This is a genomic window from Chryseobacterium sp. T16E-39 (genome assembly GCF_002216065.1).
GTDB lineage: Bacteria > Bacteroidota > Bacteroidia > Flavobacteriales > Weeksellaceae > Chryseobacterium.
Genome location: NZ_CP022282.1, coordinates 2,191,516 through 2,652,888 on the forward strand (window position 1 = coordinate 2,191,516; position 461,373 = coordinate 2,652,888).

407 protein-coding genes, 11 tRNA genes, 2 other RNA genes, 1 pseudogene and 1 riboswitch (2 of these 422 cut by a window edge) are annotated in these 461,373 nt (G+C 35.0%); of the genes and pseudogenes, 214 read left to right on the forward strand and 207 right to left on the reverse strand.

Going from position 1 to position 461,373, the window contains the following annotated elements; translation table 11 throughout:
* Window positions 1-604: the 3' portion of a polyphosphate kinase 2 family protein gene (locus tag CEY12_RS09925; protein ID WP_089027545.1), read on the forward strand. It extends 272 nt beyond the left edge of the window; the window shows 604 of its 876 coding nt (coding positions 273-876); the start codon falls outside the window, past its left edge; the stop codon is at window positions 602-604.
* Between the two features lie 59 nt (window positions 605-663).
* Here CEY12_RS09925 and rnpB read toward each other — a convergent pair.
* An RNA gene (gene rnpB, locus CEY12_RS09930) (RNase P RNA component class A) lies at window positions 664-986 on the reverse strand.
* A 236-nt stretch (window positions 987-1,222) separates the two neighbouring features.
* Here rnpB and CEY12_RS09935 point away from each other — a divergent pair.
* From CEY12_RS09935 to CEY12_RS09945, 3 genes are read left to right on the forward strand one after another with little or no spacing between them, the layout of a single operon-like run.
* Complete coding sequence (locus CEY12_RS09935) at window positions 1,223-1,714, forward strand: RNA polymerase sigma factor (RefSeq protein ID WP_089029842.1); 492 nt, start codon at window positions 1,223-1,225, stop codon at window positions 1,712-1,714.
* Window positions 1,707-2,381, forward strand: coding sequence for a beta-carotene 15,15'-monooxygenase (locus CEY12_RS09940; RefSeq protein ID WP_089027546.1), 675 nt, complete (start codon window positions 1,707-1,709; stop codon window positions 2,379-2,381). Before CEY12_RS09935 ends, CEY12_RS09940 begins: the two co-directional genes overlap by 8 nt.
* Before the next feature lie 60 nt (window positions 2,382-2,441).
* Window positions 2,442-4,067 carry an AMP-binding protein gene (locus CEY12_RS09945; RefSeq protein ID WP_194294629.1) on the forward strand — a complete coding sequence of 542 codons (1,626 nt, stop codon included), beginning with the start codon at window positions 2,442-2,444 and terminating at the stop codon, window positions 4,065-4,067.
* 59 nt (window positions 4,068-4,126) lie between these two features.
* Here CEY12_RS09945 and rpoN read toward each other — a convergent pair whose 3' ends face one another.
* The 5 genes from rpoN to CEY12_RS09970 all read right to left on the reverse strand — a co-directional run bounded on the left by rpoN (window position 4,127) and on the right by CEY12_RS09970 (window position 9,248).
* Window positions 4,127-5,590, reverse strand: coding sequence for an RNA polymerase factor sigma-54 (gene rpoN, locus CEY12_RS09950; RefSeq protein WP_089027547.1), 1,464 nt, complete (start codon window positions 5,588-5,590; stop codon window positions 4,127-4,129).
* A gap of 159 nt (window positions 5,591-5,749) precedes the next feature.
* On the reverse strand, window positions 5,750-7,198 hold the full coding sequence (gene asnS / locus CEY12_RS09955; RefSeq protein ID WP_089027548.1) for an asparagine--tRNA ligase: 1,449 nt from the start codon (window positions 7,196-7,198) through the stop codon (window positions 5,750-5,752).
* A gap of 134 nt (window positions 7,199-7,332) precedes the next feature.
* The gene (locus tag CEY12_RS09960) at window positions 7,333-7,932 is read right to left on the reverse strand and encodes a CDP-alcohol phosphatidyltransferase family protein (protein WP_089027549.1); all 600 of its coding nucleotides are present in this window, start codon (window positions 7,930-7,932) and stop codon (window positions 7,333-7,335) included.
* A gap of 10 nt (window positions 7,933-7,942) precedes the next feature.
* Complete coding sequence (locus tag CEY12_RS09965; protein ID WP_089027550.1) at window positions 7,943-8,572, reverse strand: hypothetical protein; 630 nt, start codon at window positions 8,570-8,572, stop codon at window positions 7,943-7,945.
* Between the two features lie 10 nt (window positions 8,573-8,582).
* Window positions 8,583-9,248 carry an LA_2272 family surface repeat-containing protein gene (locus tag CEY12_RS09970; protein ID WP_089027551.1) on the reverse strand — a complete coding sequence of 222 codons (666 nt, stop codon included), beginning with the start codon at window positions 9,246-9,248 and terminating at the stop codon, window positions 8,583-8,585.
* Window positions 9,249-9,352: 104 nt separating this feature from the next.
* On the opposite strand from CEY12_RS09970, the gene CEY12_RS09975 reads away from it, so the two are divergent.
* The 3 genes from CEY12_RS09975 to CEY12_RS09985 are packed head-to-tail and all read left to right on the forward strand — an operon-like array spanning window position 9,353 to window position 12,793.
* Entirely contained in the window at window positions 9,353-10,279 is a 927-nt protein-coding gene (locus CEY12_RS09975) for a transcriptional regulator (protein WP_089027552.1), read from the forward strand.
* Entirely contained in the window at window positions 10,279-11,085 is an 807-nt protein-coding gene (locus tag CEY12_RS09980; protein ID WP_089027553.1) for a helix-turn-helix domain-containing protein, read from the forward strand. The genes CEY12_RS09975 and CEY12_RS09980 overlap by 1 nt, the downstream gene beginning before the upstream one ends.
* A 58-nt stretch (window positions 11,086-11,143) precedes the next feature.
* Entirely contained in the window at window positions 11,144-12,793 is a 1,650-nt protein-coding gene (locus CEY12_RS09985) for a serine hydrolase domain-containing protein (protein ID WP_089027554.1), read from the forward strand.
* Between the two features lie 61 nt (window positions 12,794-12,854).
* On the opposite strand, the gene rimM is transcribed toward CEY12_RS09985, so the two are convergent.
* From rimM to CEY12_RS10010, 5 genes are all read right to left on the reverse strand, one after another.
* Window positions 12,855-13,397, reverse strand: a complete 543-nt coding sequence (rimM, locus tag CEY12_RS09990) for a ribosome maturation factor RimM (RefSeq protein ID WP_089027555.1) — start codon at window positions 13,395-13,397, stop codon at window positions 12,855-12,857.
* Window positions 13,398-13,409: 12 nt separating this feature from the next.
* Window positions 13,410-13,982 (reverse strand): 30S ribosomal protein S16, encoded by a 573-nt coding sequence (locus CEY12_RS09995; RefSeq protein ID WP_089027556.1) that lies wholly within the window; start codon window positions 13,980-13,982, stop codon window positions 13,410-13,412.
* A 344-nt stretch (window positions 13,983-14,326) separates the two neighbouring features.
* Window positions 14,327-14,839 (reverse strand): nitroreductase, encoded by a 513-nt coding sequence (locus CEY12_RS10000; RefSeq protein ID WP_089027557.1) that lies wholly within the window; start codon window positions 14,837-14,839, stop codon window positions 14,327-14,329.
* Window positions 14,840-14,988: 149 nt separating this feature from the next.
* Window positions 14,989-15,438 carry a hypothetical protein gene (locus tag CEY12_RS10005; RefSeq protein ID WP_089027558.1) on the reverse strand — a complete coding sequence of 150 codons (450 nt, stop codon included), beginning with the start codon at window positions 15,436-15,438 and terminating at the stop codon, window positions 14,989-14,991.
* Between the two features lie 138 nt (window positions 15,439-15,576).
* Entirely contained in the window at window positions 15,577-16,107 is a 531-nt protein-coding gene (locus CEY12_RS10010; protein WP_089027559.1) for an SRPBCC family protein, read from the reverse strand.
* Window positions 16,108-16,288: 181 nt separating this feature from the next.
* Between CEY12_RS10010 and CEY12_RS10015 the strand changes: the two genes are divergently transcribed.
* The 6 genes from CEY12_RS10015 (at window position 16,289) to CEY12_RS10040 (ending at window position 22,032) form a co-directional block, all read left to right on the forward strand.
* A complete protein-coding gene (locus CEY12_RS10015; RefSeq protein ID WP_089027560.1) occupies window positions 16,289-18,307 on the forward strand; it encodes a M3 family metallopeptidase in 2,019 nt (672 codons plus the stop codon).
* A gap of 54 nt (window positions 18,308-18,361) precedes the next feature.
* On the forward strand, window positions 18,362-19,093 hold the full coding sequence (locus CEY12_RS10020; protein ID WP_089027561.1) for a class I SAM-dependent methyltransferase: 732 nt from the start codon (window positions 18,362-18,364) through the stop codon (window positions 19,091-19,093).
* 121 nt (window positions 19,094-19,214) lie between these two features.
* Window positions 19,215-20,057 carry a hypothetical protein gene (locus CEY12_RS10025; protein WP_157676797.1) on the forward strand — a complete coding sequence of 281 codons (843 nt, stop codon included), beginning with the start codon at window positions 19,215-19,217 and terminating at the stop codon, window positions 20,055-20,057.
* A gap of 69 nt (window positions 20,058-20,126) precedes the next feature.
* Window positions 20,127-20,510 (forward strand): tetratricopeptide repeat protein, encoded by a 384-nt coding sequence (locus CEY12_RS10030; protein WP_089027563.1) that lies wholly within the window; start codon window positions 20,127-20,129, stop codon window positions 20,508-20,510.
* A 197-nt stretch (window positions 20,511-20,707) separates the two neighbouring features.
* Complete coding sequence (locus tag CEY12_RS10035; RefSeq protein WP_089027564.1) at window positions 20,708-21,790, forward strand: serine hydrolase domain-containing protein; 1,083 nt, start codon at window positions 20,708-20,710, stop codon at window positions 21,788-21,790.
* Window positions 21,791-21,828: 38 nt separating this feature from the next.
* The gene (locus tag CEY12_RS10040) at window positions 21,829-22,032 is read left to right on the forward strand and encodes a YqaE/Pmp3 family membrane protein (protein ID WP_228409834.1); all 204 of its coding nucleotides are present in this window, start codon (window positions 21,829-21,831) and stop codon (window positions 22,030-22,032) included.
* Between the two features lie 121 nt (window positions 22,033-22,153).
* On the opposite strand, the gene CEY12_RS10045 is transcribed toward CEY12_RS10040, so the two are convergent.
* On the reverse strand, window positions 22,154-22,966 hold the full coding sequence (locus tag CEY12_RS10045) for a helix-turn-helix domain-containing protein (protein WP_089027566.1): 813 nt from the start codon (window positions 22,964-22,966) through the stop codon (window positions 22,154-22,156).
* A gap of 69 nt (window positions 22,967-23,035) precedes the next feature.
* Between CEY12_RS10045 and CEY12_RS10050 the strand changes: the two genes are divergently transcribed.
* The 3 genes from CEY12_RS10050 to CEY12_RS10060 all read left to right on the forward strand — a co-directional run bounded on the left by CEY12_RS10050 (window position 23,036) and on the right by CEY12_RS10060 (window position 26,240).
* Window positions 23,036-24,187 carry an Atu1372/SO_1960 family protein gene (locus CEY12_RS10050; RefSeq protein WP_089027567.1) on the forward strand — a complete coding sequence of 384 codons (1,152 nt, stop codon included), beginning with the start codon at window positions 23,036-23,038 and terminating at the stop codon, window positions 24,185-24,187.
* A gap of 30 nt (window positions 24,188-24,217) precedes the next feature.
* A complete protein-coding gene (gene dapB, locus CEY12_RS10055; RefSeq protein WP_089027568.1) occupies window positions 24,218-25,018 on the forward strand; it encodes a 4-hydroxy-tetrahydrodipicolinate reductase in 801 nt (266 codons plus the stop codon).
* A gap of 115 nt (window positions 25,019-25,133) precedes the next feature.
* Window positions 25,134-26,240 (forward strand): TlpA family protein disulfide reductase, encoded by a 1,107-nt coding sequence (locus CEY12_RS10060; protein WP_089027569.1) that lies wholly within the window; start codon window positions 25,134-25,136, stop codon window positions 26,238-26,240.
* A gap of 22 nt (window positions 26,241-26,262) precedes the next feature.
* On the opposite strand, the gene CEY12_RS10065 is transcribed toward CEY12_RS10060, so the two are convergent.
* Both CEY12_RS10065 and CEY12_RS10070 read right to left on the reverse strand, forming a co-directional pair.
* On the reverse strand, window positions 26,263-27,660 hold the full coding sequence (locus tag CEY12_RS10065) for an MFS transporter (RefSeq protein ID WP_089027570.1): 1,398 nt from the start codon (window positions 27,658-27,660) through the stop codon (window positions 26,263-26,265).
* Between the two features lie 39 nt (window positions 27,661-27,699).
* Complete coding sequence (locus CEY12_RS10070) at window positions 27,700-28,263, reverse strand: TetR/AcrR family transcriptional regulator (RefSeq protein WP_089029844.1); 564 nt, start codon at window positions 28,261-28,263, stop codon at window positions 27,700-27,702.
* A gap of 154 nt (window positions 28,264-28,417) precedes the next feature.
* On the opposite strand from CEY12_RS10070, the gene CEY12_RS10075 reads away from it, so the two are divergent.
* From CEY12_RS10075 to CEY12_RS10085, 3 genes are all read left to right on the forward strand, one after another.
* Window positions 28,418-28,900 carry a VOC family protein gene (locus tag CEY12_RS10075; RefSeq protein WP_228409835.1) on the forward strand — a complete coding sequence of 161 codons (483 nt, stop codon included), beginning with the start codon at window positions 28,418-28,420 and terminating at the stop codon, window positions 28,898-28,900.
* Window positions 28,901-29,003: 103 nt separating this feature from the next.
* The gene (locus CEY12_RS10080; RefSeq protein WP_089027571.1) at window positions 29,004-29,672 is read left to right on the forward strand and encodes a hypothetical protein; all 669 of its coding nucleotides are present in this window, start codon (window positions 29,004-29,006) and stop codon (window positions 29,670-29,672) included.
* Between the two features lie 376 nt (window positions 29,673-30,048).
* Complete coding sequence (locus CEY12_RS10085; RefSeq protein WP_089027572.1) at window positions 30,049-32,427, forward strand: outer membrane beta-barrel family protein; 2,379 nt, start codon at window positions 30,049-30,051, stop codon at window positions 32,425-32,427.
* Here CEY12_RS10085 and CEY12_RS10090 read toward each other — a convergent pair.
* On the reverse strand, window positions 32,424-32,807 hold the full coding sequence (locus CEY12_RS10090) for a hypothetical protein (protein WP_089027573.1): 384 nt from the start codon (window positions 32,805-32,807) through the stop codon (window positions 32,424-32,426). The genes CEY12_RS10085 and CEY12_RS10090 overlap by 4 nt on opposite strands.
* The gene (locus CEY12_RS22740) at window positions 32,800-32,931 is read right to left on the reverse strand and encodes a hypothetical protein (RefSeq protein ID WP_262484995.1); all 132 of its coding nucleotides are present in this window, start codon (window positions 32,929-32,931) and stop codon (window positions 32,800-32,802) included. The genes CEY12_RS10090 and CEY12_RS22740 overlap by 8 nt, the downstream gene beginning before the upstream one ends.
* A gap of 92 nt (window positions 32,932-33,023) precedes the next feature.
* Between CEY12_RS22740 and CEY12_RS10095 the strand changes: the two genes are divergently transcribed.
* The 3 genes from CEY12_RS10095 (at window position 33,024) to CEY12_RS10105 (ending at window position 35,229) form a co-directional block, all read left to right on the forward strand.
* A complete protein-coding gene (locus tag CEY12_RS10095; RefSeq protein ID WP_089027574.1) occupies window positions 33,024-33,656 on the forward strand; it encodes a TetR/AcrR family transcriptional regulator in 633 nt (210 codons plus the stop codon).
* A gap of 37 nt (window positions 33,657-33,693) precedes the next feature.
* Window positions 33,694-34,515: an AraC family transcriptional regulator gene (locus CEY12_RS10100; protein ID WP_089027575.1), complete on the forward strand. Its 822-nt coding sequence runs from the start codon at window positions 33,694-33,696 to the stop codon at window positions 34,513-34,515.
* Between the two features lie 81 nt (window positions 34,516-34,596).
* The gene (locus tag CEY12_RS10105; protein ID WP_089027576.1) at window positions 34,597-35,229 is read left to right on the forward strand and encodes an NAD(P)H-dependent oxidoreductase; all 633 of its coding nucleotides are present in this window, start codon (window positions 34,597-34,599) and stop codon (window positions 35,227-35,229) included.
* A 69-nt stretch (window positions 35,230-35,298) separates the two neighbouring features.
* On the opposite strand, the gene CEY12_RS10110 is transcribed toward CEY12_RS10105, so the two are convergent.
* Window positions 35,299-36,156 carry an AraC family transcriptional regulator gene (locus CEY12_RS10110; protein ID WP_089027577.1) on the reverse strand — a complete coding sequence of 286 codons (858 nt, stop codon included), beginning with the start codon at window positions 36,154-36,156 and terminating at the stop codon, window positions 35,299-35,301.
* Between the two features lie 85 nt (window positions 36,157-36,241).
* Between CEY12_RS10110 and CEY12_RS10115 the strand changes: the two genes are divergently transcribed.
* Both CEY12_RS10115 and CEY12_RS10120 read left to right on the forward strand, forming a co-directional pair.
* The gene (locus CEY12_RS10115) at window positions 36,242-37,249 is read left to right on the forward strand and encodes a zinc-dependent alcohol dehydrogenase family protein (protein ID WP_228409836.1); all 1,008 of its coding nucleotides are present in this window, start codon (window positions 36,242-36,244) and stop codon (window positions 37,247-37,249) included.
* A 71-nt stretch (window positions 37,250-37,320) separates the two neighbouring features.
* Window positions 37,321-37,758, forward strand: coding sequence for a GNAT family N-acetyltransferase (locus tag CEY12_RS10120; protein ID WP_089027578.1), 438 nt, complete (start codon window positions 37,321-37,323; stop codon window positions 37,756-37,758).
* Window positions 37,759-37,822: 64 nt separating this feature from the next.
* Here the strand turns inward: CEY12_RS10120 and CEY12_RS10125 are convergent, their stop codons facing one another.
* From CEY12_RS10125 to panD, 3 genes are all read right to left on the reverse strand, one after another.
* Complete coding sequence (locus CEY12_RS10125) at window positions 37,823-38,398, reverse strand: TerD family protein (RefSeq protein ID WP_089027579.1); 576 nt, start codon at window positions 38,396-38,398, stop codon at window positions 37,823-37,825.
* 112 nt (window positions 38,399-38,510) lie between these two features.
* Window positions 38,511-39,539, reverse strand: coding sequence for a lysylphosphatidylglycerol synthase transmembrane domain-containing protein (locus tag CEY12_RS10130; protein WP_089027580.1), 1,029 nt, complete (start codon window positions 39,537-39,539; stop codon window positions 38,511-38,513).
* 3 nt (window positions 39,540-39,542) lie between these two features.
* Entirely contained in the window at window positions 39,543-39,893 is a 351-nt protein-coding gene (gene panD / locus CEY12_RS10135; RefSeq protein ID WP_089027581.1) for an aspartate 1-decarboxylase, read from the reverse strand.
* Window positions 39,894-40,290: 397 nt separating this feature from the next.
* Between panD and CEY12_RS10140 the strand changes: the two genes are divergently transcribed.
* A complete protein-coding gene (locus CEY12_RS10140) occupies window positions 40,291-40,581 on the forward strand; it encodes an HU family DNA-binding protein (RefSeq protein ID WP_034682524.1) in 291 nt (96 codons plus the stop codon).
* Window positions 40,582-40,652: 71 nt separating this feature from the next.
* Here the strand turns inward: CEY12_RS10140 and pdxH are convergent, their stop codons facing one another.
* Window positions 40,653-41,294 (reverse strand): pyridoxamine 5'-phosphate oxidase, encoded by a 642-nt coding sequence (pdxH, locus tag CEY12_RS10145; RefSeq protein ID WP_089027582.1) that lies wholly within the window; start codon window positions 41,292-41,294, stop codon window positions 40,653-40,655.
* A 24-nt stretch (window positions 41,295-41,318) separates the two neighbouring features.
* On the opposite strand from pdxH, the gene CEY12_RS10150 reads away from it, so the two are divergent.
* Window positions 41,319-41,867, forward strand: a complete 549-nt coding sequence (locus CEY12_RS10150; RefSeq protein ID WP_089027583.1) for a YqgE/AlgH family protein — start codon at window positions 41,319-41,321, stop codon at window positions 41,865-41,867.
* A gap of 328 nt (window positions 41,868-42,195) precedes the next feature.
* On the opposite strand, the gene CEY12_RS10155 is transcribed toward CEY12_RS10150, so the two are convergent.
* The 9 genes from CEY12_RS10155 to CEY12_RS10195 form a co-directional block, all read right to left on the reverse strand.
* Window positions 42,196-43,005, reverse strand: a complete 810-nt coding sequence (locus CEY12_RS10155) for an aminotransferase class IV (protein ID WP_089027584.1) — start codon at window positions 43,003-43,005, stop codon at window positions 42,196-42,198.
* A 73-nt stretch (window positions 43,006-43,078) separates the two neighbouring features.
* Window positions 43,079-43,465 (reverse strand): START-like domain-containing protein, encoded by a 387-nt coding sequence (locus CEY12_RS10160; protein WP_089027585.1) that lies wholly within the window; start codon window positions 43,463-43,465, stop codon window positions 43,079-43,081.
* A 190-nt stretch (window positions 43,466-43,655) separates the two neighbouring features.
* A complete protein-coding gene (locus tag CEY12_RS10165; protein ID WP_410493951.1) occupies window positions 43,656-44,837 on the reverse strand; it encodes an aspartate aminotransferase family protein in 1,182 nt (393 codons plus the stop codon).
* Window positions 44,838-44,945: 108 nt separating this feature from the next.
* The gene (locus tag CEY12_RS10170) at window positions 44,946-46,688 is read right to left on the reverse strand and encodes an OstA-like protein (protein WP_089027586.1); all 1,743 of its coding nucleotides are present in this window, start codon (window positions 46,686-46,688) and stop codon (window positions 44,946-44,948) included.
* Between the two features lie 3 nt (window positions 46,689-46,691).
* Window positions 46,692-47,165, reverse strand: a complete 474-nt coding sequence (locus CEY12_RS10175; RefSeq protein ID WP_089027587.1) for a Fur family transcriptional regulator — start codon at window positions 47,163-47,165, stop codon at window positions 46,692-46,694.
* 65 nt (window positions 47,166-47,230) lie between these two features.
* Complete coding sequence (locus tag CEY12_RS10180; RefSeq protein WP_089027588.1) at window positions 47,231-49,222, reverse strand: KUP/HAK/KT family potassium transporter; 1,992 nt, start codon at window positions 49,220-49,222, stop codon at window positions 47,231-47,233.
* A gap of 103 nt (window positions 49,223-49,325) precedes the next feature.
* Window positions 49,326-50,309 (reverse strand): pyruvate dehydrogenase complex E1 component subunit beta, encoded by a 984-nt coding sequence (locus tag CEY12_RS10185; RefSeq protein WP_089027589.1) that lies wholly within the window; start codon window positions 50,307-50,309, stop codon window positions 49,326-49,328.
* 112 nt (window positions 50,310-50,421) lie between these two features.
* Window positions 50,422-50,841, reverse strand: a complete 420-nt coding sequence (locus tag CEY12_RS10190) for a DUF2147 domain-containing protein (protein WP_089027590.1) — start codon at window positions 50,839-50,841, stop codon at window positions 50,422-50,424.
* Between the two features lie 150 nt (window positions 50,842-50,991).
* A complete protein-coding gene (locus CEY12_RS10195; RefSeq protein ID WP_089027591.1) occupies window positions 50,992-52,920 on the reverse strand; it encodes an LTA synthase family protein in 1,929 nt (642 codons plus the stop codon).
* An 89-nt stretch (window positions 52,921-53,009) separates the two neighbouring features.
* Between CEY12_RS10195 and CEY12_RS10200 the strand changes: the two genes are divergently transcribed.
* The 5 genes from CEY12_RS10200 to CEY12_RS10220 all read left to right on the forward strand — a co-directional run bounded on the left by CEY12_RS10200 (window position 53,010) and on the right by CEY12_RS10220 (window position 56,118).
* Window positions 53,010-53,708 (forward strand): CDP-alcohol phosphatidyltransferase family protein, encoded by a 699-nt coding sequence (locus CEY12_RS10200; RefSeq protein WP_089027592.1) that lies wholly within the window; start codon window positions 53,010-53,012, stop codon window positions 53,706-53,708.
* 63 nt (window positions 53,709-53,771) lie between these two features.
* Window positions 53,772-54,536, forward strand: coding sequence for a 3'-5' exonuclease (locus CEY12_RS10205; RefSeq protein ID WP_089027593.1), 765 nt, complete (start codon window positions 53,772-53,774; stop codon window positions 54,534-54,536).
* Between the two features lie 2 nt (window positions 54,537-54,538).
* A complete protein-coding gene (locus CEY12_RS10210) occupies window positions 54,539-54,937 on the forward strand; it encodes a hypothetical protein (protein ID WP_089027594.1) in 399 nt (132 codons plus the stop codon).
* Window positions 54,938-55,015: 78 nt separating this feature from the next.
* Window positions 55,016-55,621 (forward strand): fumarylacetoacetate hydrolase family protein, encoded by a 606-nt coding sequence (locus CEY12_RS10215; protein WP_089027595.1) that lies wholly within the window; start codon window positions 55,016-55,018, stop codon window positions 55,619-55,621.
* 59 nt (window positions 55,622-55,680) lie between these two features.
* A complete protein-coding gene (locus CEY12_RS10220) occupies window positions 55,681-56,118 on the forward strand; it encodes a universal stress protein (protein ID WP_089027596.1) in 438 nt (145 codons plus the stop codon).
* A 79-nt stretch (window positions 56,119-56,197) separates the two neighbouring features.
* On the opposite strand, the gene CEY12_RS10225 is transcribed toward CEY12_RS10220, so the two are convergent.
* On the reverse strand, window positions 56,198-56,431 hold the full coding sequence (locus CEY12_RS10225; protein ID WP_089027597.1) for a DUF6341 family protein: 234 nt from the start codon (window positions 56,429-56,431) through the stop codon (window positions 56,198-56,200).
* A 42-nt stretch (window positions 56,432-56,473) separates the two neighbouring features.
* Here CEY12_RS10225 and CEY12_RS10230 point away from each other — a divergent pair, with 42 nt between their 5' ends.
* Window positions 56,474-57,379: a DUF6427 family protein gene (locus tag CEY12_RS10230; RefSeq protein WP_089027598.1), complete on the forward strand. Its 906-nt coding sequence runs from the start codon at window positions 56,474-56,476 to the stop codon at window positions 57,377-57,379.
* 7 nt (window positions 57,380-57,386) lie between these two features.
* Window positions 57,387-57,971: a DUF3109 family protein gene (locus tag CEY12_RS10235; RefSeq protein WP_089027599.1), complete on the forward strand. Its 585-nt coding sequence runs from the start codon at window positions 57,387-57,389 to the stop codon at window positions 57,969-57,971.
* A gap of 71 nt (window positions 57,972-58,042) precedes the next feature.
* Here the strand turns inward: CEY12_RS10235 and CEY12_RS10240 are convergent, their stop codons facing one another.
* The 12 genes from CEY12_RS10240 to CEY12_RS10295 all read right to left on the reverse strand — a co-directional run bounded on the left by CEY12_RS10240 (window position 58,043) and on the right by CEY12_RS10295 (window position 71,132).
* Window positions 58,043-58,756 carry a hypothetical protein gene (locus CEY12_RS10240; RefSeq protein WP_089027600.1) on the reverse strand — a complete coding sequence of 238 codons (714 nt, stop codon included), beginning with the start codon at window positions 58,754-58,756 and terminating at the stop codon, window positions 58,043-58,045.
* Window positions 58,757-58,869: 113 nt separating this feature from the next.
* Window positions 58,870-60,204 carry a trigger factor gene (locus CEY12_RS10245; protein WP_089027601.1) on the reverse strand — a complete coding sequence of 445 codons (1,335 nt, stop codon included), beginning with the start codon at window positions 60,202-60,204 and terminating at the stop codon, window positions 58,870-58,872.
* Window positions 60,205-60,343: 139 nt separating this feature from the next.
* Window positions 60,344-60,934, reverse strand: a complete 591-nt coding sequence (locus tag CEY12_RS10250; protein WP_089027602.1) for a hypothetical protein — start codon at window positions 60,932-60,934, stop codon at window positions 60,344-60,346.
* Between the two features lie 14 nt (window positions 60,935-60,948).
* Window positions 60,949-63,342, reverse strand: a complete 2,394-nt coding sequence (locus CEY12_RS10255; RefSeq protein WP_089027603.1) for a TonB-dependent receptor — start codon at window positions 63,340-63,342, stop codon at window positions 60,949-60,951.
* Window positions 63,343-63,557: 215 nt separating this feature from the next.
* The gene (locus CEY12_RS10260; protein WP_089027604.1) at window positions 63,558-63,914 is read right to left on the reverse strand and encodes a hypothetical protein; all 357 of its coding nucleotides are present in this window, start codon (window positions 63,912-63,914) and stop codon (window positions 63,558-63,560) included.
* 80 nt (window positions 63,915-63,994) lie between these two features.
* Window positions 63,995-65,932, reverse strand: a complete 1,938-nt coding sequence (locus CEY12_RS10265; protein ID WP_089027605.1) for an ABC-F family ATP-binding cassette domain-containing protein — start codon at window positions 65,930-65,932, stop codon at window positions 63,995-63,997.
* Between the two features lie 160 nt (window positions 65,933-66,092).
* Window positions 66,093-67,415, reverse strand: a complete 1,323-nt coding sequence (locus CEY12_RS10270) for a T6SS phospholipase effector Tle1-like catalytic domain-containing protein (RefSeq protein WP_089027606.1) — start codon at window positions 67,413-67,415, stop codon at window positions 66,093-66,095.
* Window positions 67,416-67,557: 142 nt separating this feature from the next.
* Window positions 67,558-68,235, reverse strand: coding sequence for a response regulator transcription factor (locus tag CEY12_RS10275; RefSeq protein WP_089027607.1), 678 nt, complete (start codon window positions 68,233-68,235; stop codon window positions 67,558-67,560).
* On the reverse strand, window positions 68,219-68,917 hold the full coding sequence (locus CEY12_RS10280) for a sensor histidine kinase (RefSeq protein WP_228409837.1): 699 nt from the start codon (window positions 68,915-68,917) through the stop codon (window positions 68,219-68,221). Before CEY12_RS10280 ends, CEY12_RS10275 begins: the two co-directional genes overlap by 17 nt.
* Before the next feature lie 65 nt (window positions 68,918-68,982).
* Window positions 68,983-69,606 carry a hypothetical protein gene (locus tag CEY12_RS10285; RefSeq protein ID WP_089027608.1) on the reverse strand — a complete coding sequence of 208 codons (624 nt, stop codon included), beginning with the start codon at window positions 69,604-69,606 and terminating at the stop codon, window positions 68,983-68,985.
* Window positions 69,607-69,613: 7 nt separating this feature from the next.
* The gene (locus CEY12_RS10290; protein WP_089027609.1) at window positions 69,614-70,342 is read right to left on the reverse strand and encodes a hypothetical protein; all 729 of its coding nucleotides are present in this window, start codon (window positions 70,340-70,342) and stop codon (window positions 69,614-69,616) included.
* Window positions 70,343-70,514: 172 nt separating this feature from the next.
* The gene (locus CEY12_RS10295) at window positions 70,515-71,132 is read right to left on the reverse strand and encodes a DUF5715 family protein (protein ID WP_172821027.1); all 618 of its coding nucleotides are present in this window, start codon (window positions 71,130-71,132) and stop codon (window positions 70,515-70,517) included.
* A 217-nt stretch (window positions 71,133-71,349) separates the two neighbouring features.
* Here CEY12_RS10295 and aqpZ point away from each other — a divergent pair, with 217 nt between their 5' ends.
* Complete coding sequence (gene aqpZ / locus CEY12_RS10300; RefSeq protein ID WP_089029849.1) at window positions 71,350-72,066, forward strand: aquaporin Z; 717 nt, start codon at window positions 71,350-71,352, stop codon at window positions 72,064-72,066.
* A 49-nt stretch (window positions 72,067-72,115) separates the two neighbouring features.
* Here aqpZ and CEY12_RS10305 read toward each other — a convergent pair whose 3' ends face one another.
* From CEY12_RS10305 to CEY12_RS10320, 4 genes are all read right to left on the reverse strand, one after another.
* Complete coding sequence (locus CEY12_RS10305) at window positions 72,116-72,661, reverse strand: hypothetical protein (protein WP_089027611.1); 546 nt, start codon at window positions 72,659-72,661, stop codon at window positions 72,116-72,118.
* A gap of 275 nt (window positions 72,662-72,936) precedes the next feature.
* On the reverse strand, window positions 72,937-73,926 hold the full coding sequence (locus CEY12_RS10310; RefSeq protein ID WP_089027612.1) for an acyl transferase: 990 nt from the start codon (window positions 73,924-73,926) through the stop codon (window positions 72,937-72,939).
* 172 nt (window positions 73,927-74,098) lie between these two features.
* Window positions 74,099-74,890, reverse strand: a complete 792-nt coding sequence (locus CEY12_RS10315; protein WP_089027613.1) for a UDP-2,3-diacylglucosamine diphosphatase — start codon at window positions 74,888-74,890, stop codon at window positions 74,099-74,101.
* A gap of 25 nt (window positions 74,891-74,915) precedes the next feature.
* Complete coding sequence (locus CEY12_RS10320; RefSeq protein ID WP_089027614.1) at window positions 74,916-75,362, reverse strand: 6-pyruvoyl trahydropterin synthase family protein; 447 nt, start codon at window positions 75,360-75,362, stop codon at window positions 74,916-74,918.
* Between the two features lie 255 nt (window positions 75,363-75,617).
* Between CEY12_RS10320 and CEY12_RS10325 the strand changes: the two genes are divergently transcribed.
* The 10 genes from CEY12_RS10325 (at window position 75,618) to CEY12_RS22260 (ending at window position 89,025) form a co-directional block, all read left to right on the forward strand.
* A complete protein-coding gene (locus CEY12_RS10325) occupies window positions 75,618-77,243 on the forward strand; it encodes a T9SS type A sorting domain-containing protein (RefSeq protein ID WP_089027615.1) in 1,626 nt (541 codons plus the stop codon).
* A gap of 2 nt (window positions 77,244-77,245) precedes the next feature.
* Window positions 77,246-80,710, forward strand: coding sequence for a hypothetical protein (locus tag CEY12_RS10330; protein ID WP_089027616.1), 3,465 nt, complete (start codon window positions 77,246-77,248; stop codon window positions 80,708-80,710).
* Between the two features lie 3 nt (window positions 80,711-80,713).
* A complete protein-coding gene (locus CEY12_RS10335; protein WP_157676798.1) occupies window positions 80,714-84,328 on the forward strand; it encodes a DUF6443 domain-containing protein in 3,615 nt (1,204 codons plus the stop codon).
* A 1-nt stretch (window position 84,329) separates the two neighbouring features.
* On the forward strand, window positions 84,330-84,878 hold the full coding sequence (locus tag CEY12_RS10340; RefSeq protein ID WP_089027617.1) for a hypothetical protein: 549 nt from the start codon (window positions 84,330-84,332) through the stop codon (window positions 84,876-84,878).
* A gap of 641 nt (window positions 84,879-85,519) precedes the next feature.
* Window positions 85,520-86,074 (forward strand): hypothetical protein, encoded by a 555-nt coding sequence (locus tag CEY12_RS10345; RefSeq protein ID WP_089027618.1) that lies wholly within the window; start codon window positions 85,520-85,522, stop codon window positions 86,072-86,074.
* A gap of 296 nt (window positions 86,075-86,370) precedes the next feature.
* Window positions 86,371-86,598, forward strand: a complete 228-nt coding sequence (locus CEY12_RS10350; RefSeq protein ID WP_089027619.1) for a hypothetical protein — start codon at window positions 86,371-86,373, stop codon at window positions 86,596-86,598.
* Window positions 86,599-86,787: 189 nt separating this feature from the next.
* Window positions 86,788-87,228 carry a hypothetical protein gene (locus tag CEY12_RS10355; RefSeq protein ID WP_157676799.1) on the forward strand — a complete coding sequence of 147 codons (441 nt, stop codon included), beginning with the start codon at window positions 86,788-86,790 and terminating at the stop codon, window positions 87,226-87,228.
* 165 nt (window positions 87,229-87,393) lie between these two features.
* A complete protein-coding gene (locus tag CEY12_RS10360) occupies window positions 87,394-87,960 on the forward strand; it encodes an REP-associated tyrosine transposase (RefSeq protein ID WP_089027621.1) in 567 nt (188 codons plus the stop codon).
* A gap of 56 nt (window positions 87,961-88,016) precedes the next feature.
* A complete protein-coding gene (locus tag CEY12_RS10365; protein ID WP_157676800.1) occupies window positions 88,017-88,613 on the forward strand; it encodes a hypothetical protein in 597 nt (198 codons plus the stop codon).
* Window positions 88,614-88,668: 55 nt separating this feature from the next.
* Window positions 88,669-89,025: a hypothetical protein gene (locus tag CEY12_RS22260; RefSeq protein ID WP_157676801.1), complete on the forward strand. Its 357-nt coding sequence runs from the start codon at window positions 88,669-88,671 to the stop codon at window positions 89,023-89,025.
* A 51-nt stretch (window positions 89,026-89,076) separates the two neighbouring features.
* On the opposite strand, the gene CEY12_RS10370 is transcribed toward CEY12_RS22260, so the two are convergent.
* From CEY12_RS10370 to aceB, 4 genes are all read right to left on the reverse strand, one after another.
* Window positions 89,077-89,460, reverse strand: coding sequence for an acyl-CoA thioesterase (locus tag CEY12_RS10370; RefSeq protein ID WP_089027623.1), 384 nt, complete (start codon window positions 89,458-89,460; stop codon window positions 89,077-89,079).
* 156 nt (window positions 89,461-89,616) lie between these two features.
* Entirely contained in the window at window positions 89,617-90,195 is a 579-nt protein-coding gene (locus tag CEY12_RS10375) for an OmpH family outer membrane protein (RefSeq protein WP_089029850.1), read from the reverse strand.
* Between the two features lie 180 nt (window positions 90,196-90,375).
* A complete protein-coding gene (gene aceA / locus CEY12_RS10380; RefSeq protein WP_410493969.1) occupies window positions 90,376-91,659 on the reverse strand; it encodes an isocitrate lyase in 1,284 nt (427 codons plus the stop codon).
* Between the two features lie 795 nt (window positions 91,660-92,454).
* Entirely contained in the window at window positions 92,455-94,029 is a 1,575-nt protein-coding gene (gene aceB / locus CEY12_RS10385; protein ID WP_089027625.1) for a malate synthase A, read from the reverse strand.
* Window positions 94,030-94,155: 126 nt separating this feature from the next.
* Between aceB and CEY12_RS10390 the strand changes: the two genes are divergently transcribed.
* From CEY12_RS10390 to CEY12_RS10400, 3 genes are all read left to right on the forward strand, one after another.
* Window positions 94,156-95,640, forward strand: coding sequence for a helix-turn-helix domain-containing protein (locus tag CEY12_RS10390; RefSeq protein WP_089027626.1), 1,485 nt, complete (start codon window positions 94,156-94,158; stop codon window positions 95,638-95,640).
* An 86-nt stretch (window positions 95,641-95,726) separates the two neighbouring features.
* A complete protein-coding gene (locus CEY12_RS10395) occupies window positions 95,727-96,380 on the forward strand; it encodes a ComF family protein (RefSeq protein WP_089027627.1) in 654 nt (217 codons plus the stop codon).
* Between the two features lie 234 nt (window positions 96,381-96,614).
* Window positions 96,615-97,298: an alpha/beta fold hydrolase gene (locus tag CEY12_RS10400; protein WP_089027628.1), complete on the forward strand. Its 684-nt coding sequence runs from the start codon at window positions 96,615-96,617 to the stop codon at window positions 97,296-97,298.
* A 7-nt stretch (window positions 97,299-97,305) separates the two neighbouring features.
* Here the strand turns inward: CEY12_RS10400 and upp are convergent, their stop codons facing one another.
* On the reverse strand, window positions 97,306-97,956 hold the full coding sequence (upp, locus tag CEY12_RS10405; protein WP_089027629.1) for a uracil phosphoribosyltransferase: 651 nt from the start codon (window positions 97,954-97,956) through the stop codon (window positions 97,306-97,308).
* 143 nt (window positions 97,957-98,099) lie between these two features.
* Here upp and CEY12_RS10410 point away from each other — a divergent pair, with 143 nt between their 5' ends.
* Together CEY12_RS10410 and CEY12_RS10415 are read left to right on the forward strand one after the other, a co-directional pair.
* Entirely contained in the window at window positions 98,100-102,020 is a 3,921-nt protein-coding gene (locus tag CEY12_RS10410; RefSeq protein ID WP_089027630.1) for a Pls/PosA family non-ribosomal peptide synthetase, read from the forward strand.
* A gap of 14 nt (window positions 102,021-102,034) precedes the next feature.
* Window positions 102,035-102,517, forward strand: a complete 483-nt coding sequence (locus CEY12_RS10415) for a GNAT family N-acetyltransferase (protein ID WP_089027631.1) — start codon at window positions 102,035-102,037, stop codon at window positions 102,515-102,517.
* A gap of 88 nt (window positions 102,518-102,605) precedes the next feature.
* Here the strand turns inward: CEY12_RS10415 and der are convergent, their stop codons facing one another.
* Both der and katG read right to left on the reverse strand, forming a co-directional pair.
* A complete protein-coding gene (gene der, locus CEY12_RS10420; RefSeq protein ID WP_089027632.1) occupies window positions 102,606-103,916 on the reverse strand; it encodes a ribosome biogenesis GTPase Der in 1,311 nt (436 codons plus the stop codon).
* A 257-nt stretch (window positions 103,917-104,173) separates the two neighbouring features.
* Complete coding sequence (gene katG, locus CEY12_RS10425; protein WP_089027633.1) at window positions 104,174-106,450, reverse strand: catalase/peroxidase HPI; 2,277 nt, start codon at window positions 106,448-106,450, stop codon at window positions 104,174-104,176.
* A gap of 285 nt (window positions 106,451-106,735) precedes the next feature.
* Here katG and CEY12_RS10430 point away from each other — a divergent pair, with 285 nt between their 5' ends.
* Together CEY12_RS10430 and CEY12_RS10435 are read left to right on the forward strand one after the other, a co-directional pair.
* Window positions 106,736-107,197: a heme-binding domain-containing protein gene (locus tag CEY12_RS10430; protein ID WP_089029851.1), complete on the forward strand. Its 462-nt coding sequence runs from the start codon at window positions 106,736-106,738 to the stop codon at window positions 107,195-107,197.
* A gap of 12 nt (window positions 107,198-107,209) precedes the next feature.
* Entirely contained in the window at window positions 107,210-107,623 is a 414-nt protein-coding gene (locus CEY12_RS10435) for a thiol-disulfide oxidoreductase DCC family protein (protein WP_089027634.1), read from the forward strand.
* Between the two features lie 206 nt (window positions 107,624-107,829).
* Here the strand turns inward: CEY12_RS10435 and CEY12_RS10440 are convergent, their stop codons facing one another.
* A complete protein-coding gene (locus CEY12_RS10440) occupies window positions 107,830-109,263 on the reverse strand; it encodes an alpha-amylase (RefSeq protein ID WP_089027635.1) in 1,434 nt (477 codons plus the stop codon).
* A 189-nt stretch (window positions 109,264-109,452) separates the two neighbouring features.
* Between CEY12_RS10440 and CEY12_RS10445 the strand changes: the two genes are divergently transcribed.
* Window positions 109,453-110,121, forward strand: coding sequence for a DUF4290 domain-containing protein (locus CEY12_RS10445; protein ID WP_089027636.1), 669 nt, complete (start codon window positions 109,453-109,455; stop codon window positions 110,119-110,121).
* Window positions 110,122-111,429, forward strand: coding sequence for a UDP-N-acetylglucosamine 1-carboxyvinyltransferase (gene murA, locus CEY12_RS10450; protein WP_089027637.1), 1,308 nt, complete (start codon window positions 110,122-110,124; stop codon window positions 111,427-111,429). It begins immediately after the preceding gene.
* Between the two features lie 69 nt (window positions 111,430-111,498).
* Here the strand turns inward: murA and CEY12_RS10455 are convergent, their stop codons facing one another.
* The 6 genes from CEY12_RS10455 to CEY12_RS10480 all read right to left on the reverse strand — a co-directional run bounded on the left by CEY12_RS10455 (window position 111,499) and on the right by CEY12_RS10480 (window position 117,563).
* Window positions 111,499-113,427, reverse strand: a complete 1,929-nt coding sequence (locus CEY12_RS10455; protein ID WP_089027638.1) for a DUF2207 domain-containing protein — start codon at window positions 113,425-113,427, stop codon at window positions 111,499-111,501.
* A gap of 3 nt (window positions 113,428-113,430) precedes the next feature.
* Window positions 113,431-113,985: a LemA family protein gene (locus CEY12_RS10460; protein ID WP_089027639.1), complete on the reverse strand. Its 555-nt coding sequence runs from the start codon at window positions 113,983-113,985 to the stop codon at window positions 113,431-113,433.
* A 112-nt stretch (window positions 113,986-114,097) separates the two neighbouring features.
* A complete protein-coding gene (locus tag CEY12_RS10465; RefSeq protein WP_089027640.1) occupies window positions 114,098-114,409 on the reverse strand; it encodes an NIL domain-containing protein in 312 nt (103 codons plus the stop codon).
* Between the two features lie 156 nt (window positions 114,410-114,565).
* Window positions 114,566-115,216 carry a YiiX/YebB-like N1pC/P60 family cysteine hydrolase gene (locus CEY12_RS10470; protein WP_089027641.1) on the reverse strand — a complete coding sequence of 217 codons (651 nt, stop codon included), beginning with the start codon at window positions 115,214-115,216 and terminating at the stop codon, window positions 114,566-114,568.
* Window positions 115,194-115,649: a DUF1801 domain-containing protein gene (locus CEY12_RS10475; RefSeq protein WP_089027642.1), complete on the reverse strand. Its 456-nt coding sequence runs from the start codon at window positions 115,647-115,649 to the stop codon at window positions 115,194-115,196. Before CEY12_RS10475 ends, CEY12_RS10470 begins: the two co-directional genes overlap by 23 nt.
* Before the next feature lie 126 nt (window positions 115,650-115,775).
* Complete coding sequence (locus CEY12_RS10480) at window positions 115,776-117,563, reverse strand: T9SS type A sorting domain-containing protein (protein WP_089027643.1); 1,788 nt, start codon at window positions 117,561-117,563, stop codon at window positions 115,776-115,778.
* A 293-nt stretch (window positions 117,564-117,856) separates the two neighbouring features.
* Between CEY12_RS10480 and CEY12_RS10485 the strand changes: the two genes are divergently transcribed.
* From CEY12_RS10485 to proC, 4 genes are all read left to right on the forward strand, one after another.
* Entirely contained in the window at window positions 117,857-119,062 is a 1,206-nt protein-coding gene (locus CEY12_RS10485) for a pyridoxal phosphate-dependent aminotransferase (RefSeq protein ID WP_089027644.1), read from the forward strand.
* A gap of 9 nt (window positions 119,063-119,071) precedes the next feature.
* Window positions 119,072-119,566: a hypothetical protein gene (locus CEY12_RS10490; protein ID WP_089027645.1), complete on the forward strand. Its 495-nt coding sequence runs from the start codon at window positions 119,072-119,074 to the stop codon at window positions 119,564-119,566.
* Entirely contained in the window at window positions 119,556-120,569 is a 1,014-nt protein-coding gene (gene murB, locus CEY12_RS10495; protein WP_089027646.1) for a UDP-N-acetylmuramate dehydrogenase, read from the forward strand. The genes CEY12_RS10490 and murB overlap by 11 nt, the downstream gene beginning before the upstream one ends.
* 87 nt (window positions 120,570-120,656) lie before the next feature.
* Window positions 120,657-121,460 carry a pyrroline-5-carboxylate reductase gene (gene proC / locus CEY12_RS10500; RefSeq protein ID WP_089027647.1) on the forward strand — a complete coding sequence of 268 codons (804 nt, stop codon included), beginning with the start codon at window positions 120,657-120,659 and terminating at the stop codon, window positions 121,458-121,460.
* Here the strand turns inward: proC and CEY12_RS10505 are convergent.
* Window positions 121,441-121,863 carry a VanZ family protein gene (locus CEY12_RS10505; RefSeq protein ID WP_089027648.1) on the reverse strand — a complete coding sequence of 141 codons (423 nt, stop codon included), beginning with the start codon at window positions 121,861-121,863 and terminating at the stop codon, window positions 121,441-121,443. The two genes, proC and CEY12_RS10505, sit on opposite strands and share 20 nt — an antisense overlap.
* A 55-nt stretch (window positions 121,864-121,918) precedes the next feature.
* Here CEY12_RS10505 and lnt point away from each other — a divergent pair, with 55 nt between their 5' ends.
* Window positions 121,919-123,559 carry an apolipoprotein N-acyltransferase gene (gene lnt / locus CEY12_RS10510; protein WP_089027649.1) on the forward strand — a complete coding sequence of 547 codons (1,641 nt, stop codon included), beginning with the start codon at window positions 121,919-121,921 and terminating at the stop codon, window positions 123,557-123,559.
* Between the two features lie 143 nt (window positions 123,560-123,702).
* Here the strand turns inward: lnt and CEY12_RS10515 are convergent, their stop codons facing one another.
* Window positions 123,703-125,418, reverse strand: coding sequence for a T9SS type A sorting domain-containing protein (locus CEY12_RS10515; RefSeq protein ID WP_172821028.1), 1,716 nt, complete (start codon window positions 125,416-125,418; stop codon window positions 123,703-123,705).
* A 238-nt stretch (window positions 125,419-125,656) separates the two neighbouring features.
* Here CEY12_RS10515 and rpmB point away from each other — a divergent pair, with 238 nt between their 5' ends.
* The 7 genes from rpmB to CEY12_RS10550 all read left to right on the forward strand — a co-directional run bounded on the left by rpmB (window position 125,657) and on the right by CEY12_RS10550 (window position 129,180).
* The gene (gene rpmB, locus CEY12_RS10520; RefSeq protein WP_007841810.1) at window positions 125,657-125,896 is read left to right on the forward strand and encodes a 50S ribosomal protein L28; all 240 of its coding nucleotides are present in this window, start codon (window positions 125,657-125,659) and stop codon (window positions 125,894-125,896) included.
* Window positions 125,897-126,085 (forward strand): 50S ribosomal protein L33, encoded by a 189-nt coding sequence (gene rpmG, locus CEY12_RS10525; protein ID WP_089027650.1) that lies wholly within the window; start codon window positions 125,897-125,899, stop codon window positions 126,083-126,085.
* Between the two features lie 20 nt (window positions 126,086-126,105).
* Window positions 126,106-126,258 (forward strand): DUF4295 domain-containing protein, encoded by a 153-nt coding sequence (locus tag CEY12_RS10530; RefSeq protein WP_002976755.1) that lies wholly within the window; start codon window positions 126,106-126,108, stop codon window positions 126,256-126,258.
* A 106-nt stretch (window positions 126,259-126,364) separates the two neighbouring features.
* The gene (locus CEY12_RS10535; RefSeq protein WP_089029853.1) at window positions 126,365-127,309 is read left to right on the forward strand and encodes an MBL fold metallo-hydrolase; all 945 of its coding nucleotides are present in this window, start codon (window positions 126,365-126,367) and stop codon (window positions 127,307-127,309) included.
* Between the two features lie 110 nt (window positions 127,310-127,419).
* Window positions 127,420-127,893, forward strand: a complete 474-nt coding sequence (locus CEY12_RS10540) for a RidA family protein (protein ID WP_089027651.1) — start codon at window positions 127,420-127,422, stop codon at window positions 127,891-127,893.
* A gap of 10 nt (window positions 127,894-127,903) precedes the next feature.
* Entirely contained in the window at window positions 127,904-128,857 is a 954-nt protein-coding gene (gene ftsY / locus CEY12_RS10545) for a signal recognition particle-docking protein FtsY (protein WP_089027652.1), read from the forward strand.
* A 68-nt stretch (window positions 128,858-128,925) separates the two neighbouring features.
* On the forward strand, window positions 128,926-129,180 hold the full coding sequence (locus tag CEY12_RS10550; RefSeq protein WP_089027653.1) for a GlsB/YeaQ/YmgE family stress response membrane protein: 255 nt from the start codon (window positions 128,926-128,928) through the stop codon (window positions 129,178-129,180).
* 76 nt (window positions 129,181-129,256) lie between these two features.
* On the opposite strand, the gene sppA is transcribed toward CEY12_RS10550, so the two are convergent.
* Window positions 129,257-131,011 carry a signal peptide peptidase SppA gene (gene sppA / locus CEY12_RS10555; protein WP_089027654.1) on the reverse strand — a complete coding sequence of 585 codons (1,755 nt, stop codon included), beginning with the start codon at window positions 131,009-131,011 and terminating at the stop codon, window positions 129,257-129,259.
* Window positions 131,012-131,030: 19 nt separating this feature from the next.
* Between sppA and folK the strand changes: the two genes are divergently transcribed.
* From folK to fmt, 5 genes are all read left to right on the forward strand, one after another.
* Window positions 131,031-131,456, forward strand: a complete 426-nt coding sequence (folK, locus tag CEY12_RS10560) for a 2-amino-4-hydroxy-6-hydroxymethyldihydropteridine diphosphokinase (protein WP_089027655.1) — start codon at window positions 131,031-131,033, stop codon at window positions 131,454-131,456.
* Between the two features lie 10 nt (window positions 131,457-131,466).
* On the forward strand, window positions 131,467-132,579 hold the full coding sequence (locus CEY12_RS10565; RefSeq protein WP_089027656.1) for a flagellar motor protein MotB: 1,113 nt from the start codon (window positions 131,467-131,469) through the stop codon (window positions 132,577-132,579).
* 48 nt (window positions 132,580-132,627) lie between these two features.
* Entirely contained in the window at window positions 132,628-134,079 is a 1,452-nt protein-coding gene (locus CEY12_RS10570; RefSeq protein WP_089027657.1) for an OmpA family protein, read from the forward strand.
* Window positions 134,080-134,157: 78 nt separating this feature from the next.
* On the forward strand, window positions 134,158-136,059 hold the full coding sequence (locus tag CEY12_RS10575; RefSeq protein ID WP_089027658.1) for an ATP-dependent DNA helicase RecQ: 1,902 nt from the start codon (window positions 134,158-134,160) through the stop codon (window positions 136,057-136,059).
* Window positions 136,060-136,319: 260 nt separating this feature from the next.
* Window positions 136,320-137,267: a methionyl-tRNA formyltransferase gene (gene fmt / locus CEY12_RS10580; protein WP_089027659.1), complete on the forward strand. Its 948-nt coding sequence runs from the start codon at window positions 136,320-136,322 to the stop codon at window positions 137,265-137,267.
* 43 nt (window positions 137,268-137,310) lie between these two features.
* On the opposite strand, the gene ribB (CEY12_RS10585) is transcribed toward fmt, so the two are convergent.
* Window positions 137,311-138,432, reverse strand: a complete 1,122-nt coding sequence (gene ribB, locus CEY12_RS10585) for a 3,4-dihydroxy-2-butanone-4-phosphate synthase (protein ID WP_089027660.1) — start codon at window positions 138,430-138,432, stop codon at window positions 137,311-137,313.
* Window positions 138,433-138,499: 67 nt separating this feature from the next.
* Window positions 138,500-139,504: an LLM class flavin-dependent oxidoreductase gene (locus tag CEY12_RS10590; protein ID WP_089027661.1), complete on the reverse strand. Its 1,005-nt coding sequence runs from the start codon at window positions 139,502-139,504 to the stop codon at window positions 138,500-138,502.
* 407 nt (window positions 139,505-139,911) lie between these two features.
* On the opposite strand from CEY12_RS10590, the gene CEY12_RS10595 reads away from it, so the two are divergent.
* Window positions 139,912-140,760, forward strand: coding sequence for a M12 family metallopeptidase (locus CEY12_RS10595; protein WP_089027662.1), 849 nt, complete (start codon window positions 139,912-139,914; stop codon window positions 140,758-140,760).
* Between the two features lie 44 nt (window positions 140,761-140,804).
* On the opposite strand, the gene CEY12_RS10600 is transcribed toward CEY12_RS10595, so the two are convergent.
* On the reverse strand, window positions 140,805-142,931 hold the full coding sequence (locus CEY12_RS10600; RefSeq protein WP_089027663.1) for a helix-turn-helix domain-containing protein: 2,127 nt from the start codon (window positions 142,929-142,931) through the stop codon (window positions 140,805-140,807).
* A gap of 83 nt (window positions 142,932-143,014) precedes the next feature.
* Between CEY12_RS10600 and CEY12_RS10605 the strand changes: the two genes are divergently transcribed.
* Window positions 143,015-143,461, forward strand: a complete 447-nt coding sequence (locus CEY12_RS10605; protein WP_089027664.1) for a hypothetical protein — start codon at window positions 143,015-143,017, stop codon at window positions 143,459-143,461.
* A gap of 102 nt (window positions 143,462-143,563) precedes the next feature.
* On the opposite strand, the gene CEY12_RS10610 is transcribed toward CEY12_RS10605, so the two are convergent.
* The gene (locus CEY12_RS10610; protein WP_089027665.1) at window positions 143,564-144,079 is read right to left on the reverse strand and encodes a gamma carbonic anhydrase family protein; all 516 of its coding nucleotides are present in this window, start codon (window positions 144,077-144,079) and stop codon (window positions 143,564-143,566) included.
* A 153-nt stretch (window positions 144,080-144,232) separates the two neighbouring features.
* On the opposite strand from CEY12_RS10610, the gene CEY12_RS10615 reads away from it, so the two are divergent.
* From CEY12_RS10615 to hemH, 3 genes are read left to right on the forward strand one after another with little or no spacing between them, the layout of a single operon-like run.
* A complete protein-coding gene (locus CEY12_RS10615) occupies window positions 144,233-145,111 on the forward strand; it encodes a NifU family protein (protein WP_089027666.1) in 879 nt (292 codons plus the stop codon).
* A gap of 9 nt (window positions 145,112-145,120) precedes the next feature.
* Window positions 145,121-145,582: a hypothetical protein gene (locus CEY12_RS10620; protein ID WP_157676802.1), complete on the forward strand. Its 462-nt coding sequence runs from the start codon at window positions 145,121-145,123 to the stop codon at window positions 145,580-145,582.
* Entirely contained in the window at window positions 145,582-146,610 is a 1,029-nt protein-coding gene (gene hemH, locus CEY12_RS10625) for a ferrochelatase (protein WP_089027668.1), read from the forward strand. Before CEY12_RS10620 ends, hemH begins: the two co-directional genes overlap by 1 nt.
* A 78-nt stretch (window positions 146,611-146,688) precedes the next feature.
* Here hemH and CEY12_RS10630 read toward each other — a convergent pair whose 3' ends face one another.
* From CEY12_RS10630 to CEY12_RS10640, 4 genes and pseudogenes are all read right to left on the reverse strand, one after another.
* On the reverse strand, window positions 146,689-147,528 hold the full coding sequence (locus tag CEY12_RS10630) for a M4 family metallopeptidase (RefSeq protein ID WP_228409845.1): 840 nt from the start codon (window positions 147,526-147,528) through the stop codon (window positions 146,689-146,691).
* A 51-nt stretch (window positions 147,529-147,579) separates the two neighbouring features.
* A pseudogene (locus CEY12_RS22615) lies at window positions 147,580-147,804 on the reverse strand (hypothetical protein); the annotation flags it as partial.
* A 17-nt stretch (window positions 147,805-147,821) separates the two neighbouring features.
* Window positions 147,822-148,655: a hypothetical protein gene (locus tag CEY12_RS10635; RefSeq protein ID WP_157676803.1), complete on the reverse strand. Its 834-nt coding sequence runs from the start codon at window positions 148,653-148,655 to the stop codon at window positions 147,822-147,824.
* A 392-nt stretch (window positions 148,656-149,047) separates the two neighbouring features.
* Window positions 149,048-150,259, reverse strand: coding sequence for a type IX secretion system plug protein domain-containing protein (locus CEY12_RS10640; protein WP_089027671.1), 1,212 nt, complete (start codon window positions 150,257-150,259; stop codon window positions 149,048-149,050).
* 72 nt (window positions 150,260-150,331) lie between these two features.
* Here CEY12_RS10640 and CEY12_RS10645 point away from each other — a divergent pair, with 72 nt between their 5' ends.
* Window positions 150,332-150,970, forward strand: coding sequence for an MBL fold metallo-hydrolase (locus tag CEY12_RS10645; RefSeq protein WP_089027672.1), 639 nt, complete (start codon window positions 150,332-150,334; stop codon window positions 150,968-150,970).
* Window positions 150,971-151,121: 151 nt separating this feature from the next.
* Here CEY12_RS10645 and CEY12_RS10650 read toward each other — a convergent pair whose 3' ends face one another.
* The 3 genes from CEY12_RS10650 to CEY12_RS10660 are packed head-to-tail and all read right to left on the reverse strand — an operon-like array spanning window position 151,122 to window position 156,292.
* A complete protein-coding gene (locus tag CEY12_RS10650) occupies window positions 151,122-153,566 on the reverse strand; it encodes a TonB-dependent receptor (RefSeq protein ID WP_089027673.1) in 2,445 nt (814 codons plus the stop codon).
* A 16-nt stretch (window positions 153,567-153,582) separates the two neighbouring features.
* On the reverse strand, window positions 153,583-155,061 hold the full coding sequence (locus CEY12_RS10655) for a trehalase family glycosidase (protein ID WP_089027674.1): 1,479 nt from the start codon (window positions 155,059-155,061) through the stop codon (window positions 153,583-153,585).
* A 1-nt stretch (window position 155,062) separates the two neighbouring features.
* Window positions 155,063-156,292 carry an MFS transporter gene (locus CEY12_RS10660; protein WP_089027675.1) on the reverse strand — a complete coding sequence of 410 codons (1,230 nt, stop codon included), beginning with the start codon at window positions 156,290-156,292 and terminating at the stop codon, window positions 155,063-155,065.
* A gap of 123 nt (window positions 156,293-156,415) precedes the next feature.
* On the opposite strand from CEY12_RS10660, the gene CEY12_RS10665 reads away from it, so the two are divergent.
* Complete coding sequence (locus CEY12_RS10665; protein ID WP_089027676.1) at window positions 156,416-157,315, forward strand: AraC family transcriptional regulator; 900 nt, start codon at window positions 156,416-156,418, stop codon at window positions 157,313-157,315.
* A 355-nt stretch (window positions 157,316-157,670) separates the two neighbouring features.
* On the opposite strand, the gene CEY12_RS10670 is transcribed toward CEY12_RS10665, so the two are convergent.
* The gene (locus tag CEY12_RS10670) at window positions 157,671-158,225 is read right to left on the reverse strand and encodes a thioredoxin family protein (RefSeq protein ID WP_089027677.1); all 555 of its coding nucleotides are present in this window, start codon (window positions 158,223-158,225) and stop codon (window positions 157,671-157,673) included.
* A gap of 166 nt (window positions 158,226-158,391) precedes the next feature.
* Between CEY12_RS10670 and CEY12_RS10675 the strand changes: the two genes are divergently transcribed.
* The 4 genes from CEY12_RS10675 (at window position 158,392) to CEY12_RS10690 (ending at window position 165,154) form a co-directional block, all read left to right on the forward strand.
* Window positions 158,392-158,988, forward strand: a complete 597-nt coding sequence (locus CEY12_RS10675) for a TetR/AcrR family transcriptional regulator (RefSeq protein WP_089027678.1) — start codon at window positions 158,392-158,394, stop codon at window positions 158,986-158,988.
* Window positions 158,989-159,341: 353 nt separating this feature from the next.
* Complete coding sequence (locus CEY12_RS10680; protein ID WP_089027679.1) at window positions 159,342-160,502, forward strand: efflux RND transporter periplasmic adaptor subunit; 1,161 nt, start codon at window positions 159,342-159,344, stop codon at window positions 160,500-160,502.
* 41 nt (window positions 160,503-160,543) lie between these two features.
* Entirely contained in the window at window positions 160,544-163,720 is a 3,177-nt protein-coding gene (locus CEY12_RS10685; protein WP_089027680.1) for an efflux RND transporter permease subunit, read from the forward strand.
* 21 nt (window positions 163,721-163,741) lie between these two features.
* Window positions 163,742-165,154 (forward strand): efflux transporter outer membrane subunit, encoded by a 1,413-nt coding sequence (locus tag CEY12_RS10690; protein ID WP_089027681.1) that lies wholly within the window; start codon window positions 163,742-163,744, stop codon window positions 165,152-165,154.
* A 483-nt stretch (window positions 165,155-165,637) separates the two neighbouring features.
* Here CEY12_RS10690 and miaA read toward each other — a convergent pair whose 3' ends face one another.
* A complete protein-coding gene (miaA, locus tag CEY12_RS10695; RefSeq protein WP_089027682.1) occupies window positions 165,638-166,579 on the reverse strand; it encodes a tRNA (adenosine(37)-N6)-dimethylallyltransferase MiaA in 942 nt (313 codons plus the stop codon).
* Window positions 166,580-166,660: 81 nt separating this feature from the next.
* On the opposite strand from miaA, the gene CEY12_RS10700 reads away from it, so the two are divergent.
* The 3 genes from CEY12_RS10700 (at window position 166,661) to nadA (ending at window position 169,297) form a co-directional block, all read left to right on the forward strand.
* On the forward strand, window positions 166,661-167,518 hold the full coding sequence (locus CEY12_RS10700; protein ID WP_089027683.1) for a YicC family protein: 858 nt from the start codon (window positions 166,661-166,663) through the stop codon (window positions 167,516-167,518).
* Window positions 167,519-167,606: 88 nt separating this feature from the next.
* Complete coding sequence (gene gmk, locus CEY12_RS10705; RefSeq protein WP_089027684.1) at window positions 167,607-168,170, forward strand: guanylate kinase; 564 nt, start codon at window positions 167,607-167,609, stop codon at window positions 168,168-168,170.
* 107 nt (window positions 168,171-168,277) lie between these two features.
* Complete coding sequence (gene nadA / locus CEY12_RS10710; RefSeq protein WP_089027685.1) at window positions 168,278-169,297, forward strand: quinolinate synthase NadA; 1,020 nt, start codon at window positions 168,278-168,280, stop codon at window positions 169,295-169,297.
* Window positions 169,298-169,532: 235 nt separating this feature from the next.
* Here the strand turns inward: nadA and CEY12_RS22855 are convergent, their stop codons facing one another.
* From CEY12_RS22855 to CEY12_RS22860, 6 genes are all read right to left on the reverse strand, one after another.
* Window positions 169,533-169,721: a bacteriocin-like protein gene (locus CEY12_RS22855; protein WP_410493962.1), complete on the reverse strand. Its 189-nt coding sequence runs from the start codon at window positions 169,719-169,721 to the stop codon at window positions 169,533-169,535.
* A gap of 83 nt (window positions 169,722-169,804) precedes the next feature.
* Window positions 169,805-169,999 (reverse strand): hypothetical protein, encoded by a 195-nt coding sequence (locus CEY12_RS10715; RefSeq protein ID WP_089027686.1) that lies wholly within the window; start codon window positions 169,997-169,999, stop codon window positions 169,805-169,807.
* An 80-nt stretch (window positions 170,000-170,079) separates the two neighbouring features.
* Window positions 170,080-170,256, reverse strand: a complete 177-nt coding sequence (locus CEY12_RS10720) for a bacteriocin-like protein (protein WP_157676804.1) — start codon at window positions 170,254-170,256, stop codon at window positions 170,080-170,082.
* 32 nt (window positions 170,257-170,288) lie between these two features.
* On the reverse strand, window positions 170,289-170,474 hold the full coding sequence (locus CEY12_RS10725) for a hypothetical protein (protein ID WP_089027688.1): 186 nt from the start codon (window positions 170,472-170,474) through the stop codon (window positions 170,289-170,291).
* Window positions 170,475-170,604: 130 nt separating this feature from the next.
* Window positions 170,605-170,799 carry a hypothetical protein gene (locus tag CEY12_RS22265; protein WP_157676805.1) on the reverse strand — a complete coding sequence of 65 codons (195 nt, stop codon included), beginning with the start codon at window positions 170,797-170,799 and terminating at the stop codon, window positions 170,605-170,607.
* 43 nt (window positions 170,800-170,842) lie between these two features.
* Window positions 170,843-171,010 carry a bacteriocin-like protein gene (locus CEY12_RS22860; protein WP_410493963.1) on the reverse strand — a complete coding sequence of 56 codons (168 nt, stop codon included), beginning with the start codon at window positions 171,008-171,010 and terminating at the stop codon, window positions 170,843-170,845.
* A gap of 515 nt (window positions 171,011-171,525) precedes the next feature.
* On the opposite strand from CEY12_RS22860, the gene thrA reads away from it, so the two are divergent.
* The 7 genes from thrA to CEY12_RS10760 all read left to right on the forward strand — a co-directional run bounded on the left by thrA (window position 171,526) and on the right by CEY12_RS10760 (window position 178,686).
* Entirely contained in the window at window positions 171,526-173,976 is a 2,451-nt protein-coding gene (gene thrA, locus CEY12_RS10730; protein ID WP_089029854.1) for a bifunctional aspartate kinase/homoserine dehydrogenase I, read from the forward strand.
* A gap of 10 nt (window positions 173,977-173,986) precedes the next feature.
* A complete protein-coding gene (locus CEY12_RS10735; protein ID WP_089027689.1) occupies window positions 173,987-174,916 on the forward strand; it encodes a homoserine kinase in 930 nt (309 codons plus the stop codon).
* Window positions 174,917-174,938: 22 nt separating this feature from the next.
* On the forward strand, window positions 174,939-176,243 hold the full coding sequence (gene thrC, locus CEY12_RS10740; RefSeq protein ID WP_089027690.1) for a threonine synthase: 1,305 nt from the start codon (window positions 174,939-174,941) through the stop codon (window positions 176,241-176,243).
* A gap of 4 nt (window positions 176,244-176,247) precedes the next feature.
* A complete protein-coding gene (gene folB / locus CEY12_RS10745) occupies window positions 176,248-176,613 on the forward strand; it encodes a dihydroneopterin aldolase (protein WP_089027691.1) in 366 nt (121 codons plus the stop codon).
* 38 nt (window positions 176,614-176,651) lie between these two features.
* Window positions 176,652-178,016 carry a DUF4403 family protein gene (locus tag CEY12_RS10750; RefSeq protein ID WP_089027692.1) on the forward strand — a complete coding sequence of 455 codons (1,365 nt, stop codon included), beginning with the start codon at window positions 176,652-176,654 and terminating at the stop codon, window positions 178,014-178,016.
* Between the two features lie 33 nt (window positions 178,017-178,049).
* A complete protein-coding gene (locus CEY12_RS10755) occupies window positions 178,050-178,565 on the forward strand; it encodes an RDD family protein (RefSeq protein ID WP_089027693.1) in 516 nt (171 codons plus the stop codon).
* Window positions 178,566-178,615: 50 nt separating this feature from the next.
* A tRNA-Cys gene (locus tag CEY12_RS10760) sits at window positions 178,616-178,686 on the forward strand.
* 94 nt (window positions 178,687-178,780) lie between these two features.
* On the opposite strand, the gene CEY12_RS10765 is transcribed toward CEY12_RS10760, so the two are convergent.
* A complete protein-coding gene (locus CEY12_RS10765; protein ID WP_089027694.1) occupies window positions 178,781-180,226 on the reverse strand; it encodes a tetratricopeptide repeat protein in 1,446 nt (481 codons plus the stop codon).
* Window positions 180,227-180,516: 290 nt separating this feature from the next.
* On the opposite strand from CEY12_RS10765, the gene CEY12_RS10770 reads away from it, so the two are divergent.
* Together CEY12_RS10770 and CEY12_RS10775 are read left to right on the forward strand one after the other, a co-directional pair.
* On the forward strand, window positions 180,517-183,549 hold the full coding sequence (locus tag CEY12_RS10770) for a reprolysin-like metallopeptidase (protein WP_089027695.1): 3,033 nt from the start codon (window positions 180,517-180,519) through the stop codon (window positions 183,547-183,549).
* An 84-nt stretch (window positions 183,550-183,633) separates the two neighbouring features.
* Complete coding sequence (locus tag CEY12_RS10775) at window positions 183,634-184,875, forward strand: PKD domain-containing protein (RefSeq protein ID WP_089027696.1); 1,242 nt, start codon at window positions 183,634-183,636, stop codon at window positions 184,873-184,875.
* A gap of 252 nt (window positions 184,876-185,127) precedes the next feature.
* Here CEY12_RS10775 and CEY12_RS10780 read toward each other — a convergent pair whose 3' ends face one another.
* Together CEY12_RS10780 and CEY12_RS10785 are read right to left on the reverse strand one after the other, a co-directional pair.
* Entirely contained in the window at window positions 185,128-186,210 is a 1,083-nt protein-coding gene (locus CEY12_RS10780) for a hypothetical protein (protein ID WP_157676806.1), read from the reverse strand.
* 270 nt (window positions 186,211-186,480) lie between these two features.
* Window positions 186,481-190,248, reverse strand: coding sequence for a fibronectin type III domain-containing protein (locus tag CEY12_RS10785; protein WP_089027698.1), 3,768 nt, complete (start codon window positions 190,246-190,248; stop codon window positions 186,481-186,483).
* Between the two features lie 1,152 nt (window positions 190,249-191,400).
* On the opposite strand from CEY12_RS10785, the gene CEY12_RS10790 reads away from it, so the two are divergent.
* The 8 genes from CEY12_RS10790 (at window position 191,401) to CEY12_RS10825 (ending at window position 200,735) form a co-directional block, all read left to right on the forward strand.
* Entirely contained in the window at window positions 191,401-191,955 is a 555-nt protein-coding gene (locus CEY12_RS10790) for a YMGG-like glycine zipper-containing protein (protein ID WP_089027699.1), read from the forward strand.
* Window positions 191,956-192,007: 52 nt separating this feature from the next.
* The gene (locus CEY12_RS10795; RefSeq protein WP_089027700.1) at window positions 192,008-193,642 is read left to right on the forward strand and encodes an LIC_10190 family membrane protein; all 1,635 of its coding nucleotides are present in this window, start codon (window positions 192,008-192,010) and stop codon (window positions 193,640-193,642) included.
* A 51-nt stretch (window positions 193,643-193,693) separates the two neighbouring features.
* Window positions 193,694-194,764: a chorismate synthase gene (gene aroC, locus CEY12_RS10800; RefSeq protein WP_089027701.1), complete on the forward strand. Its 1,071-nt coding sequence runs from the start codon at window positions 193,694-193,696 to the stop codon at window positions 194,762-194,764.
* A 17-nt stretch (window positions 194,765-194,781) separates the two neighbouring features.
* On the forward strand, window positions 194,782-195,345 hold the full coding sequence (locus CEY12_RS10805; protein WP_089027702.1) for a thioredoxin family protein: 564 nt from the start codon (window positions 194,782-194,784) through the stop codon (window positions 195,343-195,345).
* 42 nt (window positions 195,346-195,387) lie between these two features.
* Window positions 195,388-195,927 carry a TlpA family protein disulfide reductase gene (locus CEY12_RS10810; protein WP_089027703.1) on the forward strand — a complete coding sequence of 180 codons (540 nt, stop codon included), beginning with the start codon at window positions 195,388-195,390 and terminating at the stop codon, window positions 195,925-195,927.
* Window positions 195,928-196,010: 83 nt separating this feature from the next.
* The gene (locus CEY12_RS10815) at window positions 196,011-196,358 is read left to right on the forward strand and encodes a YkvA family protein (RefSeq protein WP_089027704.1); all 348 of its coding nucleotides are present in this window, start codon (window positions 196,011-196,013) and stop codon (window positions 196,356-196,358) included.
* Window positions 196,359-196,482: 124 nt separating this feature from the next.
* Window positions 196,483-197,850 carry an orotidine-5'-phosphate decarboxylase gene (gene pyrF, locus CEY12_RS10820; RefSeq protein ID WP_089027705.1) on the forward strand — a complete coding sequence of 456 codons (1,368 nt, stop codon included), beginning with the start codon at window positions 196,483-196,485 and terminating at the stop codon, window positions 197,848-197,850.
* 62 nt (window positions 197,851-197,912) lie between these two features.
* The gene (locus CEY12_RS10825) at window positions 197,913-200,735 is read left to right on the forward strand and encodes an aminopeptidase (RefSeq protein ID WP_228409838.1); all 2,823 of its coding nucleotides are present in this window, start codon (window positions 197,913-197,915) and stop codon (window positions 200,733-200,735) included.
* Window positions 200,736-200,809: 74 nt separating this feature from the next.
* Here the strand turns inward: CEY12_RS10825 and CEY12_RS10830 are convergent, their stop codons facing one another.
* Together CEY12_RS10830 and CEY12_RS10835 are read right to left on the reverse strand one after the other, a co-directional pair.
* A complete protein-coding gene (locus CEY12_RS10830; RefSeq protein ID WP_089027707.1) occupies window positions 200,810-201,580 on the reverse strand; it encodes a carbohydrate binding domain-containing protein in 771 nt (256 codons plus the stop codon).
* Window positions 201,581-201,747: 167 nt separating this feature from the next.
* Window positions 201,748-202,590 (reverse strand): T9SS type A sorting domain-containing protein, encoded by an 843-nt coding sequence (locus CEY12_RS10835; protein ID WP_089027708.1) that lies wholly within the window; start codon window positions 202,588-202,590, stop codon window positions 201,748-201,750.
* Between the two features lie 180 nt (window positions 202,591-202,770).
* Between CEY12_RS10835 and CEY12_RS10840 the strand changes: the two genes are divergently transcribed.
* Entirely contained in the window at window positions 202,771-205,968 is a 3,198-nt protein-coding gene (locus CEY12_RS10840) for a hypothetical protein (RefSeq protein WP_089027709.1), read from the forward strand.
* 97 nt (window positions 205,969-206,065) lie between these two features.
* Window positions 206,066-207,061 carry a tRNA dihydrouridine synthase DusB gene (gene dusB / locus CEY12_RS10845; RefSeq protein ID WP_089027710.1) on the forward strand — a complete coding sequence of 332 codons (996 nt, stop codon included), beginning with the start codon at window positions 206,066-206,068 and terminating at the stop codon, window positions 207,059-207,061.
* A gap of 51 nt (window positions 207,062-207,112) precedes the next feature.
* Here dusB and deoC read toward each other — a convergent pair whose 3' ends face one another.
* From deoC to CEY12_RS10870, 5 genes are all read right to left on the reverse strand, one after another.
* Window positions 207,113-207,856, reverse strand: coding sequence for a deoxyribose-phosphate aldolase (gene deoC / locus CEY12_RS10850; RefSeq protein WP_410493964.1), 744 nt, complete (start codon window positions 207,854-207,856; stop codon window positions 207,113-207,115).
* 6 nt (window positions 207,857-207,862) lie between these two features.
* Entirely contained in the window at window positions 207,863-208,333 is a 471-nt protein-coding gene (locus CEY12_RS10855; RefSeq protein ID WP_089027712.1) for an Lrp/AsnC ligand binding domain-containing protein, read from the reverse strand.
* 32 nt (window positions 208,334-208,365) lie between these two features.
* Window positions 208,366-209,304 (reverse strand): endonuclease/exonuclease/phosphatase family protein, encoded by a 939-nt coding sequence (locus CEY12_RS10860; RefSeq protein ID WP_089027713.1) that lies wholly within the window; start codon window positions 209,302-209,304, stop codon window positions 208,366-208,368.
* Window positions 209,305-209,612: 308 nt separating this feature from the next.
* Window positions 209,613-210,284: a tRNA (guanosine(37)-N1)-methyltransferase TrmD gene (trmD, locus tag CEY12_RS10865; protein WP_089027714.1), complete on the reverse strand. Its 672-nt coding sequence runs from the start codon at window positions 210,282-210,284 to the stop codon at window positions 209,613-209,615.
* Window positions 210,281-211,540 carry an NAD(P)/FAD-dependent oxidoreductase gene (locus CEY12_RS10870; protein ID WP_089027715.1) on the reverse strand — a complete coding sequence of 420 codons (1,260 nt, stop codon included), beginning with the start codon at window positions 211,538-211,540 and terminating at the stop codon, window positions 210,281-210,283. Before CEY12_RS10870 ends, trmD begins: the two co-directional genes overlap by 4 nt.
* 65 nt (window positions 211,541-211,605) lie before the next feature.
* On the opposite strand from CEY12_RS10870, the gene CEY12_RS10875 reads away from it, so the two are divergent.
* Window positions 211,606-212,469, forward strand: a complete 864-nt coding sequence (locus CEY12_RS10875; RefSeq protein ID WP_089027716.1) for a glycoside hydrolase family 25 protein — start codon at window positions 211,606-211,608, stop codon at window positions 212,467-212,469.
* Here CEY12_RS10875 and CEY12_RS10880 read toward each other — a convergent pair whose 3' ends face one another.
* On the reverse strand, window positions 212,470-214,113 hold the full coding sequence (locus tag CEY12_RS10880; protein ID WP_089027717.1) for an alpha/beta fold hydrolase: 1,644 nt from the start codon (window positions 214,111-214,113) through the stop codon (window positions 212,470-212,472).
* 153 nt (window positions 214,114-214,266) lie between these two features.
* On the opposite strand from CEY12_RS10880, the gene CEY12_RS10885 reads away from it, so the two are divergent.
* The 3 genes from CEY12_RS10885 (at window position 214,267) to CEY12_RS10895 (ending at window position 217,959) form a co-directional block, all read left to right on the forward strand.
* Entirely contained in the window at window positions 214,267-215,133 is an 867-nt protein-coding gene (locus CEY12_RS10885) for a helix-turn-helix domain-containing protein (RefSeq protein WP_089027718.1), read from the forward strand.
* Window positions 215,134-215,222: 89 nt separating this feature from the next.
* Entirely contained in the window at window positions 215,223-215,945 is a 723-nt protein-coding gene (locus tag CEY12_RS10890; RefSeq protein ID WP_089027719.1) for an SIP domain-containing protein, read from the forward strand.
* A gap of 112 nt (window positions 215,946-216,057) precedes the next feature.
* Window positions 216,058-217,959 carry an ABC-F family ATP-binding cassette domain-containing protein gene (locus CEY12_RS10895; RefSeq protein ID WP_089027720.1) on the forward strand — a complete coding sequence of 634 codons (1,902 nt, stop codon included), beginning with the start codon at window positions 216,058-216,060 and terminating at the stop codon, window positions 217,957-217,959.
* A gap of 55 nt (window positions 217,960-218,014) precedes the next feature.
* On the opposite strand, the gene CEY12_RS10900 is transcribed toward CEY12_RS10895, so the two are convergent.
* Window positions 218,015-219,073, reverse strand: a complete 1,059-nt coding sequence (locus tag CEY12_RS10900; RefSeq protein WP_089027721.1) for a Gfo/Idh/MocA family oxidoreductase — start codon at window positions 219,071-219,073, stop codon at window positions 218,015-218,017.
* Between the two features lie 148 nt (window positions 219,074-219,221).
* On the opposite strand from CEY12_RS10900, the gene CEY12_RS10905 reads away from it, so the two are divergent.
* Window positions 219,222-219,737 carry a hypothetical protein gene (locus CEY12_RS10905; RefSeq protein WP_089027722.1) on the forward strand — a complete coding sequence of 172 codons (516 nt, stop codon included), beginning with the start codon at window positions 219,222-219,224 and terminating at the stop codon, window positions 219,735-219,737.
* Between the two features lie 162 nt (window positions 219,738-219,899).
* Window positions 219,900-220,493: a hypothetical protein gene (locus tag CEY12_RS10910; protein WP_089027723.1), complete on the forward strand. Its 594-nt coding sequence runs from the start codon at window positions 219,900-219,902 to the stop codon at window positions 220,491-220,493.
* A gap of 94 nt (window positions 220,494-220,587) precedes the next feature.
* Here CEY12_RS10910 and CEY12_RS10915 read toward each other — a convergent pair whose 3' ends face one another.
* Window positions 220,588-221,223, reverse strand: coding sequence for a peroxiredoxin (locus CEY12_RS10915; RefSeq protein ID WP_089027724.1), 636 nt, complete (start codon window positions 221,221-221,223; stop codon window positions 220,588-220,590).
* Window positions 221,224-221,320: 97 nt separating this feature from the next.
* On the opposite strand from CEY12_RS10915, the gene CEY12_RS10920 reads away from it, so the two are divergent.
* Entirely contained in the window at window positions 221,321-222,208 is an 888-nt protein-coding gene (locus CEY12_RS10920) for a mechanosensitive ion channel family protein (RefSeq protein ID WP_089027725.1), read from the forward strand.
* Window positions 222,209-222,264: 56 nt separating this feature from the next.
* Here the strand turns inward: CEY12_RS10920 and sucC are convergent, their stop codons facing one another.
* The 3 genes from sucC to CEY12_RS10935 form a co-directional block, all read right to left on the reverse strand.
* Window positions 222,265-223,455 (reverse strand): ADP-forming succinate--CoA ligase subunit beta, encoded by a 1,191-nt coding sequence (gene sucC / locus CEY12_RS10925; RefSeq protein WP_034683725.1) that lies wholly within the window; start codon window positions 223,453-223,455, stop codon window positions 222,265-222,267.
* Between the two features lie 229 nt (window positions 223,456-223,684).
* Entirely contained in the window at window positions 223,685-224,071 is a 387-nt protein-coding gene (locus CEY12_RS10930; protein WP_089027726.1) for a DUF423 domain-containing protein, read from the reverse strand.
* Between the two features lie 199 nt (window positions 224,072-224,270).
* Entirely contained in the window at window positions 224,271-225,599 is a 1,329-nt protein-coding gene (locus CEY12_RS10935) for a hydroxymethylglutaryl-CoA reductase, degradative (protein ID WP_089027727.1), read from the reverse strand.
* A 146-nt stretch (window positions 225,600-225,745) separates the two neighbouring features.
* On the opposite strand from CEY12_RS10935, the gene CEY12_RS10940 reads away from it, so the two are divergent.
* From CEY12_RS10940 to recA, 8 genes are all read left to right on the forward strand, one after another.
* Complete coding sequence (locus CEY12_RS10940) at window positions 225,746-227,005, forward strand: putative DNA modification/repair radical SAM protein (RefSeq protein ID WP_089027728.1); 1,260 nt, start codon at window positions 225,746-225,748, stop codon at window positions 227,003-227,005.
* Window positions 227,006-227,059: 54 nt separating this feature from the next.
* The gene (locus CEY12_RS10945; RefSeq protein WP_089027729.1) at window positions 227,060-227,818 is read left to right on the forward strand and encodes a TIGR03915 family putative DNA repair protein; all 759 of its coding nucleotides are present in this window, start codon (window positions 227,060-227,062) and stop codon (window positions 227,816-227,818) included.
* Between the two features lie 28 nt (window positions 227,819-227,846).
* Window positions 227,847-228,710 carry a DUF4846 domain-containing protein gene (locus CEY12_RS10950; protein ID WP_228409839.1) on the forward strand — a complete coding sequence of 288 codons (864 nt, stop codon included), beginning with the start codon at window positions 227,847-227,849 and terminating at the stop codon, window positions 228,708-228,710.
* An 83-nt stretch (window positions 228,711-228,793) separates the two neighbouring features.
* Window positions 228,794-229,780, forward strand: coding sequence for a 6-phosphofructokinase (gene pfkA / locus CEY12_RS10955; protein ID WP_089027730.1), 987 nt, complete (start codon window positions 228,794-228,796; stop codon window positions 229,778-229,780).
* 28 nt (window positions 229,781-229,808) lie between these two features.
* The gene (gene gap / locus CEY12_RS10960) at window positions 229,809-230,813 is read left to right on the forward strand and encodes a type I glyceraldehyde-3-phosphate dehydrogenase (protein ID WP_089027731.1); all 1,005 of its coding nucleotides are present in this window, start codon (window positions 229,809-229,811) and stop codon (window positions 230,811-230,813) included.
* 394 nt (window positions 230,814-231,207) lie between these two features.
* The gene (locus tag CEY12_RS10965; protein ID WP_089027732.1) at window positions 231,208-231,987 is read left to right on the forward strand and encodes a response regulator transcription factor; all 780 of its coding nucleotides are present in this window, start codon (window positions 231,208-231,210) and stop codon (window positions 231,985-231,987) included.
* A gap of 90 nt (window positions 231,988-232,077) precedes the next feature.
* Window positions 232,078-233,274 carry an oxygenase MpaB family protein gene (locus CEY12_RS10970; RefSeq protein WP_089027733.1) on the forward strand — a complete coding sequence of 399 codons (1,197 nt, stop codon included), beginning with the start codon at window positions 232,078-232,080 and terminating at the stop codon, window positions 233,272-233,274.
* Window positions 233,275-233,450: 176 nt separating this feature from the next.
* Window positions 233,451-234,458: a recombinase RecA gene (gene recA, locus CEY12_RS10975; RefSeq protein WP_089027734.1), complete on the forward strand. Its 1,008-nt coding sequence runs from the start codon at window positions 233,451-233,453 to the stop codon at window positions 234,456-234,458.
* Between the two features lie 60 nt (window positions 234,459-234,518).
* Here the strand turns inward: recA and CEY12_RS10980 are convergent, their stop codons facing one another.
* Window positions 234,519-237,416 (reverse strand): alpha/beta hydrolase family protein, encoded by a 2,898-nt coding sequence (locus tag CEY12_RS10980; protein ID WP_089027735.1) that lies wholly within the window; start codon window positions 237,414-237,416, stop codon window positions 234,519-234,521.
* A 168-nt stretch (window positions 237,417-237,584) separates the two neighbouring features.
* Between CEY12_RS10980 and htpG the strand changes: the two genes are divergently transcribed.
* Window positions 237,585-239,477: a molecular chaperone HtpG gene (htpG, locus tag CEY12_RS10985; RefSeq protein WP_089027736.1), complete on the forward strand. Its 1,893-nt coding sequence runs from the start codon at window positions 237,585-237,587 to the stop codon at window positions 239,475-239,477.
* Window positions 239,478-239,614: 137 nt separating this feature from the next.
* On the opposite strand, the gene CEY12_RS10990 is transcribed toward htpG, so the two are convergent.
* From CEY12_RS10990 to CEY12_RS11000, 3 genes are all read right to left on the reverse strand, one after another.
* Window positions 239,615-239,935, reverse strand: a complete 321-nt coding sequence (locus CEY12_RS10990) for a hypothetical protein (RefSeq protein ID WP_089027737.1) — start codon at window positions 239,933-239,935, stop codon at window positions 239,615-239,617.
* Window positions 239,936-239,969: 34 nt separating this feature from the next.
* Window positions 239,970-240,674, reverse strand: a complete 705-nt coding sequence (locus CEY12_RS10995) for a GLPGLI family protein (RefSeq protein ID WP_089027738.1) — start codon at window positions 240,672-240,674, stop codon at window positions 239,970-239,972.
* 247 nt (window positions 240,675-240,921) lie between these two features.
* A complete protein-coding gene (locus CEY12_RS11000) occupies window positions 240,922-241,260 on the reverse strand; it encodes a hypothetical protein (RefSeq protein ID WP_089027739.1) in 339 nt (112 codons plus the stop codon).
* 371 nt (window positions 241,261-241,631) lie between these two features.
* On the opposite strand from CEY12_RS11000, the gene CEY12_RS11005 reads away from it, so the two are divergent.
* Window positions 241,632-242,012 carry a helix-turn-helix domain-containing protein gene (locus CEY12_RS11005; RefSeq protein ID WP_089027740.1) on the forward strand — a complete coding sequence of 127 codons (381 nt, stop codon included), beginning with the start codon at window positions 241,632-241,634 and terminating at the stop codon, window positions 242,010-242,012.
* A gap of 1 nt (window position 242,013) precedes the next feature.
* On the opposite strand, the gene CEY12_RS11010 is transcribed toward CEY12_RS11005, so the two are convergent.
* The gene (locus tag CEY12_RS11010) at window positions 242,014-242,310 is read right to left on the reverse strand and encodes an MGMT family protein (protein ID WP_089027741.1); all 297 of its coding nucleotides are present in this window, start codon (window positions 242,308-242,310) and stop codon (window positions 242,014-242,016) included.
* Window positions 242,311-242,399: 89 nt separating this feature from the next.
* On the opposite strand from CEY12_RS11010, the gene CEY12_RS22465 reads away from it, so the two are divergent.
* Window positions 242,400-242,546 (forward strand): hypothetical protein, encoded by a 147-nt coding sequence (locus CEY12_RS22465; protein WP_172821030.1) that lies wholly within the window; start codon window positions 242,400-242,402, stop codon window positions 242,544-242,546.
* Window positions 242,547-242,715: 169 nt separating this feature from the next.
* Here the strand turns inward: CEY12_RS22465 and CEY12_RS11015 are convergent, their stop codons facing one another.
* From CEY12_RS11015 to CEY12_RS11030, 4 genes are read right to left on the reverse strand one after another with little or no spacing between them, the layout of a single operon-like run.
* Window positions 242,716-243,690 (reverse strand): deoxyhypusine synthase family protein, encoded by a 975-nt coding sequence (locus CEY12_RS11015; protein ID WP_089027742.1) that lies wholly within the window; start codon window positions 243,688-243,690, stop codon window positions 242,716-242,718.
* A gap of 27 nt (window positions 243,691-243,717) precedes the next feature.
* Window positions 243,718-244,368 carry a hypothetical protein gene (locus CEY12_RS11020; RefSeq protein ID WP_089027743.1) on the reverse strand — a complete coding sequence of 217 codons (651 nt, stop codon included), beginning with the start codon at window positions 244,366-244,368 and terminating at the stop codon, window positions 243,718-243,720.
* A 49-nt stretch (window positions 244,369-244,417) separates the two neighbouring features.
* Window positions 244,418-244,810, reverse strand: coding sequence for an alternative ribosome rescue aminoacyl-tRNA hydrolase ArfB (gene arfB / locus CEY12_RS11025; protein ID WP_089027744.1), 393 nt, complete (start codon window positions 244,808-244,810; stop codon window positions 244,418-244,420).
* Between the two features lie 23 nt (window positions 244,811-244,833).
* The gene (locus CEY12_RS11030; RefSeq protein WP_089027745.1) at window positions 244,834-245,850 is read right to left on the reverse strand and encodes an AMP-binding protein; all 1,017 of its coding nucleotides are present in this window, start codon (window positions 245,848-245,850) and stop codon (window positions 244,834-244,836) included.
* A gap of 99 nt (window positions 245,851-245,949) precedes the next feature.
* On the opposite strand from CEY12_RS11030, the gene CEY12_RS11035 reads away from it, so the two are divergent.
* Window positions 245,950-246,020, forward strand: a tRNA-Gln gene (locus CEY12_RS11035).
* An 86-nt stretch (window positions 246,021-246,106) separates the two neighbouring features.
* On the opposite strand, the gene CEY12_RS11040 is transcribed toward CEY12_RS11035, so the two are convergent.
* Entirely contained in the window at window positions 246,107-246,454 is a 348-nt protein-coding gene (locus CEY12_RS11040) for a hypothetical protein (protein WP_089027746.1), read from the reverse strand.
* Between the two features lie 169 nt (window positions 246,455-246,623).
* Here CEY12_RS11040 and CEY12_RS11045 point away from each other — a divergent pair.
* Window positions 246,624-246,694, forward strand: a tRNA-Gln gene (locus CEY12_RS11045).
* 140 nt (window positions 246,695-246,834) lie between these two features.
* Here CEY12_RS11045 and CEY12_RS11050 read toward each other — a convergent pair.
* The 5 genes from CEY12_RS11050 to CEY12_RS11070 form a co-directional block, all read right to left on the reverse strand.
* Window positions 246,835-247,890: an agmatine/peptidylarginine deiminase gene (locus CEY12_RS11050; protein ID WP_228409680.1), complete on the reverse strand. Its 1,056-nt coding sequence runs from the start codon at window positions 247,888-247,890 to the stop codon at window positions 246,835-246,837.
* Between the two features lie 55 nt (window positions 247,891-247,945).
* Complete coding sequence (locus tag CEY12_RS11055; RefSeq protein WP_157676807.1) at window positions 247,946-248,560, reverse strand: hypothetical protein; 615 nt, start codon at window positions 248,558-248,560, stop codon at window positions 247,946-247,948.
* Window positions 248,561-248,793: 233 nt separating this feature from the next.
* Window positions 248,794-249,255: a hypothetical protein gene (locus CEY12_RS11060; RefSeq protein WP_089027749.1), complete on the reverse strand. Its 462-nt coding sequence runs from the start codon at window positions 249,253-249,255 to the stop codon at window positions 248,794-248,796.
* A 5-nt stretch (window positions 249,256-249,260) separates the two neighbouring features.
* On the reverse strand, window positions 249,261-250,688 hold the full coding sequence (locus CEY12_RS11065) for an amino acid permease (RefSeq protein ID WP_089027750.1): 1,428 nt from the start codon (window positions 250,686-250,688) through the stop codon (window positions 249,261-249,263).
* 117 nt (window positions 250,689-250,805) lie between these two features.
* A complete protein-coding gene (locus CEY12_RS11070) occupies window positions 250,806-251,099 on the reverse strand; it encodes a helix-turn-helix domain-containing protein (RefSeq protein ID WP_089027751.1) in 294 nt (97 codons plus the stop codon).
* Window positions 251,100-251,278: 179 nt separating this feature from the next.
* Here CEY12_RS11070 and ccoN point away from each other — a divergent pair, with 179 nt between their 5' ends.
* The 5 genes from ccoN (at window position 251,279) to CEY12_RS11095 (ending at window position 263,061) form a co-directional block, all read left to right on the forward strand.
* Complete coding sequence (gene ccoN / locus CEY12_RS11075; protein ID WP_089027752.1) at window positions 251,279-253,558, forward strand: cytochrome-c oxidase, cbb3-type subunit I; 2,280 nt, start codon at window positions 251,279-251,281, stop codon at window positions 253,556-253,558.
* 19 nt (window positions 253,559-253,577) lie between these two features.
* Window positions 253,578-254,465, forward strand: a complete 888-nt coding sequence (locus CEY12_RS11080) for a cbb3-type cytochrome c oxidase N-terminal domain-containing protein (protein WP_089027753.1) — start codon at window positions 253,578-253,580, stop codon at window positions 254,463-254,465.
* Window positions 254,466-254,754: 289 nt separating this feature from the next.
* Window positions 254,755-259,788: a translocation/assembly module TamB gene (locus CEY12_RS11085; RefSeq protein WP_089027754.1), complete on the forward strand. Its 5,034-nt coding sequence runs from the start codon at window positions 254,755-254,757 to the stop codon at window positions 259,786-259,788.
* Complete coding sequence (locus CEY12_RS11090; protein WP_172821031.1) at window positions 259,788-262,118, forward strand: BamA/TamA family outer membrane protein; 2,331 nt, start codon at window positions 259,788-259,790, stop codon at window positions 262,116-262,118. Before CEY12_RS11085 ends, CEY12_RS11090 begins: the two co-directional genes overlap by 1 nt.
* 1 nt (window position 262,119) lies before the next feature.
* Complete coding sequence (locus CEY12_RS11095; protein ID WP_089027756.1) at window positions 262,120-263,061, forward strand: YihY/virulence factor BrkB family protein; 942 nt, start codon at window positions 262,120-262,122, stop codon at window positions 263,059-263,061.
* Between the two features lie 31 nt (window positions 263,062-263,092).
* Here CEY12_RS11095 and argS read toward each other — a convergent pair whose 3' ends face one another.
* From argS to CEY12_RS11125, 6 genes are all read right to left on the reverse strand, one after another.
* Window positions 263,093-264,853, reverse strand: a complete 1,761-nt coding sequence (gene argS, locus CEY12_RS11100) for an arginine--tRNA ligase (RefSeq protein ID WP_089027757.1) — start codon at window positions 264,851-264,853, stop codon at window positions 263,093-263,095.
* A gap of 284 nt (window positions 264,854-265,137) precedes the next feature.
* Complete coding sequence (locus tag CEY12_RS11105) at window positions 265,138-265,584, reverse strand: lipocalin family protein (RefSeq protein ID WP_089027758.1); 447 nt, start codon at window positions 265,582-265,584, stop codon at window positions 265,138-265,140.
* 41 nt (window positions 265,585-265,625) lie between these two features.
* Window positions 265,626-267,086: a SusD/RagB family nutrient-binding outer membrane lipoprotein gene (locus CEY12_RS11110; RefSeq protein WP_089027759.1), complete on the reverse strand. Its 1,461-nt coding sequence runs from the start codon at window positions 267,084-267,086 to the stop codon at window positions 265,626-265,628.
* Window positions 267,087-267,089: 3 nt separating this feature from the next.
* On the reverse strand, window positions 267,090-270,050 hold the full coding sequence (locus tag CEY12_RS11115; RefSeq protein WP_089027760.1) for a SusC/RagA family TonB-linked outer membrane protein: 2,961 nt from the start codon (window positions 270,048-270,050) through the stop codon (window positions 267,090-267,092).
* Between the two features lie 493 nt (window positions 270,051-270,543).
* Window positions 270,544-272,130: a SusD/RagB family nutrient-binding outer membrane lipoprotein gene (locus CEY12_RS11120; RefSeq protein WP_089027761.1), complete on the reverse strand. Its 1,587-nt coding sequence runs from the start codon at window positions 272,128-272,130 to the stop codon at window positions 270,544-270,546.
* A 14-nt stretch (window positions 272,131-272,144) separates the two neighbouring features.
* Window positions 272,145-275,174 (reverse strand): SusC/RagA family TonB-linked outer membrane protein, encoded by a 3,030-nt coding sequence (locus CEY12_RS11125; RefSeq protein ID WP_089027762.1) that lies wholly within the window; start codon window positions 275,172-275,174, stop codon window positions 272,145-272,147.
* Window positions 275,175-276,003: 829 nt separating this feature from the next.
* Between CEY12_RS11125 and CEY12_RS11130 the strand changes: the two genes are divergently transcribed.
* Complete coding sequence (locus CEY12_RS11130) at window positions 276,004-276,588, forward strand: ribonuclease HII (RefSeq protein ID WP_089027763.1); 585 nt, start codon at window positions 276,004-276,006, stop codon at window positions 276,586-276,588.
* A 71-nt stretch (window positions 276,589-276,659) separates the two neighbouring features.
* Here the strand turns inward: CEY12_RS11130 and yidC are convergent, their stop codons facing one another.
* The 4 genes from yidC to CEY12_RS11150 form a co-directional block, all read right to left on the reverse strand.
* The gene (yidC, locus tag CEY12_RS11135; RefSeq protein WP_089027764.1) at window positions 276,660-278,459 is read right to left on the reverse strand and encodes a membrane protein insertase YidC; all 1,800 of its coding nucleotides are present in this window, start codon (window positions 278,457-278,459) and stop codon (window positions 276,660-276,662) included.
* Between the two features lie 192 nt (window positions 278,460-278,651).
* A complete protein-coding gene (locus CEY12_RS11140; protein ID WP_089027765.1) occupies window positions 278,652-280,259 on the reverse strand; it encodes a CTP synthase in 1,608 nt (535 codons plus the stop codon).
* Between the two features lie 126 nt (window positions 280,260-280,385).
* Entirely contained in the window at window positions 280,386-280,952 is a 567-nt protein-coding gene (locus tag CEY12_RS11145; protein ID WP_089027766.1) for a YceI family protein, read from the reverse strand.
* A gap of 62 nt (window positions 280,953-281,014) precedes the next feature.
* A complete protein-coding gene (locus tag CEY12_RS11150) occupies window positions 281,015-281,419 on the reverse strand; it encodes a hypothetical protein (RefSeq protein ID WP_089027767.1) in 405 nt (134 codons plus the stop codon).
* A gap of 60 nt (window positions 281,420-281,479) precedes the next feature.
* On the opposite strand from CEY12_RS11150, the gene radA reads away from it, so the two are divergent.
* The 4 genes from radA to CEY12_RS11170 all read left to right on the forward strand — a co-directional run bounded on the left by radA (window position 281,480) and on the right by CEY12_RS11170 (window position 286,308).
* Entirely contained in the window at window positions 281,480-282,829 is a 1,350-nt protein-coding gene (gene radA, locus CEY12_RS11155) for a DNA repair protein RadA (protein ID WP_089027768.1), read from the forward strand.
* Between the two features lie 15 nt (window positions 282,830-282,844).
* The gene (locus CEY12_RS11160) at window positions 282,845-283,954 is read left to right on the forward strand and encodes a helix-turn-helix domain-containing protein (RefSeq protein ID WP_089027769.1); all 1,110 of its coding nucleotides are present in this window, start codon (window positions 282,845-282,847) and stop codon (window positions 283,952-283,954) included.
* A gap of 135 nt (window positions 283,955-284,089) precedes the next feature.
* The gene (locus CEY12_RS11165) at window positions 284,090-285,634 is read left to right on the forward strand and encodes a zinc-dependent metalloprotease (RefSeq protein ID WP_089027770.1); all 1,545 of its coding nucleotides are present in this window, start codon (window positions 284,090-284,092) and stop codon (window positions 285,632-285,634) included.
* A gap of 80 nt (window positions 285,635-285,714) precedes the next feature.
* Window positions 285,715-286,308, forward strand: coding sequence for an ACP phosphodiesterase (locus tag CEY12_RS11170; protein ID WP_089027771.1), 594 nt, complete (start codon window positions 285,715-285,717; stop codon window positions 286,306-286,308).
* 1,010 nt (window positions 286,309-287,318) lie between these two features.
* Here CEY12_RS11170 and CEY12_RS11175 read toward each other — a convergent pair.
* Window positions 287,319-287,819 (reverse strand): DUF6702 family protein, encoded by a 501-nt coding sequence (locus tag CEY12_RS11175; protein ID WP_089027772.1) that lies wholly within the window; start codon window positions 287,817-287,819, stop codon window positions 287,319-287,321.
* Window positions 287,820-287,886: 67 nt separating this feature from the next.
* On the opposite strand from CEY12_RS11175, the gene CEY12_RS11180 reads away from it, so the two are divergent.
* Complete coding sequence (locus tag CEY12_RS11180; RefSeq protein ID WP_089027773.1) at window positions 287,887-288,465, forward strand: HupE/UreJ family protein; 579 nt, start codon at window positions 287,887-287,889, stop codon at window positions 288,463-288,465.
* Between the two features lie 66 nt (window positions 288,466-288,531).
* Window positions 288,532-290,904, forward strand: coding sequence for a M1 family metallopeptidase (locus CEY12_RS11185; protein WP_089027774.1), 2,373 nt, complete (start codon window positions 288,532-288,534; stop codon window positions 290,902-290,904).
* Window positions 290,905-290,939: 35 nt separating this feature from the next.
* On the opposite strand, the gene CEY12_RS11190 is transcribed toward CEY12_RS11185, so the two are convergent.
* Both CEY12_RS11190 and CEY12_RS11195 read right to left on the reverse strand, forming a co-directional pair.
* Window positions 290,940-291,638, reverse strand: a complete 699-nt coding sequence (locus CEY12_RS11190; protein ID WP_089027775.1) for a LytR/AlgR family response regulator transcription factor — start codon at window positions 291,636-291,638, stop codon at window positions 290,940-290,942.
* Entirely contained in the window at window positions 291,631-292,662 is a 1,032-nt protein-coding gene (locus CEY12_RS11195) for a sensor histidine kinase (protein WP_089029856.1), read from the reverse strand. The genes CEY12_RS11190 and CEY12_RS11195 overlap by 8 nt, the downstream gene beginning before the upstream one ends.
* 230 nt (window positions 292,663-292,892) lie before the next feature.
* On the opposite strand from CEY12_RS11195, the gene CEY12_RS11200 reads away from it, so the two are divergent.
* Genes CEY12_RS11200 through CEY12_RS11210 form a run of 3 tightly spaced genes read left to right on the forward strand, consistent with a single transcriptional unit; the run spans window position 292,893 to window position 296,171 of the window.
* Window positions 292,893-293,585 (forward strand): DUF2490 domain-containing protein, encoded by a 693-nt coding sequence (locus tag CEY12_RS11200; RefSeq protein WP_089027776.1) that lies wholly within the window; start codon window positions 292,893-292,895, stop codon window positions 293,583-293,585.
* A 29-nt stretch (window positions 293,586-293,614) separates the two neighbouring features.
* Window positions 293,615-294,901 carry a CitMHS family transporter gene (locus CEY12_RS11205; RefSeq protein WP_089027777.1) on the forward strand — a complete coding sequence of 429 codons (1,287 nt, stop codon included), beginning with the start codon at window positions 293,615-293,617 and terminating at the stop codon, window positions 294,899-294,901.
* Between the two features lie 55 nt (window positions 294,902-294,956).
* A complete protein-coding gene (locus CEY12_RS11210) occupies window positions 294,957-296,171 on the forward strand; it encodes a cation:dicarboxylate symporter family transporter (RefSeq protein WP_089027778.1) in 1,215 nt (404 codons plus the stop codon).
* Window positions 296,172-296,223: 52 nt separating this feature from the next.
* Here CEY12_RS11210 and CEY12_RS11215 read toward each other — a convergent pair whose 3' ends face one another.
* The gene (locus CEY12_RS11215) at window positions 296,224-297,408 is read right to left on the reverse strand and encodes a trypsin-like serine peptidase (RefSeq protein ID WP_089027779.1); all 1,185 of its coding nucleotides are present in this window, start codon (window positions 297,406-297,408) and stop codon (window positions 296,224-296,226) included.
* A gap of 268 nt (window positions 297,409-297,676) precedes the next feature.
* Here CEY12_RS11215 and CEY12_RS22470 point away from each other — a divergent pair, with 268 nt between their 5' ends.
* From CEY12_RS22470 to arr, 16 genes are all read left to right on the forward strand, one after another.
* Window positions 297,677-297,814 (forward strand): hypothetical protein, encoded by a 138-nt coding sequence (locus CEY12_RS22470; protein WP_172821032.1) that lies wholly within the window; start codon window positions 297,677-297,679, stop codon window positions 297,812-297,814.
* Between the two features lie 191 nt (window positions 297,815-298,005).
* Complete coding sequence (gene groES, locus CEY12_RS11220) at window positions 298,006-298,284, forward strand: co-chaperone GroES (protein WP_089027780.1); 279 nt, start codon at window positions 298,006-298,008, stop codon at window positions 298,282-298,284.
* Window positions 298,285-298,377: 93 nt separating this feature from the next.
* On the forward strand, window positions 298,378-300,003 hold the full coding sequence (gene groL, locus CEY12_RS11225) for a chaperonin GroEL (protein WP_089027781.1): 1,626 nt from the start codon (window positions 298,378-298,380) through the stop codon (window positions 300,001-300,003).
* A 224-nt stretch (window positions 300,004-300,227) separates the two neighbouring features.
* On the forward strand, window positions 300,228-301,910 hold the full coding sequence (locus CEY12_RS11230) for an AIPR family protein (protein WP_089027782.1): 1,683 nt from the start codon (window positions 300,228-300,230) through the stop codon (window positions 301,908-301,910).
* A gap of 488 nt (window positions 301,911-302,398) precedes the next feature.
* Window positions 302,399-303,142, forward strand: coding sequence for a hypothetical protein (locus tag CEY12_RS11235; protein WP_157676808.1), 744 nt, complete (start codon window positions 302,399-302,401; stop codon window positions 303,140-303,142).
* Between the two features lie 3 nt (window positions 303,143-303,145).
* A complete protein-coding gene (locus tag CEY12_RS11240) occupies window positions 303,146-303,721 on the forward strand; it encodes a hypothetical protein (RefSeq protein WP_089027784.1) in 576 nt (191 codons plus the stop codon).
* A 95-nt stretch (window positions 303,722-303,816) separates the two neighbouring features.
* Complete coding sequence (locus tag CEY12_RS11245; protein ID WP_089027785.1) at window positions 303,817-304,497, forward strand: hypothetical protein; 681 nt, start codon at window positions 303,817-303,819, stop codon at window positions 304,495-304,497.
* Between the two features lie 65 nt (window positions 304,498-304,562).
* Window positions 304,563-305,423, forward strand: a complete 861-nt coding sequence (locus CEY12_RS11250; RefSeq protein WP_089027786.1) for a GLPGLI family protein — start codon at window positions 304,563-304,565, stop codon at window positions 305,421-305,423.
* A gap of 70 nt (window positions 305,424-305,493) precedes the next feature.
* Window positions 305,494-306,255: a hypothetical protein gene (locus tag CEY12_RS11255; RefSeq protein ID WP_089027787.1), complete on the forward strand. Its 762-nt coding sequence runs from the start codon at window positions 305,494-305,496 to the stop codon at window positions 306,253-306,255.
* 13 nt (window positions 306,256-306,268) lie between these two features.
* The gene (locus CEY12_RS11260; RefSeq protein ID WP_089027788.1) at window positions 306,269-307,198 is read left to right on the forward strand and encodes a Kelch repeat-containing protein; all 930 of its coding nucleotides are present in this window, start codon (window positions 306,269-306,271) and stop codon (window positions 307,196-307,198) included.
* Window positions 307,199-307,389: 191 nt separating this feature from the next.
* Window positions 307,390-308,049: a DUF2461 domain-containing protein gene (locus CEY12_RS11265; RefSeq protein WP_089027789.1), complete on the forward strand. Its 660-nt coding sequence runs from the start codon at window positions 307,390-307,392 to the stop codon at window positions 308,047-308,049.
* 144 nt (window positions 308,050-308,193) lie between these two features.
* Entirely contained in the window at window positions 308,194-308,754 is a 561-nt protein-coding gene (locus CEY12_RS11270) for a hypothetical protein (RefSeq protein ID WP_089027790.1), read from the forward strand.
* Window positions 308,755-308,840: 86 nt separating this feature from the next.
* Complete coding sequence (locus CEY12_RS11275) at window positions 308,841-309,566, forward strand: hypothetical protein (protein WP_089027791.1); 726 nt, start codon at window positions 308,841-308,843, stop codon at window positions 309,564-309,566.
* A complete protein-coding gene (locus CEY12_RS11280; protein WP_089027792.1) occupies window positions 309,566-310,105 on the forward strand; it encodes a hypothetical protein in 540 nt (179 codons plus the stop codon). Before CEY12_RS11275 ends, CEY12_RS11280 begins: the two co-directional genes overlap by 1 nt.
* A gap of 125 nt (window positions 310,106-310,230) precedes the next feature.
* Window positions 310,231-310,686, forward strand: a complete 456-nt coding sequence (locus CEY12_RS11285) for a MarR family winged helix-turn-helix transcriptional regulator (protein WP_089027793.1) — start codon at window positions 310,231-310,233, stop codon at window positions 310,684-310,686.
* 11 nt (window positions 310,687-310,697) lie between these two features.
* Window positions 310,698-311,132 (forward strand): NAD(+)--rifampin ADP-ribosyltransferase, encoded by a 435-nt coding sequence (arr, locus tag CEY12_RS11290; RefSeq protein ID WP_089027794.1) that lies wholly within the window; start codon window positions 310,698-310,700, stop codon window positions 311,130-311,132.
* A 2-nt stretch (window positions 311,133-311,134) separates the two neighbouring features.
* Here arr and CEY12_RS11295 read toward each other — a convergent pair whose 3' ends face one another.
* A complete protein-coding gene (locus CEY12_RS11295) occupies window positions 311,135-311,542 on the reverse strand; it encodes a winged helix-turn-helix transcriptional regulator (RefSeq protein WP_089027795.1) in 408 nt (135 codons plus the stop codon).
* Window positions 311,543-311,631: 89 nt separating this feature from the next.
* On the opposite strand from CEY12_RS11295, the gene CEY12_RS11300 reads away from it, so the two are divergent.
* From CEY12_RS11300 to ribB (CEY12_RS11385), 18 genes are all read left to right on the forward strand, one after another.
* Complete coding sequence (locus tag CEY12_RS11300) at window positions 311,632-312,012, forward strand: nuclear transport factor 2 family protein (RefSeq protein ID WP_089027796.1); 381 nt, start codon at window positions 311,632-311,634, stop codon at window positions 312,010-312,012.
* Between the two features lie 122 nt (window positions 312,013-312,134).
* A complete protein-coding gene (locus tag CEY12_RS11305) occupies window positions 312,135-312,512 on the forward strand; it encodes a VOC family protein (protein ID WP_089027797.1) in 378 nt (125 codons plus the stop codon).
* 25 nt (window positions 312,513-312,537) lie between these two features.
* Entirely contained in the window at window positions 312,538-313,062 is a 525-nt protein-coding gene (locus CEY12_RS11310; RefSeq protein WP_089029857.1) for a hypothetical protein, read from the forward strand.
* Between the two features lie 107 nt (window positions 313,063-313,169).
* On the forward strand, window positions 313,170-313,748 hold the full coding sequence (locus CEY12_RS11315) for a peroxiredoxin family protein (protein WP_089027798.1): 579 nt from the start codon (window positions 313,170-313,172) through the stop codon (window positions 313,746-313,748).
* 24 nt (window positions 313,749-313,772) lie between these two features.
* On the forward strand, window positions 313,773-314,318 hold the full coding sequence (locus CEY12_RS11320; RefSeq protein ID WP_089027799.1) for a dihydrofolate reductase family protein: 546 nt from the start codon (window positions 313,773-313,775) through the stop codon (window positions 314,316-314,318).
* A gap of 5 nt (window positions 314,319-314,323) precedes the next feature.
* Window positions 314,324-314,677, forward strand: coding sequence for a DUF2200 domain-containing protein (locus tag CEY12_RS11325; protein WP_089027800.1), 354 nt, complete (start codon window positions 314,324-314,326; stop codon window positions 314,675-314,677).
* A gap of 93 nt (window positions 314,678-314,770) precedes the next feature.
* A complete protein-coding gene (locus tag CEY12_RS11330; protein WP_089027801.1) occupies window positions 314,771-315,526 on the forward strand; it encodes an SDR family oxidoreductase in 756 nt (251 codons plus the stop codon).
* Window positions 315,527-315,584: 58 nt separating this feature from the next.
* A complete protein-coding gene (locus tag CEY12_RS11335) occupies window positions 315,585-315,932 on the forward strand; it encodes a YciI family protein (protein WP_089027802.1) in 348 nt (115 codons plus the stop codon).
* A gap of 16 nt (window positions 315,933-315,948) precedes the next feature.
* Entirely contained in the window at window positions 315,949-317,184 is a 1,236-nt protein-coding gene (locus tag CEY12_RS11340) for an RNA polymerase sigma factor (RefSeq protein ID WP_089027803.1), read from the forward strand.
* 217 nt (window positions 317,185-317,401) lie between these two features.
* A complete protein-coding gene (locus CEY12_RS11345; protein WP_228409681.1) occupies window positions 317,402-317,983 on the forward strand; it encodes a TetR/AcrR family transcriptional regulator in 582 nt (193 codons plus the stop codon).
* Window positions 317,984-318,005: 22 nt separating this feature from the next.
* Window positions 318,006-318,740 carry a sialate O-acetylesterase gene (locus CEY12_RS11350; protein WP_089027805.1) on the forward strand — a complete coding sequence of 245 codons (735 nt, stop codon included), beginning with the start codon at window positions 318,006-318,008 and terminating at the stop codon, window positions 318,738-318,740.
* Window positions 318,741-318,780: 40 nt separating this feature from the next.
* Window positions 318,781-320,028 (forward strand): serine hydrolase domain-containing protein, encoded by a 1,248-nt coding sequence (locus tag CEY12_RS11355; protein WP_089027806.1) that lies wholly within the window; start codon window positions 318,781-318,783, stop codon window positions 320,026-320,028.
* Between the two features lie 176 nt (window positions 320,029-320,204).
* Window positions 320,205-320,708 carry a DinB family protein gene (locus tag CEY12_RS11360; RefSeq protein ID WP_089027807.1) on the forward strand — a complete coding sequence of 168 codons (504 nt, stop codon included), beginning with the start codon at window positions 320,205-320,207 and terminating at the stop codon, window positions 320,706-320,708.
* A gap of 3 nt (window positions 320,709-320,711) precedes the next feature.
* On the forward strand, window positions 320,712-321,233 hold the full coding sequence (locus CEY12_RS11365) for a DinB family protein (RefSeq protein ID WP_089027808.1): 522 nt from the start codon (window positions 320,712-320,714) through the stop codon (window positions 321,231-321,233).
* A 74-nt stretch (window positions 321,234-321,307) separates the two neighbouring features.
* The gene (locus tag CEY12_RS11370; RefSeq protein ID WP_089027809.1) at window positions 321,308-322,042 is read left to right on the forward strand and encodes a hypothetical protein; all 735 of its coding nucleotides are present in this window, start codon (window positions 321,308-321,310) and stop codon (window positions 322,040-322,042) included.
* Window positions 322,043-322,129: 87 nt separating this feature from the next.
* Window positions 322,130-322,909 carry an alpha/beta fold hydrolase gene (locus CEY12_RS11375; protein ID WP_089027810.1) on the forward strand — a complete coding sequence of 260 codons (780 nt, stop codon included), beginning with the start codon at window positions 322,130-322,132 and terminating at the stop codon, window positions 322,907-322,909.
* A gap of 148 nt (window positions 322,910-323,057) precedes the next feature.
* A complete protein-coding gene (locus CEY12_RS11380) occupies window positions 323,058-323,522 on the forward strand; it encodes an anthrone oxygenase family protein (protein WP_089027811.1) in 465 nt (154 codons plus the stop codon).
* A 481-nt stretch (window positions 323,523-324,003) separates the two neighbouring features.
* Window positions 324,004-324,129, forward strand: a riboswitch (FMN riboswitch).
* 90 nt (window positions 324,130-324,219) lie between these two features.
* Window positions 324,220-324,867, forward strand: coding sequence for a 3,4-dihydroxy-2-butanone-4-phosphate synthase (gene ribB, locus CEY12_RS11385; protein WP_089027812.1), 648 nt, complete (start codon window positions 324,220-324,222; stop codon window positions 324,865-324,867).
* A gap of 76 nt (window positions 324,868-324,943) precedes the next feature.
* On the opposite strand, the gene CEY12_RS11390 is transcribed toward ribB (CEY12_RS11385), so the two are convergent.
* A complete protein-coding gene (locus CEY12_RS11390) occupies window positions 324,944-327,031 on the reverse strand; it encodes an outer membrane beta-barrel protein (RefSeq protein WP_089027813.1) in 2,088 nt (695 codons plus the stop codon).
* Window positions 327,032-327,224: 193 nt separating this feature from the next.
* On the opposite strand from CEY12_RS11390, the gene CEY12_RS11395 reads away from it, so the two are divergent.
* Window positions 327,225-327,977 carry a DUF3575 domain-containing protein gene (locus CEY12_RS11395; RefSeq protein WP_089027814.1) on the forward strand — a complete coding sequence of 251 codons (753 nt, stop codon included), beginning with the start codon at window positions 327,225-327,227 and terminating at the stop codon, window positions 327,975-327,977.
* A gap of 19 nt (window positions 327,978-327,996) precedes the next feature.
* Here CEY12_RS11395 and CEY12_RS11400 read toward each other — a convergent pair whose 3' ends face one another.
* Window positions 327,997-330,861, reverse strand: coding sequence for an SIR2 family protein (locus CEY12_RS11400; RefSeq protein WP_089027815.1), 2,865 nt, complete (start codon window positions 330,859-330,861; stop codon window positions 327,997-327,999).
* A 267-nt stretch (window positions 330,862-331,128) separates the two neighbouring features.
* On the opposite strand from CEY12_RS11400, the gene CEY12_RS11405 reads away from it, so the two are divergent.
* From CEY12_RS11405 to CEY12_RS11420, 4 genes are all read left to right on the forward strand, one after another.
* Window positions 331,129-331,806, forward strand: coding sequence for a response regulator transcription factor (locus CEY12_RS11405; RefSeq protein ID WP_089027816.1), 678 nt, complete (start codon window positions 331,129-331,131; stop codon window positions 331,804-331,806).
* Window positions 331,803-333,071: a sensor histidine kinase gene (locus tag CEY12_RS11410; protein WP_089027817.1), complete on the forward strand. Its 1,269-nt coding sequence runs from the start codon at window positions 331,803-331,805 to the stop codon at window positions 333,069-333,071. Before CEY12_RS11405 ends, CEY12_RS11410 begins: the two co-directional genes overlap by 4 nt.
* 102 nt (window positions 333,072-333,173) lie before the next feature.
* Window positions 333,174-334,586: a porin gene (locus tag CEY12_RS11415; protein ID WP_089027818.1), complete on the forward strand. Its 1,413-nt coding sequence runs from the start codon at window positions 333,174-333,176 to the stop codon at window positions 334,584-334,586.
* A 21-nt stretch (window positions 334,587-334,607) separates the two neighbouring features.
* The gene (locus CEY12_RS11420) at window positions 334,608-335,900 is read left to right on the forward strand and encodes an MFS transporter (protein ID WP_089027819.1); all 1,293 of its coding nucleotides are present in this window, start codon (window positions 334,608-334,610) and stop codon (window positions 335,898-335,900) included.
* 63 nt (window positions 335,901-335,963) lie between these two features.
* Here CEY12_RS11420 and CEY12_RS11425 read toward each other — a convergent pair whose 3' ends face one another.
* Complete coding sequence (locus CEY12_RS11425; RefSeq protein ID WP_089027820.1) at window positions 335,964-336,176, reverse strand: hypothetical protein; 213 nt, start codon at window positions 336,174-336,176, stop codon at window positions 335,964-335,966.
* A gap of 396 nt (window positions 336,177-336,572) precedes the next feature.
* Here CEY12_RS11425 and CEY12_RS11430 point away from each other — a divergent pair, with 396 nt between their 5' ends.
* From CEY12_RS11430 to CEY12_RS11460, 7 genes are all read left to right on the forward strand, one after another.
* Complete coding sequence (locus CEY12_RS11430; protein WP_089027821.1) at window positions 336,573-337,424, forward strand: alpha/beta fold hydrolase; 852 nt, start codon at window positions 336,573-336,575, stop codon at window positions 337,422-337,424.
* On the forward strand, window positions 337,424-337,897 hold the full coding sequence (locus CEY12_RS11435) for an RNA polymerase sigma factor (protein WP_089027822.1): 474 nt from the start codon (window positions 337,424-337,426) through the stop codon (window positions 337,895-337,897). Before CEY12_RS11430 ends, CEY12_RS11435 begins: the two co-directional genes overlap by 1 nt.
* Window positions 337,884-338,477, forward strand: coding sequence for a hypothetical protein (locus CEY12_RS11440; RefSeq protein ID WP_089027823.1), 594 nt, complete (start codon window positions 337,884-337,886; stop codon window positions 338,475-338,477). Before CEY12_RS11435 ends, CEY12_RS11440 begins: the two co-directional genes overlap by 14 nt.
* 72 nt (window positions 338,478-338,549) lie before the next feature.
* On the forward strand, window positions 338,550-339,164 hold the full coding sequence (locus CEY12_RS11445; protein ID WP_089027824.1) for a class I SAM-dependent methyltransferase: 615 nt from the start codon (window positions 338,550-338,552) through the stop codon (window positions 339,162-339,164).
* 59 nt (window positions 339,165-339,223) lie between these two features.
* Complete coding sequence (locus CEY12_RS11450) at window positions 339,224-341,587, forward strand: patatin-like phospholipase family protein (protein WP_089027825.1); 2,364 nt, start codon at window positions 339,224-339,226, stop codon at window positions 341,585-341,587.
* A 171-nt stretch (window positions 341,588-341,758) separates the two neighbouring features.
* On the forward strand, window positions 341,759-344,275 hold the full coding sequence (locus CEY12_RS11455) for a DUF5686 family protein (protein WP_157676810.1): 2,517 nt from the start codon (window positions 341,759-341,761) through the stop codon (window positions 344,273-344,275).
* A 134-nt stretch (window positions 344,276-344,409) separates the two neighbouring features.
* On the forward strand, window positions 344,410-346,188 hold the full coding sequence (locus tag CEY12_RS11460; protein WP_089027827.1) for a GEVED domain-containing protein: 1,779 nt from the start codon (window positions 344,410-344,412) through the stop codon (window positions 346,186-346,188).
* A 173-nt stretch (window positions 346,189-346,361) separates the two neighbouring features.
* On the opposite strand, the gene CEY12_RS11465 is transcribed toward CEY12_RS11460, so the two are convergent.
* The 3 genes from CEY12_RS11465 to truA all read right to left on the reverse strand — a co-directional run bounded on the left by CEY12_RS11465 (window position 346,362) and on the right by truA (window position 349,462).
* Window positions 346,362-348,122: an ABC transporter ATP-binding protein gene (locus CEY12_RS11465; protein ID WP_089027828.1), complete on the reverse strand. Its 1,761-nt coding sequence runs from the start codon at window positions 348,120-348,122 to the stop codon at window positions 346,362-346,364.
* Between the two features lie 195 nt (window positions 348,123-348,317).
* Window positions 348,318-348,662 carry a hypothetical protein gene (locus tag CEY12_RS11470; RefSeq protein ID WP_089027829.1) on the reverse strand — a complete coding sequence of 115 codons (345 nt, stop codon included), beginning with the start codon at window positions 348,660-348,662 and terminating at the stop codon, window positions 348,318-348,320.
* 23 nt (window positions 348,663-348,685) lie between these two features.
* A complete protein-coding gene (truA, locus tag CEY12_RS11475; protein ID WP_089029858.1) occupies window positions 348,686-349,462 on the reverse strand; it encodes a tRNA pseudouridine(38-40) synthase TruA in 777 nt (258 codons plus the stop codon).
* A 64-nt stretch (window positions 349,463-349,526) separates the two neighbouring features.
* Here truA and lpxK point away from each other — a divergent pair, with 64 nt between their 5' ends.
* From lpxK to CEY12_RS11505, 6 genes are all read left to right on the forward strand, one after another.
* Complete coding sequence (gene lpxK, locus CEY12_RS11480; RefSeq protein WP_089027830.1) at window positions 349,527-350,552, forward strand: tetraacyldisaccharide 4'-kinase; 1,026 nt, start codon at window positions 349,527-349,529, stop codon at window positions 350,550-350,552.
* Window positions 350,536-351,351 (forward strand): purine-nucleoside phosphorylase, encoded by an 816-nt coding sequence (locus CEY12_RS11485; RefSeq protein WP_089027831.1) that lies wholly within the window; start codon window positions 350,536-350,538, stop codon window positions 351,349-351,351. The genes lpxK and CEY12_RS11485 overlap by 17 nt, the downstream gene beginning before the upstream one ends.
* Window positions 351,352-351,454: 103 nt before the next feature.
* Window positions 351,455-351,970: a TlpA family protein disulfide reductase gene (locus CEY12_RS11490; protein ID WP_089027832.1), complete on the forward strand. Its 516-nt coding sequence runs from the start codon at window positions 351,455-351,457 to the stop codon at window positions 351,968-351,970.
* A gap of 10 nt (window positions 351,971-351,980) precedes the next feature.
* Entirely contained in the window at window positions 351,981-352,436 is a 456-nt protein-coding gene (locus tag CEY12_RS11495) for a GNAT family N-acetyltransferase (protein WP_089027833.1), read from the forward strand.
* Between the two features lie 48 nt (window positions 352,437-352,484).
* Window positions 352,485-353,582 (forward strand): DNA polymerase IV, encoded by a 1,098-nt coding sequence (gene dinB, locus CEY12_RS11500; protein ID WP_089027834.1) that lies wholly within the window; start codon window positions 352,485-352,487, stop codon window positions 353,580-353,582.
* A gap of 43 nt (window positions 353,583-353,625) precedes the next feature.
* The gene (locus tag CEY12_RS11505; protein WP_089027835.1) at window positions 353,626-355,098 is read left to right on the forward strand and encodes an alpha-amylase; all 1,473 of its coding nucleotides are present in this window, start codon (window positions 353,626-353,628) and stop codon (window positions 355,096-355,098) included.
* A gap of 87 nt (window positions 355,099-355,185) precedes the next feature.
* On the opposite strand, the gene CEY12_RS22270 is transcribed toward CEY12_RS11505, so the two are convergent.
* The 5 genes from CEY12_RS22270 to CEY12_RS11525 all read right to left on the reverse strand — a co-directional run bounded on the left by CEY12_RS22270 (window position 355,186) and on the right by CEY12_RS11525 (window position 358,632).
* Window positions 355,186-355,359 carry a hypothetical protein gene (locus CEY12_RS22270; protein WP_157676811.1) on the reverse strand — a complete coding sequence of 58 codons (174 nt, stop codon included), beginning with the start codon at window positions 355,357-355,359 and terminating at the stop codon, window positions 355,186-355,188.
* Between the two features lie 25 nt (window positions 355,360-355,384).
* Window positions 355,385-355,663: a hypothetical protein gene (locus tag CEY12_RS11510; RefSeq protein WP_089027836.1), complete on the reverse strand. Its 279-nt coding sequence runs from the start codon at window positions 355,661-355,663 to the stop codon at window positions 355,385-355,387.
* Window positions 355,664-355,726: 63 nt separating this feature from the next.
* Entirely contained in the window at window positions 355,727-355,981 is a 255-nt protein-coding gene (locus CEY12_RS11515) for a hypothetical protein (RefSeq protein ID WP_089027837.1), read from the reverse strand.
* A 218-nt stretch (window positions 355,982-356,199) separates the two neighbouring features.
* Window positions 356,200-357,534 carry a carboxylesterase family protein gene (locus tag CEY12_RS11520; protein ID WP_089027838.1) on the reverse strand — a complete coding sequence of 445 codons (1,335 nt, stop codon included), beginning with the start codon at window positions 357,532-357,534 and terminating at the stop codon, window positions 356,200-356,202.
* Window positions 357,535-357,729: 195 nt separating this feature from the next.
* Window positions 357,730-358,632: a helix-turn-helix domain-containing protein gene (locus tag CEY12_RS11525; protein WP_089027839.1), complete on the reverse strand. Its 903-nt coding sequence runs from the start codon at window positions 358,630-358,632 to the stop codon at window positions 357,730-357,732.
* A 131-nt stretch (window positions 358,633-358,763) separates the two neighbouring features.
* Between CEY12_RS11525 and CEY12_RS11530 the strand changes: the two genes are divergently transcribed.
* On the forward strand, window positions 358,764-359,171 hold the full coding sequence (locus tag CEY12_RS11530) for a cupin domain-containing protein (protein WP_089027840.1): 408 nt from the start codon (window positions 358,764-358,766) through the stop codon (window positions 359,169-359,171).
* Window positions 359,172-359,202: 31 nt separating this feature from the next.
* A complete protein-coding gene (locus CEY12_RS11535) occupies window positions 359,203-360,255 on the forward strand; it encodes an NAD(P)-dependent alcohol dehydrogenase (RefSeq protein WP_089027841.1) in 1,053 nt (350 codons plus the stop codon).
* 92 nt (window positions 360,256-360,347) lie between these two features.
* Here CEY12_RS11535 and CEY12_RS11540 read toward each other — a convergent pair whose 3' ends face one another.
* Window positions 360,348-360,728, reverse strand: coding sequence for a winged helix-turn-helix transcriptional regulator (locus CEY12_RS11540; RefSeq protein ID WP_089027842.1), 381 nt, complete (start codon window positions 360,726-360,728; stop codon window positions 360,348-360,350).
* 165 nt (window positions 360,729-360,893) lie between these two features.
* On the opposite strand from CEY12_RS11540, the gene CEY12_RS11545 reads away from it, so the two are divergent.
* Window positions 360,894-361,778 carry an NAD(P)H-binding protein gene (locus CEY12_RS11545; protein WP_089027843.1) on the forward strand — a complete coding sequence of 295 codons (885 nt, stop codon included), beginning with the start codon at window positions 360,894-360,896 and terminating at the stop codon, window positions 361,776-361,778.
* Between the two features lie 87 nt (window positions 361,779-361,865).
* Here the strand turns inward: CEY12_RS11545 and CEY12_RS11550 are convergent, their stop codons facing one another.
* A complete protein-coding gene (locus CEY12_RS11550) occupies window positions 361,866-363,146 on the reverse strand; it encodes an ectonucleotide pyrophosphatase/phosphodiesterase (protein WP_089027844.1) in 1,281 nt (426 codons plus the stop codon).
* A gap of 231 nt (window positions 363,147-363,377) precedes the next feature.
* On the opposite strand from CEY12_RS11550, the gene CEY12_RS11555 reads away from it, so the two are divergent.
* From CEY12_RS11555 to CEY12_RS11570, 4 genes are read left to right on the forward strand one after another with little or no spacing between them, the layout of a single operon-like run.
* Complete coding sequence (locus CEY12_RS11555) at window positions 363,378-365,003, forward strand: T9SS type A sorting domain-containing protein (protein ID WP_089027845.1); 1,626 nt, start codon at window positions 363,378-363,380, stop codon at window positions 365,001-365,003.
* A gap of 6 nt (window positions 365,004-365,009) precedes the next feature.
* On the forward strand, window positions 365,010-368,114 hold the full coding sequence (locus CEY12_RS11560; RefSeq protein ID WP_089027846.1) for a hypothetical protein: 3,105 nt from the start codon (window positions 365,010-365,012) through the stop codon (window positions 368,112-368,114).
* A 6-nt stretch (window positions 368,115-368,120) separates the two neighbouring features.
* Entirely contained in the window at window positions 368,121-371,525 is a 3,405-nt protein-coding gene (locus CEY12_RS11565) for a DUF6443 domain-containing protein (protein WP_089027847.1), read from the forward strand.
* Window positions 371,515-371,889 (forward strand): hypothetical protein, encoded by a 375-nt coding sequence (locus CEY12_RS11570; RefSeq protein WP_157676812.1) that lies wholly within the window; start codon window positions 371,515-371,517, stop codon window positions 371,887-371,889. The genes CEY12_RS11565 and CEY12_RS11570 overlap by 11 nt, the downstream gene beginning before the upstream one ends.
* 31 nt (window positions 371,890-371,920) lie before the next feature.
* Here CEY12_RS11570 and CEY12_RS11575 read toward each other — a convergent pair whose 3' ends face one another.
* Window positions 371,921-372,349: a hypothetical protein gene (locus CEY12_RS11575; protein ID WP_089027849.1), complete on the reverse strand. Its 429-nt coding sequence runs from the start codon at window positions 372,347-372,349 to the stop codon at window positions 371,921-371,923.
* A gap of 189 nt (window positions 372,350-372,538) precedes the next feature.
* Here CEY12_RS11575 and CEY12_RS11580 point away from each other — a divergent pair, with 189 nt between their 5' ends.
* Window positions 372,539-372,904 carry a helix-turn-helix domain-containing protein gene (locus CEY12_RS11580; protein ID WP_089027850.1) on the forward strand — a complete coding sequence of 122 codons (366 nt, stop codon included), beginning with the start codon at window positions 372,539-372,541 and terminating at the stop codon, window positions 372,902-372,904.
* A 60-nt stretch (window positions 372,905-372,964) separates the two neighbouring features.
* On the opposite strand, the gene CEY12_RS11585 is transcribed toward CEY12_RS11580, so the two are convergent.
* From CEY12_RS11585 to rpsU, 41 genes are all read right to left on the reverse strand, one after another.
* Complete coding sequence (locus CEY12_RS11585; protein WP_089027851.1) at window positions 372,965-373,819, reverse strand: GNAT family N-acetyltransferase; 855 nt, start codon at window positions 373,817-373,819, stop codon at window positions 372,965-372,967.
* A 177-nt stretch (window positions 373,820-373,996) separates the two neighbouring features.
* Window positions 373,997-374,392: a cytidine deaminase family protein gene (locus CEY12_RS11590; protein ID WP_089027852.1), complete on the reverse strand. Its 396-nt coding sequence runs from the start codon at window positions 374,390-374,392 to the stop codon at window positions 373,997-373,999.
* A 66-nt stretch (window positions 374,393-374,458) separates the two neighbouring features.
* Window positions 374,459-375,214, reverse strand: coding sequence for a T9SS type A sorting domain-containing protein (locus CEY12_RS11595; protein WP_089027853.1), 756 nt, complete (start codon window positions 375,212-375,214; stop codon window positions 374,459-374,461).
* 3 nt (window positions 375,215-375,217) lie between these two features.
* Window positions 375,218-375,745: an ankyrin repeat domain-containing protein gene (locus tag CEY12_RS11600; protein WP_089027854.1), complete on the reverse strand. Its 528-nt coding sequence runs from the start codon at window positions 375,743-375,745 to the stop codon at window positions 375,218-375,220.
* Entirely contained in the window at window positions 375,742-376,287 is a 546-nt protein-coding gene (locus tag CEY12_RS11605; protein WP_089027855.1) for a YceI family protein, read from the reverse strand. The genes CEY12_RS11600 and CEY12_RS11605 overlap by 4 nt, the downstream gene beginning before the upstream one ends.
* 11 nt (window positions 376,288-376,298) lie before the next feature.
* Window positions 376,299-376,646, reverse strand: coding sequence for a c-type cytochrome (locus CEY12_RS11610; RefSeq protein WP_089027856.1), 348 nt, complete (start codon window positions 376,644-376,646; stop codon window positions 376,299-376,301).
* Between the two features lies 1 nt (window position 376,647).
* Window positions 376,648-377,490, reverse strand: coding sequence for a DUF5777 family beta-barrel protein (locus CEY12_RS11615; RefSeq protein ID WP_089027857.1), 843 nt, complete (start codon window positions 377,488-377,490; stop codon window positions 376,648-376,650).
* 130 nt (window positions 377,491-377,620) lie between these two features.
* Window positions 377,621-378,271 (reverse strand): Crp/Fnr family transcriptional regulator, encoded by a 651-nt coding sequence (locus CEY12_RS11620; protein WP_089027858.1) that lies wholly within the window; start codon window positions 378,269-378,271, stop codon window positions 377,621-377,623.
* 280 nt (window positions 378,272-378,551) lie between these two features.
* Window positions 378,552-378,860: a DUF3467 domain-containing protein gene (locus CEY12_RS11625; RefSeq protein WP_089027859.1), complete on the reverse strand. Its 309-nt coding sequence runs from the start codon at window positions 378,858-378,860 to the stop codon at window positions 378,552-378,554.
* Window positions 378,861-378,956: 96 nt separating this feature from the next.
* Complete coding sequence (gene rpoC / locus CEY12_RS11630) at window positions 378,957-383,222, reverse strand: DNA-directed RNA polymerase subunit beta' (RefSeq protein ID WP_089029859.1); 4,266 nt, start codon at window positions 383,220-383,222, stop codon at window positions 378,957-378,959.
* Between the two features lie 126 nt (window positions 383,223-383,348).
* Window positions 383,349-384,899, reverse strand: coding sequence for a hypothetical protein (locus CEY12_RS11635; RefSeq protein WP_089027860.1), 1,551 nt, complete (start codon window positions 384,897-384,899; stop codon window positions 383,349-383,351).
* Between the two features lie 51 nt (window positions 384,900-384,950).
* Entirely contained in the window at window positions 384,951-388,772 is a 3,822-nt protein-coding gene (gene rpoB / locus CEY12_RS11640; protein WP_089027861.1) for a DNA-directed RNA polymerase subunit beta, read from the reverse strand.
* Between the two features lie 557 nt (window positions 388,773-389,329).
* Window positions 389,330-389,695 carry a 50S ribosomal protein L7/L12 gene (rplL, locus tag CEY12_RS11645; RefSeq protein WP_089027862.1) on the reverse strand — a complete coding sequence of 122 codons (366 nt, stop codon included), beginning with the start codon at window positions 389,693-389,695 and terminating at the stop codon, window positions 389,330-389,332.
* Window positions 389,696-389,742: 47 nt separating this feature from the next.
* Window positions 389,743-390,339: a 50S ribosomal protein L10 gene (gene rplJ / locus CEY12_RS11650; RefSeq protein ID WP_089027863.1), complete on the reverse strand. Its 597-nt coding sequence runs from the start codon at window positions 390,337-390,339 to the stop codon at window positions 389,743-389,745.
* 17 nt (window positions 390,340-390,356) lie between these two features.
* Window positions 390,357-391,049 (reverse strand): 50S ribosomal protein L1, encoded by a 693-nt coding sequence (gene rplA / locus CEY12_RS11655; protein ID WP_089027864.1) that lies wholly within the window; start codon window positions 391,047-391,049, stop codon window positions 390,357-390,359.
* Between the two features lie 11 nt (window positions 391,050-391,060).
* On the reverse strand, window positions 391,061-391,504 hold the full coding sequence (rplK, locus tag CEY12_RS11660) for a 50S ribosomal protein L11 (RefSeq protein ID WP_089027865.1): 444 nt from the start codon (window positions 391,502-391,504) through the stop codon (window positions 391,061-391,063).
* Window positions 391,505-391,681: 177 nt separating this feature from the next.
* Window positions 391,682-394,024: an FG-GAP repeat domain-containing protein gene (locus tag CEY12_RS11665; RefSeq protein WP_089027866.1), complete on the reverse strand. Its 2,343-nt coding sequence runs from the start codon at window positions 394,022-394,024 to the stop codon at window positions 391,682-391,684.
* A 141-nt stretch (window positions 394,025-394,165) separates the two neighbouring features.
* Window positions 394,166-394,834, reverse strand: coding sequence for a hypothetical protein (locus CEY12_RS11670; protein ID WP_089027867.1), 669 nt, complete (start codon window positions 394,832-394,834; stop codon window positions 394,166-394,168).
* Window positions 394,835-394,842: 8 nt separating this feature from the next.
* Entirely contained in the window at window positions 394,843-395,490 is a 648-nt protein-coding gene (locus CEY12_RS11675) for a hypothetical protein (RefSeq protein WP_089027868.1), read from the reverse strand.
* A gap of 13 nt (window positions 395,491-395,503) precedes the next feature.
* The gene (locus CEY12_RS11680) at window positions 395,504-396,136 is read right to left on the reverse strand and encodes a hypothetical protein (RefSeq protein WP_089027869.1); all 633 of its coding nucleotides are present in this window, start codon (window positions 396,134-396,136) and stop codon (window positions 395,504-395,506) included.
* A gap of 340 nt (window positions 396,137-396,476) precedes the next feature.
* Entirely contained in the window at window positions 396,477-397,019 is a 543-nt protein-coding gene (nusG, locus tag CEY12_RS11685; protein ID WP_089027870.1) for a transcription termination/antitermination protein NusG, read from the reverse strand.
* Window positions 397,020-397,036: 17 nt separating this feature from the next.
* Window positions 397,037-397,243 carry a preprotein translocase subunit SecE gene (secE, locus tag CEY12_RS11690; RefSeq protein WP_089027871.1) on the reverse strand — a complete coding sequence of 69 codons (207 nt, stop codon included), beginning with the start codon at window positions 397,241-397,243 and terminating at the stop codon, window positions 397,037-397,039.
* Between the two features lie 12 nt (window positions 397,244-397,255).
* A tRNA-Trp gene (locus tag CEY12_RS11695) sits at window positions 397,256-397,326 on the reverse strand.
* A 58-nt stretch (window positions 397,327-397,384) separates the two neighbouring features.
* Window positions 397,385-398,596 (reverse strand): elongation factor Tu, encoded by a 1,212-nt coding sequence (tuf, locus tag CEY12_RS11700; protein ID WP_089027872.1) that lies wholly within the window; start codon window positions 398,594-398,596, stop codon window positions 397,385-397,387.
* A 435-nt stretch (window positions 398,597-399,031) separates the two neighbouring features.
* Window positions 399,032-400,117: a hypothetical protein gene (locus CEY12_RS11705; RefSeq protein WP_089027873.1), complete on the reverse strand. Its 1,086-nt coding sequence runs from the start codon at window positions 400,115-400,117 to the stop codon at window positions 399,032-399,034.
* A 9-nt stretch (window positions 400,118-400,126) separates the two neighbouring features.
* Entirely contained in the window at window positions 400,127-400,687 is a 561-nt protein-coding gene (locus CEY12_RS11710; protein WP_089027874.1) for a hypothetical protein, read from the reverse strand.
* A 191-nt stretch (window positions 400,688-400,878) separates the two neighbouring features.
* Complete coding sequence (locus tag CEY12_RS11715) at window positions 400,879-403,977, reverse strand: efflux RND transporter permease subunit (RefSeq protein ID WP_089027875.1); 3,099 nt, start codon at window positions 403,975-403,977, stop codon at window positions 400,879-400,881.
* Between the two features lie 48 nt (window positions 403,978-404,025).
* Complete coding sequence (locus CEY12_RS11720; protein WP_089027876.1) at window positions 404,026-405,108, reverse strand: efflux RND transporter periplasmic adaptor subunit; 1,083 nt, start codon at window positions 405,106-405,108, stop codon at window positions 404,026-404,028.
* A gap of 4 nt (window positions 405,109-405,112) precedes the next feature.
* A complete protein-coding gene (locus CEY12_RS11725; RefSeq protein WP_089027877.1) occupies window positions 405,113-406,354 on the reverse strand; it encodes a TolC family protein in 1,242 nt (413 codons plus the stop codon).
* Between the two features lie 71 nt (window positions 406,355-406,425).
* On the reverse strand, window positions 406,426-407,793 hold the full coding sequence (locus tag CEY12_RS11730; protein WP_089027878.1) for an ATP-binding protein: 1,368 nt from the start codon (window positions 407,791-407,793) through the stop codon (window positions 406,426-406,428).
* Complete coding sequence (locus CEY12_RS11735; protein WP_089027879.1) at window positions 407,794-408,474, reverse strand: response regulator transcription factor; 681 nt, start codon at window positions 408,472-408,474, stop codon at window positions 407,794-407,796.
* 157 nt (window positions 408,475-408,631) lie between these two features.
* A tRNA-Thr gene (locus CEY12_RS11740) sits at window positions 408,632-408,706 on the reverse strand.
* 42 nt (window positions 408,707-408,748) lie between these two features.
* A tRNA-Gly gene (locus CEY12_RS11745) sits at window positions 408,749-408,821 on the reverse strand.
* 87 nt (window positions 408,822-408,908) lie between these two features.
* Window positions 408,909-408,989: transfer RNA gene (locus CEY12_RS11750), tRNA-Tyr, on the reverse strand.
* A 17-nt stretch (window positions 408,990-409,006) separates the two neighbouring features.
* Window positions 409,007-409,080, reverse strand: a tRNA-Thr gene (locus CEY12_RS11755).
* 90 nt (window positions 409,081-409,170) lie between these two features.
* A tRNA-Gly gene (locus tag CEY12_RS11760) sits at window positions 409,171-409,243 on the reverse strand.
* 87 nt (window positions 409,244-409,330) lie between these two features.
* Window positions 409,331-409,411: transfer RNA gene (locus CEY12_RS11765), tRNA-Tyr, on the reverse strand.
* A gap of 16 nt (window positions 409,412-409,427) precedes the next feature.
* Window positions 409,428-409,501, reverse strand: a tRNA-Thr gene (locus CEY12_RS11770).
* A 108-nt stretch (window positions 409,502-409,609) separates the two neighbouring features.
* Complete coding sequence (locus CEY12_RS11775) at window positions 409,610-409,900, reverse strand: HPF/RaiA family ribosome-associated protein (protein ID WP_089027880.1); 291 nt, start codon at window positions 409,898-409,900, stop codon at window positions 409,610-409,612.
* Window positions 409,897-410,784 carry a tyrosine-type recombinase/integrase gene (locus CEY12_RS11780; RefSeq protein WP_089027881.1) on the reverse strand — a complete coding sequence of 296 codons (888 nt, stop codon included), beginning with the start codon at window positions 410,782-410,784 and terminating at the stop codon, window positions 409,897-409,899. The genes CEY12_RS11775 and CEY12_RS11780 overlap by 4 nt, the downstream gene beginning before the upstream one ends.
* A gap of 84 nt (window positions 410,785-410,868) precedes the next feature.
* Window positions 410,869-411,066, reverse strand: a complete 198-nt coding sequence (gene rpsU, locus CEY12_RS11785; RefSeq protein ID WP_045501128.1) for a 30S ribosomal protein S21 — start codon at window positions 411,064-411,066, stop codon at window positions 410,869-410,871.
* Window positions 411,067-411,226: 160 nt separating this feature from the next.
* Here rpsU and CEY12_RS11790 point away from each other — a divergent pair, with 160 nt between their 5' ends.
* Entirely contained in the window at window positions 411,227-411,982 is a 756-nt protein-coding gene (locus CEY12_RS11790) for a hypothetical protein (protein WP_089027882.1), read from the forward strand.
* A 153-nt stretch (window positions 411,983-412,135) separates the two neighbouring features.
* Window positions 412,136-412,538: a transfer-messenger RNA gene (ssrA, locus tag CEY12_RS11795) on the forward strand.
* A 267-nt stretch (window positions 412,539-412,805) separates the two neighbouring features.
* Here the strand turns inward: ssrA and CEY12_RS11800 are convergent.
* The 3 genes from CEY12_RS11800 to CEY12_RS11810 are packed head-to-tail and all read right to left on the reverse strand — an operon-like array spanning window position 412,806 to window position 416,324.
* Entirely contained in the window at window positions 412,806-414,557 is a 1,752-nt protein-coding gene (locus CEY12_RS11800) for a CocE/NonD family hydrolase (protein ID WP_089027883.1), read from the reverse strand.
* A gap of 19 nt (window positions 414,558-414,576) precedes the next feature.
* The gene (locus CEY12_RS11805) at window positions 414,577-415,269 is read right to left on the reverse strand and encodes a LytR/AlgR family response regulator transcription factor (RefSeq protein WP_089027884.1); all 693 of its coding nucleotides are present in this window, start codon (window positions 415,267-415,269) and stop codon (window positions 414,577-414,579) included.
* On the reverse strand, window positions 415,266-416,324 hold the full coding sequence (locus CEY12_RS11810) for a sensor histidine kinase (protein WP_157676813.1): 1,059 nt from the start codon (window positions 416,322-416,324) through the stop codon (window positions 415,266-415,268). The genes CEY12_RS11805 and CEY12_RS11810 overlap by 4 nt, the downstream gene beginning before the upstream one ends.
* 546 nt (window positions 416,325-416,870) lie before the next feature.
* On the opposite strand from CEY12_RS11810, the gene CEY12_RS11815 reads away from it, so the two are divergent.
* The gene (locus CEY12_RS11815) at window positions 416,871-419,099 is read left to right on the forward strand and encodes a reprolysin-like metallopeptidase (protein WP_172821033.1); all 2,229 of its coding nucleotides are present in this window, start codon (window positions 416,871-416,873) and stop codon (window positions 419,097-419,099) included.
* 78 nt (window positions 419,100-419,177) lie between these two features.
* Here the strand turns inward: CEY12_RS11815 and CEY12_RS11820 are convergent, their stop codons facing one another.
* Complete coding sequence (locus tag CEY12_RS11820; RefSeq protein WP_089027887.1) at window positions 419,178-420,311, reverse strand: acyltransferase family protein; 1,134 nt, start codon at window positions 420,309-420,311, stop codon at window positions 419,178-419,180.
* Between the two features lie 110 nt (window positions 420,312-420,421).
* Here CEY12_RS11820 and CEY12_RS11825 point away from each other — a divergent pair, with 110 nt between their 5' ends.
* The 6 genes from CEY12_RS11825 (at window position 420,422) to pyk (ending at window position 425,777) form a co-directional block, all read left to right on the forward strand.
* Window positions 420,422-421,285 carry an AraC family transcriptional regulator gene (locus CEY12_RS11825; protein WP_089027888.1) on the forward strand — a complete coding sequence of 288 codons (864 nt, stop codon included), beginning with the start codon at window positions 420,422-420,424 and terminating at the stop codon, window positions 421,283-421,285.
* Between the two features lie 314 nt (window positions 421,286-421,599).
* The gene (locus CEY12_RS11830) at window positions 421,600-421,839 is read left to right on the forward strand and encodes an acyl carrier protein (RefSeq protein WP_002976354.1); all 240 of its coding nucleotides are present in this window, start codon (window positions 421,600-421,602) and stop codon (window positions 421,837-421,839) included.
* Between the two features lie 33 nt (window positions 421,840-421,872).
* Window positions 421,873-423,117, forward strand: a complete 1,245-nt coding sequence (gene fabF / locus CEY12_RS11835; protein ID WP_089027889.1) for a beta-ketoacyl-ACP synthase II — start codon at window positions 421,873-421,875, stop codon at window positions 423,115-423,117.
* A gap of 9 nt (window positions 423,118-423,126) precedes the next feature.
* Window positions 423,127-423,888 (forward strand): ribonuclease III, encoded by a 762-nt coding sequence (gene rnc, locus CEY12_RS11840; RefSeq protein WP_089027890.1) that lies wholly within the window; start codon window positions 423,127-423,129, stop codon window positions 423,886-423,888.
* On the forward strand, window positions 423,866-424,339 hold the full coding sequence (locus tag CEY12_RS11845) for an IPExxxVDY family protein (protein WP_089027891.1): 474 nt from the start codon (window positions 423,866-423,868) through the stop codon (window positions 424,337-424,339). Before rnc ends, CEY12_RS11845 begins: the two co-directional genes overlap by 23 nt.
* A complete protein-coding gene (pyk, locus tag CEY12_RS11850; RefSeq protein WP_089027892.1) occupies window positions 424,332-425,777 on the forward strand; it encodes a pyruvate kinase in 1,446 nt (481 codons plus the stop codon). The genes CEY12_RS11845 and pyk overlap by 8 nt, the downstream gene beginning before the upstream one ends.
* A 147-nt stretch (window positions 425,778-425,924) precedes the next feature.
* Here pyk and CEY12_RS11855 read toward each other — a convergent pair whose 3' ends face one another.
* The 4 genes from CEY12_RS11855 to hutI form a co-directional block, all read right to left on the reverse strand.
* Entirely contained in the window at window positions 425,925-427,217 is a 1,293-nt protein-coding gene (locus tag CEY12_RS11855) for an aldehyde dehydrogenase family protein (RefSeq protein ID WP_089027893.1), read from the reverse strand.
* 137 nt (window positions 427,218-427,354) lie between these two features.
* A complete protein-coding gene (gene hutG, locus CEY12_RS11860; RefSeq protein WP_228409682.1) occupies window positions 427,355-428,281 on the reverse strand; it encodes a formimidoylglutamase in 927 nt (308 codons plus the stop codon).
* Window positions 428,282-428,392: 111 nt separating this feature from the next.
* Window positions 428,393-430,408, reverse strand: coding sequence for a BCCT family transporter (locus CEY12_RS11865; RefSeq protein WP_089027895.1), 2,016 nt, complete (start codon window positions 430,406-430,408; stop codon window positions 428,393-428,395).
* Window positions 430,409-430,606: 198 nt separating this feature from the next.
* On the reverse strand, window positions 430,607-431,836 hold the full coding sequence (hutI, locus tag CEY12_RS11870; protein ID WP_089027896.1) for an imidazolonepropionase: 1,230 nt from the start codon (window positions 431,834-431,836) through the stop codon (window positions 430,607-430,609).
* A gap of 148 nt (window positions 431,837-431,984) precedes the next feature.
* Here hutI and ruvB point away from each other — a divergent pair, with 148 nt between their 5' ends.
* The 4 genes from ruvB to coaE are packed head-to-tail and all read left to right on the forward strand — an operon-like array spanning window position 431,985 to window position 435,153.
* Window positions 431,985-433,007 (forward strand): Holliday junction branch migration DNA helicase RuvB, encoded by a 1,023-nt coding sequence (ruvB, locus tag CEY12_RS11875; RefSeq protein WP_089027897.1) that lies wholly within the window; start codon window positions 431,985-431,987, stop codon window positions 433,005-433,007.
* A gap of 6 nt (window positions 433,008-433,013) precedes the next feature.
* Window positions 433,014-433,625: an FMN-binding negative transcriptional regulator gene (locus CEY12_RS11880; RefSeq protein WP_089027898.1), complete on the forward strand. Its 612-nt coding sequence runs from the start codon at window positions 433,014-433,016 to the stop codon at window positions 433,623-433,625.
* Between the two features lie 25 nt (window positions 433,626-433,650).
* Entirely contained in the window at window positions 433,651-434,517 is an 867-nt protein-coding gene (locus CEY12_RS11885) for an MBL fold metallo-hydrolase (RefSeq protein ID WP_089027899.1), read from the forward strand.
* Between the two features lie 6 nt (window positions 434,518-434,523).
* A complete protein-coding gene (gene coaE, locus CEY12_RS11890) occupies window positions 434,524-435,153 on the forward strand; it encodes a dephospho-CoA kinase (RefSeq protein ID WP_089027900.1) in 630 nt (209 codons plus the stop codon).
* A 98-nt stretch (window positions 435,154-435,251) separates the two neighbouring features.
* Here the strand turns inward: coaE and CEY12_RS11895 are convergent, their stop codons facing one another.
* The 13 genes from CEY12_RS11895 to lpxB form a co-directional block, all read right to left on the reverse strand.
* Window positions 435,252-441,710 carry a GEVED domain-containing protein gene (locus tag CEY12_RS11895; RefSeq protein WP_089027901.1) on the reverse strand — a complete coding sequence of 2,153 codons (6,459 nt, stop codon included), beginning with the start codon at window positions 441,708-441,710 and terminating at the stop codon, window positions 435,252-435,254.
* A 170-nt stretch (window positions 441,711-441,880) separates the two neighbouring features.
* A complete protein-coding gene (locus CEY12_RS11900) occupies window positions 441,881-444,841 on the reverse strand; it encodes a reprolysin-like metallopeptidase (RefSeq protein WP_089027902.1) in 2,961 nt (986 codons plus the stop codon).
* A 486-nt stretch (window positions 444,842-445,327) separates the two neighbouring features.
* Window positions 445,328-445,996 carry a DUF6048 family protein gene (locus CEY12_RS11905; protein ID WP_089027903.1) on the reverse strand — a complete coding sequence of 223 codons (669 nt, stop codon included), beginning with the start codon at window positions 445,994-445,996 and terminating at the stop codon, window positions 445,328-445,330.
* Entirely contained in the window at window positions 445,962-446,441 is a 480-nt protein-coding gene (locus CEY12_RS11910; RefSeq protein ID WP_089027904.1) for a DUF6452 family protein, read from the reverse strand. The genes CEY12_RS11905 and CEY12_RS11910 overlap by 35 nt, the downstream gene beginning before the upstream one ends.
* Before the next feature lie 29 nt (window positions 446,442-446,470).
* The gene (gene rlmD, locus CEY12_RS11915) at window positions 446,471-447,877 is read right to left on the reverse strand and encodes a 23S rRNA (uracil(1939)-C(5))-methyltransferase RlmD (RefSeq protein WP_089027905.1); all 1,407 of its coding nucleotides are present in this window, start codon (window positions 447,875-447,877) and stop codon (window positions 446,471-446,473) included.
* 114 nt (window positions 447,878-447,991) lie between these two features.
* A complete protein-coding gene (locus CEY12_RS11920) occupies window positions 447,992-449,527 on the reverse strand; it encodes a TlpA family protein disulfide reductase (RefSeq protein WP_089027906.1) in 1,536 nt (511 codons plus the stop codon).
* A 135-nt stretch (window positions 449,528-449,662) separates the two neighbouring features.
* Entirely contained in the window at window positions 449,663-450,430 is a 768-nt protein-coding gene (locus tag CEY12_RS11925) for a succinate dehydrogenase/fumarate reductase iron-sulfur subunit (protein WP_089027907.1), read from the reverse strand.
* Between the two features lie 24 nt (window positions 450,431-450,454).
* Window positions 450,455-451,030, reverse strand: coding sequence for a hypothetical protein (locus CEY12_RS11930; protein ID WP_089027908.1), 576 nt, complete (start codon window positions 451,028-451,030; stop codon window positions 450,455-450,457).
* Window positions 451,031-451,035: 5 nt separating this feature from the next.
* A complete protein-coding gene (locus CEY12_RS11935) occupies window positions 451,036-453,048 on the reverse strand; it encodes a fumarate reductase/succinate dehydrogenase flavoprotein subunit (protein WP_089027909.1) in 2,013 nt (670 codons plus the stop codon).
* A 15-nt stretch (window positions 453,049-453,063) separates the two neighbouring features.
* The gene (locus CEY12_RS11940) at window positions 453,064-453,726 is read right to left on the reverse strand and encodes a succinate dehydrogenase cytochrome b subunit (protein WP_089027910.1); all 663 of its coding nucleotides are present in this window, start codon (window positions 453,724-453,726) and stop codon (window positions 453,064-453,066) included.
* A gap of 145 nt (window positions 453,727-453,871) precedes the next feature.
* A complete protein-coding gene (locus CEY12_RS11945; RefSeq protein WP_089027911.1) occupies window positions 453,872-455,641 on the reverse strand; it encodes a ComEC/Rec2 family competence protein in 1,770 nt (589 codons plus the stop codon).
* A 160-nt stretch (window positions 455,642-455,801) separates the two neighbouring features.
* Window positions 455,802-456,047, reverse strand: a complete 246-nt coding sequence (locus CEY12_RS11950; protein ID WP_228409683.1) for an FAD-dependent oxidoreductase — start codon at window positions 456,045-456,047, stop codon at window positions 455,802-455,804.
* A gap of 223 nt (window positions 456,048-456,270) precedes the next feature.
* A complete protein-coding gene (gene lpxB, locus CEY12_RS11955; RefSeq protein WP_089027913.1) occupies window positions 456,271-457,374 on the reverse strand; it encodes a lipid-A-disaccharide synthase in 1,104 nt (367 codons plus the stop codon).
* Window positions 457,375-457,452: 78 nt separating this feature from the next.
* Between lpxB and CEY12_RS11960 the strand changes: the two genes are divergently transcribed.
* Entirely contained in the window at window positions 457,453-457,962 is a 510-nt protein-coding gene (locus CEY12_RS11960; RefSeq protein WP_089027914.1) for a DUF2480 family protein, read from the forward strand.
* 118 nt (window positions 457,963-458,080) lie between these two features.
* Complete coding sequence (locus CEY12_RS11965; RefSeq protein WP_089027915.1) at window positions 458,081-458,734, forward strand: DUF937 domain-containing protein; 654 nt, start codon at window positions 458,081-458,083, stop codon at window positions 458,732-458,734.
* A 55-nt stretch (window positions 458,735-458,789) separates the two neighbouring features.
* Here the strand turns inward: CEY12_RS11965 and CEY12_RS11970 are convergent, their stop codons facing one another.
* A complete protein-coding gene (locus CEY12_RS11970) occupies window positions 458,790-458,909 on the reverse strand; it encodes a 30S ribosomal protein THX (RefSeq protein WP_089027916.1) in 120 nt (39 codons plus the stop codon).
* Between the two features lie 342 nt (window positions 458,910-459,251).
* Between CEY12_RS11970 and aspS the strand changes: the two genes are divergently transcribed.
* Window positions 459,252-461,006, forward strand: a complete 1,755-nt coding sequence (gene aspS, locus CEY12_RS11975; RefSeq protein WP_089027917.1) for an aspartate--tRNA ligase — start codon at window positions 459,252-459,254, stop codon at window positions 461,004-461,006.
* Between the two features lie 48 nt (window positions 461,007-461,054).
* Here the strand turns inward: aspS and CEY12_RS11980 are convergent, their stop codons facing one another.
* Window positions 461,055-461,373 carry the end of an adenylosuccinate synthase gene (locus CEY12_RS11980; protein WP_089027918.1) on the reverse strand. 953 nt of this gene lie beyond the right edge of the window, so only the last 319 of its 1,272 coding nucleotides appear in the window; its start codon lies beyond the right edge, outside the window; it ends in the stop codon at window positions 461,055-461,057.

Consider the following 461,373-nt stretch of genomic DNA (forward strand, 5'->3'; position numbering starts at 1 on the left):
CTTTAAAACACCAAGTTCAAAAGAATATTCACATGATTTTTTATGGCGACATTACCTTGCCCTGCCCCAAAAGGGAATGATCGGTATTTTCAACCGCTCCCATTATGAAAGTGTTCTGGTATGTAAAGTGCATCCGGAATATAATCTAAGTGAAAAAACATGGGGCTCAGTGAAGGATTTTGACAATAAATTCTGGGAAAACCGATATGAGAGCATCAGAAATTTTGAAAAACATTTATCTCAAAATGGCACAACAATCATTAAAATATTTTTAAATGTTTCAAAAAAGGAACAGAAACAAAGACTTTTGGATAGAATAAACGAGCCGGAAAAAAACTGGAAGTTCTCCTCGGCTGATCTCCCTGAAAGAGCTTTATTTGACCAATACATGGTAGCTTACGAGACCGCGATCAATGAAACATCAAAAGATCATGCTCCCTGGTATGTACTTCCGGCGGATAATAAGTGGTTTGCAAGAGTAGCAGCCATTCAAATTATTATTGATACTCTTGAAAAAATGGATCTCAAATATCCCCAACTGGCCGAAAAAGATCTAAAAGCTTTGGAAGAATCAAAAAAGACCTTAGAGAAAGAGAAGGAATAACATACAAAAAGCGGAGAAGGATCTCCGCTTTTTATGTTTGTTTCAATATGATCAAAAAAATCACGAGAAAATCTATAAGCCGGATTTTGTACTTCAAAGAAGTGCCTGTTATTTATCTGCGTATTACATTGCTGCAAAACTTTTGCTGATTACCCCTCGGCTTTCAGAGCGAGCAACTCCTATTTTCATTTCTGAAAAGAACCGATATACTTATCATTGCACCGCAAAGAGTTTACCTGGTTTCACTACAGCCGAACTGTACCTGCTTTCTGTTGCACTTGTCCTACCCTCACGGGTGACGGGTGTTATCCGCTTTGCTGCTCTATGGTGTCCGGACTTTCCTACCTCTGCCGAAACAGAGATCAACAAGCCGACTTTCTCGTGGGTGCAAAGATAAGGGTTAATTTGAAAATGTAGCAATTTGAAAATGAGTTAATTTTTATACTTTCATAATGGCTTCAATATGATGATACTGAGTCAAATATTTTAATTCTAACGCAAAACACATGAATACTTTACGCAATTAAAGCTATTATGTATTTCAATTTTCAAATTAACTCACTTTCAAATTCTCAAATCAACACTTTATTACTATCTTCGTGCCGTTATATATCTATTGTGATTTCCAGAGAAAAAGAATTTGCGCAACTTATAAAAGATAATCAGGGATTGATTATCAAGGTATCGCGTCTTTATACCAACTCTCTGGAAGATGAAGAGGATCTCTTCCAGGAAATCGTTTTACAGCTTTGGAGAAGCTACGACTCTTTTAAGGGAAACTCTAAAATTTCGACATGGATGTATCGTGTAGCCCTTAATACAGCCATTACCCTTTTCAGAAAGAAAAGCAAAAGCCTTCCTATGAATGAGCTGGACATCAATCATAAAGATTTCATTGAAGATGATGATGAAAAACAGCAACAAATCTCTCTTTTATATACCGTGATCAAAACTTTACCTAATGTAGAGAGAGCTATCGTAATGATGTATTTAGATGATTTGCCTTATAAGGATATCGCAGAAAACCTCGGAATAACTGAAGTAAATGCACGTGTGAAGATGAACAGATTAAAGAAAACCCTTAAAGAACAGATGGAAAAATATGCCTGATTTTGATTTAGACAGCTTTAAGAAAACATGGCAAGAGCAGCCTGTTCAGCAAAAATACGACAATAGTGAAATTCTTAAAATGCTAAATAGAAAGTCACGTAATTACGTGAAATATATTTTCTGGATCAGCGTTTTTGAATTTTTACTTTTCTCTGTAATGGGGTTATTTTACTTCTTTAAAGGAGAAGAAACCAATGGATTTCTTAATGTTTTAGAAAAACTGGGAGCACGCAAAACTCCCGAAGTAGAAAACAATTTCGACACTATTTATCTAATACTCAAAATATTAAGTTTACTCGTAACCGCTTATTTCGTATATAAGTTTTATCAAAATTACCGTAAAATAAGAATTGAGGAAAATCTTAAAGGCCTCATTACCAGAATTATTAAATTCAAGAAAACAGTGAATGCCTTTATTTTAATAAGCATTGTTTTATTGGTAGCCTTTACATCTATTTTTACCGTGTTCATTTTCTTTGCTTTAAACTCTCAAAATATTGAACCTGCAAATTCAGCAATTACTATTTTTATCATAGGAACCATACTGAGTACCGGATTATGCGTTCTGCTTATCTGGTTGTATTACAGACTGGTGTATGGGATTATCATGAGAAAGCTTGATAAAAATCTTGCTCAGTTAAGAGATATTGACTCTCAGGAAAATTAACCCTTTACAAACAGCTATCTTAAGATTTATTTGTTATTTTTAATAAACAAATCTTTTCTTATGGCTTTATCTTACGTATCAGGGGCTTCAAATATTCCATTACTTGGCGAAACAATTGGCCAGAATTTAAAACATACTACTGAAAAATATCCGGATCATGAGGCATTGGTTTCTGTTCAGCAGAACTATCGGGCAACCTATAAAGAATTGTTTGATCAAACAACCGCCGTCGCCAAAGCACTTATCCGTTTGGGAGCAAAATCAGGAGATCGGATTGGAATATGGTCCGCCAACAGATACGAATGGGTACTTTTACAATATGCTACCGCAAGGATAGGCACTATTTTAGTCAATATTAATCCGGCCTACAGAACGCATGAACTTACCTATGTATTGAACCAGTCGGAAGTTCGTTTTATATTTTCTTCTTTGTCGTTTAAAACCAGTAACTACAAAGAAATGGTGGAGTATGCCAAAGAAGTATGCCCAATGCTGAATGAAGCCATTTTCTTCGACGACAACTGGGAAGCATTTTTAAAAAATGGCATCTCTGTTTCCGATGAAATCTTACAGGATTTTGAGAACAACATTGAATTTGATGATCCTGTAAATATTCAATATACCTCCGGGACAACAGGATTCCCAAAAGGAGTTACGCTTTCCCACCATAATATTTTAAACAATGGTTATTTCATTGGAATACGATTACGATACACAGAAAAAGATCGTGTATGTATTCCCGTTCCCTTTTATCACTGCTTTGGAATGGTCATCGGAAATATTTGCTGTATCGCTCATGGTGCGTGCATTGTAATTCCTAACGACAGCTTCGATCCGGATATTACACTAAAAGTAGTTTCTGATGAAAAATGCACCTCTTTATACGGGGTTCCTACTATGTTTATAGCAGAATTGGCTGTGAAAAACTTTGATAGCTATGACTTTTCAAACTTAAGAACCGGGGTTATGGCTGGATCTGTATGCCCACCCGAAATTATGAAAAAAGTTGAAAGCCTCATGAATATTAAAGAGATGAGCATCTGTTATGGAATGACGGAAACTTCCCCGGTTTCTACCCAGACTCTGATTGGAACACCTTTAGAAAAGCAGGTAAGTACTGTTGGAACTGTCCAGGATCACCTTGAAGTAAAAATTATCAGTGAGAATGGTAAGGTTGTAGAGCGTGGAGAGCATGGGGAGCTTTGTACCAGGGGATATTCGGTTATGCTAAAATACTGGAATGATCCTGAAAACACACAAAAAGTACTGGATGATGCACGCTGGATGCATACAGGTGATCTGGCCGTAATGGATCATGAAGGCTACATTACCATTTCCGGGAGGATTAAAGACCTTATTATTCGGGGTGGTGAGAATATCTCTCCTAAAGAGATTGAAGACTTTCTATACACTTATCCTAACATTCTCGATGTCCAAATAATTGGTGTTCCAAGTGAAAAATTTGGAGAAGAAGTAATGGCCTGGGTTAAAATAAGACCTGGATCTATAGTATCTGAAGAAGAACTACTCAATTACTGCAGGACAAAGATTGCCCATTATAAAATTCCAAAATACTGGAAATTTGTTGAGGAATTTCCAATGACAATTTCTGGAAAAATAAGAAAAGTTGAAATGCGTGAAATTTCTATAAGAGAATTAAAGCTCGATCCATTAAAGAATAACTAGGCGCCTATTGATAATAAAAATACCTGGTAAACCAGGCATTTAATTATTTTTAAACTTCATTAAAGTTCTTTTCTCAATCTCGCAACAGGTATATTAAGCTGTTCCCTGTACTTTGCAATGGTTCTTCGGGCTATGTTATATCCCTGTTCTTTTAAGATTACCACTAAAGCATCATCTGTAAGTGGCTTCCTTTTGTTCTCCTTGCTGATCACCTCCATAAGGTGGGTTTTAATCTCTTTGGTAGATACCTCTTCTCCATCATCATTGGTCAAACTATCAGAGAACAGGTCTTTAAGGTATACAATCCCGTTGGGTGTATCTGCATATTTACTTTTTACCACTCTTGAAATAGTAGAAATATCAAAACCGGTGATATCAGCGATATCTTTCAAGATCATAGGTTTTAAAGATTTTTCATCACCTGTGATAAAGTATTCTTTCTGGAATTTAACAATAGCAGTGATGGTTTGCAATAGTGTATTCTGACGCTGGTTAATCGCATCGATATACCATTTTGCAGCATCTAACTTTTGCTTGATAAATAATGCCGCCTGTTTATGTTCAGAAGAATTCTTATCGTGGGAATAAGTGGTTAAAATATCTTTATATTCTTCAGAAACCCTTAAAGTCGGAGCATTTTTACTGTTAAGCATTGGAATAACTACCCCATCTTTCACCTGAATTACAAAATCCGGAATAATCTCCTGATTGATCGTTATCGTCTGTGTATCAAAGTTTCCTCCAACTTTTGGGGATAATTTGGAAATCTCTTCCAAAGCATCCTTAAGGTCTTCTTCTTCGATATCATATTTCTGAATGATCTTATTATAATGTTTATTGGTAAGAGCATCAAACTGATGTCTCAGGATATTGGCAGCCAAAGAAACTGCTTTGTCTGAACTTACTTTCTTTTCTATTTGTAAAAGAAGGCATTCCTGCAGACCTCTTGCACCAACTCCTGCGGGATCCAGTTTCTGAACGTAATTTTCTAAAATATCTTCAGCCTTTTCTATTGTTGTATAAATTCCCTGTGAAAAGGCAAGATCATCAACAATCGATTTGATCTCTCTTCTCAGATAGCCATCCGTATCAAGGTTTCCAATAATATATTCGGCAATTTTTATATCCTCAGGATTAATATTAGCTAAGTGGATTTGTTCTAATAGATAATCATATAAAGACTGACCTTCCGTCAGTAAACTTTCATTATCAAATTCCTCATCATCAGCTGAATAATTACTGGAAGCTGTTTTATAGCTCGGTTCATCATCATAGATATATTCATTCACATCAAAATCCGTTTCAATGCTTTCATTTCCTTCATTCTCATAGGAATCCTCAAGAGACGCATAATCATCTTCTTTAGATTCTTCTTTTGCAATTTCCAAGGCAGGGTTTTCTTCTAACTCTCTCTCCAGTTCCTCTTCAAATTCCAAAGTATGAAGTTGAATCAGCTTCATCAATTGAATCTGTTGCGGAGCCAACTTTTGCCCTAACTTGAGTTGTAAGTGTTGTTTAAGCATATTTACTCTTTGTGTTTTAACATAACATATTCCACGAAATTAATGAATTTTTTTTAGAAATTACATATTTAGCACGATTTTTGCATTATATAATTTAACATAATAAGCTATTATTAAAATAAAAAAAGCCTTAAAATTAATTTAAGGCTTTTTTTATGTCTAGAATTCGGCACTTTTAGGTGTCCTTGGGAAAGGAATTACATCCCTGATGTTGGTCATTCCCGTTACGAAAAGTATAAGTCTTTCCAAGCCCAGCCCGAAACCGGCATGAGGTACTGAACCGAATTTTCTTGTATCCATATACCACCAAAGCTCCTCCTCTTCAACGTGCATTTCTTTCATTTTAGCTCTTAGAACATCTATTCGTTCTTCTCTTTCAGAACCTCCGATAATTTCACCAATTCCTGGGAAAAGAACGTCCATTGCTCTTACCGTTTTATTATCATCATTCAAACGCATATAGAATGCCTTGATATCTTTTGGATAGTCAAATAAAACTACCGGACTTTCAAAATGCTTCTCTACAAGGAATCTTTCGTGCTCAGACTGAAGATCAGCTCCCCAATTCTCGATTGGAAACTGGAATTTGCCTTTTTTATTCTCTTTAGAGTTCAATAAGATCTCAATAGCTTCCGTATAGCTTACACGCATAAAACGTTTAGCCACCACATTTTGCAATTTTTCTATAAGACCCTCTTTTGCTCTTTCTTTTTCAGGTTTAGATTTTTGCTCTTCAACAAATCTCTTATCCAAAAACTCAAGATCATCTTTACAGTTATCCAATACATACTGGATCACATACTTTAGAAAATCTTCCGCAAGATCGATGTTATCTTCAAGGTTGTTGAATGCAACTTCAGGCTCTACCATCCAGAATTCTGCAAGGTGACGGGTCGTATTGGAGTTTTCAGCACGGAAAGTCGGTCCAAATGTATAAATTCTTCCCAATCCCATTGCTGCAGTTTCTCCCTCCAGCTGACCTGAAACCGTAAGGTTCGTTTGTTTACCAAAGAAGTCCTGGCTGTAATCAACTTCACCATCCTCAGTTCTTGGGATCTTATTGAGATCAAAACTGGTCACTCCAAACATCTCTCCTGCTCCTTCTGCATCTGCACCTGTAATTATCGGGGTGTGAATGTTGAAAAACTGGTTCTTGGTAAAGAATGAATGAATAGCAAAGGTTACTGCATGGCGTATTCTGAACACAGATCCAAATAAGTTGGTTCTGAATCTTAAATGTGCCTGCTCACGAAGTTTTTCTAAACTGTGCTTCTTCGGCTGAAGAATGGTATTTTGTAATTCTTCCGTAAAGTTATCCCCTAAAATAATGATCTTTTTAGCGATAATTTCAACAGTTTGCCCTGCTCCCTGACTTTCCACCACTTCCCCTACTACTTTAAGAGAAGAAGCCGTACTTATTTTATTGATAATCTCTTTATCAAAATTTTCGAAATCAACAACTATTTGCAAATTATTAATTGTAGACCCATCATTAAGTGCTATAAAGCGATTTGCACGGAAAGATTTTACCCAACCGTAAACTGTAATGTCATGATGTAGTACTTTCTTGTAATCCTGTAGGATTTCTTTAATTGTCTGCTTTTTCATTTGTTGATTATAAATTTTCGTATAAAAATTAATGTCTACAAAGTTACAAAAAAACAGCGCAAGTTGATGATTGCGCTGCCGTTTAAAAAATCACTAATCAATTATTTAATATAAAACCTATTATTTCTATCTGTTTAATTAAAGAAAATTGTCTTTTTACGTTGTTTTCCCATCCTAATTTTCCAGGCATGGTATGAGCTTGGGACATCATACTGCCATTTTGGAAGCAATAAAACGATCAGAATAACATCTACATGGGAAATAAGTCCTAAAACAACCGTAAGATAAAAGGCCCAGCCTGTTTCCTGAAATCCAATCAGATAAGTAAAGGCAATCAGTAGGCTTAATCCCCACATTTTTGCTAAAAAAGCATGGGTACAGGTTTCTTTTCCGAACTTCCAGATGCTCACTATATAGCACAGAGCCTCCATAATGAAGATAAGAAGAATACCCGTCCACTCTTTTTTGATCAATTCAGGGTTTAATAGGTAAGAAGAAAAACCTAATGAAAGCCAGAAAACCAAATCAGTCTGACTGTCCAATCGTCTTAACTTTTCTGATGAAACTCCGGTTTTCCGGGCAATAATTCCATCAAAAATATCAGTCAATAATCCTATATACATGAGGATTAAAATTAAATTCCTGGAATCTTCATTTTTAAAATAGCTTAATAACAAAACAGTTGGAGCAATTAAAAATCTGATTAAAATTAATAAATAAGGTAACTTTTTCATGACATTATTTTTAGAGTTTAAAATTGACACCAGCCTCTATCGAAAAGGAATTAAAACCTGATGGGACCGCATTTTTTTCCAAAAGCCTAAAAGGCATATAAGAAGCCTGAATTCCCACTCCAAAATTATTTTTCCAAAATCTTAATCCCTGTCCCACTCTTACTGATGCAATACTTTCAGTATTTGTATTAATATAAATGGTATTTTCATCATTACTTTCCCGTCTTTCATTGGGAATACCTTTACCACTGAAGAAAAGATTATGCATGCTTAGTTCGCTTACCCACTCAATCGTATGATTCCTGACAGGATATTCTTTTACCATCCTTATCCCGATATTCAGTAAAAATTCCTTGGTAGAAACATCGTAATACTCCCCTTTTTTCCGATATCTAAAGTCGTACGTACTTGTACTGTGATAAAAATTCGCCCCGAACTCTAAGTGGGTTTTATTTTCATCAATAGGATACCGATACCAATAACCGAAATATAATCCAGGAGTCTGCCTCTCTTTATAGGATGAAAAACTCATAAAGCTCCCTGCTTCAATCATTGATCTCTTATCTTTTTTTGTAGCTTCAACAGGTATCTGTGCTTGAAAATTCATGGCTGCCAATACACAAAAAGTTATCGTTCTCATTTTTCAGATTTTAAAAGTTAACAAATGGCAGACTCCGTTTACCATTCTTATTCCAGAACCCGATTTGCAATCCTTTGATTTTATGGGATTTGTTAAACAAACCGATTTGCGCACCTTTAGCCTCACGAGCTTTATTATAAATTCCGATCTGTATTCCCTTCAATTGATTAGCATCATTGAAAACAGATATACTCACTCCATTCAACTCTGCACTACTTACCCCCATTCCGGAGATCATAATCCCATTTCCTTTATCAATATCGGTGGACAAACCAGCAATGGAAAGACCTTTCATGGTATGTCCATAATTGTATAATGAAATACTAATTCCATTATGCATGATATTCCTTCCATATCCTGCACCGGAAATATTGAGTCCATTCACGACAAGATGTGGTGCACTATTCGTTAATTTTGAAGGATCAAAAAGCATCCAGATCAAAATACCAACAGGGTTTGGTTCAAAATTAATTCCGTTGATCTTTCTTACATTCCCTTTATGCTCATCAAAAGCATCCCCAATTCCGATAGCGATTCCATCCACTTCTTTTATATTTTTTTTCAAAGGGGTAAATGCAATCACTCTCGTTTTAGTTTCCAAAACTGCAATGCTATCCTGAGCGTATAAAATACTCCCGGTAAAAGCACTGATCATTAAAAAAATTATTGTTCTCATAACTGATTACTTTAAAATTACAGTTCAAAATTATCAGCAGAACGAACCAGTTTCAATGTGAAAAGGAATTAAAAAAAATGCTACATTTGTGAAAATCACAAAACATGCATCAGGAAGCATTATTAAAAGAGATCCGCAGGAAAATTGGCGACAGGTCTTTGAACGATGAGATTGCCAATATTCTCAATATAAGCTATGATGCTGCACACAGACGCACTTCGCTTAAGGCTAAATTTAGTTTTGAAGAGGCACTGGAACTCGCAAAACATTATCAGATTTCTCTGGATCAGTTTCTGGGAACAGAAAATCAGCTAGTAGTTAAAAGGACACAGCCGGTAAGAACGACTGAAGATCTCTTAAACTATTTTGAAAGCTCACTTAAGATCCTTGATGTTTTCCACAATATCACCCATTCACAGGTTTTCTATTCTGCAAAAGACATCCCCTTTTTCTATACCATTTCGGATTCTATTTTATCCCGTTTTAAATTTTATGTATGGATGAATTTATTAAATCAGGATCAGTTTTTAAGTCCATTTAATGAGTTCAAAATGCAATATCATACGCCAAAAAATGAGCTGCTTATTGAGTTATACGAAAAACAAAATGTCACAGAGATATGGAATGACACGACGATAATGAGTGTCTTAAGGCAAATTTCATTTTACTTTGAAATTGGGTTGTTAAAAAAGGAAGAAGCGGTTTTGATTCTGGAAGACTTAAAAAAATTATTAGAAAATCTGGAAAACAAAACACTTTATCAATCTAATTTTCAAATATTTGCAAATGATTTAGTAATTTTAAACAATAGTATTCTGTTTAAGAATGACCAGCAATGTTCTTTTTTTGTTCCGTTCAGTATGTTCGGTTACATGATGACCAATGATAAGGTGACTTGCCAGGATTCATTAAGCTATTTTGAGCATCAGATTAAAAATTCCAGATCGTTGAATACCTCTGGAAACCGGGACCGGAAAATGTTCTTTAATACCATGTATCAGCAGATTGATCATTTAAAAGAAAAATTATAATGAATACACTTCGTAATGGTGAATTTTTTGGCCAAACCAATGAGATCATGGAGCTTAATGGTCTAACCTTTACGGATACTGAGTATACGCACCCTTATGTTGACTGGCATTATCATGAAAATGCCTATTTTACTTTTCTTCTACAAGGGAATGTGACAGAAGGAAATAGAAAAGAAATTTATGATTGTTCGCCAGGAACCCTTTTATATCATTGTTGGGAAGATTCACATTACAATATAAAACCCGATGTTTTTACCCGTGGATTTCATATAGAAATTTCGAAGGATTGGTTTACAGATCATCAGATTTTGCAAAATAACAGAGAAGGAAGTTTCAATATTAAAAATCCTGCGACAAAACTGCTTACCTATCAGATCTTTAAAGAAACAAAATTAAATGATGTAAATACAGAACTATCTGTCCATCAACTGTTGTTGCATATTTTCAGTCAATTCAATCAGCAAAATAAAAATCCGGAAAAAAATCCTGTTTGGGTGCGCCAGATTGAAGAACTTCTCCATGAAAGTATTACTGAAAAACTCGATCTTACAGGAATTGCCAAAATTTTAAATATCCATCCCATGCATCTTAGCAGGGATTTCCATAAGTACTTCCACTGTAATTTGGGTGATTATATCCGCAAATTGAAAGTCAACAGATCTCTTAAACTTATTCATAACAATAATGAATCTTTAACACATATTGCACTCGAGTGTGGTTTTACAGATCAAAGTCATTTCATTCGTTGTTTTAAAGAAAATATGGGAATTACTCCTTTAAAATACAGAAACTTATTAGTTAAATAACCGAACGTTATCTCATTTATTCTTCAAGTATTCTGAATCCACCTTTGAAAAAAAAAATATGAAAACACTTTATCTATTGGTTTTATTCCTTTCATTTAATTTTACATCAGGGCAAGTTAAGAATGTGGTGACCCCAGATAAAATTGAAAATTCTCTGCAAAAAAACAACCTTCATAAGGTCATCTTTCTGAATAAAACAATTCCTTTGGAAAATCTGAAAGAGTCGGACATCATTAAAAACATGACTTTCGCTGAAGATAAAGATCTCGATATAAGGCTTTTCATGGATAATTCGCTGATTAACTACTTGCATCAACTGGATACTTCTTTGCCCCCTAATGAATTATTGAAAAATGGGAATTTTCAGTTTTCTTTTTACGTAGATAAAAAACTGATCTATGTGGAAAACCTAAATCCCGGAGCAGGAACAGAGGAAAGTAAAAAGCTAAAAACAACTTTTAGGGTTCCTCTATTAAGTTCTACCAATGAAGATTCATGGGGCAGATATTTATGGATGCGCTTTTATTTAAAAAATAATGGAATTGATGCGTTGCAATCCGGAAGCCATGTATTAAGTATAGAAGTCAAACCTTACTTAAAAGGCGTTACACTAAAAACAGGACCTGTTATTGCAAAAGGTGAAATAAACCTTAGTATAGAACAAAAAAATATCTCTGAGCAGGAATTGGCTGTTCAGCCCATAAAACCCAATAGTGGCTGGGCGACATCAAATGAAAAGTATGATACAGAAAAAATCAGAACGCTCAATAGAAAGATTGCCGAAAACAGATTCAGGGATATAACCAGTATTATTATTGTGAAAAATGGAAAACTTCTTTTAGAAGAATATTTCAGTAAATCCGGTAGAGATAGTCTGCAAGATACACGTTCTGTGGGAAAATCATTTTCCTCAGCATTAATGGGAATCGCCATAAAGGAGGGCTACATCAAGAATGAAAATCAAAAAATCAGTGAATTTTATGATCTCCGGAAATTTAAAGAGTATTCTCCAAAAAAAGACAGCGTAACATTAAAAAGCCTTTTAACTATGAGTTCTGGATTTAATGGCAATGACGATGATCCTGATTCTCCCGGAAATGAGGAAAATATGTACCCTCTGGATAACTGGATGAAATTTGTTCTTGATTTACCGATGACAGAAAATAAAATTGGTAAATATTGGGCTTATTTCACTGCGGGAGTTGTTGTTACCGGAGATATTCTGGATCAATCTGCTCCCAAAGGATTAGAAAATTATGCTGACAAAAAGCTTTTCCAGCCACTGGGCATTAAAAATTACAAATGGCAGTATACTCCACAACATAAGATTTCAATGGCCGGAGGATTAAGAATGCGTTCATTAGATTTTGCGAAATTTGGACAATTATATCAGAACAACGGCACATTTAATGGAAACACCATTATCGATAAAAACTGGATTAAAAAATCTTTCACCAATTATTTTGCTGAAAACAAAGAATTTGAAGGGTACGGATATCTGTTCTGGAGAAAAATTTATAAAGCAGGTGATAAAAATTTTGAAGCCTATCAATGTAGCGGAAATGGAGGTAATAAGATTATTATCTTTAAAGAAATCCCTTTGGTCATTGTGATTACAGCAAAAGCGTATAACAGATCATATGCCCATTCACAAGTTGAAAAGATGGTTCAGGAATATTTATTACCCGCGGTACTTAATGATAAGTAATGGCTAATGTTTATCGGAAGATGAAAGAAAGAAAGAAAGAAAGAAATGAGTAATAGTAAAACTACTCGTCTTTTTTAGAAGGAACTAAAAAGACATCAATAAGACCTTCCGGCAATTGCATTTTAATGAACCTTTCTTCTCGGTTCACTTCAAGGATCCAGTCTTTAATAATTGGAATGACTACCTCTTTTCCATCCAGATTCGTCACAAAGTAGGTTTGGGCAGTCTGATCATTGATAGAACGGATAACACCACAATCGCTGTCATGTTCATCAAAAACATTAAAACCCACCACCTCATGATAGTAAAACTGTTTTCCGGAAAGCTTGGGTAAAGTAGCAAGCGGCAAATACACACTTTTTCCTAAAGATTGATCTACCAATGCTTCAGAAGAATTTTTGAACGCTATATTCAGTGCGTCTGATTTGCTCCATGATGATTTTTCAATAAAAAAAGGAACCAATAATCCGTTGATTTCAACGAATATTGATTCCAGTTTATTGTAAAGTTTGGGTTGATCGGTATCCAATTTAAGGATAACGTTTCCCGCAAGGCCATGTCTGCGTGTGATTTTTCCTAAAAAATAGCAATCTTCTTTACGCATACAGGGTTTTTCTTAAGCTTCAGTGTTTTCTTCAGTTTCAGCAGCAGGAGCTTCTCCTTCTGTAGTTTCCTCAGCAACAACTTCTTCAGCAACTGGTGCGTTAGCAGCTTCTTCAGCAGCTTTAGCATCCGCTTCAGCTTGTGCAGCAGCAGCAAGTCTAGCTTCGTTTACTTTAACTTCAGCTTCTAAAGCAGCTTTTTTAGCATCAGCCTGAGCTTTAGATAAACCTTCTACTTTTCCTTGTACTTTTTGTTCTTTAGAATCTACCCAAGCAGCAAATCTTTTTTCAGCTTCAGCCTCATCAAAAGCTCCTTTAGCAACACCACCTTGTAAGTGTCTTTTGTAAAGTACTCCTTTGTAAGAAAGGATCGCTCTTGCAGTATCAGTTGGTTGAGCACCGTTGTTTAACCACTTTACAGCAGAATCAACGTTCAAATCAATAGTTGCAGGGTTAGTAATTGGGTTGTAAGTACCTAGTTTTTCGATGAATCTACCGTCTCTTCTAGCTCTAGCATCTGCAACCACGATGTGGAAAAAAGGTTTTCCTTTTTTACCGTGTCTTTGTAATCTGATTTTTACTGACATAATGTTTGAATTTTATGGGAACTCGTCCCAGTTAAATATTTAAGTGTGCAAAGATAAATAAAATTTCCAATGTATCCATAAAAATGTGATAATTTGTCAAGATAGTTATGTAATAGTAACAAAAAAAGACGATTGTCATGGTAGATTAAACAATTGGCACAATCAATTATTTTTTCATATAACCTCAATTCTTCCTGATATTTGGGATCGGAAAAATCTCCTTATGATGAAAAATATATTCGGAATGATATAATTTTAGATATGACCAATGAAACTAATCCTACTTATCAACTGATCAAAAAATAATCTTTCCAGTAGAATTAATCTCATGGGACATCATTAGCTTAGTCCAGTCTTCCCATATAGAAAAGTCCTAAGCACCTTTGGTTTTCCTCAATGGTTAAGGATTCTTTTAAATGATTAACAATTGCCGGGGAGCTCCAATAACAACCTACTTCATTGGCTGTACAGGAAAGATACATATTTTGTACGGCCATTGAAACGGCAGCAATTTCCTCCCATTCCGGAAGCATGCCACTGAAGTTCACCACAATGGAAACAACAACATCTGCTTTATTAATTTTAAAGCCTATATCATCGTATTTCTTCTGTAAGAAAGTTTGTTCTGACTGGGTTGCTTTGTAAATATTTTGCATTTCAGCAGCCAGCTGTGCCTTTTCTTCACCTTTGAAGGTTTTAAAACGCCAGGGCTTTGTTCGTTTATGGTTAGGAGCAAGTGTTGCTGAATGTAAAATCTCATCAAGGATATCCTGAGAGATTTGTGTTTCGGTATAATCTTTAGGGAAAATACTTCTTCTCTGTTCTATGATTTCTTTTAGAATTTCTGCTTTGTTCATAGAAACAAAATTACAAAAAAGTTGATGTGGAACGGTCGTGAATTAACAGTTAATTATCAATCGTAAATTTTGTTTTTTTCTTATTTGAAAACAGACATCATTGAATGATCATTTTATAATCATAAATATTTTAATACCTGCTACAACAACTAAAGTACTTCTACCACTTTCTGATGAATATTATTTAATGTAAAAGCATCTCCCGACTTCATTCCCATCATTTTCTTAGCCATTGGACTTTCAGGTGAGATGGCATAAAAACGATCCCCTTCAAAAAAAAACTCACCCAATGAAACTGAAATATAGAATCTGGCTTTATTGGTAATCACCAAAGAACCTAACTGTACTCTTTCGGTAGTATTATTTAAAACTTTAGACATATTCCTGTTCAGGTCATTAAGAGCTCCAAGCTGTTTCTGCATCTGATAAATTTCTTCCTGCATTTCCTCGCGCATACTGTCATATTTTGGTGTCTTCTTAATGTCGCGACTCGCATCTAAAGTGAATTCAATAAAGTTTTTTAATTTCTCAATCTTTTCGGCGATCACGTTTTTAACATAATTTCTTATGTCACTTTTCTCAAATACGATCTTCTCCATAAATCTAATCTTTACATAAAGATAATATTTTTTTAAATAATTATATTGACCTTCAAAAAAATTAAAAAACCTTATTTAAAAAACAATTTTCATTTAAAAAATACAAAAAAGGCCTTGTCAATGATAAGGCCTTTATTTTTATTGTTCTGCTAATTTCTTCAGATCTGCTAATCCCTGATCAAAGGTTTTTCCCATCTGGCTATCCATCATAGGCTTCATCAGCTTCATCATGGTGTTGAGTTCATTATCCATGGTCCATGTTACTTTCGTTCCGTTACCTTCCGGAGTCAGAATAAAATTGGCTGTTGCATCTCCCTCAAAAGGTTTAATAAAGTGAAGTTTGCTGGTTGATTTTTCATTCGGCACTGATGCTGTCACAGTTTGTTCTCCCTCACCTACATCCTCATTCCCTTTCCAGCTATATGAATCCCCTACTTCACCACTTGTTCCTGAATAGGTGATCACTATATTTTTGTCCGGTTTTATAAAAGGATTCCATGTATTAAACGCTTTCGTAGATCCTACATGTTCCCATACTTTTTCTTTAGGCGCATTAATGACTACAGATCTTTCAAAATGATAATCTTTACTGAAAGCAAGCATCGCATATACAGCATACAGAATAACAAGCACAATGATTATTCCTAAAATTTTCAAAATTGTTTTCATAGTTTTTATATTTTAATGTTAAGTCAAAATTACATAATCCAATGACAACACTTCTTTTCCTATGACAAGATAATAATAAGCAACTTTTTTGTCACAATCACTGATTAAGGCATTATTTTTGACGAATTCATGTTTTACAAATTTTCACAAAATTTAATTTACAACGCTAAAAAATAGAAAAATGAATGTCTTAACAGAAAATTTCAATACTCCTTACCATACCGCACCATTTGACCGTATTAAAAATGAAGATTATCTTCCGGCATTTAAAGAACTCATTCAGCGATCGGAAGAAGAAATCAATTCTATTGTTGACAATCCTGAATCCCCTACATTTCAAAATGTTATTGAAGCATTAGCATTTTCAGGCGAAAAATTAGAGGTTTTATCTAATATTTTTTTTAATGTAAATTCTGCAGAAACGAATGATGAATTGCAGCACATTGCTGAGGAGGTTTCCCCTATTTTAAGTGAATATTCTTCAAAAATATCTCAAAATGAGCCGCTTTTCAATAAGATCAAAAAGGTGTATGAAGACAAAGAAAAATACAACCTTAACGAAGAACAGCAAATGCTTTTACAGGAAACCTATAAAGGCTTTGTAAGAAGTGGAGCTTTATTAAATGATGAAGACAAAGAAAAGCTAAAGAATATCAACATGGATTTATCCCTGAAATCCTTGAAATTCGGACAAAATGTATTAGCATCTACAAATGCTTATTTTAAGCACATTACTCATAAAGAGGATTTGGCAGGAATTCCAGACGCTATCATAGAACAATATGCTGAAGAGGCCAAAGAAAGAAATCTGGAAGGCTGGGTTTTGACATTGCAATACCCAAGCTATGTTCCATTTATTACCTATGCTGAAAACCGTGAATTACGGAAAGAACTGGCTTTAGCCAACGGGAAAAAATCTTTCGATGGCGGAGAATTTGATAACCAAAACCTCATCAAAGAAATCGTTGATCTGAAACAGAAAAAAGCAGAATTGCTAGGCTATAAAAATTATGCAGACTTTGTATTGGAAGAGAGAATGGCCAAATCTCCAACGAAGGTTTTGGATTTTTTAAATGAATTACTGACGAAAGCAAAACCTTATGCCGGGAAAGAAATAGAAGAGCTAAAAGCATTAGCTAAAACTGATGGTATTGACGAAATGCAAGGTTATGATCATCCGTTTTACGCAGAAAAACTCCGTAAAGAAAAATTTGATCTTAACGATGAAGAGCTTAAACCTTATTTTCCTCTAAACCAGGTTCAGGACGCGGTATTTGAATTAGCTCATCAATTATTCGGATTAACTTTTGAAGAAAGAAACGACATTCCAAAATACCATGGAGACGTAAAAACGTATGAGGTAAAGGAAAATGGGGAATACAAATCACTGTTATATGTAGATTATTTCCCAAGAAAAGGCAAAAGAGCCGGGGCCTGGATGACCAGCTACAAAAATCAATATAAAAAAGACGGTGAAAATTCACGTCCTCATATTTCTATTGTCTGCAATTTCAGCAAACCAACAAAAGATACTCCAAGTTTATTGACGTTCCAGGAAGTAACGACATTATTCCACGAATTTGGTCATGCTTTACATGGAATGTTAGCGAACACCCAATATCCAGGTCTTTCAGGAACTTCTGTAAAATGGGACTTTGTTGAGTTACCTTCCCAGTTTTTAGAAAACTTCTGTTATGAACCCGAATTCTTAAAGACTTTCGCCAAACATTATAAAACTGGTGAAGTTCTTCCGGATGAAAAAATCCAGCGAATAGAACAGTCTAAGAATTTTATGGAAGGCTACCAGACCATGAGACAATTAGGTTTCGGAATTATGGATATGATGTACCATACGAATGTTGAAGAACTAGAGCATGAAAGTGTAAAGGAGTTTGAAGATCGATACACAAAAGCAACCCAGCTTTATCCAACTAATCCTGAAACTGCCATGAGCCCAAGCTTCTCCCATATTTTCCAGGGTGGTTATTCTGCAGGATATTATTCTTATAAATGGGCAGAGGTACTGGATGCAGACGCATTCCAATATTTTAAAGAAAATGGCATTTTCAACCCGGAAATTGCTGCGAAATATAAAGTCCTGCTTTCTTCCGGAGGCACCAAAGATCCAATGGAATTGTATAAAAGTTTCAGAGGCAGTGAACCGAAAGTGGAAAGCTTGTTGAAGAGGGCTTTTGGATAAATAATTATTAAATCCCAATTGTTTTAAATAATTGGGATTTATTATATAAAAACTATGAAAGAAAATAAATACGACAACAATTCTTTTTTCGAACAATATGGAAAAATGATGCGTTCTCAAATAGGACTGGAAGGTGCCGGTGAATGGCATGTTTTACAAAAAATGCTGCCAGATTTTACAGGAAAAACAGTTCTCGATTTAGGTTGTGGCTTTGGCTGGCATTGTCGGTATGCCATAGAACATGGAGCAAAATCTGTCGTTGGAATTGACCTTTCAGAAAGAATGCTTGAAAAAGCCAGAGAAATCAACAGTATAGAAGGAATTACATACATACGAAAAGCTCTGGAAGATGTTGATTACCCAACTGAGCAGTTTGATATTGTATTAAGTTCATTGACCTTCCATTATATAGAATCATTTGATGAAATGGCTCACAATATTTACCAATGGCTAAAGCCAGAAGGTCAATTTGTATTTTCAGTAGAACATCCCGTTTTTACTGCTGAAGGAACACAAGACTGGACTTATGGAACTCATGGAGAGAAACAGCACTGGCCCGTAGATAATTATTTTATTGAAGGAAAACGGAGTACTACATTCTTAGGTGAAAGTGTTATAAAATATCATAGAACGATAACCTCCTATTTGAATGCTCTTTTAAAAAGCGGCTTCAAAATTAAAGAGGTCGTTGAAGCAGAGCCAAGTGAAGAGATGCTGAAACAGTTTCCGGAAATGAAAGATGAACTCCGCCGACCAATGATGCTACTGATTTCGGTGGAAAAATAATAGCATAGCTTTTGAAATTTCAAAAGCTTTTTCTATTTTAGGCTTCCTCTAAATTATAAGAACTGTCATGCTTAGAAACACCCTTATTATATTTCTATTGTGTATTATTACAATTGGCAAAGTGAAAAGTCAGGAAATAAAAACGATTAAAGGTGATCATTTTGAATTAAAAGTAGCTTCACCACAAAAAGCTATACTTATTCTATTTCCATGTTATCCCTGTAACATCGAACATACTCAGACAGAAGCAAAATTTTTAAAAGACATTGAAAAGCAAGGCATCAGTACTTTATTGTTGGATTACAACCAAAAGCTTTATTTAACCGAAGCCGAAAAGAAAAAATATACGGAAACTTTAAACACTATTTTCAATGAAAATAATATTAAAAAAGAAAATATTTTTATCGGTGGATTTTCCAGTGGTGGTAATGTTGCCCTATTAGTATCGAGTTATCTTATAAAAACAGGAAATCCAATTCAACCCAAAGGTCTTATAGTGGTGGATTCTCCAATAGACCTTGAAGAATTGTATAAAGGTGCTAAAAATGACGTCCGAAAAAATAAAGACGCAGAAGCTGCAGCTGAAGGAAAATTCCTAGTTGACCTTCTGGAAAAAGAAATAGGCACACCTCAAAATGATATCGAAAAATATAAGAACTACTCACCTTATCTCGTTTCATCCAATTCGACAAACCATATTAAATATTTAAAAAACATTAAAGTAAGGTTGTATTGTGAGCCTGATCTGGATTGGCAATTGAAAAATAAGAACCGGAAATATGAAGATTTAAATGCCTACAAATTAGAAAGTGCCTATCATTCTTTACTCAACATAGGAAGCCATCAGGTAGAATTCATAAAAACAGAAAACCGCGGAATAAGAGCGAATGGACAGAAACATCCGCACTCCTGGAATATTGTAGAACCTGAAAGTTTAATACACTGGATGTTACAAACCTCTTAAAACTATATTGGAATAATCCCTTTTTTATTCCGAACTTTGAATAAGATAAAGACTTCATTAATTTTAAAAATGAATAATATAAGCCGAAGATTAGAAAACGTAAAAAAGCTCCAGGCAAAACGTTGGGAAAATGAAGATCACTGGGATGAGATCAATGATCTTTTGATCAAAGAATTAGATGAAATTCTACTTATTGAACCCGAAAATACTTCTGCTTTGATCAATATAGGTGCTATATATTCTGACATGGGGGAAAATGAAAAAGCAGTAGACTATTTAAAAGCCGCATTAGCTCTGGGCTCAGAGGATAAAAATCTTTTTATCAATCTGGCCATTGTGATGATCTATATGGAGAAACATCAGGAGGAATATCTTGAATATCTCGAGGAGGCTGAAGACAAAATTGAACATTCGCTTACTTTTAAAGCTTATTTCGATCCCCAATCCCATTAAAAAATAATCAGAATAATAAAAACTTAACGAGTTCATCGTAAGTAACTACATCAAAAAAAAGCGGATTTATATTTTAAGTATAAGTCCGCCAGTGTTTTGTTATAGGTATGGGGTGAAAAATTTTATTTAAAATTAACTACATTGTATTGCATAGTAATTAAATAATAATATATCTTTGCATAACACAATATATAACTATGAACTCAAATAGAACTTTTCAATGGTTTACCCTTTTACTTCTATTCCTTTCCTGCCTTCTTTTTGGTCAAGGTTTAGAAAAAAGAATCGACAGTTTAATTCTTAAAGAATTTAATGATCCCAAAGGTCCTGGGGGTGTATTTACAGTGACTCAAAAAGGAAAAAGCAAGTATCAGAAGGCTTTTGGAAAAGCAAATCTTGAACTTGATACTGCCTTAAATCCCGATAATGTATTTCAAATCGGTTCGATGACCAAGCAATTTACTGCAGTTGCTATCCTGATGCTTGAACAGCAGGGAAAGCTTAATGTCAATGATCCCATTTCAAAGTATATCAAAGATTACCCTAACGGAGATAAAATTACCATTCATCATTTACTAACCCACACTTCGGGAATCAAAGATTTCACAAAAATGAAATCAATTTCAACAATTGCTCAAAAGGAAATGAAACCCGAGATGATGGTTGATTTTTTCAAGAATGAACCTGTAGATTTTGCCCCTGGAGAAAAGTTTGATTATAACAATTCCGGATATGTAGTATTGGGATATCTGATAGAATTAATTTCGGGAGATAGTTATGAAAATTTTATTCAAAAAAATATTTTTGATAAGTCCGGAATGACCCATTCCTATTACGCTTCAGATAGAAAGATCATTCCAAAGAGAGCATATGGATATCATAAAAAAGAATATGGTTATGTGAATAAAACCATGATTAATTTTAGTGTTCCTTTTTCTTCCGGTTCGCTAATGTCTACTGCGGAGGACATGCAAAAGTGGCAAAATGCTTTAAATAAAAACCTTTTACTGAATGCTCAGGAAACCCAAAAAGCATTTCAAAAGTACCGGTTAAATAATGGAGAAGAATTTACTTACGGCTACGGATGGCATATTAAGGAGATCAATGGAGTCCCCATTAGAGAACACGGAGGCAGTATCTTTGGATTTAAATCAATGGGCGTATATATTCCATCGGAGGATATCTACGTCACCGGATTCAGTAATTGTGACTGCCACTCCCCAACAGAGGTTACAAGAAATATTGCTAAATTAGTTCTTGAAAATATCAAAAGAAATTAATATTAAACACAAATTATCACATTTAAAATTTTAACATCATGTTACTAGCTATTTTACTTCCCTTCCTATCTTTCATCGTTCGTGGAAAAGTTTTAACTGGAATTTTATGCCTTATCCTACAGATCACTGTAATCGGATGGGTTCCAGCCGCTATCTGGGCAGCTTTATCACTGAACAATGAAAGAGCAAATGAACGAAATGAAAAACTGATTCGGGCAGTTAAACAAAGCCAAAGGCAATAATACTACTAAATTGAGTTTTACTATTCAATTTTAGTTATACAGTTTTCCAAAGCATATTTTATTCAGTCTCCACCGGGATTACATAAAATATGCTTTGTTCTTTAGTCTCTATTTTCACCTATTAGAAGCTGATATCTTTTTTCACTTTCGGTCCTTCTTTCATAATCGAAGCATAAGAAGAAGTAAATGCAGACAGGCTTTTATATCCTACTTTGAACGCTATTTCACTTAATGTATATTGTTTTGTATCGATAAATTCCACACTTTTTAAAATCCTTATTAGCTGTCCATATTTCTGAAGAGTAATTCCTGTTTCCTCTTTAAATATTCTTTGCAAACTTCTTACCGACATCTTTGCCAGATCAGCCATATCTCCCACATTCAGATTTTCGTGATAGTGACTGTTGATATAATCACAAACCGGAATTAAACGGTGATCTTCAGGAACCGGAATTTCCAAAAACCGGCTTTCATCACAAAAATTGGGCAAGCTGGTCATTAAAGCTTTTAAAAATACAGTCTGCTCTTCATCTTCAGATTCTGATTTATTCCATTTTGAAGCATACAAAAGCATCTCTTTTAAAACAGGAGGTGCAGCAAAAACGTGAACATCCTTAAAAAAATCAGACGGAATCACCGATTTAAACAAGATCACCATCAGATTCACCGTTTTTGCTTCTGAGGTTGTCCGGTGTTTTATGCCCGAAGGAATCCATATGACATGATTCTTAGGCACCAGGTAGATCTTCTGTTCGATATGCAGGTACTGATAACCTTCTTCTACAAAGGTCAGCTGGGCCCGTTCGTGTATATGCTCATACTCATCATGCTGCCAGTTCTTTTCAAACCACACATAAGCATCTTTCGAAACAGCATCGTTGTAGAATCCTTTATCTGCTTCAATCAATCCACATTTTAATTTGGCGTTTTGCATATTGTTTTTGGCAAATTTAATAAAAACGACATGATTAATTTTGTATTTGAATTTTAGACTTAAAAAATTATGAAAAATGTAAGCAAGATTATCACTGCTTTTTTATTACTAATAATAACCCAATCGATCATGGCACAGGAACATAAAGCTAAAGTTTTGGTTCTCTTTTATTCAGATAATGGCGGAACTTATGAACTTGCAAAAGAAATATCAAAAGGAATTGAAGGTAAAGGAAATGCACAGGCTGTTATCAAACAGGTAAAGACGTCTGCCAATCCTAAGCTTAAAGACATTCCGGTTGCTACGGTTGAAGAACTTTCTTCGTACGATGGAATCGCGTTCGGATCCCCTATTTATTTTGGAAATATCAGTACGGGAATGAGTGAATTTTTATCAAAAACAGTTGGTCTGTGGAATAATCATGCACTGGAAGGAATGCCGGCTACAGTATTTATGTCAGCAGGAAGCGGTGCCGGAAAAGAATTGGCCATCCAGTCTTTTTGGAACAGTTTAGCAGTTCATGGGATGGTTTTGGTTTCCAATGGCATCCGTGGCGTTGAAAACGTAGATAAAAATACCCCACAGGGAAACACGGTTCTGGGGGTAACAAGTCTTGCATCGGTAAAAAACGCAGAGCGTCCCAGTGAAAGTGAGCGTTATATGGCAAGATTACAAGGGGAAAACTTTGCAAAGGTTGCATTCGCATTGAAAGGTACTTTTTCAAATAAAACAGCTTCTGCAAATCCGGTAACTGAAAAGACATCAGATATCAATGCTGTTTTAAAGCAAAAGCAGATCACTCTGCCTCAGGTACCTAAACCTGCAGGAAATTATCAACCCTATGTCCGTTCAGGAAATCTTGTTTTCATTAATCAGGTAGCATTGAAAGATGGGAAAATTGTAAATCCCGGAAAACTGGGAGCTGGAATTACTGAAGAGGAAGTAAAAGAAGCAACAAGAGTAACGATGTTAAATGTTATTGCTGTCTTAAATGAAGCGGTAGGTGGTGATCTCAATCGTGTAAAGAGATGCGTACAATTAACCGGAATTTTTAATACAAAAGATGATTACACGAAACATGCAGATCTGATGAATGTCGCTTCCAATTTGGCAGTTGATGTCTTTGGAGAAAAAGGAAAACATGCAAGAGCAACCTTTGGGGCATCATCTATTCCAGTAAATTCTTCAGTTGAAATTCAGGCTGTATTCGAAGTGGAATAAAAAATATTAATTAACTTAAACAGAAAAATCATGATCAAAGTATTCGTTGCAGGAGCTACCGGATGGGCAGGCTCTGAATTGAGCAAGGGCATCTTTAAACAGGAAGGAATGCAACTGGTTGGCGGATTGTCCAGATCCAACAACGGGAAAAACCTGGCTGAAATCCTTGATTTAGGGAATGTAGAGATCCCCGTATTTGATACCATAGAGAAAGCATTGGACACCATTGACTTTGATGTCCTGTTCGACTATACAAAACCAGATATTGCAAAAACAAATATCCTTGCCGCTTTAAAAAGAGGGAAGAAAGTAATTGTAGGAACTTCCGGACTAACTACGGAAGAGTATAGCGAAATAGAAAAAACAGCTCTTGAACATAATACTTCGGTATTGGCTGTCGGAAACTTTGCTATTACGGTTGTTCTTTTACAAAAGTTTGCAGAGATTGCCGCCAAATATATTCCCAATTATGAAATTATTGATTATGCTCATGAGCATAAAATAGATACACCAAGCGGAACGGTTAGAGAATTAGCACACCGTCTTGCTCAGGTTCAGAAACCTACTGTACATATTCCCACTGATCAGTTAGTAGGTGAGAAAGAGACCCGAGGCGCTGAAATGGAAGGTGTTCATGTTCATTCCGTAAGACTTCCCGGATACGTTATTGCTGTGGAAACTATTTTTGGATTAAAAGATGAAAGGCTTACGATAAGACACGATTCTGGAACCAGTGCTGAACCTTATGTAAAGGGAGGTTTATTGGCTATTGAAAAAATTGGAACATTCATAGGGCTCAGAAGAGGTTTAGATACAGTGATGGATTTTTAATTTTTCAAAATAAAACTATAATTAAGAGGCTTTTTAGTCTCTTTTTTTATTCAAAATAATGGGAGATAGTATCATCAATAATCTTATATTTAATTTTTGAAATTAAATAATATATATGAAAAGAATTTCACAGATTGTACTCCTCTTATCATTCAGTATCGCTTATTCTCAGACCAATTTTAAAATGGAAATCAGTGCTCCTGATTTCGAAAAGGATTCAATATCTATTGGACCTATAATGGGTATGGGAGGTATTCATACCCTATACAAATTTGTTGTATATCCAGACAAAAATGTAAGGTTTATGAAAAGTTTTAACAGTGCATTCATAAGAATTACTGATCAAAATATACTGACCGGAAATATAGAGTACCCACAACCTATACTATTCAGTTACTTTAACCCTGTTGAAAATGGAGGTTACGGATCTGATGTTTTCTTTATTGAAAAGGGAAATTATAAGATTAAGATCAATGATAAGAATATGGGCTTCACTCCTGATTCTGATACACCTACCAATATAGAATACAAAAAATTGAAAAAGCAACTTGAAATAGCTGACAAAAAGTTGAAACCTTTTGTAGATAATAATGCCACAAATATTGAATATAAAGAGAAATTATTACGGAATTATATCACAAAAAATCCAAATTCTTACGTTGCGTTTTGGGAAATAGTCAGTGATTTTTCTAAATATGGATTCAATAGAAGCTATGTTGAAAATATGCCTCTGTTTTCCAAAAAGATAAAAGAAACATTCAGCTATCAGGAATTTGATAAAATATTGAAATTGGAAAATTCCACTAATGTAGGAGCTACTTTTCCAGATCTGATACTTAATTCCTCTGATAAAATTAGTAAATCCAGTTTTTCAGATTATAAACTTACCTTAATAGATTATTGGGCGACTACCTGTAAACCTTGCATTAAAGATTTACCTAAGTTGGCCAGTTTATATAAAAATTACAAAACTAAAGGTATTCAGTTAATAAGTGTTGCCGATGATACTACGAAGGAGAGAATGGATCGTGCCAATAAAATATTAGGTGAAAATAATGTGACCTGGAAAAATTATTTTGATTTGAATAAAGAATTTCCGAAAAAATTACATGCTACAGGCTACCCCTTACAAATTCTTGTAGATCAGAATGGAAAAATTATCGCCAGAAAATTTGGAGAGCTCGATGAAATTACAGCAGAAATAGAAAAATACATCCAATAACAAAAATGACAGCTGTTTGCTGTCATTTTCTCTTAATGAGCACACCCGAAGGAGTCTTCCAGATACAAATAATCACTACAATCAGACATAAGATATTGGCTAATAAAGCAGCTGCAAATGCTTTTTGGTAATTGATAAAACCTGGATTTATTCCCAGATAATAATAAAAAACGCTTCCAACCATAATTATTCCAACAATAGCTGCTGATTGCTGAAACGTAATGTACACACCTGAAGCATTTCCAGCCAGCTTTTCAGGGATTCCGGACAATGCAATCGTGGCAAGAGCCGGTATAATGGATCCCACTCCAACCCCGTGAATAAAGAGCAATACGTATAATAATAAAAAAGAGGTTTGTTTAGAAAACAGATATCCTTGTGCAATCAAAACACTGATGATGAGCAGTAGTCCAAAGACCAGAAATTTCTTTCCATAACGTAAAATAAGTTTAGGTGAGATTACAGATGCCAAAATAAACCCTACCCCCTGAAAAACAATAATTTCCCCGGCATACAATGGACTGATCTTTAAACCATCCTGGAAAAATAGCGAGAGAATATAAAAGTAGGAATCAAGCATGATAAAGAAAAAAGAAACAGCAATAATTCCTATGTTAAAGTTTTTAAATGCAAAAAGGTTAAGATCAATCAGATAAGGTTTCGCTCGTTGTACTCTCGATTGTTGATTTTTAATAAAAAGAAATAAAACAGTCAGGGAAATAACAAGCAAAAAGATATTTTTCGCTCTCTCACCATCATGCTCCATCATCGTCAAGGCATAAGTAAAACAAAAAAGCCCCGTCACCAATAAAAGAACGCCAAAAAAATCAAACCGGCTAGTGATAACACTTTTAGATTCGTCAAGGATTTTCCATCCCAGAAAAATGGCTAACAAACAAATAGGAATGTTGATGAGAAAAATAAGTCGCCACGATTCTTGCATAAAAGTCATGGATGAAAAATAACCTCCCAAAAATTGCCCCGAGAGCGTTCCAATACCTATTGTAATTCCGTACCACCCCATCGCTTTGGTTCTGTCCTCATGTCCCGGAAATAGGATTTGGATCATGGATAATACTTGCGGAGACATCAATGCAGCACTAATTCCTTGAACAAACCTTGAGATCATAAGCAAAACAGAATTTGATGACAGACCACATGCAATAGAGCTCAACATAAAGAATAACAATCCTATAATAAAGATTTTTTTCCTTCCATACTGATCCCCCAACCTTCCGCCTGTAATCAGAAAAGAAGCAAAACCAATAAGATAAGAGGCAATGATGAGCTGCATTTCTCCGTTGGAAGCATGAATATCCCTCTGAATAGAAGGAATGGATACGTTAATGATAAAAATATCCATGATCGTAAGCAATAGTCCAAAAAGAACCACAATTAATTTAAGTTTATTATTTTTCATTTTTATATAGATATATCTATTTTTATAATTTAAAAAAAATTAGGACAATAGGCCCTGAATAATTTTTTTGGACTGATCAAAAGCCGCGGAATCCTTATTAATGGTAGAAATCACAACAGCTCCTTCCAATAATAAATAGATGACATTTGTTACTTCATCTGAATCTACAGACCCTCCTTCCTGATTGTATTGTGTAACAAGATCCTTGATCATTACCTTCTGCTTTTCTTTATGTTTCATAACAAATTCAGAAATAACAGGATTACTGTCTCCTAGCTCAGCATTGATCTTAATAAAATGGCATCCGGAAAATCCGGAAGAGTTCTGCAAGTTTTTGCGATAATCAACCAAAGCAAAAATTTTGTCTTTTGCTTTTACCAGCTTTGAAGAATCTTTTTCAAATCCATCGAACCATTTTATTTCTTCTTTAATTAAATAAACTTTTAACAGTTCATTTTTGGATGAAAAATGATTGTATAAAGAACCAATAGCAATATCTGCCTCAGCAATAATTTGATTAATCCCCGTCGAATTAAAACCTTGTTTATAAAAAAGATCTGAAGCAACTCTGATAATCCGGTCTTTTACTTTCTCCTTTTCCATTTTAAAAATTTTTACAAAGGTATATAAAAAATAGATAAGTCTATCTATTTTTTTCATCAGAACAAAATTGCATTTATTTTTGTCTTAAATTATCTTTGTAATTATATGATGTAGTCATAAAACTTTCGAATTGTAGAATTTAATAATTTCATTTATGAATAGAATCCGGTTAAGTTCGTCTTTATTAATCTTCTTTTTCCTTTTATCTTCCTGCCAGCCTTCTGAAAAACAAAATAAGCCACAAACCATGAGCACTATCAACCCCGCTATCTATTTTGAAATTCCCGTACATAATGTAGAACGTGCAGAGAAGTTTTACTCTTCAGTATTCAACTTTAAATTTGAAAAAGAGATCATTGATGATTATGAAATGTCTTTATTCCCTTTCGAAGAAAAAAGCAATGGAATAACAGGAGCCCTAGCCAAAGGTGATGTTTATAAACCTAGTAAAGAAGGAGTGATCATTTACTTTAAAACATCGGATATTGATCATACTTTACAAAAAGTCTTGCAAAATGGAGGTCAGATACTCTATCCGAAAACCCTAAATGAAAAACATGGTTTTGCCATTGCTGAATTTGAAGATTCAGAAGGAAACAGAATTGCTCTTCACCAAACTTTGAAAATGAGGGAATAAAGACCCGCATACAAAACACTTAAATATATTTACTATATATCCCGGCATATTTGTATCTTTAGTTGTAAGTAAGCAGTTATTATTAATTTTTTGATACAAAATCATGGCAGAAGAAATTTATTTCATAAAGACCAATCCGACTATTGCCAAAATTAATTTGTACAAAAAACTTTGTTCCGAAGAAGATATAGTGCTTAATTATCTGGATGATGATAAAAAAACAAGTCTGGAAGTTATTAAAGCCAAGGTAAGCGATAGTGTTGAAAACCTTACTCCTGACGAACTCCGCAGCATTTTTCACTGGTTTCACACCGAATATAATGACAAAACATCAGATCCGGAAGAGTGTAAGGAGGAGATTATCAACCAGCTTTTCATCAATGGGATTGATCAGTTTTATGAAATTCCTTCAACAGATGCACCCAACTTCAACCAGATTATCACCGATTATCAAAAATATTCGCATAGCAATTTAAACTATAAATTTAATGCTGAAAACTTCAGTCCATTTCTTATCTATGGAATATTTTTCACCGGATTGATCAACCGTTTTCACAAAAAGGAAAACAGCCAGATTCTCCTGATGGATTTTTTAAAACCAGACTTTAAAACTTTATATTCTTTCGCTGAAGAGGAATTCAATTCCGGAGTCAAAAATCAGGAAAAGGAGTCTCTTTATGGGTTTGATTCTGTGCTTTCAACCTATTTTGGAGAGCTGTATGATCTTACCCGATATTACAAAGATCCTATTATTAAGCTTGATGAACATTAGAAAAGAATTCAAAGTTTCTATACCAATCCTGGATATTCTGTAAAATCAAAGAGCATCTTGTATCTCAGTTTCAGAATGTTTTTGGCTTAAATCTTACTTCATTTGCATCTTTAATTTACTGTAATCTTAAACCATCACTGATTCCTTTCATATCAGATCAGGAGGGCAATTAATATATTGTTACTTCATCATCATTTTTGTCGAAATGAAATAATCTCGTACAACTCATTTGATACCTACAAGTCGAATGAATAATTGAAACTTTCACCGTAAAAGAAAGCAACCTAAAAATGAACACCATATGAATTTTTGGAGCTGATATGTAATACTTCCTTTCTTTTAAGTGTCATAAGTGTAAACATCTAACTAAACTAATATGTACCGAAAGATATTTATTTTCGCATCTCTTGTCTTCTCTCCTTTCATTTTTGCGCAAAGTATAGAAGGAACTGTCACAGATCAAGAAAATAAACCTGCAGCTGAGGTTGAGGTCCTTGTGACAAGAGATCAGGAAAAATTTTCCGCGATTACAGATGAGAAAGGAGTATTCAAAATCAATCTTAAGAAAAACGGAAATTATATCCTGGAAACCATAAAAGACGGGATAAAAACCGAAAGCGAAAAAATAAGTGTTACAGGAAACATAAAAAAAGATATCCGGTTAAAAGAAGCTCCACCTACTGAGAAAAAGATCGAAGGAGTAACCGTGACCGTAAAGAAAAAATTGTTTGAGAGAAAGGTCGACCGTTTGGTTTTTAATGTTGAAAACTCAGTAGCATCACAGGGAATAGATGTAATAGAAGCATTGGCAAAAACCCCGATGGTCCGTACCACTGATGAGGCGATCACCATTGCAGGAAAAAGCAACGTTGCAATAATGGTCAATGACAGGCTTTTAAATCTATCCGGACAGGAGCTTATCAATTATTTAAAAACCCTGCGTTCCGATGACGTTGCCAAGATTGAGGTGATTACGACACCACCTGCAAAATATGAAGCAGAAGGAAAAAGCGGATTGATCAATATAATTCTAAAGAAAAACACAAACTTAGGTTGGAATGGTTCTTTGCAAACCTCAGGAAGCTATTACTATGGAAGGCCTACCGTCAGCACCAGAAGCGGAGCGAGTTTTAATTATCAGGGAAATAAATTATCTCTTACTGCTAACTTATCAGCAGGTGATAATTACTGGGAAAATAAATCGTACAACTATCTTACCGGAACAACCAATTCAGATTACTGGAATACCGATACGAAAAACTCCAATAATTACAAATATAAAGGAGGGAATCTTAAGGGAGAGTATAAGATCAATGATAAAAATCTGGTAGGTTTCAATTACAATTATTCCTTTAGCAACCCATTGGAGTTGGCGGAAAGCTATACATCCATTTCCAACGAAACAGGAAAGCTTACCCTGTTCTCTGATAATAAAAATAAAAATCATAGAAATGTTCATAATGCCAATGCCTTTTATGATATAAAATTTGATACAATGGGAAGTAAGCTGAGCTTATCTGCCAATTTATTGATCAATAATGCGAATGCAAGAAACTTTTACAATACCGTTACTGACCAAACTATTTCTACTTTTACCAACCCTATCAGCAAGTATAAGATTTATTCCGGACAGGCAGATTTAGAAAAAAACTTTGCCAAAATAAAAACAGAATCAGGGGTAAAGTATACCTCTATTAGAAATAATTCCGACTTTAATTTCTTTAATATCGAAAACGGTCAATTTATAATCAACAAGGACAGAACGAATACATTTAACTATAACGAGCAAAATTATGCAGCTTATGTTTCTACTAATTTTAAAATTAATGATCAATGGGATGCTAAAGCGGGACTTCGATATGAGTACACGAGTCTGGAAGGAGTTTCAATAAATGACAATTTATCTGCTAAAATAAAGTATGGAAAATTTTTCCCAACTGCATATTTGAGCTACAAACCTAATGAAAACAATGCTTTTTCAATAAATTATTCCCGTAGAATTACCCGACCTTATTTTGGAAACCTCAATCCATTCAAATATTATACTTCAGAATTTGAATACAGAACAGGTAACCCTTATCTTCTTCCTTCTTTTTCAGACAATTTTGAATTTGGGTATGTCCTCAAAAGCAACCTTAATGTGACCCTTTATTATAATTACAATAAAGATAATTGGGACAGAATTCAGGTGGTGCAAGACAACCTGAAATACAGCATTGTAAAGAACTTTTATAATCAGGACCAGGCGGGAATCAACATCAGTTACAATTACAACAAATTAAAGTGGCTGGAATCTAATGTTTTCATTAATGGATTTTACGCCAAGTCAAAATCTTACCTCCCGGAAGCAGTGGCAGCACCCGCAGGATTCGGCGGTAATCTAAATATAGATAATAACTTCTTCTTAAACAAAGATAAAACGGTGACTTTCATGCTCGGGGTTTGGGGTAATTTACCTAACAAAGATGGAAATACGGATTATTACGGGAATGCCTCAGTTTATACCGGGTTAAAATTAAACGTGATGGAGAAAAAGCTGATGATCAATTTATATTTAAATGATGTCTTCAATACCAACCGAGACAGGGGGATAGAATATTATCCAAATTACAACGTAGAATATTCTTCCAAGGGAATTACTCGAAACGTTTATCTTTCTCTGACTTACAAATTTGGAAACAATGATGTAAAGGGAGCAACCAAACAAGTGAAGTTTGAAGAATCAAGCAGAGCTGGTGGAAACGGGGGGAATTAAATACATTTTGAGAACAATTGTCTTGATCTTTCTTTTTTATTTTTAAACCAATAATATCCCATTCCACCCACAAAATACGAAAGAATATCAAAAATATCTCTCGTAAATTGATCAGATATCAAAGGACATACAATTTCAAATAATACCGATAAATAAATAGCCGAACTGATTATAAATTTTAAATTGGGTTTCCACTGGAAGCCCAAAATTTTGTTCATCACATATTGAATCAGATAAGCATACATTGGAATGGTCAGTACATCTGTAAAATAATCATTGATCCAGGGAATGATAATCCCATTCCTCCGGAGAAGAATAATGGTTAACCAGGATAATAAACCCAGCAAAAACCATTTGGAAACAATGTATCTTTTACGCATGTAAAACTGCCATAACAATTCCTAAAATAACCTGCAGTACTTTAACCATTATTTCCTGAATATCTTTTTCATTCTTCCCGGTATCTCCATCCTTTTCGTAGTCAAATTTTTGTTTCCCTTCCATTGTACTTTGATTTCTACTCTGCAAAGATATAAAAATTAGAACAATTGTTCTAATTTTTTAAATAATTAGAAAATCTCCCTTATATTTGGCTGATGAAAATCAAGGAAAAGATCATTTCAACGGCACTTCGGCTTTTCAATGAGAAAGGCTATAACATGGTCACCACAAGACATATTGCCGCTGAACTGAACATCAGCCCGGGAAATCTGCATTATCATTTTAAACATTCTGAAGACCTCATCAAAATACTTTTTTCAGAATTAATCCTGGCAATGGATGAAATGATGAATACGCTCAATGAAAACAAAGTAAAGACTTTAGAAAGTTTATTTGATTTTACTTTCCGTACGTATGAAATATTCTATTCGTACCGTTTCATTTTCCTCAATTTCGTTGACATCTTAAAAAAGATTCCGGAAATAGAAACTCAGTATGAGAAGATCACTATCGGCAGAAAAGCTGAATTTCAGTCTATATTTTCAGATTTCCAGAAGAACAATATCTTTCAGGAGAACATTCCTGATTTTATTATTGAGAACCTCAGCACGCAGATATTTATCATTGCTGATAATTGGGTCACACATAACAGCCTTACTTTAAAATTACCCAAAGATAAAGCTATACAACATTACAGTATGATACAGATGAATTTATTTTATCCTCTGTTAAATACAGAACAGCAGGATTTATATCAACTGAATTTCATTAAAAATTTTAAAAAATAAATCTCAAATTGTTTTAAATTTATTATTTGATTTTATCATGTCAGAATCATCATCATACAACGGTTACAGGATTCCGGTTCCATTAGAATTCGAGAATATATTCTCGCATTTTTATTTTGCTGAAAACACTTCCGATCAACCTGTTACCAAAACATTATTACCCACCTATCAGACCATTTTATTATTTTGCTTTGGAGAAAGTGCCTCAATGGTCACCAAAGAAAAAACAACGATTACAGTAGACAAATGTATTGTTTTTGGACCTATAAGACATTCATTCGATTATACATTACCTGCGAAAACGTCTATTCTCGTCGCCAATTTCAAGGACGATTCCTTTTACCGGTTTTTCGGAAAAGCATGTATTTCATACCACGCTGCCATGAATCCCGATGAACTTCTTTCAGAAAACTGTTTTACCAATTTGTGGCATCAGATTTCAAAAATCACCTCTACCCAAGAACAGGTAGATCATATCCTTGAATTCTGCAGACCTTACCTGCAAGACCGGGATCTGACAGGTCAGCTTCTAAGCAATTTTACAGACAAGAGCTTAAATCCTATCAAAGCCATTGCTGAAGAAACGAATCAAAGCGAACGCAACATTCAGCTAAAGCAAAAAGAGCAATTCGGATATTCGTCTAAAGAAATCAATCGATACAACCGGTTTTCGAAAGCCATCATGCTTATTGAAACAGAAATCGCCAATCAAAATAAAGTCGAATGGTTTAGCATTGTCGATGAGTGTAATTATTATGATCAGAGTCAGCTGATCCATGATTTCAAACACTTCATACAGCTCTCCCCTTCACAATTCCTTAAGTTTCAGCAAGACATCTGTAATCCAAAATCAGATTAGGCAGCCATTTCGTTTTCTTACAATTTTCACATACTCTGCTCTACTACCTTTGTCCTATAACAAATTAAAAAAGTAGAAAAAATGAGACATTTAATTATTTACGCCCATTATAACGAAAACAGTTTAAACCATCATCTTTTACAAACTGTTGTTGAGACCCTTACTTCTCAAAATCATGAAGTCGTGGTAAGAGACCTTTATGCCATCAACTTTGATCCGGTTTTTTCTTTAAAAGATATACAGGAACAAAGAAAGGGAATTCTTGCCGATGACATTAAATACGAACAGGAATTCATTTCATGGGCGGAACATGTTACCTTCATCTATCCAATCTGGTGGACCGGAATGCCTGCTATTATGAAAGGATATATAGACAGGGTTTTCAGTTATGGATATGCTTACCGTTATGATCAGGGAGTTCAAAAAGGTCTATTGAAAGGAAAGCAGGCTGTCATTATAAACACCCATGGCAAATCTCATGAAGAATATGAAAAAATTGGAATGGATAAGGCGCTTTCATTAACCTCAGATAAAGGAATTTTCACCTATTGTGGTTTTGAGATCAATCAGCACTTCTTCCTTGATAAAGCAGACAGAGTAGCTCCGGAAGAGGTTGAAATCTGGAAAGAACAGATCAGAAATACTTATCTGGAGATTCAAAATAGCTCAGAGCTCTTGAGTAATGATAAACTTGAAATTAATCAACACTCATAAAAAATAAGGTCGATGAGTTTTTGCCATCAATTTGATCCAAAGTAAATTCCGTAAAGACAGTGCCAATACTTAATGAGTCTTTGCAGCTTCCAGATAGTTTTTGCGGAATTCAGTTGGATTTACTCCGGTATGCTTTTTAAAGGCTTTACTCAAATGACTTTTATCGGTGAAACCAAACTCGTCAGCTATTTCAGAAATACGCATGTCACTATGAAGAAGTCTGTTTTCTACCTGTTTGAATTTATAATTTAAAATATAATTCTGCAGTCTTTCTCCTGTATGATGTTTGAAATATCGACCAAGATAAGCTTCAGCCACACCAAAGGTATTTCCAATGTGTTCCGCTTTAATCTTATCAGGACTTGATATATTCTGTTGTATATAGTTTAAAATATCCAAAACCTTGCTATCGCTATTTTCATCTATACCGTCAGGTAGAGTAATTGAAATATTTCTAGACACAATTACCAATAGAGTATTGATATATTGGTCTACTACTTCTTTATGAAACAAATCCTGCCTCATGTGTTCGTTAATAATAAAGTGCATTAATGACTCAATGACCTGTTTATCATTTTCGCGTTTTAAAATACATCCGGACTGACTGCTTATGTTTCGCAAAATCATCTCAAGTCTATTGACTAATCCTTTTGCCGCCGTATTGGTTTTCAGATAGGTTGCATTAAATCTGATAAAAAAGAATCGGCTTGTTGATTTGATTTCAAATGTATGGTTATCCTGAGGGGCTAATAAAAAAAGATGCCCGGGCTCATAGCTGAATTGATCTCCGTTTATATTCTGAACTCCAGCCCCTTTAATGACATAAACAAATTCAAAAAATGTATGAGTATGGATTCCCCGTGGACATTCATCGATCATATCCGTTATTGCTAATTCATAAGGTGCATATAAATTATCAGTTTTCATGAAGCAAATGTACAACTATATGTAAATATTATACAACAACAAAAACATCATAGTTGTATAATTTTGTCTGTATAAAAATAAGGATATGAATACATTAAAAACCCAGAACACCGATGCGATGGTTCTAAACGAAGCAGGTGGCAATTTTATCAAAAAAACAATTGAACTTCCCACGTTAGGGCCTGATCAGGTGAAAGTAGAAATATATGCCAGTGGCGTCAATCCTTTAGATACCAAAATCTGGTCCGGGCAGGCTGAGCATGCACAGCAACCTTTACCAGCCGTTTTAGGTATGGATCTGGCAGGAAAAGTAGTTGAAAAGGGAAACAACGTTGAGCAGTTCAATATAGGTGATGAAGTTTTCGGCTTGGCTGGGGGTATTGGAGGCAATCAGGGAACCATGGCACAATTTATAATAGTAGATGCATCACTTTTAGCTAAAAAGCCCACCAATATCAGTATGGTACAAGCAGCTGCACTCCCATTAATATTCATTACCGCCTGGGAAGGTTTAGTAGATCGTGCAAAAGTGGATCAAAGCAAAACTGTTTTTGTACAGGCAGGTGCGGGAGGCGTAGGTCATATGGCTATACAGATTGCAAAAGCATTTGGAGCGAACGTATATGCAACAGCATCTGAAAAAGACCAGGAATTAATACGGACTTATGGTGCAACTCCAATTGCTTTTGCCGAAATGGAATCCGGTTCCTATATCGATTCTTATACCAATGGCGAAGGTTTTGACATTGTATTTGACACCCTTGGTGGTACTTTTCTTGATGCCGCTTTTAAAGCCCCAAAAATATATACCGGGCATGTGGTGACTTCTTTGGGCTGGGGAGCTCATTCACTTGCCCCCCTTTCCTTTAGAGGAGCAAGCTACTCCGGTATATTTACACTCCTTCCTTTAATTACAGGCAAAGGAAAAGCAAACCATGGAAAAATCCTTACTGAAGCCACTAAGCTTGTCGAAGCTGGGAAGCTTAACGTACGTTTACATCCTACAGATTACACATTTAACACCGTGGATCAGGCCCATTTACTAGTAAGAGAGGGTAAGGCAAAAGGTAAAGTTGTGATTCGTATCATATAATATCAGACAAATGATAAGAGGTGCTCATTTAAATATTTAATATATTCGTTTATTGAAAGGCTTTTAATACAATGAATTTTACATTACAATATAGAGAAGCACAGGAAAGTGATATCGATTTCTTACTCGACCTGAGAATGAAAACAATGACTGAACATTATGCCAGTTCAAATTTATCAACTACAAAAGAATTTGCATTACAACGGGTACTGTATCAATTCGAAAAAGCCCGTATCATTAGTTTAAATGATCATCAGGTAGGATTACTAAAAATAGATCATGCTGCTGATACAGTAGATATCCTTCAACTTCAGATCCATCCCGATGAGCAGGGTCGTGGTATCGGAAAATCTATATTGGAGAATATTATTCAGGAAGCAGCATTATCTCAAAAAACAGTCTCTTTAAGTGTTTTAAAAACAAATAAAGCACAGAAATTATATGCAAGGTTAGGATTTAAAATAATTGATGAAGATGAACATTCCTATATGATGAAACTCAGTACATAAAAAAGTATGCTGAAGAGCATACTTTTTATTTATAGTTACGAGACTTTCTATAAAATCAAGAGTCTTATTTAATGATTTGTCCTTTGTAATATTTCTCTAAGAAGAAAGATAAATCGGCTCTGTAGCCCAATCCTGAGGCTTCGAACTTCCAGCTTCCATTTCTTTTATATAATCTGCCAAATTCAATCCCGGTCTCGATCGAAAAATCCTCGTCCAGTTCATATTTAGCGATTTCCTGATTGCTATTATTATCAATAATTCTTATATATGAATTTCTTACCTGTCCAAAGTTTTGCTTTCTTCTTTCAAAATCTTCTATCGTTACCACAAAAAGGATCTCCTCTACATTTTCATTCACCTTCTCCAGATCAATAATAATGGATTCATCATCGTCACCATCACTATTTTTACCACTTGGATCATCTCCTGTGTGTATTAAAGCTCCATCCGGAGAATTCAGATTATTATAAAAAACAAAGTAATCTTCGCTTACTAACTTTCTCTGGGCATCAATCATAATCGCGGAAGCATCAAGATCGAAATCATATCCATTTCCATCATTAGGATCCCAACCTAAACCAATCGTCATTTTTGTCAGTCCTATATCTATTCTTTGTCCTTTCTGTAGGTTAATTGCCATAATAAATTCTTATCTATCTAAGATAAATTTGATTTCTGAAATATCCAAATATTTTAATGAAAAAAGCCCAATCTAATTGACCGGGCTTGTGTTTTATATTTAGAATTAAAATCTAATTGCCAAAATCATTTTGGCTCACTCTTTTATTTCTTGCTTTTGCCAGCATAGGAATAGAAATTAATCCCATGACCAGCATAATAACAATTTGTAAGGGTAAAGAAATAAAAGAATAAGTAAGCCCCATTTCACCCCCAAATTCTGCACTTTTCCCCATAGAGATAAATAATGCCATAAAACCGAATTTCATCGCCAGATTGAACGCTCCAATACCTCCGCTGGCTGGAATAATCATTCCTAAGGTTCCCACTACAATAATAAAGAAACCATCAGCAATTGTAAAATCTGAAGTTTCAGGAAGTGCAAAACAAACCAGATAGGCAGCGAAATAATAGGAAATCCAGATTCCAACAGTGTATAGAATAAATTTTCCTTTTTGCTTCAGTTTAAAAATTGAAGTAATTCCCTGGAAAATTCCGTCAATAAAACCTATGATCTTACCTAAAAAAGGAATTGCGCTAAGCTTCTTTTTAAGTACAAAAAAAAGTACCGTTCCTACTACAAGAATCAAAAGAACAATTAAAATTTTATTCGGATTGACCGTAACGCCAGAATTTTCATAAAAAGATAGAATAGCTTTGTATTTAAAAACCAGGGTCAACCCTAGAAATCCCAACATACAAATAAGATCTACGACTCTTTCTAAAATAATAGTTCCAAAAGACTTGTCTACAGGAACTCCTTCCACTCCATATAATGCAGTAGCTCTTGCCACTTCACCACTTCTGGGAATCGTAAGATTCATCAGGTATCCAAAAGAGATAGACCATAATGAATTGGAATTAGAAATCTGATGTCCCATAGGTTCCAATAAGAGATTCCAACGGATCGCACGAAACCAATATGCCAGCATTCCAAAAACAGAAGCAAATAAAACCCATAAGTAATTTGCCTTAGCTAATGATTTCTGTATCACTTTAAAATCCAGTCCTCTCAGGGCAAGCCATAAGAAAAAGCCTGCAAAAGCAAGAGAAATTACAATGGTAATTATTGACTTTAAAGGATTTGTCTGTTTTTTCTCCATGAATTAGGTAAGAAGGTTTGTTTTTTCATCCGGGAAAACAATTTTCGGCTGAAAAGTCTTTGCTTCTTCAGGAGTCATCTGTGCATAAGCGATAATAATGATGATGTCATCTTTCTGAACCTTTCTGGCAGCAGGTCCATTTAAGCAAACTTCTCCGGATTTTCTCTTACCTTTTATAATATACGTATCAAAACGTTCTCCGTTGTTTACGTTAACGATATAAACCCTTTCACCCACTACCAATCCGGCAGCTTCTATAAGATCTTCATCAATCGTTATACTTCCAATATAGTTAAGGTCTGAGGCCGTAACCCTTACCCTATGAATCTTTGACTTGAAAACTTCTATTAACATGGTGCAAATTTATTAATAAAAATCTACAAATTGAAGTTTAAAAGCATTTTAAAAGCATCAGATACACAGGTATTTAATTTTTTTAAAATTAAAATATTTGGATTTTACTTACTAAATCTACAATCATATCGCCAAATACATTAATACTTAGTACGAATTTAGGATTTAATAAATACAGAAAATAATATTTGATTTTACCTAAAGTCAATACACATAAGCATTTGGCATGATTTTAGTAACGGGTAACGTAGGTTTTTGGTAAAAATAGGAATTATCATATTTTGATGTTTTTAACCCAAAATCAAAAAAATAACGCAATATTTAATAAAAAAATTGCACAATTAGAAAATAGTATTATATTTGCTATAATTACGAACCAACTTTAATATTAAAAATTATGAACAAGTCTGAATTAATCGACGCAATCGCAAAAGATGCAGGAATTACAAAAGTAGCAGCTAAGTCTGCTCTTGAATCTTTTATTTCTAATGTAACTACTACTTTAAAGAAAAAAGACGGAAAAGTTTCTTTAGTAGGATTCGGTACTTTCTCAGTAGCTGAGAGAGCTGCTAGACAAGGTATCAACCCTGCGACTAAAAAACCAATCAAAATTGCTGCTAAAAAAGTTGCTAAATTCAAAGCTGGAGCTGATTTATCTACTGCAGTTTCTGGAGCTAAGAAAAAATAATCATTCAGATTAAAAAATTCAAACCTCATCTTTTGATGAGGTTTTTTTATGTTCTTATCTTAAAGGCGTGTTTACGGTGCCAAACGTGAAATCTTCCAATCCAGATCTTCAAGCTGGTAAATAATTCTGTCATGCAGCCTATTGGGTCTTCCCTGCCAGAACTCCATTTCATAAGGTCTTGCTAAATATCCGCCCCAATTCTCCGGTCTTGGAACCTCATTAATTTCATACTGCTTCTCGAGTTCTTTTAATTTCTCTTCCAGAAACTCCCTGTTTGGAATAACCTGACTTTGAGGTGAAACTACAGCACCAAGCTGACTTCCTTTTGGTCTTGAGTGAAAATATCCATCACTTAAATTATCCGCGATTCTTTCCAAATCTGCCTTGATAATGATTTGTCTTTCCAATGTTGGCCAGAAAAAATGAAGACATGCTTTATGGCTTTTTTCAATTGCTTTACCTTTCCTGCTGTCATAATTCGTATAAAAAATGAAACCTTCGTGGGTATATGCCTTTAACAAAACCATTCTTGTTCTGGGGCAGCCGTCTTCTTCAACCGTTGAAATTGCCATTGCATTCGCCTCAGAGATTCCTGAGTTCTCCGATGCTTCAAGAAACCAGTCTCTAAATTGTTCTATCGGATTTTGTTTTATCTCACTTTCAATAAGTTGGGATTTCTCATAGACTTTTCTCTTATCATGAAGGTTTTCCATAAATATTTTTTATTAAATTTGAGTATGCATTACTCATACAAAGGTAAAATATTAATTTCCACGCCTGATATTTCCGGAGATATTTTTTCCAGATCAGTGGTCCTTATTGTAGAACATAATGAAAGCGGCGCATTTGGTTTGATCCTGAATAAAAAGAATAATCAGATGAGTGGCAAGTTCAGAAACTTTTTCGATTTCAAAATTGAGGTGTATGATGGAGGCCCGGTAGAAAATGAAAAAATATTTTTTATTGTAAAAGGCAAAAAAGTAACGGAACTTTATACAGATATTTCTGAAGGATTCTATTTAACAGAAGACATCGAGAATATCATTAGTTTAGTCCTCAGTGGTGAACTTAGTATAGATAATGTTAAAATATTTTCAGGTTACTCAGGCTGGACCGCCAATCAGCTGGATACTGAGGTTCAAAAGAAAATGTGGACCGTAGTTGATATTTATAATCTGGATTACACATTACCTAATGATCAGACATTATGGAAATCTATTATGCAAAACCTCGGTGGTGAATATTTACTTTGGGCCAATTCCCCGGAAGACATTTCTTTAAATTAACTCACTCGTATTCAAAATATCGGCCGATAAAATATTAACAAATTTTAAGCTTGCTTTAACCAATTTTTAAGAAAGAATTTACGTTCTTTGAATAACTAAAAAGTAATTGAAAATGAAAATCTTAAAACAACTCATTTTATTTTTCTTTCCGGAAGTATTTTTAACTCCTAAGCCTATCAGGGTAAAGCGAGGCAATAAATAAAATAATATTGTAAACAGACTTGCGAGTGTATTCTCAGCAAATTTTAAAAAATACAATTTCTGATTTATTCAGAATAAAACCCGGTAAAGGACTTTGGAACTTTTGTTGTTTACCGGGTTTGTCAATTTAAAAACTTTCTTTCCATTTTCCCACCAGTTCTGAAAACCGAGAATTTCCAAAAGTTTTATTTCTTATTTTTCCTACAGAAAACATGCCCTTTTCATCAGAAACCATTAAAATTTCTTCGGCTTTTTGAGATTCAAATGCGATGATCTCGTGTTCCTGAATATCTGCAAGGTTATTCTTATGTAAAAAAGTAACAAAATTTTCCATTAAAGGAGAAATGTAAGCACCTTCTGATTGCTTTGGAACTTTAATGACCTCACCTTCTAAAAATAATAAATTTCCGGAAGTAGACCTTGCAATTCTTTTATTTGGATTAAGCAGGATAACGTCGTCCAGATCATTTTCCTGGGCATAAATCCCACCATATATATTCTCAGGACAATGAACTCTGATGTTGCTTAAGAGATTGTTATTGACATTAATTTCCTTAATAAGGTCTAATTCCAAGGATCTCGGATGAAGTGCCAAAACATCATCCTTTTCATCGACTTCATAAAAATAAGAAATTGATGATTTCGCCAATGTAATCCCATCTGCATTTCTAAAAACCTGAAAATTGATAATGCCATTTTTCACTCCTTTTTCTTCAATTACTTCCTTTTGAAAAAGCAATTGAAAAAACTCAAGAGTATAAGCCAATGGAATATTCATTCTCATTTTTCTCATCGAGGCCATTAAGAAGAAATAGCACTCTTCATCCATGATAAGTTGAGCTTCTCTTACAAAAAAAGAAACCTTGACAGCATCTCCCAACAGAAACGCTCTGTTCTTCACATTCAATCCGTTTGATGTAAAATATTGATTTTCCAATGTCTGATTTGTTTATAAAAAAATAATGAACGATAAATCGTTCATCAGTTTTATCATTTTGTACAGCCTGCCATTAAGCTGCACCTAATTTTATTCTTAGATTTTCAATAAGATTTTCCCAATACATTGCATTTTCCTCTTCATTCCCTTCTTCACAAAAGTCTGTAATATTCAAAGCTAAATCCTCAGTAATATCATCAATTGTGATTGTCATTTCAAAGAAATTCTTTGTCCCTTCATCTTCCTCCCATCTGAAACGTACGAAACCTTCTGGCTTATATCTAATCAAAGTGGCCTTTTCAGCAGGGCCTCCTCCCCAGCTAAAAAAGAAGTCATCCCCTTTCTCTACTACCTCATCTGCAAACCATTCAGATAGTCCTTCTGCAGTCGCCAGATACTCATATAAAATCTCTGAAAGACAATGCATTGGGAATTCGTAATGGACTTTAAGTTTCGCCATATAATCTTTGTTTTATCGTCCCGCAATATATAAATTAATTTTTTTATTACACAAAAATGTATTTACTTTTTTATACAATCCGCATGATATTTATCACAGATGTCAAATCCAAAACATACAAAGCTTTAAATGCAAAAACATGTAATGCACAACATAAAAAAATCTCTTCTTTCTAAGAAGAGATCTATATTTAATTTTCGTTCAAAACATCAAGAATAATCTGACATCCTTCTCTTATTTCATCAAGAGATATCGTTAATGGTGGAGAAATTCTCAAATATTCATTTCTGTAGAGTTGCCAAAATAAAACAAGCCCTTTTTGCATACATTTCTGAGCTACTTTTAAGGTATATTCCGGGGCTCCTAAGTTCACAGCCAGCATGAGACCCCGCCCATTGATGTTTTCGATCTTAGGATGTACCAGCAGCTCTCTAAAGAGTCTTTCTTTCTCATCTACCTCATCCATCAATCCACTTTCTAGAATTTCTTTAAGTGTTGCATGACTTGCAGCTGCAATAAGTGGGTTTCCACCAAAAGTAGTGATATGACCTAATTTAGGCGAGTGAGATAAGCAATCCATTATTTCCTTAGAACTCATAAATGCTCCAACAGGAACACCTCCGCCCATTCCTTTTCCCATCACCAGGATATCCGGAACAATGCCATAATGCTCAAATGAAAACAACTTACCGGTCCTTCCGAATCCTGGCTGTATCTCATCCAGAATAAGCAAAGCTCCCACTTGTTCACATCTTTCTTTTAGGCTTTTTAGATAATCATTCTGAGGGACCAAAAATCCTGCGGCTCCCTGTATGGTTTCTAAAATTACACAGGCTGTTTTCTCCGTAATCTTATTTAAATCATTTTGATTATTGAATTCAATAAAAGACACCATAGGTAACAAGGGGCGAAATTCCCTTTTATGATATTCATTTCCGGAAACACTTAACGCTCCGTGGGTATTTCCATGGTATGAATCTTTAAAAGAAATGATCTCTTCCCTTCCCGTATATCTTTTGGCCAGTTTCAGGCTTCCATCAATAGCTTCTGCGCCACTGTTTACCAGGTAAGTAATCTCAAGGGGATCAGGAGTTGATTCAGCTAGCAGCTTACATAATGCTACAGGTTGATCTTGTGCATATTCCCCATATACCATAACATGAAGATATCGATCAGCCTGTTCTTTGATCGCATTGACAATTTTAGGGTGAGAATGTCCCAATGTATTAGCAGAAACACCTGCTACGAAATCAAGATACTTTTTCCCATCCGTCCCGAAAATATAACTTCCTTCTGCTTTTTCCACTTCGAACCCTGCGGCAAATTGCGTCGTCTGCGCCTGATATGTAAAGAAATCTTTCTGCAATTTCATTTCAATAAAAATTTTAGCAAAGCTAAAAAACATTCATTAAACACCGAAATTATCAACACATAAAAAAGGTCAACTTTTCAGTTGACCTTCTGTTATATATTTAAAAATTTATTTTCGAACTCTCTTCGGTTTTTTAGCTTCCTCCTTCGCTTTCTCTTTATCAATAGCTTCTTTAGCCTGATCATACAGCTTGTTGTCCGCCTCATACTTTATCTCTTCATATCCAGGCGTATCCACAAGAATATCCTGCCATTTCCGGATCCTGTCCTTCGTATTCCAATTGAAGTCCTGGAATTTTCTTCTAGCCGGCTCTATCTTACTCATAGGATATGTGTCAGAATTAGCACCAATATTACAGGAAACAATCTGAAGCACTCTATTTTCAAACATCGCATCTATAATTCCACATGAAGTCAATGTAATTCCGATTCTTTCATTCTCCTTTGTCTTTTCATTGAAATCATCTGCATAACTTATAGACTGGGCATTCCCAATAACTTTAGTCTCTCTTACTTCGCTTTTCTCGTAATAAACGGTCATCAGCTTTCCTTTCACCTGATTGAATTCATCTTTAAGATTCAATGAATCAACTTTACTTATAGCGAAAGCATTTCCGATTACTTTAAGGGAATCCAGTTCTTCGGTAGCTGAATTAAAATAAGCTTCTATTTTATCTCCGGTTACCTGCTTCTCTCCGCTCCACAAAATAGGTGCAGTATACATATGCATAATACCATCCGTTTCGTTGAATGCAATTGAATCGGCTCTTCCCTGAGCATTGGACTTATAGAAACGTCCTTTTCTGAATGCTCTTAAGAAGCTTTTTTTCTTTGTAGCATCTGTCTCATCAGGCTTCTGATAAGAGACAATTTTTTCAGCTGCAAAATAGATAGAATCTTTCTCAAGAATCTTGACCGCGTATGGGCTTTTGGTAATCATAGAAGAATCTTTCTTTTGAAAAATTTCTCCATATCCCCCTTTTACATATCTTTTTTCCTTAGGATCATCAAGGGTTACATTTCCTGTAGCCGTTCCAAATCCGGTAAACTGATTAAAATACATATCATCACCTGTAAGTATCTTATCATTATAATGTATTCTGGAATTCTTATTAAGATAAGCTTCCTTAGAATTCATTTTGTAGGTTCCCCTTTCGGTATATATATAATTCTTTGGATTAACACGATTGGTTATGGTAGTTGGCCCAAAAAATTCAGCAACCTTGGTGTTCTGATTTTGTTTGATATTGGGACCTTCAATAATATAATCCGGGGTATCTATTTTTACATTTCCGACAAAATCTATCATCTTGGTATCCAGAAAATAGGTAGCAGATTTTGTGTACATCACATTCTGTCCATCAGAAATAGTTCCGCCGGTATTAAAGTAGGCAAGATTGGAAAGTTTATCATAATACAGGATATCTGTCCTGATTGTTTGCTTAGGGTCTGTAAGAACTACATTCTTTCTGGCAACTCCCTTCTGAGTGTTTCCATCATATTCCATTTCTCCTGCAGTAATCACAGAACCATCTGTATTCTGGAGTCTTGCATTTCCTATTGCTTTTGCAAAGTTCTCTTCATTGTACAAAACCACCTCATCTGCAGTAAGGATAGAACCCTGATTTTCTATTTTTACATTCCCTTCAAGATATTGATTGCCATCATATTTTGCCGGATCTTTTTTTACAAAATCAGCATGGATAATTTTAATTTTATCTTCGGGCTTTGTTTGCTGGGGGGCATTTTTTACAGGGACTTTTAAATAAGGATCCCTTTGCGCAGGTTTTTGTTGATCTTGCGCAAAAATAAAAGTAGAAACAAAGAATATCAGAAAAAGAATCAGTCTCATTGATTAGTCATTCTTAATGCCATAAAAATACAGCGAATGAGAATCAATTTTTACGCCAAAAGCATCTTCAATTGCTTCTTTGATCCCTTGAATTCTAGGATCACAAAACTCAATGATCTCTTCAATCTCTTTGTCTGAATCTTTTTTGTAGATCACTAAATGATCATGTTGCTTATCAAAATAAGATTTTTCATAAGATGAAGAAGTCAGTGTCTTTTCTCCAAACTGGTGTTTACGAATTAGCCCTGCATCCAGGAAGATCTCGATTGTATTATAAATTGTTGCTTTAGAAACATGATATTTCTTTTGCATCATCAAAAGATACAAGTCGTCCACATTGAAGTGATGATCCATATTATAGATCTCTTCCAATATGGTGTATCTCTCAGGAGTGTTTCGGAAACCTTTTTCTAATAAGTAGTTTCTCAAAACATCTTTGATAAGAGCTATATTTTTTTCTTTTTGTATAGTATCCATTAAAATAATTATCTACAAATTTATTAATTTTTATTTAAATAGATAGTATGCTTATAGAGTGATGCTTAGAAGTTATGACGTAAAAATCCAGCTTGTTCTATTTTTTTGTCATATAATGTTTCCTCAGTGATCGGTGCAGATTCTACCACAACATTGTGTGAAGTGACGCCCCAGGACTTAAAATCATCACTACCGATATACTTCACAAAATTGTAAATATTAAGGATAATCTTCTGTTTAACCGTTAAAAGTATATCGTTGATATATGTATTATCTATAATCACATATTTAAGATCCGGAGGTATATTATGAGCCCTAAGAGAAGGATGGCTACTTCTTGATGGAATTGTTCCATCTGCCATAAGATCCTTTAAAACCATTCCGAAATAATCATTTATTCTGCGGTCTACTTTAAAACCTAAAAGGAAGTTAACTTTAAAAACGGTTCCCGGTAATATTTCGTCTACTGTATATTTGAAAGTATATGGATCTTCCTGGTTAACGATACTTAAAACAAAATAATGATCAGCTCTTTTGGGTTGTTTTTTTATAATGGAATAAATGATTTTAGATTCTACTTCATCATTTCTCTTTGCCCGGCTTAGGTAAGCAAGATTCGTAGCATATTTAGGTATACTTTCATCCAGCTTCATATCTTTTATAATAGATACATATTTATCGATCTTTACGTATTGTATAAAATTAGCTTTGATCAACCTTCCATTATACCACGCATACATACATACCATTATAAATCCACCCAGTACCATTGTCAGCCAACCTCCATCAACAAATTTAATGACATTAGCATAGAAAAAACCAGATTCAAGGAAAAGGTATACTGCTCCAAATCCTATGATGAAGAATTTACTTACCCTCGTTCGGCTTAACCAGAACAATAATAAGATGGTTGTCATCAACATAGTTATGGTAATTGTCAAACCATACGCAGCTTCCATCCGTTCAGATTTCTGAAAGAATATAACCACCACAAAACAAAATGCCATCAGTCCCCAGTTTACCCCGGGAATATACATCTGTCCCTTTATCCCTGAAGGATATTCTATATGCTGATTAGGCCAAAATGAAACGGACATCGCCTCAGAAAACATCGTAAACGATCCTGTAATTACTGCCTGACTGGCAATGATCGCTGCTCCGGTCGCCAGGATTACACCTGGTAAAACAGCCCATTGAGGCATGATTCCAAAGAAAGGATTTACCCCGTTAAAAACCTGATGATAGTTATCCAATAACCAAGCTCCCTGCCCTAGATAATTCAAAATAAGCATCAGTTTTACAAAAACCCAGCTTATTCTAATATTTTTTGCACCACAGTGTCCTAAATCCGAATATAATGCTTCAGCACCCGTTGTACAAAGGAAGACAGCTCCCATGATTACAATAGCACTCGGAGAATGGGTAATCAGATTATAGGCGTATAGCGGGTTAAATGCTCTTATAATTTCGAAATGATCGAAAAGATGAATTGATCCGAAAATTCCCAAGGCCAGGAACCACGTTACCATGACCGGTCCAAAGAACTTTCCAATAGAAGCAGTTCCAAACTGCTGTACTACAAAGACCACAAACAGAATCACGAGAGTAATGAGGACTACCGGAGTTTCGGGATTGTATATTTTTAATCCTTCAATAGCAGACATTACCGTTAATGAAGGAGTAATAACACTATCTGCAACAAGTGTTGCTGCACCAATAATGGCGACGACATAGAGCCATTTTTTCTTAAGCTTTTTTACCAGTGAATAAAGAGCTAAAATTCCGCCTTCACCTTTGTTATCAGCTCTTAAAGCAATAATTACATACTTTATCGTAGTTTGAAGTGTCAGTGTCCAGATGATACATGAAAGAGCACCTTCAATATATTCATCAAATGGCATCGTTGCACCACCTTTTCGGGCATTTACAATTGCCTTCATTACGTATAATGGTGATGTACCAATATCCCCGAAAACGATTCCGAGAGATACAATAACCCCTACAAATGAAAGCTTCTTTAGGTCAAAATGATGACCACCCTCTGTAACTTCTGCCATATCAGCTAATTTTAAAAGCGCAAATCTACACTAAATTTATGACGTCATGAACTTTTCTTCATGCATAGAATAAATGAAAAAACTTCCTTTCGGAAGTTTTTCTCTATGATTTAATATACATCGCATTTTTAATTTCCTCTTTCACTTTCTCAAGCTTAGGGAACCATTCTGCAAATAAAGCCGCTGAATAAGGAGCAGGAGCATCAGGAGTAGTAATTCTCTTGATAGGTGCATCCAGATAATCAAACGCTTTTTGCTGAACCATATATGCAATTTCAGAAGAAATAGACGCAAATGGCCAGGCTTCTTCCAAAATAACCAATCTGTTTGTTTTTCTAACAGAGTTTAAAACAGTATCATAATCCAAAGGACGAACTGTTCTAAGGTCAATTACTTCTACAGAAATACCTTCTTTAGCTAAATCTTCAGCAGCCTGAATAGCCACTTTCATGATTTTACCAAAAGAAACCAACGTAACATCTTTACCTTCTCTTTTGATATCTGCCTTTCCGATAGGTAAGTAGTACTCTTCCTCAGGAATTTCCATTTTATCACCGTACATCTGCTCAGATTCCATAAAGATTACCGGGTCATTATCCTGAATAGCTGTTTTCAACAATCCTTTTGCATCATAAGGGTTTGATGGTACCACCACTTTAAGACCAGGACAATTCGCAAACCAGTTCTCAAAAGCCTGAGAGTGCGTAGCTCCCAATTGACCTGCAGAAGCTGTAGGACCACGGAAAACAATCGGACAATTCCATTGTCCTCCACTCATTTGGCGGATCTTTGCCGCGTTGTTGATAATCTGATCAATTCCTACTAAAGAGAAATTGAATGTCATAAATTCTACAATGGGTCTGTTCCCGTTCATTGCTGCACCTACTGAAATTCCTGTAAAACCAAGTTCAGCAATTGGTGTATCGATTATTCTTTTAGGACCAAATTCATCCAGCATTCCTTTTGAAGCCTTATAAGCACCGTTGTATTCTGCAACTTCCTCCCCCATTAAATAAATGGATTCGTCTTTACGCATTTCCTCACTCATTGCCTGTGCAATTACCTCACGAAAAGTATATTCTGCCATATTTCTTTGAAAAATTTAGACTACAAAAATAGTGTTTTTTTATTACACACATCATAAAAACGGCATCTCATTTTAAATGAAATGCCGTTAATTAATTTTTATCTAAATCTGGTTAGTCAACTTTTTCCCAAGTTTGGGTCTTACCGATCAATGATATTCCAATATATCCTTTTACAGTAAGCTTGTCTCCATTTCTGGTAGCAAAACATTTGTACGTTTTCCCATTTTTAGGATTTGTAATCGTTCCACCATTGAATTCATCACCATCTTTTTTAAGACCTCTAATTACTTCCATCCCTAAAATAGGCTTATCTTTTCTATCGTCTTTACAGTCTACGCAATTAGGATTTTGAGGCTTTATCAATAACTGAATTACTTTTCCATAATATTTTCCATCAGATTTTTTAAAAATCTCTACAATGGATTTAGGCTTACCTGTTTCATCATCTATTGTTCTCCATTTTCCTTCTATTTGCGCGAAGGACAATACGCTTGTTAAAGAAAGCGCCAGGGTAAATAATAATTTTCTCATATGCTTGTTATTTTAATTTTGATAAAATATTTTTGTTATCTATTTATTGCTAAAAATATAAATTAATTTTAAACAAACAAAAACATTTGTTATCCTAGGCATATATAACAAGACACATACCAATTTTTTAAATTAAACACTGATGAAATCTTAATTCAGTTTCCGGTTAATCACTCGATCCATATAATCCTGATACCATGCTTTTGCCATCTCCTTTCCTTTTTCAGTTTCAGGTGTTTTCAGATGATCAACCAGATTCTTTTCTAATCCCAGATCTGTTTTATCATAGATACCCACTACATTCTTCCCATCAAAACGGTAAATATAATTACCAATGATAAATTGCTCTGCTCCACCATCTGAATTGGCAATGATTGCAGGATACTTCTTATCACTGACAAGACTTCTTCCCCAACTTCTGATCTTTTTGTTATAACCTATTAAATCTGCCAATGTAGGGTAAATATCAATTTGTTGAGCCACTTCCTGATTCACTCCTTTTAATTGATATTCAGGATTAGGGGAATATAAAATAATAGGAACAGCAAAACGGTTCATGCTTTTTTCATATTCCGGATAATAGATCTCATTGGTATGGTCACCCGTAAATACAAAAATAGTATTGTTGTACCAAGGTTGTTTTTTTGCTGTTTCAAAATACTTCTTTATTGAATAATCCGTGTATTGGATCGGTTCATGCATTTGATTTTTACCCTTTTTAAATTTGCCCTGATATTTTTCAGGAATCTTAAATGGATGATGGGAAGAAGCTGTAAAAACGGTAGCCATGAAAGGCTGGGTTTTGCCTACATTTTTAGCAAAATACTGTAAGAAAGGCTCGTCCCAAATCGCCCACATTCCATCGAAATCAGCATCATTATTATATTCTGTTTTGCCAAAATAATGTTTAAACCCTAAAATATTTCCAAATCCTAAAAATCCCATGGATCCATTCGGAGCCCCATGATAAAATGATGTGTCATATCCAAGGTCATTACAAATAGAAACGATGGATTGTATCTTCTGATTAGAATAAGGAGAACTTGTAAATGCATCGGTAAGGCTTGGAATCCCGGCAAGCACACTGCTCATCCCATGAATAGATTGTCTTCCATTAGCAAAGGTATTAGGGAAAATCAGACTTTCATTTGCCAGACTATCAATAAATGGAGTATAAGAAACATAATCCTTGATATTTTTATCTTTATTAAAGGCTCCTGAATACTCCCGGCTAAATGATTCAACAATAAAGATGACAACATTGGGACGATTGGTAACGTGCCTGTCGTAGATCTTATACGGCTGAATATTGTCGTCAATGAACTTCTGGTCTACATAATGAACTTCTTTAAAATTATTGGTTCCTAAGGTTCTGAAAAATGAAAAAGTACTGTTCAAAACCATATTTCCCTGAGACGGAACTTTCACAAAACGATTGGCATCTACCAAATTGATCGGTCTTGTGCTATGTTTAAAATCCCCACGAATTCCTCCTACCACCAATACGGTAATACCACAAAGGCAAAGAATAGATAAAATAAAATAAGGAATCAATTTTACGGGTTTCTGTTCTGAGATTTTTACTTTTTTATAAAGGAAAACCCATACTGCCATTAAAACGATAAACCATATCAGAACGAATGGGTTCTGTGCAATTGACACCATGAATACTTTACCTATATTGGATTCATGCTCCGCAACCTGAAATGCTGCAGATGTCAATCTTGTTTGTGCGAATTTAAAATATACAAAGTCTCCAAAGTTCATTGCATAAGCGATTCCATTGGTGATAAAGTAGAGCCAGAATATCACGGTCTGATACCACTTTTTTGTATTAACAATAGCCGGAATAAGACTGAGTAAAATAAACAGTGAATTAACATATAAAATAGCAGTAGTATCAAAGGCTATCCCGTGAAAGGACAGACTAAGATAATCTGAAAGTGAATCTACCTTTATGAGATCTTTATTGAAATACCAGAATAAAAATCTGGCGATCTGATAAAAAACATATGCCAAAAAAATTCTGTATAACAATACCAGAACTTCCTGTTTTCTAAATTCTTTAAAAAATTTCATTTGGCAAATTTACACCAAATTCGTATTAATGTATTTTTTAGTACGGAAAATTTTGATATAGAATTTTTAAAAAATGTAATTTTGTGACTATGAATTTTATTAAAAACAATCTCGCCAACGTACTAACCCTGGGAAATTTATTTTCCGGATGCATAGGTGCAGTTCACCTTATTTTGGGTGATTACCGGATCACCGCTATTTGCCTCATCCTATCACTGGTTTTAGATTTTTTCGATGGTTTTGTTGCCCGGGCTTTAAAGGCCAACTCCAATCTGGGAGTTCAGCTTGATTCACTGGCAGATATGGTAAGCTTTGGTTTTATTCCGGGATTAACAATGTTTGTTGCTCTTGCAAATAATTCTCTTACTGACATTCCTTGGTATTGCTATTTAGGATTTGTGGTAACAGCATTTTCATGTTTAAGATTGGCGATCTTTAATCTGGACGAAGATCAAAAGTATTATTTTAAGGGACTGAATACCCCTTCCAATACTATTTTAATTTTCGGATTATATTATGCATTCAGGGAAAATCAAAGTTTTGATTTTTTATTTAATAACACTTATTTGCTAATTGCTTTAAGTATTGTTTTGTCATTGCTTTTAGTAAGTCCTGTTAAAATGATTGCAATGAAATTCAAGTCTATGAAGCTGGAAGATAATTATCCAAAACTCGCTTTATTAATAGGAGCAATTATTATTTTGATTATCTTCAAAACAGTCGGAATTCCGATGGTGATTATATATTACATTTTAATCTCAATTCTATTTCAAAAACAACTTAAATAGTGATGAACTGATTTCAGATACACATTGTGTCAGTTCAGACCTTTCAATTTATAACTTTATCACATGAATTTAAAATTATATAAACCACTTTGCGTTTTTGACCTTGAAACAACAGGAACCAATATTGGAAAAGACAGGATCGTGGAAATCTGTATATTAAAAGTAAATCCAGATGCTTCAAGAGAAAGTAAAACCTGGCGGGTTAATCCTGAAATGCCAATTCCTTTGGAATCAAGCTTAATTCATGGTATTTATGATGCCGATATCAAAGATGCCCCGACCTTCAAATCTATTGCTTCAAAGGTAATGGAGATGATCTCCGGTTCGGATCTGGGTGGTTTCAACTCGAATAGATTTGACGTCCCACTTTTAGCAGAAGAACTTTTGCGTGCTGAGATCGATTTTGATTTAAGCAAATTCAAATTAGTAGATGCTCAAACGGTTTTCCATAAAAAAGAACCAAGAAATCTTGGTGCAGCTTACCAGTTTTACTGCGGTAAAACATTAGAAAACGCACACTCTGCAGAAGCAGATGTTATGGCAACTTTTGAGGTATTGGATGCCCAGGTTGGAAAATACGATGATGTTCCCAATGAGATCGCAGACTTAAGTGAATTCACTTTTCATAACAAAAATGCTGATCTTGCAGGATTTATAGGATTCAATGAAAAAGCGGAGGCCGTGTTCAATTTCGGTAAATACAAGGGACAGGGCGTAAAAGCTGTTTTCCAAAAAGACCTGGGATATTATGGCTGGTTACAAAATGCCGATTTTCCATTGTATACTAAGAAAGTTTTTACAAAAATTCAATTATCAAGTAAATTTTAAATATGTCAAAACTAGTTCGTTTTAAATTTTACGAAACTGCTCTCGAAGCTAATAGAGACAAGCAAATATTAGCAGAAAAGGGGCTTAACAGTTTCATTGCGAATGAACAGCTTATTCAGTCTGACTGGCTGCTTTCTCAGGCAGTGGGAGGAATTCAGCTTCAGGTTTTTGAAAATGATCTGGAAAAGGCCGAAGAGATCTTACAACTATACAAAGAGAATGAAACTGTTTCTCTTGAGGTAGAGCATACGATCGAAGATCCTAAGTTTGACTTTGTATGTCCGAAATGTGGCTCCAATCATATTTACAGAGATGATAGCGCTACCAGTTTCTTTGGAGTATATCTATTAACAAGCCATAAATTCGTTTGTTATTATTGTGAAAATGAGTTTATACATTAAAAAATAAATAAGTCCGTTTAAAGGTGACTAACTAATAAATGATTGCTTCGTCCCTCGTAATGAAAAAAATAAAAGAATATGAAAATTATCTGCATAGGAAGAAACTACAGTGAACACGCTAAAGAATTAGGAAATGCGATTCCTGAAAAACCTGTTATTTTTATTAAACCGGACACTGCCGTTTTAAAGGGTAATGATTTTTATCTTCCCGAATTCTCCAATGATATCCATTATGAACTGGAGGTGGTGCTCAAAATTTCAAAAGGAGGTAAATATATCCAAAAAGAATCTGCATCTAAACATTACGATGAGATAAGTCTGGGAATAGATTTCACGGCCAGAGACCTTCAAACTGAGCTTAAATCCAAAGGTCTGCCCTGGGAACTTGCTAAAGGTTTTGATGGTTCTGCCGTAGTTGGAAACTTCTTTAAAAAGGAGGATTATTCCCTTGAAAACTTACCGTTTTCATTACTCCAAAATAAGAAAAAAGTTCAGGATGGCAACACCAAGGACATGATTTTCAGTTTTGATGATATTATTGCTTTTGCTTCTCAATATTTCACATTAAGGGTTGGTGATCTTATTTTTACAGGTACACCTAAAGGAGTTGGAAAAGTAGAAGAAAATGATATCCTGGAAGCATTCTTGGTAGAAGAAAAAATACTCGACATTCGAATATTATAAGTATTTAACAGTGTATTTCATATTTTTTTCTTTAACTTTAAATAACAAAATTAAAGGTTATGATAAACATTGTATTGCCCGTAGATTTTGGGGATAAAACAGAACAGTTGGTAGATGGTGCCATTAAGTTTGCCAAAGAGGTAAACGGTAAGATCAACCTCATCCATATCGCACCTACAGACATTGGTTTTGCGATTGGTGATATGGGATTCCAGTATTTTCCTGAAGTTGAAGAAAATGAGATCAGAGAGGAACTAGTTCAACTCAATAAACTTGAGCAAAGAATAATTTCTCAGGATGTAGAATGTGAGCATCTTTTAAAACAAGGCATTGCCAAGGACATCATTCTTGAGTATGCTAAAACAAAAAATGCCAATTATATTGTAATGGGCTCCCATGGAAGAAGTGGGATTTATGATGTTTTTGTTGGAAGCTTAACAAAAGGAATAACGAAAAGTTCAACAATTCCGGTTTTGGTACTTCCTATCCATGAATAACAAAATATAAATTTTAATCGTTATAAAAAAGCCGATCAAATATTTTATTTGATCGGCTTTTTACTATATAACCAATTAATTAACCTTCTTTTTTATAGATACTAGGATCATAATAAGGGTGTTTACCCTCAGTAGGAGAATAGTAGTCTTTATCTTTATCACCACCTAGTGTAACCACTAGAACATAACACCAATAGGTGAACAACACGCAACAAACGACAAATAGAATCCAGTTGATTACATTTCCAAAGGAATCAAAAAAACCGAAAGACCATTTGAAAACTTTGCTTAAGAATAGAAAGAAAGACGTCATTATTTTCCTTTTTTAAATTAACTTTGTACAAATTTATAAAAAATGTTTAAATTACTTTCAAAAGAAAGCAATATTTTTTCAATTCCTGTTTATATTGGTTTTCTTCTTTTAATAGTAATAATATTTAACATACTGAATTTCAACACTTACGAGGCGATTGTTGCTGGAATTACATTTTTAGGAATTGCTTTGGGATACTTCTGTTTTCATAGCATTGCTCTTAATCATCAGACTCATCTCCCACTATTTTTATATTCATTTTTTGTTTTCGGGCTTTATCCTGGAAATTTAGATATAGGAATTGCCGTATCTCTTCTTACTAATTCCTTCCTTTTACTCCTTCTTACCAGTGCAAATGAAGACACCCGAAAAAAATCATATGTATTGGTAGGAGCAATTGTTGCATTAAATTTTATTTTTTTACCAACAACGTGGCCTATGGCTGTTTTTGTGGTTGTGCATGTTATTGCAACTTCCGAAAGAATAAGTTTAAATATTTTCAGGTTTCTGCTTGGGATCATACTCATAGTCTTTAGTTATTTCTCTGTGATGTTTTTCTTAGACTTTACCACGTGGAATCTCGATTATTTCCCATTTGGAAAAATGAAAATGATTACGGACTACAGAGGCATTATGCCCTTACTTCCGATTGCATTGATGCTGATCTATGCCGTGTATGACCATTTTAAAAATTATAACAAAAAGAGCCCGATAAGCAGATATAAATATACCTTTCTGCTTGTGTTTTCTTTGGCTCAGCTGGTTACTATTATTTTATACATGAATAGTAACTATGAATACCTACTGCTTCTTGCCTTTCCTTCCAGTATTATACTGAGCAGAATGATGCGGTTTTTACCAAGGTTTTGGATGCAGGAAATTGGCTTATGGCTGATTATTATTAGTTTGGTTACCTTTAAAATAGGTACTTATTTTAATTTATTTTAAAAAGATTATGATTCAGATAGATGATAAATTAATTTCTGAGGATATATTTTCCGAAGAATTCGTTTGCAATCTTACAAAATGTAAGGGTGCATGTTGTGTAGAAGGAGATGTAGGCGCTCCATTGGACAAGGATGAGCTTGAAATTTTAGATACTATTTTTGATAAAATAAAGCCTTATCTTACAAAGGAAGGGATAAAAGCTCTTGAAGAACAGGGAACGTGGACAACGGATCCTTCTGATGGAATGTATGTAACCCCTATGGTAGAAGACCGGGAATGTGCCTATGTTACTTTTGATGAAAAGGGAATTACAAAATGTGGTATTGAGAAAGCCTATGAAGATGGTGCTGTAGATTGGCAAAAACCAATTTCATGTCACCTGTATCCTATCCGTATTACAGAATACTCTTCTTTTACGGCTCTGAACTATCATGAGTGGTCTGTATGCAGTGATGCATGTACACTTGGAAAAGAATTACAGGTTCCTGTCTACAAGTTTTTAAAGACACCATTAATAAGAAAGTATGGAGATGAATTCTATGGTGTTCTAAGTGACGCCGCTGAAGAATGGAAAAAGGAATATGGAAATTAAAAAAATAAAAAACCGCAGAAAAATCTGCGGTTTTATTTTTATGGATAAGCTCTTATAGTTCTTCTACCAGATTATTTAAAATCAGCATCAGTTACTCCAGAGTTCAATACAATTTTAGTTGTTTTGATAACCACTTTTTGACCGTTTCCTTCAGCATCAACTTCTCCAGGGAATTTTAGTCCGTCTACAGTAATATAATCCTTTACAGTAGCTTTACCTTCTTTTGATTCTGACTGATATAATAAATTTGTAGTGGCATCAAAATAATATTTTCCTTTATCAGAAGATAAAACATTAAAATCTCTACCCTCCATTTTCTTAACTATGACAGACTGGAAAGATTCTGGATCATATCCTAAAGCATCAATAGTTTTGCTTTTTTTAAGCTCTGCAACTTTATCTGCAGGAATATCCATTTTTTGACCCATCTGGTCAAAAGTTCCTTTTTCACCATCAAAAACCTGAGTCATTTGCTGCCCCATTACGGTTTGTACAGACTTGAATTTATTCCCCATCTTTTTAGTGGTCATCGAAACTTCCATACCCTGTACACTCACGGTGTTATCAATAATAGTTGTTTTGATAGCTTCTAACTTATCTCTTCCCCCTAAAGCTTTAAGATAATTATCAATTACTTCTTTAGGTGTTAGTTTCGATTTTACCGCTTCTGTTTGCACTGCTTCTGTTTTTACAGCAGTTGTTTTAGCAGCAGGTTTTTTTTGCTGTGCTGCTACAGAAGTAGAAAAAAGCACTGCACAGAAAAAAGGAATGATTATCTTTTTCATATAATTATTTTAATGCGTAAATATAGGAATATTGATTGATATAAAATCAATGATTTTTATAACAAAAAACCACCAAAATTGGTGGTTTTAAAATTATTTATCTTAAAAATAAATTATTTCTTAAGTTCTTCTAAGAATTCGTCGTGAGAAATTTCAGTTTCTTTTTTGCTCGCCTTTTCAAGAATTACATCTTTCAATTTAGTCATAGCTACTTCAGAAGAAATTTGTCTTACCTGCTCTTGATCTTTCAACATTTCAACAGCATATTTTTGAATTTCCTCATCTCCTAAATGGTGAATTCCATAGATTGCCAATTGGTTTCTTACCAATTGCTCAGCCTGCGCAAGAACATCAGCATAATCCAATTTGATATCATTATCACTCATCAATCTACCTTCGATGATCTGATAGCTTAATTGCTTTTTCTCTGCTTCCAGGATTTCTTTTGCCTGCTCTTCAGACTGGATGTTCTGGTTAGAGAATACCAACCATTTCACTAAGAAAGATTCAGGAAGTTTTACTTCTTCTTTCTCTGTGATCTGCTCCAATACTTTATTTACAAAGTGAACATCAGCATTTTGCTGGAAGTACTCGTCTAATTCAGTTTTTACTTTATCTTTAAGTTCTTCTTCAGATTTGATGTTTCCTTCTCCGTATACTTTATCAAATAGATCCTGATTAAGTTCAGCTAAGTTTAAGTTATAGAAATCTTTTACTTTAACTTCAACTTCAGCATGGTGTAGGTGCTCAACTTCTTCTTTAGTAAAGCCTAATTCTTTAGCTAACTCTTCATCCCCTGCTAATGTTTCTTTAGAAACTTTTACAGAACCATCCATTTTCAAAGCTTTTACCAATTTAAATGCTTCTTTGTTTTCAGCAGTAATGGTAACATTTTTTGGGTGATGGTGATGGTCTCCTTCAGCATCTTCTTCTACAACCTGAGAAACTTCAAGAGCAACATAAGAATCCTTAGTAATCTTATCTTGTGGAACCTGCTCTGCAAAACGCTTCTGCATGTTTTCAATGCTCTTCGTGATTTCTTTATCAGAAGCTTCTACTTTATAATGTGGAGCTTCATATTTAGTTAAATCTATTGTGAATTCAGGCTCGTACCCTACTTCAAAAGCAACCTCCAGTTGATCTGCATTATGATTGAAATCATTTACAGGCTGAGGAACAGGCTGCCCAACTAATCTTAACTTGTTATCGTTTACATAGTTATTTAAAGCATCAGAAACTTGCTTGTTGATCTCTTCGAATGCAATACCTGCTTCATATTGTTTTCTAACCATACTCAAAGGCACTTTTCCTTTTCTGAATCCAGGAACTTGCGCATTTTTAGCATAATTAATCAACTGCTTCTCTACTTTTTCTTTGTAGTCAGATTTTTCCAATGTTACAGTAAGTAATGCACTTACGTCATCATGGTTTTGTGCGGTAACCTTCATTATTGATTAAAATTTTAGGTTGCAAAAATATGAAATTTTTATCAAAATATCTCATTTCAAATAAATTCTTAAGCATCAAATATTTATAAATAAAAAACCACTGAAAGTTTCAGTGGTTTTATTCATCGATCGATCTCTATTAATTACTAATTTTATAGGTAGCCTGAGCATCTGTTTCTCCACCTGTGTGAGATCCAAACACAACTCCATTTCCACTAACAGATGAGGCTTCAGAAACACTTACAGGCTCATGATACAAAGTAAGAACCAGCTGACTTTGTGCGGAAGCGTTTTTAACCGCCTTATTAACTACCCATTTGGTTTTAAGACCTACGCGTTTTCCATCTCCTCTTGTAGAAGTAGCATCATCAGTACGTGTTAAAGTAAGGTCTGAATTTGGGAAGTTATATACCAGGAAGTGCTCATCTTTTGCTGTTCTGATTTCTTCTGTAGCGTCCTCTTCTCCATTTTTGAAAATCACCTCAACGTTATATGTATGACCATCTGTTAATTTAACAGTAGGGTTTGTAGTACTATTTACCTGATAATCATAAATTATTGGTGCATTAGGTGTCGCCTCATCAGTCACTCTCAATAACACATCTGAAAGTTCTTCCTGTGGAAGATCATCTGATTCATCATCACTTCGGTTACAAGACGTTAAGCTTAAAGAAAAAGCGATTATTAAAAGTCCTAAAATTAGCGTTGTATTTTTAAAAATATTTTTCATTTTTTTGATTTTAATTAAAATTGATATCTAAGAGTTAGTATAAAATTTCTCCCCATTTCGCTGGAGAAAAAGCGCAACCTGTTCAGATAGTCTCTGTAGGCGCGATCAAATACATTTCGAACGGAAAAGTCCACTCCGAAATTTTTAGACAGATTCACACCTGCCTGCAGATTCCAAAGAGAATATGCTGCAGGTGGCGTAGATACGTCCACTTCTTTTTTATAAGGATTTCCATCAGTATCATATTTGGTAATAGGAAAATTGTAAATTGGAAATCTAGTTTGTTTTAAAACGGTATTATTACTTACATTAAAATAAAAGTTGTTCCATTCTTTTTTATTGAATTCTACCGAATTGTTAAAATTGGGTGGCATCATCATAATAAGAGGAACGTCATTGGTTATATCCTGACCATACACATAGGAAGCGCTTCCTTTATATCCAAGATGATCATTGATCTTTAGTGCTACATCTACATCTACACCGTACATTCTGGCATCTATCTGCTGATATTCATACACCACAAAGTCTCCACCCCATTGTGTATTTTGATATCCTGTAGGTATTTCATTGATAAAATTCTTGGTATAAAAGAAATACGGGTTTACCGAAAGGCTTAAGCCTCCGAGTACATTTAATTTTGCATCTGCAATTAAATTAAACTGATTCCCTGTTTCACTTTTAATTCTCATATCTCCTCTCTCAATGATTGCTGCAGAATGGTGAAGACCGTCAGCAAAAAGCTCAGCCACATTTGGAGATCTGGAAACCCTGGCATAATTAAATCTCAGATTAAAACTGTCTGATGGATGATAGGTGATTCCGGCATTAGCGGAAATATTATTGAAGTTCAATTCGGGTTTTGTAAGAATTCTATTCTGATTAATTCTAACCACAAAATTAGAATAATCAGCAGCGTATAATTTATTCCATTTACTAAGGTCATACCATTTGGTCACTTCGTAACGGTCAAAATCATATCTGGCACCAGCTTCTATATCTAATTCGGGCAAAACCTTATATTTAAATACTGAATAAACTCCTGCATAAAATCTATCATAATTGGGCACCAAACGTCTGGCTTCAGTATCAGGATTAGAATAATTGTTCTGATACCCTCCATTAATTCCCGTCTCAAGATTCCATTTTGTTCTTTCGATAAAGTGATTAATGTTTATATCATTGGTAATTAATTCTAAATCCAATCCCGGCTTCTTGCTTAGCTCTTCAGTTCGGCGAATATCATATTCTTTTCTATGATTGTACTGAAAACTGTAAGTAGCTGTAATTTTTCCAAAATCTTTAAATCTTTGGTAAGCGGATATTTTAGCAATATGATGTTCAATCTCCTGTCTTGGATTATCGATATCATAACTAAAAGGTCTTTTATAAAGCGGTTCCTGATTAGAAAGTGCCTCATCAAGATCATCTGCAGAACCCACATGTGAACTTCTTAAAATTCCAATTGAATTATTGGTTAGATAGTAATCAAATGAAATTCCTTTATTAAAAGTTAGCTTTTGAACTCCAAAATTGAATCCTGAATTCTGAACTCCCGTATTCATTAATCCATAATCCGGAGCATCTAAATCCCCTAGCTTTTTAAAGCTTCCATTGGTTTTAACTGCCCAGCCATTTTCCCAGGTCTTAACCAGTTTCACATTAAGATTAGCCCCTCTACCATTAGATATTCCGGAAAGCAAGACAGAACCCATAATTGTATCTTTCTTGGGTAGGATCTGTGGTTGCAAAAGAACGACTCCTCCAATTGCACCATTACCATACTTTAATGCTGATGCTCCTTTTATGACATCGATATGTTCAAAATTGTTAACATCTACATTTGGAGCATGCTCTACTCCCCATTCCTGTTCTGCCAATTTGACGCCATCATTTAATATAGCAACACGGCTGCCATATAGCCCGTGAATAATTGGTTTTGCAATATTATTTCCCGTTTTCAGGACGTTCACACCTGAAATATTAGTTAAAAGGTTTCCTAAATTTTCAGTTGCATTTCTTGTCAATACTGTTTTATCCAGGGTTTTCACCACCATACTGCCGTTATTCTTGTGGCTTCCATGTATCGTTACGGTTTCAATATCCTGAATATGATGTTCCAGTATTATAGTTAAGTGAAGATCCTGACTAACTCCTATATTTTCAGTATAATCATGACAATCAGGATGCTTAGCAATGAGATTATAGGATCCCGCAGGAATTTTATTAAATAAAAACTTACCTGCTTTATCTGTTTTTGCGGTAAAGGTTCCTATTTTCACGACAGCATTTTCAAGCATGCTTTTATCGTGAAAATCCTGAACAGTTCCTTCAACAGTATAAGTTTTTTGTGCGTTTGTAAGTACCAATCCACAAAAGATCAGTAATAAACTATATATCAATTTCATTGTTAATAGATTGATTGCGTACTTAAAAAGTACATTTTTCGTAAAAATTTGTTGCTTTATTTCTGTTGCACCCCGTAAGAGATACAATGTATTAATGTAGGAAACAAGAGGTATTTGTATATGCAATGCATGTATTATACAATGACTTCATTAAGCCACGAATAGTAGAATACCGTACATCAGCCCTACATTAAAGCCAATAAAAAATCTATAGGTTATGAAATTGTGGGGGGACCCCGAAGTTGAAAAGTAAATTTTGTCTGAGACCAGATGAGCTCCTGAACAGCAATAAGCTGTTTGATTTCCTGCGTATAGCCTTCAAAAGAAAAATTAAATTCTTCAGGAACCAATGTATGTCCTGTAGCTAAGAAATGACAGGCCAAACAATCACCTACTTTTTCCTTAGCTACATTTTTTGTAATTGTATTTTCAGATTTTCTCAGATTAAAATTCCTGAAATTATCTATCGGATCATGATGGTGAAAGCTTTGAGAAAACAGCGCAAGAAAATAGATCCCAAACAAAAGTCTGGAGATAAAATTCTTAAATTGTCTGGTTTCCTTAAAAATCATGCATCAAAAGTAACAATAATAATTGTAATTATTCAATAAAAATAATAACCTCAATTAAAACCCCGATAATACTCAATCACTTACTCCAGCTGAGAAGCTAAATGCTCCCACTCCTGTAAAGCAAGCTCTAAATCCGCTTTTATCTTATTATATTCTTCCAATCTCTCATCGGAAGGGTTTTCTTTTGCAAAAGAGGCTTCCATTTCTTCAGATTGAGTCTCCAACTCTGAAATTCTCTCTTCTACCTTCTTTATTTTATTCTGGATATTTTTTTGTTCCTTGCTTATAAAACCTGGTTTTGGCTGAGATACGGGTTGTTCTTTTTCTACTACCTCTACTTTAGCTTTCACTTCTACTTTTACATCATCATGAAGTTTTGCCTTTTCAGCAGAAATTTCTCTAATGGTTTCTTTCTGTCTGTATTCCAGATACTCATTAATGTCCCCAAGAAACTCTTTCATTTTCCCATCACGGAATTCAAAAATCTTATCACAAAGCCCTTGAAGAAACTCCCTGTCGTGAGAAATCACAATCAATGTTCCTTCAAACTTCTGCAGTGCGAGCTTAATAATCTCCTTAGACTGGATGTCAAGGTGATTGGTAGGTTCGTCCATGATCAATGTATTGAAAGGACGTAACAACAATTTACAAAGTGCCAGACGGTTTCTTTCTCCCCCGGATAAGACTTTGGTCTTTTTTGTTACGGCTTCACCCTGAAATAAGAATGATCCTAATAAATCTCTTACTCTGGGTCTGGTCTCTTCTGTAGCTGCATCTTCTGCTTCTTCTAAAACCGTTTTATTGGGTGTTAATACTTCTTCCTGATTCTGAGCAAAGTATCCAATGTTTACATTATGACCTAAGTTCCAGGTTCCGCTATAATCCTTGATTTCTCCTGCAAGAATTTTTGCAAGGGTTGTTTTTCCCTGCCCGTTCTGACCTAAAAGAGCAATTCTATCCCCACGCTGAACAATAAAATCCACATCATCAAAGATCTGCTTATTTCCATAAGCCTTCCCTAGTTTTTCCGCCTCAAAATTAACTTTACCAGGAACCACAGACTGAACAAATCGGATATTAAATTTGGAAACGTCATCATTTTCCACTTCAATACGTTCTACTTTGTCTAGTTTTTTAATCAAAGATTGCGCAAATGCCGCTTTAGAAGCACTCGCACGGAATTTATTGATCAGTTCTTCGGTATGTTTTATTTCAGCATCCTGGTTCTTTTTAGCCTGGATAAGCTTTTCTTTTCTATCTTTTCTAAGCTCAAGATACTTGGTATAATCCGCTTTATAATCATCCACTTTCTTATTGTTGACATCGAAAGTCCTGTTACAGACTGCCGTCATAAACTGCTTGTCGTGACTTACCAGAACAATCGCTCCGGGATAATCTTTAAGGAAGCTTTCCAGCCAGATGATAGATTCCATATCAAGGTGGTTGGTAGGCTCATCGAGAAGCATCACATCATTCTTTTGCAGAAGAAGTTTTGCCAATTCAATTCTCATTCTCCAACCTCCTGAAAACTCATCCGTAATTTTCTTAAAATCATCTGCTTTGAAACCCAGACCAAATAATACCTTCTCCATATCTCCCTCAAGGTTGTAGGCATCGTGGTGCATTAAAAGATCATTCAGCTCGGTCATTCTATTGATCAGATCGGTATAGGCATCACTTTCATAATCTGTTCTTACAGTCATCTGGTGATTCACTTCTTCAAGTTCGTTTTTCCACGCATTGATCTGTTCAAAAGCCTGCATTGTTTCATCCCAAACAGTTCTTCCTTTCACAAAATCCAAATCCTGCTTTAGAAAACCAATTGTAATATTTCCATCAGGTACAACATTTCCTTCGTAGAATGTAATTTCTCCGGAAAGCATCTTTAACAGAGTCGATTTCCCCGCTCCATTTTTTCCTACCAAACCAATCTTATCATCCCTTTTAATGGTGAAATTCACATTTTGAAACAAATAGTTTCCTGAATGATGTAACCCTAGACCTTGAACCGAAAGCATTTAATGATATAATTTAAGAATTAATACTGAATATTTTTCGGGTGCAAAAATACGGAAAAAGAAATGAATAGACCAGAAATAAAAAAAGCTCCTCATATGAGAAGCTTTATTACCTAATATAAAACTGAAAAAAGTACGAAAATTTAATATATAAAGGGTATTAAATTAATATAGACCGATCCCATATGTCGTTATTCGGAACATTGGCACCATATGCAAAATCAGTGACAGAACCATCTTCAAGAATATGGATATTCGATGATAAGTTAGGATGGATGGTATCCACTGTTTTATGAGAAGGAACATTCAATCCGTTGTTGATCAATTCAACATCAATCCCATTTTTAGATTCCAGAAGCACCCGATTGTCATATAATCCAAAATTAGCTGAGATATGGGTATAGGATTCAAATTCTTCATACCGGTAAGCTGGCTTCAGTTCCGGATCAAGATCTATGACATATTTTTCGAGATCATTTGAAAATGACACCAAAAATGGATGCGCCCGCTCATCTATAGCAAAATCGGCATTTGTAAAGCCAGTACCGAAGACCTGCTGTACCCTGTTGGATTCCAGCAGCAATAATTTCCCGTACACTTTTGAAAGATCGTGATATACTTTCTTCCTTGCCATATAAGCCTGGGAAAAAACATCCCCGGAGTCGATCTTGTATCCTTTTAAGAGATGAAACCATATTTTATTACCCCCTGCATCCCGCATTGTGTTCCTGATATTCCCAATATAGGTTTCAACATCTTTAGTCCTCATAAAATTAGGGGATATATAAACCGATTGTGGCCCCTCAAGATAACCGCCTCCAATATCTGCATGAGCTCCGGGCACAAATATTTCTTTCCATACGGAAGTATCTGTCTCCGTTTTTGTATCATCTGTATTTTTTGACTCTTCGAAAAAACCAGTAAGAGGGAAAAAGTACCTGCATTCATTGACTGCACAAAGATGAATAGCATTTTCTATTCGGGGTAGTAAGTTCGTATCATAATTATTAAAAGGAGTCGATTCAACGGTATCAAAAACACCTAAAAACTTCACAGTAACATTGCCCAGTATTCTGGACTCCGGTTTTAATAGTTCGTAGCAGAAATTTCTGGCAAGCATTGCCCCCCTGCTAAATCCATATACATAAAACTGATATTCTTTACTCCTGTCCTTCATGAGTTCCTGAACGAAATAAAATGCTCTCGCCAGCTTATCATCGGAAGAATAACCTACATATCCGACAGGATTCTTACAGGTTGCCATGGCAAAATTACTATCCCCGGCACCCGTCACCGTTCCTATTCCTTCAATATATATTTTTTGATCCCCTTCAAATAAATTGAAAAGTTTATATACATTCGTTATTCCGCTATAATAACTTTCATTATTACGTTCTGGCTTTCTGCCTGATGTTGCATTGAATCCGTTATTTCCTGTGCCGTCAAAAAATATTCCGACAGAGATCATCTTACTATTTTCCATTATTCTTCATATTTTAGAATGGAATGATTTCCAAACCCTTAGTGATTATAAGCCTCACGACTTATCTCTCAAAGTAAACACAGAAAACAGCGGAATACTAGCGTAAAAAACACCAAAAAAAAAATTCCGTATTTCTACGGAATTATATTCTTTCAATGGAATAAATATTATTAATAATGGCGTAGATCACAATACCGACCGTATTTTTAGCACCAATCTTTTCCAAAACTCTTTGGCGGTGGCTCTCTACTGTCCTGGGGCTTATAAAAAGTTTTTCAGCAATCTCGTTATTGGTATATTCCTGACAGATCAGCTTCACGACATCCTTTTCCCTTTCAGAAAGCTCATCTTCCATTTCGAATAAGGATTTTTTCTTGCTGGAACTGTTCATGTATGAAAACAGCATCTGATGATCTTCAGCAGTAAAATACACTCCGTTTTTAAATACCGTTGTGATGGCATCAATAAACGTTTTTTTATCCGAGTTTTTCGGAAGAAAAGCAGATACTCCCAGCTTCACCATATATCCTAAAATAGAACTTTTGTAATGAGAAGAGAGAATGATTATTTTAAGATCAGGATATTTTTCTTTCAGGATTTCAACCAATTCGAAACCATTCATAGGCTGCATCTGCACATCAACTAAAGCAATATCCGGAAAATCTGCACCTGACAGTTTTTCAAGATTATCAATAAAATCACGACCGTCACTGGCAGTGAGACATACTGATATATTTTTTTCATTCGACAACAACAGCTTTACTCCTTCCAGAATTAGTTGTTCATCATCGATTAAGGCTATTTTAATTTGAGGGTTCATTGTGATAAGGAATTTTAATAATTAAACGGCTTCTCTTCTGCAATACATTTTTCCATTTATGAACTGCATTCATAGATTTTATTCTGGATTCTATATTACTGATCCCCATTCCTTTCTTTACAGATTCGTAATCGAAACCCTGACCATTGTCTGTAATGACAACGATCATGTCATCCGGATAATCTTTGATGTAGATCCAGATTTCCGTAGCTGAGGAATGTTTGATCACATTGGTCGTAAATTCCTGAATGATCCTATACAGCTGAACTTCAATAAAAATACTTTTTTTCCGATACCCAGGAGCTACATGCAATGAAATATTGATCTTGTGTGAAAGGTTAACGATCAGTTCTTCTATATATAGTACCAGACCTACAGATTCCAGATTCACAGGATACAATGAATGCGAAATAGTTCTGGCAGAATCTATTAACGCCGACATCTGATTGTGTATATTTCTTTTGATCAGTTCATCCCCTTTGGTATCAAGATTATTCAGCCACAGAGAAAGAATATTGAGTCGATTACCGATATCGTCATGAATCATCACCGCAATACGTTTACGCTCTTCTTCCTGAGCCTTGATATTTTCTAACACCAGACTTTTCTGATGAAGAACCTCAGCTTCATGCTGAGCATTTTTTTCCTTAATAATCCGGTCTACAAAAGTTTTATATGCCAATAAAATAAATAATACGATAACTGCTATGGTAACAATTATCAGTATTAGAAAATCAATATGTAGTGTTACTTCTTTAATTTGATAAATGTATATATAAATGAGCCATATAAAATACTCGACAGGATATTATTCGTTCCCAAAATCGCATAATAATCGTCCTCTGATAAAGTAGCAATCTGGTGCTGAATAATAAAAATAAATACAGAAACAGAATAATAAAAAAAGATACAGGCATCTACTAAAGTAAATCGGTTGATACTTTTACCATTTTTAATCTGCTGCAACAAAGTATACCCTGCAAAGCAAATAATAATGATATTGGAAGTCACTTTCACAATATCACTATTAAAATAAGTACTAAAGATCTGATTAAAAATCAAAAATCCAACAGATAACATGAATACTACAATCCATAGATATTTTGATCCATTCAGTTTTTTAATAAATAAACTTGTCAGTAAAAAAAATTCACCAGCTATATAGATAGGATACAGAAATGAAGTATCCTTATATCCAAGAATGGTGGTCAAAAAATTCGTAGAAGCTTCTATTAATAACAAAAAACCGATATAAAATACATATAATTTTTCGTCTTTTCTTAGCGCAGGGTACTTAAAAACCCCAAAAATAAAAGAGATAAGAAGCAGAACATTCGTGATCCCCCATGTAGTGATAAAATAGCTGTGCATGATTATTTTATAATTGACAGATAGGAGGACATGGTCTTGACCAATCGTACGTATTGGAGATCACCTCCATACTTCCTGTATTTTGTAAGTCCTGATAAAAAGAAATGAAAATCAATGTTACCAATGTTCTCTGATAGATCTCAGAAAATTTGATTCCAAATGAACATACGATATAAGAAAGTCCCTCTTTTGATGGATTCAGGTCTTCAGCAGGTACATAAAATCTTTTAAAAATTCTTGTTCCTTTAAATTCATCACATTCTCTATAAAACCAGGTTGATGATTCATCACGCCACAGTTCTATAGCAGCAACAGCTTTATCCTGTTCCATTACCGGCATATTGGCTACCGGAAAATACATATCTGCTGTTTTATCTACCTGCTGCAAATCTTTAGAAAGAACTGCATTTTTCACCAGGGTATATTCCTGTGTCTCTATCAGCGTCAGGTTCGTGGTCAATACAGAAAGAATACTGTAAGGGTATTCATTAACCGCAATTTTCTGTCCGCTAGGATCAAGAGGACAAAGAATGAGTACCAGTTGATTTTTATAGACTCCCATTTCAGAACAAAAGTCTGTGCATTTATTATTCCTCTTCACCCAGTCAATCTGGTCCAGTGAAAGGATAAAAACATAATTAGGCGGGATTAGCTTTTGTATTGTTGAATAATCCTTGGAACTGGCATCCCAGGCAGCGATCGCAGCGGTATACTCTTCTTTGTTAAAAATTGTCATATTTGCATGGTTTTTAGTGCTATAAAATTATATAAACTAAACTACCTATGCAAACATCTCCTCTATAATTGAAGATTTATTATTATATTTCAAATATAATTGAATAAACTTTTTAAATCATCAATAAGCTACTATAAACTCAGCGAACAAAGAGTTTTATTCACCTTTGAGTTTAATAATTCCTAACTGTAATATGGTAGCAGCTTTGTTGTCTTTCTTTTATATAATAGATCCGTCCGGCATTCGCATAATACTTCAATACTTTTTCCAGGGCAATTTCCATTTTAGGATTATATTTCAGAAGATTATTGAACCTTACGTAAGAAATATCAAAGGAGTTTCCGTAATTATGAGAACTGATTCCCAAAGAAGCATTAGAGTTTACCCTTCGCAGCCTGCACTGATCTTCAAGCGTTCTCGTCATTGATGAAACCGTAAAAGTATGTCCCTTCGATTCTTTACTGAATTTCGCGCCTATTTTTTCAAGCGTAGTTTTAGCTTTAGAAACTAAATAAGCCCTGCTGTAATCTAATTTCTGAACACGATACCCTTTTCCACTTTTCTTTACTTTATGAAGCTTTCCATTGCTGATATATTTTTGAATGGTTTTAGAGTCCTTAAGTAATTTAATCCCAAAACTTTTTGAAGCATCAATATGAGGTTTGTAAAGAGGGGTTGGTTCAACTTTTAAGACTTTCGTAAGATCATAGCAAGGTGCCATTTTTCTAGAAGGTTGTGCAGAACAAAAAACCAATAGACATCCAAAAACTAAACACAGAAACTTTTTCATTCGCACTTTTTTTAATTTAAAAACGAAAAATAATCATTTATGTGATACAATTCAACCGTAAGAGAAGTATCATTAAAACATATCTTTCAGTAAATCCTCAATAACATTATCAGATTCACACTTGTTGATTAATTTAATTTAATTCTTTTTAAAAAATAATTTGAAAGTTTGAAATTTAAACTATAAATTTGGTTTCAATATAAAAATAAACATTATGATAAAAAAACTTTTTGCTGAATTTTTCGGCACATTTTGGCTTGTTTTCGGAGGTTGCGGAAGTGCAGTTTTTGCTGCAGGGGTTCCGGACATCGGAATCGGACTTTTGGGTGTTGCTTTAGCATTTGGTCTTACTGTTCTCACTATGGCATATGCTGTAGGTCATATTTCCGGTGGACACTTTAATCCGGCGGTTAGTTTCGGACTGTTAGCCGGGGGGAGATTTCCCTTCAAAGATCTGATTTCGTACATTGTTGCACAGTGTTTAGGCGCCATTGCAGCAGCAGGCTGTCTTTACATTATCCTGAACGGAGCCGGTGCATTCACCACTGAAGGACCAGGCGCCTTTGCCACGAATTTCTATGATATGCCAGGCTACCATAACAGGAGTTATTCGATGGGAGCTGCATTCTTAGCAGAATTTCTGTTAACTGCATTCTTCTTGATTATCATTATGGGAGCAACGGATAAATGGGCAAATGGAAAATTTGCGGGAATAGCAATTGGTTTTGCTTTAACCCTGATTCACCTGATCTCAATTCCTATTACAAATACTTCCGTTAACCCTGCAAGATCCCTTTCCCAGGCTCTGTTTGTAGGAGGCGCTGCAATGTCTCAGCTTTGGCTGTTCTGGGTAGCTCCTATTCTGGGCGGAATTGCCGGTGGGCTGATCTATAAGTTTTTGCTTCAGCGATCAGATACCGAAGTAGCAGCTTAACTGAAAAAATATATAAAAAAATCCTGCCAGTATCTCCGGCAGGATTTTTTTATTTTCTTTTTTTGATCTCAAAAGGATTTTTAAAAATGAGTTCTTCATATTTTCCTTTGATCTCCATTTTTCGCTGCAGCAGATTCAATGCCATCTTCCGGATAAAAAGATCTTTGTCATTAAGCTTCCAATAAGAATCTTCATGTACCTGAACCGGCTTTCTGATGAGATAAAATTCAGTTTCCCAGGTATCTGCATTATGATAGAATTCAATGATTCCACAGTGTTCAGGAATTGCAGCATGTTCAACCATCCCCATAGGAAGTAAAAAACTGAACGCATTACAGACATAGTCCCCACAGGAAATCTTATCATGTTTTAAAAACTTCTCTCCTGTAGCTGTATTTAGATATGATTTTTTAAAATCGTTTTTAAAATCACTTTTAGATAACTTAATTTCAATTTCATGACTCAACCCCGCAGCATCAATGATCAGAATATCCGCTTCCCAGTCAGAATGAAAATGATTGGTCAGGACAATTTCTTTCTCAAAATCACATTGAGAATGGATGAATGCGTGGACAAGTTCTTCTATTTTTAGCATTTCTTTTGATTTTGAGGGTTTTAGGGCAAATGAGTTTGAGAGAGCTTGAGCTATTGATAATAATTAAAATAGAGTCATCACGTTGAGCAGATTTTGCAAAAAAATCGTATCGAGAAACTGTTGAGTTATGCGTGAAAATTCCGGTCATTTAGAAAACGTTCCCGGCACAAAATCATTCTTCATTTCATTATGAAGTATTTCACTCGAACTAACTGAAAACACATAATAAACAGTTACAACACGCATCCCGAACCTCGAAACACGAATCTCTACAATCAGCTCACCAATAAACTACACCCACGGATATCAGAGTGATCAATTCTTCCCAGGATCTGAAATTTACCTTCGGGAAGTATTTTTCCTAAATCCTGCGTGGCAATAAAAGAACAGGAATGAAAATTTGCCAGATCAATAATATTGACCGCTCCGGTTCTCCCCTCTTTCTCATAAGTCAAAGGATCCTCCGCATTTCTTACCAGGATACGCATCCATTTTGGACATTCGTATTCATTATTTCCCAGGGAATAAGCCTGTGACAAGAGTTCTGTCATGGAATATTCAGAATATATTGCATCTGTATTAAAACCCTGTTGTAAAATGGCCAGCAATTCATGTTTTGTCATTTCTTCCTTACGTCCCTTCATTCCCCCTGTTTCGATTACAATAAGGTTTTCTGAAAATCCCAATGATTCACCACCTCTTTCTGAATGGCAGTAATCAATGAAATCTAAAAGCGCAAAGGAAACCCCAAATAAAATAACCTTTCTGCCCTTCAAAGTCTTCAGAAGATCAAAAAGATCAGAATGATTATATAAGAAATACCCATTTTCAGGCTGCGCAGAAACATTCATCAGATAATCTACCATATAGATCAATGAAGAATTTTGTTTTTCAAGGTAACTTGGCAGTAACCCCAGAAAAATAAACTCTTCAGGTTTCCCTATAAACTGCTCAAAACTTTTATAGATACTTTCGCGATACAGATTTTCATTGGCAATATAATGTTTGGAAAGGTTCATCTGCGTCGTTCCCGAACTCTGAAAGTACAGGTCAGCAACAACCCTTTTGTCCAGGACCTGATGATTCTTAAACATTTCTATAGGTAAAAACGGGATCTTCGTCACAGCATCCACGGTATCAGGATCAATCCTTAGGTAATCCACAAATTTCCTGTAAACTTCAACGTTTTCATATTGATAACGAAACGTTTTCAATGATGCATCCAAAAAGTCCTGCTCGGTCTGTATGTTGAATATATTTTCCAATTTCTAAATTTTAAAAAATCTTACAATCTCATTATTAACCAGTTACTTAAAAAACATTCCTTTTTAATATTTTTTTAATAAAAATTGATTTTTTTGGTCAAGTTCTTGCAATGATGTATGCGGAATATGGATTAAAAACAGAGTGAATTTATTCATTCGAAGATTACCTCTTTTAGGGGTAATTTTTTTTTGTCTTTTCCTCAAAAGTCTTTAATTCGAAATCCTCCTCAAAGACCCCATAGGTAAAATAAGAGATCCAATCCCCTAAATTGATGTATTGTGCCTTTTGATTCAGCTCTAAAACCATAGGAAGGTGACGGTGCCCATAAATGAAATAATCAATTTTTTCAGTCTTTAGTTTTTCTTTTGAATAAATAATTAAAAACTCTTTATCCTCCCCTAAGAATGCTTTATCCTCTTCACCGGAAATCATTTTATTTTTCTGAGAAAGATATAATGCAATCTTCATCGCAATATCCGGATGAAGCCACTTAAAAGCCCATTGAGCAATAGGATTCGTGAACAGCTTCTTCATTCTTTTATACCCCTTGTCACCAGGTCCCAAACCGTCTCCATGAGCCAATAAAAACTGCTTACCTCCCATTTCAAAGTACTGTTTTTTATAAAACACAGTACAACCAATCTCTTCCTCCAGATAATCTTTCATCCATAGATCATGGTTTCCTACAAAGAAATAAACATGAATCCCCCGGTCTTTTAATTCAGCAATTTTTCCGAGCACACGAACGTACCCTTTAGGAATCACATATTTCCACTCGTGCCAGAAATCAAAAAGATCACCCATTAAAAATAAAACCTGGGCATCTTCCTTTATTTCATCCATCCAGCGTATAAACTTTTCTTCACGCACTTTGCTTTCCTTAGGATTAGGAGCTCCAAAATGCTGATCGGAAGCGAAATACACTTTTTTTCCAGGCTGTAAATTAATCGTTGTCTTTAACACCGGCTGAGTTATTTATTGAATTCAATTATAGATTATCTTCAGCAAACCATTCTCCATAAGAGTTTTCAGTTTCATGAAGTTTAAGGTAAGCCAAAGAAACTTCAGCGGGAAGCTTAGATTTTATTTTGGCTGCGATCGCATACAGCATATTTTCACACGTAGGTTGGAAATTGCAATAGATCACCTTATGCCCTCTTCCTTCAAGATCCTCCCCCAACTCTTTATGAGGCGACAGTCCATTGATCAATACCGCATGATCCCAAACATCTACAATTTCAGATTTTACAATACTTTTGATATCACCAAAATCCACTACCATCCCATTTTTAGGGTTCTCCAAATCATTAACAGGTTTTCCTTTCACTGTCACAAACAGCTTATAGGAATGTCCATGCATATTTTTACACTTTCCATCGTAATTATACAGCACATGTGCCGTCTCGAATGTAAAAATTTTTGTAATACGTATCATGCTGCAAAGATAAGGAATTTGGGATGAGTATGGGATACTGATTGAGGAGTATGATATGATCAATAAAAAATAATATCTCTATGCTATTTATTAAAATACACAAAATTACACGACGAGTTTTGTCGTATTAGAGGGATATCTTTGTAAAAATGAAAAAGATAAGATTAAATCTTTTTCACAAGCCTTTTCGCCGTGATGTAAAAAGAGTACTTTTGCGGAAATTATAAAACTATACTCATTTAATTAAACATAAGCATGAAAAAACTCTTCTCGAGTGCATTTTCGTTATGCACAATTCTGAGCCTCTCCGCTCAGGAAGTAATATGGCAGAAGGATATTAAATCCAATACTCAGGATTTTCTAAGCCAGGTTACGACGACCATTGATCAGCAGTATTTGATTACAGGAAGCGCTATACAAGAAGGAAGCCAGAAGAAGGAAGCTGGAAGTAATGCCAAGCAAAATAATGGGTATGATTTTCATTTGGTGAAACTGAATCAGCAAGGAGATCAGGTTTGGGAAAAGTACTTTGCGGGAAACAACCATGATTATCTATCAGCCACCGTGACCACCCAAGATGGTGGATTCCTTATTTCAGGCACCTCGCAATCGGGGAAAGGATTGGATAAAAAGGACAACTCAAAAGGAGGATCTGATATCTGGATCATCAGAATCAATGAGTTTGGAGATGAGCTTTGGCAAAAAACATTAGGAACTTCTGCGGATGAAGAAGCTAAAGCCGTTATTCAAACAACTGATTTAGGATTTTTTGTAGCAGGAACTTTCGGCTCTGCTCAGGATTCCAAAATAAAAGGATATGGTTCGAAAGATGTTTTGATCGTCAAATTGGATAAGAACGGAAAAGAAATTTCGCAATTGGTTTTAGGAGGCAGAGGATTAGACGAGGTTGAAAAAATGATTCCAACCAAGGATGGCGGAGCATTATTAGGAATTTATTCGAGAAGTTCCGAGTTTCGGGTTTCGGGTTCCGAAGGTCAAAGCTCAACTCCAGAAACCTCGAATCATGTATCTCGCTATCCAAAAACCACCAGCAATGAAGGCGAAGGAGACTATTGGGTTGTAAAACTCAGCAAAGATGGAAAAGTAGAATGGGAAAAGAATTTTGGAGGCAAAGGAGATGATCATTTAAGAACACTAGCTTTGACATCAAGTGGCTTCTTAATTGGAGGAGAATCCAGATCGGAAAGATCAGGAAACAAGACCGTTGGAATTGAAGAAGGAACAGATCTTTGGCTAATCTCTTTAAATGAAAAAGGAGATGAGAAGTGGCAGAAATCCTACAATTTCAAAAATAGAGATGTCTTAATGGGAATGAGTGTAATTCATTCAGCAGACGATAAGACATCCAAAGGAATTTTACTTGGTGGATACACTCAGGCTGAAGAACGAATAGAAACCGATGATGAAACCTTCTGGATGTTGTATCTGAATCAGGACGGGCAGGAGCAGTGGAGAAAATATGTGAGTGGAGACTCGAGACGAAGAGAAGAGAGACTTTCTGATATTAAACTCAACAGAGATGGATCAATCATTTTAGCGGGAACCAGTGCAGAGGAATTAGGAAAGGAGAACTGGAAGATTATCAAGTTAGGAGATAAACAATTGGATCAGCTGATCGAGAAACATGATATCAAGATCTATCCGAACCCGGTATCTGATTATGCCTATGTCGAAATAGGATTTGACTTTAAAGACGCAGATATTACCCTTTACGATATGGGAGGAAGACAGCTTCAAAATATAAAAACCAAGAATAAAGTGACGAAGATCAATACCCAACCTTTGATTCAAGGAGCATATCTCGTAGCCATAAAAACAGATACCAATAAAACGGCAAATGCCAAACTGATTAAAAAATAACTATGAAAAATTATATAAAAAAAGCTTTACCCACTGTGTTAAGTTTTTTATCCATTTCTTTTTATGCACAGGATTACAATAGTCTGTTTTCCTCTAAAGGGGCTGGAGATGGAACGGATGCTTTTAATATTGTCCCTCCTTCTCCGGAATCATTTTTCAGAACACAATTTGGGAATCTGAATTTCAATGAGTTTAAAGGATCTCCTAATATACAGATTCCAATATATGAGATTAAAGACGGTATCCTGAAGCTTCCGGTAACCTTAAACTATTCCAAAGCAGGCGTTAAGGTGAATGACATCCCCAATAGCACTGGAATGAACTGGCTCTTAGATACCGGTGGTATTATTACCAGAACGATTTATGATCTTGCAGACGAAGCAGCATCACAAAGGCTGGTATTAAATTCTACGGAATTGGGTAATCTTTCATCCCAGGCAGGTGCGCAGGATCTGGGAGTTTATTCCCATGATATATCCACCTCAATAGATAATGAAATTGACGTATTTAATTATTCAATACCTGGGTATAGTGGAAGCTTTTATTTAGATAAAAATTTCAATCCTGTCCTTTTAACTCAGGATTATAATCTTAAGATTGAAGCTGTAGATAATAATTTTAAAGTAAGCAAGTCCTTTATAATCACTACGTATAACGGAACAAAATATACCTTTGGAGGAGTTGGAGCTACCGAAAGAACATGGGTAAGATTACAAGGCACCCGTACCGGGATTACCAGCTTTTATTTAAAAACGATCGAAGATCTTTCCCATAATAAAATTGAATTCACTTACAATCAGGTGAGTTCAAAGATAATTCCATTAGGTGAACAGGAAACAGGGTTGCTACAAGCTCTGGATTTCCCATATGTGGATGCTGGTAGTGGGCAAACATATACAACAAATGCTCCATCTACTTCCGCGATCGGAACTTCAGGTAAAGTTTTAAATATAGCAGAGTCTAAATTTCTTGATAAAATTACTGCCGGAAATGAGGTCATCCAATTCAATTACATCACGGAAGCAAACAGTCCTTTCCAAAAAATAGGAAATATTGTAATTTCCCAGAATGGGGTGAATGCAAAGAAAATAACTTTTGATTACATTAATAGCAGCGGCACAACAGTCAGTGAAAAAAGATTTTTCCTGACATCTGTTAAAGAATATGCTGTCAAAAATAACGCAGACACTTTTATCAGTGAATATGCTTTGGATTATAATAATGCTTTAGATCTTCCTAAAAGACTATCCAGAAGTGTTGATTACCTTGGATACTATAATGGTAAAAACAATACAGCACTATTACCTAATCTGAAATTATTTGGAGAGCAGTATCCTATTTTTAATTCGAATACCAATTATGCAGACCGAAGACCTAATTTCGATTACGCAAAGTTAGGAACTTTAAGATCTATTACGTACCCTACAAAAGGAAAGACGATGTTCGAATATGAGTCAATACAGGCGAAAGTTCCCATCAATTATATTGGTGATTGTGTCATTGGAAATACCAATTATGTAAACCTCCCTTATGTAGATCAGAACGATTGGCTCCCATTAACCAATGAATCAACATTTACCCACTATGTTTCAACGATAGATGGAAATACCACCAATGCCCAAATTACTTTGATGCTTCATTCGGACAAGGAAATTAATCAACCTAATAAGGCAAATGCATTGTTTGAAATTACAGATCTGGCAACCAATCAGGTGATCTTTAGCAAGACTATCACTGTGATAAAAATGATTCAGGATATAACCAATACCTATACTGTCCCATTAGCCAATAACAAATCTTACAAATTCAACTTTAAAGTAAAAGATATTTGTTATGAATGTAACGGAAATGCACACATAGAATATCCTAATGTCTGGCAAAAAGTAGAGGACTCTAACATCAGGTTAAAAAGGCAATATGATGTTTCTGAGACCGGAACGATAAATATTAAAAGGCTTTACTATACAACTTATCAAAATATTAATAGTTTCGATGCTCTCGCTGCACCTTTGCACCCTCAATTTAAATCTTACAGCTACAATCAGGTAATGGGGCAAAACGCACCAACTCATGCTGAGCTTGGTTTCGCGTCCACCTATGAAACACTGTTTCATTCAGATATGCAAAGCTCAAGAATCCATTCAATTCAACAGGACGGAGAAGATACCCTTTTTGATATTAATGATCCTGTATATCCACAGGTGACCATCAGCTATGGTGGAGATAATTTTGAAAAGGGAGGAGAAGAAAAAACATTTGATATGAAGGCTTATACTGTCCCTAATGCTTTCGGTTTAAGACTTCCAAATGCTCAAGGAATGGCCCCTAATAGTCAGGTGGATAATACGAGCGCTTTAAACTTATTAATATCTACTGCTGAAAACACCCTGTATAAGCAACTGCCATTAGGTAATATCCAAGGGAAATTAATTTCCCACCGTATATTCAATAATAAAAATGGAAGTTTATTCGTAAAGAACAGTATTGAAAATGAGTATAATGCAATCATGGGAAATAATGCTGTTTACAGTCTTGCCGGCATTAAGCTTTATCCTTATGTAGTTCTCCCTCCCGGAGTTGATGAATCTACCTCATTAGATAATTTCTACATCGGACAATATAGGTTTCCTACCTATTCTGCCTTTCCCAGTACAACTAAAACGACAGAATATTTAGAAGATGTACCCGTGAGTGTTACAGATGACAGTTTGTATAAAAAATTGACTACAACAACCAATTTTACGTATGATAGTTTAGATAAACAGCTTTCAAAAAATACTGTACTGAATTCTGACGCAAGTATTCAGGAAATAACGTATCTGTATGCCCGTGAAAAAAACAACCAAAAACTAATCAATGCCAATATGATAGGTATTCCTTTAGAGACAAAGGTTGTTGAAAAACAAAATGCAGGAGATGCAGGAAAAGTAGTTTCCAGAACGGAAACAATGTATGACACTCTTAATAGCTATCTTCCAAGTTCTGTATTGTCTGATAATATTCTGAACAGTACCCCTTCTACGGATATCACCTATGACTGGTACGATCCTAAAGGCCATCTCCTTCAGTATACACCCAAAAGCGGTATCCCGGTTACCATAATCTGGGGATATAAAAGTTCTCAGCCTATCGCTAAAATAGAAGGTATTGATTACAGAAGTTTATCAGGCGTTGCTCAAACTTATATTACACAAATTATGAACGCTTCAGACGCGGATGCTGTCGATCCGACAAAAGAAGGCGACCTTCTTACAGCCTTGGATGCTTTTAGAAAGAATCCTGATCTCTCCGCATATCAGATCTCCACCTATACCTATGATCCATTGATTGGTCTCACCAGTATTACGCCACCTTCAGGGATCAGAGAAGTATACGTTTATGATTCAGCTAACCGCCTGGTAGAAATAAGACAGGGTTCCAAAACAGGAAATATTTTGAAGGAATTCAAATACAATTATAAAAACTAAGACATGATGAAAAGAATTTTAACACTCATGAGTCTGTGGTCGGCAGCAGGATTTACCTATGCCCAAACCTTACCAGCCTCAGAAAACTATATACAGTCCAGAACTTATCTTGATTCTGTACAGGCAAGCAGCACCAGTGCGAGACAAATCAATACAGTGCAGTATTTTGATGGATTGGGAAGACCGAAACAGGTGGTTAATGTAAAAGCATCCCCATTAGGAAGAGATCTCGTAACTCCTATTCAGTATGATGGTTTTGGAAGACAGACCAGAGATTATCTTCCGGTTCCGCAGCTTTCCACCAATGGCGGAGTTCTTTACACACAGACTCCAAATGTATCTGATTTCCCTGTGGGAGATCCTGCAGGGATCTATCCCGGGGAGAGGGCTTTTTCTGAGAAAACGCTGGAAAATTCTCCTTTAGATAAAATATTGGATCAGAAGCAGGTCGGAATCGCGTGGGCAGCAAAACCTGTTGTGTTTGGTTATTTAATTAATACTGCAACGGATGTCAGAAGATATACTACCATTACCACTCCAGTGGAAAACAGAACCGATTATAAGCTCACAGTTGCACCCAATGACACGAATACAGCAAACGGTTATTACAAAGCCAATCAATTGTATAGAAATTCTGTAAAAGATGAAGATGGTAATGAAACTATAGAATTTAAAAATGGAAAGGGTCAGGTTGTTTTAGTAAGAAAAGTTATTAATGCAACAGATAATGCAGATACTTATTATGTTTATAATGAGTATGGACAGCTTGCATTTGTGATTCCCCCAAAAGCTTCGTTTAGCATTAAGGGCCTGGTAGCAGGGACAACCATTACAGGAGCTGTGTTAACTGATCTATGTTACCAGTATCGTTATGATGGTAAAAACAGGTTGGTAGAAAAGAAACTTCCCGGAAAAGGATGGGAATTCATGGTATACAATAAGGCGGATCAACTTGTTATGACCAAAGATGTTAAACTTGCAGGTAAAAACCAATGGCTGTTTACAAAATATGACCAGTTTGGAAGAGTTGTTTATACAGGACTTATTAATAATCCAGGAAGCAGACTGAGCTTACAGAATGCCGTAGATACGAATGCCAATATCTATGAGACAAGAAGTACAACCGCATTTACCCTTAATGGGATGCCTGTCTATTATTCTACCGTAGCTTCGCCGGTAAGTAATGTAGCTCAAATCCTTAGCATTAATTATTACGATACTTATCCCCCAGGGACACCCGCTGCTCCCAATACTTTTGGTCAGAAACTTCTTACGGATAACCCTGGCGGCAAAGTAACAACTAAAGGACTTCCTACTGCTTCTTACGTGAAGAATATTGAAGATGACAACTGGACAAAAAATTACAATTATTATGATAAGAAAGGAAGAGTAACAGGGACTTACTCTATTAATCATTTAGGTGGCTACACTCAGACAGAAACTGAGTTTGATTTTGCAGGTGCTGCCAAACGCTCTAACACCACTCACCTCAGGAAGCAGGGAGAAATAGCTGTGCTCGTGAAAGAACGCTTTGTCTATGATGCGCAAAACAGGCTAAAACAACATTATCACCAGGTAGACAATAATCCCGAAGAGTTATTGACAGACAATACCTACAACGAACTTTCACAGCTAAGCACTAAAAAAGTAGGCAATAATCTTCAAAGCATTGACTATGCTTATAACATCAGAGGTTGGATGACGGATATCAATAAAAACCAGATGTCTGTTGCTGATCTAGGAGGAAAGCTGTTTGCCTATAAAATTAAATACAACCAGAAAGAAGGAATTACCAACCCCGACTCAGTTTTATTTTCCGGTAAAAATGTTGAAGCTAAATACAATGGTAATATAGCAGAAGTAGACTGGAGATCGGTAGAAACTATTGGAGCGAACCCATCTCTCACTCCCAAACGTTACGGCTACGTGTATGATGCATTAAACAGATTAACGGCAGGATATTATCAAAATCCTAATAATCCCACCAGCAAAGAAAATACAGAATCATTAGCCTATGATTTGAATGGGAACATTACCACCCTTTACAGAACCTCTGTAATGCAGGGAACAATTGCCACAAAAATTGATGATTTAGTCTATACTTATGCAGGAAACCAGGCCACAACCATTAAAGATAACAGTGCAAACAAAACTGGTTACGAAGGCATAGCAGGTCTTCCGATCACTTATGATCTCAATGGGAATATGGAAACAATGGCTGATAAATCTATTTCAGGTATTGTATACAACTATTTAAATTTACCCAATAAACTTACCATAGATAAAGGAACGCAGGTTGCCGAAATTTCCACTAAATATAGTTCTGATGGAACGAAGCTGAGAAAAGAAAACTACACTTCTTTTACCGGAGTTGCAGGTACAACGTGGTCAAAAATAATTACAGATTACCTGGATGGATTTCAGTATTTGAATCAAACCAGTTCTGAGGGAAGTGGTGGAAGCACCGAGTTGATGACAGACAATCTTGAAACATCAAGAGCATTGGAAATGGAGGCTTATTCTCCGGAACCGGTAAACAATAAGAATGTTTTAAGTTCAAAGAATCCTGAGCTTCAGTTTTTTCCAACCGCAGAAGGATTTTATGATTACACAAAAGATCAGTATATTTACCAGTATAAAGATCATTTAGGAAATGTGAGAATTAGTTTTGCAAGAAACAGCGCAGGTGCTCTTGAAATTACAGATTCTAATGACTATTATCCGTTTGGAATGAATCATTTAAAAACCGGAAATTCATTCTTTAGCCCAAGTGCTTATATGAATTATAAGTATAATGGTAAGGAGCTCCAAGAGACAGGAATGTATGATTATGGAGCCAGGATGTATATGGCTGATATTGGAAGATGGGGAGTTGTGGATCTGTTGGCGGAGAAGTATCAGCCTTTCAGTGGCTACAATTACGTTTTGGGTAATCCTATTAGTAATGTAGATCCAGATGGCATGGAGGTTAAACATGATTTTCAAATTTTAAAAAATGGAGAAGTTAAGTTGATTAAAGAAACAGAAAGTAAATCAGATACTTTATATGCTAGTAATGATAAAGGTGAGGTAGATAAAAGTAAGGGTAGTGTTACTGTAAAAAAGGCAGAAAAGGAAGACGCAACAATTATATCCAATTTAGCAACGAATAGAAAAGATGAGTTTGGATTTAAGGGCCCAGATTTACGAATAGCTATTACTAATAATAGAACAGATGCATTAGATGTTTTTCAATTTGCAGCATTAAACAGTACCAATGAATGGTCCATTCAAAGCAACACAATTAATGGAAAAAATGAATATGCTTTAGGAACTCAATTAGACCCTGCTGCCTCACCAAACTATTTAGCAATTGATAAATTAGGATATTCTTTAAAAAATACACTTAATTGGGACATGCATTCTCATGGAAGTCCATTTGGCACAAATGGCCCTTCTTCTGGAGATATAAGTCATTATACAACAAAGACTGCAACTAGGTTTCTATTTAGGACTAATGGGAGCGGAAGAGGACAAGTTTATCCATATGGAAAAACCAATGCAACAAGCTCCCTGTTTAAGCAGAGAAATTTCGGAGATATGGATAGAAAATTTTCAAACTATAGTGATTTTAAATAATATGAAATTATTTGTGTTATTTTTATTAATAATTTGCACAGAGGTTAGTGCACAGAGTAAAAATGCCAATATTTTTTTTGAAAATAAGGCATTGGCAAGAAAGGTTAATAACGTATTATCATTTATTGATATATCAAATACAATTAACTTAAACGATTACGGGAAATCTATTATCTATGTTACTGTTGAGCCGGTTAATGAAAGGTATTTTTCTATTAGCTTAAAAAACCAATTACCGACTGTAGATAGAAAACTATTTAAATGCTTTAAACTTGAAAATAATAGATTTATAGCATTTGTTGATAAATCTAATATGAATTTTGGACAAAATGAGTTATATAAAAATAATTTTGAAATTGGTGCAAAAGAACTAGTTCCTTGTGATGAATTGTTTAAACTCTTAAAAGATAACAAACTACCTAAAATTCCAGAAAATGTTTTCGCATATTCAATTTTTGAAGATACATTTGTTTATTTGGAAGGGTTGGCAACCTTTGACGCATTACAATACTTAGAGATAGAATATGATTTGAATAAATCAACAAAATAGCCCCTTGCTAGCGCAAGCGTCACGCCCGTAGCCGAATAGATAACATACAATTAGATTCGAGAAAATATATTTTCTCGAATCTTTATTTGTAGTATTACACAAACCTGAAAATAATTTAGGCTGCAAATTTTATAAATGCAATTATAAGCAGTATAAGAAATTAACAAGGTGATAACTAAGAAACTTTGAAAATCTATTTAAATTTGTATCCATGAATTTGCACCGAGCGTATCGATCCCCCGCTGCCGCACGAATCCTTTTGTGTGGCATTTTATTCTAATTACTTTTACCAAACTATCTCATTTTATATCTTTACCTAAAACATATAATAATTATAATGAAAAAAAACTGGTATTTGAAGTTGAAGGTAAAGAGACCTGGGATAGTTCTTCAGGAATAGATTACTTTGAATCGGCTAGTAATATTTGTGGTCTCTATACTTGGCCCTTGCTTGTGCACAAATAAAAATTAGGGAGTCACGAATAAATAGCTCTCAAATAATTAAAGCTTATGAAGGAAAATTTAAAAAAGATTAAATAGTTCTTGTATTATGTATTCTTTTATTGAATTTTGGATATCCTGCATACCAAAAGAAGGAATTTTTATAATTACGTAGAAAAAATAATTTAATTTGAAAATCAATGAAAAAAATAATTTTAATAACTCTTATTTTCTTTTTTACTTTTAATAAAAGTACTATTAGAAAACAAGATTTACATAATATTATTAAGGGATATATAGAATATATTTCTAAAAAAAGAAAGATCAACCCTAAAAACGAGATATTAGTATTAGCTTTTCATAATCAAACGAAAGAAAAAGGTGAATACTCAGTAGATATTGCATTTTTCGACCCTAAAGTGATGAAAAATATGAAATATAACCAGGTTTATTTATTTGAAGGATATAAGCTTATATTGCCTGATAATGAATGCAGAGCAATAGAGAAAATGTTTAAGAAAATTTCATATGAAAATTTTAATCAGGCTGCAATAGAAATAGATTACGAAGTTGAAAGTTGGCATATTGCCTTTAATAAAATGGATGAGATTAATTTTTTATCACCTAGTGTAATCTCAGCACGTATAAAATCAATTTTAAAGGCTAAAAATTTAAAATTTTCTGATACGTATAAAGATATTTCATATTCCTCCCCAAATTGTTCAAAATTTGCTCCATCTAAACAAAGTCCATGACTTTTAATTTAATAATAAAACAACAAAACTTACCAAAAAAAAATATATTTTTAAAATATAGCCCCTCGCTCCCGCACGATTGTGTGGTGTGGTAGATAATAAAAAAACCCGCATTTTGCGAGGTTATTTATCAATATAAGTACAACGGGAAGAAATATTAAGGATAGAGATACAATAAAAAAAGTTCCTAGTCAAACGAAAACCAATGATAGTATTATGTTTAATAAAGCTGTTAAAAATTTTAATGATCAAAAGTTAAAAAACTATTATAATAAAATAAATTTTCTCGGCAAAAAATGGTAGTAAAAAATAATAAAAGAACAGCGAAAAATTTTTTTTTGCTTTTAATTATCTTTTTATTTTTTTCATGTAAAAAAAATGATAAAAATTTCAGTAAACAAGTCAATATTCAGGATATTACTAATGAAGGTAATTATGCAATTAGTACTAAAAAAGAAAATGATTCCCCCCAGCTGCCGCACGAATCCTTTCGTGTGGCATTTTCTTCTAATTATCATCAATAAACTATCTCATTTTATATCTTTACCTAAAACATATAATGCTGAGTGAAAATTATAAATTCTATAATCAGAAAGGATTCTTTTACTAAGTTTGTCTTAGCGGGCAGAGGCTATGAATGTTTATTAATTACATCCATCAAATCTGATCTAAACAGTTTTAGTCTCATTTAGACTACCTCAAAATAAAAAATAATGAAAATAATATTTATTTTAATAATGGTTTTACTAACCAACAATAGTTGCTCCGCACAAAATAATATTGATTTTTTTTATCAGGATAAAACGAAAGCAAAAGAAACAGATAGTTCTGCATACAAATCTTATTTGGAAAATATTCCAAAAGAATTTCTTAAAAAAGATAATGAAGTATTATTATTTTTTAATAATGCCGCTTTTATTGACGATGTTATTACTATAAATGGTAAAGACTATAATTTTGAAAACTATACCTGTGGATATACACAAATTAGAATTCTTAAAACAGATGGAAAGATTAATATCACATCTAAGAAAAAAAAAGAGATGGATTTTAAGCTAAAAAAAGGAATTGATTATATTATTATAAACGGAAATTTTGATAATAAATGGAGTGTTACATTTTCAGAATTTTTTCCAACAATGGAATGTTTGTAAAATTATAAGTACAGTGGTAAATAGCTCCAAGAGACTGGTATGTATGATTATGGGGCAAGGACGTATATGGCCCCCGCTGCCGCACGAATCCTTTCGTGTGGTATTTTCTTCTAATTATCATCAATAAACTATCTCATTTTATATCTTTACCTAAAACATATAGTGATGAGTAGAAATTATAAATTCCACAATCCGGAAGGATTGTATTTTATAAGCTTTGCTGTAGTAGGTTGGTTAGACGTATTTGTTCGAAATGAATATAAAGAGCTTCTGCTGGAAAGTTTAAGATTTTGTCAAAAAACAAAAGGTTTAGAAATTCATGCATGGTGCATTATGTCCAGTCATGTACATTTGGTTTTTCGAAGTATAGGCGGACAAAAACCAGAGTTATTAATTGGAGATTTGAAAAGATTTACAAATAATGAAATTATAAAAGCTATTAAGGAGAACCCTAAAGAAAGTAGAAAAGAATTTTTGTTAGATTTCTTTTTGAAAGAAGGAGCGAAAAGTTCGAATGTTAACAAATATCAGTTCTGGAGGCATGACAATAAACCAATTGAACTATGGAGTAATAAGGTTATATTCCAAAAAATTAACTACATTCATCAAAATCCGGTTCAGGCAGGTCTAGTTTTTCGGGCAGAAGATTATAAATACAGTAGTGCAGTTGATTATTATGATGAAAAAGGACTTTTGGATAATATTATAGTTTTTAGAATGTTTGATTTATAGTTTTTAAACCACACGAAAGGATTCGTGCGGTACCGGGGAGGAAATAAAAAATAATTATGAGAAGAAAATTTATTCTATTTTTCATTTTAATGTCAATATTCATTTTTTCACAAAACAAATCAGGTATATATTCATACAAGACCCCTTATTATTTTGAAAGTATAAATTTATTAAAAGATGGAACTTTTAAATATTATAGAAAAACTGAATTTTTAAAAGATGAAATTTTTGGGAATTGGCAGCTTCGAAACGACAGCATTTTAGTTTTGGATAGTAATCCTCAAAGATCCAAATTGATGGTTAAGGAACACATTAAAAAAGGCAAGAAAATAACCTTTACCGTAAGAGACTCTGAGGAATATCTCATTAATTACCAACTGCATATAATTACCAACAAAAAAGACACTCTTGCTTACAGGAATCAATTTGAAAAATCTGTTATTAAAGAAAAACCCATTTCTTTTTATATAATAAGCACTGAGGGCTTACATTCTCCTGTTTATAAAATCAAAGGAACAAATAGTAATTTTTTTGATGTGAAATTTGAACGACAAAGGGTATTTGAAAATGAGCAATGGAGGTTTGTAGGAAACAGTATAATTCCGTTGGGATTAGATGGGAAATATTCAAATTATAGGTTGATAAGAGAGTAAAGGAATGTCCGTATATTCTATAATAAAAAAGCAATAGAACTAATTAAAAATTTACATGACCAGATTTACTATTGTAGCCTCAGGAATTTTAGGGTGTATTTTATTATCCTGTGGTTCTACATTTTCATATCCCAGCAAGTTTAGTAATATCTGTTTCTATATTGACACTCCAACCAATGAACTGTATATAAAAACGAGGAATAGATTTGTATTAACCTACCCTAATTCTTTTGAAAAAATTATGGGAATATGGAAAATTAAAAAAGATACACTACAGCTTTCCACTCTTTCTAATGGTTCTCTACTAGACAAAGATAGTATACCATACAAGGAAGAAATGTATCTTATTATAAGAGGTACAAAATTAATAAACCCAAAAAACAAAAAATGTTTTATGCAATTACAAAAATGACAACTCAAAAATATTAAAATTTAAGCCGCACAACTGTATTAACAACAGGCATCAAATCTTCTCCAGCCAGTCACTTTTCAACCTCTGAACTCTTTGTGTCTTAGAATCAATTAAAACCCATAGTGTTAAAGAATCTACTACAAGCTGGCCATTACAATAAAATTCAACTTTTCTGGGCTGCCTGATTCCTTCAGGGTTTTTAGGATATGTTTTTACGGTAATGATATCGTTTAAATAGACTTGCTTTTTATATTGAATATGATGATCAAGAAGCATCCATATATCTTCAGGGTATTCAGTCAAGTGTTTTACTGCATCCCAATGTTCGGTTGCTATTTCTTCCACCCAGCTTACATACTGTACGTTATTAACATGATTGTTCTGATCGATGTTTTCTTTCGTAACCTGTATCTCTTTTTCATACACTAAACTCATTTCCCTGAAATTTTAGTCAAAAATAAGACATAAAAACAAAATCTTCCTAAAAGAGAGGTAACCTTTTACGATTAACATAGCGTTTGCATATGTTATATTCATAAAAAAACGGAATCGGATTAAAACCCGATTCCGTTTACAATATTTTGTTTGCTATTATTTAGCTTTTCCAGTTGCTTTAGCAGCAGGTGTTGCTGTTGCCCCTAACTTGGTTTTTACAGCAGGTGTAATATCTTCACTTCCATCTGTATATACCAGGTTATTAGCTCCCTGAGCTGTTGAAGTATCAAATACATAGCTTAAACTTCTTTCTTTAGCCACAGCAGAAATTGCATTCTGTATTTTTTGCTGTAATGGAGTAAACAGTTCGCTTTGTTTAGCTGAAATCTCCTTAGCCGCTTGTGTTCTTCCTTCTTCAATTTTTTTACCCAAGCCTTGTAATTCTGTTTGAGCTGCAATTAATTCTTTAGTTACTGCCTCTTTGTTAGCCTCGCTTAACGTTTTTTCTTTTTCCTGTGCCGTTTTTAGTTTAGCCTGATAATCTCCGATCAGCTTATCAATTTCTGTTTGTTTTGCTTTTGTCAGATTATCGATTGCTGCATTAGCTGTTTTCACTTCAGACATACTTGCAAAAATATCATCTGAGTTCACATGACCTATCTTCTGTTGAGCATTTGCGGCGTTAGCAGTAAGCGTTAATCCCGCTGCAATACATAGTACTTTAATTAACTTCATTTTTTTAATACGTATTTTAAAACTTTGTTTTTTTGTTTTCAAATATAATACAAATTTTGATCATCATGGTTATTGAATAATCCGGACTTCATGAGAAAATAAATCAGAATACCAATAACGAAAACCTCCTCAAAAACTGAGAAGGCTTTCAAACAATATGTATAATGTGGAAAACTGATCTTAATGAAACTGTGCTATTTCTGTAGAGTCTTTCATCGCAACAGTTGCCGATGAACCGCCTGTTACAACATTCTGAACCTCATCAAAATATCCTGTCCCTACAAAAGACTGATGCTTGACCGCTCTGAATCCTTTCTGCTGCAAAGCAAATTCACGTTCCTGTAATTCAGAATATCCGGCCATCCCTTTTTCTTTATAAGCTAAAGCCAGCTCGAACATCGCAGTATTCAGGGCATGGAAACCAGCTAACGTAATAAACTGGAACTTATATCCCATTTTTGCTAATTCTTCACGGAAGGTCGTCATTTCTTCAACACTCAGTTTTGCTGCCCAGTTGAAAGATGGCGAGCAATTGTACGCCAGCATTTTTCCAGGAAATTTGGCATGAATTCCTTCTGCAAATTTTCTTGCCTGCTCCAAATCCGGGTTAGAGGTTTCCATCCAGATCAGGTCCGCATAAGGAGCATAGGATAAACCCCGGTCTATTCCCTGCTCTACTCCATTTTTCACGACATAAAATCCTTCTGAAGTTCTTTCTCCGGTCACAAATTTCTTATCTCTGTCATCAATATCAGAGGTCAGTAAATCTGCAGCATCAGCGTCTGTTCTTGCGATAATGACACTGGGAACTCCTGTTACATCTGATGCTAAACGGGCAGCTATTAATTTATTAATCGCTTCCTGAGTAGGCACCAAAACTTTCCCCCCTAAATGTCCACATTTCTTTGCAGAAGAGAGCTGATCCTCAAAATGTACAGCGGCCGCCCCTGCCTCTATCATCTGTTTCATCAGTTCAAAAGCATTGAGATTGCCCCCAAACCCGGCTTCAGCATCGGCAATAATAGGAACCAGATATTCTTTATCTCCATTACCACTTACAGACTGAACCTGGTCTGCTCTTAATAAAGCATTATTGATTTTCTTTACTACAGAAGGGACTGAATTAGCAGGATACAAAGATTGGTCAGGATACATTTCACCTGATAAATTAGCATCTGCTGCCACCTGCCATCCTGAAAGATAAATTGCTTCCAGACCGGCATCAACTTCCTGTACCGCCTGGTTTCCGGTTAATGCTCCCAGCCCGGCTACAAAATCCTGAGTGGTCAGTTTCTCCCAGAATTTCTTAGACATTTCAGTTGCAATGGTATAATCGATCGTATAAGAACCTCTGAGTTTTAATACATCTTCTGCTGTATATGGCCTTTGCACACCATTCCAACGCGGATTGTTCAGCCAATCCTGCTCTATAGCCTGAATTTTTTCTTGTTTTGTTTTCATAATATTTTGATTTGTTATGTTTGGGTTGAGTTACGGGTTACGGGTTACGGGGTTCGGGATTCGAGTTTTGAGATTCGTGATATGAGATATAGCGTTTTATTAAAAACTCTAATTGAGAATTCAACAACTTCTCGATACGATTTTTTCAAAATCTACTCGAAGTGACGACTTCGTTGCAACCTTCCAATCTTTTTTAAATTACCGTCAGTTCGAGTGAAATGGTTCGTAATGCAATGGAGAATCATTTTGTATCGAGAACCTTTTAATTCAACAACTAAGGCTTAATCAAAATTGCAGGACAACTAAAATAGCATCAGAAAGACCCACCAACTTCTCGATACGACTTTTTCAAAATCTACTCGAAGTGACGACTTCGTTACAATTTTCTCATCTTTTTTAAATTACCGTCAGTTCGAGTGAAATGGTTCGGAATGCAATGGAGAATCATTTTGTATCGAGAACCTTTTACTTCAACAACTAAGGCTTAATCAAGATTGCAAGACAACTAAAATAGCATCAGAAAACCCAACAACTTATCGATACGATTTTTTCAAAATCTACTCGAAGTGACGACTTCGTTACAATTTTCTCATCTTTTTTAAATTACCGTCAGTTTGAGTGAAATGGTTCGTAATGCAATGGAGAATCATTTTGTATCGAGAACCTTTTACTTCAACAACTAAGGCTTAATCAAGATTACATGACAACTAAAATAGCATCAGAAAAAGCCAAAACTTATTGATAAGATCTTTTCAAATTCGAAAACGCTCCTACTCTAAAACGCTCAAACGCTCCCACCTAAATAAAAGGATACGCTTTCAACGTAAGGAATTCTTCAAATTTCTCCGAGAAGATCAATTCATTGAAAAGCTCTTTCGCCAGGTTGAATTTTCCATTTTTAAAACGCTCTTCACCTACATATTTTTCAATGGTGTCCATTTCTTCTTTTTCCCATTGAAGAACCATTTCGCGGGTCAGTACTCTGTCATCGATTAATACCGCTTCATTTTTCAGCCACTGCCAGATCTGGGTGCGTGAAATTTCTGCAGTTGCCGCATCTTCCATCAGGTTATAAATCGCCGCAGCGCCCACTCCCATCAACCAGCTTTCAAGATACAGGATCCCTACATTGATATTTTTACGGACTCCTTTTTCACTGATCTCCCCTTTTGGAATTTCCAGCAGATCACTTTCTTTGATCTGATAGTCTACTTTTTTATCAATCTGGTTGGCTGAAGGCATATATTGATCAAAAATATCTTTTGCTACTGAAACCAGTGCAGGATGGGCAACCCAGGTACCATCATGGCCATTTTTCACTTCCCTTTCTTTATCTGCTTTTACTTTTTCAAAGGCAGCTGCATTTGCCTGGTCATCATTTTTTATAGGGATCTGTGCTGCCATTCCTCCAATAGCATGTACATTCCGTTTGTGACAAATCTCAATCACCCTTTTGGAATAGGCTGTCATAAATGGAGAAGTCATCGTCACCTGATCACGGTCAGGAATTATAAATTCAGGAAGGTTTCTGAACTTTTTAATAAATGAAAAAATATAATCCCACCGTCCACAGTTTAATCCTGAACTATGCTCTTTCAATTCATATAAAATTTCATCGATCTGAAAAGATGCAGTGATCGTTTCTATTAAAACTGTTGCTTTAATCGTTCCCCTTGGAATCTGAAGATAATTTTGAGCAAAATCAAAAACTTCATTCCACCAGCGGGCTTCTTTATAATGTTCCAATTTTGGAAGATAAAAGTAGGGGCCACTTCCCTTTTCCAAAAGCTGTTGGACATTTCTAAAAAAATAAATACCAAAATCAATCAGCGAACCTGAAGCTTCCTCACCGTTGATCTCAATATGTTTTTCAGGAAGATGAAGGCCTCTTGGACGGATCAACAAAACAGCCGTTTTTTCATTAAGCGTATAGGATTTCCCCTGTTCGTTCGTAAAATCTATATTTCTGTTAATTGCATCTGAAAGATTGAGTTGTCCCTCCATGCAGTTCTTCCATGTAGGAGAATTACTATCCTCAAAATCCGCCATAAAAGTAGAAGCACCAGAGTTGAGTGCGTTAATAATCATTTTACGGTCTACTGGTCCAGTAATTTCTACCCTGCGATCTAACAGATCTTTTGGCAATGGTGAGCATACCCAATTTCCATTTCTGATTTCTTCAGTTTGTGGTAAAAACTTTGGAAGATGTTTCCTGTCAAGATCCAGCTGAGTTTCTTTTCTTTCTTCTAAAAGATCAAGTCTTTTTGAATTAAAATTTTGATGAAGTTCAATCAGGAACTCAACAAGTTCAGGAGTGAATATCTTTTCAAACTGGCTCTGAGCCTTTATCTGTAATTGGGTTTTGGTTTCCATAACTCATTGATTTTGTGATTTGACATTACAAACATAAATAAAAATTTTCACAATCAGCGAACGTTCGCTAATTATTTTAAAAAATTATTATGCGAATAATCGCAATCAATTATTTATATTTGAGTAATGAATCCAGAGAGCGACTTTATCAAAACAGTATTCGGACTAAAACTGAAACAGCAGAGGCAAAAGAAAAATTGGTCTCTGCAGGACCTTGCTGTAAAGACGGGTTTATCAAAATCTTATCTCAACGAAATTGAGAATGGAAAAAAATATCCAAAACATGATAAAATTATCCAGCTTTCAGAATCCCTGAATTGCACATTCGACGATCTGGTATCAACCAAACTGGATAAGAGCCTTGCTCCGTTCAATGAAATTTTACAGTCTGATTTCTTCAAAGAAGTTCCGTTAGAGCTTTTCGGTATTAATAAAAATAATCTCATCAGTATTATCAGTGATGCCCCTAAAAAAGTAACTGCTTTCATTAATGCATTGATTGAGATTTCTCAGAACTATAATTTAGGAAAGGAACGCTTCTATTTTGCTGTATTGCGTTCTTTTCAGGAACTTTATGACAATTACTTTCCTGACATTGAGGAAAAAGTCCAATCGTTTGCACACGAATATCAATTAGAATTGAACAAGACCCTAAAACCTGAAGTTTTAGAACATATCCTTATTGAAAAGCTGAATTACACTATTCAGTCCAGAGACTTTGAACCTTATGGGACTTCCACCCATCTCCGTTCATTATTCATTCCTGAAAAAAAGCTCCTGCTGCTTAATGTTAAGCTTGAAAGAGATCAAAAAACCTTTATTCTGGCAAAGGAGATAGGATTTAATGTTTTAGAATTAAAAAACCGTCCAACGACTTATTCATGGCTGGATTTTGGAAGTTTTGAGGAAATTTTAAATAATTTTTATGCCTCTTATTTTGCGGGTGCTCTACTCATATCAAAAAGGCAGATCATTGAAAATACTTCCGACTTTTTCTTGCAAAACACCTGGAAGCCTAAAAATTTTACCGAACTCATTGAACGCTTTACAGATTCTCCGGAAACATTTTATTACAGACTTACTAATATCCTTTCATCAGAACTGGGTATTAAAGACCTGTTTTATCTGTGTCTGGTTAAAAAGAAAGGTTCAGATAAAATTCAGATATTAAAGGAATTACACCTTAACCATCAGCAGGCCCCTCACGCCAATGCCATGAACGAGCATTACTGCAGAAGATGGATCGCTGTTAAAAACCTTCAGGACCTGAAAGAAAATGAAACCCTTACCGACGCCCAGATCTCCCATTATAAAGATCAGGGAATAAGTTATCTGGTTATTTCCACTTCTCAGAAAAATCCGTTTTCAGACGGCAGCAACAGAAGTTATTGCCTTGGGATTTTATTGAATACCCAAACAATAAAGAAAATAAATTTCATCAAATCACCAAGCTTGCCAACCATCAATGTAGGGGTAACCTGCGAATCCTGCAGCATTGCTGATTGTGACGTCCGACAGGCACCACCCGTTCGGCTGGAAAAAGAGTATTTTAATCAAAGTATGAAAAACTCTATCGAAAAAATCCGAAAAGAAATCGAATCTGAAAACTAAGAAAAGTACTCCCTATTACTTAAACTTTCAACTTTCAATTCTCCCCCTTTCAACTAATACCCCTATATTAGTTATAAAAACCACAAATGATTCTCGACCTTCTTTTTCCCAACCGTTGCATCCACTGCAACCGGATTATCGATGCCGACCTATTGGTGTGTGAGATCTGCTTTGAACACATTCATTTCACTCATTACGACTATTTTAATGAAAATATTATTAAAGAAAAATGCAAATTGTTATTCCCGGTAGAAAACACCTATGCTCTGATGCGGTTCGAAGAAAAAAGTTTAAGCCGAAAAATCATCCATGAGCTGAAATACAGAAATCGTGAAAAGACCGGGAAAATTCTGGCAGATTGGACAACCGAAAATCTGAATTTTTATGATCAAAAACCAGACCTGTTAGTAAGCGTACCGCTTCATCCCAAGAAACAAAAAGAAAGAGGCTACAATCAGTTACATCTCTTTACGGAAACGCTGTCTGAATATTACAGAATTCCATTTGATCATGACTTAATTAAAAGAAATCATTATTCAAAAGCCCAGGCATTAAAGGACAAAAAACATCGTTTAAAAAATGACAATATATTTTCAATAACCCGGAATATTTCAGGAAAGCATATTCTTCTGATCGATGATGTCTTCACTACCGGAAACACCGTCGCTACCATTGCATGGGAAATCTTAAATGTGGGAGACAATAAAGTGAGTGTTTTGGTGATGGCTGTAGATTATTAGGGAGTTGAAAATTGAAAGGGGAAAGTTGAAAGTAAGAAATATGTGTGTAGAAAAAATAACCCATAACCCATAACTCATAATTCATAACTAATAATTCATAACTAATAATTCATAACTAATAACTAATAACTAATAACTAATAACTAATAACTCATAACTCACACCCTTTCATTTTCAACTTTCAACTCTCCATTTTCAATTTTTTTTTATAATTTCCCCACTAAACTAATATTTATGAAAAACCTGCTTCTGCTGCATGGTGCATTAGGACATACCGATTTATTCAATCCTTATCAGCAAGAACTGTCAAAACATTTTAATGTACACACCCCTCTATTTTCGGGACATGGAAATACTGCAATTCCCGACGAAGGCATTAGCATAGAAAAATACATTCAGGAACTGACCGAATATTGCGAACATGAAAAATTAAATGATGTTTATATTTTCGGCCATAGCATGGGAGGCTATGTCGGCCTCTGTTATGCATTACAGTACCCCGAAAATACTAATTCGGTATTAACGTTGGGAACAAAGTTCAACTGGACGGAAGAACAGGCTTTAAAAGAAAGCAAAATGCTTGATCCTGAGACAATTCTTTCAAAAATCCCGAAATATGCAGAACAACTGGAAACTCAACACGGTTCCCAATGGAAAAAACTCCTGCCTTCCATCGCCGGAATGATGGTTTCTCTGGGTAAAAATCCACCGCTACATTCAGAGACTTTAAAACAGTTGACAGTCCCTGTTCAGGTAATGGTAGGAGATAAAGACAATATGGTAACCATAGAAGAAACGATACAAACCTATCGGGATATTCCTAATGCACGACTATCCATCCTTCCGGATACTAAGCATCCAATGGACAAAATTCGTCCAACTCTATTAACTGAAATTATGAAAGATTTCTGGAATTGATAAAGGTTTATCTCTGTAGTTTTTCACCGTAGCTTAAATCTCCGGCATCTCCTAATCCTGGAGTAATATACCCTTTAGAGGTCAGTTGATCATCAATTGCCCCCACCCATATTTTTGCTTCAGGATAGGCTTTTTCAATAGTTTCAACCCCTTGTTTTGAAGCAATTGCTGCTACAATATGCAATTGAGTAGGTGTCCCGTGTGTTAATAAGTCCTTGATCGCCTCAATTAAAGAAGCTCCGGTAGCCAGCATTGGATCTCCGACAATTAAAGGTCTGCCTTCAATGCTTGGACAGGTTAGATAATCCTGCTTGATTGAAAAATAATCGTTCGCATCATGTTTTCTATAAGCCGCTACAAAACCACAATCTGCTTTGTCTAAATAATTTAAAATTCCCTGAAACAATGGGACTCCAGCTCTTAATATGGTTGTAATAACCGGCTGAACTGCGATTTCTCTTACTTTTATCGTATCTAATGGAGTTTGAATTTCCACTTCTCTCTGCTCTAAATCTTTACTGATCTCAAAGGCTGCAATTTCTCCGATACGTTCCATATTTCTACGAAACCTTAGTCTATCATGTTGAACCTCAACGTTACGAAGTTCGTTAATCCATTCATTGACAAGAGAAAAGTTTTCTGATAAAATAGTAAGCATGAATTTTAAATTTTATTTAGAGTTGATCGAGTATAACCCTGGCAAAATTACAATTAAAAATTGAAATCGAAATGTTGAATCTAAAGAGAAATGAAGTATATTTATGAAAGTTTCCCTATCCGTTTCCACATAAAATATACCGAATGATGAAAAGCTTAATTTTAGGCAAAATAGCTCCCGAATTTTTAAAAGAAGAAACCCTTCCTGAGCTATTAGCACCCATTTTTGAAAAATATAAAACTAAGACAGCATTTATATTTAATGATAAAAATTTGTCTTACGAACAACTTAATAACTGGAGTAATGCGATCGCTTTACAACTTCAGGCTGAGGGAGTACAGCCCGGTGATTGTGTCGGAGTTTGGTATCCCCGAAGTATGGAACTTCCCGTGGCTATTCTAGGAATATTAAAAGCAGGAGCTTCCTATATTCCATTGGATAGAGAAATGCCTGAAGACCGGATAAAAAAGGTTTTTACGGACATTCAGGTAAAAACCTATTTCTCAGATACTGATACAGGCATCCATTGTCGACCACTCACAATTGCTCCACAACCTTTGGAAACTGTTCCGGCACCACAAAATAATACAACACCCGACCAATGGGCCTATGTATTATTTACCTCCGGAAGCACTGGAAACCCTAAAGGAATTCCCATTTCACACAGAAATATATGCCACCTTATACGTTCTGAAGAAGATTTTATCGGAATAAAAGATACGGACATCGTATATCAGGGGTTTTCTGTGTCATTTGATATGTGGTGTGAAGAGGTATGGATAAGTCTTTTTTCGGGAGCAACCATCTGGATCGCAGATGCTCTTACCGTAAAAGCAATTGATGAATTAAGTGATGTTCTCACTAAAAATAAAATAACAGTTCTACATGCCGTTCCCAGTATCTTAGCCATTATTGATGAAGTTCCATCCATAAGAATTATCAATACAGGAGGAGAGGCATGCACTAGACAGGTTCAGGAAAAATGGGCACAACCTTACCGGGCATTCATCAACAGCTATGGGCCCACGGAAACAACAGTGTCTTCAAATATGGCTAAACTTACAGATAAAGATGAACTGACCATAGGCCACCCATTACCTAATTATCATATTGCAATCGTTGATGAACATTTAAATATTGTTTCGAGAGGAGAACGAGGAGAAATGATTATTTCAGGGCCTGGAGTAAGCAACGGCTATTTTAACTTACCTGAATTAACAAAGGAAAAGTTCATTACTAATCCATTTTCAGAACTTCCGGGAGATATGATTTATAAAACCGGAGATGCAGTTGTTATCAGAGAAGACGGATTTATAGATTTCCAGGGAAGAATAGATGATCAGATCAAACTCCGGGGGTATAGAATAGAGCTTGGTGAAATAGAAACCCGTCTTAATCAGCTTCCAGGTGTTTCTTCAGCTGCAGTTGCAGTAAAAGAAGATGCTAATGGACAAGGACAACTTGTGGGATACACAATGATGAGTGATGATGTATCATTTGACGAAAATACCATGCGTAAAGAACTGGCAAAATTTCTGGCTCCTTACATGGTTCCCATTTCAATCATCAAAATGAAAGAAATGCCCCGCATGCCGAGTGGAAAAATCGACCGAAAAAAGCTACCTCTTCCGGACAGCTTCACAAGCCATCAGGAAAATGAAAATATAGAAATAAACCCTGAAGCCACAGTTGAGGAAAAACTTTTGCAAACGCTTCAATGGGTATTCCCGGGAAAAGAGATCCACCTGAATCAGGATTTCTTCACCGACCTGGGCGGCCACTCTCTACTTGCAGCTACTCTCATCTCTCATTTGAGACAGAAAGCAGGAATTCCCTATGCGTCCTTAAAAGACATTTATGAAAACAGACCACTTTCTGCCTATGCAGACTGCCTAAAAAATAAACAACTACAGGAAACCTCTGAACAGGAGCCTTTTACAAGAGTTTCAACATTTCAATATTATGCCTGTAATTTTGCCCAGACTCTTTCCCTCATGGCCGTTTTTGCATTGCTGAGTGTTCAGATATTTTTTCCTTATTTAAGTTATTATTATTTCCAGCTCAACGGCTATGGAACCTGGCTTGCCTTATTAAGCGCCATGCTTCTCTATACATTGATACCTCCGGTTTATTCTATTATAATTCTTTTAACAAAATGGCTGATTATCGGAAAAATCAAAGAAGGAGACTACCCTCTCTGGGGCTGGTATTACTTCAGATGGTGGCTTTGGAAAACCATAAAAAGACTTATGCCTTCAGAATTTATCGTTGAGACGCCTTTATATCCTAAATATTTAAAACTATTAGGGGTAAACGTTCACCCCAGCGCACAGCTCAGTCTTTTGCCTATCGCTGCTGAAGATCTGGTTACCATCGATAAAAATGTAACCACAAGCTCGGGATGCAGTATCGATAATGCTTCTGTTGAAAATGGCCTTCTTAAAATCAGAAAAGTACACATTAAAGCCCATGCCTATCTTGGTTCTTCAGCTATTGTATGTGGTGACACCGTTATTGAAGAATTCGGAGAACTCCAGGATCTAAGCTGCCTGAATGCAGGAAAAACAATCAGACACGGAGAAGTTTGGGATGGCAGCCCAGCGGAAAAGATCAGAACAAAAAGCAGTGAAGAGGTAAAGATCCCACAACTTGTTTCTTCTGCCAAAAGAAACAGATATGCTTTCTTTTATGCCTGCTCTTTATTCTTTTTTCCACTTCTCATTGTTTTACCCTTAGCACCAACATTATATACCCTTTATTATCTTGATGATCAATCGGCAGATTATAATTTCTATTACCTGTGGCAGGCTCCTATACTTTCCACGATTTACATTCTATTATTTATCGGCGTTGTAAGTATTATCACAAGATGCCTTCAATATAATATGAAACCGGGAGTATACCCTGTTTATAGCTTCATGTACTATAGAAAATGGGTCAAAGATCAGATATTCAACCTAGCACTTACGGTAGTACATCCTCTTTTCGCGTCTATTTATATCAGCAAGTTCTACAAAATGATGGGGGCCAAAGTTGGTAAAAACTCAGAAATTTCCACTGCCAGCGACGTTTCTCACAACCTTCTGGAAATTGGCGAAGGCTCATTTATTGCTGATGCTGTGATCCTTGGCGAACACGATGTAAGAAATGAAAAATTAATCCTTGCAAAAACGAAAATCGGAAACAATAGCTTTGTAGGGAACAGTGGACTCATTCCGCAGGGATATGAATTAAATGACAATATGCTGATTGGAGTACTAAGCAAAGCTCCGAGTGAAGAACAATTAAAAAACGCATCAGAAAAAGACTGGTTCGGATCTCCACCTATAGGGCTTCCTACAAGACAAAAGTCAGATGGCTTTAAGGACAGTCTTACTTACAATCCTTCTTTTGGACTTAAAATAGCCAGAGGACTTGTTGAGGGAATAAGGATTATTCTTCCGCAAACCGTCATTATTATCTGCAGTGTATTATTTATTGCATACACCAGCAATTATCTTGAAGGAAGAATTCATCATTTAATCCTCTTCGCTCCCTTTTATTATTTAGGAATTGTCGCCTTGCCTTCTTTTTTCTTTATGGTATTGCTTAAGTGGATTCTGGTTGGAAAATACAAGAAAACAGAAATGCCAATGTATAGCCTAAAAGTTTGGTTAAGCGAAGGTATCACTACAGTTTATGAAGCACTCCCCGTATTATTCTTTTTAGACTTTTTACGTGGAACAATGTGGCTACCTTTTTTCATGAGATTCCTGGGTGTGAAGATTGGTAAAAGAGTATGGCTCAACACAACTGATATTACAGAATATGATATGGTAACTATTGGCGACGAAGCTATGCTTAATGAGGACTGCGGACCACAAACTCACCTTTTTGAAGATAGGATAATGAAAGTTGGAAGTGTGAAAATCGGAAAACGAACAACTATTAACTCGAGAACAATTATTCTATACGATACTGAAATTGGGGACGATGTAAATATCGATGCACTCTCTCTGATCATGAAAGGTGAGGTTCTCTCAGATAATACATCCTGGCATGGAAGTCCAATAAGAGGTAAATAATAAAAATATAAATCATGAACTTTACCATTCGAAAAATAAAAATATCAGATCATCTTCCTATTGTTGATGAATTGGTTGGCGAGCTCCACATTTCTGAAAAAGAAATGAATGAAAAGACGGCAGACTGGAGCAAGATCAAAAAACATTACTTACGTTTTATGACAGATTGCGAAGAAGAGAACGATGGAACTTTTCTTATTGCAGATGTGGGCGGAAAGGCTATCGGCTTTCTATTTGGGTATATCGATGAAAAGGATGACAGTAATTTTGAACTGGGAGATGCTGACGACCTTTATGTTTCAGAGGGTTATGTAAAAGAAGAATATAGGAAATTGGGTGTTTACTCTGCTCTGAATAAAGCATTTGAAGAAACCTACAAAGATTATAATATCCGCAAGATCTATCGGTTTACTTTATGCAATAATTACACAATGCAAAGCTGGCTCGACAAACAAGGATACAGCCCTGTACGGCTGATGTATGAGAAATGGCTGTAATTTCAGATAAGAATAAAAAAAATCTGGTTAGAAATGATCCTAACCAGATTTTTTTTCATCCTGTTTCTTTTATACCAGAACAGACTTATTATTTTTGTCTGAAATACACTTCAATAGGAACTCCGGTAAATCCGAATTCTTTTCTTAGCTGATTTTCAGTAAATCTCTTATAAGGCTCCTTCACATATTGCGGTAGGTTGCAGAAAAATACAAACTGTGGTGATGGCGTAGGAAGCTGAACACAATATTTGATTTTAATATATTTTCCTTTGTTCGCCGGAGGTGGAGTTTGCTCGAAAATTGGAAGCATCACTTCATTCAATTTTGAAGTTTTTATTTTCTTTTTACGATCTTCATAGACTTCCATTGCTACTTCTACAGCCTTCAGAATTCTTTGTTTCGTTAAAGCAGAGATAAACAAAATTGGAATATCCTGAAACTGTCCGATCTTATCTTTAATTACTTTTTCAAAGTCACGGATCGTATTCGTTTTCTTATCTTCGATCAAATCCCATTTGTTAACCAGAATCACAATACCCTTTCTGTTCTTCTGTGCTAAACCAAAAATATTCATATCCTGAGACTCCCAACCCTGAGTAGCATCCACCATAATGATCACTACATCAGAATATTCGATAGAACGAATGGATCTCATTACAGAATAAAATTCCAGATCTTCAGAAACTTTCGCCTTACGACGCATTCCTGCAGTATCTACCAATACAAACTCGTGTCCGAATTTATTATAAAGCGTCTGGATACTGTCTCTTGTTGTTCCGGCAATATCTGTTACAATATTTCTTTCAACATCCAACAAAGCATTAGTCAATGTAGATTTTCCTACATTTGGACGACCTGCAATAGTGATTTTTGGCAATCCTTCAAAAGGATCCTGATAATCAGTCGTTGGAAAATCATTTACAATATCATCCAAAAGATCTCCTGTTCCTGATCCGGTTGCTGAAGATAATGTGTAGTATTTTTCAATTCCTAACTGATAGAATTCCGTAGCTGCCAATTCTTCTTTTGCAGAATCTACCTTATTAACCACAATATACACCGGTTTATTAGATCTCCTTAAAAGCTGATAAATCTCCTGATCGGTATCAGTAAGTCCTTCTTCTACATTTAGCATAAAAATAATAGAGGTAGCCTCATCTACAGCTAACTGTACCTGCTTACGGATCTCTTCTTCAAAAATATCATCTGTACCTACGTCATACCCTCCGGTATCAATGACGGTAAAGTCTACTCCATTCCAGTCTGATTTTCCGTAGTGACGGTCTCTGGTAACTCCTGCAGTAGAGTCTACAATAGCTTCTCTTCTTTCCAGGAAACGGTTAAATAATGTGGATTTTCCTACGTTGGGACGACCAACAATAGCAACAATGTTTGACATAAAAAATGTTTAATAATCCTTCGGCTCGCTCAGGACAAGTTATTAATGAGTTACTCCAACTTTTGGAGCTCAATTTTTTGCAAAGATAAGGCTTTATTATTTAGAAATAAAAAAAACGAAGAATCGGGAACCAACATCTGCATTATTAAAGTTTTGTCTATCAATCAATAAACAGATTACAGAGCGCTTAAATCCATTCAAATCAACAAAAAAACCATCCTTTATCAGGATGGTTTTTCATTTATGCATATCAAGATTTAAACTAAATCAAATCTATCCAGATTCATTACCTTAGTCCATGCTGCTGCAAAATCTTTCACAAACTTACCCTGTGCATCCGCACTTGCATACACCTCAGCAATAGCTCTTAATTCTGAATTGGAACCAAATACAAGATCTGCACGGCTCGCTGTCCATTTTGGCTGTCCACTTTTACGATCTGTTCCAAGATACAATTCATTATCTCCTGAAGTAGCTTTCCACTGGGTTCCCATATCCAATAGGTTTACAAAGAAATCATTCGTAAGTGCTCCCGGACGCTGTGTCAGCACTCCATTTTTGGAACCATCAAAATTTGTATCTAAAGCTCTCATTCCTCCAATTAAAACAGTAAGCTCAGGAGCAGTAAGTGTTAATAATTGTGCTTTATCAATTAATAATGCTTCCGTAGAAACAGTATATTTTCTTTTTAAATAATTACGGAATCCATCAGCTGCCGGTTCAAGATACCCCATAGATTCAACATCAGTCTGCTCCTGTGATGCATCCATACGACCTGGCGTGAAAGGAACTGCAATATCGTGACCCGCATTTTTCGCTGCTTTTTCCACTGCTGCTGTTCCTGCCAATACAATAAGATCGGCCAGAGAAACTTTTTTACCTGAAACTTGTGATCCATTAAATTCAGACTGAATATTTTCAAGCACGCTCAGGACTTTTTGTAGCTGAACAGGATTATTTACCTGCCAGTCTTTTTGCGGAGCTAAACGGATTCTTGCCCCATTAGCTCCTCCACGTTTATCACTTCCTCTGAAAGTTGAAGCGGAGGCCCATGCTGTAGTTACCAGTTCTGATGAACTCAATCCTGAGTTCAGAATTTTTTCTTTTAAAGTTTCAATATCAGCATGGTCTATCAATGCGTGATCTACAGCTGGAATAGGATCCTGCCAAATTAATACTTCAGCCGGAACGTCAGGTCCTAAATAGCGGGCACGAGGTCCCATATCCCTGTGTGTCAATTTAAACCATGCACGTGAAAACGCATCTGCCAAGGCATCTGGATTCTCATAAAAATGTCTTGAGATCTTTTCGTAAATCGGATCAAATCTTAAAGAAAGATCCGTTGTAAGCATTGTAGGTTTATGTTTTTTAGACGAATCAAATGCATCAGGAATAATTTCAGCTCCTTCTTTTGCGACCCATTGATGAGCTCCAGCAGGGCTTTTGGTAAGTTCCCATTCATTTTCGAATAGATTTTTAAAGAAATAATTACTCCATTGCGTAGGTGTTTCTGTCCATGTTACTTCTAAACCACTGCTGATCGCATCTTTTCCGCTTCCGCTACGGAAACTGCTGTTCCAGCCTAATCCCTGCTGCTCAATTCCAGCAGCTTCCGGCTCTTTGCCTACATGATCCGCAGGACCTGCACCATGAGTTTTACCAAAAGTATGTCCACCGGCAATCAGCGCTACTGTTTCTTCATCATTCATCGCCATACGTCCAAATGTATCTCGGATATCTTTGGCTGCCAGAATTGGATCCGGATTCCCGTCCGGCCCTTCAGGATTCACATAAATAAGTCCCATCTGCACAGCTGCCAGGGGCTTTTCAAGATTACGGGAATGCACATCCCCGTCGGCATCATCATCTGTAGGAAGCACACCACGACTTTCCACTACTCCTTCTGATCCATGAGCATAACGTAAATCTCCTCCAAGCCATGTAGTTTCGGAACCCCAATATACATCCATATCCGGTTCCCAAACATCTTCACGGCCACCGGCATATCCAAATGTTTTAAAGCCCATAGACTCTAATGCGATATTACCGGTAAGGATTAAAAGATCCGCCCACGATATATTTTTACCATATTTTTGTTTTATTGGCCAAAGCAATCTTCTTGCTTTGTCAAGGCTGACATTATCCGGCCAGCTGTTTAATGGAGCAAAACGCTGTTGACCTGCTCCAGCTCCCCCTCTACCATCTCCTACACGATATGTCCCTGCACTATGCCACGCCATACGGATAAATAAAGGACCATAATGTCCAAAATCTGCCGGCCACCAGTCCTGTGAATCTGTCATCAATGCATGAAGATCTCTTTTTACTGCTTCGAGATCTAATTTTTTAAAAGCTTCAGCATAATCAAAATCTTTATCCATAGGATCCGATAAAGACGAATGCTGACGTAAAATATCAACTCTTAACTGATTGGGCCACCATTCCTGATTTTGAGTTCCGCCACCAGCTACACTTTGTTTCATCGTTCCATTATGAAACGGACACTTACTGATGTCATTTGAATCTTTTTCCATTGTTGTTTAAATTTTAATATTGATAAATACAGTTTACTTGATCTGAACAAGACAAACTTACAACAACCTGTTCAATAAATTTGATCTATTGATAATATTTTTACAATAGTTAAAAACTATAATAAAACCCAACAACTTTTGCCTTATTTATTGCAATAAGTTAAGTCTATTTCATTAAAAATGAAGTGAAAGCAAAACAAAAACGGTCTATTTAGAATGATTCTAGCTTTTTTAATAAAGAAAAAAATGCCTACATTTAACTTCACAAACACTCAAATTTACCGTATGAAAAAAGTATTGATCGTTCTCCTGGTAGCTTTTATTATCATCCAGTTTTTCCCTATTGATAAGACCAATCCGCCTTTAAATCCAGGCATGGATTTTTTGAAAATAAAAAAAACGCCACCAGACATTGCCAAAACAATCAACACCTCATGTTATGATTGCCATTCCAATGAAACAAAGTATCCATGGTACTCCAGCATTGCTCCTTCTTCATGGTTTTTAAAAAATCATATCGATGAAGGAAGAAAACATCTGAATTTCTCTACCTTTGCAATGTACGAACCTAAAAGACAGGCACACAAATTGCAGGAATGTATTGAAATGGTTGAAAAAGAGGAAATGCCTCTTGAATCATACATTGTGGGCCATCAGGGAGCAAAATTAACTCCTGAACAAAGAAAACAGCTCATTCAATACTTTAAAAAAGTAAAAGAAGAAACTGAAAGGTCGATGGTATTTTAAAACAGAAAAATTATGCAGGAAAATTGGCAAGATAAATATATTGTCTTCTTTGATGGAGATTGCGGAGTTTGTAATTTTTGGGTACAATGGATCTTAGAGCGTGACACAAAAAATAAATTCCTGTTTGCTTCTTTACAATCTGATTTTGGCCAAAAGTTTTTATCCGAAAGAGGATTGGAGACTACTGTTTTCAATACGATGTATCTTTGGAAACCCAACCAATACTATCTGGTGAAATCTCGTGCTGTTCTTCAAATTGCTCATTTGTTAGGTGGTGTTTATCAATTGATCGCTGCAGGAAAAATAATACCTACTTTTTTGAGTGATAAGGTGTACGATCTGATCTCAAGAAACAGAATGAAATTAGCCGCTCAAAAATGTTTTCTTCCCGATCAGAATCAGAAGAGAAAATTCATAGAAGTTTAAATTTTCACTCTTTATATTATAAAAAATGACAAGCATTATGATGCAATTTTCATAATACTTGCCATTAACTAACTTATAGTACTTTATTTTTCTTACTGAATTATTGAAATTCAATCATTTCATACACGATGAAGGCAGATCCGGCATGTTACTTTTAAACAATTTGACGATTCTGCAATTTTGCGATTTCGCCTTCCCCTCAAGCACTACTGATTCAGCGACCAAACAGAATAGCTATTCGGCGGACATTGGATTTTCACTCTTTTGTCAGCCTGCGTGGTTGGGTACCAGCTCGAAGCTCCTGTAAAATCTTTGATCTGCTGATTGCTCCAATTGGTATCTACCCATCTTTCCTGCCAGCTTGAAGAAGTATTGATATACACGACCAAACCAGGATTACCGTTATATCCATTCCTTCTGGCAATATATTCGTCATTATCAGTATACAGAATAGAAGTTGTTCCGGTAGCTTTATTATTATGAATCCAGATCAGATTATTTAATCTTTCCTTATTCAACCATTCTTCATAATCTCTGTAAAATATAGTTGGATAGCCCTCATGGGTAAGAATATAGGCATAGGCTGGCATTTTATTATTGATAATATCGGTATCATGATTCGCTACAAACGTGACTGCTTTATAAGGATTTCTTTTCCACATCATGTCATCATTCAAAACATTGAGATTCCCGTTATCAAAAGCTTCATCCATTTTATAATAAGCTGCAAAATCAAATACGGAGCTATTGGCATTATTTGCCCAGGACTCTAATGTATTGACATTCGAGTCCCATAATTCTCCCACGGAAAAGCCACCTACTTTCGAATTCCAGTTATTCACCACCCAGGCACTAAATCCTTTCACATAATCAAATCTCCAACCATCAAATTTCATTACGTTTTTATAATACTTCCCAACAGAATCATCTCTTCCCCAGAGCCAATCCTGAACATAAGGGTTGGCATGACATAAATCCGGAAAACCTCCAAAGGCACCTTCGTCATTATTTCCGTAAGCATTCTTGTAAAAGTCATTGTAATTTCTGGTAAACTTCCCGGAAGCAACTCCTGAAAAATTGGTCCATGTGTTTGTTCCTGTATAGGGATTCGCTTCAGATTGCCCACCACTGTTGTGATTGATCACAATGTCGGCATATACCTGCATATTTTCAGCATGGGCTTTAGTAATTAATGCTTCCAGTTCCGTTCTTGAACCAAATCGGGTTTCAATGCTTCCGTTTTGATTAAAATTTCCAAAGTCGTAATAATCAGTGGGATCATATCCCATAGAATAAGCACCATTTTGTGCTTTAGAGGCAGGAGGCAACCAGACTGCTCCTATTCCCGCATTGGACCAGTTAGTCAATTTATCTTTAACGGTATTCCACCAGTTTCCCCCTTCGGGAACATCCCAATAAAAACCCTGCATTAAAACTCCACCTCCGGGCCCAGCTACAAATTTATTATAAACAGACTCTTTTCCTGTACTGAAAGGTCTTCCGTCATGATGGGTAACCTGTATCGTTTTAGAGTGAACCTCTGAGTCTTTTGAGCTCTTATCCGTTATCTCATCATTGGTTGTGCAAGAGTTTACAACTCCCAACGCTACAATGGAAAATAAGAAATATGTTTTTTTCATAGCTGGTATTTTAATTATTAATCTAATAACTAAAATACAATTTTATTAAAATAAATTCCAATTAACGTGAATAAATTTACTTTCCTTTAAAAATTTCATCAAAAATCCTATCACTAATTTTCATTAAAAAATCATAAACTTTCAATATTATCGAGACAATTTTTCTTTTAATCCATATATTTGCATATTATGGAATATAACACCCAAAAAACGCAACTTAATATGCCGGAATACGGCAGAATTATACAACAGTTGGTTGAGCGTTGCAAAGAGCTTCCTTCTAAAGAAGAGAGAAACGAAATGGCAATGGCAATCATTGATTTTATGGGACAAAGAAACCCACAACTTCGCGATGAAGAAAATTATAAACATAAACTTTGGGATCATCTTTACATTTTAGCCAATCATGATTTGGATGTAGATTCTCCCTACCCTTTTCCTACAAAAGAACAGCTTGAAGAAAAACCCAAAAGAATGGAGTATCCAAAACTTCAGGGTGACTTTAAATTTTATGGAAAAAGTATTCTTCAATTGATTGAAAAAGCAATAGAACTTGAAGCCGGAGACGAAAAAGAAGCTCTGATTGAAGTGATTGCCAATAATATGAAGAAATCTTATAATGTTTATAATAAAGAACATGTTACTGATGATGTGATTTTCCGTCATTTGAAAGAGCTTTCGGAAAACAGACTTGATCTTACTGGTATAGAATCTTTGGAGAAAAGTAAAATCTATTACACCACAAACAACCGAAGCAACAACAATAACAACAATAATCGCAACAGCAATAATAAAAATCAAAATCAAACCAACAAAAGAAGGCACAACAATAACAACAACCATAAAAACAGAAAGTAAATGAGTGGAACGTTTCAAATTAGAGGAGGAAAGAGACTGCAAGGTGAAATTACTCCACAAGGGGCAAAGAATGAGGCTTTACAAATCTTATGTGCAGTTTTATTAACTGATGAAGAGGTAACAATTAAAAACATTCCTGACATTCATGATGTCAATAGATTAATTGAAATTCTGGGTGATTTTGGAGTAAAAATTACAAAAAATGGTCCCGGAGATTATACTTTCAAGGCAGACTATGTTAATTTCGATTATATAAAATCAAGCGAATTTAAAAAAGATGGCGCTAAATTACGTGGGTCAATTATGCTTATGGGCCCTATGTTGGCCAGATATGGAGAAGCTTACATGCCTACTCCGGGTGGGGACAAGATAGGAAGAAGAAGGCTGGACACCCATTTTCAAGGATTAGTGGAATTAGGTGCGGAGTTTCATTACGATGAAGAAGAGTATTTTTACTCTTTAAAAGCAAAAGAACTTAACGGAAAATTCATTCTATTAGAAGAAGCTTCCGTAACGGGTACTGCAAATATTGTAATGGCCGCTACTTTAGCAAAAGGCAAAACAAGAATTTATAATGCAGCCTGTGAACCTTATCTTCAGCAGCTTTGTAAGATGCTTAACAGGATGGGAGCTAATATTTCAGGAATAGGTTCAAACCTGCTGACTATTGAAGGGGTTACCCACTTACGTGGAACAGAACATACAATGCTTCCCGACATGGTAGAAATCGGATCGTGGATCGGGCTTGCTGCGATGACAAAATCTGAGCTTACGATAAAAAATGTAAACTGGAATCAATTGGGAGTTATTCCTAATACTTTCAGAAAGCTTGGAATACAGTTGGAACAGAGCAATGATGATATCTACATTCCGGCTCAGGAAAACTATAGAATTCAAAAATTTATTGACGGATCTATTCTTACGATTTCCGATGCCCCATGGCCAGGATTTACCCCTGATTTACTATCTATCATTCTGGTAGTTGCTACTCAGGCAAAAGGAAGCATCCTTGTTCATCAGAAAATGTTTGAATCAAGATTATTCTTTGTTGATAAATTAATTGATATGGGCGCACAGATCATTTTATGTGATCCACATAGAGCGACTGTCATTGGACTTAACCAGGAAGCTCCTCTTCGTGGAACAACTATGGTTTCACCAGATATCAGGGCAGGTAATGCTCTTCTTATCGCAGCTCTTTCTGCAGAAGGAAAATCAATCATTCACAATATCGAGCAGATCGACAGAGGGTATGAGAATATCGATGGAAGACTAAAAGCAATTGGTGCTGACATCGAAAGAATCTAAGACAGACTCTTTCAAAATATAAAAAGCGTTCAATTATTTTGAACGCTTTTATTTTTACAGCTCCTTCGGTTACCAGCCACCTCCGCCGCCTCCGCCGCCGCCTCCACCGGAGAAGCCACCACCACCAGATCCGCTTCCAGAACTGGAAGGTTGTGTCGCAGCAGACTTTATGGAATTTGTAAGGCTCGAGTTCAGACTATTGGCAAAACTTAAGTGATTGATAGAATTTCCTATATACCAGGTATGAACATATTGCGTTCCTGTCGCCATATTTTTTAACAAATCATCAAAACGCTTACCCCAGATATCATCTACTCCTAACACCATTGCAAACGGGAGAAGTTTCTCAAAAATCTGTGGTGTCAACTGAGGAGGATTATGGAATTTCAATTGTTCATTTTCAGCAGCTCCCATATACATTTTGAAACCTTCAATTAAAGACTTTTTCTTCAGCTTTGCTTCTGATGGTCTTTTAATCAGATACTGATAGATCATCAGTGAGGTAAATCCAAGAGCAATAAAGATGTAGCAAATATTAAAGTTGGCATTTTCAGTTATTTCATGTCCGTTTGTAATCAATCCCCCCAGACCAAAGAATATGACAAAAGGGATCGGCAATAAAAACTTCCAGGAAAGACTTTTAAATAAAAAGGTCACTAAAATAAAAGCAACAAATAGAATAACAAACAATGCAATTCCAATGGCTACTTTTTCAGCCTCGGGATAAATTGTATAACTGAGAAACAATCCTATTGCATACACAACAGTGATCAGTAAAGTAGGTAATACCAGCTTTCCACTGTTATTTCCTTCATTTAGAAACTGATCATGCTGAAATTTTAGAGTTGCTTTGAAATTATTCACTACACTTTCAATGCTTGGGTCATATTTCCCATCAAACTTTACAGAGTCAGATCCACCGGAAAAAAGAGTATTCATCAGATTAATCTCTTCTTTTGGCAGAGATTCATCTGCTTCTTTTAATTTTTTTATGGTAAAAATCTTAGAACTGAAAAGTCCGAGAAGGCCGGAATCTTCTCCTTCAATAATCTTAACATATCCTTTTACTGCAAGATTTACAATAGCAGATGTTAGGTATTTATTTTTAAAATTCTCACTTTTTAAATATCCTAAAGAAGCCGGCGAAAGGTCATCCGGAACATTAAATTGTGGGTAAACTACAGGCTTTTCGGGATCAACCCCATATTTTCTCCATGTTGAATAATAGTAAAAGAGCAATCCTAAGAAAATAATAAATCCAGCAATCAGAATTCCAAATTTCTCAAGAAAAGTTGGAGGTGGCGGCGGAATCATAAGTCCTTTATTAAATCCTACAGCTACCGTCAATCCTTCATTAGCTCTAAGATCACTCGCACTCCATTCTATGGAACGATCTGATACAATTGTGGCGTTACAGTTTTGAGAGCTACTGCCATAAGCTCCAGTATAGCAAGAATTCTGAATAATTCGCGCACCTTCAGGAAGGTTAACTTTCGCTGAAATGGAATCTACATCAAAATCCCAATAGGTTCCATTGACATTCCAATAAAGCTCATCATATTTTTCAAAAAAACCGATCTGATGATCTGCAGTATATTTAACCTCATACTCATAATCACCAGGACTTAAAATAATATCTTTATTCCCAACATATATTTTAAGGAAACCATCTTCTATTTTTTCGTGGTAATCTTCCTCAGTCCCATTTTTTTTAATGGAAACAATCGTATATTTTACTTTCTTGGTTTTATTATTAAGATTTCGTGACAAGGGCAATGCTCGATAAATACCTCTTTTAATATTAACGCCCAAACTATGAACTTTAATATTCTCAGTAACCGTAATGCCGGAATTTTTATCGACATCAATATCAGAGTGAAAAGAGAGGATTTTTTCAGGACTTTCCACGATCGTCACGGGATCCATACGCCGGGGTTCATCCTGAGCAAAGCCTACTGTAAAAAACAGGAGGTAAAAAAACAACAAAAACTTTTTCATTGCTTAAAATTTCACAGATGGAACTTCTCTTTCAGCTATATTTTCCAGCTCAAAGAATGGCGATTTCTCAAACTTGTACATATTCGCAATGATATTACTTGGAAAAGATTCTACCAGCGTATTATTTTCACGAACGGTTCCGTTATAATACCTTCTTGACTTCTCAATATCATTCTCTATAGAAGTAAGTTCTGATTGCAATTGTTGGAAGTTTGCATTTGCTTTAAGATCCGGATATTGTTCAGCTACGGCAAAGAGATTCATCATTGCCTGATTAAGATTTTTCTCAGCAGCCTCTTTACCCTCAACCGAATTAGCACCAACAGCCTGATTTCTCGCTCTTGTAACACTGTCTAATGTTTCTCGTTCATGGCTTGCATATCCTTTCACTGTTTCTACAAGGTTGGGAATAAGGTCATGACGTTTTTTCAACATCACATCAATACTACTCCAAGCTTCCTGTACCAGGTTTCTTAATCTGACCAAACGGTTATAAATGGAAACTCCATATAAAAGAAACAAAACAACTACAGCGATGATGATAATAATTGCGATCATAAATTATTGGTTTTATTAACGCTAAAAATACTATTTTTTCAGTTACCAGCTTCATAAAAAAAAGCGTTCAGTAAACTGAACACTTTCGTAATTAAAACTATATGAATCTCCCCTAAAAATACTTCCTGCAGACATACTCCACACTGGTATTTAAAAGTTTATTTTTATTCAGATAAAGCTCAAGCTGCTTGCGGTCATCTGAATTTGCATTAATATATAACTGAACCGAACCAAAACTACGTCCTTCAACATATTCCACATTCGCCGATAAGACCCTGTGATAGATCCCAAACTGATTGCACATGTCACTTAAAATATTTTCAAACTTCATTTTCCCGTTTAATTCTATTTCAAGTATAAATTCTTTTTTGGGCAGGTTGATTTTATTTTGTAGAACCTGCAAGGTTTGACTTTGTGTAATCATCACTTAAGATTTTTGGTTAGACTATTGATTTTACATTTTCCTGTTTCGTTAAATCTTTAGCAAAAATATAAAAAAATATTAGTCCACCAAATTAGTAGACTAATATTTTTTAATTTTAACAAAAAAAAAGAGAAGCACTACACTTCCCTTTATCTATTAAAATTCTTTAATTCTCTCCAATTTATCTGAAGCAGCCAAACCATTCGGATTACAACCAAGCTGTCCTTCAGGCACTTTCAGTTTTCTCTTACTATAGAAATCCTCCCAAAAAGCATTTGTTTTCCCTGTTTTTGGATCAATAAATGTCATCGGTTCTAATTTAAAAATATGATCATCCCTGAATGCTCTTTCGATAAAATCAGAACAGTAATATGAGTTATCATCTAAAATGTAGTTGAAATTATACGGTTTTCCTACCATAGACTCTGCTTTTGCCAGCGCTGAAGGAATGGTAGGTTGATAATCATCTTTTAGCCTATAAAGCACAACATCCTGATTGTGAATCATCTGATTATTCATAAACCCTTTAAAGGATTGCTTCTGAGAACCCCCTTTCGGGGCTGCATGTAATACAAAAAATGATTTTCCCTCTTTCTTTAGAATACCAATATGATCAAAAGAAGCATTTTTCTGCTTTTGTGTAACATTATTGATCGCTCCCGAAAGCCCTGATTCTTTTGCTGTCACAAAAAGCAAATCTCCATTTTTAAGTCCTTCCGTAGGCCAGCTTTTACATCCCGTTATCAAAAACAGGAAGCTCACCCACATCATCTGCCGTATCACCTTATCTTTTAAAATTCGACTCATAACAATTAATCCAATCTTCTACTGTCATTTTTTTACTTAGTTCTGCAATTAATTCAAATGGAATATCCTCCATTTTTTTAAAACGGATACAAGATTTTCCCATATCCAGCTTTTTCCTGGAATGTTTAGGATATTCATTAACAAACCAGTCGAGAAGTTCCGGTTTTGCATAGATCCCCATATGGTATAATGCGATAAAATTCTTTTGGGAAGCCAGGCTAATAAAAGGCAAGGGTGATCCCGGCGAACAGTGATACCCCGCAGGATAGGTCTCCAAAGGCACAGCCCAGCCCACCATCCCGTAACTGGTATTATTGATAAAACCTTTTGGTAAATTATGATCAACGGTGTCAAATAGCTTCCTGAAAGTTTCTTTCCGGTCTTCAGGAATCTGCGTGATATAATCTTCTACAGAGATGGCTTTGATTTGCATAATTAAACAGTTGTATTCGTTTTCAAATTAACAAAATTTAAAGCCAACTTAATACATTTATATTTAAAATAAAAAAAGACAGCTATAAAGATATAGCTGTCCCTATTTTTATGACTTTTATAAAAACTATTGTTTAATAGCCTTTACTGTAGTTTTCGAACCATCTTTGAATTGAATATTCACAAAATACAATCCTGCATTCAATGTACTTAAATTGATTTCTTTCGTCGGATTTTCAATTGTTTTCAAAAGTCTTCCTGATACATCAGTAACGGTTACCGTCTTCAGATCCCTTGTATCTGAAATATACAACATATCTTTGAATGGATTCGGATGAACACTAACTGTTTTTTTATTTCCATTAACTTCAGAAGTTCCTAATTGTGCAGATTCCACAATGAAGTTATCAACATAGAAATTATAATCAGGAGCATCATTCACTGTTCCGTCACTTCCATAAAAAGCAAATACCGTATTAGCACTCGTATTAGTAGTTAAATCATAAGAATAGGTGGTAGATGTATTTGAAGCAGCATTATTTACATCCCATGTCTGCAATACATTCCATGTGCTTCCCCCATCATTAGAAACCATGAATTGAATTATATCATCAGATCCCATTGGAGAAGCTGCTGTACCGGAATAAGTGGTTGCTCCATAATCAAATTTCACTCTGTAACCACCCGCAGAAAGATCAAATGGTACTGTTTTCAACCATCCAATACTATTGGTCGTATAAAGATTAATTCTTGCAGATCCCGATCCTGTAACATTTAAGAATCCATCTTCTACCCAATACGTGCTGGTTCCAGTTGGTCCTGTTGCAGGCGTCCCTCCTGAAAGGTTAGTTGCCCAACAGTTACCTGGGAAAGGACTAAAGGTATTCGTATATGCAGGTACCATCGCACCACATAAAGTGGTAAAACTACCACCAATAGACCATCCGCTCTGGCTGGTAGCAGTCGTACAATTTGTTCTCACCCAATAATAATAAGTGGTTGAAGAGGCTAAGCCTCCGATCGTAGTTGATGTTCCGGTAATCCCTGTCATATTAGGACTCGTAGCACTTGTAGGTGGTGTATTTGTCGTGCTGTAATACAGATCATAACTTGCTGCTGTCGTCGTTGGCGGGATCGTCCAGGAAACTTGTGCCGAGTTTGATGAAAGGGTACCTACAGGCTGAAGAGTCGGAGCTGAACAATCTGTAAAAGCATCAGCAGAAAATGCAAAAATATTCGAAATTCCTGTTCCACCAATTTTTGCAATGGTGATACTTTGTATAGGTTTTGTCACATTACCTGCATCAATATTTAATACAGCCTGATACAATCTGGGATCAGAACTACTCGCCTCCAGAACATCATTCGTTCTGTTGATTCTTCCAATTCCTTGAATTGCAAAGTTAGATCCATAGTACCAGTCAGAAAGACTTAAACTAGGAAATACCTGAGTAGTATTATCCGTAAAAGTTACTGTAGCACTTACTGAAGATGGACCACTTCCACTGGTTGAAAGCATATACAATTTAAAAGCAGCCTTTGGAGTCCCGAAAACCAATGTCCCACTTTCTCCCGATAGAGAAAGTCTCAATGAATTATTCGCACTTAAATCTGCCAACTGAAAACTTAGTCCTGGCGTGCTTGCTGCAACAGAATTAATAGTTCCGTTAGCTGGAATACCATAAGTAAGTGGCGCACTTGAAGAGGTTAACTGAAAGTCTCTAGCAACAAAAGCAAATGAAACCCCATCCACATCTGTCGTTGTAGAAGTCATGGATGAACCGATCCCATTAGCAATAACATCTGCTGTGTACCCGGATTGAACCGGCATTGTTTGAAAATTTTGCGCCGCCGCATTGGACGCTAAAAACAGAGCACAAGTACTTAATGCTCCAAAAAGTCGATTTATTTTCATAGTAATTGAATATTAGCTCAGTAAATTTATAAAAAAACCAACACAAAACAATTTTATTTAAACAATATATAATAATTTAATATTATAGGATATATAATCTACAATAATTAAAGTAGAAACTAAAAACAATCATCAATCGACTGGAAAACCGGAATATTAAAAAGATAATCAGGTGATTATGTATCTCCACGCTAAAAAAGAGCCTAAAACTGCAAATATGCGTATATAGTATTCCTTATAATTTTAATATTGAAAAATTAAGTGTTATTTTTGCCATACAAATTTTTTAAACAATGCCTAATATTTCAAACAGAGCGCAACATATGCCACCGTCGCCGGTAAGAAAACTGGTTCCTTTTTCTCTTTTAGCAAAACAAAAAGGAATCAAAGTATATCATCTTAATATCGGACAGCCGGATATTGAAACTCCTGAAAAGGCTCTAAATGCTTTAAAAAATATTGATTTAAAAGTATTGGAATATGCCCTTTCCGAAGGAAACCTGGAATATAGAAAGGCACTGACAGATTATTACCATTCTCTGGGTTTTAATGATCTTACTCCTGATAACTTTATTGTAACCAATGGAGGTTCCGAAGCACTTAATTTTGCGATTTCCACATTATGTGATGATGGTGACGAAGTGATTATCCCTGAACCTTATTATGCAAATTATAACGGATTTACAAGTACATTCAATGTACATGTAGTTGCAGTTCCTTCAACAATAGAAACGGGTTTTGCCTTACCTCCTATCGAAGAATTTGAGAAAAAAATAACGGAGAAAACAAGAGCTATTGTGATCTGTAATCCTGGAAACCCAACAGGATATCTTTACACTCGTGAAGAACTTCAAAAACTAGCAGAAATTGCTTTAAAATATGATATCGTTGTTATTTCTGATGAAGTATACAGAGAATATGTATACGACGGAAAACAGCAGGTATCTATGCTTTCTTTTCCTGAATTAAGTGAGAACTGTATCATTATTGATTCTGAGTCTAAGCGCTATTCTATGTGTGGTGTAAGAATTGGCTGTATGATTACACGTTCCAAGAAAATTCGTGATGCAGCAATGCTTTTTGCACAGGCAAGATTAAGCCCTGTCCTTTTAGGCCAAATTGCCGCTACAGCAGCTCACCAGAATGATGGAGCTTATATCCGCGCAGTAAGAGAAGAGTATACGCATAGAAGAAATGTATTAGTTGATTTATTAAATGCAATTCCAGGAGTTATCTGTCCGAAACCAAAAGGTGCTTTTTACTGTGTAGCAGAACTTCCAGTGGATGATACTGAAAAATTCGCTCAGTGGTTATTGGAAAAATTCTCTCTTAACAACGAAACAATTATGGTAGCACCGGCAGGAGGTTTCTATAGCAATCCTGAGCTGGGTAAAAAACAGGTAAGAATTGCGTATGTATTAAAGGAACAAGACTTAAAAAGAAGTGTTGAGATCCTTAAAGAAGCATTGAAACAATATAAATTAGAATTCAATCTATAAAATATAAAGATGTCAGCAATAAAAAACTTCGTTTTGAAAAGTACATTTTCAATGTTTTTATTGCTGATATTTTCTTGTTCCAATAAAGAACAAACTTCTTCTGCTCCAAAAGACCCTAATGAGATTACCTTTATCAGTGTTTCAAATATCGGTGGCGATCTGGGAGAGTACAGAATGATAAAAATTACTAAAGATTCAATCTCTTTAGAACAAGGCAGCACCGCAAAAAAAACACACAAATACTGGGGTTCTCCGCTTGATATTAAAAACTGGAAGTTATTGGTTTCTACAATCGATGTAAAGACCCTGAATGAAATTAAAAGTTCACCAAGTGCTCAATCTGTGGATGGCATAGATGAGACTTTTCAGATAAGGACTCCTAAAAAGGCTCATGTCTATGTGAATTCCTATCATGATACCATTCATTATCCGCAGCTACAAATGCTTAAAGATAAAATAGAAGAAATTCTTCCGAAAGAATACCAACAAATCTATGCAAGATAATTTTTCTCTAAAACCGTATAATACTTTTGGTGTTGAAGCTATATCAAGATATTTCGCGGAAATTCATACCATTGAGGAGTTAAAAGAAGCAATCCTTTTTTCTTCTTCTCATTCGTTACCCATTTTATTTTTAGGCGGCGGAAGTAATGTATTGCTTACAAAAGACTTTGAAGGGGTAGCTATTCAAATTAACCTTAAAGGTATTATTGAGGAAAGTGTAGATGACCATAGTATTTTAGTCACTGCAAAAGCAGGTGAAAACTGGCATGAATTTGTGATGTATTGCCTGGCAAAAAACTACGGCGGGCTAGAAAATCTTTCTTTGATTCCGGGAAATGTAGGAACTTCCCCCATGCAGAATATCGGAGCTTACGGAACGGAAATCAAAGATATTTTTGTCAAGTGTTCCGTTTTGAACTTAGATACATTAGAAATTGAAACTTTCGATCTGGAAAAATGCAGATTTGGTTATAGAGATTCTATTTTTAAACAGGAAGGAAAAGGTAAATATGTGATCCTGGAAGTAACGTTCAGATTAACTAAAAAAGATCATATCATCAAAACCGAATATGGTGCTATTACCGCTGAGTTGGAAAAATTACATATCGAAGCTCCCACTATTCAGGATGTCTCTAAAGCTGTCATCAATATCAGACAAAGCAAACTGCCCGACCCAAAAATTACAGGAAATGCAGGAAGCTTTTTTAAAAATCCAACCATTTCCCTATCTCAATTTGAAGATTTGAAATTAAAATTCGCAAACATTCAAGGATATCCAAACGGAAACCAAGTCAAAGTTCCGGCCGGATGGTTAATTGAGCAGTGCGGCTGGAAAGGAAGACAAATCGGAAATGTTGCTTCACACCAGTTACAATCTTTAGTTATTATCAATGCTACCGGAAATGCTACAGGAAAGGAGATTTTTGATTTTTCAACACAGATAATTAATTCTGTGAAAGAGAAATTTGGAATAGAACTCGAACGGGAAGTGAATATTATATAATACATAAAACAGTCATCTTTCTGACTGTTTTTTTATTTAATTAAGACAAAAAAATATTATTTTCGTTTAGAATTTAAAAAACACAATATGAAAATAGCTATTCTGGGAGCAGGAAATATGGGACTATCATTCTCAAAATCCTTTTTGAAATATGAATTGATAAAGCCTCAAGACCTGCATCTGATTACAAGAAATGAATCTAAATTCACTAAAATTTCGGAAGAGTTTCCAAAGTCAAAAATTTCAACTTTCTCCGAAGTCAAAGAACTGGATGCAGATCTTATTATCATCGCCGTTAAACCTCAGGATTTCCAGAATGTTGTAGATACCCTTCAATTTTCTTTAAAGGAAAATCAAATGATTTTATCCATTATGGCCGGAATTAAAATCGAAAAGATCCAGAAATTATTAAACCACCCTTTGGTTGTAAGAGCTATGCCTAACTCTCCTACTCTTTTGGGGATGGGCATTACAGGATATACCGCCGCAGATGGTATTTCTTTCAGCCAACTTATTAATATTGAAAGATTACTCAACAGTACAGGAAGATCGGTATATCTGGAAAATGAAGAGCTATTAGACGGCGTGACCGCTCTATCCGGTAGTGGTCCTGCCTATTTCTATTACATTGTTGATGCCATGATCAAAGCCGGTGTTGAAATGGGAATTGAAGAAAATTTATCTAAACTTTTCGTTAAACAGACCATGCTTGGTGCTTATCATCTGATGAATAACTCTGAAAAAAGCCTTGAAGAACTGATAAAAGATGTGGCTTCAAAAGGGGGTACCACAGAGGCCGCTATAAAAACTTTTGAGGAAAATAGCCTGACAGAGGTTTTAAAGAAAGGAATTTTAAACGCAGAGAACAGAGCTAAAGAACTAAACGGCTAAAATTACGTTCGATCCATCGACACATTAGCCACCCGAGACAAACACCCAGTGTATTAAGAATTACGTCATCTACCTCACAGATTCCCATCCGTGTAAAATACTGTAAAGCTTCAACAATGATAATTGCTGATAAAAAGGTAAAAACAAGATTTTTGAGACTACTGAGTTTTGGAAATACCCAACCGAGAAAACCAAAAGGGACGAACATAACTACATTCCCCAACACAACGGTAACAATATCTTTCCATAAAATTGTTTCTTTAATATACCATAATGTAGATAAAACCGGTTCCATTCTTACCACATTATCTTCATATTGAGTTCTGCCCATCCCTAAAAACATCAGATACAGTAAAACCAGGGTATAGGGAAGAATAATCAGTTTGTAAAATTTCTTTAACATCAATTGCAAATTTATTCATTTCAAAAACATTAAATTTGTGTGTTAATCTAATTTAATGAAATACGTTTTACTTACGCTCATTTCAGCGATGCTGTTGTCTATATCATGGCCAACATACGGGGTTCCGTTCTTTATCTTTTTTGCCCTTGTTCCACTTCTGATGATGGAACACGGAGTTTCCAAATTTTCAAATTTTAAAAGAAAAAGCTGGGTGGTTTTCGGACTCTCCTACTTATGTTTTGTGATTTGGAATGTTGTAACAACAGGATGGCTGTACGGTTCAAAAAATCCGGATGGGAGCCATTCATTAATGGCTGTGGTATTTCCTGTTCTGGTCAATTCCCTTTTATACTCCCTTATGTTCCAATGCTATCACTGGTATAAAAATGCACAGGGAACCTATTGGGGATTCGCTTTCCTCATCGCAATATGGATGGGGTTTGAAAAGTTTCACATGAATTGGGAACTGACCTGGCCTTGGTTAAATCTAGGTAATGCATTTGCAGACTATCCGAAATTAATCCAATGGTATGATACGCTGGGGGCTACCGGAGGAAGTTTCTGGATCCTGATCATCAACCTTTTTATTTTTTATACGATAAGAACCTGGGAAGCAGGAAGAAAAAGAAAAGATTTAATCCGGAATATCTCGATTGTTACTGCGCTCATTGCACTTCCAATGATTATCTCGGTGGTAAAATATAATAATTTTAACGAAAAACCTATTGGGCAGGTTAATGTTTTAATGCTTCAGCCCGATCTTGATCCTTATGCCGAAAAATATTCAAAGGACAGCCTGACCATCGAAAACGATCTATTAAGTCTTGCAGAGAGCAATTCTAAAGGAAAAATCGATTATTACATTGCTCCGGAAACAGCCCTTCCCGGAAGAGGCTCCATCTCTGAAACCGCCTTTGAAAAAAGTCTTCTCTTAAATAACCTTAAAGGATTTCTTTCAAAGCACCCGGGATCAGTATTTACCACAGGAATTTCTTCCCACCATTTTTATTTAAATCAAAATAATCTTCCCAAAGAAGCATATCAGATCAATCCCGGACTTTGGGTTGCCAGCTATAATTCTGCAATCCAGGTGATCCCTAATCAGAAAGTAGAAGTTTATCATAAAGGAAAATTGGTTCCGGGGGTAGAGATTTTCCCTTACATGAGTGTTTTAAAGCCACTTCTTGGCGATGCAATGCTTAATCTGGGAGGATCAGTGGTTTCCTTAGGAACAGATAAAGAAAGAGTGGCTTTTTCAAACCCTTATAACAAAGGAAAAATTGCACCGATCATCTGTTACGAAAGTATTTATGGAGAATTCGTTACCGATTACGTAAAAAAAGGAGCTAATTTCCTGGCCATTGTAACCAATGACTCATGGTGGGGAGTTACAGAAGGACATAAACAACTCCTGTCGTACGCTAAATTAAGAGCAATTGAAACCCGCAGAGAGATAGCCCGGGCAGCCAATAGCGGAATATCTGCACATATTAATGCAAAAGGTGAAATCGTTGAAGACACCTTCTACGGAGACAAAACAACACTATTTGCAAAGGTAAATCTATATGACGAGCAGACTTTTTACGTAAGGACCGGAGACCTCCTCTCAAGATTTTCAATTTTCTCGTTAGGATTCCTCTTATTTTATTTTTTAATTAAAAGATTTCAGGAAAGACTTAAAAAGAATAAAGGTTAGGCATAAAAAAACGGGAAGCGTTAGAAACTTCCCGATGCAGGTATCTTCGATCATTACCCGAAGATCCGATACAAACAAATACAAACAATAAAAAGAGAAAAACCAGCTGGACGTCTGGTTTTTCTCGTTGATAAAACGTTCAATTATTTAATGATGAGTTTTTTACTGGTCCATTGGTCTTTGATTTTTATTTTTAAAAGATAAACCCCTTTTTGAAGATGAGATACGTTAACAGACTGATCTGCATTAAGGTTTATATTTAATTTTCTTCCATCTGCTGAATACATTTCAACATCTGTAATTTTCTTTCCTTTAATAAATACTTTTTCTGAAGCCGGATTGGGATAGACAACGAAATCCTGATCCTTAACAATATCCCGAACACCTAAGGTTCCTTCTGTGGAAGCGTCCGAGTATACTTTGGAAGCATCTATTGATCGTACGCTCCAGTACACATTCTGTACAGAAGGATCAAGCTCTAAAAACCAGGAAGGTGTTGTTACCGTATATTTTGCAATATCACTTGCTCCCGGTGTCTTACCGACTGTAATTTCATAACGGAGTGCATTAGATGGCGTCTTATCATCCGTAGCACCACTCCAAGAGAAATTAAATCTGTTTCCATTTTTTGTAAGACTCAGGTTTGTAGGAGGCGAAGGTTTTAAATTTGTTTCCAGAGAAACATTTTTGAAGATTTTAGTTATTGAGGGCATTTCCGGATCTGCCCAATCAAATCCGGACAATAGAACATCAAGATGATGATCATTGTTGTAGTCAAGTAAATGCACAAAACCAGGGCCTCCTAAAGTATTCAAACCTGTAGTTGTATTTTCTGTAAATGTCTGGCTGGCTGAATTAAATAAGAACACTTTAACAACAGCGTTATTATTTTCACCATTCCCGGACACTATAAAATCGTAATATCCATCATTATTCATATCTCCCGTTGCGAGAGATGGTTCGGCAATCTCAGGAACATTTAATTTTTGAGGTGTGAAATGTCCTGTTCCGTCATTCATCAATACTCCCAGATATCCAGTATAATTTTCATCCTGAGCCGCTACAACAACATCCTGATACCCATCAGCATTAAAATCAGCAAACTCGAGCTTTCCATTCGCAAGAGGAAGAAGGGTTTGGGATAACGTAAGCGTTCCGGCATTATTAAGATAAACCCTGAAAATGGGATTGGTATCGATATCATATCCTAAAATAATCATATCCAGCAGGTGATCATTATTCAGATCTACCATCTTAAAACCACTGTTCTGAGTACCTTCCATCCACCCGGCAAATTGCTGAAATCCGTTGTTCCCGGAATTCTGATAATAATCCAGTTTATTTACAAAACCTACTCCATCGACATACTGTGTTCCGTTGATCGCATAATCCTGTAAACCATCATGGTTAAAATCAAAAATCTCCATAGATCCATACACTTTTCCCGGAAGATCCGCTTCTTTTACAAATCCTGTTCCTGTATTCCGGAAACGGTAATGTTTATAATTAACGATATCCATATAGCTTAATCCTGTAGAAATAATATCAGCAAGACCATCATTATTATAATCAATGAATTTAATATCTCCCAAATGGGTAGCGTCTGCCCCTAAATCAGCATAAGGAGTTAGTGTGCTGCCATTATTTTTATAAACTTCATTAAATGATGTATCAGCACTTCCATCCCCATCTGTATCGATTGCTCCATTAATTACCACGTCCTGAAATCCATCATTATTAATGTTACCCGTATCACAAGCCGAATAATAAAAATTTTTCATGCCTGTCTGAACTTCTGAAAAATTTTGCGCCATTAAACTGACGGGTATCATTGATAATAAAACATAGACCTTCTTCATGTTATTTTTATTTAGATTAATTAAAAACAAAGATATAGGATTAATTTATCCTTCTTCACAATCTTTACATGAAATTTATCAGTTCTCGCTCCACACCAGCCATCACGTATTATAGAGGCAATCTTCAATATTATTAATCAAGACGTTATTTGTAAATATTTTCCAAAAGATTTGCCTATCTAAAAAATTCTTCGTTATTTTGCAACCTCAAATATTATACAAATAAGAACATCGAGATATGTCAAGAATTTGCCAAATAACAGGAAAGCGTGCAATGGTTGGTAACAACGTTTCTCACGCTAATAACAAAACGAAGCGTCGTTTTGAAATTAACTTATTGGAGAAGAAGTTTTACCTTCCAGAGCAAGATAAGCACGTAACACTGAAAGTATCAGCTCATGGATTGAGAGTGATTAACAAGATTGGAATCGAAGAAGCTCTGGAAAGAGCTGTAAGAAACGGATTGATTAAAAAGTAATTGAATCATGGCAAAAAAGGAAACAGAGTTCAAGTAATCCTTGAATGTACAGAGCACAAAGAAAGCGGTATGGCAGGAATGTCTAGATACATTTCTACTAAAAATAAAAAGAACACTACAGAAAGATTAGAGCTTAAGAAGTTCAATCCGGTTCTTAAGAAATATACTCTTCACAAAGAAATCAAGTAATTTATAAAATATAATTTACCATGGCAAAAAAAGTAGTAGCAACCCTACAAAGCGGTCAGTCAAAGAAAATGACAAAAGTTGTGAAAATGGTGAAGTCATCTAAATCAGGGGCTTACGTTTTCGAAGAAAAAGTAATGAATGCAGACGAAGTTGATGGTTATTTGAAAAAATAATCCCTCACTTTATTTACAATATAAAAAACTACTCATATTTTGGGTAGTTTTTTTGCTTATGATCATTTTTGAGTTAAAAACAACTTATTTTAGCAAGAAAATACCGATGAAAAATCTCATTATCTGCGCCTCACTTCTATTTACAATCAGCTGCACAGGTAGAAAAACACCAGCTTTAACTAAAGACAAAACAGGAATACAGTTAATTGTACTAGGAAATGTTCAGGATGCAGGCTCTCCTCAATTGGGATGCAACAAAGACTGCTGTAAAGAGCTGTGGAAAAAGCCGGACTTAACGAGAAAGATAATTTCAATTGGAGTGATGGATTATGGAAATAAAAAAAATTATCTCTTTGATGCAAGTCCTGATATCACGTCTCAGTTACAATTGCTTCAACAAGAAAATAAAACATCAAAAATAGTTGATGGCATATTTATAACCCATGCCCATATAGGACATTACACAGGTCTGATGTATTTGGGAAAGGAGGCACTTTCCGCTCAGAATATCCCCGTGTATTCAATGCCCAAATTAAAACAGTTTCTGAATAACAATGGTCCATGGTCACAATTGGTGACTCAACACAATATTGCCATTAAGGACATGGAAAACGAACAACCGGTTATCCTGAATCCCAAACTAAAAATAACCCCTATCCAGGTTCCTCACCGCGACGAATTCTCAGAAACGGTTGGCTTTTTAATAGAAGGGCCGAAAAAGAAGGCCTTATTTATCCCAGATATTGATAAGTGGGGAAAATGGAAATACAACATTGTAGATTATGTAAAAAAGGTGGATTATGCTTTTATTGATGCTACCTTTTATAATGCTGCAGAACTTGACAACCGGGATATTGCAACCATCCCCCATCCTTTAGTGGAAGAAAGTATGGAACTGTTTAAAAATTTAAATTCTGAGTACAGGAAAAGAGTCTATTTTATCCATTTCAATCACACCAATAAACTATTAAATCCAAATAGCAGTGAAACCAAAACAGTCATTACAAATGGGTACCATATTGCAAGAATGGGAGATATTGTAGACTTATAATTTCATCTGTATTATCTTTTAAAACAGATATAATAAGCTTGACCAAAAAAGACAGCTTTCAGGAAGTTTTTTTGTTATCTTTGCTCACCAGATGATTTAATCCATTAAATATGAAAAAGATTGCTGTTCTGGTTTTTACATCAATGTTCCTGTTTTCATTCAGTCAAAACACAATGAATAGTATAGAATATAAAAACTCAGACAAAGTTTTCTCTATAAAAGGACTTTCACAATCTGTAAGCATCGATTGTGGAGCTTCTAACATGATCCTTTTATCAGGACAGGTTCCCCTTGACGAAAAAGGCAATTTAGTAGGGATTGATAACTTAGAAAAACAAACGGAACAGATCTTTAAGAATATCGAGATCATTTTAAAAGAATACGGAGGAACCGGAAAAGATATTGTAAAACTTGGAATTTTCATTACCGACATTTCCAAAACACCGGACTTCAGAAAAGTCAGAGATCTGCATATCAATCTTCAAAATCCTCCCGTAAGCAGTCTTGTAGAAGTAAGTAAGCTCTTTAGGGATGATGTGCTTATTGAAGTAGAAGCAACTGCAGTTATAAAAAAAAATAAATAAGAACGGAACTATGAGTTGGTTTAAAAATATTTTCAAAAAAGAAGAAAAAGAAACTTTAGATAAGGGGTTGGAAAAATCCAGTCAGGGTTTCTTCGAAAAAATAACGAAAGCCGTAGTAGGTAAAAGTACAGTAGATGATGAAGTGCTTGATGATCTTGAAGAAATACTTATTGCTTCAGATGTAGGTGCATCTACGACCATCAAAATTATTCAAAGAATTGAAGAGCGGGTTGCAAAAGACAAATATGTCAATGTAAGTGAGCTAAATGCTATTCTTCGTGAAGAAATTTCAAATTTACTGCTTGAAAATCCACATGCAGGAACAGGCAATATAGACACCACCAAAAAGCCATACGTCATAATGGTCGTAGGAGTAAATGGTGTAGGAAAGACCACTACTATAGGAAAATTAGCCCACCAATTCAAATCGGAAGGCAAAAAGGTTGTACTTGGCGCCGGTGACACCTTTAGAGCAGCAGCAGTAGATCAGCTTACGATCTGGAGTGAGAGAGTGGGTGTTCCAATTGTTAAGCAAGAAATGGGATCCGATCCTGCTTCTGTAGCCTTTGACACCGTACAGAGCGCAGTTGCCCAGGGAGCCGATGTCGTGATCATAGATACAGCAGGAAGGCTTCACAATAAAGTTAATTTAATGAATGAACTTTCAAAGATTAAAAGGGTAATGCAAAAGGTAATTCCTGATGCTCCTCATGAGATCTTACTGGTTCTTGATGGTTCTACAGGACAGAATGCTTTTGAGCAGGCAAAACAGTTCACAGCAGCCACTGAAGTTAATGCTTTAGCGGTAACAAAATTAGATGGAACTGCTAAGGGCGGAGTCGTTATTGGTATCTCTGATCAGTTTCAAATTCCTGTGAAATACATAGGGGTCGGAGAGAAAATGCAGGATCTGCAATTGTTTAATGGTACGGAATTTGTTGACTCATTCTTCAAGAAGAGATGATTTATATCATGTTCTACTTGAATTCGTAAAACACATTTCATATATATTAACAATTAAAATTTAGAACTATGGGAATTTTAACTTGGATCATTTTTGGTCTTATCGCAGGTGCAATTGCAAAACTTATTATGCCTGGAACACAAGGTGGTGGTTGGTTGATGACCATCATATTAGGAATTGTTGGAGCTTTCGTAGGTGGATTTGTTGGAAGTTTAATCGGCTGGGGAACAGTTGAGAACTTTGATTTTAGAAGCATGTTATTAGCGGTTGGAGGTTCACTTATTGTCCTTTGGATTTTTGGGATGGCCTCGAAGAAAAGCTAAAAAAATATTTTCATCAATTACAAATTAAAAGACCGACTTGAAATTCAAGCCGGTCTTTTTTAAAACAATATATAAATTAGTTGATCTTTATTTGATAAGGCATTTCCATTTTCACCTCAGATCTTAACTTCTCATCAGTGATTTGTTGCAGGATCTCATAATTTGCCTTTCCTATCTTACTCTTTATAACTCTCGCTGAAATATCATCTTCATTAAGATCTTTAAAGATTTGTTCAAATGCAGACATCTTTTTAGGATAAGAAGCTACATTATAAGACTTCAATCCTGCTTTCTGTGCTGCAAATTTCACTGCATCATTTAATGTTCCCAAATCATCTACCAAGCCAATTTTTTTAGCACGTGTTCCACTCCATACTCTTCCACCTCCTACACTATCAATCTGATCAAAAGTCTGTTTTCTGTTTTTTGTTACAAAATGGACAAATCTTTTATAAGTCCCTTCAACACTTTTTGTAATCATATTTACTCCATACGGGGTTACCCCATTCAGTCCCGAGTAATATTGTGAGTTCGCATTCGTAGCGACAATATCTGAGCGGATCCCATTTTTATTGGCAATATCTTTATAATAAGGAATTACACCGAAAACTCCGATAGAACCGGTCAGGGTATTAGGCTCTGAATAGATCTTATCTGCTGCCATTGCAATATAATAACCACCTGATGCAGCATAGTCACCAAAAGAAACAACAAGAGGTTTCTTCATTTTTAACTGCTGAAGTTCAAACAGGATCTCATCTGAAGCATTAGCACTTCCCCCTGGTGAATTAATTCTGAAAACTACCGCTTTTACTTTATCGTTCTCCTGAAGTTCTTTAATATACTTTACATACTTTTCAGAATAGATTTCATTATAACCATCTCCATTGTTAATAGATCCTGATGCATATAGTACAGCTACCTTATCCCCAGATTGATCATCATCCGAATAAGAATTGATATACTTCCCTAATGAAATCTTATTCAATTTATCTTTATCCTTTAAACTCAGCTTAGACTTGATCAATTCATCATATTCAGTTTTCTGAATCAGTTTATCCGCAAGTCTATATTTCAGACTTTGCTCCGGGATCATTCCATATAAACTATCCACAATAGTTCTGAACTGCAGCGTATCAATTTTTCTTGAATTTGCAATTTTCGTTGATGTATTTTTCCAGATATCATTTAAAAGAGTACTTAGCTGCTCTTTATTTTCAGGAGAAATATCATTTCTTAAAAAGGGCTCTACTGCAGACTTGAATTTACCATGACGAATCACTTCAATCCCAATTCCATATTTTTCTGCAAAATCTTTAAAGAAAGTAACTTCTGTGGCCAGACCTTTCAGTTCAATTCCTCCCGATGGATTAAGAAAGTATTTATCCGCAACAGATCCTAAATAATAAGAGGATTGTGATGCAGCATTTCCATAAGCATAAACAAATTTGCCACTTTTCTTAAAATCCTGTATCGCGTTTCTTAAATCATCAATTTGTGTAATCCCTGCATTAAGATCATCAGCCTCGATACTGATCCCTTTAATATTATCATCCGTTTTTGCCTTTTCAATAGCTTCCAACGCTTCATATATTAAAATACTTTTATTCTGGTTATTTATATTAAACAGACCCGTTTGTTCTTCCGTAGGACTATCAATTATATTAGTTTTTAAATTTATCGTTAAAACTGAATTCTTTTTCACTACTACCGATTTATCACTACTCATAGAACTAAATACCAGCATAATAATAAAAAAGACGAAAAATACAGCACATAGTATGACAATTGCCACTATATTTGCTAAAACATTTTTAAAAAAACTTTTCATATATCAATCATTTTTTAATATGTCGCAGCATAAGGTGGTTTTGTTACTAGGGAGTAACCTTGGGGATGGAAAAAAAAATATAGAACATGCTCTTGAAATGTTAAAATCAGGTGGAATTGAAATGTTAAATATTAGCATTTTTTTAACATCTGAACCCGTAGAGTTTGTTAGTTCTAATATTTTTTGTAATATTGCAACAATAATATCTACACATCTTTCGCCTATTCAACTGCTTGATTTTGTTAAAAGTATTGAATTTGAAATGGGAAGAATTAACGATTCAAAAGATTTAGGAGGTTATAGTGACCGCATCATTGACATTGATATTGTTAAGTATGGTGAATTAAAATTTATATCAGAAAGGTTGAAACTCCCTCATATAAAACATCTTTTTGAAAGGGATTTTTCTAGAATATTATTAAAAGATTTATCAAATAAAACATAAAACATATTGTATGAAATTAGGTTTATTATTATTGGCCGCGCTGCCTATTGCTACTTATGCTCAGGACAGTACTACAGTAAATTCGTCGGACAAGTACCCTAATACATTCTCTTCGGGTTCCGCTAATGTTCAGCCTTTTGATAATAAGGCAAGAAGATTTAACGATTGGTCTATTTCAGTCGGTGGTGGTGCTGCATTTATGTCACATGCAGATCTTACTTCATTTTATGATGGAAAGATCAATTGGGGCTATAATGCATATATCAGTTTGGATAAACAGATCTCACACGTTTTCGGAGTTAGCCTTATCTACCAAAGAGGAGAAACTAATCAAAAAGCGAAATTGGACGGTGCCGCTGGTGCTGCTGCAGGTGTAGGTGTAGCCAACACGAGATATGACCAAGTAGCTTTAATGGGTGACATTAATTTCTCAAATCTATTAAGACGAGTTGACAATCATTCTCCATACAGATGGGCATTCCATGGTTATGGGGGAATTGGTGTTATGGGATACAATACATCTCTACACGACAACAACGAGTTCAGATGGAGTAATGCTCCAAGAAGAGTTCCTTTATTTATCAAACAAGATTTTGACATTAACTCAATTTTCTACCAATTCGGATTGGGTCTGAAGTATAATGTTTCAAAACTTATTGATATTGAAGCCAGAACAATGTATATCATAAGTGGTGATGATGAATTTGATGGTGGAGGAAATGCAGGTCCAGCTGATTATGATCCTGCTTCTAAAGTTTCAAAGTATAATATGATCAATAAATCAAGATCTGATAATATGTGGACCGTTAACTTAGGGGTATCCTTTAAGTTAGGAAAGCATATGTCTCATTTAGCTTGGCATGATCCATTACAAGAAGCTTATTACAGAACGGCTGAACTTGAGAAAGCTACGACTGATCTTGTAGTTTGTGAAAAAGGAGACAACGATAACGACGGAGTTTGTGACGATTGGGACAGAGAACTTAATACTCCTGCTGGGGCAAGAGTAGATGGTGCTGGTGTCGCTTTAGACATGGACCTTGATGGTGTTATTGACTTGTATGATAAATGTGTTACAGTTCCAGGACCAGTCGAAAACAATGGCTGCCCAACAGGGAAGTAATCATTCTGAATAAATAAATCATTTAATTAACTAAATAAAAAATACACTATGAAATTAAGTTTAGCAATTGTAGCATTAGCATTAGCTGTACCTACAGCTTCTTTTGCACAAGACTCAACGGCAGTTTCAAAAGGAGAATATCCTAATACATTTTCTTCAGGTTCTGCCAATGTTTCCCCTTTTACTCAAAAATCAAAAAGATTTAATGACTGGGCAATTTCATTTGGTGCCGGTGTACCATTAGTACAGTCTGCAGATTTAACATCCATAAAAAATGGTAATGGTAAAAATCTTTTTGGATATTCTGCTTATGTGAGTATTGATAAAGCAATTACACATGCTTTTGGTATTAATTTGCAGTATGACAGAGGAGAAACCAGACAAGGATTCTTCAACTCCAAAAATTCTGCTCCAACTGATTTAGCTGTAGGAGACAGACTTGGTGCAAGAACTCAATATGATGCAATCTCTATCTTAGGGGATGTAAATTTCTCTAATTTATTAAGAAGAGTAGATAATCACTCAACTTACAGATGGGCACTTCACGGTTATGCTGGTATCGGTACTTTAGCGTACAGAGCATATTTGAAAGACGCTTCGAACAATCAAAGATTAATGACTGAAATTAAGCCTTTCAAATTTAATTCTTTATTCGGTCAGGCGGGTGCAGGTCTTAAGTTCAAGGTGAACAGAAACCTTGATATTGAAGGTAGAGTAATGTATGTCGTTACAGGTGATGATGAATTTGATGGTGGAGGTGCACCATATAGTGCAATCAACCAAAGAGAGGAGGGTACATCTGACAACTTCTTCAACGCTACTTTAGGGGTTTCTTTAAAGTTAGGAAAACACGAATCTCACTTAATGTGGCATGACCCATTACAGGAGATCTATTATAAATTAGATGTTTTGGCTAATAAAAACCAGGATATCGAAGTTTGTAAAAAAGGAGATGCTGATAACGACGGAGTTTGTGACGATTGGGACAGACAACTTGATACTCCTGCCGGTGCAAGAGTTGACGGTGCTGGTGTTGCCCTTGATACAGACCTTGATGGTGTAATTGACCTTTACGATAAGTGTGTTACTGTTCCTGGACCTGTTGAGAACAATGGTTGTCCTACAGCTACTACAGGACCAGTAAAAGAAGAAGAAAGAACTTTGGAAGGAATTGAATTCGATTTAAATTCTGACAGAATCTTACCTTCAAATACTCCTATCCTTAATAACGCAGTTACTTACATCAATTCTTCAACAGGTTCTTATACTGTAGTTGGAGCAACTGATACAAGAGGAACTGATGCTTATAACAAAAAACTATCTGAAAGAAGAGCTAATAATGTTAAGAATTACTTAATTAAAAATGGTGTTCAGACAGGTAAATTAAACGCTGTAGGTAAAGGAGAAAAAGATCTTAAATACCCTGAGTGTGAACCAGCTACTAAATGTCCTGAATGGAAAAACAGAGCAAATAGAAGAGTTTACTTCGAGGCTAAATAATAAGCTATTGATCTAATTATATAAAAGTCACGCACTGCGTGACTTTTTTTGTTATAATACTTTCCTTATTTTTATACCATGATTTCTCCCAACGATTTTGACCAGTTAAAGTATAAAACCCTGAAGTATTTTTGGGGATATGATAGTTTCAGAGATTCTCAGGAAGAAATTATTAATTCTATTATCAATGAAAAAGATACATTGGTACTGCTTCCTACCGGAGCGGGAAAATCTTTATGCTATCAGCTGCCTGCCTTATTCAGAGAAGGTGTATGTCTAGTCATCTCTCCTTTACTGGCCTTAATGAAAGATCAGGTGAATCAGCTTAAATTTAGAGGAATTGAGGCTGAATATTTATCTTCTGAACTTGATGATTATGATGCAGAAGTAATTTATAACCGATGTAAGGATGGTCTAACCAAATTACTGTATATTTCTCCAGAAAGATTAACCAACAGACAGTTCCTTCAGAATATTGAAGAAATTCAGCTTTCCTTCATTGCTGTAGATGAGGCACATTGTATATCAGAATGGGGACAGGATTTCCGTCCAAGCTATCAGAACATAAAGGATTTCAGAAAAAACAATCCTAATATTCCCTGCTTAGCCCTTACAGCCACTGCTACCCCAAAAGTACTGGAAGAGATAAAAACAAAACTGGAATTAAAGAATCCAGCTGTTTTTCAAAAAAGTTTTAAGAGGGAGAATATCAGAATCTTTACTGAAGAAGTTTCTAATAAATATCAACGTGTTTTTGACATCCTGAAATACAATAAGAGTTCAGGAATTATATATGTCCGCACCCGGAAAGAAGCAGAATTGCTTACCGAATTTTTGCATAAAAATCAACTTAAGAATGTTGATTATTTCCACGCCGGGCTTACCACAAAGGAAAAGAATGCAAAACAGAACCTATGGAATACAAGTAGCAATTACGTTCTGATCTCCACCAATGCCTTTGGTATGGGTATCGATAAAGATAATGTTCGATTTGTTATCCACTATTCACCTTCTCCATCATTGGAAAATTACTATCAGGAGATTGGAAGAGCAGGAAGAGATGGGCTGGATAGTTTTGCTTTTCTACTTTGGAACAAGCAGGAGATCGCTAATTTTGAACAAATTTTAAAAAATCAAATACCAAACAAAGGTGAGTTTCTGAAGATCATCACTTACCTCTACTCTATTTTCCAGGTTGCAGAACACGAGCTTCCGGAAAAAGTATTTCAACTGAACATCAATGGCATCCAGAATTTCACAAAACTATCTACAGCCAAGATAAAAAATGTGCTTAACTTTTTACATAATCAGGAAATCATTTATCACAACGATAACAAGAGTCTTTCATCACTTGAATTATTAATGCAGGCAGATGAAATAGAACAGCTTCCAAAAAAAGATGCCCATTTTATTGAACTTATGCTTCGTACTGTTTCAGGAATCACTACACACAAAGTGATGTTCAGCGAACAGGCTGTAAGTGCTAAAATCGGAGTGGGAATCCCACTGATCAAAGAACGGCTTAAGGAACTTCAGCAAAAGAATTACCTTGAATATGTAGATGGTGCCTTATCAAGCATCAAGTTTCTAAAACCAAGGGATGAGAGAACGATCAGCGGTGCTTACTGGAAATTATTTGAACATATTCAAAGAAACAAAATTCAGAAGTGGGAAGAAATGAAGTTTTATGTTGAAAACAATGAATATTGTAAGATGAAGCTTATTCTATCTTATTTTGGTGAAAAAAACGCTAAAACCTGTGGGCAATGTTCGGTCTGTGAAAAAAACAAGCAAACCATTTTTGGAAAAAATATTTCTATACAGCTCATTTCATTATTAGCTCAAAAACCTTCTACTATTGAAGAGCTTTCTATACAGCTAAGCTACCATTCAAAGGAAAACATATTAGAAAACCTGATCTTTCTTCTGGACTCCGGAAAGGTAAAAATGTTGAATTTCAGGACATATACTTTGTCGTAATTTATACAAGGTAGAGCGTAATTAAGAGTGGAAAATTGAAAGTGGAAAGTGAGCAATGAGATAATGGGATCATTAATTTCAAAACGGGTATATTTTATAACGTATAATTCGTAGCGCAAATTGAAATTTTAATGTGGTGAAACCCGACATTAATACCTCACGTTTTTCACACTCAGCGCTCAACTCTCAATTTTACACTTTCAACCTACCTCCTTCAACTTTCAACTTTCAATTTTCAACTAATAACCTATCTTTGTACTATGAAATCATTGAAAGTCGTTTTTTTAGGCACTCCTGAATTTGCAAAAACTGCATTAGAAGCTATTCATCAATCTCATCATCAGGTGGTAGGTGTAATCACCGTTGCTGATAAAGCAAGCGGACGTGGTCAAAAGATTCATCAGTCACCTGTAAAAATATATGCAGATGAGAATAATCTTGCTGTCTTTCAACCTGAAAAATTGAGAAATCCTGAATTTTTGCAACAGATCAAAAGTCTGGACGCTGATGTTTTTGTAGTGGTTGCTTTCAGAATGATGCCTAAAGTCCTTTTTGAAATGCCCAAAATAGGAACATTTAACCTCCATGCTTCTCTCCTTCCCGACTACAGAGGTGCTGCACCTATAAACTATGCTGTAATCAATGGTGAAGAAAAAACAGGGGTAACCACCTTTTTCATCAATGAAAAAATAGATGAGGGAAATATTTTGCTTCAGGAAGAATTACAGATATTACCGGACGAGAATGCCGGAAGTCTTCACGACCGATTAATGGAAATAGGCTCAAAGCTCATTGTAAGTACACTGAATGGTCTTGCTGAAGACTCTATTAAAGAAAGACCTCAGCCACAGGTTGAACAGCCTAAAAATGCCTTTAAAATATTCAAAGAAGATACTAAAATCAACTGGCACGCTCCATCGAAGGTGATCCACCAGTTTATTCTTGGAATGTCCCCATATCCTGCTGCTTTTACAACATTAAAAATTGGTGAAGAAGACAAGGGATTAAAAGTATTTGGAGGGAAATTCGAGATTACGAATCATGATAAAATTCCCGGAACGTTAGTTATATCTAAAAACACCTTCAAAATTTATACTCAAGATGGAATCTATGAGCCTTTAGAGCTTCAACTGGAGGGTAAAAAGAGAATGAATATTAAAGATTTCCTGAACGGTTTCAGAAACTTTGACGAAATAAAAATGGCTTGATCACTCAAGCCATTTTTTATATTATTAAAGTAGACTGGATATTCTACAATTTTACCATTTCAGTCACTTCCACATCATATCCTCCAACCTGAGGTTTAACATCTGGATTTTGAGTCAGAACTTTGAATTTATTAATTCCCAGGTTTTTCAAAATTTGAGTTCCAATACCATAATCTCTATAATTATAAGCTAAGGTAGGATGCTGTTGTTGTCCAGCCTGATAGTCAAGGAATTGTTGTAATTTTTTCAATGTATTTTCAGAATTGGAAACATTATTAATAAAGATAATAACTCCTTTTCCTTCTTCGTTGATCATATTGGTAACCTTCTCCAATAGAGGAGTTTCACCATTGTTTAATCTTGTCAATACATCGAAATAAGAGTCAGAAGACTGAACTCTTACCAATACAGGTTCATCAACTGTCCATGATCCTTTTGTCAGTACAAAATGAATCTGCTCATTCGATGTTTCTCTGAAAGCATAAAAATCAAATTCTCCATAATGAGTTTTCACTTTTCTTTCTTCGATACGGTCAACAAGATTTCCTTTTTTAAGCTGATAATGAATAAGATCCTCGATGGAAACGATTTTCATATCATGCTTCTGAGCAAATGCATACAAATCAGGAAGACGGGACATCGTACCATCTTCATTCATAATTTCGCAGATAACACCACCTTCTTTCAATCCTGCTAAATGTGTAAGATCAATAGCAGCTTCTGTGTGTCCTGCTCTTTTTAGCACCCCTCCTTTCTTTGCACGAAGCGGAAAAATATGTCCGGGTCTCATAAAATCAGTAGGCTTGGATTTTTCATCCATTAAAGCAAGAATCGTTTTCGCTCTGTCACCTGCAGAAATACCGGTAGAAGTTCCGTTTCCTAATAAGTCAACAGAAACTGTAAAAGCTGTTTCTTTTGGATCACTGCTTCTGCTTACCATAATATCCAGACCCAGTTCATCACATCTCTTTTCAGGAAGTGGCATACAGATAAGCCCTCTTCCATGTACTGCCATGAAATTGATCAGTTCAGGAGTTGTAAGCTCAGCAGCACATAGAAAATCTCCTTCATTTTCTCTGTTCTCATCATCTACTACTATGATTATTTTACCATTTTTAAGGTCATCAATAGCCTCAGGAATAGTATTTAATTTAATATCAGACATTTTTACTTTAAATTTTTGCAAAGATACTCATAATAATAGGCATCTGCCAATTAATATAAATGGTTTGTTAGGCTTTGATTAAAGAGTCTTTAGCTTTTCTGAAAATTCCATAAGAATCAAGTCTTTTCTGATGATCATAAATATGAGAATTAATGATCAGCTCGTCTACATTAAACCTTTCCTGAAAGCTCTTTAATTTTTCTTCTATTTCTGATTGATCTCCGATAAAACTGTATCTCAGTTTCTGCAATACGGCAGCTTTTTCCATTGGGGACCAGATATCATCCATATCCGCAACTGGTGGAGCAAAAGGTTTTCTATCATTTCTGATAATATTAAGGAATGCCTGAAACAATGTCGTGGAAAGCTGGTGAGCTTCTTCTGAAGTTTCAGCAGCAGCCCCATTTACACAGGCCAGAATGTATGGCTTATCCGGTTGTTTGGACGGCTCGAAATGCTCTCTGTAAATATTGAAAGCCATTTCCATTTGCTCAGGTGCAAAATGTCCTGCAAAAGCATAAGGAAGTCCTAATTCCGCAGCAAGCCAAGCACTGTCCGTACTGGATCCAAGAACGTACAACGGAATATCCAATCCTTCACCAGGAATCGCTCGAACCAAAGATTCGGAATTTTCTTTAGAAAAATATTTTTGTAATTCTAAGATCTGTCTTGGAAACTGTTCGTTAATAATTGCAGGATTTCTTCCTAATGCCTGAGCAGTAATACCGTCCGTTCCAGGAGCTCTTCCTACACCGAGGTCTATTCTATTGGGAAATAGAGACTCCAGGGTTCCAAATTGTTCTGCAATGACCAGAGAACTATGATTAGGAAGCATAATTCCTCCTGAACCTACTCTTATCTTTTTCGTGCCATTAGCAATAAAACCTATAAGGACTGAAGTTGCAGAGCTGGCAATACTCGCCATATTATGATGTTCAGCAAGCCAGAATCTTTTGTAATCAAGACCTTCCGTATAATTTGCTAAAGACAAGCTGTCCTGAAAAGTATCATGGATACTTTTTCCCTGCTTTACTGGTGCAAGATCTAAAACAGATATTTCAAAATTTTTCATATCGAGAAATTATTTTTTCAAAGAGATATCGAACCCCCTTTGTTGATTTAATTATAGATTAAGGTTTAAAAAACCGAACAAATTTAAAACATAAAAACTGCATTAGTTACTTTTTGTAATTGATAAGTCAAATTGCCTAGTTCAGGCAAAAACTATTAAAAAATATTAAATCTTAACGATATCTTTCGTAAAAGGGTTTTGAAGAAATAATCCCCTGCATTTTTGCTCAACTTAATTCGTGAATTAGCACACTTTACCAGATGATCAAAATGAAACAAACTTAGTAATCATTAAAACATTTTGCGTTTTAACATTAATAAATCAATAATAAGAGAAATAAAATACTATATTCGTATTGAAATCCAAATTACGACCAAATATATTTTCACACCATTAAAAATATTATTATGAACAAAAAATTAAATGATCTGCTTTTCCAGAAAATACCGGGAAAAAGAACAGTCCTTGTAGGATTTATTATTGCTGCTGTGCTAACATCTTGCAGTAAAAATAATGAAGACATTACAACAGAAGCCCAGACAGCTGCCCTTAAATCTGCAAATATTAAAAAGGGACAATTAGGTGGCCAGGAAATTACGTACGAGAGAAGGGATGGAATGAACTTTTTCCAAGGAGATATCGTACTTTCAGATAAACAGCTCGCAGAAGGCAATTCATTAAACAAAGGAGGGGCCGCCCTTTCAAGATGGCCGGCACGTAAAATTTATTATACCGTTGCCAGCAACATGGGTTCTATCAACGTCAATAAAATCACAACCGCTGTTAACGAATACAATAACAAAACCAATACTCAATGGATCCCTCGTACCAATCAAACCAATTATGTTGAATTTATTTTTGGAAGTTCATCCGGATATGACGGATGGGCTCATATAGGTTTCCAAGGCGGAAAGCAGAATATTTCTTTGGATCAGAATATTTCTGTAGCATCGGTAATTCATGAAATGGGCCACACCGTAGGTCTTTATCACGAACATTGCCGTAAAGACAGAGATCAATATGTAAGTATCCAGTGGAATAATATCCAGGATGGACAGGCCTATAATTTCAACATCTATAATTCAGGAACTGATATAGGTGCTTTCAATATTAATTCGGTGATGATGTACTGGCCGACCTCTTATTCTAAAAATGGCCTTCCTACGATCAAAAAAGCAGACAACACTAACTTCACATACAATAGAACCGGCTTCACAACTGGAGATATCAATACCATCAATGCGATGTATCCTTAGTTTTTTGGTTTCAAAGGCTAATCGCATAATTAAGGAAAAGGATTCTATGAATTCTTTTCCTTTTTATAATTATAGTGATTAATCAAAATTCTAATCTCATTAAACTCAAAATCATTCGGAAGCGCACTCTTCCACTCTGACAATGTTTCATGGGGATTTTTATAAAACTCTGTTTCAAAAGCTTTGATCTTATCTGAAGTAATCACTCTTGAAATATCCAATAACCCCTGTTCCGCAAATTTTGCCAGGTGACCAATTACAGTTTCTTTTACCAAGCCTCTTTCTAAAGAAATTTCAGCAATTGTTTTTCCTTGCTCGAACAGTTGGAATGTTAAAACCTGGGATGGAACTTTTGCAATTTTCAAATTAACTTCCTTATCATTTTTTTCATCTAAAAGCTTAGTTTCCAACAAATAAACATCCTTTAAGCTATTTAAATATTCTTCAATATCTTCCAGCCAGTTTTTAAAGTCTTCGTTATATTGCTTGAGACCCTTCACACCTTTTATTTCTGCATAAAACTCTTTCAGGGGATTAAAGACCTTATCCCTTATCTCAGTAAAAAAGAAATTAACCGCTCCTTTTGCTTTACTTTCAATCTCAGACCATTCTTCTTTTTTATCTATAAAAAGTTCAATCTTCTGAGTTAACACCCTTTCTAATTTCCCAAAAATCTTTCCAAGCTGTACAATCTCATGTTTCAACTGAAGATACAGTTGATTGGTTTTTACATGATCAATACTTTTTGTAGTAATGGATAGTTTATTCCAGTCTTCAACTTCTTTCAGGAACCAAAGACTGTCAAGGGTGCGAAGTACTTTTTTAATACTATAATCATATTTTTCCTTATTTAAAATATCTTCAACATGATCATTGGCAAAAGTATCACCCTGAAACTGTAATATCCGGGTGTCTTTAAAAATAACTTCGGGAGTAATTTTCGATTTCAAAATGATTCCTTCAAGGGTTCTGCAACGGGACAACGCAACATACACCTGTCCTGCCGTAAAACTTTTTCCAGCGTCGATAATTACCTTATCAAAAGTGAGCCCCTGACTTTTATGAATGGTTACGGCCCATGCGAGTTTGATGGGAAACTGTTCAAAACTTCCTAAAACCTCCTCTTTAATATTTTTATCTGTGTCCAGAAAGTATTTCTTCTGTTCCCAGACCTCTCTTTTTACTGCAATCTCTCTTTCACTTCCTTCTAAGACAACCCGGATTTCATTTTCATCAAGCCCAATAATTTCCCCAAGCTTTCCGTTGAAATATTTTTTTTCCGGCGAAATATCATTCCGGATAAACATAACCTGAGCCCCAATCTTCAATTCGAGGAATTGCTCATTCGGAAACTGATTTTCTTTAAACTCCCCAAAAAGCTTAGCCTCATAAGTACTCGGATCCACTTTTATTTCTGCTAACTTCTCCTGATTGATCTCATCGGCCATTTTATTATGGGAGCACAGATATACATAGGAGTCCTGTCCTGTTTGAAAATCAGGATCGTACCTTTCATTAAGATGGTCAAAATCAATATGAGCAACATCACCATCCCTAATGGCATTTAAAATTTCCAAAAATTCTTCATCAGACTGACGGTACACCTTCGTTAGTTCAATAGTAATCAGAGGAATCTCTTTAATAGCAAGACTATCAAAAAAGAAAGGAGACTGATAATACTGTTTTAAAATATGCTCATCTCTCACCACTGGCGGAAGCTGATACAAATCGCCAATGAACAACATCTGAACACCTCCGAATCTTTGATTGTTCCGTCTGACAAATCTTAAAGAAAAATCCATCATATCTAAAACATCAGCTCTCAACATAGAAACCTCATCAATGATGATGATCTCTATTTCCCGTAGAAGTTTAAGCTTATCTTTTCGATATTTAAAATGATTCATCAGATCAGCAATATTATTTGCTAAGCTTCCATCAATCCTCTCTGTAGTTGGTAAAAAAGTCCGTAATGGCAAACCAAACATAGAGTGAATAGTCACCCCGCCTGCATTAATCGCTGCGATCCCAGTAGGCGCTATTACAATATGTTTTTTCTTTGTTCTTTTTACAAAGTCATTAAGAAAAGTTGTTTTACCGGTCCCTGCCTTTCCTGTAAGGAAAACACTTCTGTTGGTATGTTCTATTATGTCAAAAAAATGATTGTTCATCGCTGTCAAAATTACGGAAAATGAATTTGAAATCCGTCTTATGGCATAACTTTTGAGTTCGTTTTTTAAAGAAAAAAACTAATATGGGGAAAGTACCTGCGAAGATTTCTACAGTAATACTATGTGTAACACTTGCTTTAGTTTCTTGTGGAACAAAGAATGTTATCGATAATTTACCAAAAGATATTTCAGAAAGACCAGCTGATGAAAACAGTAAGAAATATGATGAAGTTCAGTTAGAAAAAATAAAAACAGCAATAGAATCAGAAATCGCAAAGGAAACCTGCAACAATCCGGACGATTGGAAATTTGCTCCTATGGGATCTAAAGCTTGCGGAGGTCCAAAGTCTTTTATTGCCTATCCTAAAACGATGGAAGCCCAAATTCAACCAAAAATCGAAGATTACAATAAAAGAGAGTCTGAGTTTAATATAAAATACGGTATTACTTCAGACTGTTCTGTTATCGAAGAACCACAAGGAATACGATGTAAAGATGGAAAACCAGAACTAATATTTGCAGGACAATAAACAATATATTTTACAAACTCGACCAGGAGTTTTTCACTAAGGATTCATGTAAAAAAGCTCTGTCAATTTGACAGAGCTTTTTGTTTAGTATAGCCTATTGCCTTAATCTTTATACCAGGATGAATATTTCACATAATTATCTGCAATCCTGTTTACCTCTCCTTCAAGGAGTTGAGATGAGATATCTTTGATTTTTCTGGCTGGCACTCCACCCCAAACTTCGCCCGATTTGATATGAGTTCCCTGAGTAACTACCGAGCCTGCTCCAATGATCGAATTTTCTTCCACAAGACAATCGTCCATAACGATTGCTCCCATCCCAATCAAAACATTATCCTGAACAGTACATCCATGAACAATAGCATTATGACCAATTGAAACATTATTCCCAATGACCAGAGGATATTTTTCATAAGTACAATGCAACATGACGTTATCCTGTACATTTACCTTGTCACCCATTTTGATATAATTCACATCACCTCTGATTACTGCATTATACCAAACGCTGCATTCTTTTCCCATAGTAACATCTCCAATGATTGTCGCTGTTTCAGCCAGAAATGTATTCTCTCCGATTTGTGGTGCTTTGCCCAAAAGTTCTTTTATAAGTGCCATATTTTTAATTTGATATTTTGAAAATGAGTGAATTCGGAGAATTAATTCGTGTAACCACTATTTTTAAATTACAGTGATAGCAAAAATCTAACTTCTTCCTCCCAACTCCTAATTTCTAATTGCGTATTTTTGTATCTCAAATTTAACGAAAAAATGCGTAAGATACTTATAGAGCCAACAGAAAACCCAAAAGTGATGAAATTTGTTGCTGATTACAATTTGATTCCAGGGTCTCTTGAATTGGATAGAAGTTCAGATATTTCAGAAATTCCTCTTGCCCAGGAACTTTTCAATTATCCTTTTGTAGAAAGAATTTTCATTACAGCTAATTTTGTAGCTGTTGCAAAACAAGATACGATAGAATGGGAACATGTTGCTGAAAGTCTGAAAAATGTAATTGAAGATGAATTACTGGCTAATCCTAGAATCTATCTTCAGAAGAAAAAGGAAATGTATCAGATCTATGCAGAGATGACTCCAAATCCTAATGTGATGAAATTCGTTTCCAGTAAATTATTATTGGAAGGATTCGTAGAAGTAAAATCAAGAACTGAAGCTGATGGAGTTCCTTTGGCAGAAGCTATTTTTAAAGAATTTGATTTTGCAAAAGAAGTTTTTATTTCTGATAACTTCGTAGCTGTAACAAGAGATCACTCTGTAGAATGGCATCAGGTAATGATGGCTGTCCGAGGGCTTATCGCTGAATACCTTCAAAACGGAGGCGAGATTTCAAATATAGAGGCTCAAAAGCATGAAAATCCTGTTGAAAAAATAATCAACAGAGATTATACTGATGACGAGCAAAAAATTTCTGATATATTAAATGAATATGTAGCTCCCGCAGTAGAAAATGACGGAGGGAAAATTTCATTAATGGAATATGATGAAGCTAATAAAACGGCAAAAATGCTTTTACAGGGAGCTTGTTCAGGATGCCCTAGCTCTACGGCTACTTTAAAAAACGGGATCGAAAATATTTTAAAACAATTTGTTCCTGATCTTGTAGAAAGAGTGGAAGCTGTAAACGGGTAATCATTATATATGAGAATAGCATTTCTTTTAATTTGTTTTGTATTCAGTAGTATCCTTTCATGTAAGAAAGAAACCGTGGATACTAAAACAAATATCAATGCTGGTTTCCATGAAGACCTTATACAATCTGGATTAGCTAAGGACAGTCTTCAAAGAATGGATGTATTTTTAGATAAATTAAATCAAAAAAATACGTCGTTCTTAGATTTTTATGTTACCTATTTTTATAAGTTTGATAAGGAAACCCAGGATGAAATAAAGAAATCAAAAGGAAATAACTTTCTGGAAGAAGATCCTGAGGGTTACTACAAACTATTCGCTGAAATAATGTCTGAGAAGAGCGACCGTTATCTGAAATCTTTCGGTATAAGTAAAGATGAAGAAATGCTCTCCAGAGAAGTATATATTTTTCATTTAAAGAAAAAATACGGTCCGACTATTGATGGACAGTTGGAAAATCTAAATAAATAATGAAGGGAATTCTATTAGTGAATCTTGGCTCACCAAGATCTACGAGTGTAAAAGATGTAAAAGAATATCTTGATGAATTTTTAATGGACGAAAAAGTTATTGATTATCGTTGGATTTTCAGGGCACTTTTGGTTCGTGGCATCATCCTCAATACAAGACCTGCAAAATCTGCGGAAGCTTATAAAACAGTTTGGACAGACGAAGGTTCACCATTGGTGGTGATCACAGAGAAAATTCAGAAAAAACTTCAAAAACTGGTAGATGTTCCGGTAGAAATCGGTATGCGATATGCCCAGCCCAGCATTGAGGCAGGTATCCAGAAATTAGTTGATCAGGGAGTTTCTGAAATCGTTCTTTTCCCATTGTATCCTCAATATGCTATGAGCACAACGGAAACAGTGATTGAAAAAGCGGAAGAAGTAAGAAAGAAATTATTTCCGACTATAAAAATTAACTATATACAGCCTTTTTACGATAGAGAGATCTATATCAATTGTCTGGCAGAAAGTATTAAAGAAAAACTTCCGGAGAATTTCGATGCTTTACAATTCTCGTATCACGGTGTTCCTGAAAGACACATTTATAAAACGGATCCTTCGAATACTTGTAAAATTGATGATGCTAACTGCATCAATAGCAAAATTGAGGCTCACAATGCCCGATGCTATAGACATCAATGTTATAAGACTACTGAATCTGTCATTGCAAAAATGGGACTGCCTAAAGAAAAAACCATTGTTTCATTCCAGTCCAGACTAGGAAAAGATAAATGGATCGAGCCCTATACCGACGAAACACTGGAAACGATCCCTAAAAAGGGAGTTAAAAACCTGGCTGTTGTCTGCCCGGCATTCGTTTCTGATTGTCTTGAAACATTAGAGGAGATCTCCGTAGAAGGGAAAGAACAGTTTTTACATGGAGGTGGAGAAAACTTCCATTATATTCCTTGTTTAAATGACGAAGATCGATGGATAGAAGTAGTAAAAACGCTATGTGAAGAAAAATTGAATGAGTTTTATCTTGTATAAAATCTTCCCAGCAATAAAATAAAGAAAGAAAGGACACAAGAAATACTTGTGTCCTTTTCAATTTAAATATATTAAGGATTATTTTTTAATTAAATTTCCTGCTTTTTGGCCATTCACGACAACTACATATACTCCAGGAAGCATTGTAGATGGAAGCTGTAAACCAAGTTTATTCATCCCATCAGTAAGCTCTACTTTTTCAGAAATCTCTCTCTTACCTGTTAAGCTTACAACCTCTACCACACCTTTTCCTGCCTTCCCTTCAAATAGTACAGTAAATCTGTCAGTTGCCGGGTTTGGACTGATAGTATAAAGAGATGTATTTGATTCTGTAGCTACACGACCAGCGGAAGAGGTACCTCCTCCAACTCCTACTGCATTCCATGCGTTAGTTACCTGAGTTACTTCATTACTTCCTGTACCGTATAAATCTGCTGCTGCCTGCAAAGAAGAAGTTCTTGCATTCGCATAAGTAGATGAGGAAGTTAAATAAGAAGTTAATGTTCTGTAAGCAATAGCTCCGGCCTTATCCAATCCTATTCCTGAAACATTATAAGCAAAGCTGTTATCATTAGTACCAGAACCTCCGGATACTAATAGGTAATACCAAAAATTAAGAACGCCCGAATTGGTATGAACTCCACAATAATCATTATATCCAGGTAGATTAGGATTTCCCTGAGGAGTACAAGAACTGCTGGCATCCTTCCAATAAGTTCCTTTATAAGTATCAGGCTGCTTATAGGCATTAGGGTTTGACATATCTCTTATCGGATAATTAAAGTCCTCCCCTAATTTCCAACTTGCCTGAGTAGGTCTTGCCCAAAGTTCTATTGAATTTCCGAACACATCAGAGAAACCCTCATTTAATGCACCTGATTCTCTTTGATAAGCAAGATTGGCTGTTTTAGAAGTCATTCCGTGTGTAATTTCATGGCCACAAACATCAATAGCAGTTAGTGGCAAACCACCATTTGTGCTGGCACTACCATCACCATAGGTCATTCTTGATCCATCCCAAAATGCATTGAAATAATTAGTAGAATAATGAACATAAGATTTTATAGCAAAATTGTTATTATCAATACTCTTTCTATTAAATTTTGTGTAGTAATAATCTACAGTCATTTCCGCACCCCAATGCGCGTCTGTCGCATATTGATCCTTATTTGAATTTACATTATTCCAGTTATTATCTGTATCGGTAAAGTCTACAGCAGAAGAATAATTCGTTCCTTTTTTAAATTGTAAGTTTCTACAGCAGTGCCCGCATTTCTTCCCGTCTCTCTTAGTCTGTAACTTCCATTGTAAGAATCAGCAACAATACTTCGGTTTCCACTGTACCCGGTAGTGGCCGTTCCAGGAGCATTTACATCATGAATTATAGCATCTGCTCCTAATATCTTTCCGCCCTTAGCATCTACAAATACATATTGTCTGCTTAGCGGCTTTTCAGCATAAATATCAAATTTATAAGCCAGCTTTAAATCGCGAAGTTTATCATCAGTGGGATCCGAATAATAAACCAATTCTCCTTTTGGAGCAAAACTCGCATTGGTATCATTAGATTCTCTTTTAAGAAAATCTTCCTCCTCTTTATTTTGCCATTTATAAGAATCCGCTCCTACAAATGCCAATGCATTTTGCAATGCAATACTTTCAGAAATATTAGCACTCTTCTCTACTTCTTCAGGAACTTTAAGAATCCATTTCCCTGATTCTCCCAATATCTTTCCTCCTTTGGTCTGTACAGCCATCATTCCATATTCTACAGGAATGTTATTAATAGTCTGCTGAAATCTATGAGTCTCAAAACCAAGCTGGTCTTTTTCAACACCTAATTTCTTTCCTTCGCCCGGAATATACCTTTGAGAGGTTTCATCGAATAAAACAGGTGCTCCCTGAAAAGCAGGCCCGTTTTTATCAAATCTCATAAATTCTGCGTGTAATCCGTTTTTACCGGAAATTAATTTTGAAGGTTTGTCTTGCCCAAAAACGAAAGAGCAGGCGGCAATACTTGCCACTAAGATAAATTTTGTTTTCATAAAAATATTTGTTTGATGTGAAAACAAATTTATAAACTTTTCACAATAAAAAGACATACAGGGTAAATATTATTCAATCAAACCGCAAAACAATTAAATAAAACACAATTATTAATTCAAAAAAAACATTATTTATTAAACAATATTTAATCACACATGTGTGTTTTAATTAATAAATTTAATTAAATATTACCCTAAGATGAATTATTTTCTTTCACTATGTTTTGCATAATACACAGATATACACTTCTCTATAAAACTAACATAAACCCATCTGCTATAAAGGGTTACAATAATATAGGCTACCTGTAAGAGGCAGCCTTGCTTAGTTTTTACGTTGATGTAATTTTTTATCTTTTATTGACTTTTTATGTAAATAATTCTTTTTTTACCTATTTTCCGATAGGAGTTCTGAATTCTCCATATCCCATCAGACCGTCATAGTTTCTTCCAAAAGGAGTATAATATAAGAATGCCTGATATAAATTTTCCGTTTGCCAGAAATTTCCGTTTATTTCACCAAAATTCAACGAACCGTTTCCTTCTTTTGTAGCAAGAATGTAATTATAAAAACCCTGCTTTAAAAATATCCTGGCAACATATTTTTTAGTGGCAGCATCATATTGCATCTGGTTTTCTTTGCTGGGCTTGAAATTATTAAATCCACCCAATACATAAATTTCTTTATCCACAGGATCTGAATCTAAAGAGAAGTATACCCACGAATAATCTCCTTCTCTTTCGGCATTTCTTTCTATCCCCATATCATTTCTTCTGAAGTAGTAAGCTCCGTTAACGTCCGGTTGGTACTGATAATTCAATGGAAATGCCCAGACAGGATGCAAATAGGTCTGATTTACGCCATCTTTTATTTCCGTAGCACGAACCATATCTGCGGCCATATTCATATTCTTATTATCGAAATAATAAAATTCATTATTTCCCGGGAAAGTCAGACTCATCTGTTGAAAAAGCAATTGATTTCCCAGTGTAGAGCTTGGTTTTAAATTATTAACAGCCACATTCATATTGTTATTCTGCATCACATTCAAACTCATTGAATTGACATTTGATGACAGATCATTTCCTTTAGCTAAAGCCTGCACCTCTACCCTTTGATTGATATTTGGATTTTTATCAGCAATTCTGGATACATTTAGAGCCAAAGAAATATTATCTTCAACTACATAAAATCTTTTTTTGAACAGAGGTTTGTCTGCAGAATCTTTATAGACAATCAATTCAAAATTCCCAGAGATCTTGGGCTGTATTTTTTCATTAGGAAATACAAGTTTATAATGAGTATAAGCCTGCAGTGTATTGAATGAATACTCAAATTTATCTAATAACGCATTTAAGCTCCCGTTCGCAATTTCTGTGAAGAAAAGATTATCATCATTCCAATTACGATCATAGTGTTTTATCGTATATCTGTAAATTTCACTGGAATTCGTAAGATCATCAAAACTGAGAACCAGAGTCTGGTTGAAATTGATAACCGGAGTTTCATCATTGGTCTGAGGATTGAACAACTGTATGCTTTGGATGTTCTGTCCAAACACCAATCCACCTAAAGAAAGTAAAAGTATTCGCAAAGTTTTCATTATGACGAAGATAACGAAAAATCATCACTTTCTTAAGAATATCGTATTTTTGAAAAAAAAATAGTCAGAAATATGCTTAAGATTCAAGCTTTTGTATTCAATTTTGCGAGCGAAAATACTTACATTCTTTATAACGAAAATAAAAATGCCTGGTTAATTGATCCGGGAAATATGAATGAACAGGAAACTAACCTGATCAATAATTTCATTAAAGACAATGAGTTAAAGATTCAAAAAATACTTCTCACCCATGCCCATATCGACCACGTCTTCGGACTTCAATGGGCTTACGATACATTCAAACTCCCTGTAAATATGCATAAAGACGATCAGGAAGTGCTGGATATGCTTCAGATGAGCGGAATGAGATTTGGAATCAATGTCGATCCCGTAAAGGTTGAAGTTGAGTACATCAATGAAGGTGATGAACTTGACTTTGATGGTGAAAAATTCAAAATATATCATGTTCCGGGACATTCTCCAGGAAGTATTATTTTCCATAACGAAAAGCAAAAATTTATGATTTCCGGAGATGTTTTGTTTGAAGGAAGTATTGGAAGAACAGACCTGTACAAAGGAAATTATGATCAATTAATTAACGGAATTAAAACTAAGCTTTTCGTGCTGGATGATGAAACTCAGGTCTTTTCGGGACATGGAAATCCTACAAGCATTGGTTTTGAGAAACAGTATAATCCATTTTTGAGGTAGTTCGGGGTGCAAGATTCCGGTTGCGGGTTACGAGGTGAGAGTGATAGGATACAAGGTTTGGGATCTGTACTCTGAATGACAGCATCGTTAGGTTACAATAAAAAACCGTCAGAAAAATCTGACGGTTTTTACTTTTATTAAGAAACAGAATTTAGAAATCCAATGTAATCGATCCTCTTACAGCAGCTCCCATAATCGGTCTGGCCATTCTGATATCTCCGGTTCCCGTTAATGGTGATCTAGGATCTCCTTCTGTAATACCAATGGTATTGAAGATATTCGTTCCATCAATAGCAAAACGAATTTTTCCTAACTGATAAGAAGTTCCTGCACCCACTTCACTGAATGATGGCAGAATATTTTTATCGCTATTCGCCTCATCCTGGAAACGCTTTCCATAATAATTATAACTTACATAAGCTCTCCATTGTTTTGTAATATTAACGGCAGGCGAAATATTAAAATAGAATTTCGGTATTCTTCTCACCTGGTTACCGTCATAATCAAATGTTGTCCCATCTCCATTTCGTCCTGTAAAATCTTTATATTTAGGATTCTGGAAAGTCCCATTGAATGATAGCTCTAATAAATTATTGAATAATCTAGCATATCCTTCAAGCTCTACACCAATGTTAGAGGTATTTGCAAATTTATTTTCTGAGGTTCCATCAGAATACACATCGGTAAATGAAAGATTTTTTAAGGTAGAATAAAATGGAATAACTCCAATATCAAATGTACGTGTATAATATTTATATCCGATTTCTAATTGGTTGGTCTGTACAGGCTTTATTTTACTTAAATCCGTCATATTGTTATAATAAGACTCTTCATTAGGAGATCTGAATCCATTGGAAAAACGGGCGTATACTGCGTTCTCTTTATTGATCTTATAATTTGATGCTACTGTGAAAGATACTTTGTCTACATCATAATTCCAGTAGGTATATTTATTCCCCAATACAGACATATTATCATCTGCTGTAGTTGTTGCAAAACTATGAGTTCCATCTGTTGTTAACCCTGAATTATTAAGATTTGCAGTGGTTGTATTTACCCCATATCCTTTATAGTAATCACGGCTGTAGCGAATCCCTCCATTGAAACTTAAGTCATCGGTAATATTGTAATCCAGATTCAAGTAAACATCATTCAAACTTCCCTGGATCTGGGAATCTCTGACAAGGAAAGACATATCAGTAACTCCATTATAGGTTTTAGAATATCCAATATCAGTAGGACTTAATGATGTATCTACCAGATTAAGAAGCTGAGGTCTGTCGCTAGCCGTTGTTAAGATGTTACTCCAGTTCCAGTATTGATGGGATTTCCAGTTGGATTTATAAAAACCAGCCGTTACGTTTCCTTTATCAAATTTGTAATTGAACTGTAAGTCATTTACAAAATTATTCATCTGCTTATCAATTGCCCAGAATCCCAGCTTTTGTACATATTGCGGATTGACAACAGCTCCATTACTGACTAAAGAATACTGATAATTATTTCCGGATATTCCATTGCTGTTTGCAAAAGCACCAGACTGTTGAGGTGCTCCGGCAGGGAAGATACCCGTATAATTCATATCGATATTGGTATATCTCGTTTTGTTTAAAACGGTAAAATTGTTTCCAAGATCATATTTAAATTCTGCACCTACTACATCAACTTTAGGATGGATCCCGTCTTCTAAATTTCTTTTAAAAAATCCTCCTCCAGGCTGTGGAATATTGAGCTGTCCTATCGAACGGTAACTGTATGTTCCATAATTAGCATCAAACCCAGGAAACTCTTTTAGCTTATTTCCATCCTGTATTAAAGGAATCGGAAGGAAGAATGTATTCCTGTCATCCAGTTTTTTATAGTACACTTTTACATAACCTTTGTCGAAGACATATTTCAGGTTCATTCTGATCTGCCCTCCGTTGTTGGCATTAAATCCTGTTTTTCTTATTCCACTGTCTGTTCTGTAAAAACCACCAACATTAAAGAACAATTTATCCTGAACCAAAGCCCCACCGAGGTTTACATCCGTACGCATTAATCCATATGTACTTGTTTCCAGTTTAGTCGTTCCTCGGAAATCATTTGTTCCTTCTCTGGTAATAAAGTTAATGAGTCCTCCCGGAGAATTATTCGCAAAAATAGATCCCGATCCCCCTCTTAAAGCTTCTAATCTGTTTACAGTATTATCAACACGGAAGAAATTGTCCGCATTGGCAAACTGCAAAGCTCCATCTTCAAAAACCGGTAATCCATCCTCCTGAACCTGAACAAATTCATACGCCCCAGCAGAAGGAATCCCTCTCGCAAAAAGGTTATTTCCAACTTCACCACCTGAGGTTTCTACCGCAAAACCCGGTACCCTCTGCAATAGTGCTGCTGCACTGATTGGGTTCTGTTTCTGAATTTCTTTTGCACTAAATGTAGATATTGCCGTACTGGATTCTATCTTCTTTTTCGGATTTGAATTCCCCGTAATAACTACCTGATCAATGGTCGCTGTTCTTGTTGAATCCTGAACAGTTTCCTGTGCATACGCATTATTAAAATACAGCGTAGCGACACCTGCGAGTAAAAAGATTGATTTTTTTTTCATACCTATATAGTATTAATTATTGTTTTAATTTTAAATAGACTCCATTTGTCCAACCAAATCCATCCTGATTAGGATACTCTCCCCCTCCGGCAATCGCTTCATCATCTAACGCATTGTATTTTTCCATTAGTTTGCCCGTGTTGTTATAAACTCTTTCGACATTAGAGCACCAGTTATTTTTTATTTCATTTGCTAATTCTGTAAAGCCGTAGTTTTTCATTGAAACGAACCCAAGCCACTGGTAAGGTGCCCAGGCATTAGGTAAATCCCATTGCTGGCCGGACTGTTTTGTTGTCGTAACAAGTCCTCCTTTGTAAAGAAACTTTTCAGCGATAATTTCTGAAACCGCCTTTGCCTGTTCCTCATCAGCTAAACCTAAAAACAGTGGATAAAGAGCAGCAATATGTTCAGACGCTGTGTTTTTGTGTTTTTGAATGTGATAATCTTTAAATGTTTTGGATTCTTTATTCCAAAAATAAGTATTGATTACCTGACGTCTTTTTGCTGCTCTTTCACTGAAATAATCTTCTTTTTCTTTAAAGTTTTGAAGTCCTGCTGCTTTTGCTAAAGTTTTCTCCAAATGCCATAAAAGACAATTGACATCAACCTGAGCAATATTCAGGGTTTCTATAGTCTGTATTGTTTCTCCGTCTGAAAACCATCTGCTGGAAAAATCCCATCCTGACTCGCATCCACTTCTTATATTTCTGTAGAATTCCTCTCCTGAAGCATTCTCATGATCTTCAATATCGATTAAATAACTTTCCGGACGTGGCGTATTCTCTGAATCATAATATCTATTCAGAATATCACCCTTATCGGTTTTCAAAACCCTTTTAGTTTGGGTATTATGATCCAAACCACCCTCTCCGTTCATCCAAAAACGATATTCTTTTTCCAGGGTATCGTAATATTGAATGTAGATTTTTTCATCACCAGTACTTTCTACCAGCAAATCAAGCATTAATGAAAAATAAGGAGGTTGTGAGCGGCTTAGAAAATGAGTCCTGCTCGCATTGGGAACAAACCCTACATTATGAATAAGATAAGAACAGTTCTCAACAATGTTCTTCATCATTTCTATTCTCCCTGAAACCTGCAATCCAAGCATAATGAAATAACTATCCCAATAGAAAAATTCATTGAAACGTCCTCCAGGAACGATATAAGGTTTTGGAAGTTTTAAAAGTGTTCCTTTTTCTTCATAAGAAGTTCTGGTCAACTCATCCCATAACTTTTCGATATGTTGTTCTATAGGAAGATGGTCTTCTCTGTGAATAGAAATCTTTGCTCCTAAAAAATCAAAATTGGAAAGCACAAAAGCTTTAAGATCAAAATCAGAAGCTGTTCTCTCATTTTCATATTTTTTATTGATCTCTGATATAGAAAATAAAGGCACCGCATCCGTCATCATCTTTTGATCCTCAAAAATTTGTGATCTTTGAACATCATCAAAAAGAGCCTGAATATCTTTAATGTAAAGTTGTGTATTCATTTTATTTTTTAGGATTTATTTTTAATTTATTCATGATAATAGCTGATATAATTAACAGTGAAAGAGGTATCAACGATAAATAAAATGCACGTTGTCCACTGAATTCCTGAAATACAAAACCGGTGATTATAGAACCTATTGTCCCCCCGATTGCTGAAAAAACAACAATAAGTCCGGACATTGCACTATGCAGGTACTTAGGTATCGAAGCTAGGATAACAGAGTTGATGCTTGGATAAATTGGGGCTAATAAGCCTCCCATCAACGGGAACAGATAGACTACAAGGGGAGCATTAAGCCAGGTAGTATTGGTGCCGATACTGATATTATGAGTCAGTGGTAAAACAAATACTAAACTTAGTGCAAAACCTATGACACAGAAAGAAACCACATAAATCCAGCTGAATTTCTTAGAAAAGAAACCTGATAGAAATCTCCCCAAAGCAAATGCCCCTGCCAAAACAGCCCCTGCCTGTATGCTCATAGAAGTTGGCAGCTTTAGGATTTCTTTATAAAAAGTTGGAGTCCAAGTCTGAAAACTCTGTTCTACCAAAACAAACAGGAAAGCACATACCAAAAAGAACAACACCTTTTTATAACTGAATAAGCTAATACTGTTTTTAATATCTCCTATAAGATCAGTTGTCCCACTTTTTGCTTCCTTCTCATTTAATTTAGAAAAGAACAAAAATAAAAATGATAACGCCGACAAAGCTCCCAATACCCAGTATACATTTAGCCAATGTGTGGATTTCGGATTATGATCATCAATGAACAAACTGAAAAGAACATTTCCCGCCAACACGCCGATCATAAAAAAGCCTTCTAAAAATCCCATAAAGCTGGAATGTTCCTTATCCGTATTGGTAACAAGGCCAATAGAGGTAAAAACAGAGATTTTTATTAATGCGAAAGAAACCCCTACAATTGCAAACAGCAGTTTGAAGAACCAGAAATCATTTGAAAAAGGCATGACAAAACACATGCAGCTCACTAAAAAAAGTGCAATCAGCATCGAATTCTTGATTCCTATCTTCGGTAAGAATGAGGCAAGAATAAATGAACAGATAGCAATGGGCAAATCTTTGAATCCCTCCAAAACACTGGCAGAAGATTTTGAAATCCCGAAGTTCTGCTGAACCTGTAAAATAACTGTTCCTACCGAATTCAAAAGAATTGCAAAAACAAAATAGTTTAAAAATAGAATAGCCTTTATATTGAAATTTCGCATTAAATTAATTTCTTGGTGGCTAAGATAGAAGCATTTGCCTTAACGTTAATTTAACATAGTAAATATATATTTGAACTATATTAATATAATTATTATTTTTATACTATAAATATCATTAATCTAATGAAAGTTAGTTTTGAAAGAGTCTTACCTAGTGAGAAAAGTTCATTCCGCACATTACATAACAACTCCCCCATTTCTGAATTTAAATGGGAATATCATTATCATCCTGAAATTGAACTGGTATGTGTCGTTTCAGGGAGTGGAACCCGTCACGTTGGATATCACAAAAGCAATTATTCCAATGGAGATCTTGTGCTTATCGGCTCAAATATTCCACATTCCGGATTTGGTTTGAATTCGATAGATCCTCATGAAGAAATCGTTCTCCAATTTCGGGAAGAAATCTTACAATTCCCTGAACAGGAAATAGAAGCAAGGTCAATTAAGAATCTATTGGAGCTTTCAAAATATGGGATTCACTTTAGCGCAGTTACTAAAAAAGCAATGCTACCCAAGCTTAAAAAAATGCTGGAATCCGAAGGTTACAAAAGATACCTGTTGTTACTTGATATTCTTTTTGAACTCTCAACCCGTAAAGATTATGATCTGTTAAACAAGGAAATTATGCCTTATACCATTATTTCAAAAAACAAGACCCGGCTGGAAAATATATTTACCTATGTGGAACGTCACTATGACAAGGATATCAATATCGAAGATGTTGCAAAACTTGCCAATCTTACCTTACCTGCATTTTGTAATTTTTTCAAAAAGGCAACTCAGATTACCTTTACTGAATTTGTTAACCGTTATCGGATCAATAAAGCATGCCTGCTAATGGTTCAGGACAAAAGTATCTCTGAGTGCTGCTACAGTTGTGGTTTTAATAATGTGACTTACTTTAACAGAATGTTTAAAAAATATACTGAAAAGACGCCTTCGGAATTTATTAAGAATGCTTCGCATGATAAGATTGAGAATGTGGATTCACCGATAAAGATCATTCAGAAATCTTTTTAGATGTTTTAATGAATCATGCTCTCATAGATTCGGCAGATTATTGCGTATAAGAGTTTCCTTTATATTTTTTTAACCTGCTAACTTAAGGTAACACTTATCCATATATATAGATATACAAAAGATGTTTCGACTCCGCTCAGCGTGACAGTCCTAATAACAACCAATTTATAATCACACCTCAACATGACAATACGGATTGAAAAGAAAATTGCATTAAAAAAATCTGCATCATCTGCGAGAAACAAAAAAAGCTGTTCAAAAAAGAACAGCTTTATATAGTAATATTACACATTGAAAAAGAAAAGCAATCAAAAGTCGCTTTCAACTTTCAATTCTCCATTTTCAATTTTCAAAATTATTTCCATTTAATATTACACCCCATACTTGGTCTCTGAATGTCTTCCTGAGGTTCACCCAATAAAAGATTTTCAAAAGCAATGATCAAATCCTCACCCGTTACATCTTTATGATTCCCCGGTCGTGAGTCATCCATCTGACCTCTGTAAATAAGGTCCAATTTATCATCGAAAAAATAAAAATCCGGAGTACATGCAGCTTCATATGCTCTGGCAATGCTTTGGCTTTCATCATATAAATAAGGAAAGTCAAAATTTCTTTCAATCTGAAATTCGATCATCTTGTCCGGAGAATCTGCAGGATATTTTTCCACATCATTCGCGTTGATCGCGATAAATTCAATCCCCTTTTCCTGATAATCTTCATACAATTCATTAATCTTATCAATTACATGAAGAACAAACGGACAATGGTTGCACATAAAGATCACCAATGTACCTTTTTCTCCTTTCAGATCATCCAATGACTGAATTTCGTTACTTTTTGATGGGTTAGGAAGCTCAAAAAACGGAGCTCTTGTTCCTAATGCCAACATATTTGAGGGAGTATTCATATCCTTTATTTTCTTTGCCTACAAAGATAAAGTTTCTTTTATCACCGACCAATTTACGCATTTATAAAGTTCAGTTAAATGTTAAAATTAAAATATTATTTAAATTTATTTGGAAGATATTGGTTAATCTTCGTAGTTTTGCTAACGCTGTTAGTAAAAAAATATCATGGGATTACATGAACGTCGTCAAAGAGAAAAGGAGTCTATCCGTGCAAACATTTTGCAGGAGGCTTTCACTTTGGCTAAAACAGAGGGTTGGGCTTCACTTTCCATCAGGAAAATAGCCGACGCGATTGAATACAGTGCTCCGGTTGTTTATGATTACTTTGAAAATAAAGAAGCCATCCTATTTGAAATTTCTATAAATGGATTCAATCTTTTGCACAAAGAATTATTAAAGGCTCAAAAAAAATCTGACACTCCTGAGGAACAGCTTACTGCTATTGTAGATACATATTGGAAATTTGCTTTTAAAAACAAAGAATATTACCAATTAATGTTTGGCTTAGGAATGCAATGTAGTGGTAAAGGACAAATGAAAGAAGAATTTTCATCATTTCAGGATATGATCTATGACTGTACTTATAATATTATTATAAAGAACGGATCAAACCCAGATAATGCCTGCCATATGTCACATGCTTTATTTTCCGCGGTGCATGGTTTAATATCAATTATGATGATGCGTAATTCTGATATTCCTGCCACGATGAACAAAACAACATTGGACGAAACGGTTTCGGCTTTTATTAAATCTTTGTAATTTTTTTTTGAACCAAACATTAACACTGTTAGGAAAAATAGCAACAGATTAATTTAATTTTTAAATAAAAATCATCAAACTAATTAAATAAATTTTACAACAATTCATTATAATTTAGACCTTAACCATTAACACTGTTAGTAAAATTAACGCGACACACCTCACCTTTATATATTTAAAACAACATTAAAAAAATCTATGATTATGGAAATGACGATCTAATTCTAGTATTAATAATTCTGTAATTTTTTTTAAACTAAACATTAACGCCGTTAGAAAAAATAACGGGAATTATTAGAAAAAAAACAACATTATTAAATTTTCAAACGCTTAACAAAACAAATTAAATTTTAATGAAAATACCTGGAACAATGAGGATCTTATTACTTATAACAAGTATTATCCTTTTACAGAACTGCAGTAAGGCCGCGGAAGGTTCAAACCAAGCGCCTCCTGCACCAGAATTACCGGTTTATACTGTAATTACTTCTCCAGCTACAACATATCAGGAATTCCCTACTGCATTGGAAGGAAAAAACAATGTGGAAATAAGATCTCAGGTAGATGGTTACCTGGATAGAATATATGTAGAAGAAGGAGCTTTCGTAAGAGCAGGACAACCTCTATTCAAAATTGACTCAAGAGCCTACGGTGAACAAGTGAATATGGCACAGGCTAATTTACAAGCTGCTAATGCCAATATTCAAAAAGCTAAAGTAGAAGTAGACCGTCTTCAGCCATTGGTAACTGCAAAAGTAGTTTCTGAGGTGCAGCTTAAAACTGCAAAAGCAAACTATGCAGCAGCAGTTGCAGCAGCATCACAGGCACAGGCTTCTGTTGGAAGTGCAAGAATCAATGTAGGATTTACAACGATTACGGCACCGGTAAGTGGTTATATTGGAAGAATTCCTTATAAAAAAGGAAGCTTAATTTCAAGAACTGATCCAAATCCTTTAACTCTTCTATCTGATATCAGCGAGATATATGCTTATTTCTCTTTAAGCGAATTGGATTTTATTGCTTTTCAAAATAAATATCCCGGAGCTTCTTTAGAAGAGAAACTGAAAAATATGCCAATGGTAGAGTTGGTAATCGCGGATAACAGTATTTATTCTGAAAAAGGAAAAATGAGTATTGTGGACGGTCAGTTTGACAAAAGCACCGGAGCAATCAGTGTACGTGCTGTATTCCCAAATGCTCATGGAGCATTAAGAACAGGAAATACGGGAAGAGTTCGTATGCCGCAGCTTCTTAACAATATCCTGGTTATTCCACAGGAATCTACCTTTGAGATTCAAGATAAAACATATGTATATGTCCTTGGAAAGGATAAGAAAGTAACCAGCAAACCAATAACTATTTCTGGAAAAACAGAAAGCTATTACTTTATTTCCGGTGGACTTTCTGTAGGTGATAAAATCGTATATCAGGGGCTTGGTAATTTAAAAGATGGTGCTACAATACAACCTAAGGCTGTATCTTCTGATAGCATCTTCAAAGCAAGACCTTTATAAACTATTTTCCAATACAGAAGACTTAAAAAAATAAACTTCTTATGTTAAAACAATTTATAGAAAGACCCGTACTCTCTACGGTCATCTCCATCATACTCCTATTATTGGGAATACTCTCGGTTTTCAATCTTCCGATTACGTTATTTCCCGATATTGCTCCTCCAACCGTTCAGGTAACGGCATTTTACCCTGGAGCAAACGCGGAAGTGGTGGCACGTTCAGTAGCCGTTCCTATCGAGGAGGCTGTGAACGGGGTTGAAAACATGACGTACATGACTTCCAACTCAAGTAACGATGGTTCGATGACTTTGAGTGTTTACTTTAAGCAGGGAGCCGATCCCGATAACGCGGCGGTAAACGTTCAAAACAGGGTATCAAAGGCAATGAGTCAGCTTCCTCAGGAGGTTGTACAGGCCGGAATATCAACTCAGAAAGTACAGAACAGTATGATTATGTTTATGGGGTTATCCAGTGATGATCCAAAACAATATGACGAGCTGTTTTTACAAAACTATCTTAAAATCAACGTAATTCCACAGATCCAACGTATTCCTGGTGTTGCACAGGCTCAGGTATTCGGTACTCAGGATTACTCAATGCGTATCTGGCTAAAACCAGACCGTTTAGCAGCCAATAACTTATCTCCACAAGAGGTAATGGCAGCTATTAAAGACCATAACCTTGAAGCAGCTCCCGGACGTCTTGGTCAGGGAAGTAAGGAAACTTATGAGTATATCCTTAAATATAAAGGAAAACTGAATAAGAATGCAGACTATGAAAACATCGCTATTAAAGCTAATACGGATGGTTCATTCCTTAGATTAAAGGATGTTGCAAGAGTAGAATTCGGTTCTTATACTTATACGGCAACGAACAGAGTAGATGGAAAGCCGGTAGCAGGTTTTGCTATTTTGCAGACTGCAGGTTCCAATGCCAATGAGATTCTGACAGAAATCGAAAAACAGGTGGATCAGATGAAAACTACGCTGCCAAAAGGAGTAAATCCGATCATCATGTACAACTCTAAAGACTTCCTGGACGCTTCTATTGATCAGGTGGTAGAAACACTGATCATTGCATTCATCCTGGTATTTATTGTAGTGTATATTTTCCTTCAGGATTTCAGATCTACATTAATTCCTGCAATTGCAGTTCCGGTAGCGATCATCGGTACGTTCTTCTTCCTGCAGTTATTTGGATTCAGTATCAACATGCTTACGTTATTTGCATTGATTCTGGCCATTGGTATTGTAGTGGATGACGCCATTGTGGTAGTGGAAGCGGTCCATTCAAAAATGGAACGTACAGGAATGCCAGTAGAGAATGCAACCGTAAACTCTATGAGTGAAATTTCAGGGGCGATTATTTCCATTACTTTGGTAATGTGTGCTGTATTTATTCCTGTTGGTTTCATGCAAGGTCCTGCCGGAGTATTCTACAGACAGTTTGCCTTTACATTGGTTATTGCAATTTTAATTTCTGCAATAAATGCATTAACGTTGAGTCCGGCTTTATGTGCTCTTTTCTTAAAAGACCCTCAGGATGGAGAGCATGGTCATGAGAAGAAAGGGTTTGGTGCTAAATTCTTCAATGCATTCAATACCAGCTTCAATAATATGACGCAAAAATATATCTATAGCCTTAAATTTTTAATTAAAAATAAATGGGTTGCTGTAGGTGGTTTAGCGATATTAATTGCTGCAAGTGTTATTTTAATTAAAAAAGCACCATCAGGATTTATTCCAACTGAAGATCAAGGTTTCGTTTTATATGCGGTAAATACTCCTCCGGGAAGTTCATTAGAAAGAACACAACGTGCAACGAAACAAATCGATAAGATAGTAAACGGAGAAAAAGCTACCAACCATTTATGGGTAGCAGATGGGGTAAACTTCATCAGTAACGCCAATGCTTCTCCTTACTCTGCAGGATTTATAAAATTAAAAGATATCGACAAACGAGGAGACGTTAAGGATCCCGATCAGATAGCAGCTGGTTTAACAGGAAAAGTAAGTCAGGTAAAAGATGCTAGTGCATTCTTCTTCAACTTCCCTACGATCCAAGGTTTTGGTAACGTAAGTGGATTTGAGTTCATGCTACAGGATAAAACCAATGGTTCTTTTGAACAATTGGGAGCTAATACCCAGGCATTCATCGGTGAATTGATGAAACGTAAAGAAATTGCATTTGCCTTTACGACGTATGCTGCAGGAAACCCACAATATACTATTGAAGTAGACGCGGATAAAGCCAATCAGCTGGGAGTATCTGTAGCAGATTTGATGCAGACAATGCAGATCTATTATGGTAGTAGCTTCGTTTCAGATTTCAACAGATTTGGGAAATACTACAGAGTAATGGCTCAGGCAGATATCCCTTACCGTACAGACATTAATTCTCTTGAAGGAATTTATGTTAAAAACAAACAGGGAGAAATGGTTCCTACAAAAACTTTGGTAACATTGAAAAGAACCTTTGGTCCTGAAACTGTAACAAGAAATAACCTGTTTAACGCAGTAACGATCAATGGAACTCCAAAACCAGGATACAGTACCGGAGATGCCATTAAAGCTGTGGAAGAGGTAGCAAAACAATCCCTTCCTCGTGGATATGGTTATGAGTGGACAGGTATTACCCGTGAGGAAATTAAGACAAGCGGACAAACAGCTTTCATCTTCATGTTGAGTATCTTGTTTGTATACTTCCTATTGGCAGCACAGTATGAAAGTTATATTCTTCCTTTTGCTATTATTCTTACTGTTCCTACAGGAATATTTGGAGTATTCGCCTTTACAGGTTTAGCGGGGATTGACAATAACATTTACGTACAGGTTGGTCTGATCATGCTTGTCGGATTACTGGCGAAAAATGCGATCTTGATTGTAGAGTTTGCTGTTCAGCGAAGAAAGGCAGGTAAATCATTAATCGAATCTGCTCTTCAGGCTTCAAGATTACGTTTGAGACCAATTTTAATGACTTCATTTGCCTTTATTATTGGTATGCTTCCATTGGTTTGGACACAAGGAGCTTCAGCAAAAGGTAACCACTCTATCGGAATCAGTACCGTAGGTGGTATGTTAACTGGAGTAATATTCGGGATCTTCATTATCCCTGTAATGTATGTGATTTTCCAATATCTGCATGAAAAAATGCCAAGCAGAAAAAAGCAAAGACTTCAAAAACAAAATCATGAACAGGCTTTAACAACTGGTCATTAAGGTCTACTTAAAAGAAAAACAATGAAATTAATAAAGAATATTTTTCTAACTTTTATATTGGCTGTAATAGCGGTTTCGTGTGTGACTAAGGTTGCTTACACGGAACCGGACTTACAGCTTCCGGAAGACTTTCGCTTTACAGCAACTGCTGATACAGCAAGTGTTGCGAATTTACAATGGAAAGATTTTTTTAAAGATCCCGCTTTACAGGGATTAATAGAAAAAGGAATTGCTAACAACCTTGATCTGCAAATTGCTTTAAAACAAGTTGCATCATCACAGGAAAAATTATTACAGGCGAAGTACCTTCAATATCCGGATGTTGGTTTTGGTGTTACCGGACAGATTTCAAGACCTTCGAAAAATAGCATGAATGGACAAAGTCTAAATTTATTTATCGGAAAAAATCATGTAGAAGATTATAACGCTGCATTCAACCTTTCATGGGAAGCAGATATCTGGGGAAAGATCAAAAACCAACAGGAGGTTTCAAGAATGCAGTATCTGCAAACTTATGAAGCAACCAAGGCTATCCAGACCCAAGTAGTTGCGGCGATTGCGCAAGGCTATTATAATTTACTGATGCTTGATAAACAGATGGATATTGCTAAATCTAATTTAGAATTAAGCAGTAACACCTTATCTATCACTGAGAAAATGTGGGAAAGTGGAGATACAACCTCTCTTGGAGTTCAGCAGGCAACTGCTCAAAAGCAATCTACAGAACTTTTAATTTCCCAACTGGAGCAAAATATTGCGATCCAGGAAAATGCATTAAGCATTTTAGTTGGGGAGGCTCCTAATAAAGTAAGCAGAGGAATTGAATTGTCTGATACTTCATTATCTCAGGATTTGTCTGCAGGACTTCCTGCAAAAATGGTAAGTCGCCGTCCGGATGTACGTCAACAGGAACTGGTTTTACTTGAATCCAACTCATTAGTGGGAATCGCTCAGGCCAATATGTATCCTTCGTTGAAAATTACAGCAAACGGTGGTGTTAACTCTTTTAAATTTGACAATTGGTTTCAAATTCCGGCTTCATTATTCGGATCGGTTTTAGGAGGAATTACTCAGCCTATTTTCCAAAAGAGACAGTTGAAAACGGATTTAGCCGTGGCTAAAATTCAAAGAGAAAAAAATGTACTGGCATTCCGTCAGTCTGTTTTAAATGCCATGGGAGAAGTGTCCGATGCATTGGTTTCCAATGAAAGTTTAAAAGTTCAGGAACAAAAAGCAACTGAACAGGTGACTACATTGAAAGATGGGATCAAAAGCGCTCAAATGCTATACAAAGGAGGTTTAGCTAATTATCTTGAAGTGATTACGGCACAGGCCAACTCTCTTCAGGCAGAATTAAACCTTGCGTCTGTAAAAAGACAAAGATTAAGCAGTATTGTTGACTTATACAGAGCTTTAGGTGGTGGTTGGAAGTAGTCATTAAATTTAATATTGTTGAAGTGCGGTCTTTCGGGATCGCACTTTTTTATTGTCGAAAATCGAACTGACGGGAGATCAATATCCGCATATAACAGAGAAAATCACAATGTCATTTCGAGTAGGTTTTGAAAAAATCGTATCGAGAAGTTTCTGATTTTGAAATAACATTTTTTTGTTAAACGCAAATGCGCAAATTATTTCACCAGCTTTATATTCTGAAGGCTCAAAGATTTTATTCCCTGATTAAAATTAAAAATAATTCCGGGGCACTTATCCACAATATTGTCATTCCGTAGGAATCTAAACAATGTATTTTAAAAGCTTCATTTAGATTCCTACGGAATTGACATACACGGATAAAGCACAACAGTTTATAATTTGAGATTATCGAAAATTTTAGATTTTCTTGCGCTCTAAAAATGGCATCATATTTAAAAACTTTGTGTCTTTATGATAAATCTTTGTGTTAAAAAAAAGAAATTAATGAGAAGTTTGCTGACCAATATATGCAATCAGATGATCAAAATCCAAAGGAGAATACCCCATCTGTACATAATGGATATCATCTGCTTTTCTATACCATGTCAGTTGCCTTTTTGCATATCTGCGGCTATTTTTCTTGATTTCTTCAACCGCAAATTCAAGACTCCAGACCCCTTCAAAAAATTTAAACAGTTCCGCATAACCAACCGTATTTAAAGCAGTCAGTTCTTTAAATTGCTCAAGACCTTTTGCTTCTTCCATGAGACCTTTCTCCATCATAATATCTACCCTCCTGTTGATTCTGTTGTACAATTCTTCCCTGGGAGCTTCAATTCCTACCCTGATTACATTAAAATCTCTGGAATCCTGTGAAATAGCAATTAATTCGGAATACTTTTTGTCCGTTTGCCAAATGATATCAATCGCTCTTAAAAGCCTTCTGTGATTATGAAAATCTACAACGCCATAATATTCCGGGTCAAGTTCTTTTAAAATCTCTTGCAGCTTTTCAATGCCTTCGGTATCCAGAATTTCCTGTAATTTCTGCTGATTTTCAGTATTCGCTTCAGGAAGATCATTTAAACCTTCAATGACTGCTTTTTCATACATCATACTTCCGCCAACAAGGATCACGGTATCATATTTTTCAAAAAGATCATTGAGCTTTTGCAAAGCATCTTCTTCATACTGACCAATAGAATAGTATTCTTTCACCGAAAGATTCCCAATAAAATGATGAGGTGCTTCTGCTAATTCTTCCGAGGATGGAGATGCAGTACCGATTTCCATTTCCTTAAAAAACTGACGCGAATCACAGGAAATAATTTCCGTATTGAAATACTTTGCCAGATCAATGGCCAATCTGGTTTTTCCAATTCCCGTGGGCCCTACTACAGAAATCAAATTTTTTACAGGCCGGCTATTTTTTTTAATGGTCATATGGAATATAAGTCTTGATCAGTGAATATGTTTTTCACAGTGCTAATTTAAATGTTTATCTTTGTAAGACAATAAAAAACTATGATTTTATCAATGACTGGCTTCGGTAGAGCCGAAGATGTTTTTGAGGGTAAAAAAATATGCGTAGATATTAAATCACTGAACAGCAAGAGCTTTGATTTAAATATCAAAATACCGTTACGCTATAAAGAAAAAGAGTTCGAAATCAGAAAAATTCTTAACGATAGAATTATTCGTGGAAAAGTAGATTGCTATATTTCTGTAGAAAATCTTGAAGAAAGTAATGATGTAAAGATCAACAGAAATCTTATTGATTCTTACATGAATGAGCTTCGAACGATTGCAGGAGATGGACCCGATTTTGAATATCTGAAAATGGCAGTAAGACTTCCGGATGCAATTACCTCAAGACCAGATGAATTAACGGATGGTGAATGGGAGAACTTAGCAAGGATTGTTACCAATTCTGTTGATCGATTTGAAGAATTCAGAAAGGCAGAGGGACAAACACTGCATCTTGAATTAGAAAAAAATATTCAGAATATTGATAAATATTTGTCTGAGGTTATTCCTTATGAAGAAGTAAGAATTAACAGTGTAAAAGAACGTTATCAAAAATCTCTAAAAGAATTTGAAAATGTAGATGAAACCCGTTTCTATCAGGAGATGGCTTATTTCACTGAAAAGCTGGATATTTCTGAAGAAAAAGTAAGACTTTCCCAGCATTTAAAATATTATAAAGAAGTAATGGATAATGAAGATTTCAATGGAAAGAAATTAGGTTTTATTTCTCAGGAAATCGGAAGGGAGATCAATACATTAGGTTCAAAAGCCAATCATGCTGAAATTCAGAAATTGGTTGTTATGATGAAAGATGACCTGGAAAAAATTAAGGAACAAACGTTAAATGTATTATAGGTAGTTTCGGAGTACGAGATACGGGGTAATTGGTACGAGTTAAACCAAGCCCGAAAACTCAGAACCCGCAACAAGAAACCCATCAACCATGGAAAAAGTGATTATATTTTCAGCCCCTTCGGGGAGCGGAAAAACAACATTAGTAAAACATTCTTTAGATATATTTCCGGAACTTAAATTCTCCATTTCCTGTACAACAAGGCAGCCAAGGGGAACTGAAGTACATGCAGTGGATTATCATTTTTTAACTCCTGATGAATTCAGACAAAAAATCAGTGAAGATGCTTTTGTAGAATATGAGGAAGTATACACTGACAAATATTACGGTACTTTAAAATCTGAAGTAGACAAAATCTGGAAGCAGGGTAAAGTGGTTATTTTTGATGTCGATGTAAAGGGAGGGATCTCTTTAAAAAAATATTTTGGTGAAAAAGCATTATCTATCTTTATTGAACCTCCTTCCATTGAAGAATTGGAACGAAGATTGATCTCACGAGATACAGATGATGCAGAAACCATTAAAACCCGTGTAGAGAAGGCAGAAGAGGAAATGGCCTATGCTGGTGAATTTGATAAAATTGTCGTCAACACGGATCTGGATCAAGCAAAAATAGAAATAGAAAGTTTAATAAAAAGTTTTATCAGTAACTAAACAGCTGGAAGCAGGAAGTTTGATGATGGAAGCAAATGACAACCCATCAGAACATAACTTCTGGTTTCTAACCTCTGGCTTCTGATAATTAAAAAATTGAGGTTGATATGAGTACCGAAACATTAGAAAAAGCTAAATCTGCTATTCCTGTAAGGGGATTTCTAGACATTAAAGATATAGCCATTCCTCAAGGAGAAGAATTGGTGAAAGCTATTCTTAAGCTTAAAGAAGAGAAAAATGCGGTTATTTTAGCGCATTACTACCAACCTGGAGAAATTCAGGATATCGCTGATTTCCTTGGAGATTCTTTACAGTTGGCAAGACAGGCAAAAGATACGAATGCTGACATGATCGTTTTCTGTGGTGTCCATTTCATGGCGGAAGCAGCAAAAATTTTAAATCCAACGAAAAAAGTAGTTCTTCCGGATACCATGGCAGGATGCTCTTTAGCAGATGGATGCAGTGGCGAAGGATTGAGAAAAATGCGCGAGCAACACCCTAATGCTTTGATTGCAACCTACATCAACTGTAATGCAGAAACAAAAGCCGAAAGCGATATCATCGTAACAAGTTCTAATGCCGAAACTGTAATTGAAGCTTTACCTACAGATCGCCCGATTATATTTGCCCCGGATAAAAATTTAGGAAGATATCTTTCAAAGAAAACCGGTAGAGATATGATCCTTTGGGATGGAAGCTGCATCGTTCACGAGGCATTTTCAATGGAAAGGATCGCACAACAATTAGCAGACAATCCCGATGCAAAATTAATTGCCCATCCGGAAAGTGAAGAAGCTGTTTTAAAGCTGGCCCATTTTATAGGATCTACATCTGCATTGTTAAATTACGTAGAAAATGATGATTGTCAAAAATTCATTATTGCAACTGAGGAAGGAATTCTTCACGAAATGAGAAAACGTGCTCCTCATAAAGAACTGATTCCTGCTTTGGTTTTTGATGAAAGCTGCAACTGTTCTGAATGTTTTTATATGAAACGCAATACAATGGAAAAATTGTATTTGTGTATGAAATACGAACTTCCGGAAATCCTTATCGACGAAGAACTTCGTTTGAGAGCCTTGAAGCCAATAGAAGCGATGTTGGATCTATCAAAAAGCATAAAATAATAAAAAAGCACTGTTTTCACAGTGCTTTTTTTTATGTATCATTATTCGAAGCAATATGCGCTTACATCAACGCAAGCCTTGCAATTTTCAGATAAAGCAAAATAATGGTCGCAGGTGTTCGTGTACTCAGGGCCTGGTCCATAACTATTATTAACCGGACATCCACCACAAGTCAGGGAACCTTTAATTTCTTTCAATTTTAATCTTGATAATTTTTTCATAGTATTTTATTTTATTAATTAACATCAGGGCAACCTAAGGGGTTCGTTGTTGAGTAAAGACAAACCTTACGACCTCTTAAATCTGTACACCAGGCACAACCAGTCGGTCCGCAATCAAGATCTACCTGACATTCATCTAATAGTGTTCCTCCACCGTCAATTGATTTTAAATTCACACGGTTTAATTTTTTTAAATTCTTCATATTAGCTTTAATTTACATATAACATTTAATCTTAAGATGTCTAAATGAGAAATAAAAATCTGCCTTCACAGAACTTTTAATTCCTATTGAGGAAAACAATCCATGCTTACCTTTACATAAATTTCACAACATTTAGGTAATGCCTGAAAGTCTGCACAAGACCTTGGAAACCCAGGACCATAAGGTCCAACCGGGCAATTTTCATCGCAGCCTGTTCCCCCATTAATTAGCTTCAAATTTTCTCTACGTAAGTTTTTTAAGTTTTTCATATCGTTCATTTTTATTTAGTTTAAAAATATACTTTAAGATCCCTTATGAAGTTTCTACACATAAAAAGTACTGTAAAACAGTACTTTTATTATAAACAATCAGGAAGTTCAATTACTCTTGCTTTACAGCACGCAGGTAGGGCATCAAAAGCAGCACATGATTGAGGATCTGGGCCATAAGGTCCCGGAGGACAATTATGATTACAGACACTGCCTCCACTCAGCTTTTTTAAATTATCTCTGTTTAATTTTTTTAAATTTTTCATACTAACTTCATTAGTCATTGAATATTTTAAAATTAATCCGGAGCACATTCAAAGCTTAGCAAAACTTTAGGCTTGCAACATGCGGGTAAAGCATCATAATCTGCACAAGATCTTGGAAACCCAGGTCCATAGGGTCCGGGAGGACAAGCAAAATTACAGGTTGCCCCTCCATTAATAGATTTTAAATTTTCTCTTGTTAATTTGTTTGATTTTTTCATATAATTCAATTTAGTTTGAGTTATAAATATAGTAAATCATTTTGATTCTGAATAAAATTTAAACAAATATAGAATGATCTGAAAAGAACATAAAAAAGGCTGCCCAATTCTGAGCAGCCTGTTTTATTTCTTATGATATCACTGGTCCTACGCATGCAGGACTGAGAAACGCTTCATTCTTACAGCATTGTGATAATGACTGATATGCAGCACACGAGTGCGCAGCACCTGAGCCTGGTGGCCCATAAGTATTTCCTGCCGGACAACCTCCCGGGCAGCCTGAACCATTAATGGTTTTCAAATGTATTCTTGATAATTTTTTCATAATAGCATCTTATATATTAGACATTTAGTTTCTCATTACCTGACTAAACCATGGGCGGATAACAGGTTCCCCCAGGAGTACGCCAACACCCCCAACCTCCTTGTCGGAAACAAACATAAGCTGCTCCACCACAAGTATCAATCTGGAATTGAGTAAATCCACCTTGCACTTTTTTTTGCTCCTCTCTCGAAAGCTTTTTACTGTTTTTCATATTATAATTATTTTAAAAATTAGGTTTCATTGGAAGTCTCAAAAGTGAGTGTCCAAAATGATAAAACAAAGCAGGAATTAGTATCTGTGCAGGATGGCTAAGTAAGTGTTGAGATTCTTATCGTTTTTGTATTTTATGATACATCAGGGAGGATTTTCATCGTCTAAAGATGGTCAATAAAAAAAGACTATGACAAGTCTGTAACAATGATTACCAAAGAGATATATCACGGTTCTCCTTTTTCTTACCTGAAAAAATATATATTAAAAATGCGTAAAAAATTTTTATTTTCCAAAATAACTTCTACATTTGTCACTTCAAAGATGCAATTAGTACACAACATATCTGTAGGTATTTATTCGGAATTTTCTATTTCGACTGCATCATCTATTATTACAATTATTTCTACAACATCAACCCCATAAAGGGGTAAATTTTCACATATTATTTCAGGTACCCTATACTCTTTTTTAAGAGTACATTTTTCAATTTTTCATAACCTAAAAAAATAAATGATGAAAGTCTTAAAATTCGGAGGAACTTCAGTCGCTAATGCAGAAGCAGTTTTGCAAGTCGAAAAAATCATAAAAAAAGAATCTGCCAATCAGCAAGTTGTTGTTATAGTTTCAGCACTGCATGGAACTACCGACCTCTTACTCCAGGCGGCACAAATAGCCTCTGATGCTAATAAAAATTATCTCCAACACCTTAAAAATCTGGAAGAAAAGCACCTGGAAATAGTAAAGGAACTTTTCCCTATTGCAGAACAAAGCCCGTGGCTGAGCTTTGTGAAAAAGCATTTTAATGATCTTGAAGACCTGTGTAATGGGATTTTTACTTTAGGAGAGCTAACTCCGAGAATTAAGGATAAAATAACTTCATATGGTGAATTTTTATCATCAAATATCATTGCGGCAAGATTAAAATCAGCTGCATTAGATGCCGTATGGATGGATTCTGCCAACCTTATTAAAACAAATAATAATTATACCCATGCAAAAGTTGACTTCAATGCTACTGAAAAGAACTTACAACATTACTTTGCGCATAATCAGAACCAGATTCTCCTTGCCCCTGGATTTATAGCGAGTGATGACAATGGCAACAGAACAACTCTGGGAAGAGGGGGATCAGATTATTCAGCTTCGATCATTGCTTCTGCAGTTCATGCTGAAGAACTTCAGATATGGACTGATGTAAGCGGAATGATGACTGCCGATCCCAGACTTGTATCTCAGGCTAAAATAATTCCCGAAATATCATATCTGGAAGCAATGGAACTTTCCCACTTTGGAGCAAAAGTACTTTATCCACCAACCATCCAACCCGTTATGGTAAAAAACATCAATCTACGGATCAAAAATACTTTTGATAATGAAGCTGCGGGAACTTTAGTTACACAACGTCATACATCTTCTGACCAGGATCAACAACAAATTGCTGTTGGTATTTCTAATATGAAGAATATCGCTCTTCTCACATTGGAAGGAAGTGGAATGGTTGGAATTCCCGGTATTTCTGCCAAACTCTTCCAGTGCTTAAGCCTTGAAAAAATAAATGTTATCCTTATTACCCAAAGTTCTTCAGAACATTCGATTACCATTGCTATTGATGAAAAAGAAATTTTTCACGCAGAAAATGCAATCAATTCAGCCTTTGAAGATGACCTAAAATTGAAAAGAATAAATCCCGTAACAATTGAAAACAGACTTTCTATTGTGGCTGTTGTGGGAGAAAACATGAAAAACAGAAGTGGAGTGAGTGCAAAAATGTTCAGCTGCCTGGGAAATAATGGGATAAATATCCGAGCTATTGCCCAGGGTTCTTCAGAAAAAAACATCAGTATTGTTATTTCAGAAAATGACACCAAAAAGGCGGTCAATATATTGCATGAAGAATTCTTCGAATCCGAAATAAAGCAGGTCCATCTTTATATATGTGGTACAGGAAATGTAGGCACTAAACTTATACAGCAAGTATATGCCCAGAACAGGTATCTGAAAGACAATTTATCAATCAATCTCAGAATTGCAGGTTTATCCAACAGCAGAAAAATGGTTTTCTCCGATCAGGGGATTGAAGAAAATGATTATGCCGCATTTCTTGAAAATGGAGAAAAAGCCTCTGCACATCAGTTTAGCCGGGAAATAAGAACAAGAAATCTTAGGAATTCTGTTTTTGTAGATCTTACAGCCAATGCCGAAGTCCCTGAAATTTATGAGGATCTTTTAAATAAAAGTGTGAATATCGTAGCATGTAATAAAATTGCTGCTGCTTCAGATTTTGGAAATTATAAAAAACTGAAAAATCTTGCTAAAAACCACAATTGCAAATTTTTCTTTGAAACCAATGTAGGCGCAGGCCTTCCTATTATAGGAACCATTAATGATCTTGTAAGAAGTGGTGATGCTATTACTTCTATTCAGGCAGTTCTCAGTGGAACTTTAAATTTTGTCTTCAATCATTATAATGGAAGTCAGCCCTTTTCTGAAGTAGTTGCCCAAGCACAGAAAGAAGGATTTACAGAACCTGATCCAAGATTAGATCTTGCAGGAACAGATGTTGCACGAAAAATACTAATTCTTGCCCGGGAGGCTGGTTTTCCCTTACAGTTCAATGAAATTGAAAACATCAGTTTTCTGCCTGAAGAATGTATGCAGGGTGATGTAGAGCATTTCTACAAAATGCTGGTGAAGCATGAAGAGCATTTTAAAAGTTTATTTACCAAAGCTCAAAATGAAGGAAAAATTCTAAAATATGTCGCTGAATTTGATAATGGCAAAGCCAAAGTAGGACTACAACATATTGCTCCAAGCAGCGATCTTTATCATCTTTATGGAAAAGACAATATTGTTATTTTCAAAACTTTAAGATATTCTGAACAGCCTTTGGTGGTAAAAGGGGCTGGCGCAGGGGCTGAAGTGACAGCCAGTGGCGTTTTTGCAGATATCGTACGTTCCGTTTAAAAACATATGTATGAAAAATATAAAAATTAAAATTCCGGCAACTGTTGCCAATATCGTTTGTGGTTTTGACATTTTAGGTATGGCCATCAATGAGCCCTATGATGAAATGGAGATAAGATTATCAGAAACACCTGATATTATTATTCGCCACACAGACGAATTTCGTCTTCCGGAAGAAGCTGCCAAAAATGTAGCAGGAATTGTATTAATAAAAATACAAGAGCATCTGAATTTGAAAAATGGATTTGAAGTCATTATCCATAAACACATCAAACCTGGCAGTGGTCTTGGTTCAAGTGCTGCCAGTGCTGCAGGAGCTGCTTTTGCTGCTAATATTCTATTGGGAAACCTATTATCAAAAGAAGAATTGGTTTATTTTGCAATGTTTGGTGAAGAGCTTGCTTCAGGAGTGAAACATGCTGATAATATCGCTCCCTGCATTTATGGAGGTATAACTCTGGTCAAATCTTCAGATCCTGTAGATATTATTTCTTTAAATACTCCAGATGTGTATGTTGTAGCAGTCCATCCCCAGGTCGAAGTTAAAACTTCTGATGCCAGGCAAATTCTCAGAAAAAATATTGAACTGAAAGATGCGATAATACAATGGGGAAATATTGCAGGATTAGTGGCAGGTATAGAAAAAAATGATTTGCCCCTGATCGGGAGAAGCCTGAATGATGTTATTGTGGAACCTGTTAGGAGCATTCTGATCCCGGAGTTTGATACAATCAAAAGAAAAAGTCTGGAATTTGGAGCATTGGGAGGCGGTATCTCAGGATCCGGTCCATCTATTTTCATGCTTACAGCAAATAAAGGAACAGCACAGGAAATTGCCGAGATGATGAAATCCGTTTATGATGATATTGGCATAGATAGTCTGGTATATGTCTCAGATATTAATTCTACAGGAGTCATCATTACAGAGCAAAATCATTAATCACGAATTAACAGTTTAAAAGATGAATTATTATAATTTAAAAGATAAAAAGGAAGTTGTGGATTTCAAGACCGCTTCCATCAAGGGACAAGGGAATCAAAAAGGCCTGTTTTTTCCTGAAATAATTCCGGCATTTGATGAAGATTTCATTCAAAATCTGAATCGGTTTTCAGATGAAGAAATAGCTTTTCGCTGCATGAAAGACTTTGTGGATAACGAGATTTCTGATGAAGATTTACAGCAAATAGTTTCAGAAACAATTTCCTTTGAGATTCCCCTGAAAAAGATCACTGATACAATATCGGTTCTTGAATTATTCCACGGTCCTACCCTTGCCTTCAAAGATATTGGTGCTAGATTTATGAGTAGATGTTTATCATATTTCTTAAAAGATGAAAATAAAAAAGTAACCGTTTTAGTTGCTACTTCCGGAGATACCGGAGGGGCCGTAGCCCATGGTTTTTACAAAGTACCGGGAATCGAAGTGATTATTCTTTACCCCAAAAACAGAGTGAGCCCGGTACAGGAGAAACAGCTTACCGCTTTAGGGGAAAATATCACAGCATTAGAAGTGGATGGCAGCTTTGATGATTGTCAGAATCTTGTAAAACACGCTTTTTCAGATACTGAGATCAACATCCATCTTTTTCTTACTTCTGCCAACTCCATTAATATTGCACGATGGTTACCTCAGCAGATCTATTATCTGCTGGCTCTAAAACAATGGCAAAAAACTGAAAATGGAAATCCAGTTATCTGTGTACCCAGTGGAAACTTTGGAAATATATGTGCTGGCTTACTGGCTTACTTCAGAGGATTACCCGCAGATCATTTTATTGCAGCCTGCAATGCCAATGATGTGGTTCCGCATTATTTAAAAACACAGATTTTAGAACCCAAAGAGACCGTTGCCACTCTTTCCAACGCAATGGATGTTGGTAATCCAAGTAATTTTGTGCGTATTTTGGAATTGTTCCATCATCAGTCCGAAAATCTTCACCATTTTGTTTCAGGATACTCGATAAATGATGAGGACACTCTGGGGACTGTAAGAAAAGTTTATGAACAATATAACTACCTCCTGGAGCCTCACGGGGCAGTTGCATATAGTTCACTAGAAACCTATCTGAAGGAACATCCCGAAAAAAAAGGCTTTATTCTTGAAACAGCACATCCCGTAAAGTTTCCTGATGCGGTAGAAAAAGCAATTGGGGGAAAAATTAAAATTCCTGAATCCCTTGCTGATTTAATGAAGGAGGAGAAAAAAACAATAGAAATAAATTCTGACTTTGAAGAATTAAAACGATTTTTGCTGAATAAAATTTAAATTTATGAGCAAGATCTTTTTAGAAGATATTAAAATATATGCGTACCATGGTGTTTTACCTGAAGAAAATATCATTGGTACCTACTATATTCTAAATGCAGAACTTCATACTGATTTATGGAAGGCTTCTGAATCAGATGATTTGAATGATACGATCAGTTATGCCGATATCAATGATATTATCCACAATGAAATGAAAGTTAAATCGAAACTTCTGGAACATGTTGCAGGAAGAATTATTTCAAAACTCCATGAAGATTTCCCTCAAGTTTCTTACATTAAATTAAAAATTACTAAAACAGCTCCCCCAATGCAGGGAGAAATGAAAGGAGCTAGCATTGAATTAGAAAAAAATTTTCAATCCCAATAATTAAAAATTCTTAATTTCACTTTCTAAAATTTAAAGATTTGAAATCCATCAAAATATTATTTATCCTGCTTTGCGTCAATGTTTTTGGACAAACCAAAGTTGACAATCAATTGGCAGATTACAATTTTCCGAAGATAAAATCCAGTATTACCATGCCGGTAACAATTCCTCTTTCTGAAATTGGCAATATGATCAATGCTTCTGTAAAAGAGCTCATCTATCAGGATGATTCGTATTCAGATAATAATAACGATCAATTTAAAGTAAAGGTTTGGAAGACCCGTCCTATAAGGCTTGTTGGTGGAACCAATCAAAACCTTTTAATTGAAGTTCCTTTGAAGATATGGGCAGAGAAAGGGATTGGTACGCTGGGAATTTACTCTTATCAGAATACGACTTTTGAAACGGTAATGTATTTCAATACAACCTTAAATTTCAAAAACAACTGGACGATCCTTACGAATACCCAGCCTATGGGATTCAAGTGGGTAACAAAACCTGTTCTGGATTATGGTAAAATCCAAATTCCTATTACTTCCCTGGTTGAAAAAAGCCTGAAAGAGCAACAGGAGAAATTTTGTAAAACAATAGACCAGCAAATGGGAACCCAGCTTAATTTCCAGCAATATGCAGTTATGGCCTGGAATGTATTCTCCCAGCCTTTTAATATTTCTGAAGAATACAACACCTGGCTAAAGGTAACCCCTGTGAATGTAAATATTACACCCCTGAAATTTTACGGAAATCAGATTGATGCCAATATCGGAATTGATATCTATTCGGAAACCTTCACTGGAAATAAACCGGCATCATCTTTACCAATTAAAACTGCTGGAAACTTTAATTTCATTCCCGTGCTTGGAGATCAGTTTTCGCTGCAGACAACTGCCAATGTCCCTTTCACAGAAGCCTCAAATATTGCCAGAAAAATGTTTTTGGGAAAAGAATATGATGTTCGTGATTCTAAAGTAAAGATTACTGACATCAGAGTATATGGTGTTGAAAACAGAATTATGATCGAAGCCCAGACTGAAGGCTATATAAAAGGGACTGCCCTTATTTCAGGAGTTCCGGTTTATGATGATACCAAGAAAAAAATTGTACTATCAGACACCAAGTTCAAGCTGAAAACGATGAATATTTTACAAAAAACAGCAAGTCTTTTATTCCAGGGGAAAATTGTAAAGATGATTGAACAGGAATATGGTATTCCAACACAGGAACTGGTTGACACTTCGAAAAAAAGTATTGAAGAAGCTTTTAATAAGGAATACTACAAAGGGTTAAAAATGAATGGAAGAGTTTTCAATCTGAAACCCAGCCAAATTCTTTTAGGCACCTCAGGAATTACCGCAGTGATTGATACAAATGCATCATTGAAACTAATTATCAATGGAATGTAATAAAAAAAACTAAACTAAAACTAAACTAAAACCATGAGAAAGTATTTACAAATCGTTGATAGGCACAGGGCTTCGCAAGGCCTGAGGCTGGTTAATTATATAGTCGATTTTATTTTCAGTTATATTATTATACTTGTTCTATTAGGCTTATCAGGCATTGCCTTTGCCTTAATTACAGGCAGCACGGTAGAAGAAATAGGTTATAGAATGGAAAATATGAATCCAATGCTTGATCGATTAATTACTTTATCCGCATATCTTCTTGTTATGTTTCTAACGGAAACTATTAGTAGAGGGCGAAGCCTTGGTAAACTGATCACAGGAACTAAAGTTATTATGATTGATGGAAGCACTCCTACTGTAGGTAATTACCTTCTAAGGAATATTATCCGAGGTATCCCATTTGTAGATCAATTGTCATTTTTAGCTGACAAAAGTGGACTTCATGATAAATGGAGCCAAACCTGTGTAATTATTAAGAAAGATTATGAAGCTGAATTACAGTTAAAAAGCGATATCAACAGCCTTGGAGAAAAAGAAATTTCTTGAAAAACTTTGTTTAAGTCAGAAAAATTTTTATATTTGCACACCTCAAAAATGGTACTTTGGCCGAGCGGCTAGGCAGTGGTCTGCAACACCATCTACAGCGGTTCGAATCCGCTAGGTACCTCAAAGCTTTCCTTTTGGAAAGCTTTTTTTTTGGATACATTTTATATCATTAATACGATTATTCTTTACCATCTATCGTATTGCTTTACATTCCCCTATTTTCCCAGATCATTAAACCACAAATATATATCCACATCACCGGGAATATTAAGTTTTTTTCTAAGGTTGTATTTCTTTGTCTGTACAGTTCTTACAGAAGTATGCGTGTACTCGGCAATATCTTTCGTTGAAAAATTGAGATAGAGATAAGCACAAAATCTTATTTCAGAACTTTTTAAATTGGTAATGTTTAAAAGCTTCTCGGTAAAGTGAGGATTATAATCATTAAATCTGGTTAAAAATTCAGGGCTATTCTGCTTAGCCAGCAATGTTACTTCGTTAAATACATGATAATCCGATACAGAAGGACGATCAATTTGTATATCTATTTTGTCTAAACTTTTGCTTTTGTATTTCCTGTAAAAGAAAAATATAAAATACACCAAAATAGCACAAAGAAGAAATATCAGAATCAGTATATATTTCAATTTACTCGTTTGATCTTCTTGTAAAGTCTGCTTTCCATTTTTTTCCTTATCAATGGCATCATTTACATTTTTATTGTGCTTCTTATTCACATCTTCTTCGTTCAGCAATTTTATCGAATAATAATTAATGCTATCTTTTACCTTCATTTTTTCGTATAAGGCTAACAAAGATGTATTAACTGCTTTTACATATCCTTCGCTCTTATAGTAGGTATTGGCAATTTTTTTACACACCCATAAATAATGTTGGGCTTTCTCATACTCATTTACTTCAAGATAATATCTTGCTGCAATTAGCGAAGAATAGTAAGTATGCTCTACCTCGCTTATATTTTCTGCATCCTTTAATGCTTCATCAATATATATTTTAGCAGAGTCTCTTTTGCCTAAATCAAGATAAACCCTCCCAAGGCTGGATGTCGCTGTATAACTGTTACTGATTTTACTTTTTGTTGCTTTAGAAATATATTTCTTAGTGTCTTTTCTAAATATTTTTGCAAGTTTATAGGCCTTTTTATAAGACAATAGTGCTTTTTTTGTATCCCCCATATCATAATACCAATCTCCGTAATACCAATTAAGCAGGTAATCAAAATAAGGATTCCCTTTCATCCTTACCGAGATCTCATCCAGTTTTTTTCTGGCGTCCATTCTCTTTCCTAATTTCATATAGGATCCAAACTGTAAGGCGTGTAAATAAAAAACAATTTCATCATCCGTATCTTCAGTAATTAATTTTTCAACCTTACTGCTATAACTGAAGGATTTTTCTATATTATTATTCTTACTATAAATATTTGCAATTTTAAGATATCCTAAAGCAACACATTCTTTGTAGTTAGATTTTTCACATGTTTCGACAATGCCTTCTATCTTTTTGATCTCTTTATCGCTTGCCGTCGAAAAATTGATCCCATAGATCATGTCTTTATACTGCCTTTCTCCCAAACTTTGAGAAAATGAGAGTATAAATAAGCAAAAAGTAAAAATGACTGATAATAATTCCTTAATCATTGTTTTTTTTAATAATTTTTCCCAGATACAAAACTAATATACTTATTTTTTACCACTACATAAAAAGACATACGTATTACATACTACAATCTGTATATCAACCCGTTAAATATCCTTTATAAATTAAGATAATAAGTAGTTTTGAAAAAAAATACAAATGGAAATTTTCGTCAATTCTAATAATAAGCAGTTATAGTTTGTTTACTTCATTTTCAGGCTGATTTATTATCATATGTTCCCACCTAGAGATTGACACTAATAGAAAACCGTTTAATAATTAAATTATATTTATGAAAAAGAAAGTTCTACTTATTTGTGTGCTGGTGGCCGGCTTTTCCAAGGTACAAGCACAAAGGTGGGAAAAGGTATCACAAAAAACTTCAGAAATAAGAAAAGAGGTAGAAGTACAGCATGCTTTCAAAGTTGATTTGGCTTCACTCAGAAGCCTTTTAAAAGATGCAGTAGAAACAGGAAAAGGAGCAAAACCTGTTATCGTTTCTCTTCCTACTGCTGAAGGGAAAATTGAAAAATTTGCTGTATACAGCGATCCTGTTGTTGAAAAAAGTTTAGCTGAAAGGTATCAATTAGGATCATATGTAGGAGTAGGGTTTGATGACCCGTCTAAATATGTAAGGTTCAGCACTTCTCCAACTGAAATGCAGTCCATGATCATTAAAGATGGAAAGTATCAGTTTATTGAACCCATAACGTTGGATAAACAAACCTATGGTGTCTTCTATAAAACAAAGAGAACAAGTGGAGAACATGGTTTTGAATGTACAACCGGTGAAAAAAACTTCAGTGACATCAAAGCACTGCAAAAAAACGGAAAAAAAAATCTTTCCCAAATAGGAATCACAAGCAGACCATCAAGCACAAAGTACAGAACCTATAGATTAGCACTGTCTGTTACGGGTGAATACACTCAGGTTTTTGGTGGAGTTGCCGGGGCTGCTGCACAAATCAATACAACAATGACCCGTGTGAATGGGGTATTTGAAAAAGATTTTGGCGCTAAGTTACTCGTTCAGGATTTGCCGGGAATCATCTATGCAGATGCTGCCACAGACCCCTATTCTGATGGAGATGTTGGATCTGGCGGAGCATGGAATTTAGAGCTGCAAAATACATTAACAGCCAATGTAGGAGATGCCGGCTATGATATCGGCCACTTATTCGGTGCTACCGGAGGAGGCGGTAACGCAGGCGGTATTGGTAATATTTGTGTAAACCCTACAGTGGCAGAACCAAAAGGAAAAGGGTCTGGATTCACTTCTCCTCAAAATGGTCCTCCAAGTGGAGATTCCTTTGATATCGATTATGTCGCTCATGAGCTGGGACATCAATTGGGTGCCAATCATACTTTCTCAAAGAGTACAGAAAGTTCAGGAGTAAATGTAGAACCTGGAGGTGGAACAACCATTATGGGCTACGCTGGAATTACGCAGGATAACGTACAGTTAAATTCTGATGCTTATTTTCATTATGCATCTATTGATCAGGTTTTAACGACCCTTGAAAGCAAACCTAACTGTGGCATAGCTCAGGAGATTGTGGTGAACACTCCCCCAGCAATTTCACCTCTTACAGCTTATACGATTCCCAAAGGAACTCCATATTATCTGGATGCCAATGCCGCAGACACTGAAAATGACCCATTAAATTATACATGGGAGCAATACGATAGTGTTGATAGTTTCGCATCAATTTCAGGAGACAGCGGATGGGGATATAACCTTCAGGGCTCTTTGGCAAGATCTCGTTTCGGAACAGCAAGCGGAAGAAGATATTTCCCAAGTTTATCAACTGTGATGTCGGGTAATTTAACCAATAAGGCTGAATGGGAAACAGTACCTTATATTCCCAGAACCTTACACTATGCGGTAACAGTAAGAGATGAAAATGCACAAAGACCTATGTTGTCCTCTTCTGAAACGACAGTAACCGTTGGAAATACTGGCCCATTTAAATTTAATGGACTTACCGCTTCTTCAGTATTGTATAATAATGCTTCAAATACAATCCAATGGGAGGTAGCAAATACTAATGTAGCTCCATATAATGTAGCTAATGTAAAAATAGATTACACTTCCAACAATGGAACCACATGGACCGATCTTGTAGCCTCTACTCCAAACACAGGAAGCTACTCTGCACAAATGCCAGGTAACTTAACCGGGGCCGTTAAATTTAGAATATCCGCAATTGGAAACATATTCTATGCTGTATCTCCACAGGTTACTATTGGAACGGCTCCTACATCAACCAATAATGCTCCTACCGGGGTCATGGCCATTGATACAGAAGTTTTCAAAACAACAGCAAGACTAAGCTGGAATAGTGTACCAGGTGCGACCTATTCTATCAATTACAGAAAAACCGGTGCTGCAAACTGGTCCAACACAACAAGTCCAACCAATTCTGTAGTTCTAAATAACCTTGAAGATGAAACCAATTACGAAGCACAGGTTGCTGCAGTTGTAAATACTGTTCCGGGAACATTTTCAAGCAATTATGCTTTTAAAACAAAAGGATTGAAAACGGGAGTGGATTATTGTTTAATGACAACGGGAGGAAATAATACACTCAGCCCCCTTTTCAGTGCTCTTTTATCAATGACGGTATCCAACCTGAATTATTCTGGAGGCAATACATTAAATGACATTGCAAATACTTATAAAGATTATAGTGAAGATCCTGCTAAAATGATCAATTTAATCAAAGGGACTCAATATACTTTAACTTATTCAGATTATGCCAACAGGTCCAATCAGTATAACGACTGGTTTCAGGTATGGATAGATTATAACAGAAATGGTATTTTCGAAGCATCAGAAAAAGTAGGTTCTAAAAATGCAATTCCTAATGCTAATAAAAGACATAACGGAACCATTGTATTTACTGTTCCCGCAAACGCATATTCAGGAGATAAGACTTTAAGAATGAGAGTAGCAAGTACATTCTTTAATGGTATAGATGACCCATGTGGAAGCCCATCTGTTCCCGTTACCGGAGGTGGGACAATTTCAGCAGGTTCATTCAGAGACTTCCCAGTGAAAATTACAGATGCCCTTGCAGTAAATGAAGTAAAAGAGACCAAATCTGAAATAGAGATTTATCCAAATCCTGCCGACACTTTTGTAGAGGTTAAGAACTTAAAAGGGAAAGCAGATTATAAGATTTACAGTGCAGACGGAAGACTAGTCCTGGAAGGTAAGCTGGAAGGCCAGAAAATTAACGTATCGACCCTCATAAAAGGAATGTATATTATTACCATTGCTGGTGAATCCAAAACGTATAACACAAAGCTAATTAAGAAGTAATTTCGTACCGTTAGTTTATTTTTAATACCTGTGGATGATTTCTGTTCGCAGGTATTATTTTAACTAATAAAAAACAAAAACCCAATGAAAAAAACCATACATAATATCCTCATTATATTACTGCTACATTTTTCCGCGGTACTTTTTGCCCAGGCAGATAATGTATTATTTATTGGTAATAGCATGACTTATTTTAATGATATGCCTGAACTTTTTAAAAGCATTGCCGTATCTAAAGGGAAAAATATTGAAGTTACCTCTCATACCGTAGGAGGAGCCGGATTTCTAAACCATGTCAATGATGCTTCGTTATTTTTAAAAATAAAGTCCAAAAACTACAAATATGTAATTATGCAACCGGGAACCGGGGAATCAGCAGGAGCCTCTAATCCAGTAACTCTCACTGCTCAACGGGGTAATATGATAAAAGACTCGATTAGAAAATACAGTCCGTGCTCTAAAATTTTCCTTTATGAAATACCATATGGGGTTCCTGCTCAAAATGAATATGCTACCTATTTTGCAGTTCAAAAAATGATCAAGGATTCAATTACCAAGATGTCTACTCTTATGCAGGTTGAAATAATTCCAGCCGGAGAAGCAGCAAGGGCTCATTATACAGCCACAGAGGATCTTGCACTACATGGCTCTTTTAATGACGTTCATCCAAGCCTCCAGGGAAGTTATCTTGTTGCTTCAACTGTATTCAGTACCATTTTTCAAACTCCTGTCTTTCCGTCAAATTTTTATGGCGGACTTATTCAGAATAAAGCTGAATACTATCAGCAAACGGCAGGGAATACATTTTTAAGTAATCCTGCACAATGGAATGCCAATGTCTTTCATTCAAACGCAAGATTCACCATCACCGGCTCTGGGCAAAATGTAAATCTGATCAATCTATCTGCAAATTATACGGCGCTCTTATGGGATTTTGGTGACGGAATCACGTCAACAGCAGCCAACCCAGTCCATCATTATTCCTCACCGGGTATTTATACCATTACCCTAACGATACATAGAAATTCATGTTCTGAGAACTTATCCAAACAGTTTGACACCAGCCTGTTGTCCGTACATGAAGAAAAAGCTTCAAAATTTGAATTTTATCCCAATCCGGTCGGAAATATAGCATTCTTACAATCAGAAAAAGTAATTAAAAATATTACAATTTATACTATGGATGGAAGGAAATTAAAAACAATCCCTGATTTCAATGCCAGAAATGGTAAAATTGATTTCTCAGCCTTCACAAATGGTAACTATATTCTAAGTGTCCAATACACGGATGATGTTTTTCAAAATATTAAAATCATCAAGAAATAATAATATAGAAACAGAAGAATTACTCGGTATCCTCTTTGTTTCTATATTTAAATACAAATTTTTCATATTCCATTTTTCAAAAACTTCCTAAATCATGGGAAGTTTTTATTTTTGAGTTACATCCCATAGTTGAACTTCATCTCCAAAAATTTTTAATCAAAAATAAAACCTCCCGCATCACTACAAGAGGTTCTATACAATTAAAACTTTTATTTCATATCGTTCGCATCTTATCTCATCTGAAATCAAATACTAATTTCTAAAGAATCTCATAAACATATAGTCCCCTACTGCTCCAACTTCAGAAGCATAAAACATTCTTGTAGAAAGATTATATGATTTAACAGTAGTACCGTCAGTAGGAGTCGGATCATAGGTATCAAACTGCATAATGGTCCCTTCAGAATTCTGGGCTCCATAGCTATAGGTATCTACCCAAATATTGGGTTGCAATGTGTAAGGTCCATTATAGGTTGTGCTTGAATTACTTGTATGTCCCCATACAGCAAAGTAATACGCATAGATTGGATGATTGGTCATATTTTTAAAAGAAATATATCCCGCTGTATTTGTACCGTTATATCTTACCTGAAGATCTCCCAGCTGAACAACAGAATTAGTAACCGTATTCGCATCAATAAATCCTTGATAATTCACACTTGATCCGCTTTGAGTTCCGGATGTTTGGTTTGTTTTGTACCATTTTGAACCGTCATTATAATATATTCCCGGAGTTACATTATTGGGTGATACCCCTGCAGTAGCAGTATTATATACAAGCATCCCGGCAGTATGTAAAGCTAAAGGAGCAGGCGAGGCTGTGCCGGTAAGAGCTACTCTTGGCATCAGGAGCCCTTTATTGATTGCGGAAGTTTCCAGGATAGCATCGCTATTAGGAGCAGCAGTACCAATTCCAACATTTCCCGTTCCGGTAAATCCTAAACTATTGCCTCCCAGATTCACATTTCTATTTCCGTTAAGTATTCCATCTGCATTGTAAATAGTATTTCCACCACCACCACTTCCTGCAAATTTTTGCCATGCGGTTCCTTCAAAATAATAATAACCCGTTGCATCCATATTTGCCGTTTGGCCCGTAGCCGTTCCGGTGGAAATATCATTTACGTACACCAAAGTTCCGTTGGGAACACCTGACATAGTGAAAGCTCTCAGCCTGTCTACTCTGGGTGCAATGATACCATCTACACTTGTACCAGATATATTTTTAGCGACAATATCTAAGGTAGCGGCAGGAACAGTGGTATTGATACCAACTTGAGCCTTGGATACGCTCATGCATCCAAGAATCCCCAATAGAATAATTTTGTTTTTCATTTGATTAGTTTTTATGTTAATGTGTTCTTGTGAAATTAAATTCTTCTTCACTTCCCCACTAATAATTAAAAGCAAATTGAAAAGTCCAAAACAAACAAGCATCAAACACCCAAACAAACACCTGACTATCACAACATTAAAGGTAATAATTTATTTTATATATTTCATTATTTAATGAATTAATTTAAATAATACATCCCTATGAATGATGACCATAAAAAAATAAGCCCTCATTTCTGAGAGCTTATTCCTTTTATAATTATTTAAACTTTATTCTTTGATAAATTTCTTTTGAGCTGTACCCTGCGCATCTTCGATGTCTATAACATACACTCCATTTATCAATCTGCTTACATCAATCTTATTATTCAAGATGATTCCGCTATTCACAAGCTGACCTGCAGCATTATACAATTTATAATTAGCTCTTTTACTAATATTTTTCACATTCAATACAGAGCTAACCGGGTTAGGATAAATCAGAATTTCCGTCTGATTTGTCGCATTTGGCACCGGATTTTTAGAAATCCTTACTGTATAATCCTCAACCTCACCATTGGCAAAACCTGTACAGTTTACAGGAATACCATCTCTCTGCATAGCAACTCTCATCACCACATACTTATAATCTGTTGTACTGATAAACGCATCCACAGGCACACTAAATGTTCCTTTAATAGGAGTCGTTGTATTCGGTGAAGAAACAAGGATTCTTTCATCAATATCAAAAGTTCCGTTTCTGTCAAAATCAATCCATACAGCAATACCTTCATCGTAAGTATTTCCTGTCCATGATTTTTCAATAGAGATTTCATTACCTCCTGAACCCTGAACAAGGTTTATAAATTTCGTTGTATCTGCTGTAAAGTCAGAATAATTAGTAGCATCAGTAGTGCTCTCCATAGTTGGCTTACCGTTTGGCTTCACCGTAACCTTTGAAATAAATTCAGATGCTGAACTTGTAGATTTCATTGGACAATAGATCACGGTAGGTGTAGTGAAATAATAAGGAAGTGTATAAGTTCCTGGTGTACCACCACAGATGTTAGCTACTTCCATTTCATATTTCGTCAGCTCCAATAATCCTGTAATAATATAATTATTGTTTGTAATTGTAACAGTAGTCCAGCTAGGAATACCAACTTTTCTATATCTTAAGATATAAGTAGCACCAGGGAAAGAGTCCCAGATTACGGTTGCCGAGGTCGTTGTTAATTGAGTGATCGTTAATCCCGGAGGAGGTAAATCACATGTTCTCTCTGTAGTAAATACCGCTGGAGAAGACCATCCATTATAAGTTGTTTCGTTATCACACTTGTTGGCAATCTGAACTTCATAGGTAGTGTAAACACTTAAACCTGTCAATGCATAAGTATTTGTTGGTGCCAATGGCAATATGATGTCTGCACTCCAACCTGCGTTACCACTTCCTACAATTCTGTATCTCATTTTATAAGACGAACTAACTGCAAGTGGTCCCCAAGTGATCAGTGCAGAAGTTGTTGTAATATTACTTACTGTAACATTCGGAGGCGTAGGATCACATTTTGTAGTAAATTCATTGTGTGAATATACACCAGGAACACTGTTACAAACTGCCGCTACCTCAACCTCATAAAGAGTTGCAGGTAATAAGGCAGATAAATTATAGGTATTCGTAGTTGCAGGAGCTGCAACAGCCGGTATGCTTATTGAAGTCCACGCACCACCTGAACCTACTGGCCTGTATCTTACAATATATGAAGCTCCCCCATTATCCTGAGGCCATGTTACTGTTGCTGCATTGTGAGTAATACCGCTTAATGTTACAACTGGTGTTGTTGTATTACAGATAAGTAATTTTACATTATCAATAGCTGCAGGTGGTTGAGTTCCTCCACTTCCATCATTTCTCCATTCGAATACCAAACGCATTGTTGTTCCTGCAAAACTACTGATATTCAAAGTATTGTTAATGAATGTCTGCCATGTAGTCTGTTGGTTATAATTGTTTCCTATTTGAATTCTTCCAGCCCCTGCAGCAATCTGAACTCCCGCTGTAGGCATAAAAGATGCTGGAACCAACCATACTCTTAAATAATCATAAGTACTTTCTCCATCTGCTTTCCAATCAAAAGATAAAGTAGCAATGGATGCTCCTGCAGGAACGATAATATCTCTATATGCCTGCGTTACACTTGTTGAACCAGTCGCATATGCATTGGTTGTTCCATTCGTATTGGATATATAAATAGAATTGGCTGGATTACCTGTAGCACTGCCATAAGCCCATTTATTGACCTGAGTTCCACTCGTAAATCCGAAATCATTATTTGTAGAGAAATTCTGATTATATGGAATGGTTGCCGGTATTTGGGTTGTTGTAAAAGTTGGACCCGAAATCCAAAAACTACTATCTGTTGAACTACAAACAGATTTCACCCACCAATAATAAGTGGTATTAGGAGCAAGAGTAGTTAAATTCACTGACGTTGTAGCACTTGTTCCGGTTGGAGGCGTTCCTGCAACAGGAGGAGTATTGGTCGTTGTTAGATAATAAGCATATCCATTACCAGGTGCAGGAGTTGGAGCCGTCCAACTTAAAGTCGCACCAGTAGCGGTTACCCCATTCACTGCTAAAGCAGAAGGAACAACACACGTAGGAATGGCAAGATTAATATTATCCAAAGCTACCGGAGGTTGGGTACCTCCACTACTGTCATTCGTCCATTCGAACACCAATCGCATGGTAGAACCTGCAAAGCTGCTCAAATTTAAATTGGTATTAAAATAAGTCTGCCAGCTTGTTTGTTGGTTGTAATTAGCACCTAATTGAATTCTTCCGGCACCTGCTGTAATCTGAGATCCTGCAACTGGCATGAAAGAAGCCGGAACTAACCAAACTCTTAAAAAGTCATAGTTACTTTCTCCATCTGCTTTCCAGTCAAATGCCAAAGTAGCGGCCGTAGTTCCAATCGGGATAATAATATCTCTATAAGCATGAACAACACTGCTTGTACCCGTTGTATACGTATTAGCAGTACCATTATCCGATATGTAAATAGAGTTTGCAGGGTTCCCCGTTGCAGAACCATACACCCATTTATTAACTTGAGTTCCATTAGTAAATCCTAGATCATTACCTGTAGAGAAGTTTTGACTATATGGAATCGTTGCAGCGATCTGTGTCGTTGTAAAATTTGCACCTGTAGCCCAAATACTACTGTCGGTCGGGCTACAAACTGATTTCACCCACCAATAATAAGTCGTATTAGGTGTTAAACCTGTAATGTTTGCGGATGTCCCTGCTGTAGTTCCTGTTGGTGTTGTCCCAGCAACTGGAGGCACATTCGAAGTACTGATATAGTACGCATATCCATTAGCCGGTGCAGGAGTGGGAGCAGTCCATGCTATTGTAGCGGAATTTGAAGTTATGGTAGAAACAGGTGAAGCTGTAGGAACAAGGCATGTAGGAATTGACAAATTAATATTATCAATTGCTACAGGAGGTTGTGTTCCTGCACTTGTATCATTTCTCCATTCAAATACCAATCGCATTGTACTTCCAGCAAAACTACTGATGTTCAAAGTGGTATTAAGATAAGTCTGCCATGTTGGCTTCTGATTAAATTGACCCAGTTGGATATTACCTCCACCAGTTCCAATTTGTACTCCCGCTGTTGGCGTTAAAGTAGTAGGCACAAGCCATACTCTTAAATAATCGTAATTACTTTCTCCATCTGCCTTCCAGTCAAATGCCAAAGTAGCAATAGTAGATCCGGCAGGAATTACAATATCTCTATATGCCTGAACGACACTGGAAACACCCACGTCATAAGCATTAGCCCCCCCACCATTATTCGAAATATAAATGGAATTGGCAGCATTACCCGTTGCTGAACCATATTCCCATTTATTAGGTTGACTTCCATTAATCAATGTGAGATCATTTGCCGTCGAAAAATCCTGAATATACGGCAATGTAGCGGGTGCTTGTGCAGACAAGCCTCCATTGATCAAACACAGAAGAAGTATTAAAAAAATAGAAAATCTCTTCATAAGTTATCATTATTAATATTAATCCTACAAATCTAAATCGTTTTTTCATAACATTTAGTATACAAATGAATATTTTTTGTAGGAATTTTATAAAAAAAAAGAAATTATTGATCTCAAAAAAATTAAGAATTCATCGATAAATAAAGGCTATTTCACATAAAAACCTAAAGATATTGAAACAAATAACTCTAATTTCATAATGCTGGTTAGTGAATTCCCATGAGTTTTAAAACCAGCAGGCTTAACTTCGAAAAAATTTGTCGAAAGAAGAAATAACAAACGGCCTCCTAAGAGGCCGCAAAAAACACAAATGATGAAAAAAAATCTATTTCAAGAATCGAAATAGAATATCTTAAAATTTAATTTTTCCAATATTTCTTTGATTGTGGAAAGTCATTACTATAACACCAAAAACCTGATTTATAACTCTTCTTTCTAAGAACAAGATAAAAAGTCGAAATTATAAGCATCCCTAAAAGAAATAAAATAATTGATCTTAGTATAAATGAGTAATCAAAAATTTCCATAAATATAGTTTTAAAAAAATAAAAATAGCATTTATTTCTAGAATATGTGAATAAATAACCTAATTACCAGCTTTATTCCTACGAATTTGTATTATGGATTGTTATTCGGACAACATGAATTTACAAAGACAGCTATCCCTTGTTATAGACAGAGAGTCTAATACCACTGATTCTTTCATATTTTATAAGGTGTTTGGTATTCAAAAATAAATATTTTATATGAACTCAACTAAAACCAACAATTAAATGAAGGTTATATTATTATAAAAATCCTCAGAAAAACTGAGGATATTGATGAATAATATTTTTAGAAGATTATAAACTTTAAACAAAGCTTATTTATAATGCCGCAATTTTTGTGCCCTAGATATAAAAAATTAACAATTTTCCGTATAAATTAACTTTCTTATGATTTAATTATAAAGCTGTAAAATATATATCAAAAGTAATCAGACAGTTAACCTAATAAATAAACCCGCTTCCTTTAAATTTTAAAAGCATTTATTATTTTTTTTGATTTCTTTTTAGTTTTTTAACATTAGTTAACTAAATTTTGGCTTCATAATTGAAAATAATAGTAAAGCTGAAGTCGCTTTGACTTAGTAACCTTTAAAAAATTTGAATTATGAAGAATATAGTAATAACAGGCCTTTTGTCAGTATTTATTATGACAGCCTGTAAAAAAGATGATCAGGTAGCAGAGAAGTCATTGGAGCAACAGAAAATTGAATTCCAGGCCAAACAACTTGAAATAGAAAAACAAAAGTTAGCTATTGAAAAGGAAAAAATGGTTTATGAATCTCAGAAAAAAGCAGACAGTATCGTTGAGTCTAACAAGGCTAAAGCAGCAGCTGCAAGAAACTCTGAACCGAAAGTAATTACAAAAACAAGAACAATATACAGAGATCGCGAATCCAACTCAAATAATAATGGATCGTATGCCAACAATGAAGGCAGCTCACAAGGAACGACCCAAGAAGCACCTCAGAAAAAAGGAATGAGTAAAGCTGCGAAGGGAACTATTATTGGTACTGTGGGAGGTGCAGCAGCAGGAGCCATTATAAGTAAAAACAACAGAGGTTTAGGTGCGGTAATCGGAGGTGTTGTAGGTGGAGCTACCGGCTATGCAATTGGACGATCCGGAGACAGAAAAGATGGCAGAGTGAAACCCCGTAATTAACAATTATCTATAAAAGAATAAAAGATTGCTTATTTTTAAGCAATCTTTTTTTATGATCTTAATTCTGTTTTCATCTATCCTCATCATTGCAACCCTGTCAGGGATAGGAAGAATGATGGAGATATTTTCAGAAACGTTATATTCAGGTATATCAGCCAAAATTCTTACCGGAATACTGGCAACAACTATAACCTGGACTTTATTTGCATTCTTCATTCCCATCAATATATATGTAGAAATACCAACGATTGCACTCGGACTGTTCTTTTTTTTTAAAGACAGAGTATACCTTGAATTTTATCAATTTTCAAAAAGACATATCCAATTATTAATTGCTATTGTATTGGTTATTCTTTTTAGTGGTTCCTATTACCCTTACATCCTGGACCACTATGGCTACTATGTTCCCTCAATAAAATGGCTTACAGAATATGGTTTAGTAAAAGGGATATCTAATCTTGATCTTACTTTAGGACAAATGTCAGCGTGGCATATCTTTCAGGCAGGATTTTCTAATTTCTCTGATCCTTTTTTAAGAATCAATACAGTTATTCTTATCGTGTATGCTATTTATATCATTGAAAAACGATCATGGATTCAGCTTGTTTTTCTTCCGGTCATGCTTTTGTTTTCCCAGTCCCCCAGCCCGGACCTACCTGTCATTATTTTTTCATTAATCATTCTCAATGAAATCGTTTCCGGTAATAATAAGACCTCTTTACTCTTTACATTTTCGATATTTGTTTTCACGATCAAACCAACGATGATCTGGCTTCCTATTCTAAGCCTGTTTTATTCAACCCTGATTGTAAAAGCACATGTAAAGAATTTCATATGGGGTACTTTGATCATTATTTTATTCTTTATTAAAAACATATGGACTTTTGGTTATCCAATTTTTCCGGTCTCAATCGGTGATCTTGGAATATCATGGAAGCCTAATCCTGAAATACTAAAAACTTCTTCCCGTTTTGCAGTTCAGAAAACCTATGATATGCAATACACTTTTGAAGAAATCCAGAAATTTTCTTTATTGGATTATATTAAAAACTGGTTATTTCTGAATGGAATTAAATCCAAGATCAATATTTTATTTATTGTGAGTCTTTTTTCACTGATTCTCTACTCCCTAAAAAAAAGAAAAAGAATTGTCTATTTAATTACCATCTCATTAGTGATAAAAACAGTACTTGTTCTGCTATTCTCTGCTCAGTATCGATTCTTTATAGATGCCTTCTTTGTGATATTTTTCATCCTGTTTTCTTCCTATTTTAACGAAAAAAGATCATTGATTACATTTTCAGCATTAAGTTTCTTTGTCATCATTTTTTTATCCTTCCCAGCTTTTTTTGCCACACACCTTCCCAGCTATAAAATGGCGAATTTCATGGCTGATTTCGAGAAGAAGCAGATTTATCAGCCATCAGTATATAAACCCACCGATTATCATTCTTTTAAGGTCGGTGATCTTCACTTTAATGTTTCTAAAAACTATCCCTACACTTTTGCAAGCCCTCTTCCCGCAATGACACTTAATTATATGATTGAGAATGCAAAAACCAAGATTTTCCCGCAGCCTGTCAACAAAAACAATCTTAAAAAAGGCTTTATCTGGAAGAAGATGAATGATAAAGAGATAAAAGATACCCAGCATATTATCAATACTATCATTAATACCGATAAATAGATCTGAATATAAAGGTATTATTATATTAAGAAAAAGCTGTAAATTTGCCCTATGTTCAATACTTTAGGTAATCTTCTCAGTCTTACAACATTTGGAGAAAGTCACGGTGTGGCTTATGGTGGAATCATCAATAATTTTCCGGCTGGTTTAACAGTTGATCTTGATCAAATTCAATATGAGCTGGATCGTCGTAAACCTGGCCAGTCTTCTATCGTTACGCAACGAAAGGAGAGTGATACTGTAAAATTTCTTTCAGGCATGTTTGAGGGAAAAACGACAGGTACTCCCATTGGTTTTATTATCGAAAATGAAAATCAAAAATCGAAAGATTATGATCATATCGCCAATGCGTATCGTCCGAGTCATGCAGACTTTACATATGATCAAAAATTTGGGATCAGGGATTATCGCGGGGGTGGAAAATCCTCAGCGAGGGAAACCATCAACTGGGTAGTGGCTGGTGCGCTTGCAAAGCAGCTTTTACCCAATATAGAAATCAATGCGTATGTCTCTTCTGTAGGTGATATTTTCTGTGAAAAACCTTATCAGGATCTTGACTTTTCGAAGACAGAAAGCAATGATGTCCGCTGCCCTGATGCAGAGACTGCTGAAAAGATGATCTCCAGAATTAAGGAAATTAAAAAAGAGGGAAATACTATTGGGGGAACCATTACCTGCGTGATCAAAAATGTTCCTGTAGGAATCGGTGAGCCTATATTTTCTAAATTACAAGCTGAGCTCGCAAAGGCTATGCTTAACATCAATGCTTGTAAGGGATTTGAATATGGAAGTGGTTTTTGCGGAGCAAAAATGACCGGTAAGGAACATAATGATGCCTTTAATACTGATTTTACGACAAAATCAAATCTTTCAGGAGGAATACAAGGAGGAATTTCCAACGGTATGGATATTTATTTCCGTGTTGCTTTCAAACCTGTAGCAACTATTTTAAGACCTCAGGACAGTATCGATAAAGAAGGCAACCCAGTTATTGTTGAAGGAAAAGGAAGACATGATCCTTGTGTAGTTCCAAGAGCAGTGCCGGTAGTTGAAAGCCTGGCTGCATTTGTACTGGCAGATCTATTTTTAATTAATAAAACAAGAAATATAAATCAATTTTAACCATAAATATTTTAGAAATGAAAGATTATTGGGATAAGGCAATCAGTTTCGAGGACTATATAAATATTGGAAAGCAGAGATTAGAAAACCCTGACAATCAAAACGATATAGATTTTAAACATTATTACGAACTTGGTCTTCAAAGGATGGATAGAACTTTAAAAAAGTATGTCCCGAATCAGGAGCAGCTTGCTGAATTACAGACCAAAAAATTCGATGGTAAAATTCTTATCATTTCTGAGGTATGGTGCGGTGATGCCAGTGCAAGCGTTCCGGCTTTTGTTAAATTTTTCGAAGGTCATAATGAGGTTAAAATTTTCCTTAGAGACGGAGACAAAACATTAATCAATCAATTCTTGACCAATGGAACAGAGTCGATACCAAAGGTTATTATTTTAAATAATGACTTTACAGTTAAAAACTCATGGGGTCCCCGTCCAAAGTATGGTAAAGACTTATTATTAAAATATAAAGCTGACCCTGAAGCTTATCCAAAAGATCAGTTTTATAATGATCTTCAGATTTATTATGCCAAAAACAGAGGCTTAGATGCAGTGCAGGAAATCCTGGAATTATTATAAACGATCCATTTTGAATTCAAAAGCAACAATAAAAAATAATAGATGAAAAAAAATATAATATACATTGTACTCATAATCATTATCGGCGTTATTGCTTTTATTCCGGGAGTAAGAAATTTCCTGAAAGATCAGTTTTTTCCTATTGCTACCATTGAAAATGCAGTGACTGTAAACAAAGACGATTATGATATCGATTTGCAGGGGATCAATGTTCCAAGTACAAATCTGAAGAACTTCAAAGACAAACCGATTTTTTTAAATTTTTGGGGAACATGGTGCCCTCCATGCAGAAAAGAATGGCCAACCATTCAGAAATTATATGACACGAGAAAAGGAAATGTAGATTTTGTACTGATCGCAATGAAGGATGAAGAGCCTGCAATAAGAAAATTCCTTAAAGAAAACAATTACTCTGTTCCGGTTTATATTGCGCAGAGCCCTATCTCTGAAAAATTACTGCCAAAGGCCTTTCCTACTACATTTTTATTAGATAAATCGGGAAGAATCCTTATCAAAGAAGATGCTTACAGGGATTGGAATACGGAATCTGTTCACCAATTTATTGACAACATTATTAAATAAATCTTTTAACGAATTTTTATAATTATTTGGTATAGAATTTGCGAATTTTGTAAAGTCAAGAATTTATTTAAACCAAACACAAAATGAAATATTCTAAATTAAATCTGGCTAAGGAAGCCATCAACCACAAGGGATTTGTCAAAAAAATACCTGACATCTTCAGAATGGTTAAATATTGGAAAAAAGGAATCTATCCGATGAAATCGATCGATATCATTTTACCATTATTAGGGATTCTTTATATTATTTCTCCAATCGACTTAATTCCTGAAGTTGCAGTGCCTGTGTTAGGGGTTTTAGATGATTTGGCTGTTTTATATTTAGTCATTCCTAAACTGATCAAAGAAGTTGATAAATTTTTACTTTGGGAAGCTGAGCAGAAAATAAATGCTGGCAATACAAAAGTAATTAATGCTCAAATTGTTGAGTAGTTTACAAAAAAATAATATTTAAAGCCATTCCATTACTTTTGGAGTGGCTTTTTATTTATAATTTAATTATAAATTTTTAAGCCTTATTACAAATCATTAAATTTGCAACATCTAATAAAAAATAATGGAAAGTAAAAAAGAGTTCTTTTTGGAGTGCTATAAGCTAGGGATCATTAAATTCGGGAGATTCACTTTAAAAAGTGGTATAGAAAGTCCCTTTTATGTAGATCTAAGACCTTTGGCTTCAGATCCTAAAATTTTAAAAAACCTGGCTAACTATCTATTGGAAATGCTTCCTTTGGATAATTTTGATTTAATTTGTGGTGTTCCTTATGCCGCTCTTCCTATGGCAACAGCAATGTCACTGGAAAGCTATATTCCATTGATCATCAAAAGAAAAGAAGCTAAAGATTACGGCACCAAGAAAATGATTGAGGGAATTTATCAGAAAGGACAGAATTGCCTTTTGGTAGAAGATGTAATCACTTCCGGAAAATCTTTATTAGAAACCATTGCTGAAGTTGAGCAGGAAGATCTTAAAGTGGCTGATATTGTAGTGGTTTTAGACAGAGAACAGGGAGGAAAGCAACTTTTAGAAAGTAAAGGATTCAGAGTTCACACATTATTTAATATTTCAGAAGTATGCACTATTCTTCAGGAAACAGGAGAGTTATCCGATGAAGAAGTAAAAAGAATTCAGGATTTTCTTTTAGGAAATCATATACAGTTTGAAGAAGTTACAAGAAGTTCATATGAACAGAAATTAAACTCCACGCAACATTCTGTTTCTAAAAAATTATTAGAATTAGCCATTAATAAGCAATCTAACCTTATTGCTTCAGCCGACGTTACTACGACCGAAGAATTGTTGGAACTTGCAGAAAAAGTAGGACCACACGTTATTGCACTGAAAACACATATTGATATTATTTCTGATTTTGAATATCAAAAAACAATTATTCCACTTAAAGAATTAGCTGCAAAACACCAGTTCTTATTAATGGAAGACAGAAAATTTGCTGATATTGGAAATACTCAGGAACTACAGTTTACCAGCGGTGTTTTTAAAATTACTGATTGGGCAGACTTTGTCACTTCTCAGGTGATTGGAGGTTTTGAATCTCTGGACTGTTTTAAAAATGTAGGGGTTGTTGCTATTATTGGAATGTCTTCCAAAGGAACATTAACGACTAACAGTTATCGGGAAGAAGCTCTTAAAGTGTCTCTTTCTCATCCAAATGTGATTGGAGGAGTCTCTCAAAATCAAATCCCTGAAGATCTGCTGCTCTTTACTCCCGGGGTAAACCTGGCTGATTCAGGAGATGGAAAAGGGCAACAGTACAATACTCCGGAACATGTTTTCAAAAACCTGCATACCGATTTTATTATCGTAGGAAGAGGAATTTATAAATCCGAAAATCCTGAGGCAGCAGCAGTAACTTATAAAAATGAAGGCTGGAAGGCATATACCGATTCTTTAAAAAAAGGTTAATTCGAACATTAATATTAATAAGTCTATACAAAATGAGTTATATTTGATGCTTTATCACCACATTGAGAAAGATTAGTATTTGTCTTATTTTGTTTTGGGGAGTTGTGCAGGTTTCTGCACAAAAAAAAGACAGCATTTATATTGAAGCGAAACTTTCTTCAGATAAAAAGATGCTGGACATCAACCAAGAACTTATTTATTATAATAATTCTGAAAAGGATTTAACAACTATAAAACTTTTAAACTGGGTTTCTGCTTACCAAAAAAGAGGAACATCCTTGGTTTATAGAAAACTGGAAGACCGAAATAATGATTTACATTTCGCAAAACCAGAACAACAGGGTAAATTGCTGCAGTTAACTGTAAAAGGAACTGATGATAAAATTGTTTCGATAAACAATACATCAGAAGAAAATCTTTTTATCCCCCTGGATCAGGCATTGCCCCCAGGCAAAAGTGTAAAACTAACCCTGCAATATCAGATTCAGCTTCCTGATAAGAAATTTACAGGATATGGTACTTCTGATAAAAATATAGCTTTAAAATATTTCTTTATTGTTCCGGATCATTTTGATCCGGACAATATTTTAAAAAGAAATTATCACGACATTGAAGAATCTATAAGCTTCAACACATACTGGACAATTAATTTTAATACTCCACCCAACTCTTTCATTGAAAGCAATCTCCATCAGTCTAAACCTAATTATTTTAATGGGTACTTAGATTCAGATCCGGAATTTCTGATCTCTCAGAATGAATATCCTTCTATTAATGTGCATAGTGGTGATATTAATACAGAGATACAGTTTGGATATCCTTTAACTCCCCAGGAAAAAGAGAATTTAGAATTCTACCTTCCCCTGCATTTAAAATTTATCAAGGAGCAAATCGGAGATTTACCTGAAAGGTTATTTATTTCAGAAAAATTCAAAGCCACTGAAGATTTTTTTGGAAATAATGATATTACTTTCTGGAAATTTAGATTTCAATTGTTTAGTGATGCAGAAAAAGTAGATCTTGATTATCTTGGAATTATTGCTAAAAAAATTCTTGATGAGCGCATCATTACAGACAAGCAGGACAACCATTGGTTTAAAAATGGACTAAAATCCTATATCGAGATCCAATATCTTAAAAAATTCTACAGCGAGACTAAACTATTAGGGAAGTTACCTGAAGCCAAAATATTTGGAATCAGACCGTTGAAATTATTTCATGCTTCCAATGTGAAACTGATCGATCGATACGGACTGAGTTATCAATATATCATGTCTCAAAATCTGGATCAAAAAATAGGGGAAAAGTTTGCCGTTTTAAGCAACTTTAATGTCATGGCTGTAAGCAGCTTTGAAACGGGAAGTCTCTTCAATTATTCGGCAGAAAAAATGGGATATGATAACTTCAACAGTCTTCTGAAAAATTATATTGCAAAGAATACGGACAAACAAATTGACCCTAAAGATTTTTTGAAAGAACTCTCCGAAAAAGATGGCAGAACAAGTTATTTAACAAACTTCTTAAATCAAAAAAACAGGATCAATTTTAAATTACAGAAATTTAAAAAGCAAGATGATTCATTACATATCAAAATCAACAAAAATACCTTATCCCCTATTCCTGTTAAATTAGAAACCACTACATCTGAAGGTACAAAAAAAGAATACTGGGTAGAAACAGACGGGGAAGAAATGACAAAAACCGTTTCTATACCGGCATTGGATATTTATAAGATCACATTGAATAATGATTATATTTTCCCGGAATCAAAATACCGCGATAATTTCCTTTATTCTAAAGGTTTGTTCTCAAATGCAAAGAAAATTAAACTGAAACTAATAAAAGATATTCCGAACCCTGAATTTAATGAGATCTATATCAGTCCCCGAATCCGATTTAATAACACTTATGATAAATTTCTTCTAGGATTTAATTTTAAAAACCAATCCTTATTCGATCAGAAATTTCTCTACTCTCTAACTCCGACCTACAGCACCGGAACAGGAAAACTAACCGGCTCAGCTGCAGTATCATATTCTTTCCTTCCTGCTGAGAGTGTTATTCGAAGCTTGACTTTTGGTGTTTCAGCATCTTATTTTCATTACGATTACAATCTTGCCTATAGAAAAGGATCTGTTTTCTCAAATATTAATTTTAGAAAAAACCCCAGAAGTACTGTAAGCAGAGGCGTAAGTGTATCCTACAACTATTTTGAAAGAGATCTTAGTGATTTAATGATCGCTAAGAATGACTATAGCAAATATAATGTATGGAGTGTTGGTTATGGATATACAGATAGTCAGATGATCCACGAAAAAAGTCTTAGTATAAGTACCCAGGGTATGGAAGACTTTAATAAAATAACTGCTGAAGGCTTTTACAGATGGGAATTTGCACCCAAACAAAAATTAAGTTTCAGGTTGTTTGCCGGATATTTTGTAAGAAATGAAACAAGGAATAATACATTTAATTATGGAATTTCCAGAGTTTCTAATTATTCATTTTCCTACAATCTCCTGGGAGAAAGTGCTAATAGCGGACTTTTATCTCAACAATTTATATTAGCAGACGGAGGATTTAAATCTTTCATTCCAGGAACTGTTAACCAATGGATTACTTCTGTGAATGTAGACACCAGTGTCTGGAAAATCTTCCATATTTATGCAGATGGTGGTCTTTACAAGAATAAGAATAATCCTACCCAATTTATCTGGGACAGTGGAATCAAAATAAAGATCGTTCCTGATTTTCTGGAAGTATACTTTCCCGTACAATCTTCCTTAGGTTTTGAACCGGCATTTAAGGATTACGGCAGACGAATCAGATATACTCTAATTTTAAATCTTGGATCTATTATTAATGCCGCCAGAAGAGGCTGGTATTAGACAGATTTATAATCGTTATAAAACAAAGGTGGGTACTATTACAAGCATCCACCTTTTTATCTAAAAAAATAAAATTAGTCTTTCAATATTTTCTGAGAAACAGGTTCATTATTAATGATGCCTGTAACGATATAATTTCCTTTATTTAATTCAGCAACATTTAAAGTTTCGTTTTCTTTTACAGAAGCTGTTTTCACAACCTGTCCATACATATTGTACACTTTTACATCCTTAGCCTGAGCTCCGAAAGTAATTCCATCATTCTTAATGAATGTATTTTTCACAAGTCTGTATTTAGAGGCAGTAACCTCTCCGATAGCTAGTGTTCCCGTTGTTAATGAGAAATCATCAAAACTAACACTTGAATTATTATATGCACGAACATGCAACTGCAATTTTACAGCACCAGCCGGAACAGTAAATGTAATTGTTTTCTGCTGCCATGTTGTACCTTTTGGTAAAAACTGATTATTGTTTCTCAGCGGATCATTGTCAGTCACTGGAACAAGGTAAACAGGATTATCTCCCGCATCCAGAAAATTACTCCAGATTCTTCCACCATTACCTGATCCCCCTATTTTATGCCAAAAGCTAAGGGTATATTGCTGACCTGCCGTAACGTTCACATTTTGATAAAATCCGGTAGTAGCAGTTGCCGCATAATTAGCTCCAAAAGATCCGGTATGAGCATCCGCTATAACACTTGGAGCAGTATATGAATTATTCCAGCCCGCAGCCCATGGTGCTAAAGTTCCCGTTTCAAAACCTGGATTCTGAACCAGATTTTGTGCGTTAGCAAAAACTAATGATGTAGTAATGCTTAAAATAGTAAAAATCTTTCTCATAATTTTTTATTCTTGTTATTGCTTTTTAACAAATTTGCATAACAAAATTACACCTAATTAAAAGTGAGTAAATTACAAGAAGATTAACTTTCTATTAATAATAAATACAGCACATTATAAAAGAACAGCCACTTTAAAAATGGCCGTTCCTGGGTTAAAACACAAAACTAATCTTTCAGTATCTTCTGAGAAACAAGTTTATAACTAATAGTTCCTGTAACGATATAGTTTCCTTTTGGTAATTCAGAAATGTTCAAAGTCTCATTTACATTTACTGAACCTTTCTTTACAAGCTGCCCATTCATATTAAATATTTTCACATCCTTAACAGAGGTTCTGAAACTAATGTCATCACTTTTGATAAAAGTCTCTTTAATAAAATTCGGCCTCAGTTTTTTGACATCAGATATTGCTAAACTTACTGGTGTTCCGGTTATTGAAACATTATCAACTCTCATAGCTCCCCCGGAATTATAAGTAGAAGATGCACCAATTGCCTTATATTCAGTATTATTTCCGGGAGAAAATACAGAGACCAATCTGACCGCAAAGTCAGCATCATTATTTGCGTCTGCAGGGATTGTATTGTTTACGGATGTCCAACCAGAAACTGAAGTAGATTGAATGGTAATTACACTTCCGACATTATTCCAGGTAGATCCGTTTATGGTATATTGCATCTGAAAATACCTAGATCCGGTGTTGGTTCCGGTAATATCTACGGAAACCGATATTCCTGTATACCCTTGTGTGCTTACAGCAAATCCAAATCCTGCAGTTCCTGATCCTACTCCCTGAGCCGGAAATCCCGATGTCCGCCATGCTTTTCCGGAAGCCGGTGTTCCTGACACAAATGAAGGCGCCCCTGTGACCCCTAATACATTGGCCGTTCCGGACCCTATTACAGGATTAGTGGTACCATCATTAAAATTCCATTGAGCAATGGTTGTCTGTGCACGCATTACTGTTGCAGTTGCTAACGCAACGCAGAAAAAATAAATCTTTTTCATCACTTTGTTTTTTAAGAAATTTGTAGAATAAAAGTAGGAGTATTTTTCAACGAAAAACAATAATTAGAGTAATTTTTTGTTAATAAACCTAAACCGTCCACCTTTAACATTTTTTAAGTATTTTTACCAATTATTTTGGAAAATTTGCGGAATTTTATTCTAGTACTCCTGTTTCTTTTCATGGGCACATTGGCAACAAATGCTCAGATTTTCTCATGGAAAAATCCTAATATTCCGGAAGACACTATAAAGAAGGACAGTATCTTGGCAGCACGACTTGAACAGGATATTTTCACCAAAGATACCCTTGATTTCGTAAGGACAAGAAACAGAGTAATTGTAGACGAGGCTGTACTGGCCAAAAATGATAAGAAAAGATTTTTAGGAGAACTTAATTCAAAAGGTTCCATTATTCGTGGGATCACTTTCGGTAATAATCAGGGACAATCTGTACAGAGCTCAATGGATCTTCAGATCTCCGGAAGACTTTCCAAAGATGTAACTATTTTAGCAAGTATATCAGATCATAATCTTCCTATCCAGGCAGATGGCTATACACAAACCTTAGAAGAATTTGATAAGATCTACATGCAGCTTAATATTAAGGATAAATCAATTCTTAGGGCCGGACATCTGGACTTGGTTGAAGCCAAGAATTATTTTGCAAAATACCAGAGACGAAGCATGGGCCTCCAGTTCCAGACGGAATTTGGAAAAGATAATAAAACATTCGTCGATGTGTCAATGGGTGTGGCACGAAGTGAATTTCACAGAATACGTTTTCAGGGGGTTGAAGGCAATCAGGGGCCTTACCGTTTAACGGGTAAAAACGGGGAGCAATTCATTACTCTGATCTCAGGATCTGAGCAGGTATTCATTGATGGTATTTTAATGAAACGTGGGGAGAACCAGGATTATATCATTAATTACAATACGGGTGAAGTTACCTTTACCAGTTTCAGACCCATTTTCCAGCAGAATTTCATTACGATTTCATATAACTACACCAATAGAAATTATTCCAGGTACTTGTTTACGGGGAAAGTGGAACACCGGAGAGAGAAAATGAAGGTAGGATTAAGCTGGTTCATGGAAAATGACAATAAAAATGCGCCTCTTGCTTTAAATTTATCGAAAGAAGATGAACAAATTTTAGCCAATGCCGGAAACGATCCCAATTTAATGTATGCTCCTTCAGGGGTCGTAACCGAGTATGATGTCAACAAAATCCTGTATCGACTAGTTCAGAATTCGGGGGGCAGTCATTATGAATTTTCGACCAATGCCACTGAAACCCTTTATCAGGTTTCTTTCACCTATTTTGGACCTAATCTTGGAGATTATAAATTATCACAAACCACTAATAATGGTCGTGTTTTTGAGTACACGGGACCTAATTCGGGAGACTACAGAGCTGTAAGAAAGTTGCCTTCTCCACAAAAAACCCAGGTATTTTCAGCTAATTCAGAATTTCTGTTGAAAGAAGGTAAAATTGGAGCAGACATCTCTTTAAGTAATTATGACCTCAATTTATTTTCTTCTAAAGATTCCGGTCAGAATATGGGATATGCAGGCCGTATTTATGGAAATAAGACATTCAGCAAAAACGGCTGGAAAGGGACTCCAAGTTTTGAGTACCAGTATATTGATAAGCAGTTTCATATACTAGACAGAATCAATGATGTAGAATTCTCCAGAGATTTTAACTTAGCTCAGGAGTTCAGCCAGAAAACTCAAAATAGATTTATCTTCAGCTTCCTTAATAAGTGGAATAATAAATCAACATTAAATTACCGTTTAAACTATCTTGATGAACAAAATTCGTATAAAGGATTTAAAAATGATTTAGACTTTGGATGGATCAAAGGAAAGTTTTTCACAAAAGGAAATTTATCCTACTTAAGTACCAACGCCATCCAGCAGGACACGAAATTTATCAGAGGAGGGGTTTCCACAGAATACACCGGCAAAAAAGGGAGCTGGGCTTTTGGAGGAAGCATGGAACATAATGAGAAAAAATATAATGATTCTCAATTGATGGATGTCACCAGTTTCAGTTGGAAGGAATTATTTGTACAGAAGAAGATTGGAGATAGCACAAGAACTAAATTATTGGCCAAGGTATATATGAGGGACAATGATTCAGTTCGGGATAACAGACTTCAGAACATGAATAATATTCTGGGGATTATGGCGGAAAGCCAACTGATAAAAACAGAAAGAACGACATTAAATGTTTTGGTACATTATAGAAAATTCTTCTATCAGGTTCAGGATTTGCAAACCAGCAGAAATAATGATTTTGTTGTTGGAAATATTCTTTACAATCAACAACTTTTCAAAAATGGTATGCGTTTGCAGGCTTTCTACGAACTTGGAAATGGACAGGAAGCTCAAAGGGAATTTCAATATATTAAAGTAACGGATGGACAGGGAATTTACAAATGGACCGATTATAATGGTGATGGTATTCAACAGCTGGACGAATTTGAGATTGCAGAATATTCCGACCTGGCTAAATATATCCGTGTTTACACGAATTCTGTACGATATATCCCATCCAATAAAAACAAAATACAGCTGGCATTATTTGTAAATCCAGCCATTGTCTTTAACTCTGAAAATGCATTTTTAAAACGATGGAATTTTAATATTTCATTAAACTCTCAAAACTCTTTTTATAAAAAAGATAAAGTTTTGGTGATCAATCCATTTGAAAAAAATAGTGATCAGATCTTAAAAAATCAAAATATTCTGACATCTGTACAATTTAACCCTACAGAAAAATCAGGTTGGAATGGAAATTACCGGTTTATATCCAATGACAACCTTATCAATGCAAACTTTAGCAATGAAGAACGGCAGCAAGCTTCTCATTTTTTAAATTTAGGATATTGGTTCAATAAGGAATTTAGGGTTGACTGGGAAAACTCCGTTCATGATATTAAAAATTCATCACAATTGTTTTCTACAAGAGACTACAGATTAAATAATTTTGAAACCAAACCAAAAGCTACCTACAAATTCACCGATGCAATACAAGCAGAGCTTTCTTCTGCATTCCGACAGAAAAGGAGAATAGATGGCGAAGAATTGTTAAAAGCGTTCGATATTACCGGAACCATTCAGTGGGATCGTAAAAAAACATCTATCAGGGGAAATTTCTCTTTTATCAATAATAACTTTACGGGAAACAATTTTACCATTGTAGGAAATCAAATGCTTGATGGATTAAAACCTGGAAAAAATCAGGTTTGGAGTGTCTTTATTCAGCAGGCTATTAATTCATTCTTACAATTAAATTTAAACTACGAAGGGCGAAATTCAGGAGAGAGAACCATCCACATAGGAAGTATGCAGGTAAAGGCAACTTTCTAACAAAAAAATTAGCTGACATTTTAATGAGATTGTAGCTAATAATTTCCATAGAAAATATCTCTCTTTAGAAAAGTTTAGAATTTCGTAAATTTGCACCATGATAAAAATAGGCAATATAGAACTGCCGGAATTTCCGCTTTTGCTGGCACCCATGGAAGATGTCAGTGATCCTCCCTTCAGACGTTTGTGCAAGATGCATGGCGCAGACTTGATGTATTCAGAATTTATTTCTTCAGAAGGGCTGATTCGTGACGCCATGAAAAGTCGAAAAAAATTGGATATTTTCGATTATGAAAGACCCGTTGGAATTCAGATTTTTGGAGGTGATGAAGAAGCAATGGCAATGTCTGCAAGGATTGTGGAAACTGTAAATCCTGATCTGGTTGACATTAATTTCGGATGCCCGGTAAAAAAAGTAGTTTGTAAAGGTGCCGGTGCTGGTGTACTGAAAGATATTGATTTAATGGTACGCCTTACAAAAGCCGTTGTAAGTTCTACTCATTTGCCTGTAACCGTAAAAACCCGTTTAGGATGGGACAGCAATTCTATTAATATTGACGAAGTTGCAGAACGTTTACAGGAGACCGGTATTAAGGCCTTAACCATACATGCAAGAACCAGAGGACAGATGTACAAAGGTGAAGCTGATTGGGAACATATCTCAAGAATAAAACAAAATCCAAATATTGAAATTCCTATTTTTGGAAACGGTGATATAGATTCTCCGGAAAAAGCATTGGAATATAAGCAGAAATATGCCTGTGACGGAATTATGATCGGTCGTGCAGCTATAGGATATCCATGGATTTTTAATGAAATAAAACATTTCTTTAAGACTGGAGAACATCTTCCTGAACCTACCATTTCAGACAGACTACTTGCCGTACGTCAACATGCAGAATGGAGCGCCGAGTGGAAAGGAGAAAAATTAGGTTTAATAGAAATGAGGCAACATTATAGTAACTACTTCCGTGGAATTCCTCATTTCAAAGAATTTAGAAAAAGATTCCTTGAAGTCTACACCATGATAGAAATGGATGCCTTGATCAAAGAAACGCAACAGTTTTACGAAGAGTATCAGGCACAAGTATAAAATAAAAAACCATCAAAAATATTGATGGTTTTTTTTGTATTTAAATATTTCTTAATAGCTTTCTGAAGCTGATTGATCTTTAATTAAAGATAATGCTGAAGAAGTTCCTATTCTTTTCACTCCCATCTTGATCATTCTTTCTGCATCACCGGGAGTTCTTACACCACCAGCTGCTTTTACCGGAAGTTTTCCTGCATTATCAAGCATAATTTGAATGCCTTCAAACGTTGCACCATTAGGCTTTCCTTCGGTTGTCTCAAAAAAGCCGGTAGAAGATTTTACAAAAATAGAATTTAAATCTTTTTCAGAGAAATTCTCCTCCGCCCATGTAGAAATATGTTTAGTAAGATCAGCAATTTGATGATCAGTTAAAGCCGCAATTTCAATGATCCATTTGGCAATTTTATGATTCTGTACACACAAGGTGGTACATTGTACAAATTCTTCTTTTACTAATTTCAGATCTCCATTCAGATAGGCATTATAATTAATAACAAAATCCAATTCATCTGCTCCATCAGCAATTGCTTTTGAAGCTTCTGCTATTTTTTCCTGAATGGTATAGGTGCCTTCATGGAAACCTATTACAGTACCTACGGCAACATTTGAGTTTCTCTCTATAATATATTTTTTGATCTCAGATACATAATCCGGACGGATCATGACCGCAAAAATACTATTATCAATAGCTTCCTGAGTAAGATCTATATCTTTCTGTAGAGTTTGACTTTCTGAAATTCCGGATTGCAGTGGAGTTTTCAGATACGTAGAATCCAAATATTGAGCAATATTCATAATTATTTATACTTTCAGTTGTCTGCTGATCCCCTGTTCCAAAGATATAAAGGTTTCCGTTCTGGTCACTCCTTTTAATTTTTGAAGTTTGCTTAAGATCTGCATTAAATGATCATTATCTTTACAAAGAACTTTTAGAAAAATAGTGTAATTTCCTGTAGTGTAATGTGCCTCAACCACCTCATTAACATCTTTTAAAGATTTTACAACATCAGGATAGTGGCTCGGTTGATCTAAGAAAATACCGATATAAGAAATCACTTTATACCCAATTTTTTTCGGATTTAAAAAGGAAATCGAATTTTCTATAACCCCTGCATGTTCGAGTTTTTTAATTCTCTGATGAACAGCGGTTGTAGATATCCCTACATGTTTTGAAATGTGTGCCAAAGAAGTTTTAGCATTATCCATCAGCATGTAGATAATTTCTTTGTCAATTGAGTCTAAATGGTAGCTTGCATTTGTTGAATTTTTCATCTTGTAATTTTTTTTAATTATTTATGTTTTTTTTATTTTTTTAATTTTACAAAAACAGGAAAATGGTCACTATAACCTCCCAAATATCTAGTGCCTGCATAAGTTCTGAAAGGTCTGCCAGCGAATTGTTTGTTTCGGCTGCTAATCTTCTCAGATTTAAATATTTCGGCACCTTGAAATGACAGTTCTATATTATTCTGATCGTTAAAAAATGATTTCGACAATATAATCTGATCAAATAACAAACCAGATTTATAATGAAAGGTAGAATAATTCCCTGTGGAAAATAATTCATTAAACGGATTTTCTAATATTTTATTATGATTGTCATCATAAAGAATATTAATTAGATTTTCATCATCCGGATTTTCATTAAAATCACCACACAAAACAACATGTTCATCTGTACTGTTCACAATATTCAAAATCCTGCTACGGACTTCTTCCAATATAAAGTCTCTTTTTGGTTTATTAACGTCCTTCTCTCTCTTTGAGGGAAGGTGAGCGACAAAGACATTAATAATCTCTCCTTTATATTTTAATTTTGCGTAGAGTACATCTCTAGTTGTATCGTAATACTCCGTGTTTTTATTTGTAATTTCAAAAAAGAACGTAATAGCTTCTGAGTCTATTAGCTCTACTTTACTTTTATCATATAACATTGCAACATCCACTTTTCTTTCATCCATCGAATTGTAATGTACAATTCCATATTGTGAGTGAAAAGGTTCCATTGCTACAAGGTCTTCTAAAACTTTCCTTCCGGAAACTTCGGACAAACCTATTATAAATGGTAAAACCCCATTTTTTTCTTCTATCAGCTGAAAGACATGCGCAATTTTAAAAAGCTTATTATTATACTTTCTTTCATCCCAGTTCCTTAATCCTGATTTTGTAGGATCAAACTTATGGACGGGTTTAATATCTGGTAAAAATAAATTTTCTACATTATAAAAAGTGAAAAGCTCCATCAACGCATATTTCTATTCATAAATAGTTCTAATTTTGAGATTTAATTTTTGCAGGTAAAATTACAACTTATTGCTTTTTAATTATGCATTAAAACCATATTTTAATGACATTTTAATAAAATACAATATGAAACCCATGCAAATTTGATTTTAAATCTACTGAAACAAAATCAAAACGGCAAATAATAATTTAAAAACCAACTATGAAATTTTATTATTCGCTTTTTATTACAATTATTATTCCATTTTATATAAAATCCCTAAAAAAACAACAAACCACCATCATAATTTAAGATATCTTCAATAAATCACAGTAAATCAGGCCGTTTTTCTTTAGTGATCCTAACGGCTTCATCATGACGCCATTCCTCGATCTTCTTAAAATTTCCACTTAACAATATTTTAGGCACCTCCAAACCTTTGTAAACTTCAGGCCTCGTATAGATTGGGGGAGAAAGAAGATCGTCTTGAAAACTATCTGTAAGAGCGCTCTGTTCATCATTCAGAACACCAGGAATTAATCGTATTATAGAGTCTGCCAATACACATGCTGCCAGTTCTCCACCAGTAAGCACATAGTCGCCGATTGAAATTTCTTTGGTCACATGCAGGTCTCTTACTCTTTGATCAATACCTTTATAATGCCCACATAAAAAAATTAAGTTATTTTTTATAGAAAGTGAATTAGCAATTCTCTGATTCAGTGTAACTCCATCAGGAGTAAGGTAGATCACCTCATCATACTGTCTTTCTGCTTTAAGGCTTGAGATACATTGATCCAATGGCTCAACCATCATCACCATGCCTGCCCCACCTCCATAAGGCTCATCATCGATTTGCCTGTGTTTATTTATTGCCCATTCTCTTAAATGGTGAAAATGCACTTCTACCAATCCTTTATCCATTGCCCTCTTTAAAATTGAAGTTTGGAAAGGGCTTTCCATTAGTTCCGGAAGTACGCTTATGATATCAATTCTCATTGTAATGTTCCATTTTTCTTAGTCGGTGAAATAATAAGTCGCAGCGAAGAATCTTTATTGAAATAGCTCCACATCCAGTTAAAGAACACAGCAAGTTTATTTCTAACACTTAAAATAAGCATTAGGTGCAAAAACATCCAAAAATACCAGGCCAGAAATCCCTGAAATTTTATAAAAGGTAAATCCACAACTGCTCTGTGTTTTCCGATGGTTGCTAAAGATCCCTGGTCCTTATATTCATATTCCTGCCAGTCATTATTATTCTTTAAAAGGTTCTTCCCTAAATTTTTAGCCTGATTAATTGCTACGTTGGCGACCTGTGGATGTCCCTGCGGATATTTTGGAGTTTCCATGTAAGCAATATCTCCAATAGCAAAAATATTGTCGTACCCTTTTATTTTATTATACCGATCTACTATATATCTGTTTCTAATTAATTTTTCTTCTGAAAATCCATCTATAACATTTCCTGTTACCCCAGCGGCCCAAATCACATTATTGGAAGGGATTTCTTTCCCACTCTTCATGATCACACGATCCCCATCATAGTCGGTAACAATCTCCCCACTCAGAAAAGTAACCCCTAAATCTTTAAGGTATTTTTCAGACTTCTCCTGCGCTTCACTGCTCATCACAGCAAGTGGTTTTTCTGTAGAACTCACCAAAATAATTTTAAGATGATCAAAGTTCATATAAGGATAGTCCCGGGGTAGAATTTCTTTTTTCATTTCTGCAAAAGCTCCTGCCAATTCAACACCGGTCGGGCCACTTCCTACAATAACAATATTCCAGTTTCCATCATCGCTTCTGCTTTTTTCAAGAATCAATTTTTCAAAGGTCATCAGAATATGATTTCTGATTCCTATGGCTTCCTGTGTATTTTTCATTCCGAAAGCCTTACCTTCAAGATCTTTGTTTCCAAAGAAATTGGTTTTACATCCTGTGGCAATAATTAATTTATCATAACGAAATTCTGCCTCATCAGTAATTACTTTATTCTGAAAAGGATCAATCTCTTTTACGTCTGTTAACCGAAACTGAATATTACGTGATTTTTGGAAAATTTTCCTGAATGGAAATGAAATGTTAGAAGGTTCGATCCTTCCACACGCTACCTGATAAAAAAGGGGCTGGAACATATGATGGTTTACCCTGTCAAGGACCATTACCTTTTTATTTTTATTGTTCAACGTTTTTGCAAGTTGTAGTCCCGCAAAACCTCCTCCGATAATGATGATCTTTTCGCGTGTTTCCATATTATACAAATTTACTGATTTTATTTAGCATTTTACTTCTCAAAAAGTTAGTTTTGCAAAACTTTATGACGAGAAAAAAGTACACCAAAAAAGCTGCCAAAAACATTCATCAGAAAAGACGAAAGAACTACTTTTTTCGTAGAAAGATTCTATTGGCTATTCTTATCATAGCTCTCATTGGAACAGGATTTTATCTAAAGCAGTCGATCAGCTATTATTACGCTTTGTACTTTAATAAATTTACCCATAAAAAACTCCATAACAGTGAAAAGGAAGCTTTAAGAATTCAAAAAATTCTTAGTGATAATCTTGATAAAACTTATGGTTTTGATGTCTCCCACTACCAAAACAAAGAGGATATCAAATGGGATAGTTTAAGCATTGGAAACAAGACCATTCCATTGGAATTTGTTGTGATGAGGGCAACAATGGGAAATAAAAATGCGGATAAACATTTTGATGAATTCTGGACACAAGCAAAGAAGCATGAACTTATCAGGGGAGCTTATCATTTCTACAGAGCTGATGAAGACCCTATCATACAGGCAAATAATTTTTTAGCGAATGTAAAACTCGAAAATGGGGATCTTCCACCCATTTTAGATATTGAAAAAATCCCCAAACGGAAAACAAATAAAAAACTTCTTGAGGATTTAAAAGTCTGGTGCAAAATTGTAGAAGAGACCTACGGTACGAAACCTATTATCTATACTTATTACCATTATTATAAAGATTTTCTGAAAGGAGAATTTGATGGTTATCCTTTATGGTTGGCCAATTACAATGACGTTCCTGTTCCCTCCCCCAATGACAAATGGGATTTTTGGCAATTTACAGAAAACGGAATTGTTCATGGCATCAATACCAAAGTCGACCTCGATGTATACAATGGCAGTTCATGGTCCCTGAAAAGGCTGACTATCGATTAATTATTTTTCCAGGAACTGCAAAACATCATGATTCAATTCGTCTGGGTTTTCAAATGGAATAAAATGAGTTCCCTTTCTGTAAATTTTCATTTGCGCTCCCGGAATTTCCTTTGCTATAAATGAAGTGTGCTCTTTTTTTATAACATCATTTTCTCCCGCTATCACCAAAACAGGATGGTTTATTTTATGCAGAGAAGCTTTCTTGATATGAGGTTCGTCCAGCATAAGTTTTAATAGTCTTTTCTCATTGAATTTTTCAGGCTTATTTTCAGCCTCTAAAACCTGAAGATCCAATCTCATATGATTTAAAAGCCTTTGATCCACCCCATCAGGTTGAGTATTTGCCCCGATAATGACTAGCTTATTTAGATTTTCAGGATATTTTATAGCAAACTCAAGCCCGGTATTCCCTCCATCACTCCAGCCTACTATATTAATTTTTTTTAATCCAAGTTCATCACTTAAGATTTTAAGATCATTTGCAAAAATAGAATACGTAAAATCATCTTTCGAAAAATCAACACTCCTGCCTTGACTTCTCGTATCAACTGCAATCACCTGATAATGTTGTGAAAGCACTGAAATCTGCTGATAAAAATCTTTGATACTCCCGGAGTTTCCATGAAGCAAAAACAAGGGTTCTCCTTTGCCATATATTTCATAATAAATCTCTGCATTCTTTAATTTTAAAGTCTTTCCTACAGATGTATTTTTCCCATAAACAGAGTTTTCAGATTCAATTTTATATTTACTTAAATCAGGAATCAAATCTGCAATACTTTCATCAACAGCCTTATCATCATTCACATTCTTTCCATTCTTATCGACTTTCACATCAATATTAATGGCAGGGGCAGCAATTGTCCTCTTTTCCCAATCATCATAAAACTTCCTTGTAAATCCAGTTCTGAATAATGCTGCACTAATATTTATTTTTCCGGCAAATTCCTTTAAAAACTGAATTCCTATAAAAAACTTACCCTGCACCCAAATATTGTAATCATTAACATCTAAAGTGAATGTTCCGGATTTGATCATGTCTTCAGTTAGCTCTACAGTGATTTCCTCATCAAGAATATTTTTATCAGGGAAGCCATTCTTTTCACTGTAAATACTGTAACGCATTAGCACGGGTCTGTCAGAAACATAGCTTGCAATGTTCAGATTAATATTTTTGATCTTTGATCTTTTATTTGCATTAAATTCCAAAGCGGTTTCTCCTAAAAAATCTTCTGTCCGAAGTTTTGGATTTACAGAGTACATTACATTTTTGGTTTTGGTATTCACTCCCCAGTTTTTATCTACCAGTTTTTTAGCTGTTAATTTCACTTCCTGTATATTTCTTACTTTTTGCTGTAAGAATATTTGCTGAGAATTATTTTTGATAAAATCCCCGACAGCTACTGTATAATTCTCATATCCGGCAACCTCTATTTTTACTTTATTTGATGGATTTGCTTTAGAAAGGTCTATTGAAAAACTACCCTTTTCATCAGAAATCACACCTACATTCTCTTTTTCAATCCCTATTTTAACATAAGGAAGTGGTAAATTTTCATCTTTAGAATAGACGGTTCCGGAAATTATCTGAGCATTAAAGGAAATTACAAAAAAGAAAAGAAGTAAAATACTGAGTTTTTTCATGATATAAGTTTGGTACAAAAATCATTATTTATCTAATTAAAAACTCATAACGTGTTATTAAATTTTATCTTTGTTTAGTTAAATTACTCCAAAGAAGCAAAGCTTTTACTGCAGTTGACATCTATACTTTATTTTAAAAGATTGAACCAGTATATGAGACAGAATATTCCTACCTACAACCTAAACTCGGTTTCTCAACACGGTTTTATTGTAGAAAAAATGACCGAACATACCAACAATCCCCATTATAATATTGTTGATAAAGGAATACATAGAGACAGTCATTATATTTTTATGTTTCTCCAGACCGGATATGCAAAAATGATGATAGATTTCAAAATCATGGAAGTCGAAGGTCCTCACATTCATTGTCTGTTACCCGGACAGGTACATCAGGCGTTACTTACCAACAATGCTTGCGGATGGTTTGTTGCCGTGAATGCAGATCTGGTTCCTGATTTCATACGAATTGCTTTTGAAGAATCCATGGGAGATCATAATCCTTTAGCTTTAGACAAAAACTGTAATGAAAAATTCAATACTTACGCTCAACTTCTTTACAGCTCCTGTACCGAAGAAATGTTATCTACTAAGGAAGGTTTTTTCGTTGTTAAGTCTTTATTGAATGCTTATATAGGAATGTTTACATTATATTTTTTAAATGAAAGTAAGCCTGAAAAACATAAACAAAATCGTGCGTTAGAGTTGACAAGAAAGTTTAGAATTTTGGTGCGAAAAGAATTCAGAAATATAAAAAGTCCGTCTTCATATGCCAAAATACTAAATATTTCACCTGGATATCTAACCGAGGCTGTTTCCAGAACCACAGGTAAATCGGCATTATACTGGATCCAACAGGAGATTCTGATTGAGGCAAAAAGACTCCTATTTTTCACAAATTGTACCGTAAAGGAGATTGCATATCAATTGGGATATAATGATCACACTTATTTCTCCCGCCTCTTTTCCAGGTCAGAGGAGATTTCTCCATTATCCTTCCGTAAAAAAATTCGAAAGTGATTACTTAAACCGCGAATTGTCCAATCAATTCCATAAAATAACCATTGATATTTTTTCCATTTGCAGCTTCCTTTGTAATAAAAATTATTATGTCAAGCTTACCAAAATGGATCAACGACGCTGTCGAAAACTTATTACCCTCCAAATTTAAAGACTGTGCCATTACAAAGACCATCTCTATTTCAGATGATCTTAAACAGATAACTTTTGAGACCGATCTTTCTGATGTCTATTTCGAACCTGCTTATGCGGTTGGATTCCGGATTAATGATCGTGATTTTAGAAACTACTCCCCTTTTCACTTTGATAAGGAAAATGGCAGCTTCGACATTCTTTTTCATTTACACGACACAGAAGCGGTGGGATGCGATTTCATGAATCAGCTTTCCGTAGGTGATTCTCTAAAAATGATTATACCGCGTGGAAAAAGATTCTTTGATCACGAAGCGAAAGTTCATTTTTCAATTGGTGATGAAACGTCTTTAGGAAGCTCAATTTCCATTCAGGAAGCTGCAGAAAAATCTTCCACTTCATTTGTTTGTCTGCATGAGATTGAAGATCCTTTATGTCTTGAAAAACTTAATCTCTATGGATATTATACCTCAAAAAACAACTGGATGGCTATTTTAAATCAGGTCAATGAATTTTTGCAGGAAGAAAGAAAAGCTATCGAAAACAAAGAGGTTACTTTTTATCTTACCGGCAATGGAAAAACAATGTCATTTTTACGCAGATATCTGAAGGAAAAAGGAGTTCATTCTACAAATATCAGATCGCAGGCTTACTGGATAGAGGGTAAAAAAGGATTGTAAATTTTGCAGCATTACTTCTGAGGCCTATTACCATTAAGAAAATTACAGAAAATATTTTATCAGATAAAACCTTCAATATTTCGTATTTTCGCGCTACGAAATCTTTATAGAAATGAATTACGTTGCTGCTGAGAACCTTACTAAATCGTACGGACTAAAAGTTTTATTTAAAAATATTTCTTTCAATATCAATGAAGGGGACAAAATAGCCATTGTTGCTAAAAACGGAAGTGGAAAATCCACACTGCTGAAAATATTGATGGGAAAGGAAATAACTGACAGTGGAAATGTAATCATTAACAAAGATATTCAGGTTGTTTTATTTGATCAGGAGATTGATTATGATCCTGCACTTACGATCGATGAATTCATGATGACTCTGGATTCCGCTCCTATCACTGCACTTAAAAACTATCACAAATCACTGCATTCCACAGATCTGGATTTTATTGAAAAAGCGCTGGCTGATATGGAAGTTCACAAAGCCTGGGATCTTGAAAATGAAATGAAACAAATCCTTTCTCAACTTAAGATCACTGATCTCGAGGCAAAGATGGGAACACTTTCGGGTGGGCAGATCAAACGTGTTGCTTTGGCCAAACTATTGACAGAAACCAGAGCTGAACACCGCCACACTCTTTTAATAATGGATGAGCCTACCAATCACCTTGACGTGGAAATGGTAGAGTGGCTTGAAAATTATTTGAATAAGGCTAAAATTACACTTCTGCTTGTAACTCACGACAGGTATTTCCTGGACGGTGTATGTAATATGATCTGGGAAATGGAGGACAGCAATCTTTATTTCCACAATGGTTCTTATGCTACCTATCTTGAAAATAAAATGATCCGGGAAGATAATCTTAACGCAACTATTGATAAGGCCAACAATCTTTACAGAAAAGAGCTGGAATGGATGCGACGACAGCCCAAGGCAAGAACTACGAAATCAAAAAGCAGAATTGATGCTTTTTATGAAACAGAGAAAGTAGCAAAGACGGATACTTCAAAACAGGGTCTTGAGCTTGATTTTGAAATGAAACGTTTAGGTAATAAAATTCTGGAATTAAAAAACATTGATAAGAGTTTTGGAGATAAATTATTATTAAAAAACTTCAGCTATTCTTTCCAGCGTGGAGAAAAAGTTGGAATTGTTGGTAAAAACGGAGCCGGAAAATCCACGCTTTTAAATATTATTCAAGGTTTCGAAAAGGCCGACAAAGGAGAAATTGAAACTGGGGAAACGATTTCTTTTGGTTATTTTTCTCAAAAAGGATTAACTTATAAAGAGGATGAAAGAGTTATTGATTTCATTAAAGAAATTGCTGAGTTCTATCCTCTGGCGAATGGAAAAAGCCTATCAGCTTCTCAGTTTTTAAGATTATTCCTGTTCGATGATCAAACACAGTACTCTCCTATTTCAAAACTTTCGGGTGGTGAAAAAAGAAGATTACACCTGATGTATATCTTATATCAAAATCCGAACTTCCTTATTTTTGATGAACCTACGAATGATCTGGATCTTCCTACATTAACAGTACTTGAAAACTTTTTACAACAGTTTCAAGGTTCCCTGATTATCGTTTCTCACGACCGATATTTTATGGATCGAATCGTTGATCATATTTTAGCTTTTGAGGGCGAAGGAAAGATCAAAGATTTCATTGGGACATTCTCAGAATACAGGGAAGCAAAAAGTCGTGAAGATGCTTCAGAAAAAAATACACCACAGAAAACAGAAATCAAAGAAGCTCCGGTAGCCACTGCTGTCACTTCCCCAACCAACTCCAAGAAACGAAAACTTTCTTTTAAGGAGCAGAGAGAATTAGAAACTATTGAAAAAGAAATGCCTGAATTAGAGGGACAACGTGAAAAAATTCTTGAACAGCTGAATAATGAGACAGATTATGAAAAAATTTCCAAACTCTCAGCTGATTTGGAGGCAATTTCAGGAAAACTGGAAGATCATGAAATGAAATGGCTGGAATTACAGGAAATCCTGGGCGAAGCTTAATATTTATATTTAAAATAAAACTATTTCGGCCTCACTTAATGTGAGGCCGATTTTTTTAGTTGAGGTTGATTACCTTTTCCTTCTCAGAGCTCTCAACCGCTGCATCGATGATTTTCATATTCTGAATCACCTCTTTTCCTGGTGACGGCAGATCATATCCAAAAACGATATGCTCATAAATCTCCTGATAATAGTTCATATAATTTCCAGGTTCACTGTTGGTAAGAATTCTTTCCGTTTCAGAATGATCATTAATATAATTCAATATCCCATCAGCACTGTTTAGCGGAAGCATCCAATTTTCACCATATGCAGGCAAGGTTCCTGATACCAATTCAGTTTCCTGATTATCGGTTCTTTCCTGAAGAAAGCTTCCCTTGTCACCATGAACTACATAAGCATAGTGTGCCTCTTTGCTAAAAACTGAAGATTTCAGCCGAATCCGCATATTATTTTTATAGAATAAAAGAATTTCAAAATAATCATTGGCATATTCCGACCCCTTCATGGAAAAAACATCGGCAAAAAGCTTTTCCGGAAATCCAAAAAGCTGTACCGCCTGATCTACCAAATGAGACCCTAAATCATGAAGTGATCCGGAGCCGGCCTGCTGAGGGTTCTCTTTATGTTGTTTTCCGCTGGGTTCCGTACGAAAACGGTCAAATCTTATTTCAACCTCTTTGATTTCTCCCAATTTTTTATCCTCAAGAATCTTTTTGACCTGAAGAAAGTCACGATCAAACCTTCTATTTTGATACACACTTAGAAATAAGCCTTTAGCCTCTGCTAGCTTTACCAATTGTTCAGCTTCTGAAACATCTACTGTAAAAGGTTTTTCAACAATTACATGCTTACCGGCTTCAAGAGCTTTTTTTACATATTCAAAGTGAGTCTGGACCGGAGTATTGACTACCACAACTTCTATATCCGATTCGGCCAGCATATCCTCTACCGAACCGTATATAATTGCATCTGGATATTTCTCCCGGGATTCTTCCTTACTTCTTTCCACTACTGCTGACATAAAAAACCCGGGATGTTCTTTCAGAAAAGGTGCATGGAAAACTTTTCCGCTCATTCCAAAGGCACAAAGGCCAACTTTTACCAATTGCATACTCTTTTTTTTAACAAATATATTGAGAAAAATATTAGTTAAGACCACCTATTATCTATATAGTGAAATATTATAAAACTAATAATTTCCTTATCTTAAAGGGATTTTGCATTTTTGCATCTTTAATTTTTTTAAACAAACAACAGATATGGATAAGATAAAAGATACCAGAAGTTTCATGAGAATCACCCACCGTTACCTGGGCTATTTTCTCGCTGGGATTATGGCAGTTTATGCAGTAAGTGGCGTTCTACTGGTTTACAGAGACACAGACTTTTTAAAAAATGAAAAAAAATACACTAAAATAGTTGACAAAAACCTTTCAGAAAAAGCATTGGGAAAAGAGTTAAAAATTAAAAACTTTGAAATAGAAAGCAAGATAGGTAATATCGCTTATTTCAAACAGGGTGCTTATAATCTGAATACAGGAGAAGCTCAATACATAAAGAAAGAATTGCCTTTCGTTCTTGATAAAATGGTAAAACTTCATAAAGCACAATCTAAGGATACTTTATCACCCTTGAACACATTTTTTGGAATTACATTATTATTTTTCGTGATTTCAAGTTTCTGGATGTTCAATCCAAAAACAAAAGCTTTTAAACGTGGGATGATTTTTACTGTTGCCGGAATTATACTTTCTATTCTACTACTCATCGTATAAAAAATTACAAAATCATCAACAAAACCTCTTAATAAATTTGATTTTCATTTTTCTTAATTTAACACTATTTTAGTAAAATTAGCTTAAAATGAGTACTATGGCATATTTATTGATTTTCACTAACCATAGAATAATAAGCATTAATTATTAAAATTATAAATTATGAAAAAACTAATTTTAGCAGGAATAGTAGCAGTAGCAGGTTTAACAACAACAGCAAATGCTCAGATTCAAAAAGGTAACTGGCTAGTAGGAGGTAGTATTGTAACAAGTAGTTTCGGATTAAACACTGGTGGTGGTTATAACATTGGAGTGGTTCCAAAAGGAGCTTATTTCATTGAAGATAATGTAGCTATTGGTGGATATGTTGATTTAGGTTTTAAGAAAGTTGCAAAAGGATCTCCAACTGAATTTACTTATAAAGTAGGTGCTTTAGGACGTTATTATATCTCACCAGGAGAAAAAGGTATTGATAATCTTTTACACCACGGAAGATGGTTCCTAGAAGGTAACGTAGGTATTGGTGGTGTATCCATTGAAAGTGGTAACTCTACGACAGGTTTAGATTTTGGAGCAGGTCCAGGATATTCATACTTCATTACACCGAATATCGGACTTGAAGGACTTGTTAAATACAATGGAGTTGCAGGTTTCGGGAAGAATGGTTTAACTTCTAGTTTAACATTCAACGTAGGATTTAGTATTTACCTTCCTACATCTAAAGGAAAAGAAGTTATAAATGATGTAAGAAAATAATTTTTACAATTCATATTTACAAATAAAAGCGCCTCGAATAATTTCGAGGCGCTTTTCGTACAAATTAAAACTAAACTATAAAAAATCAAATAAATCATGTATTGGGTTGAGGCGTATATCTTAGATACGGCTTTATTTCTGTAACTCCCTTAGGAAAAATTTCACGGGCATCTTCAGTTGATAAAGAAGGAGGAATAATAACATCCTCACCATTTTTCCAGTTGACCGGAGTAACCACTTTATGAGAATCGGTTAATTGTAAAGAATCAAGCACTCTGATAATCTCATTAAAATTTCTACCAGTTGATGCCGGATAAGTAATAATCAAACGCACTTTTTTAGCAGGATCTATGATCAATAGAGAACGTACCGTTGCTGTTGCTGAAGCATTGGGATGTATAAAGTCATACAATTCCGACACTCGTCTATACCTATCAGCTATAATCGGGAATTGTACTTCTGTATTTTGTGTTTCATTAATATCTTTTATCCAGTTTTGATGATCTTCTACTCCATCTACACTTAATGCAATTACTTTCGTATCTCTGGCTTCAAATTCGGATTTTAGTTTCGATGTGTATCCAAGCTCAGTAGTGCAAACCGGAGTATAATCTGCAGGGTGCGAGAACAATATCCCCCAGGAGTTGCCCAGATAATTATAAAAATCCAGATCACCGGCAGTTGTTTCTGCCTGAAAGTTGGGTGCGGTATCTCCTAATTTGATTGACATATTACTCTTGTTAATTAGTCTACAAATTTAGTAGACTTTTTTGAACTGGCAAATTTTTTGATGAAAATTTATATATTAGATTAAAAAAAAATAGTTCATGGAGAAAATTAGTTTAAGTTATGTTGATGTTGTCTATAAAGTTTTGCAAAGCTGGTATTTAAAATTTGCAGAATTGACCCCTAAGCTGATCGTTGGAATACTGATTTTTTCATTCTTTTTATTCTCTAGCAAATACCTGAGTAAAATTGCAGTAAAGATCTTTCATAAATTATTTCCTAAAAGTGAAAAGGAAAGTTCGCTGGTTACTCTATTAGCTGTTTTCCGGTTTATTATTATGTTGATGGGAAGCTTTATTGCATTAGAAGTAATGGGCTTTAGTAGTTTTTTATGGAAATTCATCGGAAGTTTAGGAGTTGCCGGGGTTATTGCCGGGGTTGCTTTAAAAGACCTGGTATCCAGTATATTTTCGGGAATGCTGATAGGAATTGATAAAGCCTTTAAGGTAGGAGATTATGTTTCTATCGGATCAAATTCAGGAACTGTACAGGAGATCGGTTTTCTAACTACTAAAATAATTACTGATGATGGAAAAAAAGTTTATATCCCCAATCAGGTCATCTTCAATTCGCCATTCTCAAATATCACAGCTTCGCCACAGAGAAGAATTATATTAAATTTTGAAATTCCCGCCGATGAAGATGTAGCCAAAGCTCAAAAGGGAATTTTAGAAGTGATAAAAAGTTTAGAATATGTAGATAAATTAGATACTGCTGAAGTTGTATTTACCGATCTGAAACAAGGGGTATTTAACCTTCAAGCAAAATTCTGGATGACTGTAGGAGCTAATATTACCAGGGTGAAGAGTGACGCTTATTTAAAGATCAAACAGCGTCTGGATTCTGATAATATACTCCTTGTGACACCAACCAGTATCAATATTACTGGGGGAGAAAATAGCAGTACAACAGTCAATCAGGATAAATAGAAAATAAAAAAACCGCTTTTTCAAGCGGTTTTTTTATTTTATTATAGTTTTTAGTCTTATGCTAAAACCTCTTTTACTTTGTTTGCAGCTTCTTCTAAAGTAATTGCAGAGTGTACAGGAAGACCTGACTCATCAATTAATTTTTTAGCTTCTACAGCGTTAGTTCCCTGCAATCTTACGATTAATGGAACAGGTAAGCTTCCCATAGCTTTGTAAGCATCTACAACACCCTGAGCAACTCTGTCACATCTTACGATACCTCCGAAGATGTTGATCAGGATCGCTTTTACATTTGGATCTCTTAAGATGATTCCGAAAGCAGTCTGAACTCTTTGAGCATCAGCAGTACCTCCAACGTCAAGGAAGTTAGCAGGATTACCACCAGATAATTTGATGATATCCATAGTAGCCATTGCAAGACCAGCACCGTTTACCATACAAGCAACGTTACCATCTAATTTCACGAAGTTAAGACCAGCTTCACCAGCTTCAACATCGATAGGATCTTCTTCTCTTGTATCTCTTAAAGCTTCAAGATCTTTGTGACGGAATAATGAGTTACCATCTAAAGTTACTTTAGCATCTACAGCGATAATTTTGTTATCAGAAGTTTTTAATACCGGGTTGATTTCAAAAAGAGAAGCATCAATTCCAACGTAAGCATTGTATAGAGATGTAATGAATTTTGTAAATTCTTTGAAAGCATTTCCTTCAAGACCTAGGTTGAAAGCAATCTTTCTAGCCTGGAAACCTTGAAGACCTAAAGCAGGATCAATTAATTCGTTGTGGATTAAATGAGGAGTTACTTCTGCAACGTGCTCAATATCCATACCTCCTTCAGTAGAATATACGATTGTATTTTTACCTTCAGCTCTATCTAAAAGAATAGAAACATAAAATTCTTTAGTTTCAGATTCTCCAGGATAATAAACGTCTTCTGCAACCAAAACAGAGTTTACTTTTTTACCTTCAGCAGAAGTTTGTGGAGTTACCAACTGCATTCCGATGATGTTCTGTGCATTTTCTTTAAGCTTATCCATGTTTGGAGAAAACTTAACCCCACCACCTTTACCACGACCACCTGCGTGAATTTGTGCTTTTACAACCCAAGCCTGCGCTCCGGTTTCAGCAGTCAATTTTTCAGCAGCTGCAACAGCCTCGTCTACATTATTAGCTACGAAACCACGTTGTATTGCTACTCCGTACTTTGATAAAATCTCTTTTGATTGATACTCGTGAAGATTCATATTATTTTTATTATTTTATTTTAAATTTTAAAGGTTGACAAATTTACTAAAAAGACATGGAAGTGCAAGATTCTAAGTCCAAAAATTAAGAGATAAGCATCTTGATATTTAACAGGTCTTGATATTTTCTTTATTCAGAGGTTAATTTTTTTATATTTTAAACCTATAAACTGAATTTTTAGAATTCCTGAATTCCAACCTTCCTTTTTATAATGATTTTCTATTGTCTTTATATCCTATTTTTAGCAAAATAAAATATAAGCATTCCCCAGCTAAGGATCATCAGTAATCCACCCAGCGGTGTAATAGGTCCTAAAAATTTCAGGTTAGCTCCAAGATAATCCTGCAAGCTCAGAAAATAAATACTGAACGAAAACAACATGGTCCCCGCAATCATCAAGATGGAAACCCATTTTTCTGAAGAAGTTTCAAATTTTAAAATATAACCTGCAATCAATAAAAAGAATGCAGCATACATCTGATATCTCACCCCTGTTTCAAAGCTTTCCAATCTTTCAACAGATAATATTTTCTTTAAAGCGTGCGCGCCGAATGCACCTAAAATTACCGACAGCATGCCATAAACGGCACCAAATACTAAAGTAATTGTTTTCATTGTATCAATTTATGGACATGGATCTTCAAGCCGATCCGGTTCCTATTTATAGTTTAAAATTTTAAATACCAAAGACAAAGCTCCAATAACAATTAACATCCACGCCAAATTTTTACTTTTTGCAAAGCCTGGATTCTGAGTCACTTTAAGAAAAATACCAAAACCCAATATAAAAGCTGACAATATAATTCCAAACATATTACTGTGCTCTCATTCTGTTAAACTCATTGATCACCTCATGATGTGTCACTGTTTTATCTTTAAAATAAGTAACAAAATGTTGCTTCTCTTCTTCTGTAGCCCCCATCTGATTTAAAATATTCAGTAAATGCATTTTCATATGACCTTTCTGAATCCCTGTTGTCACTAAGGAACGTAAAGCACCAAAGTTCTGCGCTAACCCGGAAACAGCAAGAATACTCATTAGTTCCTGAGCAGATGGTTTTCCAAGAAGTGCAAGAGAGAATTTTACTAGTGGATGAAGATTGGTTAACCCTCCTACCACACCAACCGATATCGGAAGATCAATCCAAAACCTAAAAATCCCGTTATCTGTAGTACAATGAGTTAACGACCTGTATTGTCCATCTCTTGCGGCATATGCATGTGCGCAAGCTTCGGTAGCTCTAAAGTCATTTCCGGTTGCTATCACCACAGCATCTACTCCATTCATGACCCCCTTGTTATGAGTAGTCGCACGAAATGGCTCAATTTCAGCAATCGTAACTGCCTGCTTAAACTTTCTTGCAAATTCCTCATTTGAAATTCCACTATCGTCTTTTAGATCATCAATTTTACAGGAAACCTCAGCTCTAACCACACAGTCAGGGGTAAAATTGGAAAGAATATTCATCACAATCTGTAAGGAATCTTTTTCTTCCTGAGTAAAATCTTCTTCTTTAGCAACTTCTTCTTTCAGTGTTTTTCCAAATTGCTCGAGACAAGAATTAATAAAATTAGCCCCCATAGAATCCACTGTATCAAAGCTGGCTTTCAATTGATAATAATTAGCCATATCAGCTGTCTTATCTATCAGTTTGATATCTAAGATTCCGCCGCCACGATTCCTCATATTGGCAGTTATTGCCTCAGTAGCTTCAAATAATTTTTTCTTTAATTTAAAATTGAAAAAATGTAATAATTTATGAGATTCTATATTGAATATAAAGTGAGTATGACCCAGTTTTTCGGTGTTGATAATGGTTGTTCTAAAACCTCCTTTATCGATCCAGAATTTAGCGGCTTTAGAAGCTGCTGCTACTACAGAACTTTCTTCTACAGCCATTGGTAACGCGATCAGTTTACCATCTATTAAAAAATTCGGAGCAATTCCATATGGCATATAAAAATTGGAAATGGTGTTCTCAGAAAATTCGTCATGAAGTTTCTGAAGCTCTGTATTATCGTTCCAATATTGCTGTAATATATTTTGATATTCCTGGTTCCCGTCAAGGTATTCATTAACGAGCCAGTCCATTTTCCCTTGTTTTGTAAGCTTGGAAAAACCTTCAATCGGTTGATGATTCATAGTATAACTTTAATGAACCGTAAATATAATGATTTTGGGACGTTATTCTGTTGATAACTTTATGTTAAAAAGGGTGACATTTCTCAATTTTGGAATTACTTTTGAACTTAAATTCATACATTTAAATCAACAATACACCGTAATAAATGAACTTTGACCGCCTGAAAGAGAAGCTTGAAATCCTTGCAGATGCAGCGAAATATGATGTTTCCTGCTCATCCAGTGGGGGAACAAGAAAGAATAAAAAGGGCGCTTTGGGAGACAGTTCCGCAAGCGGTATTTGTCATACCTATACGGAAGATGGACGCTGCGTTTCACTTCTTAAAATTCTACTGACCAATCACTGCATTTATGATTGTGCATATTGCGTTTCGAGAAGTTCAAATGATATCAAGAGAGCGGCTTTTACAGTAGAAGAAGTCGTAGATCTTACCATCAATTTTTATCGTCGAAATTATATCGAAGGTCTTTTCCTTAGCTCTGGTATTTTTAAAAATGCAGATACCACTATGGAACGTTTGGTGAGAGTGGCAAAAAAATTACGTTTGGAAGAAAATTTTAACGGGTACATCCATTTAAAATCTATTCCTGGTGCGAGTGATGAATTGATGGAAGAAGCAGCCTTATATGCAGACCGACTATCCATAAATCTGGAAATACCAACTGAAAGCGGATTGAAATTACTGGCTCCTGAAAAAAACAGAGCCGATATGATCAGCCCAATGCGGTATATTCAAAATGGGATTGCCCAATATAAGGATGAAAAGAAAATCTTCCGAAAAGTTCCAAAATTTGCTCCCGCCGGCCAGTCAACACAAATGATCGTAGGAGCAACCAATGAGAATGACCTTCAGATCATAAAGGTAGCAGATCATTTTTATAAAAATTTCAATCTTAAAAGAGTGTATTATTCGGGATATGTTCCTGTCTTAGAAGATAAAAGGCTACCGTCCCTTACAACTGAAGTTCCCATGCTAAGGGAAAACAGACTGTACCAGTCTGATTGGTTAATGAGATTTTATGGCTTTAAAGCAGAAGAAATTTTAGATCCGAATATTCCATTTTTGGATCTTGAAATCGATCCTAAATTAAGCTGGGCATTAAGAAATTTACAACAGTTCCCGGTAAATCTTCAAACCGCCGACTATCAAATGATTCTCAGGATTCCAGGAATTGGGTTAAAGACGGCTAAAAAGATCGTACATGCAAGACGATTCCAGGTTTTAAATATGGAACATCTTACAAAATTAGGAGCAGCTGTTAACCGGGCTAAATATTTCATTGATTTCAATTCTGGCAATATGTACCTGAGGTATCTTACAGATAAAAATTTCAGGAAGCTTTTAATTGGCGGCAGTGCTTCAAAGTTCCATAATCAGTTTTCACAGCAGTTGAGCCTTTTTTAGAATTATTTAGATTCCTTCGGAATGACAAATAAAATGTAACACTATAGTATCTAAATGACAACATTACTTTATGATGGAAGCTTTGATGGACTTTTAACTGCAGTATTTGAAGTATTTGAATACCGTTATAAAGATGTGGAAATAATCAGTAAAGGACGATTTCATCAGGAAAATATCTTTGCAGAAATTCACGATGTCATTACCCAGGGTGATAAAGCAGAAAGGGTTTTCAACAAATTAGAGCAAAATATAGGAAAGTCAGGAATTAATCAACTCCTAAAAGTCTACCTGTCAGAAGACCCCGGATCTGAACAGATTATACTATCCGCTATCAGGCAGTCTATACAATTACCTCAGGAAAACATTCTCCTAAACTATGCGGACCCGGATATTCTAAAAGTTTCAAAAATCTGTAAATCCGTAGATAGGGAAACCCATCGAATGACAGCTTTCGTAAGGTTTGAAAAAATGCAGGATGATGTTTTCTTTGCTAAAATAGACCCCGATTTCAATGTACTTCCTTTGATCCGAAAACATTTTAAAGACCGCTACCAAGATCAAAAGTGGATGATCTATGACCTCAGAAGACATTACGGAATTTTATATGATCTTGAAAACTGTGATTTTTTTTATCCTGATGAAAAATTAAATTTAGAACAATATCAACAGAAGTTCCACGATGAAGAAACTCAATACCAGAAGCTTTGGCAACGGTACTTTACGAAAACAAATATTGTAGAAAGGAAAAATTTGAAATTGCATATACAGCATGTTCCAAGAAGATATTGGAAGTATTTGACTGAAAAGACTTAGTTTTAATTGTAAATACCTCACCTCCAGCATGATCAGAAAGACTTCATTTATAATTATTTTAGCAATGATTCTAAGTTGCAGGAACGACAAGCCTTCAGCAAAACTTATTACTGATCAGGTTAATTCAGAAAACTCCGTTCAAATCAATAAGGATAAAAATACCATCAGGGAAAGATTTTCTCCCCCAAATGGCTATACATGGGTAGATGAAAAATCAGATTCCTTTGGATATTTTATTGAAAATTTTAATCTGAAACCCTATGGGAGCCAGATTTTAAAATATGACGGAACACCTATATCAACCCAATCCCTTCACCAGGCTGTTTTTGATATTGACACAGGGAACAAAGATCTGCAACAGTGTGCGGATGCGGTCATTCGCTTACGGGCGGAATACTTATTCAAAACGAAAAAACTGGATGACATAAAATTCCATTTCACAAATGGGGATCTGGTGAGCTGGAACGACTATAAAAACGGCGTAAGAGCTTTTGTAAATGGTAATATTGTAAGTTTCAGAAAAACGGCTCCCTTTGATGATTCTTATCAAAATTTCAAAAATTACCTGATACTCATTTTTAATTATGCAGGAACAATTTCCTTATATAAAGAAACAAAACCCATTACAGAAAATTCCGATTTAAAAACCGGAGTTATTTTAATTACTCCCGGAAGTCCTGGACATGTGGTTTTTATCTCTGGAGTATGCCAGAATAAAGAGGGGGAAAAATTATTTCTCTTAAGTGAAGGCTTTACCCCTGCCCAATCGATCCATTTACTTTCGAATCCTTTTAATAAAAATATTTCGCCCTGGTACAATCTGGATATAAATACACCGGAAACCAAAACTGCGAGATATATTTTCAAACCAACAAACTTTAGAAGTTTTTAACAATTTATATCCAAAACTATTATCAAGTTACTACCATAATCTGAACTTGTTTTCGTAAATTTGTGTTCGAAATTTTTTACTAGATGAAAGAAAGTGCTGTAAAAAAAATTGCAGTTCTTACTTCCGGAGGAGATGCCCCGGGTATGAATGCCGCATTGAGAGCGGTAGTAAGAACAGCAAATTACTATGATATCGAATGTTATGGAGTGAGAGAAGGTTATAATGGTCTTATCCACGATGATTTCCTAAAAATGGGTGCTCGTTCCGTAAAAAATATAATCAACCAGGGCGGAACCATTCTGAAGTCTGCCAGATCTAAGGAATTCAGAACCAAGGAAGGGCGTCAAAAAGCCTACGACAATTGTGTTAAACATGGTGTTGATGCTCTTGTTTGTATCGGCGGAGATGGAACCTTTACAGGAGCTAAGATTTTCAATGAAGAATTTGGGATCAAAGTAATTGGCGTGCCGGGAACTATCGACAACGATATTTTTGGGACAGACAATACTATTGGCTATGATACTGCTTTGAATACTGCAATGGATGCTATTGATAAAATTCGTGATACAGCGACATCTCATAACAGGATATTCTTTATTGAAGTAATGGGTCGTGATGCTGGTTTTATTGCATTGAACAGTGGATTAGCAACCGGAGCTTTAGATATACTAATCCCTGAAAAAAAGGATAGTGTAGATGAGCTGTTTGCAACTTTCAGAAATGCAGAAAAAACGGGAAAATCTTCAAGTATTGTGGTAGTTGCAGAAGGTGATAAAGTGGCGAATATTTATGAACTTGCTGAACATACTCAAAAAGAGTTTCCGGACTATGATATCCGTGTAGCAATTTTGGGACACATCCAGAGAGGAGGTTCTCCAAGCTGTGCAGACAGAGTATTGGCAAGCAGATTGGGTTATGGAGCGGTAGTAGGATTGATGGAAGGAAAAACAAATGTAATGGCGGGAATGCGTTCCAACGATATGGTGTACACCCCTATTGAAGAAGCCATTAAAAAACATAACGAAATCAATAAAGATCTTTTATTGATCTCAGAAATATTAGCAATCTAATTTTTATAATTGTAAAAATCAAAATATTATGTCAACAATTAAAGTAGGTATCAACGGGTTTGGTAGAATTGGACGTCTTGTTTTCAGAGCAATGACTGAAAGAGACAACATTGAGGTAGTAGGAATCAATGATCTTATCAACGCAGAATACATGGCTTACATGTTAAAATATGATTCTGTTCATGGAATTTTCCCAGGTGAAGTATCTGTAGAAGGTAATGACCTTGTGGTAAATGGAAAAAAAATCAGAGTAACTGCAGAAAGAGACCCGAACAACCTAAAGTGGAATGAAATAGGAGCTGACTATATTGTAGAATCTACAGGCCTTTTCTTATCTAAGGATACTGCTCAGGCTCACATCAATGCTGGTGCAAAAAAGGTAATCCTTTCTGCTCCTTCTAAAGATGACACTCCAATGTTCGTAATGGGTGTAAACCACAAAGAGCTTACAGATGATATCAAAATCTTATCTAACGCTTCATGTACGACAAACTGTTTAGCGCCTTTAGCTAAAGTAATCCACGATAACTTTGGAATCGTTGAAGGTTTAATGACAACTGTTCACGCTACAACAGCTACTCAAAAAACAGTAGATGGTCCTTCAGTAAAAGACTGGAGAGGTGGTAGAGCTGCTTTAAACAATATCATCCCTTCTTCTACGGGTGCTGCTAAAGCAGTAGGAAAGGTGATCCCTTCATTAAACGGAAAATTAACTGGTATGTCTTTCAGAGTACCTACAGTAGATGTTTCTGTAGTTGACCTTACAGTAAGAATTGAGAAGGCTACTTCTTATGACGAAATCTGCGCTACGATTAAAGCTGCTTCTGAAGGAGAATTAAAAGGTATTTTAGGATACACTGAAGATGCAGTCGTTTCTCAGGATTTCGTAGGAGATAAGAGAACTTCAATCTTCGACAAAGATGCTGGAATTATGCTTTCTCCTAACTTTGTAAAACTTGTTTCTTGGTATGACAATGAAATGGGTTATTCTAACAAATTAGTTGATATGCTTATCCACGCTGCTTCTTTATAAGAATCAATCCAAGCGAAATAAATAAACCCCGTTCAAAATTTGAGCGGGGTTTTTAGTTTACCGTTTCCAAACAACTAATAAAGAAAGTATAAACTATTATTTTCCTGAAGACCTTTCCATACTGAGCATAAATGCATTACAAAATATGCCTAATTATAATTAATTAAAAAATAAATAATGTAAAATAAAATACTATATTACAATTATTTTAGTTTAATAAATTAATATATTCTAGAAATATAATTAAATCAAAATCTCTAGACTGATTCTGGAAATTAAGTTTTCAGGGTTATTAGTTTAAAACAAATTTTGCATTTTTTTTAAAGCAAAAAAATCCCCCTTTGGGGGGATTTTTTAAGAAAATTTTAACTATTTTTAAAACAAAGCTATTTTCATGGAAAATTCTGAAAAAAAACATCCTTTGATCGAAGTTTGGAATACCTATCCGGGTACACGAAAAGAAAGGAAAGAGATCCTTAATACGCCACCGATCGAACGTATAATTGGAGAAATGTTTGCTATCGGAGAATTTTATTATTATGTATTGAATCTCACCAACAGTACACTTTCTCACCATCATGAAAATATTCTAAAATTACATGGATTAAAAAAGTATCCGGAAAACCTGAAAGATGTTATCGATCTTACCCACCCAGAGGACATTCCTTTTGTTATCAAAGCAGAACAGGCTGTTGTAAAAAAGATGGTAGAAATCGGCCCAGAATATCATCTTTATCTAAAATCCAGCTATTGTTTCAGAATGAAAACGGCAAAGGGAAATTATGAACTATTTCACCATCAGGCCATACCAACACTTGAAGACGAAGAAGGAAATCTTGTTCAGGCTATTAATATACATACCAACATCAACCATATCACCAAACAAAACCCCTATACTGTTTTGATATCGGGAATAGGTCCAAGAAATGACTTCCATCAAATTAAAATAGATGAACCCTCTTTAACTACCCATCAATCTCTGGAATGTTTAACCAAAAGAGAAGTGGAAGTATTGTCTTTAATTGCTAAAGGCTATTCGGGAACAGAAATATCAGAAATACTTATTTTATCACAGCATACCATTCGCTCCCATCGAAAGAATATTCTTACGAAAACCAATTCAAGGAACGGTAAGGAACTTCTGAAAAAAGCATTCGAATGGGGGATCATTTAATCTTAGCCAATTCAATTACTATCATTTAATTTCCTAAGCTGATAAATCTCACAAAGATTTTTCGGCATAAAACCTGTACTTTTATAATAGATGGAAAGATCAGTACTGCAACCCCGTTTCAAAAATGCTCCTCATTTCAAAGATTTCTGGCAGAAAGGCAATGGAAAACTGCTTATTGAATTTTCGGGAGCAGAAGTTAGTTTCAAAAATTTTGAACAATTTGCCACCTACTATTATCACACCGATGAAATTGGTGATCAGGTTGTAAAAGATATCTATTTAAAGAAAAAGTTCCGGGAAGCATCAAAAGAAATTGAACAATACATCCGGAATGGAGTCTCAGAAAGTGATCCTGTTCCGGAGAGTGTAAAAAAACTTTTTTCATCAATCCAGAGAAAACCCGACTGGCTGAATGAGGATTTATTAAAAAGTGGTGCCGAACTCTGTATGCGAAGTGGATTAGATGCTTTAATTTCTTTAAGAGATTACTGTTTAATAGGAGGCTATGATTATGCCTATCTTAATAAACCCCTTATTGTAACAGAAGCATTAAAAAAAGGAGCTGTAAAACGCCTTTCCGAAACACTGGATTTTTGGGTTAATGTAACCCGATACAATGCATTGGAGATTCATGCTAAAGGTTATGAATTTGCCATAAAAACAAGACTGATTCACTCATATGCCAGACTTTCAATTAAAAAGCATTATAAAAACTGGGATTCCGAAAATTGGGGCGAGCCTATTAACTCCTGGGATATGATGGCCACATATATTGGTTTTAGCCTTGTTTTCCTACACAGTCTGCATAAACTGGGAAACAGCTTCTCTAATGAAGAAGAATTAGGAATTTTCCACCTCTGGAAATATGTTGGATACCTGCTCGGAATACCTGAGGATCTTTTACCGGATAATAAAAAACAAGCTACAGAATATTTTTATTTATGGACATCAATTCAACCTCCTTCAGACAAAGATTCAGTACTTCTTGCTCATTCTTTACTGAATGAATCTTTGGAAAATCCAATATTGAAATTTAATTTCCAAAGAAAAAATCTACGTTACCTGCATATTTGCTGTACCTGGTTCTTACTGGATCACGAGGTTTGCAAACGTCTCAGCATCCCGGATGTTTCTAATAAAAATGTATTTCCAATAGCCAAGAGATTTACCAATTTTATATATAATTCTCTGGTTGGACGTAAAGCCCGAATTAAAGCCGGTAACAAAAAACATCTCAAAGTTTTGGAGGATTACCTAAGAATAACTGCAGCTTCTAACTTTCATTAATTCACAGGATTTAAAAATTCAGATTAACATACACTATCATTTCATTCAGAATAACATAGGGCTTATTTTAATCAACAGACTCTTTGATTTTTTAACGTTAAAAAGAGCTTTTCACATCGAAAAATATTAGCTTTTGATTACAAAATTATGTACTTTTGAGAAATTATTTTATAGAAATGAGTAACATTGACGATAAGAAAAAAGCACTGGCTTTAGTGCTTGACAAACTAGATAAAACATACGGAAAAGGAACTGTAATGACTTTGGGAGATAATTCTGTTGATAATACAATAGAGGTTATTCCTTCCGGATCTTTGGGACTAGATATTGCATTAGGCGTAGGCGGATACCCAAGAGGAAGAATCATTGAGATTTACGGACCTGAATCTTCTGGTAAAACCACTTTAACCCTTCACGCTATTGCTGAAGCTCAAAAAGCAGGTGGAATTGCAGCATTTATTGATGCTGAACATGCTTTTGACAGAACTTATGCAGCGAAATTAGGAATTGATTTAGAAAACCTTATTATATCTCAACCGGACAATGGTGAACAGGCTTTGGAAATCGCTGATAACCTTATCCGTTCAGGAGCTATTGATATTGTAGTCATTGACTCTGTAGCTGCTCTTACTCCTAAAGCAGAAATTGAAGGAGAAATGGGTGATTCAAAAATGGGTCTTCATGCGAGATTGATGTCTCAGGCATTAAGAAAGCTTACTGCTACTATTGCAAAAACAAAATGTACGGTAATTTTCATCAACCAGTTGAGAGAGAAAATTGGAGTAATGTTTGGAAATCCAGAAACAACAACAGGTGGTAATGCTTTGAAATTCTATGCTTCTGTAAGAGTAGATATCAGAAAAGCAAGTGCACCTATTAAAAATGGGGATGAAGCAGTTGGAAGCCGCGTGAAAGTGAAAATTGTTAAAAACAAAGTAGCTCCACCATTCAAACAAGCTGAATTTGACATCATGTATGGAGAAGGGGTTTCTAAAACAGGAGAAATTCTTGACCAGGCAGTAGAGCAAGGAATTGTAAAGAAAAGTGGTTCTTGGTTCAGCTACGAAGAAACAAAATTAGGACAAGGACGTGATGCGGTGAAAGATGTATTGAAAGACAACCCTGAACTTTCTGAAGAATTAGAAAATAAGATCAAAGCAGAAATTGCTAATAAAAAGCAATAGTTTTACAAATAGATAAAAAAAATCGGCGGAGCCAAAGGCTCCGCCGATTTTTTTTATCCCTTAAGGCTTATCTTCCGTTAACTCAAATCCCCAATCTTTTCCTTTTTGAGTTGCTGAGACTCCTTTTGTCATCCAGACTGGCGCTTTGGCTCCTTTAAGATAATAATCAAAAAACTGTTGTTCACGGATTTGGATATCTTTTCTGTTCTGGCGTTTTACAAGGTTATGATCGTCGCCATTATAATTCAGAAGCCAAACTGGTTTTCCGAGGCGGCGTAATGCTGTAAACATTTCAATTCCCTGATACCAGGGCACTGCCCCATCTTTATCATTACTCATAATTACTACCGGAGTTTTCACTTTATCAATTGTAAAAAGTGGCGAATTTTTAATATAAAGATCCGGTGCTTCCCATAGATTTTTCCCCAATCTGCTCTGCGATTTTTCGTACTGAAACTGTCGGTTCATTCCTGAAGTCCATCGGATACCCCCATATGCGGAAGTCATGTTTACAACAGGAGCGCCACTCCATGCAGCCGCATACATATCCGTATGAGCTACAAGATAAGCGACCTGGTAGCCGCCCCAGCTTTGTCCCTGAATTCCAACTTTAGAACCATCTACCCATGAATTCTGCTTTAGTTTTTCAACTCCAGAATTAATATACTCCATCGCAGATTCACCAGGAAGACCGTCGGTATATGAAATATCAGGAGTAAAGACCAAATATCCGTTGCTCACAAAGTAAGAGATATTTAATCGTGAAGGTGTTGGCGCTGGTGCTACATAGCGGTTCAGATTATCCGAAAGCTTTTCATAAAAATAAACGATCATAGGATATTTTTTCTTCGGATCGAAATCTTCCGGTTTGTACAAAATTCCTGTAGAAGAATTTCCTTTTGGAGTAGTCCAGTTTACTAATTCGCTTGTCCCCCAATTATAAAGATCTTGTTGTGGATTTGTATTGCTCAATTTTTGCTGCTCTGAGAAATCTGACGTCGCAAAAATATTTGGAGAATCTACATAGGATTCCTTTATTAAAATATACTCTTCTGCATTCTTCGCTTTTTGAACACTTCGGTATCCCCAGGCATTTTCCATCTGGACTTTTACAGGATCAGAATTTGACTGAATAGATATCTTAAAGATTCCGTTCGCCTTAGATGTATTATCAAATGCTGATAAATAAATAGAAGACTTTCGGTTTAAACTTTTGATATCCTTATCCAAATTATAAGTATCAAATGTTATTTTATTTTTACGTCCAAACCCATTTGTAATATTTCGAGGCTTTTTTGAATCTTTCAAGAAAAACTCCCAAAGATCGAAACGGTCCCTGATAATAACAGACTCATCATTATCCGTCCAGGATGCTATTCCATAAGAGTTAGGAAAATCCGGCATATCAAATTCTTCATCAACAAAAGAAACCGACAATCCATTATTGAGTGGGAGTATTTGTTTTGTTTTTACATTATAGCTCAACCACTTCCCTTTCTCTCTGTCAAAAATCACAACAAATTTCCCAAGCGGAGATATGGAAACCGATCCGTCCAGATCTTTAATAATTTCAGTTCTTTCTCCTGTTTTATTATCAATTAGAAAATATGTTTTCTTCGTGGAGCCTTCCCATTGTGAAGAAATACGGTTGTTCATACTTGTAATACCCATTGCAAATTCAGCATTCCCATCATTTACAAGTCGTAAAGTGTCCAAATCTTCATTGTCTATATTTCTAAAAAAATCTGGTTTATCCGTTTGCATTACTGCAGCATAAGATTTTTTTAAGTCATTTTTCAATTCTTTTAACTGTACCGTTTGCAGATAATCATCTTTATAATTCCAGATATCCACAACAGCATGGTCGTTCGCAATCATGGCTGTATCTTTTGCAATAGGTTTTGGAGCAACACCAAAATACAGCTGTTTACCATTTTTACTGAATATAGGTAGCCGGTTTTCTGAAATCACCCAATTTTTTTTCATTTGAGCATTATCATTGTTTAGTGTTTCTTTTTTATTTCCTTTAAAATTAAAATAATACAGCTGGTAAGCTTTCACTAAATCATTTTGAGCAGAAGAAGTGCCTACAAATGCCAGTTGGTTACCTTCTTCATCAAAAGCCAATTGGGAAAAATCCCCTTCCATTTCTGAAATTTTATCTGCAGATCCTTTTTGCAGATCAACTATTTGTACAGATTCTAATGCATATTTTTTAGGCTTTGACTTGTCATTATCCTTTTTATCAACAGACTTTTCATCACCTGAATTCTTATCTCCTTTTTTATCCTTATCTTTTTTCTCTTCCGGTTTTTTGGTTACAAAGGCCAGTTGCTTTCCACTTTTACTGAATTCATAACGGAATACATTATCATAAATGGTACTTTTCCCATCCAAAAGATTTCTTACCACCAACTGCAGGGGCTTTGTATTTTTATCTTCTTCCTTCTTTTCATCTCCATCTTCTTTATCTGAAGAGTCATCTGAAGATTTATCTTTTATATTTTCAAGAAGATAAGCGATATAAGAACCTCCTTTCTCAGGAATTTTAAATTCTTTCACATTAGGAATCTTCTCTGTTTTACCACTCAATAAATCAACAATTGCAAGAGTATCTTTCGTTAATTTATTTTGTTTCAACTTTTTATCTTTTACCGCTTTTATATCTTTATATAAGGGACGGATCTGGAAAACGGCAAATCTGGAATCATTCGTTAAATCTGCTTTTGTTCCCCTTGCAAACTGTTTAGACGTTTTGTTTTTAACTGAATATAAAAAAAGGTTAGGATTTCCTTCCTGAGCATCTACAGAATAGGTAATCCATTTTCCATCATTTGAGATTTTTCTTGCACCGATATTTTGCCAGCTGTCGTAGACGGAATGATTTAAAGGTTTTTTCTGCCCATATATAAAACAGGTCATTATAAGCAGGATAAAAACTGTACATTTCAACTTCATTTTTTAATAATTTTAAACATTAAAAATAAGATATTTCATTGACAACTTTGCATAAAGTACGTGTTTCATTGTAAGCCTAAAATGTCAATCTGTCACTTTGGTCTACATGGTATTTTTTTTGAGCAAAAAAACATACAAGTTTTTAACACAATAAAAAATCTAAATACAATGACAAAAGGAAATATTAATGTAAGCGTTGAAAATATTTTTCCACTTATCAAAAAGTTTCTTTACAGTGATCACGAAATATTTTTACGAGAATTAATTTCTAATGCCACTGATGCTACTTTAAAACTGAAACACTTAACAAATATCGGTGAAGCTAAAGTAGAATATGGAAATCCTAAACTGGAGGTAAAAATTAATAAAGAAGAAAAGACGCTTCGTATTATTGATCAGGGAATTGGGATGACTGCTGAAGAAGTTGAAAAATATATCAACCAAGTTGCATTCTCTGGTGCAGAAGAGTTCCTTGAAAAATATAAGGACAGTGCAAAGGATTCAGGAATTATCGGACATTTCGGTCTGGGATTTTACTCTGCATTTATGGTTGCTGAAAAAGTAGAAATCCTTACAAAATCTTATCGTGACGAGCCTGCTGTTCGTTGGATATGTGATGGAAGTCCTGAGTTTACCCTTGAAGAAACTACAGATAAAACTGATAGAGGAACAGAAATCATCCTTCATATTGCTGAAGATTCACTAGAATTTCTTGAAGAATCAAAAATTCGCGAATTACTATTAAAGTATAATAAATTCATGCCTGTTCCAATTAAATTCGGAACTAAAACGCACACACTTCCATTACCTGAAGATGCACCAGAAGATGCAGTTGCAGAAACGGAAGAGGTGGATAATATCATCAATAATCCAAATCCGGCGTGGACGATTGCTCCAAGTGATTTAACGGCTCAGGATTATATGTCTTTTTATCATGAATTGTATCCAATGCAATTCGAAGAACCGTTATTTAATATTCATTTGAATGTTGATTATCCGTTCAATCTTACAGGAGTTTTATTCTTTCCTAAATTGAGCAATAATTTAAATATTGACAAAGATAAGATTCAACTCTATCAAAATCAGGTATACGTAACCGATGAAGTAAAAGGCATCGTCCCAGATTTCTTAATGCTTCTTCGTGGTGTGATTGATTCACCAGATATTCCGTTGAATGTTTCACGTTCTTACCTTCAGGCAGACGGTGCTGTAAAGAAAATTTCTTCTTATATCACCAAAAAAGTTGCTGATAAAATGTCTTCTCTGATCAATGAAAATCGTGCAGATTACGAACAAAAATGGAACGACATTAAGATTGTTATCGAATACGGAATTATTACTGAAGAAAAATTTGCTGAAAAAGCAGACAAGTTTACTTTATATCCTACAACTGATGGAAAATACTTCTTATGGAATGAATTAGAAGAAAAAATCAAGCCTACACAAACTGATAAAGATGGTAATTTAATCATTCTTTATACTTCTAATAGTGATGAACAACACAGCTATATTCAATCCGCAAAAGATAAAGGGTATGAAGTTCTTCTTTTAGACTCTCACATCATTCCTCATGTTATTCAAAAGCTTGAAGGTTCAAAAGAGAAAATCTCATTTGTAAGAGTAGACGCAGATCACGTTAACAATCTCATCAAAAAAGATGAACCCGTTATTTCTAAATTAAATGATACTGAGAAAGAATCATTGAAAAAGAATGTAGAGGAAACAATAAGTGACAAAAAATTCACTGTTCAATTAGAAGATCTGGACAGTACTGATGCTCCGTTTACAATCACACAACCTGAATTTATGAGAAGAATGAAGGATATGCAGGCAACAGGCGGAGGCGGAATGTTTGGAATGGGAGGTTTCCCTGAAATGTATAATCTGGTAGTGAATTCGAACAGCGAATTTGCTGGTCAGATTCTGAAAACAGAGAATACAGAAGAGAAGGAAAGCCTGATTAAACATGCTTTAGATTTAGCGAAGCTTTCGCAGAACTTACTGAAAGGAAAAGACCTTACAGATTTTATTCAAAGAAGTTATAAACAACTTGAAAAATAATATAATCAAAGCGGTACAGATGATCTGTACCGCTTTTTAATTAACTTTACTTTCAAATAAATAAAGCTATCACCACTTCTTCTTATTTTGTCTACCTTTCTTAATTTAATTCAGACCATTACGCCCATAATTCTTCCTTATTTTTTATTTACAATAATAACAGTTTTTGTCTTTTTATAACTGTAGCTCAGTTTTGTTATTTCAGAACTGTCTTTAATTATATTCAAATTTTTTATTTTATTTTCTGCCATTAATTTTCTAAGATGCTCCATGTTACTTTCTTTATTATTAACCAACACCATGGTTTGTTCACTTTGTTTTTTCGATAAATATAAGGACAGTAACATTCTTTCATTTTCTTTATAATTGGTGCTGTAGTCTACTATAGGTTGTGCTAATTTGCTCTGACAGCCAAAAAAAACAGATGAGACTAAAATAAGTACAGGTAACTTTTTCATAAATGATCTTTTAACAACTGATGAAATAATAATTCTAATTTTTTTCGATTGGATTGAAATGAACTACCTCCTTAGAATTTTTCTGAGCATAGTTGATTTTGGATTCAATTATCTTTTTCCGATCGGTAAAATGAATCGCTTTATTATAAAGAATCTCCTGAGGACGTCTGATGATTTGTAATAATTTATAATGAAAATTTTCCTGATCATCATACACTTCAAGTATTAGTCCTGGTAAACCAGCAAATTTGTAGGGGCCATCGGGGATCGCAATATCTTTTGTGTACCAGACTGTATAGTTCCTGCCCCGAAAAGAGGTCCTTGCATTATGACAATTGTAGGTTAAAATGGTCTTTTTATCATTAAGTAATTCCCATTTCATCTGGATCGGCTCTTCATATCCAAAAACAATTTTGTCTACCTCCTCAGTAAATATGACTTCGGATTTTTTCAAATCCTTAAATATAACGCTATTAACCCTGAACATGGGTCTATTCGGCAATATAAGAACTTTCTGATTTTCTATAATAGAATCCAGTTTATATTTTTTTTCAGCTTGAAATATAGACTGCTTATCACCAATATATAAACCAAGTATCTCATTGTTTTTTATATTCCGTGTAGAATCTGATTTAAATTCCAAATTATAAATAATCTGAATATCCGATTTAAAAGTCATTTTCTGGGAAAAAAGCATTATAATACTAAAAAATAGTACTCCTGAACATATCTTTTTCATCCTACTTCGATGTGGTTTTTTGATTATAAAAAGCTACCCCAAGAGCGGCTCTTATCTTCATATATATATATCTTGTTTGCTCTTGAGATAGACTCATTAATTTTCCTAATGGGCAAGCATCTAAAGACTTATTTATTTGCCATTTATAGGAATTATAAAAAATAATTGCTATGATGCTTATATTAGATTTTATTGATGTTAATATGACTTATCAATACGATAAATCTTATTCACATAATTTATACTGTTAAGCAAAACCTCCTCCATCAGGTGGACAGATCTCGGTGAACCCAACACACCTCCTACATGCAGTAAAAATTGTGACCCCGTTATCCCCTGTAAGGTAATGACCATAAACCATACAGCCGCTTCCATCGTCACCATAACCATATGTAATTTTCCAGTCCCTGACTAATGATGAAATTAATGCATCATTACCCCCATTTTCTTGTACTTTAACTTTGTTTTCTGCCAAGACATTAGCACTCATTGAACCAGCAACCGCAATAGCTGCTACTATTAATAATTTTCTCATAATATTGGTTGTGTTTTTTTGTTTGAATACAATAATTACAATTTCAAACAAAAATGAATTTGTAATCGTATGAGTATTCGTTGTTTATAAAATTTAAAATTTTGAATCAAACTTTATACACCTCAATTCTCATTTGGTGTTTGCTTGCAAGCGCATTCTACCGATTACATTTTGTATTACGTACTACAAAATATAAAACGTCAAAATATTTTTACATTCAATAAAAAAGAAAGTTGAATTTAGATATAGCCAGAACTTACTATATGCGACCATCTTTTTTCAAATCTGTGTTTTTCTGATTTCTAAAGTAAAAAAAGAATAATTCATTTCCATTAGAATTATAGTGTATATTTATTGCGTTTTTAATCGATCACCAACATACAATTTGTACATTTTTTTGCATATTTGTAAAAAAATGCGAGATGCAAAAAGAAAGACTACGCTCACTTAGAAAGAAAAAGGGATATACTCAGCAACAGATTGCTGATATCATTGCCACAGACGTTTCCAACTATAGCAGAAAGGAAAGCGGAGATGTAAAAATCGTAAGAGCTGAATGGGAGAAAATAGCTAATTTCTTAGATGTTACGATGGAAGATATTTATGAAGACGACGACACATCCATTGTTGTCAATAATGATCACCCCGTATTTAATGACAGTTCAGCTTCTGGTATTTATCAGTATAACAACAGCACAATCCCTCTTTCGATTGTTGAAAATTTACAAGAATATATTTCTCTGTTAAAAGTGGAAAATCAAAGATTAAATGAGGAAGTAAAGAGCCTGAAAGGGAAAAAATAATTTACAATTCAGTCAAAGGATCCCAAAAGAGTTTTTTAAAATTTTTAATTCTAAAATTTTCGACTACTATACCTTCTGCTTCAAGCTTAGGCTGAAATTCTTTTACAGATAAAGTGCCAGAGCTTGAAATCACCCGATGTGCCGGAACATTTTTAGGACATCCTCCCATCGCTTTACCCACATGCCGGGAGTGATTTGGATACCCGACAGCCTTTGCGATAGCTCCATAAGAAGAAACACGTCCTTTTGGAATAAGTTTCGTGATTTCATAAATCTGTTGTTTAAAAACCTCGTCCATATCGATACCTTATAATACTTGTTTAATAATTTGCATTATTTTTGAATGATTACAACTTCAATGATGTTTCTCATTAAAAATATAAAGTTATGAAAAAATCATTCTTCAGGCTTCTTAATACTATGAATAAAAAGATCTTGCCAAAATTAAGTGACAAGGATCCCAATTCATTAACAAAGTTTCAAAAAGGAATTTTAGCTTATCGGTATTTCGTTTTGGTAAATTCCCTGGATTAGCAGGTAAATAACATTTTCGTTGGAATCAAAATCTAAGTTTTAATTCAGAGATCTCCAAAAAGCAACATCTTATTAATTTATTTCCTTTAATTTTTAAATAAAAAAACGCTTCAACAAGTGAAGCGTTCTTATAGTATTTTATGTTCACTTACCCAGTGAAAATGAGATCTTAAGAATTCTCTAAAATATAAGAGAACATTAATGGTGCACAGATTGTCGCATCACTTTCAACGATAAATTTAGGTGTTGTAATATCCAGTTTCCCCCAAGTGATCTTCTCATTTGGAACAGCTCCTGAATATGAGCCATAAGATGTCGTAGAGTCAGAAATCTGACAGAAATAAGACCAGAAAGGTACATCATGCATTTCCATATCCTGATACAACATTGGTACAACACAGATAGGAAAGTCTCCAGCAATTCCTCCTCCAATCTGGAAGAACCCTACTCCTTTTCCTGCAGAGTTTTTAGTATACCAATCTGCCAAATACATCATGTATTCAATTCCGGATTTCATTGTAGTAGCCGTAAGCTCTCCTTTGATACAATACGAAGCAAAAATGTTTCCCATTGTTGAATCTTCCCATCCCGGAACAACAATCGGAAGATTTTTTTCAGCTGCAGCGATCATCCATGAATTTTCTCTTGGAATCTCATAATATTGCTCTAAAACTCCTGAAAGGATCATTTTATACATATATTCGTGCGGGAAATATCTTTCTCCTTTTGCTTCAGCGTCTTTCCAGATCTCAACAATATGCTTCTGCAATCTTCTGAAAGCCTCTTCTTCAGGAATACAAGTGTCGGTAACTCTGTTTAAACCTCTTTCTAACAAGTCCCACTCTTCCTGTGGTGTAAGATCTCTGTAATGCGGAACTCTTTCATAGTGAGAGTGCGCAACCAGGTTCATTAAGTCTTCTTCAAGGTTGGCTCCTGTACATGAAATAAAGTCTACTTTATCCTGACGGATCATTTCAGCAAGAATTTTCCCTAACTCAGCAGTAGACATTGCTCCTGCTAAAGTTATCATCATTTTTCCACCATCCTTAAGATGTGCAACATAACCTTTTGATGCATCCACCAATGCAGCTGCATTGAAGTGCAGATAATATTTCTCTATAAACTCAGAAATTGGCTTGTTCATTTATTTTGATTTTTGCAAAGATAAAACTTAAAATCGGAATGTAGCAGCAGCGCTTAGAGAAACTCTGCTTAATCCTTCTTTTTCATCATCTCCAAAATCGACAGTTGTCCCGTTGAATTTCATTTTGCTCAATGTTCCAGCTGTAAAACCTATTTTAGGACCAATAAAGAAATATTTTGACAAGGCATATTGATAAGCAACATTGGCATCCAGACCTAAATTAGATCCCGTTCCCTTTACATTTCCCGTTTTTGTTGTGTATGAAATAACACCCAATGCAATATCATAATACAGTTTATGATTTGATTCCTCATTAAAGTTTGAAAACATAAAAGCAGGTCCGAAAAAACTAATATGATCTTTAGTACTTACATTACCGGTAATAGTCTGTCCTGTATTATTATCTCTCACAGAAATCCTTCCATCACTGGATGCACTGTAATTAGAATATTTTAATCCCAGATTTATATTTCCACTTAAATTATAATAAGCCGAAACATCAAAGTTTACACCGCTTTTCAAGCCTTTAATATAGTCTCTGGTATCCTTAGGCATATTCGATGGTGTTTTAGCAATTCGCCACGCATAACCAACAGATGGTATAATTGAGATTTTCTGTTGCGCTACAGATAGGATAGAAATTGAAAACATTCCCAAAAAAGTAATTTTTTTTATCATTCGTTTTAATAATTTCGGCAAAAATAATGTTTTTTATGAAATGGCCTAATTAGAATTTAAAACGTCTGTTTTCCTTTTTATCTGAAATCTTTTTTTTGGTATCAAGTCTTTTTTGTTTTTGTCCTTTTGAAGGTTTCGTAGCCACTCTTTTTTTAGGAATAATTAAAGCTTTATTTACAATTTCTATAATTTTTTCAATCGCCTTGTTTTTATTCATTAACTGAGTTCTGCTTTCTGAAACCGTTAAAAATAAAAGACCGTCTATATTAATTCTGTTCTTTAATTTATTTTGAATTAAAACTTTTTCATCCTCATTGAAAAATCCAGACTCATTGACATTCCAAAGAACGGTAACTGCAGTCTCCACTTTATTTACATTTTGTCCGCCTGCCCCACTGCTCCTGGAAGTTTTAAAGCTCAGCTCTCTTGAAAAATCTTTCATCGGTTCCGATTTTGAAATTAAAATTACAGATTATATTCAATCTTTTTTCCCAAGTCGATTCGATGAACCTTTCCATTCGGAGTTCTTGGTATCTGATCGATAAAAATAACCCTTTTAGGTTTGTGAAATTTTTTTTCGAATTTTATTTTTGCTAACATTTCTATTATCTCTTCAGACTCTTTTCCTTCAACTACCAATATGAGTTTCTGTCCTAAACTTTCATCAGCAACCCCCAGAAATACTACCTCATTTGGAATTTCTTTTTTCACCAATGCCTCCAGCTCTTCCGGAAATATCTTAACTCCTCCTGAGTTGATAACGTTGTCCACCCTACCCAAAAATTTAAACTGATTCCCATTTCTAATATCAACTAAATCATTCGTTTGCAAAACCTCATCATTGACGTTAGGAGCAAAAATTTTCAAACATCCTCGCTCATCTGTAGAAATTTTCACATTTTCAAAAGCGGTAAAATACTCTTCGGCGATGGGCACCAATTGTTTTAAAGCAATATGAGAAAGTGTTTCAGACATCCCATAGGTTTCAAATATACGGGTCGTTATATGTGAAATTCTCTTTTTTAAAATCTCTGAAACCGCTGCACCACCAATAATCAGATTTCTTACTAAATGTAATTTATCAATTGAGTGTTCAACCTGTAATGGTGTCATCGCACAAAAATCTACTTCAGTTTCGAGATTTTTTAGAGGTTCTAAAGACGGTTCTGCGACCACCAACCTCATCTTTCTTTCAAAAGAACGTACAATCATCATCTTACCTGCAATATATTCTACAGGTAAACATAATAATGCAGTATCTCCTTCTTTCATTCCTAAAAAGTCACAGGTCATCACCGCAGAATTTTTCATTTTCCTTTTTTCGATCTCAAAGATCTTGGGTATACCAGTAGAACCTGAAGTCTGAACTTCAACGGTCTTCGAATCCGAAAGCCAACTTTCTAAAAAAAAAGTTACTTTTTTTTCAAATTCAGTATGAGAATGTAAATTATTAATTTTGAGATTATTGAAGTCTATGACCATGTTTATTGCAAATAAAAAGTGATGTAAATGTAAAAAAAAGTTTAAAAAGTTCTTGTATGTATAGAAAAAAGCTTTAAATTTGCATCACCAAAATAAAACAGACCTATAGTGTAACGGTAGCACTCCGGTTTTTGGTACCGTCAGTCGGGGTTCGAATCCCTGTGGGTCTACAAACCACTCTTTTTAAGAGTGGTTTTTGTTTTTCTGTGATTAATCAATTTCATGACAGATATATCTTTTCTTTCAATATGCATTCTCACAAATACCAGGCTCCTTCAATATATATCATATAACGGGCCGGCTGAAACTCCCCGAATGAAAATAAATAAACCTGACCATTATCAATGAAATAGTAAATTTCCAAATTTTCCTTTGAATAATAGTTTTGAATTAAGCTTCCTTTCTTTTCAAAATCTTCTACCTGAATTAATTTTTCAAAATCTTCTTGAGCTGTTCCTTTATCACTTACCAAATTTCGTAAGGAATTATTTAGGAAACTCGAAACTTTCATTCCTTTATCATTTAATGGGAATGAGAATTTAAGCATATCAGAATCCTGCCCATCAAACAGTTTCTCTTTTTTTATATTTTGATTTTTTTCCATATTAATCTATAGGTCTTAATTGATTCCCAAAAAAGTTTAATTATACTAAAAAATTAATGTATTCACATACAAATCGTTATCATCACAATTGATGAAATACTGGAATTTTTCTCTTAGATTTTTGCACATAAAGAAAAAATTTATAAATTTGCACCACCAAAAAAAACATAGACCTATAGTGTAACGGTAGCACTCCGGTTTTTGGTACCGTCAGTCGGGGTTCGAATCCCTGTGGGTCTACAAACCACTCTTTTTAAGAGTGGTTTTTTATTTATCCTTTCTTCTTTCAAGCGAGTCTTTTCAAGTCACGGAAAAAGTATAACTGAAAACCAGTTATACCTTGATGTTTGTACTTACAAAAACTGTAATTTTTAATGCCTTTATTGCATTAAAATTCCTGCTGGCTGCTGTTGGGTAACACAGTGTACCATTCCTCCATTTTCATATAAATTTCTTACGTCTATTCCGACTACTTTTCTATCAGGATACTGATCCTGGATAATCTTATTTGCAACTTGATCATTTGGATCACCATAATTGGGAACAAGAACAACTTTATTAGCTACATAAAAATTTACATAAGAACCTTTTTCATCTAATTGTTTTCCGTAAGCCGTTTTTACCTTATTCTTTGTAGCAGGCACGTAGATCTTTTTATATTCTTTCCCTTTTACATTGGTTGCAGCATAAAGTGTATTGATATCCTTATCAGAAAGTCCCATTTCAACCAAACCTTCCTCATCCATTGTAATCATAGTATTATGATTAATAAATTTCATAAATCCATCTATATGCATATCGGTAACGTCTAAACCTGTTGCACCGTCCAACCATATTACCTTTGATACTCCGTAATAGGTCCTGAACATTTCTTCTGCCTCCTGCTGCGTTATTCCTTTGGTTCTTACAGAACCATTTTTTTGACTGATCACTGAACTTTTACAGGCCATTAAAACGCCATTTCCATCAGTTTCGACAGCTCCGCCCTCATTGACCATTTCTTCATTTAAATTAATTACTTTAACCCTCAGATCTTGTCCTATTTTTTGTGGAATTTCATCGCAGTTTTCAGAGTCAAACTTATTTCCCCAGCCATTAAATCCCCAATCTTCAATCAACAGATTTCCTTTTTCATCCTTTACGAAAATAGGCCCATTATCTCTTATCCAAACATCATCTGTCGGATAGATTTTAAAATCAATATTTTTGAGTGGGACAGCATTCTTCTCCAAAATGTTTAGAATCCTTTTCTTTTCCACTTCATCATATGCAATAATGTGAACTTTCTCATTTCCCTGTAATGCTTTAGTCATATCTATCCAGGTCGGTTCAACTCTTTCCCTATATGTATTTCCATGCTGATAATGATGCGGCCATTGCAGCCATGTTCCTTCGTGAGGAGATGATTCTTCGGGGAAATGATAAGTCTGTGACATACAAAACATTGAACTTAACGTTAAACAAATTGCAAAAAATTTATTATTCATATTACTAAAATTTCTTTCCTATAAATATTCCAAAATCAGTACTGGTTTCAAAATTAGTCCCTGTTTGGGAAATTGTGCTTCCTATACCAAACTGGATTTTTTTCTTAGTTTCTAAGCCTAGCCTGATAATCTGGCTACTATGCTGATGTTGTTTAAAACTGAAATCAGATTCTATAATCAGCATGCTGTAAAAATTAAAACGTTTATTAATTTTCGGTGTATACTCCATTAATGTATAAAGTCCAAGACCTAATTGTTTAGCATCAAAAGAATAGGTTAGCGCAGGAAATAAATTGATCCCAAAATCACCTTTCTCCTTTGTAAATGCCAACCCCAAAGATGGCATAACATCTTCATTTGATAGATGAGCTCCTGCAGAAATCCCCCAATTTTTACTGAAAGAGTAATTTAGATTTTGATATAACTCCGCATTTACCTTTCTGGTTTCATATCCATAAGAAATTGTTCCTGAAGCAAAATAGTTCCATTTTGTTTTAAAATCTTTGTCAAAAATTCCCAGAACCTCAGCTTCTTTAGAACCTGCATAGCCCTGAAGTGAAATTTGAGCAGCCACACTATATGAAAGTAGCAAAGCAAAGGGAAATAATATTCTTTTCATTATTCTTTTTGATATCATAAATCCCTTTATTATGTAGATTTACTTTTGCAAAATTAAATGATCAGAAAAACAAAAAGTTGTCCTAAAATGACAATCTACCTATCCCTATTCTTAAATACCGCCAATCATAAAACTAATATAAGTATTTGATAATTATAAATTTACGAAACAGTGTGACACAAAAAAAGGACAGATAAAAATCCATCCTTATATAACATATTTAATTATTGTATTTATAAGTCTCCGTTCTTCTTAAAACGGTCTATGATAGTATCATAACTAACAAGATCATTCTTCACAGGAAGCATTTTTGAAAAAGAGTCATCATTAATCCTCCATTTATTCCGGATACCAAAATAATAGATCGCACCAGGATCTTTCTGATCTGCCCAATGTTCTTTTTGGCTAAAACTCCGATATCCCTTTTTCTTAACAGAAAAACTAAAATCTATTTCTCCTTTTGCAGGTTTGTTCAATTTTGCGAAAAAATATCCCTTATCATCTGTGGAAGCAATTACACGACTGTTCTCATCCAAAATCTCAGCTCCGGTTATGGGTTGCTTTGTTTTAGAATCTATAATAACCCCGGCAATATTAATTTCTCTTGAGTTTCCAATAGCTTGAGCATAGGTATTAAAAAATAAAGCTGTTGCAAAGACCAGAAGAAAACCTGATATCTTAGTTAATTTTTTCACTACAACTATTTGGTTTTTGGTTTGTACAATTTAAACATTACAAATAAGAAAGCCAGCCATACAGGAATTAATATAACCTGAATTTCCATTCCTGTAATACTCATTAGAACTAAAATAGCCAACAGGAAAAGAATGCAGATATAATTTGATATGGGATAAAATATGGACGGAAATTTTGTTTTTACTCCTGATCTGTTTTTCTCTGTTCTGAATTTTAAATGGGTATAGCATATCATCAGCCAGTTGATAATAAGAGTAGATACTACCAGGGCCATCAAATATTCAAAAGCTTTTTCGGGAACAAGCTTATTTATAATGATGCAAATTCCGGCAAAACAAGATGAAATAAGGATTGCATTTGTAGGTACACTGTTTTTATTCAGTTTTGTAAGAAATTTTGGAGCATTTCCCTGCTGAGCCAATCCAAAAAGCATTCTGCTGTTACTGTAGACACTGCTGTTGTACACTGATAAAGCAGCAGTTAAAACAATCAAATTAAGAACATTTGCAATGAGAACGTTAAACTGTATGACTTTTCCAAATATTGTAAATTCTAATCCATTCAGGTTTTGAAACACCATAACAAAAGGGCTTGTACCTTCTGTAATCTCTCTCCATGGACTTAGTGAAAATAAAATCACCAATGCTCCTACATAGAAAATTAAAATCCTGTAAATTACCTGATTGGTAGCTTTAGGAATTGTTTTTTCAGGATTTTTGGCTTCAGCAGCAGTAATACCAATTAATTCCAATCCTCCAAAAGAGAACATAATCATAGCCATTGCAGCAAAAAGCCCTGAATATCCGCTTTCCGTTTTATTAAAAAAACCTTTAGGGAAAAAACCTCCATCATTCCATAGGTTTGAAATACTTGCTTTATCCCCACCAGTTCCGCTAAACAGCAAATAGATCCCAAAAACAATCATCCCAATGATGGCAACCACCTTTATAATAGAAAACCAAAATTCAGTTTCTCCATATACTTTTACCGAAGCGAGATTAAGCGCATTAATAACAATAAAAAAGAATAAACTGGAAACCCAGAGCGGAATTTCCGGCCACCAAAAATGAATATAGTGCCCTATCGCTGTAAGTTCAGCCATACTAACTAATATATAAAGAATCCAGTAGTTCCAGCCGGAGGCAAATCCAGGAAAATTTCCCCAATATTTATAAGCAAAATGACTAAAACTTCCCGAAACAGGCTCCTGAACAACCATTTCACCTAATTGACGCATAATAAAAAATGCAATGATCCCCGCCAGCGCGTAGCCAAGAATAACGGATGGACCGGCTAAAACTGCAGCGGGACCAATCCCAAGAAATAATCCCGTTCCTATAGCTCCTCCAAGGGCAATTAATTGAATATGTCTGTTGGTTAATCCCCTGACTAGAGACCCATTATTGGATTCGGTTTTCTGTTCGTTGCTCATAAAATGAATTTGGGCCTAAATATATAAAACTTTAGAGAAATTCACCTTCTATGAAGACATAAGAACATTCAAACCATTCATTTTTAAAGAATTAAAACGAAAAAGACAAGGGATTTCTTACAAATATTCCTTCGGAATTGAGATATTATTCTTTTTTATATACTCTAAAAGTGACTGATACTTGTCTTCATACCCGTCTGTTCCACATTTATGAGAGATACTGCAAACATCTGACGGCTTAATTTCAAGAATATCTGAGATCTTATTTAGGACATCAAAATTGATCTTTACTTTAGAATTTTCAATATCAGAATAAGCCTTTTGTGAAATATCCATTTCAAAAGCCATATACTCCTGTGTTAAATCCTTACTTCTACGAATTTTTCTGATATTTTGTCCACATATTTTCATTGCATTTGTTTTAGTAGTTTTTGGTATAGTTTAGAAGAATAGCTACTAGCCTCAAACAAAGTTAATAAATACCTTTGGCAAAACATTATACACGTTACATGATATTTATTTCTTAATCGGATTTAGCTTTAAAGGCCCCGTAGCAATAATTATCATTCTATACAACAACTATTGGAATTATGGAGACGCAAAAATTTAATTATGACAATACTATTGTCAGAGCATTTCTCTATGCTACTATTACATTCGGCCTTATCGGTTTTTTACTGGGGCTTACAGCGGCATTAATGCTTTTCTATCCGGAATTACCTGAATTTTTATTTGGAACTGATGATGTAACGATCCAAAGTTTGAGAAGCGGTAATATCCAGGGGTTAATCAATACACAGGGAGCAATGGGATTCGGGAGGATCAGAATGCTGCATACCAGTGCTGTTATTTTTGCTTTTGTCTGTAATTCATTTTTTTGTGGCGCGTATTACAGTATGCAACGGCTACTCAAAACAAGAATGTACAGTGATACCCTTTCATGGATCCATTTCTGGTCCTGGCAAATAATGATCATCAGTGTGGTCATAACCTTCTTAATGGGAATCAATACCTCAAAAGAATACGCTGAGCATGAATGGCCAATCGATATCTTAATTGCTTTTTCTTGGATTGTTTTCGGGATCAATATGTTTGGAACTATCGCTAAAAGACGGGTTCGACATTTATATGTAGCGATCTGGTTCTATATTGCAACATGGATTGCAGTAGCTATGCTTCATATATTTAATAATTTAGAAGTTCCATTATCATTTACAAGCTGGAAATCCTATTCCGCATATTCCGGGGTAAAAGATGCTCTTGTACAATGGTGGTACGGCCACAATGCAGTCGCATTCGTATTGACAACTCCCGTTTTAGGTTTGATGTATTACTTCATGCCTAAAGCAGCCAACCGTCCTGTATTCTCCTATAAACTTTCTATCATCCATTTCTGGTCACTTATTTTCGTCTACCTTTGGGCAGGTCCTCACCATCTTCAATACACTGCCCTTCCAGCCTGGGCTCAGGCTGTGGGAACAGGCTTCTCTATTATGCTTATTGCACCATCCTGGGGAGGAATGCTTAATGGACTTCTTACTTTAAGAGGCGCCTGGGATAAAGTGAGGGAAAATCCTATTCTTAAATTCTTTGTGGTTGCAGTAACCTGCTATGGAATGGCCACATTTGAGGGACCTCTTTTAGCCACAAAATCTTTAAACAAGATCGGACATTATACGGACTGGGTGATTGGCCACGTACACCTAGGAGCATTAGGATGGAATGGTTTCATGGCATTTGGAGTTATTTATTATCTCATCCCCATAATGTGGAGAACTGAGCTTTGGTCTAAAAAATTAGCCAACTGGCATTTTTGGCTGGGTACTTTAGGAATTATCTTCTATGCAGTCCCTATGTATATTTCAGGATTTACTCAGGGATTGATGTGGAAACAATTCAACCCGGACGGAACTTTATTATGGAAAAACTGGCTGGATACTGTCACTGCCATTATTCCTTACTTCAAAATGAGATTTATAGGAGGGATTCTTTATTTGTCAGGAGCAGTACTAATGGTAGTAAATGTCATTAAAACGATCAAAGCAGGATCATTCCAAAAAGAAGTTCCGGCAGAAGCTCCGGCTCTGGCAAATATCGGAAGCCACAGAAAAGAAGGTGAAGGAGCTCACCTTTGGCTTGAACGAACACCTAAATTACTTTCTATACTTGCTTTCATTGTAATCTCGGTGGGCGGATTGGTTGAGATCGTCCCTACTCTTACCATAAAAAGTAACCTACCGCAGATTACTGCTGTAAAACCTTATTCTCCATTGGAACTTGAAGGAAGGGATCTGTATATCCGGGAGGGCTGTAATTCCTGCCACTCCCAAATGATAAGACCTTTCCGTGATGAGGTGATGAGATTTGATGGTAAAAACGGACAGTACTCAAAAGCTGGAGAGTTCGTATATGACAGGCCATTTTTATGGGGCTCTAAGAGAACAGGACCTGATTTACACAGAGAGGGCAGCCGAAATCCGGATTCATGGCATTTTAAACATATGTACAATCCCAGAATTACTTCTGCAGGTTCTATTATGCCCCGTTTTCCTTGGCTAATTACCAATAGACTCGATCGTTCTGAAATGGCCAACAAAATGGAATTAATGAAAAACACATTTGATGTTCCTTACACAAAAGCTGAGATAGATTCTGCAAATCAATGGGCGGATAACCAGTCTAGAGCGATTGTAAAAAGAATCTATTCTGAAGCAACCGATGTAAGAGACCAGGTTCAAAAAGATAAAATAGCGAAAGGTTCAGCATTTATACCTCTTGAGCAGAGGGAAATCATAGCTATGATCGCCTACCTTCAAAGATTAGGGACTGATATCAAAACCACAGATATTAAGACTGCGAGTGTTGACTAATTATTAAAATGAATGTAAAATGAAAACAAGAACTCCTATTTCAATATATATCATTGTAACGATCGGATTAACTATTATGGCGTTTGAGATGTTTGCCCAGGACTCAGGTTATTTCGTCTCTCCATTTTTCTGGACACTGTTACTGATTGCAACCATTCTTCTTTTGATCATGAATTCAATAGGTGACCTCGTTGAAAATGAAAAATTCAGCAGACTGGATGAAAGTGAAAAGAAAAAATATCTCGCAGAAAAGAACATTCCGTATTTCCAAAAGCTTTGGAATTCGGCTTTTAAAAAGCAGTCACAAACTGAAGAGAAAGATATCCTCATCGACCATGGTTTCGACGGGATTACAGAACTTGATAATTCATTACCTAAATGGTGGATAGGCTTGTTCTATTTTGGAATGATCTTCTGCGCTGTATACATGCTTGCCTTTGCCTTTACAGATTATGCACACCCTGAGGTGGAGTATGATAAAGAAACTAAATTCATGCTGGCTTCTATTGCAGATTATGAGAAAAATGCGCCCAATATTAACCTGGAAACAGCAAAGTACAATGCAGATCATATTGCAGAAGGAGAACAGCTTTTTAAAACAAATTGTGTGACGTGCCATGGTGACGGGGGCAAAGGTGGTATTGGACCCAATCTGACCGATACTCATTGGATCAACGTCAAAGAAAAAAGCCTGTTTAAAAATGTGTTCTGGATGCTTGAAAATGGTTCACCGAATAATCCGACTATGAGACCATTCATTAAGGAAGGAACCATCACAGGGCGTGATGCCGAAAAAATTGCAGCATACATCTACCATATCAATCAGGAAACAAACCCTATTACTGAAGCTCAGGGTGGAGCATCACCTCAGGGAGAAGAAGTACAATGGGAGAATAATAACCCCTAAAAAATATTTAACTAAATCTTTCAACTATGTCACGCCCCCTTTTGACACTAACTAACATTAAATTCATTTTCATCACCTTTTTCATACTTGAAAAATGAATAAAAAGGGGGCATTTTAAAGAAAAAAATTAATCCTTGCCTTGGCTATTATCTCAACTATTCACTTCACTTCGACTCAACTAAAATTCCATAAATGACAGCCAAGGCAGGATTTTTGCATTCTCATCAGGGTACCACATCAGGTAATTTTTTAAATAGTATCATTATCTTTGTTATAAACCCAATTCCATTTGAAACAAAAAATTAATATAAGAAAACTCCTGAGGCGTATAGCTATAACCATTATATGTATATTGGTATTCTTTACTCTCCTTATACTGAGCCTACGTCTTCCGGCAGTTCAAAACTTCATCAAAGACAAACTTATTGTCTATCTGGAAAAAAAAATCAAAACAAAAGTCAGCCTTGAAAAGGTTTATATAGGTTTCCCTAACAGTCTTGTTATGGAAAATCTTTATTTAAAGGGACAGGATGTTGATACCCTTCTTGCAGTTAAAAAACTGGACGTTGGCTTAAATATGCTTAAACTCATTAATTCTACTGCAGATATTACTTCTATAGATCTGGAAGGAGTGGATGCTAATGTGGTTAGAAAAAAAGATGGAAAATTCAATTTTGATTATATCATTGATGCTTTCGCTACTTCAGATAAGGAAGAAAGCCCTTCTAAGCCATTTATAATTTCATTGGATAAAATTAAATTAAAAGATATTGGTGTTACTTTTAATGATCAGCAGTCACGAAATGATATCAAATTATACTTTAAATCTTTTGATACAAGAGTAAAAACTTTTGACCTAAGTAAAAACACCTATGCTGTAAATGATATCAATCTTGACGGGTTGAAACTAAAACTGAAGCAGGATATTGTAGAGGAAGTTTCCAGGAAAGTGGAAAAGAAAGTAGATTCTCTTAATCAGCAAAAACCAATGAATATCGGCTTAAGAGGAATTAAACTCACCAATTTTGATATTGACTACGGTGATGATAATACTAAGACTTTTGCAAAAGTTTTATTTAAGGAATTAAGTACAAAGGTTAACAAACTTGACTTAGATAATAATTCTTATAACGTAGCAAATCTTGTTCTTTCCGGAGCAGACATCAATGCCAATCTTTATTTGCCTGCTCAGAATGCCAATCCCAAAAACTCAAAAGAAGAACCTCAACCGGCTGTAAATTCGGATAAAGAAAAAGCTATGAAACTGCTTTTAGGTAAAATGGTTCTCAATGACGTAAAAGTAGCTTACAATAACACGGCGATCGCTCCCACAAAGCAGGGAATGGATTTCAACCATCTTAATTTTTCAAAGATGAATGTTGAGGTTCATAGTTTCAAAATGGAAAATAATACTTTTGCGGGAACTGTAAATTCAGCAGAGATCAGGGAAGCTCGAGGTCTGGATATTCAGAAATTCAATACTGATTTTGTATATGGAGAAAGACAGGCCTATCTTAAGGATCTTTATCTCCAAACCCCAAAGACTATTTTACGGGATGAGGTTATATTGGAATATAATTCAATTGAGCAGCTAAGTTCAAATCTTGGTGCGGTAAAGATATCTGCCAATATTAAGGATTCCAAAGTAGGTTTTTCTGACATTCTAAATTTGGTTCCAACTTTAAAAACAACTGTTCCGTTTAACAAATATCCAAATGCAATACTCTCAGTAGACGCAAATGTAAAAGGGAGTGTAAATGATTTATTAATTCAAAATTTTAAACTTTCGGGATTGGATCAACTGAGGGTTGCAGCATCCGGAAGAATTAAAAATGCAATGAACCCCGATCAGTTATATTATGATTTAAAGATCGGAGAACTCTCATCATCCGCAAAAACGATCTTTAATCTGGTTCCTAAAAATACAATCCCTTCTACTATTTCCCTTCCTGCTAATTTCAGTATAAAAGGAACGGCAAAAGGAACTACAAAAGTCGTTGACGCTAATCTGAATCTTTATTCTACTCTCGGAAATACCGCCGTTGTTGCTCAAGTGGATATGCGCAGAAAAAATCATGAATTATATGATGTAAAAGCCAATCTTCAGGCAATACAAGTAGGAAAAATTATACAAAACAAAGATATAGGCTCAATTACTGCACAGATCTCTGCAAAAGGAGAAAGTTTTGATTTTAAACAAGCAAAAGCCGATATTAAAGGACATGTTGCTTCTGCAAGTTATAAGGGATATCAATATCGTGATATGAATCTGACCGGAAAGATCAGCAATGGAGTCTACAATATTCTCTTAGATTCCAATGATCCTAATGCCAATTTGAAACTGACGGCTTCCGGAGTTTATGATGAAAAAAATCCTACCATAAAAGTTAATGGAGATATCATCAAAGTAGATCTCAATAAACTTGGCTTTTATGATAAACAAATGATCATTGGTGGAAAAATAGATGGTGACTTTACCAATCTGGATCCTGACCATCTCAATGGGTATTTGAATCTTCAAAACTTTGCCTTTTCCGACACCAAAGAGGTATATCCCATACAGGAAGTAAATTTAAAGGCAAGCTCAGCAAATGATTCTACAAACATTATTTTCAACTCGCAGATTGCTGATGTTGAATTAAAAGGAAAATATAAACTGACCCAGATTTTTGGATCTTTAACCCAAACTATTAATCAATACTATCAGTTCCAGAAACCAGATAAATCTAAAAAGGTCGATGCAGGACAATACTTTACCTTTAATGCAAAGATTAAAAATGATGACCTTATCAGAAAATTTGTTCCGGATCTGAAAAGTTTTGAAACGATCAATTTAGTTGGAAACTATAATGCAGATTCTCAAAAAATTGAAATCGATGGACAGATTCCACAGTTATTATATGGTGAAAACTCAATTGAAAATGCATTATTGAAAGTGACCAATGAGAATAATGCGTTACAGTATAACCTTAATGTAGGCGCTTTAAAAAGTTCGAGTTTTGCATTAAATAAGATTAATGTGGGTGGCGACGTGTCAGACAATACAATTAATTACAATATCACCACCAAGGATCAAAAAGATGTCACCCAATTCCTGATTGCAGGAAGTGCAAAATCGTTGAATGATATTACTGAAGTTTCCCTGAATCCAAATGGTTTAAAATTAAATTATAATGACTGGATTGTTGCTGAAGGAAATAAAATACAAATCAGTAATAAAGGAATTCTGGCAGATAATTTCAAACTTTCGAATGCCGGAAGTGAAATTTCCCTACAGTCTGAAAGCACTTCTCCTAATAGCCCTTTAAATATTTCATTAAAAGACTTCAAAATAGAAACCATTACTGAGATTATTAAAAAAGATTCTCTCTTGGCCAAAGGAACGATCAATGGAACAGCCCAGCTTCGAGATCTGACAAAAAACATGACATTCACTTCTGACCTTAATGTTTCAGATCTTTTTGTGTATGGAAATCCGATCGGGAATCTCGCAATAAAGGTCAACAGCACCTCATCTAAGCTTTTAAATGCTGACATAGCATTATCCGGTAATGATAATGATGTAAAAATCGTGGGAGACTATAACACTTCTTCCAGTACATTTGATCTTAATATGGCCATCAATAAGCTCCAGATGAAAAGTGTTCAGGGGTTTTCTATGAATGCGGTTACCAATACAGAAGGTTATCTTTCAGGCAACCTTAAAATAACCGGGAATACCGACAAACCTAATATATTAGGTAAAGTAAAATTTAATAATGTAGGCCTTGAAATCGCTAAAACCGGAAGTGATTTCAGGAAACTAAACGACGAGATTGATTTTACCAGCAGAGGTATCGAATTCAATAAGTTTAAAATTAATGATAAAGACGGGAATGCACTTGTCGTAAACGGACAGGTCCTTACTCAAACTTACAGAGATTTCGCATTTAATCTTGACGTAAATGCTAAGGATTTCAAAGTAGTAAGTTCTGAAAAATCCAATGATGCCATGATGTACGGGATTCTTGCGATTGATGCGGGATTACACATTCGTGGAAATTTAGACTTACCAAAAGTAGACGGAAGATTAGCCATTGCTGACAATACAGATTTCACCTTTGTACTGCCTCAATCCAGTCCGTCATTACAGGAAAGAGATGGTATTGTAGAATTTGTAGATCAGGATCAGGTAGTTTTAAACAAAACTATTAAAGCTGATTCTTTGAAAGCTCAAAGCCGTATCAAAGGAATGGATGTTAGTGTCAATATTGAAGTAAGTAAAGAAGCTAAAATGTCTATCATCATCGATAAAGCTAATGGGGATTTTGTACAACTTCAGGGAGAGGCAGAATTAACAGGTGGAATTGATCCATCCGGAAAAACAACTCTGGTCGGCGTTTATCAGGTGGAAAAAGGATCTTATGATCTTTCAGTGAGCTTATTGAAAAGAAAATTTGACATCCAGAAGGGCAGCACCATCACCTGGACAGGAGAACCAACTGCTGCCATTATGGATATTACAGCAGTTTATAAAGCTGATGTCGCACCTATTGACCTTGTTGAACAACAGATAAGTGGCGAAAGTTCTACTACTATTAACCAATTCAAACAGAAAATACCTTTCAACACTTTATTAAAAATGAAAGGCGAATTGCTTAAACCACAAATTACATTTGACATTACCACAGACAAAAAAAACAATTCTGTTTCATCAAATGTAACAGAAACTGTTGATCAAAAACTAATGCAACTCCGAACACAGGAGTCTGAAATGAATAAACAGGTTTTTGCCTTATTATTACTGGGTCGTTTTATAGGAGAAAATCCTTTCCAGAGTGGTGCAGGAATGTCTGCAGAGGCTATGGCCAGACAGAGTGTGAGTAAAATCCTTTCACAGCAACTGAATAATCTAGCATCAGGATTGATCAAGGGAGTTGATCTAAATTTTGGACTTGACTCTTCTGAAGATTATTCCACAGGACAAAAAAATACAAGAACCGATCTGAATGTTGATATTAGCAAAAAACTACTGAACGATCGTCTAAAAGTAACAGTAGGAAGTAATTTCGGATTGGAAGGTGATGCCAGACAAAATGAGAGTACAACCAATATTGCAGGAAATGTTACTGTAGATTATAGTCTTTCCAAAGATGGACGGTATATGTTGAGGGCTTACCGTAAAGATGAATATCAGGTGGCGCTGCAAGGACAAATTATTGAAACAGGGGTTGGTTTTATCATCACATTGGATTATGATAAATTCCGTGATATTTTCCAAAAATCCAAAAAAGACAGACCGAAAAAAGAAAACAAGAATAACCAAGTGGTAGAATTTAAATAATGGGAAACAAATTCAATACATATCTAAAATATTTTCTTTACTCTGGAATTACGGTAGTTAGTCTTTCATGTAGCAATACGAAGTATCTCAAGGAAGGACAAATGCTTTACACGGGTGCAGAAGTAAAAATTGAAAATGATACTATTCCGAAAAAAGAAAAAAAAGCACTTCAGGCCGCCCTGGAGGAAAATTTAGTTCCAAAACCCAATTCCACAATTTTAGGACTACGTCCGAGATTGTATTTTTATAATATTGCTAAAGAACCTAAAAAAGACAAAGGGTTCAATTATTGGTTAAAATATAAGGTTGGTGAAAAACCCGTCTTACTCGGTGATGTTGACCGGGAGTTTAATAAAGATATTATTGTTAATTATTCTGAGAATAAGGGATATTTTAATGCAAAGGCAACTTATGATACTATTTCTAAGAATAAGAAAGCAAGAGTAACCTATACTTTGAAACCTGGTGCTCAGTATCTCATCAGTAATGTAAAGTTTCAAAAAGATTCTACATTAGTCAATCAGGAAATTCAGAACTTAAAAAATAAAACATTTCTTAAAAATGGAAATCCATTTGACCTTGGTGTGATTAAATCAGAGCGGGACAGAATTGATAATGGATTAAAAGAAAAAGGGTTCTATTATTTCCATCCTGATAATATTATTGTTCAGGCAGACAGTACAGTCGCAAAAAATCATAAAGTTGAGCTTAATGTAAAACTAAAAGATGATACTCCGGATTTAGCCACTCAGCAATTTGGAATTGATAAAGTAATCGTCTTCCCTAACTATAATCTTCAGGATGTCAAGAATGGTAAATATAGTGTTCCGATGAATCCAGATTCTCTTTCAAAATATGCGTATGATGATATTTATGTGATTGATCCACAGCATAAGTTTAAGCCGAAAATCTTTGACAGAGCATTATATTTTAAGAAAGGAGATCTATACAACCGAACTAATCATAATCTCTCTCTGAATCGTTTGATAAGTCTGGGAGTTTTCAAATTCGTGAAGAATGAATTTATTGTTTCAGATTCTTTACAGCATAAGTTTGATGCCTATTATTTATTAACTCCCAGAGAAGTACAGTCCCTTCGTCTGGAAGCTTTAGGGAGAACCAACTCCGCTAGCTTTGCTGGTAGCGAGTTAAATTTAAACTGGACCCAAAGAAATTTTTTCCGTGGAGCTGAACAGTTTAAAGCAGCAATTTATGGAGCCTTTGATGTACAGATGGGAGGTCAATCACAAGCTAAGAATATGTACCGGGCCGGAGCCAATGTTCAACTATCTATTCCAAGGATTGTTGCGCCTTTCAGATTCAATTCTTCGAGTGCTTTTGTTCCAAGAACAAATATTAGCTTAGGATATGAATTTCAGAATCGTACTGAGTATTATACACTTAATAATTTCACAGCTTCTTTTGGATATGTATGGAAAGAAAATGCTAGAAAAGAACATGATTTAAAAGTACTTGATATTACTTTGGTTTCTCCAGCCAATGTTACAGCTTTATATGATGCAGAAAGTCAAACAAGTCCATATTTAAAAAGAGTAGTTCAGGAACAACTTATTTTTGGGCCTACCTATTCTTACACCTATACTAATACGATGCTGACCAAGCCAAATACCATCTATTATAAAGGTACACTTGATTTGGCTGGAAATATTACCGGTTTAGTAACAGGCGCTAATGCAAAAAAAGGCAAACAGAAAGAAATTTTTGGAGTCCCATTCAGTCAGTATGTAAAAATGGAAAATGATTTTAGATTCTATCATAAATTTTCTGAGAAAACTAATTTTGCATCACGAATTATTGCAGGGATAGCCTATCCATATGGAAATTCAGATGCAGTTCCTTTTTCAAGACAGTTTTTTGTGGGAGGAAGTAATAGTATCCGAGCATTTCGAGCCAGAACTTTAGGACCGGGAAGCTATGACCCAAGAGGATTAGGTCAGAATTTTGCCTTTGATCAATCAGGAGATATAAAATTAGAGATGAATGCAGAATATCGTGCTAATCTTTATAAGTTTTTAAATGTCGCTGCTTTTGTGGATGCTGGAAATGTCTGGCTAATCAATGATAAAAATAATGACAGACCTGGAGGTAAGTTTTCCAAAGATTTTTTAAGTGAAATAGCTGTCGGTGCCGGAGTTGGTCTAAGACTTGATTTCTCTATCTTGATTTTAAGATTAGACCTCGCAATGCCATTAAGAGTTCCCTATTATGAAAAAGGAGACCGATGGACTTTTAACAGGATTAATTTTGGAGATAGCAGCTGGAGAAAAGATAATTTAGTTTTAAATATCGCAATCGGATATCCATTTTAATATGATCAATAATATAAAATTTTTCTGGGAGGTTTTAAAAGATACTTTCACGGAATGGAATACTTCCACCGCATCAAGAGATTCGGCCAGTCTCGCCTATTATGCCATCTTTTCTATCCCTGGATTATTAATTATTATTATATGGATAGCCGGAAACTTTTTCGGAGAGGAAGCTATCCGCGGACAGATCAGTACTCAAATCAGTGGGTTAATGGGAACCGATGTGGCTAAAAGCGTAGAAAGCATGATTGCCGGAGCACTGATTGACAAACAGAATATTTTCATGAAGGCAGTAGGAATAGGCTCTTTAGTTTTTGGTTCCACCACTTTGTTTTTTCAGTTACAGCATTCATTAAATACGCTTTGGGATGTGCAGTCAGCACCCAAAAAAGCATTAATTAAATTTCTTCTGGATAGGGCTAATTCTTTAGGAATGATTCTTATTCTTGGATTTTTATTAATGATTACTATGATCCTCTCTTCTGCGATAAGCCTGTTTAATACATGGATCACGAATTATTTCGGATTTGAAACCTATATGCTGGTAGAATTGGTCAATTTTGCAGTTGGTTTTGCTCTCGTTATGTTATTATTTGCATTGATGTTCAAATTTCTTCCTGATGTTCAGATCAACTGGAGACCCGTGTGGAAAGGAGCTATATTAACAACGATTTTATTTACTTTGGGTAAATTTTTATTAAGCCTTTATTTCAGTAATTTTAAGCCTACCTCCACTTTTGGTACCGCAGGAACGGTCATCCTTATTATGATGTGGATCAATTATTCCTGTATGCTGATATTTTTCGGCGCTGAATTCACCAAAGTATATTCGTATAAAAGAGGCTACAAAATTATTCCGTCCAAACATGCGAAATGGAGTGACGCCAAATTATATGAGGACAGTCATAAAAATCAATCTGAACAAAACAAATCCACTTCATAAAAAAAACCTCTTGAATCAAGAGGTTTATATTTTACATTCTGTTTACAGTTCCTATTCCCAGTAACCCTAAAGATTTCTTTATGGTTTGTGCCGTAAGGTCTGACAGATTTAAACGGGTCTGTTTTACATTTTCATCTTCCTGGATCATAATCGGATTATTTTGATAGAAAGAATTGTAAGATTTCACCAAATCATACAGATAATTAGCCACCAAAGCTGGGCTTAATGTTTCTGCAGCTCTTGCCACTACCGTTTTATAATTGGCTAATTGCATGATCAATTCTTTTTCCGATTGATTCAAAATAACATCTCCTATCTCTTTTTGAGTATATTCTGCTTTCGTCAATAAAGATTGAATACGAGCATAAGTATACTGGATAAACGGACCTGTATTTCCATTAAAGTCAATACTGTCTACTGGATTAAACAACATCTTTTTCTTAGGATCAACTTTTAGCATAAAATACTTCAATGCACCTAAACCAACTGTTTCGTATGAAATTTCTCTATCTTCATCAGATAAATGTTCAAGCTTTCCTAGCTCCTGGGCTTTAGATTTAGCTGTTGCATACATTTCCTGCATCAGATCATCAGCATCAACAACCGTTCCTTCACGGGATTTCATTTTCCCCTCAGGAAGCTCCACCATTCCATAAGATAAATGGAACAACTGATCAGCCCAAGCATAACCTAATTTTTTCAATATTTTAAATAACACCTGAAAATGATAATCCTGTTCATTTCCAACAGTATAAATTAGTTTTTGAATATCATTTTGCTTGAATCGCTCCACTGCAGTTCCTAAATCCTGAGTCATATAAACTGAAGTCCCGTCGGAACGCAATAAAAGCTTTTGATCCAATCCTTCGTCTGTCAGATCACACCAAACAGATCCATCTTCTTTTTGGTAGAGAATTCCTTTATCCAAGCCTTCCTGAATAAGGTCTTTTCCTAAGATGTAAGTATTGCTTTCGTATTGAACCTGGTCAAAATCAACGCCCAATCTTTTATAAGTTTCATTAAATCCTTTATAAACCCAGGTGTTCATTTCATTCCATAGGTTTCTTACTTTTTCATCCCCATTTTCCCAGTCCAGTAGCATTTTTTGAGCTTCTTTCATTAAAGGGGCCTCTTTTTTAGCCTGTTCTTCACCCATTCCTTGTTCTACAAGCTCTGAAACCTCTTTTTTATAGTTTTTGTCAAATTCTACATAGTAATTTCCAACAAACTTATCTCCTTTTATATGAGTTGTTTCCGGAGTCTCTCCCTTTCCAAATTTTTCCCAAGCCAACATCGACTTGCAAATATGGATCCCTCTATCATTAATGATCTGTGACTTGATTACATCATATCCAGCCTCCTTTAAAATCTGAGCAACGGAAAAACCTAATAAATTATTTCTGATATGACCTAAATGCAAAGGCTTATTGGTGTTTGGAGAAGAGTACTCCACCATTACTGTAGCCTCTTTCTTATCAATTTTTGAAAATCCTTGAGTTACGGATTTTAATTGGTCAACAAAGAATTGATTTTTAACTTTCACATTAAGAAATCCCTTAACCACATTAAAACTTTCAAACAAATCGGTTTGTGCTGTTAAAGATTCTCCCAGCTCTATTCCAATACTCTCAGGATTTTTCTTTAATTGTTTTACCAATGGAAAAGTAACAATCGTAAAGTCTCCTTCATATTCAGTTTTATTCTCCTGAACCTCCAGATTGATATCTTTTAACTGATAGACATTTAAAATCACCTCCGAAAGTTTCTCCTCTATTATATCTTTAATATTCATGTAATTGCTTTTATTTTTTTGTGTATACAATAGCCATAAAAATCTTTCAATAAATGAAATACTCCCTAAAGCTATTTTACGTCTGAAATTTTGAAGTACAAATATACGGAAATAAAAAAACCGCCCGAAGATAACATCAATACCTAAATTTAAAAAGCTCCTGTTTTGCCAAAGAAACTTTCATATTATGATCACAATTATCCAGTAGCTCATTATTCATCCTACCTAAAATAAAAAGGTCGGAATTAAATTCCGACCCTATTGATTTTATTGAAAAATAAATATCATTGCTTGATAAAAATTAAAACAGCTTCATCATTTCCAGGTACAGTATCCAGATTTTTAGAATTATCATATATTCTAAGTTCAGTACTGGAAAATGAGTCAATCTCTTTTTTTAGAGTTTTAACTGTCCCCCCTTCATTATAAGTAAGGGTAAGGGTACTGTAAAGATTATCAAATGTCCATTTACCAACAAAAGAATCAAACTTAGTACAAGTTTCAGAAGTGGAAAGTCCATATCTTTCATATACCCCGGAAAAATCTCCATTGATTAATAGTTGGCCTTTCAGTTCACAATCATTTACCATGTAAGTCTTACCTCTAAATTCATATTTATAAGGTTTCCAGTTTCCATTGACATTTACATTCTCAACAACATTATTATTATCATTATCACTAGAGCATGAAATAATAGTCACCAAAAGAAAAAAGCTTATTAAAAATTTCATAAAAAAATATTTATTTTTTCTAAACAAAAATGTTTAGTACATTAAAATTTGTCCCAAAATATCTTTGTTGATACTTTATCACCTCCAATTTTCGCAGCCGCAGCTTTTACGTTAGTGGAATTTAAAAGATACTCCTGATCAGAATAAAACATTCTTACCGGTACAGACTCAACTAATGATCCTGAAGGATTTACAAACTTAGGGAAATCTAATCTTCTTGTGAAATTCCATGCCTGGAAGCCTTTATTAAACATAGCAACCCAAGCCTGCTCACCTATCGATTTTTTCCAATTAACCGCATCATAAGGATGTGCAGCTATAAATGCCGCAGCTTGTCCAGCATTCACATTATATTCATCCATTGAAGCCTGAATTGCCTGAGGATATAAAGCTGCAGCACTAGCACCTACACTAAACCCTCTGGCAGCCGCCTCTGTCTTCAAAAACATAATTTCAGAATAGTCTAGTAAAAACCCTTGTGCATTCTCTCCTGAAATAACATTCGTAAAGTGAGAATATTGGTTAAATACGTTTTGATCGCCATATACTCCACCAACATAAGCATTGGAAACAGTTGTAAACCAAACAGCTCTCCTTGGATCATTATTCGTATTCATAAAATTAACCAGGACATCTGAAGGTAAAAAGTCATTTCTACCCGACTGTATAACATCCTGATAAACAGGGTTTGACAATAACCCTGAAGGGAATGTCTGTAATCCAAAGTTATCTAGCTTATCTGTGAATAATCCACCATTGTAAGCCGCTTCTGCATAGGTTTTTGCAAGTGCGGGCTCTACATCAGCTAGTGCGATTGCCAGCCTAAATTTTAAAGAATTTCCCATCTTTTTCCATTTAAGCATGTCCCCCTTGTAAATCAGATCTTTTTCATAACCAGTCCCAGCAGTATTAATCAATGCTAATGCTGCATCAATCCTTTTAACAAGATCTAAATAAATGACTTTAGCATCATCATAAGGAATTTCAGCATTGCCAGGGTTTTCGGCAGTAGCCTTTAATGCTCCAAAATAAGGAACATCTCCATATGTATCAACCAAATTAGCCCAAGCATACACATTAACCAATTCTATCATCGCTATGCTATTATTTTTTTGAATTGGTGTCACCGATTCTCCATCTAAGAATCTTCTAGCATCTCTTAATGCTGACAGAACTCCCGGAGAATTAATCGTTGCTGAAGCAGATGCCATAATACGGTTATAATGATTTCTAGGAATTGGCCTAGCAGTCATATTATAATTTGTTTCATCAGGATAGGTTGTTTCCGACCATTGCTGCGTAAAAAATCTGCTGATATTACGGTTAACATTTACGTTTAATACCTGATCAAGAAGTGCATGTTCCGCACTTGCAAAAAGTACTCCTGAAGGCACTTCTGTTGGGTGTTTTGGATCTTCATTCAGAGAAGTAATATCCCTTTCACACGAATTTAAAATTAGTGCTAATGAAGCCAAACCTATGCTTAAAAATATTTTTTTCATTTTTTAGAATTTTAAAGTTATATCTATTCCAATATCACGAGTTGTAGGAAGCGATCCTATAGACTGGCCTTTAGCTGCAAGACCGTTACCTGTTCCTGTTTCCGGATCAGCATAAGGTAAATTCTTGTGAATGATCCAAAGGTTTCTTCCTACAATTGAAATTTTTGCATCCTGAATACCAGTATTAGCCAGATATGATTTTGGTAAATTATATCCTATACTCGCTTCTCTTAATTTCACATAAGATGCATCATAAACAAATCGTTTGTTTGGCATAGCGTTATATCCATCTACACGTCCACTAATTCCTGGACTAGATGTAGGAGTAGTATTTACTTGTCCATTTGGATTTACCCCTGGATAAACAACTCCACTTTCTCTATAATCTGCGGTCTCTTCATATAACCCTGTTGATATACCATATCCCATGTCAGGAGAAAATACATCTCCTCCTTTCTTAACATCAATAAGGAAGCTAAATGAGAAATCTTTATAACGGAAACTGTTTCTTACACCTCCAACCCAGTCTGGTGTAATATTCCCTATCACCTGATTGCTATTTTTAAGATATCTACCTGTAGTAGCATTAACTACTTTTTGTCCATTAGCATCATACACATAATCCGATCCTACTAAAGCACCAAATGCTTCTCCGACACGTGCATTAAGTGATACTCCATTCTGATAACCTGCTAATAGATAATTTTGGGAATTTCCATTTAATGAAATTACTTCATTTTCATTTTTAGACCAGTTTACATCGATGTCCCATTTGAAATTTTCTGTTTTAAATGGTGTTCCATTTAACTGTACTTCGATACCTTTATTATTAACCTGTCCAGCATTTACCAGGAATGTTCTGTAACCTGTAGCAGAAGACACTGGTAAATTAATAATTTGGTCGATTGTTCTTGTTTTATAAATTGCAACATCAAATCCTAATCTGTTTTTCAAAAATTGAGCCTCCATACCAAATTCTGTCTCTTTTGATCTTTGCGGCTTTAAATTCGGATTAGCAAGGAAGAAAGGCTGGTCAAATAATCCTTCACCTCTTGCTTTGAATGTATTTACCAATCTATAATTTGTTGTAGAAGAACCTACTTCCGCGTAATTCCCTCTTATTTTCCAGAAGCTCAGCCAGTCCTGTTTCACAAATTCAGAAAGAATTAAAGATCCTGTCACTGAATAATAGTCATAATTATTATTCTTCTTAGGAAGATTGGAACTTTGGTCCATTCTATACGTTCCGTCTACATATAAGAAATTTTTATATCCAAATGATGCTGTTGCATAAATACTTGAAGTAACAAATTTCTGATAAGTTTCATCAGGAGGAAGTATTGTTCTTACCGAGTTTGATATTGCGAATAATCCTGGTTTGGAAAGTCCACCTTCTGTAGTAGCAAAAACATTATCAATTAAATTCCTTCTAACGTTTCCTCCAACAATACCACTCACATTCAAGTCAGGGGTAATATCAAATTTATAATTAGCAAATAAATCAAAGTTGATCTCTGTGTTTTTAACATTTGTTCTTGAATATCCAGAACCTACGTTAAGTCCTGACGCTCCGAAAACCTGAGGTAATGATCCATTCATTAACCTTTCCTCAATTACCATCTGCAAATCGTCATAAGACAACTTACCTGTGATTCCAAAATTTTTGGAAACATCATACTTTAACTGAGCGTAACTAAAAATTCTTGTTCTGTCATCCGACTGATAACTCTGATATCTTTGGAAATATGGATTGTTCCAATATTGAGGAGTTCCATCATCTGCTGATGTTCTGTTCCATGAAAAATTGCTATTTCCATTATTCTGATATGCATTTCTCAATGCAATAACATCAACGTTGGTTTGCCACCACTGTCTGAAACCTGAAACGATATTGTCAGAATAACCTGTTTCATTTCTACCTCTGGTACCTTGTAAAGTTAGAGTTGTAAAAACTGAAGCATGTAACTTTTCAGTGAAGTCATGATTAAATTTAGCTGAAATCGTATTCTTTCTAAGCTCTGAATTAGGCATTAAACCATTAGAAAGCATATTGGAATATGACAAGGATAGATTAGAAGTCTTGTTCCCTTTTTCAAGCGTCAGCGTATTTACATAAGTAATTGGATGATCAAAGAATTTAATCGGTCCATTTTTAGCAGCTACCCAAGGTGTTGCTTTTTTATAATTAGGGGATGAGGGATCATAAGAATCCCACTGATACACCAAAAGATTTGGATCAAATTTAGGACCATACGATGCATCATCAACAAAGTTAGCGTAATTGTGTCCATCTGGGTTAGCAGGCTCATTCCATGAATTACCTCCATAACCTGCACCATATTTAGTTTGGTATTTAGGGAAAGTAGATTTATCAATGAAACCAGCTGTAATTCCTGAGTTTATTGTTACACCCCAGGTACCATCATCTTTACCTTTTCCACTTTTTGTAACGATCAGGATAACCCCGTCACTACCTCTTTCTCCATATAATGCAGATGCAGCTGCTCCTTTTAAGACGTTTACAGATTCGATATCTTCCTGATTAATATCAGATAAAAAGTTACCATAGTCAAATATCGACCCTGCTACTGTATTATTATTTACTGGAGAACCATCGATTACAATAAGTGGAGAACCTCCGGATAAGGATTTATATCCTCTGATCAAAAGGTTAGCTGATCCACCAAAGTTATTATTTGTATTAACCTGCAAACCGGCAACTTTACCAGAAAGAAGCGAGGCAACATTCCCTGTGTTTGTAGTTCCGCCAGTTAATGCCTCAGCCTTTATTTCTTCAGAGGCATAACCAAGAGATTTCTTTTCTCTTTTAATTCCGAGGGCAGTCACAACAACTCCTTCGATGTCCTGTGTTCTTACTGTATCATTCTTCTTTTGCTGTGCATTGGTGATAGCCAAAGAGGACGATAATACAAGTATAAGAACACTTGCTGTTATTTTCTTCATATCAAATTATTTAAGCTTTACAAATTTGTAAAACTTTATTAACAACACAAAAGAAAATTATGAAAATTTAACAATTAGTCAAAATTTATCAAAAAAAGCATTGATAAATTTAATATTTTATGTTAAACATTGAATTTTTAACAAATTAAATGAAATCATAAAGCAAAGTAATTATAAAAATAGAATCAGTCTATTAAACAGGTGTACTACTTCAATACATGGTGACATTTATTCATATTAAACAAAAATAAATAAACACATTAAATTGATTTAAAGCATTTTACATTAAAAAAAATAAACAATATTTCTCTTTCAGTGAATAAAAAAAAATTCAAAATTTAAATTACAATTAAAATACAATGCTATGCATAAATATTTTTTTCTGTTAAAAAACTTAGAAAAAACTCCAGCCACAAGAAAAATACAATAAACATTTCCAAAAAAAAACCGCTCATAAGAGCGGTTCTTTTTAAATATATCAAAATAAATCAATTTAGTTTCTTGCCCAGAATGGCGTATATTGATTTTTGCTAAATACATCGGAATTACTAATTCCAGGAACGTTGCTAGCATTACCAATATATTCTGAAAGAGGATAAATTAGTCTATTAGGTTTTGGATTTGAAGCTACAGTTGCGACAGGTGTTACAGGGAATCCTGTTTTAGTATAATCAAAGAAAGATTGCTCCGGATTAACTCCTGTTAAAGCGATCCATTTCTGAGTCATAATAGCCTCCATTTTGTTTGTATCGGTTCCAGTCCAACCCAATCCTGGTCTTGTTGCTATAGCTGTTAAATAAGCAGGCAACAAAGTAGCATCAGTAACTCCAAAATAAGCATATGATGCTGTAATACCAGCAGTAAAATTAGCATTAGCATTTCCAAAAATTGCAGGATATCTCAAAGCAGCCTCTGCCTGTAAAAACTTAGATTCAGCTCTGGTCATGATACAACCAGATTTAGCAGAAGCTTTAGCAGTGTAATCAGCACTAGAAGTAGGTGTTCCTGTACCAATAGTAATTCCATAAGTAAATCTGGAAACTGAAGTTGGTACACCTGGTTGACCTGGTAAATTTCCTTGTCTAATACCTAGAACTTTTCCACCAATAAGATTAAACATTCTTGATCTTCTTCCATCCGCTACACCAGTGAACTTTTGATAAACAGGACGGGTATCACCTTCTATATTCCCATTTAAAATAAGTGCTTCATGCTCAGAAGCAACATTAATAGAGAAATTTGCTGCGTTATTACCTGAGCTCGTTCTTACATAGAAATTAGTAAATGGATTTTGTTGTGCATCATTCGCAGCAGAATATCCAGGATTTTCCAATACATCCTGATCAATAAATGTAGCACCACTCAATGACGCTAATTTCTGATCTCTATATGTTGCCATAGCACCTGTTACATTTGACATTCTTAACAAATATCTTAGCTTTATTGTATTAGCAAAAGCTTTCCATTTATCTTTATCTCCTCTAAAAACAATATCTCCTGTTGGAGTGTCTCCTGAATTAGAATTTAATAAAACAATAGCAGCTTCCAAATCTGCGATAGAAGCTTTATAAATATCTTCTCCTTTATCATACTTAGGCGTCAAGTTATCTTGACCCTTCCAAGCTTCAGAATAAGGCATATCTCCATACAAATCTGTTAATATCTGTACATAATTTGCCTTCATAATCATTGCCATCGCCTTATGCTGGGTATATTTTTTGACAGGATCATTAAATACAATTATTTGCTGAAAATTTGCAATACCTCTAAAAATACTATCCCAAACATCATTGTAAAATGTATTGGAAACGTTAGGCTTATAATCATCAATAAACGGAGCACCGTACACCAATGAGTTACCTGCAGTTGAATTCATTGCAACACTTGCAAATCGATTAAGTGTCTGAGACTGCTTTGCGTAAGTTGACGTAATACCAACTGGCAACAATTCGTTTGGAGTAACTTTATCAATCCCAACATTATTTGGATCCTCGTTTACATCAAGATATCGATTACACGAAACTGAAGCAAACAACATAGATAAAGATAAAACCGCAGTTGTTAATTTTATATTTTTCATAATTTTTTTAAAGTTTAGAATGTAGCTTTTATGTTAATACCAAAAGATCTTTGAGAAGGATATTGGCCCGCAATAGCAATACCTGCACCGTTACCATTAGTGTAAGAAGTTTCAGGATCAGCATAGTTTCTGTTCTCTTTTGAATACACAAAGAATGGATTTCTTGCAAATAAACCAACTGTAAAACCAGTAACAAAAGTAGATGATAAAACAGATTTTGGAATATCATAAGAAAGTGCAATTTCTCTTACTTTAAATGCAGTTGCATCCAATACCATTGGCTCTCCTAATCTTTGTAAAGACTGAGAACTGAAATATCCGGCAACACCATCATAATCTGCAGTTCCTCCTACAGGAGTTGTGTTAGCAACATATTGTCCACCTACTGATTGAACTGAATTAGGAATTACATATCCTTTAGTTCTGTCGAAGCCAGCAGTATCTTCTGTCATCCCAGCAAATGTAAGGATACTTTTACCTAATGATGCAAATTTACCACCTTTACGGTAATCCATAGTACCAGAAAGAGTAAAGCCTTTATATCTGATAGAAGTATTAAATCCAAGGGTATAATCCGGAGTTACTCTACCCATACTGCTTAAAGTAGTACTTTGCAATGGAACACCATCTGCTCCTACAATAATTCTTCCCTGATCATCTCTTTGGAATGTAGTCGCTTTAATAACCTGTGCATCAGATCCTTTTATTGCAAAAACTCCAAGCCCAACTGTTTGATAAGGAACAGCAAGTGCAACTTCATCAAGACCGTTTGGTAAATCTAATACAGTAGTTCTAGATTTTGCGAAAGAAGCTCTTAAATTCCAAGTGAAGTCCTGAGTCTTAAATGGAGTGATTCCTAAATCAATTTCCATCCCTTTCATTCTTGTTTTCCCAAAGTTATCCTTCAATGTATTAAGCCCTGAAGTATTTGAAACATTCGCATTCGTAATCAAATCTTTTGTATCAGATTGATAAATCGATCCTTCTAAAGTAATACGATCATTGAAGAAACCTAACTGAACATTTAAGTCAAGAGTAGATATAAACTCAGGTTTTATTGCTCTGTTTGTTTGTGAAGCATTTACTCCATAACCTGGCAATCCTGGGAAAGGATATCCACTAGGTATAACACCCACATTGGTAGTATTATAAGGCAACACCGCAGAAGTATTTCCTACTCTTGTGAAACTTGGTGCGATCTTAATATGGTTAAGCACATCACTTTTCAATCCCTCAAATGCTTTTGTAGGGATAAATGAAAGTCCCACAGAGTAATAAGGATATGTTTTATTATGAACTTCTCCATTATAGAAAGTAGACAAAACTGAACTTTGCTCAATTCTAAAAGTTGAGTTCAAAAATAAATAATCTTTATAGGATAAATCTAAGTTGGCAAAACCGGCAACAATTCTTTGTCTTGTTGTACTATTTTCAAAAGCAATATTATCCAATGCCGCTGCACCATTTAGGTTTCCAGGCTGAATTGGATTATTAACATTACGAACATCATACCATCCCGGGACAATTAAATTGGTTCCCCCCATTGATCTTGCCGTTCTGTAGCTATCCTGAATGTTATTACCAATATTTAATTTCAAATTAATATCATTCGTAAGATCATAGTTAAAATTCAACATGATATCTCCGTAATAGCTTCTTGTGCTTACTGTACGACTGATATAATATGAATCATAATTTGCATTTTGCGTGTAATCCTGTATAGTTCCTCCGTCAAATACTAATCCTGAATCATATATCTGAGTTGCTTTAAAGCCATCATCATGGTTATCTGATCTTGAATTATTTAAAAATACGTTACCTGTGTAGGTTAAATTAATATTTTTATTAAAATCATACTGTAATGATAAGATTCCAGATAAATAATCATTAATAGTATTCTGTCTTGTATGTTCTATTTGATAGTATGGATTCTTAGTAAATGCAGACAATCCACCTTCAATACCAGAATTTCTATATTTTCTGATATCGTTCATTGTTGGCATTTGAAGGATATCGTTGTACAGTTCGGAATCAGATTGATTGGTAATCTTGCTAATATAGTTAACAGTACCATCAATTCTTAATTTATCCAATTTTTTACCAGCTTTCAATAAAAAACTATTCTGTCTTAATTTGTCGCCTTCAACTACGAAGTCATTCTCCAACCTGTTAATGGATAACATAGCATAAGAGTCAGCACCTCCACTATTAATAGTAAGTCCGTTTTGGAAAATCACACCATTCTTAAAGAATTTTGAAAAGTGATCTTTTATAGGAGCAAATTTTTCATAAATGAATTTATTATTTGCCTGCGGAAGTCCAGACGGCATCATCTGTCCACCAATAGTTGGGTCGTTGTAAGCCGGCCCCCAAGACATATTTTCGAAAGGCACATAGGTAGCTCCATTATAGTCCGGATCACCAGCACTAAATGCCTGCTCATGTGGATAACCCTTTCCATATTGTTGCTGAACTATAGGAAACTTAAAGGCCTGGGTCATTTGTATTGAAGAAGTCAGAGTAAATTGCATTTTCTCACCTCTAGCTCCTTTTTTAGTAGCTACAATAATAACTCCATTTACCCCTTGCTGCCCATAAAGTGCAGCTCCCTGCAATCCTTTAATAACGTTTACGCTTTCAATAGCCTCTGGTGGTATTTGAGTTAAAACATCAGCAGAAGAAATTACGTTGTCAATAACAACTAAAGCCTGGTTATTACCAGAAATTGATTTATTCCCTCTAATTACAATTCTACTTGTTGCTCCTACACCATTATCTGTTTGTGTGATCTGCAAACCAGACACCTTCCCAGTTAGTGCCTGTACTGCATTCGGAGCTGAAGCCTGGTTCAATTCTTTAGTACCTACTACTTGTTGAGCGTTTGTTATTGCATCAGCTTTTTTCTTAATACCAAGAGCCCCTGTAACAACGACTTCTTCGATATTCTGCGTTCTTACCGTGTCATTCTTTTTTTGTTGTGCATTAGCAACATAAAAAGACGAAGACAACACCACAATTAGAACACTTGTTGTTAATTTCTTCATATTTAAATTGATTATTTTTTTTATTATTGCAAATTTGTAAAACTTTCTTAACAAAACAAAAGAAAATTGTAAAAATTTAACATTTTTTTTATAATCAATAAAATTAAATCACAAATTTTAACACAATTAGTTAAATATCAGTTTTTTAACAAAAATTTCAAAAAAAAAGAAAGATTTAATTAAATTTAATTCAGTTTTTCTAAAAATTGATTTTTTTTATCACTAAAAGCAAAAAAAACTGCTTCAACCCACAAATAAAACACTAGTTTACAGCATATTACAAATTACTTAAATTAACTAACTACACTTATTTATAAGCATAATTATTAATTCCCTACTGTGAGGATAATTTAAAACATCATAAAAGACTCTTTTTTCACCTCATAATTTTCTTAAAAAAGCATAATTTATAAAAAATAACGGTAGAGTTTTTTTGCTAAATATTGACAAATATCCTCTTTAATCCCTTGCTCCTCACATGACTTTAATGAATTTCAAAATACATTTCAACTTTTATATTTTTATAACCTGTTTATTTGCAGTTTTCCTATCATTCAAAATCCAGAAGTATAAATAAGAAAAAGAAAACATCAGCTTAAATTTTGCATAAAAATGACGCCTGTTATCTTTAAACCCAATATTCTCATAAATATCATTAAAACCATTTTCTTAAAACACTACATTTTTTTTAAAATTTAAAAATTTACATATTCTTACAAATTTAACATTACTAATGATTTATTTACATTATCCTATCCCCTAAATAAGCAGCTATTCATTTCATTGAAGTTAATATTTTCATTATTTTTGATGTTTCTTATACTCATTTATGGATTTATTAAAAAGCTGGTCACAGACCTATATTGAGGCAGGATGCGATGAAGTAGGCAGAGGCTGTTTATGTGGTCCTGTAGTAGCTGCAGCTGTAGTTTTAGATCATAATTTTGATCAAAACTTAGTGAACGATTCCAAGAAATTAAGCTTTAAAACCAGAATGGACCTTGATAATTATATTAAGGACAATGTCAAAGATTACGCTATCGCTGAGCTTCCACCGACATTTATTGATTTACATAATATTCTCAATGCAAGTATCCATGCAATGCACAGAGCCCTTGATCAACTAACGATAAAGCCTGAACTGATATTAGTAGATGGAAATAAGTTCCATCCCTATAATTATATTCCCCATCAATGCATTATTAAGGGTGATTCAAAAGTACTTTCAATCGCAGCGGCTTCAATCTTAGCCAAAAATTACAGAGACCAACTCATGATCAATCTGCATGAAGAATTTCCCGAATATGGATGGGATACAAATTTCGGCTACGCAACCAAGAAACACCAAGCAGCACTTATAAAATTCGGTCCAACCAAATACCACAGACAGTCTTTCAGACTTAAATACGATTAAGATAAAGTATAAATAAAAAAGAGAGGTAAATTAAAATTCACCTCTCTTTTTTATTTTATTAATTAATAAGATTATTTTTTCTTATTTCTTTGTTGGTCTTGAACTTTTTGCTGTTCCTGAGCCTTTTCCATCATTTCTCTCATCCTTTTCTGGAATTTACCCTCAGATTTTGGCTTTTCTTTATTCGCCTGAATCTGGGCATGAATCTTTTTCTCATCCAAAATTACATATTTAATAACTAGGATAATTAAAATATTGATTGCATTAGATACGAAATAATACCATGAAAGACCAGATGCTGAAGTATTCAGGAAGAATAGGAAAGTAATAGGGAAGATATACATCAAGACTTTCATATTCGGCATCCCCTCCTGTTGTGGCTGTTGGATATTCCCTGAAGTCATAATCGTATAAATCAAGATTACTATTGTACATGCCAAAGCAAAAATACTTAAATGATCCCCTAAAAACGGAACTTTAAATGGTAATTTAATCAAATCATCATAAGCCGTTAGATCCTTTGCAAACCAGAATCCCTTTCCTCTTAAATCTATAAAGTTAGGGAAGAAACGGAATAATGCATAGAAAATCGGAATCTGAACGACCGCCGGTAAACATCCCGCCATCTGATTTACTCCCGCTTTTCGATAGATCTCCATTGTAGCTTGCTGTTTTTTCATTGGATCCGCATCCTTCAATTTGGCTGTTGCCTCATCTATTTCCGGACGGATCACTCTCATCATTGCACTCAATTTATGTTGTTTATACATAATTGGCGAAAGAATCAACTTAACAATAATTGTCATTATAAAGATTACCCACCCTGCAGTTAATCCCCAAGATGCAATAATATTATACATTGGCATGAAGAAATAACGATTCATTCCTCCAATAAATGACCAGCCTAATGGCAATATTTCATCAAAGTTTTTATCATATGATTTTAACAATGGCAAATCCAAAGGCATAAAATACCAGGTAAAATCCTGGTTCAGTTCATTTCCGGTCATCTGCACAAAACCTTCATAGTTGAATTTCTTCAAATACTCCCCTTCTTCTACAGATTCCTGGTTTCCTTTACTTTGTGTAAATCCATTTTTAGCTTCAATTACTGAAGAAAAGAATTGCTGTTTTACACCGATCCAGTTAAGCGTCTCTTTTTCTTCCTCCATCGTTGTTCTTCCATCATAATCATAGCTCTTATAATTATTAAACGCATATGAAAATTCTGAATGAGACTGTTCCTGGGCTCTACCCTTTTCTAGGTTTCTTACATTATAATTCCATAGGAAATCAGCCTTGGTATCAGAAGTCACCTTAGCCAATCCTTGAGTTCTAACTTTAAAATCTAAAGTATATTTTGAAAGCAATGTATAGATAAACTGAATAACAGCTCCATTATAGTTAGCCGTTAATGTCACAGCATTCCCATTAACTGTCGGAGAAAAAACTAAGTCTTTAGTATTAATAATTTTACCGGTTTTATCTTTAAACTGAAAACCGTAGTTTGAATTATTTTTATTAATTAAATAAAGAGGCAGGTCGGCCTGATCACTTTTGTGATCGTAAGCCTTATATTTTAAAAGCTCTACTTTAGAAACTTGTCCTCCTAAGCTGGAAAATTCCAATTTCAATTCGTTGTTCCCTAAAGTGGAAACCTGAATTGCGTTAGGAGTTACATCTGGATTGATATTACTTGCCTGAGTTTGTTTTACGGCAGTTTTTGCTTGTTCAGTTTTTTGTTGTTGAGTTTTCAACTGCTCCTCTTTCTGCTGTTTATTCTGAAAATAAAACATAAACCCGAAGAGAACCACACATAAAACCGCAAAACTAATCATTTGACTTTTATCGAGTCCGTTGTTCTGTTGCATTTTGATTTTATTAAAATTATTTTTTCACAATCCTTCGCAAAATTCATTATTAAATTCACTCTGGATTTCGAGCTGACAAAAATACTGATTTTTTATCAAAACTCTATCTTTTACTCTATTACAATATAATAAACTCAGGCTGATGATTATCAGCCTGAGTTTATATATGACGTTTATACGATATAAATTGCTTTATTTTTTCTCACAAGCTTTAATAAAAGCTCTGAATAATGGATGTGGTGTTGCCACCGTACTCTTATATTCAGGGTGATACTGTACTCCAACGTAAAATGGATGATCTGTCAATTCAAGCGCCTCAACTAATCCGGTTTCAGGATTAGTTCCTGTTGCAAGGAAACCATTTTTTTCAAATTCCTGTAAATAATCACTATTAAACTCATACCGATGACGGTGTCTTTCAGCAATATTTTTACTTCCGTAGATTTCTGAAAGTTTAGAATGGTTTTTTATAGAACATTTCCAAGAACCAAGACGCATTGTACCTCCTTTATCTACAACATTTTTCTGCTCTTCCATTAATGAAATTACAGGATGCTCTGTAGCTGTATCAAACTCCATGGAATTCGCTTTTGAATATCCAAGAATATTTCTGGCAAATTCAACAGTCATAATCTGCATTCCTAAACAAATTCCCAACATTGGAATTTTATTTTCTCTTGCATATTGCGCTGTAAGAACTTTTCCTTCAATACCTCTATCTCCAAAACCTGGAGCTATAAGAATCCCACTAACGCCTTTTAGTGTTTCTTTTATATTGTCCGGAGTAATATCTCCACTATAAACCCATCTTACTTTCACTTCCGTTTCCAAATCTGCACCGGCATGTTTAAATGCTTCAGCAATAGAAATATAAGAATCCTGAAGAGAAATATACTTACCTACTAAAGCAATTTCAACCGTTCTTTTCGGGTTCTGGAATTTCTTAAGAAAGTTCTTCCAGTCTTTAAGATCAGCTTCTTTATCACTCTTAAGATCCAATCCTTTTAAAACAACATCATCGAAGTTTTGCTTCTGCAAATACATTGGAACTTCATAAATGGTTTCCAAATCTTTACATTCAATAACGTTATCCAAAGGAACATTACAGAACTGAGCTAATTTAGCTCTCTGATCTTTTGGAATTTTATGCTCTGTTCTGCAAACCAAAACATCAGCCATAATTCCGCTTTCCATCAATTGACGAACAGAATGCTGAGATGGCTTAGTTTTTAATTCTCCACTTGAAGCCAGATAAGGCAATAAAGTAAGGTGAATCACCATAGAATTTTTCTCGCCTAACTCCCATTTTAACTGACGAACAGTCTCGATGTAGGGCAGAGATTCAATATCCCCAACAGTACCTCCGATTTCAGTAATAATGATATCGTAGTTCTGCTTGGAAAGCATTTTAATTCTTCGCTTAATTTCGTTAGTAATATGAGGAATTACCTGAACTGTTTTTCCAAGGAAATCTCCTTTTCTTTCTTTTTCAATTACAGTCTGGTAGATTTTCCCTGTGGTAACGTTGTTATTTTGAGAAGTGGGAGCATCCAAGTATCGCTCGTAGTGACCTAAATCCAGATCCGTCTCCGCACCATCTTCGGTTACATAGCATTCTCCGTGTTCATAAGGATTCAATGTTCCTGGGTCAATATTAATATAAGGATCTAGTTTTTGGATCGTTACATTAAAACCGCGTGATTTCAGCAATAGTCCCAGAGAAGCAGAAACGATTCCTTTTCCCAAAGATGAAGTTACACCTCCTGTCACAAAGATGTATTTAGTATTCTTTTTACTCATTAGATTAGGTTTGTGCAAAGTTATGGGAAAAAGAAATACGAGGCAATTTATTTACCAAGAAATAAAAAAAGGTTCCTCAAAATTACTTGAGAAACCTTTGACCAAACCAAATTATATTTAAAAAAATTATTGTTTTATTAATTCAAAATATAAGTTTACATCCACATCTTTTGCTACCCCTGCACCAGTTGGATCATATTTAATATTATAATCAAGACGGTTTACTGTAAATTTTGTCTGGAAACCTAAGACTTCTTTTCCCTGTTGATTTTTAGTAATACCTCCATATGTTAAAGGGATACTTATTTCTTTAGTAACATCTTTGATCGTTAACTTTCCTTTAAGCGTGTAATTATTTTTGTCTTTTACAATTGAAGTTCCTTCAAATTTCATGGTCTGAAATTTCTCAGCATCAAAGAAATCAGCACTTTTCAAATGCTTATCTCTCATTTCAACCCCTGTATTTACAGAACCTGTTATTACACTGAAGTTTAATGTAGCTTTATCCAGATTAGCTCCCGGAGCTGTTATAGTTCCTTCAAATTTATCAAACCTTCCCTGCACAAAACTGATCCCCATATGCTTGATATTGAAATTTACAGAAGAATGCATTGGATCTACATTCCAAGTTGACTGTGCAAAACCGCTAATGCTTAGAAAAGCAAATACAAAAGCGAATAGTATCTTTTTCATAGTAATATATTTTAAAATTATTTTGTTCAAAGGTAAATTGATAAACTGAATAGCATCTTGATCTATGGTAATTTTTTATCTTTTGAAAACGAAATTTTTGAATTAATTAAATCTATAAGGTATATAACCAGTAAAACAATGCCTGAATTCGCATACGTCAATACACTAAAAAAATGATCATCCCTACTACCAAAAGGATTAAAACCCGAAATAATGAGACTAAACAAATAAATGATTTCAAATAAAACAGCTATCCTAATCATCGAATGGTAGCTTTTTTTAAAAATCAATACTGTAATGAAACCAATGACAGATACAATTATACCTTCCATTAGAATCAGAAAAGGAGCCATTCCGTAACTACCACCAGGTAAATTCAAGAGAGATACAATCAGAATACTCATCACAAAATTCAAAAATGTCATGACTCCAAAAATCATGATACTATTTATCAGAATATTTTTCATGAGTGAAAATTAACTAAAATTTGAGAAGTAAAATTCAAAAAAAATTTTGAACTTCGCGGTATGGCAAAACTTAGAACAGCATATTTCTGTCAAAACTGTGGAACCCAGTATTCTCAATGGATGGGACAATGTAAAAATTGTGGGCAATGGAATACTCTTGTTGAAGAAATTGTAGAAAAACCTACCCATAAAAGTCTTCCTTCCTCAAAAAGCAAACAACATGTCATCAATATTGTGGAGGTGGAAGCAATTGAGGAACCCCGAATAAAAACTCCTTCAGAAGAACTTAACCGAGTTTTGGGAGGCGGGATCGTTTTGGGCTCCGTTACTTTAATTGGCGGTGAACCCGGAATTGGAAAATCGACGCTGCTCTTGCAGTTGGCTTTAAAAATGAAAAAAACGGTTTTCTATGTTTCAGGAGAAGAGAGTGCTTCACAAATTAAAATGAGAGCAGACCGTTTATCTGAGATTCAAAATCCAAATTGTTTTCTTTTCACTGAAACTTCGTTAGAAAAAATCCTTCATGAAGCTAAGAAATTAGAACCTGATTTTGTCATCATTGACTCTATTCAAACCCTGCAATCTCAACTGATTGAAAGTTCACCGGGAACTGTTTCTCAAATCAGAGAGTGCTCTAATGAGATCATCAAATATGCTAAGGAAAATAACACACCTGTATTCCTGGTAGGGCACATTACAAAAGACGGACAAATTGCAGGACCAAAAGTATTGGAACATATGGTTGATGTGGTTCTTAACTTTGACGGAGATAGAAATCATCTTTTCAGGTTATTAAGAGCAAATAAAAACCGTTTTGGCTCGACTTCAGAAATCGGCATATACGAAATGATCTCTCAGGGTCTTAAAGAGATTAAAAACCCATCCGAAATTTTAATTACAAAAAAATTTGAGGAACTTTCGGGAAATTCTGTTGCTGTAACTCTGGAAGGAAACCGCCCTATGCTTCTTGAAATCCAGGCACTGGTAAGTACCGCTGTTTATGGAACACCACAAAGAAGCTCTACCGGCTTTGATGCAAAAAGATTAAACATGCTTCTTGCCGTGTTAGAGAAACGCGCAGGCTTCCAATTGGGCTCAAAAGATGTTTTTCTTAATATTACAGGAGGGATAAAAACAGACGATCCGGCTCTAGATTTGGCAGTGGTAGCATCTATTCTTTCTTCCAATGAGGACATCGCCATCTCAGAACATTTTTGCTTTGCTGGTGAAATCGGATTAAGCGGAGAGATCAGACCTGTAGCTCAGGTGGAACAACGAATTTCGGAGGCCGAAAAATTAGGTTATGAAAAAATATTTGTTTCGAATCTGAATAAAATTCCAAAAAGAAAATTCGGGATCAAAATTGAGGAAGTAAGTAAAATCGAGGACTTTCACGAACGAATTTTTTAATAAAAATGTAATTCAATGCCACTAGAAAATATTCAAAAATTTGTCCTTGTGTTGCTTTATGGTGGCTTGACACTGTTTTCATTCACCGTATTAATCAACCCATTGCGGGTGAACAAAAAGGCTAATTTCTTTTTTGGGTTATTTTTATTTTTGTGGTCGAGTTACTGGATATTAAATGTATTGCAATTTTGTAACCTTCCGCCCACCCCACTGTTTGAAAAAGGGGTGTATTCTATACAGATATTAACACCTATATTTTTGTTTTTCAGTGTTGTCTTCTTCATCAATCCTAATTATCATTTCAAAAGAAAAGATATTTTTTGTCTTATTGCCCCTATAGTTTATTGGGTATTACTCATTTGCTCCGATGACAATAAGACCATTTACAGTATCGTAATGCTTATGGCGGTTTCCCACAACCTCCCTTATATTGCGTTAATTTATTTTAAAATAAGAAAACACCAAAAAAGAATAGAAATTATCTCGTCAGACACTGAAAATATAGACCTCCAATGGCTCATTAAACTTAGCTTTCTTCTTTTTACGACAATTATTATAACTGTTGGATACGAACTATTTAACACTTTTGTATATAAGATGCATCAGCATGTGGTCATGGATCTTTTATTTTTGTTCATTGTCTACAGCACTCTATTCTATGTCCTTCGTCAAAAGGAAATCTATCCCATTGATAAAAAACAGCGGGCGGAGTTGTTATCCATCGAATTAGAAAATGACGGAGAAATAATTGAAAAGAAAAAATTAATCCCTGATCAGGAATTTGATATTTTAAAACAAAAATTAATCTCTTTAATGGAAACTGAAAAACCGTTTTTGGATGGTGATCTCAATCTATTGAAGTTATCCGATTTAATTCAAATTAATGCTCATCAACTTTCCTATCTTCTCAACAATGGTTTCAATGAAAACTTTTTCCATTTTGTCAACAAGTACAGAGTAGAGTACGCCAAGCAACTACTAGTAAATGATTCTCATCAAAAACTGTCAATGGTCGGAATTGCATTTGAATCCGGTTTCAATTCTAAAACAGCCTTCAATACCATCTTCAAAAAAATGACAGAAATGACACCCTCTGAATTTAAAAAATCTTACTCACACCAATAGCCCCTATATCAATTTCACCAACAAGAAAGCCATATTATTAAAAATTTCACACAGAATCGTTCTATGTTTTGAAAAAAATTCACCACATGTTGATATTTTGTATACATTTGTATTTCACCACATAAATCACATACAATGAAAACAAAATTCACTATTCTCGTGCTGTTTTGTGCAACACTATTATCTGCACAAAACAAGATCTTCCAAACACCTATTAATGAAAGCAGTTTGAAGAGTAACCAAAAAGTAAGTAGAGAATTAGCTTCTTCTTATTTAGCAACAAAGTACTATTCACAAGCTCCATTTAACCTAAAATCTGATCTGCAAATCAGTCTTCCCAACGGCAAAGAAATTACTGCCAAATTTAGCCGCACCTTGACCTATAGCAATAAGAGCGAATCCTATATCTACACGGTAAACAACGATCCTCAGGCAGAGCTTGTCCTTTCTCAATACGACCGTATTGTAACAGGAATGTATGCTTCAGGTACTGGAGAAAAGGTAATGTTCCATCAGACAGATGCAAATATCTTTGCACTTTCCGAAGTCAGCGACTCAAAAATCCTCAACCAGGATTCAATAGACGATTACATTCTTGACCAACCAGAAATTTCCAGCAATAAAGCAAACTCCAATGTATGCCTATCTTCCACTCCTGTTTGCCCCGCAACAAGAATTGACGTGATGGTCGTATTTACTACTGCAGCTAAAAATGCGTGGGGTGGACTTTCACAAAGCAACTCTTTTGTCGCTACTGCTATCACCAACTTCAATACTGCACTTACCAATTCCGGGGTTTCTAATGTAACCATTAATCTGGTTTATTCCGGCGAGATCTCTTACACAGAATCAGGAAGTTTAAGTACGGATTTACCACGACTAAGAAACAACAATGATGGTTTTATGGATAATGTTCATACTTTAAGAACAACATATGGAGCAGATCTTTGCGCTCTTGTTACCTCAACTCCTACTAATACCTGTGGCCTGGGATATGTTAACACCAGCTCAACCAACTACTCCAGCAGTTCAGGATTCTGTGTAAGCTTATACAATTGTGCTGTCTCCAATTACTCACTAGCCCATGAGCTTGGCCATAATATGGGATTAAGACACGACTGGTATGTTGACAGCAGCACTACTCCTTGTGATCACCACCATGGGTACACCAACAAAAAAGCTATTGACCTGGGAAGCTCAAGCACTTCTTCTCAAAGATGGAGAACAATTATGGCTTACAATGACGAGTGTTCATCAAAAGGATTCAATTGCACCAGAATTAATCGTTGGGCGAATCCGGGTATCAATTACAACAGCGATCCTACAGGAGTTGCTATTGGAAGCACAAAACCAGCAAATGAAGCTTATGGATTTACAAGATTTGCTTGTGTCGTTTCTAATTTCATGCCCGAAACCCAATCTTTCCTGACAACAAAAGAAACACCTCGTGAAGTACAAGAATTCATTCTATATCCTAACCCGGCTAATGACATGATTCAAATTTCAGGCAATAGACCAGGCAAATATTCCTTTAAAGTTTATAACGGTATAGGGCAAAATATAATAACCACCAACGAAAAGACGATTAATCTAAAAGGATTACTATCAGGAGAGTATTTCCTCAATATTTATGATGACAAAAATTCTTTGATAGAAAGTAAAAAGTTTATTGTTAGATAATTTCTTTTAAATAGTTAGTTTATAAACCTTCAAATATCTTAACTTTATTTGAAGGTTTTATTTTTGTAGCCTTTTATCCTATGAATTACCTAGCACATTCTTTTCTTTCTTTCACTGACCAACAAATTGTAGGACAGTTCCTGGAAGACTTTATCCGAAATAAAGACCGCTTTTCATTCCCAAAGGACATTCAGGACGGAATCACTTTACACAGAGCAATTGATACTTATACAGATTCCCATCCCGCCATCCATGAAGCAAAAAAAGTATTCAGCCCTTTGGTAAGATTGTATGCCGGAGCTTTTGTAGATGTATCAATGGATTATTTTCTGGCCACTGATTATAGTCTCAATTCATTACAAGGATGGAAAGAGCATTCGTTAAAAGTATACAGAGTACTCAATGAAAACAAAAAATGGCTTCCCGAAAATTTCAAAAATATGCTGGTAAAAATGGAATCGGATGACTGGCTTTATAATTATCGCGAAGATTGGGGAATAAAATTCAGTATACAAAATGTCCTGAATAAAGCAAAATATTTGGATAAAGACATCCCCGTTTTTAAAGCTTTCTTAGAAAATAAAGATTTCCTTCAGGACTGCTATAATCAATTCTTCCCGGATTTACTCGAACATACAAAAGGGATCAATGCTCTTTTACAAGTTGAAAATTAATTCAATAAAATAAAAAAGTACTTACAGAGTAAGCACTTCATAACCTTCTTTATTTCGCTTAAAATAATTTGATATGAAGATTATTATTTAATAAGTCAATTTTATTGCCAAAATGTTACAAACGAACGCTTGTTAGTTTTAAAAACACCTATATACCTCTATCTCAGAAGAAAAAAATAATCCTGTAAAGCCCTTCCTGCTAAATAAAAAAGCACCTACCGAAGTAAGCGCTCAATATAGTGAATTTGTGTTATTAGAATTTTTAGTGCCTGACTTACCGGATTAAATGGGAACTTTCACGCCGGTAAGTAATAAATTATAATTGTGTTTATTAAAGCCTATTTAATCTCCTATTATGAAGATCAACAATTGTTTTGAATTGGGGCTAGTGTAGCTCTAGTTCATGAAGACTGGATCTATTGCATTGGCAACATTCCCAATACGTCCTTGGCAACCACTAAAACTCCTATTGTAAGGATTATCATCAACGCGAATTTGTTGTATTCAGCCCAATTTGCGTACTTATAACACTGCAAACAGATAAGAAAACGAAGAGAAGGTAACTTTTTCTAATTTTCATATAAAATAATTTTGAGTAGATTATTATTTCCAACAATAAGGAACTAGTGTATTTTTTTCACCCGCATTAATTTCAATAAAAATTAATAAAATATCACATTTTATAAAAATTTAACATTTTAAATCTTATCAAATATAATTATTTTTATTTAAAAAACAAACAAATCTTATAATTATTAACAAATCTTAATAATAATTATTACTCACTATTATAAGATTTAATTTATAATATAAGTTTCCTCTATTCATTTATATTATCAACAATAAATTTTCTAAATAAAATGTTAAAATATAAATTAACTTTTCCTTATATGCTTTCAAAGATAAATAATTTCTATTTATCACACAATGGTGTATTAATTTTTATAATAAAAGTATTTTAAAGAAAAAAAACACCTGTGAAATACAGGTGTTCTTAGTATAAGGTATGATTAAAATTGTTGAAATAAATACCGATTCGGATAACTCAGCTTCTCACTTTTCCTTTCTCCTTTGAGAATGACATGAACAATATTGATCTGATCATCAAATAAATTATACAGAAAACTTACAGCAGCTTCCACTTTCTTTGGCATGTTTACAGGCTCGGTTTCTAAAAAAACATTCACCGATTCACTGTCTTCTTCATAGCCTATATAGTTTATTTTTAAAAATTTACTGTCCGCTTTCAGCTTTAGGTATTCGGTACAATAATTTTTCAAGGCTTCATCTAACTGAAGCTTATACTTGGGATCATTGAAATGAAAAGGTTTATTGTATTTCTTATTCAATGCATTTTCAAGATCGTCCAAAAAAAAACGGCCTGTTACTTCAAATGTTTTTGACTTTGCATTATAATTGATTTCGACAGAACCCACATGATAAGGATGCTTCTCTTTAGTAAAAGAAAACAAAAAAATAACAGGAAGTAGCAATAACCATATACCCTTCATAACCGTAGACTTAATTATTTTCCGAAATTAATCATTATTTTCGTACGCTTTACATTATCACTCTATCATGCAAGATTTTTTATTTTATTTAAAACTAGGCTGGGAACATATCATTTCTTTGGACGCTTTGGATCATCAACTTTTTGTACTGGCATTAATTGCGATCTATTCTTATAAAGATTTGAAAAAAATACTGATCCTAGTCACTGCATTTACGATTGGCCATTCCATTACTCTTGCGTTAAGTATTCTGGATGTGGTGAGAGTTCCATCGGATTGGGTAGAATTTTTAATTCCTTTAACGATCGTACTTACAGCATTGGGAAATATCATCATGAAAAACAAAAAACAGACACTGGATAAAACAAATTATTATCTGGCTTTGATTTTTGGATTAATTCATGGAATGGGATTTGCCAATACAGCAAGAGTGATGATCGCTAAAAGCCAAAGTATTGCGATCCCTCTTTTAGGATTTAATATTGGGCTTGAATTAGGTCAAATCGTGATTGTTTTTGCTATATTAATCCTGCTTTTTATTGCTTTAACCATTTTCAAAATCAACAAAAAGGATTGGGTATTATTTATCTCGTCCGGGGTATTTGCACTGGCATTGAAAATGACTTTAGAAAGAATTCCATTTTAGGCTTTAATGATTGATATATTTTCAACTACTTATTGGTATATTTGAAAATTATTAAACCATTCGGTCATGAAACTAAAAGTAACTGTACTTTCTGTATTCACATTTATAGGTGCGACTGCACAAAACATTCAAAATAATCCGGGAAGCAATCACGGAAATAAATTTGAACAATTAGGAACCATTTTACCTACTCCAAATATTTACAGGACAGCATCCGGATCTCCGGGACAAGGGTACTGGCAAAACAGAGCTGATTATTCTATTTCAGCTTATCTGGATGAGGATAAAAGAAACCTGAAAGGCTCTGAAACGATCACGTATTATAATAATTCTCCTGATGACCTTGATTATATCTGGTTACAGTTGGATGAAAACGAAGCATCCTCTATTAACAAAGCAAATTATGGAGCTTCAACTACTCTTCCCAAAACTTCAAATGATCAACAGTTAAAAGCGACAGAACTTCCTGAAAAAGACAATGGATATGGGGTACATCTTGAAAAGGTAACCGATGCCTCAGGAAATCCTCTACTATATACAGTCAACAAAACGATGATGCGTATCGACCTGCCTAAGGTTTTAAAAAAAGGAGAAAAGCTGATTTTTAAAGTAGACTGGAACTATAATATTACCAACCGAATCAAAATGGGTGGCCGTGGTGGTTATGAGAATTTTCCGGAGGATGGAAACGATCTTTACACCATGACCCAATGGTATCCAAGGATGTGTGTCTACAGTGATTTCCATGGATGGCAGAATCATCAGTTTACAGGAAGGGGAGAATTTGCATTGGTCTTCGGAAATTTTAAAGTATCACTGAACGTTCCATCCGATCACGTTGTAGGAGGAACGGGTGAATGTAAAAATTACGATCAGGTCCTGTCTTCTGACCAGTTAGCCAGATACAAGAAGGCTCAGGGCTCTACTGAACCAATAGAAATAGTAACACTTGACGAAGCTAAGAAAGCTGAAAAAAATAAATCAAAGCAAAGAAAAACCTGGTTATTTGAAGCCAACGATGTAAGAGATTTCGCCTGGACCTCATCAAGAAAATTTGTCTGGGACGGAATGGGGGTTACCATTCCTGAAAACAATAATAAAGTAATGGCTATGAGTTTCTACGGAAAAGAAGCTTATGGATTATACAGAAAATTCTCTACAAGAGCTGTTGCCCATACCATCAAAACTTATTCAGAATTCACAATCCCATACCCTTATCCGGTTGCCCAATCTGTAGAAGCAGCTAATGGAATGGAATATCCTATGATCTGCTTCAACTTTGGAAGAACAGAGAAAGACGGAACTTATTCAGAAGGGGTTAAAAATGGAATGATTGGTGTAGTTATTCATGAAGTAGGACATAATTTCTTTCCGATGATCATTAATTCAGACGAAAGACAATGGACCTGGATGGATGAAGGTCTTAATACCTTCACAGAATATCTTACCGAAGAAAGATGGGATAATAAATTTCCATCGAAACGTGGACCCGCATGGACAATTGTAGATTATATGAAACTTCCTAAAGATCAATTGGAACCGATTATGAGTAATTCTGAAAACATTGTTCAGTTTGGCCCAAATGCCTATTCCAAACCTGCTACAGGATTGAATATTCTTCGTGAAACAATTATGGGCAGAGAACTTTTCGATAAGGCGTACAAAACATATGCTAAACGATGGGCGTTCAAACATCCTGAACCTGCAGATTTTTTCAGAACCATGGAGGACGCAAGTGGCGAGGATCTGGACTGGTTCTGGAGAGGTTGGTTCTACGGAATAGACCCTGTTGATATTGCTATTGATAAAGTTACCATTGGTACACCGGATTTAGATGCCTCTCCAACGGGTAATGAAGTAAAGTATAAAGTAGACAAAGCGTTGGTCAATGATTTTGAAGATATCTCAAAAATAAGAAACAAAGAGGACAAGAATATTACATTCTATGTGGACAAGGATAAGGAGGCTCAGGATTTCTACTATCGTTATGACAGAGGACAGGAAAAAGTAGACAATACAAAAGAACATTCTCTTATAAATGATAACAATACAACTCTGGACAAGAAGGATAAAGAAAAATTCAAAAATATTCAGGGATACCAGATTGACTTTGTCAACAAAGGTGGATTGGTAATGCCAATTATTCTAGAATTTACATTTGAAGACGGAACTAAATTATATGACAAATCCTCTGCTCAGATCTGGAGACTCAATGAACAAAAAGTTTCCAAAACTTACTATTTTGAAAAGAAATTAAAATCTATTCAACTGGATCCAATGCGGGAAACTGCAGATATTGACACCTCAAATAACTTCTGGAGCAATGATGGAAGTAACGCACAGACATCAAAATTCCAAGTATTCAAGCAAAAACATGAAAATATAAGAGGCGGAGCCAGTGGAAAAGTAAATCCGATGCAAGCTGCAGAGAAAAAATAAATCACAATTAAAACCGCCTGTTGGCGGTTTTATTTTTATTTCCCTAAATGATTTTTCAATACTGCTTTATAGGTTCTTCCTAAAGGAATTTTATCTCCACCGATAAGGAAAACATTTTTCACATCATACGACTCGATATGAGAAGTCAAAACGATATAAGATTTATGAACCCTGATAAATCCAAAAGCCTGGAACTTTTCCTCAAAGTTAGACATCCGGTCAAGGATCATATACTTTTTTAAAGGAGTAACAAGAATGATGTACTCTCCGAATCCCTGTATCCAAAGAATATCTTTTAGAAAAACCTTATTCATGATATAATTGGATTTAAACATAATAAAGTCCTTTTCTTCAGGCTCTGTTGAGTTTTTAAACTGTAGAAAATCCTTAGCTTTATTAATGGCTCTCTTAAAGGTTTCAAAATCTACAGGCTTTACAAGATAATGTACCACATCCAATTCAAATGCTTTCACAGCATGCTGGGTTTCCAACGTCATAAAAATACATAAAGGCTTATAAGGCAGTTTTTGTAACAATTCCACTCCATTAATCTCAGGCATATTAATATCCAGGATGACAAGGTCTACCCTATTTTCCTTTAAATATTCCAATGCAACATCTGCCTCCTGAAAAGAATTCTGAAGGTCTATATCTTCTATCTGCGCACAATATTGTTTAACAAGTTGCAATGCAGGATATTCATCGTCTACATTGACTACAGATAAATTAGCCATTCAGATTAATTTTTAAAGTTGTTTTATATTCATCATTCTCAATCAGGTTTGATGAAAAATCATATTTTCCGGAATAGTACTTTTCTAATATCTGATTAATTGCCTCATTTCCTAAACCATTATATCCGGTATCTTCCACTGGTCTCTTTGTATTAATTGAATTAATGATTTCAAAAAAAATATCCCTTTCCTTAATAGAATATAATACTTTTATAAAGCTACCCGGCTCCAGTCCAATTCCGGAATGTTTTAAAGCATTTTCAAAAAGTGTCAAAAATATAGAGGGTGGAATTTCAACAACATCCAATGTTTCATCATTCTGAATATCAAAATCAATATTAAGCTGATTATCGTATTTCAACTGATACAGCTTGGCAAGAGAATGAATGGATGAAAACTCCTGAGCCAGACTGATCTTTTCCCTGCCACTATCATAAATAATATACTGCAAAAGTTTACTAAGCTGTAAAATAGAGTCTGAGGTTTTCGCCGAAGAAACAAAACTGTTTGCATACATATTATTTAAGGTATTCAATAGAAAATGTGGATTCATCTTCGATTTTAAAAGATCAAGATAAAGCTGTTCCTTTTGCTCTCCAAGGTCAACGACATTCTGTTCTATCAGAAATTTATCTTTTGTAATTCCTAAAAAGGAAGCAACCAGAATAATAATTCCCTGCGCTATATACACATTAAAAAGGAACTTTGTATTAGAAAGCGTTTCATTGAAATTCATATTAAAAACCGTGGGTTCCAATAAAATCCTGAACAGGCTTGATACCAAGAAGCAGATCAATGCATAGATGATAAATTCCGGATACTTATTCGACAGGTAAAACTGCGGAACCAGATAATAGTAGACCAGATAATAAATTCCAATATTAAAAATAATTACAGATAAAACACTCCAAATGAGCTCCGGGGTATCAAGGAAGTAATTTTCGGTGAAAAAAGTTATCAAAATAAAGACAAAAAAGAAGAAAACATGCTGAAATCTCAACAAGAGTCCCCAACGGTACTTCATAAGTTTTTTCAGAATCTTACCATTAAATAAAAGCCTGAAAAACAATAATATAAGTATAATATTTACAATTAAAAACATTCTAAAAAACCTGATTTTAATGGTTTTCAAATATAGGGTGTTTTTGATGGAAAATGCAGTTTACTGATAAAATAGGTCATTGATTGAAAAATTAAAAACCCGCTATCGCGAATAAATATATTTGAGGATCAACAACATTAACCGAATATTATATGAAAATTAAGAGAAGATTAATTTTTATTTTTTTATTACTGCTTAATCATTTCTATCAAGGCCAAAGTAATGATACTTACAATATGTGGTTTCAATATATCATGACCGCTAAAGTATCTGATAAAAGTACATTGACAGCTCTAACGCAGTATCGTTCTTTCGATCTTGCTTATGACACCAGACTATTTCTTGTGAATGCTTATATGGATTACGAAGTAGCTAATGGCGTAAGACCAGGATTAGGAGGAATGTTTCTGGTTCTTGAATCTTATCAAACCGATGATGTAAAAAAAATACGTTACGAAAAAAGAGCGTTCCAACAGGTCACATTAGATCATAATATCGGCCGTACATCAGTGTCCAGCAGATTTCGGATAGAGGAACGTTTCATCAACAATCCCGATGAATTTGTGCTTAGGGCACGTTATCTCATTTCTATGAGAATACCCTTTAACAAAAAAGGTGAGAAGGAAAGGTTATATGGCATTCTTAAAAACGAGATAAGAATGAATCTTAAGAAGGAAGACACTTTCGACAGCAACCGTATCACTGCAGGGCTTGGAATAAAGACCGGAAGAAATTCAGCCATTGAACTGGCCTTTATTAATCAACTCTCGCCCGGTAGAACCAGTAACTATGGATACATAGGCTTCAGAAACACCTTTGACTGGAGAAAGAAAGAGAAACAATAAGATATCACTCAACAATTTAATATACCGCTATGCTTACATTCCTTGGATTTTTAATGATCCTCATTTTCATGGTTCTTATCATGAATAAAAAAATGACACCCCTTACCGCTTTGGTGATCGTTCCCGTAGTCATTGCTCTTATTGCGGGATTTGGGCCTGAACTTGGAGATATGATGAAAAACGGAGTTAAAGAAATAGCACTTACCGGTGTCATGCTTATTTTCGCTATTCTCTACTTCAGCTTAATGATAGATACAGGTTTGTTTGAGCCTCTCGTGGATATTATTTTAAAAGCAGTAGGAGACAACCCTATTAAAACAACTGTAGGAACAGCCATTCTTACGACATTGGTTTCCCTCGATGGAGATGGTTCTTCCACTTATATTATCGTCGTTGCCGCTATGCTTCCCCTCTACAAAAAACAAGGCCTGAATCCATTGATCCTTACCTGCATCATTATGCTTGCTGGCGGTATTATGAATATTCTCCCATGGGGCGGACCGACAGCCAGAGTCATGAGCTCACTCAAACTTGGACATACCGAAATTTTCGTTCCGATGATTCCCATTATGGTATTAGGAATTTGCTGGGTGCTATTCGTAGCCTACATTCTGGGACTAAAAGAAAAAAAACGCATCGCAAAACACGGAAAATATACCCAGTACAGCAATAGTGATATTGTCGGGGAAAAAGATCCTAAACTCCTCCGTCCAAAACTGCTGTGGGTCAATCTGGGTCTCACTCTTATTTTATTAACCGTAATGATTTTAGATATTGTTCCATTGGGAATTGCTTTTATGATCGCTTTCTGTATAGCTTCTGTCATCAATTATCCAAAATTAAAAGATCAGCAGAAGATTATGTCGAAACACGCAGGGAATGCTTTATCTGTAGCAGGTATGATTTTCGGAGCCGGAATTTTCACCGGAATTTTGAATGGATCAGGGATTATGCAGGCTATGGGAAACAGCATGATCGAAATTGTTCCTAAAAGCTGGGGCGGTTCTTTAAATATCATTACGGCAGTATTTAGTGTACCCCTTACCTTTTTCCTTACTAACGACGCTTACTATTTTGGGATATTACCGATCATTGCAGCAACCGGACAGCAATTAGGAATTACTCCGGAGATCTTAGGAAGAGCAAGCCTTGTAGGACAGGCCTCCCACCTCCTGAGCCCGCTGGTTCCATCAACCTATTTGCTGGTATCTCTTGCCGGGGTAGAATTTTCTGACCATTTGAAATATACTTTAAAATGGGCCATTGGTTCTTCTATCATCATGTTATTGGGAGCATTACTTCTTGGTGTCATTTAAAATTATTATATATTTATATTCAATTGTCCGTTTATACAGTGAAACAAAACCTCAAATGAATCTTTTCCATACAAAAAAAACATTCACCAGCAGATATTTAAAGAATCTTTCTTTGTATGTTTTCGTAGCTATTATCGGTGGGGTTCTTACAGGACATTATCTTCCCGAGATAAGCAGTAAACTGGGAGTCATCAGCCAGTACTTCTTCATGGTCCTTGAAAGTATCATACTCCCCATCATTTTTATGGCTATTATTTATGGGATCTGTCATTTAGCCGATATAAAAAATGCAGGAAGTATTGTGTGGCAAACGGCTCTTTATTTTTTCATCATAAGTTCTGTAGCCATAGCTCTTGGTTTTATTTTTGGTTTTGCCGTACAGCCTGGTTCTCATACAGGAATCGACATCACCAAAACAAAAGCCGTTCTTCCCACAAATTTTGAGATCACTGATACTTCAATACCTTCTGTTATTTATCTTAACAGACATGGTATTTTTCTTATTGCTTCAATTAGTATTGGTATTTATATGAATCTTTCAAAACGTAGAGAAGGCTTTCTGAAAATACTGGATCAGGGACTTACCGTTTTTTATACGATTATTAAGTATTTATACCTCATTCTGCCCATTGTTATCTTTTGTAATATAGCCTATGGAATTTCTATGTATGGGATCAATACCCTTTTACCATTAAGCAAGGTTGTAGGCACAGTATATCTTACTGATATTGTTTTTATTTTTGGGGTCTTAGGATTGGTCTCTTATATCTTTAAATTTAATCTGTTTAAATTTCTGATCAGTATTAAAGAGGAAATTATTCTGGTTATTACTACTTCTTCCTCTAAAACTGCTTTTCCCATCATATTTGAAAAGATGGAATCTGAGGGATACAGCAGGAAAATTCTAAGGTTTATTATTCCGCTGGGATATAATTTTAATCTGGCGGGAGCCTGTATCTATATTTCTGTGGCCTGTTGTTTTCTGATTCAGTTTTATAATATTTCTTTGAGTATTCATGATTATATATGGCTCTTTATCATTATTTCTGTCACTTCAAAAACAGCATCCGGAGTTCCCGGTTCGGGATTCCTTGCCCTTATTTTCACTTTAAACAGATTCGGAAAAATTCCCGTAACTGACCTAGCATTGCTTTACAGTGTAGACCGTTTTATGAATGAAGCCAGATCGGTAACTAATTTTATAGGTATTGCCGTTTCCGGGGCTATAATCTCAAAAATAAATCAGCCAATAGAAAAAAACGCCTCATAAAAATGAAGCGTTTTATATCAATTGTGTTTTGTTTTCTTACAGCGGATTATATTTAATTTCCCCAGTTATTTCTTGCCCAGACAACCAGAGCCGGCAACATATCCCCTCCTGAAGCTACAGAATGAAGATCAGATCCAAAAAGCTCCCAATCTGTTTCATTACCATGATGAACCCCTATGGCATACATCTGCCCGTTCGAGAACCAACTGTATAGTGGTGATCCGGATGCTCCACTTGCCTCGTCCGCATACGATTCTATTTGGGTACTGTCTACTGTATTTCCGTCCGGTAATCTAACATCATCTCCATCATCGTCATCCACAACACTAATGCTGCTTTGGTAAGTAGGTCTGTTTTCACCCTTATCATAAGGATACCCGGTCATCGTCCATACATTCATGTCCTCCCAATCGTCGTTATAGCTCTTAGCTCCGAAGTAACCTGTGGTATCTCCAATATTATCGTACAGTTTCACAACCATCATATCATTACCCACATCACTTTGATAAGCAATATAGCTTTCTCCGTATGTGTAAAACGAGTTTCCATAAATGGATCGTCCGTCATAATAAGCAGGAATTACTTTGATCATCCATGAAGCATAAGGTTTCTGAGGTCTCATGTGGCCTGATGTCATCAGGATCTTTCTGCCTACCATAAAACCTGTTCCTCTACCCTGATAGTTCCATGATGATGTACTGGTTAATTTAGTATATACTTCTACCCTGCAAACACAACATTCCGGATAGGTATTTGGATAAATATTCACCCTGTCATCATTTCCAAAAATTGTGGTGTGGTTGGCGCTTTTCGTCACCAATCTGTTTAAACGGTTTCTCTTAGCAGATTTTGTGTTGGGAAAAACCACTTTAGGATGCAACCCAAGGATATGGGTTTCCGGTACAAAAGCTTCAGCTGTGGTTACTTTTATTTTCTCGGCTTTAATTTTAGTTTGAAGACTATCTTTAGAAATAATTTCTTCTGTCTTACCGGGAATTCCCCAATCAAAAGGAGAAAGATCATCTAACTGACTGAAATCCTTATTCAGTTTTGATACAGAAATTCTAGCGGTACTTTTTACCTTTTCAGTGAGTTTAAAACTTTTAGCTGAATCTGTAATAAAAAGATTACGATCTAATGCTTTAGTGGGAAGCGGGTTCTCTTGTTCCAGTAATAATTCTTTCGGAATAGGCGAATCGGCTGGAACACCTTTAAAGATTTTTTTTAATTTTTCCATTTTGAATTTAATTATGGTTTGGTCTGACAAAGTTGAAGCAATACAACAGCAAATACCCCAGTAGTATCCCTGTTTTTACACTGTACAAACCCTGCAATCTATCGCAGTATAATCCACAGGATCAATTTATTGTATTTATTTTTTTCTAAGTAAAGAGAAAATTACTTATATTAGAGAACCAAATAAAAACAATACTTGTTTACTCGATAAACTAATAGTCAAAAATCCTGATTGACTTTAAATGTTTAGGAGTAACAAATATTAACTTATGAAAAATGCAAACTTATTAGGCAGAGAAGCTCAAAAATCCATTCAGGGAGGAGCTGCTGCCGGAATCGTTTGTTGCGAACGTGACAACAACGGAAAATGTACATTATGGATCGGTCCCGGACAACATTGTCCTTAGTAAAACGAACCATACAATTAAAAACGAGCCGGAATTTTCCGGCTCTGTTTTTTATAGGTCTGCCAAAATTTCACACGAAAAACAAAACTCTGCCATTTTTAACCTTCATCCTTCAAGTATCAACCCTGAACTTTCATTTGGCACACATTTAGAGAATTTGAAAGCAGAAATAATTAAAAAACAGATATATTATGTCAGTAAACTTTAAACCATTAGCAGATAGAGTTTTGATCGAACCAATCGCTGCAGAAACTAAAACAGCTTCAGGTATTATCATCCCGGACACTGCAAAAGAAAAACCACAAGAAGGTACAGTAGTAGCAGTAGGTCCTGGTAAAAAAGATGAGCCTACCACTGTTAAAGCAGGTGACAAAGTTCTTTATGGAAAATATTCAGGTTCTGAATTAAAATTAGACGGAAAGGATTACTTAATTGTAAAGGAAGGAGATTTACTGGGAATCATCGGTTAATTTGTAAAAAGTAAAATGTATTCATGTAAAATGACTTCATGAATATACATTCATTAATACATTGTACAAAGTACATTAATACAATAAAAAATTATGGCAAAAGAAATAAAATTCGATATTGAATCAAGAGACGCTTTAAAGAGAGGGGTTGATGCATTAGCAAATGCAGTAAAGGTAACTTTAGGACCAAAAGGTAGAAACGTAGTAATCGAAAAATCTTTCGGTGCTCCACACGTAACTAAAGATGGTGTTTCTGTAGCAAAAGAAATCGAACTTGAGGACAGAGTAGAAAATATGGGAGCACAGATGGTAAAAGAAGTGGCTTCCAAAACTAACGATATTGCAGGAGACGGTACAACTACCGCTACTGTTTTAGCACAGGCTATCGTAAGAGAAGGTCTTAAGAATGTAGCTGCTGGTGCAAACCCAATGGATTTAAAAAGAGGAATCGACAAAGCAGTAACTGCTGTTGTTGAGAGTTTAAAAGCTCAATCTAAAGAAGTTGGTGATTCTAAAGAAATGGTGAAGCAGGTAGCTTCAGTTTCTGCAAACAACGACGAAACAATCGGATCTTTGATCGCTGAAGCTTTCGGTAAAGTTGGTAAAGAAGGAGTAATCACTGTAGAAGAAGCTAAAGGTATTGATACAACGGTAGATGTTGTAGAAGGTATGCAGTTTGACAGAGGATACCAATCTCCTTACTTCGTAACTAACCCTGAAAAAATGTTAGCTGAAGTAGAAAACCCTTACATCCTTTTAGTAGAGAGGAAAATCTCTTCAATGAAAGAATTACTTCCAGTTCTTGAGCCTATTGCTCAAAGTGGAAAATCATTATTAATTATCTCTGAAGAAGTTGAAGGTGAAGCTTTAGCAACTTTAGTGGTAAACAAATTAAGAGGTTCTCTTAAAATTGCTGCTGTAAAAGCTCCAGGATTCGGAGACAGAAGAAAAGCAATGTTAGAAGATATCGCGATCTTAACAGGTGGACAGGTTATTTCTGAAGAACAAGGTTTCACTATGGAGAACGTTTCTTTAGATATGTTGGGAACTGCTGAGAAAGTAACAATCGATAAAGACAATACAACAATCGTAAACGGTGGTGGTGAAGAAAGCAAGATCAAAGGTAGAGTAAACCAGATCAAAGCTCAAATGGAAACAACTACTTCTGATTACGACAGAGAAAAATTACAGGAGAGATTAGCTAAGTTAGCTGGTGGTGTTGCGGTACTTTACGTAGGTGCAGCTTCTGAAGTTGAAATGAAAGAGAAAAAAGACAGAGTAGATGATGCACTTCACGCTACAAGAGCAGCTGTTGAAGAAGGTATCGTTGCAGGTGGTGGTGTTGCTTTAGTAAGAGCAATCTCTGCTTTGGACAACCTTACAGGAATCAACTCTGACGAAAATACAGGGATCAAAATCGTAAAAAGAGCGATCGAGGAGCCATTAAGACAAATCGTTGCTAATGCAGGAGGTGAAGGTTCTGTAATCGTTGCTAAAGTAGCTGAAGGATCTGGAGATTTCGGATACAATGCTAAAACTGACGAGTATGTAAACATGCTTGAAGCAGGAATCATTGACCCTACAAAAGTAACAAGAGTTGCTCTTGAAAATGCAGCTTCAGTTTCTGGAATGCTTCTTACCACTGAGTGTGTAATCACTGAAGTGAAAAAAGATGAGCCTGCTATGCCAATGGGAGGTGGAATGCCAGGAATGATGTAGTAGCGTGTCGCTGAGACAATTTAATATACTAACCGCTCTGTTTTTGCAGGGCGGTTTTTTTGTTTAAATTATGATTTTCCGGGAAGAAAAATAGTATATTTAGGTTTTAATTTAACTATTAGTAAATAAGTACTCAAACCAAACAACATTATTGCAACTGCATATATTGTATATTGGCGCGACACCCAAATTTGCTTGTTAGCCACAATTTATAAAAAACAATCATGAGTGAAATTCACGTTAATCACATCAAATCACATATCGAAACTCTTTATAATAATATTATTGATTTATCAGATCTTAATGCTAATGATCCTCAAATAAGTAATTTTTTTCTTACCAGATCTCTTGCAGCTTATGCCATTCAACATCATGCTCAAGTTTCAGAAAATATTGCAGCAGATTCGATTACTGACGGATCAAATGACAATGGTATTGATGCAATATACTATGACTTACAAACAAAAACTTTGTATATTGTTCAGTCAAAATGGATCCATAATGGAAAAGGCGAACCAGAAAATGGAGATATAAAAAAATTTATTAGTGGAATACATGATTTATTCGATTTCAATTTCGAAAGATTTAATAATAAAATAAAAAGGAAAGAAGTTATAATAAGAAATGCTATTTGCGATCCCAAAACTAAATACCAAATTATTTTAACATATACTGGAATTAATGATTTAGCTGAACCATCAAGAAGAGATTTTACTGATTTATTAGATAATTTCAATGATGCAAGTGAGATTGTATTTCTATCAATTTTTAATCAAAAAAGAATTCATTCAACATTAATTAGTTCTTCTGAAATTGATGAACCAATTGATGAACAAATTCAATTAAACAGTTTTGGGAAAATAAATGTGCCATATAACGGTTACTATGGTCATGTCAATGGAATTGAAATTTATGGATGGTGGGATAAATACAGAAAAAGACTTTTTAGCAAAAATATTAGAGGAGTATTAGGCGAAACTGATGTTAATAAAGAAATAAATTTAACGCTTGAAAATACCCCTGAATTATTTTGGTTTTATAATAATGGTATAACAATTATTGCTGATTCAATTGAAAAAAATATGGTCGGTGGAGCATCAACAGAGTTTGGACAGTTTACTTGCAGTAATATTAGCATTGTTAACGGTGCACAAACCGTTAGTACAATTGGAAAATTCGGAGAGGAGGATCACTCAAAACTCGAAAAAGTTTTCGTTCCGACCAGAATTATTCAACTTAACAATGCAGATTCAGATTTCGGTCAAAGAATTACAAAGGCAAATAATACCCAAAATAGAGTAAACAATCGAGATTTTGTTACATTTGACATAGAACAGACAAGATTAAGAGAAGAATTATTGATTGATGGTATTGATTATCGAATCAGCAGAGGAGAATTCGAAATCGATGATCAAATTTCTTTTGATTTAGTAGAGAGTACAACTGCTTTATCATGTGCTTTAAATGATGTCTCAATTGTAGTTCAACTAAAAAGGGAAATTGGTAAATTATGGGATGATCTTGAAAATGCTCCGTATAAAAAATTATTTAACCCAAGAGTGAGCGGACGTTACGTATATAATTGTGTCAGGACACAGCGCCTAATTGATAATTCTATTAAAACTTTAGAAGATTCATCGGAAAATCCTAGAGATCAAAGTATTCTTATTCATGGAAATCGTTTTATTTCAATGCTTGTATTTAATACAATAAATAAAAAATCTTATTCTACAGTCAAATTTAATTTTGACACACCAAATTTGGTAAGAAAAATGGATGAAAAAGTAAATATTGAATTTAATAAACTAAAATCTATCATTGATTCAGAATATGAAAAATCAATTATTTTGACACTTTTTAAAAACGGCAGCAAATGTAAGGATATTTATGAAAAATTTTTAAGATAGAAAACTATGGTAACATTATATTGGCAAAATGTGGAGCTAAGTATTTAACTTTTTAGTCGTTTATGCTTTTCATAATTTTCCGTTACCTGATTAGACAATAAGGCTAATCCCGCTGCGCAAAGTCTCCTGACTTTGCGTAATATTTTTCATAAAACAGGCTCCGAAGTCAGGAGACTTCGGAGAGCTAGGCGGAAGCAGAGGTTTTTATTTGTATTATTTTTTTAATTATATTTGAGTAAACTGAGTAAAACCAAGAAACATCGTCAATTAATTCTTATGTACTTCTAGAAATTTTTTAAAAGATTTGCGGTTGATTTCCATAGTTATACTTTGGTTATAAAACTTTAAATCAAAAATAAAATACTTTTGCTAACATAATTATGAAGCATCCGCACGATTATAGCGTGTAGTTTTGGCTTTTAGATTATAACTGTTAGAATGTTTAATTTATAATACTATAACCATACGAAAGGATTCGTGCGATAACAGTGAACAACCCAAGAAAAATAAATTTTAAAATATTTAATTTAATATTATCACTTCTTATTCTTTACAGTTGCAATTTTGGAAAAACAGAATGGAGCATCGATCAATTGTACAGACAAAAGATTGATGGAACTTCTAAAGTCATCTATTATTTTAGTGCATGGGGAGGTCGTGATTCAAATCCTAGAGGTTTTATCATCTTAGATTCAACAAAACAATTTCAGGTAGAAATAGAAAATATCCTACCAATCTATCAATTATCACAAATTCCAAATAAAACAAACATTGAAGGGATAACTCATGATTGTTATGGGACTTGCGGAGAACTATATTACAATAGTAAACCAGTTTTCAGGCCGATGAAGGTTGATATCTCATCGGAAAATGGTTTCAAATTAAAAACCCGAATATATCAATATAAAGGGTATTCAGAACATAATAGAGGATTAGAAAGATATGTTTTTGAAAAATTTAAAGAGACAAAAGATAGCCTAATTTTTTATAATTTAGACGATGTTGAAAGTATGAATGGAATACATCTCGACACATTAAAAGTAAAGAAAGGTAGTGTATATCTTTTATTCAATAAAAAGAATAACATCAAGAAAATAAATGTTGACAACGTAACTTTAAATTTTAAGACAAATTCTATTGAAGAAATAAGACATATAGCTTTGACTCCTAAGAACGAAATTAAAAATAAGGAATTGTCTGAAAGAGGAATATTTAGAGAATTGTTAAAATAAAAGATGAGAACATATTGGATCCTAATTTCATTTATTTTTATAGTAAGTTGTTCTAAAAATAAAACATTAGAAAAAACAGAATTGAATAAAATAGTTAATTCTGTTTTAAAATATACATCCACCCGTAATTCGTCAATTAATAATACGTATTTAATTAATCCTGCACTCCAAAAATTAAATATCTATATTCCTAGTCAAAAAGAAATTTCAGGAGAAGAACCTGGGCCTCCACCATTTTTTAGTAGAAGTATAATTGAGTTACTGGATTTAAAACATAGTCAATTTGGCGAAAGAAAATCAGACTCATTGAATATACTGAAGCAAAATCAATATATTTTCGATTCTTTAAAAGTTGATTATAAAATAAACACAAACCTCAAGTTAGCTAATAAGAAAGAGATTGATCGTCGTATAGAATCATATCAATTCTCAAATCCCGTATATTACAACGATAAATTTGTTTACATAGAATTAATTTATCGAAAATCTGTTTTTGGGATTGGCTTTGGATATCTGTTGGAAAAACAAAAAGATGGAAATTGGGTGGTAAAAAAAATTGTAGACACTTTTATAACCTAAAATCTACATTTATTATGAAGTATTTGAAATTCTCAATTGCTACTTTTTTCTGATTTTTAAAATAGTTGTACAAACCTTAAAAATTTATCTTACCAATGAAAATAAGTCTACAAATATTATTATTTCTTATTTATAATTCGCTGTATTCGCAAAATGCTACGCCAAAGCTCATTGAAAACATAAAGGATAAAGCAGCATTTTACAAATCAAATGTAAAAAATTCATGGGAGAGAGAGCCTATTTATATGGGAGCATTTCAAAAAGAAATCATTAATAAATTTGAAGATAATAGACTTCTAGCACTTGAAAGTCATTATGAAAATCCGTGTAATAAAGCTTATATAAAAAGGGAGAAAAATTCCTTTAAAAATGCATTTGAAGGTAAGGTTAATATTTTTGTTGATACCACCCAAAAAATAAAATTTTTCAAAGTTGTTTATCATAAAAACAGATCAAACACCTTTGACTACTTTTATGCAAACCCTGTAATTTTGACTAATAATGATTCACAAGATGTTCAAATTGGATACGGATTTTACATTCCTCTGATAATGCAAGCACAAAATGAAAAAGGTGAATGGAAAGATATTGAAGATTATTATGCTGCTGATTGTGGCACTTGTTTAAATATGATGTATTTCAAGCCCAACGAAATCACAGTAACAACTTCGGTAATTTATGATGGCAATTATGAAACTAAATTACGACTAAGACTTGGGGAAAATAATTTTTCAAATGTATTTACTGGAAAAATAAACAGATTACAAATGGAATAATATCTCCGTTATTCAAAGTTTCTAATTTGGTTTCAACAAAAAACACATAAAACAATTAATCAAAAATGAGAAAACTCACCATCTTTTTAATTTTCATTTTCACCACTTCTTTATTATTTTCTCAAAATCAAAGATTTACTTATGAATATTCTTTTAAAATGGATTCTTTACACAGAGAAAACGTTGAAAAAGAAATCATGAACCTTGACATTACAAAAGAGGGTTCCAATTTCTACAGTGCATTGCTTATCACGAGAGATTCTCTTTTTAAAGCAGAAATTGAAAAAGGAAAAGCTTCAAAATCTATGGTTTTTGATATGAGAAAAATTAAGCAATCAAAAGTTAATTTTCGGATTTCTAAAGATTATCCCAATTTAGAAACCATTTACCATACGTCTCTCAATGCCAGCAATGTCGCATTAAAGGAACAAAACAAACTCAGCTGGACTATTTCTCCTGAAACGAAAAGCATTGAAGGTTTTAAAGTTCAAAAAGCAACCACCACTTTTGGTGGAAGAAACTGGATTGCCTGGTTTACGAATGACATTCAAATACAAGACGGGCCTTATAAATTCTGTGGCCTTCCCGGCTTAATTTTAAATATTGGAGACGAAAAAGGGGATCATATTTTCAACCTGGTTGGAAGTAAAAAACTGAATTACGATCCTTTATTGATGGATTCAAATAGGACAGAAATTTTTCTTACCAATGAAAAATTTAATAAGCTATGGAATGAATATAAAAAAGACCCAGCAAAGAATATAAAAATCATTCACAGTTCTTCAGAAATGTCGGAAACACTATTTTTCGATTCAAATAATGGTAGTCCTTTAACAAAACAAGATTTAATTAAAGGAAAAGAACAGCGGGCGCAAGAAGCTTTTAAAAGGAATAATAATTTTATTGAAAGAGAATTGTATAAATAAAAGCCTCTGTACACGACTCTCTCAATATTGATCAGCCATACTTAAATATATTTACGTTTACACTAGACTTATGAAGTTCAAATTTTTATTTCTGTTGATACTCATATCTACAAAATTTTTTGCAACCGGACAGCAATCTAATTTTATCACAATACAAGGGAAAAAGTATGAACTACTGAATGATCCTTTAGAAGGATATTTTGAGAAACATCCAGATGACCATCCAATTTATGGAGAAAAGTTTGTAAGAAAAAATGAAAATGGAGATGAAACATTTTTAATGACTACCTCAAACCATCGTGGGTATATTGCTTATTTTGAAATAATAGATAATGAATTATTTCTGGTTGATCTTACAATAACAGACCCTGACAGTGATTCAGAAAAACAAATTTCAATGTTCAACAAAATTTTCCCTAATAAAAAAACTAAATTGAACTATTCAGGAATTCTTACTGTACCGAATGGAGATTTTATTGATTCTGATAATTTTGGTTTTTCAAGCTACTATTCAAGTTATCTAATTCTTACTTTACGTAATGATATTTTAACCAAAAACAAAGAATTACAAAACGAGGAGTACATAAAGTTTAAAATAAGACAGTTCAAAGAATTTCAAAAAACTAAAGAATATAGAATTGCATATGAAAACTATATAAAAGACACTAGAGAAAATGAAGAATGGGATCTATCAGATGAAAACACAAAAGAATTGTCAAAAGAAGAAATTAAACAGATAAAGAAACAATATTCGAAAAAGCCAACAAAAGATGAGATTGACAATTTTTTATTTATGATGTCGAATTTGGAAAAAATATATGTTGATTATTAATTAACTTCATAGCATGAAAACAAAATTATTACTCCTTTCATTTTTGGGTTCATTAGTAGCTCATGCACAAACACTTCAATTCGAAAATTTGAGGAATATGTCCGTCGGCAGAGGTGCCATAGCCAGTGTAATCGTAAATGATAATATTTATGTAAGCAATGGCTATCAGGAAAAAGCAAGTGATGCAAAGTATATTGAGAAATACAATATTACTGATAACAAATGGAGTGTTCTCAATTCGACTCTTCTTCCCAAAAGATTTGCTAATTCGGAGACTTACGATAATAAAATTTATATTTTTAATGGTTGGGGAAACAGCCATCTTGAAATTTTAGACCTTGCGACCAATACCGTAAAAAAGGGAGCTACCAATCGTTCCTACACAGGAAATTCAGGTTCTGCAATCTATAATGGCAAAATATATGTGTTTGGTGGCAGCGGGCTCAAAGGGGCTGCAAAGACTGTATTTTCCAATAAATTCCAGTATTATGATATTGCTTCAAACACCTGGAACTCATTACCCAATATGCCCACAGCCAAAGAAACAAAAGGAAAAATTGTTAATGATAAATTGTATGTAATTGGTGGTTTTAATGGAACCCCATCACGTCTGATCAATATTTATGACCTCAAGACTAATCTTTGGGTCGATCAATATACGATGCCTGTTGGTATATCCGGACACTCATTAGCAGTATCCGGGGATAAAATTTTTATTGTAGGGGGGTATAATTTTCAAAATTTTATTGCCTATTTTGATACTACAACCAACAAATTCCATCAGCTATCTTCCAATATGATTCCCAGAAGACACGCTGCAGCGGAAGTATATAACAATAAATTATATATCATCGGTGGAAGTACAACATCTCTAACCAGCTCAGCAATTAAAAGCATACAAGTAGCAGATATTAGTGAAGATGTACTCTCTGGAAATAAATGAAAACATCCCAATGTCTGATTCCATTGAAATGGACTGATACTCTTTTTGGAAAAAGGAGTTTGATAAAGGAGAGGCTGGGATATTCAAAGTTCCGGTTTCTGAAATTGTGGAATTAATGGAAGATCAAATTGTTTCAGGAAATTATACAGAATAGAGCGCAAACAATACAAAACAAACATTCTTACACCCATATGAAAAAAGCATTTGAATTCCTGACTCATTTAAAAGAAAATAACACCCGGGAATGGTTTGCCAGGCACAAGTCCGAATATGAGTCAATTGTCCAGGAAAACAAAGCTTTTTTCAATCAGATCTATACTGAACTTCAGGAGTATGATCAACTTAAAGGAATCCACATTTTCAGGATTTACAAAGATGTTCGTTTTTCCAAGGATCAAACGCCATACAAAACCAATTTCGGAGTAGGATATTCCCGTTCAAAACCAATGCTCAGGGGTGGATATTATATTCAGCTGGAACCTGGCAACAGTTTTATTGGGGGCGGATTCTGGGGGCCTGAAACTAAGGATTTACTCCGTATCCGTAAAGAGTTTGAAATCAGCACCACACCAATCGAAAAGATTACCTCCGACAAAACCTTTGTAAAGTATTTCGGAGAACTCAAGGGTGATTCTGTAAAAACAGCTCCGAGAGGGTTTGATAAAAATCATCCCGCTATAGATTTAATAAGAAAAAAACAATATTTAGTCTTACGAAAATTTACCGATAAGGAAGTTTTATCCGACAATTTTCAAAAGGAAGCAATACTAACCCTACTGGCTATACGCCCCTTTTTTGATTATATGAGCGAAGTGCTGACGACAGATCTCAATGGAGAGCCTTTATTTTAAATCTTATTATTGAAAAAAGCACCAATAATAACGATTCTATTATGCTAAAAAAATAAAAGCATCCCCTTAAAACAGGATACCACAACATAAATACCTATGAAAAAAAACGAAAAAAGAGCAAAGAAAACATCATAAAATATCTAAATGCTGATCGAAAATAAAGGAATAAAGACTTCTACATTTTATATCCCTCCATTCAACTTGAATGCTGGAGAAATTATTGTTTTACATTTATTTAATGGACCTCATCTCCATGAGATAGAAATGTTTCTCAAAGACATTTTTTGTGGCAAAACAAAGAACAAAAATGTAGTGGTGCATAAAAGTCTGACATTTGTTGAACATTTTATTGAACCCGAATTTAGACGAATCTTTTATCCTGTGACAGTCAAAGAACATTTAAAAAAAAATGCAAATTTAGATAGTCCATATGCTACAAAAATTTATGAAATTGACTGGATAAACGAAAAAACAAAAGCCAACACACTTCCCGGTAATCCAAGACGCCTGCTGTCCTTATATGCTACACTTTCCAGGACAAACAATATTGTTTTTGATATAGCTGGGCAGGATCCAGAAGGAGCAGAACAAACTTATAAAATAGTAAAAGAGGTAGTTAAAAATGGAGGTTCAGCCATTTTATTCGATTATTTTGAAAATATGAAAAATGACTGTACAAAATATATTGAATTACAATGGATCTAAGAATAGCTGTTAACATTGTATTAAATTCTCTTCACTTCAGAAAGCGGAGATTTAATTCTTTTATCTTTTTTAATCTACAACACATTATGATACTTCCTTACATCCAAAATCACTTAAAGTCAATTCTTTTCGCGTTTTTTTCATTCTTCGCAATAAATTTTTTCGCTCAAATAACAAATAAATATGAGCTAACAAAAGATAGCGATACCCTATACTATGCCAAATATGAAAAGCCAATCATAGAAAAATTGAAACTGATCAAACCTGAAGAAAATAAAAATTTCTTTCATTTTAGCTCAGATAAATACTACTTAGAACTATCAGATGACTCAAATAAATATATGATTTATGCTGATGAAATGTGGGATGGTAAAAGGACAGGGGAAGTATTTATTAAACGAATTGAATTAGTGGAAAAACAAGTTGATGAAATAAAAAATCTTTTAGATTCATTAAAAATCAATGAAATTGCAAGTGACAATCAAATTAAAGATTGGAGTTTTGGTTTTGATGGAATCATCTATAAATTTGAATTAAAAAAAGGAAATAATTATTCTTATAAACATTATTGGACACCTGCTTCCCAACAAACATTTGCTGAATCAAATACTATTAATTTCTTTATAAACAAAATAGACAAAATAATAAACTATCAAGAAAACAGAGAAAAGTTTATGAAAGAAGTTCCTTATTTCTCGTGGACAAGAGATGGTGTTTCCTGGAATGCTGTAAAAATTATAAATAAAGAGAATTATGATGAATATAAAAGATATAAAAAAATCAAAAAGAAACAATTAAGACGCAAACTGTAATGCTTCATAACATCATATTAGCAAATGCAAGTCAAAAGTCTAGACCTTTCCTTAACCTAATTTCAGTTTTATTAATTCTTTTGTCTTGCAATACAAAGAGAAACTTACAGGGAACTTATAGATCAAATAAAGCTGTACTAGGTTTCTTCGTCACTACGGTTGAATTAAATAATAACGATAAGTTTAATTATGAATTTTCTGGGGATCTTCAGCACACAGAACTTTCTGGAATGTATAAAGTAAAAGGTAATAGTCTATATTTAAAATTTAATAAGAACAAAAATGAACCAGAATCTACAAATGATTCATTAATAATATCCGATATACTATCGGGTAACTATCACAATTATGATTTAAAAAATGAAAGTGGTATCAACTACCATTTAAAATATAAAATACAAGGAAATAGGTTTTTTGCTTATAATGTTAAAACTGGCAAGCTTATAAAAAAATCAAAAATATATAGTGATCAAAAAAGGTTTTTATTTTTTGGCTCCAAATGGAAAAATAAAAAAAGTTACCTAAAAAAAATTAAATAAAAATGTCTTGACTACAACTGATATGATTCCAATATTTAATATACTAACCGCTTTATTTTCATAAAGCGGTTTTTTTCAATAAAATATTTTATCTTTGCAACTAAGATATCAACTAACTAAGCATTATGGAAATCACAGAAGATGTTATAAAACTGAGAAAATTAAGCCAGCAGTTTGCTTATACTTCGATCCAAATGCATGAAAGCATTGGCCGGAAAATCGGATTAACCGGTACTGATCATAAATACCTTGGTTTTTTAATTCAAAAAGGACCGATGACTGCAGGTGAGCTTGCTGTCATCACAGGATTAACAACAGGAGCGGTAACGGGGTTGATCGATAGATTTGAAGGAAAGAAATTGGTAAGCAGACAACCTGATAAGAACGACAGACGAAAGATAATCATCGTTCCTGATAATGTAAGAATATCTAAACTCATCATTCCTCAGTATCAAGATTTCCAGGACAATACAGATCAATTGTTTGCAACTTTTTCAAATGAAGAATTAAAAACTTTAGAAAAATATTTCCGAAATGCCATGGAAATCATGAATGCCAAAATTGAAAAAACAAACCAATAAATACTAATACAATGGAGAATAATAAAAATGACCATCCTTCTGATATTTTGGATAAGGGACCATTTTATCATGGAACAAAAGCAGATTTGCAAATCGGAGATTTGTTGACCGCTGGTTTCGGATCTAATTATTATCCTGAGATCATTATGAATCACATTTATTTTACCGCTTTAAAAAATGGTGCCGGACTTGCTGCTGCATTAGCACAAGGAGAAGGTCATGAGCGGATATACATTGTTGAGCCTACAGGAAGTTTTGAAAATGACCCTAATGTAACAGACAAAAAATTCCCTGGTAACCCTACCCGATCTTATCGCAGCGCACAGCCTCTAAAGATAGTTGGAGAAGTCACAGAGTGGATAAAACTGACAGACGAAGAACTTCAAAGATGGCGGGAAAATATTGCAAAATTGCGCGAAAACCCAAATGCTGAAATTATAAACTAATATTATTTGATCTTTGACTTCAAGACATTATTTAATTCCTTAATAACACCTGCTTTATCTTTCTTGATTTTTTTTCCCAATTCTTTCCGTGGACAATTGTCATTGTGTTTTGCTCCCCAATCCATGAGTTCGATGATAACAGGCAGAAGGTCAGCTCCCTTTTCTGTCAGGCTATAGATAAATTTTGATTTATTAAGCGGTGATACCTCTTTAACCAAAATCTTCTCGGCTTCCAGAATTCCCAGCCTATTAACAAGAATGTTTGAGGCTATCCGCTCTTCTGAATTTAAAAATTCACTGTAAGACATTTTACCTCTCAGCATAACATCCCTGATGATTAAAAGTGACCATTTATCTCCGAAAACATCAAGAGAACAACTGATTGGGCAATCTGATCTTTGTTTATCCATAAAAATAAGTTATTGCAATTTGCAATAACTTTTATATATTTGTTCTTGCATTATGCAAGAACAAATATAATCACAAAAAATTTAATATCATGGAAAATCAAGCAACTACAAGACAACTTCTTGAAGCGTATTACAAAGGTTTTGCAGAAAAAGCCAATTGGGAAAGTACAATAGCCGATGATTTTGAATACGTTGGTGGTGATATGAACAACACAACACCCGTTGTTGGCAAACAGGCCTATATTGAAATTATCAAAAGGTTCTCTCAACGATTTGAACGTATGAGCGTAAAACAAATGATTGTAGAGGATGATAAAGCCAGTGTGATTGGAAATTATGATTTTCAGTTTCCGAACGGCATTAAAATTAATGGGAATGTTTCTGAAAACTGGACGGTAAAAAATGGAAAGCTACAATCATTAACTTTATACTTTGACACACTAACTTTTATGGCGAATATGAAGCCATAACTACTATTATTTATCACCTGCATTTTTAAATAGAACAACAGATTTTTTTGCTATGAAATAAAAAAACCGCTCTACTTTTCAGGGCGGTTTTTTGCTATATTTATGGTGATTAAAACGAAGACATGACCGTAAAATTTGATACACTGATCCTCTATGTCCGAAACGTTGAATTGCTTAGAAAATTTTATACAGAAAATTTCAATTTAACTGTAGTGGAAGAAGATCCAACCTGGGCATTATTGAATGCAGGAGCTTTACAAATTGGCTTTCATAAAATCGGAGATCAGTATCTGAAAAATATAGAAGAGGGCTACCAGTTTGATAATAACACAAAAATGGTTTTTGAAATTGATGGGGATATCGAACTGGCCAGAAATGAATTCTTATTAAAAAACATTCCGATGAGAGAAATCAAAACATTTGAAAACTACAATTTTTGGCTTTGTGACGGAACAGACCCTGAAGGAAATGTCTTTCAGTTAAAAAGCAAAAAGATTTAGTGCTAATTATTTAATGATCCTTTTAATGAAAAAGATAGTTGCTATTTGTTGTATCGTTTTACTGTGGACCTATTTTTATTATCCTGTTTTCGACAGTGAAGGAATATCCTACCTGATTATTTTTTCATGCTTCGTGACCCTTTGTTTTTCAGTCGCAAAAATATATTCTGCCGATGATAAAGAGGATTATGACTCCGTTGAAAAAGAAGCTGACAGATTAGAGAAATTTGACGGACAATTCCAATATCTGGATAATGGGTTTTACAATAAACAGAAGAATCCAATAGAATTTATTAAGTGGGAAGAAATTGTCTCAGTACATTCATTCAGCATTCCTGTGGTAGGTGGCGAAAGGCAAACAGGCCTGGAAATAATCACTGATCAACAGCATTATGAATTTGATAGAAAAACCCCTGGAATTGAAAAATTAAAAAATCAACTTTACAATCATCTTTCAGATTGGGACTTAGATGCTCCAACCATCATTACCAATAATTACGGCCTTAAAAAAACAAAGTTATATGAGCGAAAGTTTTCAGCAAGAGATTGAAAAATAACAAAACTAAATGAACAAATATAAAACCCGATATCCTCGATCATCGGGTTTTTCATGTATATTTGAGGAGTACCATAATAACACTAATCACAAAAACAATCATGAAATACATTTTAAGCTTATTCTTATTACTATCCGTACTGTCCTGTGAAAACAAAGAAGAAAAGAAGCAAAGGGTTTTTAAGCAATTCGAAGAAGAGGCTAAAGCGTTGAAAAAAAATCAAATTGATTTATTTATCAATGCAACTCCAAAATATTTTTCAGCTAAAACAATTGATGGTCAAGTTTTCAATTCTCAGGATTATAAAGGTAAAAATCTGGTCATCTTTATTTATGACAAATCCTATCTGAAAAAGAGTGAATCTTATGACATGGCAGAAGAGTTTAATGCTTTATATACCGAATTTAAAAATGAAGCTTATTTTATTGGGATTATTGAAGGGTTCATAGAAAATGATAAACAACTGAAAGATTACATTAGTAATTCTAATGTCCAATTCGCACAGATTGACAATACTAAATCTTATGATAAATCAGAAAAATTAAATTACAATCTATTCTGCAGTCCTGCAAAAGTACTTATTGGCAGCAATGGAAAAGTAATCCATTCTTCCTGCGGTGGTGGGAATAATGCTGAAATTTCCCATAAACTTGACAGTATAAAAACGGCTTCTAAATAATTAATACAATCCAATCTTTAAAAAATGAAAAAAGTAATATTAGACTTAGCAACCACCTTAGACGGATTTATTGAAGGTCCCAACGGGGAAATCGATTGGTGTATCATGGATGATGATATGGATTTTGATGGTTTTCTTTCAAGCATTGACACTATTTTTTATGGAAGAGTGAGTTATGACGCGTGGGGAAATTATCAGCCTGATGAGAATGCCACTTTGGAAGAGCGAAACTTATGGAATGCTGTTCATTCAAAAAGTAAGTTTGTATTTTCAAGTCAACAAAGAGAAGATGAAAATGCAACTTTCATCAGTACGGATATGGTCAGAAAAGTCTCAGAAATAAAAAATCAGGAAGGAAAAGATATTTGGCTCTATGGTGGTGCCAGTCTTATTAAATCCTTTATTCAAAATAACTTAATTGATGTGTACAGAATCTCTGTTCATCCGATTGCTTTAGGGAGTGGAAAACCTCTTTTTGAAGATCTGAAAGATCGATTGCAATTAAAGCTTACTAAAACCAATGTTTTTAAATCCGGTGTCGTACAGCTTATTTATGAACCCGTAAAATAAAGCATATGCAAAACAACGAAAGAGTGTACAATATGTCCTTTGCCGGAGTTTATCCTCATTATATTACAAAAGCGGAAAAGAAAGGACGTACAGAAGAAGAAGTTCATGAAATTATTTTCTGGTTGACGGGTTATAATGAAAAAGACCTTCAGGAAATATTGAATAACAAAACCAATTTTAGAGATTTCTTTGAAAAGGCTCCTCAAATTAATCCCAATGTTTCTTTGATAAAAGGTGTCATTTGCGGGTATCGTGTGGAGGAAATTGAAGATGAATTAATGAGAAATATCCGCTATCTGGATAAGCTCATTGACGAACTGGCGAAAGGAAAACCGATGGACAAAATCTTAAGAAAATAAAATATTCTAAAATTCTTCATTAATTTTTCGATCTTTTGTCCAGTTTTAAAAATTCAATTGTCATTACAGTATAAACCCATAAAATTATACATAATGAAAATCACAGTAATTGGCGGTACCGGCCTTATCGGTAGTAAGCTTGTCAACAGTCTTAAAAATTTAGGTTATGAAGTCTTAGCTGCATCCCCAAATTCAGGAGTCAATACCATTACAGGAGAAGGTCTTGACCAGGCTTTAGAAAATGTGGACGTTGTGGTAGATGTTGCCAACTCCCCTTCTTTTGCAGATGATGATGTTATGAAGTTTTTTAAAACATCGGGAGCAAATTTAATTGCAGCAGAAAAAAATGCTGGAGTAAAGCACCACATTGCGTTATCAGTAGTAGGTACAGACCGTTTACAGGAAAGTGGTTATTTCAGAGCAAAACAGGTTCAGGAGGACCTTATTAAAGAATCTGGAATTCCTTACACGATTGTTCATTCTACTCAATTTTTTGAGTTTGTTGGTGGTATTGTTCATTCCAGTACGGTAGATCACAAAATATTGGTTTCTCCCGCACTTATCCAGCCTATTGCTTCAGATGATGTAGTGAAATCAATGACAGAAGTTACAATCAATCCACCTAAAAATAACACCATAGAAATCGGTGGTCCTGAAAAAATAAAACTGGATGATCTTGTAAGAAAATATACATCGGTTATGAAAAATCAGGACGAAGTGGTAACGAATCCGGAAGCAACTTATTTCGGAGCACCACTAAATGACAGTACATTGGTACCCAACAACGATGCAAAATTAGGAAGTATCCGTTATGACGAATGGATTTCTGATCCTGCAAATCAACGATAAGATCAGAAGTTTTTTATATTAAATTTATACGAACAAAGACCTTTTAATTTTTACGATCATGAATGAATTTTTAATCGCCATACACAGAGACATCATTAATAAAGATGCCACTCCCTCACCAGAACAAATGCAGTCTTCCATTCAACCTTTCCAGGATTGGCTGGGAAGTATTGCAGCCCAAAATAAACTTGTTTCTCCACCCAAAAGATGGGATCTTGACGGAAGAGTGGTAAAAAATGACACCGTTATTAACGGACCTTATGCTGAAATCAAAGAATCAATTGGGGGTATGTTTATCATTAGAGCTAATGATTATGATGAGGCTGTAGAAATAGCCAAAGGCTGCCCTATCCTTCAATGGGGAGCAAGTGTAGAAGTGAGAATGGCTATTCCACCGACACAATAAATTATCTTGTCTCGTAATGCAGGAGCATTCATTATTACCCAATTTATTCAGAACAGAGTACCGGAAGATTGTTTCTGTGCTCTGTTCTGTATTTGGTATTCATCACATTGAAATCGCAGAAGATATTGTCAGTGACACCTTTCTTACTGCTACTGAAACCTGGAGTATGAATGGCATTCCGGAAAATCCTACCGCCTGGCTTTACACGGTTGCCAAAAACAAAACCAAAAACTATCTTAAAAGAGACCATCTTTTTCAGCAAAAGATCTCAGATCAGATCAAGCATTCCGCTCCTGATCGTGAAGAGTTTGAAATCGATTTGTCTGATAAAAATATTGTTGACAGTCAGCTTGCAATGATGTTTACAATCATCCATCCCTCCATCTCAAAAGATTCTCAAATTTCGTTAGCCTTAAATCTGCTTTGTGGGTTCGGAATCCAGGAAATTGCTGATGCTTTTCTGGTAAGTAAAGAAGTGATCTACAAAAGATTGAAACGGGCTAAGGAAAAATTAAAACTTCAGGGAATAAAAATTGAGCAGCCATCGGTTGTACAGATTCATTCAGGTTTGGAAACAGTGCTTACCACCTTATACTTATTATTTTCAGAAGGCTACTATTCGACGTCACAAAATATAACTCTCAGAGAAGATCTTTGCATGGAAGCCATTAGGTTAACGCTATTGCTTCTTGAAAATAACCTCACAGATACACCTTCTACTCATGCATTATTATCTCTAATGTACTTTCATTCCTCAAGATTTAATGCCAGAATAAATGATAAGGGCGAAAGTATTTTATATGAAGAACAAAATGATTCCTTATGGGACCAGGAATTGATCAGTAAAGGAATCGAGCATCTGAATCAAAGTGCTTCCGGAAATTCTTTAACGAAATTTCATCTGGAAGCTGCTATCGCCTATTGGCATACAAAAAAACAGAATCATGATGAAAAATGGGAAAATATTCTCCAATTATACAATCAGCTTCTCCAAATTGAATATTCAACTTTTGCAGCTCTCAATCGCACCTTTGCTTTTTCAAAAGTGAGAGGAAAGGCAGCAGCAATTATTGAAGCCGAGAAGCTTAAACTTACCAACAATCCCTTTTACTACTCTCTTTTAGGATATCTATACAGCGATATTGACGATTTAAATGCAATAAATCATTTCGAATCTGCCATACAACTTTCAAATTCACAGTCCGTTATCAATATTCTCAGAAAGTATACTGATACGCTGAAAAGAAAATAAGAAACAGGCAGTTTAAAAACCACACTGGTCTTGTTCACTTTTATTCAACTTTATTAGTCTCTCTAGAGTTTTGGCTTTCAGTTAAAATTTCTGATACCAGATTTTTATATGTATTTAAAATAATATACATTTGCATTTATAATTAAATGAACATTCATTTAATTATAAAACAATAATAATAAAGCATATGCGAAACCGGGACCTTAACAAAGAAAATATGATCAGACAAAAAGCAATCGAAATTATTGTCAAAGATGGTTTGGATGGTTTTACGATCAGTAAATTGGCGAAAGCGTGCAATGTCTCTGTTGGCACTCCTTACGTATATTACAAAGACAAAGATGACCTCATCATTAAATTGGTAATTGAAGAAGGAAATAACATGGAAACCCTTATTAATGAAGGATTCGATCCTAATTCTTCATTCGAAGAAGGGCTTCGTGTACAATGGACGAACAGATACCATTATGCAATCAAAAACCCTTTGCTCCTCCCCTTCTTTGAGCAGATCAATAATTCTCATTACAGCCAGCAATTTGCTCAAATGTTCAATGAAAAACCGGGAATGTTTATGAGTGAATTCAAAAACAATCTTTTGAATTTTATTTCAAATACTGTACAACGTGGAGAGATTGACGAAACTTCATTTGAAATTTATTGGTCAATTGCTTTTGCTCCTTTGTATAATCTGCTACGCTTTCATCAGCAGGGAAAAAGCATCAGCGGATTGCCCTTTGTCCTTACCGATGAAATGGTGTGGACTACATTCAGCAAAGTTTGTAAGGCACTAAAAAAATAATTAAATCAAAAATACCAGAATAATGATACACTCATTCTTAATGATAGGTCAGTCTAATATGGCTGGTCGTGGATTCCTAAATGATGTTCCTCCTATCCATGATGAAAAAATAAAAATGTTGAGAAATGGAAGATGGCAAATCATGGCAGAGCCCATTAATTTTGACAGACCTACTTCAGGGATTAGCTTAGCCGCTTCTTTTGCATCATCCTGGAGATTGTTCCATAATCAGGAAGATGACATCGCTTTAATTCCATGTGCCGATGGTGGAACAAGCCTTGATGATTGGTCGGTAGATGGTCCTTTATTCCAAAATGCCGTTTTTCAGGCAAAAGCCGCACAGAAGATAAGTACCTTGAGTGGAATTCTTTGGCATCAGGGAGAAAATGACAGCTATGGTCAAAACTATAAATCTTATATAGAAAAACTAAGCCTGGTCATAAAAATCCTTAGAGATGAACTTAATGTTCCAGATATTCCTCTTATCGTCGGAGGATTAGGTGATTTTTTAAAGGATGGTGTCTATGGCGAATATTTTGTTGAGTATAATGAAGTCAATGAAGCATTAATGCAATTTGCAAAAGATCATGATCATTCCTACTTTGTAACTGCTAAAGGTTTAACTGCTAATTCTGACAACATTCATTTTGATGCTGTTTCTCTCAGAAAATTCGGCTTAAGGTATTTTAAGGCTTTTGAACAAAAGACCGATATTCTAGGAGCAGTAGCTGGTGAGGAGCAAATGATAAAAATGTAATATATTGGCTTTGAGAAATGTCTTTTATAAAAAGTCTGCTATGAAAAATATAAGTTCCGTTGTTTGTATTTTCCTGATCATCTTATCGCCCGCACAAGGCAACCGTTCAAAAGAATTTACAAAAATTCAGAATGAACTAACAGATCGATTAACAAAGATCAGTAAAACAACAAGTTTTAATGGATTTGGTGTCGCACTGGTTAACGACAAGGATATTCTCTACCAGAACGGATTTGGAATTGCCAATGTTGACACCCACCAGAAATATGATGAACACACTGTTCAAAATATTGCTTCTGTTTCAAAGACACTTATCGGAATTGCTCTTCTCAAGGCTCAGGAACTGGGGAAATTAACATTGGATGATCCTGTCAATCAATATCTTCCTTTCCATGTTACAAATCCTTACTATCCGGATATTCCAATTACCATCAGACAGCTGGCCACTCATACTTCTTCCCTTACTGACAATGATTCTTATTTAAAGAATACTATTGTTTTGAAAGATGACAGCAACCTCGACAGCGACTTAAAAATTGATATATCTCCTACAAAATTCAATCCTCCTACTGCTAAGGTTTCTATTGAAGAATTTTTAAAAAATGTCCTGGTGGAAAATGGCAAATGGTACTCAAAAGAAAATTTTACAGATAAAAAACCAGGAGCCGTTTTTAATTATTCCAATATCGGAGCAACCCTTGCAGCATTAGTTATTGAAAAAGCAACAGGAACAACGTATGCTGAGTTTACAACAAAATACATTTTAAAGCCTTTAAAAATGAACCATTCGGGATGGAGCTTCAATACCATAGATTTTTCCAAATACACCCGAACCTTTATCAATAAAACCACAGCCTATCCTTATTATTCATTGAATACTTATCCTGACGGTGGCTTACTTACAACCTCTGATGACATGAGTAAATACATATCTGAATTGATAAAGGGGTATTTCGGAAAAGGGACTATTCTTTCAAAAGAAAGTTTTAAAGAATATTTTACGCCACAACTTAAAGAAGAGAATTTCGTTGAAAGAAGCAATAGTGAATATAGTGATGAATATAATATGGGAATTACCATGGGCTTTGGTTCTACAGGTAATTTTGGGCATACAGGCGGGGATCCCGGAATGAATTCTGTCATCTGGTTTTTTAAAGATAAAAAAATGGGAAGGTTTCTGATCGTCAATACAGACTGGGATAATAAAGCTTCAGGAAAGGATCAAAAGGCAATTTATGATCTTCTGGACGAATATTTTATAAAACTGGACAAGCTTAGCAGGCTTTAGCAAAAAAAAGATTAAAAATAATTTGATCACTTATTTTCCTGATATCAAGAGTTTATATAAGACAATACAAACGGGCTTTTTCAGTCCGTTTTTTATTTTACAGATCGAATGGGTATTTTACTTATTTTTATCCTGTTATAATTATTATAATACATTAAAAAACAAAATCGATTACTATGAGCTTAAAAACTTTGACCACTAAAAGCGTTCAATACAACAACTGGGTAGTTAATAAATATATTGACTGGCTTTCCACCAAATCTGATGAACAACTAAATCAGGAAGTAATATCCAGCTTTCCAACGATCTTAAAAACACTGCATCATATCTGGCAGACTCAGGAATATTGGTGGAGCCATATCGGTGAAAATAATGATTTCGACTTTGAAAAAACATCCAATACAAACAGCAAAGAGGAAATTTTCAAGGCCATCAAAAACAATTCCCAGATGCTTGTAGATTATGTAGAAAGTCTTTCCGAAGAAGATTTAGCAAAAAATGTAAAGATCGAATCTCAGTGGTTCCAGTGTGATTTTTCAAAATACGAATACATTCAACATGCTATTATACACGGAACTTATCATAGAGGACAAATCGTAACCATGGGAAGAAATGTTGGAATTACCGATGCCCCTATGACCGATTATAATTTCTGGAACATTTATAAAGACCAACAATAAGCAATGCCATTCAATTTAAATAAAGCAGTAGAAATCCTTGAGCGTACCCCAAATGTTTTAACACTCATGTTAGACGGTCTGAGTGACGAATGGATTTATAATAATGAAGGTGAAGAAACCTGGAGCCCTTTCGATGTGATTGGTCATTTGATCCATGGAGAAAAAACGGATTGGCTCGTCCGGACAGAGCTTATTCTTTCAAATGAAGACAAAAAATTCCCGGAGTTTGACAGATTCGCACAGTTTGAAGAAAGCAAAGGAAAAACGCTATCTCAAATGTTACAGGAATTTCAGAATCTGAGAAAAAACAATTTGGCAGCTTTACAGGATAAAAAGATAACAATTGAAGATCTGAACAAAACAGGAGTTCATCCTACGTTCGGCAATGTCACCCTGAAGCATCACTTGTCTACATGGGTTGCTCATGATTTAGGGCATATTGCTCAAATTTCCAGGGTTATGGCCAAACAGTATAAAGAGGAAGTTGGTCCATGGAGAGCCTTCCTTCCTATTTTAGATCGATAGATCAGGGTTATTCCTTCACATGGAAGATCAATTGAGAAGTAACGTAAAACAATAAAATCTAAATCCTATAAGTCATGAAAATAATAAGATATTTACTAGTTTTTTTATGTATTTGTTTTACGTTTATTTCATGTGAAAAATCTACTAAGATCACAGATATTTCTGAAATAAAAGCGAAAATAGAAATATACCAGAGTTTATCGGATAAAAATGACAATACAGTTTCTGTCATTTTATATGACAAAAAGAATAAAGAGATTGTCAATAAATCCATCAACATATTTGTGAATGGCAGGAAAGCTGATTATAAAGTTATACAGAGTTTATACTACAGCAAAAATTATTATTACCGTACAGAAAATATACCCCCTGAAAACGATATGTATGAACTGAAAATTCAGTTACCAAATGAGAAAAAATTTTTATTAGGAAGTGGATCAGCACTTGCGTTAAGTAATCCTGATAAAATCATTTATAACAAAACAGCTCCTTTGAATAAGGATTATTCTATTCAATGGTCAGATCTTTACGATGTGAATCATTTAAATATCACCAAAAGTGTTCAGGTAGAAAATACACAAGATCCTACTATAACAATGCTTGTTGATGAGCCGGATGACATCATCAATATCACCTCCAATGGAAACTATGTGCTCAAAAAAGAGAAACTTAACCTGCCTAATGGAAAGTTAAGGATGATGATTCTAAAATTTACAGCTAAGAAAACAGGAACCCTTAATCCCGATCTTCTTAAAGAGAGTACTTTTGTCATCGATGGTAATCACCAGAAACTGATTGATTTTAAATAAAAATAGCTGCAATTTTATTTTCATTTCATTAATTTCACTATTCATTTTTGTAAATTAGTTTGTTAAAAAATTGCAATCTATCGTGTTATGGAAAAATACGCACAATCTTCAGATGGTCAGAAAATCCACTATAGAGAATCAGGTAAAGGAAATATTTCAATTATTTTTGTCCACGGATGGCTGGGGAATGTAGATTGGTGGACTGACCAGGTTGATTATCTCAAGAATCAATTCAATATCATACAAATGGATCTGGCGGGGCATGGAAAATCCGACAAATCCAGACAAAACTGGAACAGTGATCAATATGCTGAAGATATAAAAGCTGTAGCTGATCAGATTCAATCACAGGAAATTATACTTGTAGGGCACTCAATGTCTGGCGCATATGTATTGGAAGCTGCGTTGAAAATCCCAAAACTAAAAGGTGTTATTTTAATTGATACCATTAAAGATCTCGACGAACAATATACAGAAGAAGCGGTTGAAGAGTTTTTATTCGTCAATTACCGAAATGATTTCAAGAATGCTGTAGAAAACATTCTACCACAATATCTTTTTGCAGAGTCAACTCCAGCTCCGGTAAAAGAAAGGATACAGCATGAGTTTCTTCAAAGTACTGGAGAGACAGCTGTTGAGTTACTCAAGCCTTTATACCAAACAGATTTTAGAAAAGCGGCAGCACAGATCAACGTTCCAGTCCGAGCCATCAATTCTGATGCACAACCTACTAATATTGATGCAAACCGTAAGTATTTAAAAGATTTTGATTATGTAACAATAGAGGGTGTCGGCCACTATCCTATGCTGGAGAAGCCTACTGAATTTAATCTTATTCTTGAAAATGTTATAAAACAACTGATGTAGGCTTTTATCTCTACACCTTAAAGAATTAAAAACCCGTCTTACAATAAGAACGGGTTTTATTTTTAAAATTATAATCCCGAAAAACGACCGATTTGTACAATTTTCAATTCAGTATGTACTATAATTTTGTCTCATAATACCATTCATTATGAGACCTCTTATTTTATTTGTATACATCATTATCGGAAGTGGGATATTGTTTGTTAACATTTACAATTCCCTTATTGACGCTCCGAATTGGGGAAGAAACATTCCAGACTCCCTTGAAACGGCAAGAAATTATTTTCAGCAAAAAACACCAGGAGATTTTTTTAAAATTGTAGGTATGTCTTATCACCTCATCGGATTGGTTACTATCATTTTGCTATGGAATTCATATCCACAGGTGAAAGGATATATGATTCCGGCATTTGTCCTTTTTATACTCGCTGATGTATTAACGGTCGTCTATTTTTTCCCAAGGAACAGTATTCTTTTTGAACAAAAACCTATTGATATCAAAGCTGCGGTTCAAGCATGGAAAGAATGGAGCAGAATGAACTGGATACGCTCATTACTACTGTTGACAGGGATTGTACTTTCTTGTATCGCCTTGCACAGGACTTATAGATAGTTACTTTAGCTTATTAATGTACTTATGGATAAAATAATAAGAACGGCTTCCATCCGTCACTTCGAGTAGGCTTTCGAAGAAAGGCGTATCGAGAAGTTGTCTACACAGGTTCTCGATACAAAATTATTTTCCACGTGCGTTGCAAATAATTTCACTCGAACTGACGATTTTTAGACTATAACAATAGAATGACAAAAACCACTTCCATCCGTCACTTCGAGTAGGCTTACGCAGAAAGGCGTATCGAGAAGTTGTCTACACAGGTTCTCGATATAAAATTATTTTCCACTTTCGTTGCAAATAATTTTTACTCGAACTGACGAATTTTCCCTTTAATTTATAACCTTTTTACTCTATTAAAAAAATTCAATAAAAACCTTTCCCCATTTCAAAAAACTTCCCGAAATTAGCGGTCTGTGCGTTAAATATCAATTAATGAATTAAAAACAAGTAAACAAAACATACAGTAAAACTTAGCATAAGTTTTCTTCGGGGCAGGGTGTAATTCCCTACCGGCGGTTACAGTCCGCGACTCCTTTCTTTTGAAGGGACTGATTTGGTGAAATTCCAAAACCGACAGTTAAAGTCTGGATGGGAGAAGAAAATGAAACAATCAATAGGGTCATCTTATGGACTTATTGATTTGTATTTCATTTCCATGTACCGAAGTGTATTTTAACTTTTAAAGTAAAATAACATGGAAAAATTATTAGAAAAATTCGGAGTTACCTCCAGAGAACGTGTAGAAAATGCACTTTTAAAATTACAACAAGGCAAAGGTATCCTTTTAGTAGATGATGAAAACCGTGAAAACGAAGGTGACATCATCTTTCCCGCCTCCACTATTACAGAACAAGACATGGCACTTTTGATCCGCGAATGCAGCGGCATTGTTTGTTTATGCATTTCAGAGGAAAAAAGTAAACGTCTCAATCTCCGTCCGATGGTGGAAACCAACAACAGTAAGAATCAAACAGCATTTACCATTTCTATTGAAGCCAAAGAAGGTGTTGAATCAGGCGTTTCAGCGAAAGACCGTGTAACAACGATCAGGACAGCGGTTGCAGAAAATGCTATAGCGGATCATATTGCAAGTCCTGGGCATGTTTTTCCTCTTATTGCTAAAAAAGACGGTGTTTTTGCAAGAAGAGGGCACACTGAAGGAAGTGTAGATCTTGTAAAAATGGCTAATCTGGGTGATGATGCCGTACTTTGTGAACTGACCAATGAAGACGGTTCTATGGCAAGGCTTCCTGAAATTGCGGATTTTGCCGTAAAAAAAGGAATGAGCGTGGTCACCATTGAAGATATTCATGCCTACCGTAAAATGATCAGTCAAAACTAAAATATAATAACTTAACGCACAGAAAACAGCTCCGGATATTAGTCAGGAGCTGTTTTTACTTTAAATAAAATGAGAATTAAAAAGTGGCTGCAGGAGCTGTTGAATTATTGAGCTTTTTCTCAAGATTCGTTTTCTTACCTTTTGAAAAATCGTAGCTGAGCCCAAGAACAAACATCGATTTATTATTTATAATCTGGCTGTTTCGGGAATAGTTAACCAAACTTTCCGGAAGACTTTTGGTTTTATATTCCGAAGGCATTCCCAACCAGTATAATCCTGTAGAGAATGTCCAGTCTTTATGTTTATAATTGACAAAAATGTGATTTGCATTTTCATTCGTATTGAGAAATGCACCGCTAAGCAAATAAACAGGAATATTAAACTGATACTGTACTGAGAATGATTTATATTCTGAAGACAATTCTAAGTTATTCGCGATATAATTATTTTTGATCAATGCTCCTTTGCTGGTTCTTATCGTTTCTGATGAAGGGGCAATCATCGCTTTGATCACAAGAAGACTGTTTCCAAAAGGTTTATAGGAACCTGTAAGCTGCAGTCCATACTGTTTCGAACTTTTTGCATTTTCGTAAGTAAGAGCATACCCTCCAAAGGTGTCGTCCATCACATAAAACTGGTTGATGGTACGTCGGGTATCTGAATAGAATAAATTGGCATTGAAATCAAAATACTTATTATTTAAGGAATAGATCAGGTTATTTCCCCATGTTAACTGTGATTTAAGATAGGGATTTCCTTTTTGTACAATGTTGGGTGCCATCTGAACCACGTTGCTGCTTAATGCAGCACTCCACGGGCTTTTCGGTTTATAGCTGCTGGTCAGACGCAGACTCTGATTCCCTTTAAGCTGATATCCTAAAATAACTTTCGGGGTAATGGACCATTCATCAAAAGTAGTTTCGGCACTTTTATTATGAATATTGGTCAGCCCCGCACCCACCCGGTATGAAAACTTATCAATTTTACCGGAGAACTCGGTATAAAAATACTGCTCTAAATAATTTACTTTGTACTGTGAGAATCCTGCAAGATTCTGGAGATCGTTAGCGATGGACGTATTGGAAATACGATAGCCGGAAGACAGCTTTCCACTCTCAAAATCATGAGTATGAGCGATCTCTCCCACAAAACCAGTCTGTTTAGCTTTGAGGTTCATATCATTATCAAACACTGAATTCCCTGAAGAGGTAATCCACTCTTTAGTAAATTCGGATGTATCGGTGGTAAAGTGAGAACCCACAACATTCAAACTTAATTCATCTTTTTTACTTAGTTTTTTTGAAAAATACAAATCAAGTGTTGGCGTTACATAATCTGTACCTCCTCTTTTCATCATAGTATGCCCTTCTGTAACATCATCTTTTGTAAACGTACTTTCTCCGCTACCATTAACGAAAGTATGAAGGATATTCATATTCAATTTCGCTTGGAATGAATAATTGTCAGGAACCGTCCGGGTATATCTTAAAGCAATACTCTGATCAGTATATCCAAAGTGATCTTTCTTATTTTCATCGGAAAGATAACGGGTATTATTGAGCTGATAATCATAGATACTGTGTACTCTTCTGTTATCATAATCCCTTAAATTCATAGAATACTCTAAGCCAAAATTATTTTTACCTTTCGTATAGTTGGCATATGCTGATCCATTAACGAATCCTGTATTTAAAGCAGACATTACATCGGCTCCAAAAACATATCCTGTCTCACTGGATCTTGTAATCACATTAATAACTGTGTCCGCTCTTGTTGCCCATCTTGCAGGTGGGATATCATAGTATTCCACCTTTACCACTTCACTTGGTGCTATGCTTCGGATCTGCATATCCGTAGCTTCAATTCCGTTAATAAGGAATAAAGAAGTCCCTCCTTTGGTACTTTTGAGGGTATTCGAAATAGGGTCAAGCTGCAGTTCAGGTAATGTCTTCAGCAGGTCTTTTGCATAACGTGCCTTTTCTAATGCTGCTTTATCAAAAGTATATACTGCTTTATCCGCAAATTGTTTTTTACGTTGAGATTTTATAATCACCTCCTGGATTTCTGCCGTTTTTGTTTTATCAATCGTGTCATTTTTAATGCTTTCCTGCGAAAACACAAAAACTCCACAAAGAAAAAGGATGGCACTTATTGTTTTTTTCATGTCAGAAATAGAATAATATAAAATATGACAAGCAGAATCTGATATGTATTACATGATAGAGACATCCAAACCATGAATAAAGTCATAACTCACATTATATAAATGTTTTATTTTCATTTAATTATTCATTTCTATTCATTATTGCCCACTTTTTGCTGCAATCTCTACTAATACAATTATTAAATTTAAAGGCATGAAAAAATGTTTGCTATTTATCCTTCCTTTTCTTGTGTCGACAGTTTCAGCTCAGGAAGCCGGCAATGTTTCTTCAGAAAAGATGAATATTGTTAAAACCAATGTTACGGCTTATGCATTCCGGAATATTAATTTATCCTATGAAAGAGCCTTCAATCAATGGTTCTCTGTGAATATTGGGTTTGGGACAATGCCGGAAGGTAAGGTTCCCTTCATTAATGCATTTTTAAAAGATAAAGATGAAGACCGATTTAAAAATCTTAAAGTTAAGGCTACCAATTTCACAATAGAACCTCGTTTCTATCTTGGTGCAGGGTATGGTAAAGGATTTTATATTGCCCCCTACTACAGGTATTCAAAAGTAAGTTCTAATACATTTGATTTTTATTACGATTTTAAACCAACCAATGGAGTTACGTATGAAATTCCACTTAAAGGAACCGGAGATACCAGTGGTAACAGTGGAGGATTAATGGTTGGAGTTCAGTTTTTCCTGACCAAAAGTCAAAATTTAGTTTTAGATTTTTGGATTGCGGGAGCTCACTATGGCAGTGGAAAAGGAGACTTTACCCTTACCAGTGATTATCTTCTCACCCCCGAAATGCAGCAACAGCTTAAAAAAGAAATTGAGAACCTGGACATCCCATTTGTAAAGTATTCTGTAGAAACCAATGCCAATGGCGCCAGGATAAAAGTGGATGGACCTTGGGCCGGATTTAGAAGTGGGTTGTCATTGGGATATAGGTTCTAAAAAAATCTTAATTCAACAATTATTGATTATATTGCTTTAATAAATTTTTAAATCTTGTTTCGTTTTCATATTTATTTTTGATATCGGGAAACAGGCTTTTAGCTTTGGCTCCAAGTTTAACAGCTTCTTCAAAAAAATGATAAAAATTTTCTTCGTCTCCCAGCGAAGAATATATAACAGCCCGAGTTCCAACAAATCGACTTTCTTTAGAAATTTTTTCTGCTTTATCAATTTCAACAAATGCCTTTTCGGGCTCTCCAACCATTCTATAATAATTTGCAAATAAATTAAAAACTTCTGAGTTTTTGTATTTTTCAGATCGATTAACCTTAATTAATAATACGTGTGCAGTTTCTAATAAATTTAATGCTAATAGTATTTGTACTTTATTTAATAAAATATGTACATTATTTTTTTCAATCTTTAAGACCATTTCAATGCTTTCTAAAGCCTTTTTAAACTGTCCAGATTTATAATACATCATACTAATACCTTCTCGAAACTTTATGTCTTCGTCGTTTAATTCTACAGCTTTTAAGTAAAGTTCTTCTGATTGTTCATATTCTTCGAGTTCTTCATATATTGAAGCTAATAAATAATAATCTTGTTCTTTTTCAGTAGACATTTTTAAAGAAGTCTCACCCATATTTAACGCTTCGTTATAATTTTTAAGCGAATACAGAGCCCAGCCCTTAATTCTGTAAATAGCAGAATTTTTATCATCTTCTACAATATATTTATCACTAAAGAAAATAACCTTTTCATATTCTTCATTAATATGATACAAATTAATTAAATCTATCAAATTATTCAAATTACTATTTTCTATAGTATATACTTCATGTCTTATTTCTATCGCAGCCTTAAAGTTTTTTTCATTAAAATGACAATTGGCCAAATTAATTAAAACCATTACATCCTTAGGTTGCAAATTCAAAAATTTGTCAAAATTCAATATTGCTTTTCCCCATTGTTTTTCTTTATAGAAATAAATTCCAAGTACTCTCAATCTTTCTTTTTCACTTAAAAGATACTCTTTTAAAGAAGTTGAAGTTAGTTTTACTTGTGTTTTGAGTATTTCTTTATTTTGAAATGTTGGAAAACTTTTTGCAAAACTAACAAACTCTTGAATATATCCCGCATAAGGATAAAACCCTTTATTTACCAACATATGCCCACGAAAATAATCTTTTGATTTTTGAGAAATTTCATTATTATCCATTTCTTTGAAATCGCTATTACATATTAAATATTTTGCAGAATCAGGAAGTGGGGATTTACTTAATGAATCGATAAATTCTTCTATATTTCCGCCTTCGTAATTATCATAAATTTTTGAAAAAAAAGGATTATCTTCCTTAAAAAAAGGTAAAAAATAATTAAATGGTTTATGAAAATGGGTATTTTCAAATATTCGTTCTGAAAAATTAAATCTGTCCGCTCCAAATATTATTAAATATTCTAAAATTTGTTGACAAGAACTTTGGAATTGTAAATTAAGCGTTAGTAACTCAAGTTTTTTAATAATTTCAGGAAAACGTAACCATTTATTACCTAAATGATTTAGCATTACAACTAAATAAGTTAATGCTCTTTCCCAAACTTTTTCTTCATTATCATTTAAAAAATCTATTAATAAGAGAATTTTCTTTTTATCTATAGTTTTAAATACTAACAGACTACATGCAAGTGCCGAGACAATTTGACTTCTGTGAAACCAAGTATGATTAGTTGTATCAATTCTAATTGTATTTGCTCTTTCATAGATATCAATAGAGAGTTCTTCACTAGCATAAATAGAGTCAAATAATGATTCTAAATTAGCATCCTTATAACTATCATCAATTTTTCTTAAATAATCAATTTCACCAAATACTAAACGAATATATTTACTTTTTAAATCATCATATTCATTTTGTAAATTTTTATCATTTGGAGTTTTCTTGATTTCTTCAATCTTATTTTTGATTATTTTTGGAAGGTTTTCAATATCCTCATCATTTAAAGAAATTTCATTCGCCAAATTCAACATCTCATTATTAATACGAGTATTAGTGTGTTTTTTTTTATCAATAAGCTGTTCGATATAATATTTTAATGAATCCCCCCAATCTTTTATCTTAATTCCTTTTATATCATAATGCGTAAAATCCTCATCTTTTGTAGTAAAAACAAAATGTTTATTTATAGTATATCCTTCATAAAGTTTTTTTATTTTATCAAATAGACTATTAACATATGGGTCTGTAAGACTGAAGCCTATAAAAAGAAATGTTTTCCCTTTATAGAAAGTAGATAATGCATCTTCATTTGGATTTTTTGGATTATATATATTTTCATAATCACTTCTAAAAACTGTCATGGTTTTCGGATTTGAATAATCACCATGAATTTTATACAAAAACTCAGAATCATTATTCTGACTTTTAAGAATTTGAAAAATGTTTTGATTATCAAATGTTTTAATATTTGGCCTTAACATATTTGCTTCCAAAACAGAATCATAATTAGTGGTTACAATTTTAGATGATAGCTGCCAAATTAATTTATGAATTTCAGAATCCAATTGACCTTCTTTAATTCTATTTTCTATTAAGTCATAAATGATTTCCTTAGATCTAGCTTTATATTGATCCCCATGTTTTTTATTTGTCTCCAACTCTTCCAGTATTTCAAATAATGTAGTAGAATTATTTTGCAGTTGGTTTTTGAGATTTACAAAATTTAAAGTGGAGATTGAACTGAATTCTTCGTTTAATTTATCCAAAACACTTATTATAAGATTTTGCCAAGAAGGAAAATTTAACGGCATTGAACAACCTGCCCCTACAAAAATTACAAGTTCATTATTTTCTATTGCCTCAATCAATTTTGGTTCTATCATTCGTGCTTGATTTTACTTTTCCGGTTATTTTTTTTAAATATAATTTTTTTTTTTTAAATAACTATTATAATCTGAGCCATCTATATTTTAATTATACACCAAGATTCTTTACAAATAATCATATAAAGTAATATTTTTGAAGATTAAAGTAAAATTCTTAATATTGTTAGTACTACACAAACTTTGGATTAAACTATATTTTATCTAAACAAAGATGTCTGTCATAACTTCTTAAGAAATTAGTGGCACTCAATTAATCTATTATTAATGAAAATCCTTATCATAGAAGACCATAAAGACCTCGCTTCCAATATCACGGACTATCTTAAGAAAGAAGACTACGTTTGTGAAGTGGCTACCAATGCAAAAGAAGCCTTGGAGAAGATCGAGCTTTTTAAATATGATTGTATTCTTTTGGATTTGATGCTTCCGGACGGAAACGGATTGGAGATTTTGAAACACATTAAAAATGATGCTCCCGAATCGAGTGTTATTATTGTATCCGCAAAAAATTCTTTAGATACTAAACTGACAGGTTTAGATGAGGGAGCTGATGATTACATGACAAAACCATTCTCTTTACCAGAATTACACTCCCGCATAAAAGCAGTTCTGAGAAGAAAAACTCCGGAAACCAACCGTATTCTCAGTTTCAATGAGTTTAGTATTGATCTGGAATCAAAAGAATGTAAGGTCAACGGTCAACTGCTGAATCTTACTAAAAAGGAACTGAATCTGCTGATCTATTTCATCAACAATCAGAACAGAATGCTTTCCAAACAGGCTATTGCCAGCCACCTTTGGGGAGATTATACCTATAGTGTTGATAACATAGACTTCGTATATCAGCATTTAAAGAACCTGCGAAAAAAAATCATTGATGGCGGAGGTAAAGATTATTTACAAACCGTTTACGGACTGGGCTATAAATGGATTGATAAATGAATTTAAGTTTCCGTTTTGCCAGAGCATTTACCCTATTGGTATTTTTTGTCCTTACCACAGGCTTTACAATTTTATACTTTGCCTTTGAAAGAGCGACGATGCGCTCAGCTATCCTCAAGCTTGAAGACCTTAATGCCTACGTTACCAATAAACTGGCACAAGACTCTACTTATGATTACCTCACCTTTCATCATCGTCAAACCCAGGTTAAAATCCTTCCACCTAACTATAAGAATACGAAAGAGAAAATAATTGAAGAAAAATACATCTGGAATAAAAGTGTACAATCTTATATTAATAAGATCACTGTTATCACGTACCCGGTCATTCATAAGAAAAGATATGCCATAACAAGTGTCCGGTATATAACGATCATCGAAAACCATTTTCTCATAAGCATTATCATGGTCGTTGCCTGGATTATGGTCTTTCTTATTATTCTTACCATTATTGTAGGGGTGTTGGTTTCAAAAAAAATTCTTGAACCCTTTTATCATGCGATAGATGAAATCAAAAAATTCAGTCTAAAAGATAACCGCTCCATGAGTTTAATGAAAACGGAAACCGAAGAGTTTAAATCTTTAAACAGATTCTTACTGAAAATGTCGGAGAGTTCAAAAAAGGACTACCACTTATTAGAAGAGCTTTCTGAGAATACATCCCATGAGCTGCAAACTCCATTGGCCTCCATTAAAGGAAAAATAGAACTGCTGATGGATAGCGACCTTTCTGAAAAACAACTGTCCACCCTTTCTTCTATGAATGACGAACTGGACAGACTTTCTTCCATTAATCAATCCCTTATTCTATTAGCAAAACTTGAACATTTTGAAAAAAATGATTCCCATCATATTAATTTTTCAAAACTGCTTACTGAAAGACTTCAGTACTTTGAAGATATTTTTGAAATCCAGAATCTTACATTAACAAAAGATATTCAGGAAGATATCTACCTTAATTTTGATGAGAACCTGGCAATCATTGTTGTTAATAACCTTATTAACAATGCCAAAAGACACAATATTGAAAATGGAAAGATCTCTGTAACTCTTACAGAAACCTATTTTCAGATTTCAAATACAGGAAATTCACCCACCATTCCTACGGAAGAATTATTCAAAAGATTTAAACGTGGAAACCCCGATCAAAACTCAATTGGGATCGGTTTGGCACTCGTGAAGAAGATTTTGGAGATTTATGACACTGAAATCACTTATCATTTTGAAAGCAATCTGCATACTTTAAAGATAAATTTCACAAAATAAAATACTGAAATTCAAAAACATAACAACAAATATTCAATTCTGATTAAAACTTCAGAAATTCTTCAGAATTTATCTATTGTTTAGGTGCAAATAAAAGCATCAATGAAAAAACTTTTCATCATTTTCGGTTTAGCTGCTATACAATACTCTTATTGCCAGGATACCATCAAGGCCATTAAAATCCCTGAAGAAACGGTAGTGGAAAAAAATCCACTGGATATTGGAGAGCTTAAAATTAACCTGAATCCAAAAGGAGATAAGTGGTTGAAATTTGGTATTTCCAGTCAGATCTGGTTGCGAAGTATTGACAATAATCCGGGTACTTTGGTCAATGGTGTTCCTCAGGAACAAACTTATGATGCTGGAATAAGAAGAATGAGATTAACCATTCAAAGCCAGCTTACTCCATTTTATTCGATCTTTTTACAAATGGGAATCAATAATCAGACTTTTATTTCAGGAGGCGGAACCGGGACCGGAAATAATGGAGCAGGAAAAAAAGCACCTTTCTTCTTCCATGATGCGTATAATGAATTGGCTATCATTCCCAGAAATGATTTTCAGACCGGCAAACCCAATAAGAACAACCTATATTTTGGAGCGGGACTTCACTCATGGAATGGGGTCAGCAGACTCACCAATGCAAGTACTACTAAAATGCTGGCAGGCGATATTCCTGTTTTTAATTTTCCTGCCATAGAAATTGCCGATCAGTTTTCACGACAGTTTGGTGTTTTCGTCCATGGAGAATTTGATCGTTTAAATTATAGATTCAGTGTCAACAAACCTTTCGCAACGAACCTAAAACCCACTGTAGGAGGACCTGCCGTAGATAATAATCAAAGTGGGAAACTATCCTATTCAGGATATGCATTTTACCAGTTTTTTAATAAAGAAACTACAGTAACTTCATTTTTACCTGGAAATAATCTTGCTGCTAAAAAAGTCTTCAATATAGGAGCTGGTTTTTACAGTACTAAAGACGGTACCCAATCCCAGCCTTTAGAAAATGTTTTTGAATCACATGACGTCAATGTTTTTGGAGCTGATGTTTACTCAGAACTTCCCTTAGGAAATAAAAATAAGGAAATGGGACTGACCCTGTATTCTGTTTTTTATAATTACAATTATGGTCCCAATTATTTAAGGGTAAGCGGACTTCTGAATCCGGGAACTTCCGATCCCCAATTTACCGGACAAAGAGCTTTGGAAGGAGCCGGAAACAACAGAATTCTGATGGGAACAGGAAATATCTGGTTTTCGCAAGTAGGCTTCGTTCTCCCAAAATTCAGTAAGATCCTGAAAGTACAACCTTTCTTCAACTATGCATTGAAAGACATGAAAGCGCTTAATCAGAATGGAAATTATTACGACGTCGGAGCCAATTTCTATTTATACGGTCAAAATGCAAGAATTGTTGTACAATACAGCAGCAGGCCCTTATATGATCTGGTCTCTAAAACAGTTTTCGACAGAAAAGGAGAATTTTTATTATCCTTACAAATTATACTTTAAAAATTTAATATCTTACCCCATATGAATACGACTCAAATTACAACCACTCAAAGGATCAAAGCCATTGTCGGTGGTTCCATTGGAAACCTTGTGGAATGGTATGACTGGTATGCTTACGCTGCCTTTGCCATCTATTTTTCCAATTCGTTTTTTCCTGATTCGGATCTTAATGCACAACTTATGAACACGGCAGGAATATTTGCCGTAGGTTTTCTAATGCGTCCCATTGGTGGATGGCTGTTCGGAAGTATCGCCGATAAGATCGGAAGAAAAAGAGCAATGACTCTTTCTGTTTTGCTAATGTCATTTGGTTCTCTATTGATTGCCCTTACACCGACGTATGAAACTATTGGAATTTTAGCCCCTATCCTCCTATTAATTGCAAGACTGTTACAGGGTTTAAGTGTAGGTGGAGAATATGGTGTTTCAGCAACCTATCTTAGTGAAATGGCAACGGAAGACAGAAGAGGCTTCTATTCAAGTTTTCAGTATGTAACATTAATTGGCGGACAATTGATTGCATTGGGTATCCAATTGATTTTACAAAAGGTATTATTAACCGAAGCGCAACTAGAAGATTGGGGCTGGAGAATACCTTTTATTATAGGAGCAGCATTATCTGTGATCGCACTATATCTACGGGCCAACCTTCATGAAACAGAAGCTTTTGAAAACAAAAAGGAAGTCAGCGAAAAGAAAAAAGGAACCATTAAGGAACTTTTAAAACATCCCAAAGCACTCCTTACTGTAGTGGGATTAACTTTAGGGGGAACCTTAGCCTTTTATACCTATACGACTTATATGCAGAAATTTTTGGTGAATACCGTTCATCTTTCGAAAGAGCAGTCAACACTTATTTCCTTTGTCTCATTATTTATTTTCGCATGTCTTCAGCCTGTATTTGGCGGATTATCGGATAGAATCGGAAGAAGACCTCTCCTTTTAGGTTTTGGGATTTTAGGAACTATTTGCACAGTACCTCTCCTTACTGCATTGAGTACAACAACTTCTATGTGGGGTGCCTTCTTTTTAATTATGGCTGCTTTAATTATCGTAAGTGGTTATACTTCTATTAACGCTGTAGTTAAAGCTGAGCTTTTCCCATCTGAAGTAAGAGCACTTGGAGTTGGACTTCCTTATGCTTTAACGGTTGCTATTTTTGGAGGAACAGCAGAGTACATTGCTCTTTGGCTTAAGCAAGCTAATATGGAACATTACTTCTATTGGTATATTACTGCCTGTATTTTCTTCTCACTCGTTGTCTATGCACGAATGAAAGACACCAAGGAAACCTCAAAATTGAATAAGGATTAAAAATATACAGGTCATTAATGAGACGCGCCACAGAAATTCTGTGGCGCGTCTTTTATTTTTATCTTAGCTGTAAGCCTGTCTGAATTTGACAATAAGGTCATCTAAGTTGTGACGCTGCACATAAATTGTTTTCACCTCCTCATATCTTGGAGATTTATAGAACACTTCATGAAAGTCCATGCTTCCATTACCTACTTTTACGACTTTTTTTACTTCGATATTTAATTTTCTCAACTCGTCTTTTAGGACTTGAAATTCATCTTGTATATTATTCATTGATATTTTTGGATTTAATTAAAAAACTACGACTTTTATTTACAACACCCCTTTTATTTTTAGGGGCAATTATAAATTCCTACTAAATTTAGTAAATTTTCGAATACGAAAATAAGGTTTACTAAAATTTTTATTAATTTCTATAGGATGCAAAAACTATACCTATTATTATAGGGATCGCATAATAATTGAAAAAAAATCATTGTTAACCCTCAGAAAATGAGAACAAAGCGAATAAATACGACTTTATTTCATTTTACGAAAGATTTAAAAACCCAGAATCCAAGGGCATTCGCACGTATTTCTCATCATATTTCAAATTAATTTAAAAATTTTGTAACATTTTAAAAGGTCCTGTATCTAAAAGATAAATTAACCATTAAAATTTAGAAAAAAATGAAAAAGCTTACCGTATTAACTGTGATATTATTGTTCTTAGCTCTATGTGCTAATGTGTTTGGACAAGCAAAACCGTATCCATTTGAGGTAAAAAGAACAGGACAGGGGAAACAAACTTTGATTTTCATTCCCGGTTTTGCCTCCTCAGGTGATGTTTGGAATGAAACAAGAGCAAAATTCGAAAAGAACTTTACTTGTTATACTTTAACCATGGCAGGGTTTGCAGGAACAAAACCACAACCTGAAGCTACCTTCAAAAACTGGGAAAGTAAAATTGCAGAATACATTACTGACAATAAGATAGAAAAGCCAATTATTGTTGGCCATAGTATGGGAGGAGGTCTGGCCCTGGCCCTGGCTGCAGACTATCCGGGATTAATTGGCAAAATAGTCATTGTAGATTCTCTTCCCTGTTTAGCAGCATTAATGAATCCTTCTTTTACCGCTAAAGAAAATAATGATTGCTCAGCGATGATCAGTAAGATGACAGCAATGACAGATGAACAGTTTCATCAGATGCAGATGAAATCGATCCCACAACTTTTAGCAGACACTACAATGCAGGAAACTGTTGTTAGTTGGAGTGACAAATCTGACCGTACAACTTTTGCAAAGATGTATTGCGATTTTTCGAATACTGATCTAAGGGAAAAAATAAAAAATATTCAATGTCCTTCTCTTATTTTATTAGAGTCTTATTTTACTAATTTTAAACCAGCCATAGAAGACCAGTATAAAAATATGAAAAACGCTAATTTACAATATGCCACCAAAGGATTACATTTCATCATGTATGATGACAAGGAATGGTTCTTTACCCAATTGAATAATTTTTTATCTACCAAATAATGGCATTTGAAGAAATCTACCAACTGTACTGGCAAAAGATATTTCGTTTGTGCATGGGGTATGTAAATGATTCTGAGTCGGCACAGGATCTGGCTCAGGAAACATTTATCATTGTCTGGCAGCAGCTTCCAAAATTCAGGAATGAATCTTCTATCGGAACATGGATATTCAGAATAGCTTCTAATAATTGCCTGCGACAGATTGAAAAGGAAAAGCGATTTACAAAAACGGATCTCCCCATTAATTTAGAGGAAAAAAAACAGGAATCCATGGAATCTGACATCCAGCTTCTTTATCAGTTTATTTCAGAATTACCTGAAACAGATCGTATCATCATCTCTCTGGAATTGGAAGATTTAAAGCAGGCGGAAATTGCTACTATCGTGGGTCTCTCAGAATCCAATGTCAGAGTAAAAATTCACAGGATAAAAGAAAAACTAACTCAAAAGTTTAAGCAACATGGAACCTACTAATATAGATTTTAAAAATATCTGGCAAAAACAAAAAGTAAATCAACCGGATATCAAAGACCTTCTCAATAAATTAAAGCAGTTTAAAAGTAAAAATTTACGAAAACTGATTATCGCCAATATCCTTTTGACGCTAACCGGTGTTTTCATTATCCTTATCTGGCTGCATTATTTACCAGAATTTGTGAGCACCAAGATTGGTATTGTTCTGATTTTATTAGCGATGACAGTGTACTTATTTGCTTACAATAAAATGTTTGCTCTTTTTTATAAAACAGATGACACCCAACCAAGTACGGAATATTTAAAAAATTTGTATTTGATCAAAAACAGGCAAAGATTCATGGAAACCAGGATGATCAATACTTATTTCATTATGCTGACTACCGGGATCTGTTTATATATGTATGAATATGCTTCCCGTATGAGCATCACCATGGCGATTGTCACCTATAGCATCACATTGCTATGGATAGGATTTAATTGGTTTTATGTCAGACCGAGAACGATCAAAAAGCAACAAACAAAACTCAACGAGCTGATCAAAAAATTTGAAGATATCAGCCAGCAGCTAAAAGAGTAAAAAATGTGACATAAATCATTTTCAATTGTCGTGTCTTTTGTAATTTAGCTTGCATTAAATACGACATTCTTTATGAGCTCACCAACCAATAAAAACCACTGGGAAAAAGTTTATGAAACGAAAACCCCTGATCAGGTAAGCTGGACACAGGACAGACCGCATATTTCTCTGGATTTCATCGCGTCTTTTAATTTGGGGAAAGAAGCAAAAATAATTGATATTGGTGGTGGTGACAGTAACCTTGTTGATTTTTTATTGGACGAGGGATATCAAAATATTACTGTACTTGATATTTCCGAGGCAGCCCTAGAAAAAGCAAAAAAAAGACTGGGGAGCAGAGCAGAGAAAGTAACCTTTATTTCAACGGATATTACAGAATTTGATTCAGAAAATTTTTATGACATCTGGCACGACCGGGCCACTTTTCATTTTTTAACCCAACCGGAACAGGTCTGTACATACCTCAGCATTGCAGAAAAAAACATAAAAGGTTATTTGGTATTAGGAACTTTTTCTAAAAATGGGCCGACAACCTGTAGTGGACTGGAAATCCAGCAGTACGATGAGGAATCGATGACAAAAAAGTTTGAAAATAAGTTTGAAAAAATAAAATGTGTTTCAACTGACCACACTACACCTTTTAATACAATTCAAAACTTTACATTTTGTAGCTTTAGGAAAAGTTAACACTTGTAATCAGTAACATAATACTTATTTTCGCTACTTCTTAAGTAATATAATTCAAGATGAAAAATATTCTTACTGTCATTCTTTTAGCTGTATTTTCCTTATTATCTGCACAAGACTCTATCAAAAAAGTATCACCCATTACAAAAGATACAAAGTTTGGATTGGCTCTGAGTGGGGGTGGCGCCAAGGGATTTGCACATCTTGGGATTTTAAAGACAATAGACTCTTTGGGTATAAAAATAGATTATATCACAGGAACGAGTATGGGCGGAATTCTCGGCGGACTGTATGGAATGGGATATAATGGTGAGCAACTAAAAGAAATGGTGTATGGAATGAACTGGAAGAGAATTCTCAGTAATAAAATCCCATATAACCAGGTCAATATAAGTGAAAAAGATGAATACAATAAATACATCCTTGAATTCCCAGTCATCAATGGAGCACCATCATTGCCCAGTTCTTTTATAGAAGGTCAGTATATGGGTGAAGTCCTTAACACCTTAACTTTTCCTGCAAAACATATTAATGATTTTAGCAAACTTAGAATTCCCGTAGAATTAACCTCATCAGATATTGTAAATGGAGGACTTGTGATGCAAAAGAAAGGATCACTGGCATTAGCCATACGTTCTACATTAGCAATACCCGCTGCTTTTGCCCCGGTTTATATAGATGGAAAGCTTCTCGTAGATGGAGGACTTGACAGAAATTTCCCGGTAAAGGAAGTAAAAGACATGGGCGCTGATTATATTATCGGAGGGTATACAGGATTCCGTCTATTTACAAAAGAAGAGATTAAGAATCCCATGAAAATGATCTATCAGACCCATGCATTCCATTCTGTTCAGGATTTTAATGAGCAAAAGAAAATGTCTGATATTCTCGTAGACTTTGTAACTCCACTGAATGATTATACGACAAAGGACTTTAGAAAGTATAAAGAAATCATTAAAATCGGGGAACAAGAAGCTAAAAGACATCTTCCGGAATTTATTGCTCTTGCGAATGAGCAACGTAGGCTGGGAATCATCTATGATCATAAGCTTATTGAAGAAGTAAAGAAACCAACCATACAGTTTACGTACAGCGAAGATAACGGCACCCCTATCGTTAATCCATCTGAAATTGAAGCTATCAAAAGCCTGATGGGTCTCAGGGAAGGCAATTATTATGATGCAAAAACAGTAAATGCTGCGATTGACAGGGTGTTTGGAGTCCGTCAGTATGACAGGGTTTATTATACTTATACCGATTCTGAGAATGGATTGATTATGAATATTTTCGTAAAAAGAGCAACACCGAGTACATTTAAACTGGCGCTCCACTACGATAATGAACAATCTGTGGGGATTATCTTAAATTATACCTACCGGGATTATGCAGAAGGAAAATTCCGTGCCTTAGCAACAGTTGATATTTCCGAACGCTTCAAGGCCCGCCTGCAGTTTCAAAAATTTCTGGACACGGACTATCGGTGGTGGGTCAGTCTGGAGGGAAACATTTCTTTTCTAAAAAGTAATGATCTCCTGTTAAGATTTTCTGACAATGACAGTGAAGATAACAATTTGTTTTTTCCCAATTATATCTATAGAAATATTAAGGCCAATACAGCCATTAATTATTCAATTCATCCTAATACTATAGCCTCATTCGGATTAGAATTCAATGCCGAGAAACTCAACAGGTCTGTAGACAGAATAAGCCAGACTTTTACGGATCTCTACAGCAAGAAGGTTTATTATCATACCAATCTTGATCTGTATTTTAAATTCAACCAAAATAGTTTCAATACCAGATACTATCCAACTAAGGGGAACAATTTCCAATTCATTACCAAATATTATTTTGGCGATCAATATGACCTGTATGACCTCAAGGAAATACAGCCCCAACTCTATGACTATTTAAATCCAGGAACTGAAGGATATTACAAACCCAAGAATCTCATCAGCTTAACGATTAATGAAAATTATATTGTTCCAATCAATAAAAGACTTTCTGTAAAAGGAATTGCATTCTTAGGAACTAATTTCGCTCCCCAGACTCTGGGTGACTCGGAAGGGGTACCTTATTTCTTTCTGAATCAAAAATTTAATCTTGGGGGAAGTGAATTTAACTTTGATGGTATGAGCCCTGAGTTTAATGGTTTCAGACAAAAAGAAGTTCCGATGAATTCCGTTGCTAAACTAGGATTGGAAGTGCAGTATCGCATTTACCATAAGCTTTATCTTACGCCTTCTTTCCACTACGCAACTATAAGTGATGAACTCTCTCCTTTTAAAAGCAATACAAAGCTCATTGGATATGGACTTAATTTAGGGTACGAATCACTTCTGGGACCGATTAATGTAAATATATCAAGAAACGACGCGCTTAATATCTGGAGAGCCTATTTTAGTATAGGTTTCAAATTCTAAACTTAAAGATTTTATTGAAAGTAAGAATTGTTTAAAAGATTTTATAAATATTTTCGTTATCACTACAAAATACACGACCACTTAGGGAAATAGAATCCAATGTTAAACAATAAAATATAGTTCCCGTTAATCACTCACTTTATGTTTCAAATTAAAATGCTATTTTTTTAAATGATGAAAAAAAAATTTAGTTTCCTATGTATGCTTCTTTTTGTTCTATCTTATTCCCAGACTAAGGTAAAAGGTGTTGTGTATGATGAACTGGACAGACCGGTAGATTCTGTTAGGATATCATTCAAAGGAACTTCAATCAGCACACTAAGCAGCGAGAGAGGAAAATTCATGCTCTCTTCAGAAGAGGAGCATTCAACTCTTGTAGTAACGTATGAAAAAAAACATCTGGTAAGAGAAATCCCTCTGGACCGTCGTGTCAACCGGAATATTGAAATCCGGCTCAATTCAGAAAAGTCTTTACAGGAAATCACACTGATAGGAAAACCTAAGAAAAAATTATCAAAAAAAGAAAATCCTGCCTATAAAATACTCCAGGGAATATGGAAAAATAAAGAAAGAAATGATATCCATTCCTTAGGATCCTATGATTACCGCAGATATACTTCAATCAATATGGGATTGAATAATATGGATAGTGTTTTAGCAAAAAAGATATTAGGCGACGATTATAAAACGCTCCGTAAAGTTTTAATAAAAGATGATCAGGAAGAAGAAAAAATAGCCATCCCTGTATTTATGAATGAGCTTACCGAAAGAATTTATGGGAAAAAGAATAAAGAGAGAATTGATACTGAGGGTGAGAGAAAATCGGGTCTCAATGAAGTAGGGAGAGGATTTGGTGTAGAGAGATTTAGTCAGGTCTTTAATGAGATCAATCCTTATGATGATGACATCAGGATTCTTGATAAATCTTTTGTAAGCCCTCTATCATCGAGAGGTTATGGTGTTTACCAATACGCCCTTAAAGATTCGATCAGTGAAGGAGGACACATGGTCTATACGATTCACTTTTTTCCTATCAACTCCGGAGACTTGCTCTTCCAGGGTCGTTTTAAAGTTGTGGATGGAATATTTGCGGTGACAGACATCTGGATGAAAACAACAAGACAAATCAACATGAGCCTCGTACGGGATTTTTCCGTAGAAAAACATTACACGGAAGTAAAGGATGATTTCTATCTCCCTGGTAAAAGTCAGTATGAAGGTAACTTTACTCTATTCTCAAAAAGAAAGGATGAAATGGGAGTCTATGTAAAAAAAGAGATCAATGAGTATGAATACCTGATGGACCAACCCCACGATGACGCATTTTATCAGCAAAAAATCGTTCAAACAAAATCCGATCAGTTTGAAAAAAGTGATGAATACTGGAAAACTTCTTCTGGCGCCAGTGAGGATACCGAAGAAACTTTAAAGATCATTCAAGGTTTAAGAGCAAATAAAAAGATTAGCCGCGTCAGCAATATAATAACGATCGCCTCTACCGGATATGTAGATTTATTTAAAGGCTTACAGACCGGATCAGTATGGAAAACCATTTCAAGTAATAATATTGAGGGCTTACGGTTACGGATGGGATTCAGAACTTACAAAACAGAGGATGATAAGCTCAGGTTTAATTTTTATGGTGCATACGGTGTCGATGACCAGAAATTTAAATATGGTATAGAGGGAATTTATTTATTGAGTTCTCAGCCCAGAATCGTATTGGGAGCCTCTCATCTCCGGGACAATCTACAATTAGCCAGTAGGCTGATCTCTCCCAGTGATTTACTTCCCAAAAGCTCTAATTCCAGTTCTCTGATAAGACGTGGAGAAAACTATTATCTATCCAATGTGATGAGAAATACAATTAATTTCGATTGGGCATTGAACAACAATTTGCATATTAATTTATCCGCGGTACATCAACAAATAGAATCGGCTGATCCTAAATTATTCTCAATGAACTACACTTTACCAAACAGTTCGGAGATTCAAAGCAAGCTCAACGATTTTGCGACCAACATTTCTTTAACCTACACTCCGGGAAGAAATGTATACGGATATGGTGTAGAGCAGAAATTCGGAAAACTGCCCTATCCTACTTTCATGTTAAAATATACAAGAGGTTATAAAGGAGTATTGAACAGTGATTTCAATTATAACAAACTACAGCTATTAATTAAAGAAAACTTTTTCCTAAGCAATTTTGGGGTTCTAAATGCTTCAATAGAATTAGGAAAAACCTTTAATACCGTACCGCTTCCATTATTAAGCCCAATAACAGCCGATCAGAGTTTATCTGTAGTTCCTAATTCTTTTGCATTGCTCAATTATTACAATTTTACGACAGATACTTATATGATGGGACATTTTGAACATCATTTCAATGGATTTATCCTTAACAGAATACCCCTGATCAAAAAGTTAAAATGGAGAAGTCTGATCTTTTACCGACTGGCCTACGGAAGTATATCTCAAAATAATATTGACATCAATAAATCATCTGTTAATTATATTGCTCCAAATAATACGGTATACAGTGAATATGGATTCGGTATTGAAAATATTGGCTATGGAAATATCCGTCCGTTCAGAGTTGATTTTGTCTGGAGAAGCACGATGGGAGAATTTTCAGGTTTAGTACCTCCTTCTTTTGGGGTGAGATTTGGTTTCAAGCCAGGTTTTTAAATAAAATCAGTATCCAACCATTTCAAACCAGTTAGAAAGTTTAGCTCATAAGGAGATTTTACATTATTTCCCACTATGTTGATATTTTTGTTTAATTTTAATAACATTTTATTAAAACCATTAACAATTATATTATGAAAAAACTATTATTCTCTATTATTCTCGGTTTATCATGTACGCAAATGCATGCACAGAAAGCCGAATTATTAGAATGCGGAACAGATGAACTCATGAGAAAACATTATGAGAGATTCCCGGAACAAAAAGCGCAGGATGATGCGTTCAATTTAGAATTATCCAAATTGATCAAGAGTGGAAAGTTAGCGTCTAAGATCGATAAAAATCAGGTGTATGAAATTCCGGTTGTTGTACATGTTGTTGGCGACGGAAGTGCAATAGGTACGGTAAATAATAAATCTGATGCTGATATTATTGCATGGATCAACTATACCAATGGCGTCTTTGCAGGAAGCTCATCCAGTGGAATGTCATCCTCCAGTGCCATACTGCCAGTGAAATTTGTTTTTGCTAAAATAAGTCCTACCTGCACAACAACCAATGGGATCAACAGAATTAATGCCTCTCATCTTCCAAAGTATGTGAGTGGTGGTGTTAATAATGATAATACGACCAATGCGGTTACTGCTTCTGAAATTACCGCTTTAGGAATGTGGGATACCAGTAAGTATTACAATATCTATGTTGTGAAGAAATTATCTTCAAATTCGGGTGGCCTTAATGGTTTCGCTTATTACCCGGGAGGAAGTAATGATTATTCGTTCATGGCAACCAGCGCATCAGCTGTTAATGCACAGACATTAGCCCATGAGTTCGGACATGCTTTGGGACTTCGTCACACCCATGAGGGCTATAATGAATCAACAGGTGCATGTCCTACCAATACCGACTGTACATTGCAAGGAGACTTGGTATGCGATACAGAACCTATGAAAAGTCTTTATCATTCTTCAGTTCCCCACACCTGCCAAACAGGACAGATCAACCCATGTACAAGCCTTACTTATGCAGGAGGAGAGAGAAATGTAATGTCTTATACTTATTGTTTCAGGGATCTATTTACTACAGGGCAGTCTGACAGAGCTACTGCACAACTCTTACAATACAGACAGTCTCTTATTAATTCTCCTGTAGGCAATGCAACACCTCCTAACAACAGTGTTTCTTTAACAACAGCTTGTGTCCCTACAACCATTACCAATCCCGGAAATTTCAATATTGGCATAACATCGGTTAAATTCGGAAGCATAAATAATTATTCAACAAATTATAAAGCTGCAGCCAATAATTTTTATGAGAACTTTACAGGAAATTATTGTTTAGGTATTTCCAAAACAACCATCCCTTCAGGTACCTCAACAAGCCTTAGTGTAACTCCGGGAACTAACAATCCCCACATCATAAAGGTGTATATTGATTACAATAATGATGGCCAGTTCAATGAAACTACAGAACTGGTTCTCAACCAAAGTAATATAGCATACGGATCTACAGCTACCGCTTCTGTGACTCCCCCTTCCAATGCAGTTGTAAACAAAGCTTTAAGAATGAGAGTAATCGGGGAATATAATGGAACGGCTGTAACTTCCTGTTCCAATCCAAAATATGGACAGGTAGAAGATTACTCGGTGACGATCACACCCCGAACGTTATCGACTAAAAATGCAATTGAAAACAAGACTGTCATTTCTCAGACAGAAAATACCGTTGATATAAAAAGTGACATCAAAATAACGTCACTTGCGATCTATGATACTTCCGGAAGAATGCTTGTTACCCAAAACAACATTAAAGCCACAGAGCTTACCATCCCAATCAATGCTAAAAATATCGTTGTGATTGTACGGGCTTCCTTAGAAAATGGAAAAATCATCACCAAAAAAATGAAATTCTAAAAACACAAAGAAAAAGAGAGCTGAATCAGCTCTCTTTTTTTATCTTGATTACTTATCTCTATCTTAATAAATAAGATTTGAAAATAAAAAATGCCAGTAAAAAAATACAATATTGAAGCAATTTTACAATTCTGCGATTTTACAATTTTGCCTTTCCGCCCTTTTACCCTAACCTATTTCGCCTGATTCTCCTCTTCCATCTCAACTTCATGTCTTAGCTGAGCTTTATATAAAGTAGAATAATAACCATTTCTATTAAGCAGCTCCATATGTTTTCCTTCTTCAACAATTTTACCATGCTCCATAACAATGATCTTATCAGCCTTTTCAATGGTTGAAAGTCGGTGGGCGATAATAATAGATGTCCTGTTTTTGGTAATCTTTTCAGTTGCTCTCTGGATCAGCTTTTCACTTTCGTGGTCAATAGAAGATGTTGCTTCATCCAGAATCAGAATTTCCGGATTGGATAAATAGGCTCTTAGGAAAGACAACAGCTGTCTCTGACCCAACGATATGGACGACCCTCTTTCGCTCACCACATAATCATAGGCACCCGGAAGCTGCTCGATAAATTCATCTACTTCAATTTCTTTGGCACCAGCTTTTATTTTATCTAAGGTAATGCTATCATCTCCAAATGCAAGATTTTCAAAAATACTTCCATGGAACAGGAAGACATCCTGTAATACAACTCCAAGATGACTTCTCAGATTATATAGTTCATAGTCTTTCAACTCTACATCATCAATGAAAATCTGTCCTGAATTAATATCATAAAGTCTCGTAATTAAACTGATAATCGTAGATTTTCCTGCTCCGGTAGCACCAACAATAGCAACCGTTTCACCTGGATTCACTTTAAAATCAATTCCTTTTAAAACTTCCTGCTTTTCATCATAAGCAAAGCGAACATTTTTAAATTCTATTTTGCCTTTGAAATGATCTTTTTTAATTGTACCGTGATTAGGCATTGCATAATCTTCATCCATCAAACCTAATACTCTTTCTGCACCTACGATTCCACGCTGGATATTATTAAAGCGATCCGCGATTTGTCTTAACGGGCGGATCAACATTGAGATATATTGAATAAATGCAATAACCACCCCTGCACTAATTGTAATATATCCGCCATAAAAAAGTATAAATCCAATAAATAAAGAAGAAATAAGCTCTACTACAGGAAAGAATAATGAAAAGATGAAAACCGTTTTCAATAATGCTCCTTTCAGGGTAATATTAATCTCATCAAATTTTTTGAATTCAGCCTCCTGCCTGTTGAACACCTGAATAATCGGCATTCCGGCTAATCTTTCCTGAACAAAAGAATTTTGATTCGCAGTCCAGGTTCTCTCATCTCCAAAAGCTTTTTTAAGCCTTTTTTGAAAGAATCTGGTGATAACTACCATTAGAGGAAGAATTGCTAACGTAATATAACTCAAATGAACATTGGTACTGAACATCATGACCAGTACAAAGACGATTCTCAGAATATCTCCAAAAACCATTAAAAACCCATCCGTATATACGGTTGCAATAGTTTCCACATCTCCGACCGCACGTGTTACCAGCTGGCCAATCGGTGTTTTATCGAAAAATGATGTTCTGAAATAAATAAGTTTGGCATATAACCTTTCTCTTATATCTCTGATTACATTCTGAGAAATATAGTTGGAAAAATATACCAAAAAGAAGTTTAAAATAGTTTCAGCAAAAACCAACCCTACCAAAATGTAGATATGCTTCATCATTAAAGCCTTATCCTGCAGCTTCGTAATATCATTATCTACAACTTCCATTGTAAGATAAGGTCTGTAAGTAGAAACTATTGATAATATGACAGAAATTATTAATGTAAGGATAAACCAGGACCGGAATTTCATCCCGATAAAGAACAGCCTCTTAATAATTCCCCAGGTATCTTGTTTTTTCATTGTACAAATTGAAGAAAAGAATTAAATTAAATTCCCTGCAAAAATAACACTTTATAATTTGAAAGTCAGAACAACTTATTCAAATAGTAATAGAAAATTTCAGATACTTATTATTTAAAATATGAATATCCTTCTATTGAAGTTTAATCTCTCTATTCCCAGTAAACGATCGGATAAATCAATAGCAGAAAGCTTTTATGGGTTTTCTTTCATCCCTATTTCTTCAATCTCCAGACTGGGTTTCTGAATATTTTCTTTCTTAAATTTTTTCTCAAGAAGTTGATAAACTCCCCAAACGGCAATTATCGCAAATATCCAGCTTAACACATTTACCCATGTAAATCCACTGTAGTTATTATGTTCCACGGAACCAGGATTTGTGAATCCAAGATAAAACCCGTAGCTCAAAAGAAATACCACCTGAAAACCAAGATAAATTCCGATGCCCAAAAGGCCAAAGTGCCATTTGGTTTTTCCAAACCTCTCAGCTAGCCCTGCATAGTATCTGTAGGCACCGATAAGAATAAAAATTGACATCATAGGTATTGCTTTTTAGTTTTATTTTAAAATTCATACCCCACATCTACAAGAAACAAACCCTGTGCGGGAGCTGAGGTCCCTGCGGAATTCCGGTTCATATCTTCAATCACTTTTCTTAGATCTTCAGGCTTTATTTTTCCGGCACCAATTTCTACCATCGTTCCTACAATCGCTCTTACCATATTTCTAAGAAAACGATTCGCAGAAACGGTAAACTTTAGCTCACTTCCATTTAGTTCCCATTCTGCCTTATACATTTTACAGATATTGGTTTTATTATCGGTTTTCACTTTAGCAAAACTTGTAAAATCCTCATATTCAAATAAAATCTTACACGCCTCATTCATGGCATCCACATTCAGGGATCTTCTCCAGAGTTGCCATGCGGAATCTAACGTAAAAGGATTTTTCTCTAAGGAAATATAATATTCATACGTCCTGTAAGTTGCATCAAAACGGGCATGAAAATCATCTTTTACCGGGAAAATTCTTTTAATGGAAATATCGGGTGGAAGAAAACTGTTTAGCTTGTGGGGAAGCTGATCATCTAAAATAACTTCAGTGTCAAAGTGAGCAAATATTTTTTTCGCATGAACTCCCGTATCCGTTCGTCCGGCACCGGTTATTTTAATCTCTTCCCGTAAAATTGTAGACAGTGCTTTTTCCAATTCTTCCTGTACAGAATTGGCATCCGGCTGGATCTGATAACCGAAATAATTTTTACCGTTGTAAGAAAACTCTATAAAGTACCTCAATGTAATAGAATAACTCCACAAAAATACTTTAATTTTATGAAACATTTGTTGAAAAGTCATTGAGAATATTCCGTAAAATCCTTTTAAAAATTACTATTTTTGCAATCGTATGAAAAGATGGTACCTTTATCCCTTCTCTGTAGGTTATCATTTGGTAACGGGTATCCGAAACACAATGTATGATCTGGGGATCTTTAAATCTACGAAATTCAAGACTCCGATAATTAACGTCGGCAATCTCTCTGTTGGTGGAAGTGGAAAATCACCAATGGTGATGTACCTTGCTCAATATTTATCCAAACATTACAGAACCGGTGTCCTTTCCCGAGGGTATGGAAGACTGACAAAGGGTTATGATATAACGAATTACGACAGCAACTACAAAATGGTAGGAGATGAAGCCATGCAGCTGTTTGAGCGTTTTAAAAATCGTTTTGTAATTGCCGTTTCTGAAGAAAGAGTTCCGGGTGCTAAAAAAGTGATTGAGGACATGGACCTTGATGTTCTGGTACTTGATGATGCGATGCAGCACAGAGCTATTAAAGCCGGCTTCAATATTTTAATGACAGACTTTAATGATCCTTATTTCAGAGATCACCTTCTTCCGGCAGGAGACTTGAGAGAGTCAAGAGCTGGTGTAAAGAGAGCAAATATCATTATGGTCAGCAAGTGTCCTGATGAATTAACAGAAGAAACCAAGCAGTACTACATTTCCAGAATAAGACCTGAGCGTCATCAGAAAGTATTCTTTTCATCGATTGGATATGACGAAAATGTATACGGAAGAGAAAAAATGCTTCCCGACAACAACCTGAATTACTATGATATTTTATTAATTACAGGAATCGCTAACCCCAAACCCCTGTTGGAACATCTTGCAAAATTTTCACACAGAGTAAAACATCTGAAATTCAGAGATCATCATAACTTCTCAGATGATGACATCAAAAAAATTGTTGCTGAATATAAAAAACTGGGCGAATATAAATTGATCTTAACCACAGAGAAAGATTATGTTCGTTTAAAAAGCTTTGACTATCTTAGAGATATTGTTTATTACTGGCCCATCAATGTGATCATTGACAAAAAGGAAGAGTTTAACCAAATCATCTTAGATTATGTTAGAAAAAATTAAAGAAACTGCCAGCTTCATTAAAAACATCATTCAGGACACTCCGGATTTTGCTATCGTATTAGGATCCGGACTGGGAAAACTACAGGATGAAGTACAGCCGATTCACGTTTTAGAATATAAAGATATTCCCAACTTTCCACAAACAACCGTCGTAGGGCACGGCGGTCAGTTAATCTACGGAACTCTTGAGGGCAAAAAAATATTGATGATGAGTGGCCGCTTTCATTATTACGAAGGTTATTCTATGGAAACGGTTGTATTTCCAATCAGGGTTTTTCATGTACTAGGTATTAAAAACCTTCTGCTTTCAAATGCTTCAGGTGGAGTAAATTCAAATTATCAAGTGGCGGATATAGTTATTCTAAAAGACCATATCAACATGATGCCTGAACATCCACTTCGTGGAAGGAATATTGAAGAATTAGGACCTAGATTCGTGGATATGAGTGAGCCATACCATAAAAAAATGATTGCCATTGCCGAAAAGGCTGCCACAGAAAATAATATTAAAATCCATCAGGGAATTTATTTAGGCCTGCAGGGTCCGACCTTTGAAACACCAGCAGAATATGGAATGATAAAAGCTATGGGTGCAGACATGGTTGGGATGAGTACCATTCCTGAAGTTATTGTCGCTAAACATATGGATATGGACGTCTTTTGCATCTCTGTCATTACGGATCTTGGGGGACCGGATATTTCTTTTGCTGTTTCTCATGAGGAAGTTCTCAATGCTGCCAACAAAGCAATGCCTAATGTCATTACTGTAGTAAAAGGTCTGGTTAAAAACTACCCGTAATTATTCTATCGAATTTTTCAATATTTCAAATTTTTGCTTATTAATACAAAAGCAATTCATAACTTCGTTCTATTGTTTAGATTTAAATAAAATGAAATTGATAATGAAAAAGCTATTATTATTTTTTATGTTAGGAAGCTTTGGAATATTTTATTCTCAAGAGGTTCCAAAAGTACTTAAAACCAGTTTTTCTAAAGAAGCCTTACAACAAAAGCTTGAAAATGAAGATGGTAAAAGTGTTACCATTCAGGAAATCCTTAATCAGAATAAAGGTAAAGTTGTTGTTATTGATTTCTGGGCCGGATGGTGCAGAGACTGTTTGAAGGCTCTTCCAAAAGCTCAGGAACTTGAAAAAAACAACCCCAATATAAACTTTGTATTTCTTTCGCTGGAAAGATCAAAAGAAGGCTTTGATAAAAGCCTGGAAAGGTTTGACATGAAAGATAAAGAGAATTATTGGTTTGCATCGGGATGGAAAAATGACTTCAATAATTATATTGACCTGAACTGGATTCCAAGATATATGGTCATTGATCAGAAATCTGCCATTGCAAAATACTATGCGATCTCTCCGGAAGATCCAGAAATTCAATCTACCATCAATAAGCTTTTGCAATAGGAAAACGAATATGACCATAAGAGAAGCAACCAAAGAAGATTTAAAGGTACTTTTAGAATTTGAACAAGGCGTTGTTCTGGCAGAAAGACCCTATAATAAAACTTTAATCGAGGGTGAAATCCATTATTATGATTTACCTTCTTTAATGAATTCAGAAGACGCCTTATTGATTGTTGCTGAAAAGAATAATGAAATTGTTGCATCCGGATATGCACTGATTAAGCAGGCCGAAAAAAATTATACAGATTTTAAAAAATATGCCTACCTAGGCTTTATGTTTGTAAAAACTGAATACAGAGGACAGGGAATCAATCGATCTATTACAGAAAAATTGATTGAGTGGTCAAAAGAAAAGGGAATGTCCGAAATAAGACTTGATGTGTATGATCAAAATGAATCAGCAGTAAAAGCATATGAAAAAGTAGGTTTTGAACCTTTGATTCTTACGATGAGATTAAAAAAATGATTACAACCTATTCAAAAATAGAAATAAATGAATCCATATCTTTGTGATATGGATTTTTCTTTTCCCATCCGCAAAATTATTCATGTTGATATGGATGCATTCTATGCTTCTGTAGAGCAGCATGATAATCCTGCATTAAGGGGAAAACCACTGGCTGTTGGAGGCGAACATCGCGGAGTTGTTTCTGCAGCAAGCTATGAAGCAAGAAAATTCGGGGTCCGTTCGGCAATGCCCAGCAAAACAGCTAAAGAAAAATGCCCGCACTTAATCTTCGTTCCCCCTCGTTTTGCCCGATATAAAGAAATTTCAAGAAAAATCCGGGAGATTTTCTATGAGTATACCGATTTGGTAGAACCTCTTTCTTTAGATGAGGCATATCTGGATGTTACAGAAAATAAAAAAGACATAGAATCCGCCAATGATATCGCAAGGGAAATACGCAGAAAAATATTTGAACAAACAGGTCTTACTGCTTCAGCAGGGATCTCGGTTAATAAATTCCTGGCAAAAGTAGCTTCTGACATCAATAAACCAAATGGTCAGAAAACAATTCATCCTGATAAGATTGAAGCTTTTATGGAGGAATTACCGGTCGAAAAGTTTTATGGAGTTGGAAAAGTGACCGCTAATAAAATGTTTACTTTAGGTATTTTTAAAGGGAAAGATCTAAAGAAAAAAACACTTCAGGAGATGGTCAGCCTTTTCGGAAAATCCGGAAGTTATTATTATCATGTTGTCCGGGGTATTCACAATTCGGAAGTTAAACCTCATCGTATTCAAAAAAGTGTGGCAGTAGAAAGGACTTTTTTTGAAGACCTTTATGATGAGCAACAGATCAACGAAAAATTGGAAAGCTTAAGTGCGGAACTTCACCAGAGACTTCAAAAAAACAGTATTCTTGGAAGGTCATTGACTCTAAAAATCAAGTACAAAGATTTTTCTCTTTTTACAAGAAGTATGACTAAAGAGGATTATTATATTTCTGATGAAGAATATTTTAAAACTGCAAAAAAACTATGGGAGCTGAGACCTTATGATAAGCCGGTTCGTTTGCTGGGGCTATCCCTTTCTCATCTTAATACCGAAGAAAAAAAGCAGGTATCAGTTCAACTAAAAATACCGTTTCAGGAATTTGGCGCTCAATAGTTAGAAATTTTCAGTACATTGTAGTTACCAAACCCTACACGCTATGAACCCAACCATGATTCAGTTTTTTCACTGGTATTCAGATGGAAACCAAACGCTCTGGAATGAGGCTCAAAAACAATCTTCATATTTAGCAGAAATCGGAATAACTTCGGTATGGTTTCCTCCTGCTTATAAAGGAACAAGTGGTGGCTACTCAACAGGATATGATGCTTATGATCTTTTCGATCTGGGAGAATTTGACCAGAAAGGCAGCATTCCCACCAAATACGGTACAAAAAATGAGTACATCCAGGCAATTCAAGCTTTAAAAAAGCAAAATATCCAGGTGATTGTAGATGTTGTTCTGGGGCATAAAGCTGGCGGAGATGAATTAGAGACCCTAAAAGCTGTGAAGGTAGATGAAAACAACAGAGAGAAAGTGATTTCTGATGTCATGGAGATACAATCCTATACGAAGTTTACATTTCCCGGAAGAAACAAAAAATATTCTGATTTTGAATGGAACGCTACCTGTTTCAGCGGTGTAGACTATGCAGAAGGAATGGATTCGCATATTTTTAAGATACAGTCCGAATATGGAAATGATTGGGAAGAAATGATCGATGATGAAAAAGGAAATTATGATTATCTCATGTACAATGACATTGAACATCGTAATCCTTTTGTTCGGGAAGAACTCAACGAATGGGCAAAATGGTATTTTGATCAAACGGATTTCGATGGAGTAAGGCTGGACGCCCTAAAACACATTTCCTTTGATTTTTATAAAGAATGGCTCACCCTGATCCGCTCGAATTCCGGCAAGAATATTTTTGCAGTGGGAGAATACTGGGCTCCCGGATATCTGAATTTACTTCAGAAATACATTGAAGTTACAGAAGGATGCATGAGCCTGTTTGACAGCTCTCTTCAAAATAACTTCCATACAGCCTCCCGAGAAGGCGACTCGTATGATCTGAGAAGGATATTTGATGAAACGTTAACCCAAGCTGATCCATTACATTCCGTGAGCCTTGTAGACAATCATGATACTCAACCTTTGCAGGATCTTGAAGCCCCGGTGGAAGAATGGTTCAAACCTATTGCTTATGCTTTGATCTTATTAAGAGAGGACGGCTATCCTTGCGTATTTTATCCGGATTTATTCGGAGCTCATTACGTAGATAAGGACAGGGAAGGAAATGACCAGGAAATATTCCTGAATAAGGTAGATGGGATCGAAGCGCTGTTAAAAGCCCGCAAAGAACATGCGTATGGACCTCAGAAAGATTATTTTGAAGATGCCAACTGTCTTGGCTGGATCCGTGAGGGAGATGATGAACATACAGGCTGTGCGATCGTACTAAGTAACAAAGAAGCTTACAATAAGCCCATGGAAGTGGGAGAAAAATATATAGGCCAGAGCTTTTATGATCTCCTTGGTAGATTTGAGGAAAAAGTAATTATTGATGAAAAAGGATGGGGAAACTTCCCGGTCCCGGCAGGAAATGTAAGTGTCTGGATTCCTGAATAAATATAAACATTGATATCAAAAAGCAAATAGGGTCGGAAAAATAATTCCGACCCTATTTTATAATATTAATAAGATAGCTTACGGGTACTAGCAATAGATGTATCTGCAATTCCAAATATCAGTAGCCCACTCGCAACATTGGTTATCTTCATTGGAAGTACAGCACACTTTTCCGCGGGTAATGTTTCCTGCCTTCAGGCTCTTTAGTTCTAATCGATCCAGCTTTCGGCTGCGACTCAAAAGTAAATTAGTTTTTTTCATTTTAAAATATTTTAGTAATAAAGTTTTAATCGCTGAAACAATAATTCGGACATTGGTCTGCTGTTACATAAGAGTAGGTTCCGCAGTAGCAGGTATGTGTTGGACCTGTTGTGCCTCCACCAGTACCTCCACCAGTGGAAGGATTATAAGGAACACATCGTCCATTTTCACAAATCTCACTTGGCCCACAGCCCCCCTCTCCCGGGCCGCCTTCAAAACAATAAGCAGGTTCTCCAGGAGATCCTGCAAGCAGACTTTTAAGCGTATCCCTGCTTAATTCATTCCATTTAAATTTTGCATTCATAATTATTTAGTTTTTTAGTAATAAAAAATGGTCATTTTCCTGAAATCAGCTGATTCTCTGATCCTATGTCGTTTGCTCAGGATCCGGTCCACCTATCCCTCCTCCTGTACTACCACCAGTGCCACCACCACCTGGATTTCCTCCACCTGTTCCACCACCACTACTTCCGGAAAGCTCACATCCATATGGACCACATACTAATGGATAAAGACATTGTTCTCCTCTGGCAGAAATGTTGGTACACCCTTCATCACCTCCTGCCAATACTTTTCTTAGAGCTTCTCTGCTCAATTGTTTTTGGGAAATTTTAATTTTCATATTGATTACATTTTATAAATTTAACACTCAAATATAATAAAATATTCAACATATCATTGAATAAAACTCACCAATTAATGATTTTTAAATACGAAAAATGCATTCTAAGAACTAAGAATAAACATATTTTCTGCCTGTACTCCCCAATAAGGATAACTCATTAATTACAAACAGATTATCTGTAAAGTAATTATTTCAATTTGTCGTAAAGGATAAAATTAAATTTTCCGGAGTTTCAGAATTTCCGGGTTCTCAGATTCATCGGTTATTTTTCCTGTCCGGGCAAATTCCGCCCAAACAGCACGTAATTTAATTCCATTTTCGTGAATGTACTCCCATGGAATATCTTTTAATAATCCCGCTGATTTCCATGCTTCCTCATTACCAAATAATAGAGGCAGATCAATACTGTGAGCAGCTCCTATTTCATTTCCGGCCAATTTTGAATAGATCCTGAATAAATAAACATTCCCACCTGCTCCCGCATAACTGTCAGCAAAAACTTCTGCAGGTTTTCCATAGATCTTTTCTGTAGTTAACTGTACTGTTTTATTAATAATTTTCTGACCAAATCCTTTACCAAAGTAAGTATTGAGCGCTTCAGAAGTTTTAAGATAAAATGCTGTTTCATCATTATTTAGCCCAATCAGTACGTCATAATCTCCGGCATTCGAGATCCATTGATCTTCTGCCTCATCTTCTTTACATAAAGGAGGAAATCCATACTGAATCCCAAATGGCATTACTGCATTTAAACCGTACCTGATCACAGAAGGAAGATGTTTCTTATATTCATCGATCATCTTCAAAGCATCCGTTTCTTTTTTTAAAAAATCTGTTTTTTTAAGAAATTCAGCTGACATTTTTTGTCTGCCGTGTCTAAGTCCTAATGGTGCACTTTGAATAATTACCCGTTGAAACAAGCCTTTAACACCCTCAGAGATCATCAGATGAGCAATGGCATCTCCACCGGAAGATTGTCCCAAAAGTGTAATATTATCAGGATTTCCACCAAAACTTTCAATATTCGTTTTGATCCATTTTAATGCTTCAATGATATCAAACAAACCAAGATTGGCAGGTCTTTCCATATCTCCCCCCAAAAAGCCAAATAATCCTAACCGGTAAGAAACTGAAACGACTATAATCCCCTGCTCCTTCACCCAGTCGGTAGCATCTGAAGTCGCCACATCTCCACATCCTATTTCATGAGAACCGCCATGAATCCAAACAATTACAGGAAGGTCAGTTTGATCATTTTCGGGACGGATGACAGAAAGAAATTGAGTTGATTCGTTCACTTCAAAATCTTCAAGGTCTATAGGCCCAATCAGCTTTTCAATTAATGGACTGATATTTTGTGGGCAAACCGGAGTTTTATCTGGAAAAACAATTTCAGAAGCTGATGGCGGCACAGGAATCGGCATTTGAAATCTTTCTGAATGGGCATAACGAATACTTTTAGCCTTGATAACACCATTTTCTTTGAGTGCTATGATCTTAGCAAAAGGGGTTTGAAAAGTATGGGTACCAATATGCTGTTGTGATTTCATTCTGAGAAAGTTTCTTTCTCTAAAATTAATTCACTTTTCTGAAAAATCCGAATCTATGTGAAAGAAAATACCTATTCCCGTGATTTCTTTAAACACAAATGGCACAAATTCTGAAGCACAAATCCCACTAATAAATGCATGGCAATACTTTGTGCTATTAGTGAAAGCATTAGTGCTATTAGTGTTTAAATAAAATCAGTTTAAGGTTTTATATTCACTCGGAGACACCCCAACTTTAGCTTTAAATAACCTTGTAAAATGCTGCGGATATTTAAATCCCAGATCATAAGAAATCTCGCTGATAGATTTTGCCGGATTGTAGATTTCTTCCTTAGCAACATCAATCAGTTTATTATGAATAAATTCCTGAGCAGAAACGCCCAGTTCTTTTTTTATTAAATCACCAAAATAATTAGCGGAAAGATTTAGTTGTTCCGCAAAATAATTAACCATTGGAAAACCAATATTCTTCGGTTTATCAGATTTTAAATAATCATTCAGAAGATTTTCAAATTTCCCGATAACTCCCTGATTGATATGATCACGGGTAATAAACTGTCGATCATAAAAGCGCATACAGTAATTTAAAAACAACTCTACATTATTTACAATTAAAGACTTGCTGTGTTTATCAATAGACTGCTCCAATTCAAATTTTATATTTTTAAAACATTCAAGAATAATCTCTCTTTCTTTTTCAGAAAGGTGCAGTGCTTCATGAACATCATAGGAAAAAAATGAATAGTCTTTCATATTTTTGCCCAGATTGGTTCCCTTTATTAAATCTGGATGAAATATCAGAGCATATCCTCCCGGTTGTATATAGGATCCATCATTGGTAATTCCATATACCTGTCCCGGCGCGATGAAAACCAATGTTCCTTCCTGATAATCATAAGTATTCTTTCCATAATACATATCTCCGCACATCACATCCTTAAGGAATACGGTATAAAAACCATAGCTCCTTTTGTATTGGGAAATAGGATCAGATTTGGAAAAATCAACGATACTTACCAAGGGGTGCAAAGTCTCATGATTCATCATTTTATTATAATCTGAAACATTGCTAATTATTTGAATATCTTGACTTTCCATAGAATACGTTTTAAATCTTATTCAAAATTACCACTTTCTACTTTAGTTTTTATGATTCCTGTAAAATTGGTACATGTTTCTGTAATCTGTATAAGTATGGTTCAGCGAAAAGAATCGACTTTTGCATTGTTATGGAAACATTCGAAAATAAAAATATTTTCCCAAAAGGAGAGAGAGCTTCTTCCACATACTTTTCAGGAGGAACTGCCTGGGCACACATTTTAAAAGCCAATACAGATCAGCTCAATTGCCAGATTGCCAATGTAGTTTTTGAAGCAGGCTGTAGAAATAACTGGCATTCTCATGGCGGTGGCCAGATTTTAATTGTAACTTCAGGAACAGGTTATTATCAGGAGCAGGGCAAACCTATCCAAATCTTAAATCCCGGAGATGTCATTAATGTACTTCCCGGTATCGTTCACTGGCATGGTGCCGGTCCTGATGGTGAGTTCATACATATTGCCATAAATCCCAATACCCAAAATGGCATTGTAGAATGGATGGAACCTGTAACAAATGAAGAATATAATAATTTATAAACTAAAACATTAACTTAAAATTTAAAAACAAATGAACACATTTACAGTAAGAGCGTACGGAGCCGAGTCTACTACGGCAGACCTGAAAGAAATGAATATAGAAAGAAGAGAAGTAACCCCCAATGATGTAGAAATCGAAATTCTATATTGTGGAGTTTGTCATTCAGATCTTCACACTGCCAGAAATGACTGGGGAGGAACTATCTACCCAGCTGTTCCGGGACATGAAATTGTAGGAAGAATAACCAAGGTTGGTAGCGAAGTTTCAAAATTCAAAGTTGGAGACTTAGCAGGGGTTGGATGTATCGTAGATTCATGTGGAACTTGTGAAAGTTGTAAACATGATCTTGAGCAATATTGTCTCAACGGTTTTACAGGAACTTACAACGGAAAAGATAAACATTTGGGCGGTCACACTTTTGGTGGGTATTCTCAAAAAGTGGTGGTGGATTCCAATCATGTTTTAAAAGTGCCTGAGAATTTAGATTTAGCAGCTGTTGCTCCACTTCTTTGTGCAGGAATCACAACATGGTCTCCATTGAAACATTGGAATGTAGGACCTAACTCAAAAGTTGCTGTTGTAGGATTAGGAGGATTAGGACATATGGCTATTAAATTAGCAAAAGGACTAGGAGCTGAAGTAACGTTGTTCTCAAGAACACCGGGTAAAACTGAAGATGCTAAACAACTAGGAGCTGACCATGTCGTAATTTCTACGGAACAAGCAGAAATGGATTCTGTAAAAGGAAAGTTTGATGTGATCATCGATACAGTTCCTTACGTACATGATGTTAATCCTTATGTTACTACTTTAAATATCAGTGGAACATTAGTCGTTGTCGGTTATTTGGGAGGCCTGGAGCCAATCCTAAATACAGTTCCAATGATCATGGGAAGAAAATCAGTAGCAGGTTCTGTAATCGGTGGAATTGCTGAAACTCAGGAAATGCTTGATTTCTGTGGTGAGCACAATATTGTTTCTGAGATCGAAACAATCAAAATGAACGAAATCAATGAAGCTTATGAAAGAATGTTGAAAAGCGATGTTAAATATCGTTTTGTGATTGACATGCAATCTTTGTAATTCCTCAGATATTTTTTTAATAGAAAGACCCTTCATTTTGAAGGGTCTTTCTTATTTATGAGTTAGCTTTTAGCTAAAATATAGACTATCATTTACGCGTTGACCGGTTTCCAGTTGTGTTCTCCTTTCATATCCTGAAAAGCCCAGTCTGCCATTGCGTCAATTACAGGAGCCAATTTATTCCCAGCCTCACTTAATTCATAAGTTACATGAGGTGGAACAACAGGTTTTGCAGTTCTTATAATCAAACCATCCGCTTCCAGTTGCTTTAAATGCTGAATCAGCATTTTTTCCGTCACCTCAGGAATCGCTCTTTTTAACTCACTGTATCGTTTTCCTCCTGTTGATAGTTGAAATAAAATAATAGGTTTCCAGAAACCACCAATTTTTTCCATAACATACATTACCGGACATTGATCCAATATATTCCGTCTGTTTTCCTGAATCGTAGAACTTTCTTTAATAACTGTCATGATACATACTTTAGGGTAAGTACTTGTATAAAAGTAAGTACAAATATAACTTTGTTCTCAGAAATAAAAAAATATTCACCTATAAAAATTATCTGATCAATAATAAAGACCAATAAGTATTCAGCGATTGCATATGAACATTAAAAAACAATAAAAATTTTACATATGAAAATTATAATCACAGGCTCATTAGGAAATGTAGCAAAGCCATTGGCTCAACAATTAATTGCAGAAGGACATGATATCACGGTCATCAGCAGTAACGAATCTAAAAAAAATGAAATCGAATCGTTAGGGGCAAAAGCAGCTATCGGTTCCATTACCGATCTGAACTTTTTAATTAAAACATTTGAAGGAGCAGATGCTGTATTTGCAATGACACCTCCTAATATGGGTGCCACTCATATAGTTGAAGAAACTATAAATACAGGAAAGAACTATGCTGAAGCAATCAAACAAACACATGTAAAACGTGTTGTTATGTTAAGTAGCGTAGGAGCAGCTTCGCCGGTGGAAACCGGTCCTATTAAAGGTCTTCATCATATTGAAAATCTTTACAGAGGGTTAGAAAATACATCTGCTACATTCATTCGTGCAGGATATTTTTATAATAATTTCTTCAATGATATTCCTATGGTTCAAAACGCAGGAATTATTGGAGGAAATTATCCTGAGAATGGGAATATCCCGGTAGTTCACCCTAGTGATATTGCAAAAATAGCAGCGGAAGAATTGGTGAAAGTCTCTGGAGATAAAAATATAAGATATGCCGTAGGGGATCTTCGTAGTCCAGCAGATTTTGCTTCTGTTTTGGGTTCAGCCATTGGAAAGCCAGAATTACCTTGGGTAGAATTTAGCGATGAAGAATATTTGAATGGAGCCCTTCAGGGAGGTCTTCCTCAGGAAATGGCGGAATTATATACCGAAATGGGGAAAGGAATGAGAACAGGTATCGTACAGGCGGATTTTATTGAGCATGGTTCTCCTGTTACAGGAAATATCAAATTGGAAGAATTCGCTAAGGAATTTGCTTCTAAATTTAATTCTTAAATTAATTTCTTTTTGTCACTTGAAATTAATAAATAGTTTCGGCGGACCTTTGGTCCGCCGAAACTATTTATTGATAGAGATTAAAGTCTATTTATCTTTCAAAGTTCCTTTTAAAACTTTCAATTTCCCATCAATAGGCTGATCAATTTTCAATCCTAAGATATCTGCAACTAAAGGATAAACATTCACATTCGTAAATTCATCTACTACTACATTATTTTTAAATTGTGGACCCCATGCAAAAAATGTTGCCTTCATTTCAGGAGCCAATCTTGGATTATATCCGTGTTTTCCAACAGATGTTTTCTTTCCTTTTTCTAAAAATATTTTTGGAGCTTTTGGAATCAAAAGAATCTGTCCGATTCTGTGATACTGATCATCTTTAGCTCCAAAATGCATATATTTAGGAAGTCTTTTATCTAAATAAACATCATAATCTGCTGTTTTATTAGCTTTAAGCTCATTATAAACAGCTTTAGTTTCTTCAGGATTCTTGACCACAACTCTCAACAGTGTCTGCGAATTATAGAAATCAAATCTATCTTTATTAAAAAGCATTGCAGGAATTTCTATAGGCGCTCCCCCATCCACTTTTATCATCCCGTGATCGGATACAAAAACAAAGTTGACATTCTTTAATCCTAATTGATTTACTTTCTGAACCAATTCACCAATTGCATCGTCTATTAAATGAACAGCATTTCCGGTTTCTTTAGCATCGGGTCCAAAATGATGTCCACTTCCATCCACTTCCGGAAAGTATAGGGTAATAAAATGAGGTCTTTTATCCATTGGTAATTTTAACCAATTCACCACTCTATCTACTTTTTCAGAAGGCGTGAATTGATCATGATAAGGATAATAATAAGTGGGTCTTTTTCCTCCGGCATCACTTGCTGAACCTACCCACATCATCGTAGCAGAAATCATTCCTTGTTTTTCAGCTAACCCCCAAATTGGAGTTCCACCATACCAGCTTCCGTCTTCAGCATTTTTTTTATCACTCATTGCATAAAATTCCTTTCTCTTATAATCATAGAAAAAGTTATCAATCAAGCCATGATGCGCAGGATAAAGTCCGGTAATCAGACTCCAGTGGTTAGGAAATGTAATGCTGGGATAACTTGGAATCATCGCTTTTGCCTGAACTCCATCATTAGATAATTTCAAAAGGTTTTCAGCATTGTATTTTTTGGCATAATCATATCTGAAACCGTCTGTAGAAATCATAATAACATAGGGTTTTGTTTGAGCATCCACACTGTTATATCGATTAGGCACTACAACTTGTGTCGTATCAACAGGTGCTTTCTGCGCCCATCCCATTACCGAAATAAACAGGAGTAAAATTTGTATTCCTCGCTTCATTGTAAAAATTTTTGGCAAAGTTACATTCTATGTTTTTATCAGAAAAGCTTAATGGATTAAAAGTATATTAAAGAATTAGAATTATACGTCACATTTTGTCGTACTGAGGCGGTATCTTTATGAAAATGAAAAAGATGGAATTAAATATCCTTAATAAATCTTTTAGGCGTGAGGTAAAAAGATTACTTTTGCGACAATTAAAAATAACATGTATTTAACTCAATATAAGGCATGAAAAAACTTTACTTCAGTGTACTTTCGATGTGCATTTTTACAGGACTGTCAGCCCAGGAAATGGTTTGGCAAAAAGATATTAAATCTTCTACACAGAATTTTCTAAGCCAGGTTACGACGACCATTGATCAGCAGTATTTGATTACGGGAAGTACTATACAAGCTGCAAGCCAGAAGAAAGAAACAGGAAGTAATACCCAACAAAATAACGGCTATGATTTTCATTTGGTGAAATTGAATCAACAAGGAGATCAGGTTTGGGAAAAGTACTTCGCAGGAAATAACCACGACTATTTATCAGCAACGGTGACCACTCAGGATGGTGGATTTTTGATTTCAGGAACTTCTTTCTCTGGAAAATCTTTAGACAAGAAAGATGATTCTAAAGGAGGATCAGATATATGGCTCATCAGGATCAATGAATTTGGAGATGAACTGTGGCAAAAAACATTAGGAACTTCTGCTGACGAAGAAGCTAAAGCCGTAATTCAAACTACAGATTTAGGATTTTTTGTAGCCGGATCTTTCGGCTCTGCGCAGGATTCCAAAATGAAAGGATATGGTTCAAAAGATGTTTTGATCGTCAAATTGGATAAAAACGGAAAAGAAATTTCACAATTGGTTTTAGGAGGAAGGGGATTAGACGAGGTTGAAAAAATGATTCCAACGAAGGACGGGGGAGCATTATTAGGAATTTATTCGAGAAGTTCCGAGTTTCGGGTTTCGGGTTCCGAAGGTCAAAGCTCAACTCCAGAAACTTCGAACCGCGTATCTCGCTATTCAAAAACCACTAATAATGAAGGTGAAGGCGACTACTGGATCGTAAAACTTAATAAGGATGGGAAAGTAGAATGGGAAAAGAATTTTGGGGGTAAAGGTGATGATCACTTGAGAACACTGGCTTTGACATCAACTGGCTATATTGTTGGAGGAGAATCCAGATCAGATAAATCAGGAAATAAAACCGTTGGAATTGAAGAAGGAACTGATTTGTGGCTAATCTCCTTGAATGAAAGAGGTGATGAACAATGGCAAAAATCCTACAATTTCAAAAACAGAGATGTTTTGATGGGAATGAGTGTTATTGCTTCTAGTGACGATAAAACTTCTAAAGGAATATTATTAGGAGGATACACTCAAGCTGAAGGAAGGATAGAAACCGATGATGAAACTTTTTGGATGTTGTACCTGAATCAGGATGGTAACGAACAGTGGAGAAAACATGTGAGTGGAGACTCGAGACGAAGAGAAGAGAGACTTTCTGATATTAAATTAAACAGAGATGGTTCAATCATTTTAGCGGGAACAAGTGCAGAGGAACTAGGAAAGGAAAACTGGAAGATTATAAAACTAGGTGATAAACAATTGGATCAGTTGATCGAGAAACATGATATCAAGATCTATCCGAACCCGGTATCAGATTATGCCTATGTCGAAATAGGGTTTGACTTTAAAGACGCTGATATTATTTTGTATGATATGGGTGGCAGGCAGCTTCAAAATATAAAAACCAAGAATAAGGTTACCAAGATCAATACCCAACCTCTGATCCAGGGAGCTTATCTCGTAGTAATCAAAACAGATACGAATAAAACGGCCAATGCTAAACTCATTAAGAAATAAATTAAAATGAAAATAATAACTAATACAATTTTTATTGTAACAGCTTTACTGTGCAATAATCTTTTCTCACAATTCACCCAAGGATCAGTTGGTTATAATGCAATGGCCAATATTAAAAGTCCACAAGTCTCGGAGTTTATTAAATATGGCAATATCCCCATAAATTCATACATTGGAGAAGCCCAGGTGGAAATACCTCTGTATAGTATTAATACCCGAAACAAACCTGTAAGTATTTCGTTAGGTTATAATTCATCAGGTTTCTTGCCTAATAAAAGACCTGATATGGTTGGTTTAGATTGGCATTTAAATGTGGGGGGTATTATTTCAAGAACAGTGAATACAGCGCCAGACGATCAGATTGGAGCTAGTGCAACAAATGGAGGGATAAAAGGTCAAACTCAAAATGGTTTTATTGTTGGATTAACTAGAAAAAAACAGTGTTTGCCTTTATATTTGGATAACGATATTTTTACCTTTCAGCCTAATGTAGGGATGTTTAAAGTAGATTTAGATTTTTACTTAAAAGGCTGTAATAATGAGGAGGATTATGAAGGAAATCCTGACATCTTTAATTTCAATTTTGATGGGAAAAGAGGAAAATTCTTTATGACTAACAATGGTGAATTTAAGGTGGTTTCAGAATCTGCAAAAAAGCTAAAAATTGATATTTCACAAATGTCATTTCAGCCATATACTAATCTATGCAAACCTTTAGCATCAGAAATAAAAATAACAGATGACGAAGGAAATGAATACTATTTTGGAGGACAATCTAAAAATTTAGAATATAATATTTCTTTAAATGCTAATAATACCAATAGTGATTCATCGCCCCTTGGGGTTCCCATTATTACCTCTTGGTTTCTAGCCAAAGCTGTATACAAAAATGGGGAAATAATTAATTATAATTACAGAGATGACTCAAATCTTACAACAGGTTTCTGTTTTAATACATCATCAGAATGGCATGGGGGCCAGACAAGTCCAGTGATGGTTAACAAAAGGAATTTTATACTTTACAATGAAAGTAATCTTCAAGATTTTAAATGTACAACAGCTCCAGGGGTTGGAAATATATATGATGATTGTTTAACTACTCAATCCTCAACAAAAGTTTATTCGTTAACAAAAAAGACAATTTTAGATAATATTCAAGGAGAAAATTTTAAACTTGTATTGAATTATTCTCAGCAGCCCTATAAATTTTTCAATCGGGATTTTGGCTCCTTTTTTAGTGGCACAAAGGATTTGCAGTTAGATGCCATTATACTTTATGATAATAAATCACAGGAAATCAATCGTTTTTCATTTAATTATTTACTAAAGGGAGGAACGACGAGTGTAGGATCATCTCCAAGGTTATTTTTAGATAAATTAACTGAAAAAAATAAAAATCCTTATATTTTTGATTATAATTTAGATAGCAATACGGTGCTCCCTTCTCCTGTTACAAAACAATTGGACCATTGGGGATATTATAATGGAAAAGTAGGTAATGAGCCGTCCCTTGTATATTTGTTTCCTGCCACTACACAGACTCCCCAAGGCGATGAAATTATTACTTCTGACATTAGAAATCCAGATTCCAACTTTTCAATGATAGGCTCGCTAAAAAAAATTACTTATCCTACCAAAGGATCTACAAATTTTGAATATGAAGCTAATCAATACACTTCACGAATAGAAAGATTGAGTGTTAATAACTTTATGCCAAAGGTTGTAAATACAGCAGGAATTGCAGGTGGATTAAGAGTTAAAAGAATATATGACACAGATGAAGCAAATGTAATTTCAAATGATAGAAACATTACTTACGAGAATAGCATTCTTCAAATATGGCCAAGGTATGTTATGGTTTTAGAAAATGGCTTTCAGAGATATGGTTATTTCAGATCAGTTAGTATCAATTCTGCATTATTCGAAAATGGATTAATCAATTATTCTAAAGTAACTGAAAACTTTGTGAATAATGGTAAGATAATTACCGAGTTTACAAACTATGTATCAAATCCAGACATTAATGATATCAATGTAAAAGTAAATGATAGTCATCCATTATCTGTTAGTAATAATAATGAATTGATGAAGAATTACATTGGACTCTTTTACAATGATACAAGCATTGAAAGAGGAAAATTGAAATCGAAAACTGTTTTTGATAATTCAAATAATATAAAAAAGGTGGAAGAATTTAGTTATAATCTAAATCCAAGCAGATACTCCAATTTCACCTCTGTTTTGCATACTTCAGGGATTTGTATAGAAGCTAATAAATTGTATTTCTATCAAAATGATTTAAGTAAAAAAGAAACTACGGAATATGTAAATGGAACACCGTTAAAAACCCAAACAAATTATTTTTACGAAAATGATCTTCATCAGAATTTAACAAGGGAAAACACTATATTTCCTGATAACTCTAAAACGGAAAGTACATATTCTTACGCCCATGAAAAAGGATATCAGCTGATGATCAATAATAATATGATTAGCATTCCAATAGAAAAGCAGACCCAAGAGACAACTAATGGAGTAACAAAAACCTTATCAAGAGTAGAGACACTTTATCCTGTTTCATTACCAACACCTGAGACTGGAAATCTGATTCTCCCCCTTTCTGTTAAATCTTACAATTTAGATAATAGCCCATCAATAGAGGTTACTTATAATCTATATAACTCTAACGGACAGATTCAGCAATACACAACAAAAGAGGGAGTTCCTGTTACTGTTATCTGGGGATATGCAAGCTCTCAACCGATTGCAAAAATAGAAGGTGCAAATTTTTCAGATATTACCCCATCCTTAATAACCAGTATCGTGAATGCATCTAATGATGATAATATTCCTCCAACGGGTATTACTCCTGATCAGGCTGAACAAACTCTAATCACAGCTTTAGATACTTTTAGAAAAGATTCTACTTTGAATGGATATCAGATCACAACCTATACGTATGATCCTTTGATTGGGGTTACCAGCATCACCCCACCTTCAGGGATCCGGGAGGTTTATATCTATGATACAGCCAACAGGCTCAAAGAAATCAGACAGGACTCCAAAACAGGTAATCTGGTTAAAGAATTTAAATACAATTATAAAAACTAACACTTGATGAAAAAGATAAAACAAATCATATCCATTGCCGGCGTTCTTACGGCAAGTTTGATTCATGCACAGCTTTCTACAACAGAAAATTATGTGTACACAAAAACTTACCTCGATTACAATACCAGCAATGTAGCGACTAAAACTGCAGAAACCGTCCAATATTTTGATGGATTAGGAAGGCCTAAGCAGGTGGTCAATATAAAAGCCTCTCCAACCGGGAAAGATGTGGTTAACCATATTGAATATGATGGTTTCGGAAGACAGGTGAAAGATTATTTACCCGTCCCACAGTCTAATACATTAAATGGAGCTATTGTTCCAACACCACTTGCTAATGCTAGTCAACCAACCATTTATGGACAGGAAAAGATCTATGCTGAAAAGACATTAGAGAATTCTCCTCTGGATAGATTACTAGAACAAAAACAAGTTGGGACAGCATGGAATGATAAACCTGTAAAGTTTGAGTATGGTACAAATACAGCAACAGAAGTTAAAAAATATGTAACAGTAACTACTCTGACAGGTGATATTACAACATCAACGATGAGCGCAACAACTGCTAATTATGGGGCCAACCAGCTTTATAAAAATACAGTTACTGATGAAGATGGCAATAAAACGATCGAATTCAAGAACGGAAAAGGGCAGGTTGTCCTGGTAAGAAAAGTTGTTAGTACTACCGTAAATGCTGATACCTATTATGTGTATAACGAGTACAATCAGTTGGCTTTTGTCATTCCTCCTAACGCATCTGTAGTTGCTAATGTGAACACTGTCCTGAATGATCTTTGCTATATCTACAGATATGACAGCAGAAATAGATTGGTGGAAAAAAAGCTTCCTGGTAAAGGAGTGGAGTATATGGTATATGACAAAGCTGATAAGCTTATTATGACACAGGATGCCGAACTGCGTAAGACCGGTAAATGGCTCCTTACGAAATATGATCATTTTGGACGGGTTATTTATACTGGAATTATACCCGGTGTAGACAGGCCAAGTCTCCAAAGTCTATTCAATAATTATGTCATTACCGAATCCAGAAATGCTCAGGGATTTACAAGAAATGGAATGCAGATCTATTATACCAATGATTGGTGTAATGAGATAGAAACTGTTTTATCTGTAAATTATTACGACACCTATCCTTCATACAGTTTTAATCCTGCTTTTCCAGCTAATGTTTTTGCTCAAACTGTTTTAACGGATAATGCAACTGGTAGTAATATAAGTACCAAGGGACTTCCAGTAATGAGTTTGGTTAAAAATATAGAAGATGATAACTGGACAAAGAATTATACTTATTATGATACCAAGGGAAGAGCAGTTTCAAGCCATTCTATTAATCATTTAGGAGGCTTTACTAGATCCAGCTCAGATCTTGACTTTTCGGGAACGGTTAAGCAAACTTTAGTAAGGCATAAAAGGTTAGCTGCAGATACAGAAAGATCAGTAAGAGATGTTTTCACTTATGATAGTCAAAACAGGCTTCTGACTCATACCCATCAAGTGGACACTGGAGTTATTGAGTATTTAGCACAAAACAAATACAACGAGCTTTCACAGTTAGAATCTAAAAAAGTAGGGGGAAGTGTAGCAGCTCCATTACAACAGATCGATTATAAGTACAATATCAGAGGCTGGATGACTCAGATCAATGATCCTGCTACTTTAGGAAGTGATTTGTTTGGATATGCTATCAAATATAATGCTCCTATTGATCCAGCAGGTCAAGCTAGTTTTAATGGAAATATAACAGAAATAGACTGGAGTACCAAAAGTGATAATACTTTAAGAAGATATGATTATTATTATGATACTTTAAATAGATTTAATTATGCTCAATATAATAAACCTAATTCAACTGTCGTAACAACAGGATCGTATAATGAGGGGCTTGCTTATGACTTGAATGGAAATATAAAAGGTATGTCAAGAACTGGCCAACAGGACACTAATATCCCAATCGTTATTGATAATTTGCAGTATACTTATTCTGGAAATAGACTACTTTCAATCAAAGACCTTTCACAAAATCTGTCAGGGTATCCTTATACAGCAACTCCAAATGAAATAGGTTATGATAATAATGGAAATATGACAAGTCATAAGGACAAAGGAATAAATGAAATAAAATACAACTTTTTAAACCTTCCTAATAAGTATAGTTATTCTTATGGATCCTACTCCTATAAATATAGAGCCGATGGTGTAAAAATTGAGAAAGAATCATATTATATTATTCCAAACTCAACCTATAAAGTTTTTTATCTGGATGGATTTCAATACTCTGACTATTTTGAACAAACCTTTGGTTTAGACTTCGTTCCTACATCGGAGGGATATTTCAATTTTAGAAATAATAAGTATATTTACAATTATACAGATCACTTAGGAAATGTAAGATTAAGCTATCAGAAAGGGACATCCGGAATAGAGGTCATTGAGGAAAATAATTATTATCCATTTGGGTTAAAACACGAAGGATATAATAATCTTCCTGGGAGTTCAGTTTATCAATACAAATACAATGGTAAAGAGTTGCAGGAAAATGGGATGTATGATTATGGAGCAAGGATGTATATGCCAGATTTAGGAAGATGGGGAGTGATTGATCCATTGGCAGAGAAATCGACAAGGTTTTCACCATATGCATACGCGGTAAATAATCCTATAAGATTTATTGATCCAGATGGACGAGAAAATAAAGATTGGATAAAAACAATAAATCCCAAAACTAATCAAACAACTGTTACTTATGACCCTAATGTAAAAACGGTAGCTCAAGCAAAAGATGCAGGATATAAAAATGTGGATAGTGTGGGGGCAACAGGAGAAATTAAAAATGGTAATGGTGATGTTACGAATACTTTGAATGCAAATGGAAGTATAACAAATATGTCTGACAATACTACAACTTATGGATCTTCAAATATTGGCGGTGTTCAAGTAAATGGAGCAGATAATACAGGTTCTTTTTGGAATTTTAGTGCAAATTTTGCGTTTGGGGGAGGAGCTGGTTTTTCTTTTGGACAGGTTACAGATAGTAATAAGGAAACAGATTGGTTCTTTTCTCTTAATGGAAATTTAGGATTAAGTGCAAGTGCTGGACTTGAAAAGGGTGTAATTACACCTACAGATCCTGGACGTAAGTTTGTCAATAGTGATTTTGGAGGAGAAGGTCGTTCAATTTCTGGTGGACCTCTTTCATCAACTGCTGGTGGAAGTTTCACTCGTTCTTACGATGATTACGAAAATACTGATCAATTTAATGCTGCAAACTTTGGTAGAAATACTCGAACTGTTAAAAATGGTTATTCTACTATAAGCACAAGTGTTGGCCCTAGTGTTGGAGCTTCACCCATAATGTGGACAGCATCTAAAACTTGGGTACGTGGAAAATAATTCTAATATAAAAGTTGATAAATCCAGTAAAAAAACTATTATCATATTTATAGTTTTTTTTGGATGTATTTTATTATTTACAATAATATATCTAGTTATGAATTCAAACTCTAAGAGGACGCAAAAATTGTTATCTATTGAAAGATACACAAAAGTAATTGATATTTATAACAATAGAAATGAACATAATTTTCTGTATGCTAAGTTTTCCAATGGTTTTCAGAAAATTTTAGAATACCCATATGAAGTAGGAGATTCTATATCAAAGAAAAAAGGAGATTCGATAGAGTATATTTTTAGAAAAGGTAAAATAATAGAGAATAATCTTCTTGAAGAATCTCGAAAAAATGGTCTTTTAAAATAAAAAAAACAGCTGCTTGACGCAGCTGTTTTTTTTATTTGGTTAAATTCACATCATAACCCACAATTTTAATAGAATCATCATCTTTTTCTAGAGTAATTTTTTCCCGTGTATTTTGTATATTTCTTTTGACTTTATATGATAATACATACTGAGACTTCGGATTTGTGCCAACAGAAACAAAAGTTTCCCATATCGTTAATTTAGTATTTGAAATTTTATCACCACATTCGGCATTAATGTCATCAATCATCTGATTTAGTTGCTTTTTATTAGTTGTCTCAAAAAATTTACTACCAATTAGTTTAAAAGCTTCTTGTCTATCATCATTTTTGATAAGATAGTAAAATCTTTCAGTAATTTTTTCTGCATCCTGTTTATCTTCCTCTCTGTTATGATATGTTTTATTAAAATTGCAACTCACAAAAAAAAATGCAATTAAAAGTAGAATATATTTATTCATGTGTTAATTTTAAATAGGCATCTAAATTACTAAATTTATTCAAATCTGTATGTTAGCTGTTTCGCTTATGCACATATAAATAATCTAAAAAATGCAATCTGTTAATTTACTATAAGGATAAATATCAACAAGAATATTAAAAACAACAATTTTCTTTATATTTGTACAAAGCACATATACACAACCACTATGGAAAAGCTAAGAAGTTTAAGAAAGCAAAGAGGATATACTCAGGAGTACATGTCAAAAATCCTATCAACGGATGTTTCCAATTATTGCAGAAAGGAAAGTGGTGATGTGAGAATATTTGACGATGAATGGGAAAAGCTTGCAAAAGCTCTAGAGGTTCCGGTAGAAGAAATAAAAGAAGAAAGACCTTCAAGTATCATCCAGAATAATGACAATCTTACTTTCAATGATAGCTCTGCTAACTATAACTATTATTGTAGTATTCCCAATCATATTTTAGATCATCTGAATGACTATATTAACTTACTTAAAGAACAAAATGAATCTCAGAAACAAGATCTGAAAAAATTCAACACTGGAAAGTAATCACAGATTATTTTAAATAAAAATTTAGAGAATGCTGTTCCTTTGGAGCAGTATTCTTTATTATAATTCAGTATTAATATTTTTCACCATCTCAAACTGAGAAATCCAGTTTTCAAGTCCCACTGCTTCAAGAAACTGAGATGTGCATTCCGAAGCACCATCCGCATTATTGATAACGATCATCTTTCCTTCACTCATCTCTCCTATTGTTTTAAAAATATTGGAACCAATACCTTTTCGCTTACTCTTTTTCTCAACAGCAACCTGATATACTTTTCCTATCGAAGGATTAAAAATAGAATATCCCACCAGTTCGTTCTCTTTATAGGCACCTAGAATTACACAATCTTCTTTCATTTGTTCCAATACCATAACCGAACTCTGCCACGATGGCTCAATATCCCAGAAAGACTTGAATAACTCCCATTGAAAGTTATCCATCTTCTGTATCTGAATCTCAGAAGCCTTTTCTATATCCTTAATATTTCCTTTGAAACAAAGCAATTTGCGAACAATTTTGAAACCTATATTTGTATACGCTTTGATGGCAGGTTCATTTCCTTCAATAACTTCAAGTGTCACTACATCAACTTTTCTATCCTGAAATTCCGGAAGAATAAAATCATACATCTTCCTCACCAATCCTTGACCACGATATTCAGGAATAACACCTGTCCCAGCATTGTAAATAATCCGTTTTCCCTCTTCTACTTTTTCAGCATGCAGAATAAAACTAACAATCTGATCTCTTTGAAATACTCCTACGGAAAGGTTCATGTCTATTTTTTCAGCATTAATTTTTGATTGGAGCTGTTCCGCGGTTAAGTGAAAAGGAACCAAATAATCTGAGAAAGAAAGATTAAATACAGATAAAAGATCTGTAATACTAAGGTTTACTAAATTTCTGAATTCCATTGATATTATTTTGTCCGGATTAAAAGTATTGAATTTGCGTGAATAATTTGAAAATCAAAAGTACAGGTATGTAGCAGGTCTCGATACATTTTTCTCCTAAACTACGTTCACAGGACTACATCCTATATTTCGAAAAACACTCGATCTGACGACAGCCATTCTTTAATACTACTCATACTACCAATCTCTTCCCAAGTCTTCTTTCCAGTCGAAGGGTAATAATTCTCTTAAAGTAGTAAATACACCATTTTTAACCTCAACGACAGCATCAAGATTTTCTTTGGAAAGCTGACTCATCAGTTCACGGCAACGACCACAAGGAGGAACTGCGTTTCCATCACTTCCAACAGCAACTACAGCTTTAATGCGATTTTCTCCATTTTTCAGCATTTCTGCTACAGCACTGTGCTCAGCACAAAAACCCATGGAACAAGCTGTATCGATACTAATTCCTGTATATATATTACCCGATATTGTTTCAATAGCCGCACCAACACCTCCATATTCTATAAAATCATTGAGTTGATTAACCTTCGCTACTTGATAAGCTCTATTTTTTAAGTCATGTTTCATCGCTTTCTTATTTAAAATAAAAATACCTCTATTTCTAGAGGTATCACAAATAATATTATTTTTAAATTATTCCTTGATCAATTTTTCAAAAGATAGAGTTCCGTCTTTCAATGTAATTTCAAAATAGTAAGTTCCGGATTTTAAATCAGAAACGCTTATATTTTCACCATTAAGCTTTACAGTTCTCACTTTTCTACCCGTTGTTTCGTAGATGCCGATAGATTTTATTCTATCTGCATTTTTGAAGTTTACGGTTTCTTTTGCCGGATTAGGATAAAGAACAACCTTATTATTTTGAGCAAGAACCTCACTAGTCGCTAAAGTTCCTGTCATATTTAATGTTGCATAACCTCTGTTTCCTCCACCATGATAACTTAAGTTCAAGGTGTTATTTCCTTTAGCATAAAAAATATCAATAGTCCCTGCGGCATTAGGAATTGCTGTATCTCCTGCCCCCCCTGAAAGAGATCGGGTTGCAACAACCGTTCTTATCCCGCCTGAAGTTGTGTTACTTGTTACTGTCCAATCTTGTGAAGCATCTGCAGAGGGTGTAAAACCCACACCATTAAAAGTATAATCCCTACTGGCAGAAGAATTATAAATAAATCCGTCTGCTCCGCTTGCCATTCCACTATTCCCAAAGCCAATTCCCAGAAAAGCATTATCGCTCCCGGTAAGGGTCATTGTCACTAAACTTGGTGTAGTATCCAACTTTACTGTCATTCCAGTTGACGAGGTCGTCAGATTTACAACACCTGAGCTAAACTGCGCTCCGAGAGAAGTTGCCAGAGCTACTGTTAATACTAGTAAAACTTTTTTCATATGTTAATTTTTTAAAAGGTTAATGATGTCTTTATTGTTTGTTTTAAGTGCATATTCAAATGGGGTCATTCCCATTGAATCTTTGATTTGCTTATCAGCTTTATGCTTTAATAATAATTCTATTAGTTCTTTGTTTCCGAATTTTACAGCCCAAAATAGAGGTGTTGATCCTGTTGAATCCTGAATATTAGGATCTGCATTTTTATTTAATAAAAGCGTAACTAATTCTTTGTTATATTTTACGGAAAGACCAGCCAAAGCTGTTCCTTCCTGACTTTTATAATTTACATCTTTTACATTATCGATCAGGAATTTTGCCACGTCTATATTCCCTCTATAGCATGCTAAAATAAGAGGTGTAAAACCACTTTCATTGGTTTGGTTAATAATATCAGAATTCTGTTTCATCTGATCCTTCACCTCAGCTACTGTCCCACTTCTGGCAATATCAAAAATTGACTTTGCCTTTTCCTGAGCTGACATCAATGAAAAACTCAGGAAAACACCTAACATAATAATTAGCTTTTTCATTGTTTTACGAGGATATAATTATATTCGACATTAATATTTTCAGCTATTTTCTTAGTAACCATTTTAGGAATGGTTACGTTAAAATCTGCAGGTCTTGCCACAAAACTCCCCTGCATGTATATTTTCCCATCTTTTGAAGAAATACTTGCGGTGGAAGAAACAGGTTTATTCACCCCGTGAAAATTCAATGTTCCCTGTATTGTATATTTTTGTGGGGTCGCAGAAAGTTTAGCTTTATCAAAATTTGAAATTTTCCCTGTAAAAGTTGTTTTTGGATACTTTCCTGTTTCTGCGTAGCTCTCATTAAAATGCTCTTCCATCAGTTTTACTTTAAAATGAAAGTTTTTCACTACTGATATAGAGGCCATATCACCTGTATCTGTGTTGATCACTACAACGTTATTATCGTCCTGCGCATAGACATCTTCAAATAAAGGAACAGATGCTTCAAATGTTACTTTACCTGTTTTTGAGCTATATTTTTGAGCTAAAACAAAGTTGCCGGACAGCAACACAACCATTAATATTACTACTTTTTTCATTTTTTCCTATTTTAATTTTCGTTAAGCCCATCAGCTTTCCATTTAATAAAAATATTGATCTGAGAAGTTGAAAGAGATCCACCTTGTGGCATTTTCCCAGGATCTCCGTTCGGTCTCTGTATCCGATCCAGAATATTATCAATATTAGCTTTTACGAGATTGTAACTGGTAAACTGAATCGGTCCCGGGCCATTTGCAGAATGGCAACTGATACAATTGGCGTCTATAATTGGTTTTATATCTGCATTATATTTTACTTGCTGGGTAATTGGCGTCTGATCAGAGATCTCTTCATAGGTTCTGCTTTCACAAGAAATAAGTAAAGCCACCGATGCGATTATGTATACTAACTTCTTCATCTTAAAAAACTCTATAAAGGTTAAACCCAAAGTAAATATGCCCTTTTCCCCAATTTCCAACAGCATTAGAAAGATAACCGATATCTGAGTTGAGTTGAGAATTACTGAATACAAGCTGGAAAACATGACCTCCGGTTTCTATATCCATTCCTACTGATAAAGGATTTTTGTAAAAACTATGATTATCAAAGTTCACAAAATATTCAGCATTCACAGAAATTCTCTTTGATATCTTATATCTTCCTCCAAGTCCGGCTAAAAATTGATTTTTATCTTCAATATTCGGATCATATAGGTTTTTATGAATATAAGAAGGGGTTAACTGCAACGATAAATGATCATCAAACCTTCTGGAAATCAGTGCCTGCGTCAGATAGGAAAGCCGGTCACTAAAATGAAGATTTGGATAATTATCCTTGTCCAGATCCGTGTTGAGAGCAAGCACATTATAGCCTACAATATCAACAGGAGAGCTGTCATTTTGTTTAAGCAGCCTATACTTAGCACCTGCTTCAAATGTTTTCTGATTGGTTTCCCTTGAAAGATTTAAAGATAACCAATCGGTTACTCCATAGATGGCACCTAACTTTGTAGAAGCATCATCCAGCCCAAAGAAATTTTTAAATCCGGTACTGATATCACCAAAACGGTGTGCTACTACAATATACCACTCTTTTTTAGCGGCTAGTTTTGTAGATTGACCTGTGACAATCTGTAAAGCCTTAAAGGCAGGTTGAGAATTTTCAGTGTTTGTTTTAATGGTGTCGATATCTTTCAGCAAATCTTCCTGTGAATAGGCAAGAGTCGAGGCTAACATCGACAAAAATAAGAGAGTTTTTGTCATACAAATTTTAATAAATAATTAGTATGGCAAACTTATAGAGTTATGATTTTAAAAGTGCGTGATAAAAGTCACCTAACAAATTGTATTTATCAATCACTCTATTAAAAATAACTATTAAAAACAATTTCTATTAGACTTGACTAACACTTTCATTAATAGCTACTCTTATTCCTTCTTTACTCTGAAAGATCTCTCCTTCATTTTCAATTTTTTTAAGAACCCTGCTTACAACCTCTCTGGAGGTTCCCAGATTACTGGCAATCTCTCTATGCGTTAATTTTATAGGATGATTTCCTGTTAAAGTAATTTGCTGTTTGATATAGCTCAATACTCTTTTGTCCAATCTATGGAAAACAGCCTCATTAACCATATTCATTACGTCAATAAATCTTTTATCATATTCCTGATAAAAAAGTCGGCTAATTCCGGGAAAGCGAATCAGCCAGTCATGCATTACGGAGACAGGAATTAATAGCACTTCCGAATCTTCTTCAGTAATTGCATAGATTCTACTGATATAATTGCTGAAAATTGAGGAAAAGGTCATTACACAACTCTCATTAGATCTTACATAATAGTAGATCAGCTCCCGGCCGTCATTCAGGCAATACACCTTTACAGATCCTGTTATCATGAAAGGGATAAACTTAATTTTTTCCCCCTCGCTGATCAGTTCTGTTTTTGCCTTGATCTTATCTGTAATGCCATATTGATGAATTTCATTTATAAAATCCTTCCCCAAAAAACCAAATTTATTATTAATAAATTGATGATCTATCATATATTATATCAAATTATGAAAGCAAATATATAAAATGAATTTTTGAATAAATGTTAAATTTTCAATAGACATAATAAAATTATGAATAATTTACTTTATTTAAATTCATAATAAATAAAAATTTCTTAATTGATTTAAATTGAATGAAACACATGATTTATTTTGTTTATTCATAATAAAGCAATGCCTGTTATTGAAATGCCCGTTATTGACTATTCATATGATGCAAAAAAAAATGCCTCAATAAATTGAGGCATTCTTATGTATTTTAAGAAAAATCTTATGCTTGTACATTGTTACCACCTAATACGAAAGGCTCAACTTCTTTGATCTCTCCAAATTGTTGCTCGTAGTTAGCGATGTTTTGTTGAAGAGCAGATAATACTCTTTTAGCATGAAGAGGAGCAAGAATAATTCTTGATCTTACTTTAGCCTGTTGAACACCTGGCATTAATTGGATGAAATCCACAACAAATTCCGATGGAGAGTGGTTCACTAGTGCTAAGTTAGCATAGATACCAGCAGCTACCATTTCATTTAATTCAATGTTGATGTTTCCGTCCTGTGGATTTTGATTTTGATTGTCCATGTTTTCTTTAAATATTTTTTGTTTTAAATTTTTAAATTATAGACTACGAATATAAATCATTTATAACTTATAATCCATAATCTATAATTAAAAATATTAGTTAATATCTTCGAATTCTTTTTTAGAACCTACGATTACATTCTGATATTCCTTAAGACCTGTACCTGCAGGGATTCTGTGTCCTACAATTACATTCTCTTTCAGACCGCTTAGGAAATCAATTTTCCCAGCAACTGCTGCTTCGTTTAGAACCTTAGTCGTTTCCTGGAACGATGCTGCAGACATGAATGATTTAGTTTGTAGAGCCGCTCTTGTGATCCCTTGCAATACAGGTGTTGCTGTAGCAGGAAGTGCTTCTCTAACTTCAACTAAGTTTTGATCTTCACGCTTCAATTTAGAGTTTTCATCTCTTAATTCTCTTGCTGTAATCATCTGACCTGGTTTGAATTCTTTAGAATCACCAGCATCAACAACTACCTTAAGACCAAATACTCTGTTGTTTTCTTCTAAGAAATCGTATTTATGCTCTAAAGCTCCTTCTAGGAATTGAGTATCACCTCCATCAACGATAGATACTTTGGTCATCATCTGTCTTACGATAATTTCAAAATGCTTATCATCAATTTTTACCCCTTGCAGACGGTAAACTTCCTGAATTTCATTTACAAGATATTCCTGAACCGCAGTTGGACCTTTGATTCTTAAGATATCATCTGGAGTAATAGAACCATCAGAAAGTGGAGAACCAGCTCTTACGAAGTCATTCTCCTGAACAAGGATCTGGTTAGAAAGTTTTACTAAGTAAATTTTTCTTTCTCCAGTCTTAGCTTCTACAATAAGTTCACGGTTACCTCTCTTAATTTTTCCGTAAGAAACTACCCCATCAATTTCTGTAACTACAGCTGGGTTTGATGGATTTCTTGCTTCGAATAATTCGGTTACTCTTGGAAGACCTCCGGTGATATCCCCTGCTTTTGCAGATTTTCTTGGGATTTTGATTAAGACTTTACCAGCCTTAATTTTCTCACCATCATTAACCATTAAGTGGGCTCCTACCGGTAAGTTATAAGCTCTTTGCTCAACACCTTTGGAATCTACCACCTTCAAGGTAGGTACGGCTTTCTTATTTCTAGATTCAGAGATTACTTTCTCTTCAAATCCTGTCTGTTCGTCAATTTCCAGTTGGAATGAAATACCTTGGATAATATCCTCGTATTCTACTTTACCAGAAGTTTCTGCAATGATAACCGCGTTATACGGATCCCACTTACAGATAACATCACCTTTCTTCACTTTATCACCTGGTTTTACAGCTAATACTGAACCGTAAGGTACGTTAGCAACCATCAATGGTGTTCTTGTTTCGTTATCAGCAACTAATCTAAATTCAGTAGAACGGGATACTACCACTTCAGCAGTATTTCCGTTTTCATCTTCAGAAGTAATTGTTCTTACTTCATCCATTTCAACGATACCATCTCTTCTAGCAATAATTGAAGGATTTTCAGATACGTTACCTGCAGTACCCCCTTGGTGGAAGGTTCTCAATGTTAACTGAGTTCCTGGTTCACCAATTGACTGAGCACCAATTACACCTACTGCTTCACCCATATGGATTACTTTACCAGTAGCAAGGTTTCTACCATAACATTTAGCACAGATACCTTTCTTAGCTTCACAAGTTAATGGAGAACGAACTTCAACAGCTTCTAATCCTGTTTCTTCAATTTTCTTAGCTAACTGCTCGTTGATGATCTGATCTGCTTCAGCGATTAATTCGTCTGTTTCTGGATCATAGATGTTATGAAGAGAAACTCTACCTAAAATTCTTTCAGATATTTTCTCAACGATCTCATCATTTTTCTTCAAGGCAGTAACTTCTGTACCTCTTAAAGTACCACAGTCTACTTCCGTAACGATAACATCTTGTGCAACGTCTACCAATCTTCTTGTTAAGTAACCAGCATCGGCTGTCTTAAGAGCGGTATCCGCAAGACCCTTACGTGCACCGTGGGTAGAGATAAAGTACTCAAGGATTGAAAGACCTTCCTTAAAGTTTGCAAGGATCGGGTTTTCGATGATCTCCGCACCAGTAGAACCTGCTTTTTGCGGTTTTGCCATCAAACCTCTCATCCCTGATAACTGACGGATCTGTTCTTTAGAACCCCTCGCACCAGAATCAAGCATCATGTATACAGAGTTGAATCCACCTTGATCGGTCTTCATTCTGCTCATGATCATTTCAGTTAATCCAGCGTTCGTGTTTGTCCAAACGTCAATTACCTGGTTATAACGTTCTGTGTCTGTAATAAGACCCATGTTATAGTTAGCTCTAATCTCATCTACAGTACCGATTGCCTGAGCAACCATTTGTTTCTTCTCAACAGGAACTACAATATCTCCAAGTGAGAATGAAAGACCTCCTTTAAATGCATTTGAATACCCTAAGTCTTTCATTGCATCAAGGAATTTAACCGTTGTAGGGAAATCTGTATCAGCAAGGATTTTACCAATAACGTTTCTCAATGATTTCTTAGTTAAAAGTTCATTGATATATCCTACTTGTTTAGGTACAATTTGGTTGAATAAAATTCTACCAACAGATGTTTCAATTAATCTTGTTACTAATTCTCCATCTTCTTTGACAGGTAATCTACATCTTACCTTAGCATTTAAAGAAACTTTTCCTTCAGCATAAGCAATTTCTGCTTCCTCAGGAGAATAGAATGCCAACCCTTCCCCTTTTACTTTCATATCTTCTGTAGAACTCAATTCTTTGGTCATGAAATAAAGACCAAGAACCATGTCCTGAGAAGGTACTGTAATTGGAGAACCGTTAGCAGGGTTCAAGATATTTTGAGAACCTAACATCAATAACTGAGCTTCAAGGATCGCTTCAGGACCTAATGGTAAATGTACCGCCATCTGGTCACCATCGAAATCGGCATTGAAGGCCGTTGTTACTAACGGGTGTAGTTGAATTGCTTTACCTTCGATCATCTTAGGTTGGAAAGCCTGGATACCTAGTCTGTGAAGAGTAGGTGCTCTGTTCAATAGAACAGGGTGACCTTTCATCACATTTTCTAAGATATCATAAACTACAGGTTCTTTTCTATCAATAATTCTTTTTGCAGATTTTACTGTTTTTACAATTCCTCTTTCAATTAGTTTTCTAATGATAAATGGTTTGTAAAGTTCCGCAGCCATATCTTTAGGAATACCACATTCGTGAAGCTGTAAGTTTGGACCTACAACAATTACAGAACGCGCAGAGTAATCTACCCTTTTCCCTAATAAGTTCTGACGGAAACGACCTTGCTTACCTTTCAATGAATCAGAAAGTGATTTCAATGGTCTGTTTGATTCAGATTTTACTGCTGAAGATTTTCTTGTATTATCGAATAATGAATCTACTGATTCCTGAAGCATACGCTTCTCGTTTCTTAAGATTACTTCAGGAGCTTTAATCTCCAATAATCTCTTCAAACGGTTGTTTCTGATAATAACTCTTCTGTAAAGGTCATTTAAGTCAGAAGTAGCGAAACGTCCTCCATCCAATGGAACCAATGGTCTTAATTCTGGTGGAATTACAGGAAGTACACGCATAATCATCCACTCCGGTCTGTTGATCATTCTTGTATTAGCACCTCTTAATGCTTCTACAACGTTCAATCTTTTCAGAGCTTCAGTTCTTCTTTGCTTAGAACCTTCATTATGAGCTTTGTGTCTCAAATCAAAAGATAATGCATCAAGATCGATTCTTTTTAATAATTCCTCAACAGCTTCAGCACCCATTTTAGCGATGAATTTGTTTGGATCAGAATCATCAAGATATTGATTTTCAACAGGAAGAGTTTCCATGATATCAAGATATTCTTCTTCTGTTAAGAATTCCATTTTATCGAAATCAGAACCATCCAGTTTCTTAGCAATACCTTGTTGGATCACAACATATCTTTCGTAATAGATAATCATATCCAATTTCTTGGAAGGAATACCTAAAAGGTAACCAATTTTGTTTGGTAAAGAACGGAAATACCAGATGTGAGCAATAGGAACAACCAAACCAATATGTCCGATTCTTTCTCTTCTTACTTTCTTCTCTGTAACTTCAACCCCACAACGGTCACAAACAATCCCTTTATAACGAATTCTCTTGTACTTACCACAAGCACATTCGTAATCTTTAATAGGACCAAATATTTTTTCACAGAACAAACCATCTCTTTCAGGCTTATGCGTTCTGTAGTTAATAGTTTCCGGTTTTAAAACCTCACCTCTTGAATCCTGAAGAATGGATTCGGGAGAAGCTAAACCGATGGTTATTTTATTAAATCTACTTGACTTATTTTTATTTGACATAAAAAATGTTTTATTCTCTATTTCTAAATCTTTTATTGTAATATTTTTTCTTAGTTTCAAATGGAAAATTATTTATCCAAATTTGAATACTTAACAAGCATACTCAAAAGATCAAACCTTACTTGTTTATTGTTCTTTTTTTAGTTTCAATAGCATCACGTTATCGTAATCTGGCTGCCAGACTTTAAGAGGGTTAGAAAAAGTTTTAACAAGATTAAAATCTTCTAAATTTATTTTACTAACGTTTCTCTTTAGAAAGCTGCTTCTCATTGCGTAAGAAACACGATCATTTTCATTAACAGCTTCAATTCCTATAAATTTTATAGGTCCTTTTTTCTGAAATCCTGATGGCAATACAACATATCTGATGTTATGATCTTCAAGATATCTTTCAAAAGGCATTGATGCAATCTGCGTAAAAAACCCTTTATCTGCTACCAGCCCATCTGCCGGGATGATCTGTAAATCTGAATAAAATGCTAATTTACCTGGCATATCATAGGTAAAAACCCTAGAATCTGCCGGAAGATTTTTTTTCAGATCTTCTGCAATCACCTGCACTTTATCTTTTCTGACTTCTTTTATTTCTTCATTGCCTCCTCCTGCATTCGAGCCTAAACTCACATTCGTCTTAGCTTTTATATAAGAAACTGAACTCAAAAAAATAGTACAGCCAATCAGCAAAAACATTACACTCATCTTTCCCTGCCTAATACTGAATTTCTGTAAAAATAAATTAACAGCATCGTACAGCATAAAAGCAACGGCCAGCATCTGCATTACAAAATACCATTGTCCTATCTGTGACTGAAAGTATAAGTTATATAATAACTGTACTATCGCCCCAGCTACGAAGTATAATTTTAATTTTTTAAAATCAACCTTCGTAAGGAAAAGCAGTCCTACATACATTAAATTCGAAACCAGAAAAATAATCCCCCATCGGTTTCCAAAAATAGAACCTTCAGCATTTGGAAAACTTGATTTTATTCTCCCGCTTATAGGAACTACATTCCCGAATTCAAATTTATTGTACAATAAATATCCGCCTCCCAAGACAATACATATTGCTCCTGCTTTTAACAAATCACCTAACTTGGGTCTTGTATCTCCGAATAAACAATACAATCCTAAAAAAAACAGGATAAAGGCATTGTCTAATCTCGAGAGAAACACCATACTGGCTGCAAGTCCCAAAAGCCATCCATTTCCAGCTCTGCCTTTTATAAGTAAATTGAGCAGTAATGCAATGCAACATAAATTAAGGTGTGCCTCTGTTAAATATAAAGTACCAAGCGAGAAAAAAACCAACCCCAAAAAACCGACTCCTGCTATTTTCCCAATTCCTCCATCTTTAAACAAAGGCTGCAGACATTTTATACTTAAAAAGAACAATACAATCTGTATCAACCACAGTACATAAATCATTTCCTGTTTAGGAAGTGTTATCATGAAATCTGCAATGATACACACCAACATCCACAAGGGATGAAAACCATTTGTAGTGTAAATGTCATTGAATTTAAAGCCTAAACCATTTACGAAATTATGCGCTATCTGGGGATAAAAGAATCCGTCATCAGCAGGAAATTTCGCTGGGCTCAACAAGAAAAACAAAGCTGGAATAGCAAAAAGCCAATATCCATATTTTTCTATTCTGCCTAAATTCTGAAACATTCTACCTTCAATGATTTATAAATAAAGCTTGTTCTAATTAAAAGATTTAATTTATTCTTCCAATCTTACGTCTAATCCAAGACCTTGTAACTCGTGAAGTAATACATTGAATGATTCCGGAATACCTGGTTCAGGCATAGATTCACCTTTTGCAATAGCTTCATAAGTTTTTGCTCTACCAATCACGTCATCTGACTTCACAGTCAAGATTTCTCTAAGGATATTTGATGCTCCAAATGCTTCAAGAGCCCAAACCTCCATCTCTCCGAATCTCTGACCTCCGAATTGAGCTTTACCTCCTAACGGCTGCTGAGTAATCAATGAGTAAGGACCAATAGAACGTGCGTGCATTTTATCATCAACCATATGTCCTAATTTCAACATATAAATTACCCCTACTGTTGCAGGCTGAGTAAATCTTTCCCCAGTACCACCATCATAAAGGTGAGTGTTACCAAATTTAGGAAGACTTGCTTTCTCAGTATACTCAGTAATTTGATCAAGAGTTGCTCCATCGAAGATTGGTGTCGCGAACGTCATTCCTAATTTCTGACCAGCCCATCCAAGAACTGTTTCATAAATCTGTCCGATGTTCATACGGGAAGGTACCCCTAGTGGATTCAATACGATATCTACCGGTGTTCCATCTTCTAAGAATGGCATATCTTCTTCACGAACGATTCTCGAAACGATACCTTTGTTACCGTGACGTCCTGCCATCTTATCCCCTACATTCAGTTTACGTTTTTTAGCGATATACACTTTAGCTAACTTCATGATTCCTGCAGGAAGTTCATCTCCGATAGAAATTGCGAATTTCTCACGGTTTTTAACCCCTTGGATATCATTGAACTTGATCTTATAATTATGAATTAATTGTTTGATCAATTCATTTTTATCGTTATCAACAGTCCAATCTGCACCGCTAACGTTTACATAATCTTCAACTGAAGTCAATAATTTATGAGTGAACTTCACACCTTTACCGATGATTTCTTCATCAAGGTCGTTGGTAACCCCTTGAGAAGTTTTCCCGCTTACAAGTGTATTTAATTTTTCAATTAAAGTATTTCTCAACTCATCAAACTTAGCCTTGTAAGTGTTTTCAATTTCTTCAAGTTTAAGTTTCTCTTCAGTTCTCTTCTTTTTATCTTTAATATTTCTAGAGAACAATTTCTTGTTGATCACAACACCTCTTAATGAAGAATCTGCTTTTAATGAAGCATCTTTTACATCACCAGCTTTGTCACCAAAAATCGCTCTAAGAAGTTTCTCTTCAGGAGTTGGGTCAGATTCCCCTTTAGGTGTGATCTTACCGATCATAATATCACCAGGCTTCACTTCAGCACCAATTCTGATCATTCCGTTTTCATCAAGATCTTTAGTAGCTTCTTCTGAAACGTTAGGAATATCTGCTGTCAATTCTTCCATACCTAATTTGGTATCACGAACTTCAAGAGAATACTCATCTACGTGGATAGAAGTAAACCAGTCTTCACGAACAACTTTTTCATTGATTACGATCGCATCCTCAAAGTTATATCCTTTCCAAGGCATGAACGCAACCACTAAGTTTCTACCAAGAGCTAATTCTCCATTTTCAGTAGCATAACCATCACAAAGTACCTGTCCTTTTTCCACTGTTTCACCAATTCTTACGTTTGGTCTTAGTGTAATCGTTGTACTCTGGTTGGTTTTTCTAAACTTAGTAAGATTATATGTTTTTGTAGCAGATTCGAAAGATACAAGATCCTCGTCATCGCTTCTTTCATATTTAATAGTGATCTTATCAGCATCTACATACTCTACAGTACCAGTACCTTCAGCATTGATCAAAATTCTAGAATCTCTTGCAACTTGTTGCTCAAGCCCAGTACCAACGATTGGAGCCTGTGGCTTCAATAGAGGAACGGCCTGACGCATCATGTTGGATCCCATCAATGCACGGTTCGCATCATCATGCTCCAAGAATGGAATTAATGAAGCTGAAATACCAGAAATCTGGTTTGGTGCAACATCGATAAGGTTTACCTGAGATGGTTCAACTACCGGATAATCTCCGTCTAGTCTTGCAATGATTCTGTCGGTAACGAATTCACCATTATCATTCAACTCAACGTTTGCCTGAGCAATTACCTTGTCTTCTTCATCTTCTGCATTAAGATAAATAGGAGCAGCGCTAAGATCAATCTTACTATCTTCTACTTTTCTATATGGAGTTTCAATGAAACCAAGGTTGTTAATTTTCGCATAAATACCTAAAGAAGAAATCAAACCAATGTTTGGTCCTTCAGGAGTTTCAATCGGACAAATTCTTCCGTAGTGAGTATGGTGAACGTCACGAACCTCGAAACCTGCTCTTTCTCTTGATAAACCACCAGGCCCTAGTGCAGATAATCTTCTCTTGTGAGTGATCTCTGATAATGGGTTGGTTTGGTCCATAAACTGAGAAAGCTGGTTGGTACCAAAGAATGAGTTAATAACAGATGTTAAAGTCTTAGCATTAACAAGATCAAGTGGAGTAAAGATTTCGTTATCTCTAACGTTCATTCTTTCTTTGATCGTTCTTGCAATTCTTGAAAGACCTACACCGAACTGTCCTGCTAATTGCTCACCAACAGTTTTAATTCTTCTGTTTGATAAGTGGTCAATATCATCAACCTCCGCCTTAGAGTTTACCAATTCGATCAAGTGTCTTACGATCGCAATGATATCTTCTTTTGTAAGTACTTCAGTTGTTGTAGGAATATTAAGACCTAACTTTTTGTTCAATCTGTAACGTCCTACTTCTCCTAATGAGTATCTCTGCTCAGAGAAGAATAATTTCTCAATAATTCCTCTTGCTGTTTCCTCATCTGGTGGATCTGCATTTCTTAACTGACGGTAAATATATTCTACTGCTTCTTTTTCAGAGTTAGTAGGGTCTTTTTGTAATGTATTCTGGATGATAGAGAATTCATTGCTGTTTTCTTTGTGAATCAAGATAGATTTCACACCAGCATCAAGAATAAGATCTAAATGTTCTTTTTCAAGAATAGTTTCTCTGTCTAAGATAATTTCATTTCTTTCGATAGAAACAACCTCACCAGTATCTTCATCTACGAAATCCTCGAACCAAGTGTTCAATACTCTCGCAGCTAATGTTCTTCCTTCTACTTTCTTAAGTGCAGCTTTAGACACTTTTACTTCTTCAGCAAGGTCAAAGATCTGAAGAATATCTTTATCAGACTCAAATCCGATAGCTCTAAGTAAAGTAGTTAATGGTAACTTTTTCTTACGGTCAATGTACGCATACATAACGCTATTGATATCCGTAGTAAATTCCATCCAAGATCCTTTAAAAGGAATAATTCTTGAATAGTACAATTTAGTCCCGTTGGCGTGGTAAGTCTGTCCGAAGAATACACCAGGTGAACGGTGCAACTGCGTAACGATAACTCTCTCAGCACCATTGATGATGAAAGAACCACTAGGAGTCATATAAGGAACTGGTCCTAAATAAACATCCTGGACTACTGTTTGGAAATCCTCATGTTCAGGATCTGTACAATACAACTTAAGTCTTGCTTTAAGAGGAACTGAATACGTCAAACCTCTTTCCACACACTCGTCGATTGAATAACGTGGAGAATCTACCAGATAATCTAAGAATTCCAATACGAATTGGTTTCTTGAATCTGTAATTGGGAAATTTTCCTGGAAAGTCTTGTGCAGACCTTCTTTTTTCCTGTCTTCAGGAAGGGTATCAAGCTGGAAAAACTCTTTAAAAGACTCTAATTGGATATCCAAGAAGTCTGGAGTTATAATTTTTCCTTTTGCTGATGAGAAATTAATTCTCTGATTCCCCCTAATTGATGCTGTTGTTTTACTCATAAAACTTTTAAGAAGGGTTAAAAAATATTTTGATTAACAAAAAATATCAGGAATAGATGAAAGAAAACGAAGAAAAGATAAAAGACTTCAAAATGTTTGGCGCTATTTAGAATAGTCTTTACTCTTTTTTCTTTATTCTTAGAGTCTGATCCCTAACTGCAACACTGGTATATCTTTTCACAGCGTAATGCAAAATATTTTTAATACTTTTGAGGCAGAAATACCGCAATATCTATAAACATAAAATCCCTTTCATTTCAATGAAAGAGTTGATTTATAATATTTTACAGATTTACATACAATTTTTAGCGCCAAAAGAGGAGCAAAGATACAAAAAGTTATCCACATTCACAAGATTTATTACTTAATGTATTAACGTAAAATGTATTAATGATTTCACTAATGTAAATAAACCCTAGTATAAGCAATTCTCGCACATCTATAAAAACGCATGATCAACGATAAAAACTAATTCTGAGCAACCGCTTCTTTAAATTTAGCATACAAAAAAAGCCCGGACAATTTCTTGTCCGGGCTTATTATTTTAGGTAATTGAATTATTTCAATTCTACTTCAGCACCAGCTTCTTCAAGTTGCTTCTTAAGAGCTTCAGCTTCGTCTTTAGAGATACCTTGCTTAATAGCAGCAGGAGCTCCGTCTACGATATCTTTAGCTTCTTTAAGACCAGCACCAGTTAAATCTTTTACTAATTTAACGATAGCTAATTTAGATGCACCTGCAGACTTAAGAATTACATCGAATTCTGATTTTTCTTCAGCAGCTTCTCCACCACCTGCAGCAACTACTACCGCAGCAGCAGCTGGCTCAATTCCGTACTCATCCTTAAGGATAGTAGCTAATTCATTTACGTCTTTTACTGTTAAGTTTACTAGCGTTTCAGCTAAATTTTTTAAATCTGACATTGTTGTAATGTTTTTTGTTGATTATTTTATTTATTTTTTGAGTCTAATTATTCAGCACTTGGAGTTTCTTCAGTGCTTTCTGCTGCAGGAGCTTCTGGAGCCGCTTCAGCAGGAGTTTCTTCCACAACAGGAGCAGCAGCTTCTTCAGCTTTAGCTTCTACTGTTTCAGGTTTGTTTTGAAGAGCAGAAACAACTCTTTGAATTGGAGACTGAAGTAATCCGATGATTTCACCGATCATTTCTTCTCTAGACTTGATGTTAGCAAGTGTATCTAGATTATTGTCACCAACATAGAATGTATCCTGAAGGTAAGCAGATTTTAAAGCCGGCTTCTCTTCTTTCTTTCTGAATCCTTGGATTAATTTCGCTGGAGCGTTAGCTGTATCAGCAACCATTAATGCAGAGTTTCCTTTGAAAGTTGGGAACATTTCAGAGTAATCTACTCCGTCAATTTGCTCCATTGCTTTCTGTAAAAGTGTATTTTTCACCACTTTCACTTTGATATTTTGTTTGAAAGCCTGTCTTCTGAAATCTGAAGACTTAGCAGCGTTCAATCCTTGTAAATCTGCTACGTATACTACTTTTGCATCCTGAAGCAAATCTTTGATCTCTTGTATTGCTACAACTTTTTGGTCTTTTGTCATTGTCTTAAGGATTTATATTAGTTTACAGATTTAGTATCAATTGCAATACCCGGGCTCATAGTAGAAGACAAGTAAATGCTTTTTACATATGTACCTTTAGCAGCAGTCGGTTTCATTTTGATCAATGTCTGGATCAACTCCTGAGCATTTTCTTTGATTTTATCAGCATCAAAAGATACTTTACCGATACCTGCATGGATAATACCATATTTATCTACTTTGAAATCAATCTTACCTGATTTCACTTCAGTTACTGCTTTACCAATTTCCATTGTTACAGTTCCTGATTTAGGGTTTGGCATTAAACCTCTTGGTCCTAATACTCTACCTAAAGGTCCTAATTTACCCATAACAGCTGGCATAGTAACGATAACGTCAACATCAGTCCAACCATCTTTGATTTTTTGTAAATATTCGTCAAGACCTACATAATCAGCACCAGCTTCTTTAGCTTCAGCCTCTTTATCCGGAGTTACAAGAGCTAATACTTTAACATCTTTACCAGTTCCATGAGGAAGAGATACAACACCTCTTACCATTTGGTTTGCTTTTCTTGGATCTACACCCAATCTAACAGCGATATCTACAGAAGCATCAAACTTTGCAGTGTTTACTTCTTTAACAAGAGCTGAACCTTCATCAAGATTATAAGCTCTTCCTTTTTCTACTTTGCTTAAAGCTTCCTTTTGCTTTTTTGTTAATTTTGCCATTTCTCTAAGTTTTAAGCGTTAGTTGGTTTTGCTCCTGTTACTCTCAATCCCATAGATCTAGCAGTACCTGCAACCATAGAAAGTGCAGAGTCCAATGTAAAGCAGTTAAGGTCTACCATTTTATCTTCTGCGATTTTCTTTACCTGATCCCAAGATACAGAACCTACTTTGTTTCTGTTTGGTTCTCCGGAACCTCCTTTAATTTTAGCAGCATCCATTAACTGAATTGCAGCTGGAGGAGTTTTAATTACGAATTCAAAAGATTTGTCTTCGTATACAGTAATTACTACTGGCAAAACTTGCCCAGGCTTATCCTGAGTTCTTCCGTTAAATTGTTTACAAAACTCCATGATGTTTACACCGGCAGAACCTAATGCAGGACCTACTGGTGGAGACGGGTTTGCAGCCCCTCCCTTCACCTGAAGCTTTACCATTTTAAAGACTTTTTTAGCCATTTCTTCTTTTTTTAATTTGAATAATTAATGAGTTTGGAAGCATTTATTATTCAGCAGGTTACCGCACTCACATATAGTAAACCTACTTTTCGGACTGCAAAATTATAAAATATTTTTGAAATAGCAAATGGAATTGATTGATTTTTAGCATATTTATTTTTAAAATAATCTCAACCTTTAATTTAAGGTCATAAGATTTTCAGTATTTACATCACAATTCGACTTGTTTAAGAGGCTCTGTTTTACTTTAAGCATTACACCTTCTCCCGGCTTTAGTTCGGGAATAGTAATTGTTGTAATATTTGTAACATGATTGAGCGTCCTGTTTATAGTGACAAAACCATTATTAGGAGATATATAAGTATCTACTCTTGGCGAAATTGACGAACTCAGGTAAGCACCCTCCAGATTGATTTTTGTAGAAGTAGCTGTTGTAGAAACATCTTTATTCATAATCCAGATATAATAATCCGTAGAACTAACATCTGCTTTCTGATATAAAGCCAAAAGTATATTGTTATTGCTAACATCTCTAATTACGCCCGTACTATTTAGATCTACTAATTCTGAACTATCAAATGGACGTCCCTGATTCATATATGTATCACTTTTATGCAAAGCAGTAATGTAATCTGCAGTTAAAACCACTGGACCTACTACCTCCTTAATATATTTATTAACCTTTTGAATGGATGCGTAATTAGCAGCATTTTCTTCAAAACCATTTATATATGACCAATATAATAATCCTTTTGCACCATAAGCTATTGCACTTGAAGTGAGAAATCGTAATTTCGGCTCATAAGGTTCGGGTGCATAATCTTTATTAGATTGAATCACAAACCAAAACGGTCGGTTATATCCTAATTTTTCTTTGAAAACTCTCATATTATAAAAATAATCTGTCCGAAAAGGCATATTATTTTCAAATGGATAATGATCATAGGATACAAAGCTTGTACTATTTTCATTGATATACTTGTCTAAGTAGCTTTCATAACTGGCATCATCAGCAAAAGGACCGTATCTCGGAAATAAATTATAAAAAGTAGGCTGCTGTGTATAGTTGGTATTAAAAAAATTGGTCCATTTTTTAACATTATTCAAATCCCCTATTTGGGGTTCATCACCAAGAAATATTCCCATTATAGCTTGATCTAATCCGGTCGGCAAATGATTCTTAAATGCATCAAGAAATTCCTGTTTATATCCTGTTAAGGGATCAGGATCTAGTTTTTTCGCTATATCATTTCCTGATAATAATACTTTAAGTGAGCTTTTTTTAGCAAGATCCAGATATGTATATATTCTGGCATAATTCTCTGGAGAAAACATCATCTCCGGATCTATGATGAAGTCTATATTGGCATTTTTGATTTTTTGAAACTTTACAAGATCATTATTATAATAAGGAGCTGACGGACCAATTAAGTAGGTATAATTGCTATTAGGCCAATTCCATTGCCCTAAATAAGCATGTTCATCCCACCCTGAGTAGTTAATCTGACCTCCGGTAACCTCCGCATAATCGACTAACCATGTCCCATTTTCATTCATTTTAAGACTTAAATCGGCATACTTGTCTCCATTATAATCTGCCGGAAGTGGTTGGGTCTTGATATCTCCATATCCCCCAAGTTCTCTATCCCAAGTCCCAAAATGACCTGCAGCATCAGCATAATCAATCTTCCATATCCCTTGATCTTGGACAGCTATATCTGCCTTACCATCTCCATTATAGTCAGCCGGCGCCGGGATAGAAGTCTCCCCGCCGTAAATCGCTGCGGGTGTCAATGCATAATCCCAACCATTAAAACCTATATTTTTTTGATAATAATCGATGAACCAATGCCCATCATCAGTCTTTACCGCTATATCAACAGCTCCATCTCCATTATAATCTGCCGGTACTGGATGAGCTTCAATTCCACCATACTGAGTAAGAACATCATCCCAACCATTAAAACCACCATTTTTAGCATAATAATCTATAAGCCAACGACCGTCATCTGTTTTTGCTGCTATATCAGTATATCCATCACCATCATAATCTGCCGGTACTGGATGAAAATGTTCATCACCATAATTAAATGGTAATGTTACATCCCAGCTTCCAAGACCATTAATAGCATAATAGTCTATAAGCCATACTCCGGAATTGGTCTTTACTGCAAGGTCTATATGCCCATCGTGATCATAATCTCCTGGTACAGGAATAGCTTCCAAACCTCCATATTGAGAAAATAATGGAGGATAGTTCCCGCCAAATTCCCAACCGTGAAAACCATTAAAAGCATAATCAATTAACCAATATCCTCCAGATGTTTTTACACTTATATCTGTTTTCCCATCACCATCATAATCTGCGGGAGCAGCAACAAAGTTGGCTGCGATATCTGGGGAAGACCATATACCAATAAGAAAATTGTTCTGAGACTGAGCAGGAATATATATAAAACCACTTATAAATGACAAAATTAATAGACAAGACTTTACATATAAGGCATACTTATTTTTCATATTATTAATTTTTTTGTTAATTAAATATAATAAGATTTAAATATCATTAATTAATAATTTTAAGTAATATCTATCAAATAGTATATAAAGAAAAAAGTCATACCCAATGATATGACTTTTTATTATTTTTATTTTCTTTACTTAAAAACCAGAAGGTTTACTTATTGTCTTTGTGGATCCATCAGTTCCCCCAAGATCCGAATTCACATCAGAAATATTCTGTTTGGTAATTAATCTCTTATAAGCCATCAAATAAAACTCAACTGTAAAGTTATTATAGCTCCTGGATGGATTACTTGAAGTAAAAGCAATTAATTTACTATCCGTAAATCCTGCTTTTAAATGCCATGTACCATTACTTTTAAAGGCAATCACATTTGGTGAACCCTGAGCATTATCATTTACACCATTATCTTTATAATCAAGAGCTACACTGGTGCTACCATCATTCAACTTAAATGAGTAGTTATGAACGGTCACCAAAAAATTATTCGCATCTATTTTAGTATCATAATCTGTTATCCCCGCACCAGGTACACCGGTAAGCGTGAGTTTTATGTAATTAAACAATCCGCTTGTTTCAAGATTAGGATCATAAATCTGCAGAGAATTTTGAGAAGTAGCCAAAAAGTGCCCTCCTGTCATGGTTGGCTCACCTGGATTTCTCATATATAATGAATTTGTGTATGAATCTCCATTAACATCCAATGTCTCTGTAGGTGTTGTCGTTTTAATACCAACATTACCCGTTTGTGCATTTGATAGCACACTCATGCATGCCATGATCACTATAAATATTTTTCTTTTCATAATTTTTATTATTGAAGTCCTTGAGGTGTATTTGTTGAAACTCCTGAATATCCAGGTGAAGCTGAAGCAGAAACAGAACCTGTGAACGTTCCCCAATCTTTAATTAAAGATCTTTCATAAACATTTAAGGTAATCGACCATGTTCCGTTCTTAGATGAAACTGTACCCGCTCCTTTAAAGGCCAGGTTAATACCATGAAATGTATTACTTCCACTTACCACCTTGGTTATTTCTGTTGAATAAGCCCCATAAGATTTGGGTGAAGTAGATGTATTTGCAGCAGACACTGCATCTGTAAAAACAGCACCGGTTATAGCTACAACATACTTATTAACGTCAAGACCCGTGTTCAGGTTAACGACTTCATCTTGTTTTACATTTTTTAAAATAACGTTATATGAATTGACAGGTGCGACATTCCTAAGGGCAATATCTAACATCTTCACTTTACCAACGGGGGTTGTATCTTTAGATCTTGTAAGAAGAAAATAACTCCCAGTGGCGGGTGAGTTGGTTGTATCGATAATATATGATTCTACCAATGTCCCTCCAACGACATCCAATGTTCCTTGTGGTGTAGTGGTATTGATGCCAACTTGCGCTTTAATACCTACGAAGGTATAAGCCATAAAAAATAATATGGTAATTTTTTTCATTATGTAATGTTTTTTATTGAAGTAATGGTGTTGCCGCTGCACCTGTAGTTGAAGTTCCCAAGGCCTGTGATTTGTTAATCTCTTTCGCATAAGATCTGTCAAACACTAATAAATTAAGTGTCCAAACCCCCGCAGGAAGCGTTGAGGCAGGAGCAAATCCCTGATAATCGGCTTTAACCTTCCAGGTGCCATTGTTATAATAAGCGTAGATCTGAGGTACAGGTGTTATCCAGTCCGGGCTATTGGTTCTTACTGGTTGAGTAAATCCAAATGAAGAAATAACGACAAGAAACTTGTCCGAATTTATTTTGGTATCATATTGATTAACCCAGTCTTTATCACTGGCGTCACATGTGATCTTGTACTGAATAAGATTAATCGGAGCAGGAGAATTGGGTACAAAAGAATCATTATACGCCGTAATTTTATTCTCAGGGGCAGGAGATTTAATAATAAATGTATAATTCTCGTCAGCCCCTAACTTTTCTATCGGATCCTTAAAAAACATTCCTGATGTTTTCATTGTTCCATTTACGGATAGTTCTTTTTCAGGCGTTTTAGTATTGATCCCTACTTTACCAGTAACCTGAGCATTCATCAGTGCAACAGTACTTGTAAAAAGTACCATCGAAATAATTTTTGTCATTGCAATAGTGTTTAAATTCTGTGTTTTAAAATAGCATCATAAGAATCCCAAAGCATGTATCTTAATCTCAGTATAAGATTAAAAATCAGAATATTAGAACTCATTTATGTTTTTCGGAAATATACTTTACAAGAAGCATGCCACATATATAATAATTTTTAATCTAAACATTTAGTTTTAATTAAATAACTATTGACAAGACCTCTCTATCGCGCATAAAATAAATAACAAACTTATTTTAACTTAAAATAACCTTATTTTTAATCAATAAAGATGAATCTCACTAAAACAAAAAAGCCACTCTAGTATCTAGAGTGGCTTTATATTATTGAAAGTATAATTATACTTTTTCTACCTGCATAAAACTAAGTTCCATTGGAGTCTTTCTACCGAAGATTAAAACAGAAACTTCAATTTTCTTTTTATCTTCAAGAATCTTTTCAATCGTTCCATTGAATCCATTAAAAGGACCATCAATCACTTTAACGTTTTCACCAACTACATATGGAATTTCAAGATCAGTAGCAAATTCTGATAACTCATCCATTCTTCCAAGCATTCTGTTAACCTCTGATTTTCTCATTGGTACAGGATCTCCCCCTTTTGTTAAACTCAAGAAAGATATTACTCCCGGAATGTTTTTGATAACGTGAGGAATCTCTCCCATCAAATCAGCTTCAACCATTAAGTACCCAGGATAGTATGGTCTTTCTTTAGGAACCTTTTTACCATTCCTAAGCTGAATAACCTTTTCCATAGGAATAACCACTTGAGTAACGTACTGCTCAAAGCCTAAACGCTTGATTTCTGTCTCAATATAGTTTTTCACTTTATTTTCCTGTCCGCTGATTGCTTTCAGCACATACCATTTCAATTCGCTCATTGTGGGAAAATACTTTTTTAGTTGAACACGTTAATTAGCATTCCAATTATGTTGCTTATTGCTTTTGAAAACAATTCGTCAACTCCAAAGGTAAATAATGCCAGAATAACTGTTGCAATAGTTACTACAATTGTAGACGACTGCAGATCAGCCCATTTTGGCCATTCAACTTTATGTCTGAATTCGTTATAAGAACCTTTTAAAAAATCGATTAATGAACTCATAATTATTATTTGCACGGGCACAAGGATTCGAACCCTGATCAACGGTTTTGGAGACCGGTATCCTACCATTGGACGATGCCCGTAGATAAAAGCTTCCGTAAGAAGTTCCTTACGGAAGCTTTATTTATTTTTTATCGATGATTAGTCAATAATTTCAGTAACCTGACCAGAACCTACTGTTCTACCTCCTTCTCTGATCGCAAATCTAAGACCTACGTTAAGAGCGATTGGTTGTAGTAATTCTACAGTGATCTCTAAGTTATCACCAGGCATTACCATTTCTACACCTTCTGGTAAGAAGATTTCACCTGTAACGTCAGTAGTTCTTACGTAGAACTGAGGACGGTATTTGTTGTGGAATGGAGTGTGACGTCCACCTTCTTCTTTAGAAAGGATATAAACAGAAGCTTTGAATTTTTTGTGTGGCTTCACAGAGTCTTTCTTAGCGATAACCATACCTCTCTTGATGTCAGTTTTTTCAATACCTCTCAACAATAGACCTACGTTATCTCCAGCTTCACCTCTATCAAGGATCTTTCTGAACATCTCAACTCCTGTAATAGTAGAAGTTAATTTCTCATCACCCATACCAACGATATCAACTGGATCACCAGTATTGATAACACCAGCTTCAATTCTACCAGTTGCTACAGTACCTCTACCTGTAATAGAGAATACATCTTCAATAGGCATCAAGAATGGCTTATCCATATCTCTTGTTGGTTGCTCGATCCAATTATCAACAGCATCCATTAATTCTTCTACACTTTTGAACCATTTATCTTCTGTGTTAACAGGAGATGAAGTAGCAGCAGTAAGTGCACCTAATGCAGAACCTTGAATTACTGGAGAGTTATCACCGTCAAATTCATAAGTAGATAATAAGTCTCTAAGTTCCATTTCAACAAGCTCTAATAATTCAGCATCGTCTACCATGTCAACTTTGTTCATGAAAACAACAATTCTAGGTACGTTTACCTGACGGCAAAGTAAGATATGTTCTCTTGTTTGAGGCATTGGTCCATCAGTTGCAGCACATACTACGATTGCTCCATCCATTTGAGCAGCACCAGTTACCATGTTCTTAACATAGTCGGCGTGACCTGGACAGTCAACGTGAGCATAGTGTCTATTTTCAGTTTCGTACTCGATGTGAGCAGTATTGATAGTGATCCCTCTTTCTTTTTCTTCTGGAGCAGAGTCAATCGCAGAGAAGTCTTTTTTCTCAGCAAGACCTTTGCTAGCTAATACAGCAGAAATAGCAGCTGTAAGAGTAGTTTTACCATGGTCAACGTGACCAATAGTACCAATGTTCAAGTGTGGTTTGTTACGATTAAACGTTTCCTTTGCCATGATTTAAATTATTTATTTATTGTTTATTCAAATTTTCGGTGTGCAAATATAATGAATTTTTAAATACTAAAATCTTTTTTCTCAAAAATTTTAATATTCAAATCCAAAGAATTACAAACCATAATATACTTTGATGTATTGAAGTGCAAATTTACACAAATTTCTCGGTTGAAAAAATCCTTAAAACCGTTTTCTTCAAAATTTCAACTATCTGATTAATTCTGAATATTATAGCGTTTTAAAAATAATTAATTTTAAGAAAAACAGGCCTGAAATGGATACTGAATCCTCTAATAAAGTTGTAAAAAGAATCAATTACATGACATTTTTTTAGTAATACCCTGATCAATTCGTTGGTTGTACAAAATTTTAAAAACAATTATGTACGGGCTTTAATCTTACATTTTTACGATGCTCCTAAGCAAACCGCTTCTATCAGACATCTTTTCTAAGGGACCGTACCAAAAGATAAGTTCCGAAAAGAAAGGCTCCGCCGAGAATAATTAATGGGGAAGCATAAAAAAAACCAAACAGATCGAAGAATTTACTAAAAATAAAATTTACTGCATTACAATCAAAGAAGATAACCAGCAAAAGATATATTATAACAAATACAATCCCCCACCCTTTATGCTTGGGCTGAAATATGCTTTGTAAAAAAATTTTAATCTCTACTTTAAAACCCGGAGGCAGTAATTGTGAAGGAATAAACAGAGCATAGAAGCCAATAGCATAAGTAAATGCAATATTAAACATTAAAAGTACATTTAAATGGAAGAACAGAGTTATCCATATCATCAGCCTAAAAAACCGCGGCTTTAAAAATGCCAAAATAAAAATAGACTCAAAAAGTACCGTACTATAGTCCAAAAATTCCCAGAAAAACTGAGAATTAATTTTATCAAACACATCTGACATGAGGTCGTGCCACCCTACTCCATATCTGTATTGGTAAAAAAATACCTGAGTACTTTGCATATCCGTATTAAGCCATCCTCCTAAAATTTTAGCAAGACCAGCTGTGAAAATTCCAAATCCCAGAAACATGCTTAACAAAAACATTGGCCATGATTTAGATAATACATCCGTCTCCTTTTGGGGTTCTGGAAAAAAACTAAATGTAGTGTTCCAGGGTGAAAAGGCCATCACAATAATAGGTAAAGAATAGACAAAAGTATGATCTATTTTCCCAAAAGAAAAAGCATAGTTGCTTGTTACAAGATAGATCACCACATATGATATGGCAAATATTCTTGGTTTAAAACCTATTAAAATAAGCAAAAGACATAGATACATACTGTAATAACAACCTGTAAAGAACCATGCCGGAGGAACAAAATCTGTGAACGATAAAATACTAATCGGCGGCTGCATTGCACTATTAGGAATATGAGAGACCCAATTGGCATTAGAAATCCCCATCCATAATAAAAATAAGGAAAAAAATATCCTATAGAAAGCCAGAAACTCATAGCTAGGATCATAGCTTGTAAAAAGCAGTTTTTTTATTTTTTCAATCATTGTGTTTGCTTAGAACTTGAAGTTAATCAGTGTGTCTTTTGTTACCCGATCGGTTAATTGTTTCGTTGTAATATCAAAATCTGTATTTTCATTGGTAACCAGAATCTGAATTACTTCTTTATCAGGGAAGTTTTCTTTTAATTTTTTCACAACAAAAGCTTTACTCTCTTCCAAATTGACTTTTTTGATATTTCTATTAAGAATCGATTTTTTAAGAAGGTATAGATTTTTTTTGTAAGAAGGTAAAGCGTTGATCCGTTGATCAAGAACCGGATATTCTTTGGGAAAAAGTAAATTTTTGATTAGGGTAATCTGGATGGTCCTTGGAATTTTTTCGCCTAAATAATCATTTTTAGCTACGATGGTATCTGTTCCGTCTTTAAAATAAACCTGAGTCGTGGTTTTGGTAAAGGAAATGTACTTTTCTTCCTTTATAGGCAGGGAAGCAAATCCAGGGAAATTAAATGAGGGATAGGTTTCTTCTAAACTTATTTTAAAAAATAATTGCACAGGTAAGAGTATACAAAAAAAAGCAAATAACAGAAGTACCTTATTTTTATAGTTTTTCATCAAGGGCGTAGTGTTTATAAATGAGGGATGGGTGTGTTTATTCTGGTTGCAAATATAATTTATTTTTCAAATCCATTGAATTAAATTGAATACGGCTTTAATTTAGAAGTAATATTACTCTTTTATTAATTGAAACCCAGAAAACATATGTTTTCCAGGCTTCGATTAATATAATAAGTGAATGAATATAATTAGATAGGAACTGATTTTTTAGTTCTGTTAAAAATCCAGAAAATAATTGGGAAAATAAGCAATGTGAGTACGGTAGCGGTTATTAACCCTCCGATAATAACAATTGCTAATGGCTTTTGAGACTCAGAACCAATACCCGTAGACAAAGCCGCAGGCAGCAGCCCTATGGAAGCCATTAAGGCTGTCATGATCACAGGTCTTGTCCGTGATTTCACTCCGGTTAATATAGCATTGTCCAATTGTAATCCATTTTTAATGTTCTGATGAAATTCAGTAATAAGAATCACTCCATTCTGGATACAAATTCCTAAAAGCGCGATCATCCCCACTCCTGCCGATATTCCAAAATTCATCCTTGTAACATGCAGGGCAATAATCCCACCAATTAGAGCAAAAGGAACATTCGCCAGAACCAGAAGAGAATCTTTTATATTTCCAAAAAGGATAAACAATAAAAAGAAAATCATAAGAATACTTACAGGAACTACTTGTGCCAACCGGTGTGATGCCCGTTGCTGATTTTCAAACTGACCGGTCCATCCAATAGAGTATCCATCTGGAAGATCTATTTTCGAGACTTTTTTTTGTGCATCGGCAATTGTACTTCCCAGGTCACGGTCACGGATAGAAAACTTCACTCCGATGTACCGTTTAATATCATCCCTGTAAATAAAAGCCGCTCCATTGTCTTTTACAATATTACTGATCTCCTTTAAGGGTATTTTCGCACCGTCCTGTGTAGGAACCATCAACGCTGCAATATCATTTTCATCTTTTCTATACTCCTGGGAGTAACGAAGTCTTATTGGGAATTTACGCTCACCATCAAACATTTCCGAAGCTGTTTTACCACCAAAAGCCATTTCAAGAACTGCCTGGGCATCAGCTGGCATTACACCATAGGCTGCCATTTTATCCCGATCCAATACAACGCTTACTTCTGGCTGACCAATATTTTTAATAATTCCAGGATCTTTAACCCCATCTACATTTTTTATTTCTTTTAAAACCTGTTCTGCCAATCTGTCTAAAGTCTGAAGGTTATCTCCGTAAATTTTAATTCCATTTTCAGCTTTAAAGCCCGCTACAGCTTCTGCCACGTTGTCAGAAATAGGCTGAGAGTAGTTAAATGTAATTCCCTGATAGTTTCTTAGCTTACTGTCGATCTCCTTGATCAATTCATCATAAGAAATCTTTCTTTTCCAGTCTTCGCGGGGTTTTAAATTGACTGCAAATTGCACAAATCCAAAGCCATTAGGATCTGTTCCATCATTACTTCGTCCGGTCTGCGCCAGAACATCTGTAACCTCAGAGAAGCTCATAATATCTTTCTTTAAAAGATCCGCAGTTTTTAAAGATTCTTTCAAAGATGAACTCATAGGCATTTCAGCAGTGATCCATAACGACCCTTCATTAAGTTGTGGTAAAAACTCTGTGCCTAGAAATTTTCCGGAAAATAATGTCGCCACTAAAAAAGAAATGGCAACGATTAAACTCATTTTTTTATGTTTAAAAGTATAGTTGAATCCTTTCAAGACAATCCTATCCCAGAAATTAACGAATGGATTATTCTTTTCTTTTACATTTTTATTTAAAAGAATATGAGAAAGAACAGGAACTAATGTCAGTGTAAATATCAATGCTCCTGTCAAAGCAAAACCTAAAGTAAATGCTAAGGGCGAAAACATCTTACCTTCAACTTTCTGGAATGAGAAAATAGGGATCAAAGAGGTGATGATAATTAGTTTTGAAAAGAAAATTGCCTTTCCCAAACCTGTTCCTGTTTGTTTTATCCACCCTCCTTTCGCCAGTTTATTGAATTTCTCCATTCCATATTTATGGGCCTTGTGATCGAGCATCACAAAGATCCCCTCCACCATGACGACGGCTCCGTCTATGATAATTCCAAAATCGACAGCTCCCAATGAAAGAAGATTAGCACTCATCCCTGATAATTTCAGACATAGAAATGCAAATAATAAAGATAATGGGATAATGATAGAAACGATTAATGTTGTACGCCAATCTGCCATGAAGATCAACACCATTACCGTCACAAGCACTATTCCTTCAAGAAGGTTATGCATTACAGTTTCTGTAGTGAAGTCCATCAGATTGTCCCGGTCGTAGAAAGTGACCATTTTCACATCTTTTGGAAGTACCTTTTCGTTAAGTTCTTTAATTTTAGCTTTTACACCCACCAAAACTTCACGGGGGTTTTCCCCTTTTCTCATGACTACAATCCCCTCTACGGTATCTTCATGATTATTTAATCCTGCCTGTCCTACTCTAGGCATTGAACTTTCGTGAACGTCAGCCACATTTTTGACCAAAACGGGATTTCCACTATCATTTTCAATCGTTATATTTCCAATATCCCCAATGGATTTTACCAGACCAATTCCCCGTACGACATACGCTTGCCCATTTTTCTCAATAACATCTCCTCCTACATTTAAATTACTTTTAGTCACTGCATCATACACCTGAAGTGGTGTCAGATTATATTTATCCAAAGCTCTAGGATCGATACTAAGTTCGAAAACTTTGTCCTGTCCCCCAAACACATTAATATCCGCAACACCAGGCACTCCTCTCAACGCTCTGTCGACGACCCAGTTTTGTAAGGTTAATAATTCGCGGGAATCTTTTGTCTTACTTTCTAAAGTGTATCTGAAAATTTCCCCGGTTGGTCCGTAGGGTGGTTGTACTTCTGGATCCACCTCATCAGGAAGGCTTACAGTTCTTAATTGGTTATTGACCTGATTTCTGGCAAAAGTATCGTCCACCCCATCATCAAACAGAATTTTCACAATCGAAAGCCCAAACATCGTGGTACTTCTTACACTTGTTTTTTTCTGAACCGGACTCATTGCTAATTCTATGGGCGTTGTCACGAAACGTTCAACTTCTTCGGCACTTCGTCCATTCCACTGGGTAATGATTACAATCTGGGTATTGGTAACGTCAGGAAAAGCCTCAATAGGCATATTCTTAAAACTGATAAAACCTGAAATTGCCAAAATTGCGACCCAAATAAAGGTAAACGCTTTATTTTTGAGTGAAAATGCAATTATATTTTTAATGAATTTATTCATAATAGTTTAAGTTGGTGAGCTGAAAAGTCCTTAAAAAAAGACTTTGGATTAGTTGTTTAGGGAACGATAAATCAACAATTGATTCTCTGTGATGATTTGCTCCCCCTCAGCTAGCCCTTCAGAGATATAGGCTGTATCTCCAACCTGTTTTAAAACCTTAACCTCTTTAACTTTCAAGTTTGTTCTGGATTTAAAAATCACTACAAAACTTCTGTTATCATCAAAGATCACTGCTTTGGAAGGAACTGTTAATGCCATATTATTTTCTGAAGTTGAAACTTTAATGGTCGCTTTACTATCCGGGATCAATAGTCCATTTGCATTATCTAAAACAACTCTTGCCTGCATCGCATTGGTTTGAGGATCGATAATTTTGAATATTTTATCAATCTTTCCGTAAAATATTTTATCCGGATAAGAAAGTGTTGAGACTTCAGCTTTCATACCAAGGCTTATTTTATCAATATCCGATTCATTTACATTCATGATCGCCCACACATTAGTCGTGTTTGCCACATCAAAAATATTATCGCTTCTATCTGTCCTCAGCTGCATGTCCTTATTGATATTCTTTTGAACAATATAACCACTGATAGGCGCTAAAACATTATAAATATTCCCTTTCTTTACATTATAAACCGTACTTATTGCACTTGCTCTCTGCAATTGATCCTGTGCCTTTTGCAATTGGCTTTTAGCCTCCAGTACATCTCTTTCGGTATTAAGCTTCCCTTCATACATTTCTTTTGCAACACGAACGTTATTTTGAGCAACAACCAAATCGGTCTTTGCATCGCTTACATCTTTTTGTACTTCTGCAAGCTCTGTACTTCTTATGGTGGCCATGACCTGACCTTTTGTAACGTGATCTCCCAATTCCACATTTACACTCAACACGTTACCTCCCACTAATGGATACACATCAATATAGCTGTTTTGATCTGCAGAGATCTTTCCATAAAAATTATAGTTATCTACAATATATTTTTTTTCAACTTTTGCCAGAGAAATCGATTTAAGCATAGTATTACTCAATTCAAACCCTTTAGGAGTTGCTGTTTTCTGTACTTCTTTCTTAGAACAAGACAGTGATGCAACGGCTACAAATAATGCAATTATATATTTTTTCATTTTTTTAATAGAAGATTTTAGTTTGTACTAATTGATTAAGCTGTTCAGCCGATTGAATGATGTCATTTTTCATATCGTAGATCTGAAGGGCTGTCTGCCTGTAGCTTTCCATAAAGTCTGTAAATTCAATAAGACTCACATTTCCGCTTCTGAAATTTTTTAGCATTCCATTGTATACCAGATCCAGATTATTTAGGTCTGTGGCTTTTATTTCTGCTAATTGATCGTATTGACTTTTCCAGGTTCTGTAAGAAGACTGTACTTTAGTTTCCAGGTCGAGCTTTTGGTAATCAGCATTTTTTTGATTCTGCTGGATGGCATAGTTTGCTTTCTCAACATTTCCCTGATTGCTCTTCCATAGAGGTAATGGAATTCCCACCATTAAATTAACTTCATTTTTGAAGGTTCCACCATTCTGGTCCCATCCTGCTCCTACATTAAGATCAGGAACATTTAATGATTTCTGCCATTGTGCAAAAAGCTTACTGTTATCAATCAATTTTATGTTATATTGATAATCTGCATTATTTTCCAATGCTTTTTTCTTTAGCTCTTCTTCATCTCCGAACGGTTGAGTAGCTAAAATTTCTTTAGCTTCAGAATCGGATAGTTCTGGCTCTATATCTTCGGTAATTCCCGTTAAAACTTTTAAATTTTGCTCAACTGCGAGAATGTTTTTATTGATCTCAACTTTGTCGTTATTCAGCTGGATCACGATACTCTGTAGTCTTACTTCATCTTTAAGAGATACATTTCCCTTTGCAGACTGTACTTTGTAAGCACTCAGAAGTTCTTTCATATATCCCAATTGCTTATTGGTATTCTCGAGTTTTAATTTTTGAAAGTAGAGATTGTAGTATGTTGTGTGAAGTTGTGTTTTAAGATCAACCAGAAGTTGAGAAAATTGAAGTTGAGCCAGCTCTTTATTTGATTTTGCAAATGCAATCTCATTTTTCTTCTTCCCACCCATATAAATGAGTTGAGTCACCTGTGCTCCTTTAGCATGCCCCACATCAAACACTTTTCTCCCTTCAGGATTATATGCATTGATCTGCCCGCTTAACTGTGGAAGTTCCCAGATCTTAGCCTGTATAATATCAGCATCTGCCATATTGATATTATACTGCTGGGCGAGCAGCTGAAGGTTATTCGTCTGGAAAGCTTTTTCACAATCCAGAAGAGACATTTGCTGTTGTGCTGTCATGAATGAGGAAATGACAACGAACAGTCCTGCAATTTTGTTCATTCTTTCAATTTTATGAAAACAAAAGTGCTAAGACACGATTAAAACGAACTTAAATGAGGCTTAAAAAAAAATTAAATTTTAGAAAAAACAACACTAAACTTATTCACATTTTCTGATGGCGAGGAGTAAATAATACCAGCTCCATGATATTCTAAAATTCTCTTGACAATACGAAGCCCTAATCCGGAACCCGAAATATTCTGAGAGTTATTCCCTCTCATGAAAGCCTCAAATAGTTTCGACTGTTCATTCTCAGAAATCGTATTCCCATGAGAAATAACATCCACCATCAGTTTTGAAGCAGTTTCTGTAATAAGAACATCTACTTCAATATTATCTGAATATACCGCTGCATTTTTGAACAGATTAATAAATACAATGTCTAGCAATGATTGTATTCCTTTTATAGTTAATAATGCTTGCTCTGAAGTTTCTTCAGAAATTAAAAAATCCATTTTCAGCTCCGGATAACTTTTTTCTACGGTTTCGAAGGAACTGAATATAACTTCATCAATCCTTACCTCTTCGTACAGACTCTGAATATTCTCTTTGTCAAATTTGGTTAGAAGTAATAAGGAATTGGTCAGATCAGATAGCTGATAAACATCTTTCTGAATCTGTTTTAATGAAGATAGTGTCTCAGGAGAATGTGATTCAAATTTAATCAGGTTCTCCAGCTGGAACGCCATTCTTGTAATCGGTGTTCGTATTTCATGCGAGGCGCTCGCCGTGAAATCTTTTTGCGATTGAAAAACATCGTTCAATCGTACAATCATGGTATTAAATGATTGTGCTAATATACTAATTTCATCTTGTGATTGTTGTACGGGAATTTGTGTGGTCAGTTTATGTGCAGTAACTTCAGAAATCTCTTTATTAAGTTCTTCCAATGGGCGAAGAAACTGCCCCATAAAATAATAGCTAAAAAGCCCAATAAGAAGTGTGCTCATTACATAGGCTGTAACAAGCAAATATTTCAGGTATGATAATTTTGACTTTCCATTACTGTCGAAGGCACTGGTAAGAATATAATAGTTTTCTCCCTTTATATTTTTAAGTGCAGCATATATTTCGGGAACTGTTTTTTCGGTATATATTGTCTTTCTCTGATCTAATTCTTTTAGCAAAGCAGCATCCCAGGTAACATTACGATCTTTTATGGTGCTATAGATCAATTCCTTTTCAGCATTAAAAATCAATATTTTCTCATTGAGAAGGATATTATCCGAATTTTCATTAAAAAAAATGGGAGCTTCTTCCTCAAAGTCCTTAGATTCGGAAATAAAATGAGACGTAAACTCCAGCCTTTGTCGAAATCTCTCTTTAAACTCATCCCTTCTAAAATCATTAAAAGACATGTAGATAATGACCATCACAATACCAAAAAGTAATGAGAAGGCAATACTTAAGTTTAAAGCGATCTTCCTTTTTAATGACATCTATAACGGGCTTAAGTAATATCCAAAACCCGATCGGGTATGGATCAGTTTAACTTTAAAATCTTTATCAATTTTCTTTCTCAGGAAATTGATATATACTTCTACTGTATTGGTATTGGTGTTAAAGTTATGTTCCCATACATGCTCTGTGATCTGCTGTTTAGAAACCGTTCTTCCCTGGGCATCGGCCAGATACGCCAATAATTGAAACTCCTTTAATGTAAGTGTAATTTCATTTCCCGCCCGGAATACTTTCTGTTCGGTTTTATTAATAATCAAATCATCAATCCTTACAATTTCCTGATCGGAGGTATCTACAGGCATTTTTCTTCGCAATAAAGAATTTACCCGTAACAATAGCTCTTCAAACTGGAAAGGTTTCACGAGATAGTCATCAGCAAGCCTTGTAAAGGCATCTTTTTTATCAGAAAGATCTCCATAAGCGGAAATGATGATGATCGGTGTATTTTTATCAAAAGAACGAATCGTTTGACAGACATCCAATCCATTAATCTTGGGAACATTGATATCAAGTAAATATAAATCGTAAGAATTATTTTTTATCTGACGAAGGAAGGTTTCACCATCATAAATTTTATCACATGCGAAATGGTTTGATTCTAAAAACTTACAAAGTTCCGCAGAGAGAATAAGGTCGTCTTCCAATAAAAGTATATTCATCAAAAATTATTTATACGAATTTAACGAATTTTTTTTTGACTTTTAATTAAAATCATGTAGAGTTTATCCAAATGAAAAGGAGGCACCGCGGATATGTTTAAGATACAAATGTGAATTATCTGAGCAAAAAAAATCCCGAAAAGATCGGGATTAAAGCTGGAGCCAACTACGGGACTTGAACCCGTGACCTCTTCCTTACCAAGGAAGCACTCTACCGCTGAGCTAAGTCGGCATTAAGCAAAAAAATCACACTTTAATAGCATGATTTTCTTTGAGCGGAAGACGGGGGTCGAACCCGCGACATTCAGCTTGGAAGGCTGACGCTCTACCAACTGAGCTACTTCCGCAATTTTGTTTCCAAAACTATTGGTAAACGCTGTGCAAATCTATAAAAAAGCTTTTAAACTTGCAAGTTTTATTTTCAATATAAACAGTGGGAAGAGCAGGATTCGAACCTGCGAAGCCGAAGCAACTGAGTTACAGTCAGTCCCATTTAGCCACTCTGGAATCTTCCCTAGTTTATATTAAATTGAGCCTCCAGAGGGATTCGAACCCACGACCCCGAGATTACAAATCACGTGCTCTGGCCAACTGAGCTATGGAGGCAATTTAAACTGTCTGAGGCTATCCGAAGGCAATCTATCGTAAGCTGTATCAGGTTTAAAAAAAATCACGCCTTGTGGTGTGATTTTATTGAGCGGAAGACGGGGGTCGAACCCGCGACATTCAGCTTGGAAGGCTGACGCTCTACCAACTGAGCTACTTCCGCAATTTTGTTTCCAAAACTATTGGTAAACGCTGTGCAAATCTATAAAAAAGCTTTTAAACTTGCAAGTTTTATTTTCAATATAAACAGTGGGAAGAGCAGGATTCGAACCTGCGAAGCCGAAGCAACTGAGTTACAGTCAGTCCCATTTAGCCACTCTGGAATCTTCCCTAGTTTATATTAAATGAGCCTCCAGAGGGATTCGAACCCACGACCCCGAGATTACAAATCACGTGCTCTGGCCAACTGAGCTATGGAGGCATTTATTAAAAAGAATTCAAAAGATCACTGTTCCCTTTTTGCGAGTGCAAATATAGAACGGATTTTTTGAATTCTCAAATTTTTAGGCGATTATTTTAAACTTTTTTTCTAAGCCGTTTCTTTTTTCTTGATTAGTAGCTTCTTAGCAGTATCAACACATAGATCCAAACTCTCTTCAAAACTTACAGCGGTCTTTTTTACTACGATATCGTCACCCGGAACCGCCAAAATAAGTTCAGCAGTTTTATTTAATCTGTCCGAGTTATTTTCAACTTTCAAGAAGATTTTGCATTCATGAATTTTGTCATAAAACGTTTCTAATTTGCTTACTTTTTTTTCGATGTGCGATTCCAATGGTTCGTGTGGAGTTAAACCAATTGATTGTACTGTGATCTTCATAATTCTTCTTTTTTAGACGCTCGAGGATGAGCCTGATTAAACACTTTTTTCAATTGTTCAATATTAGCATTTGTATATACCTGCGTACTCGCAAGACTGGAATGCCCTAATATTTTTTTTACTTTTGAGATCTCTGCCCCATTATCCAAAACGTGTGTAGCAAAGCTATGCCTTAGAATATGAGGACTTCTTTTTTGCTTCGAAGTTATAAGACTAAGGTACTTATTTACCACTACATAAACAAATTTTTCCGTGAGTTTTTTGCCCTTCTTATTGACGAAAAAATAAGATATATGCTCTTCATTAGGTTTCCTGAATTCTAAATAACTTCTTAATAAAATGGTTAAATCATCAGATATAGGAACATACCTTTCTTTGTTTCCTTTACCTATAATCTTCAACTCATTTCCATCTAAGTTTACATTCTCAAATATCAAGCCACAAAGCTCTGCCTTACGAATACCAGTCTGATATAAAACCTCTATAATGCAATGATCTAAAACGTCGCGCTCCTGTTCAAAAAATGCATTATCAAGCACTTGCATTTCTTCCTGGGAAATGGGGATCTGTTTTTCGGCATAAAATTTAAGGGAGGAAATAGTTTCGGTAGGAGAAACTTTAATTTCACCAATTTTTAAAAGATAAAGATAAAAACTACGGAGTGAAGAAAGTTTCCTATTAATACTTCTTTTGGAAATATTATTTTCACTTAAGTCAACAATAAAGTTTCGAATAACTTTTTTATCTGCTTTGGAAATATCTTCAGAAGATTCTGTTTTGAGAAAAAAATAAGAAAAATCCTCAAGATCTTTTTTATAACTTGTAATCGTATGAGGTGAATACCTCTTTTCGAACGCTAAATATTCTAAAAATTTATCCAACATCACATCTGGAGTGAACATAAAAAATTCACTCCTCAAATATAAGTATTTAAGAAGTGAATGTAGTATTTGTTTAAGAAAAATTTCTTAAGCCTGCTCTTCCTTGCTAAGTGCTCTTTGCTTGTAAGCAGCTTTCAACTTAGACTGTCTCAAAGTTACTGAAGGCTTGATAAACGCTTGTCTAGATCTTAATTGACGAACTGTACCTGTTTTATCAAATTTTCTTTTATATTTTTTTAAAGCTCTATCGATGGATTCACCATCTTTTACTGGTATTATTAACATATATTACATCTCATTTTGGATTGCAAAAGTAAATATTTTTTTCTTAATACACAAAAGATATTTCTTTTTAATTTAAAATAACATCTCTTTTCCATTACATACATTATTCATAACTTTGTGATATACGATTCTGAAAACATAATTTTAAACAACAAAACACATGAAAAATTATCTTTACACGAGAGCTATATCTTTAGCCCTCGTTCTATCTTCTCCTGCAGTCATTCTTGGACAAGTAGGCATTAATACAACAACCCCAAATAACGATGCCGTATTGGATATAAATTCGTCAAACAAAGGACTTTTGCCTCCTCGGGTTGCGTTAACCGCTACCTCACTGCCCGCACCACTTACCGCTCATGTCGAAGGAATGGTAGTTTACAACACCACATCAGTAAATGGTTTATCCCCAGGATTGTATCTGAATGATGGAACAAAGTGGGGAGAGTTAAGTACTGTTTCAGAGACAGAGGGCAGTGTATTAACCAAAATAAAATACAGAGGCCGGAATCTTGATACTAATGGCTATAATAAACCAACGCTTAAAGTTCCTTCCATGAATATGGAATTTAGATTCGCAACAACCTCTGGATCCACTTATCTTGAAGTAAGATTATTATCTGCACCTACTGCCAGTATTACCTATTATGCCAATGAGTTATGGTTTGGAAATACCAACAGTGGTGGAAAGCAGTCAGTTACTTTTACTACAACAAATTGGGACACCTGGTCCCGAAGCCTTTCCAATGGGGTCTGGAATAATTCATGGGGATATCAATATCAGATTTCAACAGGAACTGGGGTAATCCCCGGAAGCAACGATTTATTAGCCGGTAACTTCTATGGCTTTAATAATTATGGTAATGGCGCAGGAATAGATAATGAGATGTATGTTCTTGCATTTGAGCAATATTAAATAATATATTATTAAAAATTCAATTGAAAATGCCAGAAAATATGTTCTGGCATTTCTTATATAAAGGCTCCAACATCTATAATTATCGAAAATGGAATTTAAGATTAACTGTATTTAAACAAAAAACAGTACATTTGCACTCACTTTATTCATGGGGTTGACTGGTTTCGACAGCAAGATCAATGGGTAAGTAAGCATGCAGAGAACCGTAGCGCGATCTCTTTAATCCCTTGCTACAAAATTTTAACTGGCAACGAAGAGTTCGCTCTTGCAGCTTAATATCGAAGTTTAGTAGATTCAAGCGCTTTCCCGAAGATTTTAGTAAGGAAGCAAGATGTCTCACAAATGCTCTGTTTTGCGGCGTTTGATCCTGAGATATAGGAATGCAAAAATAAGGTTTTAGATACTTTGACTAAAACTCGAAAACCTCAGAAGATAAGCTGGATGTTGGGTGTCTGCTCTCTGCCTCCAGTCGAAAACCAATAGTAGAATAAGCATGTAGAAAGTTTATGTATTGCTTGTTTGGACGAGGGTTCGAATCCCTCCAACTCCACAAAAGCCCTGTAAAAAAATATTTTACAGGGCTTTTTATTTCAAGACACAAATATTAAAGTAGTATTGCTACTTATTGTAAGTTTACCGTTTGGGTAAATCCTCTGTTGTCAACATCAATTTACTTTTTCAGCTATAGTTATAAAGAAGAACCTAAGAAACTTCACATATTTAAGTTAGTCTATTTTTGAATGGCAAAATATGATCAGTATTCAGATGAAAGACCATTTTCGATACCTTGATGTAAAAAACAGATAATTTGTATGTCATTTTAAAACAACGACTTTGAATCCGACACGCCAAGATCAATATAACTGCCTGTAGACCATTGAATATCGAGAGGAACACCAGCGTCTTTCACTGTTTCTTTACTCACATCTTTACCAGTGCCATAATTGATCTGTGCAAAAGGGTTTTTATCAATATTAAGCATCAAAAGTAACCTACTTCCTTTTTGAAGCTGTCTGCTGAAAACTCTCGACCTATAAAATGGAATAGTTTCTAATTCTCCTGCCACCAGCAATTTCCGTTTGCTCATATCCTGTGCATAACTTGCTCTTCCCAGAAAATAGGAAAGCTGAAAATATTCTCCCGAAGGAGTAATTTCGTATAAGCTAAGGCCTATATCCATATCTTTTTTATTGATTATTGCCTTAAGCTCTCCCTTCAATGCACCAGAAACCGAAACTGACTGGTTAAATGGTTTAGTAACAAAGAAAAGTCCATTAATGGTATCAAGCTCTTTTTTAATGATAGGGTCTGGATAGTAATCGTTATAAAATGAAGTCCTATCTGCAAGGTTAACCCTTTGATGCATAAAAACCTCTTTAACTGGCTTTTTCTCAGAAAGCAACTTTTTACCAGAAACACTATCTAAATAAAAGCGGATATGTTGGTCTTCCATTTTTTCCAATGAAGAAACATGCTTCCATTTATTTGCGCCCATTACCTGAAAATTGATCTTATCTTCTAATAAGGCAGGCTTCTTTCCTCCCTTAAGGATATAATCAAACCACTGAAAGGTAATTTCACGGGTATTGATCAACGCACCCGAATCTACCTGATACCCCCTCAATTCTGCCACTCCCCCTTTTTGTGCTCCAAAATGATCGTAAGGGCCTATAATCAAATAATGTTGGGCAGAGGGATTGTATTTGTAATGCTCCCTGAGGTATTCGAGTGCAGAAACCTGCCCATCATCATAATAACCCGTGATACTGAGTACAGGAATATTAATATGCTTAAAATCCTCTTTATAAGGTACCATCGACTGCCAGTAAGCATCATAATCGGGATGGGAGAGCCATTTCTGAAACCAGGGGTTGGGAGTGCCATCAATACTATCTACCTTGTTGTAAGCCAAGCCACTTTCCCACCAGTTGTTCCGCATCCTACGCCACCGGGCACTATCGTTGTTCACGGAATCATCCGTATATTTATTATTGGTGATGTAGAATGCCCATTGATAGTTAGCCAATATAAACACATTATTTTCCATCGGCACTCCTAGTCCTGGAATTGCAGCTACGTAGGGTACAATTGTTTTAAGCGCCGGATGCAGGTATTTGGTTGCAGCCCATTGTGCAAAACCAGAATAGCTTCCGCCGTACATCCCCACCCTTCCGTCACTCCAAGATTGGTCTGCAATCCAATCAATAACTGCATTCACATCCTGTGTTTCATGTTCGTAAGGTTCAATTGGCCCCGGACTCAGGCGTTTACCTCTCGTATCGGCCACAATGCCTATGTAGCCATGATCGGCAGCATATTTCGCTTCCATCAGGCTCCTGTTTTTATTGGAATAAATAAAATAGAAAAGAGCAGCAGGCAGCTTTTCTTTTACGCCTTTTTTCCTGACCACCACAGCAGATAAGGTGATGCCATATTTGGTTTTAATCATGACACTATCGTTAATGATGTAATGATCGTTATCTGGCAAAGAGAATTTTTGTTGTGCAAAGATTTCGATGCTAATTATCAGGCATAGCAAAGCCATACTCAATTTTGTTAAGTTTATTTTCATTATTGAAAAGTTTAGTAGATTATGTTTTAATGAGGTTCCTAAATTTTATAGCCTGGCGTTCTGATATCCTGATCTGTTCTCCTGTTTTAAGTACTACCAGTGTACCTTCAATATCCTTTTTTACAAGACTGATGTAATCGATATTAAACAAAATACTCCTGCTTGCCCTAAAAAACCTCTGACAATCAGGATTATCTTCCAGTTTATTCAAAGATGTTTTAAGCAATACCTGTTCTTTTCCGAAAAAGAGCCTGGCATAGTTTTCAACCGATTCGATCAGGTGTACATCTTTCCATTTAATGAGATGGTGTCTGTCTCTATCTTTTACAAAAACATAAGGCTCATCATTTCCAGTGATCCTTTCAATAGCCTTATCCATTGCATTTTTAAAACGTTCCTTCCGTACGGGTTTCATCAGGTAATCCATAGCACTCACCTCAAAAGCCCTTACGGCAAAACTGTCGAAAGCGGTCACAAAGATCACTTCAGGAAGATGGTTTAACGTTTCTAACAGATCAAAGCCAGAACGACCAGGCATTTGGATATCTAAAAAAATCAGATCAGGTTTTAACAACACGATAAGCTTTTCTGCTTCATCTGCATTGGCCGCTTCACCCAATATCACTACCTGCGGATAGTCTTTTAGCATCCTTATCAGTTCCTGCCTTGCTCCACGTTCATCATCAATAATTATTACTCTTATTGTTTTCATATGATCGGGATTTTAATTTCGGCACAAACTATTTGCTGCGTCTCGGATAATCTAAAAGTAGCCAGCTGTTGATAACTAAGATCAAGCCGTTCCTTCAAATTTCGTAACCCTATACCTTCAATAATTTCATTCTCTTCCAACTTACCCGGATTTAATACCGTGATAATTAAAAAACCTTCCCTTTCAACAATGATAAGATCAATCCTACCACCATATTTTTCTAATGCAACACCATGTTTTACCGCATTTTCAACCAATGTTTGGATGCATAACCTGGGCACCATCAACTCTGATAAGGAAACATCAATATCAAGCTGGTACTCTAGTCTTTCTTGCATTCTTAAACTTTCCAGTTCGAGATAATCCTTTACCAGTGCAATCTCCTCATTTAACCTGATGAGCATGGAACTGCCCTTATAAAGCCCACTCCTTAAAAGCTCACTTAACAAATCGACCGCCCTACCTGCGGCATCGGGATTTATATAAACTAATGATTTTATGGTATTGAGTGTGTTAAACAAAAAATGAGGGTTTAGCTGGGCCGAAAGATTATCAAGCTGTGACTGCTTAAAGCTAAGTTCGAGCCTTGCGTTTTCTACTGATAAACGCATCTCTCTTTTCGCATAATGATAAAGATGGTAAGCCAAAAGCCATATCGCCATCAATCTAAAACCTGCTACCAAGATACTTACCGCATTTAAATTAAAGAAATCGACAAAGGTTTGTGCTACATCTCCCATAAACCACAGCCGAACAAGATAGAGTTTACCAATGGTGACCAATGCATAAAAAATACCCATCACTGGAACAGCAATCAACATCCGCCATAGTAATTTATCAAGCGGAAGATCTTGCCAATGATTTCTTATTGAAAAATTGCGGTAGAGGTGAGTGATTAATATATACATCGCCACATCCAGTACAAATTGAATTACTGCCAAATCCAACCTGAACCCATCTTTATACCAGCCGTTAAAAGACCAATACAGCGATGCTAGTGACCAACCAATAAGTTGGCATTTGCAATAAAGAGATATGTGTACTTTCTTTTCCAAAACGTTAGCTTGAAACAAAGCAACGAAAACTAATTTTAAGAAAAAAGATAAAGTACAGGAACGTAGGCTTTTGGGGGATGAGTGCGGTTTAGCACAGAGTAGGCGCTCGGTAGACTAAAAGTAGACCCGGTAAAAATCAACCTTGACAGAGAGTATTGATGACTTTTAATAGAATATTTTGATGATTTATTTGATCTACCTACCACTTCTAACATCCTATTCTAATAGATCATACAAGTGTAACAATTCACATAAAAAAGAAATATTCTTTTGTTTTTACTGGACAAAATAGGATTCCAACAAAGAAATGCAGTTAAAGCAAATGTCTTCAAAACACTGAATATCATTAACAATTCCACTTCAAACCAGCTCAATAGACCAATTTATTTATAAAAAAAAACCACAATAATTGATTTTTTGTTATGTCAATTACATAAGTTTAATTAATTTTATAATCGCCAAAAATTAAATCTGATATCCATTTTTAAGCTAGGATTTTTCGCTTTTACACAATAACATTAAATTAAACTACTATAAATTATGAAAATGAAACAATTACTTTATTTAGGGATATTTATTTTATCCATATCCCTGGGAAAAGCCCAGGATTTTTTCACCACAATAAGTGAAAGATCCATTAAGGCAGATCCTAAGAACAGAACAGTACAGCCTGAGAAGTTTCAAACGTATTCATTAGACGTGGCTGCAATGAAAAGCTACTTTAAGTCCGTTCCGGAACTTAGAGATAACGAGCTTAAAGACAAAGCCCCTATCATTGTCCTACCAATGCCTGACGGGACAAAAGCTAAATTCAAGATATGGAAATCTTCAGTAATGGCTCCTGAATTAGCTCAGAAGTTTCCTCAACTGGTTACTTTCACAGGTCAGGGCGTTGATGATCAGTACGCTACAATAAAATTAGATTTTACTGAATTAGGGTTTCATGCTCAGATAAAATCGGTAGTAAATGGTGATACCTATATCGATCCGTATGCAAAAAATAATATCGACAGTTATATTATTTACAAGAAAAGTGATCTAATCGATAGAACCCCAAGAACTTGTGGAACCAAAGACGAAGAGATTGCACCCGAAAAAAAAAATGTACAAAAAAGCGTCACTCCAAGCGTAGGTACTCAAATTAGAATTTTCAGATTTGCGGTAGCCTGCACCGGTGAGTACGCAAAAGCAGCAACAGGTTTAGCCACCCCTACTGTTGCCCAAACCCTTTCAGCGATTGTAACTTCTGTAAACAGGGTAAATGGTGTATACGAACAAGAAGTAGCAGTACGACTGATATTAGTTGCAACTGAAACAAATGTTATCTTTACAGACCCTGCTACAGATCCTTTTAATGGTAATGACGATGCCTACACCCTAATTGATGAGAGCCAGGCTCAGATTGATGCACTTATAGGAAGTGCCAATTACGATATAGGTCATACCTTCAGTACCGGAGGTGGTGGATTAGCCGGATTAGGAGTTATTTGCACTAATGGCCAAAAAGGAAGTGGAATTACCGGTTCACCTAATCCAGTTGGAGACCCTTATGATATAGATTATGTTGCTCATGAAGTAGGACACCAATTTGGAGGCCCACATACATTTAATGCAACAACATTAAACTGTGGAGGAGGTAACCGTAGTGCTTCCAATGCTGTAGAACCAGGAAGTGGAGTTACCATCATGGCGTACGCGGGAATTTGTGGTGCGACCAACAATCTTGCTCCTAACAGTATTCCTACTTTTCATACCCGATCATTTCAGTCTATTACTTCAACGGTTCAGGCAAAAACATGTCAAGTGACAACTCCGGTTGCAAATACCGCTCCTGTTGTTAACGCAGGAAGTGACTATACCATCCCTAAGGGAACGCCTTTTAAATTAACAGGTTCTGCAACCGATGCGCAAAATAATGCACTTACCTATTCATGGGAACAAAATGATGTAGGCCCAGCTGGGAATTGGAATGTTCCAACAGGAAATGCCGCTATATTCAGATCATTTGTACCTGTAACTGTTCCTTACAGATATTTTCCAAAACTTACTGATGTAATTAATAATACAACAACTAAGGGAGAATTATTGCCTTCTTATGGAAGAAATATGGAGTTCAGACTGACGGTAAGAGACAACAACGCAGGTTGTGCTGGAGTTGCTAATGATGACGCATCGATTACAGTCGATGGAAATTCAGGACCATTCACTGTTACAGCACCTGCTACAGCGGTTAGTTGGGCAGGCAACTCTTCTCAAACCATTACGTGGAATGTAGCGAACACTACTGCTGCTCCGGTAAGTTGTGCTAATGTAAGTATCTTGCTTTCTACAGATGGAGGCCTTACATATCCTACTACTATTATTGCTTCTACTCCAAATGATGGATCAGAGACCATTACAATCCCTAATGTAAATACAACCCAAGCCAGAATTATGGTGGCGGGACAAGGTAATGTATTTTATAATCTTAACCCGGTAAATTTTACAATTACACAGGTACTGGCTACCAATGAAGTAGCGGGAAATAAAGACGTATTCGTTCTTTATCCTAATCCAAGTAAGGGACTTCTGAATATTAAATTCACAAACTCTAGTGAAAACTATGACATCATGGTCTATGATGGAAGCGGAAGACTAGCATTCAGTAAACTGAACAACACATTAGATGCTGGTAAAGTTGGTACTTTCAACCTCGCTCACTTAACGACTGGAGATTATGTGATCAAGATTAAAACTAAAAAAATGGAGAAAACTGTTAAATGGGTTAAAGAATAAAGAAACTGAATCCATTTATTGATAAAAAAGGTTGTTTTCACTTGAAAACAACCTTTTTATTTTATAATAATATCGTACTTATTGAAATCTTTTCACCAGCCATTTTCTTACAGGTATATCATAGAGCCTCATATAAAGATATGCCATGATAATGGAAACGACTACAGTCAGCAAACCAAAAATCCAGGACTGAGAGTCTTCCAAAGTATATTTACCATTTGCGACCCATGCATAATAAGTATATGCCAATGGAAAATGGGTAATGTAAAGAGGGTAAGAAATATCACCTAACCACTTACAAAACTGATTTGTTTTTTCATTTACAATCTTCCCACCTGCTCCCAGTAAAATAACTGCCGGAAACAAAACCATTAGTGCAAAACATTCGTATAAAGCATTCTGCCAATGGGCTTCATTCCCACCCAATCGAGGAATTGCCAATATCATAATTAGTAAAATACCCGTCACAACAAAAGCATTTTTCATCGATTTCAGCTGAAAAACCCTTGCCAAAAATATCCCCGCCAAAAATGGAAAAGCCAGCCTCGTAAAACCAATTCTCAATTGGTTAACATCATCAATAGACCACCCTCCGATCATATCACCATTCGGATTGGTAAATGCATAATAGATCGTAAATAGTGCAGAAACTAGAACTAAAATCCCCAATACCAATTTCGAAACCTTCCGCAAAATTAAAGCGTAGAAAATATTGGCTATGTATTCATAAAATAATGACCACGCCGGACCGTTTAATGGATGCATTTCATTCCAACCTCTGACATCAAGCCCTTTTCCAACCGGGATCACTGTCATTCCTATAAACATCACCAATAGTAGCTTCCATACAGGAGTGGTCGAAATCCCGGCCCAGCCTAAACCTTCCGTCTGTTGGAAATAAAACAAAGCAGCTCCTACCAGCGAACCAATAATGATCATCGGTTGTAGTCTTATTAGACGCCTTATAAAAAAGTCTTTCAATGTCATCTGGTTCCATCGGCTATCATAGGCATAGCTGATCACATAACCTGATAGCATAAAGAAAAAATCGACCGCTAAATATCCATGATTGATGATCTGCTTGGTATGATCACCATTTGAAAAAACTTCAAAAACATGAAAAAACACGACCATAATAGCGGCAACTCCACGTAATCCATCAAGGATTTCATAATGAGGTTTAGAAGAGGAAATAGATAAGGTTGAGTTCATATCTGGATTAAAAATTTGATACAAAAATATACGATCCCAGCATAAAACACTTGTTCTATATTTTTTAATCATTGTCTTATATTTGTAAAATTGATTTCCCTTCTATTAAAATGAAACAAAATTTAAAATATTATCCAAATACTCAAACAAAAAGTTTTCATTTTGACCATGTTCACATCCAATGGAGTCAACAGGTTCCGCTTCATCAGCAACAAACCTGGGAACTATCTTACATTATAACCGGAAGTGGTGTCAGAATTATTGGAGATGTTATAGAAAATTTTTCAAAAGGTGAGATTATCTTAATTCCCCCTAATATCTCGCATTGTTGGTCTTTTGATCAATCTGTTCATGATGGTTATGGGAAAATTGAAAATATAACTATTGTTTTTGAAAATGAGTTTCTGAAAAACTGCACTCAAATTTTCCCCGAACTTTTCACGGCAATTTCTGAACTTCAAAGCAATGAAAATGCAGTTTCTTTTACTGAGGAGCTCTTACAAAAATTACAAATTTTAATGACTTCAATGGTCCATCAGAATGATATTGAACGGATTTCTTCCTTCATTAAAATATTAGAATTGATTTCCTATTGCAAAGAAATGCGAATTGTAGGAAGACCAATCAATGAAAATAAACAGGAAAAGAAGCTGCAGAAAATACATCTGTATGTATTGAGTAATTTTCAAAAGAATATTACTCTTGAAGAGATTTCACAATATGTTGGAATGCAGAAATCATCCTTTTGCATCTTTTTTAAAAGAATGACCGGAAAATCTTTTTTCACCTACTTAACTGAATTCCGCATCGAATCATCTTGCCAGATGCTATTAAAAACAAAACTGTCTGTAAAAGAAATTTGTATTGCATCAGGATTTAATGACATTCCTTATTACAATAGGGCTTTTAAAAAAAGTAAGGGGATGAGCCCGGGCTGTTATAGAAATAAGTACCAAAACATTCAAATTATATAAGAAGAGGTGAGCTTGATACCTAATTAAATTGTTCAACAAAACCAGTATGAAAGCCCTAAAGAAAAGTTAAAATATATACACAGGCATGAAATCTTATTGTTAACATTTAAATATAATTCTAAACCATCCTGCACACCTTATGATTAATTTCATCTTCTGCAACACATACAATTTATAAACACCTGAAAACGAAAACACTATATCCCATCCTGATAAAATACGGATAGTCTACCCACAAAAAAGACTAAAAAAATGTTTTATCGTAAAGAATTTTATATATTTGCAGCATCTAACAATTAAAAAAATAATTTACTATGTCAGACATTGCATCAAGAGTAAAAGCTATCATCGCTGATAAGCTTGACGTTGAAGAAACAGAAGTAACTCCTGAAGCTAGCTTCACTAACGATTTAGGAGCTGATTCACTGGATACAGTTGAACTTATCATGGAGTTTGAAAAAGAATTTAATATTCAAATCCCTGATGATCAAGCTGAAAAAATTACTACTGTAGGTCACGCTATCGCTTATATCGAAGAAGTAGTAAATAAATAATATTCTTCAACAAAAGGAAAATTAAAAAAATTTATGGAATTAAAAAGAGTAGTTGTAACCGGTTTTGGAGCAATAACACCGATTGGAAATAATGCGAAGGAATACTGGGAAAATCTTGTTAAAGGTGAGAGCGGTGCAGCTCCGATTACTCTTTTTGATGCCACAAATTTTAAAACAAAATTCGCTTGCGAAGTAAAGAATTTCGATCCATTGCAACATTTCGAGAAGAAAGAAGCAAAAAAAATGGACCGAAATACTCAACTAGGACTTGTAGCCGCAAGAGAAGCTGTAAAACATTCCAGAATTATTGAAGACGCTGTTGATAAAAACAGAGTTGGTGTAATCTGGGGTTCCGGGATCGGAGGTTTAGAAACTTTTGAAACAGAAGTTCTAGGATGGGCAAATACAGATATTCCAAGATTCAACCCATTCTTTATTCCTAAAATGATCGCGGATATTACGCCTGGACATATCTCTATTGAGTATGGTTTCCATGGGCCTAATTATACAACGGTATCTGCTTGTGCTTCTTCTGCTAATGCACTAATCGATTCTAAAATGCTGATCCAGCTTGGAAAAGCAGACGTTATCGTATGTGGAGGATCTGAAGCAGCTGTTACAGCAAGTGGAGTTGGCGGATTTAATGCTATGATGGCACTTTCTACAAGAAATGATGATCCAAAAACAGCTTCAAGACCATTTGACAAAGACAGAGATGGCTTTGTATTAGGTGAAGGAGCAGGAACTATTATCCTTGAAGAATATGAACATGCGGTAAAACGTGGGGCAACAATTTACGCAGAATTAAAAGGAGGCGGTCTTAGTGCTGATGCACATCATATGACAGCACCTCATCCTGAAGGTTTAGGAGCTTACCTGGTAATGAAAAGTTGTTTAGAAGATGCAGGGTTAACTGCTGATGAAGTAGATCATATCAATATGCATGGTACATCTACTCCATTAGGAGACATTGCAGAATCTAATGCAATTTCAAAATTACTTGGCGAACACGCTTACGACATTCAGATCAATTCTACAAAATCGATGACAGGACACCTTCTTGGTGCTGCCGGAGTTATTGAGGCTATTGCTGCTTTGGGAACGATTATTCATGGTATTGTTCCTCCTACAATCAATCATTTTACTGATGATGAGAATATCGACAGCAGACTGAATTTTACATTTAACGACGCTGTGAAAAAAGATGTAAAAGTAGCCATGAGCAATACTTTTGGATTTGGTGGGCACAATGCCTGCGTTCTGTTTAAGAAAATCTAAATTCACTGAATGGAGTTACAGAAATACTTTTCTAAATTCCTTCTCAAGCAAAGAAAAAGAAAATTAACGGAGAGAGATTATTTTCTTAGTACCGAGCTCAATAAAGTGCTGGGTTCTGAGATACAGAATATTGCTCTTTACCGTGAAGCTTTTTCTTTGAAAAATTCTTCTAAAAATCAAGACAGCAATTACGAAAGACTTGAATTTTTGGGAGATTCTGTTTTGGGTACAATTATTTCTTGTCATTTGTTCCAGACTTATCCTCAAGCTAATGAAGGATATCTCACACAAATGAAATCTAAGATTGTTAATAGGAAAAATCTTAATAAATTAGGGGAAGATTTAAAGCTGACGGATCTTTTAGTTAAACAAAATTCTGTCGCTTTAGGTGAAAATATCTCCGGAAATTTATTCGAAGCATTAATTGGTGCTGTTTACTTAGACTTTCATTATGATACCTGTAAGAAGATCATTTTGGAAAGACTTTTAACGCCATCAGAAATTAATAAGCTCGAAAATAAAATTGTGAGCTATAAAGGCCTTCTTCTGGAATGGAGCCAGAAGAAAAAAGTAAGTATAAAATATGAAACCTGTGAAGAAGTTCAGGGTAACAAATCGATCGTATTTCGCTGCCATGTTTGGCTTGGAGATGAAAGGATCGCCAATGCTACTGAAACTTCAAAGAAGAAAGCAGAAGAAAAAGCAGCCCAACGGGCATTTTATATTTTAAATAAAAAAGAAAATATACTTGGAAATTCAAAAACTTTATGATCTAGACGATATAGAATTTGAAGATATTGCCATAGGATTGGTAAGATTAGCAAAAAATGTATTCGATCATGAATTTTTTTTCAAAATAAATCAAACTAACGATCTCAAGTTTTCAAGAATAGATGATCTCGTCTTTCATGGATCTTATTATGATTATTATTTCTCAAGATTCGAGGCTTATCACAAGTTTACAAAGACTTATTTCACGTTCATTTCCAATAAATCCTGTGAAAGTAAGCAGAAAAAATTACAAACCGAACTCTTCTCAGACGAAGAGAATATTAAATTTTTATTAAATAATCAGGTAGATGTAGAATATATTCTGCATAGTTCGGAACAATTCCCTGATTTTTCCGTAATTTTGCTCCCTGAAAATCTTGTGTTTCCAATTCAAGATTATACACTAAGTTCTGAAGAGGAACTTTATCAAATTATCCAGTATTATGAATAAGTATTTAAAGAAGACAAAAATTATCGCAACGCTTGGCCCTGCATCATCATCTAAAGAAGTCATGTTAGGACTTATGAAAGCAGGTGTAGACGTTTTTAGAATAAATTTTTCACATGCAGATTATGACTTAGTTCGAACCAATATTGATATCATCAGAGAACTCAATAAGGAACATGGATATTCTGTAAGTATTTTAGGAGACTTACAGGGTCCTAAATTGAGGGTGGGAGTTGTAAAAGAAGGATCATATCTTAATCCTGGAGACATCTTAACATTCACCAATGAAAAGATTGAAGGAGATTCTACCAAAGTGTATATGACTTACCAGCAGTTTCCTCAGGACGTGAATGTGGGTGAAAGAATCCTAATTGATGACGGAAAATTAGTTTTAGAGGTTATTGAAACCAATGCAATAGATACTGTAAAGGCTAAAACAATTCAAGGGGGACCACTTAGTTCTAAGAAAGGAGTAAACTTACCTAATACTAATGTTTCTCTTCCAGCTTTAACGGAAAAAGATATTCAGGATGCTAATTTCATGCTTGATATGGAAGTAGACTGGATCGCTTTATCATTTGTTCGTCATGCGCAGGATATTATCGACTTAAAGGAACTTATTAAAAAGCACCCGAACGGTAAGTTCAAAACACCAATTATTGCTAAAATAGAAAAACCTGAAGGGGTAAAAAATATCGAAGAAATTTTATTGGAATGTGATGGATTAATGGTTGCCCGTGGAGATTTAGGAGTGGAAGTTCCTATGGAAGAAGTTCCGGCAATTCAGAAAAACCTGGTTGAGAAGGCAAGGTTCTATTCCAAACCGGTGATCATTGCTACCCAGATGATGGAAACCATGATCAACAGCTTGACTCCTACAAGAGCGGAAGTAAATGACGTTGCCAATTCTGTATTGGATGGCGCTGACGCAGTAATGCTTTCGGGAGAAACTTCTGTAGGAAGATATCCTATCCAGGTAGTTGAAAACATGGCAAAAATCGTTCAGAATATAGAAAAGACTAATTTCTATCAGCACAAGAATGAACCTATAGAAAAAGACTACAACTGCATCGATGAAAGGTTCATTACGAACAGAGTATGTTTGGCAGCGGTTAGAATTGCAAAAACAACAAATGTTACTGCAATTGTTACTTTAACGCATTCAGGATATACAGCTTTCCAACTTGCAGCTCACAGACCAAACTCTCATATCATTGTGTATAGTGGTAATAAAAGGGTCATTACCATGTTGAATCTTCTTTGGGGTGTTCACGCTTATTATTACGACATGAACAAGTCAACAGACGAAACAATTATCCAGGTAAATATGCTAACCCATAACTACGGATATATTGAAAGTGGAGATTTTGTTATCAACATCAATGCTACTCCATCTTATGAGGGAGGAAAAACGAATACGCTAAGACTGACGACAGTGTAAAAGCGATAAGGCAAAAAGGCTGATAAGCTGAAAGGCGAAATTGCTTTCATTATAAAAAAGAACTCCTGGAAATTCCGGGAGTTCTTTTTTATATATAGTGAGTATTAAAAATCATTAATACATCTTACTTTTTACATTGTACAAAAATCAATTCCCTACAATAGTTTTAGAAGTTACAAATTCTTTCAAAGCAATCAGAGAAAGTTCGGTTCCATATCCTGATGCTTTGCTTCCTCCAAAAGGAAAACGTGGATCAGAACTCGTCATTCTATTGATATTCACTGTCCCTGATTCCAGGTTCTCAATAAAGAACAGCTGTCGGGCTTTATCTTTAGTCCAGACAGAGTTTGAAAGTCCAAAAGGAATATCATTGGCAATCTGTAATGCTTCTTCATCATTTTTAGCAATCATAACCATACCAAGAGGTCCGAAAAGCTCTTCTCTTAAAACCGGATTCCCTTTCTGAACTCTAATCAAACCGGGTTTGAATTCATTCTCTGAAATTCTCTCCAACGGAATGATAATTTCTGCACCATTTTCCAACGCTCTATTAAATTGAGCTTCCAGTTCATCCGCTAAGTCAGGTCTCGCCATTCCGGCTAATTTGGTCTCTTTATCCAATGGATCTCCAACTTCATATTTTTTATATTCTTCTATGAATTTAGGTAAAAATTCACCTTCAATCTTTTCGTCAATGATAAATCTTTTTGCTGCAGTACAGGTTTGTCCACAATTTTGAAGCCTGGACTTTACGCCCGCTTTTGCAGCTTCTTCCAGATCCGCATCATCAAAGATGATAAAAGCATCACTTCCACCTAATTCAAGTAAGGATTTTTTGATATTTAAACCCGCTATCGAGGCCACTTCTCCTCCAGCTTTTCCGCTACCTGTAAGGCTCACTCCTTTTACAGCATCGTGCTCAAGAATTTCTTTTACAGCCTTATGCCCTACTTCTAAATTCTGAAAAACACCTTCGGGGAAACCTGCTTCCAAAAGAACATCTTCTATTGCATTTCCACTTCCAAAGCAAATCGAAGCATGCTTCAAAACTATTGTATTTCCCGCCAAAATCGCAGGAACAGCAAATCTCAACACCTGCCAAAAAGGAAAGTTCCAAGGCATCACCCCTAAAATTACTCCTTTCGGAACAAAATGAACTTCAGAATAAGCAAATTCAGATTCAATTTTTTCAGGTTTTAAAACATTTTCAGCATCTGCATAGTAATTCATCATTAAAGCACACTTCTCCACCTCAGCAATCGATTCCGAGATTGGTTTATTCATCTCAGTGGTAATGATTCTGCCAAATTTCTCTGAATTGTTCTTTAAAATCTCAGCTGCCTTTGCAATTAGCCTTTGTCTTTCTTCAAAGGGTACTTTCTTCCATTCTGAAAAAGTCTTATCTGCTTTGATAAGTTTATTTTCAATTGATTGTTCCATAATGTAATTTTTGTTTCAAATTCAAAAAAATGAATTTGGAATGCTCTTATCAGTAAAAGCATGAACAAAGCAACAAATTTTGTTCCTTTAGGTTAAATAAAATAATGATTTTCTCTATTAAAAGAATACATTTTTTGTTATATCATAAACCACTCGTTGATCAGACTCGCAGCGAGCCTCGCTGTTTTATCCTGAATATCATAGGAAGGGTTCACTTCTGCAACATCCAATGCAACCAGTTTATTACTCTTTAAAATATGTTTATAGAAATGCATAAAAGCTGCATCTGCAAAAATACCGTTATACGCAGAAGCTGAAACTCCCGGAGCGATAGATGCATTAAAGACATCCATACAAATAGTTAGATAGGCAACATCCACCTCATCCAATAAATCGTTAATCCGCTGATATATGGAGGGAAGATTTTCAAAAAACAATTCATCTGCAAGAATGTATTTCATACCGTATTGATGCGCAGTATCAAATAATTTTAAGGTATTGGAGTTTCTTTGTATTCCAATATGCAGGGAATGAATATCTCCTTCCTGTGCGATCTGCCAGAATCCGGTTCCGGAACTTGCTCCTACTCCTTCTTCGGGCTGACGGTTATCAAAATGAGCATCAATATTAATGATCCCTATTTTCTGTTCGGGAAAAGCCGTTTTCACCCCCAAATAATGAGCATACGTCAGCTCATGACCACCGCCAATAACAAGAGATTTACCTCCCTTCAATAAAACTTTCGACACATTCTTGGCCAGACTCTGTTGAGTCTTTTCAAGATGGGTATCATCACAGGTTATATTTCCAAAATCCAACAATGAAAAATCCGGAAGAATAACCGGAAAATTTGACATATTTTTCCTTATGACATCCGGAGCATCTTTAGCCCCTAATCTTCCTTTATTCCTTCTTACTCCTTCTTCTACTGCAAAACCGTGTAAAACGAAATCATTAGTAGAAATAACATCATAATTATTTTCAATTTTCACTCTTTGAAAAATTCTGTGATAAAGAAGTTCATCTCCATCCCATCTACCTTGCCAAATATTCTGTGACATCATTCTTAATAATTCAATTACAGTTTATAAACTCAATAATATTGTTTCAATAGTACAATGATCATGATCTATTAAAACAGCTGCAAATTTACATAAATTTATCCGTTGTTATTTTTATACCTTACCCTGATTTGCATTGCTGCTGATAAACATTTCATTCTTCTCTTCTGAAACTATTTCTAAAAATCGTTCATAATGTTTAAGAACGTCAGAAATCAGTTCATTCTTTGTAAAATATTGTACATCGTATCCTTCCCTCGCATCACCAAAATAAGATTTTGGATAATGGGTTGTGTTGTTCTCAAGGTCAGGAAGATTTTCTTCATAAATAATATATTCTGAGACTGTTTTCTCCTGGTTTTTTATTCCATAAATAAAATTATTGACAACACCGTGATGAATTTCTATTTCTATTTTCGTAGGATTATCACCATAATTCATCTTTACTTCTATCCCGTTATCCGCAAGCTCCTGTTGCAGCTCCAAAAAACCATCTCTTACTGTGCCGTGAATAAAACCATCTACTGAAGATTTATCTTTAAAAGAAACAATCCTTTTTAAACGTTCTTTCCAAAATTCACCAGACCAGGGAATAGCGGAAGCTGAAAAGTTTCTCTCATAATATTTCTGATCGATAATCAATGCCTTCATCAAACTTACAATGAATAAAAGTACAATAATTGAAAATGGCAGCGCAGTGATTAATGTCATACTCTGAAGAGCTTTCAACCCGCCCACATTGAGTAATAATAAAGAAAGTACAGCCAGCAGCAATCCCCAAAATATCAATTGCCACTTGGGGGACTTTTCAGCATTTTTAGTTGCAATACTATTCATAACAAAGATTCCTGAATCTGCTGAAGTCACGAAAAAGATGATGATAATAATGATAACGAAAAAGCTGGTGATCGTAGAAAATGGCATATATTCCAGAAAACGGAACATCAATGCATCCGGATTGGAAGCAAATTCACTCAGCTTACCTCCTGCTATATTGAAATCAAACCAAATGGCACTGTTCCCAAAAACAGACATCCAGCTAAAATTAAATAAAGTAGGAAGTATCAAAACTGCCAGAATAAATTCTCTGATCGTTCTTCCTTTTGAAATTCTGGCTATAAACAAGCCTACATAAGGCGACCATGAGATCCACCATGCCCAGTATAAAATAGTCCAGTCATAAAACCAGGGCAGAGTCTCTTTTTCATATACATGGGTACTAAAAGTAAGATCGAAAAAATTATTGATATAATTCCCCAAACCTTCCGTAAAACTGCCTATTAAATAAACAGTTGGCCCTAATATCAGTACAAATAATAAAAGAACAATGACACTGATAACATTAACATTACTTAATATTTTCACGCCTTTGTTTACTCCACTAATCGCAGAAAAAACAGAAAGAGCAATCAGGCAAAAAACAATGATGATCTGATATGCAAATTTATTTTCGGGAATGGCTCCTAATATCTGTAACCCCGAATTGATCTGAACAACTCCGAAACCTAATGTGGTTGTAATTCCAAAAAAAGTACAACAAAGCGCAAAAATATCAATAACGTTTCCCCACTTTCCGTTGATCTTGTCTTTTAATAAAGGATAGAAACAACTTCTTAATGAAAGAGGTAGCCTATACCGATAAGCAAAATAGGATAATGAAAGACCAACAATCCCATAAATAGCCCAGGCATGGATCCCCCAGTGAAAAAATGTATAAAGCTGCGCCTGCTTTGCCCTGTTTACATAATGGCTATTTCCAAAGACTTCCGAAGAATAATGCTGCATGGGTTCAGCCACACTAAAGTATATCAAACCAATCCCCATCCCTGCAGCAAACAGCATGGAAATCCATGAGAATAAAGAGTATTCCGGTTTACTGTCATTGGCTCCCAGCTTTATATTTGCATATTTACTAAACATGAGATATACGAGAAAAATCACAAATATGGTGACAGACCAAACGTAAACCCAATTCAGATTAACAAAAATAAATTCTTTAATCCCATTTAAGATATTCTCTGTAGATTTCGGGTAAAGCGCAGAAAGGAAGCACGTTCCAATTATAAAAATGAGACTTGGAATCGTTACTCCTCTGTTAAATGTTGATTGTAGATTTCGAAATTTCATCATATATATTTTTCGGGTTAAATTATTGAAACATCATTCTGGCATAGCGCAACAAAAGCATTCAAAAAAGTAAGAAAAACAATATGATCCTTCTTTATCAATTACACTTAGGAACTGTAGAATTATTTTCCGACAATGAAAAATAACAGGTTCATTAAGGAAACTTATAACAAGATAGTAAGCAGGGGAAAAGTTTTTAGATTAGACTTTCCACCTTTCTCCATTGATATAAATATTTTCAGCGGTTAAACTTCCTTGGTTATATAGTACATTTTGAAAATTATCCGTTTTAAAAGTTACAAAATCTGCTTTTAATCCTTTTTCTAATCTTCCCCTGTCTTCTAATCCCAGAGCATATGCTGAGCGAAAAGTTATTCCTGCCAAAACTTCGGCAGTGGTTAACTTTTGGTATGTTGCTAAAATGGAAGCCTGAGTAATTAAGTTACCCATTGGCGCGGAACCCGGGTTCCAGTCACTGGCTATTGCAAGAATAGCTCCTGCATCCAACAACTTTCGTGCCGGAGTGAACTTTTCCCCCAATCCTAAACTTGCTCCCGGCAATGCTGTAGCTACAATATTAGAATGAGCAATAAACTCAATATCTTCATCAATTGTAGCCTCCAAATGATCCGCAGATTGCGCTCCCACTTCAACTGCAATCCTGGAGCTTCCCGGGGTGAACTGGTCTGCATGAACTGTTATTTCAAAACCGAGTTCTTTAGTTTTTAATAAAAATTCTTTACTTTCTTCTGGTTGAAATGCTGACTTTTCAATAAAGATATCCACTCTTTTTGCAAGATTTTCATCTTTTACTTTAGGTAAAATCTCTGTAATAATAAAATTCAAATATTCTTTATTATCCCCGTCAAAATCTCTCGGCTTTAAATGGGCTGAAAGACATGTTGGAATCAGCGTAGCTTTAGTTCTTTCCTGAGCCTGTTTGATCATCCTTAGCATCTTCAGTTCATTTTCTACATCTAATCCATACCCGCTCTTCACTTCAATAGTAGTAATTCCTAAAGAAATAAGAAAATTAATTCTTTCCAATAAAGTTTTTAACAACTCTTCTTCTGAGGCATTTCTTGTGTGCTGAACGGAACTCCAGATCCCTCCTCCACTCTCTGCGATTTCAAGATAGGTCTTTCCGGCATTTCTCATTGCAAAATCATTGGCTCGGTTACCTCCAAAACAAATATGGGTATGAGAATCCACAAAAGCAGGCATTGCAATCTGGCCATCTTCAACTTCTTCAATTGTTGCACCTCCATATTCTGATTTTAACTCTTTGAAATTTCCAAGCTTTTGGATTTTATGATCATCAATCAGAATTCCTGCATCAACGATTACTTCAAGTTGATCGTCAGATAATTTTCCTCTTAACGAAAGATTGGCTAGTGTAATGATTTGCTTAAATGGTCCTATTAATTTCATAAGTATATGATCAGAAAAAGTTGTAGTGAGATTTAAATTTCCAGTCCAAAAATACTTAAAAAATATCTTTTAACCTTCATTTTTTAGCATAACCTTTTCCCTACCGTAAGTCTAAAATCCCTATCTTTGAGGTAAATGAAATGAATTAATGCCTGACTTTTTACATCCAGATAAAGAAAACTTTTCTCATGAGGAACTCATGCAGGAAGAACAAATTCGCCCCCAGAGTTTTAAGGATTTTGCGGGACAGAGAAAGACGCTGGAAAATCTCGAAGTTTTTGTGACAGCTGCCAAAAAACGTGGTGGAGCTCTTGATCATGTTCTTCTTCACGGCCCACCAGGTCTTGGAAAAACAACTTTAGCTAACATTATAGCAAACGAATTGGGTGTAAACTGTAAGATCACATCAGGTCCCGTTTTGGATAAACCCGGAAGTCTTGCAGGACTCTTAACTAATCTTGAAGAGAATGATGTTCTCTTCATCGATGAGATTCACCGTTTATCGCCTGTAGTTGAAGAATATCTTTATTCTGCTATGGAAGATTATAAGATTGATATTATGCTCGAGACCGGTCCCAATGCGCGAAGTGTTCAGATTGGGCTCAATCCTTTTACTTTAGTAGGAGCAACTACCCGAAGCGGAATGCTTACTAAACCGATGTTGGCCAGATTTGGTATTCAGAGCAGACTAGAATATTACACAATAGAACTTTTATCAATGATCATTATTAGAAGTTCAAGAGTTCTGGGGGTAAAGATTTATGAAGATGCCGCCATTGAAATTGCACGGAGAAGCCGTGGGACACCCAGGATTGCCAATGCATTGTTACGTAGGGTACGGGATTTTGCAGAAATAAAAGGCAATGGAGAAATTGAAATCAATATTACAAAATATGCCTTGAATTCTCTAAATGTAGATGAGTTCGGCCTGGATGAGATGGATAATAAGATCATGCGCGTTATGATTGAAAATTTCAAAGGAAAACCTGTCGGTATTTCTGCCCTGGCGACTTCAATTGCAGAAAACCCTGAAACATTAGAAGAGGTCTATGAACCATTTTTAATTCAGGAAGGATTTATTATCCGTACTCCGAGAGGAAGAGAAGTGACAGAGAAAGCTTATAAACATTTGCAGATTGCGATCCCTAAAAATCCTGGAGAATTATTTTAGTAAGTTATGTTTATCCCAAAATTATACAAGAGCGAAGATTATAATGTAATGCGTGAAATCATTAAGGAAAATGCTTTCGCTTTATTTATTTCTTCGGTTGACAAGATAAGGGCAACTCATTCTATGATGATGCTTAATGAAGACGATCCGGACCATATTTATGTTGAGACCCACATTTCAAGGGCAAACCCGCAGGCAAAGACCTTGAAAAATGGGGATGAAGTGGTATGCGACTTTTTAGGAGCACACACTTATATCTCCAGCAGTTGGTACAATCATATCAATGTTTCAACGTGGAACTATGAAGCGGTACAGATTCATGGTAAAGTTGAACTCATGAACAATGAGGAGCTCTACAGCCATTTAGATAAACTAACCCTCAAATATGAAAGCTTCCAACAGTGTCCTGTATTGGTGAAAAATATGGGTAAGGAGTTTGTGGAAAAGGAAATGAAAGGTGCATTTGGAATAAAAATAATCCCCGCAGAAATATTTATAAAACAAAAACTTTCTCAAAACAGGAAAGAGGAAGATTATCAAAACATTATTTCTCATCTTGAAAAATCTGATGATCAGGGGAAAAAGATTGCTGAAAAAATGAAACTTAATAAAAAGTAAAATACATTATAAAACATAATATTATATGAAGTTATATCCAATACAATGTGGAAAATTTAAACTGGACGGCGGTGCTATGTTCGGAGTCGTCCCAAAGAGTCTGTGGGAAAAAACCAATCCTGCAGACGATAGAAATCTGATAGAACTGGGAACAAGATCTTTATTAATCGAAGACGGCAAGAAACTTATTTTAGTGGATTGCGGTTTGGGAAATAAGCAAGATGAAAAATTTTTCGGACATTATTCTCTTTGGGGAGATGATAATTTAGATAAAAGCTTAAAAAAATACGGTTTCGTAAAGGAAGATATTACTGATGTCTTTTTCACCCATTTACATTTTGACCATTGTGGCGGTGCCATTGAATGGAACGATGATAAAACAGGCTATAGACCGGCCTTTAAAAATGCTCATTTCTGGACTAATGAAAACCATTGGCAGTGGGCCACCGAACCCAATCCCAGAGAGAAGGCAAGTTTTTTAAAAGAAAACATTCTTCCCATACAGGAAAGCGGTCAGTTGAATTTTCTACCCCTCCCAACTACAGGGAATTATGGCTTTGCTCCGGACCTGAAAATGGATGTCATCTTTGTAGATGGACATACTGAAAAGCAAATGCTTCCAGTAATCCAGTATCAGGAAAAAACAATTGTTTTTGCGGCGGATCTTATTCCTACGGCCGGACACATCAATCCGGTTTATGTAATGGGATATGACACAAGACCTCTTTTAACAGTAGAGGAAAAAGCAAAATTTTTAAAGCAATGTGTTGATAACGAGTATTTATTATTCTTCGAACATGATGCAAACCATGAACTCGCAAGTCTTAAAATGACTGAAAAGGGAGTAAGACTTGATGAGATCCACAGTTTTAATGATGTTTTTGGATATTAATTGACTATGGAAGAACTACATTCAGAAACACAAAAAACAGAACCAGAACCATCACCCAAGATCATTGGTCTTACAGGGGGAATAGGTTCGGGAAAAACAACAGTAGCCCAATTTATTGAAGAATGCGGATTTCCCGTTTATTATTCTGACGATAGAGCAAAGACAATTGTCAATGACAATGAAATTTTAAAGGAAAGAATTAAAGAACTTTTAGGAGATGAATCTTATGATGAGAATGGCTCTTATAATAGAAAATTTGTTGCGGAAAAGGTATTTAACAATGCAGATCTACTCCAACAGTTAAATGGTATCATACACCCTGCTGTTCGAATTGATTTTGAAGAGTGGGTGAAAAAACAATCTAAATATTTGGTATTTAAAGAGACTGCGCTATTGTTTGAATTGAAGCTCAATTTACAGTGTTATAAATCTCTCCTGGTGACAGCCCAGGATAATATCAGAATAAAAAGAGTAATGGATAGGGATAACAAAACCTATCGCGAGGTACAGACAATCATGGAGCGGCAAATGCCCGAGAAAGAGAAAATAAAAATAGCCGATTATATTATTTATAATGACACCAATCTGGAAGATCTAAAAGAACAAACAGAACGTGTTATCTTCGAAATAGAATAAATAAAAAACTCGTTAGACATTTTCTAACGAGTTTTTTTATTGCCAAAAAAATAAGCTCTCATTTCTAAGAGCTCATTTTATTTAATAATGATTATTTATTATTCTTTGATAAATTTCTTCTGAGCTGTGCCTTGAACATCTTCGATGTCGATCACATATACTCCATTTATCAATCTGCTAACATCGATCTTATTATTCAGGATGACTCCGCTAATAACAAGCTGTCCTGCCGCATTGTATAGTTTATAATTAGCTTTCTTACTAATATTTTTCACATACAATACTGAGCTTACCGGGTTAGGATAAATCAGAATTTCTGTTTGATTAACAGGATTAGGTACTGTTCTTTTAGAAATTCTCACTGTATAATCCTCAACCTCTCCATTTGCAAAGCTTATACAATTCACAGGAATACCTCCTTTTTGCATCGCAACTCTCATTACAACATATTTGTAGTCTGTCATACTGATGAATGCATCTGCAGGTACACTAAACGTTCCTTTAACAGGCGTTACCGTGTTAGGTGAAGATACAAGGATTCTTTCACTAGGATCGAAAGTTCCGCTTCTGTCGAAATCTATCCATACAGCAATACCTTCGTCATTGGTTGTTCCTGTCCAAGATTTAGTAATTGAAATTTCATTACCTGAAGAACCTTGAATCAATTCGATGAATTTTTCAGGAATTCCTGTAAAGTCTGAATAATTCTGAGCATTTGAATCGTTAGACATTTGTGGCTTATCAGTAGGTTTTACTGTAACGTTAGAAATGTACTCACTAACAGAACTTCCGGACGACATCTGACAGTAAATTACAGTCGGAGTTGTAAAGAAGTATGGAGGTGTAAAGGTACCAGGTGTACCGCTACAGATATTAGCAACCTGCATTTCATATTTCGTTAATTCAGTTAACCCTGTAAGAGTAAGTGTATTTGTCGCTACCGGAATCGTTGTCCAGCTTGGAATACCTACTTTTCTATATCTTAAGATATAGGTAGCTCCAGGGAATGGATCCCAAACTACGATTGCTGTTGTAGGAGTCAAGTTAGTTATCGTTAATCCAGGAGGCGGCAATTCACACGTTCTCTCTGTTGTAAACACCTTAGGGTTTGAATATGGGTTAATTGTTGTTTCACCCACACACTTATTAGCCACCTGAACCTCATAAGTCGTATAAGGACTTAATCCGGTCAATGGATAAGAGTTCCCAGGTGTTACCGGTACTGTTACATCAATCCAGGTGGTTGTTCCTACAATTCTGTATCGTAATACATATGTTGCACTAGGTACAACTGGTGCCCATGTAACCAATGCTGAGTTTGTTGTAATGTTACTAATGGTTACAGTAGGAGGCGTAGGATCACATCTTGTAGAGAATGTCTTAATTGGCGTAAACACTCCTGGTGTGGTTCCACAACTTGCAGCAACCTGTACTTCATACGTAGTTGCAGGAGTTAAACCAGTCAATGTAATAGGTGGATTACCTAAAAGTGTAGATACGTTAACGCTTGTCCATGCTGTAGATCCTAAAGGTCTGTATTGTAAAATATACGTAAGACCATTTGTTACACCTGTCCAGTTTATGATAGCTGAAGTATGGGTAATGGTACTAAAGTTTAGGTTGGTTGGTGTACCTGTCGCACATGGTCTGATTCTTACCGCATAATCTTCTACCTCACCATTTACAGCCACCTGACACATAACCGGAGAACTGTTGCGTTTTAGCACTACTCTCATTGTCGTTGTCAGAGGTCCGCTATATGCTGTCGAAGGCACATTGAATAATGATGTAACCGTATTTGTTGAATTCGACGGTGATGACATGATTTGTTCATTTGCTTCGAACACTCCATTTCGGTTAAAATCGATCCATGCGCTTACGGCATCACTATTTGTAGCACCAGCCCATCCTTTAGTAACAGATAGTTTATTTCCTGTTGAACCAAGTTCCAGGTTAACCAACGTAGGAGGTGTTGTATAACTGATATAGTTTGTTTGAACCGAAGTATTACTCATTGGTGCAATACCTGGGTTTACAGAGGCAACCGTTACATTCGCAATGTAATCGTTGGTTCCTGTTCCTGTCATATTACAATAACTAATAGCAGTTGTTGTAAATGGTATCGAAGCAGAGAACCCTCCTAGAGTACCACTACATCTCGTTGCAACTTGTACCTGATATGTAGTTAGCTCGGTAAGTCCGGTAATCGTGTAGCTGTTACCAGGCGCAAGAACAGGGTCAATAGTTGTCCAAGCTCCTGTAGCTCCAAGTCTCCATCTTAATACGTAAGTAGCACCTGTAGCCGCCATCCAAGAGACATTTGCTGTCGTTGCTGTAATATTAGATACTGTAATATTACTTGGAGGTGCTGTAGTACATGGCTGGATATCTACAAATTTCACAGCATAGTCTTCTACCTCACCATTACTTGTAAGGTTCTGACATGCATTATCAATTGTATTATAATAAACAATGACACGCATTTTCACAATGTTTGTTCCGGTATATGCCGTAGCAGGAACAGTAAAGGTCGCAGTTACAGGAGTTGTACTGGAATACCCCAGATTCATTACTCTTTCCGCACCATTGTCAAAGATACCATCGCCGTTATAATCTATCCATACAGAAGTAGCATATGTACTTGATAAGATTACTCTTCCAATGGAAATGTTATTTCCTGTAGAACCACGAACAAATGTAATAAGCTTGGTCGGGTCCGGAGAATAATCAGTATACGTCGTAGCTCCGGAATTATTGATCATCACGATAGAATTGGTAGGAGTGACTGTTACATTATTTATATAACCATCTCCTACTGTCGCCGTTCCTGAATTACAATAACTGATCGCCGATGTTGTAAAGTTTACAGATGGAGACCAAGCTCCCTGAGCACCACTACAAATTGTTGCAACCTGTACCTCATAAGGAGTTGTTGCATTTAAGTTCAAAATCGTATAGATATATCCAGGTGCAGGAACAGGATTAACTGTTATCCAAGCAGCTGATGCTGTCGGCTTATACCTCAAAGCGTAAGTTGCCCCAGTAGCATTCAGCCATGAAACTGTAGCTGTAGATGCAGTAACACCATTTACCATAATTGGCGCTGGTGGTGCAGGAGAACATGGCTGTAAGTCTACAATTTTCACAGCATAGTCTTCAATTTCACCATTCGTAATATTTACACATGGATCAGTAACGGTAGATGAAGAAATAATTACCCTCATTCTAAGAGTAAGCGGACCGTTATATGATGTATTCGGAACTGTAAATGTCGCAGTGATAGGTGTTGTATTATTTGGTGTTGTATTGATTACCCTTTCATTTGCTTCAAATATTCCGTTTCTGTTAAAGTCAATCCAGGCTCCAACTGCTAAAGAAGGAGGGAATGTACTTGGTGTAATCCAAGATTTACCAACTGAAATACCATTGTTTACAGAACCACGTACTAATGTTACCAATTTGGTTGGATCCGGAGTATAATTTGTGTAGGAATTTGCTCCGGTGTCATTATTCATAACATATGAATTAGTTGCCGTTATCTTAACGTTTGAAATATATCCGTTCGAACTATTCCCCGTCACATTACAATAGTTTACAGCCGGGGTACTGAATTGAACAGGAGCTGTAAAGGTTCCCGTTGTTCCGGAACATATATAAGCCACACGAACTTCATACTGAGAAGATTCCGTTAAACCTGTGATGGTATATGCATTCGTCGTTAAAGGAACTGGTGTCCAGGTAGTCGCTCCTACAGCTCTATATTCTAAAATATAAGTTGCTCCAATAGCAGGATCCCACATTACATATGCTGATGTTGCGGTAATATTAGTTACACTAAGGTTTAAAGGCGCATTACTTGTACAAGGTATTGGCTGAATTAACTTCACTGCATAATCTTCAACTTCACCATCACCAAAGTTTTGACACATGATTGGAGAAGTAATATATCGCATTGCCACTCTCATTCTTGTAGTTGACGGGCCATTGTATGCGGTTGCAGGAACATTAAAAGTAGCCGTTACCGGAGTAGTCGTGTTAGAAGGTGAATTCATCACTTGCTCGGAAGCATCAAAAATACCATTTCTATCAAAATCTATCCATACTCCTACTGCCTCTGAATAAGTAAATCCTCCAGGATAAAATTTAGAAACAGAAACTGTATTGCTTGCAGATCCTATAACCAAATTGATCAGGGCACTTGGAGTAGTTGTATAATCTGTATAGGTACTTCCTACTGAATTATTACTCATCACAGCTGCCCCATTTGGAGTTACTGTTACATTAGAAATATATTCACTTGCGAAGTTACTTGATTGCATCTGACAATAGTTCAATCCAGGAGTTGTAAAATTCACAGAAGCAGAGAAAGCACCCTGAGTTCCTGAACATACATTTGCGACCTGTACTTCATATTGGATTCCATCAGTTAATCCTGTTAATACAACAGTATTAGTCGTTGCATTTACAGGAATCCATGTAGTACTTCCTACCGGACGATATTGAACAACATATGTTGCTCCCGCAGAAGCTGCCCATGAAACCGTTGCTTGCGTCTGAGTGACTGCAGAAACAACGACACCTGTTGTTGGAGCTCCGGTACAAGCAGCTAAACTTGCTACCGTTGCACTTCCTATGGCATAAAATACGTTACCAATAGAACTTACTCTGATTTTAACTGTAGAACCTAATGTTAAAGCCCCGAATGTTAAAGACTCGCTTCCATCATTTGCTGTTGAAGGAGTTAAAACATTCCAGGTAACACCATTATCTGTTGTATAATCAATTTTTACATTGGCCACACTATATGGTGCCGCTGTAGTATTTACAACATCCCAGGTTACTGTAGTTGGACCATTATTATAGGCAGTTGCAGTCGTTACTTTAAAAGGACCGTCGTTACCAACAATAATTGTCTGATCTGAATATTGGGTCTGTTGTTGATTAGCTATAGGGCTGTTATCTCTTACTGTTACAGAGAACTTAGTAGTTCTTGCCACAGTAGAAACTGACTCCCAGCCATTATTTGAATTATTAAGAACTCCAGCTAACACTGAAGATAATTTAGGAAAATATCTTGTAGGGCTTGTCGTTGGATTTAAAGATCTGAACGTAGCCCCTGTAGTAGTGGTTCCTAAGTTATTTTTATTAATCGTAATACTCGCATTATCTACCTCTTCCCAGGTATAGGTCATTGGATCATTTTCAGGATCTGTAGCAGATGCTGTTAATACAAATGCTGTTCCCTTAGGAATGTTATAGGTGGGTAAAGCTGCAATTACAGGTGGATTATTTGCAACCGGAGTTTCCACATCACAGGTTTTGCTAATCAAATTAGCCTGTACCTGTTTAATACTTGCAATATGAAAATAATCATCTGAATGAGGCTGCACATCAGTATTGGCACCGGTAATTCCAGCATAGCCCATTATCGTTGATCCTGAACCAGGTTCCATATTCACCCCCGTTCCTTCAAGTGCATGAGAGAAAGTATGGTTACCTCCCAACTGGTGACCCATTTCATGAGCCACATAGTCAATATCAAAATTGTCCCCCTGCGGGATTCCATCTGCTGGAGATGTATATCCGGAACCTTTTCCTTTAGGAACTCCTGTAGTTGGATCCACACAGACGCATCCTATACATCCTGCGTTACCTCCACCTCCTGAAGCACCAAATAAATGCCCAATATCATAATTGGCATTTCCAACGTTAGCAGTTAATGTATTTTGCAATTCTAAATTCCAAGCACCTCCTGCTCCAGCAGCAGCCGGAGAATAAGGATCGGTTGCAGCATTGGTATAAATTACCCCAGGAAAATTCTGTAAATTTAAATGAAGTGCAAAATCTTTTTCAAAGACCCCATTTACTCTTGTCAGGGTTGCATTAATTGCAGTCAATGCTCCGGCAACTGTACCCCCATGGAATTGGGTATACTCTCCCGTCACAGACATTACCAATCGCATTGTTCTATACTTCTTATCAGAAGATTTAGAAAAATTAGTGGTTTGGTTAGTAAATGCAGCACCCTTGTCATAAAGTTTACTGATGTCTTGTTTAGATAAAAAGCTTTCGTTCATAGAACATAAAAAGCCCTCACTGCTTTTATCAGTTTTCGGATGCACACCGTAAACCGTTTTGTCTTTATTCACCGGCTCTACAAATTCAGCGATCCCATTTTTGAAAATCATTGACTGAAAATCATTTGGTGCTAAACTGAATCTCAGATATTTGCCCGGATCATCGATCCCGACACCTACATAAGATCCCAGTTGATACTCGTCTGCCAGTGTCTTTACAACAACCGGAAAGCTGTAAACGGCAAACCTTTCAATTTTCCCATCCATGGTTGGCAACGAAATAGTCACAGGCTTTGCATTCTTGCCTGTTTCCTGAGCGTTCACCAATTGGGATTTTAATAAGGGAATGTCTAAAGAGTAATAGTTCTTAATTTCAGAACTCCCTCTGATTTTCTCTCCCTTGAATGATGTCGGACTCCATTGTGCACTGGTGACGACAAACAGACAGAGAAAGAAGAAAGAAGTAAAAATTTTCTTCATAAGCTTCTCAATATATTATATTAATTACACAAATCTAATCATTTTTTATTAGTAATTTATAGGTACATTCATTTTTTTTATACAAATTTCACAATAATATAATTTATCACTTCAAAATAAAAAAATCCCCAGACAGTGTCTGGGGATTCCATATTTATAAGAATATGTTCTTATTTCTTGATGAATTTAGATTTAAATACATCTTTTCCTTTTTCATCAATTGTGATTACATATCCACCTTTTACCAAAGTAGAAACATTAATTTTTCCACCATTGATATTTCCACTATTCACTAACTGACCAGTAACGCTATAAATTTTATAAGTTGCTTTATCAGAAACTTTCGTAATGTTTAATACATCACTTGCCGGGTTAGGATATAATTGGATACCATCATTTTTAATAACAGTTTCAGAAGTTCCCAATGTTGCAGTTGCTACAACATTATAATCTTCAGCTTCTCCATAGCTAAGTGTTCCACAAGGACCTGTTAAAGAAGCTCCAGCATTAGAAGGACCTCCATATAACAATACAACTCTCATTCTCATAGGCTGACCTGTCACTGCTGACTGAGGAACTGTAAATGAACCTGTAATAGGACCTGTTATTGCTCCAACAGGATAGTTAAGAACTCTTTCGGAGCTTTCAAATACACCATTCTTATTAAAGTCGATCCAAGCAGCTACTGTATCAACATCTGGAGTTCCAATAGTAACTGAAATTGGATAAGTACTACCTTTTATTACATTAATCTGAAGAGCAGGGTTATTTGTATAGTCGGTATAAGCACTTCCTACAGATGTGTTATTTATATTTGCAACTGTTACGTTAGAAATAAACTCATCATCTATATTAGTTGCCTGAGTTACACAATACGTCAAAGTCTGTATTGTAAAGTTTGTAGACGGAGAATAAGTACCCGTTGTACCACTACATACAGTAGCTACTTGTACTTCATAGATTCCACCTTCAGCTAAACTATTTAATGTTGTATAAGCTGTATTTAAACTCACTTCAGTCCAGCTAGTTTCACTTACCTTTTTGTAACGCAATTTATACGTAGCACCTACAACAGGCTGCCATGTAACATCTGCAGAATGCGCTGTTATGTTTGTTACCACAAGATTTGTAGGAGCATTTCCGTTACAAGGCGCAAGTGTAGTAACCATTATTGATTTTACAGTATAGAATATATTTCCGATTGATGAAATTCTCACCTTGATCGTTTGTCCATTCAAAGAAGATGGGAAAGTATAATTTTCAGAACCATCATTTGGAGTTGATGCTGATAATACCGTCCATGTTGTTCCATTGTCAGTTGTGTAATCAATCTTCACATTCGCTACATTGTATGGAGCTGCAGTAGTATTCGCAACATTCCATTCTATCGCAGAAGGAACATTGTTATTTACATAAAAATTATTGATCTTAAATGGACCATCACTTCCCACAACAACAGTTTGTTCTGCATACTGAGTCTGCTGCTGATTAGCTGCCGGGTTATTATCTCTTACTGTTACAGAGAATTTTGTAGTTCTCGGTACCATAGAAACAGATTCCCATTGATTATTAGAGTTATTTAAAACTCCAGACATTACAGACGCAAATTTAGGGAAATATCTAGTTGGGCTTGTACTAGGTGCAACTGATCTAAAAGAAGCTCCTGTAGAAGTTGTACCTAAATTAGCATTATTAATAACAACATTTGCATTATCTACCTCTTCCCAGCTATATGTCAATGGATCATTTTCAGCATCTGTTGCAGAAGCCGTTAATACAAATGCAGTCCCTAAAGGAATATTATAAGTCGGCAACGCAGCAATAACAGGTGGGTTATTTGCTATATCTGTTTCTATATCACAAGTTTTTGCAATTAAGTTAGCCTGAACCTGCTTAATACTTGCAATATGAAAATATGGATCAGAATGAGGCTGTACATCGGTAGTAGGACCTGTGATACCAGCATATCCCATAATTGTAGTTCCTGAGCCTGGTTCCATGTTTACACCAGAGGGTTCTAAGCTGTGTGAGAAAGTATGGTTTGCTCCCAATTGATGCCCCATTTCATGAGCTACATAATCAATATCAAAAGTATCTCCTGAAGGTGGGTGCAAAGCAGAAGCATTTACTGTTCCAGTTGCTGGAGATGTAATTCCCGCACCTTTCCCTAAAGAATTGTTATTTGCTGGTGCAATACATACACAACCGATACAACCAGCATTTCCACCACCACCAGAGGCACCAAATAAGTGACCGATGTCATAATTAGCACTTCCTACAACAGTAGTAAGCTGCTGCTGTAAAGACAAATTCCAAGAACCCGGAGGCGCTAAAGGGTTTGTAACAGTCGCATAAGGATCTGTTGCTGCATTATCAAAAATTAGAGTTGGATAACTTAAAACATTTAAATGTAATGCAAAATCTTTTTCGAAAACAGCATTTACTCTCGTCACTGTAGCATTAATTTGCGCAAGCGCATTAGCCACACCTCCGAAATACGCAGTATACTCACCAGTAACTGACATAGCCAATCTCATTGTTCTATACTTCTTGTCAGAAGTTTTAGAAAAACTAGTAGGTTGATTGGTAAAAGACTTTCCGTCTTTCAACAATTCTTTAATTTGATTTTGTGATACTGGATCTTCTTCTGTTGAACACAAGAAACCATTCTCATTTTTCTTTGTTTTAGGGTGTACACCATACACTGTTTTATCAGCATTCACCGCATCAATAAATTCATATCTACCGTTCTGAATGATCATTGATTGGAAATCATTTGGAGCAACAGAGAATCTCAGATATTTACTCGGATCATCCAAACTAACTCCAGCATAAGATCCTAACTGATACTGATCAGCAAAATCTTTTGTCATTACCGGGAAGCTATAAACAGCAAATCTTTCAATTTTTCCACCCAAAGTAGGAAGTAAAATTTCTACAGGTTTAGAATTAGGCCCCATTTCCTGAGCACTTCTAAGCTGTGATTTTATTTTGTCAAGATCGAGCTTGTAATAACCTCGGACATAATTTGATCCTAGTTTCGCCCCTCTTTCATAAGTCGTAGGAGTCCATTGCGCCATGGCAGAAACTCCTATCAAACTACAAAATAAAGTAGTAAGTAGTTTTTTCATAAATTAATCTTTTTTTAAATTCACATTTAACAAAAATAGAAAAACTTAAACATATATTTAACATAAAATATGATAAATATAAAAATAGATTAATTACGTTTTGAAACACATTAAAATACCATAATTTTATTATATAATTCAAAATAAAAAACCCGTACAAAAAGTATTAAAAAATCATACTTGAAGATACAATACTTGAAATAAAAACAAAAAAGACTACTCAAATTTACGAATATACAAATCAAATAAAAACCCTACTACTTTACAGGAGTAAGGTCAAATATTTTAATTAAAAATTAAATTAGCTTAATATTAAGGTATTATTAATATAATTCACTATTACAAAAAAAATAAAGGTAATCACGTAAAAGAGGGTATACGATCCCCTTATCTACTAACTTTGAGGAAGAAATATTCCTTAAAGAATCTAAATCTGATGTCGATTACAAAAATAAACCTGAACTTTGGTTCAGGTTTATATAAAAATTAAAATTTATATGCTATATTCCAGGAGAAGCCCATATTGAATTTAGATGAACTTCGGCCAAAGCCCGGAACTATCATAGGCTGTATATCATCCTGCTTTGTGGTAAAAACCATATACTTCGGTTGCAGGTTGACGTCTATATAAAAATTAGACTCAAACAACTGAACCCTGCCTCCTATCACTCCTTCAAGCCAATAGGAAGACTGAGTAGAGGACGGAAAGGCTACAGAAGAAGCACTTCCTCCAAATCCCCGAACAGGTATTGCCATATACTCCTGGGTATAAAATGAACCCCCTGCTTTCCCTCCTGCATAAAAACCATTAAATTCATTTTCCGGATCACTGGCAAGCATATAAAAAACACCAAGTTTTACAAAAGGTCCATTTACCTTGGCATCATAGCCATTTTTTTGATAAACATTCTTTTCAAAACCCGCTTCTGCAATACCATGTAAACTCCCTTTTATTTTTGAGGATATAAATCCCTGATATAATTTTCTATCTGAAAAGAAGGCACTCCCCGTATTGAGAACATCAAAACCAACCATAAAATTAGGTTCATACTTCCATTTTTCTTTCTTAGGTTCTACTTTAGTTTTTTTCTGCTGAGCATAACCCAGGAGACTTAATGCACTAAAAAAGAAGGTAAAGATTAGTTTTGTCTTCATTCTCTATATTATTTTGTACAATTTCAACTTTCTTCACAGGATTATCAGGTGTTGGTAATTCAGAATTTAAGTTTTCATACGTTTTTTTCAATCCACATCCGGGAGAAACATATTTTGATTTAGTGGTATAGCTTATTCTAACTTTTGATTCCGCCCCCTTAACGGTCAACCTGAAATAGACATCTGTGTAAGGTGAATCATCCACTCTTAAAGGTACTAATCTGGAGCTGATTTTTTGCAGCTTTCCCAATTGTACTTTACCGGAGCCATAATCCACAGCTACATAAAGAGAATCTAATGTTATGACTTTATCATTCTCTGCATTCTTAAATGCAATTTTCATTCTAGGGGTTCCTTCACCACTTTCGCAGATATCATCATCCCCGCCACAAGAGCAAAGCATTCCCAGCATTAAAGTCAATAAGAGAAATTTAAAATATTTCATAATAATATTTAAACTCAAATTTAGGTAAATTATTTTTTTATAAGCAATGCAATATTCTCAACATGATGAGTTTGAGGGAACATATCCACCGGTAATATCTTTACAACATTGTAATGATCCTTCATCAAAGCCAGATCTCTTGCCTGAGTTGCAGAATTACAGCTTACATACACCACTTTTTCAGGAGAAAGTTTTAAGATCTGCTCTACAACCTTCTGATGCATCCCGTCTCTTGGAGGATCTGTAATGAGTACATCAGCCTTTGGATGATTTTCTAAGAATTCATCATTAAAGACATTTTTCATATCTCCACAATAGAAAGTGCAATTGGTAAGACCATTTAATTCAGCATGTTCAATAGCTGCATTAATAGCTTCCTGAACTGACTCTATTCCGATCACCTGCTTTGCTTTTCTGGCTACATATTGCGCAATAGTACCTGTTCCCGTGTAAAGATCATAGACAACTTCATCACCTTTCAGGTCGGCAAACTCTAACGTTTTTCTGTACAGTTCCAAAGCCTGCTTGTAATTGGTTTGAAAAAAAGATTTTGGTCCGATTTTAAACTTCAGCCCATCCATCTCTTCCATTAAAAAGCCCTCTCCAAAATAAACATTAATATCTAAATCGTAAATGGAATCATTTTGTTTTGGATTAATAGCGTAGACCAAGGTTTTAATTTGTGGAAACTTACTTAATAAAAACTCAAAAAGCTTCTCTCTGTTTTCAGCCTCTTCTCTGTAAAGCTGAAACAAAACCATCCATTCTCCTTTGGAGTTTTGCCTCATCATCAAAGTTCTCAAAAATCCTTCCTGATTTCTTACATCAAAGAAATCAAATCCATTTTCAACTCCGTAATTTTTCACTGCCAGACGGATCGCATTTGACGGATCCTCCTGAAGGAAACATTCTTTAAGATCTAGAATCTTACTCCACATCCCCGGAATATGAAAACCTAAAGCATCCTTGCTGCCAAAGTTTTCTTCTGAGCTTATTTCATACTGTGTAAGCCATCTTGCATTTGAAAATGAGAATTCCATTTTATTCCTGTAGAAATACTGTTCCTCAGCACCCAGGATCGGAATGGTTTCAAAATCTTCAATTCCACCAATCCTTTTTATATTATTGTAAACTTCCTCCTGTTTAAAATCCAACTGCTTTTCATAGCTCATATTTTGCCATTTGCAGCCGCCACAAATTCCAAAGTGAATACATTTAGCATCTACCCTAAATGGAGACTTCTCAACAACCTCAAGAGTTTCAGCCTCAAAATATTTAGATTTAGACTTTTTAACTCTTGCATTAACAACATCTCCCGGAATACCTCCTGAAACCAAAACCGTCTTCCCTTCCTCTGTTTTTCCTATGGCTACTCCTTTAGCACCTGCGGTTAAAAGTTTAATATTTTCAAGAATAATATCTTTCTTCTTTCTCATTCCCTAATTTCTATTTTTTCTATATAATGATGTCACCTTTCGGCTTCATTTTGCAAAAATACAATAAAAAAAACCTTATCCTAGGATAAGGTTTTTCATGTATGTTAAAGTTTACTATTTTGTTGGAACTGGCTGAGGATTTGCAGATTGAGGATTCACCTGCTGAGCAGATGGATCAGCTCCAAAACCTGGCTGTAACTGAACATTAGGATTAGCCTTTGGAGCGGAAAGCCCTGTTAGTTTATCCAAAATGGTTACCAATTCAGGTTCTCCCAGATTAACAAAAGATCTGCTGGCAATCTTTCCGTCTTTGTCTATGATCACAAAGCAAGGAAGTTTAAATCCATAAATACCATATTTTTTAGCAACATCAGAATTCAATCCACCATCACCATAAACATTAGTCCCCTGGATTCCTTTTAGTAAAGAATTGCTTGTTTTCACAAACTGATCCTTCGTATCATCAACATTTACAAATACAAAATTCATTTTAGATTTATAAAAATTAACAACTTCTTTTAACACAGGAACTGTAGCTTCACTAATATATGGATTCCAAGATGCATAGAAAAACAACATATAAGGTTTCCCTTTATTTTCAGAAATCTTATACGATTTTCCGTCTTGTTTTACTAAAGATGCTTCAGGAGCAACTTCTCCAACCTTCACTCCATTTACAGCAATCTGAATTTTATTAAGATCACCCTTAATCGTAGCATCCTTGATATCTTCATCAATGATTTTTTTGATTTTGTCTGTAACTTTAACAGGTGAACCTGGATGGATATCAGACTGAGCCATTACAAAAGCTAAAAGATAATCTTTAGCAGTTTGAGAAATATCCTTTTTTGTCTTTAAATATTGTGTAAATAATTCTGAAGTAGTAACATCAGTCTTATTTTTACTATTTGCTTCCGCATATTTTTGAAAATCAGGACTCATTTTAGCCAATAAATACTGTCTGTAATAAGGGTTTTCCTTAATCATCGTTTCTTTATTTTCCTGAAGTTTATTTTCATAATCAGTGAAAGCCTTTCCTACTTTGAATGAAGGATTACCAGACCCCTGTCTCATTTCATACTGACTGATAATAGATAATAAAGTACTTGAAAGATCATTCTTCTTCCATTGCACTACTTCATTATCCGGACTGAATTTTTTAACGTTCTCTTCAATATTGTTATTGATATCTTTTTCAACTTTCTGTATCCCCGCAAGAAAACCTCTTTCATCCTTGGTCATTAGCTCATTCATGTTTACCGTCTGAGCATAGTTGGTAAGATATTTTTGGGAAGCTGTAAAGAAATCATTATTCTTTTTTGCATCACCCGTAATAACATAATCATTTGGGAAGTTCATTCCACTTCCTGAAATATTAAGAGTCTGCCCTCCTTTTAGGTATACCAAATTTTGCTTTCCAGCATAAGAAATAAGATACATCCCATTTTTAGGAGCTTCAAAACTTCCAGAGAATGTCCCATCATTTTTCACTCCAATATTTGCTAAGGGCAATGTGGCGACTCCTGAAGCTTCGATAAATTCAATTCTTTCCAGTGGAGATCCGCCTGTTATTTTTCCTTTTACTTCTACTTTTTTAGAGCAAGACATTACAAATATTGCAATGATAAACAATAAAAGATATTTTTTCATTTTGATTTTTATAATTAAACAAAAATAAGTTTTTCAATATACTTAATACAATTAAATAGTACTTTTTATGAAAGATTTAACTAAAAAAATCGTCATCCTATAAGGAGACGATTTTTTCATTGAGCTGAACTCGTTTTATCCTTTATCAACCAGCGCTGACATGTACTCTCTGTTCATTCTGGCAATATTTTCCAAAGAAATTCCTTTTGGACATTCTACCTCACAAGCACCTGTATTTGAACAGTTACCAAATCCTTCTTCATCCATTGCCTTTACCATATTAAGAACTCTCCTTTTTGCTTCAACTCTACCCTGAGGAAGTAATGCATATTGAGAAACCTTTGCTCCTACAAATAGCATCGCAGAACCATTTTTACAGGTAGCCACACAAGCTCCGCATCCGATACATGCAGCAGCATCCATAGCTTTGTCTGCATCTTCTTTAGGAACTAGTATTGCATTTGCATCAAGTGTATTTCCAGAGGTATTCACAGAGATGAAACCACCTGCTGCCATCACTCTGTCAAACGCACTTCTATCCACCATTAAATCCTTAATTACAGGGAAAGCAGCACTTCTCCAAGGTTCAATAACGATTGTTTCACCGTCTTTGAACATTCTCATGTGAAGCTGGCAAGTCGTGATACCCGTATCCGGACCATGAGCTCTACCATTAATATAAAGAGAACACATTCCGCAGATTCCTTCACGACAGTCGTGATCAAATGCGATAGGTTCTTTTCCTTCGTTAATTAAATTTTCATTAAGGATATCCAACATTTCTAAGAATGAAGAATCTGTTGATACATCCGATATTTTATAAGTCTCAAACTGACCTTTGGTTTTGTTATTCTTTTGTCTCCAAATTTTCAGCGTAAGATGTAAGCCTTTTTTTGCACTCATAATGTTATATTTATAGATTGGAGATTATTTTGTAGGTTTATCTGCGTTTTCGAATTTCATATCAGCAAGGAGGTTCAAAACCTTATTCGATTTTTTATCCTTTAATTCCTGATACTTTGCCATTGCTTTTGCAATATTCTCAGATTTATCATCGTCTGATTTGGCATATATCTTTTTAGTATCATTCTTTACAACCTGATAGAACAGTTTTTTATCTCTAAATTCAGCCGGGTTCAATGGTTTAAGGCTCACGCCTGCCACAAAAGCACCCATTTGTCCTTCTGCATTTAAAACATATACTGAATTAGGTTCCAGATTTGCTTCTACATAATCTCTGTTTTCTGAACTTGCCCAAAACAAGTGCTGTCCTGGCTCACATTCATAAACTAAATACTTTCCACTAGCAATTGATCCTAAAAATACATCTTTATCATACACTCTGAAGTTGATCAAAAAACCAGCTCCCGTTTTTAATATGTATACTAAAGATTTTCCTTCAGAAGGTTTATCAATTGCCTGAGTCGTTACTTTTTGAGAAAAAACAGTAGAAAATCCAAAGAGAACTACAAAAAACAATATTACTTTTTTTAAACTCTCCATATTTATTATTTGTAGCTTCTTGTTTTAACCTCGATGTTGTCATATATCAAGTCTTCTTTATGCAGAATCTCATGATTGATATCTGCTCCCTGATATTCCCAAGCTCCAACGTACTTGAAGTTTACGTCATCTCTTTCTGCTTCTCCATCCGGAGTTGAGTGATCTTCACGGAAATGTCCACCACAAGATTCGTTTCTATGTAATGCATCGATAGCCATTAACTGTCCAAGTTCCAGGAAGTCTGCCACTCTGAAAGCTTTTTCAAGTTCAGTGTTCATTCCTTCTCCTTCTCCAGGAACTTTTACATTTTTCCAGAAGTCATTTCTCACTTCTTCGATTTCCTTAATAGCTTCTCTTAATCCTTCAGGCGTTCTTCCCATTCCAACTTTGTTCCACATAATATTTCCTAATTGCTTATGGAAGTGGTCTACAGAATGAGTTCCTTTATTATTTAAGAAGAAATCAATTTTCTCTTTAATTCCTTTTTCAGCTTCATCAAATGAACCTGAGTCTGTTGGAATCGCACCTGTTCTGATATCTGCAGAAAGGTAATCTGCGATTGTATAAGGAAGTACAAAATATCCATCTGCTAGACCTTGCATCAATGCAGAAGCTCCAAGTCTGTTTGCTCCGTGATCTGAGAAGTTGGCTTCCCCAATTACGAAACATCCAGGAATTGTAGACTGAAGGTTATAATCAACCCATACACCACCCATTGTATAGTGTACTGCCGGGTAAATCTTCATTGGAGTTTTATAAGGATCATCCGCTGTAATTTTTTCATACATGACGAATAAGTTCCCGTATTTTTCTTCAACCCAGCTTTTACCTAAATCGTAAAGTTGCTGATCTGTAGGATTATGAACGTGTTTTTCAATAGCCGCTTCTCTACCTTTTTTCATAATCTCTGTAGAGAAATCAAGATAAACACCTTCTTGTGTATCATTATTTTCAATTCCGAACCCAGCATCACATCTTTCCTTAGCTGCTCTTGATGCAACATCTCTAGGAACTAAGTTACCGAATGCCGGATATCTTCTTTCTAAATAATAATCTCTGTCTTCTTCTTTAATATTTTCGGGTCTTAATTTACCCTCTCTGATGGCCACTGAGTCTTCAATCTTTTTAGGAACCCAGATTCTTCCTGAGTTTCTTAATGATTCTGACATCAAAGTCAATTTAGATTGTTGTGTTCCGTGAACCGGAATACAAGTAGGGTGAATCTGCACATAACAAGGATTCGCAAAATACGCTCCTTTTTTATGGATTTTCCAGGCTGCAGAAACGTTTGAACCCATTGCGTTGGTAGAAAGGAAATATACATTCCCATATCCTCCAGATGCTATAACAACTGCATGTGCAGAATGTCTTTCAATTTCACCGGTAACAAGATTTCTTGCAATAATACCTCTCGCCTTTCCATCTACAATAACAAGATCCAACATCTCATGACGGTTGTACATTTTAATTCTACCTTTACCGATCTGGCGGCTCATTGCAGAATATGCACCTAATAATAACTGTTGACCTGTCTGTCCTTTTGCATAAAAAGTTCTTTTTACCTGAACTCCACCAAATGAACGGTTATCTAACTGACCCCCGTAATCTCTACCAAATGGAACCCCTTGAGAAACACACTGGTCTATAATATTTGCTGAAACTTCAGCCAGTCTGTATACATTTGCTTCTCTCGCTCTATAGTCACCCCCTTTGATCGTGTCATAAAATAATCTATAGGTAGAGTCACCATCACCTTGATAGTTTTTAGCAGCGTTAATACCTCCCTGAGCTGCAATAGAGTGCGCTCTTCTTGGAGAATCCTGATAACAAAAAGCTTTTACATTATATCCTTGCTCAGCCAAAGTAGCTGCAGCAGAACCTCCTGCCAAACCTGTACCTACAACAATAATATCAATCTTATCTCTGTTGTTTGGTGCAACAAGGTTCATATGGTCTTTATGATGCTTCCATTTGTCCTTAAGAGAACCAGCAGGAATTTTTGAATCTAACTTACTCATATTAGTATATTGATATTATTGAGTTATAAAATGATAAACTGCGATAAAAATAAACCCAAAAGGGATAAGGATTGAATACCAAGTTCCTATTGCTTTAATTACCGGAGTATATTTTGGATGTCTTGCTCCAATTGACTGGAAAGAAGACTGGAATCCGTGAGCCAGGTGTAATCCCAATAAAACAAATGAGATCACATATAAAGCTACTCTCCAGATATCAGCAAACTTCTCATGCAATTCCGGCCAAAAACGTTCTGCATCAGGAGCCAATACTTCTACATACTTGTAGTTTATTTCATGAATCCAGAAATCATAAAAATGAAGCGCTAAAAACGCTAATACAACAGCTCCGGAAATAATCATATTTCTAGACATCCATGAAGAATTCACAGATGCGTTGTTAGAATCATATTTAATCGGACGTGCTTTATTATTCTTAATCTCCAATACAAATCCCATAATAAAATGGAAAAGTACTGCGAAACCAAGAATAGGTTGCATTAAGAATTGAACAAAAGGATTATACCCCATAAAATCAGATGCTGTATTAAATGCATCCCGATTTATAACAGATAATAAATTTGTTGTTAAATGCAGTATAAGAAAAATCAGCAAAAACATAGCTGATAATGCCATAGCATATTTTCTACCTATCGTAGAACTCGTTAAACCTGCCATATTAAGTTTAAATTTGAATTTCTACAAAATTAGGAAATGTTAACAATATTATAAAGTGAGAAATCTCACTATTAGCCAGTTTGTAATCTTTCTAAATAAGAATGAAAAATGTAGTAAATAAAAGGAAAATTAAAAAAATTAACAATTACTTTATATCATAAATTTTGCCATTGTAAACAATCCTTTTTGCCGACTTAGCTAAACTTTTTATTTCAATGCTTTTTAATCTCCGGAATGTAGTATAAGGATTAACTATATATCTGATATTTTTCTTGTTGTCAGAATTATTTGTACTCCAAAAACACGCTCTATTGCCTTTTTTGATTAATACCCCTTTATCTTTTCCCATACTGAATATCAAAATTTCTTCCTTCACATTCTCCTTAATGTTAAAACTTATCCGGGCAATATAAAACAATAAAACTGTCATCATAAATACCAGTTTATTTTTTAAATTAAACTCAAGAATAACAAATCTTAAACGATATAGTATGATCAGTAAAATGAAAACCTCAACCAGATTTAATGGGATATTTTCAAAAAATAATATATCAAACCCTGCGAACCAGTGAATAGCCCTTAATAAAAAATCGATCGTCATGTCATAGACCGTATTGACAATATCCAGATTTATTTTTAATGTTATTAAAATGGTCATAATCAGGGAGAATATAATAATCAACTCAGAAAAGGGAACAATAATAAAATTAGCAACAATTGAAATGAACGAAAACTGATGGAAATAATAAAGAACTAAAGGAAAAGTAGCAAGTTGCGCTGAAACCGAAATAGAAACGGTATTAAAAACAAGCTTCTTTAAATAATTATCCTGCTTAGGAAACCATTTTAGAATAGGTTCATTCAGCCAAAAAATTCCTGAGACTGCCATAAAACTCAACTGAAAACCGACATTAAACAACTGATGGGTATCTAAGATCAGAATAATAAAAGCAGATAAAGCCATAGCATGCAAAACATCAGGTTTTCGCTGAAGCAGAACATACATAAAATAGGCAGTAAGCATAATACATGAGCGCAGCACCGAATTTCCAAACCCAATGAATCCGGCAAACATCCAGATAAATACTAAGCTCATAATGAGTACATACCTTCTTAATTTTAAAGGAAAAATCAATTTAAGAAGATAGTAGAATAAGCCAAAGACTACCATGATATGGGTTCCGGAAATGGCAAGAAAATGCACCAGTCCTGATTTACTAAAATCTTCTACAGTGGAAGGATCCATTTCCGTTCTGTCCGCAAGGATGATTCCCTTCAAAAATTCTCTGCTTTGAATAGAAACACTTATCTTATCTATGCTTTGTAAGACCTCAAGTCTTTTTTGTTGAATCCGTTCTTTAAAACTAAGATCGGTTCTGGCTGCTGATAAGACATCATCATAAACATACATTTGGTAGGCAATATGCCTTCTCTTGAGATATCCGGAATAATTAAATTGAAAATCATACAAGGGAGGTTTTACTTTACTAATAAAAACCTGTGCCTTATAATAATGATTAAAATCCAGCTGAGCCCGAACCTTAGGAACATATAAAACTGAAGTAACATTCATTTTCTCAACCCGACCAATGACTTCATATTTTCTATACTTATCCGTTGAGTTCAGCTTTCTCGATATCTTAAATGTCATAAGTCCCTTAGACTCTTTCAAATCATTCTTATCATAAAAAGTATTAAACGAGTGCAAAATAATTCCTAAGAAAAAAAACATGGAGGCTAAAAGAATTGCTCTTATTTTCGACATATAATAAGAATGAAAGAATAATAAAATGAGCATTCCTGAAAACATAAATATGATAATGCCAATTGAAGTTTTACCCCATAAAATCTGATCCTGAAAAAAGATTCCGAGGATAAACCAGATAGCAAGAATGAGATGTGGTTGTTTATTCAATTTAAAATTTATGTTACTCAAAAATATTTATTGAAATAAAAATTTGCACATCAAAGCTTGGGAATTTTCAAAACAACATCAAATCTGTTTATAAAAGAAAAATCGCAGAAAAAAATTCCTGCGATTTGTTATAAGTAATTAAAATATTTTAAAGCAATACTCATTTAATCTCTTCTGCGGCTGCTTCACCTGAAACAATTGCGCCCTCCATAAAGCCCTGCCAATCTGCCAGGTGTTCTCCTGCGAAATGTGTATGTAGAAAAGGCTCTTTCAAAACCGGCCTGATGCGAAACCACTGTCCCGGTCCATAAAGTGCATAAGCTCCTTTTGAGCGATCATCATTTCCCCAGTAATGTACCAGACATTTCAGTGGTCCATGTAGAATACACAGGGAAGGTAGGACCACCGGCCGCAAGCAGACCTTGCCGTAGAAAAGACCTTCTCGTTGTTATAATTTGTTTTATAGGTTATTCGTTTTTTAAAAAAATGCGTTTTAAAAAAATGCGTTTCAAAAAAAACATTTCTGTCAATAAAGATATCCGCATTATAAAATTAATAAAAAATCACGGGGGTAAAATAAAAAAATCGCAGAAAGAATTCTGCGATTATATATCATTATTTACATTATTTCAGCTTTTTATAATCACCTCAGCTGCATGGTCACTCGCTCCCCTTCCACCAAGCTTTTCTCGTAAAAGCTGATAATCATTTAAAACTTTTAATCTTTTTTCGCCTTCCAAAATCTTTTTCAGTTCTTCAACTAAATTTTCAGTATTCAGATCATTTTGAATTAATTCTTTTACCACTTCCCTATCCATAATGAGATTGACCAAAGAAATATAATTGATATTCTTTACCAACCGTTTGGCAATGGCATAAGAAATTTTACTTCCGCGGTAGCATACCACTTCCGGAACATTAAGTAGTGCTGTTTCCAAAGTCGCTGTTCCTGAGGTTACTAAAGCTGCTTTTGAGCATCTTAACAAATCATATGTACGATTGGAGACGAAATGAACATTGTCATCTACATAATTTTGGTAAAACTCTTTAGGTAAGCTCGGTGCACCTGCTATGACAAACTGATATTCTTTAAAGTAAGGCCTTACAGAAAGCATCATTTCAAGCATTTTTTCAACTTCCTGTTTTCTGGATCCCGGTAGCAAAGCGATGATCTCTTTTTCATTTAACCCATTCTCTTTCTTAAAAATGGCAGTATCAATGTCTTGTAAATCGGATATAGCATCCAGTAAAGGATGTCCGACAAAATGGGAATGCACCCCATGTTTTTTATAAAAATCCTCTTCAAATGGAAGAATAACCATCATTTCATCCACATATTTTTTAATAATCTCAACCCTCCCTTCTTTCCAGGCCCATAACTGAGGAGAAATATAGTATACAACCTTAATTCCCAGTGTTTTAGCAAATTTTGCTATTCTTAGATTGAATCCAGGGTAGTCAATCAGGATCAGCACATCGGGCTTATTATTCTTAATATCTTCTTTACAGAATTTAATATTGTTTAAAATAGTTCGAAGATTCATAGCAACTTCCAGGAAACCCATAAAAGCCAGATCACGGTAATGCTTTACCAAACTTCCTCCCTGTTGGCTCATTAAATCTCCGCCCCAGAATCTAAATTCTGCGTTCGGATCTTTTTTCCGTAAAGACTTCATTAAATTACTTCCGTGTAAATCCCCTGATGCTTCTCCAGCAATGATATAATATTTCATTTCTATAATAAGGATAGAGAACAAATTAAGACTTGTTGAATCTTAATTTGTAAATTTGCTCAAAGATAATGATAAAAAATGTCAGAAGAATTTGAAATCAGAAATAAAGTAAATGAAAGCGGTTTAGTGAATTTTGATCTTGCCACACTTCTTCCGAAAGGCGTAAGAAAGGGTATAGATTTGAAAGACTTTCTTTTTCAGGAAATGATCCTAAAAGAAAAGGACTTCCGTGAGCAGGTGGCTGCAATTAATACTGAAGAATATACGGATACCTATATATACATTTATAATTCAGCAGATGCAATCGTTCCTCTTTGGGCGTATTTTGTAATCACTGCTAAGCTTACCGATGTTGCAAAAAAAATAGTTTTTGGCAATCGCGAGGATCTTGAAGTTATATTAATGCACAATGCCATTCAAACATATGACTTTGATGAGTTAAGAGGCAAAAGAGTTCTTGTAAAAGGATGTTCAGATAAAGAAATTCCGGAAAATGCATATGTTGAACTTGTTGAACAATTAAAGCCTATCGTTAAGTCATTGATGTTTGGAGAAGCATGTTCTAATGTTCCTATTTTAAAAAACTAAACACGATACCAGGCACTTACATAAAATAACAAACTTTAACAGTAATTTTAGATTAAAAAAATTGTTAGGGAATATTTTTTGATAACTTTGGTTTACTAACAATTTAATAAACACAAAAATGAGTTTAATCGATTTGCTTACAGGGAACACCAGCAACCAGGTTGCAGAACAGGCTGAGAACAAATTTGGAATTAGTAAAAATCAAATTATCGCTTTGTTAGCTGTAGCAGCCCCATTAATTATTTCATATTTAAGAAATAAATCTCAAGATTCTAAAGAGGCTGAAGCTTTAAATAACGCTTTGGATAAAGATCATAACGGAAGTATCCTTGATGATTCCTCACAAGTAGAAGCAAGACAGGCAGAAGGAGGATCAATTCTCAGTCATATTTTTGGTAACGATAAACAAAATGTAGAAAATCAGTTATCGCAAAATACAGGAATCTCAATAGATAAAATAGGCCCGGTTCTGGCTATGCTTGCTCCACTTATCATGGGCTATATCGGTAAAGAAAAACAACAGAACAATGTTGGTGCAGGAGGCCTTGGAGATCTGCTGGGTGGAATTCTTGGAAATGCATCTAACCAGGCACAAACTCAACAATCAAGTCCCTTAAATGACATTCTTGGAAGCGTACTTGGTGGGGGCGGACAATCTCAATCTTCAGGAAATCCACTAAATGATATTTTAGGAAGTGTTCTTGGAGGAGGCCAGCAAAAGCAACAAGAAGGTGGATTGGGAGGCATCCTGGGAAGTATTTTTGGAAAATAATTTAATTTATATAAAGAAAAAGACCAAGGATTTATCTTTGGTCTTTTTTATTCTGTTACTTCTTAGATTTCTCTTCTGAAGCTGTTAATGATTTTGAGGCTTTTCTAGGTCTTCTTTTTCCGTAGCTCCCATTATTAATTTTACCTCTTCTCGATTTTCTGTCTCCTTTTCCCATAATAGATTATTTGTTGGTTCTTACGAATGTAAGAAAACTTGCATAAATCACCTGAACCGTGGCTGTTAAAATTTTTATAAATAAGCATCTAAAATCTAAAAGTTAAACTATAGCTGATGGCTACATTTCTACTCACAAATTAATTGTATTATTTAGAAAACAGAATAAAGAAAGCCCCTAAACATTAGTACGCCAGACCTGTTTGTAATACACTGGATTGCCAAAAACTGATGAAAAGAAGTTTTTTATTTATAACACCTCCAAAAATCTTATCTTTGCACTTTAAAATTCAGCCCTTAAGAAGGCTGATATCTAAAGTCTAATATCTAACATCTAAAACAAATGTTTCGATCGCACACAAACGGAGAATTATCTCTAAAAAATCTTAATGAAGAAGTTACACTTTCAGGATGGGTACAAACTATCCGTGATAAAGGATTTATGATTTGGATAGATCTTCGAGATCGTTACGGAATTACTCAGTTGGTTTTAGATCAGGACCGCTCTTCCGCTCAATTGATGGATGAAGCTAAAAAACTGGGCCGTGAATTTGTGATTCAGGTTACCGGAAAAGTTATTGAAAGAGTCAGTAAAAATCCTAATATTCCAACCGGAGAAATTGAAATTTTAGTTGAAAAACTAAGTGTTCTTAATGATTCCCAACTTCCTCCCTTCACGATCGAAGATGAAACGGATGGTGGTGAAGAATTGAGAATGAAATACCGCTATCTGGATATCAGAAGAGCTCCGGTAAGAGATAAACTGATTTTCCGTCACAAAATGGCGCAAAAAGTAAGAAATTATCTTTCAGAAGAAGGTTTTATTGAAGTGGAAACTCCTGTCTTAATTAAATCTACTCCGGAAGGAGCCAGAGACTTTGTTGTTCCGAGCAGAATGAATCCGGGACAATTTTATGCATTGCCTCAATCTCCACAAACCTTTAAACAGCTTTTAATGGTAGGTGGAATGGACAAATATTTTCAGATTGTAAAATGTTTCCGTGATGAGGATCTAAGAGCCGACAGACAACCAGAATTTACACAAATCGACTGTGAAATGGCTTTCGTTGAGCAGGAAGATGTAATGAACGTATTTGAAGGAATGACAAAAACCCTGATCAAGGACATTACGGGTCAGGAATTTGGAACTTTCCCAAGAATGACTTTTGCTGAAGCTATGCAAAAATATGGAAACGACAAACCGGATATTCGTTTCGGAATGGAGTTCGTAGAGTTGAATGAATTGGTAAAAGGAAAAGATTTCAAAATATTTGATGATGCTGAACTGATAGTAGGGATTAATGTTGAGGGATGCGCAGATTACACCAGAAAACAAATCGATGAATTGGTAGATTGGGTAAAGCGTCCACAAATAGGAGCTTCAGGAATGGTTTGGGCTAAATTCCAGAACGATGGAGTAAAAACATCTTCTGTAAACAAATTCTACAATGAAGAAGATCTTGCTAAGATCATCGAGAAATTCGGAGCTAAAGAAGGAGATTTAATGCTTATCCTATCAGGAAATGAAAATAAAGTAAGAGCACAGCTTTCCGCATTAAGAATGGAACTTGGAAACCGTTTAGGACTGAGAAAAGGAAATGTATTCGCTCCACTTTGGGTAGTCGACTTCCCATTATTGGAATTTGATGAAGAAACCCAGAGATATCATGCAATGCACCATCCTTTCACCTCTCCAAAACCTGAAGATATTCATTTATTGGAAACTGATCCTGGTAAAGCGCGAGCAAATGCTTACGATATGGTTCTTAACGGAAATGAAATCGGTGGTGGATCGATCAGAATTTTCGACAGAGATCTTCAATCTAAAATGTTTGATCTTTTAGGATTCTCAAAAGAAGAAGCAGAAGCTCAATTTGGATTCTTAATGAACGCATTTAAATACGGAGCACCTCCGCATGGTGGTTTAGCTTTCGGATTTGACCGTTTAGTTGCTATTCTTGATGGAAATGAAGTGATCAGAGATTATATTGCATTCCCTAAAAATAATTCAGGACGAGATGTAATGATTGATGCGCCCGCTGCCATTGCAGATGCACAGCTTGATGAACTGGAATTAAAATTGAATTTAAAAGCATAAATTTAAAGCGAGGTAAAAACCTCGCTTTTTTATTTTAAAACTCTTTTTTTAATTCATTCTTATAATCTCCTCTCTACCTGGTCCCGTAGAAAGATAGCTTACCGGAATCTCAAGTTCTTTTTCAAGGAATTCTAGAAATTGAGTTAATTCTGTGGGCAAAGAAGAAGCATCTTTACATTTCGTGAAATCTGTATTCCATCCTTTTATCCATTGCAAAACCGGAATTTCTCCTTCATTACCAGCCAATCCCGAGATTACCTTAGATGGATGATTTTCCATTTGATAGTGCGTACATACTGCTATTGATTCAAAGCCATTCAAAACATCAGCTTTTGTAAGAACCAACTGGGTCACACCATTAATCATC

Coding starts and splice junctions, on each gene's coding strand:
- CEY12_RS10335 (WP_157676798.1), top strand. CDS start 80,714: ATGATGAAAAGAATTTTAACACTCATGAGTCTGTGGTCGGCAGCAGGA.
- CEY12_RS10540 (WP_089027651.1), top strand. CDS start 127,420: ATGAAAAAGATTGCTGTTCTGGTTTTTACATCAATGTTCCTGTTTTCA.
- CEY12_RS11775 (WP_089027880.1), bottom strand. CDS start 409,900: ATGAAGATCACAGTACAATCAATTGGTTTAACTCCACACGAACCATTG.
- CEY12_RS10225 (WP_089027597.1), bottom strand. CDS start 56,431: ATGACGTCTTTCTTTCTATTCTTAAGCAAAGTTTTCAAATGGTCTTTC.
- thrA (WP_089029854.1), top strand. CDS start 171,526: ATGAAAGTCTTAAAATTCGGAGGAACTTCAGTCGCTAATGCAGAAGCA.
- CEY12_RS11230 (WP_089027782.1), top strand. CDS start 300,228: ATGAGTGAAATTCACGTTAATCACATCAAATCACATATCGAAACTCTT.
- CEY12_RS11540 (WP_089027842.1), bottom strand. CDS start 360,728: ATGACAGTTATTAAAGAAAGTTCTACGATTCAGGAAAACAGACGGAAT.
- CEY12_RS10530 (WP_002976755.1), top strand. CDS start 126,106: ATGGCAAAAAAAGTAGTAGCAACCCTACAAAGCGGTCAGTCAAAGAAA.
- CEY12_RS11495 (WP_089027833.1), top strand. CDS start 351,981: ATGACCATAAGAGAAGCAACCAAAGAAGATTTAAAGGTACTTTTAGAA.
- CEY12_RS11150 (WP_089027767.1), bottom strand. CDS start 281,419: ATGAAAAATATTCTGATAAATAGTATCATGATTTTTGGAGTCATGACA.
- CEY12_RS09965 (WP_089027550.1), bottom strand. CDS start 8,572: ATGAGAACGATAACTTTTTGTGTATTGGCAGCCATGAATTTTCAAGCA.
- CEY12_RS10990 (WP_089027737.1), bottom strand. CDS start 239,935: ATGAAAAAGTTACCTGTACTTATTTTAGTCTCATCTGTTTTTTTTGGC.
- CEY12_RS10275 (WP_089027607.1), bottom strand. CDS start 68,235: ATGAACCCTCAAATTAAAATAGCCTTAATCGATGATGAACAACTAATT.
- ribB (WP_089027812.1), top strand. CDS start 324,220: ATGGAAAAATTATTAGAAAAATTCGGAGTTACCTCCAGAGAACGTGTA.
- CEY12_RS11250 (WP_089027786.1), top strand. CDS start 304,563: ATGAGAAAACTCACCATCTTTTTAATTTTCATTTTCACCACTTCTTTA.
- CEY12_RS10100 (WP_089027575.1), top strand. CDS start 33,694: ATGTCAGAATCATCATCATACAACGGTTACAGGATTCCGGTTCCATTA.
- CEY12_RS11900 (WP_089027902.1), bottom strand. CDS start 444,841: ATGAAAAAACTACTTACTACTTTATTTTGTAGTTTGATAGGAGTTTCT.
- CEY12_RS10590 (WP_089027661.1), bottom strand. CDS start 139,504: ATGAAAAATTTTGAAATATCTGTTTTAGATCTTGCACCAGTAAAGCAG.
- CEY12_RS10790 (WP_089027699.1), top strand. CDS start 191,401: ATGAAGAATATAGTAATAACAGGCCTTTTGTCAGTATTTATTATGACA.
- CEY12_RS11005 (WP_089027740.1), top strand. CDS start 241,632: ATGCAAAAAGAAAGACTACGCTCACTTAGAAAGAAAAAGGGATATACT.
- CEY12_RS10810 (WP_089027703.1), top strand. CDS start 195,388: ATGAAAAAAAATATAATATACATTGTACTCATAATCATTATCGGCGTT.
- trmD (WP_089027714.1), bottom strand. CDS start 210,284: ATGAGAATTGATATCATAAGCGTACTTCCGGAACTAATGGAAAGCCCT.
- CEY12_RS11535 (WP_089027841.1), top strand. CDS start 359,203: ATGAACACATTTACAGTAAGAGCGTACGGAGCCGAGTCTACTACGGCA.
- CEY12_RS10605 (WP_089027664.1), top strand. CDS start 143,015: ATGGGGAAAGTACCTGCGAAGATTTCTACAGTAATACTATGTGTAACA.
- CEY12_RS10235 (WP_089027599.1), top strand. CDS start 57,387: ATGATTCAGATAGATGATAAATTAATTTCTGAGGATATATTTTCCGAA.
- coaE (WP_089027900.1), top strand. CDS start 434,524: ATGGAAGAACTACATTCAGAAACACAAAAAACAGAACCAGAACCATCA.
- CEY12_RS10085 (WP_089027572.1), top strand. CDS start 30,049: ATGTACCGAAAGATATTTATTTTCGCATCTCTTGTCTTCTCTCCTTTC.
- CEY12_RS10735 (WP_089027689.1), top strand. CDS start 173,987: ATGAAAAATATAAAAATTAAAATTCCGGCAACTGTTGCCAATATCGTT.
- CEY12_RS11400 (WP_089027815.1), bottom strand. CDS start 330,861: ATGATAGAACCAAAATTGATTGAGGCAATAGAAAATAATGAACTTGTA.
- CEY12_RS10000 (WP_089027557.1), bottom strand. CDS start 14,839: ATGAACAAAGCAGAAATTCTAAAAGAAATCATAGAACAGAGAAGAAGT.
- panD (WP_089027581.1), bottom strand. CDS start 39,893: ATGTTAATAGAAGTTTTCAAGTCAAAGATTCATAGGGTAAGGGTTACG.
- CEY12_RS11545 (WP_089027843.1), top strand. CDS start 360,894: ATGAAAATTATAATCACAGGCTCATTAGGAAATGTAGCAAAGCCATTG.
- CEY12_RS11365 (WP_089027808.1), top strand. CDS start 320,712: ATGCCATTCAATTTAAATAAAGCAGTAGAAATCCTTGAGCGTACCCCA.
- CEY12_RS11280 (WP_089027792.1), top strand. CDS start 309,566: ATGCTTCATAACATCATATTAGCAAATGCAAGTCAAAAGTCTAGACCT.
- rpsU (WP_045501128.1), bottom strand. CDS start 411,066: ATGTTAATAATACCAGTAAAAGATGGTGAATCCATCGATAGAGCTTTA.
- CEY12_RS10620 (WP_157676802.1), top strand. CDS start 145,121: ATGAGAATAGCATTTCTTTTAATTTGTTTTGTATTCAGTAGTATCCTT.
- CEY12_RS10805 (WP_089027702.1), top strand. CDS start 194,782: ATGAAAGATTATTGGGATAAGGCAATCAGTTTCGAGGACTATATAAAT.
- CEY12_RS11580 (WP_089027850.1), top strand. CDS start 372,539: ATGGAAAAGCTAAGAAGTTTAAGAAAGCAAAGAGGATATACTCAGGAG.
- CEY12_RS10900 (WP_089027721.1), bottom strand. CDS start 219,073: ATGCAATTGGTAAAAGTTGGCCTTTGTGCCTTTGGAATGAGCGGAAAA.
- CEY12_RS10015 (WP_089027560.1), top strand. CDS start 16,289: ATGAATGTCTTAACAGAAAATTTCAATACTCCTTACCATACCGCACCA.
- CEY12_RS10890 (WP_089027719.1), top strand. CDS start 215,223: ATGTCAAGCTTACCAAAATGGATCAACGACGCTGTCGAAAACTTATTA.
- CEY12_RS11130 (WP_089027763.1), top strand. CDS start 276,004: ATGGATTTATTAAAAAGCTGGTCACAGACCTATATTGAGGCAGGATGC.
- CEY12_RS11295 (WP_089027795.1), bottom strand. CDS start 311,542: ATGGATAAACAAAGATCAGATTGCCCAATCAGTTGTTCTCTTGATGTT.
- CEY12_RS11865 (WP_089027895.1), bottom strand. CDS start 430,408: ATGATGAAATTTCGAAATCTACAATCAACATTTAACAGAGGAGTAACG.
- CEY12_RS10645 (WP_089027672.1), top strand. CDS start 150,332: ATGCTTAAGATTCAAGCTTTTGTATTCAATTTTGCGAGCGAAAATACT.
- CEY12_RS09960 (WP_089027549.1), bottom strand. CDS start 7,932: ATGAAAAAGTTACCTTATTTATTAATTTTAATCAGATTTTTAATTGCT.
- CEY12_RS11715 (WP_089027875.1), bottom strand. CDS start 403,977: ATGAATAAATTCATTAAAAATATAATTGCATTTTCACTCAAAAATAAA.
- CEY12_RS11680 (WP_089027869.1), bottom strand. CDS start 396,136: ATGACAAAAATTATTTCGATGGTACTTTTTACAAGTACTGTTGCACTG.
- CEY12_RS11880 (WP_089027898.1), top strand. CDS start 433,014: ATGTTTATCCCAAAATTATACAAGAGCGAAGATTATAATGTAATGCGT.
- CEY12_RS22260 (WP_157676801.1), top strand. CDS start 88,669: ATGACCAGATTTACTATTGTAGCCTCAGGAATTTTAGGGTGTATTTTA.
- CEY12_RS11515 (WP_089027837.1), bottom strand. CDS start 355,981: ATGAAAATTAAAATTTCCCAAAAACAATTGAGCAGAGAAGCTCTAAGA.
- nusG (WP_089027870.1), bottom strand. CDS start 397,019: ATGAGCGAATTGAAATGGTATGTGCTGAAAGCAATCAGCGGACAGGAA.
- CEY12_RS11040 (WP_089027746.1), bottom strand. CDS start 246,454: ATGGAAAAAAATCAAAATATAAAAAAAGAGAAACTGTTTGATGGGCAG.
- CEY12_RS10005 (WP_089027558.1), bottom strand. CDS start 15,438: ATGGAGAAGATCGTATTTGAGAAAAGTGACATAAGAAATTATGTTAAA.
- CEY12_RS10780 (WP_157676806.1), bottom strand. CDS start 186,210: ATGAAAAACAAAATTATTCTATTGGGGATTCTTGGATGCATGAGCGTA.
- CEY12_RS10365 (WP_157676800.1), top strand. CDS start 88,017: ATGAGAAGAAAATTTATTCTATTTTTCATTTTAATGTCAATATTCATT.
- CEY12_RS11380 (WP_089027811.1), top strand. CDS start 323,058: ATGAGACCTCTTATTTTATTTGTATACATCATTATCGGAAGTGGGATA.
- CEY12_RS11405 (WP_089027816.1), top strand. CDS start 331,129: ATGAAAATCCTTATCATAGAAGACCATAAAGACCTCGCTTCCAATATC.
- CEY12_RS10070 (WP_089029844.1), bottom strand. CDS start 28,263: ATGGAAAAGGAGAAAGTAAAAGACCGGATTATCAGAGTTGCTTCAGAT.
- CEY12_RS10020 (WP_089027561.1), top strand. CDS start 18,362: ATGAAAGAAAATAAATACGACAACAATTCTTTTTTCGAACAATATGGA.
- CEY12_RS10940 (WP_089027728.1), top strand. CDS start 225,746: ATGAACTTTGACCGCCTGAAAGAGAAGCTTGAAATCCTTGCAGATGCA.
- CEY12_RS22740 (WP_262484995.1), bottom strand. CDS start 32,931: ATGGAAGGGAAACAAAAATTTGACTACGAAAAGGATGGAGATACCGGG.
- CEY12_RS10270 (WP_089027606.1), bottom strand. CDS start 67,415: ATGGAAAATAGTAAGATGATCTCTGTCGGAATATTTTTTGACGGCACA.
- CEY12_RS11525 (WP_089027839.1), bottom strand. CDS start 358,632: ATGGAAAGTCAAGATATTCAAATAATTAGCAATGTTTCAGATTATAAT.
- CEY12_RS10390 (WP_089027626.1), top strand. CDS start 94,156: ATGAATCCAGAGAGCGACTTTATCAAAACAGTATTCGGACTAAAACTG.
- aroC (WP_089027701.1), top strand. CDS start 193,694: ATGTTCAATACTTTAGGTAATCTTCTCAGTCTTACAACATTTGGAGAA.
- rlmD (WP_089027905.1), bottom strand. CDS start 447,877: ATGAGAAAGAAGAAAGATATTATTCTTGAAAATATTAAACTTTTAACC.
- CEY12_RS10920 (WP_089027725.1), top strand. CDS start 221,321: ATGGAGAAAATTAGTTTAAGTTATGTTGATGTTGTCTATAAAGTTTTG.
- hemH (WP_089027668.1), top strand. CDS start 145,582: ATGAAGGGAATTCTATTAGTGAATCTTGGCTCACCAAGATCTACGAGT.
- rimM (WP_089027555.1), bottom strand. CDS start 13,397: ATGCGTAAAGAAGATTGCTATTTTTTAGGAAAAATCACACGCAGACAT.
- gap (WP_089027731.1), top strand. CDS start 229,809: ATGTCAACAATTAAAGTAGGTATCAACGGGTTTGGTAGAATTGGACGT.
- CEY12_RS10260 (WP_089027604.1), bottom strand. CDS start 63,914: ATGATTTTTAAGGAAACCAGACAATTTAAGAATTTTATCTCCAGACTT.
- arfB (WP_089027744.1), bottom strand. CDS start 244,810: ATGAAAGATTTTTCAAGAGAGCTGAGCTTTAAAACTTCCAGGAGCAGT.
- CEY12_RS22855 (WP_410493962.1), bottom strand. CDS start 169,721: ATGAAGAATTTAAAAAAATTAAACCGTGTGAATTTAAAATCAATTGAC.
- CEY12_RS10415 (WP_089027631.1), top strand. CDS start 102,035: ATGAACTTTACCATTCGAAAAATAAAAATATCAGATCATCTTCCTATT.
- CEY12_RS11180 (WP_089027773.1), top strand. CDS start 287,887: ATGCAAGATTTTTTATTTTATTTAAAACTAGGCTGGGAACATATCATT.
- CEY12_RS11920 (WP_089027906.1), bottom strand. CDS start 449,527: ATGAAAAAATATCTTTTATTGTTTATCATTGCAATATTTGTAATGTCT.
- CEY12_RS11965 (WP_089027915.1), top strand. CDS start 458,081: ATGAGTTTAATCGATTTGCTTACAGGGAACACCAGCAACCAGGTTGCA.
- CEY12_RS11635 (WP_089027860.1), bottom strand. CDS start 384,899: ATGTTTCAGAATTTAGGCAGAATAGAAAAATATGGATATTGGCTTTTT.
- CEY12_RS11625 (WP_089027859.1), bottom strand. CDS start 378,860: ATGGACAATCAAAATCAAAATCCACAGGACGGAAACATCAACATTGAA.
- CEY12_RS11170 (WP_089027771.1), top strand. CDS start 285,715: ATGAATTACCTAGCACATTCTTTTCTTTCTTTCACTGACCAACAAATT.
- rpoB (WP_089027861.1), bottom strand. CDS start 388,772: ATGAGTAAAACAACAGCATCAATTAGGGGGAATCAGAGAATTAATTTC.
- CEY12_RS10205 (WP_089027593.1), top strand. CDS start 53,772: ATGAATTTAAAATTATATAAACCACTTTGCGTTTTTGACCTTGAAACA.
- CEY12_RS11210 (WP_089027778.1), top strand. CDS start 294,957: ATGAATCTTTTCCATACAAAAAAAACATTCACCAGCAGATATTTAAAG.
- CEY12_RS10930 (WP_089027726.1), bottom strand. CDS start 224,071: ATGAAAACAATTACTTTAGTATTTGGTGCCGTTTATGGCATGCTGTCG.
- CEY12_RS10905 (WP_089027722.1), top strand. CDS start 219,222: ATGGATAAGATAAAAGATACCAGAAGTTTCATGAGAATCACCCACCGT.
- CEY12_RS11195 (WP_089029856.1), bottom strand. CDS start 292,662: ATGAAGTACCGTTGGGGACTCTTGTTGAGATTTCAGCATGTTTTCTTC.
- CEY12_RS11620 (WP_089027858.1), bottom strand. CDS start 378,271: ATGATAGATCATCAATTTATTAATAATAAATTTGGTTTTTTGGGGAAG.
- CEY12_RS10195 (WP_089027591.1), bottom strand. CDS start 52,920: ATGAAATTTTTTAAAGAATTTAGAAAACAGGAAGTTCTGGTATTGTTA.
- dapB (WP_089027568.1), top strand. CDS start 24,218: ATGATCAAAGTATTCGTTGCAGGAGCTACCGGATGGGCAGGCTCTGAA.
- CEY12_RS11465 (WP_089027828.1), bottom strand. CDS start 348,122: ATGAAAAAACAAGATACCTGGGGAATTATTAAGAGGCTGTTCTTTATC.
- CEY12_RS11215 (WP_089027779.1), bottom strand. CDS start 297,408: ATGGAAAAATTAAAAAAAATCTTTAAAGGTGTTCCAGCCGATTCGCCT.
- dinB (WP_089027834.1), top strand. CDS start 352,485: ATGGATTTTTCTTTTCCCATCCGCAAAATTATTCATGTTGATATGGAT.
- CEY12_RS11095 (WP_089027756.1), top strand. CDS start 262,120: ATGATCAATAATATAAAATTTTTCTGGGAGGTTTTAAAAGATACTTTC.
- CEY12_RS10515 (WP_172821028.1), bottom strand. CDS start 125,418: ATGAAGAAGGTCTATGTTTTATTATCAATGATACCCGTCAGTTTAATG.
- folB (WP_089027691.1), top strand. CDS start 176,248: ATGAGCAAGATCTTTTTAGAAGATATTAAAATATATGCGTACCATGGT.
- CEY12_RS10870 (WP_089027715.1), bottom strand. CDS start 211,540: ATGGAAACACGCGAAAAGATCATCATTATCGGAGGAGGTTTTGCGGGA.
- CEY12_RS22265 (WP_157676805.1), bottom strand. CDS start 170,799: ATGAAAAAATTATCAAGAATACATTTGAAAACCATTAATGGTTCAGGC.
- CEY12_RS10770 (WP_089027695.1), top strand. CDS start 180,517: ATGAAAAAGAAAGTTCTACTTATTTGTGTGCTGGTGGCCGGCTTTTCC.
- CEY12_RS10430 (WP_089029851.1), top strand. CDS start 106,736: ATGAAAAAAGTATTGATCGTTCTCCTGGTAGCTTTTATTATCATCCAG.
- CEY12_RS11110 (WP_089027759.1), bottom strand. CDS start 267,086: ATGAAAAAAATATTTTTAAGCATAGGTTTGGCTTCATTAGCACTAATT.
- CEY12_RS11240 (WP_089027784.1), top strand. CDS start 303,146: ATGAGAACATATTGGATCCTAATTTCATTTATTTTTATAGTAAGTTGT.
- groES (WP_089027780.1), top strand. CDS start 298,006: ATGTCAGTAAACTTTAAACCATTAGCAGATAGAGTTTTGATCGAACCA.
- CEY12_RS10915 (WP_089027724.1), bottom strand. CDS start 221,223: ATGTCAATCAAATTAGGAGATACCGCACCCAACTTTCAGGCAGAAACA.
- CEY12_RS09975 (WP_089027552.1), top strand. CDS start 9,353: ATGCATCAGGAAGCATTATTAAAAGAGATCCGCAGGAAAATTGGCGAC.
- CEY12_RS09970 (WP_089027551.1), bottom strand. CDS start 9,248: ATGAGAACAATAATTTTTTTAATGATCAGTGCTTTTACCGGGAGTATT.
- CEY12_RS10655 (WP_089027674.1), bottom strand. CDS start 155,061: ATGAATACACAACTTTACATTAAAGATATTCAGGCTCTTTTTGATGAT.
- CEY12_RS10685 (WP_089027680.1), top strand. CDS start 160,544: ATGTTAAAACAATTTATAGAAAGACCCGTACTCTCTACGGTCATCTCC.
- CEY12_RS11470 (WP_089027829.1), bottom strand. CDS start 348,662: ATGATGTCAATTTTTATTCTTATCGGTGCCTACAGATACTATGCAGGG.
- CEY12_RS10190 (WP_089027590.1), bottom strand. CDS start 50,841: ATGAGAAAATTATTATTTACCCTGGCGCTTTCTTTAACAAGCGTATTG.
- CEY12_RS11575 (WP_089027849.1), bottom strand. CDS start 372,349: ATGAATAAATATATTCTACTTTTAATTGCATTTTTTTTTGTGAGTTGC.
- CEY12_RS11395 (WP_089027814.1), top strand. CDS start 327,225: ATGAAAAAATGTTTGCTATTTATCCTTCCTTTTCTTGTGTCGACAGTT.
- asnS (WP_089027548.1), bottom strand. CDS start 7,198: ATGAAAAAGCAGACAATTAAAGAAATCCTACAGGATTACAAGAAAGTA.
- CEY12_RS10445 (WP_089027636.1), top strand. CDS start 109,453: ATGGAATATAACACCCAAAAAACGCAACTTAATATGCCGGAATACGGC.
- CEY12_RS11430 (WP_089027821.1), top strand. CDS start 336,573: ATGAAAAAGCTTACCGTATTAACTGTGATATTATTGTTCTTAGCTCTA.
- CEY12_RS22465 (WP_172821030.1), top strand. CDS start 242,400: ATGAAAAAATCATTCTTCAGGCTTCTTAATACTATGAATAAAAAGATC.
- CEY12_RS11960 (WP_089027914.1), top strand. CDS start 457,453: ATGTCAGAAGAATTTGAAATCAGAAATAAAGTAAATGAAAGCGGTTTA.
- CEY12_RS11140 (WP_089027765.1), bottom strand. CDS start 280,259: ATGAGTAAAAAGAATACTAAATACATCTTTGTGACAGGAGGTGTAACT.
- folK (WP_089027655.1), top strand. CDS start 131,031: ATGTCGCAGCATAAGGTGGTTTTGTTACTAGGGAGTAACCTTGGGGAT.
- CEY12_RS10010 (WP_089027559.1), bottom strand. CDS start 16,107: ATGAAAACAATTTTGAAAATTTTAGGAATAATCATTGTGCTTGTTATT.
- CEY12_RS11710 (WP_089027874.1), bottom strand. CDS start 400,687: ATGAAAAACTATAAAAATAAGGTACTTCTGTTATTTGCTTTTTTTTGT.
- CEY12_RS10650 (WP_089027673.1), bottom strand. CDS start 153,566: ATGAAAAAAAAATCAATCTTTTTACTCGCAGGTGTCGCTACGCTGTAT.
- CEY12_RS11670 (WP_089027867.1), bottom strand. CDS start 394,834: ATGAAAAGAAAAATATTTATAGTGATCATGGCATGCATGAGTGTGCTA.
- CEY12_RS11145 (WP_089027766.1), bottom strand. CDS start 280,952: ATGAAAAAGATACTATTCGCTTTTGTATTTGCTTTTCTAAGCATTAGC.
- CEY12_RS10160 (WP_089027585.1), bottom strand. CDS start 43,465: ATGGCGAAACTTAAAGTCCATTACGAATTCCCAATGCATTGTCTTTCA.
- CEY12_RS11245 (WP_089027785.1), top strand. CDS start 303,817: ATGAAAATAAGTCTACAAATATTATTATTTCTTATTTATAATTCGCTG.
- CEY12_RS11735 (WP_089027879.1), bottom strand. CDS start 408,474: ATGAATATACTTTTATTGGAAGACGACCTTATTCTCTCTGCGGAACTT.
- CEY12_RS11265 (WP_089027789.1), top strand. CDS start 307,390: ATGAAAAAAGCATTTGAATTCCTGACTCATTTAAAAGAAAATAACACC.
- recA (WP_089027734.1), top strand. CDS start 233,451: ATGAGTAACATTGACGATAAGAAAAAAGCACTGGCTTTAGTGCTTGAC.
- CEY12_RS11895 (WP_089027901.1), bottom strand. CDS start 441,710: ATGAAGAAAATTTTTACTTCTTTCTTCTTTCTCTGTCTGTTTGTCGTC.
- ruvB (WP_089027897.1), top strand. CDS start 431,985: ATGCCTGACTTTTTACATCCAGATAAAGAAAACTTTTCTCATGAGGAA.
- CEY12_RS11345 (WP_228409681.1), top strand. CDS start 317,402: ATGATCAGACAAAAAGCAATCGAAATTATTGTCAAAGATGGTTTGGAT.
- CEY12_RS10755 (WP_089027693.1), top strand. CDS start 178,050: ATGAGAAAGTATTTACAAATCGTTGATAGGCACAGGGCTTCGCAAGGC.
- hutI (WP_089027896.1), bottom strand. CDS start 431,836: ATGAAATTAATAGGACCATTTAAGCAAATCATTACACTAGCCAATCTT.
- CEY12_RS10570 (WP_089027657.1), top strand. CDS start 132,628: ATGAAATTAAGTTTAGCAATTGTAGCATTAGCATTAGCTGTACCTACA.
- CEY12_RS10895 (WP_089027720.1), top strand. CDS start 216,058: ATGAATTACGTTGCTGCTGAGAACCTTACTAAATCGTACGGACTAAAA.
- CEY12_RS11410 (WP_089027817.1), top strand. CDS start 331,803: ATGAATTTAAGTTTCCGTTTTGCCAGAGCATTTACCCTATTGGTATTT.
- CEY12_RS11780 (WP_089027881.1), bottom strand. CDS start 410,784: ATGTTGGATAAATTTTTAGAATATTTAGCGTTCGAAAAGAGGTATTCA.
- CEY12_RS11370 (WP_089027809.1), top strand. CDS start 321,308: ATGAAAATAATAAGATATTTACTAGTTTTTTTATGTATTTGTTTTACG.
- CEY12_RS11270 (WP_089027790.1), top strand. CDS start 308,194: ATGCTGATCGAAAATAAAGGAATAAAGACTTCTACATTTTATATCCCT.
- rpmB (WP_007841810.1), top strand. CDS start 125,657: ATGTCAAGAATTTGCCAAATAACAGGAAAGCGTGCAATGGTTGGTAAC.
- CEY12_RS10595 (WP_089027662.1), top strand. CDS start 139,912: ATGAACAAAAAATTAAATGATCTGCTTTTCCAGAAAATACCGGGAAAA.
- CEY12_RS10575 (WP_089027658.1), top strand. CDS start 134,158: ATGATTTCTCCCAACGATTTTGACCAGTTAAAGTATAAAACCCTGAAG.
- CEY12_RS10980 (WP_089027735.1), bottom strand. CDS start 237,416: ATGAAGTTGAAATGTACAGTTTTTATCCTGCTTATAATGACCTGTTTT.
- CEY12_RS11940 (WP_089027910.1), bottom strand. CDS start 453,726: ATGGCAGGTTTAACGAGTTCTACGATAGGTAGAAAATATGCTATGGCA.
- CEY12_RS10855 (WP_089027712.1), bottom strand. CDS start 208,333: ATGAAAAATTCAACAAATGCAAGCTACCATTTAGACTCAATTGACAAA.
- CEY12_RS10125 (WP_089027579.1), bottom strand. CDS start 38,398: ATGGCAATTAACCTACAGAAAGGACAAAGAATAGATATAGGACTGACA.
- fabF (WP_089027889.1), top strand. CDS start 421,873: ATGGAATTAAAAAGAGTAGTTGTAACCGGTTTTGGAGCAATAACACCG.
- deoC (WP_410493964.1), bottom strand. CDS start 207,856: ATGAATATTGCTCAATATTTGGATTCTACGTATCTGAAAACTCCACTG.
- CEY12_RS11350 (WP_089027805.1), top strand. CDS start 318,006: ATGATACACTCATTCTTAATGATAGGTCAGTCTAATATGGCTGGTCGT.
- CEY12_RS10360 (WP_089027621.1), top strand. CDS start 87,394: ATGAGTAGAAATTATAAATTCCACAATCCGGAAGGATTGTATTTTATA.
- CEY12_RS10180 (WP_089027588.1), bottom strand. CDS start 49,222: ATGGCAGAAGTTACAGAGGGTGGTCATCATTTTGACCTAAAGAAGCTT.
- CEY12_RS10785 (WP_089027698.1), bottom strand. CDS start 190,248: ATGAAGAGATTTTCTATTTTTTTAATACTTCTTCTGTGTTTGATCAAT.
- CEY12_RS10690 (WP_089027681.1), top strand. CDS start 163,742: ATGAAATTAATAAAGAATATTTTTCTAACTTTTATATTGGCTGTAATA.
- CEY12_RS10775 (WP_089027696.1), top strand. CDS start 183,634: ATGAAAAAAACCATACATAATATCCTCATTATATTACTGCTACATTTT.
- CEY12_RS11605 (WP_089027855.1), bottom strand. CDS start 376,287: ATGAAAAAAGTAGTAATATTAATGGTTGTGTTGCTGTCCGGCAACTTT.
- CEY12_RS10480 (WP_089027643.1), bottom strand. CDS start 117,563: ATGAAAATAAATCGACTTTTTGGAGCATTAAGTACTTGTGCTCTGTTT.
- CEY12_RS11820 (WP_089027887.1), bottom strand. CDS start 420,311: ATGAACTCAACCTTATCTATTTCCTCTTCTAAACCTCATTATGAAATC.
- htpG (WP_089027736.1), top strand. CDS start 237,585: ATGACAAAAGGAAATATTAATGTAAGCGTTGAAAATATTTTTCCACTT.
- CEY12_RS11455 (WP_157676810.1), top strand. CDS start 341,759: ATGATGAAAAAAAAATTTAGTTTCCTATGTATGCTTCTTTTTGTTCTA.
- CEY12_RS10210 (WP_089027594.1), top strand. CDS start 54,539: ATGTCAAAACTAGTTCGTTTTAAATTTTACGAAACTGCTCTCGAAGCT.
- CEY12_RS10795 (WP_089027700.1), top strand. CDS start 192,008: ATGATCTTAATTCTGTTTTCATCTATCCTCATCATTGCAACCCTGTCA.
- CEY12_RS11505 (WP_089027835.1), top strand. CDS start 353,626: ATGAACCCAACCATGATTCAGTTTTTTCACTGGTATTCAGATGGAAAC.
- CEY12_RS10725 (WP_089027688.1), bottom strand. CDS start 170,474: ATGAAAAAATCAAACAAATTAACAAGAGAAAATTTAAAATCTATTAAT.
- CEY12_RS11340 (WP_089027803.1), top strand. CDS start 315,949: ATGCAGGAGCATTCATTATTACCCAATTTATTCAGAACAGAGTACCGG.
- CEY12_RS10680 (WP_089027679.1), top strand. CDS start 159,342: ATGAAAATACCTGGAACAATGAGGATCTTATTACTTATAACAAGTATT.
- CEY12_RS10600 (WP_089027663.1), bottom strand. CDS start 142,931: ATGAACAATCATTTTTTTGACATAATAGAACATACCAACAGAAGTGTT.
- lpxK (WP_089027830.1), top strand. CDS start 349,527: ATGAAAAGATGGTACCTTTATCCCTTCTCTGTAGGTTATCATTTGGTA.
- murA (WP_089027637.1), top strand. CDS start 110,122: ATGAGTGGAACGTTTCAAATTAGAGGAGGAAAGAGACTGCAAGGTGAA.
- CEY12_RS11160 (WP_089027769.1), top strand. CDS start 282,845: ATGCCACTAGAAAATATTCAAAAATTTGTCCTTGTGTTGCTTTATGGT.
- CEY12_RS10215 (WP_089027595.1), top strand. CDS start 55,016: ATGAAAATTATCTGCATAGGAAGAAACTACAGTGAACACGCTAAAGAA.
- CEY12_RS10170 (WP_089027586.1), bottom strand. CDS start 46,688: ATGAGACTGATTCTTTTTCTGATATTCTTTGTTTCTACTTTTATTTTT.
- CEY12_RS10400 (WP_089027628.1), top strand. CDS start 96,615: ATGAAAAACCTGCTTCTGCTGCATGGTGCATTAGGACATACCGATTTA.
- CEY12_RS10945 (WP_089027729.1), top strand. CDS start 227,060: ATGACAACATTACTTTATGATGGAAGCTTTGATGGACTTTTAACTGCA.
- CEY12_RS10435 (WP_089027634.1), top strand. CDS start 107,210: ATGCAGGAAAATTGGCAAGATAAATATATTGTCTTCTTTGATGGAGAT.
- CEY12_RS10640 (WP_089027671.1), bottom strand. CDS start 150,259: ATGAAAACTTTGCGAATACTTTTACTTTCTTTAGGTGGATTGGTGTTT.
- CEY12_RS10150 (WP_089027583.1), top strand. CDS start 41,319: ATGCATTACTCATACAAAGGTAAAATATTAATTTCCACGCCTGATATT.
- CEY12_RS11615 (WP_089027857.1), bottom strand. CDS start 377,490: ATGACAAAAACTCTCTTATTTTTGTCGATGTTAGCCTCGACTCTTGCC.
- CEY12_RS10860 (WP_089027713.1), bottom strand. CDS start 209,304: ATGGAGCTTTTCACTTTTTATAATGTAGAAAATTTATTTTTACCAGAT.
- CEY12_RS11610 (WP_089027856.1), bottom strand. CDS start 376,646: ATGAAGAAGTTAGTATACATAATCGCATCGGTGGCTTTACTTATTTCT.
- CEY12_RS10460 (WP_089027639.1), bottom strand. CDS start 113,985: ATGATCGCAATTATTATCATCATCGCTGTAGTTGTTTTGTTTCTTTTA.
- CEY12_RS11015 (WP_089027742.1), bottom strand. CDS start 243,690: ATGAACAAGCCAATTTCTGAGTTTATAGAGAAATATTATCTGCACTTC.
- CEY12_RS10140 (WP_034682524.1), top strand. CDS start 40,291: ATGAACAAGTCTGAATTAATCGACGCAATCGCAAAAGATGCAGGAATT.
- CEY12_RS10840 (WP_089027709.1), top strand. CDS start 202,771: ATGGGCACATTGGCAACAAATGCTCAGATTTTCTCATGGAAAAATCCT.
- CEY12_RS11885 (WP_089027899.1), top strand. CDS start 433,651: ATGAAGTTATATCCAATACAATGTGGAAAATTTAAACTGGACGGCGGT.
- CEY12_RS11285 (WP_089027793.1), top strand. CDS start 310,231: ATGGAAATCACAGAAGATGTTATAAAACTGAGAAAATTAAGCCAGCAG.
- CEY12_RS10635 (WP_157676803.1), bottom strand. CDS start 148,655: ATGAAAACAAAATTTATCTTAGTGGCAAGTATTGCCGCCTGCTCTTTC.
- CEY12_RS11055 (WP_157676807.1), bottom strand. CDS start 248,560: ATGAAAAGAATATTATTTCCCTTTGCTTTGCTACTTTCATATAGTGTG.
- CEY12_RS11260 (WP_089027788.1), top strand. CDS start 306,269: ATGAAAACAAAATTATTACTCCTTTCATTTTTGGGTTCATTAGTAGCT.
- CEY12_RS11720 (WP_089027876.1), bottom strand. CDS start 405,108: ATGAAAAAATATATAATTGCATTATTTGTAGCCGTTGCATCACTGTCT.
- CEY12_RS11585 (WP_089027851.1), bottom strand. CDS start 373,819: ATGGAATTCAGAAATTTAGTAAACCTTAGTATTACAGATCTTTTATCT.
- argS (WP_089027757.1), bottom strand. CDS start 264,853: ATGAATATTAAAGATATAATAGAGGAGAAACTTTCGGAGGTGATTTTA.
- CEY12_RS11825 (WP_089027888.1), top strand. CDS start 420,422: ATGAAACAAAATTTAAAATATTATCCAAATACTCAAACAAAAAGTTTT.
- pdxH (WP_089027582.1), bottom strand. CDS start 41,294: ATGGAAAACCTTCATGATAAGAGAAAAGTCTATGAGAAATCCCAACTT.
- CEY12_RS10375 (WP_089029850.1), bottom strand. CDS start 90,195: ATGAAGTTAATTAAAGTACTATGTATTGCAGCGGGATTAACGCTTACT.
- CEY12_RS11600 (WP_089027854.1), bottom strand. CDS start 375,745: ATGAAAAAGCTAATTATTATGTTAGGTGTTTTCCTGAGTTTTTCATTG.
- CEY12_RS11665 (WP_089027866.1), bottom strand. CDS start 394,024: ATGAAAAATAAGTATGCCTTATATGTAAAGTCTTGTCTATTAATTTTG.
- CEY12_RS10115 (WP_228409836.1), top strand. CDS start 36,242: ATGAATACATTAAAAACCCAGAACACCGATGCGATGGTTCTAAACGAA.
- CEY12_RS11120 (WP_089027761.1), bottom strand. CDS start 272,130: ATGAAAAATATAAAATTAACAACTGCGGTTTTATCTTTATCTATGTTG.
- lpxB (WP_089027913.1), bottom strand. CDS start 457,374: ATGAAATATTATATCATTGCTGGAGAAGCATCAGGGGATTTACACGGA.
- CEY12_RS11255 (WP_089027787.1), top strand. CDS start 305,494: ATGAAGTTCAAATTTTTATTTCTGTTGATACTCATATCTACAAAATTT.
- CEY12_RS10395 (WP_089027627.1), top strand. CDS start 95,727: ATGATTCTCGACCTTCTTTTTCCCAACCGTTGCATCCACTGCAACCGG.
- CEY12_RS10910 (WP_089027723.1), top strand. CDS start 219,900: ATGAAAAAACTAATTTTAGCAGGAATAGTAGCAGTAGCAGGTTTAACA.
- sppA (WP_089027654.1), bottom strand. CDS start 131,011: ATGAAAAGTTTTTTTAAAAATGTTTTAGCAAATATAGTGGCAATTGTC.
- CEY12_RS10700 (WP_089027683.1), top strand. CDS start 166,661: ATGATTTTATCAATGACTGGCTTCGGTAGAGCCGAAGATGTTTTTGAG.
- CEY12_RS11190 (WP_089027775.1), bottom strand. CDS start 291,638: ATGGCTAATTTATCTGTAGTCAATGTAGACGATGAATATCCTGCATTG.
- CEY12_RS11730 (WP_089027878.1), bottom strand. CDS start 407,793: ATGTCATTAAAAAGGAAGATCGCTTTAAACTTAAGTATTGCCTTCTCA.
- CEY12_RS10340 (WP_089027617.1), top strand. CDS start 84,330: ATGAAATTATTTGTGTTATTTTTATTAATAATTTGCACAGAGGTTAGT.
- CEY12_RS11315 (WP_089027798.1), top strand. CDS start 313,170: ATGAAATACATTTTAAGCTTATTCTTATTACTATCCGTACTGTCCTGT.
- CEY12_RS11705 (WP_089027873.1), bottom strand. CDS start 400,117: ATGATTGAAAAAATAAAAAAACTGCTTTTTACAAGCTATGATCCTAGC.
- CEY12_RS10950 (WP_228409839.1), top strand. CDS start 227,847: ATGATCAGAAAGACTTCATTTATAATTATTTTAGCAATGATTCTAAGT.
- CEY12_RS10630 (WP_228409845.1), bottom strand. CDS start 147,528: ATGACTTCTAAAACAGCCAATCTTGCTTATCAAAGAGAATCAGGTGCA.
- CEY12_RS10030 (WP_089027563.1), top strand. CDS start 20,127: ATGAATAATATAAGCCGAAGATTAGAAAACGTAAAAAAGCTCCAGGCA.
- aspS (WP_089027917.1), top strand. CDS start 459,252: ATGTTTCGATCGCACACAAACGGAGAATTATCTCTAAAAAATCTTAAT.
- CEY12_RS11090 (WP_172821031.1), top strand. CDS start 259,788: ATGGGAAACAAATTCAATACATATCTAAAATATTTTCTTTACTCTGGA.
- CEY12_RS11125 (WP_089027762.1), bottom strand. CDS start 275,174: ATGAAGAAATTAACAACAAGTGTTCTAATTGTGGTGTTGTCTTCGTCT.
- dusB (WP_089027710.1), top strand. CDS start 206,066: ATGATAAAAATAGGCAATATAGAACTGCCGGAATTTCCGCTTTTGCTG.
- CEY12_RS10885 (WP_089027718.1), top strand. CDS start 214,267: ATGAGACAGAATATTCCTACCTACAACCTAAACTCGGTTTCTCAACAC.
- CEY12_RS10470 (WP_089027641.1), bottom strand. CDS start 115,216: ATGAGTCGAATTTTAAAAGATAAGGTGATACGGCAGATGATGTGGGTG.
- CEY12_RS10245 (WP_089027601.1), bottom strand. CDS start 60,204: ATGAAGGTTACCGCACAAAACCATGATGACGTAAGTGCATTACTTACT.
- upp (WP_089027629.1), bottom strand. CDS start 97,956: ATGCTTACTATTTTATCAGAAAACTTTTCTCTTGTCAATGAATGGATT.
- CEY12_RS10765 (WP_089027694.1), bottom strand. CDS start 180,226: ATGATTAAGGAATTATTATCAGTCATTTTTACTTTTTGCTTATTTATA.
- CEY12_RS11415 (WP_089027818.1), top strand. CDS start 333,174: ATGAAAAAACTTTTCATCATTTTCGGTTTAGCTGCTATACAATACTCT.
- CEY12_RS10565 (WP_089027656.1), top strand. CDS start 131,467: ATGAAATTAGGTTTATTATTATTGGCCGCGCTGCCTATTGCTACTTAT.
- CEY12_RS11815 (WP_172821033.1), top strand. CDS start 416,871: ATGAAACAATTACTTTATTTAGGGATATTTATTTTATCCATATCCCTG.
- CEY12_RS11830 (WP_002976354.1), top strand. CDS start 421,600: ATGTCAGACATTGCATCAAGAGTAAAAGCTATCATCGCTGATAAGCTT.
- pyrF (WP_089027705.1), top strand. CDS start 196,483: ATGGAAAGTAAAAAAGAGTTCTTTTTGGAGTGCTATAAGCTAGGGATC.
- rplL (WP_089027862.1), bottom strand. CDS start 389,695: ATGTCAGATTTAAAAAATTTAGCTGAAACGCTAGTAAACTTAACAGTA.
- gmk (WP_089027684.1), top strand. CDS start 167,607: ATGGAAAAAGTGATTATATTTTCAGCCCCTTCGGGGAGCGGAAAAACA.
- CEY12_RS10965 (WP_089027732.1), top strand. CDS start 231,208: ATGGAAAATTCTGAAAAAAAACATCCTTTGATCGAAGTTTGGAATACC.
- aceB (WP_089027625.1), bottom strand. CDS start 94,029: ATGGAAACCAAAACCCAATTACAGATAAAGGCTCAGAGCCAGTTTGAA.
- lnt (WP_089027649.1), top strand. CDS start 121,919: ATGAAATACGTTTTACTTACGCTCATTTCAGCGATGCTGTTGTCTATA.
- truA (WP_089029858.1), bottom strand. CDS start 349,462: ATGTTTCATAAAATTAAAGTATTTTTGTGGAGTTATTCTATTACATTG.
- CEY12_RS11335 (WP_089027802.1), top strand. CDS start 315,585: ATGAATGAATTTTTAATCGCCATACACAGAGACATCATTAATAAAGAT.
- CEY12_RS10285 (WP_089027608.1), bottom strand. CDS start 69,606: ATGCACAGCTATTTTATCACTACATGGGGGATCACGAATGTTCTGCTT.
- CEY12_RS11320 (WP_089027799.1), top strand. CDS start 313,773: ATGAAAAAAGTAATATTAGACTTAGCAACCACCTTAGACGGATTTATT.
- CEY12_RS09985 (WP_089027554.1), top strand. CDS start 11,144: ATGAAAACACTTTATCTATTGGTTTTATTCCTTTCATTTAATTTTACA.
- ribB (WP_089027660.1), bottom strand. CDS start 138,432: ATGTCTGATATTAAATTAAATACTATTCCTGAGGCTATTGATGACCTT.
- CEY12_RS10535 (WP_089029853.1), top strand. CDS start 126,365: ATGAAAAATCTCATTATCTGCGCCTCACTTCTATTTACAATCAGCTGC.
- yidC (WP_089027764.1), bottom strand. CDS start 278,459: ATGCAACAGAACAACGGACTCGATAAAAGTCAAATGATTAGTTTTGCG.
- CEY12_RS11550 (WP_089027844.1), bottom strand. CDS start 363,146: ATGAAGCGAGGAATACAAATTTTACTCCTGTTTATTTCGGTAATGGGA.
- CEY12_RS10305 (WP_089027611.1), bottom strand. CDS start 72,661: ATGCTAAAAATAGAAGAACTTGTCCACGCATTCATCCATTCTCAATGT.
- CEY12_RS10350 (WP_089027619.1), top strand. CDS start 86,371: ATGGTAGTAAAAAATAATAAAAGAACAGCGAAAAATTTTTTTTTGCTT.
- CEY12_RS10995 (WP_089027738.1), bottom strand. CDS start 240,674: ATGAAAAAGATATGTTCAGGAGTACTATTTTTTAGTATTATAATGCTT.
- CEY12_RS10035 (WP_089027564.1), top strand. CDS start 20,708: ATGAACTCAAATAGAACTTTTCAATGGTTTACCCTTTTACTTCTATTC.
- radA (WP_089027768.1), top strand. CDS start 281,480: ATGGCAAAACTTAGAACAGCATATTTCTGTCAAAACTGTGGAACCCAG.
- CEY12_RS11560 (WP_089027846.1), top strand. CDS start 365,010: ATGAAAATAATAACTAATACAATTTTTATTGTAACAGCTTTACTGTGC.
- CEY12_RS10060 (WP_089027569.1), top strand. CDS start 25,134: ATGAAAAGAATTTCACAGATTGTACTCCTCTTATCATTCAGTATCGCT.
- CEY12_RS11300 (WP_089027796.1), top strand. CDS start 311,632: ATGGAAAATCAAGCAACTACAAGACAACTTCTTGAAGCGTATTACAAA.
- katG (WP_089027633.1), bottom strand. CDS start 106,450: ATGGAAAAAGATTCAAATGACATCAGTAAGTGTCCGTTTCATAATGGA.
- CEY12_RS11185 (WP_089027774.1), top strand. CDS start 288,532: ATGAAACTAAAAGTAACTGTACTTTCTGTATTCACATTTATAGGTGCG.
- CEY12_RS10475 (WP_089027642.1), bottom strand. CDS start 115,649: ATGCAAATCAAAGCCATCTCTGTAGAAGATTATATCACGCAGATTCCT.
- miaA (WP_089027682.1), bottom strand. CDS start 166,579: ATGACCATTAAAAAAAATAGCCGGCCTGTAAAAAATTTGATTTCTGTA.
- CEY12_RS10720 (WP_157676804.1), bottom strand. CDS start 170,256: ATGAAAAATTTAAAAAAATTAAACAGAGATAATTTAAAAAAGCTGAGT.
- CEY12_RS10935 (WP_089027727.1), bottom strand. CDS start 225,599: ATGAATCATCAACCGATTGAAGGTTTTTCCAAGCTTACAAAACAAGGG.
- CEY12_RS10110 (WP_089027577.1), bottom strand. CDS start 36,156: ATGAAAACTGATAATTTATATGCACCTTATGAATTAGCAATAACGGAT.
- CEY12_RS11065 (WP_089027750.1), bottom strand. CDS start 250,688: ATGAGCAACGAACAGAAAACCGAATCCAATAATGGGTCTCTAGTCAGG.
- hutG (WP_228409682.1), bottom strand. CDS start 428,281: ATGATGTCACAGAATATTTGGCAAGGTAGATGGGATGGAGATGAACTT.
- CEY12_RS11905 (WP_089027903.1), bottom strand. CDS start 445,996: ATGAAGACAAAACTAATCTTTACCTTCTTTTTTAGTGCATTAAGTCTC.
- CEY12_RS10130 (WP_089027580.1), bottom strand. CDS start 39,539: ATGGAGAAAAAACAGACAAATCCTTTAAAGTCAATAATTACCATTGTA.
- CEY12_RS11305 (WP_089027797.1), top strand. CDS start 312,135: ATGACCGTAAAATTTGATACACTGATCCTCTATGTCCGAAACGTTGAA.
- CEY12_RS10660 (WP_089027675.1), bottom strand. CDS start 156,292: ATGCGAAATTTCAATATAAAGGCTATTCTATTTTTAAACTATTTTGTT.
- CEY12_RS10105 (WP_089027576.1), top strand. CDS start 34,597: ATGAGACATTTAATTATTTACGCCCATTATAACGAAAACAGTTTAAAC.
- CEY12_RS11030 (WP_089027745.1), bottom strand. CDS start 245,850: ATGGTCATAGACTTCAATAATCTCAAAATTAATAATTTACATTCTCAT.
- CEY12_RS22470 (WP_172821032.1), top strand. CDS start 297,677: ATGAAAAATGCAAACTTATTAGGCAGAGAAGCTCAAAAATCCATTCAG.
- rpoN (WP_089027547.1), bottom strand. CDS start 5,590: ATGCTTAAACAACACTTACAACTCAAGTTAGGGCAAAAGTTGGCTCCG.
- CEY12_RS10490 (WP_089027645.1), top strand. CDS start 119,072: ATGTCAGCAATAAAAAACTTCGTTTTGAAAAGTACATTTTCAATGTTT.
- CEY12_RS10095 (WP_089027574.1), top strand. CDS start 33,024: ATGAAAATCAAGGAAAAGATCATTTCAACGGCACTTCGGCTTTTCAAT.
- groL (WP_089027781.1), top strand. CDS start 298,378: ATGGCAAAAGAAATAAAATTCGATATTGAATCAAGAGACGCTTTAAAG.
- CEY12_RS10875 (WP_089027716.1), top strand. CDS start 211,606: ATGACGAGAAAAAAGTACACCAAAAAAGCTGCCAAAAACATTCATCAG.
- CEY12_RS10090 (WP_089027573.1), bottom strand. CDS start 32,807: ATGCGTAAAAGATACATTGTTTCCAAATGGTTTTTGCTGGGTTTATTA.
- CEY12_RS10185 (WP_089027589.1), bottom strand. CDS start 50,309: ATGGCAGAATATACTTTTCGTGAGGTAATTGCACAGGCAATGAGTGAG.
- CEY12_RS11050 (WP_228409680.1), bottom strand. CDS start 247,890: ATGTCACAGACTTATCATTTCCCCGAAGAATCATCTCCTCACGAAGGA.
- CEY12_RS10550 (WP_089027653.1), top strand. CDS start 128,926: ATGGGAATTTTAACTTGGATCATTTTTGGTCTTATCGCAGGTGCAATT.
- CEY12_RS10465 (WP_089027640.1), bottom strand. CDS start 114,409: ATGATTACACAAAGTCAAACCTTGCAGGTTCTACAAAATAAAATCAAC.
- CEY12_RS10440 (WP_089027635.1), bottom strand. CDS start 109,263: ATGAAAAAAACATATTTCTTATTTTCCATTGTAGCGTTGGGAGTTGTA.
- CEY12_RS11970 (WP_089027916.1), bottom strand. CDS start 458,909: ATGGGAAAAGGAGACAGAAAATCGAGAAGAGGTAAAATTAATAATGGG.
- CEY12_RS10675 (WP_089027678.1), top strand. CDS start 158,392: ATGGGATTACATGAACGTCGTCAAAGAGAAAAGGAGTCTATCCGTGCA.
- rpoC (WP_089029859.1), bottom strand. CDS start 383,222: ATGTCAAATAAAAATAAGTCAAGTAGATTTAATAAAATAACCATCGGT.
- CEY12_RS10200 (WP_089027592.1), top strand. CDS start 53,010: ATGAATTTTATTAAAAACAATCTCGCCAACGTACTAACCCTGGGAAAT.
- CEY12_RS10970 (WP_089027733.1), top strand. CDS start 232,078: ATGGAAAGATCAGTACTGCAACCCCGTTTCAAAAATGCTCCTCATTTC.
- CEY12_RS11930 (WP_089027908.1), bottom strand. CDS start 451,030: ATGGAGAGTTTAAAAAAAGTAATATTGTTTTTTGTAGTTCTCTTTGGA.
- CEY12_RS10265 (WP_089027605.1), bottom strand. CDS start 65,932: ATGCTTTCGGTTCAAGGTCTAGGGTTACATCATTCAGGAAACTATTTG.
- CEY12_RS11565 (WP_089027847.1), top strand. CDS start 368,121: ATGAAAAAGATAAAACAAATCATATCCATTGCCGGCGTTCTTACGGCA.
- CEY12_RS11420 (WP_089027819.1), top strand. CDS start 334,608: ATGAATACGACTCAAATTACAACCACTCAAAGGATCAAAGCCATTGTC.
- CEY12_RS11165 (WP_089027770.1), top strand. CDS start 284,090: ATGAAAACAAAATTCACTATTCTCGTGCTGTTTTGTGCAACACTATTA.
- tuf (WP_089027872.1), bottom strand. CDS start 398,596: ATGGCAAAGGAAACGTTTAATCGTAACAAACCACACTTGAACATTGGT.
- CEY12_RS11935 (WP_089027909.1), bottom strand. CDS start 453,048: ATGAGTAAGTTAGATTCAAAAATTCCTGCTGGTTCTCTTAAGGACAAA.
- rplK (WP_089027865.1), bottom strand. CDS start 391,504: ATGGCTAAAAAAGTCTTTAAAATGGTAAAGCTTCAGGTGAAGGGAGGG.
- thrC (WP_089027690.1), top strand. CDS start 174,939: ATGAATTATTATAATTTAAAAGATAAAAAGGAAGTTGTGGATTTCAAG.
- sucC (WP_034683725.1), bottom strand. CDS start 223,455: ATGAATCTTCACGAGTATCAATCAAAAGAGATTTTATCAAAGTACGGA.
- ftsY (WP_089027652.1), top strand. CDS start 127,904: ATGAGTTGGTTTAAAAATATTTTCAAAAAAGAAGAAAAAGAAACTTTA.
- CEY12_RS11355 (WP_089027806.1), top strand. CDS start 318,781: ATGAAAAATATAAGTTCCGTTGTTTGTATTTTCCTGATCATCTTATCG.
- CEY12_RS10040 (WP_228409834.1), top strand. CDS start 21,829: ATGTTACTAGCTATTTTACTTCCCTTCCTATCTTTCATCGTTCGTGGA.
- CEY12_RS10670 (WP_089027677.1), bottom strand. CDS start 158,225: ATGAATACTCCCTCAAATATGTTGGCATTAGGAACAAGAGCTCCGTTT.
- rnc (WP_089027890.1), top strand. CDS start 423,127: ATGGAGTTACAGAAATACTTTTCTAAATTCCTTCTCAAGCAAAGAAAA.
- CEY12_RS11855 (WP_089027893.1), bottom strand. CDS start 427,217: ATGGAACAATCAATTGAAAATAAACTTATCAAAGCAGATAAGACTTTT.
- CEY12_RS10615 (WP_089027666.1), top strand. CDS start 144,233: ATGCGTAAGATACTTATAGAGCCAACAGAAAACCCAAAAGTGATGAAA.
- CEY12_RS10165 (WP_410493951.1), bottom strand. CDS start 44,837: ATGAAATTGCAGAAAGATTTCTTTACATATCAGGCGCAGACGACGCAA.
- CEY12_RS09940 (WP_089027546.1), top strand. CDS start 1,707: ATGCCTGATTTTGATTTAGACAGCTTTAAGAAAACATGGCAAGAGCAG.
- CEY12_RS11360 (WP_089027807.1), top strand. CDS start 320,205: ATGAGCTTAAAAACTTTGACCACTAAAAGCGTTCAATACAACAACTGG.
- CEY12_RS11440 (WP_089027823.1), top strand. CDS start 337,884: ATGGAACCTACTAATATAGATTTTAAAAATATCTGGCAAAAACAAAAA.
- CEY12_RS11330 (WP_089027801.1), top strand. CDS start 314,771: ATGAAAATCACAGTAATTGGCGGTACCGGCCTTATCGGTAGTAAGCTT.
- CEY12_RS10665 (WP_089027676.1), top strand. CDS start 156,416: ATGAAAGTTAGTTTTGAAAGAGTCTTACCTAGTGAGAAAAGTTCATTC.
- CEY12_RS10485 (WP_089027644.1), top strand. CDS start 117,857: ATGCCTAATATTTCAAACAGAGCGCAACATATGCCACCGTCGCCGGTA.
- CEY12_RS11675 (WP_089027868.1), bottom strand. CDS start 395,490: ATGAAAAAAATTACCATATTATTTTTTATGGCTTATACCTTCGTAGGT.
- CEY12_RS10370 (WP_089027623.1), bottom strand. CDS start 89,460: ATGAGTTTAGTGTATGAAAAAGAGATACAGGTTACGAAAGAAAACATC.
- CEY12_RS11805 (WP_089027884.1), bottom strand. CDS start 415,269: ATGAAAACAATAAGAGTAATAATTATTGATGATGAACGTGGAGCAAGG.
- CEY12_RS11020 (WP_089027743.1), bottom strand. CDS start 244,368: ATGATAAAAAAAATTACTTTTTTGGGAATGTTTTCAATTTCTATCCTA.
- CEY12_RS11445 (WP_089027824.1), top strand. CDS start 338,550: ATGAGCTCACCAACCAATAAAAACCACTGGGAAAAAGTTTATGAAACG.
- CEY12_RS10065 (WP_089027570.1), bottom strand. CDS start 27,660: ATGAAAAATAATAAACTTAAATTAATTGTGGTTCTTTTTGGACTATTG.
- CEY12_RS11460 (WP_089027827.1), top strand. CDS start 344,410: ATGAAAAAACTATTATTCTCTATTATTCTCGGTTTATCATGTACGCAA.
- CEY12_RS11310 (WP_089029857.1), top strand. CDS start 312,538: ATGAAAAAGATAGTTGCTATTTGTTGTATCGTTTTACTGTGGACCTAT.
- CEY12_RS09945 (WP_194294629.1), top strand. CDS start 2,442: ATGGCTTTATCTTACGTATCAGGGGCTTCAAATATTCCATTACTTGGC.
- secE (WP_089027871.1), bottom strand. CDS start 397,243: ATGAGTTCATTAATCGATTTTTTAAAAGGTTCTTATAACGAATTCAGA.
- CEY12_RS10330 (WP_089027616.1), top strand. CDS start 77,246: ATGAAAAATTATATAAAAAAAGCTTTACCCACTGTGTTAAGTTTTTTA.
- CEY12_RS10050 (WP_089027567.1), top strand. CDS start 23,036: ATGAAAAATGTAAGCAAGATTATCACTGCTTTTTTATTACTAATAATA.
- CEY12_RS11590 (WP_089027852.1), bottom strand. CDS start 374,392: ATGAAACATGACTTAAAAAATAGAGCTTATCAAGTAGCGAAGGTTAAT.
- CEY12_RS10455 (WP_089027638.1), bottom strand. CDS start 113,427: ATGAAAAAGTTTTTGTTGTTTTTTTACCTCCTGTTTTTTACAGTAGGC.
- CEY12_RS09995 (WP_089027556.1), bottom strand. CDS start 13,982: ATGTCAGTAAAAATCAGATTACAAAGACACGGTAAAAAAGGAAAACCT.
- CEY12_RS10175 (WP_089027587.1), bottom strand. CDS start 47,165: ATGGATACTATACAAAAAGAAAAAAATATAGCTCTTATCAAAGATGTT.
- CEY12_RS10880 (WP_089027717.1), bottom strand. CDS start 214,113: ATGAAAAAACTCAGTATTTTACTTCTTTTCTTTTTTGTAATTTCCTTT.
- rplJ (WP_089027863.1), bottom strand. CDS start 390,339: ATGACAAAAGACCAAAAAGTTGTAGCAATACAAGAGATCAAAGATTTG.
- fmt (WP_089027659.1), top strand. CDS start 136,320: ATGAAATCATTGAAAGTCGTTTTTTTAGGCACTCCTGAATTTGCAAAA.
- CEY12_RS09980 (WP_089027553.1), top strand. CDS start 10,279: ATGAATACACTTCGTAATGGTGAATTTTTTGGCCAAACCAATGAGATC.
- CEY12_RS11325 (WP_089027800.1), top strand. CDS start 314,324: ATGCAAAACAACGAAAGAGTGTACAATATGTCCTTTGCCGGAGTTTAT.
- rplA (WP_089027864.1), bottom strand. CDS start 391,049: ATGGCAAAATTAACAAAAAAGCAAAAGGAAGCTTTAAGCAAAGTAGAA.
- CEY12_RS10505 (WP_089027648.1), bottom strand. CDS start 121,863: ATGTTAAAGAAATTTTACAAACTGATTATTCTTCCCTATACCCTGGTT.
- murB (WP_089027646.1), top strand. CDS start 119,556: ATGCAAGATAATTTTTCTCTAAAACCGTATAATACTTTTGGTGTTGAA.
- CEY12_RS10045 (WP_089027566.1), bottom strand. CDS start 22,966: ATGCAAAACGCCAAATTAAAATGTGGATTGATTGAAGCAGATAAAGGA.
- nadA (WP_089027685.1), top strand. CDS start 168,278: ATGAGTACCGAAACATTAGAAAAAGCTAAATCTGCTATTCCTGTAAGG.
- CEY12_RS10715 (WP_089027686.1), bottom strand. CDS start 169,999: ATGAACGATATGAAAAACTTAAAAAACTTACGTAGAGAAAATTTGAAG.
- CEY12_RS11595 (WP_089027853.1), bottom strand. CDS start 375,214: ATGAAAAAAGTTTTACTAGTATTAACAGTAGCTCTGGCAACTTCTCTC.
- CEY12_RS11390 (WP_089027813.1), bottom strand. CDS start 327,031: ATGAAAAAAACAATAAGTGCCATCCTTTTTCTTTGTGGAGTTTTTGTG.
- CEY12_RS11205 (WP_089027777.1), top strand. CDS start 293,615: ATGCTTACATTCCTTGGATTTTTAATGATCCTCATTTTCATGGTTCTT.
- CEY12_RS11490 (WP_089027832.1), top strand. CDS start 351,455: ATGAAAAAGCTATTATTATTTTTTATGTTAGGAAGCTTTGGAATATTT.
- CEY12_RS10075 (WP_228409835.1), top strand. CDS start 28,418: ATGAATAGAATCCGGTTAAGTTCGTCTTTATTAATCTTCTTTTTCCTT.
- pyk (WP_089027892.1), top strand. CDS start 424,332: ATGAATAAGTATTTAAAGAAGACAAAAATTATCGCAACGCTTGGCCCT.
- CEY12_RS10345 (WP_089027618.1), top strand. CDS start 85,520: ATGAAAAAAATAATTTTAATAACTCTTATTTTCTTTTTTACTTTTAAT.
- CEY12_RS11435 (WP_089027822.1), top strand. CDS start 337,424: ATGGCATTTGAAGAAATCTACCAACTGTACTGGCAAAAGATATTTCGT.
- CEY12_RS11485 (WP_089027831.1), top strand. CDS start 350,536: ATGTTAGAAAAAATTAAAGAAACTGCCAGCTTCATTAAAAACATCATT.
- arr (WP_089027794.1), top strand. CDS start 310,698: ATGGAGAATAATAAAAATGACCATCCTTCTGATATTTTGGATAAGGGA.
- CEY12_RS10320 (WP_089027614.1), bottom strand. CDS start 75,362: ATGATACGTATTACAAAAATTTTTACATTCGAGACGGCACATGTGCTG.
- CEY12_RS10410 (WP_089027630.1), top strand. CDS start 98,100: ATGATGAAAAGCTTAATTTTAGGCAAAATAGCTCCCGAATTTTTAAAA.
- CEY12_RS10250 (WP_089027602.1), bottom strand. CDS start 60,934: ATGAAAAATATTTTTAAAAATACAACGCTAATTTTAGGACTTTTAATA.
- CEY12_RS11530 (WP_089027840.1), top strand. CDS start 358,764: ATGGAAACATTCGAAAATAAAAATATTTTCCCAAAAGGAGAGAGAGCT.
- CEY12_RS10295 (WP_172821027.1), bottom strand. CDS start 71,132: ATGAAAAAGTTTCTGTGTTTAGTTTTTGGATGTCTATTGGTTTTTTGT.
- CEY12_RS11200 (WP_089027776.1), top strand. CDS start 292,893: ATGAAAATTAAGAGAAGATTAATTTTTATTTTTTTATTACTGCTTAAT.
- CEY12_RS10830 (WP_089027707.1), bottom strand. CDS start 201,580: ATGAGAAAGATTTTTACTATTTTAAGCATTACTACATCATTAGTTTTT.
- CEY12_RS10290 (WP_089027609.1), bottom strand. CDS start 70,342: ATGACAATTTTTAACAAAGAAGAGTATACCGCTGCGATCGCTGCCTGG.
- der (WP_089027632.1), bottom strand. CDS start 103,916: ATGTCAAACATTGTTGCTATTGTTGGTCGTCCCAACGTAGGAAAATCC.
- CEY12_RS10355 (WP_157676799.1), top strand. CDS start 86,788: ATGAAAATAATATTTATTTTAATAATGGTTTTACTAACCAACAATAGT.
- ccoN (WP_089027752.1), top strand. CDS start 251,279: ATGGAGACGCAAAAATTTAATTATGACAATACTATTGTCAGAGCATTT.
- CEY12_RS10610 (WP_089027665.1), bottom strand. CDS start 144,079: ATGGCACTTATAAAAGAACTTTTGGGCAAAGCACCACAAATCGGAGAG.
- CEY12_RS10255 (WP_089027603.1), bottom strand. CDS start 63,342: ATGAAATTGATATATAGTTTATTACTGATCTTTTGTGGATTGGTACTT.
- CEY12_RS11520 (WP_089027838.1), bottom strand. CDS start 357,534: ATGAAATCACAACAGCATATTGGTACCCATACTTTTCAAACCCCTTTT.
- proC (WP_089027647.1), top strand. CDS start 120,657: ATGAAAATAGCTATTCTGGGAGCAGGAAATATGGGACTATCATTCTCA.
- CEY12_RS11450 (WP_089027825.1), top strand. CDS start 339,224: ATGAAAAATATTCTTACTGTCATTCTTTTAGCTGTATTTTCCTTATTA.
- CEY12_RS11115 (WP_089027760.1), bottom strand. CDS start 270,050: ATGAAGAAAATAACAGCAAGTGTTCTTATACTTGTATTATCGTCCTCT.
- CEY12_RS11010 (WP_089027741.1), bottom strand. CDS start 242,310: ATGGACGAGGTTTTTAAACAACAGATTTATGAAATCACGAAACTTATT.
- CEY12_RS11070 (WP_089027751.1), bottom strand. CDS start 251,099: ATGAAAATATGTGGACAAAATATCAGAAAAATTCGTAGAAGTAAGGAT.
- CEY12_RS11080 (WP_089027753.1), top strand. CDS start 253,578: ATGAAAACAAGAACTCCTATTTCAATATATATCATTGTAACGATCGGA.
- CEY12_RS11790 (WP_089027882.1), top strand. CDS start 411,227: ATGAAAAATTATCTTTACACGAGAGCTATATCTTTAGCCCTCGTTCTA.
- CEY12_RS11510 (WP_089027836.1), bottom strand. CDS start 355,663: ATGAATGCAAAATTTAAATGGAATGAATTAAGCAGGGATACGCTTAAA.
- CEY12_RS11925 (WP_089027907.1), bottom strand. CDS start 450,430: ATGAGTGCAAAAAAAGGCTTACATCTTACGCTGAAAATTTGGAGACAA.
- CEY12_RS10120 (WP_089027578.1), top strand. CDS start 37,321: ATGAATTTTACATTACAATATAGAGAAGCACAGGAAAGTGATATCGAT.
- pfkA (WP_089027730.1), top strand. CDS start 228,794: ATGAAAGAAAGTGCTGTAAAAAAAATTGCAGTTCTTACTTCCGGAGGA.
- CEY12_RS10835 (WP_089027708.1), bottom strand. CDS start 202,590: ATGAAAAAGATTTATTTTTTCTGCGTTGCGTTAGCAACTGCAACAGTA.
- CEY12_RS11105 (WP_089027758.1), bottom strand. CDS start 265,584: ATGAAATTTTTAATAAGCTTTTTTCTTTTGGTGACTATTATTTCATGC.
- CEY12_RS10230 (WP_089027598.1), top strand. CDS start 56,474: ATGTTTAAATTACTTTCAAAAGAAAGCAATATTTTTTCAATTCCTGTT.
- CEY12_RS11725 (WP_089027877.1), bottom strand. CDS start 406,354: ATGAACAAAATTGCAGGACTGTTCGTTGTCATTTCCTCATTCATGACA.
- CEY12_RS10815 (WP_089027704.1), top strand. CDS start 196,011: ATGAAATATTCTAAATTAAATCTGGCTAAGGAAGCCATCAACCACAAG.
- CEY12_RS10080 (WP_089027571.1), top strand. CDS start 29,004: ATGGCAGAAGAAATTTATTTCATAAAGACCAATCCGACTATTGCCAAA.
- CEY12_RS11425 (WP_089027820.1), bottom strand. CDS start 336,176: ATGAATAATATACAAGATGAATTTCAAGTCCTAAAAGACGAGTTGAGA.
- CEY12_RS11910 (WP_089027904.1), bottom strand. CDS start 446,441: ATGAAATATTTTAAATTTCTCTTATTGACTTTAATGCTGGGAATGCTT.
- CEY12_RS22270 (WP_157676811.1), bottom strand. CDS start 355,359: ATGAAAAAAACTAATTTACTTTTGAGTCGCAGCCGAAAGCTGGATCGA.
- CEY12_RS10240 (WP_089027600.1), bottom strand. CDS start 58,756: ATGAAAAAGATAATCATTCCTTTTTTCTGTGCAGTGCTTTTTTCTACT.
- CEY12_RS10220 (WP_089027596.1), top strand. CDS start 55,681: ATGATAAACATTGTATTGCCCGTAGATTTTGGGGATAAAACAGAACAG.
- CEY12_RS22860 (WP_410493963.1), bottom strand. CDS start 171,010: ATGAAAAACAGTAAAAAGCTTTCGAGAGAGGAGCAAAAAAAAGTGCAA.
- CEY12_RS11275 (WP_089027791.1), top strand. CDS start 308,841: ATGATACTTCCTTACATCCAAAATCACTTAAAGTCAATTCTTTTCGCG.
- CEY12_RS11175 (WP_089027772.1), bottom strand. CDS start 287,819: ATGAAGGGTATATGGTTATTGCTACTTCCTGTTATTTTTTTGTTTTCT.
- CEY12_RS11375 (WP_089027810.1), top strand. CDS start 322,130: ATGGAAAAATACGCACAATCTTCAGATGGTCAGAAAATCCACTATAGA.
- CEY12_RS10325 (WP_089027615.1), top strand. CDS start 75,618: ATGAAAAAACTCTTCTCGAGTGCATTTTCGTTATGCACAATTCTGAGC.
- CEY12_RS11555 (WP_089027845.1), top strand. CDS start 363,378: ATGAAAAAACTTTACTTCAGTGTACTTTCGATGTGCATTTTTACAGGA.
- CEY12_RS11800 (WP_089027883.1), bottom strand. CDS start 414,557: ATGAAAATAAACTTAACAAAATTGAGTATGGCTTTGCTATGCCTGATA.